Below are 461,373 nucleotides of genomic sequence, written 5' to 3' on the forward strand. Positions count from 1 at the left end.
TCCGCCTTTTGAAAAGGGTGGAAAATATAGATACGAATGCTCGGATATAGAGTGTGATATCTGGGCGAACCTATTCAGCCACGACGAAAACAACAAATGGCGTCTCAAATTTTTAAGTGATCCGGCAGTGGTTGACTTGAATGCGATTACGCTTTCCAATGGACATTTGAAGGGTGACGCTGCCTGGGAGGCGTTTTTGGATCGTCTGACCATTTCGTCGGGAAAAGAAAGCGCTCCAAAAAAGAGAGTGACAACAAGGAGGCCAAAATGGACACTTGCTTTGGTCGGTGTCCTGGTTGTGTTTATTGCCACCTTCGCAAGCTGGTATGCTTTCCTTCGGCAAATACCCCAGAAAGGGGGACTTGAACTTCCAGACAGGCCTTCGATTGCGGTATTGCCTTTTACCAATCTAAGCGACGATCAACAGCAAGATTATTTCACCGACGGTATGGTGGACGGCATCATTACGGCATTGAGCCGCGTGCCCAAACTTTTCGTGATCGCCAGCAACTCGACATTCAGTTACAAGGGCAAAGCGGTTAAGATCCAGGAAGTGAGCGAGGAACTGGGCGTTCGATATGTCTTAGAAGGCAGCGTCGCCAAGGCAGGTAATACAGTTCGCATTAACGCCCAATTGATCGATGCGCTCACCGGCCACCACCTGTGGGCCCAATACTATGACAGGAATTTGAGCGATATATTTGCTGTTCAAAACGAAATCATTAAAAAAATCATTACGGCCATGCAGGTGGAGCTAACAGATGGAGAACAAATACAGGCGTCTGCCAAAGGCACGGATAGTCTTGAAGCCTACCTAAAGCACCTACAGGCCTTATATAAAATCGGTAAATTCGATATCGAAAATAATGCTTCAGCAAAGAAGCTGGCTGAAGAGGCGATCGCCCTGGATACCAATTATGCGATGGCATACAGGGATTTAGCTCTCACTCACCGAATGGATGTCTGGCTGGGCACAAGCAAATCACCCAAGCAGTCCATGGTAAAATGTCTGGAGTTGCTGGAAAAAGCTACACAATTAGATCCAACTTATGCCGATGCTTACAGTTCGATTGCGTTCTCGCTCAGCATGGATGGTAAGCATGAAAAAGCAGTTGCTACAGCGGAGTATGCGGTTGAATTGAATCCTAATTCAGCCAATGCACATGCCATCCTCGGAAATACAATCAGATTTTCTGGAAGGTCAGCGGACGCTATTCCAGAATACAAAAAGGCAATACGCCTCAATCCCATCCCACCAGCCTATTATCTGTTTGGGTTAGGCCATGCCTATTGTCTGACAGGCCAATATGAAAAAGCGATCAAGTGGTGCAAAAAAGCAATACTGGTCGCCCCCGATTCTTACCTACCACATTTAACGATGACCGTAGTGTATAGTATGGCAGGCAAAGATAAAGAGGCCCGTGCTGCGGCCGCAGAAGTCTTACGGACAAATCCCAAATATTCGGTTTTCCAACATGAAAAAAGAGCCACGATCGTTGGTAAGGAAGAATATTTTAAAGCTTTGCGTAAAGCAGGGTTAACATGACTGAATTCGAATTGCATGTACTTTATAGCTAAATAAATCTAAAAACATTCAAACAGCCGCGACTGTCGATTGTTCCGTCTAACTCATTCGCACTGAATTCATAACGTTGAGTTTCCATCTATTTTTGAAGCACCAACATGACCGACCAAATCACCACAGCCCTCACCGCCCTGAAAAAACCAAATTCCGATCTCGGTTCAAATTTACGGACAAGGATCACCAATACATCCACTCCAAAGGCATCGACACCATCCGCTCCCACGCTGTCGATTTCATCACGACCAGATTAGCACCGGCGTTCCCCAAAAATGATGGAAAGCAGACGCCGGTTCTCCCTTGCAATGAGTCTCCATCGAAATACTTCATCAAATTCACGGCGGACATTAAAACCGATCCTTAGTGGCGAACGGACATAATCGACCATCAAATTTGTCATTTTCCGTTATCCTTTGTCAGTACGGGTAATATATGGTGGGAGGCAATAAGATTGAATTGACACGTATCATGAATAGACATTACGGATAATTTATTGCAGGAGTCCATTGGTTGCTAAAATATTTCAACATCGGCATGAAAGGATAGGATCAAGCACTGGATCGAGTATCGACTATAGTAAGAGAAATACAAACGGGTGCGCTTCCTCAAACATAGAGTTGGTTGTCCAGTGTGTAGATAAGGGGACAGTTTTTTAGCTGTCCCCTCTATTTTTCGGTAGATATCCTTGGGGATTGTAATCAGGCCATTGACCTATGATTTATAAGATCAGATTAGATTTCAAGGTGATGAACGATGCCGGTTGATCCTCAAATCCGCAACAATCCCGTTAAGTCCATCCTAATCGTCGAAGACAATGACATGCTATTGGAGTTGCTGGTCAAAGGTTTTGAAATGTTCGGCATGGAGATATTCAAAGCTGATAACGGTCTCGACGGATGGAATCTTTTCAAAAGCGATCACAAAGATGTTGTCCTCACCGATATTAGTATGCCAGGGTTGGATGGCATTGAGCTTTCTCGACGGATACGCAATGCGTCACCAAACACCACGATTGCTTTGATGACCGGTGCAAACGCTGATGCCGCCAGAGAGCTCTTAGATGATGGTACCGCAGATCATCTATATCTCAAACCTTTCCCGTTAAGTTCTGTCTGCAAATCATTAGCCGCCTAAAAAACCTGAGGATTATATTCCTGTATGCGGTATTCATTGCCCAGCATGCGACCGCGACTTGCTGCCGGGGATGTCTGCGGAAATGGCATCGGATTGAAAAGGGGAGGACGCTGACAGATGATGAAACTGGGTTTGTGGTGGAGTTGGTGATGGAGTGGATCAGGGACCAGATTCAATAGATTGAAATTTTTCTGGCAACATAGATAAGCACAATTGTCCCGACTGCATATTCCAAGTTTTCAGGCTGCCAAAGAAGTGGCCGCGATGATCTTTCGAAACTCGGCCAATATGTCTGGATAGTGGGAAGATAAAAAGTGGACCACCTTACCGTTGTCCAGCAGGCGCGACAAGTAGCCGCAAGCCAAAACCAGATTCAACGTGTCCTTGCCATATGATTCTTTGATCAACTTGATATCGTTCACCAGTCCTTCGGTCTCCTTTTCCATGCGGGCCATCTCTTCGGGTGACAGCCCCTTCAGCTTTTTTTTGAGAGGCTCCTTTAGCTGACTGGGTGGGGTTGCGGCTAACAGTGCCTTGGCAAATGGGACCGTGTAGTTGTGGGCTGCCGTCATCAGCTCACACATCTCAACCTGCCGGTCAGGCACCACTCGGCTCAATGTACGCAGGGCGGTCGGGGTGATGCGCTTGTCTTTGAGCATGTCCACTGCTTCCGGATCAATCCCGTTGAGTAAATTGCGCTTGCGGCGTATCTTGGCTACGTCCACATCCAGTGCTTTTGCAATTCTTTCCTCCGATACACCCTTTTCCACGGCTTTCAAAATCATGAAATGTTCCTGGATAGGTGCCAAGCGGCTAATCTTATGGTTGTAAGTGTATCCCTCGTCATCGGTAGCCAAAAGGCAGCGAACCGAGCGTTTGCCTAAAGATTTGAGTACGTCCAGGCGCAGATGGCCGTCCAACAACAGGAACTTTCCCGGCACCTGCTTGAGACTGTAGACGACAAGGTGCTCGATAATCCCCACCTCCCTGACCGAAGTAGTCACCTGCCGGTACTTGGCCGTTTTCTTGATAGAGGCTTTGATCGTTTTCATTGGTTGAATGTCGTCGATGGCTACCTCGATCACTTCCGGTTCGAAGGCCATTTTAACCGCCTTTTTCATGGGCACCTCTCTGCTGCCTGTCTTTGATTTGGTCCGCCACATATTTAGGCATGGAATCGATGGCCTCGGCCCGCAGCAAGGTGGCAAAATGGTCATCCTGGAACAGATCGCCGAGAGCCGAAACAATGAACAGCAGGCGAGCCTCGCATACCTTGGCCTTGCGAACAAGCATGGTCTGCCGTTCGACCTCCTTGCGGTAGGTTTTCACCAGGATGTTGGCCGTAAGCGCTTTCTTCCTGCCCGAGGTGACGCCCGTGAAAAGCTGTTTTCCATAGGTGCGGCGTTGCTCAATCAAGCGCCTGACATGGGTCAGCGCATTGCCGCGCAGTTTCTTTTTCTTGTATGCCTCCAGCAGCGCCAATTGCGCATCTTCGTCAGTTGCGCTGGAGATTTCGACCGCTGTACTGATCGGCACCTGGCCCTTTTCGACCGCACTGATCAGGCGTTCTTCACCGCATTCCAATAGCCGTACGATGCCACGTACGTATTCCTTGGTGACATCGATCTTGGCGGCGATTTCGGCTGAGGCGTACCCGCGCTCCTTGAGCAGGCCAATCTGTTGCACCAACTCGACGCTCAGTTGCTGTCTGCGGGCAAGGTTTTCCACCAGGCTCATCAGAAAGCAGTCTTCCTTGGACACTTTGATGATAACGGCCGGAATTTCTTCCTGCCCCAGGGCAACGTATGCCTCCAGCCGTCCCTGCCCGCAGACAAGGTCGTATCCCTTACCGTCCTTGGAGCTGGAATGGCTGACGGTGATAGGGCGTTTCAATCCGATGTTGCGAATGTTGGTTACGATCTGTTTAAACTTGGCCTTGTTACGGCAGCGGGGGTTGAGCACCCGAATTTGCTCGATGGGAATCATGGCAACCCGCTGTTCAGTATTCGTTTTCATGCGGCCATCCACATTTTTGCCCTTTCAGCCATGCCGAAAAAATAGTCCAGGTTGTCAAAACGATAGGTGTCCAGTTGTACACCGTTGTGCTCTGCCAGCCGCAGACGCTCGATCTCCATGTCGATTAACGGCAGCAGATAGTAATCAATGGGGACCGTGTTTCCCGTATCCATCCTCAAAGCGACAGTAATGTCCGGTGACAGCCCGAAATCGAACCGAACCAACCATCGCAAACTGCCAGCTTGAGTCTGCCAGCATCGCGCCACGACAATCGAAACCGAAAACTCATCGTTGATGGTGAGTAAGTCGGTGTGCTCATCTTTTTCGATGTAACCACCAAGCGCTTCGATCTGCTGAATGACATCCGTAACGATGTCCTTATGCGTTCGTCGTAGGAACCGGTTTATCCGGATATACTGGTAATCACGATCTGGTGTATACCCCACCAGCCGATAAGCCCGTACCAGTCCCCGAAAGCGGGATCGATAGACGGCGGAAGATGGCATACCTTCAGTTTCGTCGATTAAAAGGCCGGACAACTTACCGTGCTTGCGATACAGATGCCTCAGGCGATCGAGCATCTCCTCATCGCTGAAGCGTCGCTGCCTCTCCAGCATGATGCCTTGTGCCTGGTAGAACAGTTGGGGGTCCACAATGGCCTCGAATGCCCCGTTGAACCTGATCCACATTTCGGGGGGATTCTTCACCCGCTTTTGTTTCAGCTTGAATGAGGAGCGGTTGTACACGTTGTTGCCGATGTACTTTTCGTTCGTGAGGACCTGCTGGATCGAACTGCGTGTCCAGGGGCGCTGCAAGTCGGTTAGAATCCCCTGAGTGTTCAGCTGCTTGGCAATTTCGAATTCCGATAGCCCGTCATAAACGAATTTTTTATATATTGCGTTGACAATTTCGACCTCGTTGGCAGGACCGGGGACCAGTATTACCCGGTCGGTTTGTAGACTTTTGTACTCGCCATGTCTAAGGAGGCTCTTTTCGTTACCGTTTTCATCAATGAGCATGCGCCGCAATCCGAATCCGGCCATGCCACCTTGCCTGAACCCCTTTTCGATCAAGCGGCACTGACCGGCGAACACCTTGACTGATAGTTCCCGGGAGTATTCTCCGGCCATGGCTCGTTTCACACCCTTTACAATGGTGGATATCGGGCTGCCGTCGTTTTCAAACTGTTCTGCGCAGTAGATCACACGGATACCAGCGCGTTTGCAGATGTATTCGTAATAGGCACTTTCATCGGCATCCTGGAATCGTCCCCATCGGCTGATATCGTAGACCAGAATGACTTCGAAGTCGGCTTGACCACTTTCAACATCGGTGATTAGGAGCTTAAGCGCGTCCCTACCATCAATCCGGAGCCCGCTCTTACCGTCATCAGCATAGGTTCGGATGATTTTCATACCGTGTTGCTGAGCATAATTGAGAATGGTATCACTTTGGTTCTCCGTAGAGTATTTCTGGTGTTCCGTTGACATGCGAACATATTGGACAGCCGGGACCAGGTCTTCATCAGACATAGCTCCGCCTGGTGTGTGATCAGAGTCGTAAACGATCATGGTCGTTTCGTCCTTAACTAATCGACAAAAACAGATGTATTTATTCAGGTAGAAACAGAAGTTTCTACCGGCATCTCAAAAATTTTTTCCTGTGCAGCGTAAAAGGTTGACCGGTCTACGATGGCAGGAAATACGTTGTGTTTAATGCAAGGACCGAATTGATTTGATCCGATGTAAAAAGCGGATGTGATAATGTTCCTCACCTTTTTGGGATTCCAAACCTTGCTTTTATTTGCAGCTGACACGCCTTGAGCATTCAGCAGGTTCGTAATGCCCGCCATTGTGTAACCGTGGTTGACATAAAGATCGAACATCAGGCGTACGATCTCAATTTCATGGACAGCGCCTGGAACAAGCGTATGGTAGTTGGACAGGCCATAGTCGTCGCTGTATATGCTGACGCCAGGTACGCGTTTCATTCCAAAGGGGGCCACATAGCTGACGAAACCGCCCATTAGGAATTGTTTGCACTTCGACTGCCAAGACTTATGCCGCCAATAACGCCCATTCTTCAAATTTGGAACCAGCAAAACTCGTCCGGATCTTCCATGAGTCTCGTAAAGGTCGATAGCGATGAAAATCCGAATTGCGCTGGAGGTTTTGATGGCATATTCCAAGCCAGACCAGTCGGGTTTCTCAGCAAGTCCCCATCCAATGATCAGATTTGAAGGGTTTCGGTAAATCTGTGGCAAATCTATGTCGAGTAAAGGATAGTTGTTGATTCGAATATCTGGCTGGTAAAAACTCATTCTTTCCAAAAACCTTTTGAGCTTTTTGACCATTACCCTCAACTGGGAATTTTCGGCACCAGGGGCATGGACGATTGCCGTAGTCTTAAACATTGAGGTCGTCGCCCGATTGGAGATTATTTCATTTTACGAAGGTTTTACTTAAGATATCAGCAAATCAGCGAGCCTTGCCATCAAGTCCTCTCTTTGCAATTCTAAAAAAATCGACCCTCTTTTTTTTAAGCCACTGCAATTATTTCGATTTTGACTAACAACGGGTCCATCTTTGCAATGTTGTCTGGATCAGCCGGATAAAGAATGTAATATCCTGGTTTGATGAGGGATTTTTGAATCAAGTAATCCATCTTTGCAATTTTATGATTATTGGCTTCGTCATGAATGCGTGCCTTTGCGGCTTTTACATACCGTTTTTTCTGTAGCCTTTTGTTCCTTTCGACATATTCTGGATGTTCATCGCGATATTTACCCCAATAATCAGAATTCTTGCTACTCCAGTTTTTTTGAGCTTCGTCCTGATTCTTCTTATAGTCGTCGTCATTGTGACGCTTTTGCCGTTGCCAATCGTTGCGTCTTGCCTTTTGGCAGGTGTCGCTGGAACAATATTTCTGGTTGGGGACCTTATAATGAGGGCGAAAGGGGGATTGGCAGTTTTTACAAATCCGAAGCATAGTCATCACCTATTCTAAATAAGTTATTGATGTTTCTTCGGATTAATCGAGAATGAGCTCAGCCTCCATTGTTAATGTTTGGCTGTACGCGGTTGCTTTCAGTGATTTCTGGATTGCCTATTAGAGTCGGCATGGAAAGGCGGCTGATAACCAGATGATATTGTCAGCTCAGCAAGGTATCCACAGGGAAGGCTGGACTATGTATTCTAATCCAGGATACCTATTGTCTGGCGTACCAAATTGGCTTGTGATAAGAATCAGTGAGAAAAAAAATCGTTACAAAAATCGTTACAATGAAATCATAAAACAGGCATCTTTCTGAAAGTTGCTGAAAGTTGCTGAAAAATAAACCCTTTGTAATTATAGGAATATTTCGAAATGACAATGATTCGCGAAAAATGCTATCTCGCCTGCTAAGCGAGTGTGGGGGGAAACTTCCACCGAGGGTTCGAATCCCTCTCTCTCCGCCAGTTCATTAAAAAACCCGGCCTCCCGCAAATCAATGGGAGGCCGGGTTTTTTGTTAAAAATCAGGGGAACCTGCAGTCAAGGGACCGTTGCCCAGTGAACTTATCCCCTCCAGGTGCGAAAGGCACCGGTGTCCACATGGACGAAGTCGGATTTGGGATAGTACCCGACACCGCCGATCTTCAGGTCCAGGCAGGCTTTTCGCAGTTTGCCGGTGTTACATCCGGGCAGGCGGATGTCGATGGCCCGTCCGAGCATATGAAAGCTGCGTTTGGCCACGCCGCTGCTGCGCTTGCGCAGTTGGGCGTTGGTCTTGGGAGAGCGGTAGCCGGAGATGATGTGAAACGGCGTGCCGGATGCCAGGCGCTGGTTGACGGTATAAATCAGATCGAGCAGACGACGATCGATGGCCTGGACTTCGCCGGTGCGGTGATCGCGCAGAATGTGGTTGATCTTTTTCAAGGCGTCGGGGCAATAGGCACCTTTGCTGTAGTAGCAGACGCTGAGCCGTTCGCCGGTGTGGGTGTTGTAAAATGACAGGGTGCGGCGGCTGCCATCCGGCGGCAGCGCGGACCAGGCAGTAGCCGGAACCAGGCATCCCGCCAGCAAACCGGTTCCGAATTTCAAAAAATCGCGTCGACTGCAGTTACCCATGGTATTCTCCAAGGATTCGTCTGTTGGCCATATTCGGCCATCCGTTTGAATTGCTGGAGATAAAAGCAAATAATATGCCCAATTCAGAGGACAACATCTTTTTTTAGCACGCTCACCCGAAAAAATTACTTAAACAACTATAATAATTATATTTTATTTAATAGCAAACTGCGAAAACCACCCTTCTCAAAAGCCATTCTTTCGAGAGCCACATGTGCACTTTTTTGTCAATCCAATGACGGCAAATTACAATCGCAAGGCAAAGCCCAAGCCACCAAGACCGGACTCATCCCATAGATCCAACAGAGAATGCCGGCAAACGACAGTTTCCAACTGGATAACCCCTCACCGTCATCAATTGACGATGCGCTGAAACCGTTTGTCCAACTCCTTGACGGTCCACTGGATCCAGATGGGCCTTCCATGGGGGCAGTGGGAAGGGTTTTCGCAGGCATCCAGCTGTTCGAGCATGGTCTTGATCTGCTCCCCGCTGAGTTGCTGGTGGGCGCGGATGGCATTGTGGCAGGCCATGACCATAAGGCAGCCGTCCAGAATGGATTTCATGTCCACCGATACGCCGATTTCGGCCGTTTTTTCGACCAGCCGGGTAATCAGGGCGGGAATCTCGCTGCTGTCCAGCAACGTGGGGAGAGCCTTGACCACGAAGGTATTGCCGCCAAACGGTTCGATTTCCAGCCCGTAGCGGTCCAACTCCGGGACTATTTTATTCAGGATTTGGGCTTCACGGAATCCCAGATCGACGGTTTCGGGCAGCAGTAGCCGCTGGGATGCGGGCCTTCGCTCGGCAGCCTGGCGTTTGAGCTGTTCGAAAACGATGCGTTCGTGGGCCGCATGCTGGTCGATCAACAGCAGGCCCTGGTCGGATTCGCAAATAATATAGGTACTTTTGACCTGGCCGATAACCGTCAGACCGGAAAAAAACGGTCGGGTCCACAAAGATTCCTGCCGGGCCGGCTGACTCGGAGGTGGTGCCGGATGGGCGGGTCTTTCACCGGCGGATGGCTGCGTTTCCGGCCTCTCATCAGCAGGTTCCCACCCGCCGTCGCCGGGCGGCGTCGTTTGGGCCGGCTCTCGAAAGACAGGCGGCTTCTCTTTGGCCCCCGACTGCGGCGCGGTGCGGTATTCGCTCCGGGGCTCCGCCACGGCATTTTGCCTTTCGACGGCAAAAGAATCGGCCGCCGCGGGAGCCCGTCGCCGGGTGGGATCGGATTGGCGCAAAGTTTCGGCGACGGCGCCCCGGACGGTGTCATGGACGCTTTTCTGCCGGATGAATCGAACTTCGTGCTTGGTGGGGTGAACGTTGACGTCCACCTGATCGAAAGGCACCGTTAAAAACAGCACGGCCACCGGATACTGCCCCTTCATCAGCCGGCCGCTGTATCCGGCGAAAAGCGCGTGCTGGACAACCCGATCCTTGATCCAGCGACCGTTGACGAACAGGTAGATCCCCCGGGCCGTGGAGCGGTTCATCCGGGCCGCGGCAATCCACCCGCCGATCCGGACGTCTTCGGTTTCACATTCTACTGGATAAAGGTCTTTCCTGACCCCGCTGCCCAACACATCGGCCACGCGATCGACGGGCGTAGCGGCGGCTGCCCAGCTTTTCACCGTGCGGTTGTTGTGGTCCAGCCGGAATTGGACGGACGGACGGCACAGGGCCATGCTGGCGATGGTGTCGGCGATGTGACCCATCTCTGTGTTGACGCTTTTCAGGAACTTGCGCCGGGCAGGCGTGTTGTAGAAAAGACTGGCGACACTGACCATGGTACCGGCCGGCGCGCCGGCATCGGATACGCTGTTGATGCGCCCCCCGGCCACCTCGATTTGGGTGCCCGCATCGGCCTCTTTCTCCCGGGTGATCAGGGTAAAACGGGAAACCGAGGCGATGCTGGGAAGGGCCTCTCCCCGAAAGCCCAAGGTCCGGATGGAAAACAGATCCGGTTCGCGTAAGATCTTGCTAGTGGCGTACCGCTCCAGGCAGAGCAGGGCATCGTCGCGGCCCATCCCATCTCCGTTGTCCGACACACGGATGCGTTTGCGCCCGCCCTGTTCGATCTCCACCAGGATGCGGCTGCTGCCGGCGTCGATGGCGTTTTCCACCAACTCCTTGACCACCGAAGCCGGCCGCTCCACCACTTCCCCGGCCGCGATCTTGTTGGACAGATTTTCCGGAAGGACCCGTATTTTAGACATGTGATTATCCAAAAATCAGAAAAGGAGATTAAAATCAACCTCCAGACGGCTTCGTAAGAAGGCCGAGATCAAGGCTTGCGAGTCCCGAGGAATGCGGCGTACATAAAGGTACGCCGCAGTGACGAGGGGCGAAGCGTAACGCGGATATCGGCCTTCTTACGGAGACGTCTCTTTAAAACTGCGCGCCAGATACTCCGCCTCCATAGGATTCAGGTTGAATTTAAGGCAGGCCGCCTCCAGAAGCTGCTGATGCGTCCGGGTCGAACCGGCCTTTTTCTCTTCGGAAATCCATTGAACGGCTTTTCTCAGGCTTTCGCCCTCGGGCTGTATGGTGGTCATGGGAGACTTACTCCAGATTGGGTTTGCGGGTATTGATGGAAAGCGCTGACTCCAGCTGCCGGGCAATCTTGAACAGGGCGGCTTCATTGAAATGCCTGCCCATGATCTGCAAACCGATGGGCATGCCGTCGTCGGAGAAGCCGCAGGGCACCGAAATCCCAGGAATGCCGGCCAGGTTGGCGGAAAGGGTGAAAACGTCCGACAGATACATGGCCAGCGGATCGTCGAGGGTTTCGCCGATGCCGTAAGCCGGGGTCGGGGCCACCGGGGAAACGACGGCGTCGCAGGACGCGAAAGCGGTTTCGAAATCGTTTTTGATTAGGGTTCGCACCTGGGAGGCCTTGCCGTAATAGGCATCGTAATAGCCGGCGGAAAGGGCATAGGTGCCCAGGATGATCCGCCGCTGCACTTCCGGACCGAATCCCTGAGAACGCGTGCTGCGGTACATTTGCAACAGATCGGTCTGCGCTTTGTCCCGGAAGCCGTATTTGACGCCGTCGTAGCGGGCCAGGTTGGAGCTGGCTTCACTGGGAGCGATTACGTAGTAAGCGGCCACGGCATGGTCGGTATGGGGCAGGGAGACTTCAATGCAGCGGGCGCCCAGCGATTCGATGGTTTTCACCGCCTGCTCCACGGCCGCTCCCACCTGGGGATCCAGTCCCTGAGCCGAGGTGTATTCTTTGGGGATGCCGATGGTCACTTCGCCGAGGCCGTCGCCATCGATGTCGGCAAACGCCGGTACCGGTTCGGGGACCGAGGTGGAATCTTTGGGGTCGTGACCGGCGATGGCGTCCAGCATGATGGCGCAGTCCGTCACGGTCTTGCCCAGCGGGCCAATCTGATCCAACGAAGAGGCAAACGCCACCAGACCGAAACGGGAGACCCGGCCGTAGGTAGGCTTGATCCCCGCCACCCCGCAGTGCGAGGCCGGCTGGCGTATGGAGCCGCCGGTATCGGATCCCAGCGCCCCCAGACACATATCCGCCGCAACGGCTGCCGCAGAGCCGCCGCTGGAGCCGCCGGGGATGCGGTCCAGATTCCAGGGATTGCGGGTGACCTGGAAACCGGAGTGTTCGGTAGTGGAGCCCATGGCAAACTCGTCCATGTTCAACTTGCCCACGATCACCGCCCCGGCCGCTTTCAACCTGGTAACCACGGTGGCATCGTATGGCGGAATGAAATTCTCCAGAATTTTCGAGGCGCAGGTGGTACGCAGCCCCTTAGTGCACATCAGATCCTTGATGCCTAAAGGAATTCCGGTTAGCGGCCCACCGTCGCCCCCGGCCAGGCGCCGGTCCGCGGCGGCAGCCTGTTCCATGGCACCTTCCCGGTCCAGGGTCAAAAACGCACCGACTTTTCCGTCCACCGCCTCGATACGCTCGAAAACGGCGCGGGTCAGTTCAACGGAAGAGATCTCTTTTTTCTGCAACAGGTCGCTGGCCTGTTCGATGGTCAATTCATGCAGTTTCATGGCGTGGGTTCCTTGCAGGGCCGCGGCCCAGCGCAGCCTCGAACGGGCAAAATGGGTGCCGCTCAAATAATTTTGGGCACGATAAAGGCACTGTCGTCTTTTTCCGGGGCGTTGGCCAGGGCATCTTCGGGGGCCAGTTGCTCTTTTTCCTCATCTTCCCGGAATGCGTTGGTCAGCGTAATCGCGTGGGAGGTACCGGTCACACCACCGGTATCCACTTTTTTCAGGGTGTCCACATATTCGAGAATAGTGCCGATCTGTCCGGCAAACCGTTCGATATCGGCCTCGTCGACATCCAGGCGGGCCAGTTGGGCCACATGCAGGACTTCCTCTTTGGTGATTTTCATAGAAGCGATCCTTTATTGATTTTTAACGGACTCGTAAAAACGCCGATATCGGCGTTACGCTTCATCCTTCGTCACTGCGACGTACCATAAGTACGACTCATTCCTCAGGATTCGCAAGCCTTGATCTCGGCCTTTTTACGAGCCCGTCGGAAATGCGACTTTTTGCGAGTCCATCATTTTTTGACCAGCATGGGTTTTTTCCCGTCCCGGGTCAGCCGCTCGATGTCGGCGGCCGCCTGCTCACGGGTTGCGTAGCTGCCCACGCGCACCCGGAACCAGAGGCCTTTGCCGGGAATGACGCTTCTGGCCAGAAAGGCAGGATACCCGTCCTTTTTAAGATTTGCAACGATCTGCTCGGCGGCCGCGCCGTCTTTCAGGGATGCCACCTGAAGCGTCAACGTACCCGTGGCCGTTGAGGGTTCCTTCGTTTCCCGGGGTTGAACCGGCGTCGGCAATTTGACGGCACGCTCCCCCTTGGGCATCAACGTGGCCCGTTTTTTATGGGGCGGCGTTCCCGCTTTGTCAATTTCCTTAGAAACGGGAGATGGTTCCGCCGGGGTCGTTTGGGGAACCGGCATGGCCACGGCCGTGTCCGATTCTTCGGTTTTCAGGGCTTCGTAAAACTCCAGGGGTTCCTGTTCGTCTTCCCCGCGGATGGCCTTTTCGACCGCCTCCTGCTCTTTTTGCATCATGGCGTTGCGAAGATCCGCCAGCTCTTTTTGCAGCGCCTGGGTGTCGAAGGTCACCGGCGCGGTTCCACGGCCGACCAGAACGCCGAGAACGAACATCCAGGCGGCAACAAAGAAAACCAGCAGATATCGCCCCCAGGCGATGGGCTGCTTGGATTCAGCGGCCTTGGTCACAGCGGAAACCTTCCTTGACGGTTGTTCTTTATCGGTGCCTGCGGTCTTGCCATACGACCGATCATCTTAAACGAAAATACTCAAAAATAGGACTTGTGTTCAAGATCAAGGCGGGGGCGGGTTCCAATCCGCAGGCAACCTGGAGGTTGTCGAGGAATTGGAAACCGGCACCAACGCAGATATTGGGCACAAAGACATTTTTGAAATGGCTACATGGAGTCCGGAGCCGACACCCCTAACAGCCCCAACCCATTGCGAATCACCTTCTGGACAGCCGTAATCAGATAAAGCCGGGCGCGGGTCAGCTTCAGGTCGTCGGGACACAAGACCCGATGCCGATTGTAGTAGGTGTGAAAAGCGGCGGCCAGGGTCATCAGATAATAGGTGATACGATGGGGCTCCATGAACCGGCCGGCTGTTTCCACCGCCTCAGGATAACGGGCCAGGGCCTTGATCAAAGAGACATCCTCAGGCGTTTCCAGCGCAGCCAGATCGGATGGACCGAAGCCGGCCACATCCAGCCCGTCGGCCGCGGCTTTGCGGTGGATGCTGGCGATGCGCGCATGAACGTACTGAACGTAGTACACCGGGTTGTCGTTGGTCTTCTTTTTGGCCAGGTCCAGGTCGAAATCCAGAGGGCTGTCGTAATGACGGGTCAGAAAAATAAAGCGGGCCGCATCCCGACCAACCTCCTTGACCACATCGGCCAGGGTAACGAATTCACCGGCCCGGGTGGACATGGCCACCGGCTGCCCGCCCCGCAGCAGGTTGACCAACTGCACCAGCAGGACGCCGAACCGGTCGCGTTCGTACCCGCATGCTTCCACAGCGGCCTTCATGCGGGGGATGTAGCCGTGGTGGTCGGCGCCCCACACGTCAATGACCGTGTCGAAGCCGCGCTCGAACTTGTCCCGATGGTAAGTAATGTCCGAAGCGAAATAGGTCGTCTGGCCGTTGTTGCGCACCACCACCCGGTCTTTTTCGTCGCCGTAATCGCTGGTCTTGAACCACAGGGCGCCTTCTTTTTCGTAGATCAGCCCTTTTTCCTTGAAAAAATCGATGTCCGCGTCCACCTTGCCGTCATCGTAAAGGCTCTGCTCGGAAAACCAGCGGTCGAAAACGATTCCGAAGTCCACCAGGTCGGCCCGCATGCCGTCGATAATTTTTTCCGCGGCAAAACGGGCACAGGGCATGATGGCCTCGGCTTCCTCCTTTTCGAAAACGGCCTGGCCGTCCCGATCCATCAATTCCTGGGCCAGGTCCCGGATATAATCGCCCTGGTAGCAGGTTTCCGGGAAATCCACCGTCTTGCCCAGGATCTCCCGGCCCCGCAGATAGACCGAAATGCCCAGGGTCTGGATCTGGCGGCCGGAGTCGTTGATATAGTACTCCCGCTGCACGTCATAGCCGCACAGGGAAAGGATACTGGCCGTACTGTCGCCAACGGCGCCGCCGCGGCCGTGGCCCACGTGCAGCGGACCGGTGGGGTTGGAGCTGACGAATTCGATCTGGATCCGCTTGCCCTGGCCCAGGTTGCAGCGGCCGTATTGATCGTCCTGATCGTGAATGACGGTCAGAGCGGGGTGCCAGGCGGCCGGCCGGATGAAAAAGTTGATGAATCCCGGTCCGGCGATTTCTGTATGGTCGAGGATGTCCTGGCTGTCGTCCAGGTATTCGATCAGCGCCTCGGCGATCTTGCGCGGGGCCATCCGCTGGATTTTGGCCATCTGCATGGCCATGTTGGTGGACAGGTCGCCATGGCTGTCGGCCTTGGGTTCTTCCAGCACCACCTCGCAAAACTCGGATGAAGGCAGCACGCCATTGGCGTGGGCGGCGGATGCGGCCGCCAGGATCATTTGCCGTAATTTTTCTTTCATGGGGTCTTCCTGAGCGTCGATGGCCGGCGGCAACAAGCACTTCTGCCTGCCGACGGGCACGCGTTTTTGGATAAATTTTGATTCATAGAGAGTTTTCCGACCCAAGTCAAGAAGGTTCCAATTGGGGTTTTTCCTTGCATCCGGGCATATTCCAACGTAAAAAAACCGGACTGCTGGAAGTGCCTGGATTCTGGAAAAGTTAAGAAAGTTTTGTGCCGCAATGAATGTGAGTATCTGTAAACAGCAGCGTAAGCTGGCCGTCGATATCGATGCCGTGTGCCGTTTGATTACCGCCACCCAATTGCCGTCCGGGGAAATTCCCTGGTCCAGGGGGGACAAAACCGATCCCTGGGATCATGTCGAAGCGGCCATGGGCCTGGTGATCGGCGGTTGTCTGGAAGCGGCCCGCCAGGCCTTTTTCTGGCTGCGTGCCAACCAGTTGGCCGACGGAAGCTGGTATGCCGCCTACCGCAGCGGCGCTGCGGAAGATCGCACCCGGGAAACCAACATGAGCGCCTACATCGCCGTAGGCGTCTTTCATTACTGGCTGATCACCAGGGACCGTGTTTTTCTGGAATCCATGTGGGAGACCGTCCGGCGGGCCGTCGATTTTGCCGTCAGCCACCAGAGCGCCCATGGTGAAATTTATTGGGCCGTCAGCCCCCAAGGCCAGGTGGATCGCATGGCCCTGCTCACCGGCTCCAGCTCCATCTTCATGAGCCTGAAATGCGCCATTGCCATTGCCGCCGAACTGGGCATGGCGACCCTGCCCTGGGCCGAGGCCCTGGACCGTCTCGGCGATGCAATCCGCAACCGACCCGCCCTGTTCAACATGACCAAATCCCGTTTTTCCATGGACTGGTTTTATCCGGTCCTCTGCGGAGCGGTTACCGGAGAGGCCGCCGGCCGGCGCATCGAGCGGCAGTGGAAGAAATTCGTCGTCGAGGGACTGGGCGTCCGCTGCGTTTCCGACCGCCCCTGGGTGACGATTGCGGAAAGCTCCGAACTGGTGCTGGCCTTGGCCGCAATGGGCGATATGGAAAAGGCCCACATCGTTTTCAGCTGGCTGTCGGAGCACGTGTTCGACGACGGCTCCTTCTGGTGCGGGTTTACCTTTCCGGACATGACCCGCTGGCCCGAAGAGAAGATCGCCTGGACCAATGCGGTTGTGCTCATGGCCGCCGACGCCTTGTTCAACTTGACGCCCGCCAGCCAGTTGTTCAGCCACGCCTGGTGGGCACAGGCCGGTTTGCCCGGGTAATTGCCGTCAGCCGCTTTTTGGGGATGCTAAAGATGATGAACTTATAAAAAGTCCAAATTCTCATCTTTTCGTCATTCCGGCGCAGGCCGGAATCCAGTAATTTCAAATGATTCTGGATGCCGGATCGAGCCCGGCATGACGACCCTCCCACTTTTCACGGAATCGTCATGATTAAAGACCATCGCCCCTACGTCATCAAAAAAGCATATCTGAAGTTCCAAAAATTCTACGCCAACCACTTCCTGCGCCCCCAGTTGGAGACTTTGGGCAGTGGATTTACCTTCATGCGGCCCTGGCATGTGGAGCTGTTCGGCGCACCCATTGCCATCGGTAACTTCGCCACGGTCATCGCCACGCCGGACAAAAAGATCCGCCTGTCGGTGTGGCCGGACAGGCCCGGTGAAGGTCACATTACCATCGGCAACTACTGTCTGGTCTGTCCGGGGGTGCGCATTTCCAGTGCCGCGGGCATCACCGTGGGCGACAACTGCATGATCGCCAACGGGGCCTACATCACCGACTCGGACTGGCACGGCATTTACAACCGCCTCTCCTTCGGAAACGCCCAACCGGTAACCATCGAAAAAAATGCCTGGATCGGAGACAGCGCCATCATTTGCAAAGGGGTGACCATTGGCGAGAACAGCATCGTGGGCGCCGGGGCCATCGTGGTGGATTCGGTCCCGGCCAATTGCGTGGCCGCCGGCAACCCGGCCCGGGTGGTCAAGCAACTGGATCCTGCGGAGACCTTCACCACCCGCGCCGAGTTTTTCTCCGATCCGGCCCGCCTCGCCAGGGAGTTCATGGCCTGGGAACAGGCCATGCTGCAAGGCAACACCATCTTCGGCTGGCTGCGCCACCTGCTCTTTCCCGCCAAGGGGGAATGATGCCCCGCAAGACCGACGCGCCCAACCTGATCGCCGTCATCATGCCGGAAGGGGTGTTGCAGTTGGAATGGGAGCCGGCCGAAGAAGCCTTCGGCAAAAGCCGCCAGATTCTCCAGGAAGAACTGTTTCGACACTTTGAGACGGCCGGTGACAGCTGGCTGCTCAAGCTCGGTTTTACCGATAAAAAGATCCCTCTTTCCCCTTCCGTTTCTTATTGGCGGGAGCTGGCAACGCAGTTCACCCGTCAACTGATCGGCACCCCGGACCTCGAGGACCTGCGCGACAAAATCGATCTGGAATTCGCGGCGGCCGATATCGAAGGCTGGTTGGACCGTGCACCCATGATGACCGGGCTGGACTATTTAAGTGCGGACCTGCTGGTGCGGTTCTGGGACCGGCTGCATGGCGCCTGGCGATCCGCCATCCAAGGCCACGACGGAACGGTGGCCGATTTCGTCAGAAAATACAGCCCCAAGTCCCATCTGGTGGGCCGCATCTTCTTCCATATGGTGGAAAACAAGGACGCCGCCATTCCATTCGCCTTTCTGGCCACCTATTCCACCCGCCTGAACAAGCAAGGCGTCTCCAAACATGTACCGCTGAAATATGCGCTGCAGGAGTTTGCCGGCAACCGGGCCAAGCTGCTGGACCTGCTGGCCACTGTCCATGAAGCGGCCAAAACATCGACTGTTCTGGGACAGATGCTTTCCTCCGGCGGCATCTTTCAGCCCCTGGCCTGGTCGTCCGAACAGGCCTATCGCTTTTTAAAGGATATCCCCATCTTCGAAGCGGCCGGCATTCTCTGCCGGATCCCCAACTGGTGGAAAACCGGCGCCCCGCGGATCTCCCTTGATCTGCAGTTCGGCGCCCGAAAACCCTCTTTCGTGGGCATGGAGGCGCTGTTGTCGTTCAAGGCCGGATTGCTGCTGGACGGCGAACCGCTTTCCGAAGAAGAGATTCAACGGCTTTTAGACCAGTCCGAAGGGTTGGCTTTCATCAAAAACAGATGGGTGGCGGTAGACCCGGAAAAGCTTAAGACGGTTCTGGCGGCCCATGAAAAGGCCGAAAAAATGGCCATAGACGGGCTTTCATGGCTGGATGCCATGCGGCTGCAGATGAATCCGGAAAAAATGCTGGGGACAGAGGCGGCCGGGCCCGAAATCCTCTCCGTGTCCCATGGTCAATGGCTGTCCAAGGTCATGGGCCAACTGCGAGAGCCGCAGGCCATAAAAGCCCTTCGGCCGGGCAAAGCCTTCAAGGCCACCTTGCGTGACTACCAGCAGGTCGGATTGAACTGGCTCGGTTTGCTGCACTCCCTGCGTCTGGGCGCCTGCCTGGCCGACGATATGGGGCTGGGCAAAACCATCCAGGTGTTGGCTCTTTTGAATTGGATCTATGGGGCCAAAAATCGATCCGAGACGGCAAGACCGGCCAGTTTGCTGGTGATCCCCGCATCCCTTCTGTCCAACTGGATCGCGGAGATCAACCGTTTCTACCCGACCCTGAATTTTCTGGTTGCCCATCCCGGCATGCATCCCAAAGGAGAATTGGACCGGGCGGACACAAGCCTGATCGAAAAGCACGACTTCGTCATCACGACCTATGCCCTGGCGGGCCGCTACGAATTTTTAAAAAACCACGCATGGTATTACCTGATCCTGGACGAGGCCCAGGCCATCAAGAATCCGGGGACCAAACAGACCCGCACCCTCAAACAATACAACGCTCAAAACCGGTTGATTCTGACGGGAACGCCCATCGAAAACCGTCTGTCCGACCTTTGGTCCCTGTTCGATTTCATCAATCCGGGACTGCTGGGTTCGGCAGCGGAGTTCAAACGCTTTGCCAAAACCCTGGACCGGGACCGCTCCCGCTACGGCATCCTGCGCCAATTGATCCGCCCCTATATTCTCAGACGGCTGAAGACCGACAAACAGGTGATCCGGGACCTTCCGGCCAAGGTGGAGATGAAAACCTACACCGACCTGTCCGCCAAGCAGGTCGTGCTGTATAAACAACTGGTGGGCAATCTGGCGAAAAACCTTGAGGAAAAGGACGGCATGCAGCGAAAGGGGTTGATTCTGTCCGCATTGTTGAAATTCAAGCAGCTTTGCAACCATCCGGATCAGTACCTGGGCGGCAATGGCTATGGAGAAGCGGAATCCGGCAAGTTCGGCCGGCTGCGTGAAGTCTGCCGCACCATTCGCGAAAAAAGAGAGCGCGTCCTCATTTTTACCCAATTCAAGGAAATCATTGACCCGCTTTGCCTTTTTCTGGCAGAGGTTTTTCATCGTCAGGGCGTGTTTCTGCACGGGGGCGTTCCGGTAAAGAAAAGAAAAGCGGTGATCGACGAATTTCAGGGAGAAAACTATGTGCCTTTCATGGTGCTCTCCCTCAAAGCCGGAGGCGTGGGGTTGAATCTGACCCGCGCCAATCATGTGATTCATTTCGATCGCTGGTGGAATCCGGCGGTCGAAAACCAGGCCACCGACCGGGCCTTTCGCATCGGCCAGAAAAAGAAAGTGCTCGTCCACAAGTTTATCGCCAACGGCACGATCGAGGAAAAAATCGATTCGATGATCGAAGACAAACAACAGTTGTCGGCGGATGTCATTGCCGCCGGCAGAGAGGACTGGATCACGGAGATGGACAACGAGAAGGTCATGGAAATGTTCCGCTTGTCGCTGCCCGAACGATAGGACAATACCCGTTATGAGCTATTTCAGATTTCCCCGCTATGTCTCCGTCGCCGAGAAAAGGGCGCGGGCCGAGAAGAAAATCCGCCAGTTGAAAAAGAAAAACCCGAACCTTGCACCGGTCATCCTCGAAGGTCGCAGCCTGGCAAAAACCTGGTGGGGCAAGTCCTGGAACGAGAATCTCGAACGCTATGCCGATTACAGCAATCGCATCGGGCGCGGACGCAGCTACGTGCGCCACATGGCGGTCCTCGACCTTGGCATCCGGCCCGGATCGGTCAAAGCCCTGGTACAGGGATCGGCAAACAAACCCTATTCAGTCGAAATAGGGATCCAGGCCCTAAAAAAATCCAACTGGGAAAAAATCGCCGCCGCCTGTGCCGACCAGTTGGATTCGCTGCAGGATCTTCTCGACGGAAAATTCCCCCGGGATCTTTCTCACCTTTTCATGCAAAAGGGCCACGGCCTCTTCCCCACTCCCAAGGAGATCCAATTTTCGTGCAGTTGTCCGGATTGGGCTTACATGTGCAAGCATGTGGCCGCCGTGCTCTACGGTATCGGTGCCCGGTTGGACGAGGATCCGTCGCTGTTTTTCGTTCTGCGCAAGGCCAACCTGGAGGACCTGATTGCCAAAACCGTCGATGATGCCGCGGTGAAATACATCCGGCAAGCCGAAAAGAGCACCCCGCCGATGGTTGCCGAAGAGGATTTAGGTGCGGTTTTCGGCATCGATATGGATACGATGCCCGATTTCGAAAAAGCGGCGTCCGGGGCATCACCTGAACCGACGGCCAAAAAGGTGCGGCCAGCCAAGAAAGCCAAGCCCGCCAAACGGCGGATTGCGAAAAAGCCGGCTGCGGTCGACGACAAGGCCTTGATTCTGGATCTGATTAAGCGTGAGAAGAACGGCATCGGCGCACCGGGTTTGCACGCCAAAAGCGGTATCGATATCGTTAAAATCCGCAACATCCTGTTTCAGGCCTACTATAAAGGGAGCATCCGAAAGATTTCACGGGGGATTTATGCGGCCAAACAGGAACCGGTGGTCCCAGGAGACCACGGGAAGGTCGTTTTAAGCGTTATCAAGGCCGCCTCCGAAGGCATCCGGCCCCCTCAAGTTGCCGAAACGACCGGCCTTTCACCGGCTGCCGTTCGCCCGGTTATCGCCCGTCTGATGAAAACCGGAAAAATCCGGCGGATTTCCCGCGGGCTGTATGGACCGCCTGCCAAACGCCGCGGGAAGAATGCGGCCAATGCAACCGCGGCCGTTCTCGAAATCATCGAGTCCCATCCCGGCGGCATTACCGTACCTGCCCTCAAAGTCCAATCGGGTTTCGAAGAGAAAAAACTGCGCAATATTGTTTTCCGCCTGTTCAGTTCAGGAAAGGTTCGTAGGATCGGACGGGGGGTCTATAGTACCGTTCGGTAAAAGCACAAGTCTATAAAATGACTGGTACTACCGAGCCTGCTCAAATCATCATCGCATCCAGGACCTGATAACGTATCGGGAAATAGGTGTTTAGCTCTATGAGGTTCGTACCTACGCTGCTGGCAAATAACTTTTGGCAATCGCATGTTTTCGAACTTGGCCGGAACGCCATGTATCCATTTACGTATCTTGATTTTCGCGAAAAAACCGGAAGGCTTCCTGAAGGCCGTCTATCACAACATTTGACAGGGCTGTCCGACGCAAGGTAATCTCAATTTATCTATATTCCGATGAGATCTCCCATATTTCTGTTTAACATCACAAATGTAATGATATCCGGCTCTGCATAATAACCCGGTAGCTTAGGAAAAGATTGCTTAGTCGAGCCTGCCACCTCGAAAACAAGGAAAAGAGAATGAAATCTAAAGTAATACTTTTAATTGTCGCAGTTATGCTGACCGGTATCCAGAATCCCTCAGTAAACGCATGCACCGGAATCCGTCTTGTTGCAGAGGACGGCGGTGTGGTTGTCGGCCGAACGATGGAGTTCGGTTTCGACGTTCAGTCTAACGTTGTCGTGGTACCAGCTGGCACAAAGCTGACGAGTTCCCTTGCCGATAAGTCCCAAGGCATGAGCTACACGTCCAAATATGGAATGGTCGGTGCCAACATTCTCGGCATGAAGGTGATCGTAGACGGCGTCAACGAGAAAGGACTTTACATTGGCGGATTTTATTTTCCCGGCTACGCAAGCTATGCCGATCCAGATCCGAAAAATGCTTCTCGGGCTCTCGCGCCGGAGGATTACGGCGCTTGGATTCTCGCAAACTTCGCCAGTGTCGAGGAAGTTAAGGCCAACTTCGACAAAGCCGTCTTGGTTCCGAATCCAATAAAGGAGATCGGTGGTGAAAGCTTCCCCGGCCACTTTATCCTGCATGACAGCACCGGAGCCTCAGTAGTGATCGAACCAGTGGACAAAACCATGAAGATCTATGACAATCCCATTGGTGCGATGTCCAATTCTCCAACCTTTGACTGGCACATCACCAATCTTCGAAACTACATCAATTTGACCGCTACCAACGTGCCGCCTGTCGAAATAGGCAAAATTAAGCTGACTCAGTTTGGCCAAGGCACTGGTCTGCGCGGAATCCCAGGTGACTTCTCGCCGCCGTCACGGTTTGTGCGTGCAGTTGCGTACTCTCAGTTCGCAAAAAAGCTGCCGACGGCACAGGAAACCTTACAGCAGGTGTTTCACATCATGAACGCCTTCGACATTCCGGTAGGCGCAGTGCGCGACGTGCACGGGGACGAAGTTCACTATGACTACACCGTTTGGACGAGCGCATCCGACTTGAAGAACATTCGCTGGGCATTCAGGACATATAACGACCAGTCAATTCGGAGTGTTGACGTGCGCGAGGCGTTGGCTGGGGCTGGCGGAAAGGTAAAAATCATAGAGATGGATTCTAAGCAGCCGATCGAATATATTTCCACGAAATTCAAGTGAAAGTAGCTTCCTGAAAATCTAAAGCTGAGTTGGTGTAGGAATAGATCTGTGACGAGAAACAGGCCTCTTAAGTTTTGAATCCAGATACCTCCCCAAAAGCCAGTTTGGAGCAACGACAGATATCCACATTCCGTTTTCCTGAAATCGTTTCACCCCCCGGTGCAGGTTACAATACCGTATTCCCAAACCGCTAATTTGCTGGTTCGTTCTGGCTATGCTCAAAAAGTAACAAATTTGTCAGATAGATGGAGATACACGTTTTCGGGGTTGGCCGGATCTCCATGTATCCATTTACTGATCACAAGTTAATAATGCATAAATATCGTTACTTTTTGTGGTAAAAATTTCCCAAAATTTCAGAATATAATTACATAATTTCATATGTAAAAATAATTAAGACAAACAACCTTTTGAAATGATAATGTATTTCTATTTAAACGAATCCGCACAATTTTTGCATGTCATAAGCACAGCTTATTATTGCTCTCAATGCTATCACATCACCAGTGTGTAGCATGTGCTTAGTTGATGAAGATCCTCCCGCTTCCAACAGACTGTTATTTCATCTTAGTACAGCATAAAGAATTTAGAATATAATAGTCGCTGTTAAACCCCAAAAAGGAGGATGGAAAAATGAAACTATTATACGCCCTAATTGCTATTTTTTTGTTGATTGTAGCCAGTAATGCTGGTGCAGCGGATCTCAATGGTACATGGGAAGGAACAATGTATTGCAGCGATGATTATGGTAATGAAGGTGAATATTTTAAGGTTATTATCACTCAAGATGGAGATTTTTTTCAAACAGAAAACGAAGAACCTACTCCTGATGAAATCTGCGGTGGAGTTATAGATGGAAATAATATCTCCATGAGTTGCCCCGGAGTTGAAAGTAACAATTGGACTCCTTCATTTGCATATGGTGTGCTTAAAGGCAATACATTAAATGTTATAAGTCATGTACCATTTGAGGGAAAAACATGTAAAGGCGTTGCCACGCGAGTTTCTAATTAAAGAAAAAGATATTGACTTTTTAAAAATGGAACAAGAGATATTTTAGGGGCGGAGTTCCGCCCCTTATTTATAGGTAGTGCCGGTTGCAGGTGTTGGTACTTCCAACTTAGCTCAAATCGGCCCCGATTGCAGATATCCAAATGCCGTGAACCTGAAATCGATCAAAGCACCGATACAAATAGCAATACCTACCCACAACTTGGACTTGTCGCCATATTCCAACTGGCTATTCAAAGGTCGGTAATCATCAGAACTGTCTAACCTGTTTGAATCTGTCCATCCGGATTGAAAACAATCACTGGCGAAACGCTTTAGATCGTCAATTGATCACGATGACGGCAGACCGCCGTCCAGATTCACCCAGCTCAGGAAGGCCCCTTGGGAGCCTCGGCGATGCGCGAACCCAATCCCGGACCGGCCATGAAGCCCTCCTGATCCGCCTTGGATTCGACGTCCCGGCTTTTACACTTGGGGCATACCGCAGGCGTGTCATCGCCTTTAAATGTGAGATGCACAAAGGTATGGCCGCAGGCCTGGCAGCGGCATTGGGCGGTGGGCATGGGAAGGCCTCCTAAAAGCTTGTCAATCCGGTTCACCTGGCGGGTGCCAGGCGGTGAAACCCATAAAACAGCGCTCCGCCGGCGGCGGCAATCAGGGCGCTAGCCAAAAACAGGTCGGCGCTGCTGCCGGATTCATACAGGGCGCCGCTGACGAAGAAGCCCACCGTGAGCCCCAGGCCGTAGGTAACGGCATTGTTCAAGGCCTGGCCCAGGGTTTTCTCTTCGGCAGGGGCCAATTCGTCCATGTACAAGATGCCGGCCATGTGAAAGGCGCCGTAAGTGATCGCGTGCAGCAGTTGACTGGCCAGAATGAGAATTGCCGACTCGGCGACAAATAAAATTCCCCAGCGAACGACGGCAGCCGCAAAAGAGATGACCAGCACCCTTTTGAACGACAAGCGGGCGAACAGGCGGGCGGAGTTGATCATCACCACCACTTCCGCCGTGGATGCCAGTGCCCAGCACAGGCCGATGAAGCTGCCGCCATGTCCCAACTGGGCCAGGTGAATGGAGAAGAAACCGTAGTAGGCGCCATGGCTCACCAGCATGAGAAAGGCGCACACGAGAAAAACCACCGAATGGGAAGAAAAAAGCGTCTTGGCATCGTGGGACTGCGCCTGCCGCCGGCCCTCGATCCGGGGCATGACGGTTGAGGCCAGGGCCTGGGACGCCGACAGGACCAGCATCAGGGCAATGACGATGCTCACGCTGTAATTTTCGATCAGTTTCCCCAGTGCCATGACTACGGCAATAAAGGCCACGGACCCCCAGGCCCGGGTCTGGCCATAGCGGCGTTTGGTTTTGCCCAGCACATCCATGGCAAAGGCTTCGAGAAAACTGATAATAGGCGCGTAAAAAGCCCCGTAGATCACGGTAATGACCAGCATCCAGACAAAATCGGTCGTAAAGAGAAATAGGGTCCATAAAATTGTGCTGGCAAAACTGCACAGGACATAAATGGGCCGCCTGAGTCCCTTTCGATCTGCCAGAAGCCCCCAAAGCAGCGAAAAAATGATCAGTACGGCGGCGCGCACGGCGGAAAGGCTTCCGATCTGGAATCCTGAAAAACCGATGTCGAGGCAGTAGAGGTTGAAATAGGGTAAAAATACCCCCATGGCCCCGAAATAGAGGAAATACTGGATTCGGATGACAATTTTTTCGTTGAGCGTCCCCAATGGTAAACCCCGGAAGAAGTCAAAGGATAAATATCATAACCCTTGTGGCATAAAAGGCAATGCCTTTTCAATGCAGCTGCAGGGTGACTGCAACGGAGTCCGAAACCGCTTTTCCGTGTGTTGCAAAAATGCAGAGGCGTGGTTTGTCCTCGCCTTTCCTAACCGGGCGCGGATGAGCCACTCCTCTAAGCTACACCAGACCAACAATACGTATTCCCAAGGCGGTTGCCCTGCGCCCGACACGCTGAATTGTTGACATCATTGAATAAAACGCGCATTATTTCCACTGAAGATGGCCGATAGATGCCATCCGTTCCTACAGACTCAATCCAATAAAACCATTGTTGCCTTCAAGGAGGAAAAGATGAACACGAAACTGAATCGTCTGGCCCTGATCGGCCTGCTGCTGATTGCGTTGGGGGTAGTCGGCTGCGTTCAGTCCCAGGTTGCCGGGACCGGAGTAACCGCCGGGAAAACCGCTGCCGTCATGGACAATCCGGTGGAACTGGTCAATCGGCTCAGCAGCGAAATTTCCCAAGCCCGCATGGATCAGCTCAACATCCTGGCTCCAGATACGTTTAAAAAGGCGGAAGGCGCTTTTTTCAGTGCCCGGAAGGATCTGGAGGCCGGCAACGAGATCGCCGACATTCGCGAATCCGTGGCCGAATCCCGCGCCCAACTTGAAAAAGCGCGGGAGATCGCCGCCATCTCGCGTACCACCCTGACCGAGACCATCAAGGCCCGGGAAATGGCCCGCAACGCAGGCGCGATCAAGTTCGAAAAAGAGTACCAGCGGGTGGAAAACGATTTTTTGGGCCTGACCCGCGCCATTGAACGGGACAACGTCAGCTATGCCCAGAAAAATCGCGACAAGGTGATCGACCGGTTCCGGGAACTGGAAGTCCGGGCCATCAAGGAAGAGACCATCGGCGAGGTCCGCGCGCTGATCAGCCGGGCGGAATCCGAAGGCGCCCGCAAGATGGCCCCCCTTTCTCACAGCCAGGCCGTGGAACAGCTCAACGCCACCGACGCCTTCATTTCGGCCAATCCCTATGCCAAGGAAGAGATGCACGCCATGGCCAAAGAGGCTCTGTTCAAGGCCAACCGACTGGTGGTGGTAAACGAACTGTGCAACCGCGTGGCCGAAATGAAGCCCGAGGAAATCGCTATGATTGTGGAAAACCACCTGCACACCATCTCGGAGTCCCTTGGCGCCCAGGATATGCGCGACCAGCCCTATTCGACCCAGCTGGCCAACATCGTCGGTTCGGTGGATTCCCTGAAAAGCGACCGCGCCTTCATGGCGGAAAAAAATCAAACCCTGCAGGCGGATATGGAAGCGCTCAAGGCTGACTATCAGGCCAAAATCGATGCCCTCAACGTGCGTCTGGCCACCCTGGAAGGCCAAACCCGTGAAGACCGGATGGCCAAAGAACGGTTGGCCAGAGAACGCATGGCCGTCGAGCAGCGCCTGGCCGCCGAGCGCAAGTTCAATCAGCTCTACGCCACCGTGCGCAACTACTTCGAACCGGAAGAAGCCGAGGTCTACAAGCAGGAAAACCAGCTGGTGATCCGGCTCAAGGCCATGCGCTTTCCGGTGGGGAAAAGCGTGATCATGCCCGAGAACTACGCCCTGCTCAGCAAGGTACAGAAAGCGATCCGCACCTTCGACGAACCGCGGGTCATTGTTGAAGGGCATACCGACACCACCGGCTCCAACGAGATCAACATGATGCTTTCCCAGCAGCGCGCCGAAGCGGTTCGCGAATACATGATCGCCAACCAGACGCTGCCTCCGGACGGCATATCGGCCGTGGGCTACGGCTCCGAACGCCCCCTGGCCTCCAACGCCACGGCAGAAGGCAGGGCCATCAACCGCCGTATCGACATCCTGATCATTCCCCAGGTCAGCCCCATATGAGGGAACGATGGGGATCGATGCCCCGCATCGGTGTATTCGTTTGCGAATGCGGGCCCAATATCAAGGATGCCATCGACATCCCGGAATTGGTGCGTTTTGCCGGACAGATCGAACATGTTGTACACGTTGAACGGGTGCCGCTGGTGTGCGCTCCGGAAGGTCGGGACCGAATCCCAACCCTGATTCGGGATCACGACATTTCCCATGCAGTATTTGCCGCCTGCTCCCCCGGAGAACATGAAAAAACCTTTCGGAGGATTCTGGAAGCGGCCGGCCGCAACCCGTTCATGATGCAGACGGTCAATATCCGGGAACAGTGTGCTTGGGTCATTCATGACCGCGATCAGGCCACCGCCAAAGCCAAACGGTTGCTGCGCGGCGCTCTATATCGACTGCGGCACCATCGCCCCATCCCCATCCGGGAAATCGACTGCTGCCCCGATGTTCTGGTCGTCGGTGCCGGCGTGGCCGGCATTGCTGCGGCGCGAACCCTGTCCCAGAATGACCGGCAGGTCTTTCTTGTGGAACGATCCCCCTGCATTGGCGGTATGGCGGCCCTGTACGAAGACCTGTTCCCGGACGCCAATTGCGCGGCCTGCCTGTTGGAACCGGATCTGGACGAGGTCCTGCATGACGACCGCATCACGGTGCTTACGTCCAGCGAAGTCCTGGCCGTTCGCGGCAGGCCGGGAAATTTCAAGGCTACAATAAAGCAGGCGGCCCTGCGGGTCCACCCCGAACGCTGTATCGGCTGTGCCGCCTGTCTCGAGGTCTGCCCGGTCCAGGTGCCCAACGAATTTAATGTCGGGATAGACACCCGCAAGGCGATCTACATCCCCTATCCCGGGGCACTGCCCCACATCGCAACCATCGATCCGGTCAACTGCTTGCGCTACCGGGACGAGTCGTGCAGCGCCTGCCAGGCGGCCTGCCCCTTCGAAGCCATCGATTACGAGGCCGCCGATACGGTCCGGGAGGTAACGGCCGGCATGGTGGTGCTGGCCACAGGATTTCAGGGATTCGATGCCGCCCGCAGCCAGGGCTACGGCTACGGGAAAAGGGACAATGTCATTACCGCTTTCGCCTTCGAACGTCTGGTGAACACCGCCGGCCCCACCGAGGGAAAAATCCTTATGGCGGACGGCCGGGAACCCGATTCGGTGGCCTTTATTCACTGCGTGGGATCGCGAACCGGGGAATTCAATCCATACTGCTCGGGCATCTGTTGCATGACGGCCTTCAAGCAGGCCCTGCAGGTTCGCAATCAGCTTCCCACCGCGGCCATTCACCATTTTTATGCCGACCTCTGCCTTCCCGGAAAAAATGCACAACGCTTGTTTGACAAGACCGCCGCCGTGGACGGCATCGAATTCCATCGGCTGGATCGACCCGACGGCATCCAGATTCGTGCCGAGGGAGACCGCATAAGCATTGCACCCACCCGTGCCAAAGGGAGCGACCGCCATGTAGAAGTCCAGATGGTTGTCCTGGCTACGGCCATGGAGCCGCGGGCAGATGCCGCGCAGACGGCACAAATTTTTGACGTGGCCCTCGATGAAGACGGTTTTTTCGGTTCGGCCCATTCGGTGACCGACCCGGTGGCCGCCACCCGGGAGGGGATCTACCTGGCCGGATGCTGCCAAGGTCCTGCGGACATCCCCTCTTCCGTGGCCCAAGGCCAGGCGGCCGCGGGCAGAATTCTACAAAAACTGGTGCCGGGCGGCAAAATCACCCTCGAACCGATCATTGCCGTTGTAGATCCGGAACGCTGCTCCGGCTGCCGGACTTGCGCCGCCCTTTGCCCCTTCGGAGCCCTCGATATGGACACGGAAGGGGCCTGTATGGCCGTAGACGAGGCCTGCTGTCGGGGATGCGGCATTTGCGTTGCAGCCTGCCCGAGCGGTGCGATCGAATTGCGCCATTATTCCCGGGAGGCGCTTAACGGAGAACTTGTCGGATTGCTGAAATCCAATGGAATTTGATTTCCATGGGGATGTATAAACCCAAAATCGTCGCTTTTTTGTGCAACTGGTGCGCCTATGACGGCGCCGACGCCGCCGGCCGGGCCCGGCTGGAAATTCCTTCCGCAGTAGTCGAAGTCCGGGTCATGTGCAGCGGCCAGGTGGATTCCGGGATGGTTCTCAACGCCTTTGAAGCCGGTGCCCAGGGCGTGATGGTGCTGGGCTGCCAGCCGGGGGACTGCCATTACAAAAAGGGCAATCTTAACGCCATGAAACGCATGGCGTTGCTGCGTGCGGTGTTGAAGCCGACCCGAATCGACCCGCGGCGCCTTCGGTTGGATTGGGTTTCCGCCGGCGACGGGAAGCGATATGCCCGGGTGGCCCGGGAAATGGTGGATACGATCGAACAGCTGGGACCGGCAACCCAGACGCCGGGAAACGAACACCAATGATGCATCGCAAACCCAAAATCGCTTTTTACTGGTGCGCCGGCTGCGGCGGCTGCGAGGAGTCGGTCATCGACATGGCCGAGGAGCTGTTGTCGGTGGCCGATAAGGCGGACATCGTATTCTGGCCCATCGCCCTGGACGCCCGCTTCGAGGATGTCGAGGCGTTGAACGACGGCGATATCGACACCACCTTCATCAACGGCGCCATTCGGCTTGACGAGCATGTCCGTTTTGTAAGGCTTCTGCGCAGAAAATCCAAACGGATCGTCGCCCATGGGACCTGCGCCCATCTGGGCGGCATCATCGGCCTGGCCAATCTATTCGACTCCCACCAACTGCTGGAATGCGCCTGCCGCCAGGTACCTAGCATGGACGATCCCTCAGCGCCGCTGCCGGAAACGGACCCGGGAGACGGGCAAGAAGAGCCGGCGCTGGCCGCATTGCTGCCGGCGGTCAAACCGCTCGATCGGGTCGTGACCGTGGATGCTTATATCCCCGGCTGCCCGCCGCCGCCGGAAACCATGGCCCAGGCGATCACGGATGTCATCCATGGTCGACTTCCGGAGCCGGGAACGGTCTTCGCCCACCGCACGGCCCTTTGCCGCCAGTGCCCGCGCCTGGATTCCAAACCGGACAAGATTGAAATCACACGTTTCCGGCGGCTTTACGACACGCACTGGGACCCGGAAATCTGTTTTCTGCCCCAGGGGCTGCTCTGTATGGGGCCGGTGACACGGGGCGGCTGCGATGCCCGCTGCATCCAGGCCAACATGCCCTGCCGTGGATGCTTCGGCCCCACGGAGCGGATGAACGATTTCGGTGCCGGCGCCATGGCCCTGATTGCCTCGATGATGGCCGGAGAAGATGAAGCGACGCTGGCCCGGCTGGTGGACAGCATCGCCGATCCAACGGGGTTGATCTATCGCTATTCACTGGCCGCATCCATCCTCGGCCAAGGACCAGACCGATGACCCGCCGCATCCGCATCGACCCGGTCACCCGGTTGGAAGGCCACGGCCGCATCGATATCCGCCTGGATGAGGCCGGCAACGTCGCCCGATCCTTTTTTCAGGTGCCCGAGTTCAAAGGGTTCGAAAAATTCTGCGAAGGGCGCGCTGCCGAGGAAATGCCCACGTTGACCCAGAAAATCTGCGGAGTATGCCCCACGGCCCATCACATCGCCGGTGTAAAAGCGCTGGATGCCCTCTTTGCAGTAGATCCGCCGCCGGCCGCCCGGATCATACGCGAACTCATGCACACGGCCTTCGTCTTCGAAGACCATCTGCTGCACTTTTTTTATCTGGGCGGCCCCGACATTCTGGTAAACGGCGATGCCCGCAAGTTCGAAAGGAATATATTCGGTGTTCTTAAGACCGTAGGCGATGCCGTGGGCAAAAGGGCCATCCAAATCCGCAAAAAAGTCAGGGCGCTCAACGCCCTGCTCGGCGGCAGCGCACTTTATCCGGTCTGCGGTCTGCCCGGGGGGGTGGCAAAACCGGTCAGCCGGGAGGCCCGCACCGCCATCGCCGAAACCGCGGCAGAGGCGTTGGCATTTGCCCGGGATCTGCTGCCCCTCTTCCATGAAAAGGTGTTGAAGAACGACCGCTTCAGAAAAATGGCCCGCAGTTCGGTCTTTTCGCTGCGGACCTATTATATGGGCATGGTGGACGAACAAGACCGGATCAATTTTTACGACGGCGATCTGAAAATCGTCGCGCCCGATGGCAAAGCCTTCGCCCGCTTTCCCGCCGAAGCCTATCTGGAGCACCTGCGGGAACGGGTTGTCAGCGGCAGCTACATGAAAATCCTATACCTGAAAGCGTTGGGCTGGAAAGGATACAAGGACGGCCCGGAAAACGGAATGTACCGCGTGGGGCCTCTGGCGCGGCTGAACGCCGCCGCCGGCATGGCCACGCCCCTGGCGCAACGGGAATACGAGCGTTTATACAAGGCCGTCGGCCAAAAGCCGGCCCACAACACCCTGCTCTATCACTGGGCACGCCTGATCGAAGTATTGTACGCCGCGGAACGGATGGTGGAACTGGCCGCACGTCCCGAACTCACCGACCCACATGTCCGCAATCTTCCGATGCGGGCTCCCTCTTCGGGCGTGGGGATATGCGAAGCCCCTCGGGGGACTTTGATTCACCACTATCGAACCGATGCCCGGGCCATTGTAAAGCAACTCAACCTGGTGGTGGCCACGCAAAACAATGCAGGTGCCATTGGCCTTTCCGTTGAAAAAGCCGCCCGTGCACTTATTGTTAAAGGCAAGGTAACCGATACCATTTTAAACATGGTGGAGATGGCCTATCGCGCCTATGATCCCTGCCTGGCCTGCGCCACCCATTGAAACCGAGAACCTGCAGGATAGCGGCCCGGCGAAAAGCAGCGGTTGGCCGAATCGAGCAGATCTCCAGAACACAACCATTTAACCATCCATTTACGCACAAGGGGAATCGTCGATGGCTTTAGAGATTATGGACATGGTCGGCATGAAATGTCCGCAACCGGTTTTAAAAATTGCCGTCAAAGCGACCGAGATGAATCCTGAAGATATTCTTGAAGTGGTTGGCGATTGCCCGACCTTCGAACGGGACGTACGGGTATGGTGCCAACGCTTGAACAAAACCTTTCTGTCCATCCAGGATGAGGGGTGCGGAAAAAAACGCATTCAAATCCTGTTTTGACATCCGGCAAGCGAGTTAGCGTCGATAATTCCTGTGAACTGATTTCTGGATGTCAACAACGAATAGCAGTCTAATGAGCCTCCAAACCAAATGCAAAACGCTTCTCGCATGCCAGGATACCGAGTGTCCGGCATATAACGCCGATAAATTCTGCTGGCTGATTGAAGGCACCCATTGCCACAATACGGTCCAAAAGGAGTTTTTATCCAAGGCGGAGATCTGTCTTCAATGTCCGGTTTTTAGAAAAAACATGACCCCGGAGGCCATGGAGGAAACTTGCGCCGCGATGACCCGGCAGTTTCGCGAAAACCGGGAAATGCTTTACGAACGGGATCAGGAACTCGAATCGATCAGCATGGAAATGGCCATCGGTCTTTCCGAGGTGTTCGAGGCCTTGAAAAAGATGGCTGTCGGTGATCCCCTGGTCCGCCTCGATGAACATTCCAGCCTCGAACTGATCTCCAAACTCAAGCAGATGGTCAACCGGACGGCCGAAAACATGGGCGAGATGATCGATATGACCCACGAATTCGCCATGGGTCTGGCCGAGCATTTCGATGTCCTTCACCGGGTCGGCAAAGGAGATCTGAGCGCCCGGGTTCAGGGAGAATCGACCGTCGAGTTGCTCGAGTCGCTCAAGGATGTCACCAATCGCATGATCATCGGCGTAAAAAAGGAGATCGACAGCCGGCACAAAGTGACCCGCGATCTGAGGGTCAGCGAAGAGCGCTTTCGAACGCTGGCGGAAAATGCGCCTACCGGCATCACCATTATGAACCCGGATTTGACTTTCGCGTTCGTCAACCGCACGTTTTCGAAAATATTCGGATACACGATCGAAGACATTCCCGACAAGACCGTCTGGTTCGAAAAAGCCTACCCGGATCGGGCCTATCGGGAAAAAATAATCGCCAAGTGGAAGACCGATAGCAGAAAAACCACCAGGACCGGCAAAGTTCACCCCCTGACGCTGGAGGTTCGCTGTAAGGACGGAAGCCGGAAAATCATCAGTTTTCAAACTGCCGTAATGGCGGACGGCAAGCATTTCGTGACCTATTCAGACATCACCCGGCAGGCACAGGCACAGGAAATCCTGGAGGAATCCGAAGAGAAGTACCGAACCCTCATCGACAACATCCAGGACGGGGTCATTCTTATCGAAAACGAACGTTTTCTTTTTGTCAACGAGGCCATGGCCCGCATGACCGGGTATACGGTGCCGGAAATGATCGGCATGGAGTACCTCAAAACGGTTGCCCCCGAAGACAGGGACCTGGTGGCGGATCGCCATCGCCGGAGACAGGCGGGTGAGGATGTGGTCCGCAATTACGAATTCCGCTGGCTGCACAAGGATGGCGTTACCCGAATTTACGCCATCGTCAATGTCGGCGTCATCAACTACAAGGATCGGGTCGTGATCATCGGCACTGTTAAGGATATGACCGACCGCAAACATGCCGAAGCGGAACGGCGCAAAATGGCCGAAAAATTGGAGCGTTCCAGGAAGATGGAAGCCATTGGCACGCTGGCCGGCGGTGTGGCCCATGACCTGAACAACATCCTTTCCGGCATCGTCAGCTATCCTGAACTGCTGCTGCTGGATCTGCCCGACGACAGTCCGCTCAAAGGCCCCATCGAAACGATCCAAAAATCCGGCCAAAGGGCTACGGCCGTAGTTCAGGATCTGCTTACCCTGGCCCGGCGGGGTGTGGCCACCATGACGGCGGTCGATCTCAATCGAGTAGTGACGGAATATCTCAACAGTCCGGAATTTGCCAAGCTCTGTTCGTTCCATCCAAGGGTAACCGTTGAAAGCCGACTCACCGGCAATCTGCTGACCATCGCCGGTTCCCCCGTGCATCTTTCAAAAACAGTCATGAATCTGGTATCCAATGCCGCCGAAGCCATGCCCGAGGGCGGGAAAGTCACCATAACGACAGAAAACCGTTATGTAGACCGACCGCTTGGTACTTACGACGATGTGACCGAAGGAGAGTACGCCGTCCTTACGGTTTCAGACACGGGTATCGGCATTTCCCCTCAAGACAGGCAACAGATCTTTGAGCCGTTTTACACAAAAAAAGTCATGGGCAGAAGCGGTACCGGCTTGGGAATGGCCGTTGTATGGGGGACGGTGAAGGACCACAAAGGATATATCGACATCGCCAGCGTCGAGAATGAAGGAACCACCTTCACCATCTACCTCCCGATCAATCGGGATTTCGAGGCCGCAGGGCATGAGAAGGCCTCTCTGGATTCCATCATGGGTAACGGAGAACGAATTCTGGTGGTGGACGATGTTGACGAACAACGCCATATCGCCTCTGCCATCCTGAAGCGGCTGGGCTACCATGTCGCCGCGGTTGCCAGTGGAGAAAAGGCCGTCGATTATATCCACGACCATCCGGTGGATGTCGTCTTGCTGGATATGATCATGGCACCGGGTATCGACGGGTTGGAAACCTATCGCCGCATGGCAGCCGTCTTCCCCGGCCAGAAAGCGGTGATTGCCAGCGGTTATTCGGAAACTGAACGGGTAAAATCTCTGAACCGGTTGGGCGTTCGTGAATATCTCAAAAAACCCTACACCATTGAAAAGATCGGGCGGGCGATTAAGCGGACGATTGCCGGTTGAAAGACCGCCGCTCTGAAGCAGGCCAAAGCCAATCTGGAGACAATCGTGCATGGAATGGGACAGCCCCCATGCCCCAGAAATCGAGAGAATGCCGTCGATTATTGTCGATTGCGACGGCACCAACGCCTTTTCATTGACTTGGCCTCCATTACTGGACTATGCTTATAAGTAAAAGAAAGCTGTTTCGTTTAGACGCTGACCGACTTTTTCGTTTTACCGCCCATTTTTGCACCCAAAACTTGACCGTTGTCGTTCAACCGATAGCCGTCGCCCATTCGCACCCCCGGCATATACAAGGCAGCACCCATACCACCTATTCCAGCCGCATTGTGGACGCTGAACGCACCCATCGTTGATTCGTCGTTGTTGCACATAAATTGCCGTCCATTTTTCCACCGGACGGCCCGAACGGGTCGCTTTGGTTTTCTGAATCCGGACCAAAGCCCCATTTCGCCATGCCATCGCAGGAGAAAGGAGGCCCAACCATGTATCTTAAACAAGGAGATCTTTTCTGGGGAATGGACAAAAATTTTGTCAAAGAAGTCATGGACATCAGCACGAAGGTAAGCCTTGAAGAAAAGCAGACGGTGTTCAAGGAAGGAGATTCTGCCGATTCTTTTTACGTCCTGGTCAAAGGACGCCTGCAACTCACGCTGGGAGAGAAATCTCGGGAGGTTTACGTGGCCTATCAACCGGGAGAAATCGTCGGCTGGTCCAGCCTCACCGGAAGGGAGACGATGACCGCCACGGCACAATGCCTGGAAAACACGACCCTCCAGCAAATCGAACGGAAAAAATTCCATGAAATTCTGGACAGGTACCCAACTGAAGGATCGGCCCTTTTTCAGCGCGTTGCCCAGATGCTTGGGAATCGGCTGGTCTCCCTTTATCCGAGCATCGCTTGAAAACGATTATGAATAGGATTAGTTAGTGTCGATCCATAAATGGTAATTTTCAGAGCCGAGTCGCAAAAAAAATAGAGTGGTAAAATCCTCGGCAGGATTTTTCTCACCATCGCTACATCGGTTTGTGGCTAATTTACCGAAATCGGCTTAATGCAAGCGCACTTGTTCAACCAGTTTTCACGATGCGGAATCGATTAAGGTCTCAAGTGGCTGTTTTTCCCCTGGCGATGGTCAGCAGGTTGGCGGCCACAATCGAAGACCAAACATAGGATTTAAACGAGTCCCATCCTTTCCAGGTACAGCGGGTCAGGCCAAGGCAACGCTTCAGCCAGGAGATACCGGATTCAATACCCGCTCGAAAGCGGCGCAATCGACGATACACATATTGGCTGCGGCACATGTCGGTTTCAGATAGACCTCGTTTCTTGGCAAAGCAGACGTCTTTGATCTTACGCGATTGGGCTCGCTTCAAGTTTTCCTTGGATGCAAAACCGCCGTCGAAGCTGGCCTTGAGGGGATAGCGGCCATAAATTTGTTTTTGCCGCTCAAGCATCGGTATCGTCAGGTCGGCGTCGGCCGGATTGCCTTCGGTGATGACACAGTCCAAAATAAGGTTCGACGCGCCTCCGGTCAGACAGATTTTGTGACCAAACAGCGTATCGCGCCTATCCTTGACGATGATATCGGTATGTGGCTCGAACAACGATACTACTTTGTCTTTGGCATCGACCGTTTCTCCATGAAGAACCCGGCGTTCGGTCTGGTGGATCACCCTGCGGGTCAGATCGACAAAATGTTCGATCTGGAAGCCAATCGTCATGACCAGCGGGTCGCAGGTCGCACCGGCATTGATCGCAGCGACTGCCTTATGAGCGTACCCAACCACTTTGCGACTGGTTTTGAGCAGGTCCACATAGGCAACCTTACGCTTGTTTTTCCGTTTGGCATTCATCACCGCCAGCATCCGTCGTTTGGCAACACGGGTATGGTTATGGAAGTCAGGAACTGTGATCCCCGATTCATCCCGGAAGCGCTTCAGCAGCCTCGTCAACACGCGAACACCATCCCACAGCAGGTTGGAGTCGGTGGGATGATGGATGTGAGTTTCAACGCACGTGCAATCGACCCGGACCTGTCGGCCCTTTTCAATGCCCTTTTGCTTCGCATATCCCAAAAGATCCGCATTGATCAGTTCCCAGGTGGCGTCCGATATGCCTTTGATATTTTTGTTCAGGGCGGATTTTTTGTATCCCTTGTCGGCGATACCGATCCGGCAGAACCAACTCAATGCCTGCGAATCGACAATATGAAATGCCAGTTCATCATACGTAAAACCGAAAAGGATTTTGACGATAGCACAACGCAGTACCTGGTCGGCGCTCATGCCGTCAGCCCCAGTTCGATAGGCCACCAGCTTGCCCTTGTTCAAATCTTGAAGAACGCGATCACAGATGATAGGGTGAGCATCGATGATACCACTGATAGCTGTAAGTTCTTTTGCTTGGGCGTGGTCTTTGATCTGAGGCATCAGGGGCATCTGTTTTTGCCATTTTTCGCGCATTTTGTGATCGGCTCCTTTCTTTCTTTTGTAGTGATATTGGTTGTTTGGCGACTTTCAATATACTACAAAGAGAAGAGAAAAACCACTACAAAATGCGCGTTTCTTATTTATTACAGGTAGTTATTCCTGTGGATGAGCACTAGTTAGCTCCGTATCAGATGCTGGGTCGCCTTGTAGAGTTTGGGACTGGTACAGACTTCGTAGTATTTGCGATGGGTAAACCGAATCTGGCTGAGGTCCTCGGGATTGACCGCCGGCACGTCGGCCTCACGCAGCACCAGGCGTTGATAGCGGCCTGATTTGGTCGGAAATTTTCCCGTGAACAGACTCACCTTTTCCAGCTTGAGGTCCGGGATATCCCCTTTAAACTGCTTCAGGTCGATCTCCTGTGCCAGTTTACGGAAACCGGCCTCGTTCAATTCAATGCCGTTCACATTGTATCGCAACAACAAATCGTCGGCGGTCTTTTTGATCTCCTGGTCTGAAACGCCCTGGAAGACAAACAGGTTAAATGGGCTGATGTTCTTCCGGATGATGCGTCGTACGGATTTGCTGCAACCGGAAAGGCGATCCGCCAGGTTGATGGCCGGAGAAATCATGATGCGGTTGTCCCCGTCGAAAAGAAATGTGGGGGCGTCCGCCCGATGACATATGCCGATTCCCAGTTCCAGAACCGGCAGTTGATACTCCTGGCTCTTCTTGTTGTACCGGTTGATAATCATCAGCATGTTGATGGCCATGCCGCAGGCCCGTGCCACACTGTACCAGCCGCTGGGTGTTTCCACACGTTCGAAAATCGACAGGATGATGGCATCTCCTTCGATAAATACCTTGTGAGCATCGTACTCGGACAGGATTTCGGTGATGGGATCGAAAAAGTTAAGGCTGAAATAGGAAGCCGGATTCAGCCCGCGATCATTCATCTGATGGGTGATGTCCGTCGATCCACGCAGGTCGGCCTTGATAATGGTGTGGTTCATGATGGGTTTTTCGCCCATCTCCTGTTCGTGGGGCAGTAAAAACTCGTAAAGGGTATGGTTGGCCTTGGAAAGCGCCAGGATTTTTTTATCGGTCACCAGATTGATGCGCTCAGCCGCATCCCGGTAAATCTTGAAACAGTAAAAATCGCGGTGATAGCGGCAAAATGCCCGCAGAAAACGCACCAGATAGGCTTTTTTCTGGCGCTTGCCCATGCGCTCCATCTGAACGACCTTACGATTGAGCGGCCATAGGCGAAAACTCTTGTCGTACAGTTTTTTGAGGCGCTTGAGCCGATTTCTCACCATCTTTCGGCTCTTGGGGGCAATCAGATATTGCAGGATTTGCTGAGGAACCAACGGTGGGCAATAGTCGCGATACAGGGACTGCATTTCATATGAGGCTGTAATTCTTTCCAACAGACCGGTTCGAGAGAACTGGCGGAAAAAATAGCCCATCAGAAGGCGCTGGTGCTTCATGCGTATCCGAAAATCCCGCAGAGTTTTACGTTCCGCTTTTTCTCGTTTCAACTCCCGGTATTGCTCTTTGGCCAGCTTTCTGTTCAAAAGCAGATCGATGTTCTCCGGGCATCTGACCCATCCGTCGATACGTTCCATCTGAAACTGCTTGTCGCTGTCCTTGGTCTCCACCTCGGCGGCCATGATCTCCCGCCGTCTGCGATCCAAGGACCAACTAATGGCAGCGGTATCCTCCATTTCGAGGAAGGCGAAGATGCTGCGCATGAGGCTGACCATCATTTCGTAGCGATCAGGATCTTCTACCCGCCTCCCCAGGCAGAGGTCATACTCTTCGATCATGAAATAATCGTTGAAAGGATTATCCCTATGGATGATGGGATTGGCGAGCAGGTCGAAAAGAAACGGCAGATCCTGGCCGAACACCGCTTCTCTCATCTCACGGATTTCGGTTTCACGAATCTCCCTGAAGTATTCGCAAAGTTCAAGTCCCACTTTTTGCTGCACCGTCTCCCGGCTCTGGAGAACATGGGCCAAATTATCCTTGAGCTTAAGAGACTCTTTGGGATCGTTATTATTGGCCATATCGGAGCGTCGAATCGTGGATTTGCAGTGTCCGATCAGAACGTCGTATTGTTCGCGAATCTCTTCATGAACCATTCTGAGAACAGCAATCTGTGCAAGAAAATCGACCTGCATCTCTTTGGCAGCCCGGGCTTTGTTGATGGCATCGGTCATGACCTGCCCGTATTGCTGACGGTAGTTCTCCTGCTCTCTGGCCAAAGCGCTTTGTCGTTTCTTCTCGGGGATGGTCCATATACCGGTTTCGCGCTCGATGAGCAGGGCAGCCAGCTTGGCCGTGGCATTGCGAAAGGAGGGGCTTAAACGGACATCGCAGCGGATGTTGTCGACTCCCAGAACCAGACGATCCATCGACAAATCGGTGGCGTAAGACGCCATGGGGAAAAACCTGAGCCCGGGCATCCTGGGTTGGTATTTAAAGAAATCGAGCATTCCTGTGCGTTCCGTCCGCTGTTAACAAAGGAAGAGTATCGTATCAACCCTTTGTTACCTTTACCATTTGGCACGTGTGGTGTCCATAGCTTAAACCGGCTGCCCGGGGCCACAAACGGTCAGGGCTGGACAAGCCGCCAGGCTGCCTGTACACTGATAATTATAAAGCTATACCGCAGGACTGCTCAATTCACCCGCCCTGAATAAAGATCCGTATACTTGAGGATGCAACCATGGCAACGATTTTGATCGCCAATGCATTAACGGTAAACGAAGGCCGCTCGAGCCATCGGGATGTGCTTGTCCGAAACGGTCGCATTGATGCCATTGGCGGAGACCTTGCGGGAAAGCAGGCCGACCGGGTTATCGATGCAGCCGGCAACGCCTTGCTTCCGGGGATGATCGACGACCAGGTTCACTTTCGCCAGCCAGGCCTCACGCACAAAGGAGACATCGGCACCGAATCCCTTGCGGCCGTGGCCGGCGGCATCACCAGTTACATGGAGATGCCCAACACCTCACCGGCCACCACCACCATCGAACGGCTGGAGGAAAAACATCGCATCGCAGAAAAAACCTCTTTCGCCAACTATGGCTTTTACCTGGGAGCCACCAACGACAACATCGAAACCATCAAGAAGCTGAATCCGTTGCAGGCCTGCGGCGTGAAAGTCTTTATGGGGGCGTCCACCGGAAACATGCTGGTAGACGATCCCATTGCGCTGGAGCAGATTTTCACCTGCAGTCCGGTCATCGTCGCCACCCACTGCGAGCATAGCCCGACAATCGATGAAAACACCCGCCGTTTTCAATCCATCCACGGTGAAGATATCCCCATGGCGCTCCATCCGGCCATCCGCAGCGAAGCCGCATGCTACCGGTCCACCGCCTTAGCTGTCGATCTGGCCAGACGATGCCAAACCCGGTTGCATGTCCTGCATCTGAGCACCGCCAAAGAGTTGGTACTGTTCTCATCCAAACCGCTGGATGAGAAACGGATTACTGCGGAAGCATGTGTTCACCACCTGTATTTTTCAGGGACCGATTATGGCGACAAAGGCACCCTGATCAAATGCAATCCGGCCATCAAGACGGAGGTCGATCGATGCGGGCTCCTGACTGCGCTGCAAGACGGAAGGATCGATGTGGTGGGGACCGACCATGCGCCCCATACCCTTGAGGAAAAACAGCGGCCCTATGTTTCGGCACCGTCGGGTCTGTCGCTGGTGCAGCATGCCCTGGTCTGTCTGCTGGAGCATTTTCACGATGGTGTGCTCACCCTGGAACAGATCGTCGAAAAAACCGCCCACGGGCCGGCGCGTCTGTTCAATGTCAGGAAGCGGGGGTATCTGCGGGAAGGCTACTGGGCGGATCTTGTGCTGGTGGACCTTGACCGGCCCACGTCCGTCGATGATCAGCCGATTCATTATCGCTGCGGCTGGACCCCATTTGCCGGCCGCACCTTTCGATCAAGTATCGTGGCGACCATCGTTTCCGGACATCTGGCATATATGGAAGGAAAGATCGATCCGATACCGTCAGGCATGCGATTGGAATTCGCTCGTTAGACAGAAGGGTAGGCAGTGCTCATCCAGAAATCGGCAAATTTGGTCGAGATCGAGGCGCACGAAAAATTTTACCGGAGACGCCCCGAAGGAAGTGCCCTTGGGGTACATATGGTTGATATTTCGAGGATAAAATTTTTCGCGCAACAAAGATATCGGGCAAATTGGCCATTTCTGGATGAGCACTCAAAAGAAGGGAAGCGCCCCATGCTCTCTTAAGATATTAACGCCAATCCCCAACAGAACGATTCCCCCCGTCATCTCCGCCCAACGGCTCAACTGAGATACATTGCCGATCCATTTTCCCAAGTGCAGGCCGACGGTGGTAAATATGCCGGCCACCAGCCCGATGATCAACGCCGGCGTCCAGATGGAGACGTTGATCATGGAAAGGCTGAGCCCCACGGCCAGGGCATCGATGCTGGTGGCCACGGAGAGCATCACCATGGTGACGCCTTTTGTGGGATCCTTGGCCTCGTTCTCGTTTTTTTCACCCTTGAACGCTGATCGCAACATCCCCTGGGCCACATAGGCCAGAAGAACAAAGGCAACCCAATGGTCGTAGGCCTCGATATGGCTTCGGACGGTTAATCCGGCACTCCAGCCGATGACGGGCATCATGGCCTGAAACAGGCCGAAGTGCCAGGCCAGCCGGAAAGTCTGGCGCGGATTGACAGTTTTCAGGGCCACACCCGAAGCGATGGAAACGGCAAAGGCATCCATGGCCAGGGCCACGGCAAGGGCGAGCGTATGAATCATCTCCAATGATCGATTTCCCGTTTAAAGCTGATGGGTTTCGGATGATCGCGATGGACAGGAAAAATGTCGATAGCCCTGTTGGATACCTGCGGGCCAAAAAAATGAGTAAGCGTTCAGGCAGCTGCAACACATCGGGCGTTTCAACCCCTGAATAGGTACAAAAAATGAACCCGGTCCGAAAGGCGCCACAGCGCCCCGAACCGGGTTCCAGTTGGCAAACGGTCTACCGCATGGCGGCGCGCGGTGCCTTGCCCGCCAGCGGGTTATAAAGCTTCATGATCGCAAGTTTCATGACATCCAGCGTTTGCATCTCGGCAATAACCCCCAGCAGTGTATCTTCCGCCTCGGGGGGAAGCTGACAGGCGTTGGAATCGTCGAAGGAAAGGTCGGAAAAACCTTTGACGAGTTTTTTCTGTTCCTTTCGGCTCATTTCCACTTGAATGGCTTCTTTGCCGTCGATGGTAACAATCTTGTCCGCCAAACCGGCTGCATTGATCGTGGCCTTTTTGCCCTCATCGAGAATCACGTTGATGTAATAATCCGCCATCTTGTCCCTCCTCCTTGCTGAAATGATTACGGCCTGTTGTGGCAAGCTCTTTCCGGTGGGCAATCCTTACAAAATGAAACAAATTCAGTCAATAACAGATTTTGGCCGAATCGCTTGCATTACCAGCATTTTTCCGCTTTGGGGTAGCTGCCCAGCAGCTTGACGAAAACGGCGTGCAGCGTCAGTTCACCGATGGCCGCCTTGACTTCGTCGTCGTCAATTCCCGCCTCGAAGGCGGCATAGAAAACGTACTCCCAGGGATTTTCCGGGATGGGCCGCGATTCCAGTTTGGTGAGGTTAAGCTTATATTTCTGAAAAATTTTCAGGCAGTCAACCAACGCGCCAGGGTAGTGGCGGGTTTTAAACGCCACCGTGGTTTTGCCGGTGGTATGGTTCTCGGGAACGTTCTCCTTTTTCGCAATGACGAAAAAGCGGGTGGTGTTGGAGCTGTTGCTCTGGATGTTGCGTTCAAGGGCTTCCATATCGTAGATTTCGGCACACAATTCCGAAGCGATGGCGGCACGATCCATGCGGTCGCCGGAGGCCACGGCTTTGGCGGCACCGGCGGTGTCGTAAGTGGCCATCATGCGGATATCTTTCGATTTTAAAAATGCCTTGCACTGCTTTAAGGCGTGGGGGTGCGAAAAGGCCTCCTTGATATCCTCGAGGCGGGCGCCTTTTTTGGCCAGCAGGGTATGGCGGACAGGCAAATATGCTTCGGCAATAACGAACACTTCGTTGGCGAAAAGAAGATCATAGTTCTCCACCACAGTGCCGGCAATGGTATTCTCGACGGGAATGAAGCCATAGGTCACCTCCCCGTTGTTCACCAGTTCGAAAACGTCGTCAAAAGCGTCGCAGCCGACCGCCTCCACATCGTTGCCGAAATGTTCGTAAAGAGCGACTTCGCTGTAAGCACCGTGTTCTCCCTGGAATGCGACTTTCATCTGTTAAGCCTTTCATGTATGTCTGTCATGGCGGCGATAAACGCCTCGCGTTTTTGTCTGGCATAGGGGTTATACGTATGCATGTCCTCGAAGAGCTGCCAGGTGTCATGGCTGACGACTCCCAGGATATGCATGAGCCGCTTGTATCCTTCCGTGTCGATGTCCAAGTCCCGGGCGCCGAAGGCTGACAGAGAGCGCCCGATGAAATGAGTCAACGAAAGCGTCACGGCGATCTTCTCGTCATGGTCTCCGGCCGTGGACTGGATCACGACCAGGCCCTTTTCCTCCAGCCAGCATTTGATCTTTTCATAGCGGTCCTCACGGATGCGTTCGGGGCATAGAACGATTTTGCACCCTTCCAGCGAATCGGCGGCGCTGTCCGGACCGAACATGGGGTGAGTGGGAAGGATGGATACGCTCTTGGGCAAAAGTTCTTTCATCCACTGCACCGGGTAGACTTTTACCGAACACACGTCGACCACCAGTGCATCTTTTCTCAAGAGCGGGGCTACCTGTTTCAAGGTCTCCTGCATGGCCGAAATGGGCGTGCACAGGATAACGACCGGCTGGCCGCAGGCAGTCGCAAAATCCACCGGACGGGCCCCGCAGGCCAGGATGGCGTCGTTTTTGTCGCTGCGGGTGGAAACAACAACGGAACAATCCGCGGACAGATATCGGGCGGTCAGCGCTCCGAACCGTCCGAAACCGATAATGCCGACGCGGCTCATAGGACCTCTCGAATTCGTTTGAATGCTTCTGTCAATTGCTCTTCGGGTGCTGCAAAACAGATGCGCACATGGCCATCCAACCCGAAGTCCTCACCGGGGACAACGGCCACGCCGGCGCGCTCCAGAATCCGGGCGGCAAAGTCGCCGGAATGCTCGTCTTTTTCCAGATGGCCCGAAATATCCGGGAAGAGGTAAAAGGCACCCTGGGGCCGTATGCAGGGAAACAGTTCCCGCACCTGATCGTACGCCAGATCGCGTTTCCTTTGCAGATCCATTCTGCCGCGGGCAAGCAGCTTTTCGTCCATATCCAGGGCAGCCAGCGCACCGTACTGGGCGAAGGTGCACACATTACCGGTCAAATGGCTGTGGAGCCGGACCATGGCCGCGGCCGTCTCCTTTGGGGCGACGGTGTATCCCACGCGAAAGCCGGTCATGGCATAGTGCTTCGAAAAGCTGCGGGTGACGATCAACCGGTCCCGGATCGAATCAAGATCGTAAACAGAATCATACGACAGATTGTCGTAAACGAAATAGCTGTAAGCTTCGTCGGCAACGATGTACAGGTCTTTTTCCTCGGCCAGCCGGGCGATTTGCTCCAGGTCCCGGCGGGGGTAAACGGCCCCGGTTGGATTGTTGGGCGAGTTGATCAAAATAGCCCGGGTTTTTTCATTGGCGGCCGACCGGATGGCCGCCATGTCAAGTTGGTGGTCGACGGTAGGCACGAACACCGGCTCGCCGCCGGCCAGCCGGACCTGTTCGGGAAAGCTCACCCAGCAGGGCAACGGGACAATCACCTCGTCGCCCGGATTGCAAAGCGTTTGAAAAGCGGCGTACAGGGCCTGTTTGGACCCGTTGAAGATGGCGATATTCTCCGGACTGCAGTTTTCGAAGCGGGTTGCCAGAGCGGCCCGCAACTCCTTGAGTCCAGCCATTTCACTGTAGCGGGTTTTCTGTTGCTGCAGGGCCTTGACCGTGGCCTCGATTACTGCCGGCGGCGTATCGGCCGCCGGCTCGCCGATGGCCAGGCTGATCACGGACCGCCCCACCTGCCGCATCTGTTCCAGCAGAGGGATGAAGCGGGCGGTTTTAGAGCCTTCAATACTTTGTACACGGGCAGACAGTTTCAATTTTTCAATTCCCCAATCCCTGGGCACGATTCCGATTAATAATTTTATATTGATCGTTTTGAATGAAGGAGTTCTCTTTTTGATAAGAAATTAACAACATGCAATCATTCAAAATTAAAAATCAATCATTCAACATTTTGTAAGCGGGTGTGTTGTCTCAGGGCGAAATCCCCTAGCACCAGCGCCACCATAGCCTCCACAATAGGCACAGCCCGGGGCACGACGCAGGGGTCGTGGCGGCCCTTGGCCTCCAGCGTAACCGGTTGGCCGTCGAAATCGACGGTTTCCTGGGCCAGTCCGATAGTGGCCGGTGGCTTGAAAGCGACCCGAAAAGCGATCGATGCTCCATTGGAAATGCCGCCCTGGATGCCGCCGCTGTTGTTGGTTCGTGTCCCCAGCCCCCCTTCGGCCGCAACAAATGGGTCGTTGTGAACCGATCCACGCATCCGGCTGCCGGCAAATCCCGATCCGATTTCAAATCCCTTGGTGGCCGGGATGGAGAGCATGGCCTGGGCGAGTTTGGCCTCCAGCTTGTCGAAAACCGGCTCGCCCCATCCAGCCGGCACACGGCGGCAGACACAGGAGACAATCCCGCCGACGCTGTCTTTCTCTTCCTTGACACGGGCCACCAGGGCCTGCATTTTGTCAGCCGCCGCAGTGGAGGGACAGCGCATCGGGTTGCCGTCCACCAGTTGCCGGGTTACCAGGTTATCATCCACATCGTCGGCGGAGATATCGCTGACGGCACTGACCCAGGCGACAATCTCAACCCCGAACCGCTCCCTGAGCATTTTCTCGGCCACCGCGCCGGCGGCGACCCGCCCGATGGTTTCCCTGGCGCTGGAGCGCCCGCCGCCCGACGAGGCCCGGATGCCGTATTTCATCTGGTAGGTGAAATCGGCATGGGACGGACGTGGAATCTTGCTCATTTCCCGGTAGTCGCCGGGTCGCTGGTCCTTGTTGGGTACGAAAAGACCGATGGGAGTACCCAGGGTAAGACCGTTTTCCACCCCCGAAAAAATGGTGACCGGGTCCGCCTCCTGGCGGTCGGTGGTCAACTTGCTCTGACCGGGCCGACGGCGGTCCAACTGAGGTTGAATATCCGCCTCGCTGAGCCGCATACCGGGAGGGCATCCGTCCAACACCGCTCCCACGCCTTTGCAGTGAGATTCTCCGAAAGTGGAGACTTTCAATAGGGTTCCGAAGGTACTGGACATGGGTTGGCTCCTTGGGTGTCAGGGTTGTTGGGTTCGTTGCGTTTATTGGGCTTATTGGGTTTGTTGAGTTACTGGTTATTCCGAGGTCGTAGGTCTGAAGTCCGACGAAGCAATTCAAACCTGATGAAACCGTAAAAAGTCGAAATTCTCATTTTTTCGTCATTCCGGCGAAAGCCGGGCATGAAGTGAAGCTTCAGCGCTATCCAGTCATTTCAATAAGTTCTGGATGCCGGATCAAGTCCGGCATGACGAGAGCGGCACTTTTTGCAAATTCATCAAACTTCCGAAATGAGTCCTCTTCCCTCGTCCCGCATCCATCATCCATCGATCCTATTCCGTCCTCAGTCATCTGTTCACAATCCCCAAATCCTCCACAATCCGATCACAGATCTCCTCAATCCTCACTCGATCTGTAGCGATCGCCAGATCGGCGGTGCTTTCGTAAAGCGGGGTCCTTTCCGCCAGCACCGTTTCGATCTCCTCCAGCAATCCACGGCCGGTCAACGGGGGGCGGTTATCATCGGTGGCGGCGTCGGCCAGCATGCGTGTCCGGATACACGTCTCACTGGCCGTGAGCCAGACCACCTTGCCGGTGGTTTTCATGGTCAAACGGTTGCGCTCATCGAGCACAATGCCGCCGCCGGTGGCCACCACCTGGTGGTCTCCAGCAGACACCCGGGACAGCACCTCGTATTCCCGCCGCCTGAAAAACGGCCAGCCGTATGAAACGACCATGCGATCAATACTCATACCCGCGGTATCGGCGATCACACGATCCGTATCCACCAGCGGCCAGCCGAGACGTTCAGTCAGCGACCGACCCACGGTAGTCTTGCCTGTACAGCGATATCCGATGAGATAAAGGTTCATGGTGCTTGTCAGGCAGCATACAGCGATTGCCAGACCTCCCAGAAGTTGGGGAACGATTTCTCCACGCAGTCGGGCTCCAGGATTTTTACTCCGGGAGTCACCAGCCCGGCCATGGCGAAACTCATGGCAATACGGTGATCGTCGTAGGTCTGGATATCGGCCCCGCGGGGCTTGCCACCGGTTACCACAAGACGGTCTTTTTCGGCCCTGGCCTCGATGCCCATTTTCTCAAGCCCGGCACAGGTGGATGCCAGCCGGTCGCTCTCTTTGGCCTTAAGATGCGAAACATTTTCGATCACGGTGGTCCCTTCGGCAAAGGCCGCCACCACGGCCAGGGTGGGCACCATGTCGGGCATATCGGCCATGTCCACGGTCACCCCTCGTAAGGTTCCGCCGGTAACCGTGATGCTGTCGGCCGCTCGGGTCACTTTGCATCCCATTTTCTCGAACACCCCGACCAGTCCCACATCCCCCTGGCTGGAAGCGTCGGTCACTCCGTTGACCGTTACGCTGCCGCCGGTGATGGCGGCCGCCCCCCAGAAGTATCCGGCCTGGGAGGCATCCGGCTCCACCGTGTACACACCGGCCCGATAAGTCTGGTTCCCCTTGACATCGAAACGGATATAGCCGTCTCGCTGCACCTGGATGCCGAAGCGCTCAAGGATATCCACCGTCATGTCGATGTAAGGAGAAGAAACCAACCCGTGGGAAATGGTAATCGACATTCCTTTTGGCGTGCACGGGGCCATGAGCAGCAAAGATGAGAGGAACTGGCTGCTGACGCTGCAGTTGACGGTTACCGGGCCGCCCGAGACCTGTTCTCCGGGAATCTCCACCGGTGGACAGCCGTTTTCCTCCACCGCCCGGGCGGCGACACCCAACTGGTTCAGGGCTTCCAGCAGGTGGCCGATGGGGCGATGGTACATGCGCGGCGAACCGGTAAACCGATAGGTTCCCCGGCCCAGGGCCGCCACTCCGGCCAACAGGCGCATGGAGGTGCCGGAATTGGCCAAGTAAATGGATTCGTCGCAGGGCTTGAAACAGCCGTTCAAGCCAACGATGTCAACCGTTTCCCTGTTATCGACAACCGCGGCCCCCATCTTCTCGAGGGCCGCCAGGGTCAGCAGGGTATCCTGGCTGCGCAGCGGATTTCGCACCGTGCAGGAGCCGTCCGATAATGCGGCCGCAATCATGGTGCGATGGGTGTAGCTTTTGGATCCCGGGACGCTGATCCGGCAATGTCCGAACCGGTGGGGTTTGATTTCAATCATGAAAACCGCGTTCCTTTTCTCCGGTTTGTTTCAACGCATCGATAACCGTTCGCTTCATTAACTGCACCGGGGCCTTCAATCCGGTCCATCGCTCGAACTGGCAGGCGCCCTGGTGAACGAACATGGCCACGCCGTCCACCACCGCGCAGCCGGCCTCCCTCGCCGCCTTGAGCAATTTGGTTTCCAGGGGATTGTAGACGATGTCCATCACCGTCATGCCGGGCCGCAGGCAGGCGTGTCTAACAGGCATCCGGTCGGTCTTTGGAACCATACCCACCGAGGTGGTATTGACCAGAATGTCATAACCAACCCCGGAAAAATCGGCCAGCCGACAGAAATCGCTTTCCAGTTCCCCGGCCAGCCGCTGCCCCTTGTCCACACTGCGGTTGACGACGGTCAACCGGCCGCCGTTCTCCCTGATGCCGTGGGCCAGGGCCCGGGCCGCCCCTCCGGCCCCGATCACCGCCACGTGCCGGTGGGCCACCGGAGTTTTCTCCAGCAATGCGGCCATGGCGCCGGGACTGTCCGAATTGAACCCGGAAAGTCGATCGCCGTCGTTGACGATGGTGTTGACGGCGCCAATTCGCCGGGCCAGGGGCTCGATCTCGTCCAGTAGGTCCATTACCGCCACCTTGTGGGGGATGGTCACACTGCAGCCGCGGATATTCAGCGCCCGGATGCCGGCGATGGCGGCGGGCAGATCCGTAACCCGAAAGGCGGTGTAGACACCGTTGTATCCTGTGTGCCCGAAGGCGGCATTGTGCATCGCCGGGCTGAGGCTGTGGGCCACCGGATCGCCGATGACCGCATACAGGCATGTATTGGCGTCGATGGTCATTCAGACTCCCACACCAACCAGGGGATAGGACCCCAGGTTCTTCAGGTAAAGGGCATGCGGCCGAATCAGTTCGATGGCCTTCTTGATGACGCCGTCTTCCATATGCCCCTCCAGATCGATAAAGAAAAAGTGGCTCCAGCTTTCGTGGCGCGTGGGCCGTGACTCTATCTTGACGAGGTTGATGCCGGCGTCGGTAATGGGCGCCAGGGCGGCGGCCAGGGCGCCGGGCACATGGGCCAGGGCGAACATCAGCGACGTTTTATCCTTCCCCGAGGGGCGTACCGGCTCCTTGCCGATCACCAGAAAGCGCGTCGGCGGACGGGAAAAATCCTCGATTTTGGACGCCGCCGCCTCCAGGCCGAAAATCGCGGCCGCCCCTCCGCCGGCAATGGCGGCCACCCCTTTCTGGCCGGCCGCCTGTTCGACGGCAAAAGCGCTGGAACTGCATTCCTTCAACCGGGCCCCGGGAAGATATTGGTTCAACCAGTTGCGGCACTGGTTGAGGGCCTGGGAGTGGGCGTACACGGTTTTGATGGCGCTGAGGCTGATCTCCTGGGCCAGCAGATCGTAGGATACCGGCTGGTAGCGCTCGGCGCAGATGCCCAGATCCGATTCGAAAAAAAGATCCAGGGTATGTCGAACGGAGCCCTCCACGGAATTCTCCACCGGCACGACCCCGTAGTCGCAGGCACCTTTTTCCACTTCGCTGAATATCTCGCGAATGCTGGGTTGGGGCACGTAGGTGACCGAGTAGCCGAAGTGGCTAGTCGCAGCCAGATGGGTGAAGGTGGCCTCGGGGCCCAGGTAAGCCACCCGCTGGGAGGCCTGGATGGCCCGCGCGGCGGCGATGATGTCAATGAAAATGTGGTGCAGGACGTTGGGGTTGAGCGGTCCCTTGTTCAGTCCGGTCAGGCGCCGTAGGATTTCGCTTTCGCGGGTACTGTCCACCACCCGGTTGCCGCTGTCCTTTTTCAGTTCCCCGATCCGTTTGGCCAGGTTGAGCCGCCGGTTGATCAGATCCAGGATCGTGTTGTCGATATGATCGATCTGATCGCGAATCTCGCAGATGTCGGTGGCCATGGTGCATGCCGCTGCATTCTCTTTGTCTTTCATGGTCGTTGCGGTCACCTTCTGTTACGTTCGTTTGGAAGCTGTCTGCTCAGAAAACAAAGGGCCGGGGAGATTTTCTCCACGGCCCTTGAAGCAAAAAAGCCGTGGGTTTTTTTGGTCTGCCCACGGCTTGGTTTGTCTGTTTGTGTTTCGGAACAGTCAGCGCGCGCCGGGCAGACCCTCGCTAAAAAAGTAATAAAAGTAAAAAAATCGCCCGGTGGTAAAACGCTGCATTGTGTTAATCCTTTTCAATCAAAAAAGTAGAAAAGAAATACAGGGCCAATAACGGTCTGTCAAGCTTTTTCAAAATGGGCCGTTTTGCGACGATTCTCCATTTCATCGAAACGATAGGTGAAAAATTTGTTGCTGCTGTTGATCATCGAGTGTCCTGTTCCGGCCTCCTGCCCGGTAAAAACAACCCGAACAACAGGCATATCCCCGAAGCGGCCAACGCCATCCAGAAAACGTCGATTACGCAACGACCGATGGCCTGATGCAGGGCGGCCTGAACGCCGGGGAGCAGTTGCTGCTGAACATCCGGGCGGAAGAAATTCTCGAAATTCTGCCGGATCTGGTCCATGACCGCCAGCGGTATGCTTCCCTTGAGAGAAGCGGCGTTCAGGGCGTCGGCCACCTGTGAAAATCGGGCGGTAACCAGGCTGCCGCAGATACCGATGGATATGGTTCCTCCGAGGGTGCGGGTAAATTGGTGAGAGGAGGTGGCTACGCCCAGGTCTTTTTTGGCCACGGCGTTTTGGACGATCAGCAAGGTGGCGATGGAGGTGAAGCCCATCCCCATCCCGGCCAGTCCCATTGCCAAAGCGCAGGTCCACAGGCTCGTGGCGGCCGAGAACCGGACGGCCATGATACAGCCGATCAGCAGAATGACGCCGCCGACCAGAGCAAAAGGCTTTTCTCCCCAGCGGTTGGCCCGGCGGCCGCAGAACAGGGCGCCGGCGGACCATCCGAAACTGAGAAACATCATGACGATGCCAAGTTGCGCCGGGGTCTGTCCCAGAGCACCCTGAATAAACAGCGGACTGAAGGCGGACAGGGAAAAGATCGCCACACTGCTGAAAAAGACCAGGCTGTTGCCGGTGGAAAAGCCTCGCAGCCGGAAAAAATCGAAGCACAGGATGGGTTCGCGGCTGCGTTTCTCGGCCAGGTAAAATCCTGCGGTTGAAAGGGCAAAAAAGGTAAATAGCCCCACAATCGGCAGAGATGTCCAGGCGTACTGCCGGCCCCCCAGCAAAAAAGCCGTCAAAAGGGATAAAATGGCTATCGTCAGGGTGAAAATGCCGGCATAATCGATCTCCACCGTCTGACTTTTTTGGCGGGTTTCCGTCAGAAAAAACCAGATGCCAGCCAGGGAAAGCATCCCGATGGGAAGGTTGATGTAAAAAATCCATCGCCAGGAAACCCAACTGACGATGAATCCGCCCAAAGAGGGTCCCAGCACACTGGCCAGCCCCCAAACGAAGCTGGCATAGGACATCATGCGCCCCCGGTGCTCCGACTCGGAAATATCCGCCAGAACGATGTATACCAGGGCGAAGTTGCCGCCGGCACCGATGCCCTGCACCGCACGAAAAACGGTAAGGGTCGTCATGCTCCGGGACATGCCTGCCAGAACCGAGCCCGCCAGGAAAATGAGGATGGAAATCAGGTAAAGGGTGCGATTGGGAAACAGGTCGGCCAGCTTGCCGAAGACCGGTAGGGCCACGGTGCGGCTGAGCAAATAGGTGGAAAAAACCCAACTGTACAGGTGCAGTCCACCCAGATCGGCCACGATGGAGGGCATCGCCGCACTCATGATCAGGGTGTCCAGGGCCGCCAGAAACAGGGCCAGCAGTGTGGCCGCGATCAGCAGCAGGCGTCGTCTGGGGGAAAGCAGCGGCGGTGGCATGAAGTCCTTTCGTCGATCATGGGCCGGAGGAAAGACAAATCCGGCCAACACGATACAGCGGTCGCCGACGCAATTCAAGGGTCGCATACCCGGTTAAGGCGTGCTGTAGCCAAATCCGATGATATTTGGTAGAACTTCAACAATGAAAATGAATCGAGGCCTTACGGGTAGGAATATTCACCCCTTTGAGCCTCAGGGATCACCGAATACCGAATAGCGATGCCAGCATGCATGCGCCATCATTAGAGACAGTTGTCAACGACCTCGGCAAACAGCCGAAAACCGTTCCCGGCTATCTCTTGGCCGGTGCTCTGTTACACATTGTCACAACCGTCGAATTGATCCTCTTCCTCGCCATGGCCGGCATCGACCCCCACCCCGTAAAGGGTCCGGCGCTGATCCTGCTCGGCGTTGCAATCCTGTTCACCCAGTTGGATGCACGCTCCCGTTTTCAGGAATACAAGCGCGTCAGGGACCAACTGATTCGCTATGGTCCGGATCGACGGATATTTCTATCGATTGCCGCATCCCGCTGCCAGCGCAATGCAGGATTGGCCGCCGCCAGACAGCTGGGCCATGAAACCGCCTGCCGACGGATTTTCTTCGCCATGGGGTATCGCTGGTACCACCTGCTTCCCGATTTCGTCTTGCGTCATCCGGGATATCTGCTCTCCCCCGTCTTTTTGCGAAAAACGTTCTTCCTGCCCGCCTACACCAGCAGCTTTCCCCCAATCGCAGGAATGGGGATGATGCAATTGAAACATTTACTCAGGCTGGTGCTGCTCATCGCCGCGGGACTGATGGCCGAGAACGCCCTGGCCTACGAAGAAGTCGAGGACCTCGTGGACATCTTAGCCACCGATGACGCATTCATCGCCATAGTGGACGGTCGGCGCAATTTCGAAGAAGATCGGCGCTCCGGTGAAACCATCGCCTGGCAGGGGGCCAAAGGCGAGGTGGGCGCGTTTCTGACCAATGATCGGATTCTGGGCATCTCGATAACATCCGGACAGTGGAATACGCGCTATCTCAAGATCAACGAAAAAAATGTCGCCCCGCAGGTGCTCCTGGCCAAGCATCTGGTGGTCATGTTCAGCAACCAACGCATCCTGGGCTTCGGCACCCACACCGGCGGATTTTTCCAGGAACGGCTGCCGCTCGGAGAACCGGTCATCGCCAGCGCTGCCGAAGGACAAGTCGCCGCCGTGGTTACCGCTGACCGGGCCTTCGGTTTGTCCACTTTTCGTCGCGGGGCGGCTGAAATCCGATTCCAGATTAGGGAGCAATTTAAATCTGTCCGTGCCACCTACAGCAAAATTTCTCTGCGCACTTCCCTGCGGCTGATCACCTTTACGGCGGGGGATGCGGTCTGGCGGGACATCGATCTGGACTAGCCGCAGCATGGATAGCGACCTTGCTCGGGTCCAATCCATTGGTTTACAATCGCTGGGGGAATGACAAAGCCTTTACTTTAACTAAAGTCTCGAGTTGATCCGTGTCCCCTGACCGCCAGGTAGAACAAAATGGACGCACCAACTGGAATGGAAAAATGAGCACACCGTTTACCGATCCCTTTACGGCCCCCCAGTACCATCAGGCCGCCCTGATTACCGTCGATGTACAAAACGACACCCTCGACGGCGCACCCTTCGAGGTCCCCGGTACGACGGCTATCCTGCCGGCAATCGAACGCCTGTGCCGATCCTTTCGCGATGCCGGGCGGCCCATCGTGCATGTAATGCGCATCTACACACCGGACGGCGAGGATGCCGACCGCTGCCGCAGAAGCATCCTGCGGGACGGCCAATCACTTTTTCTGAAAGGCTCGGAGGGTCGCCGCCCCGCCGATGCCCTGCTGCCCGATAGGGATATCCTCATCGACGACGACCTGTTGATGGCGGGCAAGATTCAGAAGGTCGGTCCGGAAGAGGTTCTAATCTTTAAGCCCCGCTGGGGTTCCTTCCACCGGACGCCCCTCGAGGACCATCTGAAAGAAAAGAGCGTATCGACCCTGGTGTTCTGTGGCTGCAACTATCCCAATTGCCCCCGGACCTCCATCTACCAGGCCAGCGAGCACGATTATCGCATCACCGTCGTGGTGGATGCCATGTCCGGAATCCAGGCCAGGGATATCGACGAACTGAAAAATATCGGCGTCAACTGCGCCGCTGTTGAGGATATCTGTGAATTATTGATGGAATCGTAAAAAGTCTCAGGCTCGTCATGCCGGACTTGATCCGGTATCCAGAACATGTTGAAAGGACTGGATTCCGGCTTACGCCGGAATGACGCCAACTTGGTATTTTCCGACTTTTTGCGGGTCCATTGATTATGGGACCGTGAAAATAAGGGAGCCGCATCGTGAACATTCTGTTTGCCGCACCGGAGAACGCCTGGGGCGGATTCCTGGGAATCGTGAAAGAACAGTTGCCGAACCATCAATTTACCGCCACTGGCGGTTTTCATGTGGACAGCCTGGCCAGCGTGGATGTTCTGATTCCCACCATGTGCCCGATTACCCGGGATGTGTTAGCAGACGCCAACCGGCTAAAACTGATTCAGCAGTGCGGGTCCGGTCTGGAGGGGGTCGACATCGCTGCCGCTGCGGAAAAGGATATTTTCGTGGCCAATGTCCCCACGGGCAGTTCCGGCAACGCCGACTCCGTGGCCGAGTTGGGGGTTTACCTGATGATCGGTCTTCACCGGGACGTCCGCAAAATGGAACAGAGCATGCGGTCGCGAAAAATGGGGCAGCCCCAGGGCAGGGCTCTGGGTGGAAAAACCGTCGGCATCGTCGGACTCGGCGGTATCGGCCAGGCATTGATTCAGCGCCTGCAAGGATTTGGCGTGCGCATCATCGGCATCAAGCGCCATGAACCGCAGGCCGCTAAAACCGCCCTGGGACTGGACTGGGTCGGGGATGCCGGACAGCTTCCGGAAATGCTGGCTCAATCGGACATTGTCTTTCTCTGCCTGCCCGTCACATCCGAAAGCAGCGGCCTGATGAACCGGCAGACCCTGGCCTGCATGAAGCCCGGCGCCTATCTCATTAATCTGTCCCGCGGCGGCCTGGTGGAACGCGACGCCCTCGAATGGGCACTGACCTCAGGCACGATTGCCGGAGCCGGTCTGGATGTCTTCTGGGAAGAACCGCCGGACCCGGACGACCCGATCTTTGACTTGAATGTGCTGGCCACTCCGCATATCGGCGGTTCCACGGATCTTTCCATGCAGGGCATTGTAGCCGGTGTGGTCGAAAATATCCGGCGTTTGGAAGCCGGACAGGCGCCGTTGAACTGCGCAAAGCCTTAGGCATTGTATATCTATACCCTCTAACCAACTTTGATTCCGCATAGTTTCCGCAGAAAAACTGTGTTGCCTGTACAAAAGGATTCTGATTTGAGTATATTTCAAAAACAAAAAAGTGGGAAGTTTTCCATTTTATAAACGTGATACGTAGAAAATTTTGCACTTATCAGCACTGTTATCTTTCAAAGGAAACTCCATGGAAGAAAGAGAAATTATTACGCAGGGTGGCATTGAAATGTGCTGATTTCGCCCGGCAGCTTTCCTATCACAGGGCCTTAAAAAAACAAGTTCAAGGATGCAAACAAAACTTTTGGATATGTATGTTCAACAATACCATAGAGTTATCTGTGCTCGATTGGTTCCACCTTTTCGGGTACCACAACGATGATCTTCACTGGAAGCGAGTGGTTTTGGATATCGAGGGTTTCCGCCAAGCACTTTTTACACATATGAAGATGACCGAAGACGAATGGATAGGCTATAGAGAGACGGTTAAGAATTACAGGGATAAGGATGTTGCACATATTGAAGTCAGACCCGTTAGCAATGTGCCTGAAATGCAAAACGCTTTACGTGCCACATCGTTTTACTACTCGGTTGTCCTTAAAGAGCTTTCGGGGTACCAAGACTATAGTATGTGGCCAAAGGCTCTAAGGGAATACTATCAAAGCAGCTTGATTCAGAGCCGCGAGTTTTCCGAACTGGCATTCAATGCAACAAGAAACATATCTGAGAAGGTGTACTGAAGATAACTACGGCCTGCTAAGGACTCGGTTCCCACGCCGCACAGGCCGGTCGTCGTTCAGGTTCTATTATTGTGGCAACATAAAAAACCAATATTTGTCATTCCGGCGGAAGCCGGAAACCAGGAAAAGTCTGGATGCCGGATCAAGTTTGGCATGACGGAGTTGGTGTCTTTACTTGCCGGAGTGATAATAAAAACCCGTTTCCAAGGGGACATCTGGTCATGGCAATCGATGAAACTGACAAGAATTCGCAAGTTGTAGACAAAGGGTTGGTGACAATGTTTCTCAAGATGTCTCCCGAAGAACGTTTACTGGCCAATGATAACGCTGCACGAACCATTCAGGAGTTAAGGGATGCCTACAAGCAGGGAAGGAATGCCGACCGGTATGGATTTAAGCGCCGTACTCGAGGGACTGATAAAAGCCGATGTTAATTTTATCCTGGTTGGCGGTCTTGCCGCCGTTGTGCAGGGCGCACCTGTAACCACATTGGATGTTGACATCGTTCACCAAAGGTCATCAGAAAATATCGGAAAATTGCTTTCATTTCTCAAGTCAGTTGACTCTTTTCATCGTCGCCCGGATGATAAAAAGATTGAGCCGACGAAAGAAGACCTTTCAGGAAAAAGTCATGCTCTTTTTTCCACGCGCTTCGGCCCGCTTGACGTTCTTGCCGTTATCGAAGAAGGGAAAACCTATGATCATTTGATAGAACACACGGTGGATGTCACATTTAGAGGAAACACTATAAAAGTCCTCGATCTTGAAACAATAATCGAACTAAAAAAGACCTCAAAAGACCCAAAAGACAAACAGCGGTTGCCTGTTCTTGAAGAAACGCTGCGACAACTTCAAAAAACAACTGGAAACGAACATGATCAATCTAACCAATAAAGCTGCAAAGCGTTTTCATATCAACTGGAAAGATCTTGAGGAACGTTCGGGAGATTTCTGGAAGGTTGATGTAGTGATGATCGGGCGCACCCCGATGCTATTCATTGTGCATGAATACACATTATTCACATTCGTGCGGTGCAAGTCACAATATCGTGATCTGCAATCAATAGCAGACGAGATCATCAATGCAAGCCCGTGGTACAAAGGTCAGCAATCCCTATCTCTTGGGAAAAACGGGAATCGAAAACTAACGGGCAGTATCAATGAGATGAAACGAATGACATTGGGTTTGTACGCTCCGGGGCAGATCAATGCGATGGAAATGTCGATAAATCAGGGCCTGTTCTCGTATCTGACCACAAAACCGGATAGATATCTAAACCCGTTCGAGGCTGTTGAAAGCTACGCCAAAGGCCATACGCCTTGGCTATAACCAGTCGCAAATTCAGGACTTGGGGAAACAGTGTATCTCTGAGGAGCAATTACCCTCCGAACTTCCCATACCAAATCACATCACGATAATTGACAGGATCTGTCGCCCCTTCGGTATTGAACACCAACATGGTGGATTGCGAATCGATATCCAGATCCTGTCTCAGTGCCGTACAATCCGGATGGTTGGCCAGTCGGTCCAAAAGGCCGATTCCCACGGCTCCGGATTCGCCGGCCTCTACCGCCGCGTCTTCTCCAATCGGATTGGCCAGGATGCGCATGCCGTTGGCAGCCACGAAGTCCTCGCAGCCGATGAAGCAGCAGGACCATTCCCGCAGAATGTCCCAGGCCAGGGTGCTGGGCTCGCCGCAGGCCAAACCGGCCATGATGGTATCCAGATCGCCGGCAACCCCTCGGGGCAGGCCGTCGCCGGCCCGGGCCGAAGCCAGCATGCAGGCGGCCTGTGTCGGTTCGACGACAATAAAGTTCGGCGGACTGTCGAAAAAGACATTGGCCATGTGGCCGACCATGGCTGCGGCAAAGGCACCCACCCCGGCCTGAACGAACACGTGGGTGGGACGCACCCCTGCTGCGGCCATCTGCTCGACGGCTTCGGCGCTCATGGTGGTATAGCCCTGCATGATCCAGCGCGGAATTTCGGTGTAGCCTTCCCAGGCGGTATCCTGGATGACCTGCCAGCCGTTTTTTCCCGCCAGATCCCAGACTAGTCGGACGGTTTCGTCGTAGTTGAGGTCGGTCACCTCAACGCGGGCGCCATGGCGGCGGATGCTTTCCACGCGCGAGCGCACCGTCCCTTTGGGCATGTAAATGACCGCATCCAGCCCCAGTTGCTCGGCCATCCAGGCCACACTGCGGCCGTGATTGCCGTCGGTGGCCGTGGCCAAGGTGAGAGGACCGATCTTCCGGCGCACGAGTTCTTTTTTCAAGGTGCCGAAATCGACCTGTTCCCATTCGATTCCCATCCGCCGGCAAAGCATCCGCGCCACGGCATAGCTCCCCCCGAGCACTTTGAAGGCGCTCAGACCGAAACGGGTGGATTCGTCCTTCACCAGAATGTTGCCGATGTTCCAGCATTCGGATAGCTGTGACAGGTTCACGAGACTTGTCGTCTGATAACCGGGCAGTGTACGGTGAAAACGCAGCGCCTGGCGGGCATGGCTATCGGTAAAATAGGCCGGCGGTGATTTTGCGGTTGGTGCGGCCAGTACGTAGCGCAGACCGCAACTTTCGATAGTTGTCATCATCGGTGGTTTGTCCCTTTGGAAAAGACTGCTTATAATTTATTACGTCGCTCTTTTCCGTCCCATAACGTTCGCGTATATCAATTGCGACAGACTCGTAAAAATACACCGGGCTTGTCATTCCCGTGAAGAATCGTTTCTATTGCAGTCGTAGGGGCGAAAAATTTTTCGCCCCTACAATGTACAATGGCCTGGTTGATGACAGCAATGTGCCAAGGATGACTTTCATACAAAATCCTAACGCTACGAAAGGTTGAACACATGACCTATTACCCCATCGTCAGCAGAAATCAACGGCAAATGGACCACCGGCCGCTGCCCGACTTTTACATGGAAGACTTCTCGATCCTCGGTTTTCAGGTAAGCGACTGCCACCGGGCGGAGCAAATCCTCGGTGCCAATTCCTTTTCCCTCAAGGATTCAGACGGGAGCATGGCAGTATATATCGAGACGGCAGCTGGAATTGAGGATGTAGTGCAGTTGCTCAAGGAAGGCGGCGTGGCGTGCGAGATCGCCGATGTCGCCGAGGGTATGTACCAGGGATGATAGTATTTCACCCAATCCGCCGTGAGCGGAGATTACTTAAATTGATACAACCGGAAAGAAAACGAAATTCTCATTGCGGTCAATGGATCTTCGCCATTCTAAAACATCTGCGTCAGACAACTGCTTATCCGTTTGCTCGGTTTGATCCTCACCCTTCCCGAACGGCAGGAGGCTACGAACCATACGAGCCTGCCGGCCCATGAGATCACCCTCCTTGTCCAAATTCCCTACCTTTTCCTGCCGGCCTCCGATAATTTGAAAAGCGGATTGGGGCTGATTTCGTCAGGACATCGCAAGCCTATCCTTTACGGTGTCGCGCATTGCAATTTATTCAATAAATATCATTCAAAAATTATTGTTTCAATATTCATTTAAATATACTATGGATTAAGAAAGACGAAGGTATCGGCAATCGTTTCCTGGAACCATCATCATCGGGAAAACCGCTTCAGACAGGAGGGGGGATATGAAAGCACTTCTGGCACCGGACACTACATGGGTCGAACAAAAAATGGTTCGTCTTTTCACGCCAGGCGGCCTGATGACCGCCGTTGCCCTGATCTTGTTGAGTGCTTTCGTCCTTGGAAGCGGCGGTATTGAACACCGGTTCACGGACGGGTCGGAAGCAGCGACGGCCCGGGCATCAGTCTCCCCACTTCTTGACAGCCCCTGAAACGACGTTTGGAAGTCGCAGCATAAAAGCAATATCCCCTGAAGACAAAGAAGCCTCCTTGTGTTGAACCACAAGGAGGCTTCGTTTTTTTTGAAGGTGGGAGGATTGTCTACTGGCGAGCAGTCCCGTAGCCGATGCCTTTCAGCGCTGTTTCCATTTCCCCGAGAATGGTCGGATCGTCAATGGTGGCCGGAACCTTGTATTCCTTGTTGTCGGCAATTTTCTGGATGGTGCCCCTCAGGATCTTGCCTGACCGGGTTTTTGGCAGCCGATTGACCACCGTGGCGGTCTTGAATGCGGCCACCGGGCCAATGCGCTCGCGCACCATCTGGACCACTTCCTTCTGGATCTCTTCCGCTGGGCGATCCACACCGGCATTGAGCACCAGGAAGCCGATTGGAATCTGCCCCTTGAGTTTGTCTTCCACACCCAACACGGCGCACTCGGCCACGTCTGGGTGGTCGGCCAGCACCTCCTCCATGGCACCGGTGGAAAGGCGGTGCCCGGCCACGTTGATGATGTCGTCGGTGCGAGCCATGATATATGCGTAGCCTTCATCGTCGATATAGCCGGCATCGGCGGTTTTGTAATATCCTGGGAACTCCTCCAGGTAGGCTTCAACGAATCGGTCATCGTTTTTGTACAAGGTGGGCAGGGTCCCCGGAGGCAGGGGCAGTTTCACTACCAGGGCGCCGATTTCGCCCGGCGCCACCTGCTGATTGTTGGCATCCACCACTTGCAGGTCCCAGCCGGGGACCGCCTTGGTGGGCGAACCGTACTTGACCGGAAACTGATGCAGCCCCATGCAGTTGGCGGCAATTGCCCATCCGGTTTCGGTCTGCCACCAGTGATCGATGACGGGAACCTTGAGGTTGTTCTCCGACCACTGGATCGTGTCTGGATCGGAACGTTCGCCGGCCAGAAACAGGATCTTGAAATTGGACAGGTCGTACTTCTTCATCAGTTCGGCTTTGGGATCTTCGCGCTTGATGGCCCTGAAGGCGGTGGGCGCCGTAAACTGGGATTTGACCTTGTGCTGGGAGATCACCCGCCAGAACACACCGGCGTCGGGCGTGCCCACCGGTTTGCCTTCGAAGAGGATCGTGGTGGCGCCCTTGAACAGCGGCGCATAGACGATGTAGGAGTGGCCCACCACCCAGCCCACGTCCGAGGCCGCCCAGAAGACGTCGCCGGCATCGATGTCGTAGATCGCCTTCATGGTCCACTTCAGGGCAACCAGATGGCCGCCGTTGTCCCGTACCACGCCCTTGGGTTGTCCGGTGGTACCCGAAGTGTAGAGGATGTACAAAGGATCGGTGGCGGCAACAGGTACGCAGTCGGCCGGTTTTGCGGAAACCATGGCCTCGGTCCAGTCGATATCCCGCCCTGCGATCATTTCCGCTTTTTCCATGGGCCTCTGGAGGATCACGCAGAATTCGGGTTTGTGCTCGGCCATGTCAATGGCCGCGTCCAGCAGCGGCTTATACTGGATCACCTTCTTGACTTCGATGCCGCAGGAAGCCGAAACGATGGCCTTGGGCTTGGCGTCGTTGATTCGCGTGGCCAGCTCCTTGGCCGCGAAACCGCCGAATACCACGGAATGAATGGCGCCGATACGCGCACAGGCCAGCATGGCGATGGCCGCTTCGGCGATCATGGGCATGTAGATGAGCACCCGGTCGCCTTTACCCACGCCCTGGGCGGCCAAAACCCCGGCGAATTTGGCGGTTTCGTCCCGAAGTTCGCGGTACGTATAGGTCTTGATGGTATCGGTTACCGGGCTGTCGTAGATCAGGGCCACCTGATCGGCGCGACCGTTTTCGACATGAAGGTCCAGCGCATTGTAGCAGGTGTTCAGTTCCCCGCCGGCAAACCAGCGGTAAAACGGCTTATTGCTGTCGTCCAGCACTTTGTCCCAGCGTTTGTACCAGTGGCAGTCCTCGGCCGCTTTTCCCCAGAAGCCCTCGGGATCGCGAATCGATTCTTCGTAGGCCGCCTCGTATGCATTGGTCATGGGTATATCCTTTCCTGTGATGATGGGTAGAACGGTTGTGGTCGGAGATGTGATCCACAGCCTTGTCCGGAGCGGGGTCATGCTCCGGACAAGGACGGGTGGGCCTGCTGCGGATCGGGGTATTATCGATTATTGGTTGCCGACAGAAAGCCAAAAAGCGTTGCCGAATCAGGCCGATTCCTTGGCCAGGCTGCCAACCGGTTCGGGATCGGCGGCGATCCACGGTTTTCCCAGGGGTAGAATCTCCTTGCCGAACACCTGGGCATAAATGGCTGCGGCCATCATGTACCAGGCCATCAGGGCACAGAAAATCAGGATGATCGCAGTGGGTTTGGTCAGTCCGGGGAATCCGAAATGGGCCAGATCCAGACCGATGAAGCCAAGCAGCAGCAACGTGAAAGTGGTGGCCATGGCGCCGTGAACCCGCATGGCTCCGACCCACATAATGGCGGTGTAAAGGGTCCAGACGACCAGAAAAAAGCCGACGTCCGTATGGCTGAGGGTATAAATTTTAAAGTGATTCAGCATCCAGATAATGCCCAGGGCGATCCAGAAAGAACCGTAAGAGACAAAGGCGCTGTATCCGAAATTGTTACCACATTTGAACTCCTGAAATCCTGCGATCAGTTGAGCGACGCCACCAAAGGCAATCGCCAGCGCCAGCACAGGGCCGATACCGCAAAGACCGAGATTGTGAACCTGAAGAATGAGCGTGGTTAAACCGAAGCCTGCCAAACCGACGACTGCTGGATTTCCTTGACCGGGTGCTGACATTGAGACCTCCTGGGGGATTAGAGTGAATGAATTTGCAGTTCAACAATGGGTCCCTGTTGAGCAAACGCTGTGCCAGCGGTCGCAGCCAACGGTAAGCCGTGCAATATCAAACGGTTTGAATATCTGATCGTCTTTTTTTAAATGAATGATCTTCGGCAATTGTTCGGGTCATTATTGTCCCAAAACCAATGGTTTCTATTAATAAAAATTTGTTTTGATTGAAAATAAATAGTATGGGAAATATTTGTCCCGGTTAGGGCCAATTATAGCCCGTGGGACTTCATCTTGCGGAACAGCGTCCTCCGGTCAACGCCCAACAATCGGGCCACCCGGGAACGGTGCCAGTGGTTTTCGTTGAGCAAGTGCTGGATATAGCCTTTTTCAAAGGCACGCACGGCTTCGCTCAGGGATCGGTTGGCATCGTCCGGTTGAACGGCGACGAGGTCGTCGGAAACCGTCTGCGTTTTGGGGTCGTCTGGCGGAAGATCCAAAAAATCGATTTTCCCCAAAGTAATATATCGTTGAACGGTATTTTGCAGCTCACGGACATTGCCGGGCCAATCGTACTCCTGCATGGCCGCGATGATGCGCTGGGGGACCACGGGAAGCTTTTCGCCGTGGGGAAAATCGTTGACGAAATGATTCACCAGCAAAGGGATATCCTCTTTTCTGGATTTCAGGGGCGGCAGATAAATGGGCAGGATATGGATCCGATAATAAAAGTCCTTGCGGAAACGCCCGGCATCCAGACTGGCGCGCAGGTTGCGGTTGGTGGCCGCCACGATGCGAAGATCCGCCTGCCTGACCGCCCTGCCGCCGATGGGCGTATAGCCCCCGCCTTCGATGGCCCGCAGCAGCTTGACCTGCATGGTCAGGTTCAGCTCGCCGACTTCATCCATGAACAGGGTGCCGCCATCGGCGGCATCCAGATATCCGGGCTTGTCCTGATCCGCACCGGTAAATGCGCCCTTTCGGTATCCAAAAAATTCGCTTTCGATCAGAGTGTCCGGAATGGCGCCGCAATGAACCGTTACGAACTTTTTGCTGCCACGATCACTGAGATCGTGAATGGTCCTGGCCACCAGTTCCTTGCCCGTTCCGGATTCGCCGTAGATAATCACATGGGCATTGGATTCGGCCGCCTTGAGGATGTTTTCGTAGACCTCCTGCATGGGGCGGCTTTTTCCGATGATGCGACCGAACCGGCTGGCCGTGCGCAGGTTGGACTTCAGCCGCCGGATTTTTTTCGAAAGCTGCGCTTCGCGCTGCCGCAGCCAATCTTCGGTGGTCTTGCGTTCGGTGATGTCCAGGACAACCGCCTGAAGGTTGCGCACCTGTCCCTGGCCGTCGAAAACCGGTGCCTGAACGGCATCGTACCATCGTCCGTCCCGCTCGTTGAAAAATTCGGTATGGACCGACTCGCCTTTTAAAACGTCTGTATAGCGGCACCACGCACAGGGCTGCTCCAGGCGATAAAGCGCCATATGGCAAAGCTTGCCGATCACATCGTCCCCCACATGGCGGGCAAGGGTCCGGTTGACGAATTCCAGACGAAAGTTCGCATCGCAGGTGTAGATGAAGCCCTGGAAAATGGAGACCATCTCTGCCAGGCGCGATTCACTCTGCTTCAATGCCGCGGCTGTCTTTTCACGGATCTCCATTTCATTCTGCAAGTCCGCATTGGCAACCTCCAGCTCTTCGGTGCGACGGTGAAGGTCCCGGGTACGAATTCGGATTTCATCTTCCAGGTGCGCCTGGTAGCGCCGATTCTCTTCTTTCAGACGGTTGTTCTCCAAGGCCCGCAGCACCGCATGTTCGAGAACCGCCATGTCCACAATGGGCTTGGTAACGAAATCGAAGGCCCCCAGACGCAGGGCGGCCACGGCATCCTGAAGGACGCCGGCGCCGGTCACCACGATCACGGGAACCTGGTCCAGCTCCTCGGAAATGGCCTCCAGCACTTCCAGACCGTCCATGCGCGGCATGCGCAGGTCAAGAAGGACCACGTCCGGTCTGATCTCTTGAAATCGTCGCAACCCTTCCCGACCGTCTGTTGCCTGGTGGACGTCAAAGCCGCTGTCTCCAAGATAGGTGGCAACGCTGTCCCGGATGATGTCTTCATCATCGATAATCAGGACCCGTCGCGTTTCAGGCGGTTGTGTTGTTACCATATTGTTCCTTAATTCGGCATCTTCTATATCGGAATCGAGACATGTTCATTCCCATCGATTTCGATGGATTTCCCGTAAGTCTCATCCTTACGGCTATTTCTCCGGAGGTTTATTCGTCCGTCATTCCGGCGAAAGCCGGAATCCAGCAATTTTCTGGATGCCCCCGGATCAGGTCCGAGGCAGGCTTTTCAAGTCCGGAATGGCGAGACATTTCATATTTAATTGCCAGGCTACTAACCCGCCGACGGATCGACCAGCGGCAGTCGAATAATGAAACTGGCGCCTTCGCCCGGCGTCGATTCGGCAGTCATGGCGCCGCCATGGTTGCTGGTAACGATGAAATAGGACACCGAAAGCCCCAGCCCGGTGCCCACCCCAACCTCTTTGGTGGTGAAAAACGGCTCGAAAATTCGCTTGATCCGGGTTTCGTCCATTCCAGGACCGTTGTCCGCAATTTCGATGACGGCGAAGTCCGATTCCTTTCTCAGATGCAGGGTAATGCAGGGCGAAGGCACGGGCGCTTCGCCTTCACGCATGGCTTGGGCGGCATTGCGCAGCAGGTTGAGCACCACCTGTTCGATTTCGGTAGCCGCACAGGGGACAAAGGGCATGCCCGCATCGTAACGACGCTCGATGCGGATATGGCGAAAATCGAATTTCTTTTTCAGGTCATAATCGTGGGCAGCCAGTTCAACGGCCTTGTCCAGCAAGCCGGAAAGATCCACCGGTGCTTTTCGCGATTCGCTGCGCCGGCTGAAGCTGAGCATGTTTTCGACGATATGGGAGGCCCGCTCACCGGAGACGCGGATATTGTCCAAGAACCGAAGGATTTCCCTTTTCTCCAGATAATTACGGATGGTTTCCAGGCGGGTGCCACAGGCTTCGGCCTCGGCTTCGTTTGCAGGCAAGCCCGGAGAGAGCCGCCGGATCACGTTCTGGAGGCTTTGCAGCATGCCGCCCAAAGGATTGTTGATCTCATGGGCCATGCCGGCGGCCAACCCGCCGACGCTCATCATTTTCTCCGTTTGAACCATCATGGCTTCCATCTTGCGCGACTCGGTGACGTCGGTTCCGATGCACAGGTACTCCTTGGGCGCCCCGCTTTGATCGTAAGTGGCCCGGCTGGTCCAGGCAATCCAAACCCGTTTGCCGTCGCACAACATGTTGGCCGATTCGCGATCCCCGCGCTGGTTGGAAGGTGCCACCATCATACGAATGCCACCGGGGGTATCCTCGGGAACGATGGTTCCGACGGCGGATCTTCCCAGAATCTCCTTTTCGGCGAATCCGAAAAAACGCTGGGCGAATTCATTGAAAAAAGTGATCTTTCCTTCAGGAGTCATGCGCAAAATGATGCTGTTGGCGTTTTCCACCAGTTCGCGGTATTTGGCCTCGCTTTTGCGGATGGCGGCCTCGGCTTTTTTGCGGTCGGCGATTTCCGTTTTCAGGCTTTCGCTGTAAGCCTCCAAACGCTCCATGAAGGTATTGAAATAGCGGGCCAGGGTGCCCACCTCGTCCTTGCTGTTGCGCTGCATGCGCACCGATATGTCTCCCCCGGCGCCCGAAGCGAAGCGGTCCATCAGTTCCCGCAGGGGATTGGTAATAGACGAACTGATGCGGGAGGTAAGGGGCAAAACCAGGATGAATGAAATCAACACCGTGGCCAGGATCAGGTGCCCGATGGTCTTTAAGGGCGCATAGAACTCCTCCAGAAAACTCGAAGAGGCCACGATCCATTGATATTCAGGAATATAGTTGAAGATCACTAGTTTTTCCCGCGCCTCCGGCTCTCCGGGTGCCGCCCAGGAGTAGATGATCTTGCCGTTTTTACGACGACACATCTCCTGAATGAACTGTTTTCCCTTGACGTCGACGGCTTCGTAATAATTGCCCACCAGCGAGGGGTGGACGATCAGGTTGCCATCCAGGTCCAGCACGTAGGAATAACCGGTCTGCCCGAAAACGATGGAAAGAATACTGTCGCGAAAATCGTCCACGTTGACCAGTTCGCGGAATTCATTGCGGTAGGAAGTGACAGAAATAATCCAGTCCCAGGGCTCGAAATAGGTCATGTAAAGGGCCTTGGGCCGGGGGTGGGTTTCGCCCGGATTTTTCCAGTTGTATTCCAGATAGCCGACCTTGCGGATCTTCTGTTCGGCGATGAAGGCATGTTCGGAAAGATCGACGCGGATCAGTGCCTGTTCCGGGTGGATCAGGATGATGCCCTGGCTGTCGATGCAGTAGATGTAGCCGGTCTTTCCGATGGTCTGGCTCAGCATTACCTCCCGGGTCTGTTGCTGGGCCGCCTCCATGCTGATCTCGCCGGCCAGGGCCTTGTTGTAGAAATGCAGGGCGATCTCACGATTTTTTTCGGCAACGGCACGCAGGTGGTTTTTAATGGAGACGCTGGCCGAAGTGCGGACCATGTTCAAAATGGTCTGGGTGATGTTCGTCAGTTCGCTCTCGATATTGGTCTGGATGGCCTGCTTGACGAAAAAAAAGATGATCCCGCTGCCAATGGTCAAACTGAGCAGCAGCACCAGTGAATAGCTGATCAACAGCTTGTAGCGGATGCGCAGATCTGCAAATCGGCTGGGCAGGTTCACCATCTGACTCCCTTTGGAATCGGCAAGGGTCGATCCGGGCAGCACGGTCAACGACTGGCATCCGGAAAGGGGTCGGCGCCCTGTCCCGGCAATTCAGGCGCGATGGCCAAAAAAAGTAAGGCCGCATGGATCGAAATTGACGCCTGTTCGGCGGCAGTCCGACAGCCTAAAGAAAGGCGAGGCGCTATGTCAACAAGGAAAAAAGCGTCGCCATCGGACTGGGAAAAGAGGGAAAGCGGGAATATCTGGAAGGTAAATCATTAAAAAATCTTAACGATTATAAATAAATACACGCAGGCAAGCGGTTGACCCAAACGTTGTAAATCCTAGTGTGAGGTGGACCACAGGGCAACCGTTATTGCACGTCGCTGCAGAATGCATAGGAGCGGCTTCCATCCGCGATCATCTTATTTTATCAAGGCTGGAAGCCGCTCCTACAAAAAACTCACCTCGACACAAAACCGTTACTACGGAATCGGTTTGCGCCCGGGAAAAATCAAGCCGACTCGACTGCTTTGACTTCCGGAATCTGTTGCTTCAGCACCCGTTCGATGCCGTTTTTCAGCGTCATCTGGGACATGGGACATCCGGCGCAGGCGCCCTGCAGGCGCACCTTGACGATGCCGTTCTCCACGCTGATCAGTTCCACGTCGCCGCCGTCGGCCTGGAGCATGGGCCGAATTTTATTGATGGCCTCTTCTACTTTTTCTTTCATGTTCAGCCTCCTGATGCTGATATCGAGAGTTATGCGAATTTTTCACTGTCGTTTACTATAAAACGCCTTTTTGAACCGGTCAAACCTTCCGGCCAAAATGGCTTCCCGCATCTCCTTGACCAGATTCACATAATAATGGACGTTGTGGATCGTGTTGAGCCGGTAGGCGAGAATCTCCCGGGCCGTGTACAGGTGGCGCAGGTAGGCCCGACTGTAGTGGCGGCAAGTATAGCAGCTGCAGGACGTATCCACCGGTCCCTCGTCTTCCCGGAAACGTGCATTGCAGATGTTAATGGTTCCCCGCTCGGTGAAAAGCTGCCCGTTTCGGGCGTTGCGGGTGGGCATGACGCAGTCGAACATATCTGCACCCAGGTCGACCAGTTCGACCAGGTCTTCGGGGGTGCCGACCCCCATGATGTAACGCGGCCGGTCGGCCGGCAGCAGGGGCAGGGTGTGGGCGGCCATCTCCATCATCAGTTCCTTGGGTTCGCCCACGCTCAATCCACCGATGGCGTATCCTGGAAAGTCGATACCCATGATTTCCTCGGCCGACCGCTGGCGCAGGTCGGTGAACATGCCCCCCTGGACAATGCCGAAGAGATGATTCAGCCCTCCGGTCTCCGCCTCCCAGTATTCCTTGCAGCGCTGTGCCCAGCGGGTGGTCAGTTCCAGGGCCTCGACGGCCTGCTCATGGGTGGCCGGATACTCCAGGCACTGGTCCAGGCACATGATGATGTCAGAGTTGAGGCAAATCTGCACCTCGATGGATTTTTCCGGCGTAAACAGGTGCCGCGACCCGTCGATGTGGGACTGAAACTGGTAGCCCTTCTCTGTCAGCTTGCGCAGCTTGGCCAGGGAAAAGACCTGAAATCCGCCGCTGTCGGTAAGAATGGGCCGTTCCCAATGCATGAAACGGTGCAACCCTTCAAACCGGCCGACGATTTCGGTGCCGGGTCTCAAATAAAGATGATAGGTGTTGCCCAGAATGATTTGTGCGCCGACTTCCTTCAGTTCCTCCGGGGTCAGCGCCTTGACCGTAGCCTGGGTGCCCACGGGCATGAAGACGGGTGTGGTGATTTTGCCGTGGGCGGTGTGGAATTCGCCGGCCCGGGCATTTTCCGATTGCACTATTAATTTGAAATCAATCATGATTGAGTTTGTAGCGTTTGTTGGGTTAAAATTGTTCACTTACTCTATCAACATCGCATCCCCATAACTGAAAAAACGATATTTTTCCCGTACCGCTTCGGCATAGGCATCTAACATGGTTTCTCTACCGGCAAAAGCCGAGACGAGCATGAGCAGGGTCGATTTGGGCAGGTGAAAGTTGGTAATCATGGCATCGACGATCTTGAAGGCAAAGCCGGGATAGATGAACAGATCGCAGCGTCCGGTTCCCGGCGTCAGGCAGCCGCTTTTGCGGGCGGCATACTCGAGGGTGCGAACGCTGGTGGTTCCGACGGCCACCACCCGGCGCCCCGCTTTTTTAGCCCGATTTACCCGGTCCGCCGTCTCGGCGCTGATGGAGAACCACTCTTCGTGCATGCGATGGTCGCGGATGTCGTCCACGCGCACCGGCACGAAAGTGCCGTAGCCCACATGCAACGTCACCGGTGCGATACCCACCCCCTTCTCGCGAATCTTTGAGAGGGTGGCTTCGGTAAAATGCAGTCCTGCGGTGGGGGCGGCAATGGCCCCCTGCTCACGGGCGTAGACGGTCTGATACCGCAGCCGATCCGCATCGTCGGCTTCATCTTCGCTTCTCTTGATATACGGGGGCAGCGGCATATGACCGATGCGATCAATTACTATTTCAAATGGTTGGGAAGAGGTAAAACGAACCGTGTAGACACCGTCCGAGAACCCCCGCACTTCGCCGACCAAGTCCGCGTCGAAGATCAAGCGCGTTCCGGCTCTGGCCTGCTTGGAGGCTTTGATCAGGCATTGGTAGCTCCGTTGATTCCCATCATCGCCAGAATCGTTTTGACCATAATTTAAAATCAGCGCTTCGACCTTGCCGCCGGTCTGCTTGCGTCCGTACAAGCGCCCCGGCACCACCCGGGTATTGTTTACGACCAGCAGGTCCGACGGGTGCAGCAGATCGACGATGTCCTGAAACTGCAAGTGTTCGACATGGTTCCGAAATCGTTGCATGTGCAACAGCCGGGATTCGTCCCGGTTCGGAGCCGGTGTCTGGGCGATGAGGTCCTCCGGCAGATGGTAGTCGTAGTCTTCGAGTCGGTACATGGTGAAAAGGCGGCTCGGGCCGCCCAAGGCCTCCTGTCGGTCATCATTCGATCCGTTTGCGGCCCATCCGGAGCCGTGCGGTTGTGTCGCGGCAATATACGCACCTTGGCCAACGAGTTCAAGCCCGGGATCTTCCCTCTGACGCCGATGAATTCCTGGCCGGCATCCGTCTACGATCAGTTTTCACGTTGTAAAAGGAACCGACAGGCCTGCCGGAACATGGCCGGATTTTACCGGCCGCAGCGGGGATGCGCATTGGCATTGGTTTTGCTGAATTCAATGAAGGATGACCTAAGAGAGACATCGCCTCGAACCCCTTACATTCTATAGAAGAAGGGAACCGGAGCCTTGGGCCACACGACCCTGATATTGGCAACGCTGCTGGGGGCCGGCTTCATTCTGGCGAAGATCTGCCAACGACTGCACCTGCCGTCGGTGACGGGATACATCGCGGCCGGTCTGCTGCTCGGCCCCATGGGACTCGACTGGGTCAACGTCGGTATCCTGGAAGGCCGGCTGGAGCACTTCACGGAGATCGCTCTGATGCTGGTCGCTTTCGGCATCGGCGAACATCTGGAAATTTCGCGGCTGCGTCCCATCCTGCCCATGGCGAGCCGCATCGGCCTTGGAGAAACCCTGGGAACCTGCCTGATGACCTGTTCGGCCTGCCTGATCGTCTCCCTGGCCACCCTGGGCGCTGCCCTGGGTCCTCTGTCCAACCACCTGAACCTGGCTGTTCTGCTGGGGGCCATCGCCGTTGCCACGGCTCCGGCTTCCACCCTCCACGTCATGAAAGAACTTAAAGCCGCCGGCCCTCTGAGTTCCACTCTGCTGGCCATTGTGGCCTTCAACAACGGTCTGGCTATCGTCTTTTTCGGCGTAACCGTGGCTGTCAGCGGTCAATTGGGGGGTGGGGAAAGTCATTGGTGCTCGGCTCTGGCGGCCGCAGGCGCCCAGATCGGTGCCTCCTTGGCTTTGGGAGCGACGACCGGCTGGATCATGGACTGGGCCATCCATCGGCTGAAAAACGAATCGGAGATGCTGACCCTGGGCCTGGCTTTGCTGCTTTTGTGCGGCGAGTCGGCCAGCATGCTGAACCTTTCGCCGCTCCTGGCGGGGATGGCCGCCGGGTTCGTCATCGTCAACCGTGACCGCCGGGACGTGCGGGTATTTCGCACGATCAATGCCTTTGAACCGCCGATCCTGGTCCTCTTTTTTACGCTGGCGGGCTGCCATATCGAGCCCGATGCCCTGTTATCCTGCGGATGGTTGGGGCTGGCCTATTTTTTAGCACGGGGGCTGGGCAAACAAATCGGTGCCGGCACCGGAGCCCGAATCGCCGGTGCGCCGCATACCGTCGGCGCCAACATCGGCCTGGCGCTGATTCCCCAGGCCGGCATCGCCATCGGGCTGGTTTTTCTCGTCCAGGGCGATCCCAACCTGGCCATGTTTTCATCCGTGATAACGCCGGTGGTCCTTACCGGCGTGGTGCTGTCCGAACTCATTGGCCCGGCCTGCACCCGCATGGCGGTTGTCCGTGCAGGAGAAAGCCGGCTGTCGGACACCTCGCCTTCCGATCCAGGCCCCGGGATCATGCCGGACAGGGATAAGGCCGGAATCTGGGAGGGACATCGCTTCCCGACAACCACCACCCCCAAAGGTGTGGTGATTTTCGGGGCAGGTCATCCGGAGACGCTGATCGGCCTTGCCCGCCTGGCACTCCTTTTGGCTTATGTCCACCAAGCCAGGCCTTTGGCCGTCAGGGTGCTGGCAGGTGCCGACCCGCCAAGGGATGCCGATCCGCATACCCATGCCAAAAACCTTTTTGCCGTTGCCGCCGGAACGCTAAACCGAATGGGGGGAACCCTTCAGACCCTGACCATCGAGAGCGATACCGTTTCCGACGGCCTGCTTTCGGTGGCGTCCAGAATGGCCACCCGTGCATTGATCCTGGGCTTTCCCCGGGAAACCTCCCAGCGTAAATTCCAGGCCATCCTCGAAAAGGTCGTCGGCCAGGCCGACTGCCCTGTGATCATCGCCAACATCAACCGTCTTCAGCGTGTCGGCCGGATTCTGATCCCCTTTGTCACGGAAAGGGAACTGCATGTCCTGACCACGCTGATCGACGCCCTCACGCTCCTCGGACCGCAAACGGTGACGCTCCTGTGGATGCTGCCCTGCGGTGTTTCACCTCAGGAGGTGGAACTGCATCGGGAAATTCTCCGGGCCTGGACGGAGCGGGTCAACCTGGCCTCGCCGGTGGAGCCGCAGGTGATCGAAACCCGGGCGCGCCTGGAAACCATCCTGGAGGTTTCCGCCGATCAGGATCTGATCGTCATGGCTACCCGAACCGGATATGGTCTTTCGAGAATCTTCTGGGGATCGTTGGCCGAGACCGTATATCGCCACGCCAACAAACCGATGATGATCGTCCACCACCGCAGTTCCGTCACCCGTGTGGAAGGCCCCGGCGGCGAGAAAACACGGCTGGACCGGCGGCACCTGATGTCATGAAATCCGGCGCACTGACATCGCCCGAATCATCCCCCATCAATTAAACACAATTCAGAAATTTTTTCCTTGACAGAGGAATGGTGAGCATTCTATCTTGCATGAACAATAACATTGTTACTCTTAAAACCGAACAAAAAACCTGAAAAACAACTTTTTATATTTAATTCAAATAATTATAAAAATAATTAAAAAGAAACATCATTATACAGGCCTACTAATAGAACAGATGAAGCCCATCCAATGAATTGGTTTATAACATACATAACAAATAGTTATGTTTTGGCGACGTTATAGCCTGAAAAAAGAATTCGGACCAACAATAACAATGTTAGCCCCCCTCAAACCGGAAGTGTACCAGCGGCTGGAGCAGGCCGTCCTGGATATCTTTTCCCATTCCGACTTCCATAAGGCCAATATCCGCGATGTGGCCAACCGGGCGGGCGTCAGCTTCTCCACCATTTACAAACATTACGGATCCAAAGAGCGTCTGGTCTTTGCCTTTGTGGACGTCTGGCTGGGAAAACTGACCGAGCGGATCTACGACCATCTCCAGGGCATCGAAGACCTCAAGGAAAAAATGCGCAAGGTACTCTGGCTTCAGCTGGATTATTACGAGCGCAACCCCGGCCTGGCCCGCATCATCTTCATGACGCTGCCCATGAAGACCTGGATGGCCGATGAAACCTTCAAGCAGAAAAAAATGATTAACATGTACCTGGAGGTCATGCGCAAGGGCCAGAAAGAGGGCCAGTTGAATCCCAACGTACGCGCCGGCGTTCTGCTGGATTTCATGCTGGGCAACGTCCAGCGGGCCTTCACCATGTGGATTTCCAGGGGCCAGCAGGGCAGGTTGACCGACCAGGCCGGCACGCTTTTCGAGATGATCTGGCGCGCCATTTCCAACCCCGAGGCGGATGGCAATTGAGCCGTTGGCGGATTGGAGAGAGCAGGCTTTCAGTCTGAATCGAATGCCGTTCGCCGGGAGGCCGGCAGGACCTTACGGTGAAAAAACCTTTACGATAACTGGTGTTCATCCAGAAATAGGAAAGCATTTCTGGATGAGCACCAACTAATCCGGTTAGCAAAAGGAGCATCAAATGTCTGAACATCCCGATTTGAACAAATGGAAAGAGTTGGCCACCAAGCAGCTCCGGGCCAGGGCCCTGGAAGACCTGGAATGGGACACCCCGGAAGGGATCCGCGTCAAACCGCTGTACACATCCGAAGACGTGGCGGGTATGCCCCACGTCAACACCCTTCCCGGCTTCGCCCCCTATGTTCGCGGTCCCATGGCCACCATGTACGCCGGTCGCCCCTGGACCATTCGGCAATACGCCGGTTTTTCCACGGCCAAGGAATCCAACGCCTTCTACCGTCGCAATCTGGCCGCCGGCCAGAAAGGATTGTCGGTGGCCTTCGACCTGGCTACCCACCGCGGCTACGATTCCGACCATCCCCGGGTCATGGGCGATGTGGGCAAGGCCGGCGTGGCCATCGATTCCATCGAAGACATGAAGGTGCTCTTCGATCAGATCCCCCTGGACAAAATGAGCGTCTCCATGACCATGAACGGGGCCGTGTTGCCCATCATGGCCGGCTACATCGTGGCCGCCGAAGAACAGGGCGTTAAACAGGAACAGCTGGCCGGCACCATTCAAAACGACATTCTCAAAGAGTACCTGACCCGCAACACCTACATCTACCCCCCCGAGCCATCCATGCGCATCGTATCGGACATCATCGCCTATTGTTCCGAAAATATGCCCAAATTCAACACGGTCAGCATCAGCGGCTATCACATGATGGAGGCTGGCGCCAACAGCGTGCTGCAGACAGCCTTTACCCTGGCCGACGGGCTGGAATACGTTCGGGCGGCCATAAAGGCCGGTCTGGAGATCGACGCCTTTGCCCCGCGTCTGAGCTTTTTCTTCGGCGTGGGCATGAACTTCTTCATGGAAATCGCCATGCTTCGGGCGGCCCGCTTCCTGTGGCACGACCTGATCAAGCCGTTCAACCCGAAAAACCCCAAATCCACCATGCTGCGCACCCACGTGCAGACTTCGGGTTGGAGCCTGACCGAACAGGATCCGTACAACAACATCATCCGTACTACTTTGGAGGCCCTGGCCGCGGTACTGGGCGGAACCCAGAGCCTGCACACCAATTCCTTTGACGAAGCGGTGGGCCTGCCCACAGACTTTTCGGCCCGCATTGCCCGCAACACCCAGATCATCATCCAGGAGGAGTCCCAGGTCTGCCACACCGTCGATCCTTTGGGCGGTTCCTATTATATCGAGGCCCTCACCGACGGCATCATCAAGGAGGCTCGCAAAATCATCGACGAGGTGGAGGAGCTTGGCGGCATGGCCAAGGCCATCGAAACCGGTATGCCCAAGCTGCGCGTCGAAGAATCGGCGGCCCGCAAGCAGGCCCGCATCGACCAGGGGCTTGATGTCATCGTGGGCGTTAACAAGTACAAGATCGATGAAAAGACGCCCATGGACGTGCTGGAAGTCTCCGAGCAGGTGCGCGAGGAACAGGTCGCCCGGATCAACCAGCTCAAAGCCGACCGGGACGATGCGGCCGTGCGCAGCGCCCTCAACGGCGTTACCCAGGCGGCCGAATCCGGCGGCAACCTGCTGGCGGCCAGTATCGAGGCCGTACGCGCCCGGGCCACCGTGGGCGAAGTTTCCGACGCTATGGAAAAGGTCTTCGGCCGTTTCGTGGCCACCACCCAGTGCATATCCGGCGTATATGCCTCGGAGTATGCCGAAAGCGAAATTATCGAATCGATCCGCAAAAGGACCGACGATTTCAAGAACAAGGAGGGTCGCCGGCCCCGCATCCTGCTCACCAAGATGGGCCAGGACGGCCATGACCGCGGTATCAAGGTGGTGGCCACCGCCTTTGCCGATCTGGGATTCGACGTGGACATCAGCCCCATGTTCCAGACCCCGGAGGAAGCGGCCAAGATGGCCGTGGAGAACGACGTCCACCTGGTGGGCGCCTCCAGCCTGGCCGCCGGCCACAAGGCCCTGGTGCCTCAGTTGATCGAAGCCCTCAAAAAAGCTGGCGGCGAAGATATCAAGGTCATTGTCGGCGGCGTCATCCCGCCGGGCGACTACGATTTTCTTTACAAAGCCGGCGCCGTGGGCGTATTCGGTCCCGGAACGGCCATCACCGAATCGGCTAACAAGGTGCTCAATGCCCTGGTTGGAGAGGCTGGATAGCTTAATTGTTGGGCCGGTAAAAAGCATACCGGCCATGTCGTTCCCGCGGCAGGAATCGATAATGATCGTACGGGCGAAAAATTTTTCGTCCCTCCCCGTGGGGAATAGCAAAGAGGTCGTAAGCCCTCGCGTCTCCGTTGCCCCCAACCATTTGGCTACGGGGATTCGGGTTTAATCATATTATTTAGAAGCCGGTTACACGAATGGGTGAAACAGACCCCCAATTCTATATCGATGGTGTCCGGTCCGGCAACCGCCGCATCCTGGCCAAAACCATCACCCTGATCGAAAGCGCACATCCCACGCATCGGCAACTGGGGCGCAGCGTCGTGGACGGCCTGCTTCCTTATGCGAGCAAAGCCGCACGCATCGGCATCACCGGCGTCCCCGGTGTCGGCAAAAGCACCTTCATCGAAAGCTTCGGCATGATGCTGGTGGAATCGGGTCATCGGGTGGCGGTGCTGGCGGTGGACCCCTCCAGCACCCGCAGCGGCGGCAGCGTCATGGCCGACAAAACCCGCATGGAGCGGCTGGCGGTGGCACCGGAGGCCTTTATCCGCCCCTCGCCTTCCGGCGGCACCCTGGGCGGCGTGGCCCGCATGACCCGCGAGACGCTATTGGTCTGCGAGGCGGCCGGCTTCGACGTGGTTATCGTGGAAACGGTCGGTGTGGGGCAGTCGGAAACCACCGTGGCCTCCATGGTGGATTTTTTCCTGGTGCTCATGCTGGCCGGCGCCGGGGACGAGCTTCAAGGCATCAAGAAGGGGGTGCTGGAACTGGCCGACGCCGTGGCCATCAACAAGGCCGACGGGGACAACCGTGAAAAAGCCGAAAAGGCCCGACGCTCCTATGAAATGGCCCTGCATCTGCTCAACCCGGCGACCCCGACCTGGTCGCCGCCGGTGCTGACCTGCAGCGCCCTCACATTGGCCGGGGTGGATACCATCTGGGAAACCATCAAGGACTACCGCAGTAAAATGTCTGCCACCGGCGAACTGGAGGAAAAACGCCGCCGACAGGCCCTGGCCTGGATGTGGTCGCGCATCGAGGACGGTCTCAAGGACCGCTTTTTCGACCACCCGGCTGTCGGTGAACGTTTGAGAGAGATCGAGGCCTCCGTTGAGCGGGGCGATCTGTCGCCCACGATGGGGGCCGAGACGCTCCTTTTTTTGCTTGACAAGGACCATTGAGTCTAGAAGATTTAATGTTTATTTTAATATAAGTATTTGTCAGGAAAATTATCTACAACCTTTTGGATATTTTAGAAATATTTAATTTGATGACGGCTGGCGCTGATTTTTCCCAACCCCCCTGCCGGCTAGTCAAAAGTTCTGCACTTTTAGGTGAAAGGAATCTGACATGGGTATTGTGAAGGAAAAAATCGATGATCTCAAGGCGCGCGAGGCGCGTATTCTTGAGATGGGCGGAAAAAAGCTGGTCGCCAAGCACAAAGAAAAAGGCAAGCTGACCGCCCGGGAACGGCTGAACAAGCTGTTCGACAAGGGAACCTTTCGCGAGGTGGACATGTTCGTCAAACACCGCTGCGTGAATTTCGGCATGGAGGATGTCGATATCCCCTCCGACGGCGTCATCACCGGCCACGGCCTGGTGGACGGCCGCCCGGTCTTCGCCTTTGCCCAGGATTTCACCTCCCGGGCGGGCAGCCTGGGCGAAATGCAGGCCAAGAAAATCTGCAAAGTCATGGACATGGCCCTGAAAGCCGGCGTCCCCTTCGTAGGCCTCAACGATTCGGGCGGCGCCCGCATCCAGGAGGGCGTGGACGCGCTGTCCGGCTACGGCCAGATCTTCTACCGCAACTCCCTCGCCTCGGGCGTGATTCCCCAGATTTCGGCCATCATGGGGCCCACGGCCGGCGGTGCGGTCTACTCGCCGGCTATGACCGATTATATCTTCATGGTCAAGAATACCAGCTACATGTTCATCACCGGCCCCGAGGTGATCAAATCGGTCACCGGTGAGGAGATCAACTTCGAGGACCTTGGCGGCGCCATGGCTCATAACGAGAAGAGCGGCGTGGCCCAGTTCGCCTGCGAGAGCGACGAAGACGCCATCAATCAGATCAAGCGCCTGCTGGATTACCTGCCGGCCAACAACATGGAGGAACCGCCCATCGTGGATACGGGCGACGACCCCACCCGCACGGACGAGGCTCTCAACGAAATCATTCCGGACAGCCCCAACCAGTCCTACGACATGCGCGATGTGATCGCTTCCATCGTGGACAACGGCGAATTCTTTGAACCTTTCCAGTACTTCGCCACCAACATCCTGACGGCTTTTGCCCGGCTCAACGGCCGCACCATCGGCATCATCGCCAACCAGCCCAAGGTCATGGCCGGCTGCCTGGACATCAACGCTTCGGACAAGGCCACCCGCTTCATCCGCTTTTGCGATGCCTTCAACATTCCGATGCTCACCATCGCCGACGTGCCCGGCTACCTGCCCGGCAGTCAGCAGGAATGGGGCGGCATCATCCGCCACGGTGCCAAGCTGCTGTGGTGTTACAGCGAAGCCACCGTACCCAAACTGCTGCTGGTAACCCGCAAGGACTACGGCGGCTCCTACCTGGCCATGTGCTCCAAGGATCTGGGTGCCGACTATGCCCTGGCCTGGCCCACGGCCGAGATTGCCGTCATGGGCGCCGCCGGCGCGGCCAACATTATTCACCGCAAGGAGATCAAGGGCGCCGACGATCCCAAGGCCAAGCGTGCCGAGAAGATCGCCGAATACGAGGACCTGTTTTCCAATCCGTACTGTGCGGCCGAGCGGGGCTATATCGATGCGGTTATCGAGCCGGCCGAAACCCGGCCCCGACTCATCGACGCCTTGGAAATCATGTGCAGCAAGCGCGAACTGCGACCGGGGAAAAAGCACGGCAACATCCCCATGTAGCGGCCTTTGCAACCGACAACCGAATCCGAAAAGGGATGATCTATGGAAGCTAATGAAAAAAAACTGGCCGCCGCCCTGGCCGCGGTTTCTGCCTATATTCAGACCGAGGAGGAGGCGCTGGTCATGCCGCCGCCAGAAAAACCTCAGCCCCGCCGTTTTGACCAGGGCAACCTGTGGGCCATGGCCGGCAGGCAGGGCATGATGCAGATGCGCACCCTCATGCAGATGAAAACCTTTAACCGACTCCGCTAAGCCGGTGAAGTCGAAAAAATGGACGAGTTACTAACTTCCAATTTTTAAGAGGAGACCCATACAATGAGTGATCACGATCAAGTCAAAATGACCAGCATGAATTACGATGTTGACCGGCCGAAAGCGGAAAATCCGGTAAAGATCATGGATCTGAGCCTCCGCGACGGCCACCAGAGCCTGTTCGCCACCCGTGGCCGCACCGAGGACATGATCCCCGTGGCCGAACTGATGGACCAGGTGGGCTTCTGGGCTGTGGAAACCTGGGGCGGCGCCACCTTCGACACCATGCACCGTTTTCTCAACGAAGATCCCTGGGAGCGGATCCGAACCCTGAAGCGCTATTTCAAGAAGACCCCCTTCTCCATGCTGCTGCGCGCCCAGAACCTGGTGGGCTACCGCAACTACGCCGACGACGTGGCCAACGCCTTTATGGACCGCGCCTGCGAAAACGGCATGGACATCTTCCGCACCTTCGACGCACTCAACGACTACCGCAACTTCCAAACGGTAGTGCCCAAGATCAAGGAATACGGCAAACACTTCCAGGGTTGCATCTGCTACACCATGACCGAGCCGCGCCTGGGCGGTGAAGTCTACAACCTGGACTACTACGTCAACAAGGCCAAGGATCTGGAGGCCATGGGTGCCGACTCCATCTGCATCAAGGACATGGCCGGCCTGATCGCCCCCTACGACGCCTATGCAATCGTCAAGGCCCTCAAGGCCGCCGTCAAACCGCCCATTCACCTGCACAGCCACTTCACCTCCGGCATGAGCCCCATGAGCCACCTCAAGGCCATCGAGGCCGGCGTGGACATCATCGACACCTGCATGAGCCCCTATGCCTACCGCACCTCCCACGCCGCGGTCGAACCGCTGGTGATGACCCTTCTGGGCACGAACCGGGATACCGGCTTCGACATCAAACTGCTGGCCCGGATCAACGAGATCTTCGAAAAAGAGGTTATGCCCAAGTACAAACATCTGCTCGACGATTCCAAGATGTCCGTCATCGACATCAACGTGCTGCTGCACCAGACTCCGGGCGGGATGCTTTCCAACTTGGTCAACCAGCTGCGCGACATGGACGCTTTGGACAAGATCGACGAAGTTTACAAAGAGCTTCCCAAGGTCCGCAAGGATCTCGGCCAGATCCCACTGGTCACGCCCACCAGCCAGATCGTGGGCATCCAGACCGTCAACAACGTGCTCTTCGACACCCCGGAGGAGCGCTACAAGATGATCACCGGTCAGGTCAAGGACCTGTGCTACGGCCTGTACGGCAAGACCGCCGTGCCCATCAACGATGAAGTGCAGAAAAAAGCCCTCAAAGGCTACGACCGCGGCGAGGAGCCCATCACCTGCCGTCCGGCCGAGGTGTTGGAGCCGGAGCTGGAAAAGGCCAAGGAGGAGATCGGGGACCTGGCCGTGGATATGGACGACTTGGTCACCTATGCGATGTTTCCCGTTACCGGCAAGAAATTCCTGCAGTGGAAGTACGGTAAGGAAGAACCGCCCGAGTCCGTGAAACCCATTACCCTGGAGCAGGTCAAGAAGAAGGACGAACTGATCAAGAAGGCCAAGGCCGGCGAACTGGTGGAGAAGAAGAAGGACGCTCCGGCCAAGAGCGAAAACGCCCGCACCTTCAACGTTTTTGTGGACAACGAGTACTTCGAGGTGGGCGTCGATGAAGTCGGCGGCAGCCCGATCCTGAAGTATGCCCAGCAGATTCAGCTTTCCGGCGGTGCCCCTGCAGCGGCCCCGGCCGCACCCGCGCCCGCTGCTGCACCGGCCGCACCCGCGGCCCCGGCAGCTCCGGCAGCCGCACCGGCAGAGAAGAAGGCCGCCGCACCGGCACCGGCGCCCGCTGCAGACGCCGAAGGCACCCCGCTGTCCGCGCCCATGCCCGGCATGATCGTCAAGTACGAGAAGAATGTGGGCGACTCGGTCAACGAAGGCGAGACCGTCGTCATCCTGGAAGCCATGAAGATGGAAAACGCCCTGGCCGCACCGGCTTCGGGTACCGTCAAGGCCATCAACTTTTCGTCGGGCGATTCCGTGGGCAAGGGCGACGTGCTCTGCGTGATCGGATAAAAATTTTCCGGGTAGCATTTAGCATTGGAAAGCCCCTCTATCCCATGGGAAGAGCTGGCCATGGGGTAGAGGGGCAATTGGAAATTTCATATCAATTTTAACGAAGCGAACAAATCAGCATCTGAAATAAATAACAGTTATGGACGAACGCTAAAAAATAAGCATGGTCGTCGGCCCCGGCAGACAACCATGCTTATTTTTTTGCGACCTTTCGAGTCCGACGAATGAGTGTTTATCCATAAATAGGCAAATTTGGTCGAGATCAAGGCTTTCGAAAAATTTTACCGGAGGTATATGGTTGATATTCCGAGGATAAAATTTTTCGTTTAACGCAAATATCGGGCAAACTGGCCATTTATGGATGGGCACGAACCAACAATCAAAGGAGAGAAGAGGTCCTCCCATGAAAATCCATGAGTACCAAGCCAAAGAACTGTTCCGCAAAAACGGCGTCGCCGTTCCCGACGGCAGCGTTGCCTTTACCGTCGACGAAGCCAAGTCGGTAGCCGAAAAACTGGGTGCCTATCCGGTGGTGGTCAAGGCCCAGATCCACGCCGGCGGTCGCGGGCTGGGCGGCGGCGTTAAGGTGGCGAAAAACGAACAGGAATTCGACGAATACACCAACAGCATCCTGGGCATGAACCTGGTGACCAAGCAGACCGGCCCCGGCGGCAAACGGGTCAAGAAACTGCTCATCGAGCAGGGACTCAACATTGCCAAGGAACTCTACCTCTCCATCCTGCCGGACCGCGCCACGGCCAAGATGATCATCATGGCCTCCGAGGCCGGCGGCATGGATATCGAGGATGTCGCCGAAAAGACTCCGGAGAAGATTATCAAGGTATACGTCGATCCCAACGTAGGAATCCAGGGCTACCACCTGCGGGCAGCGTCCTTCGGGCTCAACATGCCGGCGGCATGCATGAAGCCGTTCACCGTGCTGTTGAAGAACCTGTTCAACCTGGCCGTCAACTACGACTGCTCGCTGGTGGAGATCAATCCGCTGATCATCACCGCCGAAAACGACGTCATCGCCCTGGACGCCAAGATGGACTTCGACGACAACGCCTTGTATCGCCACCCGGATGTAAAGGAATACCGCGATCTGGATGAAGAGGACCCCACCGAGGTGGAGGCCGGAGGCTTTGGCCTGAACTACATTCACCTGGGCGAAGGCGGGAACGTGGGAAACATGGTCAACGGCGCCGGTCTGGCCATGGCCACCATGGACTGCATCAAGTACGCCGGCGGCAAGCCGGTCAACTTTCTCGACGTAGGCGGCGGCGCCAGCGCCGAGCAGATCGAAAACGGCTTTCGTATTCTGCAGAGCGACGAGAACGTCAAGGCGATCCTGATCAACATCTTCGGCGGCATTTTGCGCTGTGACCGGCTGGCCAACGGCGTTGTCCAGGCTGCCGAAAAGGTGGGCATGCGCGTGCCGGTGATCATCCGCATGGAAGGCACCAACCTGGAAGAGGGGCGCAAAATCCTGGCGGAATCAGGCCTGGATCTGATCAATGCCAAGGACCTCAAGGACGCCGCCGAGAAATTGCAGGAAGCCATCCAGTAGTAAACTCGGAATCTCGGACGGCTTTGCAAAAAGCGCCGAGATCAAGGCTTGCGATTCCTGAGGAATGAGGCGTATTCAACATACGTCCCAATGACGAAGGATGAGCGTAACGCAGATATCGGGCTTTTTACAAAGCCGTCAAACCAGCGAGGATTGAATCGTGAGCATTTTAGTCAATAAAGAGACCAAATTGTTGGTGCAGGGGATTACCGGAAAAGAAGGCCAGTTCCATGCCCGCGCATGCGTAGAATACGGCACCCAGGTGGTGGCCGGCGTTACCCCCGGCAAAGGGGGGCAGAAGATGGACGAGGTCCCTGTATTCAATACGGTGGCCGATGCCGTCAAAACCACCGGCGCCGATGCCAGCATGATTTTCGTGCCCCCGCCCTTTGCCGCTGACGCCATCATGGAGGCGGCCGATGCCGAGGTTCCCCTGATCGTCTGCATCACCGAGGGAATTCCGGTGATGGACATGATGCGGGTGAAAAACTATCTCAAGGACAAACCGGTGCGCCTGATCGGGCCCAACTGTCCCGGGATCATCACCCCCGGCGAGTGCAAGATCGGCATCATGCCCGGCCCGATCCATGTACCCGGCAAAATCGGCGTCGTCTCCCGCTCGGGCACCCTGACCTACGAAGCCGTGCATGCCCTGACCCTCGCCGGTCTGGGTCAGACCACCTGCATCGGCATCGGCGGCGACCCGGTCAACGGGACCAACTTCATCGATTGCCTGGAGCGCTTCCAGGCTGACGCGGCCACCGAAGGGGTCGTCATGATCGGCGAGATCGGCGGCGATGCCGAGGAAAAAGCCGCCGAGTTCATCAAGGCTAACGTCACCAAACCGGTGGTAGGTTTCATCGCCGGTCTCACGGCGCCTCCGGGGCGGCGCATGGGCCATGCCGGCGCTATCATCAGTGGCAGCAGCGGCACCGGCCAGAGCAAGGTTGCGGCCATGAAGGCCAACGGGATCAACGTCTGCGAGAACCTGGCGTATTTAAAGGATGTGTGTTCCGAAACGTTTAAATGATAAACAGCCATAAACGGCATGTTCCACTCTTTCTGGTTACAATTGGATTGACACTTTTCTATGCGGACGGTCTTTATGGACCGTCCGTTTTTTTAGAAGGTTGAACTAATTTTGACCAGATGGTAATTGATCGATTCTGAAATCTGAAATCCGACATCGGTCCTCCGACCTCAGTCATCTGGAAAGGACAATCCATGCACGAAATGGGCATTGCCATGGAGATCGTGGATATTGCCAAGGCCTCCATACCGCAGGATATGCAAGGCGCTAAGGTCCAGCGGGTCAACCTCCAGGTGGGCAAGTTGTCGGCCATCGTAAGCGAAAGCCTGCGCTTCTGCTTCGACCTGGTGACCAAGGATACCCCCCTGGAAGGCGCCGAACTATCCATTGAGGAGCTGCCAGTGGTGGCCCGCTGCAAGGACTGCAACACCCAGTGGACCGTGACCGAAGCGGTGTTTACCTGTAAAAAATGCCAGAGCGGCAATATCGATATACTATCCGGCAGGGAGTTGGACATTACCTCCATCGAAATCGAAGACGAGGATTAATCATGTGGTTTTTTGCCAATCGCATCCCCAAACGGTATCATCGCGACCATAGTCATCACCACCACGGTCCCCACGACCATCATCACCACCACGATCACAATGTGGAAACCCGCAAATCGGGAACCCGAGAGATCAAGGTGGTCCGGCGGGTGCTGGACGCCAACGACATCATGGCCGACCGCATGCGCTCCCATTTCGCCGCGCACAAGGTCTTCGTGCTCAATATGATGAGTTCGCCGGGCTCCGGTAAAACCACCACCTTGCAGAAAACCCTGGCCCGCATCATGCCGGACCTGCGCTGCGCAGTCATCGTTGGGGACATCTGCACCACCAATGATGCCGACCGCCTGGCCGAATCCGGTGCCCCGGTGATCCAGATCAATACCGACGAGTTCGGCGGCGACTGCCACCTGGCCGCCCATGTGGTGGAAAAGGCCGTGGCCGACCTGGATCTGGATGCCATTGACCTGCTCATCGTGGAGAACATCGGCAACCTGGTCTGCCCGGCCGAGTTCGACATCGGCGAGGACAAACGCGTGGTGGTTCTTTCCGTCACCGAAGGAGAAGACAAACCCGCCAAGTATCCCCTGATGTTCCGCGAATGCGACGCCACCCTGCTCAACAAAATCGACTTGCTCCCTTATCTGGATTTCGACATGGAACTGGCCAGAAAAACCATCGGCCAGATTCACCCCGGCATGCCCATCTTCGACATTTCCTCCAAGACCGAAGAGGGGCTTGAGGCCTGGATCAAATGGCTGGTAGAGCAAGTGAAAGCGAAAATCAATTCTGCAACGGAACAATAAATCCTACAGGACAATAAATTATCATAACGACCCCATGGCGTAACAATGATGGGAGAACATTTTGATTTGGAAAAGGGTCCTGCCGCTCAACCCGGCAGGCTCCTTTATTTTGAGAGTATAGCCTGTTCAAACGTTGTCCGGCAGGTTGTTCGACCATAAGAAACAACCGCTCCCGTGTCTCTCCCGGAATGAAGGAACCTGCCACCGAATTCTGGAATCATCTTCCAGCTCAATGGGGGAGTCAGGCTCGGCATGATCCAGGAACATCGCCCCTTGCCCTTTTCGATTTTTATCTTAACTTCCACGATGTGGTACTTGAAACCCCGATCTTTTCATCATGACCGATAGTATTGGAGTAGACCATGTCAAAAGATAAACTTTTCCAACCCTTTCAGATCAAAAATCATACCCTGAAAAACCGAATTGGCGTGGCGCCGATGACCCGAATGTCCGGCGACGAGACCAGCATCCCAAGAAAAGATGTACTGGATTTTCTGGTTCGCCGGGCCGAAAACGGGGCCGGGCTCGTGTATACCGAAGCGCTGGTCACCGATTACGAAAGTGCCCAAGGGTATCCCGGACAGGCAAGGATAGCCACCCAGCCCCAGATCGATGCCTGGAAGTCGGTGGTCCGGAAAATCCAGGACGCCGGTTCCAAAGCCATTATCCAACTTTTCCACTGCGGCCGGATGGCCTGGCCTGAAATCAATCCGGCGAAGCGATCCATTGCCCCCAGCGCCATTGCTCCCAAACAGGACAATCCCCTCACGCAAAGCCCGTACCCGCTTCCCGAAGCAATGAGTCAATTCGATATTAACCACGTCATCAACGGGTTTGTCCAGAGTGTAAAGGGAGCGGTTGAGGCCGGCTTTGACGGCATTGAAATCCATGGCGCCCACGGCTACCTGATCAGCCAGTTTCTCTCCTCTTACAGCAACCAGCGGACAGACGGGTATGGCGGATCGGTTGCCAACCGATTCCGGTTTGCCAGGGAAGTGATCAGGGCCGTCAAGGAGAATATCCCCGACGACCGAATGCTGCTATTCCGCATTTCCAACTGGGCGATTGCCGACATGGAAGTGTCCCTGTTTGCGGATCGGGAAGAATGGCAGGAATGCATCCACCTGCTGGACGAAGAACCCATCGATGCGATTTCGGTATCGACCTATAATTTCAAGACCCCCGCCTTTGGTACGGACAAGAATATGGCCCAGCTCACCAGGGAAGTGACAAAACTGCCGCTTCTGATCTGCGGCAAAATTTTTGACCGCCAAACGGCAGATGCCGCCCTCGAAGACGCCGACATCGCCCTATCGGGAAAATCCATGCTGCTCAATCCCGATTTTGTGGAGGACCTTCGTCTGGGCAAAGAACTGAAGGTGTACTCCTCCGAAGCAGCGAATATTGCCTACACCCAGGAGCCGCTGCCGTAGCAATCAAAGACCGCTCAAGAGCTGGCCGGCGGGACACTCGACAATAAAGCTGAGCGGCAGCTCATGTTTCTCTCCCGCGGATAATGCAGCCTGCCACTTGATTTTGGATTCATCGTCCAGCGTGGCACCAGTCTTTTCGTCCTTGAACGACGGCGTGATCGCCTTTACCGAAATCTCCTTGTCCTGGGCAATGGGGAGCTGGTCGAAGACATCGATTTCGATATCTTTTTTACGGTTGTTGGTAATGCGAATCTGGTAGTCGAACTGCTCGCTGACGCGCTTGGGCATAAGGCCCTGGTTTTTATTGAAGCGCTTTAAAAATCGATGTTCAATGGCGACGCCTTCGTCGGCGCCGAGGGACACCTCCATATCCTGGCCCGGCATGACCAGAGAAAGCGCCGATACCGAAACAAACGCATCGTCGAAGAAAATATTGGCCTTGCCCGGCAGGAGGGGAAAATCCGAATCGTTTTCGATCTTCGCCGTCAGATAGGCAAACTCTGACAATTTGGGTACTGTCGCATAGTGAGACGAAGCCGGGAACTCACGGCGCAGAATGGACACCCGGGTATCTAAACCCAAATCAGGCGAACTGCCCCTCCCGCCAGAAAGGCGACATCTGGCGCAGCCGCTCGATGATGGGGGGCATCTTGTCGATGATGAAGTCGATTTCTTCTTCGGTGTTGTAAATGCTCAGGGAAAAGCGGATGGAGCCGTGGGCCGCAGTGAAGGGCACCCCCATGGCCCGCAGCACGTGGGAAGGCTCCAGGGAACCGGAAGTACAGGCCGATCCGGATGAGGCACAGATGCCGTGCTGGTCCATGAGCAGCAAAATGGCCTCGCCCTCGATATATTCGAAGGCGATGCTGGTGGTGTTGGGCAGGCGGTTTTCCGGATCGCCGTTGACCATGCTGGCCGGCACCCGCTTGAGCAGTTCGCTTTCCAGCTTGTCGCGAAAGGCCCGCACGCGGCTGTTTTCCTCATCCATCCATTCGGTGGCCAGTTGGGCGGCACGACCCAGCCCGATGATGGAGGCGGAATTCTCGGTTCCGGCCCGGCGGCCTCCCTCCTGATGCCCGCCCATGAGAAACGGAGCGAACTTGGTGCCCTTGCGCACGTAGAGCGCACCGATACCCTTGGGGGCATGCAGTTTGTGCCCGGAAAGGGACAGCATATCAATGGCCGAATCGCCCATGTCGATGGGGACCTTTCCCACCGCCTGGACCGCATCGGTGTGAAAGACGATGCCCCGCTGGCGCACCTTGCGGGCGATCTCCTCGACGGGAAAAATCGTTCCGGTCTCGTTGTTGGCCCACATGACGCTGACGATGGCCGTGTCGTCGGAAAGACGGTCATAGAGAAAATCCAGGTCCAGGCGACCCTGGCGATCCACCGGCACAAAGGTCGTTCGGTAGCCGATTTTTCCAAGATGCTCGACCAGGTTCTTCACCGCCGGATGCTCCACCCGGGTGGTGATGATGTGGCGCTTGTCCGGGTTGGACTGCAGGGCCGCATGAATGGCGGTGCTGTCACTCTCCGTACCGCAGCTCGTGAAAACGATCTCTTCGGGCAAAGCCCCCAGCAGGCTGGCCACCTGCTCGCGGGCCGTCTTGAGTTTGGCGCCCACGCTGCCGCCGAAGGCATGCATGCTGGAGGGATTGCCATAAAAATCGGAAAAATAAGGCGTCATCGCCTCGACCACCTCGGGTGCGACCCGGGTGGTGGCATTGTTGTCAACATAGACGGTTTCCATCGGCTACACCTCCTCGACGACCAGTTCCTGGGAGACCAGTTCCTTGAGCTTGGATTCCACGTAATGCTTCAGGGTGATCTCGGATTTGCTGCACGAGGCACAGGTACCCCGCAGTTTGACCAGCACACGGTTGCCGTCCACGTCCACCAGCTCGATATCGCCGCCGTCCTGGTTCAGGGCCGGTTTGATCTCCCGATCCAGGGTGGCATCGATCATCTTGATCTTCTGGATGTTGGTCAGCGCTTCCGGTTTTTTTGCCGCTTTGGGCGTGTTTCCCAGCACATCGTCGATGATGAACTGGATTTTATCGTGGCAGTGGCCGCATCCGCCGCCGGCCTTGACGTAATCGGTCACTTCGTCGATGGTTACCAGCCCGTTCTCCTTCACGGCCCGCTCGATCTGTTTGTCGGTCACCCCGAAACACTCGCAGACGATTTCGCCATCGATCTTCTTCTCCGCTTCCCCGCGGTAGTAAGCGATGGCCTTTTCCATGGCGTCCCGGCCCATGACCGAGCAGTGCATCTTTTCCTTGGGCAGGCCGCCCAGATAGTCGGCGATGTCCTCATTGGTCACCTTGGCGGCCTCATCCAGGGTGAGCCCCTTGATCATCTCGGTCAGGGCCGACGAGGAGGCGATGGCGCTGGCGCATCCGAAGGTCTGAAATTTGGCGTCGGCGATGCGCTCGTTTTCATCCAGCTTGAAGGTCAGTTTAAGGGCGTCGCCGCAGGCCAGGGAGCCAACCTCGCCGATCCCATCGAAATCGTCGATGAATCCCACGTTCCTCGGGTTGAGAAAATGATCCTTGGTTTTATCCGTATAATCCCACATGGTGTCCTCCTGAAAAGAGGGTGTTGTCAATTCGGTTTTAGCGAAAAGCCGCACCTGTTCGTTATGCTTGGTTTATCATAAGCATGATCCGGCAAAAAAAAAGTCGTGACCCTTCGCTTTTTCTATGCCAAAATTAAAGTTAATGGTTTCGCGGAAAGTACCAAACTCGTCATGCCGGACTTGATCCGACATCCAGAACGTATTGAAATAAATGGATTCCCACCTTCGCGAGAATGACACGTCTGGTCGGTTTTTGCGAGACTGTCAAGTTTTCCCGAAAAACTGACTTTTCTATTTTTTTCGTACCCGTTCATGGGGTTGAAATGCCCAATGTGCTGCAACTGCCTGACCCGTAAGCGTTCACAGGGTGCCGCAGATGTGAGGCGCCGGGCACGCCGACGGTTTGGTCAACCTTCAAGTTCCCGGGAACAAAATAGATGCGGTACCCTGTGAACGCTTACTTTTTTTCTTTTCAGCCCTGCTTTTGTGATCGCAATCAGAGGAGGCCCCCATGAACCTTAGAAAATCCGTCTTTTCCGGAAGCTGGTATCCGGCCGACGCCCGGGCCTGCGAAGACCAGATCAAGGATTTCCTCGAAGAGGGGAAAGACCGATCGACGAGCCTGCCCGGTCCGGTCGGCGGCATCGTTCCCCATGCCGGCTGGTACTTTTCCGGAAGCATTGCCTGCAATGTGATCCACCAGGTGGCCAAAGCCACAACCCCCGATGTGGTAGTCGTGTTCGGCATGCATATGCATTCCAGTTCCCCGCGCGTCATCATGCCTGAAGGGGAATGGGAGACCCCATTCGGCCCCCTGGCCGTGGAAACTGCGCTGGCCGATGAAATCACCCGTCAATACGACTTTCAGTTGGAAAGCCCCACCCGCTTCAACCAGGACAACACCATCGAACTGCAGATGCCCTTCATCCGCTACTTTTTCAAAGATGTGAAGGTGGTGGCCATGGGCGTGCCGCCCACCCAGGAAACCCTGGCGCTGGCCGAATCGGTCGTGGAAATCTCCAGAAACCTGAACTTGAGCATTGCCGTCATCGGCTCAACAGACCTGACCCATTACGGGCCCAACTACGGATTCACATCCAAGGGACATGGCGCCAAAGCGGTGGATTGGGTCCGCAATGAAAACGACAGGAGCGTCATCGACGCCATGATTCGCATGGATGCCCAGGCGGTTCTGCGGGAAGGGCAGAAAAAGAGCAATGCCTGCTGCTGCGGAGCTGCGGCGGCAGCCATCACCGCGGGCAGAGCCCTGGGTGCCGAAAAGGCCGAGGAACTGATCTACGCCACCAGCTATGACAAGAGTCCGGGGGATAGTTTTGTGGGGTATGTGGGGATATTGTTTTAATTCAACACTGATTTTGTAACTCAACCAACCGTTCGCTCGAAGCAACCGGATATTTCTCCGGATTTCTCAATTTCTTGGTTTTATCGTCCAATCGGTTGAAATTATCCGCGAATCGCTGGCGAATCTGTTCCAATGTGGGCCTCGGACCAACCGACCGTCCATTTTCCATCGCCGGTAAAAGCAATGGAACCGCGTCCTCCATCGATTCTTCGCGCAGGCCGATGATATCCACCTGAAAACAGCGATCTTCTGCCATTTTACGAAAGACCTGTTTTTCCCCGGCCAGGGTCACCTTGCCCGCGCTGGTCTTGCGCACATTCCGGTCCCCCATTCTCACCATTTTGTAAACCATGTCCAGGTAGGGGGCATCGGACGAGACGCCCATGCGCGTTCCCACACCGAAAGCATCGATGCGGGCACCTTCGGCAATCAGGCGCTCCAGTTCGTATTCGTCGAATCCGCTGCTGGCGAAAATCTTCACCTCCGGCAGGCCGGCTTCGTCCAGAATGCTTCTGACCTGTCGGCTGAGGGCCACCATGTCCCCGCTGTCCAGGCGAACCCCCGTCAACGCCTGTCCTTTTTGCTTCATGCGCTTACCCACCGCGGCGGCCTTTTCGGCTCCGGCGATGGTATCATAGGTATCGATGAGAAAAACGGCCGCTTTTGGAAACAGCTCGGCGTAGGCTTCGAAGGCCTCGGTTTCAGATTCGAAAGCGGTGACGAAGCTGTGGGCCATGGTACCCGAGGTCGGGATACCCCAGATCTTGCCGGCCAGCACATTGCTGGTACTCGCAAACCCGGCGATGTAACTGGACCGGGCCACGGTCATGCCGGCATGGATGCCCTGGGTCCGGCGCAGGGAGAAATCGATGAGGGGCCGGCCGGCGGCGGCATGAACACACCGCGATGCCTTGGTGGCCAGCATACTGGCCACGCCCACGGTATTGATCAAAAAAGTTTCCAGGAGTTGGGCTTCGATCAGGGGCGCCGACACCTCCAGCACCGGCTCATCGGCGAAAAAAATCTCCCCTTCGGCCATGGCCCGAACATCGCCTGTGAAACGCAGCGTCGCCAGGTGGGCCAGAAATTCGCGCTTGAAAAGTCCGGTTTGCGTCAACCATTCGATCTCACGATCACTGAATTGAAAGCGGGTCAGGGCATCCACGACAGCCTGGAGGCCACAGGCCACGAAGTAGCTCCGCTTGGGGTGGTCGCGGACAAACAAGGAAAAGGTGGCCGTCTCGTCCAGCCCCCGGTCGAAATAGCCGGCGGCCATGGTCAATTCATAGAGATCGGTAAACAGGGGGCCGGGAAATTCGGAGAAACTCATTGGATACGGGCTCCATACAAACGCTCCATCCGCTGCAGCGCAAATCGGTGCGCCTCGTCGTCAAAATCGGCTACCCCGGCGGAAGGCACCGTGGTATGGTAGTCCCGGTTGGCCAGCCCGCCGACGGTATCCATCACGCAGATCGAGGTGCAGACCCCCACCACTTCCACCTCTTCGGGTCCGAATGCGGCCAGGATTTTCTCCAGGTCGGTTCCATAAAAGCCGCTGTAGCGGGTTTTGGGCAGCACATGCTCCCCATCGTTGGGCGTCAGTTCGTCGATGATGCAGCTGCCCCAGGTGCCGGCCACGCAGTGTTTGGGGAACTTCTCGAACTCGAGGTCATCCTCCGAATGGGCGTCCTGAAGGAAAATCACCAGACTGCCCGCCTGCCGATGGGCTTCCAATCGCCGGCGCACAAAAGGAACGATATCCCGAGCGGCCTGCCCGCTGTACAATGCCCCTTTTTCGTCGATAAAGTCGTTAAGCATATCGACGACGATCAATGCCGATTTGACCATGTAGATCCGCCTTTCCGGGCCCGTTGCGGCCCGACGTGATAAACCCACCATAATCCTGAAACATTCGTTTGTAAACATCAGGATTATTTATGAATCATCAAAAAGACCGGACCGGCCGACAGAAGGAGCGTTCTGACGATTGATTAACTCACGCTCGGCTGGTAATAGACGTCGAATGATGGAACCCCCGGCTTGCGGATTCTGTAACGGGTCGAGAATACGCCAACAATCCAAGATAACGCGGATACCGAAAAAATTGAGTTGTCGGAAATTTTGCTCAATCTTGCTGACAGGGTCCGTTAACAGCCCTAAGGCTTCAAGGATATACGTGAACCCATGTCCATAACCCTTTTCCTGATCACCTATGTCGGCATCGCATTAGGCAAGGTCCCGGGGCTGGCTATCGACCGGGTGGGCATTGCCCTGCTGGGTGCCATCGCCATGGTCGGATTCGGTGTGCTGTCCACCCAGGACGCACTCCAGGCCATCGACCTGCCCACGATCCTGCTGCTTTACTCGCTGATGATCATCTCCGCCCAGCTGCGTCTCGGCGGATTCTACACCTGGTCGGCTTCGCGGATTTTGCCGCTGTTGACGCGACCCAAGCGGTTTTTATCGGCTCTGATGGCAGTCAGCGCCGTTTTGTCCGCCCTTCTGGCAAACGATATCGTCTGCTTCGCGTTCACCCCCGTGCTGACGGTCGCCCTGATCAGATCGGGCATGAACCCCCTGCCTTTTCTGTTGGGCTTGGCGATCTCCAGCAACATCGGCTCGGCGGCCACCATTATCGGCAACCCGCAGAACATGCTCATCGGGCAGGTCGGCCAGCTGGAATTCGGCCGATTCATCGCCTGGTGCACACCACCTGCACTGATCTCGCTGACGGGCGGATACCTGATGCTGCTCTGGCTTTGTCGGGATAAAATGACCATTGGGAAAACGCAACCCGTCAAGGCCGATCAAAACGCCTGGCCTGACTTCAATGCCTGGCAAAGCGCCAAAGGCATCGGCGCCGTGGTGCTTCTCGTGTTCCTTTTCTTCACGCCGGTCCCCCGCGAAGTGTCTGCCATTGCCATCGCCGGCATCCTGCTTTGCAGTCGCAAGATGAAAACCCGGGACATCCTGGGACTGGTGGACTGGCACCTGATCACCCTGTTCTGTGCGCTCTTCATCGTCATTCACGGCCTCGTGCATGCATACGATCTGCGCATCGTGGTGGATCGGCTCACCGGATGGGGAGTGAATCTTGGCAACAGTGCCACGTTGACCGGCCTGACGGCCGTGCTGAGCAATCTCTTCAGCAATGTGCCCGCCGTCATGCTGCTGGTTCCTTTCATGGATCCGATCGATCCACGACAGTGGTATACGCTGGCACTTGCCAGTACCTTTGCCGGCAACCTCTTCGTGCTGGGCAGTATTGCCAATCTCATCGTCATCGAACAGGCATCCCGCCTGGGCGTCCGCATCTCTTTCAAGGACCATGCGCGGGTGGGCGTGCCGGTGACCCTGGTATCATTGATCGTTCTGGTTGGTTGGGGTATAATTTGACAGGTTTGTCCAACGCAGGGCGGCGCCGGGTTCCGGGATTAACCGCATCCAAAACCGCAAACGGAAAGCTCTTTGGAGAAAGGAGATCGAAGCCATGAAATACATCGTCTATCTGCTGGGATTGTTGTGGATCGCCGCCGGCACCGCTGCCATCCTCTACACCGAGGACTACAAGGCCTTCCTTAAAGGCGCTATGGAGAAGCTGGACCGTTGGGTACTGGCTCTGATTCCGGCCGTTTTCGGCCTGCTTTTGCTGGTTGCCGCCTCTTCGACCACCCACGCCTGGTTTATCGGAGTGATCGGCGTACTCGGCATTGCCAAGGGGGTGCTGATCTACTTCAATCCCGCCGGACTGTTCGAAATTAGCAGAGACTGGCTTTATGGGCTGTCCGACCTGGGATATCGGTTGATGGGCATTATCGCCCTAGTGTTGGGGACCGTGGTGATCTCCTGGATTCAATAAGAGCGACTTCGTAAAAATCCCAATATCGGCGTTACGCTTCGTCCCTCGTCACTGCGGAGTATCGCCCAATACACCTCATTCCTCGGGACTCGCAAGCCTTGATCTCGAAATTTTTACGAAGCCGCTGGGGATCTGAAGCCTTCCGCCTACTGTAAAATTATGAGCACGATAAAAATATCGGGCAGGATTGCCATTTGTGGGTGGGCTTTTGCCGGTATAATGATCGTTGCCCTGCCCCTGTTGGGCATTGTGATTACAGGCAGGGACGCCGCCCTCTACCTGGAATTTCCGCCCACCACCCGCTATGTGCAGCATGCCGGGTTTTCCTGGGGTTGGTTCGCCTTTTTCACCCTGGCCGATTTGCTGCTGATGGGCGGGCTGCTGTGGGCGGTTTGCTCCGGTCGGAAGAGAAAAAAGGTTCTTGCCCCGCCGACTCCTGCCAGAAAACCTTTTCCCTGGTGGGGCTGGACCGGACTGGCGCTGTGCCTGCTGTCGTGGCTATTGGCCTGGCAGCGCTTCACCTGGTTCTGGCTGTTTCAGCCGCACACCTTTATGCCCATCTGGGCCGGCTTCATCCTGGCGGTCAACGCCCTCGCCGTCAAACGCAGCGGAAGCTGCCTGCTGTTGCGCCGGCCGCTGGGTTTTGTGCTTCTCTTTCCTACCAGCGCCGCCTTCTGGTGGGTTTTCGAATTTTTCAACCGGTTGGTGCAGAACTGGTACTACACCGGCATCGAAGGCATGGGGTCTGTCCAGTACAGCTATTTTTCCAGCCTGGCTTTCGCCACGGTGCTGCCCGGCGTGCTCAGCATGGTTGACCTATTGCTCACGTTCCCCGCGCTCGGCCACGGTCTGGCCCGCTGCCGGCCAATCCGGCTCCCTGCGGTCCCCTGGATTGCGCCGGTTCTCCTCGCATTCGCCGGCGCGGGTCTGGCTCTCATCGGCATCTTCCCGGATCAGCTTTTCGCCCTGCTTTGGGTTTCCCCCCTGCTGATCGTGCTCTGCCTGCAGCGATTGACCGGCCGCCCCACCCTGCTCCATCCGCTGGGCCATGGCGACTGGCGGCCGCTGGTCGTTCCGGCCCTGGCTGCCCTGACCTGCGGTTTCTTCTGGGAGATGTGGAACTACTCCAGCCTGGCCCGCTGGACCTACTCCATCCCCTACGTCGAACGGTTTTACCTGTTCGAGATGCCGATCCTGGGTTACGGCGGGTATCTTCCCTTCGGCCTGGAATGCCTGCTGGCGGGATCGCTGGTGATCGGCAATCCGTTCGATTCCGTTGGCCGGCATGGATTCTCACATCGGCGGCCATAGGAAATACAAATTTTCATTTCAATACAAATAGGTTAGAAATTTTTTCGACATCAATTGAAATCGCCTGTTGACACCAATTTGATTTTCTGATTGTTTGAATATCAAACTTCTTGATCGCCGAGGTTTATGAACTTCGAACAGGGAGAAAATCTGCATGATTGGACGCTACGGCGACTTGTCGGTGTACAAAACAGTTTTCAAATCAACGGACTTCTATCGCATTATTGCCGCCGGAAGCCTGATCCCGACCGGCTTTCTTTTATCCCGGGTCGATTTTAACATTGATTTTTCAATCGGCCCCGGGCTCGACCTTTCCCTGACCGGTCCTTTGGTGTTCAACCTGCTTCTGATCCTCTCCATCACCATAAACGGCTTTCCTATTATTCTGGACGCCCTTAAAGGACTCATTCGGCACAAGGTCAACGTTGACGAACTGGTCACCATCGCCATCGTGGCCTGCCTCCTCAACGGCAACTTCCTTGAAGCTGCCGTGATCAGTTTCATCATGGTCCTGGGTTCTTTTATCGAGGAGGCGGTCAGCGACAGGGCCAGAGGGGCGATCGAAACCCTCGTCAACACCAATCCCCGGACCGCCATGATCGAAGAAAACGGCCGCATGCAGGTCAAGCCCGTCGATACCATCCAGCCCGGTGAAATTGCCGTCGTCAAAGCCGGCGAGGTCATTCCCGTCGACGGCAGAATTGTAGACGGCTCGGGCTCCATCGACGAGTCGCTGCTCACCGGCGAGTCGCTGCCAGTGTACAAAGGCCCGGGTGACGACCTTTCGGCGGGGACCCTGAACATCGACGGCTATGTCAAACTCGCGGTCAGTCGCACCGGGGAAGACTCGACCATCGGCCGCATCATAGAACTGGTCCAGAACGCGGAAAACAGCCGGATCCAAAGCACCCGAATCGTCGACCGCTTCGCAGGCTACTTTACACCGACGATCCTGCTCATTGCCGCCTTGACCTGGCTGGCCACGCGGGACGTCACCCGCGCCATTGCCGTCTTGGTGGTCGGATGCCCCTGTTCTTTTCTGCTGGCCGGACCGGTGGCCACCGTGGCCGCGGTGGGCCGGGCGGCCAAATCTGGGATTTTGGTCAAAGGCGGCGAATACCTCGAAAAACTTGCCCGGTCCCGTGTCTTTTTTTTCGATAAAACCGGAACCCTGACTGCAGGCAAACCGGTGATCACGGCCATCCGCCCGGCCAATGGATTCACCGAAACCGCCTTGATGGAAACCGCCGCGGCCGTCGAGAGAGGCAGCACCCACCCGATTGCCGTTGCCATTTTGGAAAAAGCTGCAAAAATGGGGCTCAAAGAGAAAACGGCCGACCAAATGACCGTTATTCCCGGAGTTGGCGTCGAGGGCATCGTCGATGGCGAAAGCGTTTCGGTAATTGCCGGTTCGGCCGACCCGAACGATGCCGGAACGATTGTCCAGGTCGTCGTGAACGGTCTGCCGGCGGGTGAAATCGCCCTTCTGGACAGAGCGCGACCGGATGTTTCCAGCGCGTTGGACCAACTCAAGGCACTGGGTGCAACCCACATGGCCGTCCTTTCCGGGGACACGCCCGGCGCCGTGAAACAGGTGGCCGATGATGTTGGCATTACCGAAACCCACTTCCGCCTGAAACCCGAGGATAAAATGGCATTTATCCAACGCACCGATTTCGCCGACACGGTGTTCGTGGGTGATGGCATGAACGACGCGCCTTCCCTCAAGGCTTCGGCGGTAGGCATTGCAATGGGGCAAGGCGGATCGGAAATGGCCCTTTCCACGGCGGATATCGTCCTGATGAAAGACAGGATTTCGCAATTGCCGTTCCTGGTTCGTCTGAGCCGTAAAATGACGCGAACGATCAACGCCAATATCGCCATCAGTCTGGCCATCAACCTGGTTGCCATCTGCCTGGGGGCCATGGGCCTGCTCTCGCCGATCATGGGTGCCGTGGCGCACAACCTCGGGTCGATTCTCGTGGTCATGCTATCTTCGGCCATAGCCTTCACGCGGGAGGATGCCGTCGATCCGGCGCAGCCCTGCCGAATGAATACCTGCCAACATGGAGCCTGACGGATGAAAACGTTATCGGACCTGATTATCGAATTCTACGAAAAGCTCTCGTCCTGGGAGCACTCCGTTGTCGAGGGCAGCGGCATCACCCTGCCCCAGATGCACACCATCGAAATTTTGGGCGTCAACGACGGAATCAGAATGAAAGACCTGGCCGCCAAGATGGGGGTGACTACCGGAACCCTGACCGTAATGATCGACAATCTGGAAAAAAAGAACCTGGTCGAAAGAATCCCAAACCCTGACGACCGGCGCTCCTACGTCATCAAATTAAGTCCCGAGGGCGTCGATCACTATCGACGCCACTCAAACTTCCATCTGGAACTGACCCGCGAGTGCGTATCGAAGTTTTCCGATGAAGAGATCCAGACTTTCAGGTCGCTACTGCAAGAATTTATCAGCCACATTTGACGAGCTCGTAAAAAGCTTTTTGTGCATCCATTTTGCATTTTGTTTGGCATGGGCGCGTTCTTTGATCGGCTGACCGGCCGTCGGACAGACTCGGCGCATAGCAATTTCACCCGTCCAACCACAGCCCACGGTCGATTCCGCCATGTGAAAAGGCAAAAGCCATTTTACCGGCGGCCTGTCAGCGTTTTTTACACCCTGGAAAACCATCGAATCCCTTGCCGTAGCAGTCTTCAGCCTCCAATTTGGCCGGCGGGATCGCAGGGTACGAAATGATACCGGATTCAGACCATAAAACCGCCGGGACAACCCTTACGGGAAGAATCGTTGCTGTACGCGGCAATGTGGTGGACCTCGAATTCCCGGAGGCCCTGCCCTCCATTCATACCCTCATCCATTCGGGGGCCGACGGCGATGTGGGCATCGAAATTACCAGCCACCTCAACGAACGTCAGGTGCGCGGCATCGCCCTCAACGTCCCGGCAGGGCTCTACCGCGACCAGCCGGCCTGGACCGACGGCCTGCCGCTCATGGCTCCCGTGGGCGAAAATCTGTTGGGGAGAATGTTCAATGTTTTCGGGGAACCCATCGACGGCCAACCGACGCCTGTCGGGCTGCATCGCCGTTCGGTGCACCAATCGCCCATCGACCTGGCCCGGCGGGTGACCTCACAGGAGGTCTTTTTCACGGGCATCAAAGCCATCGACCTGCTGGTCCCCCTTGAACGGGGCGGCAAGGCGGGGCTGTTCGGCGGGGCCGGCGTGGGCAAAACCGTGGTAATCACCGAGTTGATTCACAACATGGTCGGCAGGCACAAAGGAATGAGTATTTTCTGCGGAATCGGCGAACGCTGCCGAGAGGGAGAAGAACTCCACCGGGAGATGGCCGCCGCTGGTGTGCTGCCCAACACCGTCATGGTCTTCGGACAGATGAACGAACCACCGGGCGCCCGTTTCCGGGTGGGACACACGGCCCTGACCATGGCGGAATATTTCCGCGACGACCTGGGCCGGGACGTACTGCTGCTAATCGACAACATCTTCCGCTTCATCCAGGCCGGATCGGAACTGTCCGGGCTGTTGGGTCGCCTGCCCTCGCGCATGGGTTATCAGCCCACCATGGCTACCGAACTGGCCGAACTGGAAGAGCGCATCGCCAGCACCCGCCAGGCGGCCATCACTTCCATCCAGGCCGTCTACGTTCCGGCCGACGACCTCACCGACCCGTCGGCAGTTCACACCTTCAGCCATCTTTCCGCCTCCATCGTGCTTTCCCGCAAGCGGGCCAGCGAAGGCTTCTATCCGGCCATCGATCTGCTGCAGTCCCGGTCGATCATGCTGCAGCCACGCATTATCGGCGAACGTCATCACCGGGTGGCCCGCGAGGTGCGCCGCACCCTGGCTACCTATGAGGAACTCAAGGACATCATCGCCATGCTGGGCATCGAGGAGCTTTCCCGCGAGGACCGGCAAACCGTCTATCGGGCGCGACGTTTAGAGCGTTTCCTCACTCAGCCGTTTTTCACCACCACCCAGTTCACCGGCCTGACGGGCAAGCTGGTGGAGGTCGAGGAAACCATCGACGGATGCGAGCGGATCCTCAACGACGAATTTTCCGAGCAGCCCGAAAGCGCCCTGTACATGATCGGCGGCATCGGGGAGGCGGCGCGGTGAAACTCAAGATCCTGCAGCCGCAGTCGGTGTTCATGGACGAAACCGTGGATAAGGTTGTAGCCCAGGGTCCCGAGGGCGCCTTTGGAATCCGGCCCCGGCATCTGGACATGGTCGCGGCCCTTTCCCCCGGCATCCTGGCCTACTGGCCTCCCGGCGGAGAAGAACACTTTCTGGCGGTCAACGGCGGCATCCTGGTCAAGCAGGGGGAAACCGTGCAGGTGGCCACGCGGATGGCGGTACTCGGTAATCTTGGCGACCTGCAAACAGCCGTGCGCCGTTTCGTCACCGATCTGGATGAACGCGAACGGCAAAACCGGGCGGTAGTAGCCCGACTGGAGGCCGACTTCATCCGCCGGTTTGTGGAATTCGGGAAAAATGTCTGACGATCTGTCCAAAAACGAAAAACGCTTCCCGGATGCCGTGGACGCGGTAGAGAAGCGCAAACTTCGGGCCAGGGAGAGAAAAAAGGACCCTGTCTGGTTCGGGTTGGGCATGTTCGGCATGGTGGGATGGGCCATTGCCATTCCCACGGTGCTGGGCATTTTTCTGGGTGTTTGGATCGACCTGCGCTGGCCCGGCCCATGGTCCTGGACCCTCATGCTTCTGGCCGTCGGCCTGTTACTGGGATGCCTGAACGCGGGGTTCTGGGTGAATCGGGAGCGGCGCATGATCGACCGGGAGAGGGAAGAGCCGTGACAACTTCGTCCGTAATTCTTTTTTCAGGAACTTAAAAGAATGGACGTCAATTTAACTTTGTTTGGGCTGGCTTTCTTGTGGGGCGCCTTTCTGGGACTGATCTATTTCGGCGGGTTGTGGCTGACATTGAAGACGGCGCCCGACAAACGGCGGCCGGTCCGCTGGCTGGCGATCAGTTTCGTCGCCCGTCTGACCATGGCCATGTCCGGCTTCTGGATTATACTGCGAATGAATCCAGCAGTCTTTTTCTGCACCCTGGCCGGATTTTTCCTGGTCCGTATCGTTCTGACCCGTATGCTGGGTCGCAAAATCAAAGGTGTTGGCCATGCAGCTCACGCCTGACGATCACATCTGGTGGCAATTCGGCCTGCTGCGGCTCAACAGTACCATTTTGTTCACCTGGGCTGTCATGGGGCTCCTCACAGTCGGCTCCCGGCTGGTCACCCGCCGACTGCAGACCGGCACCCGTGTGCCGCCGGTGCAGCATTTGCTGGAAGTCGTGGTTTTCCTCATCGAACAACAGCTGGACGAAATCTCGCCGCACCGGCCCAAGGGACTGCTTCCCTTTGTGGGGTCCCTGTTTCTTTTTATCGCCATCTGCAACCTGCTGGCCGCGGTGCCCGGATTCGAGCCGCCCACAGGCTCCCTTTCCACTACGGCGGCACTGGCCCTCTGCGTTTTTCTGGCGGTCCCCATCTACGGCATCAACGCCATTGGGATAAAGCGTTATGTAGGCAATTATCTTCGACCGACCCCGTTCATGCTGCCGTTCAACATCATGGGAGAATTCAGCCGGACCCTGGCCCTTTCCGTGCGTCTGTTCGGCAACGTCATGAGCGGCACCATGATCGGTGCCATCCTGCTGATCATCGCCCCGCTGATCGTTCCCATCCTCATGCAGTTGTTGGGACTGTTGACGGGGATGGTGCAGGCCTACATCTTCGCCATCTTGTCAGCAGTCTATATCAGCGCCGGCATGGAGGTAACCGCGCCAACGGAATCAACCTTTACGGAGGGCGGCCATACCCATGGTTAAAACCGGGGCGAAAACGTTTTGTATGATTAAAAACAATTCCACTATCAGGAGGAAAACCATATGGACACACTTGGTTGGGTTGCGGTGGCGTCAATTCTGTCGGCAGGCGTATGCATGGGCATCGGTGCCATCGGACCGGCCCTGGGTGAAGGGCGCGCCCTGGCCCAGGCCCTCGGATCCATCGCCCAGCAGCCGGACGAAACCAGTACCATCACCCGGACCCTGTTCGTGGGCATGGCCATGGTGGAATCAACGGCCATCTACTGCTTCGTGGTGACCATGATACTGATCTTCGCCAATCCGTTCTGGAAGTACTTTCTGTCAACGACCGGAGGATAAACCGTGCTGATCGACTGGTTTACGGTTTTCGCCCAGATCGTTAATTTCCTCATCCTCGTCTGGCTGCTGAACCGTTTTCTCTTCAAGCCGATTCGCGGCGCCATGGCGAAGCGGGAGAAAAAAATGACCGATGCCCTGAACCGCGCACGGCAGGCCGAACAGGAAGCTCAGGCCCGGGCGCTGGCGCTGGAACAGGAGAGGAATGCCTTGGCCGACGCCCGGGAAAGTCTCATGGCCGAGGCCCGGCAGGAAGTGGAAGGATGGCGGGAGACCGCACTGGAACGGGTCAAGGAAGAGGTGGAATCGCTTCGCAAGGCCTGGATGAGCAGCATGTCCCGGGACCGTCAGGCCTTTCTCGACCGGCTCAAGCGGCGTCTGGTGCATCAGGTGGTGCAAATCGGCGAGAAGACCCTGCGAGACCTTTCGGACCAGGATTTAAACCGGCAGGTACTGCGGGTCTTTCTGAAAAAAGTGGCCGACCGCAAAGATGCCCTGAACCACCGGGCCTCCGGCCAGGAATTGGTCGTCCAGTCGGGAATTCCCCTGGACGATGCGGATGACCACCTGCTGCGAAACCGTCTTGCGGCATGGTTCCCGACGGCCACACCCGTCCGCCTGGAGGTGCATCCGGAACTGGGCATGGGGATTGAGCTGGTGATCGGCGACCGCACGGCAGCCTGGCACCTGGCCGACTATCTTAAGGACCTGGAAGCCGAAATCATGGACAATCTTTTTGACGATGCACGGACGAAAACATGAACCAGGAGCACCACAACATGGGCAAAAACGACCTGGACGGTGTGCTGGCCGATGTTGATCGGGCCGTCGAGCGGGGGGTTTCGGGGTTCCTGGCCGACCTGAAAACCGGAGAGGTGGGCCGCGTCCGCTCGGTCGGGCAAGGCATCGCCTGGGTCGAAGGATTAGGGCAGGTGAAATTCGAGGAACTGGTAACCGCAGGATCCGGCGTTGCCGGGATGGTCCTGGATATCCTGTCCGACCGGGTGGGTGTTGTTCTCTTCGGCCCCAGCGAATCGGTGCACGCAGGGGACGAAGTACGCCGCAGCACCCGCGTCCTGGATGTACCCGTGGGAGAAGACCTGATCGGCCGGGTGGTGGATCCCCTGGGGCGCCCCCTGGACGGCCGGGCCACCCCCGAGGGCGCGGTGCGTCGAACCGTACTCCACGACGCCCCTCCGATCATGGACCGTGCGCCGGTGGTCCTACCATTGCAAACCGGCCTTAAAGTGGTGGACGCCCTGATCCCCATCGGTCGGGGGCAGCGGGAACTGATCCTGGGGGATCGCCAGACCGGTAAAACTGCAGTGGCCCTGGATACCATGGTCAACCAGACGGGCAAAGATGTCCTGTGCATTTACTGCTCCATCGGCCAGCGCAGTTCCGGTACGGCCAGGATAATCGAAACCCTGCAGCGCCAGGGGGCCATGGCGTACACCCTTGCCGTCGTGGTGGACGCCGACGCCCCCCCTGGGCTTCAGTATATCGCCCCCTACGCCGCCACGGCCATGGGGGAACATTTTATGGACGCAGGAAAAGACGTTCTCATCGTCTACGACGATCTCACCCGCCATGCCGTGGCCTACCGGCAGCTCAGCCTGCTCCTGCGCCGACCGCCGGGCCGCGAGGCCTTTCCCGGTGACATCTTCTACGTCCACTCCCGGCTGCTGGAGCGCGCCACCCACCTTCGCGAAGAATTGGGCGGCGGTTCGCTTACAGCCCTGCCGATTGCCGAAACCGAAGCCCAGAACATCGCGGCCTACATCCCGACCAACCTGATTTCGATCACCGACGGCCAGATCTACCTCTCCCCGGAACTCTTTCGGAAAGGGATATTGCCGGCGGTGGATGTGGGCAAGTCGGTTTCCCGGGTGGGCGGCAAGGCTCAACTGCCGGCCTATCGCAAGGTGGCCGGAGCGCTGCGCCTCTCCTATACGCAGTTCCAGGAACTGGAGTCCTTTGCCCGCTTCGGCACCCGGCTGGACGACCGCACCCGCCGAACACTGGAGCACGGCCGCCGGGTCCGTGCGGTGCTCCGGCAGAACGAACTGGGCACCATGCCCGCCGGCGAACAGGTCGCCATCCTGTTTGCCGTCTCCCAGGGACTTTTTGACGAAGTGCCCGAGTCGCGCATCGAAGAGGCCGAAGGGGTCGTACTCGATGCGGTGAGGACCGGCATCGCCGACCTGGATGAAATCATGGCCCGGGCCGGGGACGAAGATCCGGTCTGGGAACGGCTGACGCATCTCATCACAAATGCAATCAGCCCGTTCAAGGAGTCACATGCCGACACTGGAGACACTGAACCGCAGGATCCGAACCGCCCATGACCTGCTGGGCGTGGTCAAGACCATGAAAAGTCTGGCCGCCGTCAACATCCGCCAGTTCGAACGGGCGGTGGCCTCCCTGGAACAGTACCGCCATGTGGTGGACATGGGCTGGACCGTGTTTCTTCGTATGGAGCGTCCCACGCTTTTACAACCCAGAAACGAGTCGGATGTCTGTCTGGTAGTGGGTTCGGACCAGGGCATGTGCGGTCCGTTCAACGAATCCCTCTGGCCCTTCGCTCTGGAGCGAGTGGCAGCGGCAGAATCAGACGGCAAACGGCAATGGATCTACTGGAGTGTGGGGGAGAAGGTGGGCGCCATTCTGTCCGATACAGATGTGGTCCATGAAGTCCATTTCGCGGCCCCCGGCAGCCTGAACGCCGTCAACCAGCGAATTCGCGAGCTGATTCTGACCATCGAGCGGTGGCGCTCGGAAAAACGGATGGAAACCTTGTCCATCTGCCACCATGTGCTGGGGGATCGCGGCGGATACAGACCGGTGTTTCAGCGCATCCTGCCGCTGGATCCGGCCTGGGCCGAAGAGCGTCGACGCGCCCCCTGGCCGGGACGCTGCCTGCCCATGCTGGGCGCCTCCCGGGCAACGACATTCGCCCATCTCTTCCGGCAGTACCTGTTCATCTCCCTTTATCGGGCCCTGGCCCAGTCCCTGGCCAGCGAAAATGCGGCCCGGCTTATGGCGATGCAGGCCGCCGAAAAAAACATTTTGGAAACCCTCGACAACCTCCAGGCTCTCTTCCGCGAAGAACGCCAGGCCGCCATCACCAGCGAGCTGCTGGATATCGTTTCCGGGTTTGAAGCCCTGGGCGGCGAGAACATCGCCGGGTAGTCCCTTCAGCGACTGGTTTTTTCTTTTCAACGTCTTGATTCTCTGAGGAATATACTCTAACGTAAAATGTTCGATGTTCGACGATCAAATGGAAAAAAAGGGCTGGACGGAGCCGAGCCATCCTTTCGGGAGTGTATAACGACATCTGTTAATTCGGCATCGCGCTTGCCGCAATCCTCTTTACAACCTGCCGGATATTTTTACAGGGAACAGACGCCCGTTTTTCTGTCGATTACGGCAATGCTCTTAATTCGCATAAAATTCTGTCTTCAACAGGCATGGCATGAGGATTGCTGGAAATCGGAAGAGATTACAGGGCGGAGACAACCGCATTACCACCCAGCCGAATTTGCATGAGGGGGCATCTTCGATGCCTATGACCGGAGCCGGCAACCCGAACATGAGGAGATGCCCATGAGCGTACGCAATCTCGATTCGCTTTTCAATCCCTCCTCGGTGGCCCTGATAGGTGCCAGCGCCACACCGCAGACCGTGGGCGCGGTCGCCACGCGCAATATCTTCGCCGCCGGCTTCCATGGCGACATATACCTGGTCAATCCTCGGCGTTCGGAAATCGACGGGCATCCCTGCTTCAAAGATGTCGCCAGCCTGCCGGCGGCTCCAGACCTGGCCGTGATTGCCACCCCGCCGGATTCGGTGCCCGGCGTGATCTCCCAACTGGGCGACCGGGGAACCAGAGCGGCTGTGGTGATTACCGCCGGTTTCGGTGAAGGGGGCAGCGCACGGGGCAAGGCCCTCTGTGACGCCATGCTTGAAGCGGCGCATCCTCACCTGATGCGCATCGTCGGCCCGAACTGCTTCGGTCTGATGCTGCCCAGGCTGGACCTCAACGCCAGCTTCATTCACCTCCAGCCCCTGCCAGGGCGGCTTGCCTTCGTGGCCCAATCCGGGGCTCTGCTAGCCACGGTAGCAGACTGGGCAACCCATCGACGCATCGGTTTTTCCCACCTGGTATCGCTGGGGGACATGGCCGACGTCGATTTCGGGGACACCCTCGACTACCTCAGTGCGGACAGCCACACGCGCGCCATCCTGCTTTATATCGAGTCCATCACCCATGCCCGCAAGTTCATGTCGGCGGCACGGGCGGCGGCACGCGTCAAACCGGTCATCGTGGTCAAGGCCGGGCGCTACCGGGAGAGTGCAACGGCAGCCGCCTCTCACACCGGGGCCATGGCCGGCAGCGACGCCGTATACGAGGCCGCGTTCAAACGGGCGGGCATCCTGCGCGTCAACGATCTGGAAGCCCTGTTCGACGCGGTCTCCACCCTGGGGCTGATGCAGCCCGTAGCCGGCGACCGTCTGGCCATCGTGACCAACGGCGGCGGCATCGGCGTCATGGCCACCGACACCCTGATGTACAAACAGGGAACCCTGGCCCGATTTTCCGAGAACACCGTGGAGCGTCTGAATCAGATCCTTCCGCCCACCTGGTCCCACGGCAATCCGGTGGATGTCATCGGCGACGCCACACCCCAGCGATATGTCGATGCCTTGCTGGCCATCATGGATGACCGAGGTGTGGACGCCGTGCTGGCGATGAACTGCCCCACCGCCATTGGCTCCGGCACGGAGACGGCCCGGGCGGTTCTGGATGCGATCAAAGCGCGATCCTCCAATGCCCGCCGCTGCGGCCTGCTCACCTGCTGGATCGGGGAGGGGCCGGGCGAGGCGGCCCGCAAAATGTTCATCGAGCAAGGCATCCCCAGCTACGAAACCCCGACCAAGGCCGTGCGGGGGTTCATGCAGATGGTGCGTTACCGCCACAGCCAGGACATGCTCATGGAGGTGCCGGCCAACATTCCTGAAGCCTTTTCTCCGGACCGCAAAGCCGTCCGGGATCTCATCGATGTGGTCCTGGCCCAGGGGCGCGACTGGCTGCTGGAAACCGAAGCCAAAGCGGTGCTCGGGTCCTATGGCATTGACGTGGTGCCGACGACGACAGCCGAAACCCCCGAAGAGGCCGCCGACATCGCTTCGAAAATGACCGGTCCCTATGTATTGAAAGTCCTTTCCAAAGAAATCCTGCACAAATCCGATGCCGGCGGCGTGGCCCTCGATCTGGAGACGCCCGGTGCCGTGGCCGAGCGCGCGGCCTGGATGAAAGAGCATTTCGGTTTGACGGCGGCCGATGGCAGCGCCCTTCAATTCAGCGTCCAGCCCATGATCGAAAAAGCCCATGCCCAAGAACTGATCGTGGGCATGCATGTGGACCTTCAGTTCGGGCCGGTGCTGCTCTTCGGCCACGGCGGCACGGCCACGGAAATTATCGGGGACCGCTGCCTGGCCCTTCCGCCGCTGAACATGAAGCTGGCCCGCGAAATGATTGACGGCACGCGCATTTCACGCCTGCTGGCCGGCTACCGGGGAGTGCCGGGGGCCGACCTGGAGGAGATTGCCGCGGCCCTGCTCAAGGTCTCGCAACTGGTCTGCGACTTTGCCGAAATCGTGGAACTGGATATCAATCCGCTCCTGGCCGATCCCCGGGGGGTGCTGGCCCTCGACGCACGCATCAGGATTCAGCCGGCGGAGGGCCCGGCCAACCGGCGCCTGGCCATCTGCCCCTATCCGGTGGAATTGGAGCAGACAATCCGCCTGGCCGACGGTCAGCAACTGCTCCTGCGGCCAATCCGCCCGGAAGACGAGCCGGCCTTTCAACGGCTTTTCGCCAGCCTGCCGCTCGAAACCATTCGCCTGCGCTTTTTGCACGTGATGAAAATGCTGCCCAAGGCCCTGGTCTGCCGCCTGACCCAGATCGACTACGATCGCGAAATGGCCCTGGTGCTGACCGAGGGTGACGGACGGACGGACGGAAATCTTTACGGCATTGTACGGTTCAGTGCCGACCCGGACATCGAAAAGGCGGAATTCGCCATCCTTCTGGGGGATGAGAAGACCGGCCTCGGTTTGGGACCCATGCTGATGCGGCGCATCATCGACTATGCGCGCAGCCGGGGCATTCGCAGAATTTTCGGCGAGGTTCTCAGCGACAACCGCTCCATGCTGGCCCTGTGCAAGGCCTTGGGCTTCAGCCGCCGCAGTGTGCCGGGTGATCCTGGAGTCATGGAAGTCACGCTGGACCTGTGACTGTCCCGTTGTTATTGGAAAGGAACGACCATGCAGAATGAAGAAATTGACCGGATCGTACTGGAGATGCTGGGCCAGGTGGCACCCGAAGCGCCGTTGGACAACCTGGACGCCCAGCGGCCGTTTCGGGATCAGTTTGCGTTCGACTCCGTCGATTTTCTCAATTTCATACTCAAGCTGGAAGAGAAAACCGGCGTCAGCATTCCGGAGCTGGATTATCCCGCCCTTTCCAGTCTGGAGGGCTGCCGCAGCTATCTCGGGGCCGGCTCGCAATAATTCATCGCCCTGTGGCAATGCTTATCGGACGCTGCTGTCTCATCCCTGCCGCAGTCGCCCCCGAAACATCGAAAAAAAAATCCCCACCGAGCATAGAAAAACCGAAACCGAGAAAATCACCCTGGAACTGACTAGAAAACGGCTATAATTTTCCGGTGCAATCGCCTGCTGACCGATCATCAGAGACAGAACCATAGTGGCAACGGCCATGCTGACCATCTGCCCCAGTAGTCGCATGGTGGCCACGGCACCGGAAGCGATGCCGTAATCCTTTTTGGCAACGGCCCCCATGATAGCACTCATGTTGGGCGAGGAGAATATGGCAAACCCGAAACCAAGCAGCACGAGGTTGCCGACGATGCCATTAATCGAGGTCCGGGTGTGCAGTTGCGTGAAAACAGCCATCCCCAGGGCGGTGATGGCCATGCCCCCCGTGGCCAGCAGGCGGGGCTGTATACGGTCGGAAAGGCGTCCGGCCAGCGGTGAGAAAACCGCCATGATCACCGGCTGGGCCATGAGCACCATGCCGGCGCTCTGCGGTGTCATGCCCTTGATGTACTGTAGGTAGAGGCTCATCATAAAAGTGACGGCAAACGTGGCCGAGTAGTTGAGCAGCGCCGCCAAGCTGGAGAAGGCAAACGTCCGGTTTTCCACGAACAGGGATACGTCGAACACCGGGTGGGATGATCGCAACTGGTGCCGGAAAAAGAGAATCAGCCCCGACAGTCCGGTGGGAATCAGGACCCATCCTGCCGTCGAAGGCAGAATCGTCGCGCCGTAAACCAGACAGAAAATGGCCCCGGCGTAAATCAGGCAGCCGGAAAAATCGAACCGCCGACTGTGGGCGTCGGCCCATTCCCCCTTGAGAAAAACAAAGGTGACGGCGACGGAGCCGAGTCCCAGGGGAAACATCGCCAGGAAAATGCTGCGCCAGCCAAAATGCTGAGTGAGGAAGCCGCCGGCAAACGGTCCTACCGAAAGCCCCACGTACACTGCTGCCACATAGATCCCGATGGCCCGCCCACGCTTTTGGGGCGGGAAAATGGAGGTCAGAATGGCCATTCCCGTAGTCACGAACAGGGCCGCGCCCAGGCCCTGGATCACCCGCAGGAAAAGAAACCAGGCGCTGGTGTGCACGAAAGCCGCCGCCGTCGCGCCAAGGGTATAGACGATCAGGCCGGTGCTGAACACCTTCTTGCGGCCATGGATATCGGCAAGTTTGCCGGCCGGAATCAGGGCCACGGACATGGCCAGCAGATAGGATGTGGCCACCCAGCTCAGTTGCACGGCATTCATCTGCAAGTGGTCTTGAATGGTCGGCAGGGCGACATTGACCGATGAAATCATGAACGGTCCCATGAAGGAAGTCAGGGTGGCCACGAAAAGGGCGGACCGTTCCAGGGCGGCCTGATTTTCGGGCTCGGGTTCTGTCGGTGATTTAGGATCGAATGTCAAAGCAAACCTTCCTCAAAATAGACGCTAAAATACAAATATTGGGCTTTTTGCCGATCCGTCAACACCGGTTCCCCTTGCGGCCACAACAGCAACCTTCATTGCGATCCTGCCATCTTTTCGTTGACAACAAGAGGTCCTCATTACTATAACTACGTTATATTTTTGAATCACATTCAAAAATATAACAGGAATAGAAAACGATGAGCAGCCTTTATTGCATGAAAACCATCATCAACAAGTCCTTCTCCCAACGGCTCTTTTTATCCAGGCTTGCGCACTATCCCGTCCTCGCCCGGTTGGAAAATCTGGTGGATGTCACCTGAAGCCGGATCTCACAAGCAACCAAACAGCATCGCTTGTACGAATCGGTCTTGGAGCGAATATGCACAACATTTTCATCACGGGAAGTTCGGGCTATTTGGGTACCCGGCTCATCGAGGAACTCGGAGCGAAAGAAAACGCGGGTTCCATCGTGGGAACGGATATCGTCGCCCCCCGAAACGAGACGGACAAGTGCACCTTTTTGAACATGGACATCCGTGATCCCGGCATGGATCGGGTGCTGTCCCGACACGATATCGATACGGTGATCCATCTCGCCTTTGTCGTCAAACCAATTCACGATCTTGCCCGGATGCACGACATCGACACCAACGGCACCCGCAACGTGCTGCAAAAATCGGTTGATGCCGGCGTCCGGCACATCGTTGCCGTCAGCAGCACCCTGGCCTACGGCGCCCATCCGGACAATCCTCCCGAACTGAAGGAAGAGAATCCCCTGCGCGGCAACCGCAGCTATCCCTATGGTTACAACAAGGCCCGGGTGGATGAAATGATCCAGGATTTTGCCGCCGACCACCCGGAAATCACGGTCACCATCCTGCGGCCCTGTACCGTCTTCGGCCCAACGGTGGACAACTACGTTTCGCGAATGCTTTTCCAGCCCCTTACCGTCGGAATTCAGGGAAGCAACCCCCGGGTCCAGTTCGTCCATGAAGAAGATTTTGTCCGGGCCTGCCTGATTGCTGTCGAAAAAAGGATTCCAGGTGTCTTCAACATCGTCGGGAAAGGAGCGCTGACGACAAAAGAAGTCGCTTCAATCACCGGGACACGAATCATCCCGCTGCCTGCATTTTTGCTGTACCCACTGGTGGAGATCCTGTGGCGCCTGCGTGTGCCGGTCATCGAAGTCAACCGGGGATACCTGGATTACGCCCGCCATGGTTTCGTTGCCGGCGGCAGAAAAGCCGAGATCGAACTTGGATTTGTCCCGGACTTCTCCTCCAGGCAGGTTCTGGAGGATACGGCAAGGAGGCGTCGCTATGCTGACCGCCAAACGTAAAAACCGTCTCTCCGAATTTTCCTTAAAAACAAAATTGCCAACCGCCTGAATCCTGGCCCTCCTGTTTTTCCTGGAATTCTGGATCAGTCGCGGTATGCGGTGGATCGGGGCGGCACTCTACCTGCTGTTGTGGCTGGGGTCCTATGGGGTGATCTATGCCGGTGCCTGTCGGGACTGGGTTTATTACGACAAAAGTTGTCCGATTCCCCTGGAAGGAGGCTGCGTCCATCGCTTTTTCAGATCGGGGAGTGGCCGGTTCGGCGTTGCGAGCCTGCTGTGGGCGACCTTTGCCTATGTCATGCGGGTATTCCTGCCCCTGTTCATCGTTGTCAGGGAGCGACTGGTCGCCATCGGTCTGGCACATATCGGCGTGCTGGCTTTGTTCTGGATCGTTCATCTCTATCTCGCCGCCTGTCCCAATTGCGTCAATTTTCGCTGCCCGCTGAACCGCGAAACCAAATAAAATCCAAAATGAACGGCATGTCTTAACTTCAAACCGCGATACAATTCACGCCCATGGTGCCCCCTCCCCTTGTGTTGACGTCCCTTTGCGTTGTATAATTAACATTGGTGTTTTTACCACTGAAGTGCCGGAAGGCCAGATCTCCCCGGGATAAAAATGTTGAACAGGACAATATGGAATTGCAGCTGAACGCGCTGGGTTAACCGACGACACAAAGTCGCTCCGGGAATTGCCTTATTTTGCCCTGGAAATGGCGAACGCTATGAAAAAGAATGTTTTCATTGTCGGTTTAGGGGTATTGCTCATCGCGGCGTTTCCGGGAACGACTGCCGCCGATGAACCCATGCCTGACTTTCACATCATGACCGAGCACTGGATTCCCTACCAGTTCGTGAAAGACGACACTCTTCAGGGCATCTCAGTCGATCTTCTCGTAGATCTGCTCAAGCGCGTTGGATCGCGCCAGGGGCGGGCCGATATAGAAATCGTTCCGTGGGCCAGGGGCTACCGTTTTGCCCAGAAAGAAGAAAATGCGATTCTCTTCCTGACTTCCCGAACGCCGCAGCGGGAGACACTGTTCAAATGGGTCGGCCCCGTGATCCAGAACCGCTGGGAACTGATCGCTAAAAAGAATCGACACTTCAAATTCGATTCCCAGGCCGAACTGTTGAACTATACTTACGGTACCGTCATCGACGATGTCGGCGAGCAATTTCTGCTCAACCTTGGCATCCAGAAAGAACGGCTTGAAAGAACTTCGGCTTATGCCAACTGCATCAAGATGCTGCGGGCCGACAGGGTCGATATGGTCGTGATGAGCTGGGAGACGTTCAGCCTGTTCGCCAGCCGGGAAGATATCGATGCGTCCGACTTCGAAAGTGTTACCACACTGGCTTCAAGCGATCTGTATTACGCTTTTCATAAAAACGCCCCCCAGTGGATTGTGGCCAAATTCCAGGATGCCATCGATGCGTTAAAGGCCGAAGGGAGACTGGACGCACTGAGAAAAAAATATGCCCACCTGAAAAACGGATATTGATCGATCCGTATCAGTTCAGCCCCATCCCGATCACCAGGCCGACGGCGATCCCCAGTCCGATGAAGATGGCACCCACCACAATGCCCACGGCCACATTTTTCGAGGCCAGCTCACGGGATGTGTCAAAAGGCGTCAGCCTGTCGAACAGCTTGTAACCGGCGGCCATGAATGCCAGGGTCAGCAGGGCGCCTATGATGGCGTAGCTCAGGTTCAATAAGGCAATGGACAGTTCCATCAGTGCAATACCTCCGTAATCGTTTCTATCTTGTCGACGTACCCGATCGTCTCTCGGCTGTGTTTGCCGGTAACGCCCGGCAGCGTTTTGCGGATCGAAGCCCACCGGTTGGGGTCCAGCCCCGATTTTTTGGCAGCCTTCTGCGCCCGGATGATGTTCATTTTCCCGGCATTGTATGCGCCAAAGGTGAAATTGAGGCGATCCCGAAAGGGCCGTTCAGCCTTCCAGGTTCGCCACAACTGCCGGTCGTAGTATATGCCTGCGGCGATGTTCCAACGCGGCTGCTCGCGCGTCCCTTTGACGGCCGGGTTTTTCTTGCGAATCTCCTTGAAGGTTTGAGGCATGATCTGCATGAGTCCCAGTGCTCCGACATGGGATCGGGCCCCGGCCTTCAACCGCGATTCGGCCACCGCCTGGGCCTTGAAGTAACGCCAGTCGAATGCCGGCCCGAAAAACCGCTTGGTGTATTTCGAAAAATAGGTGTCAAAGGTTGTTACCCGGTTATAGCGCTCAAAGGCCGCGGCGCTGCCGGGACTGCCGAGAACTGCGGCGGCGATAATCGCAGCCCAGGCCAGACACTTTCTTTTCGCATGAAAAAAAGACATTCTGTCTCCATAACTTTAAAAAAAATACAATCCATACGCGAACGGAGGAGGTCAAATTTGAGCAAATAATACCAGACCTGTCAACCGGTCGAGACAGCCGATTTCACTCGCAGGCGAGAAGCAACTTTGACCTGGATGGTATTGCCTGCTAAAGTATGGAAGTTTAATAGGTGACTGCCCGAAAGCAAATGCTTTCGGGGCCAAACCCGATACTCGGATTCGTACTTTGCTCATGCACCGGATACGTTCTTTCGAGGAGGCGAACATGCAGGCCATCGACAAATCGAAACCGGTTATGGTGACAGGCGGCAGCGGTTATATTGCCGGATGGATCGTCAAGTACCTGTTGGAAGAAGGGGTGACCGTTCGAGCGACCGTGCGCGACACCGGCCTGCCGGAAAAGGTAGCCCACCTCAACCGCCTCGCCGAATCCCTGCCGGGCAAATTGCGCCTGTTCGCAGCGGACCTGCTCAACCCCGGAGCCTTCGAGCAGGCCATGCAGGGCTGCGAACTGGTGATGCACACGGCCTCGCCGTTTCTGCTTAAAGGCGGTAAGGACCCCCGGTCTACATTTATTCGCCCCGCCCTGGAAGGAACGCGCAATGTTCTGGCCGCCGTCAATGCCGTCAGTACGGTAAAGCGCGTAGTTCTGACCAGCAGCGCTGCGGCCATTTATGGCGACCTTGCCGATGGGGATGCCTTTACCGAGGAACACTGGAACACGACCAGTTCGGAAACCCATCAACCCTACAACTACTCAAAAGCCATCGCAGAAAAGGAAGCCTGGAAAATCAACCGCAGCCAGGACCGCTGGGATCTGATCACGATCAATCCCACCATGGTCTTCGGTCCGGCCCTGACAAAAACCACCGCGTCGGGGAGCGTCGCCCTGATGAAGCAGTTCGGTGACGGCACGGCCCGGTTTGGTGTTCCCGACTTCGCCATGGGAATGGTGGACGTCCGCGATGTGGCCCGGGCCCATATCCAGGCCGGTTTCACCCCGGAGGCGTCCGGCCGGCATATCTTATCGGCCGGAGAATTCCAACTTCTGGAGATCGGCCGGATTCTCAAGGAGCATTTCGGGGACCGCTATCCTTTCCCCAAAAAAACCGCTCCCAAATTCCTCGTCTACCTGTTGGCCCCGCTGCTCGGCACAACCCGGGCCTTCGTCAAAAAAAACGTCGGCTACCGCGCCCGATTCGACAACACTTACAGCATTAAAGATCTCAACCTCACTTACCGGCCCTTAAAGGAAACCGTTATCGACCATTTTCAGCAACTGATCGATGACGGACTGGTTCCGAAAAAATAGGGAATGAAAGCGAAGAATCCGATGTCCGATTTGACTTTCCAGAAAATTGAACAAAGCATCGAAGATCGCAAGAAGCTGCACCTGCAGTTCCTCGACAACGTAAAGACCTATAAGCCTTTTCTTGAAGTGGAGGCAAAAGCCTTTGGTGACGGAGCGCTGGCCAGGAAGACAAAAGAGTTGATGGCCCTGTCCATCTCTATCGTAACGAAGTGCGAACCCTGTATGGAATGGCACCTCGATCAGGCGCTGCAGGCCGGGGCCACGGATGAGGAAATCTATGAAACCATCGATGTGGCCATTGAGATGGGCGGTGGACAGGCCGGCGCCTATGCGCGCTTCGTTCTCAAAGCCCTGGCCTATTTCAAGGATAAAAGGAAGTAATCCGACCCGACTGCGACGACGGTGACATGCACACCTATATCGACAATGGATGTACTATCTGGAACATCGCCGACAGGTTTCTGGTCAGATGCCCCAACTGCAGGAATATGGCCGTCGTAAAGCCCGAAAAAGGAGGCCGTGCCCGCTTCAGTTGCACCTGCTGCGGCAAATCCGGCGGCTGGCAGGATCGACACGAGGGCTCCGTATTGTACTCAACCAGCCTGGACCACTTTGATAACGGACGGGTTTGTATTGGCGCACCGGTGGACTGGTACTTTCATTTCCCTCTCTGGCTGCAAACCGAATGCTGCGGTCAAGTGCTGTGGGCTTATAACAGGGACCACCTCGATTGGCTTCGCGATTTCGTTAAGGCCGGGCTGCGGAAACGATCCTATGATTCCACACACGGCTGGTCCAATCAGAGTCTCGCCAGTCGTCTGCCCAAATGGCTGAAATCCGCCAAGAACAAAAACGCCGTGCAAAAAGCCCTCGACAAACTTTACGCAACAATTGCCTGAAATGGCTCCATGGGTCGATCATGGTGCAAGCCCCTAAATAGCAGAGTAAGGAGTACCATCCCATGTCATTTTCGGAATTCGAACTTAAACGCATTGACAAGCTGGTCGGAACCTTTTGCCGCAACCGGGTCCCGGAACGGGCGCGAGACCAACTGCGCTACAGCTTCCGGGTCGAGGGACAGAATGTCATTGTCTCGGAGGAGCGCAACCGCAGGGGAAAGCAAGAAGGATGGGTGGTCCTGGATATTGCCAGGTTCAGATATGTCAAAAGCACCAGGCGATGGAAACTTTATTGGATGCGCATCAGCGGCAAATGGCAGCTTTATGAGCCCTGCAACGAAGATAAAAATCTTGAAACCTTGATCGAAGCCATCGGAAAAGATACATATGGATGCTTCTTCGGCTGAATTAAAAGAAAGAGAAAACATGCCTAATAAGTTGCGCGAAAGTGCCCGTCGTGTTCAGGAGTTCCTCTCCGCCAAGGGATTTGTTTTCGAAGTGCAGGAACTGCCCGGTTCCACGCGAACGGCCAAGGAGGCTGCCGACAGTGTGGGCTGCCAGGTTGGGCAGATCGCCAAGTCGCTGGTCTTCAAGGACAAATCGACCGGCGAACCCGTTTTGGTGGTCGCTTCGGGAGCCAATCGGGTGGACCTCAAGAAAATCAAGGCCGCAACGGGGTTGAGACTCGGCCGGGCCGACGGCAATTATGTCAAGGAAAAGGTCGGATTTGCCATCGGCGGTGTGCCGCCGGCCGGCCATATCCGCCCGCTGCCGACGCTTCTGGACCCGGATCTGAAGCGGCACGACACCATCTGGGCTGCCGCCGGAACCCCTTTCGCCCTGTTTCAATTGAAACCCGACGACCTGGAACCGCTGACGGACGGTCGCTGGGTTGAACTTTCCGAGTAAACCGTTGCATGGGATAAGGGATCTGAAATGAAACAGGGTCTGCGACGCATTCTGACTGTTGTGGCCGGGATAGCGGTTGTCCTCGCGGTAGCCGCCGGATGGTATATGGTCAAAGCCATGCCCATCGGGACCGGCTACGTGGCCAAGTATCTTTGCACCAGCACCTTTATGTCCGGGCGTGATCCGCAAACCGTTTTCGTCGAAGACGTCAAGCCGGTCAATCCGCTGGCCCGCGTGGTGCGATGGAAAATCGACAGGGCCGGCCGGACCGTCACCGCCACGGCATTCACGGCCTTTACCGCCAAGGCCCTTTACCGAGAGGGCTGCGGCTGCACCCTGATGACCGATACGGCCGAGGCGGCTCTCCGCCGGCAGCACTTCTATCGCCCCGAAGACGGCTATACCGAACCGGCATTGCCGCCGGAGCATCCGTGGCCCCTGGGCAGCGGCGGGCCGGTGGATCCGGATTCGATGGGGGCCGACGCCCGGCAATTGAAAAAAGCCCTGGATGACGCCTTTGCCGAACCCGGGGCGGAAAAGATGCGCAACACCCGGGCCGTAGCCGTCGTCTACGGTGGAAAGCTGATCGCCGAACGCTACGCACCCGGATTCGGTCCGGACATGCCCATGCTGGGCTGGTCCATGAGCAAGAGCGTTACCAATGCCCTGGTGGGCCTGCTGGTGGGGCAGGGACGCCTGGTATTAAAAGATCCGGCCCCGGTTCCCGAATGGCGCTCTCCCGACGATCCCAGGCACGAAATTACCCTGGATCAGCTCATGCGCATGAGCAGCGGGCTGGCATTCGAAGAAATATACCGGCCGCTGACCCACGCCACCGATATGCTTTACGGGGCTCACGATTTCGGCGCATTTGCCGCCCAGAGCCACCTTGAAGCGCCGCCGGATCAAAAGTGGTCCTACTCTTCGGGCACGGCCAACATCATTGCCCGCATTGTCCGCTACGAAGCCGAGAAAACCACACCCGATTACTACCGTTTTATGCGCGAAGCCCTGTTCGACCGCATCGGCATGACCAGCATGGTGATCGAGCCGGACCCGTCGGGAACCTTCGTGGGATCCTCTTACGCGGTTGCCACCGTCAGGGACTGGGCCCGGTTCGGCCTGCTCTACCTTCAGGACGGGGTGTGGAACGGAAAGCGCGTGCTTCCCGAAGGCTGGGTGACCTACTCCACCACTCCCACGCCCAAGGCCCCCAGGGGAGAATATGGCGCGCTTTTCTGGCTCAATGCCGGCGCTCCCGGAAATTCCGACAACCGGCTGTGGCCCCACGCCCCCGTGGATGCCTATGCGGCCCAGGGATTCCAGGAGCAGAAAGTGATCGTGATCCCGTCCAGAGACGTGGTGCTGGTGCGGTTCGGAGCCACATCCCAGCGCTCGGCCTGGGACACGGACGCCTTTATCACCGGTGTACTCCAGGCGCTGCCTGAAAAAGCCCCGATGTTGAGCCGCCATGACGCCAATGGAGGGCAACCCAAAGCGCCTTGATCCAAGCCTCGAATCGCACCGCTTCTAAAAACGACAGAAGTATAGTAGCCAATTTGCCGCTCTCCGTTTAGCTTGACTTTGCGGCAACGCTCTTTATTATGAAAATTGAACCGCCGTTTGCCATCGTTGAGAACCCACTTAGCCCTTTGAGGTAACGCCATGTTCTCCAACCTAGATCCCGTCTTCTTGGCCCGCGCACAATTCGCCTTTACCGTGGCCTACCACATCACCTTCCCGGCATTCACCATCGGTCTGGCCAGTTGGTTGGCCGTGGTGGAGTGGCGCTGGCTGAAAACCGGCAACCCGATCTATGAGCAAGTCTACCGCATGTGGGTCAAGATCTTCGCGGTGACCTTCGGCATGGGGGTGGTCTCCGGGGTGGTGCTATCCTATCAGTTCGGCACCAACTGGTCGGTATTTTCAGACAAGGTGGGCAATGTACTGGGCCCCCTTTTGGGCTATGAAGTGCTCACCGCCTTCTTCCTGGAGGCCTCGTTTCTGGGAATCATGCTTTTCGGCTGGAACCGGGTGAGCAAAAGAATGCATTTTGCCGCCACCCTGATCGTGGCCGCGGGAACCCTGATTTCGGCCTTCTGGATCCTCTCGGCCAACAGCTGGATGCAGACGCCGGCCGGTTTCCGCGAAGGAGCCGACGGCCTTCTCTACCCCACGGACTGGATCGCGGTGATCTTCAACCCCTCTTTTCCGTATCGTTTCGTCCACATGGTTACGGCGGCCTACCTGACCACGGCCTTCGTGGTGGGCGGCATCGGCGGGTACTACCTCTGGCGGGGGCTGCACGTCCGACATGCCCGCATCATGCTGGGCATGGCCATGATCATGGCCATCTTCGTGGCCCCCATGCAACTTCTCTTCGGCGACATGCATGGGTTGAACACTTTCGAACACCAACCGGCCAAGGTGGCCGCCATGGAAGGCATCTGGGAGACCGAACAGGGCGCAGGTCTGCGGCTGTTCGCCTGGCCGGACCAGATCCAGGAGCGCAACCGGTTCGAGGTGACGATCCCCAAGCTCTCCAGCCTGATTCTCACCCACGATATCAATGGCGAAGTCAAAGGCCTGACCACCTGGGCAAGGGCGGAACGTCCTCCCGTGGCCATGGTCTTCTGGACATTCCGCATCATGGTGGGCCTCGGCATGCTGATGATCGCCACCGGCCTGGTGGCCCTGGTGCTCTACTTTAAAAAAACGCTGTTTACCGCCCGATGGTTTCACCTCTGGTGCATGGCCATGACCCCGTCGGGCTTTATCGCCGTGGTGGCCGGCTGGTTCGTCACCGAGGTCGGCCGGCAGCCCTTTATCGTTTACAACGTGCTGCGCACCTCGGAAACCATTTCGCCGGTGGCGGGAGAGACCGTGGCCATCTCCCTGGCCGCGTTTGTAGCCGTCTACGGATTGGTATTCACCGCCGGGGCCTATTACATTCTCAAACTCATCGGCAAGGGACCGGAATACGAGGAAGAAGAGGCCTACGGTGACCATGGCGTCAAAACGCCGCCGCTGGTCACGGACATGGCCGCCGAAACAGGAGGGAAAGATGTTTAGCTTCGAAAGTTTTCTGGATTTACCGCTCATCTGGTACGCTCTGATCGGTACGGCCATCTTTCTCTACATCCTGCTGGATGGGTTCGATCTGGGCGTGGGCATCCTGTTTCCCTTCGCACCCACCGACCGGTGCCGGGACCGCATGATGAACTCCGTCGCCCCTTTTTGGGACGGCAACGAAACCTGGCTGGTGCTGGGCGGCGGCGGGCTGTTTGCCGCCTTCCCCCTGGCTTACGCCATTCTCATGCCAGCGTTCTACATCCCCATTATTCTCATGCTGCTGGGCCTTATCTTCCGCGGCGTGGCATTCGAATTCCGGTTCAAGGCCGAAGGAAAATCCCGGCGCATCTGGGATTACTCCTTTCATTTCGGCAGCCTGACGGCGACATTCATGCAGGGAATGGTGCTGGGGACTTTCGTGCACGGCGTTGCCGTGGAGGGCCGCAACTTTGCCGGCGGTGCCTTCGATTGGTTCGACGCTTTCAGCGTGATGACCGGCCTGGCCCTGGTGGCCGGGTACGCCCTTTTGGGCGCCACCTGGACCGTCATGAAAACCGAGGGAGAAACCCGGGACTGGGCGCGCCAATGCGCCAGATACGTGATGGTATTCGTGGCCATTTTCATGGGACTGGTGAGCGTCAGCATGCCCCTGATGAACAGTGCCATCAAGGAGCTGTGGTTCAGCCTGCCCAACTTCTACTTTCTGCAGCCCATGCCGATCCTCTCGATTGTCTTCTTCGTCCTGCTCTGGCGGGACCTGCGCAACGACCAGCACGAATTTCGACCCTTTTTCCTCACACTGGGCATCTTTTTGATGAACTATATCGGCATAGGCGTGAGCACATGGCCATGGCTGGTGCCCTTCAAGGTAAGCCTTTGGGATGCGGCCGCCGCACCCGAGTCCCAATCCTTATTGCTGATCGGAACGGCCGTTTTGCTGCCCTGCGTGCTGGCCTACACCGGTTATTGCTTCTGGGTGTTCAGGGGCAAGGCCTCCCACGAACACGAAGGTGCGTATTGAAGCCTGGAGCCGGATTCAGTGAAAAGCAGCGTCAATGGGTGTGGTTTGCCGGGCTGCTGGTCGCCGGCATGGCAGGCATGCTCCTGTTGGCGGGCGTGGTGCGCCTTGTGCTGAAAATGGCGGCGTAGGCATTCTGGTAGCGTTCACGGCCAGAATCGCCAGAATCTGGTAACGCCGAAGCGTTCTCGTTCAACTCCCGGTCATCTTCTCATAAGATTCCTGTTCCGTTTTGCAGTCAATGCAATAGCTGGTGACCGGCCTGGCTCTCAGACGGGCAAGGGAAATGGGCTCTTCACACGCCTGACAGATGCCGTATTCGCCTTCCTCGATGGCTTCCAGGCAGCTTTGGATCTTGGCGATCAGCTTTCGGTCCCTGTTCTGAAAATGAAGCCGGCGATCCCTGGCCTGCTCTTCCATGGCCCGGTCAAGCGGATCGGCTTCATGGATGGTATCCGCATCGATTAGTTCTCCGGCGGCAATATCGGCTTTTAGCGTCAGGTTCTTCAGTTCGCGCAGCAATTCGTTTCTGAAAAACTGAACATCTTCATCTCTCATGGCGTGGTCTCCAAATGAAGCGGTTTAAAAAATCCCGTTGGCCGGATTGTCGGGGCCGGGAACGTCCGCAGATCAAATTGCAAAATAACCTCGAACGCCGATGAATCAAGGGGGTAACCGAAATCTAACCGAGTCACATGTGTATAGCGAGGCTTTCCCGACGGCAATCCTTTATCCAGGAACCGAGCCACGGGTTGCGTCCAGGGAAAACAAGCGGTAAACTAGAATCGTAAAATTCGAGTGCGTGCCGACCAGCAAAGGTTGATAAACTCGTAAAAAGTCGAAATTCTCATATTTTCGTCATTCCGGCGCAGTCCGGAATTCAGTGATTGCAATACGTTCTGGATGCCGGATCAAGTCCAGCATGACGAGTTTGGTACTTTTTGCGGGACTGTCAAGGTTGCCCGCCATGGAAAATGCGTTTCATGGAGATTTTTTTCCGCGTTTCTGGCCAGAAACCGCCGGTTCAGCCCGCAACCGGCAATGGCAGCAGTCGAATTGCGCTTTGAAGAGGTTGTTGAACCATCATCGACCATTACTGGAAAAAGCCGTTGCCACAGCTGAAACAATCCGTCGTGGGATCGACGAATTGATCCACGCAATGGAAGCCCTGCGCCGCCGGACCTGCCGTTTTTGCCCCGAGCCATGCTGCATCACCAACACGGTGTGGTTCGACTTTCGCGATCTTCTGGCGATGCACCTTCTCGACGAATTGATCCCTTTCCGCCAAGCGGCCGCCGAATCCGGAGAGCCCTGCCCTTTTTTAGGCCACCACGGCTGCCGCCTGCCCTGGCGCATGCGCCCCTGGATGTGCCTCAAATACATTTGCCCGGCCCAACGGGCCCTCATGAAAAAAGACGGGCGGCCCGATCCGGCCGGCTTAGGCGATCAGATCATAAAGATCGAGGACCAGCGTTTCCAGATGGAAACGGAGGTCATTGCCCGCATCAGAAGGGGGCGAACATCCCCATCATCATTTTCTCCTGCCTGGCGGCAGTGACTTTGGCGCTATCAACAAACCTGGTCGGATATTTTCCCGTGCAAACGGCGGATCCGCATGCTTAGCACCCTGCAGACATGCAATGCGATTTGGGGGAATTCCCGAACGATTTCCTGAAGTTCCTGTTTGTGAAGCACCAGGAAACGGGCCGGATTTTTTGCTTGAATGGTAGCGGAACGACGGTGGTCGCCGAACAGAGCCATTTCACCGAAGTATTCGCCGGCTCCGATGCTGTCCAGTTCGATCGCTCTCTCGGGACGGCATTCTTTGACAACCGCCACCTCCCCTTCCAGGACCAGATACAGGGTGTCCCCACGCGTCCCTTCCTCGAAGACGGTCTCTCCCGCATTAAAATGGGCCACCTCGGTAACCGAGGCTACGGCGGCCAATTCGTTGATGGAAAGATCGGAAAAAATTTCGATATTTTTCAGATGTAAAATTTTATCGGTAAGGGAAATCGTGGTTGTTTCCATGGCGGCCTCCTGCGATAGCGGTAAATCGGCTCTGGGCTCGAGAATTTCCTTGGCCGTGCGGGACACGTAAGGATTGGCATGGACCGCAAGGTTTTGGAGGGTTGCAGTTATCCGGAACGAAACCTCATTTTGCCTCACCAAGGTAAGTGTCAATAGCAGGGTGACCCAGTTTCGGCTGACCAGAAGAGCGTTAATAAGGCTGTCTGTCGTCATTTCGATCGGTTCGTCGGGGAATAGCTTCTTTAGCCTGTCAATCCGCCCGTCTCGATCCGTATCTTCGAGAAACGGCACCAGCAGCCGCGATAGACTCTTGTCCAGGATATCGTCCATCGCTTCCAAACTGTTGGCGCGCTGGCGCTGTTCGTCTGAAAACAGCCCGCGACTGATTTTTTGCATTCGACCCGCTGGATCCTGCACCGTCAGGACACGCAGCGTTGTCTGCAGGGTGAAATAAATCCGCTCGTCCAGATGAACGGCAAGCAACTGCTGCAACGGGTGAAATGGGAGTTGACGGACACCCCGGGCTTGAACGGCCAGCTGATAACAGGTTCGCGCCTGAATCTGCACGAAACGGAAAACGTCAAAATCTTTGACGGACATTTCGGATAAAAGATCGAAGAGCGCTTCTCTGACTTTTTTACCGGGCAGCGAAAGGGACTTAATCAGGCGCAGGCTGTTCTGATAATCGGCGTTTCTGATTTTGTCGCGCGCAAGGTCGGCAACGCCGGCCTCTTCATCCCCCAACAGCGGGATGATCGTTTTCAAAGCGGCCTCATCCACGATGCGGAAAAGCTCCAGCGCGGCCTTACGCATGCGTGAATCCGGAGCTTTCATATGAATCTCGACCAGCGGGTTGATGTCCGAAACGGAGATCCAGCGCAAACTGTCGAGAATCAGCAATCGTATGGCGTCATCATCCGATCGTACCAGAAGATCCTTCAAACGCTCGGCAAACCGGGCGTCCCGGCTGGCTCCGGCGGCGATGATGCCCGCGAAAAGGCTTTCATTTTCAATCGATTGCAGCCACTTTTCGATCTCAGGCGCGAATTGTCCAGGATCGCTTCGATGAAGCGCCCCAAGGGCCCGGGCCTTCATATCCAGCGGCAGCTCCGACGCGGTTACCGCCTGATAAAAAGGGACCATTGCGTCCACAGACATGCGCTGTCCGGCTTCGATCATAGCGACGATCAGGTCGGGCTCGGCCCCATCGATCATGTTTGTGAAAGGTTCGACCGCCTCCGGACCGGCCTTGCCTGAAAGCAGATCGATCAGTCCCAAACGGGTCTTCAGCGAGGGCTCTTGGGGCAACAGCGCCAACAAATGGGAATCCAGATTCGGGACGGAAATGGATCTGAGCAGTTGTCCAATCCAAAGAAGGTTCTCTCCCGACTCACGCCGGAAGCGCTCCACAAGCCGCTGCTGCACCTCGCTGTCCCGAAAAACCTGCTGCAGTTCATCGGCATTCAAGCTGCGCAAATCCATTTGATCATCTGCGATCAGGTCCAATAAAATGCCCGCATAACGACGCTTTAGCACAAACGGAGCAATCAGCCAGACCAGAACAAAAGGCATGGCTACCAGGGATAGGTAGCGCGGGTGAAACAGGGTATCGGAAAGCAGAATCAGTCCCGACCCCAAAAAAAGGCCGATCCGCACGACCGTACCCCGCAAGAACGGTCGGATCATGGCGCGGTAGGATTCCGGAAACAGTCCGGTGACCACGGCGGTGGCTGGGATGTTGATGGTGGTGCGGATGATGTTGGAGGACATGCGGGCGTACATGGCCCCCACAGCATCGAAACGGAACAAAAAGATGATGAACACCAACAGATAGTTAAAGGGATGGAACATGAGGGCCACCGAAAGTCCGAAACGGTCGTACAGTTTGCCTACGAAAAGCAGGATAATCAGGCTGACGATGTTGAGCACCCCCCGGAAATAGCCGAAGAATTCAATCAAACCCGATTCTGTGGCGAATTGCTCATTGACCGCAAAGTTGAACTGGTAGTTCATGATGGGAATAACCACATTGGGCATGAAAGTGAGCACAATGAGTATCTTGACCAGCACCGAAGATTTCATCAGCGGCAGCACCGTTTTAAACTCCTCGATCATGGAGGAGCCCTTCTTGCTTTCTCCTTTCTTATTTTGCTGGAAAAGCAATGTGGGATATCGCCTTCCCATGGCCTGTACGGCCCAGGCACCGGCCAGCGCAGTGATCATATACAGCAGCAGTAGATTGTCTAAATGAAGCCAGCGAGCCACCAAAGGCGTGGCAAAACTTCCCAAAATCTGACCGACAACTCCACCGGCGGTGATCAAGGGAAATAGCCGTTTGGACTGCCTGGTATTGAACAGGTCGTTGGCCAGATTCCAGAAAAGCAGGGCCAATAGCACTTCGTACTGGGACTTGAGCATGAATAATGCCGGATAAATCAAGTCGATCCCAAACGGGATCACCGCACGGATAGCCCCAATGGAAAGCCCGCAGAAAACGAACAGCCGGGATAAGAGGCGGGCGCCCGGCAGCCGGGTCATGAACCCTGTCATGACGCCCATGACGAAGAAGGTCACCACCGCGTTGATCATATTGACGATGGGCATGTACTCAACGCCGTATCGTTTTAAAAAAGCGGTTTCGGCATAATTGTTCAGGAAAATCCCCGAACTGCGCAACAGAAACAGCAGCGCCATGGTCCACAGGAAGAGTCCGGTCTCTTCACCGTGGACATTGAACCAGCGGCCGATTTTTTGTTGAATGGTCAAGGGTGCGCTTTCTTCTCGAACGCTCGAAGGTTGATAAAGCCCTAAAAAGTCGAAATTTTCATCTTTTCGTCATTCCGGCGCAGGCCGGAATCCATTCATTTCAATAAGTTCTGGATGCCCCCGGATCAGGTCCGGGGCAGGCTTATCAAGTCCGGCATGACGAGCCTGGGGCTTTTTACCGTTTCATCAAGGCTGTTGGGCGCGTAAATGTCTGTCTTTTCGGGCAGCGCCGCGTTATTGGGAGTCAGAGGATGCCCGATTGCGATTCGACGGGACCATGACCAGTCGGAATCCGGTGTTCTGAAACCGGCTCATGGGGTGTGCGTATGCACGGTTGGCACTTCTGCAGGCAGATCCGGCGCTGAACCAGCTACCGCCGCGACGCACCCGGTCCCTGCCGGATTCGGTTTCGCACGGATCTACCGTCGAAACGGCCTCATAGCTGTCGAACAGGTCCTCACACCACTCCCAGACGTTTCCATGCATGTCGTAAAGACCCCAGGCATTGGGCGCAAAGCTTCCCACCGGGGCCGGCTGCCCGGATTTCGTCCCCGCACGGGAAAAGGCGCCGACGCAATCGTCGTGCTTCATGGGATTATTGGCATACATGGCCCGAGAACAGTCGATTTTGTTGCCCCAGAAATAGGCCGTTGAAGACCGGGCACGGGCAGCATATTCCCACTGGGCCTCGGTGGGCAGGAGGTATTGTTCTCCAGTCAGTCGGTTGAGCTTGCGAATAAATTTCTGGCAGTCATTCCAGGAGACCCTGACCACCGGCATATCCCCGGTCCCCCGCTTACGGGCCAACCAGCGGCGGCCCATGACCGATCGCCATTGATCCACGGTCACTTCCGTGCGCTGAAGGTAAAACGGCTCACTGATGGTTACCTGATGCTGAACTTCCGAAACATTGCGATGGGCCTCCTCGATCGGGCTGCCCATAACAAAGGTGCCGGCCGGAATCAAAACGAAAATCATCCCCAATTGGTTTTCGACGACGGATTTTTGGTCAGCGGCCGACAAAGGCCCGTCGAAAATCATCAATAAGGCCACCAAAACCCCAAGCAGCCAGGTTTTTCCACGGCATAGAAAAATCATCGGCAATTCCCTTATCGTGGTGGTGTATCCAGGTTGACGGTGGTGCGCAGTGCCCGGAGTCCATGAACCCCTGGCAGGTCTTCGATTTCCAGCTTTTCCGTTTCGCCGGTTAAAACCTCCTGACGGCTGAGGTAGTCGATGTACCGCTCGATCTCATCCCTTTCTTCGGGTTGGGAATAAACCACGGCGATCTTGCCCGGTTGGGTCAGACGTTCGCCGGTACCCTTGATCATTGCTTTGTCGAGCCTGGATTTAATAATTTCATAACGGACATCGTATGCCCCGTCCACATCGAAACGCTTTTCGTCGTAACGGAATCGGATGGACGTGGGCGTGTTCTGAATTAGAATCAGATGGGCCGTTTCAAGGGGGACCGGCAAGGTGGACTTGAGCTGATGGGTATGCCAGGCCATGCCGGCGGCCAGGCGGATCTGCCAGAGGCGAAGATCTTTGAGGTACAAATCGCTGAAGCCTCCATTTTCCAGGAGGCTCTGCCCCACATAGATCAGGTAGTCCACACCGTCGGTGCGATGCTTTTCGAAATAGTGCGCGAAAACGGCCTGCATTCTGGCGTTCTCCTCATCGAGGAAGCCGCTCAGCCGGTTGTTGAGCCGGGTCATACTGTCGTCGAGATCCCTGCGACGCCGGTGCACCTCGCCGGTTTGCGGGTCCAGTGCGCTCCGATAGCGGTCGATGGCGGCGCCCACATCGCCGCCCAATCGTTTCAAATGGGGCAGCTGGGGTTCGACTTCTCCCCGGATCAGATTTCTTGTCCGGGTTTCGTCATTGGAAGATATGCCCTGACGGACCTTGTCGATTTGCAGCGCGATGCGCGTCGCCAGTTCATCCAGAATCATCAAATTACCGGTTCGGGCCGCGGCACGGATCACGCCCTGCGCCAGGGTGAGATTTTCCGCCAGATCCTCCTGGGTCGCCCGGTTGCGCTGATCGGCCGAACCGCGGATGTCGCTCACACCAAAAAGCGCGTATACATCCTTGAACACGATGGGCTCGATCTCCGTGTCACGCCCTTCGTGCAAGCTGTCCAGATGGCGGTAGGCCGCCTTGCGAAAACGCCATTCCACGGAAGGGTGAATGGCAGTACACTTCTCTTTGATGATGCCCTGCACCTGCAGCTCGAAATCGTTCAGCGCCTTTTTAATGGCCACGGCAAACAACGGCTGAAGCTGCGCCATCTGAAAGGTATCCAGGGCACTGAAAGCATCGATCGCCGGATCGCTGACGGCAAGATCGCCGATGACCTCGTCCTGGTAAATCAAAGGAGCGATCATCATCGAGCGGGCTTCGGGAGGAAAAAGCTTGCGACCGTCGGGCCGGTCTTGAAAATGATCGGCCACATTCCGCACCAGCACGATACGCCGCTCTTTTACCGATTCTTCCCAGGGCGTTCCCGTAAACGTCGATATGGGAATATGGCGGCTGCTTTCAAAAATACAGTGATCGACCATGGTCGATCCGGTATTGATCAACAGCACCTGATCGTCCCGTTGGGCCGAAATTCCGGCGATCAGATCCTTCTTGCGAAAAAGGGAGCGCAGCAGGTCCTGGATCCGGGCGAATCCTTTTTCGGAGATCAGCGCCAACCGGTCGATGAGGTCGCGCTCCAGTTCCGAGACGATGCTGGTTGCGGTCACATCCACGGCGCTGTGAACGATAAATCCGTGCAGTTCGAAATTGTCCGGATGGATCAGTTCCATGAGCCGGTCCGCATCGTTCAGATTCTGGCGAATGGATGACAGCATTTCAGGCGACAGCGGTTCGGGCTTTTTGTGTGCCTTGACGTCCAGAAATCGAAAATCGAGCTGAATGTCGTAGTATCGTCCCAGTCCGGTTTCGGGGTCTTCGATCCGCCGGATAATCGGGGAACGCAATTCCTCATGGATCCCGTAAAACCTTTCGAGGATGGAAAGGTAGGAGGTAATCCGTTTGCCCTGTTTCAGCTGCTCAGGATCCATTGTCAATTGACCTTTGAGCCGTCCATCGCCGTCCAGGAAAAGGGCTTTGAAACGCGGGGTGGCAAAAAACGGCCGATCCGAAAACGGGATCATGGCGCACTTGATTTCACGTTCGCGATACAGGGGTGGGAAAACCAGATCCATAAGGGCTTCCATTAACCGGGGATGTCTGTCCAGCAGGGCTTGATCCACAATGGGACCCATGAACTCCGGAACCTTTTCAAGCATTGCGGTCAGCTCCGGAGAGAGTCCCCTGCATGCCGAGCTTATCGATTCGGAAAGCTTTTCGACATGGCGGATCAACGGTGCGAAACTCAGGATACTGGCGATGGGGGCGTCTTCGTTGTCAAAACGGGCAGCATTCACGATGGACGGGACTCCTTTGCGGTACGCGTTCACGGGATAGAAATGCCCAATGTGCTGAAACTGCCTGATCGGTAAGCGTTCACAGGATGCCGCAGATGTGAAGCGCCGGGCACGCAGACGGTTTGGTCAACCTTCAGTGCCCGGGAACAAAGCAGATGCGGTATCCTGTGAACGCTTACCCTTTGCGGATATGCCGGCGGCTTCGATCCACCGGCTTAAAAGAGCCTTGTCAGCTTGCTCCATATACGTGATACCCAGGTGGTAAGATGGCTGTCCCCGGCCCTCGTCGACGGCGCTGACCTTGGCGTAAATATCCGAAAAACAATGAGCTTCCTGGCAGAAAGTTAACAAGAGCTTTACGTTTGTCAACACGGTCAGCCGCTGGGTGACACTAGCGATCAGCACCGACGTATTCAGCCGAAGGGTTTCGCCGTCAAAAGGGCCGGCGACCACTTTTTTATCCTCAAGCAACCACAATTGAAATGGCAGTCGAATTTCGACGAGCGGATCTTCCTTTTTCTTTTCCAGACGGATATCGAAAGGAGGCCCGATGGCCATGACCGGATAACAGACCAGCGGTCTTTTCAGCCCTTTCATCATCACCGTCATGGGCGACATAGCAATTGCCCGGTCCCGGATGAGCTCATACGTGGCTTCGCCGACAAGAACCTGCCCGCCCAGGGTATTGGATTCGATTCGTGAAGCGATATTTACCGCAGCGCCGACAATGCCGTACTTGGTCCTGGCTTCCGAGCCCAAGTTTCCAACGACCACCGGGCCGGTATTGATCCCGATGCCCATCTCCAAAGGTGGCAGGCCGTCGACCACCAGATTACGGTTGAGATCGGCCAGGGTTCGCTGCATGGCCAGGGCGCAAGCCACGGCACGCACCGGATCGTCATCTTTTTCTTCGGGGATGCCGAAAACGGTAAGAATCGCATCGCCGATAAACTCGTCGATGACCCCGTCGTAGCGTTCGATCACCCGGGTCATGGCCTCCAGATATCGATTGAGGATCCGCACCATCTCTTCCGGATCCCTTCCGTCGGACAAATCGGAAAAACCGCGAAGATCGGACATGAGCACCGTTACGGTCTGCCGACGGCCGCCAATACGCCGGCCGTCGGGTGAATTCAGGATTTCGTCCACAACCGTGTGGCCCAGATACCGGCCGAAGGTGTCCTTGATGAAATTGACCAACTGGAGGCGCTGGGCCGATACTTTCAGGATGGCGTCGAGCATGGCTGCCCGCGAAGAGACGATTTCCCGGATCTCAATAGCGGCATCGCCCTCTATGGGGACATTGTCCTCCTCGGGGCGGTTTACATCCAGTTGACGATTGGCCTCGGCCACCGCTTCTAAGGGGCGGATGATCTTCTTTTCCAGGAAGCGTTGCAGGGTAACCATCATAAACCCGAGAATCACAGCCACGAGGAAAACGATACGCAGGGCATACCACAACAAATCCAACCCGCCGGCATCTTGCGAAATCATTCTGTACAGTACAGACCATACCAGCAGGATCATTTCAATGATGAGAATTCGCCAGAAAACACCGGCCAACAATATCTCGCGGATGCCGCGCTCATGGGTGTTTTTTTTCATCGCGCCAATTTCCCTTTCATGCTCCATCGGCCGGCCGTCGGATACTGCACCCATGGCGGATAAGATGCCGCTTTTAAAAAAGAAAACAGGCGACCTGGTGGCCGTCATCCAGCGGTTTCAGCATCGGGGCCTGCAGATCGCAGGTGGTGTCGACTGCCGGCCGGCAGCGGGTATAGAACGGGCAGTGATCGGTCTTTGGGCGGGGGCGTTCGTTCTCCAAAAGCGTCCCGTAGCCTTGTTTACCGCTGCAGCCAAAGCGGGGGTGGGCGTCCAGCAGGGCTTTGGTATAGGGGTGCCGGGGATGCAGGATCGTTTCGCGGGCGGTTCCCTGTTCCACCAGGCAGCCGCGATAGATCACCCCCACACGATCGCATAGGTTGCGGGCCGCCGCCAGACTGTGGGTAATAAAAAGCATGGTAACGCCGAATTGCGTTTTCAACCGGTTCAGCAGTTGGAAAATCTGAAAGGAAATGGAGGCATCCAGCATCGATGTGGGTTCGTCGGCAATCAGCAGCCGCGGCCGGAGCACCATGGCCCGGGCAATGGCCACCCGCTGGCGCTGCCCGCCGGACAACTGGTGGGGGTACCGATCCAAATAGTCTTCCGGCGGCGTAAGCCCGGCCGTCTCAAGAGCCTCGCAGGCCTGGGTGCGACGGGATCGCCGATCTCCAATGCCATGAATGACCAACGGTTCGCATATCGTCTCAAAAATGGACAGATGCGAGTTAAGGCTCTGGTATGGATCCTGAAAAATCACCTGAACCTGCCTGGCGAACGCCCTTCTGTCCTTCCCCTTGAGCCCCGTGCAATTCCGCCCGTCAAACCGAATCCGCCCTTCATCGGGAGTTTCCAGGCCGACGATCAATCGGCTGGCCGTGGTTTTTCCACTGCCGCTCTCGCCGACCAGCCCGAAGATCTCCCCGGTCCGGATGTCCAGGGACAAGCGATCCAGGGCCACCACGCGGCCGGTGGACTTGCCCAGCAGAGAACCGCCGGCGGAGTAGGTCTTGGTGACATCGCGCATGGAAAGGATGGGTGCGGCGCCCGAAGTGCTCATGTCAGCTTCCTTTCCCGGCATTCCGGCAGCGGACCCGGTGGGTGGCCGACAGTTCCGTCCATTCGGCGACCTCCCGCCTGCACGCATCCGTAGCATCCGGACAGATAACGCGTTGGGGACAGCCATCCGGCGATACGGGTCCGTTCACACTGAAAGCGCGGGCGGAATCGGATAGATCCGCCGGCGCATCGGACAGGGTAAGCAAAGCGCCCACCAGCATCTTGGTATAGGGATGCCCCGGACAGCCCAGCACTTCTTCCCGGAGGCCCATCTCCACCATGCGGCCGGCGTGCATGACCCCGATGTGGGTGCACACATCGGCCACGACGGCCAGATCGTGGGAAATAAAGATCATGCCAAGGTTCATCTCCCGTTGAAACGTGCCAATGGCTTTTAAAATCTGATCCTGAACGATCACATCCAGGGCGGTGGTGGGTTCGTCGGCAATAATCAGCGACGGGTTGCAGGCCAGGGCCATGGCAATGATCACCCGCTGCCGCATGCCCCCGGAAAACTGGTGGGGGTAGTCCTGCAAACGGGCTTGGGGAATCCGGACCAGTTCGAAAAGCGAATGGATGCGATGCTCCACGGCATGTCTGGAAAGGTTCGGTTCGTGGACAACGATGGCCTCGGCAATCTGATCCCGAACGCGGTGCACGGGATTGAGCGCATTCATGGCGGCCTGGAAAATCATGGAAATCCGGCGCCAGCGGATCTGGCGCATTTGTACATCACTCAGAGCGGCCAGATCCTGCCCTTCGAAACGGATCTGTCCGGAAACGATTTCGGCATTGGATGCCAACAGGCGCATCAGCGCCATACCGATGGTCGTTTTGCCGCACCCGGACTCGCCCACCAACCCCAGCGAGCCGCCCCGATCCACGCGAAAGGACACCCCGTCCACCGCCAGTTGCATGCCGCCGGCACTGCGGTAGCCGACGCTCAGGTCGCTGACTTCCAGCAGGGCGGCGCTCACGGCTTGACCTCCTCTTTGCGCAGCCGGGGGTCCAGCACATCGTCCATGGCCCGTCCGGTCATGTAAAACGCCAGGGTAATAAGCGAAATGCAGATGCCCGGAGGCATCAGCCAGTAGGGTGCCTGAAACATGTGGCCCGTTTTCCAGACCCACTGCAGCATCATTCCCCAACTGACGGTGCCCGGATCGCCGAACCCGAGAAATGCCAGGGCCGCCTCGATAATAATGGCCGATGTGACCCGGAAGGTCATGTAGAGCAGGGCCAGCGGCATCACATTGGGCAGGATGTGTCGGAAAAGGATGCGCAGATGCGATGCACCGGCCACCCAGGCGGCTTCGATAAACGGGCGATGACGCAAAGAAAGGGTCTGGGATCGAATCACCCGGGCCACCGCCGGCCAGCGAAACAAAGCGATCATCAGCACGATCACCCAGATGTTCAATTGGCCGAACAGGGCCGACAGGATCAGCACCACCAGCAGGGTGGGCATGACCATGACGATATCTGCCAGGCGCATGAGCGCCGCGTCGGTGCGCCCTCCCGCATACCCGGCCACCATGCCGATGGTGGTGCCGAAAAGGATGCTGATCAAGGCCGAGGAGATGCCCACCATGAACGCGATGCGGGCACCGGCCAGAAGCTGGCTGAAAATGTCCCGCCCGATGTAGTCCGTACCCAGCCAGTGCCGCAGGCTGGGCCCCGTGCTGTAAGAGATCTCCGGATCGACGCCGGTCATGGGATGGTACATGGGGTTGACCCATTGTGGAATGTAGCTGGACAGCGCCATCAGGGCAAAGATACCCAACAGTGCCAGACCGATGCGGCCGATGATATTCGTGCGGTAGACGGCCCAACCGTTTAAAAAACGCTCGACCCAGTGCCAGCGGCGCATTCCGTGAAGCGTGCCGGTTTTTTTAGCAGCCTTTGCATCTGGCGGAGAGGCGTCGATCATATCAATACCGTATCCTCGGATCCAGAGTTGCATAAAGAATGTCAACCACCAGGTTCCCCAGCAGAACAACAACGGCGATGAGCAGAAAGGCGGCCTGGGCCAGCGGGTAGTCGGCATGGCTGACGGAAAAAACGAGTTCCCGGCCGATCCCCGGCCAGGTAAACACCGTTTCGGTCAGGGCGCCACCGTTGATGGAAAAGGCCAGACTCAGCCCTACGCTGGTCACCACGGGCAGGGCGGCATTGGGCGCCGCATGGTGGTCCCGAATGGTTTTTTCATCCAGTCCCTTGGCGCGGGCGGTGACGATGTAGTCGTCCTTGAGCGTGTCCAGCATGCTCGAACGCATCACCAGGAGATAGCTTCCGAAATGGATCAGGATGAGGGTCATCAGGGGCAGGGCCATGTGGTGCAGCACATCCAGGGCCTTGTCCACAAATCCGGCCTGCGGATCGATCCATACTTCGGGCGACACCATGCCCGTGATGGGAAACCACCCCACCCGGTAGGCAAAAAACCAGATCATGATCAGGGCCAGCCAGGGCAGAAACAGGGTGTGACAGAAAAGGGCGCCGATGGTCATCAGCGTATCAGTCCGCTCTCCGCGTTTCCAGGCGGCAATCTTTCCCAGAAAAACGCCCAAAAAAGCCGACAGGATGATGGAGGTGGTAAACAGCAGCACGGTGTTGGGCAGCCGGTTCATGACGATCCGCATCACCGGTACGCCATAATGGAAGGAAACCCCCATATTGCCGGTGGCCACATTTTTCAGGTAATAGAGGTATTGGGTCCACACGGGCTGATCCAGCCCCATGCTCTCCTTGAGCAGTTGGGCATCCTCGGGCGTCATGGACGGATCGACCATCCGTTCGACCGGGTCGCCGGGAGCCAGCCGAAACAGGACAAAAAGCACCGTCATGATCACGAAGAAAACCACCGCGATCTCCATCAGGCGTCTGATTATAAAGCGTTTCAATCCCATTTGTTACGATCCGCCTTTAACCGGCTTCACCAGGCATAACGACCAGATATTGCCGATACCTTCCAGCATATCCACCCAGCCGTTGAAACGGTCCCGGCGCACCGCCTCCACCACAGAAGGTTTGTACAAGGGAATATAGGGAAGGTCTCGGGCGATCTCCCTTTGCATCTCCATCACCAGGGCCTGCCGTTTGACGGGATCCATTTCGGAAACGGACCGGTCGGCCAGACGATCGAAGGCCGGATTGCGATAACCGCTCATGTTCCATCCCCGGGGTTTGTCGTTGTTCGAGTGAAACAGGTTGCCCAAATAGGCCGGATCCAGGCGCAGCCGCCCGTACCCCAGGATGAACGCATCGAAGTCGTGCTTGCCCTTGACCTGATCGAGCAGAGAAGAAAAGGACATGGGACGGGCGTATGCCGGCATGCCCACGTCGCGCAACCATTCCTGGATCATCAGTCCGGTCGTGGCCCGGTGCGGGTCGTAATCGGCCGGCGGAGTCAAAATCGTGAAGCGCTCCATGGGCCGCCCATCGGGCAGCCGTATTTCGACGGCGGCCTGGATCTTGCCGGATTCGTCTACGGGCGGAACCTTCCAGGAGTACCCTGCCTCACTGAGTAGCCGGTAGACCCTTTTGATTCGGCTTTCCCGGCTCATGCCGTCCCCATAGCGCGGCAGGTCGTGGTTGCACCAGAAGCGGTTTTCCGCCGGTATGATCGAAAACATTTTGGTGCCCTGTCCCTGAAGAATCCGTGAGACGATGAAATTTTTGTCGATCAGGTAGGCCACGGCCCGACGCAGCGCCGGATCGTTAAATGGCGGCCTGCGAAGATTGAAGCCCATGAAGTACAGGGCCGATTTTTCGTTGGTAAACAGACGAATCTTTTCTTCTTTTTCCAGGTCGTCCATATAGCCGGGCTGGATGGGCCACCAGAACATATCGATGCTGCCCTTTTTCAACCCCAGGATTGCCACATCGGACGTGCCGAACACGGTATAGACAAGATCGTCGAAAAACGGTCCCAGAATCCGTCCGTCGATGGTCTGGCCGGTGCCGAAGAAGTGGGCATTGCGTGAAAGATGCAAAAACGCTCCCCGACGCCACTGCTCCAGGATGAAAGGACCGGTGCCCACGGGACGTTGCACCCGGTGATTGAGCAGGGTCGTCAGCGGCTTGCTGGTGGTTTGGGCTTTTGCGGCAACGGCAGCCCACTGTTTTTCCTGAACGATGGGGGTCGCCAGCGTTTCGCTGAGAAAAGCCGCCATCGGCTTTTCCAGGTAAAACACGACCGTTCGGTCATCGGGGGTTTCCACACGGCGGATGAACTGCCATTTGGCTCGATACCGGGGAACCATGAAGGACTGAATCAACTGCCCCGTAAAGGCCACGTCACGGGAAGTGAACGGGGTGCCGTCCGACCAGCGCGCATCGCGCAGGGCGATGGTGTAGGAAAGCCGCTCCGGATCGTACACCGGCAGGGATGCCGCCAGCCAGGGGACCAGATCCAGGGTGTCCGGATCGTTCTGGTAAAGGGGTTGATAGATCAGGGAAAGTACTTTGCGGGAGTTGGCGTCACTGGCCAGCCACACATTGAGGGTGCGCGGTTCCTCGGCCAGGCCGATCCTGAGGGTGCCCGGAGGCTCCCGGTCGGTGCAGGCTGCAACGGCAAAAACCAGCAGCACGACAAACAGCCGATGCCATCGCTTCCCACCGGGCATCGTCACGCTCGCTTTCGGTGGGCGGAAGAATTCATTCTGTGGACGTTGTGCTCGATGAAATCGATCACCTTCTGTTCGAGACGGTCGTTGTTGAGCTGGTTGATCCGGGGGATGCCGCCGGGGCTGACGCAGTTGATCTCCACCAGTTTGCCGGCAATCAGGTCGATGCCCACGAAATAGAGTCCGTCGGCGATCAGCTTCTCCTTGATAATCTCGCAGATCCGCCTCTCCCGCGCTGTCACCTGATGGGGGAAAACCGTTCCGCCGGCATGCACATTGGTGCGGAAATCGCCTTTCTTCGGCTTGCGGCGCATGGCGCCGATGATCTCGCCGTTGAGCAGCAAAATGCGGATGTCGCCATCCTGCTTCACGCTTTTCATGTATTCCTGCACCATGATGGGTTCCCGCCGGGCATAGGTTTCGTAGGCGCGGACATAATAGTTGATCAACGAGTTCAAATTCTCCCGGTCGCGGGTACTCACCTTGATCACGCCCTCGCCGCCGAACCGCTGCAATGGCTTGACCACCATGGCGCCGCCGAAATCGTCGATGATTTTTCGCAGACGGGAAGGATCCCTGGAAACATGGGTTTCGGGTATGATTTCCGGAAAATTGAGGATGTAGAGTTTGCTGTTGCCCAAGATCTGTCCGGTGGTGCTGTTGAGGATGAAGACATGATTGTTGACCGTTTGCAGAAACTCCATGGTCTGGTAGTTCAGTGGCGGATTGCTGCGCAGAAACAGGGCATCCATTTCCGTAATGGTCTCGAAGACCAGATGTTCCTGCTTGGTGCAGCGGATGATCGCCTGCCAGTAAGCCGCCATGTTCAGGCCCTGCTGCACGGTGATGTTGCGCATCCGGGCCACGACCTGACCGCCGCGGATATAGACATCGTGGGGTTCCAGAAAATAGACCGTGTGGCCACGCTCGTTGCACTCGTACATCAGGTGGCTGGTGGTTTCGGTTTCCGGTTGGATGTTTTCCAGCGGATCCATTAAAAAGGCGATTTTCATGACCCAAGCATTCCTTTTTGCAAGTCTGTAATGCAACGCGTACGAATTCTATATCGATTCGGCTCGGTCGGCAACCTTTGAAAAATCTTTTACACAATTTACGTCCTGGATTCATTTCCAACAATTTGAATTTGAAGGCCATTGACAAGTCCAACTGGAATCGGTTCTATGCCGGTTCTTGTCAGCCGACCGTTGAATAAGGTACATAGAGCCGCAAACGTCATTGTACAAAACCGTGTAGCAAATTGGAGCCCCATGACCGAATGCCCCTCACCGTCAATGCTGCTGCTGCATCCACCGTCTCCGGCAGATTTCCCGCATCCGCCGGACACCCTGTCCGGGTTGACGGCATTCCTGTCCGCAGTCGTTTCAAGCCCTTACGACGAATCGGCGATCTTCGGAAACGGTGCCGTGCAGGCCGGAGCAATGCTAACCCTCATGGAGCGGGCTGCCGCCGATCATGGCACCGCCCATTGCTTCTGGCGGCGGGGATTGCCTCCACCGACCCTCAGGGGCCTCATGGACGCACTATCCGACCGGCCGACCCGACTGAAACTGTCGCTGGCCTGCAATATCGGCGACACACCGGACGGGGCGCTTCCATGCCCGGCCGGGAAGGGGTCCATCGTTCAGATTCTATGGTCCGCAACGGACTGGATTCCGGGCCTCGGATTTTTCAAAACGGTTTCCAAGGCCGGCATCTGGAACCATCTGCTTCTGGATGGTCCGGCGGCAGTCGCGGCCAACCGAGACGCCGTCGCCCGGCAGCCCAACATCGTTCACAGCTGGGAGGCGACCGACGGTGATGGCCGAAAATCCAATACCGACGACGGGTACGGGAAACTGCCGGCCCTGCCCGGCCGGCCCCTGCGGCAAATTGTAGATGACCCGGTCCATCGATTCGTGCTGATCGACCGGTTCGGTAAAAACTGGCTGCTGCGATCGCGGGCAGACAAGCAGAATGATCATATCGTGACACTGGGCGAGACCATGACCTACCGTTTTTGCCCGCCGGATCAACTGCCGGACGGCCGCCTGGACGATATCTGTGCCATGGTGGCAGCGGGCGGCACCGTGGCCGCTACCCATGTGCGGGCCAACCTGGAGCGGGCCTTTCTGATCGCCTATGTCCTGGAAAACGGGATCGTCGTGGCCAACTCCAGCCTGAAGAACCCACGACCGCAGTACATCGATTCCGTCCGCCAGCGGTCGGGATTGGATTTGACCGGCTTTTTCGAACGGGGCTACACCTCGGTGCGCCCCGAATACCGGGGCCTGGGCATCGGTACCCGCCTGCTGGAAGGGCTCACTGCCCGGGCCGGCGATCGCAAGATTTTCTCGGTGATCGCCGAGGACAACGAGGCCACCAAAATCATTGCCCGCCGCAACCGTACCCGTCAGGTGGCCACCTATACCAGCGAAAAAGCCGGCAAGCCGGTAGGCATCTGGATGCCGGAATGGATGATCGACGACCATGAAAAAAAACGATCCTGACATGAACCTTCGCATCGGTATCATTACGGTCCGGGATGACAGCTACCATCCCAACCGCCGTCTGCTGGAAGCAGCGCGACAGGCCGGTTGCCAGGGGGTGCTGATCCATCCGTATCGGCTTTGGCCGGCGACCGTGGGCGGTAAATTGGGATTGACCGGCGAACACGCGGAAAACCCGCCCCGTGTAGTACTACCCAGGCAGGGTGCCGAAATCGGGGATACCTGTCTGGCATTGATCCACCACTTTGAGCAGATGGGCATTGCCCTGGTCAACGACCTTGCCTCCGTTACGATAGCGCGCAACAAATTTCTCACCCAGCAGGTGCTCACCGCCGCGGGATTGCCCTGCCCTGACACCGTTTTTGTCAACGAGGCATCCGGATTCTCGCCGGCCGTGGATCGCCTGGGCGGCTATCCGGTGGTGGCCAAGCCGGTCAATGCCCGCCAGGGAGAAGGCGTGATGCGCATCGAGGACGCCGACGATGCCCGACGCCGCGTGCTGGCCGCATTGGATCGCCTGCGCGGCGTGATGGTTCAGCGCTACATCGCTTTGGACGGACGCCGCGACATCCGCGTTCTGGTGATCGGCGGGGAAGCGATCAGTGCGGCCAGCCTGATCCCGCGGCAGGGAGACTTCCGGGCCAATTTTCATCTGGGCGGCGATATCCGATCCATCGATCTTCCGGCAGACCTGGCCGAACTGGCAACGGCCGCGGCAGCAGCCGTGGGCTGCGATGTGGCCGGCGTGGACCTGATGGTGGAAAAAAACGGCCGCCCGCTGATTGGTGAAGTCAACTACTCGCCGGGATTCAGGGGCATGGAGGCGGCCAGCGGTCTGGACGTCGCCGGCCGCATCGTCCGCCTGGCCATCGACCGTTACCGGGAGAAGAGAATACAATGAAACTGTCCGACCTTCACGTGCGAAAAAACGGCGATCTGGCCCGTGTCGTGGCCACGGTCCATTTCGAAGAGAAAAACGAGCCGGCAAGAGAGATCTTCATCGAAACCGAGGCCACCTTTGCCGACGACCTGGCGGCCCATCCCCATGCCTTTACCGTGGGTTGTCTCATACCGGCCCTATACTTCGGCGAACGGCGCCTTATTCTTGAAGAGGCCATCTGCCCCCGCCTGAAGGAAGGCCTGGAAACGGTCATGGCCATCATGCACCATTGGACCGCCGGTGCCTTTCGACCCCTGACCCTCGAAGCACCGCTGTTGAAAAACGTCCTTTATGCCGACAGAACCCGCCGCGCGGCGATTTTCCTCTCCGGCGGCATGGATTCGCTGGCCGCTCTCAAACTTCTCAAGGACAATTACGCGCCCTCACACCCCGCGTATCCCAACGATGCATTGCTGGTCCATGGCTTCGACATCGGCGGGGTCTTCGAACGGGGGGCCAAATACCATGTATTCGAACGCGCCAAGGCCGCCATGGCGCCCGTAGCCGCGGACGCGGGCCTGACCTTGGTTCCCGTCTACACCAACATTCGCCATCTTTGCGACGATCGCGATCTGTGGCTCAACCAGTTCTTCGGCGCCGTGCTGGCCGCCGTGGCCCACGCCCTGGCGCCCCGCATCGACCTGGCCTGGCTGGCCTCCTCCTACGACATCCCCCACCTGCACCCCTGCGGGTCCCACCCCCTGCTGGACCCGGAATACGGCAGCCACGATCTCACCATCCGTCACCGGGATGCAGGCCTGTCGCGGATGGAAAAGCTCAGGATCGTCGCCGGATGGGAAACCGCCTTCCAGAATTTCCGGGTCTGCCTGGCCAATGTGCCAGACAAACTCAACTGCGGCCGCTGCGAGAAGTGCGTGCGCACCATGTTGGAATTGGAGGCCCTGGGACTGCTGGACAAGACCCGCGCTTTCGCCGACGATGCCGTGGATCCGGCCTGGCTGGATGCCTTCCGCATCACTATCCGCGTCCGCGAACCGTTTTACGAGGAACTCATCGCCCCCCTGCGCCGCCGCGGCAGAAACGATCTGGCCGAAAAAATCGAAAAGAAGCTGACCGAGCGAGACTGATTTGACCCCAACGTTGCATAACAACATGCGGAAATTATTGTTACCGTTTGAAAATCTGAATCGCTCCAGCTTTTGCAACGTTGGGGTTGACTCAGCCGATGTCCTCCGGTCCCGGTTTTTCTCCACCGCTTAAATCGGCCAGAATGGTGGCCAGCAGGAGCGTGCGCTGCGACAGGCTCTCCTTGAGCATGTATTCCTCCGGGCTGTGATCCCCGGCGCCGATGGGCCCCAGGCCGTCGAGCACCGGTGTGCCCGTTTGGGCGATGAAATTGGCGTCCGACACGCCGGATCGAAATTCCGGACGGATGGCAATCCCAAGTCGGTCGGCAATGCGATCGACGCGGTCGTAAAGCGCCTGATTGGCCTCGCTGCCGGGCATGGGAGGCCTACCGGAAACAATCTCCAGTTCGGCGGCGGCGCCCGGCACCATGATCTGTGCACAAATCTGTGACAGCTTGGTTTTCAGCCGATCTTCGTCTTCAGGCTGGACAAAACGGAAATCCAGAAGGGCTTCGGCCCGTTCGGCAACGGTGTTGGGGCCGATGCCGCCGGTTACCGTGCCCGCATTGGCCAGAATCCCGGCGGAAAAATCGTTGAGGGCCTCGATGGCCAGGATTTTATGGGCCATCTCCACGATGGCACTGGTTTTGTCCGGGCCTGCAAAAGCGGCGTGGCCCGCCCTTCCGGCAACGGTGAGCCTGGCCGAAAGGTTGCCTTTCCGGCCGGTGACGACTTCTCCGTTGAGCCCGCCGCCTTCCAGGACAAAGGCACAGACACTTTTTTCGGCTTCCCGGCGGATCAACGCCTTGGACTGTTTGGAGCCGATTTCCTCATCGCTGTTCAATACGAAAGATAAAGGCAGGCGTTGCAACAGGTTGGCCTCGGACAGTGCTTTGAGGGCGAATATCCCGGCAACCAGCCCCCCTTTCATGTCGATGACGCCGGGCCCATACGCCCGGTCGGCATCTTCGCGATAGTTCCGAAAATCCGTATCTGCAGGGAATACGGTATCCATGTGGCCGACCAGAAGCACCTGGCCGGTTTCCGTGGGCGGGCAGGGGGTGCGAAAAACCAGCGGGTTGCCCACCGGCTTGATTTCGATGACGTCCAGCGTGAGATCGCAGTCCGCCAGGGCGTTGGCGATGACGCGGCCGACCGCGTCCACGCCGGGCTTGTTATGGCTGCCGCTGTTGATGCAGACCAATTGCCGCAGCAGGTCGAACATCTGGGAGCGGTGTGTGCCCAGGTAGGTCCGCAACCATTCGTCCATGGCCATTTCAGCGTCCCGATAGCAGTGTGGTGATTCGATCCTCAATCGTCAGGATGCATAAATCGAGCACTTGCGCACATTCATGGCCGCCTCCATCAGGGCCTCGGCAAAGGTCGGATGGCCGTGGATGGTGCGCGAGATGTCTTCGCTGCTGGCGCCGAACTCCAGGGCCAGCACGCACTCGGCGATCATGTCGGCTGCCCGGGGACCGATGATGTGGACTCCTAAAATGCGGTCGGTCTTGCCGTGGGAGATCAGCTTGACGAAGCCGTCGGTTTCGCCCATGCAGCGCGCCCGGCCGGCCCCGGAAAAGGGGAAGCTGCCCACGCAGTAGGGGATTTCGCGTTCGCGCACCTGCTCTTCGGTCAGGCCTACGCTGGCCACCTCGGGCCAGGTGTAGACCACCGCCGGAATGGTGTCGTAGTTGACCTCGCCGGCGCGGCCGGCCATGCACTCCACGGCGGCGGTCCCTTCGGCCGAAGCCTTGTGGGCCAGCATGGGGCCGGGCACCAGGTCGCCGATGGCGTAGATGCCGTCCACGCTGGTGCGGTAGGTTTCGTCCACCAGAATCTGGCCGGTTTTGGGATCGGTCTCCACACCCAGTTCTTCGAGGCCCAGACCGCGAGTCAGGGGGCGCCGGCCAATGGAGACCAGCAGCCGGTCGAAGCTCATCTCCTCAGTGTTGTCGCCACTTTCCAGCACGGTCCGTACCTTGCCGCGGGCCACCGTGGCCTTGGCCACCTTGGTGTTGAGCTTGAACGCAAGGCCCTGGCGTTTGAGGATGCGGTCCAGGGTGCGGCCCACCTGTCCGTCCAGGGTTGTGGCAATCTTGGGCAGCATTTCGATGACGGTCACCTTGCTGCCCAGGCGGTTCCACACCGACCCCAGTTCCAGGCCGATGTAACCGCCGCCGACGATGCCCAGGTGCTTGGGCACGGTATCGAAGGAGAGCGCTTCGGTGGAGCTGACGATGTGCTTGCCATCGAATTCCAGCCCCTTGACCTCGATGGGCGCTGAACCGGTGGCCAGCAGAATGTTTTTGGCCGCCAGGGTGGTCTTTTTCTTCTTGCCCGTGTCGACCTCGATCGTTCCCGGGGCGTTGATTGTAGCCGTGCCCTGCACGATCTCGATGTTGTTGCCCTCCAGCAGCTTGCGCACATTTTCGGTCAGCTCTTCGACGACCTTGTCCTTACGGGCCAGCATGGCCGCCAGGTCCAGGGAAACCTTGCCGGTCTTGATGCCGTATTCGGCAAAGCGCTCCCTGGCCAGGTGGTAGTACTCGGAGGAGTCCAGCAGGGCCTTGCTGGGGATGCAGCCCACGTTGAGGCAGACGCCGCCCAGGCGCGCATTTTTCTCCACCACGGCGGTCTTCAGGCCGAGCTGGGAGGCGCGGACAGCCGCCACGTATCCGCCGGGTCCGGAACCGATGATCACCAGGTCGAACTGTGCTTGCTGTGCCATCCTTACACCTCCAATGTCATGCGTTCCGGGTTTTCGACGAACTCCTTGACCCGCTTGAGAAAAGTTACCGCCCCCTTGCCGTCCACGATGCGGTGGTCGTAGCTCAAGGCCACGTACATCATGGGCCGGATAACGATCTCGTCGTCGACCACCACCGGTCGCTTTTCGATCTTGTGCATGCCCAGGATGCCGCTTTGAGGCATGTTGAGAATGGGCGTGGAGAGCAGACTGCCATAAACGCCGCCGTTGCTCACCGTAAAGGTGCCGCCCTCCAGGTCGGCCAGTTCCAGGCGGTTCTCCTTGATTTTGGTCACGTAATCCACGATGGCCTTCTCCACCCCGGCGAAGCTCAGGCGCTCGGCGTGGCGGATCACCGGCACCACCAGGCCGCGCTCGGTGCCCACGGCCACACCGATGTGCTGGTAGTTGTGGTAGATGATGTCATTGCCGTCGATAAAGGCGTTGATCTCGGGCACTTCCTTGAGGGCTTCCACGCAGGCCTTGACGAAGAAGGACATGAAGCCCAGGTTGATTCCGTGGCGCTTGCTGAAGGCCTCCTTGTACTGCGAACGGATCTCCATGGACCGGGCCATGTCGATCTCGTTGAAGGTGGTCAGCATGGCCGTATTCTGCTTGGACTCCAGCAGCCGTTCGGCGATGCGTTTGCGGATGGGCGTCATGGGCTTGCGCTCTTCCATGGCAGCAGGCGGCATGTCACCGACCGCAGTCGGCATTGCCGGATCCTCTTCGGGGATGCCCGCCGGGGCGTTTTCCAGGTAGAGCAGTACATCCCCTTTGCTGATGCGCCCACCGGGACCGGTTCCTTTGATTTTGGAGACATCCAGATGTTTCTCGGCAATCAGTCGGCGCACGGAAGGCGCCAGGGGAATCCCGTCGGCAGGCGTCGATGGAGCGGATGGCTTTGGGGGCGCCGCCGGGGCAGGCGTTTTCTCCGGTTGAGCGGGCTTTTCGGCGGGCGGCTCGGCTTCGGCTTCCGGTTTTTTCTCCGGCACCGCGGATGCATCCACCGGCTCCAGGGAGCCCACCACCGTTCCGATGGCCACGGTCTCGCCGGCCTGTACACCAATTTTCAGGACGCCGTCCGCCTCGGCCACCACCTCCAAGGTGACCTTGTCCGTTTCGATGACAAACAGGGGCTCGTCCTTGCGGACGGTATCGCCGTCCTGCTTGAACCATTCGGCCAGGACCGCCTCCTGAACCGACTCGCCGACGCTGGGAATCTTGATTTCGATGGCCATGCGGGCTCCTTGATATTAGGTGTTTAGGTTGAAGGCTGAAGGGGTTTAGGTTATTGCATCGATACCGCTGGCTGACTTTATCGGGTTCGTAGAAACCGCATCGCGGCTGAAAGCCGCTCCATCAATCCCCCAATTCCTCAATACCAGAATTTCTCAATTACAACGCACATCTTCCGACCTCCGACATCAGTCTTCCGTCTTCTGACCTCCGACTTCTGTCCTCCATCATCCCGTGGCACTTCCCGCCTGGTCGTGGGAACCGACGGCCCGGTCCACAATACCGTCCTGCTGTACTTTGTAGATCTTGGGAAAGCCCGTGGCCGGACTGGCCGAAGCTTCGCGCCCCACATAGACGAGATGCTTTTTCACCAGGGCGCCCAAACGCGACCGGATGAACTGCCACGCACCCATGTTTTCCGGCTCTTCCTGCACCCACAGCCAGGAAGCAGCCTTTTTATAGCGGCCGACGATCTTCTTGAGCATCTGCTCCGGAAACGGATAGAGCTGTTCCACACGAACGATAGCCGTATCGGCGGCGGAGATCTGCTGCTGCCGGGCGATAAGCTGGTAGTAAATCTTGCCGCTGCAGAAGATTACTTTCCTGGCCGAGGCTGCAGCCTTGGGATCGTCGAGCACCGGCGTAAAGCCGCCCCGGGTCAGATCGGCCAGGGAGGATACCGCCATGGGATGGCGCAGCAGGCTTTTGGGTGTCATCAGGACCAGCGGTTTGCGGAAAGGTGCCTTGATCTGCCGGTGCAGCAGGTGGAAATACTGGGCCGGGGTTGTCAGGTTGGCCACCTGCAGGTTGTCGTCGGCGCAAAGCTGGAGAAAGCGCTCCATCCGTGCGCTGGAATGCTCCGGTCCCAGTCCTTCCCATCCGTGGGGCAAAAGCAGGGTCAGGCCGCAGAGCTGCTGCCATTTGGTCTGTCCGCTGGCGATGAACAGATCGATCACGCACTGGGCGTTGTTGGCAAAATCGCCGAACTGGGCCTCCCACAATGTCAGCACTTGAGGTCGGGTGACCGCATAGCCATACTCGAAGCCCAGCACGCCGGCCTCGGCCAGCAGGCTGTTGTAAGCCTCATAAGCCGCCTGTCCCGGTTCCAGATGGTTCAAGGGGGTGTAGTCCTGCCCGGTTTCGTAATCCCACAGCACGCTGTGGCGCTGGCTGAACGTGCCCCTGCCGACATCCTGGCCGCTGAGGCGCACGGTGTGCCCTTCGACCAGCAGAGATGCGAAGGCCAGGGCCTCGGCACCAGCCCAGTCGAGGCCCTCGCCGCTGGTGATGGCCTCGAGGCGTTTGTTCAACACCCCCTTGAGCCGTGGGTGAACGGTAAATCCTTCGGGCAGGTCCGCCAGTCGCGACGCCAAACGCATGAGCGTTTTTTTGTCCACGCCGGTATCCACCGGATCATGGCTGAAGGTGCCGCTGACAGCTTCCCATTCCGGAAAAAATCGCGGCTCGGGAAAAAGGCAGGTCGATCCGTGGATCTCCTCGTAGGCCGCATCCAGATGATCGCTGACAGCCTGTTCCATCTTCTCTACATCGGCTTTGGAGACGACCCCCTCGGCCACCAGCTCGTCGGCATAGACCCGGTTAAGGGGCGGCCGCTGGCGGATGCGCTGGTACATGGTCGGCTGGGTGAAATAGGGCTCGTCGCCCTCGTTGTGCCCGTAGCGGCGGTAGCAGACCAGGTCGACGACGACATCCTTGCCGAAACGATAGCGGTAGTCGGCGGCCAGGCGGGCCACATGGGCCACAGCCTCGGGATCTTCCCCGTGAACGTGAAAAATGGGAACCATGAGCATTTTGGCCACGTCCGTGGAGTAGCGCGTGGAGCGGGCGTCTTCGGGCAGGGTGGTGTAGCCGATCTGGTTGTTGATGACCACGTGCACCGTACCGCCGGTGCGGTATCCCTTGAGCTGGGACATATTGAGGGTTTCGGCGACCACGCCCTGGCCGGCAAAGGCCGCATCGCCGTGCAGCAGTACCGGCAGGACCGCCTTTTGCCCGTCTGCGGTCCGCAGATCCTGGCGGGCCCTGGCCATGCCTTCAACCACGGGGTTCACGGCTTCCAGATGGCTGGGGTTGCTCACCAGGCAGAGGGAAACCGCGGTCCCGTCTTCCATGTTTTGCTCGGTGAGATAGCCGATATGATACTTGACATCCCCGGAACCCACCAGATCCTGAGGATCGTAGCAGCTTTCGAATTCGGAGAAGATCTCCTCGGCCGGTTTTTCGAGAAAGTTTCTCAGCACGTTGAGACGCCCCCGATGGGCCATGCCGAGAATAATCTCCCGGCATCCAGAGGCAACCGACTCTTGGCGCAGAACGTCCAGAAAGGGAATGAGGGCTTCGCCCCCTTCCAGTGAGAACCGGGTCACCCCCACGTACTTCTTATTGAGAAAGTCTTCGAACCGTGAGGCCGCAGTAAGTGTTTTCAGCAGGTGAACCCGCTCTTTAACGGACAGTTCTGTCCGGTTGCCTGTTGGCTCCATGCGCTCCTGCAGCCAGCGCCGTTCGTCGGGATCCTGCAGATGCATGTATTCCACGCCGATGCTGTGGCAATAGGTCTGCTTCAACCGAACGACAATATCTTTCAATGGCGCCGAACCGGCTTCGATCACCCCCGGGGCCGCGAAAACTTGCTCCAGGTTTGCAGCGTCCAGACCGAAGGCCTCCATTTCCAGCAGCGGATGGCTGGTGGGGCAGGCGGATAGCGGATCCATGCAAGCCAGCAAATGCCCGATGTCCCGGTAGCGGTGAATCAGGGCGTCCACACCGGCCTGGCGCAAAGCCTCCCGGGAATCGGAGGCCGCCGGTCCGGCGGCTCCGGCCATTTCGAATCCCCTGAAGAAAAACTGCCAGTCCTCCGGCAAAGACGCGGGATCGGATTTCCATTTGCGGTATTGGGTATCGATAAAATCGGCGCTCAGGGTCTCGGACAGGTTCATTTCCGCATCCTCCTGGTAGCTCCAAATTAAAGCAAAAAAGCGGCTTTATAAATGATTATGTTTAATGCATCCTTACAAACCGCCAGAACTGTCATACCGGCAAAAGCGGTTTTCGTAGGGGCACGGCGCGCCGTGTCCCTACACGGCCTCTAAGACCAATAGGGCAACAGAATATTATTTCAATTTTTTACAAAACGATCACGATTGTTTGGGTTCACCCTTTGAAAACCCCGCCTGGCGGAAGAACCATTCGGTCACCGTTCGGGAAACCTGTTTTTGGTGCTCCGGCAAGGCGAGCATGTGATCGCCGCCGGAAACGATCACCAGTTCGACGTGGTCGGGATTGGCTTCTTTGGCCAGATGGGCTTCGGAAACCGAGATGATCTCGTCCCGGTCCCCATGCACCACCAACATGGGCACCTTGAGCGCACGGGTGGTCGCTTCCAAATCGTGACGGCCGGCATCGTCAAAAAAATCACTGTTGAGACTCAGATTTCTCCCGCGACTGGTGAATTCCACGCGACCCGCCTCGGACAGCGTCGTCTGCTGATCCGGCGTTAAAAAATGCATGGCACGTGTCGGACTGGTCCGCCCGGCCACTCGGCAGACAGCCGACACCGCAGCCTGCCGGTGTGCGGTAAGCAGGGCGATGGCCGCCCCTAGGGAATGTCCGGCAAGTCCGATCCATTGGACCCCATGCTGCTGCACCAGATCAATGGCGGCTTCCATTTCCAGAACCTGCTTGGACCAGGTGGATTGTTCGAAACTTCCCTGGCTTTGTCCGTTTCCGGAAAAATCGAAACGCAGGGCCATGAAACCGGCATCGCAAAGACTAGTGCAGATCCTTCTTAGAATACCCGTATGCCGGGAGCAGGTAAAGCAGTGTCCGGCGACGACCGCAGCCAGCGGCGGCCCGTCGGGCTCGTGAAGAGTTCCGGCAAGGGTTTCTCCCAGATGGTTGTCGAAATGAATCTGGCGTTCCATGTTTTCTCCGCAGGCAGGCCGTTGGCGGTCAGTTATCAGTTAACAAAATACGTGCCATGACCGTCAAGACAAAAAAACCGACCACATCCTTCACCAAATCGGGTTTTTTCGAAGCTGCAAATGTCCACCTGAGACACGGTGTCTCAAAATATAAAACAAAACGAACCCATGGACGTCAGGCCGCATGGCCCTTGAACCGTTTAATCAACACCGGGATGAAAAATGAAAAGATGAAAAGTGCGAGGGAGAAAAAAATCTTGAAGGACACCAGTTGCCCCCAGTCTCCCGATGCCCAAACCTCTTTCAGGGTACCAATAGCAAAGGTAAAGATAAAGGTCCCCACAATGATGCCCAATCCGGTACCGACCAGATAGTCCCTGAACCGAATCCGGGTGAGTCCCATGCCGAAGTTCATTGGGGTAAAGGGAAAGTAGACCAGCCGCAGGTAGAGAACGGTCGCGAATCCATTGCGTTCGATGGCCTCGTCGTATTTTTTCAGCCGATCGCCGATCAGCGAAGCGGCCAATTCCCGCCCCAGGGTCCGGCCGATGACAAAAGCCCCGGCCGAGCCGATCATGGCGCCGGTCCACGCCCACAAAAAGCCCCAATAGGGCCCGAAAATAGCGGCGCCCAAACCGGTCAGCAGGGTGCCGGGAATGAAAAGGCAGATGCCCACCGCGTAAACCAGCACATAAACCAGTGGCGCCCAGAATCCGACAGATTGCAGAAACGTGTCCAGCGCTTCGGCCGTAAGCGCATCCTTCACCGGGCTGAACCGGATCAGCACGATGGCTCCGACGATGAAAAGGCCCAAAAAAAGTGCTTTGAGCCCGCCGCTGGATTTGGAGGGTTCCGTTTGCATTCGGAATTCTGTCCTCAGTGCTCTGGCTTTCGTTCTCCGCCCTCCGTGCTCAGTGTCCCGCCTTCACACACCTCCGGAGTACAGGCCCGACCCTTCAAGTTGAAGAAAAATTTGAGGCCTTTCTGGATTTTCTCGGAGAAAATTTTGGGAGCAAACACGCTGCCGGCCACTCGCTTGCTGATCTCGCCCAGGGTGGGATACGGGTGAATGGCCGAGGCCAGGGAAGACATCTTGACGCCGCCGTTGAGCGCCGCCACCCATTCGGCAATCAGGTCGCCGGCCCGGGGGCCCAGGATCTGCACCCCCAGGGGTTTTTCCTTTCTGTCCAGGATCAGCTTGATGCGGCCTTCGACCTCTCCTTCGGCCCGGCCCCGGTCGTTGTCCGCAAAGGCCTCGGTCCAGATGCGGGTTTCGATTCCCGCCTTTTTAGCCGAACGTTCGTTCAGCCCGATACTGGCCAGCTCCGGGTCCGTGTAAGTGCACCAGGGCATCCAGGTGGTATGGACCTTGCGCGGCAGGCGAAAAACCGCATTGCTCACCACGATGCCCCCTTCGTAGCCGGCGGCATGGGTGAATTGATATCCGCCGCTGACGTCGCCGGCTGCGTAAATATGTTTTTGGGTGGTGCGCAGGCGCGCATCCACCGTGATACCTGTTCTCCCGAATTCAACCCCGGCGGCAGCCAGCCCCAGGCCGTCGACATTGGCCGAGCGTCCCGCCGCAACCAACACCGTGTCGGCTGTCAGGTCCACCGATGTTCCGTTCCCCAGAGCCAAAGCAATACGCTTCTTCTCGCCGGCCTGGTTTGCATGCTTCACCGTTGCGCCCAGATAAAAACGGACCCCCTCGGATTCCATGACTGCCTGAACGGCCGCGGCCATGTCCGTATCTTCTTTGCCCAGAATCTGATCGGCCTGATCAACAATGCTGACCGACGTTCCCAGGCGGTTGAAAGCCTGCGCCATTTCGATGCCGATGGGACCGCCCCCCAGCACGATCATGCTGCCGGGCAGCTGCCGGAGTGAAAAGATTTCACGGTTGGTGATCGTTTCGATGACATCCAGTCCGGGTATGGGAGGCATGGCTGGAGAAGACCCCGTGGCGATCACCCAGGTCCGGGCGCTCACCTTCTTGCCGTCGAGATCGACTGCGTGGTCGTCCTTGAAACGGACCGGACCGAAGACCACTTTGGCGCCCAGCCGGCAGAATCGTTCCTCCGAGTCGTGCTCCTGGATTGCCGCAATCACCCCGGCGATGCGGCCGGCAATGCGCGAGAAGTCCACGGGTGGCACCGCAACTTTGGGCAGACCGAAGCGCTCGGCGTTTTTCATCTGATGATACACATGCGCCGAATGAATCAACGTCTTGCTGGGCACACAGCCGTAATGCAGGCAATCGCCGCCCAACACCGGTTCTTTTTCGACAAGCAGGGTTTTGGCCCCCAGTTGGGCCGCACCCGAAGCCACGGTGAGGCCGGCGGCACCGCCGCCGACTATCCCGATATCGTAATCGTATTCCGCCATGGCAGGGCTCCTCAGACTGATCGGCGATCGCGCCGGGTTACTCTTTTCCGGGCCATTGAACGCCGGTCTGTTCTTCGACGACGTAGCAGAAGCGGTTCCAGGCAAACTCCCGCTTGCTGAAGGGGCAGCGCAGCGTCACCTTGCGGTCGGTAACGGCCACCACCTCCCAGTCCCCTTTTCGGGGTCCATCCGCAATGTTGATTTTCTGCCCCACCCGGAACGCATACGGCTTAAAAACAGTTACATCGTGGGTTTGCATGGCAACCTCCGGATAGAATGGATACTACTTCAATGCATTGAATTTGTCATGCCAGGCGCATCGGCTGCAAAACGTCTCGGTACCGTCGCCGATATCCGGGCATTCATCATCTTCCAGTTCTTCTTCAAAACAGATCTCGCCATCCCTGCATTCGAAGCCATAGATATCGTATTCGTCATCAGGATTCTTGACGTAAAACTTCTCGCAGCCACAGACCGGGCATTTGGACTGATTCATGATGTGTTCCTTAGTAATGCACTATCATTGCAGGCAGTATTTCTTGCCTATAAAAAGCTTTCCTTGGCATAGCTGCTATCGTTATCGGGATTGAAACTATGTAATTGCCGGCTTTCTTTTCCGATACGGCACTCCGGTATTGAAAGCCCTACCTTTCGGACGATTCGCAAAGCATCTGACGCAGACGCTCGCTCAAAAAGACGATCGATTCGATGTCCAGGTGCTCGGTGACGGTTTCGTCGAAAAGAAGTTTGGCGGTGGCCCCGAACCCGTCCACCGGGTCCTCGTCCCAGAAGAGCAGAGTCACCGGCACCCGCGGCAGGGGCTGGAAAATAAAAGCCGCATCGGCGCTGTTGCCCTTGCCGGTGACATCCTTGCCGCCAATTCGGGCGGCAGCACTGCGAAGTGCGTCCAACTGGCCGCAAAACCTGTCCGCCAATGGAGACTCCACTTGCTTGGCCATGGTTTTGACCTTGGAGACGGTATTGGGGAACTCCTCGAACCCCTTCCATGTTCCCGCGGGAAGGCGGCGGCCGCCCTGGGCCAGGTGGTTGTAAAGAAAAACCTTCTCCCAGCGGCTGAGTTCCGCCTCATCCATGCGCTCGATATCGTCAGGCCGGATTAAAATATGGGTATCGAAATAGGGCAGCTTCAGGTCCGGTTTTTCTCCGTTTCCGATCAGTTCTCCGCCGATTCGCTCGGGAAGATCTTCCAGGGCCATGGATGCGGACCGCTCCCGGGCCCATGTCAGCGCATCTTCGGCCAAATCCCGTTTGGTCCATTTGCCGGCGGCATACTGCTCTGCCAGATCGCGGTTGCATCGCTGTACCACCTCCGGTGAGAGATGGGGACAGCGTTCCAGGGGATATTGATCGGACACCACCATCCCGGCAAACGCAAGGCAGGAGGGAAACCCGCAGTCACCGCAGTTGGTTTTCGGCAGCACGTCACGGTATAGATCGACGACGGAAAGGGCCATCTTCTACCAGACCTCCGGGTACCCGACATTGGTGAAGGCGTCTTCCATTTTAAGCTTGTGGTCCCGTTCCATGGCCGCCAGGTCCAGAAATACCTGCCGCTTATCTTCGTCGTCGCACATCGCGGCCATTTCGTTATACTGCTTCATGGCCGCTTCCTCTTTTTTCATGGCCAGGGCAAAGGCATCGGCCGGCTTCATGTCCATGGACAGTTCCGGTTCATCCATGGTTTCGGCCACCTTGTAATCGCGCGTTTCGGAAAAATAGCGGTCAATGGTATTGCTGGTGTAGATCTTGGTGAGAATATCCCGATGCTTTTTCTCCTCTTCCGCCAAAGTGGTGAAAAGTTTTTTCAGGTATGGGTCGGCGAGGGTGCTGGCGGCATCCTCGTAAAATTTGCGGGCCTCGACCTCGTTGGCAATGGCCTGTTTGATAATATCCTTGTACTCACTCAGATTCATGGCGGCCTCCTTTTGGGGCAATAAAGGTTGGGGGAAACAGGCCAATGCCTGTCATAAGGATAGTCTGTCATACTGTTATATTTAAAGCAATCCGTATGCCACCCAAAAAGCAATAGCATTGAATGTCGTTTTGTGTATAATTATTGCGACCTTCCGAAAAATCATGTCCCTTTATCTACAAATGGAGGCAATTATGAACTGGAAACAATTCCTGACGCCTGTGAAATCCATCGATACCGAGCAGGCCAAGACCTATCTTGACGGCAAACAGGTGGACGAGGTGACCATCCTGGACGTACGCCAACCCAAGGAGTACGAAGCCGGACACATCCCCGGCTCCATCCTGGCCCCGCTGCCGGAACTCACAGACCATATGGATCGCATCGACCGCAGCAAGCCCCTGTTGGTATACTGCGCATCCGGGGGGCGCAGCCGGGTCGCGGCCCAGTTGCTTTCCGGCCAGGGGTTTAAAAACATTATCAACATGGCCGGCGGCTTCAATGCCTGGACCAGCGAAGCGGCCTTTCTGGGCGAAGAAAAAGGCCTGGCGCTGTTCGACGGAGTAGAATCCGTTGAAAGCGCCCTGACCGTGGCCTATTCCCTGGAAGCGGGACTGAAGGATTTTTACGATACCATGGCCGCCAAGGTGGACAGCGAACCGGCCGGGAAGCTGTTCCGCCAACTGTCTCAAATTGAAGTGAAACACCAGGACCGTATTCTGGAACAATACACCGAGGTCACAGGCAAGGCCGCCTCCCGGGAAGATTTTGAAAAGGGTCCGGTTCCGGAAGTCCTGGAAGGAGGGCTGACCACCGAGGAATACGCCAATCTGCTCATGCCTTCGACGGACACGCTGGCCGACATCATCGAACTGGCCATGTCCATCGAAGCCCAGGCCCTGGATCTTTACCTGCGGGCTTCGGAGAAGGCGCACAGCGACGCCGGCAAACAGGCCCTGCTCCAGATCGCCAATGAGGAGAAGACGCATTTGGCCAGGCTTGGTCAATTGATGGAAGAAACGATAGAATAGCCACCGCCATGAGGTTTCTATGAAAAAAAAGTTGGTTCTCATCGGCGGCGGCCATGCCCACATGGTCGCCCTGGCCAATCTGCAGGACGTTATCGCCAAAGGACACGACGTCACCGTTATCGGCCCGTCGGACCACCATTACTACTCGGGCATGGGGCCGGGCATGCTCTCGGGCACCTACCGACCGGAAGAAATCCGTTTTGCCACCCGGCACGTGGTGGAAAAGTCGGGGGCTGCATTCATCCGGGACAAGGCTACCGGAATCGATCCCGAGAAAAAGTTCGTGCTCCTGGAAAGGGGCGAACCCGTGTCCTACGACGTGCTCTCCTGCAACGCGGGCAGCCATGTTCCCAGGCCGGATATCGAGGGCGACCCTGCGGATATCTATACCGTCAAACCCATCGAACGGCTCATGGAGGCCAAAGCTCGCCTGGTCGATCATTTCGGCCGGCACACCGCCAATGTGGTTATTGTCGGCGGCGGTCCTTCGGCGGCCGAGGTGTCCGGCAATGTCTGGCAGCTGGCAGCAGCCACCGGTGGGCAGATGCCCCGCATCACCGTATGTGCCGGCAGCGCCTTCATGGGCCGTTTTCCCCCTTCCGTGCGAAACAGGATCGTCAAGGTACTGGACAGCCGCGGTATCGTGATCCGCGAAAACGTCTACGTCAAATCCGTTGCCGGAGAAAAGCTCACCCTGGACAGCGGAGAAAACCTGCCGGCGGATTTCATCTTTCTGGCCCTGGGCGTCAAGCCTTCTTCCATCTTCGCCGATTCGGGAATCGCTACCGGTCCGGACGGCGGGATGTTGGTCAACCGCTTTCTACAAAGCACTCAGTACCCGGACATTTTCGGCGGCGGGGACTGCATCCATTTCCAGGACCATCCCCTAGACAAGGTCGGCGTCTACGCCGTACGAGAAAATCCGTTGCTGTTCCACAACATGGTGGCACAGATGGAGGGCGGGGAGCTGATGCCTTTCGATCCGGGCGGCGACTACCTGCTGATCTTCAACCTGGGCGGCGGGGTCGGTGTCCTGAAAAAGCGCTGGCTGGAGTTCGGCGGCCGTCCGGCATTTCTCATCAAAGACTACATCGACCGCAAGTTCATGCGTAAGTTTCAGGCCATCGAGTAGTTTGAGAATGCGTTAGCGTTCTTATCAATCGCTGCGATCAAACCGACGATGATCGTTTCGAGCGGGCAAGTTTTCCCCTTAGGCGTCCGTATTCCACCAGGGCCCCCAGGGCCCGGGCCGCCCGCTCCGGGCTGGCCAGCACCGGCACACCCTTGTCCTGAAGACCGGATATAAACGGATTCTGCCGGGTCAGGAAGGAAAAGCCCAGCGTCGGTTTGCCATGGGATGCCATCAATTCGGCCACGGACGCACACTGGTCGTCCACGATCTTTTTCACCTGGGCTTCGATTTCCGCCTCCGGCACGCCCAGGCTTACCAGGGCCCGGTGGACCATGGCTTCCGTGGCCAAAAAATAAATAAGCAGGCTGTCCGCCCCCTCATCTTGTAGAAGTATCTCGGGGATGGCTTTGAAATAATCCAGCGGGTTCTTGGTAAAGGTCAGGTCCACGGGATTTTTTACGCTGGCGGTGTGAGGGACATACGCCCCCAGTTTTTCCATCGTAGCCTGAGACAGGGCGGGCAGTTCGATACCGGACCTCCCGCAAGCATCGGCGGCGGCGGCGCCGGGTCCGCCTGAATGGGTTTGAATCAAGGCGCTGTTCCCTTTTGGCAGGTGGCAGGAACCCAACGCATAGCAAAAGTCGAACATCTCTTCCACGGACCGCGCCCGGATGATGCCGCTCTGTTTAAACACCCCGTCGTAAAGCCTGTCGGGGCCGGCAAGCGCCCCGGTGTGGGAAAGACAGGCCCGTTTCCCGGTTTCCGATCCCCCCACATAAAAGGCCACAATGGGCTTGGTTAGCGCAACCTCCCGGGCTGCTTCGATGAATTCCCGTCCCCGGCGGATGGACTCGATATACAGGGCAATGGCGCGGGTATCCGGGCAAGCGCCCAGGTATCGGATGCAGTCCGCCATGTCGATATCGGCCTCGTTGCCCAGGCTGAACCCCGTGCTGAATCCCTGTCCGAACCGGGTATCCAGGTAATCGAACATCTGGGTGATAAAGCTGCCGCTCTGGGAGGCCATGCCGATGAAGCCGGGCCGGCAGGCGGAGGAAAGAAAGGTGGCGTTGAATTTCATGTGGGAATTGACCACGCCGATGCAGTTGGGCCCGGTGAATCGGATGTTGTATTGCCGGGCAATGGCCTTGATTTCTTCCTGCCTGGCTGGACCCTCTCCCCCCACCTCGCCAAATCCGGCCGTAACGATAATAGCCCGGCGGATTCCCTTTTCTCCGCAGGCCCGCAGGGTTTCCGCAACGATTTTTGTCGGCAGGACAATAATGGCCAGGTCCGGCACTTCGGGCAGATCGCCCACCCGGGAGTAGGCGCCAAGATTCAAAACCCTTTTTTCCTTGGGATGGACCGGGAAAATCCGGCCTTCATATCCATCGGCAAGGATGGCGTTGAGAATAATGGTCCCCATGGATGAAAAATTATTGGAAGCGCCAAAAATGGCGATGCTCTCGGGGCGTGCGATTTGATACAGGGGGCTTTTTGAAATTGCGGACATCGTCACCGTTGTACTCCTTCCAGAACAATCAGGGCATCCACCGCCTTGACGGTGCCGTCCGGGGAAACAATCAGGGGGTTGATATCGATTTCACCGATTTCAGGCCGGTCGAGGCCCAAAAGGCCCAGAGAAACGAAAATACGGCAGAGGGTTTCCACGTCTGCCGGGGCCTGCCCGCGGAACGCATCCAGCATGGATCGGTATTTTAAATCCCGGACCATGTCCATGGCTTCGATCTTGTCGAAAGGAGCGGCCCTGAACACGGGTTCTGCAATCACCTCGGCCATAACCCCGCCGAATCCCAGCATGACGCAAGCACCGAACTGGGGGTCCCGGCTCAGCCCGGCCGCAAGTTCCCGGTCGCCGGCCACCATTTCCTGGACCAGAATGCCTTCCAGGGGGGTAGTTATCTTTTCACGGATCCGGCCAACGGCCTGTATGACCGCCTCCGGTCCGGAAAGTCCCAGTTCAATGCAGTTCAGTTCGCTTTTGTGCATCAGGTCCCGGGAACAGGGTTTGAGGACCACGGGATATCCGATCTTTCCGGCAGCAGCTACGGCCTCTTCGGTATTTTGAACCAGGAATTCCCGGGTAACAGGAATGCCACACGTTCTCAGCACCTGTTTGGATGAATATTCGGACAACGAGGTCCAGCCGTTGTCAACTGCTGTCTTGATGAGGTCCATTTGAATACCCGTCTTTTTCTTTGAGAAAGTACCCATCCAGAAATAGGCAAATTTGGTCGAGATCGAGGCGCACGAAAAATTTACCCGCAGACGCCCCGAAGGAAGTGCCCTTGGGGTACATATAGTTGATATTTCGAGGAGTAAATTTTTCGCGCAACAAAGATATCGGGCAAATTGGCCATTTCTGGATGGGTACGAGCTAAAATTCCATGTTCCGGATGACTTTCAACCCCCGGATCATGCCGGCCATATCTTCCTTTCCCACGGCTTGCTCGATGTTTTTTTCGAGCGCAGCTGCCGCGGACAAAATCTCCGGAGCCAATTCCCTGGCTTTTCGGGTCAGATTCAACACATTGAGGCGGCCGTCCTTGGGATCGGCAGCTTTGGCGACCAGGCCCATGTTCTCCAGACGCTGGATCATCGTCACGGCGGCGGCCTTGCCCATGCCCGCCTGCCGGGAGAATTCTCCCAGGCTGATTCCATCCTCCTGCCAGAGTACTCCCAGGGCCATGACCTGCTGAGCCGTCAACCCCAAAGGCTCAAGGGTTTGGTTATAATAGGCAATCATCCGGCGGACAGCCCGGGTGGCCAGCGAGCAGATGAAATATTGTGGCTGGGGGCTTTTCGTTTGCATACGAACGTTCGCTAACAAACGAAAAGCCGCTTGTCAAGATGAACCTTAATTAAGCAGTTCCCGTCAGGACGACAAAACCAGCCGCCACAACACGCCTGACATCGCCCCGATGGGCACCAGGTACTGGATCGGAAAATGAAATTTTTGCAGCACGATGAGAGAAATCATCGAACTGGCCAGGGCAAACCCGTCAATGCCTGCATCGGGCAGGATCACCTTGGCACCGAACCAGACACCGAGGTTGAGGATTACGCCCACCACGGCGGCGGTCACACCGGACTGGGCCGCCTGGATGCGCCGGTTGCCGGCCAGGGCTTCGACAAAGGGCGCTCCGGCGAAGATGAAGAAAAAACAGGGCAGGAAAGTGACATAGGTGGTGATCAGGGCCCCAAGCACACCGGCAGTCAACGGCGAAAGACCTCCGGTGAGATTCCAGGCGCCCAGAAAGCCCACGTATTGGGTCACCATGATCAGCGGACCTGGCGTCGATTCGGCCAATCCCAGTCCGATCATCATCTGCTGGGTAGACAGCCAGCCGTGGCCCACGGCAAAGTCGGTGATGTAGGCCAGCACGGCATAGGCACCGCCAAAGGTGACAAAGGCCGCCTTGGTGAAAAAGAGGGCAATCTGGCTCAGGACGTCCTCCATCCCCCGCCAGGCCCACACCCCTCCTACCACGATCCCCCACAGCGCCATACAGAACAGCAGTACCCGAATAACATGGGAAACGGAAGGCGCGACGCTGTTTGGCAGACCATCGTCCTCTTCTTCTGTGCGACACTCGCGGTTTCCTTCGTCGAAGGTGCCCTTGCAGAACACCTGGGGCAGCCACCTCTCCAGGATCATTCCGCCAAGGGCGGCCGCCGCAACGATATAGGGAAAGGGCACCTTGAAAAAATAAATGGCGATGAAAGCCGCCACGGCAAATCCGTAAAGAACACCGTGGTTGAGGGCCTTTTTTCCGATGCGCAGCACCGCTTCCACCACCACGGCCGCAACCACCGGCTGGATGCCGTAAAAAGCCGCGGCCACCGCCGGGACGTCGATATGGGCCACAGCCAGGTAGCTGAGCACCATCATGACGAAGACAGATGGGATCACGAACAATGCCCCGGCGGCGATGCCGCCCCAGGTGCCGTTCATGCGCCAACCGATATAGGTGGCCAGCTGCTGGGCTTCGGGACCGGGCAGCAGCATACAGAAGTTCAGCGCCCGCAAAAACTGATGTTCACCCACCCAGCGTCGGCGTTCGACCACTTCACGGTGCATGATGGCGATCTGGCCGGCTGGCCCGCCAAAACTGATAAACCCGAGCTTGGTCCAGAATTTGAGGGCCTCACGCAAAGAGGCCTTTTGTAGAGGTTCTCGATCGTTTCGATTGTCCATGTCGTCAATCCGCAGAAATCCTATGGGTGATGCATCCAGCGCCTATTTAATACGATGATATGGATAAATTGGTGATAGCGGTTAACGTTGTCAATTGGACAAATACCGACCGATTCTAACCGCTATTGACAGTGTTGTTCGATCTTGATATTAATTGATAATCATTTTCCTTAAAAACACACGGGGAAATCGTACCCATGGCAGATCCTGAAAGTCGACTGCGTGAAATGGTCAATACCCTGCGGGAGAATCAATATCGGATTACCCCCCAGCGTCTGGCCATCCTGAAAATACTGGCCGAAAGCAAAGGCCATCCCAGCGTGGAATCGATTTACGCCCGGGTCAAACCGAATTTTCCCACCACCAGTCTGGCAACCATCTACAAAAACGTGGCGGTGCTCAAGGATCTCAACCAGGTTCTCGAACTCGGTTTCAGTGACGACAGCAATCGCTACGACGGCAACAAACCTTACGACCATCCCCATGTGGTCTGTACCGTCTGCAAGAAAATCCTCGACCCCGATATTGCGGCGCTCAAGGACATGACCCAGGAACTCGTCAGGCTGACCGGATTTTCCATCACCCGCCACCGACTCGATTTTTTCGGCATCTGTCCGGAGTGCCGTGAAAAGGCGAAAGGGTAGTCATAGGCTCGGTGGTTTCTACAAACCGATCACCGATCTTCACCCACATTCAGTCCGATCAGAGGGACAGGAAAAAATTCTCCAGATAGACCTGATAGTACTGCTATTTCTTCGGCGGGTAGGATTCACGGGCCTTGCCGAAGCCGATGATCGTGCCTTCGGCATCCACGGCCATCACCCGGAATTCGTATTTTTGCCGCTGGCCCAAAGGCGGACAGGGGCCGTTGTACCCGATGTCCAGCGCGTTGGCGGGAATCACGCCGGAACCGTCATTTTCGATATCGCCGCCCCCCTGATTCCAATCCGGATCGCTGATATTCTTCAGTTTGACGAGCAGTCGTTTGGCACCGGCCGGGATGCCGGACACCCGGATCTCCGGGCTTACATGGCTGCAGGGTTCCACGCCCTCCCAGGAAAACGCCACTTCCATTTTGGCTGCATCCTTGGGGATGACGATGGGCTCCTCGCGGTTGTGATTTTTGGTGCAGCCGAAAGAAAGCAAAAGAGCCAGGGTGAGCGTGATCAGGGGGAAACATTTTTTCATATCGAAATTATCCGTTGGTTCGTGTCCGTCCAGAAAATGAATACGCGCTTTTATGAACGTGTTGCGACAAACTTTATACCACCAGTCCGGTTAGGGTTCAATGCTCGTTTCGTAGGGGCACGGCGCGCCGTGCCCCTACAAGCGGTCCCCGAAGGGATGTCCCGTAGAATTAATTTCGACTTACAAACCCATCGACAGGCCGGGAAAATGAAAGGCCGGGAAAATCCCCGGCCTTTGATCAACAGTTTTATATTTCATCCCGCGGCCATCAGGCCACTTCCTGGAAATCGGCATCCACCACATCGTCGTCCGAAGCCTTGGCCCGGGCGTTCCCTCCGCCGGTCTGGCCGGGTTGCGCCCCGGGGTTCTGCGGATCTGCCTGGCGCTGGTACATGGACTCGGCCAGCTTGTGGGAAGAGCGCGTAAGCACCTCGGTCAACTGCCGGATTTCTGCCGCATCGTCTCCTTTCAAGGCCCGTTTCAGGTTGGCCACCGCATCGTCGATTTCCATGCGCAAGCCGCCGTCCACGTTGGCGCCCATCTCGTTCAGGCTCTTTTCCGTGCTGTAGATCAGGGCGTCGGCGCTGTTCTTGGCCTCTACGAGCTCCTTCTTCCGGCCGTCTTCATCGGCATGCATTTCGGCATCCTTCACCAGCCGGTCGATCTCCTCTTTGGAGAGACCCGAGGATGAAGTGATGCGAATGCTCTGGGCCTTGCCGGTGGCCATGTCCTTGGCCGACACTTCCACGATGCCGTTGGCGTCGATGTCGAAGGAGACTTCGATCTGAGGCGTGCCCCGCGGCGCCGGCGGGATGCCGGTGAGTTCGAAGCGGCCCAGGGTCTTGTTGTCCGCGGCCATCTCCCGCTCCCCTTGCAGGACGTGCACCGTCACGGCCGGCTGGTTGTCCTCGGCTGTGGAGAACACCTGGCTCTGGTGGGTGGGAATGGTGGTGTTCTTTTCGATCAGCTTGGTCATGACGCCGCCCAGGGTTTCGATGCCCAGGGAAAGCGGGGTAACGTCCAGCAGAAGCACGTCGTTGACATCCCCTTCCAGAACGGCCCCCTGAATGGCGGCCCCCATGGCCACGACTTCGTCGGGATTGACCCCCTTGCTGGGCGTCTTGCCGAAAATCTTTTCCACCCGCTGCTGCACCGCCGGCATACGGGTCATACCGCCAACCAGGATCACCTCGTCGATGTCGCCGCTGGAATATCCCGCGTCCTTCATGGCCGTCCGGCAGGGACCCTCCAGCCGGTCCAGCAGGTCCGCCACCAGGGATTCGAGCTTGGCCCGGGTCATCTTGATGTTCAGATGTTTGGGACCGCTGGCATCGGCCGTGATAAAGGGCAAATTGATGTCGGTTTCCATGGCGGTGGACAGCTCCATCTTGGCTTTTTCCGCCGCCTCTTTGAGCCGCTGCAGGGCCATTTTATCGCTGCGCAGGTCGATGCCCTGCTCGCGCTTGAACTCACCAGCCAGGTAATCGATAACGCGCAAATCGAAATCCTCGCCACCCAGATGGGTGTCGCCGTTGGTAGCCTTGACTTCGAATACGCCGTCGCCGATCTCCAAAACGGAGATGTCGAAAGTGCCGCCGCCCAGATCGAAAACGACGATCTTTTCTTCTTTCTTGCGATCCAGTCCATAGGCCAGCGATGCCGCCGTGGGCTCGTTAATGATGCGCTTGACGTTGAGTCCGGCGATCTTGCCGGCATCTTTGGTGGCCTGGCGCTGGCTGTCATTGAAATAGGCCGGTACGGTGATGACCGCGTCGGTCACCGGCTGACCCAGGAAGGCCTCCGCCGACTTTTTCAGATCCGCGAGAATAAAGGACGAAATTTCCGCCGGGCTGTACTGACGGTCTCGCAGGGAAATGCGAACGTCGCCGTTTTCCGCCTGGGTAACCGCATAGGGCAGATTCTGCCTGTCCTTGACGACTTCGCCGTCGTCGGCCTTCCGGCCGATCAGCCGCTTAACACCGAAGACCGTATTTTCAGGGTTTGTTACGGCCTGGCGTTTGGCGATCTGGCCCACGAGGCGCTCTCCGCTGTTGGAGATGGCCACCATGGACGGGGTGGTCCGACCGCCGTCGGCATTGGCGATCACCTTGGCGTCGCCATCTTCCATGATGGCTACGCAGGAATTGGTTGTTCCAAGATCGATTCCGATGGTTTTGCTCATTTTTCACTCCTCCAGGTTCCGGGCATTTCAAGCGCCCGTGGTTTTATTTGATGAGCAAACCATAAATCGGATTTTTACTGTGTCAAATTTTTTACATTACTTTTTTAATTGTATTTCAAAAATAATTCAAAGATCGTCCAGATCAGCAAACCGGTTCACCGCCGCACGGGCCTGGATCTCCCGCTGGAACCGTCCCCGCCATCCCAACCGCTTCTGCTCCCGGGCGATGATGACCTTGAGCAGCGGTTTGAAAGCATACAGCCAGATGGAGGTCCACAAGCGGCCCTGGCTGCGGATGCGTTCGGAAGGATTCCACCAGCCCATGACCGCCTGGTTGTGGTACCAGAACAGGAACTGCAGCTCGTCGGAGGAGAGTCTACGGGTCTTTACGTTGGCCCACATGCCGTTGTAGCGGGTATAGTCATCGGGATTGGTCACCAGTCCCTGGTCCAGCAGCTGCTGGCGGATGCCGGTTTTGGGATAGGGCGTGAGAATCTGGCAATAGGCGGTATCCGCGCCGGTGGATTTGAGGAATTTGTAATTCTCGACGATCTCCTCTTCGCCGTCATCGGGAAAACCGAAGATCATCCCCCCCACGATCATGATGCCGTAACGGTGGCAGATCTCCACGGCCTTTTTCGAGGCGTCCAGGATGTCGCCTTTATTGGCCGCCGCCAGGTTTTTTTTGGAAGCGTTCTCCATTCCCAAAAAAATGGATTTGAAGCCGGCACGGGCCATTCGGGCCACCATTTTCTCGTTGCGGGACATGGTCACGCAGTCAGCTTGTACAACGAAGAACAGGTTGCGGTAGTTGCGGGCGATGATGGCATCGCACAGCCGGATCACCCGCTCGGGGTCCAGCACTAGGTTGTCGTCGGAAACGAAAATCCAGCGCACCTTGCGTTTGTAGTAGATGTCGTCGATGTCCGCCAGGATGCGTTCTAAGGGGAAGGGGCGAAAGGAGCGCCCGTACATGTGCCGGATGCTGCAGAAGTTGCAGTTGCGGGTGCACCCCCGGGAGGTCTCCATCACTTCCACGTTGCGGTTCATGATGTGGTAACCCCAGGTCAGGCGTCGTTGGTCGCGGATGGGAAGCTTCAGCCGGGAAAGATCCAGCAGTTCCCCTTTGGGGTTGTGGACGAACCCGTTTTCTTTTTTAAAGGATAAGGAAGGGATGTCTGCCAGGCGGTCCTTGCCGTCCAGGGCGTTCACCAGTCGCCGGAAGACCTCTTCCCCTTCGCCGCGCACCATGTAGTCGATGTGCGGGGCATCTTCCGATTCGGCGATTTCTTCGGACATCAGTGTGGCGTGATAGCCGCCGATGGCGATCCTGGTCTCGGGCAGCAGTTGTTTGACCAGACGCATGATCTTGGCGCAGGTGGCATATTGCCAGGTCATTGCAGAAAGGCCCACCAGGTCCGGCCGGATGGCGGTGAGTATGCGCTCGAGATGCTTTCGCAGTCCCCAGCGCTTGCGGATCAGATCGACCACATAAACCTCGTGTCCGTCGTCGATGTTGGCACCGATGCTGGCGATGCCCAGGTTGGGCATGTGAAATGCCGACTCGTGCATGATCACCGGCGCCACGTCAGGCATGGACATGAGCAGGATTTTCATTATCGCTCCAGGAATATTTGAGTTGATGCATTGGAATCATCGCGGCTGGAAGCCGCTCCAATGCCATCCGTTTGTCTCGAGCCCGATATCGCGAAGGGCATGCGTCAATCCTCCCGCGACCGGCGGGACGTGAGCAGGCCCCGAACATGGTCCATCAAGCCGGTCAGGGAAAACCCGGGATCATCGTATCGGGGCTGAATGCAATCCAAGTGCGCCACCCGGATGGTATTGGCCGTTCGGGTATCGAAGAGGAACCGGCCCGGTCGGAACAGCCGCGCCGTGTTTTCCAGATATAGCACATGAATGGGTGCCCTGCACAGCCTGGCGATTTTAAAGGCTCCCGTGTTCAGTGCACCGATCCGGCCATCGCGGCTGCGGGTGCCCTCGGGAAAAACGATCAGGTTGCCGCCGGCAGATAAAAAGGCCGGCATCTTTTCCATTGCTTCCAGCATGAGATCGGCCATCGCACCGCCGGCAGCGGAAGGGATATAGCCGGACAGCCGGAGCATACGGCCGTATAAAGGAATGTGAAACAGCCGATCTTTGGCGATAGTGGTGTGTCGCGGGAAAAAGGAGATGAGAAAGATCGGATCCAGGTAGGAGGCATGGTTGGCGACGATCACCGCTCCCCGGATGGTATTTACCTCGGAAGCCACCTGCCATTGGCAGGCCGGCGCCAGCAACCGCAGCAGAATAAAGAACCAGCGATAAAAACGGGCGTTGAGACGTTGGAAAGACTGGCTGACATCCCTGGAAAACAACCGTGCGAACAGGTAAAAAGGTGCGAAAAGAAAAACGAAGCCGACGGTGTAGTAGCCCCACAGAATCAGAGTGACGATCAGATCCTTGAGAAAATGAAGCCAATTTTGTCGGGATGGATTCGTCATTGTTGTAAAATGATGGTGAGCACTTCTATTGAGCGGCTTCCAGCCGCGATCATGTCGAAATCGCGGCTGGAAGCCGCTCCTGCATTATCCGGAAAATTTTTTGACGAACAGACAGGTGTTGACGCCGCCGAAGGCGAAATTCTGAATGGATGCAATATGAATCGGCGCTTCCATCAGCCGGGTGACGTGATTGAGCATGGCGCACCGCTCGTCCACCGTCTCCAGGTTCAAAGTGGGGGCGATAAAGCCATCCGCCATCTGATACAGGGCGATCAGGGTTTCGATGGCCCCGCAGGAGCCCATGGTGTGGCCCATGTAGCTTTTGAGGCCGCTGACGAAAGGACGGTTGCCGTACACGGCGGCAATGGACTGGGCCTCGGTGACATCCCCCATTTTGGTGGCCGTGGCGTGGGCGCTGATCCAGTCCACATCGGTGGCAGCAATGCGGGCATTGGCCAGGCCCTGCTCGATGGCCAGGGCAATGCCTTCCCGATTGGGCAGAATCAGATCCCCTCCGTTGTTGTAGCACGAAAAACCGATCACCTCTCCCAGAATCTTGGCGCCCCGCTTCTTGGCCGCATCCAGGTCTTCGAGCAGCACACAGCCGGCGCCCTCGCCGACCACCAGGCCGTCCCTTTTCTTGTCGAAGGGACGCGGGGTGAGCTGGGGGGTGTCGTTGAAATCCGTGGAACAGGCCAACAGGTTGTCGAACACCGCCACGGTAGTGGTGTCGTACTCGTCCGCTCCGCCGCAGAGCATGGCGTCCTGCAGTCCGTATTTGACCGCTTCGTAGCCGAAGCCGATGGACTGGCTGGAGGTGGTGCAGGCCGTGGAGGAGCTGATCACCCGCCCCCGGATGCCGAACATCTTGGTGATGTTCACCGCCGTGGTGTGAACCATGGACTTGAGGTAGTCCACGGCCCCGACATTGTGCAGCTTGGTATTGTCGTCGCTGAAAAAGGTGCGGTAAATGTCCCGCTGAACCGTCGGGCTGCCGTGGGTGGAGCCGAAAGCCACCCCCAGGCGGCCGCTTTGGATGAAATCGTCGGACAGGCCTGACTGGGCCAGGGTCTCCTTGGCTACCTGACAGGCATAGTAGGCCACCGGCCCCATGGTCTTGCGGTCCCGGCGGACAAAATCGAATACCGGCGGATCGGACACGGTTCCGAAAACCTTGCAGTGGATATGCGGTACCAGCAGGTCGTCATCCTTCATCCGGCGAACGCCGGAAAGCCCTTCGGTCAGGCTCCTGACAATGGCCTCCCGCGTACTTCCGATGGGGGTGATGGCGGCTCCGCCGGTAATGACGACTCTTCGTTCCATAGGGGGTGTCGGGTAAATTGGTTTATTGGGTTGATTGCGTTGGTTGCGTTGGCCGAAGCCTGGCGGCAATGGACTGAAGGAAAAATCCGTCTTCAGTTTTCAGTCCTCAGTCTTCCGACCTCCGTCTTGCGTCCAACCCCACCACATAATCCACGATCTGGTTGATGGTACGGATCTCCATTGCCGCCTTTTTCTCGTCTCGGGACAACTGAGCGCCCAGCAGGATCTCGATCTCCCGCAGCAGTTCGATGGCGTCGATGCTGTCGAATTCGTGTACTTCCCGCAGGTCGTCTTCCAACCCTGGATTGTCGATCTCGAACTGATCGGCAAAAATGGCGATGATCGCCTTCTGGATCTCGTCGCGTGTCATTGCGTTTCCATCCTGTCGCATATTCAACCCCAACGTTGCAAAAGCCGGAGCGATTCAGAGCCAAGGCGCCAAGGGTGCCGCCGTAGTAATCTACTGCAATCCCTTGGCAACGACGGATCTGGATTGCTCCGGCTTTCCCGCAAGGGTACCAACATGAGAAAATCATTGTTTTTCCAGCGACTCACATCTGGTGCATTCCTATAATGCCTGGCTGTTGTTTTTATTTGTCTATGTTTTTAAACAGGTACAATGATTTTCCCATGTTGGTATGCAACTATGGGGTCAACAAGCCCTGCTCTCTACTACAAAACCGCCAGGAATTCAAAACAAAGGGGCAATGGTTGGCTCATTTGCCGATAAAGGGCTCGAAATGGTGCCATTGAAAAGGATGGCACCGGACGGTCTTTTCAAGCAGGTCGACATACTGCTGGGCGGCCCGGGCGACGGCCGTGTCACGCTCGGCACGATCGGCGGCATCGATGAAAATCGGCGTCGAGGCGCAGAAGTGATAGTGGCGTCCTCGGGTGCGCAGGGCGAAAAAAACGAAAATGGGGGCGCCGGAAGCCATGGCCAGCAGATAGGGCGCCGCAGGCAGATGTACGGGTTGCCCCAGAAATCGGACAGTGACCGTGCGCTGCTCGGCGTGCCAGATCCGATCACCGGTCAGTGACACCAGGCCGCCTTCCCGCAAAAAGCGGACGCTTTCCACAATATCCAGCGGCGACCCGCCGGATTCGTCCACGGCCACAATGCGGATGTCGCTTTTGCGGACGACCCGTTTTTGCATGGCTTCGATCTGCTCTTGCTGTTTTGCGCCCATATACAGCATCATTTTTAAATCCGGGAGGGTCTTTTTCAGCAGTCGTGCGGCCACTTCCCAGTTGCCCAAATGGGACATGAGCAGCACCCCGCCGGAGCCCTTCATGGCATCGCGCAGCCGTTCCCAACCGTCGAAAGTGGTGGTCATCCCCCCACCCCGATCGGCCAGAAGCAGCCGGTCCCGAAAAACGTTGGTAAAATCCAGAAACTGCCTGAAGGTACACCAGAGATGAAACAGTTGTCCTCGCCGGGGAAAAAGGGCGCGGTAAAAATCGATTCCCACGGCGACCCGACCGGGGAAAAAAAGAAAATACCCGGCTGCAATGCCGCCGGAAACCAGGGTAAAGAACCACGACCCGAAAAACCGGGTCAGCAGGGTAAGGATGCGGTAGAACAACAGCTTCATAAGATTCTGTACGACGCTCCCTGGCCGCGACTCGACGTTTCGCGCCGGCTGCCGGTTCGCCAGAGCGCGGGGGTGAACACCCGTCGGGTGATGAGACGGCTGAAGGCCCCGAAATTGCGAAGGAAATCGACAAAGGGATGAAAATGGGAAATCCGGGGCAGGTCCGCGCCATATCGGGCGGAAATGGGCACCTCCACTACCCCGATTCCCTGCCAGGCCGCCCTTGCCAACACTTCCACTTCGAACTGGAAGCGACGGGAAACCACTCCCAGATCGAGGGTTTCGGGAAGCGGATAAATCCGAAAGCCGCTCTGGGAGTCGGCCAGTTTCGGTCCACCGGAAATCCGCACCCAGAAGTTGGAAAAGGCCCGTCCCTTGCGGCTGGTCCAGGGGGCATCGGCCATCTCTCGCCGGCCCACGACAATGACGCGCTGGTTGATCGCCGCAGCCTCCGCCAGTCTGAGGGCGTCGGCAGGATCGTGCTGGCCGTCGGCGTCCATGGTGATGGCGTAATCGGCAATCTCCGAGGCACGCCCCATGCCGCTGATCAAAGCAGCGCCCTTGCCCCGGTTGACAGCATGCCGGATCACGTGCAGGCCGGCAACCGACTGCAACCGCTTGGCCGTGTCGTCCGTGGAGCCGTCGTCCACCACGAAGACCGGCCAGCCCAGCGCCAGGGTCTCCCTCGCCACCGCCGCCACCCGCCCACCGTGATTGTAGGTGGGAATAACCACTGCAAAACGGTAGTCACCCCACTTACCGGCGGATCGCGCTTCTCCGGTCATGGTGCCGCAGTCGTCTCGCACGGCTCTGAATCAATTTCCCCATGAAGAATGACTCGATGGGTTTTATAGATACCGAGAATGCTGAACACTTCCTGATCGGCAAAATAAAGCCGGGTCATACCGTTCTGCCGGGCGATGTCCCCCAGGGCATTGCTGTTTACCCGGGCGTACATGCCGAAACCGGTGAAAGGCTCCTTGATCTCGATGGTGTGCTTGGAACCAGGCGGTTGCGCCGGCATGGGGGCGGCTTTCAGATCCCGGGTCAGGGGCAGCTTGACGCGGGTATAGACGATCCCCACCAGGGGGCCTGTGCCGCATCCGGCCAAACAGCCCATCAGAATCGTCGCCAGCAGCAGGAAACGAACCTTTGCCACGGTCAGTCGGATGGCATCAATCTCCATAGACCACCACCCGCCAGCGGGTATAGAGGCCGAAGAGGACGTTGAAAACTTCCTGATCGGCGTGCCGCAGGGTCGTTATGCCGCCGTCGGCGGCTGCGGCCGCGTAGCTGGCGTCGCCCCAGGCAAACAGCCACAGTACGCTGCGGGCCTCGGCCACGCCTTTTTTCTCACCCAGCGTAGTCCTGTCCAGATCCACATCCAGCGGCGATTTGACATCCACATAGGCGCAGCCGGATAGCAGCATGAGGCCGACAACGATGAGGATGGCCATGAACGGTCGAATATTTCGCATGTTTTTCCCTTCATCCCTTAGGTTGTTTGTCCGGTTCCCACTCTTTTGTTTGAGAAACCATGCCATGCAGTTGGCGCTCCCACGCGGAGCATGGGAGCGAGACGTAACAAATGACGCACAAGGTCCAGGCTTCGTGGGAGCGGCTTCCAGCCGTGATAAAAAATGATCGCGGCTGGAAGCCGCTCCTACCTTTCCCTGCACCCTCGAGCGAAAAGTCTCATCCCCTGACGCCGTAAGGTTGTGTAAGAAGTGCGAGATCAAGGCTTGCGAGTCCCGAGGAGCGAGGTGTACCTGAACGTACTCCGCAGTGACGAGGGACGAAGCGTAACGCCGATATCGCGCTTCTTACACGACCGTCATCTGTGGACAAAACGCCACGGCCCACGTCCCCGGCCCCATATGCGCCCCCGACGTGAGCGAAAGCCGGGTGACTTCAATCCGCGCTTCCGGAAACTGACGCTCGATCTCCGGCCGGATGCGCTCGCACACCCGCTGTTCGTTGTCGGAAAACTGCAGCAAAATGGTCAGACGTGCATTCGACGAATAGCGCTGCTTCAGATACTCGACGGCAAAGGGCATCTGCTCGGATGCCTTTCTGACTGTGCCGGCCTTGGCCGCGCCCTCGGCCGTCGGGCGGATCACCGGCTTGATGCCGATCAAATCGCCAAAAAAGCCTTTGGACTTGGAAATGCGCCCTCCGGCGGCCAGAAATTTGAGCTGGTCCAGAAAAACCAGCTCGTCACAGTTCTCGCCGACACGGTGCGCCAGGGTTACGAGGTCCTCGTATGCCTGGCCCAATTGTGCCGCCCGGGCCACTTGACGCACGATCAACCCCAACCGTCCCGAAGCGGCCCCGGTGTCGATCACTGCAAAACGATCACCATGGCCGTTTTCTTCCCGCCACTGGCAGGCGGTAAGGTAATTTCCCGTGTAGACCGAACCCACGCTCAGGTAAATCGCCCGGCCATACTGTCCCAGGACGCTCTCGTAACTTTGGCGCTTCTGGAAAACGGAAGCCTGGGCCGTGGATACCGGGAGGCCGTCAGCCATGGCAGCGTAGAGTTCCCGGGGGTCGAGCAGGGTTTCCGGAACACTGCGGCTGCCCACGACCAGATGGCTGTCCAGCAGGGTCACTCCCAATTGCCGGGCCTCTTCCCGGGTCAGGGACCCGGCGGCGTCGGTCATAATGTGAACCGTCTGCGAACCGGCAGCCGCCCTCGGCATCGCTGGCTCGTCGATCATGGCATCCACCTGCCAGTCGACAATCTCGCCCAGGCGTTCGAGCTTCTCCCGGGCCTCCCGATGGTCCCGCGTGTGCAGGTGCACCCGGAGACGATCGCCATCGGCAACGGCCACCACGCTTTCTCCCAAACCTTCGTCCGCCGATGGCCATCGAAAAACTTGCCGGGACCGCAGGGTCGTGTTCACGCAATATCCGGAGAATTGCCCCCCGGCAACCGCTTCGGATACGGTCAGCAGACCGCCGAAACGCTCGGTAACCGGCGGCATGGGCATCCTTTCACCAGCCAGTCGATGAAAAAATCCTTCGAAAAAGATGAACATCCCCAATGCGCCGGCATCCACCACGCCGGCCCGATTCAATTCCGGCAGCAGTTCCGTCGTGGCCCGGACCGCCGCGTCGAGCTTTTCGATAGCGGAATCGGCATGCCCCCCGGCAATGTCGGCGGGCCATCGCTCCGAGATTTGTGCAAGAGTGTCAAAGATGGTCAGCATGGTACCGGGTTTGGGGTCGGCCAGAGACTGCCAGGCGGCCTTTCTACCGGCAGAAAAGCAGGCGCCCAATCCGCCGGGTTCCGCATGCTCCAGAAAACGGGAAAAAAAAGCCGCGGCGATGTTGCCGGAATTGCCCGTGGCCGATTCGATCAACATTTGCGGAAGCCGGTCGGGCGCGCCGTTGCTGCCGATCAAGGGCGCGAGACTGATCTTCAGGTTTCGCCCAGTGTCGCCGTCGGCCACCGGAAAAACGTTGATCGCGTCCAGAAGATCGGCCCAGGCGGCCACCCGCTCGCAGCCGGCCACCAGGGACCGGGAGATGATCCGATCCATGGTCAAAACCCCAGGGCGTGGGAGATTTCCGACGGAATTTCAAACTCAAGAGCCATGTCCGGCAGTTTCACCGCCACCTGTTCCGCCTTTCCCCGGGTGCAGATTTCACCCGTCTCCGGCCGGCGAATCTCGAAATCCATGGCGATCTTGTAGCGGGCTTCGGTGACGGTGGCCCGGCAGATGAAGCTCTCGTCGAAACGCAGCGGCAGGATGTGCTTGATGGAGGTTCGTGTTATCGGAAAAACCATCTGGTGCTCGGTGAGATAGGCATACAAATCGACACCCACCGATGCGAACAGCCCGAACCGGGCCACATCGAAGTACTTGAAGTAGTTGCCGTGCCACACCACCTGCATGGGGTCCAGGTCATGAAAAGGCACTTTCATTCGGATATCGTGGGTCGCCGCCATAAAGCGCTCCATGAAATGATCGGATCGATAAAGCGATCCGTTGAAATCCCTTTTTAGTAAAGGAATTCAGCGTTCAGGGCAACCCCAAAGCGCGGCTTTTCCTTTGGAAATGGTAGTTTTGCGGGGGTGTCGGGGGGAGGTCAAAAAGCGGAGCCGCTATTCATATTCGTAAATCTCGTATCGGGTCTCGGATTCGAGCAGGTCATCGATGCGCTTTTGAATGTCCAGGCGTTCCTGGCTGGCATACCACTGCTCCCAGTAAAAACGGGACTGCCATTTGGAAACCACCAGGATCTCGCCCGGCGGTTCGACCCGTTTGAGTGTTTCGCTGGACAGATAACCGGGCCGGCCGGCAATGGTCGATCGGAGCTGGTTGATCAGTTTCACCAGCGCCTCCTCGTTTTCGCCGGAGGTAGCCCTACCGATATGGACTTTGATCATCGCCTGTCCTCCTTGTTCATTCGACGGTTGCCGCACCCTGGCGCGGTACTTGAAAAAAACGCCCGGCCGGCGTTTTAACTGCTGGACCGGGCGCATTTTGTTTCACATAAAACCAGATTAAACCCGCGACCGACGGGCGTCAAGCCTCGAATACGAATTTGCGGATCACCTATTTCTCTTTCCAGTCCGGCTGCCGTTTTTCCAAAAAGGCCGACACGCCTTCCTTGGCATCCTCGGTGGAGCACAGGCGCGCGAACGCCTCGTTCATGTATTCGAAGGCCTTGTCGTATTCCAGGTCGGCCGCCGAATAAAAGGCGGATTTGGCGATCTGTACCGCAATGGGGCTCTTGGCGGCCAGCACGGCGGCCCATCGTCGGGCTTCCGTCTCCAGATCGTCGGCCGGCACCACCTTGTTGATCAGTCCCATATCCAGAGCGGCCGGCGCCTTGATCAGTTCGCCGTAAAGCAGCAGTTCCATGGCCCGCTTGCGGCCCACGGATCGGGAAACCGGAATCACGGGCCCCACACAGTTGAGGCCCACGTTTATGGCCGTCAGCCCCATGCGGGCGGTGTCGGCGGCAATGGCCAGGTCGCAGGCTGCCACCAGGCCGGCCCCGTTGGCGGCGGCAACGCCATGAACCTGGGCAATCACCGGCTTGTTCAGGCGGCTGATCGTTATCAGAGGGGTTTCCATGCTGGCGATCCACTTCTTGTATTCCATGGCACTCTTGCCGAAAAAATCGCCCACGTCGATGCCTGCGCAAAAGGCTTTGCCCGCACCCTTGATAAGGATCACCCGTACCGCAGAATCGCCGTCCAGCTGGAGCAGCGCGTCGTTGAGTTCCGCGGCCAGGGCGAGGGTAAAAGTGTTGAGGCTGTCGGCACGATTCAGGGTGATTTCGCCGATGTTGTTCTCCAGATTCGCGATGACGACGGTTTCGGCCATTTGGATCCTCCTTTGGTAATGACGTTAAAAACGACGGATTTGCATAAAGTCAAAAGTGACCCATTGGTGTCATTCCCGCGCAGGTGAAAATCCATAACTATTTGTAAACAATAGATTCCCGCCTGCGCGAGAATGACATGTCCGGGGGCTTATTACGAGTTCATGCAAAACAAATTTGCATGCAAAAAAATCGATCTGGCTGTAAAAGTCAAAAGCTCGCCGCCCCCCACGGTCCCAAACATTCGGACTTCTGGTGTTCCCGGAACAACGCTTCGAAACGGGCCAGTTCCGCATCGGAACCCATGGGGCTGTCCAGTATGCCGGGATTTTCATGAACGGCAGCCACCAGGGCTGTTGCAGCCTCGGGATCGAAACGGGTTCCGGCGCCGACTTTCAACTGCACGGCGGCTTCTTCAAGACCGATGGCCTTCATTCCGGCCCGGCCGGAAATCATGGTTTCGAAGGCGTCGCAAACCTTAAGGATGCGAGCGCCCAACGGAATGGCGTCGCCTTTCAAACCTTCCGGGTACCCGCTGCCATCCATATTTTCATGATGATAACGCACCATGGGGATCAGATGGGACAGGAACGTAAGAGGCTGCAGGATACTGGCGCCCACCACCGGGTGGAGGCGGATCAGGTCCATCTCCCGGCTGTTCAGACATCCAAGCCGTCCCAGAATCTCCCGGCCGGTACCAATTTTTCCGATGTCGTGCAAAAGCCCCGCCTGGTATAATGCCTGGGCCTGGGCATCGGTCAGTCCCATTTTACGGGCCGTCGCCCGGGCAAGCCGGGCCACGTTCAGGGAATGGCCGTGGGTTTCCGGATGCTTGGCTTCCAGGGCCATGGCCAGCCCCTCCACGGTCTGGCGAAACGTATCCAAAAGGCGCTCGTCATAGCGCAGGGCCTTGTGCAGGGCGATGGCTCCCTGCTCGCCAAGGGCGGTGAGAAAATCCACCTCACCGGGGGTCAGGTTTCGTTTGGCGCCGAAATAAACGGCCAATATCCCGGTATAAGGTGCGACGATTTCCACCGGCATGCCGATCACCGACACCACCCGCCGCTTACCCAGCCGTTCGAGATCCGGCAGCCGCTCTTCATAGCGGGCATCCTCGATGAACACCATGCTTTCCGCATCCGGTGGAAACAGAACTTGCAGGGTTTCCAAGTCTACGGCCGACAGGCTGCGAAAGTCAAATCCACTGGTGACTTTATGGGCGATGCATCCGGCCACGCGGTCGACGATCCAGTAGATGCAGCCTTTGGCCATCATGGCTTCGGTAATGGAAACGACGATCCGCCCAAGGATCTCCTCGGTCTCCATGCCGGAATGAATGGCTTTGGAAACGTCGGCAAACGCCTTGAAATATTGCTGGTAATCGGCAGTCATGGAGATTCTACAGCCACAGGTACAAAAAACACCCGATATAAACCATCGTCGCTAACGCCGCCAGGGTCATTTTGACCGGAGAAAGCTGCGAGGCGGCCTTGACGGCCACGAAAATAACCGCCGCCCCGTAAAGGACCGCTGCAGCGGCGTAACCGTTCAGCGCGCCGCCTGTCAGACCAGCCTGGAACGCGGACACGGCCGGTGCCAGCGGCCAAAGGGCGAGGGCAGACATGCCGATGTACAGATAAGTCGGCATGAATTGGGGATTGCCGCCGATGCCCCGGCAGAACACCCACACGAAGAGGCTCAGTCCGCCGTGCATGAAAAAGGCGATGGAGATGCCGACCATCAGAATCATCAATGGATTGAAGGCAACGGCGGCATCCGGCTTTGCGGCCAGCAGCTGTTTGGCGAATTGCGTCGAGGCCAGGCCGTAGATCAACCCCAGCACAGTCACGTTGATCATGCAGTAACGCATGGGAAGTCCACCGGCGGCCAGCTCATCATAGACGGTGGCGTCCAGTTTCAGAATCCGCATCATGTGGCGCAAATAGTCCATGGCCATTCCTTTGAGCGACAGGTACCCGAAGGCCTTGAGGTGTTGGGATTTATATATCATCGAATGGGTGCCTTTCAAATTCAAAAAGTGCAAAGGGAGGCCAAGCCTCCCTTAACAGATGAATCTTCACCGTTCGATTTTTCGGCGGGTTCCCCGAACCTTCCGGTCCGGGGAACCACAGGGGTGGAACCGCCTGTCGATGGCTACCAGGGTTGCAGCCCCCAGATAAACACGGCCAGGCAGATGATGGAAATGATAATCGGAACGGTTACGCCGTTGTAGCGGGTCTCTTCGTAATGCTCACCCCATCCGTGGATGCGGTCGATGACCTTTTTGTCTTCGAGGGTGGGCGCGTAGGCCGACAGCGCCGACATCCGGTTGAAGACGATGGACAGGACGATAAACATGGCGAAACTCAGCGGAATGGTGACCATACCGCCGGACATGCCCAGCGCTGCGACCAGTCCCTTACCTACACAGATGCCGGGCAGCACGTGGGGGGAGATGACGATGAAAATCACTCCGCAAACAAAAGAGGAAATCATCAGGGCCAGTTTGTTGGCTTCTTTCCACCAGACGCCCAACAGGATGGCCGGCGTCGCCGTGGTGGCAAGCAGGCCGAAGGCCCACAGGATGCTGGTGACCAGGAACTTGGGCGGTTTGAAGGCCAGCAGGATGGCAGCCACGCCGCCCATGGCCAGCGCCACGTAGCCCCAGCGCACTTTCTTTTTGCTTTCCAGGTTCGGAGCGATGATCCCCAGCAGGTCGTTGCCCACCAGCCCGGCAATGGCCATAAGGTTGCCGCCGATGGTGGAAAGTCCGGCTGCCAAAGCGCCACCCATAACAAAGGCGGCCACCAGGGTCGGGTTGTAGAACACATTGAGAATCAGCACCGTCTGATCCGGTTTGGCGATTTCACGGCCGGTTACAGCGGTGAAGTAGTTGCCGGCAAAACCGGCCACGTAGGTTCCCGTGAACAGCAGTCCCAGGAAAATGGTGAACCAGACCACGGCCCAGCGGGCGCTTTTCACACTGGAGGAGGTGAACACACGCATGGCCAGGTGCGGCAACGCCACCGGCCCCAGGGTAAACGCCGGAATCAGGGCGAAGTACCAGCGAAAATCGTACTTCATGTCGAAAAAGGTTGGAATCTTCTCCAGCATGCTGGGCACCATGTCACCGTAGGCCAGAGGCGGAAACCACCATCCCGACGATCCCATGGCCTTCATGATGGCTCCCATGGGCACGATCATAGCGATGGTCATGACCACCATCTGAAAGGCGGCGTTATACGAGGCCCCGTACATGCCCCCCAGGGTGATGAAGCCCACGGTTGCCACACCGGCCACGATCAGGGCCGTGTTGTAAGGCACGCCGAAGAGCAATTCGAAGGCCCGGCCCAGACCGATCATCTGGCCCAGGGCGTACATGACCATGATCAACACCATCCAGCAGACGATCATGATCGTCGATCCCTTGCCGTATCGGGCCTTGATAAAGGTGGCCGGTGTAAAGGCCTTCATGCGCCGCAGGCTGGTCCCATACAGCAAGGTCAGCAGCGGGATTGAAATGGCCCACTGGATCCACAGGTAAACGAAGGGCACCTGCAGTTTCTGGATCAGGGCGATGACGCCCAGAAAGGTGGCCAGGCTGGCCCAGGTAGCCGCCATTCCCAAGCCGTTGGTCACGGGCCCGATGGAGAAACCGGCAGCGTAAAAGTCCTCGTCGCTGGCCGTCTTGCGGCTGGCCATATAGCCCACGCCGTAAAATATAACAAAAAGAGCGATAACGACGCCGATACCTACCCATACATTGCTTAAGGCATATTCTGCTGGCATATCCCCCCCTTATTCCTTCTCTTTGACAGTGATTTTTTCTCTATCGGTCTGCTCGGCCAATGCTTCCATTTCATCGTCGAACTTGTTGCAGACCAGGGTCATTACCAGGCAGACAACGGCCATGCCGAACCATCCCAGCAGGATAGGGATGATGTACTGGGTGGGGAAACCCCACATGGTGCCGGTTTGAAGACCGGGGAAAAGCACAAAAATCGATGCGCTGTGCCCCATAAGCAACAACAGGACAGAAAAGATCACGGTAATCCAGATCTCTTTTCGATACAGTTTCTCCTTCATGTCAGATCTCCTTTTCGGGTTGATGCATTGGGGCAGATGCACCGGCACCGGCCCTTGAAAATATGGCCACTTCCTTCACTTGATCCTGAAGCCTGTTAAAAAAGAACGCGTTCTATAGGGGATGGATAAAAGCTGATTTACTGAATATTGTTTACTAAAGGAACCGTCTTAATTCCATCGGCCGCATGCCGATTTTACTGTGGTTGGGAGAACCCACCGGGAGATGCTGGTTTGTCTGACAGGCAATAGGTTTTACACCTACAGCGCCCCCTAAGGGAAAACCCCAAGCACCAATATTCAAATTCCAAATCAATCCCAATTCTCAAACCTCAAACGAACAACCACATCCAAGTAGCGGCTTCCTGCCGCGATGGGCTATAACAACACTGGATCGCGGATGGAAAGCTGTTACCACGACACCACTCGCTTCTGCATCCCTTTGTTCTCGTTTGAGATTTCGATATTGGAATTTGGAATTTATTTGAGATTTGGCGATTGGGATTTGTGATTTCCAGCTTCGGTGGGCGATTTTTTTAAAAATGATCAACCGGATGCTTCTGTCCAGTGGCCGTCATGCCTCCTGAAACCCCGCCACCCCATGCTTTACAATCCTTTTGGTAGGTGATACCTAATCGGAGCATTAAACGTACCGACAGGTAAAAAAGCCTCATTATGTCATTCCCGCCTCCGCGGGCATGACATAATGAGAGGCATCCAATGAAAAATTAAACAAAACCTAAAGAAACCAATGGAATTCACCCCCGTCATCGGACTCGAAGTCCACGCTCAGCTCAAAACCAAGACCAAAATTTTCTGCGGCTGTTCCACCGCTTTCGGTGCGCCGCCCAACACCCACACCTGTCCCGTGTGCCTGGGCATGCCCGGCGTGCTGCCGGTACTGAACAAAAAAGTGGTGGACTACACGATCAAAATGGCGCTGGCCACCCATTGCACCGTACAAAAAACGAGCCGGTTCGCCCGCAAGAACTATTTTTACCCGGACCTGCCCAAGGGCTATCAGATCTCCCAGTACGAGCTGCCCATCGCGACACAGGGCCATCTGGAAATCGAAATCGACGGCCAGCCCCAGCGCATCGGCATTACCCGCATTCACATGGAAGAAGATGCCGGCAAGCTCATCCACGACCCGGACCGTCCCATAAGCCGCGTGGATCTCAACCGCACCGGCGTACCGCTTATGGAAATCGTCAGTGAGCCGGATATCCGCAGTCCTGAGGCCGCCGGCGAATACCTGCGCCAGTTGCGTTCCATCCTGCGATATCTGGACATCAGCGACGGCAACATGGAGGAAGGCAGTTTCCGCTGCGACGCCAATGTTTCCATCATGCCTGCCGGTTCCACCGAATTCGGAACCCGCACCGAAATTAAAAACCTGAACTCTTTCCGGCATGTGGAAAAAGGGATCCTTTACGAAATCGCCCGACAGAAGGAAATCCTGCTGGACGGCGGTGAGGTGGTCCAGGAGACCCGATTATGGCAGCCCGACACGGGCCGTACCGTCTCCATGCGGGGCAAGGAGGACGCCCACGATTACCGCTACTTCCCCGATCCGGATTTGCTGCCCCTGGTGATCGACGATGACTGGATCGAGCGCATGAAAAAGGAGATGCCGGAACTGCCCGGCGCGCGCAAGGCCCGCTATGAAACTGCCTTCGATCTGCCGCCGGCCGATGCCCGGGTGCTGACCGCCAGCCGTGAACTGGCCGATTACTTCGAAGCCTGCCTGGCCCATTTTGACCGGCCCAAACCGGTGGCCAACTGGATCATGGCCGAGTTGCTGGGCCTGCTCAACGCCAAAGGGCTGGACATCACCGAATCGCCGGTTTCCCCTGAAAGCCTGGCCGGTCTGTTAGTGTTGGTAGAAAAAGATGTGATCAGCGGGAAAATCGCTAAAACGGTTTTCGAAGCCATGGCCGAGACCGGGAAACCAGCCAAGGTCATTGTGGAAGAGAAAGGGCTTGTTCAGGTTTCCGACTCGTCTGCCATCGACCCCATCGTGGACAAAATCCTTTCGGACAATCCAGACGAAGTCGAACGTTATCGAGGCGGGCAGAAAAAGCTAATGGGATTTTTTGTCGGTCAGGTGATGAAGGCAACCAGAGGAAAGGCCAATCCGAAGGTGGTGAATGAGATTTTGGGGAAAAAGTTAGGTTGAGATGGTTTTGCAATTGATCGACATCTACTTGACGGGCATTGAACAATGCCTTACTTATAAGTAAGATTTACTCTTAAGTAAGGAATTTATCATGGCGCTGGCAACAATTACGACTAAGGGGCAAGTGACGATACCGAAGACGGTAAGAGATTCTCTTCAATTGCATTCCGGGGATAAAATTGAAATTATTCTTACCAAAGATCGCGAAGCTGTCATCCGGCCGGTATCCAAAAAAGTAGACGACATTTTCGGAAAACTTCATAAACCCGGCAGAAAAACAATGTCTCTTGAAGAAATGGACCGGGCTATTCAGAATCGAATGAGAGAACGGAATCAATGAAAGGTGTGGATACAAATATTTTGGTCCGTTTTCTTGTTCGGGATGATGAACACCAAGCAACGGTAGTTTATAAAATCTTTAAAAAAGCAGAAACCGAGAAAGAAGTTCTCTTTGTGCCGTTGCTTGCTGTCCTTGAACTGATTTGGGTGCTGGAGTCAGCCTATGCCATCACCAGAAATGAAATTCTGGATTCAATCAGCGATTTGATGTCCATGCCAATTTTCAAATTCGAGCAGCTACCGGCACTACAGCATTTTATATTATCTGCAAAAAAAGATAAGTATGACCTACCCGATCTATTAATCGCTCAATGCGCTAAAGCAAATGGCTGCGAAAAAACGTTGACCTTCGACAGGAAAGCGTCGCGATTCATTTTGTTTGAGTTTGCAAAGTGAAGAACGATCATCCCCTTTTTTATGAAGCGTTTAATGAGATGGATTCCCGCCTGCGCGGGAATGACATGTCTGGTGGCTTTTATTGAGACTGCCAATAAACAAGGATTTAAAAAACATCCGCCAGAAGGATCAAGGTCTCAACCAGATGGAACTTATAGATTTGTTTGGCAAAATCGATTTTGACCCCAAATACGATTACAAGGTCCAGAGAAATTTTCATAGTCTCGAGACTTGTCATTCCCGCGCAGGCGGGAATCCAGAAAAATGAATGGCAAACACTATTATGTCTACATCCTTTGTAACAAGAGAAACGGAACACTTTATACTGGAATTACATCAAATTTAATCAAGTGCATCTGGCAGCATAAAAATGAGGCAGTCGAAGGATTCACCAAGCAATATGGCCTTAAATGCTTGGTTCATTTTGAACAATACCAGGATGTAAAAGAAGCGCTTCTGAGGGAAAAACGGATTAAAAAATGGAATCGCCAGTGGAAAATCAATTTAATCGAACAGAACAACCCCAACTGGGATGACCTTTATCAGAAACTGGTTTAAATAAGAGACGGTAACATCGCAAAAAGTCGAAATTGGCCCATTAATGTCATTCCCGCGCAGGCGGGAATCAATTAGTTTCAGATATTTATAGATTCCCGCCTACGCGGGAATGACATGTCTGGTTGCTTTCTGCGATTCCTGAAAATCTTAAGACACAACCAAAAAAAGAACCCAATAAAAGAATCCCAGTTTATCCAACAGTTACAATATTGTCATTCCCGCGAAGGCGGGAATCCAAAAATAAAAGACTTTTGATCTAATAGAACACAGGAGATCCCCCTTGAAAACGCAACCTCATAATCTGAACCGAATTATTCTGTTGGCTTTAATCCCTCTGCTGTTTCTCTTCGTCGCCGCACCCACCCTCGCCGCCCCCTCCCGCGTCGCCATCCTGCCCTTCGACATGCACGCCGAAAAGGACCTGACCTTCCTCCAGGAGGGAATCCTGGACATGCTCGGGTCGCGACTGGCATGGAAAGACAAGGTTGAAGTGATTAACGAAAACGAAACCAAGGCCGCCCTTGAATCCATCGAAGGCTTCGAAGGCGAAAGCCGGGCCCTTCTGGCCGGTGGCAAACTCAAGGCCGATTATGTCCTGTTCGGCAGCCTGACCGTGTTCGGCGAAAGCGTCAGCATCGATGCCAAAATGGTGGACGTCAGCGGGCAGCAGGAACCGCTGCCCTTCTTCGCCCAGACCCGCGGCATGGGCGAAGTCATCCCCAAGATCAATGAATTCGCCACCAACATCAACGCCACGGTTTTTGGCCGCCAGGTCGCCCGGCGCCCGGTGGCTGCACCGGCCGCCCAAGCGGGCGCCGTACCCACCCAACCGGTCCAGCAACAGCCGGCACAGCAAACCTACGATCCCCGCATGCATCCGGAAAAGCTGCTTCAGTCCGGAGTCCAGAGCGAAACTCAGGTACCCATTGCCGGTCAGCCCTACCAGGCACCCAACCCAGCTTTTGTAACTGCACCGGGTGCGGCCAATACCGCCAACCAACCCACGTTTTGGAGAAGTCGCAACGTCAAAGCCCTGATTACCGGCATTGATGTGGGTGATGTGGACAACGACGGACTCCAGGAAATCGTCATTGCCGAAGATAAAGTGGTTACCATCAACCGCATCGTCAACGGCCGGCTGCTACGGATCGGAGAAGCTGGAAAAATCCGCATCGGCACCCATATCGGGGTGGACGTGGGCGATGTGAACGGCAACGGGACGCCGGAGATTTACGTTTCCAGCGTCGGAGGCCCCAAATCGGATGTGATTGAATCGTTCGTACTCGAGTACAACGGAAAGGAGTACGCCACCATCTATGGCCCGGACAATTGGTATTATCGTGTGGCCAGAACCATCGACCGCGGAACGGTGCTGCTGGGCCAGCGTCAGAAGACGGCCGTAGACAGCATTTTCCGGGAAGCGATCCATGAAATGCTGTGGGAGGGGAATCGCATTACACCCGGCCCGCAGCTACTGAAAGGGGGGCTCGCCAACCTCATGGGCGTTACCTATGACGACATCACCCAGAGCGGACAAAGCCAGATCGTTGCCTACTCTGACTGGGACCGGGTGCGCATATACAGCGGCGCCAGCCAGATGATTTACGAAGATGCGGATCGCACCGGAGGCAACCTGCTGTCGTTCAACCTTCGTCAAGAGGAGCCCGGCGAACAAAACAAGCAGTTTTTCCCGTTGCGCATACGGACGCCCGATATCGATAGGGACGGAAAAGCGGATGTAATGGTCGCCAGCCACGACGAACTGGCCAAGAACTTGCTCAAGAATTTTCGATCTTTCAAACGAGGGAAAATCCAATTGATGGAATGGGACGGCATGGGACTGGTCCCCAAATGGAGCACCCAGGAATTCGCTGGCCGGGTCAGCGACTTCGTGGTGGCCGATTTTGACAATGACGGCCAGGACGAACTGGTCGTGGCCATCGTCGCCAAAGAGGGCAGCGTCGCCTTTACCGACAGCCTCAGCAAGGTCATCGCGTTCGATCTGGAAAGACAATAAAAGAAGACAATTGCTTCAGGTTCTGGCTGACATTGTTTTCAACGCCTCTGGCCTGACGGTCAGGGGCGTTTTTGTACGCATCGGCCAAATAATTGCCAAACAATAAATGGATTATTGGCGTCATGAATGAAAGTCACAACCTTACCCTGCCACTTACACGGGCATGTGTAAAAGCTGTCACACGACCTTCCTCTCACACATTGAGGTTTGGAGGGACGGGGTATTTATCACTCAATCCCCGTTCCAACCACTTGCTGCGCTGGGCGTCCGTCTTCCGATGAGAGTATTTTCGACAAACAGAGTTGCCAGGATTAAAAGTGGAATCACCCTTACCGCTCGACGCAATTCACGACTTCTTGTTACCCGAGCTTTGGGTAAAGGGCATCCCAGGAACTTATTTGGTAAGTGGCGGGATTGATCTCGGTTGGATGAAAAAAGGCAGACTATAAATCAAATTAGATGGTTTCGCGAAAAGTCAATATTTCCAGCTCGGCGTCATGCCGGTGTAGACCGGCGCACGTAGCGAAGCTTTAGCGCTATCCAGCCATTTCACTGCCTTCTGGATGCCGGGTCGAGTCCGGGATTTTTGCTGGACCATTAAATTTTTAAAAACAAAAAACCCGGAGCCGAAGCCCCGGGTTTTTTATTTTGGCTATGTTCTTCTAAAGAATCCGCAAGGTGGTGATTAGAAGTTGATCTGCCATTTGGCACCAAAGTACGTGGTCTGCGGATCATTCGAGGTCACATCGTCTTCGTAGTTGATCTGACCAACTTCAGGAACGATAAAGAAACCCGGAGCAATGTTCACAGTGCAGTTTACATACCACTGCCACGCAGACTCGGTGTTGTTGCTATCATCTACCTCAGCTTCTTCGTAACCGTAGCCAGCCTCAATGGTCAGCATTTCGGAAGGACTGAAGCCGAGGACGGCCAAGTAACCCAGGCCGTCAGCATCCTTTTCAGTACCACCGGCAATAGACATTTCGTCATTCAGGCCGACCGGGTTGTAGGCACCGTAGTTGCCCAGGTTCTGACCCATGTGGGCACCCACTTTGGCAAAGAAGGCACCGAAGTTGGCGCCGACGCCAGCACCGATCACGTAAGAATCAACATCGTAATCCGTACCGGCATTGTTAGCATCCAATTCATAGGTCTGGTAACCGGCGAATACGTCGGCAAAGAACATGTCCATCTTGAAGCCGTAGCCCACTTCGATTTTCGGCAGGGTCACGTCGGTGTCGTAGTTTTCAGCTGCTTCAACTTCGGCATCAATAGTGGTAACACCATCGGTGGAAAGAAATTCAGCTTCAACCGCGGGGGTCAATTCATAGTCCACGGTGCTCGGAGAAATCAAGGCCACTTTAAGACCGCCCATTTTAAACTGGATCATGGGCAGACGGCCTTCGTAAAATTCACCAACGCCCAGCAGGTCGCCGTCACCGTCGTACACGCTGTTGGAGTAGAACAGGGCGCTGGGGGTATAGGTCTGGCCGATGAGCAGCTCGCCGCCGTTACCGAAGGTGTAGGTTCCATAGAGCTTACGTTTGCCGAAGCTGTCGCTCATCTCGAAGCCACCGCCGATCTGGTCGTTAAACTTGACGGTCGCGCCGATACGGCTGTTGCCTTGCTGGGCCCACTGGGTGTCCGTGTCACTGTCGACACCAGGGAGATCGGGATCCACGTCTACGCTGAAGGTAGCGAAACGGGCGCTGCCGTAAAAGTTCCAGTCGGCGGCCATGGCCGGTGCGGCCAGGCACAAAATAGCGAAAATAATAAACAGTTTTTTCATCTTAGTCTTTCCTCCTTAACGGAAATTCATCTGATTTACTGCAACCTAATAATTGTCACTGTATTGCTTGCTACGGGTACTGCGAATCGCTCCTCGACCACCTCCTTTCATGTCCTAGTTTATTTTGAAATTTCAGGCCTTCAGCGAAGGGAACGAACGCCTGAAATTTCAAAACAGCCGAATCCGCTGGCGATGGATCTAAATTCCTGCCCATCGTCAACAGGAAAAGCAGGTTTTGCAAGAGCTGTAGCCGGCCCTAATCTTCTTTATTCATTGAAAAAAAGGTATTTCCGGCAAAAATGAACCTAATAATTTAAAGATTTTCTACCAGCGCCCAATATCCATGTCAAGGCTTTTTACCGGCCAATGGCGGTCGATGCCGCAGCACCAATGCCGCGCCAACAGCGCGTTTGGAGGGATCAACCACCATATCATGGGGCATTATCGCCAACGGCCGTCAGATTTAGTAGTTTTCTCTTAATCATTTATATGTAGGTATCAAATAAATATTTCTATCTTTAATTACATATAATTAAGCAAAATGGTCGATTCCGGGGAATAAGGGCCGCTGGTTCGTGAAGGCTGGAAAGCGGAAGGAACGGAAACAGGCCGCGTGGGAGCAAAAGAGAAAATCGCCGGAACAATAGAATTTAATTCGAGGATCGCTTATTATCACTAAATGGTAAAAATTAAAATTGAATACAATGATCCATAGGAGGATTTTCCATGCAGGCCGAAAGTATCAAAGCGCAGGTTCACCAGCTGGCGGACAACCTGCCAGACAGTGCCACCTGGGAAGATGTGATGTACCGCATTTACCTCCGGCAGGCGATTGATGCCGGAATGAAAGACAGTGACGGGAAACGCACCCTGGAAGTCAAAGAAGTGCGTAAAAAATTTGGATGTTCTTGCCGTTATCCATGGTGCCCGGTTAATGCCTGATGGGCCGCCTTAAAAAAGTCAGCGTTCACAGGGTACCGCATCTGCTTTGTTCCCCGGCACTTGAAGGTTGACCAATACGTCTGCGCGCCCTGCGCCTCACATCTGCGGCACCCTGTAAACGCTGACCGATCAGGTAGTTGCGGCACATTGGTCATTTCACCCCCGTGAATGGGTACTTAAAAAAAGTTGGAATTCCCGCCACAATACATAACGATGGCGCATGCATCGCGGCTGGAAGCCGCTCCTACGAAAAACGGCACCTTGGCAGATATCACTTCCTTGGAAGGCGAATTAGGCCCATTGATGTCATCCCCGCGAAGGCGGAGATCCATAACTATATGAAAATAAAGGATCCCCGCCTTCGCGGGGATGACATGTCTGGTGACTTTTTGCGAAACCATCAAAATTTCATCGATCTCGAAACAGGAAAACAAAAAAGGTGTAATTTTAAAATAGAAGTTGCAATCTACACCTTTATTTTTATCGAGACAGCAAGGGCAATGAGGTCGATCTGGTGATCGTCAACGGCCCGGACCTTTTCCCCATCGAAATTAAAAGCGCCATGACCATCACCCGAGATTATTTCAAAGGGCTGCGGCACTTCAGCAAAATTTTTAGCAACTCGATTCCTCGGGGAAGCGGTCTCGTTTACGGGGGGCAGGAGGTTCAGCAAAGAACCGATGTGGCGATCGTCCCGGTTTATGCGCTTCAGGAGCTGTGGGATAAAATCGATTAAATCGGTAATCGCGGCTGGAAGCCGTTCCCACGAATAAACCGACATGATTCCACCCCGTTTGGGATTTCGATATTACCTTTTTTCAATTTGAAATTTTACAGTCTCGGAAAAAGCCACCAGACATGTCATTCCCGCGGAGGCGGGAATCCAGTACTTTCAAATAGTTATAAATATCGTTAAAGATTCATTACATGCGCCCGCCTGTTTGTGATTTGGATATTGGGAGTTATTTGAAATTTGGTGCTTGGATTTTGGAATTTCTCAGCCGATCCGGCTGGTGAAAAAAATGCCTGAATTTCGAATAGGGGTAGGAATAGCCGATGGCCGCTGTAACAAACGCCTGGTGGTCATTGGCAACCAGCGGGTATTGATGGCTGGCCCCCATGCGGGTGTCTCCATAGTGCAGGGATACATCCAGGGCAATGAGTTCGGCATCTTCGAAAAAATAATCCTGCCAATTGTAGTGGCAGGTAACTTCCTTGCCGGAAACTGGGTCATATTGCGGTGAAAGCATGATCTCCTTTTGATAGTGGATGAGATCCACAGTGGTATCGCCTATCGATACCTTTCTGAACGCAAGAAACCGATTGACCGCCGCATAAAAGGATTCCTTGTTATCACCAATCATTAACCACAGCCAGGTCCACAGCGGCCACCCCCTGCGGGTCGGGTGGTAGCGTCGCAAAAACCGCAGCATGTCCGGTTGGGTGAGAATCCGATTGACCTGGGGAATCTCCGGGTCATCGTGGTAATCGTCGATCAGTTTTTTCAGCCGGAGAAACGCATTCCCGATCCCCTCAGAATCCGCAAGCAAGTAATCGAGCAGTCCCTCATAAAATTGACGATAGGAGAGTTTCCCTTTTTGATGCAGGTAGATGGCAAGAAAACGGGTGTAGGCCCCGTTGTGCAGCGCCTGAATCATCTCGGCGAAAAGCAGGCAGTATGCCCAGTCTTCATAGGGCATGCTGGCCGTGCCGAAAACCAGTTCCACCAATTCTTTTTCGAAACCGGGTGGCGTCAGCCGAATGGGCTTGAATCGGGTGTCAAGCTTGTAGCGCTCCCGCATATGGGACTGACTCAACGGGGCGTTGGGAAGCAATGCCAGCTCGAAAATCCGGATATCGTCGTGCATGCCGAGTTCCAGCAATTGGCAGATGCCGTCGACAAACGACTCCCGGGTTTCCTTGGGCAATCCCAGGATCAATTCCGTATAGGTGGGGATCTGATGCCGCTGGTAACGGTTTTTCAGGTCGGCAACCTCGGCCATATCCGTGTGAGGCCGGGAGATCGCTTCCAGAACCTCAACGTCCACACTTTGCATGGAAAGGGTAGTTCCCCAAAGCATGTCGTTGTCAAACAGCAGACGGCTGATGGCAAACACGGTTTCATTGGATGTCTTGGCGAATTGGATGCGCACCCGTTTGGGAAACCCGGTTCGGCGGCGTGCGTCGACCAGCAGTTTGGCAATCTCCAGATCCCGCTTGAACAACCCGAAATTGGAATCCGTGATGTAGATGTCTTCAACACCAAGATCAGCAAGGTATTTGATTTCATCTGCGATCCGGTCCAATCCGTGCAGCCGGACCTTGTTTTTGGTTCGCACGCCCCAATCGCAAAAACAACAGGCAAACGGACACCCCCGATTGGTCTCCCACAGGGCGATCCGGTTGCCATTGGCTTCACCCAGAAACCCATCGAGGCTGCCGTTGAGATAGGGGCTGGGCACCGGCAAATCTTTTCCCAGGCGAGGGCCCGCCGCTGTGGTCACGCAGCGTCCCGCTCGATTGAAAGAAATCCCTTTCAGGCTCTCGAAATCAGGTCTCTCCTGAAGCAGTTCCGCCAAAAGGGCGGCGAAAGGAATCTCCCCTTCTCCGTGAACCAGCACATCGGCCTGAGGATGACGGGAAAAAAAACCATCGGGTTGGTCAGGAATGTGTGGCCCGCCGCAAACCACCAGGCACTGCGGATAGCGCGCTTTGACACGCCGGGCGATCTCCATCTGCTGATTGTGATTCCAGACATAGCAGGAGAGACACAACAGGTCGGGATCCTGGATAGCCGCGACCGCATCTTCCACCGGCTGCAGGGTGGTGAGGGGTGGATGCCAGCGATAGCCGGCGGCGACCGCCGAGTCCTTCTGGGCGTAACTTTTCAGGAACCCGAAGGCATAGGGCACGAAGGAAATCATGTTAAAGCTGAGAAAATAAATCGATTTCATCGGTGGCGAAGTTGCTTTTTGGGTTCATTCAGGCGGAGGAACAAAATGAGGCCACCGCTATAGATCGTATGCGGCGATACCGGGCCGATCATCATTTTCAGGGTTGGGAAACAGCACCTCGACGGTCATGTTTTGCTGGTCCACGCTTACACTCTTGAAACGCACGTTGGAATACCAGATGCCAATGATCTTGCCTTCGGTGTCGCGAATATGGGCTCCGTAAGGATCGTAACGATCTTTGCCGTAGATGTTGCCACTCATTTTTTTCAACTGTTCCGGCTGCGGATCGAAGGGAATCCAGTACCGGGAGGGGACTTGATACCGGCGGTCGATCCCCATGATGGCGTAGGGCATGGTATCCCGGCCGGCGTAATAGTAATCCAGATCCGGTTGGACCGTGCCGGTTTCGAAGGCATGCGTTACCTCGCCACTCAAAGAAAAATTCCCGTAATGGCTCCCGCATGCGGTAAGCATCAGCAGCAATGCGGCCAGGACAATCGTCCCGGACAACCACCGCCTGTTGTGCAACCCGATAACTGTTATGGTTGACATGAGGCCCCCTTTCCGCCGCTGGCTTAAACACGATGGCCGCGAATAGTACAGCAAAATTTTGTCCGCGGGCCATCCTGAAAAAGAAAAAAAACCAATATAATCTAATGAATATCATAGGTACAACCGGCCTGGCGCACCCGGAACCTTTTTTCTATAGATTAAGTTAGGCACAAAAATGATAAACACAACACGTACCATTCATACATTGACGAACTTACTATTTTTTAGTAATAACTAACCGCATGGCATGGATAGTTATGTTCACCGGCAAGGCCAAGAGCCAGAAGGACAGATTGCCGAAAAAATACCAAGATGCTTTGAACGCCCTGCGCCGGGAGATTGAAATTAACGGCCCGGTGGCTCCGAGCTGGCCTCATTACGGGAAATTGAAAGGAAAGCCGGGGTTTCATCATTGTCATTTGAACAAAGGCAAACCGCGCTATGTTGCGGTCTGGAAAGTAACGGATAAAGAGATCCATTTGGTGGAGGTTCGCTATGTTGGCACCCACGAAAAAGTCGACTACAGGAAAATATGCTGAAATGTGTATCCGCGTTCCGGTCCAGGACGTGGATAAAATTCGCAAGCTTTTAAACGATGCCGGCCATCGTGTTGAAATCTACGAAAAAGAGCTGTTTGCCTCTGATGAGGTTTTTCCGGATAGTCATCCTGGACAAATGTTGAAAGGGTTGCGGGTCCGCGAGGGTCTCACGCAAGCGCAACTTTCCCAAAAAACCGGTCTGCACACCCGACATATTTCGGAAATGGAGAACGATAAGCGGCCGATTGGCAAGGTAATGGCCAAACGGCTGGCAAACGCCTTGAAGGCGGACTATCGGATTTTTTTATAACAGAAAAGGGGCTGCAGACTTCTGAATCTGCAACCCCTTGATATTCGGTGGCTGAGGGACAAGGATTCGAACCTTGATTGACGGAGTCAGAGTCCGCTGTCCTACCATTAGACGATCCCCCAGCATCGGGATGGTGCCCGTTTACACAAAAGAAAGAGGTGAGTCAAGGGCAAATTGGCGCCCCATCCACGGTTGGTCGATGGTTGGTGAACCCGAAAACCAGATCAAAAATACCAAATTCCAAGCACCACATTCCAAATAAATCCCAATAATCAAATCAGAAACAGGAGCGGTCCAGCTTGGGTTTGGAATTTCGATATTGAGATTTGGAATTTGTTTGTGATTTGATCATTGGGATTTGTGATTTATTTCACTGAATCCGCCTTCGCTTCAATAAACGCCACCGCCCTTTTCAGCCTCGCCACCACCCGATCAATCCCCAGCACCTCGATCACTTCGAAAATGCCTGGGCTGACCGTGGTGCCAGTCAGGGCCAGACGCACCGGTTGGGCGATCTTGCCAAAGCCCATGCCGTTTTCCTCCATAACGGTTTTAAAGGCGGCTTCCTGGGTCTTTTCGTCCAGGTCCGGCAGCGCTGCAAGCAATTCGGCAAGCCGTGCCAATACGCCCGCTGTCTCCGATTTGAGAAACTTCTTGGCAGCCTTCTCGTCATAAGGCCGCACATCTTCGCAGTAATAAAAATGGGCGCCGTCGGCCATCTCTACCAGGGTCTTGCTGCGGGTGTGCAAAGTTCCTATGACCCGCGCAAGGTAGTCGTCACCGGCGGCATCGTATCCTTTAGCCTGGAGAAAAGGAAGCAACCGGGGGGCCAACTGTTCGACCGACGCGGCCCGGATATGGTCGGCATTGAGGGCCGTAAGCTTGTCCGGATCGAAAACGCCGGCGGACTTGCCGATATTTTCCAGGTTGAATTTTTCCACCAGTTCTTCGCGGGTAAAAAACTCCTGGTCGCCATGGGACCAACCCAGCCGGACAAGGTAGTTGATGAAGGCATCGGGCAGGTAACCCATGTCGCGGTATGCGGTCACCGACATGGCGCCGTGACGCTTGGAAAGCCGCGTCTTGTCCTTTCCCAACACCATGGGCACATGGCCGAATACGGGCAGCGGCGCCTTGAGAGCCTTGTATAAAAGGATCTGCTTAGGCGTGTTCATCACATGATCGTCGCCGCGGATGACCGTGTTGATGCCCATGGTAATGTCGTCCACCACGACCACGAAGTTATAAGTAGGCGTCCCATCGCTGCGGCAGATAACGAAGTCGTCCTGCTCGCTGTTCTGAAAAACGATGTTGCCCTTGATGACATCCTCAACAGTCGTGGTACCGGTCAGCGGCGACTTGAAACGAATCACGGCGTTGTCCGATTTGGGCAGACCCCGCTCCCGGCAGCGGCCGTCGTATTTGGGCTTGCCTCCCTCTGCCATGGCTTTTTTTCGCATGGCCTCGACCTCTTCCGGCGTGCAGGTGCAGTAATACGCATCCCCCGAGGCCAGCAGTTTGTCGAGGTGCTCCCGGTAGATGTCGAACCGCCGGCTCTGGAAATAAGGCCCCTCGTCCCAGTCCAGTTCCAGCCAATCCATGGCTTCGAAAATGGCGTCTACGGATTCTTTTGTGGAACGCACCGTGTCGGTATCTTCAATCCGCAAGACAAACTTGCCATTTTTTTTCCGGGCGTAAAGCCAGTTGAAAAGCGCTGTCCGCGCACCGCCCACATGCAGGTATCCCGTAGGGCTCGGGGGAAATCGGGTAACAATAGATTCCATCTTTTTCTTCCTCGTTGGGTCGTTTTACAGGCCAATTGAAATAACATCACTAGTAAAGATGCAAGTTATTTAAGCTCCGGGCCAGATCCACCATTTTACTGCCTTATCCGGACGGATTGGCATGTCCATCAACAGCGCACCGCCATTTAATTCACCACCGCCGGAAGACCAATGATAATTTTAAAACCTTTGTAATAACATGCAATAAAAATCAATATGATGTGTTCCGCCCATTCGCCGGCCCCCTCATTATCACATCCCAAAAGGCGGAACAAGGGCGCAGCACAAAAGATTTTGTTGAAAACCCTTGACATTCTGCAGCATTTTAATTACTAGAGTCGCTATCCAATGACAAGCGGACAGATTCTGGATTAAATATAATTATTTCAATAGATTAGGAGATCACTAATGGCTGTACCGAAGCACAAGACATCTAAGTCAAAGCGGGACAAACGACGGACCCACAAGAAGACCGATGCCCCTGCAGTGGGAACCTGCCCCGAATGCGGAGAAGCAAAGCTTCCCCATCACGCCTGCCCCGAATGCGGTGATTACAAAGGCAAAAACGTCATCGCCGGCGAAGAAGATTAGAACATTCAAAAAGTTTTGCAAAAAGGCGGCTTCGAGCCGCGACTATTTTTTTAATATCGCGCCTGGAAGCCGCTCTTACGCTACTTTGTCTTTTCTAATCGATTGGCCCTTTTTTGCAGTGAACCGGCTTTTTAAGCGTTCATTCCAATAACCATCGAAAAGGAAACGCCGACCATGACCGACACCGGAGCCCACCGCCCGCAGGGCGGGCTGGACGAAGAGACCCGGCAGATGGTGGTCGATACCGTCCGCCAGCTTTCCAAGCGCCTGCTCACCAAACAGGCAATTCTGGAATGGGATCGGGACGAAGTCTTTCCCGAGGCCGTTATCCGGGAAATGCTCGGGCCCGAAATTGGACTCCAATTGCTGTTTATTCCCGAAGAATACGGCGGCATGGGCGGCGGTGCCGTAGACTGTTGTGCCGTCACCCGCGAAATGAGTAAGATCTGCCTGGGGGTGGGTACCGCTTTTTTCGCCATACAGTTGGGCTCGGACCCCATCATCGTCGGTGGCACCGAGGCACAGAAGGAAAAATGGCTGGGTGCTGTTGCCGAAGGCCAGAGCCTGGTGGCCTATGCGGTCACCGAGCCGGAAGCCGGAAGCAATCTGGCCGCCCTCAAGACCAAGGCCGAACCGGTCCTGGACGATTCCGGCGCACTCACCGGCTACCGAATCAACGGCAGCAAACAGTTCATCTCCACCGGCGGCTACGCCGATTTCGTAACCGTGCTGGCCCAGACCCCCGAAGGCCCCACTTTCTTCGTGGTCGAAAAAGGCACCGAAGGATTCAAGCAGCACAAAGGCGAGGAAAAGCACGGTATCCGGGCCTCCAACACCTCTCCGTTGACCTTTTCCGATGTGTTCGTCCCCGTGGCCAACAGGATCGGCGACACCCCCGGCAAGGGACTCAAACAGGCCAACCAGGTGTTCGGCTACACCCGCCTCATGGTGGCCGCCATGGCTTTGGGGGCCGGCGAGGCAGCCATCGACATCGCCATTCCCTATGCCAAAGAGCGCATTCAGTTCGGCAGCCCCCTTTCCGAGAAAAAAGGCTATACCAACAAATTGATTGTCCCTCACTGGGTCAACATGAAGGCGGCTGCGGCTTATATTGACGCCATTGCCCGCCGGTTGGACAGCGAAAGCGAAGATCTTCAGGTAGAAGGTTCCATCGCCAAACTGTTCACCACCGAGGCGGCCAACCGGGCGGCCGATGATGCCATGCAGGCGTTGGGCGGCTATGGATACATCAACGAATTCGGCGTCGAAAAAATCAAACGCGACGTAAAAATTACCTGCATCTACGAAGGCACCAGCGAGGTCCAGCAGAGCATTATTTCCACATTCCGCTGGAAAAAAACCCGTAAAACCAAAGGGGCCTATTACGACGGAATCGCCGAAGGCCTGGAAAGGTTGGACGATTCCAACGATGAGGCCGGCTGCCGCGTCGTTGCCGCCTGTGCCCGCCTGCTCAACCGTACCATCGACTTTGCGCACGAAAACCGCCTGACCCGTCACCAGCAGGTCATGTTCGCACTGGCAGACATGATGACCCGGGTGGAAGTGGGCGACGCCATTTTACGCCTGGCTGCAACCGGAAACGACCCGATCCAGAAAGCCACGGCACGGGTATTCGCCCACGCCTGCGCCCGCCTGGTGACCGAAAACATCCGACTTATCGTACTGGGTGCCGGCGGCATCGACACCGCCGCGGCCGAAACCTTCCTCTCTTCCCTGGATCTGACCGTACTGGAGGCCAGCTGCCGGAGGGGGATCGACGACATGGACCAGATAGCCGACCATATTTTTCAGAGGGCGTCATGACTGAAGCCACGCAGCGCGTCGTTGTGGTAACCGGCGGATCCCGGGGCATCGGACGAGCCATCTGCGTCGCTTTAAGCGCGCCGGGCACCCGGGTCTACTTCAATTACAGCAACAACAGCGAAGCCGCCGAAGAGACGGCCAGGTGCATCGAAGCCGCCGGTGGAAAGGCCGCATCTCACCAGGTCGACGTCGCCTCGGAAAGTGCGGTAACCGACCATCTGAGCACCGTACTGAAAGAAGCCGGACGCATCGACGTGCTGGTCAACAACGCCGGCATCACCCGCGACGGACTGCTGGTGCGCATGAAGGCTGCGGACTGGGACGCGGTGATGGACGTCAATTTAAAAGGCGCCTTCAACTGTATGAAGGCAGCAGCCAAGGCAATGATGAAGCAGCGCTACGGCCGTATCGTCAACATCTCTTCCGTGGTGGGCGCAAGCGGCAACCCGGGCCAGGCCAACTACGTGGCCGCCAAAGCGGGTATCATCGGCTTGTCCAAAGCTGTGGCCCGAGAGCTGGCCAGCCGCAACATCACGGTCAACGTGGTGGCTCCCGGGTATGTCGATACCGACATGACCGGAGATCTGAGCGACAAGGCCAAGGATGCCATGATCGCCCAGATCCCCATGGGACGCATCGGTACGCCCGAAGAGATCGCCGGTGCGGTCGCCTTTCTGGTTTCTCCGGCTGCGGATTATATTACAGGTCAGGTGATTCATGTAAACGGCGGTATGTACATGTAAGATCAAATAATTAAAACCATAGTTAGATGTTTAAACAGAATATTGCAAAGGAGGATATCATGTCAGTTGAAGATAAAGTCAAAAAGATCATCGCGGAAAAACTCAGTGTGGATATTGCCGAGGTGGTTCCGGAAGCCTCGTTTGTCGATGACCTCGGTGCCGACAGCCTGGATCTCGTAGAATTGATCATGTCCATGGAAGAGGAGTTCGACGTGGACATTTCCGACGAAGACGCCGAAAAACTGGTCACCGTAAAGGACGCTTTCGACTATATCAAGGAACACTAAAAGCCATTTTGAATGATGGAATTCTGTCTAATTTTTTAAACGGCAGAACACCGCAATTAAAAAGTAACAATTTAAAATTATTAATTATTCCAAAGGGGATAGATTGTTGGAAAGACGGGTTGTCATTACCGGTTTGGGGCTGGTGACGCCGCTGGGAATCGGCGTGGAGGAAACCTGGTCGGCTTTGCTTGAGGGTCGGTCCGGCATCGGCGAAATCACACGTTTCGACACCACCGAATTCACCACCAAGATCGCCGGCCAGGTAAACGGTTTCGATGCAGAGGATTTCCTTCCCAAAAAGGATGCCAAACGCACGGAACGGTTCATTGCCTTTGCCGTGGCGGGTGCCCGGATGGCTCTGGAAAGTGCCCGTCTGACCATCAACGAAAAAAACGGCCCCCGTGTGGGGGTGATCACCGGCTGCGGACTGGGCGGCCTCGAGATGCTGGAAACCACGGCCCACACCGTTCGCGAAAAAGGCCCCAAACGGTGCAGCCCGTTTTTCATTCCCCGGCTGATCGGCAACATGGCCCCGGGAATGATCTCCATCCATCTGGGGGCCAAGGGACCCAACATTTCAGTGGCCACGGCCTGCGCCGCCGGCGCCCACGCCGTCGGCGACGCCTGCAACACGATCAAACGGGGGCAAGCCGATGCCATGATTACCGGCGGTGTCGAATCGGTCATTACCCCCACCTGCATCGCCGGCTTCAATGCCATGAAAGCCCTGTCCACCCGCAACGACGATCCTGAGAAGGCCTCGCGACCTTTTGACCGGGACAGGGACGGGTTCGTTGTAGGTGAAGGCGCCGGCATTCTGGTTCTCGAAGAATTGCAGCATGCCCGGGAACGGGGGGCGACGATTCTGGCGGAAATGGCCGGTTACGGACAGAGCGGCGACGGCTATCACATGACCTCTCCCTCTCCGGATGGCGACGGCATGATTCGCTGCATGCAGGCAGCCATCGACGATGCAGGCATTGCCAACGATGCCATCGACTACATCAACGCCCACGGCACGTCTACGCCCCTGAACGACCTCTACGAAACCCGGGCCATCAAAAAGGTGCTCGGAGATTCGGCCGGCAAAGTGCCGGTCTCTTCCACCAAGTCCATGACCGGCCACCTGCTGGGCGGCGCCGGTGGCATCGAAACCGTATTTACCGTGCTGGCCCTTAAAAACGGCATCATCCCGCCGACCGTCAATCTGGAAAACCCCGACGAGGAGTGCGACCTGGACTACGTTCCCAACAAAGCCCGAAAAGCGAACCTCGCTTACGCCATGTCCAACTCCTTCGGTTTCGGCGGCACCAATGCCAGTTTGATTATAAAGCGTTACGAACCTTGACGGCGACGTAAAAAGCCCGATATCTGCGTTACGCTTCATTCCTCGTCTCTGCGGATTACCCCGAAGTACGCCTCGTTCCTCGGAATTCGCAAGCCTTGATCTCGTACTTTTTACGCCACCGTCCGGCAACCGGCTTTTTCTGGCGTCGACCCCATCTTATAAAGCCAGTACCACCGCTTCCGGTTTTTTTTCTTGCGGTGATCCATGGTTCTTTATATGTAGAACCGTTAAACCGCAACGAAAGGAAACCAGCACCATGACCGACCCATCCGACTCCCAGAGCATCATCATCGGCTGTGACCACGCCGCACTCCGCCTCAAAGAGATACTGAAAAGCGCCTTGCAGGAAAAGGGCTTCCAGGTGACCGACGTCGGCACCCACAGCGAAGCGTCCATGGATTACCCGGATACGGGCAGAGCCTTGGCCCAGAAGGTTTCGTCGGGCGAGTTCGAACGGGGCATCCTCCTTTGCGGCACCGGCCTGGGCATGTCCATGGTCGCCAACAAATACCCTCACGTGCGTGCAGCCCTGTGCAACGACCTGTTCTCCGCGGCCATGAGCCGGCGCCATAACGACGCCAACATCCTGGTCATGGGCGGAAGGGTGATCGGCGATATCCTGGCGCTGGAAATTCTTTCCACCTGGCTGGAGACGCCTTTCGAAGGAGGGCGGCATCAGAAGCGGCTGGACCTGTTCGATCAAATATAAAAGTTGGAGCTCATCTTGGACATCCAAACCATTCGAGAAGTCGATCCTGAAATCGCTCGGGTCATCGAGGAAGAAGAGGAGCGTCAGCAGTCCCACCTTGAGCTGATCGCCTCCGAAAACATCGCCAGCCTGGCCGTCATGGCGGCCCAGGGCAGCATCCTGACCAACAAATATGCCGAAGGGTACCCGAAAAAACGATACTACGGCGGCTGCGAATACGTTGACCGGGCGGAACAGTTGGCCATCGACCGGGCCCTGGCCCTGTTCGGCGCCGAGAGCGCCAACGTTCAGCCCCATTCGGGCTCCCAGGCCAATATGGCCGCCTATTTCGCCCTGCTGGAACCCGGCGACACGGTGCTGGGCATGAATCTGGCCCATGGCGGCCATCTGACCCATGGAGCCAAGGTCAGTTTCTCCGGCCGTCTTTTCAATTTTGTACACTATGGCGTGGATCGGGAAACGGAAACCATCGACTACGATCAGGTGGAGCACTTGGCCCGAGAACACCGGCCCAAGATGATCGTGGCCGGTGCCAGCGCCTATCCCCGATTTATCGACTTTGCAGCCCTGGCGACCATCGCCCGTTCGGTCGATGCCCTGCTGCTGATGGATATGGCCCACATCGCCGGCCTGGTGGCGGCCGGGGTGCATCCGTCGCCCATTCCCCACTGCGACGTGGTCACCTCCACCACCCATAAAACCTTGCGGGGACCGCGAGGGGGTTTGATTTTGGCCCGGGAAGCGTGTGGGAAAAAAATCGACAGCCAGGTGTTCCCCGGCATTCAGGGCGGTCCGCTGATGCACGTCATCGCAGCCAAGGCCGTAGCCCTCAAAGAGGCCCAGGGGGCCCCGTTCAAGCAATATCAGAAAAACATCGTGGCCAACGCCGCGGCCCTGGCCGAAACACTGAAAGAACGGGGGCTCGACCTGGTATCCGGCGGGACCGATAACCATATGATGCTGATCAACCTCACCCGACTGGACATTACCGGCAAGGATGCCGAGGCGGCGCTGGGTCGGGCCGGCATCACGGTCAACAAAAATGCCATTCCTTACGAAACCCGCGGCCCCAAAATCACCAGCGGCGTTCGCTTGGGGACGCCGTTTGTCACCAGCCGCGGGATGATGGCCGGGGAAATGAAGGTTATCGGCGGCATGATCGACGACGTGCTGCGTGATTGCGGAAACGAAACCCTGATCGCCAAAACCAGGGACCGGGTGCGGCAATTGTGTGAAGAATTTCCCCTCTACCCGGAAAAGGGGCTTGAGTCATGACCGCCCAGGACAGCGGCAAACGATCCGATTATCTTTCCTGGGACGACTATTTCATGTCCGTGGCCCTGCTTTCCGCCCAGCGCAGCAAAGACCCCAACACCCAGGTGGGGGCCTGCATCGTCAATCGTCAGAAGCGCATTGTGGGGGTGGGCTACAACGGCTTTCCCACCGGCTGCAGCGATGAAGCACTGCCCTGGCATCGGGAAGGCGACTTTCTGGACACCAAATACCCCTACGTCTGCCATGCGGAACTCAACGCCGTGCTGAACAGTGTGCCCGGCAACCTTGCCGGCTGCAGCATCTATACGGCGCTGTTTCCCTGTAACGAGTGTGCCAAGGTGATCATTCAGGCGGGTATCCGGGAAGTTGTGTACCTGTCCGACAAGTATGCCGCAACCGATTCCTTTCGGGCCTCCAGGCGGTTGTTCGACCAGGCCGGAGTCGTCTGCCGGCAGTTGAAACCGGCCAGCCGGATCGTGACCATCACCCTCGATGAAAACGGATAGCGTCCCCGTTTGGGCAAGGATGACGGCAACATGCGAGAACGCGCAAAACCGATTACGAAATGATTGTCTCTGGCAAGAAAAAGCGGTTTATGGATTCTTCAACGTTGAGCAGTCAATGGGAGGGGAATTTTTATGAAATGTCCATTTTGCGGAGAGCTTGACAACAAGGTCATCGATTCCCGGGTCAGTAAAGACGGCAGCGTGATCCGGCGGCGACGGGAATGCATCGACTGCAACCGACGGTTCACCACCTACGAGCACATCGAAGAAATTCCCATCATGATTATCAAGAAGGACGGCCGTCGGGAAGTATTCAGCCGGGAAAAGGTGGGATCGGGCATTCGCAAAGCCTGCCAGAAGCTGGACATCAGCGTCAACGTCATCGAAGAATTCATCGACGAGCTGGAACGGGACCTGCGCGAAACCGGTGAAAAAGAGATTCCCTCCCACGACATCGGCGAACGGGTCATGATCAAACTCCACGAACTCAACGACATCGCCTACGTTCGCTTTGCCTCGGTCTACCGCGAATTCAAGGATGTGAACGACTTTGTATCCGAACTCAAGCGTCTGCTGAGTCAGCCGGGAAAATAAAAAGATCAGGATTCAAGGGGCCGAGGGGTCCAGGATTCAAGGGACCGCCATTCCTGGCGGAATGAAGATTAAAGTGTCACTTTTGTTCTTGGACAGAACGATTCAAAAAAACATTGCCAACCCACACTCGACCCCTTGAACCCTTGACCCCTCGAATCCTTTTTTAGGATAGCGCTGGAACCTCCGGGAAACACATATCTACCTTTATGACGGATCACGAATCATACATGCAACAGGCCCTGGCCCTGGCAGAGAAAGGCCGCGGCTGGACCTCGCCCAATCCCATGGTCGGAGCCGTGGTGGTCAAGAACGGCCAGGTTGTCGGCCGGGGATACCACCAACGTGCCGGCGGCCCCCATGCCGAGGTCCATGCCATTGACGATGCCGGGGAGCAGGCCCGTGGGGCAACCATTTACGTTACCCTGGAGCCGTGCAACCATTTTGGCCGCACACCGCCCTGCACCCGGAAAATCGTCGATGCCGGCATTCGACGGGTGGTGGTGGCCATGACCGACCCCAACCCCGGCGTCGAGGGGGGCGGCAACCGCTACCTTCGGAATCAGGGCGTCGATGTAATCACCGGCGTTTGCGAAAAAGAGGCCCGAACCCTCAACGAGGCCTTCACCACCTGGATTACCACCGGCCGGCCCTTTGTCATTCTCAAATGCGCCGCCACACTGGACGGCCGCATCGCCACACGCACCGGCGATTCGCGCTGGGTCACCGGCCCGGCGTCACGCCGGTACGTTCACCGCATCCGCCACGCGGTGGACGGCATCCTGGTGGGCGTGGAAACCGTCAAGAAAGACGATCCCAGTCTCACCACCCGGATGGAGGACGAAACCGGGTCGGACCCGACGCGCATCATCCTGGACACCCATCTCTCCATGCCCGCTACGGCCAAGATGCTGCACCAGCCATCAGAAGCGCCCACATGGGTGATCTGCAGCCCGGATGCGGCCGACAGCCGCCGGTCGGCCCTGGAAACGGTCGGCGCAAAGGTGATCGTCGCTGCGGTGAAAAACGGCCGGATCGATCTTGCGGCCCTGATGGAGCAGATAGGCCGCATGGAAATCAGCAGCCTGCTGATCGAAGGCGGGGGCAGGGTCATCGGCTCTGCCCTGGCCGCAAGGATTGTGGACAAGCTCTGCCTGTTTTACGCGCCCAAGCTGCTGGGCGGCGACGACGGCATCCCCATGTGCCGGGGAACGGGCCCGGAACGCATGCAGGACAGCATCGCCGTTCACGATCTGAAAGTCTTTCGATTCGATGAAGACGTTATGCTCCAGGGGTATCTGAAACCATGCTGATCCATTGACAATACTCGTTTTACCATTACTTTAACCATCATGTCTGATGAACCCCTGAAGCGCCCCATAGCAGACGGTTTCGTAAAAAGCCCGAGATCAAGGCTTGCGAATCCCGAGGAATGAGGCGTACATATGGGTACTCCGCAGTGACGAGGGATACGCGTAACGAAGATATCGGGCTTTTTACGGAACCGTCATGTTTACAGGAATTATTGAAGGGCTGGGTACCATCACAGCCATCCACTCCTCCGGCCAGGGAAGCCGGCTGTCCATCACCTCGGATTTCGACCTGGATGGCACCCGCATCGGGGACAGCATTGCCGTCAACGGCGCCTGCCTGACCGCCGTAATCCTCGAAGGGAGGCGGTTCGTCGTGGATGTCTCTCCCGAAACCTTGCAGCGCAGCGTGCTGGGGCGGGCCAAGGTCGCCGAACGGGTCAACCTGGAGCGGGCCCTTCGGCTGTCGGACCGACTGGACGGCCATCTGGTTTCCGGCCATGTGGACGGTATCGGCATTTTGAAGGAAAGAAAACCTCTGGCCAACGCTATCATTATCACCTACAGCGTACCGTGTGCCCTCTCCCATTACATGATCGAAAAAGGAAGCGTGGCCGTGGACGGCACCAGCCTGACCATCAACCGCTGCGGTGAAACCTTTTTCGAAGTGAGCATCATCCCCCATACGGCAGGCCTGACTACCGTCGGATTGAAAAAGGTGGGTGACGCCGTCAACATCGAAACCGACATGATCGGCAAGTATGTGGAACGCTTTGTACGAAGTCCCGATGCGTCGCGCCACGAGCCGGAGCCCTTAAAGGGGGGAATCGACAAGGCGTTTCTGGCCAAATCCGGTTTTATCTGATAAAGAGCCAGTTTCGACAAACCGGGGCGGCCGTGCGGCCCGCCTTATTTTCGATCAACCCAATATCCGTTGGAGAAAAGATCCACCATGCCAAAAATTACCATCGAGCAAGCCATTGAAGATATTCGCGATGGCAAAATGGTTATCCTCGTTGACGATGAAGACCGGGAAAACGAGGGAGACCTGACCATGGCAGCGGAGAAGGTAACGCCCGAAGCCATCAATTTCATGGCCAAGTATGGTCGCGGCCTCATCTGCCTGTCGCTGACCGCCGAAAAATGCAAACAACTGAACCTCCCTTTAATGGTTCAAAACAACACCAGTCCGTTCGAAACCGGATTCACCGTCTCCATCGAGGCCAAATGCGGCGTCACCACGGGTATTTCCGCTGCTGATCGGGCCACCACAGTTCTGGCGGCCGTTGCCGACGACGCCACACCCAACGATCTGACGCGGCCCGGCCACATCTTCCCGTTGCGGGCCCGCGACGGCGGCGTCATGGTGCGGGTGGGCCAGACCGAAGGCAGCGTGGACCTGGCCCGTCTGGCCGGCCTCAGGCCGTCCGGCGTCATCTGCGAAATCATGGATGACGACGGCACCATGGCCCGCATGCCAACCTTGGAGGAATTCAGCGAACGGCACGGCATCGGCATCTGTACCATCGCCGATTTGGTGGAATACCGGACGCGCACCGAAAGCTTCGTTCACCGGGCCGCGGAAACCGTTATCCCCACACTCCATGGCGGCGACTTCAAGATGATCGCCTTCGAAAACGACATCGACAACCTCACCCACATCGCCCTGGTCAAAGGCGAGATCGATCCGGAAAAACCCACCATGGTGCGGGTGCACTCGGAATGCATGACCGGCGACATTTTCGGCTCCCAGCGCTGCGATTGCGGCGATCAACTCCACAAGGCCATGGAGATGGTGGCCGCCGAAGGAACGGGGGTCATTCTTTATCTGCGCCAGGAAGGGCGCGGAATCGGTTTGATCAACAAGCTCAAGGCCTATGAACTGCAGCGATGCAAGGGCATGGATACCGTGGAGGCCAACCTGAAGCTGGGATTCAAGGACGACCTGCGCGATTACGGCATCGGCGCCCAGATGCTGATCAACATCGGCGTGCGCAAAATGCGGCTTTTGACCAACAACCCAAAAAAAATGATCGGGCTGGAAGGCTACGGGCTGAGCGTGGTTGAGCAACTGCCCATCGAAGTCGCGCCCAACGAACACAACCGCTGCTACCTGGAATGCAAGAAACTGAAAATGGGACACACCCTCAGTTTCGAAGAAACCCCCCAACACCAATAAACAGAGGAGCCAATATTCCATGCCGAATATCATCGAAGCCGGATTGGTCGCAGAGGGCAAACGGTTCGGAATCATTGCCAGCCGTTTCAACGATTTCATTACCGACAGGCTTGTGGGCGGCGCCGTGGATGCCCTGACCCGCAGCGGAGCCCAGGATGCAGACATCGACGTCGTCAAAGTTCCCGGTGCCTTCGAGATTCCCATGCTGGCCCAGCGCATGGCCAAAAGCAAAAAATACCATGCCATCGTATGCCTGGGAGCGGTCATCCGGGGCGCGACGCCCCATTTCGACTACGTCTGCGCCGAAGCGTCCAAAGGCATTGCCCAGGTTGCCATGGAAACCCAGGTTCCCGTGATCTTCGGCATCGTCACCACGGACACCATCGAACAGGCCATCGAAAGGGCCGGCACCAAAGCGGGCAACAAGGGCTGGAGTGCAGCCGTGGCCGCCATCGAGATGGCCAACCTCATGGACACGGTGGACAAAGGCTGAGAAACATGGGGACGCGCCGATTATCCAGAGAAAAGGCCTTGCAGGCCCTTTTCTACATGGACATGCACCGGGATCCGGTGGAAGATCCCGTCGGGCATTTCTGCAGTTGTTTTTCCGAGAACCAGCCGACCGAGCCGTTTTTCCATCGCCTGGTCGACGGTGTACGGGAAAACCGGGCGACTATCGACGCGGTGATCGAGCGATTTTCCAGCAACTGGAAAATCTCGCGTATGTCCTGCGTGGACCGCAATGTGTTGCGCATCGCCGTTTTCGAGCTGCTCTTTTGCACCGACATTCCGCCCAAGGTTTCCATCAACGAAGCCATCGACGTGGGCAAACGCTATGGCACCGAGGAGTCCGGGGCCTTCATTAACGGCATCCTGGACAGTATCCGCATGGCAATCACGGAAAACAAGGTGGACGCCCTGCCGAAGACCGTTGAAGAATGAGCATGCAATAAAATTTGCATGCCGACAAAAAAACCGAATCAATAATAAGAGGACAAATTGATTATTCGTCAAATGGCCCTGGGCCCCATTCAGGCAAATTGTTTTATTCTGGGATGCGAGCAGACCCGTCAGGCCGTGGTCATCGATCCCGGCGACGATGCCGACCGCATTCTCTCCACCCTCGCTGCAGACCGGCTTACCGTGGTCCACATCATTAATACCCACGGGCATTTCGACCATGTTGGGGCCAACAAACGGCTCAAAGAGGTTACCGGCGCGGATATTCTCATCCACAATGCCGACGCACCCATGCTCTCCCAGTTGTCGAATGCCGCAGCGGCCTGGGGGCTGGCTGCCGAAGACTCACCTCCGGCGGAGCGTCAGTTGGAAGACGGCGACACCATCACCTTCGGCTCCCACACCCTTACGGTTTTGCACACACCGGGCCACACCCCCGGCGGCATCTGTCTGTACACCGAATTCAGCGACAACGGCACCCGGAAAAAAGCGGTGTTCGTGGGCGACACCCTGTTTGCCGGCTCCATCGGCAGGACCGATTTTCCAGGCGGCAATTTCGACACCCTGATCAACAGCATACGGACCAAGCTGTTCAGCCTGGACGACGAGGTCAGCGTTTTTCCTGGACATATGGGCAACACCACCATTGGGGTCGAGAAGCGATCCAACCCTTTCTGCGGCATGGGATAATCGAATGTCGTTGTCCATAACGCGCAAAAAAACCCGCCGGATCATGGTGGGCGATGTTGCCGTGGGAGGCGGTGCCCCCATCAGCGTCCAGTCCATGACCAACACCAAAACCGACGATGTCGATGCCACCGTTCAACAAATTCGGCGCCTGACCGAGGCGGGCTGCGAAATTGTACGGGTGGCCGTTCCTGACGAATCGGCGGCACAAGCAATCTCCCAAATCAAACCAGCGATCGACATTCCACTGGTGGCGGATATCCACTTCGACTACCGGCTGGCGATCGCCTCGGCAAGAAACGGCGCCGACGGCCTGCGATTCAATCCCGGCAACATCGGCAGCCACAAAAACATCCGGGCCCTGGTGGATTGCGCCAGGGACTGCCGAATTCCCATCCGCATCGGGGTCAACGCCGGATCTCTGGAAAAGGACATTCTGGAAAAACATCAGGGCGTCACGGCAAAAGCGATGGTCGAAAGCGCCCTGCGGCATGCGGCCCTGCTTCAGGATCTCGACTTCCACGACATCAAAATATCCATCAAGGCATCTGACGTGCCCCGGACCCTGGAGGCCTATCGCATGTTGTCCCGACGCACGGACCTGCCCCTTCACGTGGGGGTCACCGAAGCCGGAGCGCTCTATTCGGGCATCGTCAAATCGGCCCTGGGCATCGGGACCTTGCTGGCCGAAGGCATCGGCGACACCCTGCGTGTATCCCTGACCCGCGATCCCGTGGAAGAGGTCCGCGTGGGTTTTGAAATCCTGCGGGCTCTGGACATCCGACACCGGGGCCCCGAAATCGTATCCTGCCCCACCTGCGGCCGCTGCGACATTCCGCTGTTCGAAATTGTCGATGCGGTGGAAAAGGCCCTGATGACCCGCACCACGCCGGTCAAGCTGGCTATCATGGGGTGCGTGGTCAACGGCCCCGGAGAGGCCCGCGAAGCGGACATCGGCGTTGCCGGCGGCAACGGGGTGGGCATTTTGTTCAAAAAGGGAAAAGTAGTAAAAAAATTTCCCCAGGACCGGTTGGTGGATGTGGTGCTGGATGCAGTGGATGAATTCGAACGTCAGAACAAATCACGTTGAAACCGTATCAAACAAAGGATTAGGAAGGGCAGCCATGGGTAAACCGCAGAAAAATGCCATCTCACCCACACGCGTTGAAGATTATCCGGAATGGTATCAGCAGGTCATCAAGGCATCGGACATGGCCGAACGCGCCCCGGTGCGCGGCTGCATGGTCATCAAGCCCTGGGGCTACGCGCTGTGGGAAAATATCGTGGCCCAGATGGACCGCATGTTCAAAGCGACCGGCGTGAAAAACGCCTACTTTCCCTTGTTCATTCCCATCAATTTTCTCGAGCAGGAAGCCGAGCACGTGGAGGGGTTTGCCAAGGAGTGCGCCGTGGTGACCCATCACCGGCTGGAAAAGGGTCCCGAAGGCGGCCTGGTTCCCGGCGGCCCTTTGACCGATCCGCTGGTGGTGAGGCCCACTTCGGAAACCATCATCGGCGACTCCTTTTCCAAATGGGTCAGCAGTTACCGCGACCTTCCCCTGCTGATCAACCAGTGGGCCAATGTGGTGCGCTGGGAAATGCGCACGCGCATCTTTTTGCGGACCAGCGAATTTCTGTGGCAGGAGGGACACACCGCCCATGCTACGGACACCGAAGCCATCGAGCGCACCCATATGATGCTCAAGGTCTACACCCGCATGGTCCAGGATTATCTGGCCATCCCGGTGATCGAGGGGCGCAAGACGGCGGCCGAACGGTTTCCCGGCGCCGTGGACACCCTGTGCATCGAAGCCATGATGCAGGATCGCAAAGCGCTGCAAGCCGGGACCTCCCACTTTCTGGGCCAGAACTTCGCCAAAGCCTCCGGCATTCGGTTCCAGACCGAAAAGGAAGCCGAGGACTTCGCCTGGACCACCTCGTGGGGCACCTCTACACGCATGATCGGCGGACTGATCATGACCCACGGGGACGATGACGGCGTCATCATGCCGCCCCGGGTGGCACCGGCTCACGTCGTACTGTTGCCCATCTACAGAAAACCGGAAGAACGGGAACAGGTGATGGCCTATGTCAGCGAATTGGCCGATACACTGCGTAAAATCCGCTACGCCGACCGGGACCTGGTCGTTGAGATCGATGACCGGGATATCGGCGGCGCCCGGGGTTGGGACTGGATCAAAAAAGGCATCCCCCTGCGGGTGGAGATCGGCCCGCGGGACATGGCCAAAGATTCCGTTTTCGTCGGACGGCGGGACCACGGCCACCGGGAAAAAACTGCCATGCCCCGCGAAGCGTTCATCTCCGGGCTGACCGACATCCTGGACGAAATTCAAGACCACCTGTTTCAGCGAGCCTGCCGCTTCAGGGACGACAATACCCGCAAAGTCGACGACCGCGAGGAATTTTATGCGTGGTTCACCCCCAAAAGCGTCGAAAAGCCGGAAATCCACGGCGGCTTTGCGCTCTCCCCCTGGTGCGGGGATGCTGCCTGCGAAGCCACGATTAAAGAGGACCTCAATGTCACCATCCGCTGCATCCCCCTGGATAGAGAAGAGGAAAAGGGGAAATGCATTTGCTGCGGGAAACCCAGCAACGGAAGAGTGGTCTTCGCCAAAGCCTATTAACGGTCGCATGGACGACGGATTCAAAGCCCCTTTGCGATCCGGACTTGCGAGCCGGGCAAAGGAGGCGTAAATTAAGATGGTATTGCGGTGAAATGAGTTTTTCACGAGGAAGCTTTCGGATGTTTTACGGTACGATCCCAACCTATGATTCGAATTACCGACATCCTCGACAAGGTCACTGAAAACCAGCCGGAAGCGGATCTGGATATCATCGACCGTGCCTACATCTTCTCGGCCCGGGTCCATGACGGTCAGATGCGCCTGTCGGGCGAGCCCTACCTGTCACATCCCCTGGAGGTGGCCGGCATCCTGGCGGACATGAAATTGGATGCGGTCAGCATTGCAGCGGGTCTGCTTCACGATGTCATCGAAGACACCCACGCCACGGAAGAGGAAATCGGTGAAATATTCGGTCGCGATGTCCTTCATATCGTTTCGGGCGTCACCAAACTGAGCAAACTGCCCTTCAACAGCGCCCAGGCCAGGGAGGCGGAAAGCATCCGCAAGATGCTGCTGGCCATGGCCGACGACATTCGCGTGATCCTCATCAAGCTGGCCGACCGGCTGCACAACATGCGGACCCTCCAATATCACAAAAGCGCTGCCAAAAAGAAAAAGATCGCCAGGGAAACCCTTGACATCTACGCGCCTATCGCCGCCCGTCTGGGCATCTACTGGATCAAGAACGAACTGGAAAACCGGTCCTTTCAGTTCCTCAATCCCGAGGCCTACGAGGAAATCCACCGCCGGGTAGACAAGGACAAGGAGGACCGCGAAAACTATGTAGACACCGTCAAACAGTACATCCAGATGAAGCTGGATGAAAACAGCCTCAAAGGGGACGTCAGCGGCCGGTACAAGCATTTTTACAGTATCCACCAGAAGATGCTGAAACAGAACCTGCCCTTCGAAGAAGTTTACGACATCATCGCTTTTAGAATCATTTTGGACACCATTCCACAATGTTATGAGGCCCTGGGCCTGATGCACAGCCTGTGGCGGCCCATCGCTAAAAAGTTCAAAGACTACATCGGCATGCCCAAGCCGAACATGTACCAGAGCCTTCACACCACGGTGATCGGCCCCTTTGGCGAACGCATCGAAATCCAGATTCGGACCCACGACATGGACAAGGTCGCCAAGTCGGGCATTGCCGCCCACTGGAGTTACAAGGAAGGCAAGGTCATCGACGATAACGTCTCCAAGACCTTCGCCTGGGTGCAGAATCTGGTAGAAAACCAGGAGGCGTTCCGGGACCCCAACGAGTTTATGGAAAACGTACGCATCGATCTTTTCCCCGACGAGGTTTACGTTTTCACCCCCCAGGGGGACATCAAATCCCTTCCCAAAGGGGCCACGCCGGTGGATTTTGCCTATCTGATCCACTCCGAAGTGGGGGCCCAGTGCGTGGGCGCCAAGGTGAACGGCCGCATGGTGCCGCTGAAGTATGAACTCCAGACAGGGGAGATCGTGGAGGTCGTCACCAGCAAAGGTCACCATCCGTCCAAGGATTGGCTCAATTTCGTCAAAACGGTAAAAGCCCGCTCCCGGATCCGGCAGTGGATCAAAACCCAGGAAAAAGAACGCAGCATCTCCCTTGGTCGGGAGATGTGCGAAAAGGCCTTCCGTAAATACCGCCTGAACTTCAACACCCTGATCAAATCCGAAGAAATGAACAATGTCGTGGAAGCCTTCGGCTTCAAGCAGACCGACGACCTGATTGCCAGTGTGGGCTACGGAAAAATCACGCCGCTGCAGATCATCCGCAAGATCACACCCAAGGAAGAGGTGGAAGACGCCGACTCCCTGCTGAACAAAGTTGTCACCAAAATCGATAAAAAGAAGGAAAAAGGCGGGGTGATGGTCAAGGGTGTGGACGACGTTCTGGTCCGCTTCGGCAAATGCTGTCAGCCGGTGCCCGGCGATCCCATCATCGGCTACATCACCCGGGGGTATGGCGTGACCATTCACCGGGCCACATGCGTAAATGCCTTGAAAATGAATCCGGAACGCCAGATCGAGGTGGAGTGGAATCAGGATACCAAAGAAACCTACCCGGTCAAGATCCTGGTGCGATCCCTCGACCGGGTCGGTTTGCTAGCGGATGTGGCGGCCAATATCACGAAAAACGGCGCCAATATTTTGAGTGCCAACACGGAAACCAAAGAGAACCATACGGTGGACAGCTATTTCTCCTTGTCTGTCCATGGAACGGAACATCTGACCCGTGTGGTTGAATCGTTAAAGCAGGTCAAGCAGGTACTGGAAGTCAAACGGTTGGGCTAGGCCGCTTTCACCACCTTGCCCGACTTGATGCACTGGGTGCAGACCATCATCTTCTTTACCTGCCCCTCGTGAAGTGCACGAACGCTCTGCAGATTGGGATTGAAACGGCGTTTGTTGATGTTATGGGCGTGGCTGATATTGCTGCCTACCATGGGCTTTTTCCCGCATATTTCGCACATTTTCGACATGTCTGGGTTTCTCCGTTATCTGGCCTTGTTTTATATACGGGCTCAGTGGCCGCGTATGTTTTTCCAAACCAAGGTCTGTTACCCTAATTATTTTTGGATGTAAAGCCTTTTCTCAGAACGCAGCCATTTTCAGGGAATCTCTTCAACGGGGAAGCCATTGGCGAGCAGCAACGCCGCCGTCACCCCCAATACCGGCCGATACCCTTCGGGAAGCGCACCTCCTTGCAACGCCAACCGCTTCGAGCCGCACGACGGGCTCTTGGCTTTGAGACAGCAGCGTTGAACCCCGTGAGACCGGGCCAACTCCAGTGTCCGGTGGGCACCCTTGAGGAAAGCCTCCGTACGGTCGACTCCGTTTTCGTCCACCAACCGTGCGCGACCGGCCAGAACATCGTCACCGCCCCCGCCGACAAGTCGGCATGCCGGACGGGGTGTGGGCAGGCCGCCCAGTTCTTCCGGGCAGACGGGAAGGATGGCCTCTCGGTCCAAACGCCCCATGAGGGTCTTGTTTTCTTTGGTCTTGCCGTCGTATCGGCACCGTTGGCCGCAAAGGCAGGCGCTGACGAGAATCATTGGATTAAAGGGGCGGACGGCGTTTCAGGCGGCTTTTCGTTGGCTTGGATCCAGGCATCGCAATTGGCCAGATAGGTCAGAGCCCGGTGATGATAGCCCACGTCCGGATATTTTTCCACGACTGCAACAAACCGTGCCTTGGCCGCCTTGTATCTTTTTTGTTTGTAGTAGAACACTCCGACATAAAACTCGTGGCCGGAAAGGCTCTGGTAGCAGGCCACCATATCACTCCTGGCCATATTGGCGTATGCGTCTTCGGGATACTGGGCGATCAGGCGCCGATAGGTCTCCAGTGCCTTGCGGGCATTGGACTGGTCCCGATCGATGGTGTCGATCTGATTGAAGTAGGAGCGGCCGATACGGTATATCACATAAGGGATGGCTTCGTTGCGGGGGTGAAGCTGCTCGAACTCTTCGTAGGCAAAGATCGCGTCGGCATAGGATTCCAGGTTGAAATAGGCATCGGCGATCTTTAGTTCCGCCAGGATGGCATAGCGCGAGAAGGGATACCAGTCGCGTAATTTTTCGAAAGATTCAATGGCCTTTTTATAACGGCCGGCCTCAAAATAATCCACACCGTCCTGGATCAATTCCTGGGCGCTCTTCTCATCCTCCTTGGCTTCGAACCAGGCGCAGCTACAAAAAAACAGAGAAATGCACAAACAGAGAATCAACGACCGTTTCATGACCAGCAACCCCCAGCAGTGGGAAACGCGACGGAACCCGTTGGTAAAACCGCGACCGGCGGTGCCCCCTTGCGGGCCCGCCGGTCGATGGTCGCAGAAAAAGCGATCATATCATGATAAAACGCTGTTGAGAGCGTCTTCCAGTTTTGATTTGGCCACCATACCGGTAATCTGCTCGGCGACTTCGCCATCTTTGAAAAAGATCAGGGTGGGAATGGCCTTGATGCCGAATTTACCGGGTGTTATCGGGTTGTCGTCCACATTGCACTTGGTGAATTTCACCTTGTCGCCGTAAGCTTCGGCCAATTCGTTCAAAATAGGTCCGATGGCTTTGCACGGGCCGCACCACGGTGCCCAGAAATCGACCACAGCGGGCTTGTCGCTCTTGACGATCTCGGCATCGAAGTTGCTGTCTCCTATCTCCATGATACCTTCTGCCATGATGGAATGTCCTTTCAATAATGGTTGAGAATGCCCGAAATACAGATCAACATAATAACAAGGCCTATAATTGTCAACCGGCCGTAAGCAAGGGTTTATCCATTTTTCAAGGGGAATGAGGCTGTTACCCGAAAACGGCAACAACTGTCGCCTACAACGAAGCCCTGGCAGCGGTTTCGCTCCACTGGCAGGCTTGAAGGTAAAGGACAGGCAGGGTTTCATCGTCGATCTGCAGCGCCCGGGAAAGACGGGAAACCTTTTCCCACTGCCCGGACTCATAGCGCCGCACCAGTTCGATGACGCCGATCAGCGGACCTCTGGCATCCACCAGCGCATTCTTGATGGCCCCGGAGAGCGGCAATTCCGCCATAATCCGATCCATCGGGCGGTCAATGACGGCATCGATGAGGGAAAACATACCCAGGGTGAACATTTCCGAAGGCGAGGCGTTGACCTTGAGTTCGGCACCGAGCAATTCACAGAACTTTCCCCGGATACAGGCGGCCCGGATCAGTTCGTTGGGCTTGCCTTCGGCCAGGCGGGACATGGCAATCAGGGCAACAAATCGGCGAAATTCTTTTTCTCCAAGATAGACCAGCGCCTCTTTTACGGAAGAAACCTTGCAGGCCCGGCCGAAAAACGCGGAGTTCAGATACTTGAACAATTTATAGGAAATGCTGATGTCCCTGGAAATCAGCTTTTCCATCTCGTCCAGTTGGAAAGTCTCGTTGGCGAGTTGGGCCATGATGATCATCAGGTTGATCTGCGACCCTTGAATTTCAGCCCTCTGAATGACCTCCGGTTTGCAGAAAAAATAGCCCTGAAAAAGCTCGAAACCCATTTCCAGAGCGGCCTCGAATTCGTCGTAGCTTTCCACTTTTTCGGCCAACAGGGTCCGGTTGCTTTCGGGAAGCTGCTTCAGGCAGGCATCGATGGTCTCTTTTGGTGTTAGACGAAAATCGAATTTGATAATGTCCGCCAGGGCGACAAGTGGATCCAGATCGGCCGAATAGACAAAGTCGTCGAGTGCAATGGTATAGCCATCGGCTGACATTTCGGCACAAGCGGCGAGCACGGCGGGGGTAGGCGTCACGTCTTCGAGGATCTCGACCACCACCCGCTCCCTGGGTAAAAGAAGGGGAACTTTTTTTTCCAAAAGGTTCTGGGTGAAATTGATGAAAAACCGTCTGCCCCCGACCAGGGTGTCCATACCGAATGAAAAGAAGGAATTGGTCAACAGGGCTTTGGTGGCCACATCCCCGTCGATCTCCGGAATGCAGTTGGCCGCACCGTCGCGGAACAGAAGCTCGTAGGCGTATATACTTTTGCTCTCGTCGAAAATGGGCTGCCGGGCGACGTACACATTTTTCATAACGGCATTACCGAATGGTCTTTCAATCCAAAAAGCAACAGCCTGCAAAGCGGTGCGGGTCTATAAACCCCATTATCGAACCGAAAGACCGAACCTTTACCTCTTTATCGACACCGGAAATTGACATGCCTTGTCGTTCTCTGCTACCTCTTCTGCCAACATTGAAAAAGAAAGGGGGACGGACATGGGCGACAAGATACGTATCGGCGCGCTGATTTCAGGAGGCGGCACCAACCTTCAGGCCATTATCGACGCATGTGAAGACGGCCGAATCGACGGCGAGATGGCGTTCGTGGGATCGGACCAGGCCGGCGTCAAGGGCCTGGAACGGGCCCGCAGGCACGAGATCCCCGGTTTCGTCGTGGAATACGGCCCCTTCATTCGGGCTTACAAACAGGCCCCCGGCCAATTCGAACTGCCCCGGGATTTCGACATCGCGGACGCCCTTGCAAAACAACACCTGTTTGGTGACGACGCGCCCGAAGAGCGGACAAGAGAATTTCTATGTACCCGGGCGGCCGCCGAAAGCCGTCTTTTGGCTGAAATCGATGCCCGCGGCCCGGTGGACCTGCTGGTCCTGGCCGGCTTCATGCGCAACCTGACGCCCTACTTTGTCGACCGATTCAATACCGATACGAACAACCCGCGAATCATGAACATCCATCCGGCCATTTTGCCTTCCTTTCCCGGAGTGGACGGCTATGGAGACACCTTTCGCTACGGATGTAAAGTGGGCGGATGCACGGTCCACTTTATCGATTACGGCGAAGATTCGGGGCCCATCATCGGCCAGCGGGCCTTTCCCATTCTTGAAACCGACACCCTGGACGACGTCAAACACAAGGGGTTGGAACAGGAGTGGCAGCTTTACCCGGAATGCATCCAGCATTTTGCCCAAAAGCGGTTGAAAACCGTCAAAATGACCCACACCCTCGACAACGGCCAGGTCTACCAGCGCACCGTTGTAAAAATCGCCCAAGAATGACGGCATCGTAAAAAACCCGATATCGGCGTTACGCTTCATCCCTCGTCACTGCGGAGTATTAACGATACGCCTCATTCCTCGGGATGGAACATAAATGTTCGCCGTAAGGATGAAAATCGATTGGCTGTTCGCTCGCTTACGCTCGCTATCGCGGCCCGCAAGCCTTGATCCCGGGCTTTTTACGATGCCGTCCGAAAAGCGACTTTTTACAAGTTCATCAATTCCTGAATTCCGAAATCATCAGAGATATTTCATCATCATGGGGATCGCCACAAAGGTCCCCACGGCGCTGCCCAGGTTGGTAAAAACCACCACTAGCAGAATGCGAGTCACCTTGTTGCGCCAGAAGCCTTTAACGGAGAGGATATCGTTGGGCAGTCGTTCGAAATCCTTGACCTTGGGCTTACGGGTAAAAGCCTCCACCAGGCCGGACACCCATCCGGCGGCAATCATCGGATTCAGGGACGTCAGGGGTGCCGCCAGAACGGACGAAATCACGGTGAGGGGGTGGCCCAGGGCGACCAGCGCCCCGCACCCGGCCAGAATGCCATTGGCCAGGACCCACCAGGTAATCATGCCGGCACCGACACCGGCGCCTCCCCGGAAAAACCCATAAACGAACAGAACGCAGATACAAAACGGGATGAACCATTTCAGAAATTTGGAAACCTGCGATTTGGGGGGCATCGTTTCCAAAGCGGCGATGTCGATGGGCTGATCCCAGCAGCGTTTCATCCCCGGCACATGCCCGGCGCCGACCACCGCCACAATGGTCTTTCCGGGAGCCGTACGGATTTTTTCGGCCAGGTATCGGTCGCGCTCGTCGATAAGGCTGCTGCGCACCTGGGGCATGGACTTACCCACCTCATCCAGAATCGAGGCCAGCATATCCTGCTGCTTCATCTTTTCCACATCGGCCTCGCTGATCTCATCCACCTCACCCATGGAAAGCAGCAGCTGAAAAATCAGTTTGATCTTTCCCCACAGGCCCATGCCTCTCCAGGTTCGCGACAGCGTGGTTCGGATGTCCCGGTCGGCCAGATGCACCGTGGCGCCGACCTCTTCAGCCGATGCCATGGCCTGGATCATCTCCTCGCCCGGAGCGACTTCCAACTTTTCGGCGATGCGTTTTTGAAAAGATGCCAGCATCAAGTTAGAGAGCAAAAGAAAGGCTTTTTTCTCTTTGATGACCTTGATGATGTCAGTTTCCTGCCATCGCTCCTTCTGGCGAATGGCACTGGCCCTGCTTTCGCAAAGCTCTACACATACCGTATCGGGTCTGACTTCGGCGATAACCGACTTGACCAGTTCGACACTGTCTTTGGATACATGGGCGGTGCCGACCAGGGTGATCTGCTTGCCTTCGTACTCCAGTTGATGGAGCATCTCGTTGTTGAGTTTATCGTTCATCGAATATATGGTATTCTCCTTCGGTCCAACCGGATACCCCGGTCGTCGATTGTCTTGCTGACAAAGGCGGCAAAGTTGAGCAACTATATACGCTTTACCTTCAATGTCAAACAGTATGGAATTCTTACGATGCGGACAGAACCAAGCTGCAAGCGCCCAGTCACCGGGGCTCTTTGAAGAAGATGTCGCGGTTGCCCTTTAGCCGGCCGTTTCGAAAACCAACCGTTCTAACCATTTGGATAACCGTATGCTCCCCAACAATCCTTATATGATCGACAGCGAACCGTTTTACTTGAATACCGGCGATGAAATTCCCATGTTCGAAGCGGCAGCCGCCGCCCGACTGCCGGTCATGCTCAAAGGTCCCACCGGCTGCGGAAAGACCCGTTTCGTGGAATACATGGCATATCGGCTCAAGCGCCCCCTCATTACCGTGGCCTGCCACGAGGATCTTTTCGCCTCGGACCTGATCGGACGCTATCTGCTGAAAAACGACGAAACCGTCTGGGTGGACGGCCCCCTGACCCGGGCCGTGCGCATGGGAGCCATCTGCTATCTGGACGAAGTGGTCGAAGCCCGCAAGGACACCACCGTGGTTATTCATCCGCTGACCGACAACCGTCGGGTTCTCTCCATCGATAAAAAAGGGGAGGTGCTTTGCGCCCATCCCGATTTTCTCATGGTGATCTCCTACAACCCAGGATACCAGTCCGTTCTAAAGGATCTCAAGCAGAGCACCCGCCAGCGTTTCGTCGCCCTGACCTTCAACTATCCGGAACCGAAGGAAGAATCCCGCATCGTGGCCACTGAAGGCGGCATAGACGCGGACACGGCCTCGCGCCTGGTGACCCTGGCCGGAAAGATCCGCAACATCCGGGAGCACGGCCTTACCGAAGGGGCCTCCACACGGCTTTTGATTTACGCAGCCAATCTGGTTGGCCAAGGGGTCACCTTCAAGGCGGCCTGCACGGCGGCCTTGCTGCAGCCGCTTACCGACGACGACCGAATCCAGGAAACCCTAAGCGACCTCATCGACGATCTGCTCTGACATGAGTCCTTCAATCACAGCCGATTCCGACATAACCGACTCGGCCAATTCGGATAGAATGGTTAGGCAGCACATCGACCATCTGTCCATCGCCGATCCGGAGGCGGCCCGCCGGATACAACACCATCTGGCGGGAACGGACCCGTCCGTGGTTGTTCGTCATCTTGGCCAGGTAGTGGAGGAAGTGATCGCCGCGTTGGCAGCGGAAGTCACCTATGGCCGCCGGCTGGCCGAAGGAATGGGCCGCATGCTGCACTGCGGTCCGTCGGCCGATCTTCAACGGTACCGCCGCATGGTCCGGGAAGCTTTCCAAAGTGGGCCGGCGCGGGCTGCCCTTTTTGCACGCCACCTGGTTCCAGTTCTCGCCAGCGGCGACCACAGGCTGGCCGACCGCTTCGAAGCCACCACCCGCATCATGCTGAAAAAAGGCACCTACACCCTGAAAGCCCCGCTGGAGACCCTTTCCAGGCTGCTCGAAGCGCGGCAGACCGAATGTGCCCACGCGTTTCTCGACCTGCTGCACGCCACCTATTCCCTGGATATCTCCTACAACCGCACGCTTTACCTCACCCACACCCTGCCCCGGGCCGTGGACGGGTTCGATCCCAACCGTCGGCTGTGGCAGATTCAGGGCCTGGAAACGGTCATTCGAGAAGACGAACGGCTGGCGGACGACTACCTCAAGGGTCTAAAATCGGGACTGAACCTTTTGTCCTCAACGGCGCTGAAGGCCTTTATCGACCAGGCCATCCAGCGCTACCGCCGGCAACCGGAATCGGGAGCCCGCTTTCTTTCCCTCGACTCCCGGCTGGCCGTGGAAGCATGCCGGGACCTTCAGGTGGCCGTGCCGCTGGAATCGGTTCGCCCCGCCCTCGAGCGCTACCTCCAAGCCCGTATCGGCCGGACCGTGGCCATCCGTCCCCTTTCGGCTTTGAGCGGGAACGCGGGCGCAGCCAAGGCGCTGGTTCACTGCAATGAAAAGGCCATCTACCTGCCCGATGAGATGGAAGCGCGCGATAGCAGGGACGCCAATAAGGCGCTTTACAAAATACTGACCCGGCTGGAAGCCGGCCTGATCGAATTCGGCACGTTTGAATTGGATACCCAAAAAGCGCTGGACGCCAGTTTCCGGGGATCCTTTCCATTGATCGCCGCCCAACGGGCCGATGCATCCGAATTGGATCTTTTTCTCGACCATTTCCAGAATCCGGCCCTGGCCCTGGATCTTTTCACCCTGTTCGAGCACGGACGCATCGCCGTCAGGACGGCCGGGCGCTATCCGGGACTGTTCCGCCAGATGGCAACCGCACTGGCCGACGCCGGGTTGCAGGCGCAAATGGGATACCGGACTGGCGGCACCCTATGGCCCCTTTACCGGCATCTGACATTCGGTGCCCCTCTGACCGGCGCCCCAACCTGGCTTACCGTGGGAAAGGATATGGCCAAACGGTTGAAGCAGGCCACATCGAGCGGTGAAAACACAGTGGAGACCAGTGCCCGCCTGGCCATGGCGTTCTATCCGACAGTTACCGGTATCCTTGAAACGACGGACTGCGGTTCTTATTCCCCGCTGGCCCTGCCTTTCGGCCTAAGGCTTGCGTCTTCGGACTTCATCCCCCCTGACAATCCCCATCGCCGCATGGCAATGGAAATCCAGACCTGCCTGGCCGGCCATGACATCCGGATCTACCGATCGGATCTTCAACGCCTCGTTGAAAAGCAAAACGGGCAGGTCTCCCTTGAATCGATCCGTTCCCTGATCGCCGATCAACCGGGTGCGGCCGCACCGGCGGAGCTGAGCTGGCTGGATCTGGAATCAATGGCCTGCAGCCACGGATTGGACGGGGCGGCGAAACCGGAAGCGAACGCCGAGGCCTTCCGCTACCGGGAATGGGACTGGTGCCTGACTGACTACTTACCGGACCGGACCCGCGTGCTGGAACGCCGGATCGAGAGTCATGACAACGAATTCTACCTGCAGACCCTCAAAACGTTCGACGGACTGGTCAAACGCATCCGCTATGCCTTTGAACTGCTGCGCCCCGAAGAACTCGCCATCCTTCGCCAGTGGCGCGAAGGCGACGCTTTCGATTACCGTGCGCTGTTGGACTACGCTCTGGATCGAAAAGCCGGACTGATGCCCTCCGACCGGCTGTTCATCAAACGCATGAAGCGCATCCGGGACGTTGCCGTCATCCTGCTGGTAGATCTTTCCCGCTCGACGGCCAACGCTGTGAACGGCAGCGAATTGAGGGTTCTGGATGTTGAAAAACAGGCCATCGTGCTGTTTTGCGAGGCCCTGAATGTCATCGGAGACCATTTCGCCATAGCCGGTTTTTCCGGCACCGGCCCTCTGGGTGTAGATTATTATCGCATCAAGGATCTGGAGGAGTCGTTCGACGACAGTGTGAGGGGCCGCATCGGCGCAATGGCCCCCCAGCGCAGCACGCGCATGGGAGCGGCCATCCGGCACGCCACTGCACTGCTCGCCCCGGTGCAGGCCCGGGTGCGGCTGATCGTCGTTCTGGGCGACGGATTTCCCAACGACCTGGAATACAAGGGCCCCTATGCCGTGGAGGACACCCGCCGTGCCGTCATGGAGGCCCGGGCCGAAGCCATCCATGTCAAGGGCATCACCGTCAATGTAAGCGACAACAAACAACTGGATCGGCTCTACGGCCCCACCCACCATACCGTTATCGGCGACGTTCGGGACCTGCCGGACAGGCTCGTAAGGGTTTACAGCGCCCTGACCCGGCATTAGAATAGGGTCGTCCAATAACAAAAGGAGTTGTTTTGAAACTATTTGACGACATCCTGGTTTGGGAAGGGTATGGAGGAAAGTTCAATCTGGCCTCCGGGCGTTGCCGCCTGCGCCTGTTTGATCTTTCAAAAGACAAAAATGTAACGGTGCGGTTGCTCAAACCCATCGTCGCCGTGGTTTCCAACCTGCCCGGTGACGATTTATCGGCCATGAAAAAGGTTTCGGTGAGAGCCTGCATCGGTCACATTGCCACCACCATCGTGCATCGATTCAAACTGGAGCACAACCGCATGTTGGTGGTCGAGTATTACCCCAAGACAACCTACGGTCAGCAATCGGAAAAAGTCATCCCTGAAAAATTCGACATGGTGGACCTCAAATGGCACGGCGACAAGGCCTTGTTTCCCGACTGGCGCCCCCTGCCCTCGCCCATGCTGGAAACGGTGCGCCAATTGATTGCGGAAAATCCATAGCCGCTTGGTGACCTAATTGAGATTACTTCATCCACTCATAAGCTGTCATTACAAACAGCATGAAAAGGGAGACCGCCATCAATTGATTTTTTAACTTCGGAGGATTGTATGAATCTGTATTCCGAATTGAAAGATTTTTATTAAATAGTTTTTTCATTAAAAATCAATTGGTTATCAGATATAATTTGTTCGATGTGTAATATGTGGTTTTCATGCACAGTTATTGTTATGCTCCTTTTTAGGAAATGCGTCCCGCAAATTCTTTACCACAGCAGATCGCCAATACGCTTCCACTGACATCATTATCAACATGATCCCTCATTTTCTTTGACCGCTTACCCCTTGACCTTCTCCACAATCGCCTTGGCCGGCACCAGTCCGGTGGCCGCCGCCGAAACGATATTACCCGCCACGCCGGGTCCGTCCCCGGCCACATACATGCCCGTGATTTCCGTTTCCAGGCTCGCCGACGTCTCCACCTGGGTGGCAAAAAATTTGATCTCCGGTGCGTACAGCAGGGTTTCATCGTTAGACACCCCCGGCACCACGGCATTGAGCTGCTCCAGGCCATCGATGATATTGGTGAGGATTCGCTCGGGCAGGGCCATGGCGATGTCCCCGCAGACCACGTTGGTCAAGGTCGGCTCGATGTATCCCTTGCTGATCCGGTTCCAGGTGCTTCGGCGACCCCGCTTCAGGTCGCCGAAGCGCTGCAGGATGGGCTTGCCGCCGCCGATAAGCGTGGCCAACCGTCCGATGGCCTCGCCATAGGCCTGATTGTCGGTAACCGGTTCGGTCAGCACCACTTTTGAAAGGAAGGCGAAATTGGTGTTGGTGGATTTGCGGTCGTGATAGGCGTGACCGTTGACGCAAACGAAATCGCTGTAGCTTTCCAGGGAGACGAACCCGCCCTGGTTGGTGCAAAAGGTGCGGGTCTGGTCGTCGTATTTACCGGTCTGAACGAAAAACGTGGGGTCGTAAATGACATCGCACAGGTCCTGCATAATGTCGTTGTGCACTTCAACCCGTACGCCAACCTCGATCCCCCGCTGGGTGAGGCCGATACCATGATTCTGGGCCACCTGCCCCATCCAATCGGCGCCGATACGCCCTGGAGCCAGGATGACGTTGTCGCACCGGTATTCTCCCCGGTTGGTTTGCACGCCGCGTACCCGACCTTTTTCGACGAGAATATCCTTTACCCTTTCGGAAGTATGGATGGTCACGCCTTTGGATCGGATGTGGTCGCTCATGGTCGCAATGTATCCGGGCAGACGGTCGCTGCCCAAATGCTTTTGCTTGATCAGCAGCAGGTCGATACCGAACCGTTTGGCCTGTTTTCGAATCGTTTTGGCCTGGTCCATATCCGTGGGATAGACCGGTCCGTCCATGCCGAAAAGGTTGAAAATGGCCTCGGTTTCATTGATGAGGGCCTCAGCAGTGGAGATGGGCATAAACTGGGTGAGATCGGTTTTGCCCAGCTTGTGGATGAAATTGAGCTTGCCGTCGGAAAACAGCCCCGCGCCGCCGACACCGCACAAAATGTTGCAGGGCCGGCACTGGGTGCAAAACTGCCGGTCGGCAACCGGACAAACGCGTTTGAGCGGCCCTTTGCCCCATTCCAGAAGCAGCACGCTGAGGTTCGCATGTTCAATGAGATAATAGGCGGAAAAAAGGCCGGCAGGTCCCCCGCCGACGATGATGACGTCAAAATGATCGACTTTTCCGGATTGGGATGACAAAGCAGGGCTCTCCTTGGGTTTGTCTGTTATCGGACGGGCTATCAGGGCTGGTGTTGGGCTCGATCCAGACTGCGGTATTGAATCGCCTCGGTCACGTGGTGAACCTGGATGTCGGCTGCGCCTTCCAGATCGGCAATGGTTCGGGAAATCTTCAAAATACGATTATAGGCCCGGGCCGAAAGACCAAGGCTGTCAATGGCCGACTCCAGGACGCTGCCGGCATCGTCATCGATGCGGCAATGGGAGCGGATGTGGCGGCTGGCCATCTGGGCGTTGCTGTATATTCGGGTGCGTTTGAACCGCCGGTTCTGGATCTGACGGGCGGCCATCACCCGCTGTCGGATTTCGGCCGACGTTTCCGCATTGGGGTCCGCCATTAAATCCTTTTGGGGTACGGCCGGCACCTCTACATGCAAGTCGATGCGATCCAGAAGGGGGCCGGAAATCTTGGACCGGTAGCGGTGAATCTGGTGGGCCGTGCACCGGCAGGCATGCCGCGGGTCTGTGAAATAACCGCATGGGCAGGGATTCATCGCGGCAATAAGCATAAAACTGGACGGATAGGTCAAGCTGGTAGCGGCTCGGGATATGGTCACCTGGAGGTCTTCCAACGGCTGCCGCAGTACCTCGAGAACATTTTTTTTATATTCGGGTAGTTCGTCCAGAAACAGTACACCGTTGTGCGCCAGGCTCACCTCCCCGGGTCTAGGAATATGCCCGCCTCCGATCAGGCCCGCATCCGAAACCGTATGATGGGGGCCGCGGAAAGGGCGCCGGGTCACCAGGGGCTGCTTCCGGTTCAGCAATCCGACGACACTGAAGATTTTTGTGGTTTCGATTGCCTCCTCAAAGGACATGGGCGGCAGAATCGTTGAAATCCGCCTGGCCAGCATGGTCTTGCCGGAACCGGGCGGCCCCACCATAAGCACATTGTGGCCGCCGGCGGCGGCAATTTCCAGCGCACGCTTGGCATGCTCCTGACCCAATACTTCGGAAAAATCGGTTCCGGAACGATCCTCGGTTTCAAAGAGGGTCTTTACGTCGGTCTTTTGGGGAAGGATGGAGCAAAAGCCCCTGAGAAAATCCACCACTTGGCTCAGGGTTCGGACCGGGTAAACGCAAAGACCCGATACCACCGAGGCCTCATTCCCATTGTCCGCGGGAACCACGATGCCCCGATAACCGGCTTTTTGTGCGGCGATGGCCATGGGCAGCGAACCGTTCACCGGCTTGACGCGACCATCCAGCGACAGTTCTCCCAAAAAAAGGTAGCCGGAAATGGCTTTTTCGGGAAGAATACCGGTGGCGCCGAGAATCCCCAAGGCAATGGGCAGATCGAAGCCGGTCCCCTCTTTTTTGATGTTGGCCGGGGCCAGGTTCACGGTGATGCGATCCGCCGGGAAGGTATATCCGGAATTGCTGATAGCCGATTTCACCCGTTCCCGACTTTCCTTGACCGCCGCTTCCGGCAAGCCGACCGTCGTAAAGGTCGGCAATCCTTGGGCAATATCCACTTCGACCTCGACCAGATAGGCATCAATCCCGATGACAGCACTGCTCAATACCCTGGCCAGCAAATCAAGACCTCCCGTTTGAAGAATGCATGGATTCGCTTCCATGCGGCAAAAAAATTGTATCAAGCCCGCCATTCAAGAACAACGATTTTATCGACCATTCAAATCCGGGCGAATGGCAATTAAATGTTGTCAAAATAAAAACAGATGATTAAGATTGCCGGACAATAGAAAATGCGGATTCGAAAAATCCGCATGCGAATGCAACGACCGCTCCTGCGAATAAAAACTTCCGCCCCGACGGATCGCCGAGCGTCAGGATATATAAAAAAATGAATCGCAACCAGCAAACCATCCAATCGCCGGTTAGCTGCACCGGCGTTGGCGTCCATTCCGGCAAAATCGTCAACCTCACCATCAAGCCCGCACCGGTCAACCAGGGAATCCGATTTGTCCGCACCGATCTTCCCGGTCATCCAGCGGTTGCCGCCCATTTCAATAACGTAGTGGATACCAGCCTTGCCACCGTCATCGGGACCGAGGGTTGCATTGTTTCCACGATCGAACATCTGATGGCCGGATTTTTCGGCATGTCCATCGACAACGCTACCGTGGAGGTGGATGGCTACGAGCTGCCTATAATGGACGGCAGCGCCGGGCCGTTTACCAGTCTGATCAAATCTGCCGGAACCCAAGCCCAGGACGGCCCCAAATGCTATTTCAAAGTCAAGGCGCCTATATCGCTTTCCGAAAATGGAAAATCGGTGACGGTCTACCCGTCTGATGAATTCAGACTCACCTGTTCCATCGATTTCAACCACCCGCTGATCGGCAAGCAGACATGCGATTTTATTATCGACCGGGAAACCTTCCAAAAAGAGATCTGTTCGGCCCGCACTTTCGGATTTCTCCATGAAGTGGAGATGATGAAGCGCTATGGTCTGGGACGGGGGGGGTCTTTGGAAAATGCCGTGGTAATCGACGGAGACCGGGTGCTCAACGAGGGCGGGCTGCGCTATTCGGATGAATTCGTCCGCCATAAGGCACTGGACTGCCTCGGCGATTTTTCTCTCATTGGCATGCCCATCATGGGGCATGTGGTGACCCAAAAATCCGGTCACGCCTTCAACCACGCCTTCCTTGAAAAATTTTTTACCGAAAAAGAATCCTGGGACACCGTTACCCTGTCCGCCGATTCCAAATAAGTCCGCCCTTTCTTTCAGCGTAAAACGCCTTGCCATTTTTACACGGTTCCGGTATGGTTTTTCGTATTGTTTTCCTCTATTTAGTCAACAACAGAAACGCTGCGACAAGATTATGAATCGATGCAGGCAAAGGGTTACCGTTTTTTTCCTCTTGGCGATCCTGTTTCTGTCTGTTTATGGTCTGGCACTGGCCAACGAGGCCAAACTCACCAATATCATCGTCACAAATACCCGGGACGATCTTCTCGTGTACCTCTCGGTGGAGGGGGCGTTTACCGAAAAAATCGAGGACGCTGTCAAAAGAGGCGTTCCGGCTACATTCTCTTTTTTTGTCAACTTGTACCGCAGTCGCGGGATGTGGTTCGACAAAGAGATTGCCGATCTGACCATCACCCACACGATTAAATATAACAGCCTTAAAAAAGAGTATGCGGTGACCCGCAGTTGGGACAGCAACAGCCCGGTGATCGTCCAGTCTTTTGACGTGGCGAAACAGTTGATGACCGAAATCGACAGCCTCAATGTGATTCCGCTCGATCGTCTGGAAAAGGGCAAACAATATCAGATCCAGGCCAAAGCGAAACTCAGCCGTGTTACGCTGCCCTACTACCTGCACTATGTCCTTTTTTTTCTCTCTTTCTGGGATTTCGAAACGGACTGGTACACCATCGATTTTGTCTACTAACCGCTTTTATCCAATGCCCTCATGATCTTCGGCAAACGCAATCCTGCACCCCAAATCATGCTCTCGCCGGATGAACGCAAGCGCCGGAAACGGGAGGCGGTGATCAGCATTGCCATCATTGTGGCAGTGGCTGTCCTGACCTTCATTGAAAACCGGGTGATTACCTTCGGAACCGACATTCCGGTTTCCAACACCATTTTGATGTTCATTCTGATCAACATCAACCTGCTGCTGTTGATTCTGTTGATCTTTCTGGTCTTCCGCAATCTGGTAAAACTGCTTTACACCCGCCGCCGCAAGGTCATGGGTGCCCAACTGCGCACACGGCTGGTCATGGCCTTTGTGGCCCTTTCCCTTTTGCCCACCATCATCCTGTTCTTCTTTGCCATCAATTTCATCACCAACAGCATTGAATTCTGGTTTACCGTTCCCGTGGAGCAGGCTCTGGAAAAATCCCTGCTCGTCGGCCAGAAATTCTATCGCGAGAACGAAATCCGCCACAGCTTTTTCATCGAACGCATCTCCTACCAACTGTCACGCAAGAAAATGACCGAACCGGATAAGCGCAACGAACTCAACCATTACATCCAGGTGGTTCAACGCGAATTCGACCTGGATTCCGTCGAGGTCTATTCGGCGAACTACAACCGAATCACCTATGCCTTGGGCAAGGACCTGGAAAACATGGCCGTGGCGGCCGCCCCCCCCAGGGCCTTTATCAAGGACAGCGGCGACAAGAAGGTGCGTACCGTCACCGAGACCCTGGAAAACGGTGAACTGCTGCGTACCGTCGGGACCGTCCCCTTCGGTGTTGCGCCGGAATCAGCGGTCGCCCATATTGCGCTGGGCCTCTTTGTTCCGCCGGATCTGGCGGAAAACATGGAATCCATCGCCAGAGGATTTGACGAGTATCAGCAAATCAAGCTTTTGAAAAAACCCATTCAGATTACCTACTACATCACCTTGTCCATCGTGGCGCTGCTGGTTATTTTCTGCGCCGTCTGGTTTGGTTTTTACCTGGCGAAAACCATTACCATCCCCATCATGAACCTGGCCGACGGTACCCGTCGGGTGGCCGAAGGGGATCTTTCCGTTTCCATCGACCCGCCTGCCGCGGACGATGAAATCGGCAGCCTCATCCACGCGTTCAACAAAATGACAAAAGATCTGCGCTCCAGCCGCCAGCAGCTTGAATTGTCCGCCCGGCAACTGACCCAACAGAACCAGGAGATCGAAGCAAGGCGGCAATACATGGAGATCGTGTTGAAAAATGTGTCCGCCGGTGTCATTACCCTGGACGCCGATGGTATTGTGACAACCTTCAACACTTCGGCAGAACGGATGCTGAACCTCGATGCCGGCAAAATTCTCGATAAACATTACAAGGAGTTGTTGGTTTCCGAGCATCTTGATTTCGCCGAAGACATCATGGACCGGATCGCGTCCGAACGGGACCAGACGCTTGAGATTCCGCTTAGAATTACGGTCAACGGACAACCGCGTACATTTCTCGTTTATGTGAATGCGTTGAAGGACGAACAGGGCGGCCCGTTGGGCACTGTTATGGTGTTCGACGATCTTACGGAGCTTGAAAAGGCCCAGCGCATGGCTGCCTGGCGGGAGGTAGCCCGGCGCATTGCCCATGAGGTGAAAAATCCGCTCACTCCCATCGGCCTTTCCGCCCAACGGCTCAAACGGCGCTATTCGGAGCGCATCAATGAAGAAGTCTTCGACGAATGCACCCGTATGATCATCGATCATGTCGATCTGATTCGCAATCTGGTCAATGAGTTCTCTACATTCGCACGGTTTCCGACGGCCAATCCCAAGCCGTGCAGTCTGGCCCCCATCATAGAGGAGACGGTTTCCCTTTATCGGGAGGGCCATCCGGACATTCAGTTCGACCTCCACACGGGAGAAGACATCCCCGAGATGAACCTGGACCGGCAGCAGTTCAAACAGGCCATGATCAACCTGGTGGACAACGCGGTCGCCGCCGTTCGGAACCGTGGAACCATCGCCATCACCGCCGCCTACGATCCGATCCTGAAACTGGTCCGGCTGGAAGTCGCCGACGACGGCACCGGCATCGCCGATGCGGACAAAATCCGGCTCTTCGAACCCAACTTCTCCACAAAGAAAGCAGGGATGGGATTGGGTCTGACCATCGTCAACTCGATTGTCACCGACCACAATGGAAGGATACGGGTACAGGATAATCTGCCTAAAGGCGCTAAATTTGTCATCGAACTGCCGGTTTAATGTCTTGATACCGGCACAGTCACCAAACTGTTGAAAAAAGGAGAATGGTATGTTCCCCTCCATTTTGATCGTCGACGACGAGCCTTCGATCCTGCAATCCCTGAGTGGATTGCTCATAGACGAGGGCTTCGAAATCATCACTGCCAGCAATGGCTATGAAGCCCTGAAAATCATCGATTCCGAAGCCCCGGACCTGGTGCTGCTCGATATCTGGATGCCGGGAATCGACGGCATTGAAACCCTGAAGGAAATCAAAAAAAACAGTTCCTCTTTACCGGTGATCATCATCACTGGACACGGCAATGTGGAAACCGCGGTCAAGGCAACCAAGCTGGGGGCCTTCGACCTCATTGAAAAGCCCCTGAACATTGACAAAGTCATCGTTTCCATCAACAACGCCCTCGATTTTCGCCGACTGGAAGAAGAAAACCGTTATCTGCGCAAAAAAATCATCGAGAAGCACTCCATCAGCGGCGGCAGTGCACCTGTTCAGGCATTGAACCTTCAAATCGCCACAGTGGCCCCCACCGAATCCTGGGTCCTCATCAAAGGGGAAAACGGAACCGGCAAGGAGCTTGTTGCCAGAACCATTCACCAGTTGAGCCCCCGGGCGGAAGCCCCCATGATCGACGTCAACTGCGCGGCCATTCCCGAAACACGCATCGAAAACGAGCTGTTTGGCCACGAAAAAGGCGCCGTCACCGGGTCCAATGTTAAAATGCGCGGTAAATTCGAACTGGCCAACTCCGGCACCATCTTTCTGGACGAAATCGGGGACATGAGCCTGGCCACCCAGGCGAAGATTTTGCGGGTACTGGACGAGAAGAAATTTCAACGGGTTGGCGGGGGTCGTGTGCTGACCACCGACGTGCGGGTCATCGCCGCCACAAATAAAGATCTTGAGGCGGAGATCGAAAAAGGGCGTTTCAGAGAAGATCTTTACTACCGACTCAACGTGGTCCCCATCGAGGTCCCGCCCTTGAGAGAACGAGCCGAGGATATTCCTACCCTGGTGGACATCTTTCTCGGAGAGGCCGCCGCAAATAACCGTGAGAAACGCAAAACCGTCAACCCCGATGCCATGGAAATTCTCAAAGTCTACCCTTGGCCCGGGAACGTTCGGGAGCTGAAAAATCTTATCGAACGTCTGGCCATCATGGTAAGTGACGAAATCATAGGCGTTGCCGACTTGCCGGCCAATCTTCTGGATCCGAAAGTCGGCGGCAATCTTTTTTCCATCGCTGATTTGCAGCAGGCCCGAACGGCTTTCGAATCCGAGTACATCCGCAAACAACTCGCCGCCCACGGAAACGATATCGACAAGACCGCACATGCCATTGGCGTCGAACCGGATTATATCACCACGGCTCTGGAAGGAACCCGGGATTGAGGGTCATCAGCGGGACACTGAAAGGTCGCCGACTGGTCTGCCCACCGGGGCTTGCCACCCGTCCGACTGCCGACCGGATCAAAGAGTCCATTTTCAACATCCTTTCCGGCAGGTTTCAAGAAAGTCGGGTGCTCGATCTGTTCGCCGGCACCGGTGCCCTGGGAATCGAAGCGTTGAGCCGGGGGGCGGCATTTGCCGTTTTCATCGACCAGGCCAAGGCAGCAATGGATGCCATCCAACGAAACATACGTGCATTTGGGATAGAAGGGCGCTCCCGTACCATCCGATGGAACATCCGCAAAAACCTCAATTGTCTGCGTTCGACCCCGTCCTTCGACCTGGTCTTCATGGATCCGCCCTATAGCACCAATGCGGTGAACCCCGTATTGACCTCCCTGGCAGCGTGCGGTGCATTGTGCCCCGGCGCCCGAATCGTGATCGAGCACAGCGATCAAGAACGCATCGTCCTTCCGACGGACACGCTGGTCCTCGCCGACCAGCGAGGATTCGGGAAAACCCTTGTTTCGTTCGTGGATGCCATGATATAGACCCTTTCCGAAAAGCGCCAGTTCTCGTTTTTTAGCTGTAGCCAACCACCGGGAGCCTTTATGTCTCGTATCGCCATCTATCCCGGATCATTCGATCCGGTGACCAACGGACACATCGATATCGCCAAACGCGGATTGAAACTGTTCGATCACATCATCGTCGCCATTCTTCACAACCCGGGTAAGAAATCGCTGTTCACCATTGAGGAACGCCTGGAAATGCTCAACGAAAGCATGTCCGGTATTGATCATATCGAGTTCGACACCTTCGACGGCCTGCTTGTGGATTATGCCCACCAGCGGAAAGCGTGTGCGATCTTAAGGGGGATGCGGGCGGTGTCCGACTTCGAATACGAGTTCCAGCTGGCATTGATGAACCGCAAACTCAAACGGCAAGTCGAGACCGTTTTTCTGATGACCGGACTGCGGTGGATCTTCACCAGCTCGTCGATCATCAAAGAGGCTGCCCGCTTCGGCGGAGATGTGTCGGACATGGTGCCGCCGAAAGTCAATTCCCGGCTCAAAACCAAATTCGGATTCTGAGCCATGGATCTATGGCAGCTTCAAATTTTCTGTAAGGTCGTCGACCTCAAAAGTTTTTCCCTGGCGGGGCGGGCGGTTCACCTCTCGCAGCCTACGGTTTCCAGCCATATCAAAGATCTGGAGGATCACTTCGGCTGTCGCCTCATCGACCGACTGGCCAAAGAAGCCCTGCCCACCAAGGCCGGGCAATTGCTCTACCGCTACGCCAATCGAATGATTTCTCTGCGGGACGAAACCGAAAGCGCCCTGGCGGCCTTCAAGGGTGAAATCAAAGGCTGCCTGGATATCGGCGGTAGCAACATTCCCGGCGCTTTTGTACTGCCGGCTATTATCGGCGCGTTTACCGCCCGTTACCCGGATGTCAACATCAGCCTCTCAATTGCCGATACCCGCCAGACTATCGACGCGATCCTTTCCGGGGAACTGGAACTGGGTGTCGTGGGCGCGGCGTCCTCCGATCCCGGTATTCTTCAGCGCCGTCTGATGGAGGATACCATGTGTCTGGTCGTCCCGGCCGGACACCGGTGGTTTTCTAAAAAACGCGTGACCGCCAAACAGTTGTTCAACGAGCCGTTCATTATCCGCGAATCCGGATCGGGAACCTTGAAATCGATTCAAAACAGCTTCTCCGACGCGGGACTGCGTTTCAGCGATCTGAAAGTGGTCGCCCGCATTGGCAGCACCGAAGCCCTGCGCCAGGGCATCAAGAACGGCATGGGGGTTTCCATTCTCTCCGCCGTTGCCGTATCCGACGACGTCGCGGCTGGTCATCTGCATACCCTGACCATCGACGGCCTGAACCTCAAGCGGGCCTTTTACCTCACCCACCACCGCCACCGCAGCCTCTCCCCCCTGTGCCAGGCCTTCATCGAATTCATCGGCAGCCGGATGCCTGAATAAAGGAAGGGGGGCAACCCGTAGAAGGAATCATTCCTTTTCCAATGTCAGCACACGGCAACCGGTCGCCTGACAAGCCACATGAAGCTTTGTTGAAGAGCCTTGGAGAACCGTTTCAATGGCTTCTCTGGCAATATCGGGGGTGTTGTTCTCTTCGCTGAGGTGCGCCAGGATCACATGGGCCAGGCGGTCGTGTCGCAGCCCATCAAGAAGCGAGGCTGCGTCTTCGTTGGAAAGATGGCCGCTGCGGCCACGGATGCGCTGTTTCAAGGGCCAGGGATAGGGACCGTCGATGAGCATCCGATCATCGTGGTTGGCTTCCAGAATAAGGATATCGCAAGACTGCAAATGCGTTTTCACGACACTGGTGGCGATTCCCAGATCGGTGGCTACGCCCACTTTGGACCCGTTGCAGCGGATCGTGAAGCCGGCAGGATCGACCGCATCATGAGAGATGGAGAAGGGATGAACGACCAGATCACCGATGGGAAAATTCCGTCCGCAGGTAAACGGATGAATAGCGGCCAGTTTGCCTAAAGCGCTTTGCGATGCTTCGCGGGTTGCGTCGCTGATATGCACCGTCAGGCCGAAACGCCGGGAGAGAACCCCCACCCCCTGGATGTGATCGGCATGCTCGTGGGAAACCAGGATGGCATCCAGGCCGCCGGGATCCAGCCCCTTGGCGGCCATGCGGCGCTGGATCTCTATCCCCGAAAGGCCGGCGTCGATCAATATGGCGGTGCGTCCGTCGGAAACGTAAATGGCGTTGCCCCGGCTGCCGCTGGCCAGCACGCATACCGAAACGGAAAGTGGATTGGCCTTGGCTGACGCATCGCCTGGGGGGCTCGCATCCATCGTCACCGCCCAGTATGTCCGAACCCACCGGAACTGCGGTCGGTTTCCTCGAGTGTTTCAACCTCGTTGATACGAGCCTGGACCACCCGCTGAACCACCATCTGGGCGATGCGATCGCCTCTCCTCAAGGTCACTGGCTGCGGTCCCAGATTGATCAGGCCGATTTTTACCTCACCGCGGTAATCGGCGTCGATGGTTCCCGGAGCGTTAACGATGCTGATGCCGTATTTAACCGCCAACCCGCTGCGGGGACGGATCTGCGCCTCGAAACCATCGGGAAGGGCCATGGCGAATCCCGTGGGAATCAGGCAAATCCGGCCGGGATCCAGCACAAGATCCTCTTCCAAGGCGGCGTGAATGTCCATCCCGGCGCTCTGGGTGGTCATGTAACGGGGCAAGGGAATGTCTTTGTTTTTCTCGGGATCCAGTCTGAGGAAATCGATGGATAGCGAAGCATTCATGGGCAATGTTCTCTGGTGCCCTGCGCTCTCACAGGGCCATCGCTTCTGAGAAGTCGTCTTTTTCGACACCGGGACCCAATATGGTCAGGGCGACATGGCCGTCGTTCCACAAACCATCGGTCAAATCGAGAAAATCTGCCGCGGCCACCGTATCGATGCGATCAATGACACGCTGCATAGGGATATGGCGGCCGAAATAAAACTCGTTCTGGGCCAGGCGAACCATCTGGTTTTCCGGGCTCTCCTCCGCCATGAGCAAATTCCCCTTGATGAAGGCTTTGGCATCGTCGAGAACCGCTTTTTCAACCGGTTCCTGTCGAAGTTGGCGGACCTGATCCATGATCAGCCGGATGCAGGCACCCGCATCCTTGGGTGTTACCGCCGAATAGATGCCCAGCATCCCCGCATCGGCATAGGAAGTCAGAAACGAGTAGATGGAATAGGCCAGTCCCCGCTCTTCCCGGATGGTCTGGAAAAGGCGGGAACTCATGTTGCCCCCCAGGACCGTGTTGAACAGGGACGCGGCGAAGCGACGTTCGTCGGTAACCGACACCCCGCGCATGGCCAGGCAGAAATGGGTCTGCTCCAGATCCCGGTGCCTGCACGTCACGCCCCCGGCGTCGGTGGGTGAACAGCGGTCCATCAACCCGTTTCCGGCCGCAATGGAGGAAAAAACGGGGGTCAGCAGACCCACCAGCCGGTCATGGCGAAGATTACCAGCCGCGGAAATCACGATGCGGTCCGGCCGGTAGCGGCTTTTAAAAAAGTTCCGGATGGCGCGGCTGTCAAACCCCTGAATGTTTTCAGGTGTACCCAGGATGGACCGTCCCAGGGCATGGCTTCCCCAGAAGGCAGGGCTGATCTTGGCATGCACCCACTCTTCGGGGCTGTCCTCCACCATGCCGATTTCCTGAAAAATGACCGGGCGCTCCCGGGCCACCTCCCGCTCGTCGAAAACCGAATTGAGAAAAATGTCGGATAGGATATCCACCATGGTTTCCAAATGGATATCCAGTACCCGGGCATGGTAGCAGGTGTGCTCCATGGAGGTAAACGCGTTGGTCTGGCCCCCGATGGCATCGAACTCCTTGGCGATCTGAAACGCACTGCGCCGGGCCGTACCCTTGAAGATCATATGTTCGATGAAATGGGACAGCCCGCTCTCCGCATCGGTTTCGTCCCGGGCCCCCACATGAACCCAGACGCCCATGGAGACGGAGCGCACATGGGGCATGGTCATGGTGACAATGCGGATTCCATTGTCCAGGATGGTTTTGCTAACCTTCGGATTTGTGTTCATCTGCCAGGACAGCTTTGTGACTGAGCCGGATCTTGCCGTCCTTGGAAATTTCCAGGACTTTGACCTTCAGCATGTCGCCTTCCTTGACCACATCGGTCACCTTACCCACCCGGCGGTTGGCCAGCTGGCTGATGTGCACCAGGCCGTCGGTACCGGGGACAATCTGAACAAATGCACCGAAATCGGTGGTCTTGACCACCTTGCCTTCGTAAATGGCCCCCACTTCGGGTTCCATGGTCAACGATTCGATCTGCTCACGGGCGGCATCGCCGTCCTCGGCCGAGGTGGCGGCAATTTTCACCAGGCCGCTGTCGTCGATTTCGATCTTGGTGTTGGTTTCGCTCTGAATGGCCCGGATCACCTTGCCTCCGGGGCCGATGACGTCACGAATCTTGTCCGGGTTGATTTTGATGGCCACAATTTTCGGAGCAAACGGGGAAATCGCTTCGCGGGGCGTAGCCAGCGCCTGGAGCATCTTGCCCAGGATATGCAGGCGACCTTCCTTGGCCTGTTCCAAAGCCTTTTCCAGAATTTCCCGGGAAAGCTCGTGAATTTTGATGTCCATCTGCAGGGCGGTGATGCCTTCAGTGGTACCGGTCACCTTGAAGTCCATGTCGCCGGTGTGATCTTCATCGCCCAGGATGTCCGACAGGATCACCACTTGGTCGCCTTCTTTGACGAGCCCCATGGCGATGCCGGAAACGGGCGCCTTGATGGGCACGCCGCCGTCCATCAGGGCCAGGATTCCCGAGCACACTGTTCCCATGGATGAGGAACCGTTAGACTCCAGGACTTCGGAAACGATGCGGATGGTGTAGTCGAAATCTTCCTTGTCCGGCAGCACCCGTTCTATGGCGCGGGTGGAAAGGCCACCATGGCCGATGTCCCGCCGGCTGGGAGATCCCACGCGTTTGACCTCGCCCACCGAATAGGGAGGAAAGTTGTAATGCAGCATAAACGGACGATTCTCTTCGCCGCTGAGGGTTTCGACGCGCTGTTCGTCTCCACCCGATCCCAGGGTCAGAACCCCCAGTACCTGGGTTTCGCCGCGTGTAAACAGCGCGCTGCCATGAGGACGCGGCAGAACGCCCACCTCACAGGTGATGGGACGGATTTCGTCAAAACGGCGGTTGTCGATACGGCGGCCTTCCTTCAGAATCATGTCCCGGCAAATCTGCTTCTGCAGGTCGCCGAGAATGGCGCCGACTTCGGCACCGCGGTCGGCCGCTTCCTCTCCCAGCGATTCAACCACCTGGGCCTTGGCGGCGCGCACGGCCTCGTAGCGTTTCATTTTTTCGGGGATGGTCAAAGCTTCACGCAAAGGGGTGCGGGCCATCTCGACCACCCGCTCGACCAGCACCGGATCCTTTTCCGGCGGAGTGAAAGGCCGCTTTGGGCGGCCGATGGCGGCCTTGAGTTCTTCCTGGATGTCGATCAGGGGCTGGATGGCCTGGTGGCCGAAGAAAATGGCTTCCAGCATGTCCGTTTCGCTGACCACATCACCGCCGCCTTCCACCATGACCACGCCGGTTCGGGAACCGGCCACAATGATGTTGATGTCGCTTTCCGCCCACTGCGCCAGGGTGGGGTTGGCCACAAACTGACCGTCGATGCGCCCCACGCGGACATTGGCGATCGGTCCGGCAAAGGGGATGTCCGAAATTTCAAGGGCCGCCGAAGCACCGACCATGGCCAGCATGTCCGGATCGTTTTCCTGATCCATGGACAATACCGTAGCGATGACCTGGGTCTCGTAGCGATAGTCTTTGGGAAACAAAGGACGGATCGGCCGATCGATCAGACGGGCGGTGAGCGTCTCTTTTTCGCTGGGCCGACCGATCTCCCGGCGGAAGTAATTGCCCGGGATCCGTCCGGCGGCATATACTTTTTCCTGGTACTCTACGGAAAGCGGCAGGAAATTGGTGTCTCTTACGTCATTGGCGGAAACCACCGTTACCAGAACCACCGTTTCGCCGTATTGAACCACGACCGATCCGGAAGCCTGTTTGGCGACTTTGCCCGCCTGGATGCTCAGGGGTTTGCCCCCGACATCCGCTTTGAATGTATATTCCATTAGAAGTCTTTCTCCTGATTGAGATTGCGGCAGGGACACCATGGATAGGTGCCGCTGCCTGGCGTCTGCCGATCATGGGCTTGCCAAACGCAGGATGCAGCCCACCGGCACGACCCATGTGTCGTCGGCAGCCGCATCCGCAAAAAAACCGGCAGGTAAGATCCGGCAGCGCAACGGCTGCCGGTTGCAATGGCCCTATCGTCGCAGGCCAAGGGTTTCGATGATTGAACGATACCGCTGGACATCGTTGCGTTTGACGTAGTTGAGCAGTCGACGACGCTTGCCTACCAGCATCAACAGCCCTCGTCGGGAGTGGTGATCTTTTTTATGCACCTTCAGATGTTCGGTCAGATAGGTAATTCTATGGGTGAGTAAACCGATCTGAACTTCCGGGGAACCGGTATCGGAATCGTGCTTTTTGTATTTTTCAATCAATCCTTTTTTGGTTTCTGCTGTATAGGCCAATGTTCCGTCCTCCTTGATTCGTTTGCTGACTATACAAAAACAAATTATCGATTAACTGCTTTAAATTGATTTACAATTTTTGTTTATTACCTTTACGCGGCAAAAACACAACAATAATTATAACTGTCCGGATACCCGGAGTCTCCCAGAACCGCAATCAAACGGCCGCTTCGGTCGACGATCTTGAAAAACCCTTCCCGAGATCGTGCGGGGCTCGACGGAAAATCTTCTTTTGAGAGCTTCATGCCATTTGCCACCTTGCCGGCAAGTCCGTCATCGGCAACCACAGCGGGAATGAAGGGCAAGGCATCGTTCATGCCGATAACCGCCTTTTCCAGCATCCCCCGATCCTTTAGAGCCGCCAGCGCTTCCGGATTCAAGGCGTCCTCGATGGAGAACCCGCAACTAACTGTCCGCCGCAAGCGTTTCAGATGCCCGCCGCACCCCAATGCATCTCCCATGTCTGCACAAAGGGTGCGAATGTAGGTCCCCGATGAACAGCTTACCCTGAACCGAACCTCCGGCAGATTCACCTCCAGGATATCCAGGCGGTCGATGCGAACCATCCGGGCCGGCTTCTCGATGGCTTCTCCCCGGCGAGCCAGTTTGTAAAGCGGGGTGCCTTCATGTTTCAGCGCCGAATAGACCGGAGGGACCTGAGCGATCTCGCCGATGAAACGCCCGGCGATTCGGGTGATCGTCGTATCGGTGATTCCCTCCACCGGCTGCTCGGCAACCACTGCTCCGGTCGGATCCTGGGTATCTGTCTGTATGCCCAGCCGGAGTACCGCCTCGTAGGTTTTATCCCCTTTTAGAAAGAACCGCGAAAGCCGAGTTGCCCGGTTAAGGCAGCAAACGAGAACCCCGGTAGCGAAGGGATCCAACGTTCCCGTATGGCCGGTTTTCCTGGCACCGAACAGCGCCTTGATCCGTGAAACGACCCGGGCCGAGGAGAGGCCATCCGGCTTGTCCACCACGACGATGCCGTTCAGTTCAGATGGCATTTCTCGCTGATACCGTCAGACAGGCCGTAAATAATACGCTTCAACTCAGGCAGACTGGACTCCATGGAAAACCCGGCCGCCCCGGCGTGCCCCCCGCCTCCGAAACCCGATGCAATTCGGGCGACATCTACACTGCCGTCCGAACGCAGGCTCACATGGAATCGTTTTCGGGAATCTTGAGAATTAACGCCATTTTCCAGTTCGTGAATCAGGGCGGCAACTTTCACATCCTGAATTCGACGGGCATAGTTGATCAGACCGTCGGCATCTTCGGACTGTGTGCCTGTCTCGGCAAACATCTCACGGGTCACCGTCATGATCGACAAATAACCGTTGTTGGATATCTCGATGGAATCCAAGGCCAGGTTGAGAAGTTTAATCCGTCCCAGCGAATAGGTACCGTAAACGTGCCGGGCCACCGATGAGGGGTCCACGCCCCTGGCCACCATGGCCTCGCAAATGGCAAAGGCCGTCCGGTTGGTATTCGAGAACCGGAAGGATCCCGTGTCACTTAAAATACCGGTATAGATGGCCGTGGCCATGGCGGTGTCCACGTCAAGACCCATGGCCTGAACCAGCCGGTAAATGATTTCACAGGTGGCACAGGCATTGACGTCCACCAGTTGATGCTGCCCGAATCGGGTATTGGTAATGTGATGGTCGATGTTGATCACCACTGGTATCGCACCGACCCGCTTCGCCTCGACCCCGACCCGGCTCAGGTCGCCGCAGTCCAGCACGACGGCCGTATCGAAACGTTCAGGGTCGCAAAGCTGCTTTTGAATACGATCCACCGAGGGCAGAAAGCGATAGACAGCAGGGATGGAACTTTCGTTGTAAAGATTGACTTCGCAGCCTAAGCTTTCCAACACGATCCCCATGGCCAGCAGGGAACCGATGGCATCGCCGTCCGGATTGACGTGGGATGCCAAAAGTGCGCGTCTACTGTTTTTCAGGTGTTGGATAATGTTTTTCATCATCGCTTCTTAAGGTTTTCAGTACCCGTTCGATGTGGGCGCCATAGTCAAAAGAGGCGTCGTAGAAAAACTTCAACTCCGGCATGTACCGAAGGCCCAGTTCTCTTGCCAGCTCCCGCTTGATAAATCCCTTGGCACTTTCGAATCCTGCCGTCAAATCCCGCTGGTCATGTTTGCCGTCATGGGCGGCAAAATAAACCTTGGCGATCCTAAGATCCTTGCTCATGGTCACCCCGGTAATGGTGGCCTGGGCCAGCCGCGGGTCGCTAACCCCTTTCAGGATCAGATCGGAAAGAACCTTTTTGACCTGGCCGCCGACTCGTTCGGCTCGATTGAATGATCTTGCTACCACGGTTGTACCACCATCGACCCGCGAACCGGATCGTCACTTTCGTTGGGTTGCCGAAACTTTCGGTTCACAGCGAAATGATCTCCATCTGGGTGTCGATCATTTCCGCCAATCCGAGATCCTCGGCGAAATTAAACAATTTGTCCAGTTTGGCATTGATCGTCCGGCGGTCGCTGCCCACGAGGCCGACACCGATTACGGCCCGCTGGTAAATGTCGTTGTCATCCACTTCGGCAACCGATGCGTTGAAATGGTTGCGAATGCGGGCGACGATTGCTTTGACCACCTTGCGTTTGCCTTTCAGGGACCTGCAATCGTGAATCCTGAAGATCATGCACCCGACGCCGACAACCATCGGAGCGCCTACTCCACTTCGGGTCGGATTTCTTCGACATAGTAACTTTCGATTACGTCTCCGACCTTGATGTCATTGTAATTTTCGATGCCGATGCCGCATTCGTAACCGGATTGAACCTCCTTTACGTCGTCCTTGAAGCGCCGGAGGCTGCCGTTCTTGCCTTCATAGGTAACGATGCCGTCCCTGAGAAGCCGCATCTGGTGGCCGCGTTGAATCTTTCCATCGGTTACATAACAGCCGGCGATGGTGCCCACCTTGGGCACATGGAAGGTCTGGCGCACCTCTGCGCGGCCAGTCACCCGCTCTTCGTAGATCGATTCCATCATGCCGACGATGGCATCCTTGACCTCTTTGATGACATTGTAGATCACGTTGTGGAACCGCATGTCCACGTTTTCCTCGGCGGCCAGTTCCTGCACCTTGGCATTGGGCCGCACATTGAATCCAATGATAATGGCATTGGATACTGCGGCCAGAGAAATGTCCGACTCGGTAATGGTACCGGTGGCGGCGTGAACCACATTGATGCTGACCTCGTCATTGGAAAGCTTGACCAGCGAATCCCGCAGGGCCTCGATGGAGCCGTCCACATCGGCGCGGATAATAAGGTTGAGGTCTTTGACCTCTCCTTTTTGCATCTTTTCGAACAGCCCCTCCAGGCTGAGCCGGTTGGTTTTGGCCAGTTCCTTGGAACGCTGCTTCTGGATGCGGTGCTGGCTCACCTGGCGGGCGTCCTTCTCGTCGGCCAGGGCCACCAGTTCGTCACCGGCCATGGGCACACCGGACAGTCCCACGATCTCCACCGGCATGGAGGGACCGGCGGATTCCACCGTACGACCCAAGTCATCCTGAAGTACGCGGATCTTGCCGTAGTGCATACCGCAGACAACCGAATCGCCGGCTCGCAGGGTGCCTTCCTGAACCAGTACCGTGGCCACGGGGCCACGCCCCGAATCCAGCTTGGCTTCGACGACATGCCCGCTGGCCAGTTTGTCCGGGTTGGCCTTGAGTTCCAGAATTTCCGCCTGCAGCAGAATCATCTCGAGCAGTTCGTCGATGCCTGTATTTTGTTTGGCCGACACCATGACGAAAATGGCATCGCCGCCCCAGGCTTCTGGAACCAGGCCGTGTTCACTGAGTTCGCGCTGAACCCGGTCCGGATCGGCATCGGGCTTGTCCATTTTGTTGACGGCCACGATGATCGGCACGCCGGACGCTTTGGAGTGATTGATCGCCTCCACGGTCTGGGGCATCACCCCGTCGTCGGCGGCAACCACGAGAACGACGATGTCGGTCACTTTGGCGCCGCGGGAACGCATAGCCGAAAAGGCCTCGTGGCCGGGGGTGTCCAGAAAGGCGATTACGCCCTTATCGGTTTGGACATGATAGGCCCCGATATGCTGGGTGATGCCGCCGGCTTCGCCCTCGGTCACGCGGGTCTTGCGAATCACGTCCAAAAGGGATGTCTTGCCGTGATCGACATGGCCCATGATGGTCACCACGGGGGGACGGGCAGCCAGCTTTTCAGGGTCGTCTTCCGTCGTTTTCTTGAGGATCACCTCTTCTTCGAAGGAGGCCTTTTCCACTTCGTATCCAAACTCGCCGGCCACCAGCACCGCGGTATCGTAGTCAATGGTCTGGTTGACCGTCGCCATGACACCCATGCCCATCAGCTTGACGATCATTTCGTTGGCCTTGATACCCATACGTTTGGCCAGCTCCGACAATACGATGGTTTCATCGACCTTCACCCGCCGTTTGATGGCTTTGGCGGTGGTGATCTGGGTCTTCTGGCCCGGAGGCATGGACTTCAGCTTGCTTCCCTTGCGGCCCTTGCGCCCGCGTTTACCGCTGTAAAGCGCGGCTCCCTCAACAATCTCCCGCTTGCGGAAACCACCTTTTTTACCATAGCGCGGGGCTTCGCCGTCTTTTTTCCGCCAACCTTTCTTTTTCTTCTCTTTTGCGGAAGCCGGGGGTTGATCAGGCTCAGGCTTCGTGGGGTGTAGCTGCGAAGGGAGCCCGGTCGGTACAACGCGCGGCGACGGTTTCGTGGGCGGCGGCACCGGATGGGTCGGCAGTTTGATAATCTTGGCCGCCGCTTCCTTCTTGGCCTTCTTGGTTTTGACCGACGGGGCTTTCGGCTCCTTGACCTCGGGCGGCGGCTCGGCAACCGGCTGTTCCTCCGTCGGCTCGGCCGGGAAGGCTTTTGTTTCCTCGACCGGCGGTTCTTCGGCAGCAGGAGCCTCCGGTTTCGGCGGTCCGGCAACTTCCGGCTCGGCGGCAGTCTCGGAAGACTCTTCCGGCGCGACCTCCTGCACCTCGGGTTCGACAGCCTCAGGTGGCGCCTCGGGAGTCTCCACTTTGGGTTTGGATATAATTTTGGCGGATTCCGCAGGCTTCCGCTTCTTGATCACCGGTTTTTTCTCGGTCGGAGCCTTGGCTGTTTCCGGTTCCGGAGCCATCTCTTTCTGTTCCACCGGGGGGGATTCCGGCACTTCGGCAGAAACGGTCTCGGGTTCGGGGGTCTCCGGTTCTTGGGGCACAACAACCTTGCGCCGGCGAATCACAGTGGGTCGTACACGCTTTTCCTCAAGCTGATCGTCCTTGGCGCCGAAAAGAACCGACTTGATTTTGGCCACCACATCTTCGTCCAGAGAACTCATATGACTGTTCACTTCGATATCAAGGTCCCTGATCTTGTCCAGGAGTTCCCTGTTCGTCATGTTCAGTTCTCTGGCAAATTCATATACTCTGATTTTTGCCATCCATTCCCCCCAAACTCTTAATTACGCCGTTTTCGCTCTGTTGCAATCTCCGCACACCCTGATCCGTTACGGGGTATCTTCCGAAGCAGTCTTGTCGGAATCGGAGGCTTCATTGGATTCATCCGCAGGCGTTTCCGCCTGAACCTCGTCGCCCCCTTCCTCTTCGGGTTGTTCCGATTCTTCCGCTACGCGGGCTTCGTCTTCCAGGCGCTGTTTTTCGGCCGCTTCAGCCGCTTCGATAACGTACTGCCTCGCACTTTCCAGCAGCACCGGCGCTTTCTCCTGTCCGATGCCGCGGATTTCAACCAACTCCTCAACGCTGGATTCGGCCAGCTCTTCCGCCGAATAGATCCCCTTGTCAAAAAATGCATCGGCCAGACCGGCACCGACTCCGGGGATGTTGACCAGAGATTCGTAGCCGAGCTTCATCATTTCGTCATATTTGGATTCGGAATTGACATCCAGATGCCATCCGGTGAGTTTCGAAGCCAATCGCACATTCTGGCCCCGCTTGCCGATGGCAACCGAAAGAAACTCGTCCGGGACGATCACTTCCATGGCATTATTTTGTTCGTCGATGATCACCCTGGATATTTCCGCAGGAGCCAAGGCATTGCAAACATACTTGGCCGCATCCACATGCCAGGTGATGATATCGATCTTCTCTCCACGAAGTTCCTGAACGACATTTTGCACACGGCTGCCTTTCATGCCGACGCAGGCGCCGACCGGGTCGATATCGGAATCGTGGGAAGATACGGCAAACTTGGCCCTGCTTCCCGGCTCCCTGGCGGCCCCCTTGACTTCCACGATCCCCTCGCTGATTTCGGGAACTTCCGTCTTGAACAGGTTGATCAACAACTCGGGATGCGTCCGCGAAAGAACGATCTGAGGACCGCGGGTATCGTAAAGCACATCCAGAATCAGGGCCCGAATCCGGTCTCCCCGCCGGTAATTTTCGCGGGGGATCTGCTCCCGCGTGGGTAAAATGGCCTCGGTCGTACCCAGATTGACGATAATGTTGCCACGGTCCACCCGCTGAACAATACCGTTGATGACTTCGCCCTTGCGGTCGATGTAGCTGGAGTAAACCGCATCCCGCTCCGCATCTTTCATCTTCTGGATAATCACCTGTTTGGCCGACTGTGCGGCAATGCGTCCAAAGGTGGAGGTGTCCATCTTGGTGCCGAGGCTGTCGCCGACCTCGCAGTCGGGATCGAGCTTGCGCCCTTCCTCGAGGCCGATCTGCAGATCCGGCTCGGTCACTTCCTGTACCACCTCTTTAAACTGGAAAACCTCGATCTCACCCGTGTCGGGGCTGTACTGGGCCTCGATATCGACCTTGCTGCCGAATTTTTTCCTGGCAGCTGAACGTAGCGCCTCTTCCAGGGCACGGATCAAAATCTCCACATCGATGCCCTTGTCCCGGCTTACCTGCTCCACCACGCGTTTGATATCTGCTATAAACATCAGTGTTCTCCGTTAAAATTAATCAGCCGCGCCCTTAGAATATCGTTGAAATCAAGATGGACAATCCCGTCATCCATCTTTAATTGAATCTTGCCTTCGACAACACCTTCCAGCACGCCGGTAAAATTTTTGCGGCCGTCAACGGGCGTCGACACACGAATCCTGGCCCGCTGGCCCGAGAACCTTCGATAATCCTCGAGTTTGCCCATCGGGCGGTCAACTCCCGGCGAAGAAACCTCCAGGCGATAGGGAGGAAGATCGTCGGCATGCACGTCCAACAAGTCGTCCAACTGGCGGCTGATATCGACGCAGTCGTCCAGGGTGACCCCTGTCGGCTTGTCCAGGTAGATGCGCAGGGTAACCCCTCCCGGCTCCCGCTGATATTCCACGTGGACCAGCTCCAGTCCTTCGCTTTGGCACAATGGCTCCGCCAGGCGGGTGACCGTGTCTACAACCCCCTGCCGGCGCTTGCGCGCTTCGGTGTCCAAAGGAAAATGGGCCGCCTTCTTCTCCCGGAACTTCGATTTTCGCTTGTGGCCACGCTTGGCCATTTCGCCACCAACAAAAAAACAAAAACGGGCGAACAGCCCGTTTCCAAGTTACCACCGAATTATGGATACCGTTACTTACCAGTCCATAAAACCACGCCAGGCGGAAAATCCGCTTTTCTTCCAGCAACAGCCCTGGAAAAGACGAAACCGGACTTGAAATGGAGCGGGCAACGAGATTCGAACTCGCGACACCAAGCTTGGGAAGCTTGTACTCTACCAACTGAGCTATGCCCGCTCACCAAAATATTGTCATTAAGGCAAATAAATGCCTCTGTCAATCTTTTTCTACAAGCAAGGGAACCGTTTTTAACGACTCGACGCGTCGATCATCTTCCGAATACGAATTAATTCTTCCCTGATTTCGGAAATTGCCGGAGGCGCTTTTGCCGTCGGCTTTCCTTTCGGACTACCGGTCTTGCGCTTTAAATGCTGCCGGGCCCCTTCGATGGTGAATTTTCTCTCGTAGAGCAGGTGTTTGATCCGTAATACCAGCGCCACATCCTGCTTGCGGTACATCCGCTGACCCGCCCGGGTCCGCTTGGGTTTGATCTGCTTGAACTCCGTTTCCCAAAACCGCAGCACATAGGGAGGGACATCGACGATGTCGCTTACTTCGCCGATCCTGAAGTAAAATTTGTCAGGTATTTGGGGTACACCGTGAGCATCTTCTTGCATCGGTATTGTCCACAATGGTCGAAGCGCTGCCGGTGGTACACGCCGGGTCAGGCCGGTAGCGTCGCGCGGAATTCGGTAATCAATTGTTGGGTGAGCCGATGATGAATCTCGTTTACGGTTTCGTCCTCCAGGGTCCTTTCGGCAGACCGGTAAACGATCCGGAAGGAAACGCTCTTTTTCCCAACCGGAATGGGGTCGCCGGCAAACACGTCGAAAAGATACAGATCTTCGACCAGGGCTTCGCCAAAGCCGACCACCGTATCCATCAGACTGCTGGATTCAACCGCCTGATCCACAATAACGGTGATATCCCTGGATGTCGAGGGAAAACGGGGAATCGGCACCATCTGCTTGGAATCGGGGACCCGTTGACTCAACAGCTCCAGATCCAATTCGAAAACGAAACAACGTTGTTTGAGGTTGTAATGCTCCACAACCGCCGTATCCAATTCGCCGACAATGCCGAGCATCTCTCCATCGAGAAGCACTTTGGCTGTATGGCCGGCGCGGGTGTAGCGGCACACTTCGTCCGGCTGCGCCGTAAACGCCGGTTGACCGACGCCCAGGCAGAGCGCCAACCCTTGCACGGCCCCTTTGATGTCGTAAAAGTCGCAGGCGGTTTCACGGGTATGCCAGGCAGTATTGGATCGGGCACCGGTCCAAAGCCCCACCAGCATCTCCTTTTCCAAGGGAAGGGTCATGTCCGGTTGGGGGAGAAAAACCTTGCCGACTTCGAACAGACGTAAATCGTTCTGCTGTCGAGCGATATTACGCTGGGCCGTTTCCAGCATACCGGGAACCAGGGTGGTCCGCATCACCGACTGCTCCTCGGAGATCGGGTTGAGCAAATCCACATGACTGCGGCGCGGATCTTCGGCATCCAGTTGAATGCGGTCGGCGGATTCAGCGCTGATGAAACTGTAATTGATGGTCTCGGAAAAACCGAAAGCACAAAGAATTTCCCGGACCCGGTTGCGGTGGTCCCTCAGGGCAGTGACGCTGGCTCCCCGGGCCGGGATCTGGGGGAAAGTGACCGGAATCCGGTTGTAACCGGAAAGCCGGGCCACTTCTTCCATTAAATCCTGCGGCCGAAAGACGTCCACGCGAAACGACGGCACCTGGACGCGCAGTATCTGGTCTCCATCCGGGCGAACCTGGAAAGCAACGCTCTCCAGCAGTTTGGCCATGACATCACGGTCCAGATCGGTGCCTAGAAGATCGTTGGTTGCCGGTACACTTAAGGAGAGTTCCAACGGTTCGGCACTTCTGAAGTCTTCATCAATAAAGCCGGCAACCATCCGCCCGAGGCCCAATTCGGCCATCAGGCCGGCCGCCCGGTCGAGCGCGAAAAGAGTGCCGTCCGGATCCACCCCCCTTTCGAAGCGGTGGGAGGCATCGGTGTTCAATCCTAAGGATTTGGATGTCTTTCGAATGCTGATCGGATCGAAACAGGCGCTTTCGATGAGCACACGGGTGGTGGTGTCCTCGATTTCCGAGTTCAACCCGCCCATGACACCACCGACGGCAACCGGCTTTTCGCCATCGCAAATCATAAGCATCTGATCGGATAGCAGACGATCCTTATTGTCCAGGGTAGTAAATGGTTCGCCCTCGGCGGCCGTTCGCACCACGATACGGTGTCCGGCCAGATTGTCGAAGTCGAAGGCGTGCAGCGGTTGCCCGGTTTCCAGCATGACGAAATTGGTCACATCGACCAGGTTGTTAATAGGCCGCACCCCCACGCTGCGCAGGCGCTCCTGAAGCCAGTAAGGCGACGGGGCCACGCTGACACCTTCCAGCAGCCTCGCCGCGTATCGGGGGCAGTGGTCCGTAGCCTCGATGGTTACAGAGGTTAAGTCGTTGATGTTTCCATGGGAATCGGGAAGCGAAAATTCAGGGACATTCAAGGCCACGCCCAGAATGGCGGCAATCTCGCGGGCCACACCGATCAAGCTCAGACAGTCGGGGCGGTTGGGTGTCAAACCGATCTCCAGGGTAAAGTCGGAAAGGTTGAGCGCATCTTTCAGACAAAGGCCCGGCTGCAAATCCGGATCCAGCACCATCAGGCCTGAGCCGTCGGAGCCCAGTTCCAATTCCCTTTCGCTGCACAGCATTCCTGCGGACGTTTCGCCGCGAATCACCGTCTCTTGCAGTACCGCCCCGTTGGGCAGCCGGGTACCGACATGCGCCAGCGGGGCTTTGATTCCCACCGCCACATTGGGAGCGCCGCAAACCACCGTTGCGGCTTTGCCTCCACTGTCCACCCGACAAAGCTTCAAGCGGTCGGCATTGGGATGGGGCAGCACCTCTGTGACCTTGCCCACCACCACCGTTTCCAGGAAGGCATAGCGATCTTCCACGGCTTCCACCTCAAGCCCTGCCATGGTCAACGCATCGGCAAGTTCGGAGACCTCCATCGTGATGGGCACATATTCGTTCAGCCAGCTCAAACTTACTTTCATCGGTTCAGGAACACTCCCTTAGAATTGACTCAGAAATCGGTAGTCGTTGTCGAAATAGCGCCGGATATCGTCGATACCGTACTTCAGCATAGCGATGCGCTCCACGCCCATACCGAAAGCGAATCCCGTGTATCGGCTGGTGTCATACCCCACGTTTTCGAACACCGCCGGATGGACCATGCCGGAACCCAGCACCTCGAGCCAGCCGGTGTGCGAGCAGACCCGGCAGCCTTTTCCACGGCAGATCACGCAGCGGATATCCACTTCGGCACTGGGTTCGGTAAAGGGAAAAAAACTGGGCCGAAACCGCAAGGTGGTCTGATCGTCGAACATTCGATGGATGAAAGCGGTCAGGGTCCCCTTGAGGTCGGAAAAAGAAACCTTGCGGTCCACCAGCAACCCCTCCACCTGATGAAACATGGGGGTGTGGGTCAAATCGGAATCGCAGCGGTACACCTTGCCGGGAGCGATGATGCGCACCGGTGGCTGCTGCTTTTCCATCACCCGCGGCTGGGTGGGAGAGGTGTGGGTACGCAAAACCACATTGTCGGACACGTAAAAGGTGTCCTGCATGTCCCGGGCAGGATGGTTCTTGGGGATGTTAAGGGCCTCGAAATTGTAGTAATCGGATTCCACTTCCGGACCTTCAACCACGTCGAATCCCATTTGGGAGAAAATATCGCAGATGCGGTTGGTGATCTGGGTAATGGGGTGCAAAGAACCCCTTGCCGGCATTCGGCCCGGCAGGGAGACGTCGATGCGGTCCGTCACTGCTTTGGACGCCTCTTTGGAACACGCCTGCGCCTTTTGGAAGGCTTCTTCCAGCGAACGCTTGATTTCGTTGGCCCTTTTACCGGCTTGGGGACGCTCCGCGGCGGGAAGCTTCGAAATATTTCTCAAAAATTGCGTGATGCTGCCCTTCCTGCCGAGGTATTGGGTGGCAAGCCGGTCGATCGCTTCGGAATCGGTCGCCGAAGCCAGGTCCTTCATGGCATCCGCATATATCCGTTCTATGATGTTTTCCACAATCGTCGCTCTGTATGGTAATGGATTTTCGCTTTTTCCCCATCCCACCGAAGGGGCGGGACGGGGAATGCGGTCGTCTTCACGGTTGCAAAGGGGGAAAACAGCGGGAGGTATCGAAGGGCGGCATGGCCGCGACAGGAAAACCCGGCCTACCCCTGCTGAGATGCCAGCGCGGCAATCTGGGCAAACCCGGAGGGGTCGGATACTGCCAGATCGGCAAGCACCTTGCGATCCAGATTCACATCGGCTTTTTTCAGACCGCTGATAAAGCGGCTGTAGGACAGATCGTTCATACGCGCTGCGGCGTTGATGCGGGCGATCCACAGCCGACGGAACTGGCGTTTGCGCTGCTTGCGGTCCCGGTAAGCATACTGCAGCGCCTTATCCACGGAATCCGCCGCCGTCCGAAACAGCTTGCTGCGGCCACCGCGAAATCCCTTGGCCAGTTTCAATACTTTTTTGCGACGTCTTCTCGCTTTGAATCCTCTTTTAATTCGCATAATTTCATCTCCTTGAACGCCGGCTTCGCTGCCGTGCGGCCCCGATATCGTCAATCCGATGCCAAAACCATGAAGCCTGCTGATGTTATTCTTTTTCCGTATTTATTCACGAAAAGGCACTGCCAAAACAGGCTCACCCGTTGGGCAGCAACAGCCGGATCTCTCGCATATCGCTTTTCTTGACCAGTTGCATCTTCTTCAACGACCGTTTCCGTTTTCGGGTCTTGCTGGTCAGGATATGGCTGTGGTGAGACTTTGAAAACGTGTATCGGCCGGAGCCGGTTTTTTTGAAGCGCTTGGCAGCCGCCCGGTTGGTTTTGATTTTCGGCATGATCTCTCTCCTAAAACAAAAAGTGTTTCCTAAACGGTATCGAAACGGCCAACCCCTTGAACCGTTCGAGTCAATTAACGATCCTCATCCGTATCTTAAAAATGGATGGCGTGAACGAAAAACCTGCGTTCACGCCAGCTCGTACGACAGCATGTTTCTTATTGCGCGGGCTACCGACCCCGGGATGCCGGGGGGCCACAATTCCCTTGCGGGTTGCCGGCTTTATCTGGGCGCCAGCACCATCATCATCGTCCGCCCCTCGAATTTGGGGTATTGTTCAACAACGGCAATTTCTTCCAGTTCTTCGGCGATGTATTGCAGCAGTTCTCTGCCGCGGTCTGAAAGCGTGATTTCCCGCCCCCGAAACATCACAGTGACCTTGACCTTGTCTTTACGGTCAATGAATTTGCGGATATGTCCCATCTTTGTCTCGAGATCATGCTCGCCGGTTTTAGGCCGGACCTTGATCTCTTTGATCTGAAAGGTCGTCTGCTTTTTCTTGGCCTCTTGCTGTTTTTTGGTCTGCTCGTATTTGAACCGCCCGTAATCCATGATTTTGCATACCGGCGGTTTCGCGTTGGGCGAAATCTCAACAAGATCCAAACCGTAGTCGTTTGCTTGGGCCAATGCCTGATGAATCGGAAGAATACCAACCTGGTTGCCTTCGGGATCGATCAGGCGGACTTCCCTCACCCGGATGCCCTGGTTGATACGCGTGGTATCGGGACGCCTCCTATCCATGTTTCTATATCTGGGACCAGCTATGCTTTCACCTCCTGAAGACCTGTACGTTAACCCCCCTTCGGCCCGAAATTCCGGTGGGTGCCGGCGTGTACTCGACAATGTTTCACCGGGCCGATTCGCAAACAGCAATCCAATACTAAACTTTTTTCAAATATAGGACGCGGCCGTCAAATGCAAGAAAAAAATGGGGAAACCGCATGAAAACCATAGATTGAAACCGGTATTGCGTTTACCCGGGCAGTTGATCCAACGTGTAGCGGCACAACAGGCTGTCCGCCCAGTAAGGGTTCCCGGAATCGGCAAAAAAAAGGCGAAAAAGCGCCAGGCTTTGTTCTCTGAGCACACCAGCGGTTATTGTCAGCCGGGCATCGCGGTACAGGGGCGCAAGACCGGATCGGTCACAACCGGTTCCCCCGCCCATAACATCCTCATAGGCATAAACGATTCTGTCGATACCGCTGAGCAATATGGCCGAAAAACACATCAGGCAGGGTTCCATGGTACTGTAGAGCGCCAGGGTGGAACGGTCAAGGTCCGGATGGCATCGATTCAGCTGCCGGATGGCGTTGATTTCGGCATGGTCGATTTCGTTGCCCTGCCCCGTCGAAGTTCCCAAGCGGTGCCCCTCGGCCACGACCGTGTCGCCGACGGCGATCACGCATCCGACGGGAAACTCGCCGTTCGAAAGGGCCTGACGGGCAAGCGCAAGTGCCCGAGTCATCATTCGCGTATCCGTATCCGATGGGGGTTGCCTGGTCATGCGATCCTGCAGGTACTGTCGTCACAGGGACAACTGCCCTCGATTTCAAATGCGTAAACGATTCTTGCCTCCATCTCACGCCGGTGGTCAGACACAGGCTCGAACTCTATCCCGTCCAGTTGTTGCGCCAGGATCTTACGGGATGGAATCCCATCGAACCCCGTTGCGGTCAGTGCGCCGCTGACACCGTCGAGGATGTCCGCCGATTCGCCATTGGTCACCACGACCACGGGCACCTGATGCGGTGCAACCAATCGGGATATGGCCAACGTCGGCCGGTGGCGGGTCACCAGGGAACCGGGTGCATATTTAATCACCATGGTCGTGCGACCGTCAACTGCAATCGTAAAATCCACCGTCAGCTTCCCTTTCCGGTCGCCGGCGGTCACCACCAGTGACTTGCGTGGCGCGATATCCGCCTTGGCATAGCCTTTTTCCTCCACAAGAAAACGGGCGATTTTCTGGCGGTAGCGCTCATCGTGCGTATCCGCCAGCACCTTACCGGTGACATAGTCCTCAAGCTCGCCCAGTATCAAATGATGTCCTGCCATGGGATCGGTCCTTTCATGCAAAGGCTCTGCTTGCAGGCCAACCTTCCTTGTCGCCTTGTAAAAAGATACCGCTTTACAAAGCGTTATGTCTATGAATAGATACGCTGAAGCCCCAACAGCATTGCCCGAAATGGAGCTTTTATGACCGATTAACATAATACCGCGATGCTGAAATCACAAGCCAGGCGCCATGAACATCCGGGAACAGTTCGAAAAACGAGAGGCCAACTTCTTGTCCCCCTTTGGCTGCCAGAGTGCCCATAGCCGCGGCCGAATGAACCCTGAGGAACCGTGCCCCATCCGCACCGCCTTCCAGGTGGACCGCGACCGCATCGTTTACTGCAACGCCTTCAGGAGATTGAAGCACAAGACCCAGGTATTTCTCAATCCGCTGGGAGACGAATACCGTACGCGGCTGACTCACACGCTGGAGGTCTCCCAGATCGCCCGCACCATTACCCGGGCCATGTTTTTAAACGAAGATCTGGCCGAGGCCATCGCCTTGGGGCACGATCTGGGGCATACGCCTTTTGGGCACGGCGGCGAAGCCGTGCTTCAGGAAATTCACTCCCCGGAATTCAGGCACCACAAACAAAGCCTTCGGGTGGTGGACGCCATCGAGAACAACGGCCGGGGATTGAACCTGACCCACGAGGTTCGCGACGGCATTCTCAAACACTCCAAGGGATACGGCAAGATCCTTCCCGACAATCCCGATGAACTGGCCTGCACCATGGAAGGACGCATCGTACGGATATCAGACATCATGGCCTACCTGAATCACGATCTGGACGACGCCGTGCGCAGCGGCGTTGTCCGGGAAAGCCAGGTGCCTGAAGTCTGCGTGCGGGTCATCGGTCGGACCCACCAGGAGCGGGCCACGACCATGATCCGGGACCTGATCTTTTCCAGTCGGCCGGCCGGAGGCGAATTGAAGCTGGCCATGAGCAACGAGGTGTTCGGGGCCATGACCACCCTGCGGACCTTTCTATACGAAAATGTGTATCGATCGGCTCGCGTCCACCGCGAATTCATCAAGGCCAAAAAAATACTGTCCGAACTTTACGCCTATCTGCTGGAAAACGAAGCGGTCTTCGAAAAGGAACTCACCCGCATGGGCATTGCTGGCTGCATGGACAACGGCCAACCCCGGGAACAGGTGGTTTGTGACTTTATCGCCAGCATCACCGACCGTTATGCCCTCAACCTCTACGAAAAGATCTTCTTCCCTTCTCCCACGGTCTGACAGCCTGGCAAGGAAAACCAATGGCCACAAACCTGAATCCCGACCGTTTTGCAGCCGCCAGAGACCGCTATCTCCCCTTGCTCGACCGATTGGCCTCGCTTTTTGAACAGATGGACGCCGCCTATGCCGCCGTTGCCGGGCAGTATGGATTTCAATGCAATGGATGCGCTGACAACTGCTGCCGGACCCGATTCTATCACCACACACTGATCGAGTATCTTTACCTGATGGAAGGCATAAACGCTTTGGACGCAGACACGGCAGGGGAAACTCATCTGCGGGCCCGGCAGGTTTGCGAAAAGATGGCCGACGCAGATCGTCAGGGAAAAAGCTTTTTCATGATGTGTCCGCTGAACCGGGATGAACAGTGCATCCTTTATTCCTGCCGCCCCATGATCTGCCGGCTCCACGGCATTCCCCATGAATTACGGCGCGCCGATGGCAGCGTGGTGAAAATGCCGGGTTGCGATGCCTTTTTCTCGCAATGCCGGGATCGCGGCAAAACCGACTATATTCGATTCGACCGCACCCCCCTTTACCGGCAGATGGCCATGCTGGAAAGAGAACTTCGCCTGGCAACGGGAGTGGACGACCCGATCAAGCTTACCGTTGCCCAGATGCTGGCGACCCCAACCGGAGGACCCTGTGAAATCGATTGATCCGAAAGACATGAATCGGCTGCCCGGAAAACCGCTGGCTTCATCCGACCGCTTTCGTTTCCGATGCCACGAGGGCCTGGAATGCTTCAACCGGTGCTGCCGGAACCTCAACCTCTTTCTCTATCCCTATGACGTCATCCGCCTGAGAAAACATCTCGATCTGGATTCCGACCGGTTTCTCGACCGGCATGTGGATGTGGTGCTGCGTGAAGGCAATTTTTTTCCGGACGTGCTGCTGCGCATGGCCGACAACGCGTCCAAAACCTGCCCCTTTCTCAGCGAGAAGGGGTGTACGGTATACCCGGATCGTCCCGATACCTGTCGCACATTTCCGGTGGAGCAGGGCCTTTTGTTCCAAGAGCAGCCCGGTAGTGAGGAAATTGTCAGCTTTTTTCGGCCGCCGGATTTCTGTCTGGGGCAGCACGAAGACCAGGAACTGACGCTGGACCAATGGGCCGAAGATCAGCAGGCCGTGACATACAACCGCATGACCGCCAGGTGGGCGGCCGTCAAGGCCTTGTTCCACAACGATCCCTGGGGCCCGGAAGGGATCGACGGCCCCAAAGGGAAAATGGCCTTTATGGCCGCCTACAATATCGACCGGTTCCGCGATTTTGTGTTCCAGAGCAGCTTTTTAAAACGCTATCGCATCAAAAAGGCACTGGCCCAAAAGCTCCGGGTCAGCGATCGGGAACTGATGCTTTTCGGCTTCGACTGGATTCGATACTTCGTCTGGGGGATTGCTTCCAAAAACATCCGGGCGTGAAAACGACTCTTTCGCTACCAAATATCAGCTTTGAGCTTTCAGCTATTTTTTGCCCGCTACCGCTTCGGCAATATTAAAGCAATAATCGCCGATTTTCTCCAGGTTGGTCAGCAGATTGACGTAAATGAGCCCCTGGTCGAGACCGCATTCGCAGGAACGCAAGCGCTGAATATGGTCGTCGCGGAATTTCTCGCGCATGGCGTCGATGGTATTTTCAATGATGTCGGCCTGGGTCATGAAGTTGGACGGGAGCTGGCGCATGGCCGAGGTGACCAGATCCACGAACGCACCCACTTTTTCCACAAGCTGATTCAAATCGTTTTGGGCGCTTTCCGTGAAAGTCAGATCGCTTTCAAGCATGTCCTCGAGGGCCTGGGCGATGTTTTCCACGGAGTCGCCGACGCGTTCGATGTTGTTGGTCATGCGCATCAGGCTGGAAATCTCCTTGGCTTCGGATTCGCTCACATCGCTCTGGTAAATCCGGGTAAGATAGGCCATGATCTCCCGCTGCATGTCGTCCAGATGATTCTCTATCTGCCGCCATTTGGCCAGCTTCTTGTAATCCCTGTCCGTCAGTCGCTTTACCGTTTTTCGGAACATGTATCGGGCTGTTTCAGACATGCGCAGGATCTCGCTGCGGGTTTCCACGATGGCGGCAATGGGGGTGTCGATAAGTCGGTCGCCGAAGTTGGGTAGTCGGTAGTAATCGATCTCTTCCGACTCTTTGGGCGACAGCAAAATGGCCACCTTGATCAGCCAGGGCAGCACCAGCAGAAAAAACGAGGCGTTGATCACATTGAACATGGTGTGCCCGTTGGCAATATAGCGGGCGATGTTGACCACGTCGTCTCCAACCACCTGGTCCACGGGCCCGGCTCCCATCCCAAGAGTCACGGTCTCCACAAGTTTGACGAACAGAGGGAAGATACAAAGCATGAGCGTCACACCGAGCACATTGAACATGGTGTGAGCCCGGGCTGCCCGGTGGGCATTGATATTGTTGGAACCGATGGTGGCCAGCTCGGCTGTGATGGTGGTGCCGATGTTTTCCCCCAGCACCAGGGCCATGGCGCCGGGGAAGGTCAGCAGCCCCTGGCCGGCCAGGGTCATGGTCAGCCCGATGGTGGCCGAGGAAGACTGTACCATGATGGTCAGTGCGGCCCCGACGACCACGCACAGCAGCAGCCCGCCAACGGAACTGGGGTCGAACTTGGTAAAAAAGTCCAGAAAGGCCGGGTCGCTTTTGATGGGGGAAAGGCCGTGTTTCATGACCGTCATGCCGTAGAAGAGCATGCCGAAACCCAGGATGACTTCACCGATATAGCGAGTCTTTTTCTGCTGTGTGAAATACTTGAGCACCACCCCCAGGGCGATGGCGGGAAGAGCCAGGCTGGTGAGTTTGAAGGCAATCAGTTGGGCGGTGACGGTGGTGCCGATGTTGGCGCCCAGAATCATGCCCACGGCCTGCTGCAGGGTCATCAGGCCGGCGGTTACGAAACCGATCAGCATGACCGTGGTGGCGGAAGAGGACTGCACCATGGCCGTGACCACTGTGCCGGTCAAACAGCCGATCACCCGGTTCGAGGACACCGCACTCAAAATAGCCTTGATCCGTTTTCCGGCGGTCATCTGAAGGCCTTCGGTCATCATCTTCATGCCGAGGATAAACATGCCCAACCCGCCGAAAGTGGTGAGTAACACCTTGACCATCGCATGCTCCAATCGCGGCCGCCCCGGAAAAAGCCGCCGGCTGTTTCTTTCCCGCTCACGCGGGAAGCGGTAACCCGCTGTTAATGCGTATTAATTTATTTTTCAAATAGTTAATCTACGCGAAATGTTGGCCTGTTCTTACCATATACTCACTTGATGTCAAGCCTTGCGCGCCATGGAATTATGTATAAAAACTGATACTGCCTGGTAACGATTCAAATCCGGTATCCGATGGCATAATAACCCACATCCTCCGGATGGACATTCTCCTCGGAGATTGCCTTGTCCCGAACCGATATGCCGGCCCGATGAACCGATTCCGGGTCACCGGACACCAGCGGATGCCAGGGGGCCAGATCCTTGCCTTCGGCCAATCGCCGGTAGGTACAAGTTTTTGGAAGCCATCGCAATTTTGGAATCTGCTGCGGGGTCAGAACGAGACATTCGGGCACCAGGATGGTTCGATGGTCGTAGTCGGTGCATTGGCACGTCCGGGTATCCAACAGGTAACAGGAGACCCAGGTATACGTGACTTTACCGGTTTTGCCATCTTGGAACTTTTGGAGACAGCATCGACCGCAGCCGTCGCACAACGCTTCCCACTGCCGGCGGGTCATCTGTGCCAAGGATAGCGTTTTCCAGAAGGGTTGGGCAACGGGCGTTTCTTTTGGGTTATTTTCCATTCGCATTCGATTCTTTTTTGAACTTCCTGCCGGCGATATAACGGTCCCGCTGGGATCTTCCGATTAGGGCCGCAAAGGAAAGCGGGGTCAGCGTTTTGCGTTTCCAGGCTGTTCGCAGCAAAGCGACGGCCATGTTGGCAGGCACCGGGGACTGTTTTTCGCGGGGTTTGCGCTCCAACTTCAGGGCTCCGGCAGGACAGGTGGAGACACACAACCCGCAGCCAATGCAGCGCCGACCATCCAGCCGAACCCGGTTTCCCACCAAGCTGAGGGCGGCCATCTGACAGCGCTGGACACAGATCCCGCAGCCGGTGCATGCAGCGGCATCCAGTTGTACCGAGAAGGCGGCGGCCATCAGTTCGGCAGGCCTGGGATAGGTTTTCACGGTACGCAGCACCCCGCAGCAGCAGCCGCAACAGCAACAGATCCAGGCGGGATCACGGCTGTTGCTGGGTTGCAGGACCAGTCCGGCCCGGTCGGCCGTTTCAAGAAGGTCCAGGACGGTCTGTCGGTCCACCGGACGACCGATACCGGCTTGGATGAAATAGCTGCCAGCATCGCCAAAGGAAATACAGGTCTCCAGAGGACGGTCGCACCCTTGGCCGGCCAAGCGCCGCTCCTGGCGGCAGATGCAGGGGGCGACGACAAAATGCTCTTTCTTTTCAATTAATCGGGCGGCGGCCTCATGGGGCAGGATTGGCAATTGCGGGTCGATGCTGCGATTCACCGGGATGGTGCGCATCTGCGGCGCCCGCTGCCACGCTTTTGCATTAAAGAGGACCGGGATATAGGCCTCCATTTCGGCCACGAGTTCCGGATCCAGTCGATTGACCTGAAATTCCCAGATCCCCACCACAAACTGGGACGCCATGTAGCAGTCGGGTTTTCCCAGGCCGCTGTTTTTGAGAAGCAATCCCTTGCGCCACATGGCCTCAAGTATCGCTACTGCGGTATCGCTGTCCAGCCCGCACCGATAGGCGATCACATGAGCCGCTTCGGGGATCAGGGTCAATCGACAGGCCACCCTGGCCTCGGATTCGGTAAAGAGCCGTTTGAGGATGCGAAGCTCCACGCCGTCCGGGGTGGCCGGAAAGCCTCCGGGAAGCCTGTCCAGATGGCTGGCCAGCTCATGATATACCGTGTGCGCCATGCTTCGTTTTTTTTTACCCTACATCAAGTGCGCGTTGATGAACAGATGACAGACGATACTGGCCGCATACCCTAAAATAATGATCGGCGTCCATTTCAAATGGGTACCGAAGGTGTAGGTTCCCCGGGCCGTTCCCATCAGGGCCACGCCTGCCGCAGAACCGATCGAGAGCATGCTGCCACCCACCCCGGCCGTCAGGGTCACCAGCAGCCATTGGCCGTGGGACATGGCCGGGTCCATGGTGAGAACGGCAAACATCACCGGGATGTTGTCCACGATGGCCGAGAGGAATCCCACGATGACATTGGCCCAGGTGGCTCCCAAATCGTGGTACATATACTGGGAGATGGCGCCCAAGTAGCCGAACTGCGCCAGGCCGCCCACGCACAGAATGACCCCGTAAAAGAAGAGCAAGGTGTCCCATTCGGCCCGGGCGATCTTTTTCATCAAGTCGAAATGCTTGGCGGCCGCTTTTTTTTCGGTGAAATCCTCAAGCACCTCTACGGCACCCAGCACATTGCCGCTCTCATCTTTTACAGGTGCGCCGGTAAACGAGACCCATCGCCCCGAGTCTCCCAGGGTGGACACAAACCGCGAGGCTTCGTAGGCGCCGCTGATGTATTCGTTGCGAGTGAAGTTGCCCTCGTACTGCCGGTCGATCATTTTTTCAGGCATGTAGTTGAGCACCAGATCGGCCATTACCGGTTGCTGATCCTCATAAAACGGCTTCCACTGGTCACGGGTGCCCACCATCTCCCGGGCATTGCGGCCGGTAAAGCGCTCGCAGGCCTTGTTCCAGTGGGTAATGGTATGATCGATATCAATGGCAAAGGCCGGCAGATCGATCTTTTCGATAATCTGGGACAAATCCAACTTGCTTTTGGTAATTGTGGTAATCGGGTAGAGCGATTCGGCGCCCCGGGCACCCAGAATGTAATCGTAGCGTTCGGCGCGGCCTTCGTGCATTTTGATGTGGTAGGAAAGCGGTCCCAGAAAGCCCAGGCCCAGCATCATGCCGGCCACTGGCGGCAGATGCAGAAAATTGTGAAAACAGACCGCTGTAGCAATGGTCATCAGAAAAAAGGCCATGATGGCCTTGGCGCCGTATTTCATCTGTATGGATTCATCCAGGGTTTTGGGTGTCGCCTTTTCGATTGCCAGGCTCATAACCACCGCCGGAACCATCCAGTTCACCAAAGAGGGGATAAAAATTCGGAAAAATTCGGAAAACTGCACCTTGGCTTTCTGCCAGACCATGAGGGTGGTGATGTCGCCGAAAGGAGAAAAGGCACCCCCGGCGTTGGCGGCGACCACCACGTTGATGCAGGCCAGCGCCACGAATTTCTTATTGTCTCCGCCCACGGCCATGACCACGGCACCCATCAGCAACGCGGTGGTCAGGTTGTCGGCAATCGGGGAAATAAAGAAGGCCAGCAGGCCGGTCACCCAGAAAATCATCCGCAGCGAAAACCCCCTAGATACCAGGTAGGCCCGCAGCGCCTGAAACACGTTCCGTTCTTCCATGGCGTTGATATAGGTCATGGCGGCCAGTAAAAAAAGGAACAGTTCGGCATATTCCAGCAGACTGTGCTTGATGGCCTCGTGGGCCGTATGGGTATCGCCGATGCGAATATAGGCAACTGACAATAGCACCCAGATAATCCCGGCAGCCAGCAGCACCGGTTTGCTCTTGCGCAGGTGGATGTTATTTTCCAGAGGCACCAGCGAATAGGCCAGTACAAAAACAATGATGCCCAGGTAACCGTAAATCGTTCCAGTTAAATGGCTTTCTGCCGCCGCCGCGGGTCCTCCGCCGGCCCAGGCCAGCACGGGCGTCAACAACAGTAGTAAAAACCAACCGATTCGCTTCATGTCAACCTCGTAACTATTTTTAATTAAATACAATCGAAACAAAAGTCGCCAGGCTTTCAAATCGGCAGAACTGCGACCCGCTTGAAAACCGTCTCACAATCGTTATCCGTTAACCGGCTGAAAACTTGAGCCTGTTCATAGGCCAGGAAATCAACAAAAAAGGGCTACATATAAGTTATTGTTCTGGATATGACAACACTTTTCCGCAGGCATAACAAAAACCCGGGCCTGCCTGTCGTTGGCGGGTCCGGGTCTTGATGATCGATGGGATCGGGGGTGTCGAACGTCAGGCCAAACGACGAAATCCAGACTTGGCCTGCATCTTGAATTTTTCCTGGAACTTGAGCACCTTCTTGATGTAGTGCCGGGTCGCCTTGAAAGGAGGCACGCCCTCATAGTTGCGGACGTGCCGGGAGCCGGCATTATATGCGGCCAGGGCCAACTGCACATCGCCGTCGAAGCGGTCCAGCAACAATCTGAAATATCGCACGCCGCCATCGATATTTTCCTTGGGATCGTAAATATTGCGCACACCGAGGGCTTTGGCCGTCGACGGCATCAACTGCATCAATCCCCGGGCGCCTTTTTTCGACTTCGCCCTGGGATTGAACCCGGATTCCGCAAAAATAATGGCCCGTACCAGGTTGGGGTCCACTTCGTACCGCCCGGATACCTGCATGATAATCCCTTGAAAAGGAACGGTTTTCTCCGGCACTGCGCTATCCGCAGCCGATGATATCATGGCAACTGTTGCAGCTTTCCCGGGTGCCGAACCGATATCGGGCATCGCCAGTGCCGGATCACACCCGAAAGCGCCCGCACGGGAGGCAACCGCTGCCGGTTCAGGCAGAGGCACTAGAGATGACGGCGGCTGCGGCAGGATCAACTCGGGCAAGGGCGAGGTTGCCACCAAGGCTGCCGGTTTGCCTGCTGTGCAGGCAACCGCCAGCAAAACGGTGCAGGCGGCCACGGTTACCGAAAAAACGACTGCATCCTTTATCAAGGATACTTTTTTGAAAAAATATACATTTAAAGACATAAGGCGGCACATCATTAAAAGTTAAACACAAGAGGCGGCAATTCGCACCCACATTTACGGCAGCCTTAAAGCAAAAAGAATACCGCATTTGAAACGATACGTTTAATTAACCCTAAATAACAAAAGGTTATACCATTTTTAAAACGATTAATTTTTTTAAATGGGAAAAGCGGTCACCAAAAACAATGGCATTAAGACCACATTGAGAAGTATATTTCCTAAATTCCCAAATAGGCCTTTTTCACGTCCTCGTTGACCAGCAGACTTTCGGCGGCATCGGAAAGGGAAATCCGGCCGTTTTCCATTACGTAACCTCGATGGGCGACTTTCAGGGCCAAATTGGCATTCTGTTCCACAAGAAAAATGGTGGTGTTGTTTTCGCTGTTAATCTTACGAATGATCTCGAATATCTGCTTTACGACCAGCGGCGCCAGGCCCAGGGAGGGCTCGTCCATCAGAAGCAGCCGCGGGCGGGCCATCAGCGCCCTGGAAATGGCCAGCATCTGCTGCTCGCCGCCGCTCAGGGTGCCGCCGGCCTGGTTGCGCCGTTCGGCCAGAATGGGGAAAAGCTCGAAGACATAGTCGAGGTCCGACTTGACACCGTCCTTGTCTTCCCTCAAAAAGGCGCCCATATCCAGATTTTCCAATACGGACAGATAAGGAAAAATTCGACGGCCTTCCGGAACCTGGCTGATGCCCAAAGAGACGATCTTGTCCGGGTTCATACGGGCAATGGACTTTCCCATGAACCGCACCTCTCCCGAACGCGGCGGGACAATGCCGGAGATAGACATCAAGGTAGTGGTCTTGCCGGCGCCATTGGCACCGATCAGGGTGATGATTTCCCCTTCTTTGACCTCCAGACTGACCCCCTTTAGTGCCTGAATATTTCCGTAATAGGTATGGATATCAACGAGGCTAAGCATCGATTTCTTCTCCCAGGTAGGCTTTGATAACGGCTGGATTTTTTCGGATCTCAACAGGTGTGCCCTGGGCGATCTTTTTTCCGTAGTCCATGACAAAAATCCGGTCCGACAGGCTCATGACCAGCTTCATGTCGTGTTCGATGAGCAGGATCGAAATCCCCTCCGTTTCGCGGATTTTCAAAATCAGTTCATCCAGTTGGTGCGTCTCTTGAGGGTTCATTCCCGCGGCCGGCTCGTCCAGCAGCAGCATGAAGGGATCGGTGGCCATGGCGCGGGCGATTTCCAGACGCCGCTGGGCGCCGTAAGGCAAATTCTTGGCAAACTCGTTGACGTACTTTTCCAGTCCGATTTTCTTGAGGATCGCATAGCTTTTCTGAACCACCGCCTCCTCTTCCCGGCGCGTGGAGATCCCCCGCAGCACCGCCCCAAGGATGCCGGATTTCATGCGGCAATGGCAGCCGATCATCACATTTTCCAGCACGGTCATATTCTGAAAAAGACGGATGTTCTGAAAGGTCCTGGCCAGCCCACGTTCCGTTACCAGGTTGGGTTTGAGGCCATTGATGCGTTCGGTTTTTCCATCTTTTGCGGCAGTGATCAGGATATCTCCGGCACTGGGCTTGTAAATCCCGGTAATGCAATTGAAAAATGTCGTCTTGCCCGCACCGTTGGGGCCGATCAAAGCCACGATTTCACCCTGGCGGACATCCAGATCGATCTTGTCCAGTGCCCGCAGGCCGCCGAAATCCATTGTCAGTTGTTTTACGTCGAGTATCGGTTCCATATGCCTGTCTATTCTGTCGGGCTCAACAATGCCCCTTCAGGTTCAATCTCTCTGTATTGATATGTCCGCCTTGTCGTTTCCACGATGCCTCCGGGCCGGAACACCATCATCACCACCAGAACGGCACCGTATACCAGAATGCGGTATTCCGAAAGAAAACGCAGGTATTCGGGCAAAAGGACAAGAATGAAGGCGCCGACGATGACCCCGACGATGGACCCCATTCCACCCAGCACCACCACACAGAGGATGTTGATGGATTCCCACAGGGTGAAACTGGCCGGGTTGATGAAGGTGGTTTTGGCGGCGAACACTACCCCGGCGAATCCGGCCCATGTGGCTCCCAGGGCGAAGGCCATGAGTTTGGTCTTGCGCTTGTCGATGCCCATGGCCTGGCAGGCCACCTCGTCCTCGCGCAGGGCGATCCAGGCCCTTCCGATCCGAGAATTCTGCAACCGGTTGACGACGAAGATGGTAAACAGGCTCAAGCCGATCATGAGGAAATAGATGTAAATCGTGGCCTGTTCGATATTCATCTCCATGCCGAAGAATCCCGGTCGCGGAATATTGGCGATACCGCTGGGACCGAAAGAGAACTCATTCCAGTTTTCCATGATCAGGCGGATGATTTCGCCGAATCCCAGGGTAACGATGGCCAGGTAATCTCCCCGCAGCCGCAGCACGGGAAAGCCCAGAATGATGCCGAACATGGCCGCCAGCCCGGCACCGATGGCCAATACGGTCCAGAAGCCGAGCCCGAAATGGTAGTTGAGCAGGGCGTAAGAGTAGGCACCGACGCAGTAAAAAGCGGCATATCCCAAGTCCAGCAGCCCGGCGACGCCGACCACGATGTTGAGTCCCAGCCCCAGCAGGATATATATCATGGCCGTGATCATGATGTTGGTCTGGTAGATGGAAAAAACAAAGGGAAACGCCAGGGCTACACTGCAGATGACGATCAGGGCAGGCATGGTGAACCGACGGTCTTTGAGCAGCCGCTGGCTCAGGGTAACCCGGTCTATGCCGCTCTCAGATTTTTGGACGCCCTCTTCCTTGCGGCGGATCATGTACCGCCAGAGGGCACTGAGCAAAAAACTGCCCAGGCCGACGAGCAACAGATTGGCCCAGCGCCACTCGACAATGTTTTCGACCGTATTGACCCGAATAACCATGATGGGAAAGGTCAAAAACATGAACCACAGCGAGGCCAGGAAAGATTTTTTCAATTCGTTTGAAAGCATGGCGGTTACTGTTTCATTCTAAAATTCATATTTGAGAAGTTCGCCATAAGGCCGATCAGACCTTCTCCGTGGTCGAACGGCCCAGAATGCCGGCCGGCCGGAAGATCAGAATCAATACCAAAAAAACGAAGGCGAAGACATCCTCGTAATCGCTGGAAATGTATCCGGTGAAAAAAGACTCGGTCCAGCCAAGCACCAGCGAGCCCAGCACCGCTCCGGGAATGGAGCCGATGCCACCCAGCACCGCCGCCACAAAGGCTTTGATGCCCGCGATGAAACCGATGTAGAAATTGATTTGGCCGATGTGCGAGGCGATCAGCACCCCGCCGATGGCCGCGGTGGCCGAACCGATGATAAAGGTCATCGATATCACCCGGTTGACATCCACCCCCACCAGCATGGCCATCTCGCGATCCTGGGCCGTGGCCCGCATGGCCTTGCCGATCTTAGAGAACTTGATCAGAAAAGTCAGCAGGATCATGACGATGGTGGTGGTAATCAAAATCACAAGCTCCGGCGATCCGATGATGTGGGCCACGGGCTCCATAAAGGCAAAGTCGGGGATCAGCGCCGGGAAAGGCATAAAATCCGAGGTCTGGGCCAGAAGCACGTAGTTCTGCAGAAACAGCGACATGCCGATGGCGCTGATCAGCGCCGACAGGCGCGGGGCCTTGCGAAGCGGCTTGTAGGCAATTTTCTCCATGGTGTAGCCGTAGGCCGAGGAGTAGATTACCGCCGCCAGCGCAGCGATAAGCAAAATGGCGATCTGGTTCCATCCCAGCAAGGTAAGTACGCCGACCACGATCAGTGCGGTAAAGGCGCCGATCATGTAGATCTCGCCGTGCGCAAAGTTGATCAGCTCCACGATGCCATAAACCATGGTGTAACCCAGAGCGATCAGGGCGTAAATGCTTCCCCGGGTGAGCCCGCCCAGAAAAAGTTCGAAAAAGTATTCCATAATAGTTAACCGTCGTCAGGTAACCCATAAAAATTCAGGGGGTCAGACACCATCCGTCTGCCCCCTGAATCGTTGGTTCAAAACAACCCTTACTTCAATTCTACGTATACACCCTTTTGGACCTGATACATGGAAAATCCCACGCCGATGGCATCGCCTCGATCATCGAATCGAATTTTACCCAAGGGCGTTTCAACGTCCTTGGTCCGCAGCGCGTTGGTGACTGCCGCGTAATCCGTGCTGCCGGCTTGTTCGATGGCGTTCAGCAGGGCAATGGCGGCCGAGTAGGCGTTCAGGTAGAACGCACCCGGATCGGCGCCGTAGGTTTTCTTATGGGCTTCATTGGCGGCGATGGCCATGGGGTTTTGGGAGACATCCTTGGGACCGGTGGCATAGACGCCTTCCGCGTATTTCTGAGCGACTTTGATAAAGGTGTCGTCCTTCACGCCATCGTCGGAAATAAAAATGGTGTCCATTCTCTTTTTACGCATCTGGGTTACGATTTTCGAGGCTTCCGGATGGTAGCCGCCGAAAATCACGGCCTCGGCCTTGCTTCTTTTAATCTTCTGAACGACGGCACTGTAGTCCACGGCACCGGGGGTAATGCCTTCGTACAGAACCACTTCTGCCCGCGGATCCTTTTCGAGAAAGGCCTTGGCGAACTCGGCCAGGCCCTTGCCGTAATCGCCTTTGTCATGCAGAACGGCAATTTTTTTCAATTTCAAAACGTCCAGGGCAAAGTCTACTTCCAGACGCGCCTGGGCATCGTCGGATGCGATGGTACGGAAAAAGTTGGGATAGTCGCCGCTCTGGGTCAGCGCGGGGTTGGTTGCCGAGGGGGACATGACCGGAATATTGGAGTCTTTATAGATTCCCAAGGCCGCTTTGGTCGCACCTGAGCAGATGTGCCCCAATACGACATGCACCCCTTCGGATACCAGTTTGGTGGCTGTATTGGTGGCCACTTCCGGCTTGCAAACGTCGTCCTCCACCAACAGTTCCACCTGTTTGCCGAGCACGCCGCCCTTGGCATTGATATCTTTGACCACCAGTTCGGCGGCCTTGATGGTCGGGATGCCGTAAGAGGCCAGGTCACCGCTGTGAGGGCCGGCAACACCGAGTTTGATGGTGTCGGCCGCAATGGCGGTACCAGTGGCGAGCATGAAAACACCGACAACTGCGACAACAAGGAATTTACCTAAACGATTTTTCATCATGCCTCTCCTTCAATTGTGTTTTGGTGAATGATCCCCTCCAAAGAAAACGTTCTTTTTATAGCCTTCTCATGGGTCAGTCAAGCATTGACCCCCATACAATATGCGAAAACACCCCCCATTGCGTCCAAGCATCGGCAAGGATCCATTGGTATCAAATGGTTATGCCATCGCTTGATAATTCTATGAAAAATGCCTGTCTGGTGTCATCCCCGGGGGGGCGGGGATCCGGCCGCTCCATGCATTGTAGGCGGCGCTGAAGTGTTTTTGTTGAATCCAATTCATTTTTTTACACAACAAAAACAAATATATGTTCTCCGATGGGACGATGTCAACAGCATTCCATCCCGACCTGCGTATGCCCACCCCTGACCGTTGAAACTTGCTCTGGCAATCAAACCCATGTATGAGAGAATCATGAAAAAGCAAATCGGCCTGGTCATTAAAGATGAGGACAACGCCCGGCAGCAGGCGGATCGGTTCGAGCAGTGGCTGACCGACAGAGGCGTGGGTGTCATCCGAAAAGAGAGCCGCCTTCCCAAAGAAGGATCGGGGAACGATTCACCGCCCTCACCTGAAGTGGCGCTGTTGTGTGTATTCGTTCTGGGCGGGGATGGCACTTTTTTGAGCGCCGTCCGCTGGATCGGCGATCGGCAGGTTCCCATCATCGGTGTAAAATTCGGTGAGGTCGGCTTTCTGGCGGAAACGACCGAGGACCGCCTTTACGCTGTGGCCGAAACAATCCTGGACAAGCCCTTTGCCACCCGACCGCAAATGCGGCTTCAGGTGGCGGTGCTGCGCGAAGGCGTTGAGATTGCCAGGGAATCGGCCTTCAACGATGTTGTCATCAACAAGGGGGCCCTGGCTCGCCTGGCTCGCATCCGTACCCACATCGACGACCAATTTCTCACCGACTACCGTGCCGACGGCCTCATCGTGGCCACCCCCACCGGTTCGACGGCCTACTCCCTGGCCGCCGGCGGACCCATCATCCATCCAAGCGTTCCGGGGATTCTCATCACGCCGATCTGCCCCTTTACCTTGACCAATCGGCCGCTGATCGTTCCCGATGCCGCCACGATCAAGATCCAGTTGGCCGAAGACACCTCGGACATCATGCTTACCTGTGACGGTCAGGTAGGGTTGAAAATCGACGAAAGGGACACGATCATCATTGCCCAAAGCCCTACACCAGTGCAGATGATCACCCTTCCCGGGCAGAACTATTTCGATGTTCTCAAAGCCAAACTCAAGTGGAGCGGCAGCCGCGTATAGTCGAGGATCGTGTATGGAAGTGCGAGTCGGCTGTTAAAAACGCAGAAACTGCCGGTCTTGTAAAAAGGTACATGGTTTTCAGCACCACTGGGTAGGGGCGAAAAATTTTTCGCCCCCACGATCTATATGAATAGCGGCAACGCTTGCACCAGCCAGGTAATAACAGGTATCGTGACTTTTTAGCAAAACAATCAAAGTCTACATCAGCCCCCTCTCCTGGGCGATATTCATATAAGTTTCAAAGACACTTTTCGGCGGAGTATAACGATCCTCCTCGGCTTTCTGTTTCAGCATCATGGCTTCGGTAGGGCAGTCGGTGACGCACAGCCCGCATCCGATGCAGCGGTCCAGCTCGACACGGGCGACCTCGTTCACCGTAATGGCATCCATCTGGCAGCGATCCACGCAAGCCTCGCAGCCGATGCAGGCTTCTTCGTCCACTTCGGCGTAGTAGTTCGTATGGACTACCCGAGCCGGCTTGTCTATTTTTTTCAGGTTCTTAAGCACCCCACAACAGCAACCACAACACATGCAGATATTCAATGATTTCTGCTGGTTGCCCGGCTGAAGCACCAGTCCGGCCTCGACGCCCTTTTTGAGAATCGCCAACGCCTCGGCCTTGTCGATCTCGCGCCCCAGTCCGTTTTGCTCGTAATAATATGCGCCGGCACCAAAAGATAGGCAGACCTCTTTGGGTTTGTCGCAACCCTTGCCGATCATTTTCTGCTCCTTGCGACAGATGCAGTCCGACACCACGATCTTAGACTGCTTGTTGATGATCTCCTCGGCGGCCTCAAAAGGCATGATCGCCATCTCGGCCGATACGCTCTTGGCCACCGGAACAACGCGCAACTGCTGGGTTTTGGTGGCCAGCAATCCTTTCTTCAGCAGGGTAGGCATGTATTCGTTGACATCCCGGATCAGGTCTTCATCCAGATCGTTGAGGTGGTATTCCCAGATACCAATAACAAACTGGGCCGCGCTGTATAAAAGAATCTCGCCCCTGGAGACCCGGAAAACCAGGCCCTTTTTGGCCATGTCGGCCAGCCTGTCGGCCAGGATGGTCTCATCCATCCCGGTGCGCTGGGCAATACCCGCCACCGGTTCAGGCATCATGGTCAGCAGGGTGGCCACTTCGGCCTCTTCCGGCGAAAAGAGCCGTTTTAGGATGCGCATTTCGACGCCCGATTCCGTCCGCGGGAAACCTGCGGGCAAATTGTCCAGATGCCGGGCCAGTTTTTCGTAGAGATCGGTCATGGAGTTCTCCTTGTGGTGTTTATATACCGTCCGGTATATTTTCGTGATGGGAGCATATTTCCTGAATCATCGCCTCCGCCGTGTCGATGGCATTAAGCATATAGGATGTTTCGCCGGTGACCTTGGCCAGCACGCTGCCGCCCTCGATCAGGGAAATGAGGATTTCGGCGGTATCGCGGACCTTAACGTCCGAGCGGAACATGCCTTCGGACTGACCCTTTTCGATCAAAGATACGATGCTCTGCTTCCATCTGGCCAGCACGCCCGTGGCCATTTTGCGCAGCACGGCATGGGTGTCGTCGGCTTCCACGCCGGTATTGAGGATGGGGCAGCCGCCGTAGGAAATGATCATGGGATAGATCTTAAGGAATCCCCGGGGGTAGGCCAGCAGTTTGTCCAGGGTTGAATCGGCGGCTTTCAGTTCCTTGGAAAAGAAATCGAAGATCAAATCGATGTTGTGCTGGAAGGCGTGCACGGCCACATCGTTCTTGTCCTTGAAGTTGCCGTAGATGCTTCCCTTGGTCAGGCCCGTAGCGGCGGTCAGGTCGGACATGGAAGTGCCGGCATACCCTTTTTTGTTGAAAATGGGGGCTGCGGTTTCGATGATGAACTGCCGGGTTTTCTCGGATCGTGGAGTAACGATTGATTTCATGAAGAGACAAATATACCACTCGGTATATTTTGTCAAACTTTAGCTGTGCGATTACGAATAGAAAGTAATCTTCTTGCGCTATAAACCCTGCTTTAAGGGTGTAGATTTCGACCCAGGACAAGGCCGCAGCGAGGTTGAAACCGCAGGCATAGTGGAACTACGTTGAGGATTTCGGCCGAGCACGCTCAGTGAAAAAAGGAAATCCATCTCAGTGTCCATCCAGAAATCGGCAAATTTGTTCGAGATCAAGGCTTGCGAGAAATTTACCCGCAGGCATATGGTTGATATTCTGAGGAGTATATTTTGAGCGTATCGCAGATATCGGGCAAATTTGCCATTTCTGGATGACACTAGGGATAGCTGCTGCCATCCCAACAGTGCGTGCACAACTTCCCCTTGGGCAACCCGATGGCCGCAATCAGATCATCCAGGTCCTGGTATTTCAACGATGTCAGATGAAGCTGCTCGCGAATGCGATCGATCATGGCCAAATTTTTTTCCGAACCGTGGCGGGCGTATTCATCAAGGTCGCGATCCTCGACCCCCTCCAGATCCGCAATCGCCTTGCGGCCCGCCAGATCCAATGTAGATCGGGAAGTGGAGAAATTGAGAAATTCGCAAGGATGGATCAGGCAGGGGCAGGCCGGCCGCATGTGCACCTCTTTCGCTCCGTATTGGAACAGGATCTGGACGTTGTCGCGCAGTTGGGTACCGCGTACGATGGAGTCTTCACAAAAAAGGATACGCTGTCCGTCGATGATCTGGCGGACGGGAATGAGCTTCATCCGTGCCACCAGATCACGCATGGACTGGTTCTGGGGCATAAAGCTGCGCGGCCAGGTGGGGGTGTATTTGACGAAAGGCCGACGATAGGGAAGTCGGCGCCGATTGGCGTAGCCGATGCCGTGGCCGATGCCCGAGTCGGGAATCCCCCCCACGAAATCCACTGGAATATCGTCGTTTTCGGCCAGGGCCGCACCGCAGCGGTTGCGCACCTCTTCAACGTTGATGCCCTCGTACTCCGACGCCGGATAACCATAGTAAACCCACAAAAAGGCGCAAACCTGCATGTCCTCTCCAGGGACCGCCTTCTGCTCCCATCCATCAGGGGAGATTTGAACCACCTCGCCGGGTCCCAGGCAATGGTCTACCTCGTAACCCAGATTGGGGAAAGCGCTGGTCTCCGAACTGACGGCATAGGCGCCCTCGCGACATCCGATGGTCAGCGGGGTGCGTCCCAGCCGGTCGCGGGCGGCAAACAGCCCCCGATCGGTAAGCAGCAGCATGGTGCAGGAGCCCTGGATGGCGGCTTGGGCGTTCTTGATTCCGTCCACGAGATTATCGGCTTCGCAAATCAGCATAGCCACCACTTCGGTGGGGTGGACCTGCCCGGCGGCGGTGTCTGAAAAAAAACTTTTACGGGCAAAGGCGCGCCGGACGAGATCCTCCTGGTTGTTGATTTTCCCAACGGTGACGATGCCGAAAGTGCCCAGGTGAGCGCCTACGATGAGGGGCTGCGGGTCGGTGTCGCTGATGACGCCGATCCCCAATCCGCCGTCGAAGCGGTTCAAATCCGGTTCGAATTTTGTGCGGAAATAGCTGTTTTCGATATTGTGAATGGCCCGCTGAATCTTCGTGCCGTTGCGCACGGCCATACCACCGCGGCGGGTGCCCAAATGGGAATGGTAATCCGTGCCGTAAAAAAGATCCGAAACGCAATCCGATGCCGAGGCAACGCCAAACACTCCTCCCATGCGATTCCCTTTCCGTTGGCAGCGGCTTTTTGCCTTGCCGCGAATTGGTTGCTTTTTTGAAACGAACCCGTCTGTTTTCCAAACAGGCATGGAACAAGATGGATTAATATGACTTACTATTTTGAGGTAATTGAAGTCGGACTGAAAAACAATAGGCAATCTATCAGACGAATCTAACCTTGCCATTGGCTTTGTTACCGAAGGCGCCCCATTTCTGCATGACAAACACAGCGATGAAAGCGGCCAACCCCAATCCGTCGGCCCAATATTCGGGCCAGAAAAATCCGGCGGCGGCGACCCAGAACAGGATGGTCTCCAACCAGGTGGTCCGGCGGATGAAGAAACGTTCGAGGGCCGAGGCAAATGCGATCAGCCCCAGCAGGGTGGTGATCATGGTCAGGCCCACCTGCCAGTGAAGCAGTTCGTAGCCGTCCCCCATGCCCAGCATGGGGCGATAGGCCATGATGATGGGAATGATATACAGCCCCTTGGCCAGCTTCCAGGAGGTAAACGCCGTGCGCATGGGATTGGCGCCGGCCACGCCGGCACCGGCAAAGCTGGCCAGACTGACCGGCGGCGTTACGTTGGCGTCCTGCGAATACCAGAAAACGATCATGTGGCTGACCATCATGGGTACGCCCATGTCCAGCAGAGCCGGACCGGCCAGGGTGGCCAGAACGATATAGCTGGCTGTCACCGGCAGCCCCATGCCCAGCACCAGGGAGGCCGCACCGATAAGCAGGATGGCCAGGGCTTTGATGCCGTAGCTCAGCTCCAGCACCAGACTGGAGAATTTCAGCCCCATGCCGGTAAGGGTCACCATGCCCACGATGATTCCGGCGGCGGCACAGGCCACCGATACCATGATGGCATTTTTGGCCCCTTTCTCAAGGGCGGACAGGATGCTTTTGGCTTCCCCGCCGGCAAACACTGCTGCCGACTGTCGCGGCCGACTGCCCGGCGCCGCTGGAAGACGCCATCTGATCGTATTGGCCGCCAAACTGGCAGCCACCGTGCTGACCACGGCTACGAAACCGGCCATCATGGGCGAATAGTTGTTGACGAGCACATAAATCAGAATCGCCACGGGAATGATGAAATGCAGTCCTTCGCGCACCACCTGGGCCACTTTGGGCAGGCTTTCCTTGGGCTGGCCTTCCAGACCGAACTTCTTGGCCTCGTAATGGACGAAAAAAAGAACGGTCACATAATACAAAAGGGCCGGTACCAGGGCGACCTTGATGATGGTCAGATAGCTGGTGTTGGTGAATTCGGCCATTAAAAAAGCACCGGCCCCCATGATGGGCGGCATAAGCTGCCCGCCGGTGGAGGCGGCTGCCTCGATGGCCCCGGCCACGTGAGGCCGGTAACCGACCTTTTTCATCATGGGAATGGTAAAGGACCCCGTGGCCACCACATTGCCCACCGCCGATCCGGATACCGAGCCCATGAATCCAGAGGCCACCACCGAGGTTTTGGCCGGGCCGCCGGAAAAACGGCCGGTAAGCGCGTAAGCCAGTTCGATGAAAAAGTTGCCCCCGCCCGTCGATTCCAGAAAGGCACCGAAAAGAACAAATACGAAAACAAAAGTGGCCGCCACACCGATGGGCAGGCCGAAGATCCCCTCGGTGGTCAGCCACAGGGTCGTTGCGATGCGTTCGACGGAGTAGCCTTTGTGGATGATCAATTCAGGCATCCAGGGGCCGAAATGGGCGTAAAGCATGGCCACCACGCAGATGCCGGTCATGATCACGCCGATGACGCGCCGGCAGGCCTCCAGGACCAGCAAGGTACCGATAATGCTCACCACCCGGTCGGCAGGCAGCCAATCCCCCTGGCGTTCGAAAATGGCGGTCAGGTTAAAGCAGATGTAGGCCGTGCAATAAATCGCAATCGCCACCAGCAGCCAGTCAAAGATCACCCATCCGTTCAAACGATCCTTGCGCGCCCATGCAAAGGGGGGCTTGAGCAGAAAAGTCAGCACCAAAATGGCCCCCAGATGGATGGATCGCTGGACTAGGGCTGTGAGTGGGGCGATTCCGGCGGTATAGAGCTGGTAGAGGCTAAGTCCGACGGCCACCACCATGACGATTCGGGCGGTGGCGGAAACGAGCATTGGGTGACTCCCGGGGGCGGGGGATAAATCGTTGTTGGACATAAGTACCTTTGTCGGTGATCATTGAATAATAAACGGTGAACAGTCGAGTCGGTTTTTTGCTCACGGTTCACCGGTCAAGGCCAACCATTTTCATTTTATGCATCAGCGTTAAACACGTTTCGATCCCTGATAACGTTGCAAATCCGATAAACTCAAAGAAATCGTTTGGCATGTCCTTTTCAGGACATAAACCCGTCTGCGCCGCAGGGGCGAAAAATTTTTCGCCCTTACCCTGCCTTGACCGTTCACCGTTCACTGACCCCCCGGCGTCGCTTCGTGGGGAACCCACCTCCGCCATTTTCGATACAGCCGGGACACCGGTTCGGCCGAAAACTGCACGGCCATATGCGGCGCCATGGCGCTCAAATTGGTGCGGGTGCCCCGCCAGATGACGGTGTGGTCCACACCGGGACTGCCGATGCGCAGGACGAAATCGCCGGTGGCCATGTGCATGCCTTCGATGACTTCATAGGGGCCCCGTCGCACCATGTGCCCCACGCCGGGCATCTTGCCCATGCCGGCGCCGAATTTCAGGTAGCGTTCCTCTTCAATGAAAATACGCCCCGACGCATCCAGGCTGTGGACCTCCCAGATCGGGGCGTTTTCCACGGAGTGATAATAATGAATGGTAAAGGTTTCGCCGACTTCCATAGGCAGCACCAGCAGCGGCGCGCCTCCCTGGACCGGCACAACGCGAAGCTCGAGCCCGCCGGGGAAAAACCAGGCGCCGGCAAGGATCGCAAGCGTTGCAATTCCGGCCGTGATGGAGACGACGGTCCTGATAATGCTACGGCCTCAGCTTGTCCGGCACAGCGATACCCTTTTCCTCCAGGTATTTGATAGTTCCCGGATGCAGGGGAATCGGTGAGTACTTGACTGCGTTTTCCGGCGTGGTGTAAGCCGCCGATGGATGAATCTTTTTCAGGTAGTCGTTATTCTCGAAAAGGGCCTTGGCCAGTTTGTAGACCATATCGGTGTCCAGCGATGCCTGGCAGATCATCACGTTCCAGACGCCGATGGTGGACACCGGCTGATCGATGCCGCGGTAAACGCCGCCAGCCAGCTCCACTCCCGAATAGGTCTTGTTGGCTGCCAGGATTTTCTCGGTCTGCTCGGGGGTAAATGCGATCATCTCAATTTCGTGGGTCGTGGCCAAGTCCAGAATGGAGCTGGTGCCGGGGCCCACCGACCAGATCCCAACATCGATGGTGCCGTCGCGCAAGGCGTTGGCGCTTTCGGTAAAGGAAAGCCGGCTGTCCTTGTAGCTGTCTTTGGCGATCCCCAGGGCAGAAAGAACCGCTTCGGCCATGAAGTTGGTGCCGCTTCCCGGGCTTCCGGTGCTGATGCTGCGGCCCTTTACCTGCTCGATGTCGGTGATTCCGGTTTTTTTCAGGGCAACGATCTGAAGCAGGTTCGGATACATGATGGCCATGGACAAAATGTTGTGTTTCTTGCCCTTGAACTTGCTCAGGCCCTGGTAGCCGGCCACGGCCACATCACCCATGACCTCGCCGATGACCGTTTCACCCTTGTGGGCCAGCTTGACGTTTTCGACACTGGCGCCGGTAACCTCGGCCACCGCCTTGACCCCTTTGACGTGCTTGGACCAAATTTCGGCCACACCGCCGCCATAGGGATAGTAAATGCCGCCGGTGCCGCCGGTGCCGATGCCGATGAAAGTGGTTCTGGCCAGGGCCGGCGAAGCCATCAGGCCGGCAACGAAAACCAACAGTACGATAATGCTGACGCGTTTCATGTCAGAGACCTCCTGATTAATTTCGAATCCTATTGGCTCATGGTTTTAACCAGCACTGTGACCGATCCCGGGCCGCAGTCCATGCCTTTAACCGGGTAAACGAAAGAAGCCGTTTCTCCGGGTTTCACCAGGCCTTCTTTGGTTTTGCGGGGAATCAGACCACCGACGGCTTTGCCGTTGTCCAGGAAAATGTTCACCCGGTACCGCTGAGGCTGGTCGCTGATATTCTTGACGGTTACGTTGAAATGCAGGGTGTCGCTGCCCTCCCACTTTTTGAGAACGCATGAGAAATCCGTCAATTCGGCTTCTGGTGCGATGGATTTTTCGATCTTGCTGTCGGCCGCGCAGGGAAACACCTCTCCAGGTTTGGGTTTTGGGCCGGCACAACCCAAGCATACCAGGCATGCCAAAACCGTCACGATCCCCACCCCCCTTGCCACATGCTGAAATCGCCTCATGGTTCGCTCCTCCTTGAAGGTATCGGGTAATAATAAAACTGTATTTTCAATGCCCCTGCGGGCATATTGCATGATGCCGGCAACTGAGAATTCCGGGAAAGAAAGGTTAATGCCCGTCGTGCAGTGGAAGCGGCAGCTTACGTGCATGAACAGTGTTCAGAAAAAAACACAGACAATATTTTTTGTCAACATTAACAATAACCGTAAAGGTATTAATCGAGACAGATTGGAACCTGATCCGCGGCATTGAAAAAGACTTGACAAGCATGAATCGAATCGTTTATTAGCAAATTCAATAAGAGTTATAATCTTCTAACAATGAAAGAAGAAAAATGACACCAGCACTCCGCAAAAACATGGCCGAAAAGCCCCTTACAGCTGTCATGGAGGACTATCTGGAGGCCATTTTCGATCTCAGCCAGGACAAAAAGGTCGTTCGCGTTAAGGATATCGCCAAGCGCATGGACGTCAAGATGCCTACGGTATCCAGCATGCTGAAAACACTGAACGACAGGGGCCTCGTCCATTACGAGAAGTACGAATATATCGAACTGACCAAAACCGGGGGTAACGTCGGCAAGGAAATGCGGCGTCGCCACGGGGTGTTAAACAAGTTCCTGACGGAAATTCTGAAAATCGAGGCAACAGTCGCCGACGACGAGGCCTGCAAGATGGAACACACCCTCAGTTCGGATACCCTGGACAGCCTGGTCGACTTCATGGAGTTCATTCAGACCTGTCCCCGGACGGGGGAGAGTTGGCTCAACAATTTCGAAGAGTACCGGAAAAACGGGTCCAACCCGGAAAAATGCCGACTGCGGGGGGACGAATTCTCCTGTTCTTTTCAGGAGAAAATCGGAACCATGCAGTGCAAAAAGTCGTGATGGTTGACGGAATGTTTGACGCAAAAAAGAAGTAGAATCGTAATAGCGGAGCAGCCGCCTGTTGTCCTTTAAATAAGGCGGTTTTTTTGTGAGCTTACTGTTAGAGAGATCAAACATCAAGAGGAATTATGAACAAGATGGAAAGGGGTAAGAACGAACTGCTCAATGCAATCAACACCAGTATGAAAGAGTTGCAGGAGGGGCTCAGCATGCACTGCTGCCTGATGAACTCCCTGCTGGAAGGGGAGATTGACGAACGCCGCCTTCAGCCGTTGGTCGACCGCTGCCCCAAACGGTCGCGGGAACGCAAGCTGGAAAAGGCGCTCACCGAGGCCATCGGTGTGTTGGATGAAAGCAGGAAAGCATTTAAATCCAAAAGATTGGAAGTGCTGCGAAAAAAATTGACCCAGGTATTGATCGAGGCCGAATAACGAAAGTCAGGAATGTCTTACGGGTTCCATGCCGGTTGAACGGCATGGAAAAAGTGAAGGCGTAACTCGAAGGAAAATCGTTCGAGATACGCCTTTTCTATTTTCGGGACAAAGCCACGCCATCGGAATGGAGGAAATATGTCAATCCAAACGCACGACGCCGCCGTTGAGGATAATTCCAGACAACTGGCCGAATTGATTGCAGCCGGTCCGTCCCGGTTGCCCATTTGGGAAGTCAACCACTGTTTCAAGTGCCCGGTCGTCGGCATGTGTATCACCCATGCCGAGCAAAAGCGCCTGCTGAAAAAAATGGGCTTGCTCGGAAAATCGGACGGCCCATTTGAAATGCACGAAACCCTTGTGGCATCGCTGGACAAAGAAAACCGTTTGTCGCGCAGGATCGACAACCTGCTGGAGCGCAAATTCGGCAAGCAGGCGGTAGCGCTGTTCCAACTGGAAGACCAACCCTTTCTGGCCACCTTCAGAGAAGCGCTGGAATCTGGAGAGGTCGAGGCCAACCTGTGGGCCACGGCGGTCAGCCCGGACCTGTCGCTAACCTGCCGCCGGGCCGTCTTCGGGGACATCCACATGACCATGCACTGGAACGGCGAACAGTTGATGCAATTCAAGCGCAAATTGTCCCGGCAGCGACAGGACATGGAAAAGATGCAGCAGCGAATCGCGGAATTTTCCAGGCAGCGGCGGGATCTGAAAAGAGAAGCCAATGGCCATAAGCGCGAGACAAACGAGCTGAGAGTGGTCCTTGCCGCCGAGCGGAGAGAAAAGTTGCTACTGCAACAGGCCATGTCCCACGCGCAATGCCCCGGGTGTGCAAAGGATCGGGAGCAAAGCGATCACGCGATGCAATGCGAGACCGATTCGCTACGCCGACAGTTGGGCCGTGCAAGGGGCCAAATCGTCTCCCTTGAAGAGAAAAACCTTCGATTGTCATCGCGTCTCAAACAGCAGCATAAGCTCAACCGGCACGTCCGGGAGGAGACGCGCAACATCATCACCGAAATAACCGCTATGAACCGCTGCGACAAAAACTGTCCCTCGTTCGATCTTTGCAAAAAACGAATCCTGATCGTCGGCGGCGTCACTCGTATGGAAACCCTTTACCGCGACCTGATCGAAAGCAGTAATGGCGTTTTCGAGTACCATGACGGCTACGTCAACAAAGGGGCCAAGGGATTGGAAACCCGCCTGAAGCGAGCGGATATGGTTCTGTGCCCGGTGAACTGCAACAGCCATGCGGCCTGCTCCATCGTCAAGAATCTGGGCAAGAAGCATAACAAAACCGTTCATATCCTGACCAACGCAAGTTTGAGCGCCGTATCCCAGGTAATCTGGGGAGAAAACTGCAACGCCTGCACCCTCAACTGAAAATCTTCTAAGGAAATGGAGGCATTTTCATGAGCAGCAATTTTCATGTCGAATTCGAGAAAAGCAACGGCAACCTGCATGTCCGTCCCAGCGGCGATTTTGACGGCAGCTCCGCATGGGAGCTGGTCAATCTGCTCCATGAGCAATACGACGGCCACGGACAGGTCTATATCGACACCGCCAACCTGACGGCGTTGCGCCCTTTCGGATGCAGCACCTTCCAGTGCCGTCTGAACCGACGGCATCTGCCCTTCGAACGCCTCCATTTCAAAGGAGACAAGGGCGCCGAAATCGCCCCCAAGGGCAGCACCGTTATCGCTCATTCTCCAAAATGCCGCTGCGGGGGCGATTGCGCCAACTGCAAGTGCAATCGGTCCAAGGAGAAGCAATAGGCCGCGGGGCTTGATTCAAGGCAAATGCGAAACAACAGCTCAACCAAGGTTTGCATGCAAACGTCAAGGGACAACCATATCCGTGTCGAAATCGCCGAAGAGACGCTGCTGCGCCTTCTGGCCCGCGGTCAGGTCTGTGCGGCGGATTTTCGATGCCTGGACTGCAAATCCAAACAGTGCTTGTGGCGCTTGTGTTTGCGAAGCTGCTCCGGCTGCGGAAGGAACACAGCAATGGTTAGCTGAAATCCAAAACGGGTGCCGAGAAGTCTATTTCAACTGGTTTTCTCAAGAGAAATAAATTTTCCTTGACATCCCCCATGCGATGTGAAATTAAAGTTTCCTCGTTAAGTTAGAATCTTCTATCTTAACGAGGTGTGTCTTACGGCCTTCGGCCATTCAATGGTGCGGAGGAAGTGAAGGCGTGACGCGAAGCATGTTTCTGCATGCCCGGTTGCGCCTTTTTTGTTTTTTGGCTGGAAAGGAGATCGAGCCATGACCCTGGATCAATTGAAGCCGGGAAGCGAGGGAAGGATTAAGAAGTTGTCGGTGCGGGACAAGTTGGGACAACGGCTGATGGACATGGGGGTCTATCCCGGATTGAAGCTGAAGGTGCTTCGCAACGCCCCCCTGGAAGATCCCATGGAGGTCGAACTGGACGGCTACTTCGTCAGCCTGCGGCATGACGAAGCCCGTTTTGTAGAGGTGGAATAAGGTGAAGAACGAGAAAATCCTGGTGGCCCTTGCCGGCCAGCCCAATTGCGGGAAATCCACGGTATTCAATGCCCTTTCCGGGGCCAGCCAGCATGTGGCCAACTACCCCGGCGTAACCGTGGACAAGATGACCGGCTGGTACCGCCACAACGGTTATCGGGTGGAGCTGGTGGACCTGCCGGGAACCTACAGCCTGAGTTCCTATTCTCCCGAGGAACGGGTTTCCCGGGACTTCATTCTGCACGAAAAACCGTCAGTGACGGTCAACATCATGGATGCGTCCAATCTCAAGCGCTGCCTCTATCTGACCTTTCAGCTGCTGGAAATGGAAATTCCGGTTGTCCTGAACCTCAACATGATGGATGTGGTCGAAAAACGCGGCATGACCATCGACATGGAAACGCTGTCCGGCCGACTGGGCGTTTCCGTGGTGCCCACCACCATGAAAAACGGTCGGGGGAAAAAGGAGCTGCAGGATGTGATCGACGTCGTGGCCGCCGCAGAAAAAACGGCAGAACCACTGCACATCGACTACCAGGAGATGGAGCCGGTTCTTCGGGAAATCATCGACCGGCTGGCCACGGAAACCACCTTTTCGGTGCAATACCCGCTGCGCTGGCTGGCCATCAAGCTGATGGAAGGCGATGAGGCCGTTCAGGGTATGATCCGCGATCAGCACCCGCAAGCCGATATATTCATGGCCATGGTGGACCAGGTCCGAACGGACTTTGAAAAAGAAGTTGGCGACGCTCCCGAAGTCCACATCGCCACGTGTCGCTACAAAGCGGCAGACACCATTTCCAAAGCGTGCCTTCAGTTGCCCAAAGGCACGCGGCGCCCGCTTTCGGATAGAGTTGACGACCTCGTTTGCCATCGATTTCTCGGGCCGGCCATTCTGGTGGGTATCATCTGGCTGCTTTACTACCTGGCCATCGTCCAGGGCTACAACATCACCAATTACACCTGGCCGCTTCTGGCCAAACTGCGCAGCCTGACCGAGGCCGTGACCCCTCAGCCCGGTTTCATCGACATTCCGCTGATCCGCGAATTTTCCTTGTGGATCGTGGACAGCGTCAATGCTCTGCTCAACTATATCCCCATTTTCTTCATTTTGTTCGCGTTCATCGCCATCCTTGAAGACAGCGGTTATATGCCCCGCATGGCGTTTATCATGGATCGGCTTTTCAGCCGCTTCGGTCTTCACGGCCAGTCCACCCTGCCCATGGTGCTGGGCGGCATCTATGTGGGCGGCTGCGCCGTTCCTGGGGTGATGTCCTGCAAGGGCATTCCGGACGAACGGTCTCGCCTGGCCACCATCTTGATCATCCCGTTGCTCAACTGCCTGGCCAAGGTCCCCCTGTATGTGCTGCTGATTAATATCTACTTCGCGGCCCACAAGGCCTGGGCCATGTTTTTCATCTCCACCATCAGTTTGCTGATGGTGCTGCCTGTGGCCAAAATTCTCACCCTCACCGTTCTCAAGGACAAAGATACGGCGCCCTTTGTGATGGAAATGCCGCCCTATCATTTGCCCACCTGGCGGGGCGTGCTTAGCCGGGCCGTGGAACGGGTGTGGCTGTTCATGCGCAAAATTTCCACCATTGTGGTCGCCGTAGCCGTGGTCGTTTTCGTGCTGCTGCAATTCCCCGGGATTGGCAAAGAACGCATGGATTACTACCAGACCCGAAAAGACAAGGCGATCGCCGCCTTCAATAAAAAAATCAAGGGGACTCCTTTTCATGAGGGCCTCCAGGTCGATCGAATCATGGCGATGATGCTCTACTGGGAAGCCTACAAGGATGCCAAGATGGGCGCCGGAGGGCAAGACGGCGTCGCGGCGGTGAACGCCGATTTCGAGGCCCGGGACGCGCTTTTCTTCAAAATCGTCCAGCCGGGAAAGGACATGATCGCCAAAAAAGTCGGCCGGGAATTCAAAAAGCTGGTCAAAAAGCGCAAGGGCCTCTTGCGGGAGATGCGCAAGGAGCGCATCGACAATAGCTTTCTGGGCACAGCGGGGCGTTGGCTGGAGCCGGTGACCCGATGGGCCGGTTTCAACTGGCGGGTCAACGTGGCCCTGCTCAGCGCCCTTGCGGCCAAGGAGAGCAGCGTGGCCACCTTGGGGGCGCTTTACGAACAGGAGGAAGAGGGCGAAGCCCTGGAAGACCGCATGGCCCGTGGAGAGGCGGATTTGACGCCCCTGCATGCCCTGGCCCTGATGCTCTTCATGGTGCTTTATCCGCCGTGCATGGCAACTACTATGGCGGTCAAGGTGCAGTCGGGTTCGGTCAAGTGGATGCTGTTTTCCATCGGCTACCCCATGTTCCTGGGCCTGTCCGTAGCCAGCCTGGTGTTCACGTTGGGAAGCATTTTCGGGCTTTCCGGCCTGCAGGCCATGTTCGCCTTTTACCTGCTGGCCCTGGGATTCACCGTTTTTATGGGTTTGATTAAAAACCAACCCGAATACATCAAACTTACTTAAGGAGGAATGGTTCATGTTCAAACGCAGCGTTTTACCCATTTGTCTGCTGGTTTCGGGAACGATCATTTTCGCCGGGCAGGCCCTGGCCCATACGCCCTTGTGTTCCTGCTACGACAACGGAGACGGCACGATAACCTGCGAAGGCGGGTTTTCCGACGGTTCTTCGGCTTCCGGCGTGCAAATGCGCGTGGAGAAAAAGGGCGGCAGAGTACTGCTGAATGGCAAGATGGACGAAGACAGCGAATTCACTTTCGATAAACCGGGCGACGCTTACAAAGTCGTGTTCGACGCCGGCGAGGGTCATGAGATCGAAATCGACGGCAAGGAGATTGTGGAGTGAATCATTGTTTTCGCTCGAAAGACAATACGTGAAATAAGAAGCGAGAATTTGGTCGAATCGTGACCGTTAGGTATTACAACCGCAATTGATAACGGAAAGGACGCTTTCAATGAAAAAAGCAGTTGTTGTTTTGACAGGTTTACTGGTATTGGCCCTGACCGTGCCGGCCATGGCGCATTTCCAGATGATCTACACCCCGGAATCGGCCCTGGAAAAGGCGAAAACCATCGAGTTGAAGCTGGTCTTCACCCATCCCTTCGAAGCCGGCCATACCATGGACATGGGCCAGCCCGAGCAGTTTTTCGTGGTCCGCAAGGAGAAGAAAAACGACCTGCTTTCCACCCTGAGCCCCATCACCTGGACCAGCCTGACCAACAGTGGGGCCGCCTATGAAACCACCTACAAGCTGCGGGGCATGGGGGACAATGTCTTCTGCCTGGTGCCCGCCCCCTACCACGAAGAAGAGGAAGGCTGCTATATCCAGCAGATCACCAAAATGATCGTCAACACCGGCGGTTTTCCCACGGACTGGGATGCCGAGATCGGCCTGAAGGCCGAGATCGTTCCCCTGGACAAACCCTACGCCCTGTGGACGGGAAACGTGTTCCGCGGTGTCGTCAAGAGCGCCGGCAAGCCGGTCTCCTATGCCGAAATCGAGGTGGAATACCTGAACCATCAGCCCGAGACGGACAAAAATGCGTTTGCAAAAAAAGCCGAGGTTGAAGCGCCCCAGGATGCTTTCGTAACCATGACGATCAAGGCCAATGTCAACGGCGAGTTCTCCTTCGGCATACCCAAGGCCGGCTGGTGGGGGTTCTGCGCCCTGGGCGCCGGGCCCGATACGGAGTACAAGGGCAAGGAGCTGTCCCAGGACGCCGTGATATGGGTCCAGGCCCGCGACATGAAATAGTGTGATTCAACCAACAGCTCCTGTTTCTGGACGGACAAAAATGCATCCATGCTTCACCATGTCGCCTCCTTCTCCTGCGACGTCGGTCACCGGGCGGGTCCGCACCTCCTCCAAATCTTGCTCCTGCCCCGTCCGGTGATCTTTTCTCCCCTCATAGCCCTGCGTCCGCTAAGAGACGGGACATTGGGGCAGTGGATGCCGGGCGCGATGTTTCTTGAAGACTCGCGTCCGGCATCCGCTGCCACTCACAAGGATTGGCAACAGATACGATTTTCATAGCTGTTGCGCAACGCGCCGGAATCAGGGCCATACAAAAAACAAAGAAAATACGATGTCTGCAAAAATATTTGCCATACGAATGGTGGTCGCGCTGATCGCCGTTCTGGGGTTCGCCCTTCATCGCTGGACCGGTGCCGCACCGCTATTGTGGCTGGGTTCGGTATCTTATTTTATTTGCCTGGCGATGTACGCGCGGTCCCTGTTCACGGCCCTGGTGCAGACCCGCAGGGTGACGGCGGATCTTCTGGTGGTGACCGTCATGGTGGTCTCCTTTCTCGCCAAAACGCCCTTGAGCGGTGCGCTGGTGGCCTGGTTTATCAGTCTGGGACTGGCCATCTCCTTTTTCATTATCGAAAGGACGCAACGCAGGATCGAAGCCCTGACCCGGCAGAAGGATAAGGATGTCCGCGTCATGCGGGACGGAACCTTTCTGGAAGTGCCCGTCGAAGCGGTTCGTCCGGGCGATGTGGCCATTGTCCCCCAGGGAGAAATGATACCGGTGGATGGCCAGATTGTGGAAGGCGCCTCTTCCGTCGACGAATCGGTCATTACCGGCGAGCCGTTCTCCGTTTACCGGCAGGCAGGCGACCGGGTGACATCGGGATCCATCTGCCTCGCATCACAGTTGAAGGTCCGGGCCGACAAGGCCGGCGACAAGGGGTTTCTTTATGTGATGTCCCGGGATATTGCGGCCTCGCTGAAAGCAAAACCGGGCATCCACCAGCGGGCCGACAAAATCGTCCAGTTCTTTATTTGCGGAGTGGTCCTGTATGCCATCGGCGCCTTTCTTTTCACCGGCGGCCTGGGCGCACGCGGTATTTTGGTGCGGGGCGGCATTCCGTTGGAGATGGTGGGCCGTGCGGTCCATTTCATCCTGGACAAGACCGGCACGATTACCCGGGGTAAGCCCCGCGTGACGGATGTACTGTCTTTCGGTCCCCCGAAAATGGAACTGCTGCGTCTGGCCGCTTCGGTCGAGTCCGCGTTCAACCACCCGGTGGCCGGCGCCGTCCTGGCTTATGCTGCTGCCAATGGCGTTTTTCCGCTGACGGCCCGGGAAACCGAATATCTTCCCGGCATCGGCGTCAAGGCCGTTGCGGAAAGCCGCGAGGTGATTCTGGGCAGCGCCGAATCCATAGCGGCGCAGGGCATGACGCTTCCGGCGGATGTGTCCATGGACGGCCGGGCCGTCTGGATCGCCGTCGACGGAAAAACCGTTGGGGCCGTTGTGATCCAGGACGTGTTGACAGATTCGGCTCAAGGACTGGCCGATGCGCTACGCGACCTCGGCGCTAAAAGCGTCGTGTTGGCCACCGGAGACAACGACGAGGTCGAGGCCCGCCGGGTGGCCCGGCGCATTGGTGCGAATCGGTGCCAATGGGGCCTGAAGCCCGAAGACAAGGTCTGCCTGGTAAGGGAATTGACCCGCCGGGGCACCACGGTCATGGTGGGCGACGGCGTCAATGACGCCCTTTCGTTGTCCCAAGCCGATGTGGGCATTTCCATCGGGAGCAACAAGGCCGACCTGGCAATCAAATCCTCGGACATCGTCATCATGCGGGAGGACGCATCGAGCCTGTTGGCCGTCGTCCGGTCCGGCAGGCGGTTGATTCGCGTCATCCGGCAGAATTATGCCTGGGCCATCGGCTTCAATCTGGCGGGAATCGCGCTGGCCACGGCAGGGGTGTTGAGTCCGTGGCTGGCCGCATTGTTTCACCATGCGAGTTCGGTGCTCGTGGTGGCCAATTCGGCCCGTCTTGTGAAAATACCCGCGAACGGTGATTTGTGAACTGTGCAATGTGATCGGTGAACCACAAATCAGAGACCGGGAACAACAACCAGGGACTATGGAACAACCAAACGTCATCGAGGTCGAACATCTTGCCCACCGCTACGGGCGGCGGACCATCTACACGGATCTGAACTTCGCCATCCCGCCGGGGAAGGTGTACGGCCTGCTGGGCAAAAACGGGGTGGGCAAGACCACGCTGATCAAGATCCTCATGGGATTCCTGCGCCCGGAATCGGGCCGCTGCCGGATTTTCGGAGAAGACTCCCACACCCTGTCGCCGTCCACCCGCGCACGCATCGGCCTGCTTTTCGAAGGCCATGTGGCCTACGAGTTCATGTCCATTGCCCAGGTTGAACGGTTCTATGCAGCTTTTTATCCCCGTTGGGATCGGGATCTTTACTATAATATGGTTTCCAAACTGAAGCTTCCCGACGATCACCCGATCCGCAACCTGTCCTGCGGACAGCGATCCCAGGTGGTTCTTGGGCTGATCATGGCCCAGCAGCCCGACCTGCTGATCCTGGACGACTACTCCATCGGCCTGGACGCCGGCTATCGCCGCCTGTTTATGGACCATTTGCGCGAATACCTGGCCGGCGGCCAGCGGACGGTTCTTTTAACTTCCCACGTGATCCAGGATATGACCCGGTTTGTCGATGAGGTGATTTTCCTCGAGCGGGGTGGCCGCCTGCTGACCACGTCGCTGAACGATTTCATGGATACCTTTCGCTGCTACCGCACCCCGCGGCCCCGGGAGAAACAGCCCCGGCTGGGGAAATCGACGTTCATCGGCAACAGTATCATCAAGAATGTGGAAGAGTTTTCCGGCCATCTGGACCTGTTCAGCTTTGCAGAAAAAGAAAAGGTGTTGAAAGCAATTCGTGAACAGGGCTCCAATGTGAATGACCTGGAAGAGGTTTTCATGAGCCTTGAGGATGCCTTCATCGGCTATACGGGCAGGTATTGATATGATTCTCAAACCGATCTCTTTAAAAGAATACCTCAAAATTCGATGGCTGTGGCTCTCCCTGCTGGCCCTCAACGGTCTGCTCATGGCCTATGTCTATGTGGAAACCCGCCGCCTCTTCATATTCGATCATGCCGAGATCGTATGGTACCGGGTCATGCAACTCGGCCAGGTTCACTACCATCATCTTAAATGCGCCCCTTTGATCACCGGACTGCTCCTGGCCGCCATCCAGTACCTGCCGGAGATGATCGGCGAACGGCTGCGGCTCTCCCTGCATCTGCCCGTTTCTCCCCACCGGCTGGTCATGGCCCACGTGCTTGTCGGCCTGACGGCACTGGGGCTGGTCATCGCCCTGGATTTATCCGCTCTTTCCCTGATCACGGCCCGGTTCTTTCCGGCCGAGGCTGTTGCCACGGCTTTGCTGACCGCTCTTCCCTGGTGCCTGGCCGGTATGGCGGCTTATTTGGGGGCTACCCTGGCGCTGCTGGAGCCCGGCTACCGCCTGAAGTTGTTCAACCTGGCCGTCGCCGCCGGTGTGGCCGGCCTGTTTTTCCGACCGGCTGAACCGGGCGGTTATCTCTTGCAATGGTGCAACCTGGCCGCTTTTCTGTTGCTGCTGATTCCGGCGGTACTGCTCCCGGCCTATCGATTTCGCTACCGGAGGGTTTCCTGATGAGAAAACTGGCCACCCTCTCCCTGGTTGCGCTGACACTTCTGGTTTCCGCCGTTTATCTGCCCCGACTGTACGAGAAAATCTTTTTCGAGCGGGTCGAGAAAACCCATCTGTTGTATAGTCCGGTGACCCGGCGCTTCATCTACAAAGAGAAAATCATCGGTCCCGTTCCGGCTGCCGCGGTCATAAAAGCCGAAGACCACCATTCCGAAATCGCTTACCGTGATACCGACGGCACCTACTACACCAGGGTGGAATTCGAAAAGAACCTGCCCTTCATCTACTACAAGAACATGGAGCTGTGGGGATTGATGCCCCTGGCCTTGAGCGGCCGAACCTTCGACAAGGCGGCCATCAAGAAAAACCGCCAGGTGCTGGAACTCAAGCCCGGCGAGATCGATGACCGTCATCCCCAGACCCGAATGTGGCCGCTGCTGGAATCCAACCCCGGCCAGGCCCGGCTGGTGTTTCCCGAGGATCGCTTCCGCATGACAGCCGACGCCATGCAGTTCGTTAATGCCGACACCAACACGGTCGACACGGATCTGACCGCGGTGTTCACCCGGGCACTGAAGGAAAAGGGATTTGCCTTTCCGGCCCGGTCGGTCAACGGCAAGTTCACGATTCTCAAGCCCTTCGACGAAGGAGTGTTCATGGTGGATGCCGACTACCGGGTATTTCACCTCAAACGACGCGACGGCCGGCCCATTGTTGTACGCACGCCCATCGACCCTGCCCTGAAAACCCGGCACATCAAGATCGTCGAAAACCGCCGGCGGGAGTACTACGGCCTGCTGCTGGCCGACGACGATTCGCTGTACCTGCTGCCCTGCGACAACTACCGACCGATTCGCCTTCCCCTGGAAGACTACGATCCGGACCGAATGGATTTCAAACTGCTGGTCAACCCGTTGTATCGCACGGCGGTCTGGTCGGACGATGCCGTCATCCGGGCCGTGGCCATGGACAGCAATTATCACCCCCTGGACCGCTACAGCCATCGCATGTCAAGGGCGATTATCACTCCAGCGAAACGATTACACGAAGTGTTGTTTCCCTTCAGCCTGCGCCTGGAGGCAGAAAACGGCGGCTATCTGCGTCTTTCCCTGCATATGGGCGGCCGGCTCTCTTTGATCGGCCTGTTGGCCAGCCTGGTTTTTTTCACGCTGGGCTTCAGAATGCACAAGGGACGATTTCCCGATATCGCCGGAATCTGCCTGGTCGCCGTCACCGGCGTTTACGGCTGGCTCGCGATGAGCTTTCTGGGACCGGAGAGTTGAGAATTGAGCACGGATAGCAACTCAACCCATTTAGCCGGAAACCCGGAACCATAAACCAATAAAACCAGGATGCCTCATGGAAACCATTGCTGTCATTTTCTTTTTCGCCCTGGCTGTCTGGTACCTCTACCGGAGGCTATTGAAAAATCTCAAAGGTGGACCATTATCTTGCGGTTGCAGTGGATGCGATACCTGTCCGTCAGGATCGAAAACCGGGATGAAGATTGAACAGTCCGATGAAAAAAAGCTTGACAAGTGATGTCAGTATAATCAGTACGGACTAACTTACAAAGAAATATAAAACACAGGCTCTTAGGACTGTCGGGCAACATTGCTCGCGACCAGTAGTGAAGGCGCTTAGGAACCGAGAGTTTCGGTTATCCAATGCGCCTTTTTTATTGGCCCTGCGACGGCTTTTACCAAACAACAGACAGTGATCGCTGATACCTGTGATATCGGTTGGATAATCATCAACTCATTAAAGTAAGAACAGAAAAGGAGAATAATTTTGCATCCTGAATTTAAAATCGAATGCCGCAACAGTAGAGGAAATCTTCACATCCGGCTGCGCGGGGCGTTCAATGGCATGTGCGCTTGGGAACTGCTTAAAATACTCAGGCAGCACGATGGAACGGGAAGGGTGTTCGTCAACACGGCTGGAATCGGCCCGGTGGCCGGTGAAGGGGTGGAACTGTTCCGAATGCACATGAAACGCCGACGAATCCCCCGGGACTGGCTCTATTTCAAGGGAACCAAGGGATTTAAAATCGCCCCCGACGGCAGCCGGGTGCTGATCTGCAAAAAGGGTAAGCAACCGATGCACGTTCAAGATCGCTTCAGACGGATGAAGCCGACCATAAAAATGGTGAAAAACGGAAACAAAGTATGGCCATCCATTGAAAACGAAAGGAAACCGCAATGAAAAAGGCATTGATCATCTTTGGATCAGCCACGGGCAACACGGAAGAAATGGCCGGCATGGTCAAAACAATATTGGAGCAAGCGGATTTCGAGGTCGAGGTCAAAGAGGTCACCGACGCTTCCACGGCGGATCTTACCGCCGATCACGATCTGCTGCTGCTCGACTGCCCAGCTTACGGGGATGACGAGATCGAACTTCAGGAGGATTTTGCCGATTTTACCGAACAACTAGACGGTGTTCGGTTGGACGGCAAGCCTTTCGCCGTCTTCGCCCCGGGTGACAGTTCCTACGAACATTTCTGCGGATCGGTGGACATGCTCGAAGACAAGATGAACGATCTCGGCGGCAAGATGGTCAACGACGGACTCAAGATCGACGGCGACCCAGGCGACGCCGAAGGAGAAATCGAAGCCTGGGTTGAATCGACCGCCGCTTCCGTAGTTTGACATTGCCATGATTGAATCGATCCATTCCGTGGCACAAGACCGGCCGGACATTAATCCTTTTCGCCTGAATCCGTCGGCGTTCCGGCGTTAGTCGAGGCAATTCGGAGCCTGTGTTTCGGATCCGGGTTGCCCCGGCACCATGTTTTCACGGTATCGAATGACAACAAAAACAAGAAGGCACAAGGTCCTGATCGGAGGTTGGCAGCTCACCAGCAATTGAATTTCCTTCCCGGTATCCACCCGCGTTTCTGAACGGTAATCTTCCCACCTTGCATCTATATGCCACGTTCGCACCTGGACCGAAAACGCCTTTTCAATCATCGCGGCAGGTTTTCTCAACGAAGCCTGCCGCGATGCATTTTGAGGCTAAAAAATCCGATGCCGCATCAGGGACCCGGCGTTTCACGATAAATGATAAAGCTTGACATATTCGTTTAGGTACTATACATTCATGTTATGAAAAAAAGAGTCATCAAACTGTCGAGAATGCTCCTGCGGGTCTTTAACAAATTCGCCCAAAACGAAAAAAAGCCGCGTCGCTTTGGTGTTGACGAACTGTTGCATCCGTCCGAGATTCACATGGTCATGTTGATTGGAGACAATCCCGGGGGCCATGGGGCCGAGTTGGCCCGGATTGCCGGCGTCACCCGGGGCGCAGTCTCCCAAATCATTGCCAAGTTAGAAAAAAAGGGGATCGTTGAAAAAATCGATGATCCCGAAAACAGTTTAAAAAAGGTGCCAATCCTGACCAACAAGGGCAAGGTGGCCTACTACGCTCACGAGCAATTCCATGAGGAGATGGACAAGGACCTCTATGATTATGTGGCCCGGTTGACGGAGGAGCAGGTGGCGGTCATCGAAAATTTTTTAAGGGGGCTGGAAAAAATGGCGGATCGACACCGTTGATTTTTTTGCTCATAATGTATAGTAACTAAACATCAAAAAGGGATGAAAAAATGAAGAGACTGTTTAACCCCCAATCGAAAACCGGCTATCGCCTCATGGTCTGGACCTTTAGAATCATGGATCTTTTCGGAAAACCCGACCGGCGGTTGGAGGATTTCCGCCTTCAAACGGGAAACGTGGTGGTAGACTTTGGCTGTGGACCGGGCCGCTATATCCGCAAGGCAGCAGACCAGGTTGGGCCGAATGGCCACGTCTATGCGGCGGATATCCACCCCATGGCCATCGATCTGGTCAGGCAAAAAATCGACAAGTATCGCCTGGCCAATGTGACGCCGGTGCTGTTGGGCGACAAGCCGGGAACCATTCCGGATCGCAGCGCGGATGTCGTCTATGCCCTGGACATGTTCCACCAGGTCGATGATCCGGTAACCTTTTTGGAGGGAATTCATCGCATCGTTAAACCAAAAGGCGTGCTTTACCTGGAAGACGGACATCAGCCACGCAGCCAGAGTCTGGATAAAGTCCAACGCTCAAAACATTGGCGGGTCGCGCGGGAAAATGAACAGTGGATGGAATTAAGACCCGCTGCTTAAAAAACGTGACTATTGATGATGCGGAATTTAAAATTTCAAATATATACGTCGATAGAATACTAACGGATAAGTTATACACAATAGCGGCGTCTTTTCCCGCCGTTGTGATCAGCAGCGCACGTCAAGTCGGCAAGAGTAAACTGCTCCAGAACACGCTGGGAAAAAACGCTGAAATCGTTGTTTTCGATCCTGCTATCGATATTGAGAATGCCCGCCAGGATCCAGAGCTTTTCCTGAACAACCATCCACCGCCACTCATTCTGGATGAAATTCAATATGCGCCGGAGTTGGTTGCCTCCATAAAGCGCCGTATTGATCGCGACCGTTCTCCCGGCCAGTATATCCTGACCGGTTCCCAGCAATGCGGCGTCATGAAATCCATGTCGGAAAGCCTGGCCGGACGGGCTGTTTTTTTGGATTTACACAGCTTCAGCCTTCCTGAAATCAACCGCCAAGGCCCCATAACGCCCTGGATGGCAAGATGGCTTCATTCACCTGAGGCTTTCCTTGCCGAACGTCAAACGCGCCACACCATGGCCACCACACTATACGAGCAACTGTGGCGGGGATTTTTGCCCGAAGCCCAATTCCTGCCCGCCGACGTCATCCCCGATTTCTTGAATGCATACCAGCGAACCTATATTGAACGGGATGTCCGGCTTATCGCCGACGTGGCGGACTTCCAGCTTTTCGGCCGTTTCCTTCGACTAGCATGCGCATTGACCGCCCAAGAGGTCAATTACAGCCAATTGAGCCGGGAATTGGGGCTGACCCCACAGACCGCACAACGTTGGATTGCCATCCTGAAATCCACGTTTCAGTGGTTCGAATTTCCAGCGTATTCCGGGAATATGATAAAAAGGGTAAGCAACAAACCCAAAGGCTATATCGCGGATGCCGGGCTTGCCTGCCAGGCCCAGGCGATTTACGCGCCGGCGGTGATTGGCGGGCATCCTCTTTGGGGGGCCTTGTTTGAAACCGCCGTGGCCTCCGAGTTGAAAAAACAGACCGCACTGCTAACCCCCAGACCCAATTTCTACCATTGGAGGGCGTACAGTGGCGCGGAAGTGGACATCCTATTGGAGTATAACGGCATCCTTCATCCGATTGAAATAAATGCCAAGACCAACCCTTCCCGCCGCGACACCATGGGAGTATCCGCATTTCGTAAAAAGTACTCCAAATTAAAGATCGCCCCGGGTCTCGTTATTGCGCCCTGTGAGAATATGACCCGGTTGTCTGAATCCAACTATGCCGTGCCATGGAATCTGTTATAAACGGCAACCTTGTTGCGGTTTATGATATGGACGATCAGTCCGATGCATGATTAAGACGTATGTAATTTGTGTGGCGGGCGGAGCCTGGAACATTTACGAACCGCGAAAATGAAGAACGAGCGTACTTGCCTACCTCCGATGACAAATCTTGTCGAAACGCCCTAATTATCGAGATCGAATCCGTTTAAATATTCATCCAGGGCCGCCTTGGATTCCCCGTCAAGATGCGGACAATCATCCGAGCCTTTGGCGCCCTCGGCCAGCCTGAGGGCAAATACCATGCAGGTCGGTTGGCGGCATTCGCGGCAGTTGGTCCGGGGCAGATGTTTTAAAATTTCCACCACCTGGGGTCGATCAACCCCTTTATAGCGAGGCGTGATCGTTTCGCGGTTTTGCCAGGCGTCGTTGATTTCACGGCGAATCCATTTGATAATTTTTTCGGCCTGCTCGCGGTCCTGCACCGCGTTGACCGTGATCTGATCGGACCGTACGGAGATCAGACGCCCCTGGGTGCGAAATGTAGCAGTGGGTGGATCTTTTATGTATTCGATGGCACCCAGCACCGCATTTACGTAAGGCAGGGCACAGCCCACATCCTGATTCAGCCGGGCAATGCCGTTGACGCTCATGGCGCCGGGCATGCAGTGATTGTTGACGATTTCCAGGCTAAAGGTCTTGAGCAGCATTTTTTACTTTCCCGGACGAATTGGATAGCATTTGCTATCACCTGCGGTGATATCCAAGCATTCTAATATGGATGCTTCTTTTTAAAAAGTTAGCATCGCGTATCCCAATATAATAATCTCAACCAGAGGCATTTTCCACCCCAGGTCACACGATTTATACCCGAATAAAAAAATTGATGCGCAGCACGGGCGAAAGCACTTCGCACATCGCAAAAAATAATTGACAGTCGGTCCAATGAAAGTTACGACCGATCAAGTTAGAATTTCCTAACATAAATATTTGGCCCTTACGACTTGCGACCAATTATCGATGCGCACGGCAGTGAAGGCGCAAGCGGATTCCCGTTGGGAAGGTCCATTGCAACTTTTAGTGATTTGGCCGTCTACGCCAACAGCGCCTTCGAAACCCATTGATGGCTGGAAATGACGCCGGAAACCAACCGGCGCAGAGCTTCGGCGGTGGTCCCCCGGCGCTTTCTGGCGGCGGTCGGCCAGGTATCCTGAGAATTGAACGTCCCCCCTTTCATCCAAGCCCTATGCCTATTTCCGGATGGGTAGAAACCGAAAGGAAACGCGCATGAAAAAACTGCCCTCTACCGAAAACAGTTATGCCCCGTTGCATGAGATGGCTATGGCGCCCATTCGTTCCCGGATGCTGATGGCCGGCATCGAGATGGGCATCTTCGACGAACTGACCGGCTTCCGCCCTGCCGGAGAGATTGCCGAGGCCATCGACGCCCATAAAGACAATACCGAGCGCTTTCTCAATGCCCTGGTGACCATCGGGCTGGTGGATAAAAAAAATGGCCTGTATCGCAATCGGCCGGCGTTTTCCGAATTTCTCGTGAGACGTTCTCCAACCTACCTCGGCGAACTGCTGCAAATGATCGAGCACATGTGCCTGGAACCTTTGGACGGCCTTGTCGGTCTGGTTAAAGACGGCCCCTCTTCGACAACCGGCCAAAACGACTTTGCCTCGGCGGAACTCTGGGCCAGGGCGACCCGGTACTCCGCCGCCTGGGTAACCGGAGGAGCCGGGTCTCTAATGGCAGGGATCGTCGGCGAATTGCCTGAGTTTAAAGGTTTTCGCCGGTTGCTGGACCTGGGCGGCGGACACGGCATGTTCGCGCTCTATTTTGTCGACGCCCATCCGAGTATGACCGGCGTTATTTTCGACCGGTCTGCGGTGGTTGCCGTAGCCGAGGAATTCATCCGGGAATATGGCATGCAAGAAAGGTTGTCGGTGCTGGCCGGAGATTATCTCACCGACGATATCGGAGAAAATTACGATTTTATTTGGGCCTGTTCCACCCTGAATTTTGCCCGCCATGATCTCGACGCCCTGTTCGCCAAAGTTAAACGGGCGTTGAATCCCGGCGGCGTCTTTGCTGCTTTACAGGATGGGATGACCCATGATCAGACCCGGCCCGCTGTCATGCTGGGACATCTGGGGGACTCCATGCGAGAGGATCGGGATCTTTCCTTCGAACAGGGACAAATCGGCGATGCCATGCTGCGCTGCGGATTCCGTTCGGTCCGGTCCCGGACGGTGCGCACCCCCATGGGAGAACTGGATCTGGATATCGCCCGTAAGGATCGGTAGCGATGCGTTGCAGGATCGCAACCCGCCAAGCCATTTATTCTCACGGCCGGGTCTTTTATGCAAAAACAGGTTGACAAATAAAGAAAATCTAGTGTACGAAACTCCTAAATGAAATAGATAACTCTATCTTAATTTAAGTGGTCTTACGACTGGCGGCCGGCAACCGGCGCGTCGAGAAGTGAAGGCGTATCAGAATTTTCCAAATGGCGAATTCGATGCGCCTTTTTTTGTGGGTTTCAGTTGTGAACCAAAAAAGGAAACAAGAAACTGTGAATGCTTTTCTTTTTAAACGCTTTTCGCCTTGTTGCCGAAAATTGGTTTTTCTTGACATCAAAACCGGTATATTTTATCTGACGTTCATTATTGGCAGGACGAAACTGCCAGCATCAAAAAAATGGTCAGTATCCAAATTCAGCCAGGAAGGCCAATTGAATCGTAATTCATTGCCGACCTGGCTTTTTTTGTTTGCCAAAATACAACCGCAAAAATTGTTATCGTTAGAAGCTTAATCGGCCACGAAGGTTCTTTGTCCCAGGCAGGGAGCGGATCTCGTGGCCTTTTTTGTTTAGAAAGGAGGTATCTGAACCGTACGAGTTATCAAACAGGAACCGCTGTATGCAACAAGCCGACAGCAAAAAACACAGCTAAAATTACCCCAAAATACGTGTTACAAAGGAGAAAAATGATGAAAAGAGCAATGACCGTTCTCGCCTGCCTGGCCCTGTGCTGGACATTTTTTATTACCCCAGTACATGCCGAAGAAACGCTGTCCAACCATGAGTTGTCCATGCGGATCGAACAGCTGGAAAAGAAACTGGGCAAAGAAGGCGGCATTCTCCCAGACAAATGGAGTGAACGCATCGCCCTGAGCGGCCTCATCGAGGTGGAAGCCGGCTATACCAGCGCGGACTATGCTGACGGAAGCAGCGACGACGGAAGCGACATTGCCGTATCCGCCGTGGAACTGGGCGTCAATGCCGACATCGTCAAACATGTTTTCGGACACGTCCTGTTTAAGTACGAAGACGACGAAGATGTATTTGTTGACGAAGCTACCATTACAATCAGCGGTGAAGACGTGGTGCCCGCTTATCTGACGGCCGGAAAGATGTATGTCCCCTTCGGCAACTTCGAGACCCACATGATCTCTGATCCCCTGACGCTGGAAATCGCAGAGACCCGTGAATCCGCCATCCAGGTGGGCGTGGAGACCGGCGGATTATACGGCTCGGCCTTCATCTTCAATGGCGATGTGGACGAAGCGGGCGAAGACGACGATCATATCGACAACTTCGGAGCCAATGCGGGCTATGCCATGGAGAGCGACACCTTCACCCTTGACGCCGGGATCAGCTACGTCAACAACCTGATCGACGCCGACGGATGGGGGGACATCATCGATGAGAGCGGCTTGGCGCTCAACGATTATGTGGGCGGGATGGGTGTCTATGCCATCGTCGGCTTTGGTCCGTTCACCTTAATTGGCGAATATATTACCGCCCTGGACGAAATCGAGTGGCTTGACGAGAATGGTGACTTGGACCACCGCCAGGATGAAATTTCCGCCTGGAACCTGGAAGTCGGCTATGCCTTTGCCATTGCTGAAAAGGAGGCCACCGTAGCCGTAGCCCTGCAGGGAACTGACGAAGCCGAAAATATGCTGCCCGAAACTCGCTACCTGGGTTCCTTCGGCATCGGCATCTTCGAAAGCACCTCCCTGGCCTTCGAATACGCTCACGACGAATATGAAAACGATGACGAGGCAGACGCCTTCACCGCGCAATTGGCCATAGAATTCTAGCCGGTTTGCGTGCGTGGACGTTCGCCCAACGTTTTACAGCAATCGGTGGTTTCCGGAGCCGGGGGAATTTTCTCCCGGCTCCGTCATTTCAACTTTTGACCATGGCCAGGCCCTTTGTTATAGTGTGCGCCTGTCTTCAGCGAAGGCTAGGATTGTCTTGGATCCAATGCAGGGGCGGCAAAAGGGTGGGGTGGTTTTTCAACAAAGCAGCATGGCTCGGCTGGATATGCATCGCCTTCAGCATGGCGGTGGGTGTCTCGTTGCCGCTGTTGTCGAAAGCGTATGCCCATCCGCATGTCTTCATCGTCCAGCGACTGAACCTGGTTTTCGACGAAAAAGGTCTGGCCGGAATCAAAGTCCGCTGGAAAATGGACGACATGTTCGCCAGCATGATTGCAGAAGACCACGACCAAAACCGCAACGGCACTCTGGAGCCCGAGGAGGTTGAGTCGGTCAAGGAGAACGCCTTTATCTTTATCAAGGAATTCAATTTTTTCACCTTTATCAAAATCGACAACCGACCGTTCCAGATCAAATTCATTCGCGATTTCAATGCCACCCTGGAAAACGGAAGACTGGTCTACGAATTTCTCATCCCCTGCCATGTGACAGCTGCGGATTCCTATAAAAAGGTGAGTGTGGCCAGCTACGACCCGTCTTATTACACCGCTATTTTCTTCGCCAAGAAAAATCCAATTTCCCTGACAACGGCAGATGCCTTTGAACTCAAAACGGCCATTCGGGAAGACCCGGACACGAAAATTTATTTCGACCTGATCCATCCCTGGACGCTTTTCATGGAGTTTCGGAAAAAAGCATGAAACGGCTTTTACCCGTGGCAATCATTTTCATACTGCTACTGCCCTGGATCGGACCGGCCGGGGCCGGCAACCCGTTTACGTCCAAACCGGGATCCCGGTACGTCTCACCCGAACCGCCCATACAAAGCCCCTTTGTCATGAAAATCGTTGTTTGGCAGCATCGGCTGCAACAGACCCTGTCGGACCTTATCCGCGAATTTAAAAGCGATGAGCGCTTCGTGCCACTGATCGCGTTAATAGGACTGGCCTTTGCTTACGGCGTCATCCATGCCTCCGGTCCCGGCCACGGCAAGGTGGTGGCCATGTCCTACGTGCTGTCCCATCGCCCCTCGATCTTGGGAGGCGTGATCTTTGCCCTGTGCATCGCCATGATCCATGGCGTCTCGGGCATCGTGGGCGTTATCGGACTGCGGTATGTCATCCAACGCAGTGTCGGCCAGACGCTGGGCTCGGTTACCGAAATTACCCAGATGGTCAGCTTTGGATTGATCGCCATCCTGGGGTTGAGAATTCTGGTGAAACATACCGCCGCCCTGTTTTTTAGAAAAAATTCCCCGCCGGAAAAAAAACCGCAAGCGATAGCGGGGAAAAGCGTCTGGCCCTGGGCGATTGCCGTCGGAGTGGTGCCCTGCCCGGCAGTGGTGATGGTCATGCTGTTCTGCATGTCCATGGATGGACTGCTTCTGGGCCTGCTGCTGGCGCTATGCATCGCCCTGGGAATGGGCACAACCATTTCCCTGGTGGTAACCACCGCCGTTCTTGGAAAAACCGGGGTGTTGCGTGCGGTATCCGAAAAACGGTTCGAAACGGTAGAAACCGTAATCGGCATGCTCTCGGGAGCGGCCATTGTTGTCTTCGGAGCCCTGTTCTGCATCCCCGCGATTCATCGCGTTTTTTATTGATCGATGGAGATGGCTTTGGGTGAATCTGTCAAACAGTCGGGGGGGTAAGGTGGGTTTTGGCGACAGGCAGAATGGGAAACGACGGGGTTAGGCCTCCTGATCGACCTCGATCAATTTTGCCTCCGAACTGCTCAAGGTGACGCAGCAGTTGGCCACCCGGCATTGAATCGGGTCGCCGAACGGCGCCCTTCGGATGACGTCGACTTCGGCATGGGGAACGAAACCTAGGTCGAGCAGACGCCTACGCATGGCTCCAGTTGCATGATGGCAATGGATTCTTGCCCGCTGGCCGCATTTTACGTCATTGAGCATGCAGCATCTGCAGTGTTTTCGTTTTTTGCATCCGCGTCCTCGCATGCGCTCTCCATTCAACTCTTGTATAGGGATCTCTGTCTATAGCAAGCTACAAGCGATGTCAACAAATATTTTAGACATCTAACATTTATAAAGCATGCTTATTCCTTTTGACACTCCTAAAACAGATTCGCTTCCCGAGAAAGATGCATTATCTCTATTTTTTCGGCAAATCAAGTAGATATTGTCATTTATTTTTCCCTTCTCAATAACCCGCCCACCACCGCCCTGCCGCCACAATCCCCATCCCCATAATCGCCCCGAAAAAAACGTTTCGGGTTTTCCAGACGCACAGCGCCGTGGACAGGGCGGCGAGGCCTCCGAGAGGGCCGGCGGAAACGATGCCCGGAGCAACCAGGGACAACAGAATCGTCCCCGGCAAGGCTGCCAGAAAGCGCCCGAAACCGCCGCTTTTCGGCAGGTGCTCGGCCAGCAGCAGGCCTCCTAAACGCAGGCCGTAGGTGACCAAGGCCGCACCGGCAATGGCCAAAGCAACAAAAGGATCGATGGTAGACAGGGGGCTCATTCAATCTCCTTGGCAACAAGATCGGCCCGGGAGGGATCCGACAGGGCAAACGGCGCTTTTCCGGGCAAAAGCCATTGTTGAAAAACGGGGACCAGTGCCCCGCCGATACCACCGATGACGATGTACCATTTTCCGGGCAGCCAGCGTTCTGCGGTTACGGCAAAAATGGCAGCAGTGATCCAAGGCGCCACATCTCGCCTGCCCCGCCACATGCCGACGGTCAGGGCGGTGAATACGGCCACAAAGGCAAAATCCAGGGCAAAGCGCTCCGGGTGGGCGATCAGCGCTCCCAGCCGATGGCCGAGCAGGGTACCGGCAGACCAGATGACGCACAGGCAGATTCCGCCGCCCAGCAGGAAACCGGTGGTGACGTGGCCGTGCCGGTGGGCTGCCATGGTCACCGCCCAGTTCTCGTCGGCCACCAGATGCATGACCCCGGCTTTGTGAAAGAATGATTTGCCCCTGAAAAGCGGTTCCAGCGAGGCACCGATGAGCAGGTAGCGCATGTTGATGATCAGCACGGCCAGGATCATCTCCGCAATGGGCAGGGGCGGCACCCACATGTCGACCATCACGAACTGGGCCGAACCGGCGAAAATCGAAAGGTTCATGGCCAGAAGCTCCAGCCAGGAAAGTCCCTTCTGGGCGGCCAGCATCCCCAGGACACTGCCGTAAGCGGCCACGCTGGCGCCTACCGGAAGGTTGGCGACCGCACCTTTGCGCATCTCTTCAATCATCGTCTTTCGTCCTGAATTGGGGATTTGTCAAAGTTGATGACCTCGTAAAAGTCGCATTTCCGACGGACTCGTAAAAAGGCCGAGATCAAGGCTTGCGGGCCGCGACAGCGAGCCTGAGCGAGCGAACAGCAAATCGATCGATATCCTTACGGCGAACATTTATGTTTCATCCTGAGGAATGAGGTGTATTGCTTATACTCCGCAGTGACGAAGGATGAAGCGTAACGCCGATATCGACCTTTTTACGAGTCCGTCAAAGTTGTCCGATCGCCACCCCTGCGAATACGCCCGCCGCGATCCACAAAACCGCCTTGGCCGACCGCCATGCAACCGGTTCAATGATCGGCAAACCTTTCGAATGCCCTGCCGAAGTATCCTCCGGAGACATAAAAAATCGAAGAATCGCTATGGTTGCAGTGAGGCTCATCGTCCACCATCCGTATCTGAAATCGACCTTGATTTACCCTAACAGATCGGCTAATTAATAACAGATACAGTTTTTTAATTTTTTTATAATAACAGTTGAAGGTATATAGATGGCCCAACAAACAGTTTCGGGATTCAGATATGCCAACTTGGCCGATGATCTGGAACTCAAGATCAAAGAGGGCGTCTACCGTTCCGGTGAGAAGTTGCCCTCGTTGAGAAGACTGCATGACCAGACCGGGCTGAGCATCACCACCGTGTATCAGGCCTACATCGAGCTGGAAAAGCGGGGCGTCGTGGAGCCGCGTCAGAAATCGGGATATTACGTCAGACCGCTTCTGGACCGAATTCTACCGGTACCGGAAGCGCCGAAACTGAAGCCGGTTGCCAAAAAAGTAACCATGGGCACCCTGGCCTATTCCATCGTCGAAGACATGAGCAATCCGGATTTTCTTCAATTGGGGGGTTCGGTAGTGATGCCGGAATTGCTGCCCTTCAAGCAACTGGCCCGTTGCATTCGCTCGGCGCCCATCGAATCCATGAAACACAGCCTGATGCGCTACGAAAATCCATACGGCAATCCCGAACTCAAACGCCAGATCGCCAAACGCATGGTCGGCCAGGCCCGGCGGGACGCCATGGAAGAAATAACCATCACCACCGGATGCCTTGAGGCGGTAAACCTGTGCCTCCAGGCCGCCGGCAGCGCCGGCGACACGGTAATCGTGGAATCGCCCACCTATCCCTGGTTTCTGCAGTTGATCGAAGACCACAAGATGTTCGCCCTGGAAATACCTACGGATCCCCGCACGGGTATCGACCTGGAACAATTGGAGCAGGCCATCGGCGCCAATGCCGTGGCCGCCTGCCTGCTGGTTCCCAATTTCCACAATCCCCTGGGTTTCGAGATGTCCATGGAGAAGAAAAAGACCCTGGTGAAGATGATGGCCGCCGCAAAAGCCCCCATCATCGAGGACAATATCCACGGAGAACTCTATTTCGGCAATGCAAGACCGGCGACTTTGAAATCACTGGACCGCAACGGATGGGTAATGCACTGTGCCTCTTTCTCCAAAACCCTTTCGCCGGGGCTGCGGGTGGGGTGGTGCCTGCCGGGCCGCTACACCGAACCGGTAAGGCGGCTGAAACTGAACGGCACGGTCGCCTCCCCCACATTGAACCAGCGGGCCGTGGCCGATTTTTTAAAAAGCGGCGCCTACGACCGCCACCTGCGCCGCCTGCGAACGGCGTTGAAAAATCAGATCAGCAACATGGCCCTGGCCATTGCGCGCCACTTTCCGAAAGGGACGCGCATCACCGCGCCCAAGGGCGGGTTGACCTTGTGGGTGGAGCTGAGTCCGAACATCAATGGCCTCGAGGTTTACCGGGAGGCCCGAAAAAGGAAGATTTCCATTTTTCCCGGCATCATCTGCTCCACAACCGGCCGCTACCGGAATTTCATCCGCATCAGCTGCGGCTACCCCTGGAGCGAAGAGGTCGAAAAGGGAATTCGGACGCTGGCAGAAATTATCGGCCAAATGGTTTAGCGCCCAAACTCCCATTCGCCACTGTCTCCTCTCGCTTTACAGGCTGAAAAGAAAAGTGACAACCCCAGCCTTCCAGTCGCCTGCGATCCGCGTTCTTTTTTTTCGAATAACCCCACAGATTCATAGAAAATTGCAATCCCCAATTTGAATCTTCTCGCCCATGGCACTCCCTTTGCTCTGGCTTCAAACAGATCGAACGGGTCAGATGTTTAATTGTCCACCGTTCATCCATAGAGCGTTTTCAGGCAGCCACCCATCAACACAGAAAGGCTTCTCATGCTCAATGCATCCGTAAAAACCGATTCATGGAAACAGCGAAAAATCCATTTGGACGAGATTGAACGGTATATGCAAAGCGACCGGGATTTCATTGACGATGCGGCGCTGACCCGGGCGATCGCCGCCAACCGAAACCCGGATTCGTTGCGGATAAGAGAAATTATCGCCAAGTCCCTGGCCATCGAAACCCTCAACATTGACGAGGCGGCCGCACTTCTCAATGTCTCCGATCCCGAATTGCTGGACGAGATGGAGGCGGCGGCCGGACAGATCAAGAGAAAAGTGTATGACAACCGGATCGTCACCTTTGCACCGCTGTACCTGAGCAATTACTGCGTCAACAACTGCCGTTATTGCGGATTTCGTCTTGAAAACAAAAAGATAAGGCGGATGACCCTTTCCATGGACGAGATCAGGCGGGAGACGGAAGTGCTGTGCGGCGATATCGGGCACAAGCGGCTGATCGTCGTATACGGCGAGCACCCGGTATCGGATATCGATTACATGGTCGAATCCATCCGGACCATTTACGATGTCGCCGTCCCCGCTCGCCAGGGAATCGGCAGAATCCGGCGGGTCAACGTCAATGCGGCCCCGTTGTGCGTCGAGGACTTAAAACGACTGCATGCGGTGGGCATCGGCACCTTTCAGGTGTTTCAGGAAACCTACCACCATGCCACCTACGCCCGCTTGCACCCTGCCGACACGATCAAGGGCAATTACCGCTGGCGCTTGTACTGCATGCATCGAGCCTTCGACGCCGGGGTGGACGACTTTGGCATCGGTGCCCTGTTCGGCCTTGCCGACTGGCGTTTCGAAGTCCTTGGTCTGCTGGCCCACACCCACGAACTGGAACGGGCCGTGGGCATCGGGCCCCATACCATCTCCTTTCCCCGCCTCGAACCGGCTAAAAACACTCCCTTTCTCCAGGATAGCCGTCTGCGGGTGGCCGAAGCCGATTTCAGAAAAGCCGTCACCGTTCTTCGCCTGGCCGTGCCTTACACCGGCATGATTCTCACGGCGCGGGAATCCGCCGAAACCCGACGGGCACTGCTGCCGCTGGGGATTACCCAGGTGGACGCCTCCAGCCGCATCGGTGTGGGGGCCTATGCCAATCCGGCGGTCGACAATTCCCAGGACAACCGGCAGCAGTTCGTCCTGGGCGATCTGCGCAGCCTGGAGGAAGTCATCCGGGAACTGGCCGAAGAGGGCACCATCACCTCTTTCTGTACGGCCGGTTATCGATGCGGAAGAACGGGCAAGCGCATCATGGATCTTTTGCGCAGCGGCAAGGAAGGAAAGTTCTGCAAGCTCAACGCGGTACTCACCTTCCGGGAATGGCTCGACGACTTCGCCGCTCCCGAGACGGCCTCAGCAGCAGAACCGGTCATTCAGAAAGAAATCAAGGAAATCGAACAAGAGCAGCCAGGGATGGTCAAAACGTTCAAGGAATACTACCGGCGCATCGCTGATGGCGAGCGGGATCTCTACCTGTAACTCATGCGATCTCCTATTCAGACAAGCGGCAAGTCGAAAACGAATTTTACTACCGCTCAAATTCGCTCCCTGCTGGAATCGAGCGGCCGCAAAGAGATCGAGGCGCTTCGTCGGGAAGCGCACTGGGCGACCCTGCTGCATTGCGGCAACAGGGTCTACTTCCGGGGCATCATCGAATTTTCCAACATCTGCACTTGTGACTGCTACTATTGCGGCATCCGCCGCAGCAACAAGGACGTGGTGCGCTACCAGCTCGCCAAAGCGCAAATTCTGCGCCAGGCTAAATGGTGCGCCGAGAGAGGGTTCGGGTCCGTGGTCCTGCAATCGGGCGAGCGGCGGGACGCCCGGTTTGTCGATTTCGTGACCGACGTGGTGCGGACCGTCAAAAAAGAAACCCGATGTTCTCTTCTACCTGATGGATTGGGGATCACCCTGTGCGTCGGAGAACAATCCCGCGAGGTGTACGCACGCTTTTTCGAAGCCGGCGCCCATCGTTACCTGCTGCGCATCGAAACCGCGTCGCCGCGCCTGTTTCGGCGCTGGCACCCGCCCGGGCAAACTTACGAAAACCGGCGGCGCTGCCTTTCGCACCTGCGATCCATCGGCTACCAGGTGGGCACCGGCGTCATGATCGGGGCGCCCTGGCAGACCACCGCCGATCTCGCGGAAGATGTGGCCTTTTTCAAGGAGATGGATGTGGACATGATCGGCATGGGACCCTACATCCCCCATCGCGCCGCACCCTTGGCCAGGATTGACGTGGACCTGCCGGCCATGCGTCTGCAGCGGGCACTGTCGACCATTGCCGTCGCCCGTCTGGTGCTGCGGGATGTCAATATCGCCGCCACCACGGCCCTGCAGGCCCTGTCGCCTCTGGGCCGCGAAAGGGGGCTGGACTTCGGCGCCAATGTGATCATGCCCCAGGTGACTTCGCCCGACTGTCGGAAACAATACACGCTTTACGATGCCAAACCCTGTGACAATGAAACCGACCCCGGTTTTCAGAACGCTTTGGAGAGACGGATTCGGAACCTGGGGCGCGAAGTGGGCCGCAACCGGTGGGGAGATTCACCCCATGCATGGATTCGGCAGGCCTTTATCCAAGGAGCGGCCTGAACCCCGACGAACATTGAATTGAAAATAAGGAGCAAACCATGGCTAAAGTGATTTTTGGCGTCTGGGACGGCACCGTCATCGACAACAGGAGACGGAAAATCTTCGAAATCGAGGAAGATCCGTCCTTCCGGGAATTCGACGAATTCAATACCGGAAATCCCATCAAGGCCTTTATGGGCGGGCACGGATTTTTCATCTTTGAAAAAGGGGTGCATCTGCTGGATGCCGCTCGCCAGTACATGCAGCGCGTGGCCCGCGAGTCCTGCGGCAAATGCACCCCCTGCCGGGTCGGCACGCAGATCATCGCCGCCAAGCTTCGCGAACTGTCCAACGGCAACCGGGATGCGGCCGTGCTGGATGAGATCGCCGCGATCGCCGAGCATATCCGCAGCACCTCCCTGTGCGGTCTCGGCCAGACGGCCCCGGTCGCCCTGCTCGAAATGATCCGCTACATGCGCGAGGAACTGATCGCGGAAATCGCCGCCGGCAACGGCATGCCGCCACAGCCCTGCACCACCTACGTGTCGGCGCCGTGCATCGAAGCCTGCCCCTCCAAGGTCGATGTTCCCCGCTATATCGACTTCATCAAGGACGGCAAATTCACCCACTCCCTGGGCGTCATTCTCCAGAAATATCCCATGGCCGCAACGTGCGGCAGGGTATGCGTGCGGTTCTGCGAAATGGCCTGCCGCCGCACCCAGGTGGACGAGGCGGTCGGCATCAAGGTTCTCAAACGTTTCGTGGCCGATCGCGAGAAGTACATCACCAACGAATGGTTCAGCAGCTACCCGGCGGAAGAAAAAAAATCCGACGATTTAAAGGTGGCGGTCATCGGCACCGGACCGGCGAGTATTTCGGCCGCCTATCATCTTCTCCTCAAGGGGTATCCGGTGGACGTGTACGAGGACAAAACGGTTCCCGGGGGCATGGCCGCGACCGGAATTCCCAACTACCGCCTGCCCAAGGACGTGCTCGGCAGGGAGATCAGCATCATCGAAACCCTTGGCGGACGAATTTTGTACGACCGCCGCTTGGGAAAGAAAATTACCATTAAAAGCCTGCTCAACGACGGTTACCAGGCCATCTTTCTGGGCGTGGGAGCCCACAAGGGTAAAATGCTGGGGGTCGCCGGCGAAGACACCGCCCTTCAGGGCTACCAGTTCGGGGTGAACATGCTGCTGCACATCAATCACGATTATGTCAATCGGGGCATTCCCATGGACCTGGGCGAGAAGATGATCGTGGTGGGCGGCGGCAATGTCGCCATGGACTGTGCTCGTTCAGCCCTGCGCATGGGCGTGAAAGAGGTGCACCTGATCTACCGGCGGTCACGCAACGAAATGCCCGCCGACAAGGAAGAAGTGGAAGCCGCCGAGAAAGAGGGCGTCATTTTCCATTACCTGACCCACCCCGTCCGCATCCTCCATGCCGACGGCCGGGTCACCGGGGTCAAAGCCACCCGCATGGAACTCGGCGAAGTGGACGCCGGGGGCCGGCGCAGCGTTTTGCCCGTTGCCGGATCGGAGTTCGTGCTGGAGGCCGACAGCATCATCCCGGCCATCGGCCAGCAGGTGGACCACAGCTTCACCAGCCCCGAGGAAGGACTCCGCTTTACCAAGGGGGGCTTGATTGAAGTGAATCCCAACAGCCTGATGACCAGCCGCAAGGGGATTTTCGCCGGCGGGGACTGCGTCACCGGACCGGCCACCCTGGTTCAGGCCATGGCTCAGGGACACCAGGCCGCCCGCTGCATGGACGATTATCTGACTTTGGGCCGGGTGCGGTTCTTCCCCGATAGACGCATGAGCGATCTGGTGCAGGCAATTCAGCCCATGATTTCCAAGGGGGTTTCCATTCCCATTCGCCATGAATACCGGGTCAAGGTCAAGGAATTGGATCCGGAAGTGAGAAAACGCATGTTCGAAGAGGTGGAAAAGCCCATATCCGTGGAAGAGGCTTATCACGAGGCGGACCGCTGTATGCGGTGTTACCGCGTTTATTCGGTGATAACGGAACAGTAAAGGGTTCATCAGAAAAGGAGAATGACGATGATCGGCAGCATAAACGGCAAGCCTGTGGAATTTTCCGAAAACGAGACAATCCTTCAGGTGGCCAAACGCAATGGCCACTTTATCCCCACCCTTTGCGAAATGGCCGACCTGGACCACACGCCGGGCACCTGCCGGGTCTGCCTGGTGGAAATTCAGCGCCGCAACGGCTCCGGGCCGCAGGTGGTGACCTCGTGCAACACACCCATGGAAGAGGGCATGGCGGTGCTCACGCGGACCCCGGCCCTGCGCGAACAGCAGCGGCTTCAGGTGGAACTGCTTTTGGCCGACCACAACCAGGACTGTGCCGTGTGCATTCGCCACGGCAACTGCGAACTTCAGGATGTGGCCCAGTTCGTCGGCCTTCAGCAGTCCCGCTACCACTATCCTCATTTTTACGAACAGCGCACCCGGGACGACTCTTCGGCGGCCATCGTCCGCGATATGAGCAAATGCATCCGCTGCCTGCGGTGCGTCAAGGTGTGCCGGGAAATCCAGGGCACGGACGCCCTGGTGATCACCGAAAAGGGGCTGGCCACCGAAATCAGCATCCGCGACAGCCTGCCCCTGGGCAGTTCGGACTGTGTGGCCTGCGGTCAGTGCATTCTGGTTTGCCCGGTGGGGGCGCTGGCCGAGCGGGACGACACCGAAACGGTGATCGACTATCTCTACGACCCGCGGATTGTCACCGTCTTCCAGTTCGCCCCGGCCATTCGGGTGGCTTTGGGAGAGGCCTTTCGCATGCCCCCCGGCGAGAATGTCGAAGGCCAGATCGTCACGGCTCTGAAGCATCTGGGGGCCGATGTGGTGTTGGACACCAATTTTACAGCCGATCTGGTTATCATGGAGGAGGGCACCGAACTGCTGCACCGCATCGAAAAAGGCGGGACGCTGCCCATGTTCACCTCCTGCTGTCCTGGCTGGATCAACTTCGCCGAGAAGAATTTCCCGGAGATCCTGCCCCACATCTCCACCACCCGCTCCCCCCAGCAATGCTTCGGCTCCATGGCCAAAACTTACCTGGCCGAGGGGATGGGCATCGATCCCAAAACCATGCGGGTGATTTCCATCATGCCCTGCACGGCCAAAAAAGAGGAGGCCAAGCGCCCAGAATTTCTCAATAAGGGTACTCCGGATGTGGATGTGGTGCTGACCACCAGGGAATTTGCCCGACTGCTGGAGCGGGAGGGGGTGGATCTTTCGACCTTGGAGCCGTCGGCCTACGACAATCCATGGATGGGGGATTACACCGGCGCCGCGGCCATCTTCGGAACGACGGGCGGCGTGATGGAAGCGGCCCTGCGCACGGTTCATAAGGTGGTCACCGGCGACGAACTGGAGGGAATCGAATTTCAGCCGGTGCGCGGCAACGAAAAAGTTCGCGAAGCAAAAGTCGATTTGCAAAACGGCTCGCATCCCGTCAAGGTAGCCGTGGCCCACAGCCTCAAGGCGGCCCGGCATATGGCGGAAATGGTCCTGGCGGGCGAGGCGCCCTATCACTTTATCGAGATCATGGCCTGCCCGGGCGGGTGCATGGGCGGCGGCGGTCAGCCACGCAGCAAGAAGGCCTACCAGGCCAGTTGGCAGGAGCGGCAAAACGCCCTGTACGCCATCGACCGGCAGCGGTCAGTGCGCCAGTCCCACAACAACCCGCTCATCGAAAAGATTTACGACGACTTTTTGGAAGAACCCAATTCCCACAAGGCCCATGATCTGCTCCACACGACGTATCGGAAGCGCAAGCGAACCATTAAGCATACCATGAAAGAGATCTGGCAGGAGATCGAGGCCCGGTAAGGAATTTCAAGGCGGCAAAACGATGAACCAACTCAACACCCGCATAGAAACAGACGTGCTGGGCAGCGTGGAGATTGCCGCCGAAGCCCTGTTCGGCATCCACGCCTGGCGCGCCAGGGAGAACTTCCCCAATACGGACCGGTTTTCCCAGCACTGGTATCAAGCCGTCGGGACGGTGAAGCTGGCCTGCTACAACACGATCGAACGGTTCCAGAATGCCGTTGAGAAGAAGTTTGGAAAAGCGACGACTATTAAAATGATGGCGCAGGAAAAAATCGAGGCCCTGCAGGAAGCGGCCAGGGAGGTAATTCAGGGAAAACATTTCGAGGGGTTCATCGTGCCGGCGGTCCAGGGCGGTGCGGGAACCAGCATCAACATGAACGTCAACGAAATCCTGGCCAATGTGGCCCTTGGGAAGCTGGGCAAGGATCCAGGCACATATACCGAAATCGACCCCATCGAAGATGCGAACCGCTACCAGAGCACCAACGACGTCATCCCCACAGCCTTGCACGTGGCCTGTATGCAGCGATTGCCGGCATTGGAAAACCGGATCAATCTCCTGCGGCACGAGATCGAAAAGCTGGAAGCGGCCCATCGAAACCACCTGCGGATCGCCTACACCCAAATGCAGGCAGCGGTTCCTTCTTCCCTGGGGCGTCTTTTCAGCACCTACAACGAGGCACTGTCCCGGGACTGGTGGCGTATTTCACGGGGTCAGGAGCGGCTGAAGGTGGTGAATCTGGGCGGGAGCGCCATCGGCAGCGGATTGGCGTCCCCCCGTTTTTTCGTCATGGAAGCGATCCGCGAACTGCAGAAATTGACCGGGCTTCCGGTTACCCGCAGCGATAACATGCACGACGCCACCTGCAACCTCGACCCGTTCGTGGAAGTCCACGGCTTTTTAACCGCCCATGCCGTTTCGCTGGAGAAAATGGTGGGCGACCTGCGGCTGCTGGCTTCCGACCTGATCGACACCAACGATATCCGGCTGCCCCGAAAGCAGGTGGGCTCCAGCATCATGCCTGGCAAAGTCAACCCCGTCATCCCCGAGTTCGTGATCGGCTGCGCCCACAAAGTATATGCCAACGGGACCATGGTGAACGGTTTGGCGGCCCGGGGTCTTTTGGACCTCAATGCCTATCTGCCCATCATCGGGCATGCCTTCTTGGACAGCCTGGAACTGTTGATTGCCGCCAACCGGACCTTGCAGGAAAATCTGTTCTGCGGGTTGGAAATCAACGCGCAGGCTGCCGAAGAGAAGCTCTACCGCAGCCCTTCGGTGTGCACCGCCCTGCTTCCCTATCTTGGCTATGGGAAGGCCGCGTTGCTGGCCAGTGAAATGCAACGGTCGAGCGGCTCCATTCACGAGGCCAACCAGACCCTGCAATTGATCGATCCGGAAAAACTGGAAGAACTCCTGGCCCCTTCCAATCTCTTGAAGGAAGGATTTTCCGTTCACGATCTGCTCGATGAAATGGGGGAGCGTTCATGAGAGGCAGAGAAACCCGCCCCCATATTGGAATTTTCGGAAGAACCAATGTCGGCAAAAGTTCGTTCATCAATGCCATCACCGGCCAGGATGTCTCCATTGTCAGCGATCTGGCGGGAACCACCACCGACCCGGTGAACAAAAGCGTCGAATTGACCGGCATTGGCCCGGTCGTATTGGTGGACACGGCCGGTCTGGACGATACCTCTCAATTGGGCGAGCTTCGCGCCAACCGAACCCGGAAAGTTCTCGAGATCATCGACGCGGCCATTTTGCTCATCGCCGGAAACCGGGTATCCGACACGGAACAGGCGTTGATGGCCCGGTTTCAATCCGAAGCGATCCCCTTTTTACTCGTTCATAACAAAAGCGACCTCGAGCGATGGCGGAACCATGGTGCCGTATTTCCTGAAAAGACGCCGGTCCTGGATTATTCGAGTGTCTCCCATGAGGACCCCTGGCCGCTGCTTAGTAAGCTAAAACGCATCATCCCCCCTTCGGCATTTAAACGGCAAGCACTGGTCGGCGACCTGGTTGCCTATGGAGATGTCGTGATGATGATCGTGCCCATCGATCTCGAAGCCCCGGAGGGGCGCTTGATCCTGCCCCAGGTGCAGGCCATCCGCGATATTCTCGACAACGATGCCATCGCCATTGTTCTCAAGGAACGGGAAGTCGAAGTTTTTTTAAAGAAGACAAAGATCGAACCGCATCTGGTCATCACGGACAGCAGTATTTTCAACAAGGCCGACGCCATGATCCCTAAGGCGATCCCGCTGACCGGCTTCAGCGTGATGCTGGCCCGGTTTAAAGGAGATTTCGACGCCTATCTGGAAGGTACGCCGAAGATATCGGAACTGAAGGACGGCGACAAGATTCTGCTTTTGGAGTCGTGCTCGCACCACACCTCCTGCGACGACATCGGCAGGGTGAAAATTCCCCGCTGGATTTCAAACTTTACGGGCAGAAATCTCCATTTCGAAATCGTCGCTGGCCTGGACGACATTCCAGGCACGATCCAGGATTATTCCCTGGTGGTGCAATGCGGCGGTTGCATGGTTACCCGCAGGCAACTGGTCAACCGTTTACAGCCCGCACGCAGAGCCGGCATTCCAGTTACCAATTACGGCATGGCCATCGCCTACGTGCAGGGCGTTTACGAGCGCGCCGTAGCCCCTTTTGTCAAACGGGATGACTTGGAGACAGCCTATTTATAAAGCAGCAATTATAATGGAGTACACAGTGAACTTTTATTCAGGAGGAAAAGTCATGACCGACACCATCGAACCGCTTTTCAGCCCGGCATCCATTGCCATCGTCGGCGCCACCAACCGGCCCAACAGCGTGGGCCAGGCCGTGATGCGCAACCTGATTCAAGGCGAATTCCAGGGGGTGCTCTACCCGGTGCACCCCAAACTGAAATCCATATACGGCGTCAAGGCCTACCCGACCCTCACCGCCATACCGGATTCGATCGACCTGGCCGTGATTATCGTCAAGCCGGAGGTCGTGCCGGATCTGTTGGATGAGGCGAAGGGCAAAGGCGTTAAGGGCGCGGTGATCATCACCGCGGGGTTCAAGGAGATCGGCGGCAAGGGGGCCGAACTGGAGGATCAGATCAAGGCGATCGCCGCCCGCAACAACATCCGCCTGGTGGGCCCGAACTGCCTGGGAATCATCAATACCAACAAAGACGTTCGCATGAACGCCAGTTTCGCCCGCCTGATGCCAAGACCGGGCAACATCGGCTTCATCTCCCAGTCCGGGGCCCTGTGCACCTCGGTATTGGACTACGCCGCGGGCCGCAAGATCGGGTTCTCGAAATTCATCAGCTTTGGCAACAAGGCCGATGTCAGCGAAATCGATCTGCTGCGCTACCTGGGCGATGATCCCGAAACCAAGGTGATCTGCATGTACCTGGAGGATCTGTCCGCCGGCCAGGAGTTCATCCGCGTGGCCAGCGAGATTTCCTGGAACAAGGGCAAGCCCATCCTGGCCGTGAAATCCGGAACGTCGTCGGAAGGGGCCAAGGCCGCCGCCTCGCACACCGGTTCCCTGGTGGGCTCGGATTCGGCCTATGACGCCATTTTCCTGCAAAGCGGCATCCAGCGGGTGGAGGGCATCAACGAATTGTTCCACTATGCCATGGCCTTCTCGCGCCAGCCCCTGCCCAAGGGACGGCGCATCGCCATCGTGACCAACGCCGGCGGACCGGGCATCATGGCCACCGACGCCGCCATCCGCCACGGCCTCAAGCTGGCCGCCTTTACCGACGAAACCACCGCGGCGTTGAAGGCCAGCCTGCCGCCCACGGCCAATATCCACAACCCGGTGGACGTGATCGGCGACGCCACCCACGAGCGTTACGAAAGCGCCCTGAAAACCGTCATGCAGGACCCCAACGTGGACGGGGCCATCGTTTTGCTCACCCCCCAGGCCATGACCGACATCCTGGAAACGGCCCAGATCGTGCCCAATGTGGCCAAGCAGACGGACAAACCCATCCTCTGTTCGTTCATGGGCATCGTGGACGTGTCCGAAGGCGTGGCCCATCTGGAGTCCAACGGCATTCCCAACTACGTTTTCCCCGAGGCCGCCTCGCGCACCATGGCCGCCATGGTCCGTTTCGGGGAGCGTCTCAACATCGGCAACCGCGTTCCGGCTGGCTATGCCGTCCGGCGCGATGAAGTATCCCGGCTGATCAACGCAAAGCTGAACGGCAACCTGTCCTGCTATCTGCCCGAACGGGAGGCGACGGAGTTGTTGAACTGCTATGGACTGCCCCTGCTGACCAGCCGGCTGGTATCCGATTCCACGCAGATCGCCGCTGCCATGGAAGCCATGCGTGCGCCCGTGGCCATGAAAATCGTGTCCAAGGATATTGTTCACAAGGTGGATGCCGGCGGAGTGAAACTGAACATCACCGATGCCGACCAGGCCAAGCAGGCATTTGAGGAAATCGTGGCCAACGGGCTGCGGTTCAAAGCCGATGCCAGGATCGACGGGGTGCTGATGCAGGAGATGGCCGGCAAGGGCGTGGAGGTGATCATCGGCTGCGCCCGGGATTCCAAATTCGGGCCCATTGTCATGTTCGGCCTGGGCGGTACGCTCGTGGAAGCATTGAAGGACGTTACCTTCCGCCTGGCGCCCATGTTTATCGCCAGCGCGGAAAACATGATCCGCTCCATTAAAACCTTTAACATTCTCCAGGGGGTGCGGGGCAATCCGCCCTCGGATCTGGGCGCCATCCGGGAGTGCATCCTGCGGGTGTCGACCCTGGTGGCCGATCATCCCGAGATCAGCGAACTGGACATCAACCCGCTGATCGTCTATCCCGAAGGCAAGGGAGCCGTGGTGGCCGACTGCCGGATCATGCTCGCGTCAAAGCAGGCCTGATCCGTTTCACCCCATCGGAAAGTGCCCAAATCGAGCGGGTCCTAAAATTTCAGGGCCCACTCCACCATGGCCACAAAGTGTTCAAAAAGTACCTTGGGGCGAATGCCGAACGCCTCGTGGAAATGTTGCCGGCGCATCCTGAAAATTTTCATGACCCCGAAAATCTGACCCCACAGAAGCAGCATGAGCTGTTGTGGGGTCAGATCCTTTCCGATGTTACCGATTTCCATTCCCTTTTCAATGGCGGCCGTGACCATGCGGGCCATATCGGCGGAAACCTGCTGGCACTGCGCCCGGTAGCTGTCCGGCGCAAAGGAGCCGTCGCCGTTAAGGTAGTCGAAATAGCGGCTTTCGTAGATCATGATCAGATCGAGAAACTCCGGGCTTTGAACGGAGAAATCGAAAAACGCCCGGGCCATGTCTCGCAGGCCGCTGTCGTTTGAACCGGCCTGGTCGATGGCCTTGGCCAGCGTCTCCCTCAATTGGAACAGACCCCGCAGGACTACGGCCAGAAAAAGCTCCTCTTTGTCTCTGAAGTACAGGTAAAGGGTGCGCTTGTTGTAGCCGGCGGCATCGGCGATGGCCGGCAGGGTGGTGTTTTCGTATCCGTTCTCGAAGAAAACGGCCTGGGCCTTGTCGACGATGCGATCGCTGCGCTGCTGCTGTTCCCAAGCCTTGCGTTCCGTATTCGTCATGGTTCTTCCTGTTGACAATACAACTCCGTGAATGATATTTCACTATAGTGAAATTTGTTGCATCTTAATGCAATAACAAATCCCTTTGCATGTCGTCAAGGATGCGATGGACGCTCCGCTTGCACTTTTTATCGCCTTTACCATCCTGGTGGCCGGTTGTGTTCGCGGCTACGGCGGATTCGGCTTCTCCATGATCACGGTGGCGGCGCTTTCCCTGGTGTTGCCGCCCGAACGCATCGTGCCGATGATATTGATACTGGAAGTGGGCGCCAGTCTGTTGCTTCTGCCCGGTGCCTGGTCCTCCGTAAATTGGTTGGCGCTTGCCTGGATGCTGCTTGGTGTTGGCATCGGGACGCCGCTGGGCGTCTGGCTGCTCGGCAATGTTTCTCCGGCTTGTATGAAAACGTCGGTGGCGGCGATCATCTTCGCCCTGGCCTTCATCCTTCGTAAAGATGTCGTCGTCAGGCGCAGACCGGGGCGTGTACAAACCGTACTTACCGGAACGGCTTCCGGGATTCTCAATGGTGCGGCGGCCATTGGCGGACCGCCGGCCGTTCTCTTTTTTTTCTCTTCTCCGGCTGGAGCCACCGTATCCAGGGCGTCGCTGATCGCTTATTTCCTGTTGACGGACATTCTGGCCGCCGGCACCTGCCTGGCCGCCGGATTGATGACCGTCGATCATGCCCGCCAGGCCCTGTTGATGCTCGTTCCCATGGCGGTTGGGTTGCTTGCCGGCCAGCGAATGTTTCACCGCACTTCCGAAACGGTTTTCCGTAAGCGGGTCTTGCTTTGCCTGATGGGACTGTCCGTGCTGACACTGATAAAGGCACTATGGGAAATGGCTTCGTAGTGTTTATCCAGAAATGGCCAATTTGCCCGATATCTTTGTTGCGCGAAAAATTTACTCCTCGGAATATCAACCATATACCTGCGGGTAAATTTTCCTTGCGCCTCGATCTCGACCAAATTTGCCTATTTCTGGACAGACACAAAGATGAGAAACTGATTTATCTGAAAAAATGGAGTGAACCATGGAACTGACCAAAAAAGGAATGACGCGTGAGGCTATCTTCGAGCGCCTGGCCGAGTTTCGCCGCAACGATATCAAATGGCAGGAAGGCCGGACCTACGGATATGTTTTCGATCCGGGGTCCGAGGTGATGGCGGTCGGCAAAGCCGCCTACAACGAATTTCTATCCGAAAACGGACTGGATTTCACCGTTTTTCAGAGCCTCCTGCGACTCGAACGGGAACTGGCCGCTTTCGGTGCCCGCCATTTGAGAGGCGATGAGCAGGTGGTGGGCAATTTCACCTCCGGCGGGACGGAAAGCATCATCCTGGCGGTGAAAGCCGCCCGGGATTGTTACCGCAGCACCCATCCCCAAATCCATGTTCCGGAAATAATCCTGCCGGCCACCGCCCACGCAGCCTTTCACAAGGCGGCCCATTATCTGGGCGTGAAAGCGGTGACCGTTTCCGTCGATCCGCAGACGTTCCGGGCCGATGTGGAGAAAGTAAAGGCGGCCATCACCAAAAACACCATCATGATCGTGGGGTCGGCCCCCTCCTATGCCCACGGTGTGGTGGATCCCATTGCCGATCTGGCCGCCCTGGCCCATGAAAAGGGCCTGTGGATGCATACCGATGCCTGCATGGGCGGATTTCTGCTGCCCTATTTTCGCCGCCTGGGCGAACCGGTGCCGGATTTCGATTTCACCGTGCCGGGGGTCACCTCCATTTCGGTGGATCTTCACAAATATGCCTATACCCCCAAAGGCGCGTCGCTGGTTCTCTACCGCAACAAAGGGTATCGCAAGCACCAGATCTTCGCCTGCTCCGGGTGGATCGGGTACACCATCGTCAACAATGCCGTCCAGAGCAGCAAGTCCGGCGGGCCCATGGCCGCGGCCTGGGCGGTCCTCAATTATATCGGCGACGACGGTTACCTGGACATCGCCCGCAAGAAGCTGGCGTCCGTGAAAAAGATCGCCGAAGGCATCAACCGTATCGACGGCCTGCGGCTGGTCACCCATCCGGACATGTCGCTGATCTCTTTTACCGCCGACGAGGTGAACGTTTTTCATATCGTCGATGAAATGAACAGCCGGGGGTGGTATATTCAGCCGTCCCTCTCCTTTGACAATTCGCCCGCCCACATCCACCTGTCGGTCAACGCATCCAACGTGGGCTGGGAGGACGAACTGCTGAATAACCTGGCCGAGTGTGTGGACATCGCCCGCAAGCTGCCAGAAGGGGAACTGGTCAGTCTGGTCAAAGAAAGCCTGAAAGGCATGGATATGGCGGCTATCTCCGACAGCGACATCATGAACCTGATGGCGGCGGCCGGGGTTTCCGACGGCATGCTGCCCAGCCGCATGGCGGACATCAACGGTGTGCTGGATCTTCTGCCGACCCGGGTTCGGGAAACGGTGCTGACGGTGTTTGTGAATGATATGTTCACCCAGCCATGATGATCTCCTAAAAAGTCAAAAATTCCAGTCTGGCGTCATTCCGGCGAAGGCCGGCGCACGTAGTGAAGCTTCAGCGTTATCCAGTCATTTCTATAATTTCTGGATGCCGGATCAAGTCCGGCATGACGAGCCTGCTATTTTTTACGAGTCTGTCAACTTTATCGAGAAAGGGTATTAAATGAACACCCCATTTCCCTTTGACGGCATGCTGGTTTTCGCGTTCCTCTCCCTGCTCCTGCTGATCGGTGTCGGTCTGCGAGCCACGGTAGGCTTCTTCCAGCGTTTTCTGGTTCCCAGTTGCCTGATCGGCGGGGTTTTGGGGCTGGGTGTGCTGCACACGGGCATTGTCGATCTCGACACGGCAACCATCGAGGCCCTGGCGTATCACTTTTTCAATATTTCATTTATTTCCGTTGGGTTGACCCGGGAAGAAAACAACAACCAGAAGATAGCGCAACCCAGTCCCCTCAAAGGTCCGACCTGGATGGCGCTCCTGCAGGGTCTCACCTTTCCCATGCAGGCCATTGTCGGCGGGTTGCTGGTGATCCTGCTGGGAGCGTTCGGGCTTCACCTGTTTCCCACCTTCGGGTTCCTGGCGCCGCTGGGATTCAACGAAGGACCGGGGCAGGCCCTGTCCATCGGCAAGGTGTGGGAAGGCGTCGGTTTCAGCGACGCGGCCACCATCGGTTTGACCTTTGCCGCCATCGGGTATTTCTGCGCCTTTTTTATCGGGGTTCCCCTGGTCAATCGCGGCATTCGCAAAGGGCAGGCCACCTTCGGCCCCCGCCGGTTGCCGCGGGATTTTGTCGTCGGGGTGCTTGATCCCGATGGAAAATCCGAATCGGCAGGGCGGCTGACCCTGCATTCGGGCAACGTGGAAACCCTGGCGTTTCAGACGGCCCTGGTGGGCATGGTATATGGGGCGACCTACGGAATCATCGCGTGTATCGGCCACTGGCTGCCGGCCGATGCGGCCAAAATTCTGTGGGGGTTTTTCTTCTTTTTCGGCTTGGGGGTGGCGCTGCTCGTCAAAGGGGCCATGCAGCGGCTGAAAATCGGGCATCTGGCCGATGGCGGCATCCAACGGCGGATCACCGGTTGGTCGGTCGATTTCCTCATCGTGGCAACGGTGGCGGCCATCGAGTTGAAGATCGTCTGGGACTACATTCTGCCCATCGGCTTGATCGCGCTGGTCAATGCCGTTTTGACCACTACCCTGGTCGTCTGGTTCGGCCGGCGCCTTTCCGCCTATAACCTGGAGCGGACGGCGGCCATCTACGGCGTCGTCACCGGCACCGTTTCCTGTGGCCTGCTGCTGCTGCGCATTGTGGATCCGGATTTTAAAACGCCAGCGGCCTATGAACTGGCCGTCATGAATGTGATGGCCCTTCCGGTGGTCGGCGGCTGCACCGTGCTGGTCAACGGCCCCTTGTGGTGGGACTGGTCAATGTGGATGACCCTGCTGGTATTTGCGGCGGTCATTGCCGTGGCGCTGATTCTGTTGAAGCTGTTGGGCTTTTTAGGGGGTGGTCCACCGGCACCGTCCCATGGTGCCCAATCTTAAGGTGGCTGGCTAACCCAGCGGCGATTCCTGAAGATCCCCAACAAAACGATCCAGAAGTTCGTAAAGCCGATCAATGCTCTCGATCTCCAAATGCTCGTCCTTGGAATGCTGGCTGCTGTTTCCTTCGGCACCCCAGACAATACCGGGGATGTCGAATTGGGTCAGGAAACGGGCATCGCTGGCTCCGTGCGCAATGCCGGTAAAGGTTTGGGGAGCGAGTTCCAGCAAGCGGTCCAGATAGGGCGAACCGGGGCTGACGAACAGGGGTTCGCATTCCTCGATGGTCGCCGTTCCGGAAATCGCCGCCTGAATCCGGCCAACCAGTTCATCGACATCGTCATTTTCCGTGTACCGGATGTCAAAGACGGCTTCGGCCCGTTCCGGCACCTGGTTAACGGATTCACCCGCGTTGATGATCGACAGGTTGATGGTGCGATTCCAGTGCTCCGGATCTGACAGGCCGTCGAAAAAACCTTTGACGATACGACAGTCCTCCATCAATTTTTCAATGGCATTGATCCCCAGCCAGGGTCTGGCCCCGTGGGCGGTTTTGCCCTCGGCAACAAGTTTCAGCCGAAGAACGCCCTTTTCCTTGATCACGATTGTTTCAACACTCCCTCCATCCAGGGCGATGCAGAAATCGCAGGCGATTTGACCCAGGGCGTAGCGGGCGCCATCGTATCCACCGGTCTCTTCGTCGCCGGTAATCAATGCGCCGAGAACCAGGCGGCTGTCGTCAATTCCCAGGCTGCGGCTTTTTTCGATCCGATTTTTCAGCAACACCATTGACAAAGCCGCGGCATACTTGTCGTCGATGGCCCCGCGCCCATATAGCTTGCCACCTTTTTCAAGCGGTTCGAAAAGCTGATGGGAAGCGCTGACCACATCCATGTGCGACATGAGCAAAAGCGGCGTCCGCTCCCGCCGGGGCATCGCAAGAACCGATGGAACGCCATTGTGTTCGATCACACGGCAGGGGATATCGTGGCGGTTGAACCAGTTTTCGATGAATCGGGCGCAGTTGAGAATTTCTTCGGGTCGGGTGCTGGTGGAGGGAAAACGGATCAGATCCTTGGTCAGTTCGACAATCTCCCGGGTGTTTGTCGTTTCGTTTTCGGTAGCCATAAAGGCGTTTTTCTCCTTTTACCAAGCGGTTCGCGCACCGCGATGGCCGTTGGGCCGAACAGACGATGCGTACGGTCTGGATGAATGGTTTCGGCGAATACGGCCTGAAAATTAATCATGACAGGTTCGGTTGTAAACACGCCCCGTCTCTCATTCGTCTACGAGGATGCGTCTTTTCCGGTGGTCCCCATGTAGATGGCGCCAATGGCCAGGGCCACACCAACCCAGGCGATGGAAGAGGTTTCTCTTCCAAAAAAAAGAACATCCCAAACGAAGGCCAAGGAAGGCTGCAGCAACAAAAGCAGGCCGGCGATAGCTGCCGGGATCCGGGGCAGGGAATGGGTGATGAGCAGCCATCCGGCGGTTTGGCTGAAAAGTCCTAAAGCCACCAGCGCCAAACCGCTTTGGAAGGTCGGGATGGCAAAAGATTCACCGCTGGCGAGAATATCCGCAGCCAGATAGATGGCGCTGAACGTCGAGACAATCATCAGGCTGAGGACTGCCGAAGGCGAGGTCGGTCTGGCTTGCAGCCGGCGCAAGGAAACCAGAAACCCGGTGTAGAAAACGGCGGTTGCCAGCCCCCAGCCGATGCCGATGCGATAATCCTGGCTGAGTTGATCCCAGCGTACGCCAACAATCATGAACAGTCCGAAAACCGCCAGCGGCACTGCAGAAACGAAACGAAGGCTCAACCGTTCTTTGTAGAGCAGCAGGCCAATCACCGGCACCAGAAAGACCTCGAAGTTGCCCAGGATGGTGGCCAGCCCCGGTCCCACGTAGCCGATACAGCGGTGCCAGGCGTAAAGATCGAGCGCGAAAAAGAGGGCCGCGATCAAAGATAGCCCCAAAACGGACCTACCCTGCCATAGCGGCTGCCTTCGAACGACCAGAATGGTCAGCAAAAAAACGGCTCCGAAACCGACCCGGTAAAACGCTGAAACGGTCGGCGCCACTTCGGCCAGGCGAACCCAGACAGCAGAAAAGCTGATCATCATGGCGCCGATGGTGGTTTTTACCAGGGCACTTTGCTGCAAATGGGCGGTTTTTGTCGGGTTCATACCTTCACTCGTCAATCCGATGGAAAGGGAATTCAGGCTCATTACAGGACTCGCCCGGTCTTTGCAACCGTCAGGGCGACCCGGTTTTCAGGCAGTCCCGAACGATAGCGCACCCAACGGCGGGCTCTTTTGTAAGAAAAAGTATTACACCAGAATCAGAAATCCACCAATTGAAGCTGGTCCCATGCCCTGGTAACCTGTCAATCATTGGAAAAGCGCTTCCGGAACTTCGTGGCGCATGTTTTTAGGACCCGCCGCGGAAAACCCCACTTAACCAGCAGGAGGAGAAACGAATGAGGAACAAATTTTTTACCATTGCGATCTGTATTTGTGCGGCAGCGATAATGACCATGACATTTTCGGCCGATGCCAGTGCCAAGGCCATTTACAAGTTCGGCGGCGGTCCTGCCGGCGGAACCTTCCAGTTCATGGCGGGCGGCATCTCCACCTATCCCCCGGTGAAAGCCATCAAGGAATTCCGCGTCCTGGCCGGCGCTTCCGGCGGCAGCGTGGAAAATATGCGCAAGGTTGATTCCGGCGCCTACTCCTTTGGCGTGGTCTACTCCGGCCACGTTTACCTGGGGCGCAACGGCCGCATGAAAAACGACACCAAAAAATACGAAAACGTCTTAGGCGTCGCATACTTCTATGGCGCCCCGGCCCAGCTCGTAGTGAAAAAAGGCGGCGGCATCAACAGCGTTAAAGATCTGGAAGGTAAAAAAGTCGGCGTGGGCAACGCCGGTTCGGGCGCCTTTGCCAACTGCGAACTGTTCTTTACCCATATGGGCGTCTGGGACAAGATCGAGCGCAACGCCATGGGCTACAACGATGCCGCTGCTGCATTCGGAAACAACCAGTTGGATGCATTCTGGCTGTTCACCGCATTTCCCAGCGGGGCCGTGGTCATGGCCGCCCAGCAAAACGACATCGACATGATCGATCTGGATGCCGACGCCAAAGCCTCCGGCTTCTATGACAAATATCCCTACTTTGCCAAACTGAAGGTCCCGGCCGGCACCTACAAAGGCGTCGATCGGGACATTCCTTCCTTTCAGGACTCCGCCCTGTGGGTCGCCAATTCCAAAGTTCCCGCGGATGTTGTCTACACCCTGCTCTCCAAGATCTACACCCCCGAGGGACTGGCCCACATGGTCAACGTGAAAAAGACCGCCAAGGCCATGAGCATTGAAAGTGGTATCAACGGAATCGTCACTCCGCTGCACCCGGGTGCCGAGAAGTTCTGGAAAGAAAAAGGCGTTCTGAAATAAAATAAGCGAAAATGAGGGGCTGATGGTGAATTGCCGTTGCCCCTCTTTCGTTAATGTTCTCATAGGAATTCAGGAGGCAGATGCCAGGAGGCAGAACGGATTTTTCCCGATTCTGAATTCTGGCTCCTGACTTCTGACCACTCAAAAAGGCAGGGGCCGCCGTGTACGACCAATTAAGACGATTTGAACAAATCATTTTCGATGTGCTTTCGGTGCTGTTGGTGCTTTTTTATTCCTATGCCGCCGTGGTTCAGCCGGCAGCCACCCAGTATCACCGGGGCATTTACGTGATCATCACCTATGTGCTGGTATTTTTGCTCTATAAATCAAAAACCCCCGTCATGCGGACGGTGGATTACATATTGATCCTGCTGTCGATCATCAGCATCGGCTACTGGATCGTCAATTTCGAAGCCATCAACTACCGCACCGGCGCTGAAAATGCCGTCGACAAAACCATGGCAATGATCGGTGTCATGATCGGTATCGAGTTGGCCCGTCGGGTGGTGGGCAACGCCTTCGTGATCATCGGCGCCGTGATGCTGCTTTACGGCATATATGGTCCCTATGCACCGGAACTGTTCGCCCATCCGGGCGATACCTTTCCCAACCTGTGCACCACCATTTACTACATGAGCGACGGGGTCTTCGGCATCATGGCCAACGTGCTGGCCACCTATGTAATTCTGTTTGTGCTCTTCGGCGCCTTTTTGGAAAAGAGCGGGGCCCAGCGTTTTTTCATCGACTGGCCCCTGGCTGCGGTAGGCCATAAGATCGGCGGCCCGGCCAAGGTCTCGGTCATCGCTTCCGGTCTGTTCGGCTCCATCTCCGGCAGCGCCATTGCCAACACGGTTTCCACAGGAGCTTTCACCATTCCCATGATGAAAAAGGCCGGCTTCCGGCCCCACATCGCCGGCGGCATCGAACCGGCGGCCTCCATCGGCGGCATGTTCATGCCTCCCATCATGGGCGCCGGCGGATTCATCATGGCGGAGCTGACCGGCGTGCCCTACTCGCGCATCATGCTGGTGGGCCTGTTTCCGGCATTCATGTACTTTTTCAGTGTTTTCGTAATGGTGCATTACGAGGCCAAGATGTATAACATCGTGGGCGAACGCAGCGAACACAGCGCCATGGAAATCCTCAAAAAAGAATGGTTTTTCACCCTGCCGCTGATCATCATCACGATTTTCATGCTGACCGGCTACTCCCCCGGCTACTCGGCCATCCTGGGGTTGGCCACATGTATCGTCGTCAGCTATAAGTATCCGGAAAACCGTATCGATTACACCCTGGCCGTGGTCATGGCCCTGGTGCTGGCAACGCAGTTGTCATCGCTGCTGCTCAGCAAAACGGTCGGGCCCGAAGCGGCCAGGAGCCTGAACCACATTCTTTCCGAAAGAACCATGGTTTTTATCGGCCTGGTTCTCTGCGTAATCTGGTATGCCATTAAAAAAGACCATCGCCCGGCCATCAACACCGGTCTGAAACGATTTGTAGAAGCCTCCCGCAGCGGGGCGGAGAACAGCCTGAAGATCGGCGCAACCATCGGCGTCATCGGCATCATCATCGGCGTGCTCACCTATACCGGCCTGGTGCTGACCTTTGCCGACATTGTGATCGAATTGGCCGGCGGTTCTCTGCCGTTGACAATCCTGTTCATCGCTCTGGCCTCCCTGGTGCTGGGCATGGGTGTGCCGGTTACCGCAGCCTATCTGATCACGGCGGTGGTCGCCGTTCCGGCCCTGACCCACCTGGGGGTCAACCCCATTGCGGCACACATGATCGTCTACTGGCTCTCCCAGGATTCCAACATCACCCCGCCGGTGTGCATCGCGGCCTTTGCCGGGGCGACCATCGCCAAAGCCAATATGTGGCGAACGGCTTTCGCCTCCTTCAAGTTCGCGAAATTTCTCTACCTGGGCCCCTTTCTGTTCGGCTACGTGCCGGGCTTTTCCCTAAACGGCAGTGCCATGGATATCGTCAAGGCTTTTGTAGCCATTATTTTTGGTACCTGGCTCTACTCGTATATCTTGAGCGGCATCTGGATAAAGAGTATCAAGGGGTGGTTCAAGAAATCCCCGGCAGCCTGATCGACGCGCAGAAAAAACATTCACGCAACATAAATTCCAAACCTCCATAAAAAATCCCGCTCTCCAGGAGCGGGATTTTTTATTTGCAATGGGCGTTATGGCAAGACAGTAAGTTGATCAGCAACCCTGACATGGTCCTTCGCCAGCGTCGCGTCTTGAACCAATAAAACCTTTTCCAGAAGAAACTTCTGTTTCAGGTAAAAAATGTTTTTTTTCTTCAGCCCTTGAACACGCGAGATCATTCGGGGATGGGCTTGGATGATCAGGGGATCGGGGATGGGGGCCGCCATTTTGGCGATGGCCGCTGAAATCGCGTCGAGAACGATTTCGGCATACACTTGATGGCCGAAGGCGGGATGGTAGGGACCGGCCACCAGACCGGTTTCTGCGTTCAGGCCGTCCGAAGCCTGAAGTCCCATGCGGATCACGGGAATATGGCGAGCCTTGAAGAATAGACAGATCCGTTTCACCAATGTGACGCATGCGTCCAGGGGCATGGGACGATACCGCCCGGAACGGAACCAGTCGGCCAGGGGGCTGCCTTCGAGAACCAGGGTGGGATAGATTCTCACAAAATCAGGTGCCAACGCCGCCATCCGGCGGGCCGTCTCCATGGCACCATCCTCGCTGTCTCCGGGAAGTCCGACCATCATCTGCAGGCCCAATCGATAGCCCCGTTGCTTTACCCGTTCTGCGGCTGCAATCGTATCCGCTGCCCGGTGACCGCGCTCGGCAAGCTCCAGCACCCGGTCATGCATGGACTGAACCCCCAATTCGATGGTAGAAACGGGAAATCCGGTCAGCAGTTCCAGTCTTTTTTCACAAACCGTGTCCGGTCTTGTGGAAAAGCGGATGCTGTCGACGGTTTCGTTCTGCACGAATTCCGCCGCTGCTTCCAATAGTTTCAGGATTGATGAGGACTTCAGACCCAGAAAATTGCCTCCGAAAAAGGAGATCTGGACCGTCGAGGAGGGACGCTTTCCGTATTCCAGGAACCGGCTGACTTCCTGACGGATCTGGTCTGGTGTGGGACAGCGGCGCGGTGTATCGGTGATCGCCGGCTGGCTGCAGAAAACACATTGATGGGGGCATCCCAACTGCGGGATGAAAATCGGGACAATCAGAGGGTGGGCGTGGGCCGCGGCAGCGCTGTCATCCGGTCTGCTCAAGGGTGTTTATCCAACAGCTCCAGGCCAACCCGGGCCGCTTCCTGTTCGGCCATTTTTTTGCTTTTTCCATCCCCTTCGGCAGTGACGTCCGCCACGCTCACCTGCACCCGGAAGGTCTTGCTGTGATCCGGTCCTCTGGTTTCGATGACCCGATACTGCGGAATTTCGCGATAGACGGACTGGGCGTGCTCTTGAAGCTGGCTTTTGTAATCGGTTTCGTAGCGGCCGCGGTTGACCTTGGCCAATTGCCGGGAAAAGCGGCTTTCGACGAAGGCGAAAGCCGCATCGAAGCCGCCATCCAGATAGATGGCGGCGATAACCGCCTCGGCGGCATCCGCCAGGATGGAGTTTTTTTCTCTGCCGCCGGTCAACGCTTCGCCTTTGCCCAGCAACAGGTGCGGGCCGAGTGAGAGTTTCCTGGCGATGGCGGCCAATTGGGTTTCATTGACCAACTGGGCCCGGTTTCTGGACAATTCACCCTCGGCCAGTTCCGGGTAGCGCTGCATCAGCAGGTGGCTGATGGACAGATTGAGAACGGCATCGCCTAAAAATTCGAGCCGTTCGTTGCTTTCCAGATTGTCACGGGACTGCTCGTTGACATAGGAACTGTGGCACAGGGCGCCGGTCAATAGCGCGGGATCGTTGAAATGGTAGCCCAAGGCCGTTTCCAAACGTTGGTTATCGGCGGTTTCTTCGTTTTGGGATGTCGTCATTTTCGGGTTCTCAGCGTTTCTACCAGGGTCTCATAGACCGAATAAGGCACGAGAAAGCTTCCGTCTCCGATACCCGGTTGAATCCCCGGTGTGACCTCGCCGTGAAAATCCGTTCCGCCGGTAATGACAAGGTCATATTTACGTGCCAGGCGGCAGTATTCGCTGGTGGCCGTTTCCGGGTGATCGGGATAGATGGCCTCGATGCCCCCCAGTCCCAAGGATATCAGGGTCTTCAGGAAGGATTCGAACCTGTCCTGGCCATTCAAATCATTCAGGTACGGGTGGGCCAGAACGGCGATGCCGCCGGCCGTATTAATGGCGCCGATGGCATCGGCCATGGGAACGCGGTATTTTCCAACATATCCCGGCCTGTTTTTCCCTAAAAATCGGTCAAAAGCATCGTCGATGGAATCGGCCAGACCCTTTTTCACCATCAGTTGCGCAATGTGGGGGCGGCCGGCAACGCCACTGCCCACAATGGGCGCCAATTCGTCAGCATGCAGGTCCATGCCCAAGGCGTTGAGTCGGGCAATGATTTTCGGATTGCGATTTTCCCTTGCCGTTTTCAGTACCTCGAGAAGAGAGGCAAGCCCCGGATTGCCAAGATCGAATCCGTAACCGAGAATATGAATGCTGCCGCCGGAATGAAAGCCCGGCGGCGCAGCAGCGCTGATTTCAATGCCCGTAATAAATTGTAAAGTTGACGGGATGCCCCGGGAGATTGCGGCCGCAGACCCGGCCAGGGTGTCGTGATCGGTAATGGCGATGGCTTTCAGGCCGAGTCGGACCGCCATCGCCAGGATTTCGGATGGGGTCAGAGTGCCGTCGGAGGCCGTTGAATGAATATGCAGATCGATACCGGCATTGGGTTCAGATGCCAAGGGCTTTTTCAAAAGCCTCCTCTTTGGTCTTGCATTCGATGCATTGGGTGGTGACCGGCCTTGCTTTCAGCCGTTCGATGGAAATATCGTCACCACACTTTTCGCAGATACCAAAGGTGCCGTTTTCGATTCGCTCGAGTGCTTTTTTCACTTTTTTGATCAGCTTGTGCTCGCGATCCCGAATGCGCAGCATAAAATTGCGATCCGACTCCAGCGTCGCCCGATCCGTGGGATCCGGAAAGTTTTCCTTCTGCTCCGTCATCCCAGAAACGGTTTCACCCGCATGGCTCAACAGTTCCTGCAGCCGCTTGTGAAGAAGATCTTCGAAAAACTTCAAATCATCTTTGTTCATGGTTCAACCCTGCACAAGTAAAATATTTTATCGCCATAATAAAAAATAAAAACTAACACAATGATATCGGCATGTAAAGTGCTATTGTTCCGGAGCTGTATTCCAGCGGCGTTGCTGTTTCATCGTTCGCCGATAACGCCAGTCGGGGTGTATTGAAATCAAAACCAACGGGTTGCCTGAAAAACGGTTCAGGACAATTCGGACACCAGTGCTTCCAGGGTTTTCATGTTGCCGATGTTGAGAACCCGATGATCGTATTCCGGGGGAAGGATTTTTTTCAGCAGACCCGCCAGCACCCTGCCCGGCCCCACCTCGATAAAAAGGTCCACCTTTTCCGCCATCAAACGGCAGACGGTATCGTACCACCGTACCGGACTGCACAACTGCCTGGCCATGAGTTGCCGGATTTCCGGAGCCTCCTGACAGCCGTCCGCGGTTACATTGTGAATGATCCGGTTTTTCGGCGAAGTAAAATCGATGGTTTCCAGATAAGCGGTAAATTCTTCTTCGGCGCCTTTGATCAGTTCACTGTGCCAGGCACCGCTCACCTTCAGGGGGATCGCCCGTGCACCGTTGGATTTGGCGGCTTGAGAAACGGCGGCAACCGCCTCCGGGCTTCCGGTGATAACGATCTGCTCTTTGGAATTGTGATTGGCCACCGAGACCGTACCGGACGATTGACCGGCTTGCACCAGTTCGTTGACCGTGCCGATATCCAGCCCCACAATGGCGCTCATGGCCCCCTTGTGCTGCTGGGATTCCCGGTGCATCAACTGCCCGCGTTTGAGCACCAGCCGCAGGGTGTCCGCCATGGAGACAACGCCGGCCGATTTCAGCGCACTGTATTCTCCCAGGCTGTGGCCGGCGGAAAAATGGCATTGGATGCCGGCCCGCTCGATGGCCGCCAGGCAGGCCAAATTCACGGCCGTGACGGCCGGTTGGAGATTGACGGTTTCCGTCAGGGTTTCCATGGGGCCCTTGAAGCAGACTTTGGAAATATGGGCACCGGCAATCTCGTCGGCGGCGTCGAAAATTTCCCTGACAAAGTCGTATTCCTGAAACAGGTCCTGTCCCATACCCACGGCCTGGGACCCCTGGCCGGGGAATAAAAATGCAATGGTTTTCAATCGGGTTCCTCCATTGTCGATCGGTTTTGGGTTGCGGTTCGAAACGCAGTCGAAAAACGTCGATTTTGCCTGTATCGGATCGATTCAGTCGAGCTTGAACAGTTTTCGCGTCAGATCCAGGGAAACGGACTTGTCGCCATGGCAACCGTCCTTTTTCAAAAATTGGGTGGGATCGTGTAAAATCTTGTTCACCAGCGCATGGGTCATGCGTTTTATGGCTCGTTTGTCGTCCTCCGAAAGGTGGCTCAGCGTACCCATGGTTTTTTCAAGCTCGTTTTGGGCGAGGGTTTCCACCTTGTCGCGCAAAGAGACGATGGTGGGCACCACCGCCAGTGTGTCGTACCAGCGGCGAAATCCGATAACGGCTTCATCGATGATGCGCCGGGCTTTCATGGCCTCCCGGTTGCGGTCTTCGATATTTTCGTCCACGATGCCCTTCAGGTCGTCGATATCGTAGACATAGGCATTGTTGATGCGGTTGATCTCCGGGTCGATGTCCCTGGGAACGGCGATGTCGATGAAAAAAAGCCGGCGATTGCGGCGATTCTTCATGGCCTGTTTGATCTGCTGTTTGCGCAGCACGTAATCAGTAGCACCGGTGGAACTGATGACGATATCGACATCCTGGATGCCGTCGATAATCTCTTCGAAACGAATGGCCTGGCCGGAAAAACGCTTGGCCAGTTCCACGCCTCTTTCGAAGGTTCGGTTGGCAACGGTTATCGCCCCGGCGCGGTTGCGGATCAGATGCTCCACGGCCAGTTCCGCCATCTCGCCGGCACCGATCAACATGACCCGTTTGCCCTGGAGTTCTCCAAAGATTTTCCGGCCCAATTCGATGGCGGCATAGCTGATGCTGACGGCATGGTCGCCGATGCCGGTTTCCGTGCGCACTTTTTTGGCAACGAAAAAAGTTCGATGCAGCAGTTTGTTGAGAATCACGCCGGAGGTCCGCGCCACGGTGGCCTGTCTGTATGAGGCTTTCATCTGCCCGAGAATCTGGGGCTCGCCAACCACCATGGAATCCAGGGAGGACGCCACCTGGAAGGTGTGCCGGACGGCATCTTCGCCCCTGTGGGTGTACAGGGCATCGTCAAAGCGGTCCAGCGGCACGCGTTTAAATTCGGCCAGAAACCGTTTGGCTGCAGCGATTCCCTCCTCATGGTCATCAACGGCCATCAGCAGTTCAACGCGGTTGCAGGTGGAAAAAAGAACCGCTTCTCCGATCGCCGCATTGTCCCGCAACATGGACAGCGCCCGTTCGGTTTCGTCCTCCGTAAAGGCGATGCATTCCCGCACATGGACGGATGCGGTTTTATGGTTGAGTCCTAACAGTACGATATCGCGCATGGTTGTTTGTCGCCGTCGGCCGGGCCCGCTGCGGGCCGCTGATGACCGACTTTGCTATGTCAATCCCAGGGGTTTACATGGCCGTAAATGTGCCGTGATGCCCCTGCAGCAGAAAATTCACACCAAAAAAAGTAAACAATAAAACGCCGAATCCGATGACAGCCATGATCGCCGCCCGTTTTCCCCGCCATCCCACCGTCAGGCGTTCGTGGAGCAGGGCCGCGTAAAAAAGCCAGGTAATGACTGACCAGACTTCCTTGGGGTCCCAGCTCCAGAAACGACCCCAGACAGCCTTGGCATATACCACGCCGGTAATCAGGCCGATGGTCACCATGGAAAAGCCCACGACAATACAGGCGTAGCCGGCAGTATCCAACAAGGCCAGCGACGGCAGCCGGCTGAAAAAGAAACCGCGGGTTTTCCTTTTGATGGCCCTTTCCTGAAGCAGATACAAGATGCCCAGGCCGCAGGCCAGGGCAAAGGCCGCATTTCCCAGGAACACCGTGACGATATGGGCCGCCAGCCACCAGCTTTTAAATAGTTGAGGGTTTTGGGCAGTCGCTTTGGGCATCTGGTAGGCCACGATCATGGTCAGCGAAATCAATGGCGCCGCATAGATGCCCAGTATTTTGAGTTTGAACTTGAACGCAAAGGCCAAAAAAACGACGGCGATGGTCCAGGCGGTAAACGACAGGGTTTCATGAAGATTGTTGACCGGAAAATGTCCCGCCCGGATGCCGCAGGCCACCAGGGAAACGGTATGCAGGCCGACGCCGATCGTCATCAGTACGGCGGCCAATTTTTGAAGGCGGTCTTTCTGAAAAAAAAGATAGCCAAAATAACAGGCGCAGCTAAACATGTAGACGATGGTGGCGATGATGAATACGGGCTCCATGTCACTCTCCGGGTTGTCGATCGGCCGTCATCAATTGGTCATAGCGGTAGCCCGGCCCCAGAACTTCCTCCAGCAAACGGTCGATGCGATCCTTTTCGCCGGTTTTTACCAGTTCCAGCAGGTCTCCGGCGATCAGGCGCTCGAACAGTGGTTTGTGGGCTTCCGGTTCGTGGGCTTCGGCCAGCAGTTTCCGGCGGATGGCGCCCATCAGATCCAACAGCTTGCCGTATTCCGGGCCGAACTGGGATTCAAGGCGCCGACGCATGTGCTTGGCAAAGGCCGGGCTTTTCCCTGCGGTTGAAATCGCCATCATGAAATCGCCGCGCCGTACGATGGCCGGCAGGATAAAATTACAGATTTCCGGCCGGTCGGCAATGTTGCAGAGCAAGTTGAGCCGCTCCGCATCGGCGTGGATTTGCCGGTTGAGGTGTTCATCGTCGGTGGCACCGATGACCAGAAATTGGCCCTTTACGTCCGATGAACGATATTCCCGCCGTTCCAGAAAAATGCGGCCCTCTTCTGCCAGTTGGGCCAAATTGGATGCCGCCTCGGGGCTGACAACGGTAACGATGGCCCCGCACTTCAGCAGGGTGTCCACCTTGCGGGCGCCCACGCGGCCGCCGCCGACCACCAGGCAGGGCCGCCCCTGAATATCGAGATTCACCGGATAATAACGCATGTTCACCGTCTACAAGCTAAAGGTCATCAGATCCTGCGCCAGAACAAGCGAACCATTATATGTGCTTCGGCACTGATTTTCAATATCGGCGTCCTCGCAATCCGGATAAAAATGGGTCAAAACCAAACGTTTTACGCCGGCCGATTGGGCGATTCGGCCAGCCAGTGACGGCGTGAGATGGCCGTCGATTTTGCGGTCGTCCGGAAAGGCCGATTCACAGATCATCAGGTCGGCCTTGTCGGCGATGGTCACCAGGCTGTCGCAAACATCGGTATCTCCAGAGTAGACCAGCACTTTTCCGTCGGCATCGGTAACGCGGAAGGCCAGGCTTTCCGGACGATGGGCAACGGGCATGGAGGAAAGCGAAAAGGAGGAAAATACCCGCCGGTCGGGCGCGCGGGTATCCATTTCAACGATGGTCAAGCAATCGGGCGGCAGTTCGATCCAATGTCCGTAGACGGATTTCAAACCTTCGAAAAAGGCGGTAAAGCCCTTGCCCGCGACAATCGTCAGGTGCCGCTGTTGCGGCGAGGGCGACGGATACTTCAGGCCGAACAGAAACGACACCAGTTCCCCGGAGTGGTCCGGATGGAAGTGGCTGAGAAAAAGGTGGCTGATATCGAAAATCGGGATGCCGATTTCCAGCAGTCGGCGCATCACCCCGGAACCGCAGTCAAAAAGCAGGTTCTCCTTTCCGGTCTGCATCAGAAAGGAGCATGGATTGCGTTTAAGCGATGGAACGCAGGTTCCCGAGCCCAGGATCGTGATTCGGCTTGAAGAGGTCACGTGAATTCCTTTTTTTGTGCGGGTTATGGACACGTTTTGCTATGGTAAGTCGATCAGAAAAAGAATTCAACCACAGGTTCCGTGCGGACCGCCCGGAAAGCAAACTTTCCCGATCGAATCTCTCCAGCGGTTTGCTTCGGAGAGAACTTGGCGACGGGTTTAACAGCGGTTTTTTGTGAGTGTTTCATAACCGAACAGTCGTATATCGGTGCTTGACAATGCTGAATGGGATTTGTTATTTGTGCCGCTACTCGAAAATTTGTTTCAATCCATAAAATGTAACCGGTGCAGCAATTTATAGTCAATCCAGAACTCGCACCGGTGTGCTCTTTTCGCTAGCTGGATCAACGCGGTTTCTCACGTTCATGCAGGACCCCGTCCGGCCGGATCGGCCGTGGCGGAACCCATACGATCGACGAATCGACACGGAAACGCTGTTTGTTCGATTACAAAAGAAACAGGGACTGGGCCGAAAACCTGACCATTGTGATGCAGTTGGGCCTGACCATGGCCGGCTGTATCGTTTTCTGCTTTTTTGTGGGCCGCGGCCTGGACAGATGGTTGGGATTCAACGGCGTGTTCACTACGATTTTTATTCTTCTCGGCGTTGCCGGCGGTGCCAACGTCTGCTACCGACAGATCCTTGAAATTACGGAACCGAAAAACAAGGTGGACCCCGATGAAAACGGCCACAACGGTTCTTGAGGTTCAAAAAAAATATGGCTCCCGGGCATTGATGCTTTCCATTGGCGTCGGGCTTTTGTCCCTGGCCATGGGGTACAAAGAAATCTGCCGGGGGGTGGTGCTGGGAGGGGTGTTCAGTGCAATCAACTTCGCGCTGATGGGCCAGTTGCTGCGCTACCGGCTCCAGGAAAATCGCAAGGCGGCCGCGCGGCGATCTTTTGCCGCCCTGCTGCTCCGATACGCGCTTTTGGCCATACCGCTGGTTCTGGCGGTACAATCCGAACGATTCAACCTTCCTTTTACAGTGGTAGGCATCTTCATGGTTCAACTGGTGATCCTGTTCGAACAGGGGTCCCGGTTGATTTTCGCTTCCGTCAAGAACTGAACCGCGAGGGCGATGGAACATGGGAGAACTTGGGAGAATTCACCAACTGATCATACCGGTTTTCGGTCACTCTATGGCGTTCAATCTCGAGGTCATTCTCATGACCTGGATCGCCTTTGCGGTGATTTTCGTTTTGGGCTATCTGACGGCCCGTAAACGGGGGATGGTGCCCGAATCCATGCAGGTGTTCGGTGAATTGTTCGTAGCCAACCTCTACAAACTGACCGAAGATGCCCTGGACGAGGAGATGGCCGAAAAATATGGTCCGCTGATCTGTGCCCTGTTTCTGTTTCTGCTGGTGTCCAACTGGCTGGGTATCGTTCCCCATCTGGAAGAACCCACCAAGGACCTCAACACGCCGCTCAGCCTCGGAGTGATGGGATTTGTGATCGCCCATGTGGCGGGGATCCGCAAAAAAGGATTTAAAAGCTACGCCGCCGAGTATTTTCAACCGATTTTCTTCATGGCGCCACTGAACATCATCGGCGAAATGGCCAAAATCGTCTCCATTTCCTTCCGTCTGTTCGGCAACATCATGGGGGGCTCGATCATTATCCTCGTGGTGTCCTACCTGACCTGGAGTATTGTGCTGCCACCGTTTCTCTATGCCTTTTTCGGCATGTTCGTGGGAACCATTCAGGCTTTTGTTTTTACGATGCTAACCGTTGTTTATATCTCGGTTCAGGTGAAATAGATGATGGAACTCGATGTTCAGGCATGGGTGAAGGTTGCCGCATTTGCCGGCGGGGGAATTGCCATGGGGCTTGGCGCGGTCGGTGCTGCCATCGGCGAAGGCTACACCGCGGCCCAGGCCAATCTGGCCGTTTCCAGAAGTCCGAGGCTTTCCGGGGATATTTTTAAAAACATGCTGGTCGGCCAGGCGGTGGCCGAATCCGCCTCGATTTTTGCGCTGGTCGTGGCGATTTTGCTGCTGTTCATGGATACGGGCGCTCCTACCATGCTCAAAGCGGCGGCCCTGTTCGGCGCTGGGCTGAGCATGGGGTTCGGCGCCATCGGGTCGGGCGTCGGATCGGGCTTTCCCGGAGGCCAGGCCTGCCTGGGTATATCGCGGCAGCCTGCGGTGGCCAGCCGGTTGACCACCAACATGCTGATCGGCTCGGCCGTATGCCAGACACCGGCCATCTTTTCCATGGTCGTGGCATTGATGCTGCTCTTCATGGATTTTTCCCAAGCCCCCCTGCATCCGACCTGGGCGGCGTTGGTGGGGGCGGGCCTGAGCACGGGACTGGCAGCCATCGGGTCGGGGTACGGCGGCGGTATGGCTGCCGGCACGAGCTGTGAGGGAGTTGCCCGGCAGCCGGAAACGGTGGGCAATGTAACCACCATCATGCTGGTCGGCCAGGCCGTGGCCCAGACCCCGTCCATTTTCGGACTACTGGTCAGCTTCATTCTGATGTTCAAAACCTTTCCCGAGTCCCATCAACTGCAGGCCGCCATGGCTTTGCTGGGAGCCGGTTTATGCACCGGATTAGGTGGCATCGGACCCGGAGTGGGCAACGGTATGGCCGCGGAAAGCGCAGTGCGCTGGGTGGCAAGGAACGTACAAAACGCCGCCGATCTCATGCGGACCATGCTGGTGGGGCAAGCGGTGTCCCAGTCTACCGCCATCTATGCCATGGTGGTCAGTCTGGTTCTGATTTTTGTAGTATAGCATTGCACGAATAAAACCGGAACAAAGATAAAACGTCCAAAAAGACCGTTAATCGAGGAGGAAAACCATGGCCATTGAAGGGGCAGACATTGTTAAGGCAGCGGCTTTTCTTGGAGCCGGCATTTCCATGGGATTGGGCGCCATCGGCCCCGGAGTGGGCGAGGGCATGGTGGCCGCCAAAGCATGCGAAGCCATCGGCAAGAATCCCAAAGAGGCGGGATTGTTGACCCGGACCATGCTGGTGGGGCAGGCGGTGTCCGAATCGACCGGTATTTACTCCCTGGTGATTGCCCTGCTGCTGCTGTTCGTGGTCTGACGAATCCGGCCCGGCGCTTCCCTTTTCCTGACTAAGCGGCGTTTTCCCGTTTCCAGTCGCAACCGTTTTGCACCGGTTCAAGCCGATGGGGCCGAGTAATCGTTGCCAATGGCCATCCGGCGACCCAAAACGGAGAACCGCCAGCGGAGAATAACCGCCATGGAAATTATTGCTACCAATGCCCTGATCAGCATTAATGCGACCTTTGCGGTCCAGCTGATCTCTTTTTTAATTTTTCTGTATATCATGAACCGGATTATGTTTCGTCCGCTTCGCAGCACCATGGAGCAGCGGGACATTTATATCGACCGCGTCAAGGAAGAAATCCGCTCCGGGAAAGAAAAACTGGAAAACCTGGCCGAGGAATTGGACGCCCAGCGTGCCCGAGTGGTGAGGGAAGCGGATAGGGCGGCCAAATCCCTGGAATCAGAGGGAGACCGGCAGGCTGCCGAACTGATCGAACAGGCCCGGCAGCAAATCACCTCTTTGAGAAGTGAAACCGAAGCCCGGGTCGTCGATCAGGTGAAACAGGCCCGCAAGGCCATTGCCGAAGAGGTGGAAGCTGTCACCGTGGCTGTGATGGAAAAGGTACTGCATCGGAGGCTGTCCTCATGAAGGAGACCGGATCTTCAGGCGCAGCAGGCGTCACGATCCTTTTTATCTGGCTTGGGCTGCTTTTTTTTCCTGAATCCGCCGCGGCCGGCGATCCTGGATGGCGGCCAACCTATGACATTGTGCTGCGGTGGGTAAACTTTATTATTCTGGTGGCGGTGATCGTCAAATACTCCCACGAACCGATCAAAAATTTTCTGAAGCTGCAAAAAGGCGACGTGGTTTCGCGTATCGCCGAGCTGGACAGCGAGAAGTCCCGAATCATAGAAGAGATCAAGGAAGTCAGAAAAAAAGGTGAGGCCAACCGGATTCGTTTTAAAGAGATGAAAGAGCGTCTGATCGCCCAGGGAGAAACCCGCAAGCAGGAACTCATCAGCCAGGCCAAACAGCAAAGTGCAATCATGCTGGAAGATACCCGGCGCAAGTTGGAAAATCGGGTTGTCCAGGCCAAGACCGCCCTTAAATTGGAATTGCTGGACATGGCTATCGAGCAGGCCATGAACCAGCTCCCGGGCATCCTCACCGATGGAGACAATCAACGACTGCTGGACGACTATATGAAAAGCCTCGACACTTGACGGCAGTAAAAGGTCCCGTTGCCCGTTGCGATGGGGATCCGGTTATAGGAACAGGACTATTTTGCTGCTTGACGACCGACCCTGATTTGCATTAGGGAGGCGTTGGTGCCATTTTTCTAAATAAAAGGGATTCAATTTCCGCAATGCGGCAGCGCGGAGAGAACGGGACGATTACTATGGAAAACAATACCTCCATCGAAACCTTTATCAAAGAGCAGATCGAAAGATGGAAAAACCAGACCCAAACCCATATACCGGTGATAACGGTTTCCTCCCAGCCGGGCAGCGGCGGACGGGTGATCGCCAAGGGGCTGGCCAAGCGGCTTTGCATTGACCTGTTCGACCGGGACATCGTCAAGGAAATTGCCGAAAGCGCCCATATCAGTGGTGCCGTCATCGAAACCATGGAGAAGGAACGTCTTTCCGGAATCAAGGATTTCATCTCTTCTTTGGTGGATGACCGCTACTTGTGGCCCGGCGTCTATTTGGACCATCTGATGAAAGTGGTCGCCGCCATTGCCAGCCACGGCAATGCGGTCATCGTGGGACGCGGGGCCAACTTTCTGATTCCACAAAAAGAGCGAATGAGCATTCGAGTGATTGCACCTTTCAGAGTCCGGGTGCAAAACGTGGCCAAAACATTTGGCGTCACCCGGGAAGAAGCCAAACGACGCGTCATCCATCGCGAGAATCGAAGATCAGCATTTATCCGGCAGTCCTTCAATGCGGACGTTGCCGATCCCAACAACTACGATCTGGTCATCAACACCGGCCGGGGCGACATCGATGCGGCCATTGGAGCGGTGATCGGCATGGTGGTGGGCTGTAAAGAGGTCGTTGTCAAAAAACCGCCGGCCAAATCACCCGGAAAAAAATAATCGCTCCTCGGAAAAGCGCCCGACGATCCGAAAACAATCGACCGCACCGGCAATGCCTATTGCCGGTGCGGTTTTTTTTGGTCGGTCTTTGGGCGATCCCCCTCTTTTCAGTGCACCGGTTCCCATCCTGCCCCTTCATGCTGAATTATATTTATTTTAAATGTTCCAACCAACAATTCATCAACACATAATTCTCTGTATTTATTTTAAATTTCATTTACTTGTTTGACATTGACCGCCGATTGAATTAAGGAAAACCCTTCCTTGAATTAGATACCCCCGATGAACACAGGATTCGCTTTTTAGGCCCGAAACGCCGAGAAAGACGGAAATGAAAACGCGCCGACGCCTTTGTCGATGGCATGCGCACGGGCTGGTTGTAACCAGTCTGTAAGTGAAAAGGATAGTTTATGGATGGGGCCCTGATACCGATTGTTGTTTTCCTGCTCGTTTATGTGGCGCTGACCTTCGAACTGGTCAACAAGGCCGTGGCTGCACTGCTGGGCGTGATGGTGCTGATCACCCTGCACGTGGTCAGCGAACACCAGGCCGTGGAGTTCATCGACTTCGAAACCATCATGCTGCTGCTGGGCATGATGTCCATTGTGGCGATTCTCCGGAAAACCCGATTTTTCACCATCGTTTCGGTCCGGATCGCCGAGATGACCCAGGGCAGCCCGCTCAAGATCCTGATCCTCTTTTCCATCGTCACCGCCGTATTGTCCGCCTTTCTGGACAACGTGACCACGGTGCTGATCATCGTTCCCATCGTCATCGAGCTGACTGCCGGCATGGGCCTGGACCCGAAGTTGTATGTGATCAGCCAGGCCATCATTTCCAATATCGGCGGTACGGCCACCCTGATCGGCGATCCGCCCAACATCATCATCGGCTCCAAGGTGGGCCTGACCTTCAACCAGTTCATGCTCAACCTCACCCTGCCGGTAACGGTCTGCTTTGCGGTGGCCATCGTCTACCTCTGGGCCACCAACCGGGACAAATTCAAGCCCATCGACACCAGTCTGGCCAAACTTTTTTCGGTGCAACTGCTGCTGGAAAAAATTCGCTACAATTTTCTGGACACAAAAATCGACGCCGTTTTCCTGACCAAGGGGCTGGCCTGCCTGGGTCTGGCTATTTTGCTGTTCGTCACCCAGACCGTCACCAAGCTTTCTCCCGGGGTGGTGGCCATGCTGGTGGCCATGATTCTGTTCGTGATCACGCGCATCGATGTGGAAGAGATGCTCGAAGAGATCGAGTGGAGCACCCTTTTGTTTTTCACCGGCCTGTTCATCCTGGTGGGCGTGCTGGAGCATAAAGGCGTCATCGAATGGATCGCCCGCAACATTTTCATGCGGGTGGGGGACAACCCCTATGTGATCGTGCTGACGGTGCTGTGGGTGTCGGGCATCGTCTCGGGCTTTCTGGACAACATCCCGTTCACCATCACCATGATCCCCATCGTCCGGCTGATGCTGGAGAGCAACCCCATCCCCAACAACATCCTGTGGTGGGCATTGTCTTTAGGAGCCTGTCTGGGCGGCAACCTGACCATGATCGGGGCCTCGGCCAATATCGTTTCCGTGGGGATGGCCAAGAAATTCGGACAGGAAATCAGTTTTATCGAATTTGCCCGCAAGAGCGTGGTCATCACCCTGATCACCCTGACGATCGCCTCGGGCTATCTGATGCTCTATTTATGGATATCGTTATGAAACCGGAAGACAAAAAAATTCTGTGCAGCCTGATTCGGGACCATGAGGACACCGTGGGCTCCTCCAGGGTCACCATGATGGCCATCAATGCTTTTATCGAATCCATCCGGCAGGTGCGTTGCAGCGTGGAGGAAGTCCGGGAACTCTACTCGGAGCTTTCCCTGGCCATCAAGAACACCGAGCCGAAAGTAATTCCGCTGATCCATCTGATCGAGGAGTTCGAAAATGAGGTAGACGGCCCGATCAGTGAAAATCTCGAAGAGATCAAGGAACGGGCGATCAGCATTTTGAAGGCCAAGCATGACAAGATCAAGGCCAAGGTCGGCAAGGTGATCGAACAGGGACTGACCTGCATCAGCGAGGGCGACACGATCATCGTGCACACCATCAGTTTTGATGTGACCAACATGCTCAAACTCGCACGGGAAGTTTTGCATAAAAATTTCAAGGTGATCGTTCTGAAACAGGACCTGGCCAAAACCCGTCGACTGGTCAAATCCCTTTCTCAGGCGGACATCGACATGGAAGTTATTCCCGAATACAGCCTGAGTCACTATATCGAGCAGGGCAACAAGGTGTTCATGGGGGCTTTGTCCATCACCGAGGACCTCAAGGTGGTATCGGCCGTGGGTTCGGCCAATGTTGTCAGTCTTTGCCATCTCAATCGTCTGCCCATCTATCTGTTCGCCAATACGCTGAAGTTTTCGCACCGCCCCTCGTCCCAGCAGAAAATTCACCGCAAGGTGGAGGCCCACACCCATGACGACATCAGCTATCACCTGGTTACCCACTCCCACGATACCGTGGACCTGAAGCACGTCGATTTTTTGGTAACCGAGCAAGGGATTAAAGACAAAACCGCCATCCTGGAATGTATCAAGGCCGCGCGCGGCTGATTCGATCCGAGCCCACCCAATCTCGCTACCATTAGCGTTCCATGCCGGGTTTTGCCCGCCGATATGCTTGCAGGCCCGGCAAAATTGACTTTTTACCGGCGAGTCGATATTTTTCGAATACGACAGGCAATCGTGGCAGCCGTTTTATTTTAAGCGGTGTCAGCCTCAATTCTGATGGCCTTATCAAAAATCAATTTTCAGTTTCGTTAAGAGGTTGGCCTATGAATATCGGCCTTGAATCGGATCTGCGCCGTCAAATAGCGGATTTGGAAACCAAAATCAGTGAGTATGAGGGACTGCTCTACCATCATGAGCCCGGCTGGAATTCCTTGAAGCAAAGCGATGCCAGCTACCAGGTTATATTCGAGAACACCGGAACCGGTGCTTTTGTCAAAGAGGCGGACATGACCATTTCAAAGGTCAACTCCGAATTCGAACGCCTCACCGGATATTCCAAAGCGGATATCGAAGGAGAAATGAAATGGACCGATTTCTTCCTCGAGGAGGACCATGACCGGCTGGCCGGCTACCACGCCGACCGGCGTACGGCGACCCGCGATGCGCCCCGCAACCTGGAATGCCGAATCAAAGACAGCAGCGGCGCCATCAGGCACGTCTATTTGACACTGGACCTGATACCGGGCACCCGCAAGAGCATTGGCACACTCATGGACATCACGAAGCTCAAGCAGGCCGAAGCCCAGATTTTGGAAAGCAAGGCCTTTCTTGCGGCTATCGTCGAGAGTTTCGACGGCCTTATTTATGTGGTTTCCCGGGATTTGAAAATTCAATATCTCAATGAGGCGTTGCTGGAAAAAGTGGGCCGCAACGCCGTAGGCAAACCCTGCTATGAAGTTCTCCACCACCGGGCGGCAGTCTGCCCTTTTTGCGTACATGAACAGGTTTTCAACGGTGAAGCCGTCCGCTTCGAGATCAAGAATCCCGAAAATGACCGCTGGTACTACAGCGTGAACTCCCCCATTCACCATGTTGACCGATCCATCTCCCTGTTGGCCATGGTGACGGACATTCAGGCCCGAAAAACGGCCGAGCTTTCCCTGAAAAAAAACGAAAGCCAGCTTCGCCGCCAGAACCGCCTGTTGCGCTCCACCATGACCGAGCGAAGCAAGTTCGGCGGTCTCGTCGGCAAAAGCCAGCCCATGCAGGAAGTGTACGAGCAGATTCTCAACGCCGCTGCCACGGACGCTACGGTGGTCATCTACGGCGAACCGGGAACCGGCAAGGAACTGGTGGCTCGCGCGATCCACGATATGAGTTTGCGCAATCGGGAGCAATTCGTGCCGGTCCACTGCGGCGCCATCCCCGAGAACCTGATCGAATCCGAATTTTTCGGGTATAAAAAAGGTGCCTTCTCCGGTGCCGGCGCAGATAAACAAGGATACGTGGATTTCGCCCACAAGGGAACCCTGTTCATGGACGAAATCGGTGAAATCAGCCCCCATATGCAGGTCAAACTGCTGCGGGTGATCGAAGGAGGAGGATATACGCCGGTGGGCGGCAACCGGGTCAAACATTCCGACATCCGCATCATTGCAGCCACCAACCGGGATATGCTGGAACGCATGGAAAAGCAGATGATGCGCAAGGATTTTTTCTATCGGATCCACATCCTTCCCATCTATATGCCGCCGCTGCGCAGTCGTAAAGAAGATCTTCCGCTGCTCATCGATCATTTTCTGATGCTCTACGGAGGAAAAAAGAATTTGCCGCCCATTACTGATCGTTCAATGGACCGATTGCTGGAATACGATTGGCCGGGAAATGTGAGGGAACTGCAAAACGTAATGATCCGTTATTGCCACTCGCAAAAAATTGAACTGATGGAGACCCTGAAATCGCCCTTTGAAACACCAGTGGCCGACGATATCCCTTCGGCAGGCGATTCGGGCACATTGCGATCCATGATGGACGCTTACGAGAAAAAGTTGATCGAAGCGGTGCTGCGCCGCAATCAATGGCACCGCAGCCACGCGGCCCGGCTGCTGGGCATTGACCGCAAAACCCTGTTCACCAAAATGAAACGCCACGGATTGGCGCGCCCCCAGTCCCGTTCATCCCATTCTTCCTGACCGCGTCAATTGTCATTGATAATGGTGGTGACCAGAGACCGGTTTTCCTCCAGCGCTGCTTTTTCGGGCATCTCTCCATTTGGCGAGGGAAGCGATTTCCATTGTGATTTGTACATCGCCCGGAAGGTAATTTGAAACATGGCTTCGAGAATCGAATAGGCCGACACCCCGTGGGGCGGCACCTCAATATTGGCGATTGCTTCACGTTTTTCCACTGCACCGGATTTCAAGCGGTTCAGGTTTCTTAAAAAAGAGACCATCTGTGGGGCGACCTTGCGATGGTGGTCCGGCAGGCTCTGAGCATTGTCCCACTTGGCAATCTGCTTCGCGATGGTATCGCTGGAAGCCTCCAAAAGAAATTTTTTGTTTTTTTCGCTCTTAAACAGTGGGGAATAAGAGACGTGTTTGCGGATGGCCGCATCGAGGCAGGCGGCTTCACGCTTCAGCTCTGCGCTCATGGCGGGGACCATGGCTTCGGGAACCGCAAGGCTCAGTTGATTCAGCAGGTCTGAAAATTCCGTCAGGCTCGTTTTGATATCCTTGGCGGCCGCCGACCAGAATTTCCGGCTCATGGCCTTGACGGTGGCTTCATCGGGGTCGGATTTGGATGGACCGGATTTGAGTATTTTCAGGACAGCCGGAAACGATCTGGCGGATCTGCGAAACAGATTTCTACCGCTAACGGCCTTGAAAATGATTGCGATGGTGGCGAACCAGTCCTGAAGGTGGAGCAACTCGGCCACATCACCGAAATGGCTGGCAATGGTTCCATTTTTCAATACATGCAAGGGGGTGGCGTATAGCGGCGTTCCCCCCAACAGCGGTTGGGCAACATAACCGTTTTGATCGGGAACCAGTGAGATCGCTGTCTCCACGTCAATGACGCCGATGGCAAAAGACTCTGCGTTGTTAAGAAATACGGGATAATCGTCCGGATTGGCATCCAGAAACAGGTTGTCCGGCTTCAGGTCCCGGAGCGCAATATGCTTTTCCTTGAGTTGATCGAGCAGGTGCAGCAGGTTGGAGGCGATGTTCTCGATTTGCAGCCGGCTCTGTGAAAAACCTTTCCTGGCCAACTGGGTTTTGAGAAGCTGGTTCAGATCTTCCACCTCTTGCGGGTGCTTTTTCAAAACCCCGGTAAATCCAGTTTCGACTCGCTGCAACAGGTCCGCATCGACCTCTTTTTCATCATGGCCGATCGCCTCACCGGCAAGGCAGTTGAGAAACCAGTGTTTAATCTGGAAGGTATGGACCGGCTCACTTGTGCCCGAGGCCTGGAAAATGCGTTTGGCCTCGTTTTCACACTGCCGGTAAAGGGTTTGCAGCCCTTCGAAAACCGGCATGGCGTCCAGTCCGTATCGGGTGGTAAAGGCGTCCTGGTCCCATGGGACTTCCGGGGCTTCACGGAACTCATCGGCGACCTTGTTTTTCGATTCATGCAATTCGGCAATCACGCGCCCCAGAAAGAAACTGTTGGTCAACTCCATGAAAAAGGCGAAGCGGTCCCCGATTTTCAGGTACTGTCGATATTCGGGTTCCCCTTCCACCAGGCGGATATACTGCTTTTCGATCTGCTCCTGGGTGCAGTCCGAAATGCAGGGCAGCGTTTTGACCTTGTTCAGAACCACGGATACCATGGGAATGATGCAGGCGATGGGCGCCAGTTGAACGGCGATCTGCACCTCCCTTCTGATGGCGCTTACGTACTTTTCCATGTCCGTGATCGGCGTCGGAGGAATTTTGACGACCATGTGGGTATCGTAAATGACATAGTAGCACTTGCTTTTACTCCCGGTATCTTCTCCCAGCGGGCCAATGGACATCCGGCGGGTCAGCCAGTCGTTGCTGCCCTTGACGCCCAGTTCAAAGCGCTTCATTTTCTTTGCGGCCGAATCGGATGCCATGGAAAAACGGGCCGGAGCGTCCTTGCCTACGCCTTTCTGAAGTTTGTATAACTCAAGGAAAAACATGGCAATATCCCGCAAATCGGAGGACTCGTGGCTGTCTTGGGCAAACAGGTTGGCAGTCTGGGCTTCTGGCTGCAGGTCGCTCCGGGGCTCGGATTTGGGGAAAGATTGTTTCACGAGGACGGCCGTCTTGCGAAAAAGCACCATTCCTGCGCAGGCCAGCGCCAAAGCAGCCAGAAAAACCAGCAGCCGGATGTCCAGAGAACGGGCCGTTTTTGGATCGACGCCCATGGCCTTCAAAACCTGCAGCTTTTTCCGGTCGAGGACCTTTAGCAACGCGATCTTTTTTTGTACCTGTACCGATCCGATGGAGGTGACGTCGTCCTCCATGAACATGCCGGATTTTCCATCGACCGTATAAAGGACAAGATCACCCGTCCGGTTGATGCTGTCGACAAGGACCGGTTCGCCTCCCTTGATATAGATGACTTGTCTTTCCGCAGTCACTCCGACTTCCAAAAAGGAGGCGATGGCGGTGCATACAATCGAACAGGCAACCAGAATAATCCATTTTTTCATAGCGTCCACGCTTTTTCCATCAATGATTCCGAAACGTCGCTAATGAGTTGACTGGCTGCTTGAGGCGTATTGAAGGACCACCGAACCGATTTTTATGATGTCCATGTGTTTCAGTCGAATCGGCCCTCGAACGGTTTGGCCGTTTACTTTCGGTTTGATCCAACCGCTGACGCTGCTGATGTAATGGTGTTGCGGCGTCTTGCTGATGGCGGCGGCCGGGTCACCGGCCAAAAAGGAAAAAAAACCGCCGATAACGATATCGCATCGATGGGTTCGGCCGATGGTCACCAGGCTTTTGATCAGGTCGTACCTGCCGTTGCCGCCGGACAGGAAAGCGACATAGGCCTCGGCGGTCTTGATTTCCGGGATGTCGCCGCTCTCGGCCAGCATGCGACGGTATACCTCGGTATCCATAAACATGGTGTGGTCGGGCCCCGGGTCACCGGGCAAAGCGGAAGTTTTCAGTCCGCCCTGTTCGGGCCTTGGGCGCGGCCGGCCACGATCCAGAAAGACCAGGGTGTGTTTGCCGATCGTAATGACGTCTCCGTTTTTCAAAGGGGCCTGCTCTACGGTCAGTCCATTTAAAAACGTACCGTTCTTGCTGTTCGTATCTTTTAACGTGTATCGATTGCCCTGTTTCAGAATAACCGCGTGGTCCCCTGAAACCGCATAGTTGTCGATCACCAGATGATGGTTGGGGTTCCTGCCGATGGAAAGGGCATCAATTCTGTCAAGGGCGAACTCTTTGATGGTCCTGTCCTTGAATTTGACCAGCAATCTGATCATTCGACCGCCTTTTTTGTGCCAGCCGGACACTGGCAGCTTTTCTCAGGAACGCTGTTTCGATCGGAAAAGAGAGGCAATCCATGCCGGGATGCCGATAACCCTGCCCAGGAGGGTTTTGGACGAATCGCCGTTGGTCGATTGTATCCGTACCACGATGACGGTGATATTGTCCTCTCCGCCCCTTTGGTTGGCCAGATCCGTCAGCTTTTTGCAGGCAGAGTCCGAATCGTTCTGGCAGACCAGGTCCCGGATTTCTTCCGGGGCGATCTTACCGCTGAGGCCGTCGCTGCACAGAACGACGATGTCGTCTGTAAAACATTGGGTTTCCACAAAATCGACACCGACCTCGGACCGAATACCCACGGCACGGGTAAGAATATGGGCAAGTTTCCCCTCGGAGAACTTGCCTTCCATGGATTTGGGAATTTTTTTGCGCTCGTGAAGCAGGGTGTGGGGCGTGTAGAGATTTTCGATCTCACCGTTTCTCAACAAGTAGATGGGACTGTCCCCCACATTGGCGGTGATCAGGGTGTTTTCGGCGAGATAGAGGGCGGAAACCGTAGTACCCATGCCCCGGCAGGCCTCATCCTGGAGGGACTGCTTATAGATTCTGCGATTGGCCAGGGTTATACTTTGGCGCAGCCGCTGGGTGGCTTCATCCACCCCCTGGGCAACCGCCATCTCTTCCGATTCGGAGCTTTTCTCCGCAGCGGCCGTCATGTAAGTACCGATGGCCTCCACGGCCATACGGCTGGCCACCTGTCCGGCGCGGTGCCCTCCCATACCATCCGCCACAACATACAGCCCGATGGACTCGTTGATCAGGAAGCTATCTTCGTTTGCCTTACGAACTTTGCCGATATCGCTAGATCCAGCGGCTTGTGCCATAATCATCATTTGCCCCTTTTTCTCTTAAAAACAATAAATTGGACACATTGTCAAGAAAAACGGTAGTTTTTTCAGCTCAATGGGGCGATCGCCTCCCGGGCAAATAAAAGCGACGGGGTGTATTGGATGCAATTGCCCGGCGCGGGAATCGAATCGCTTTCCTGTCGATAACCCGCCCACTCGATGGGGCGAATTCTCCCCATTATGAACATTTTATTCCCCAAATGTGCATCTGCTCGAATTTAATGGGTAATTTTGGAAACCCATACCAATTGGGGCGAAAAGACCCCAATTGGGCAATTTGTGCGAACATTCGAATGATGTTCATAATTATTTGTAATTTATTTAAATAAAATTTTATTGAAAAGCGGCACACAAATTGGAAAACCTCTGAGCTTGATACCTTTTGCACAAATCGCACAACATGAACCAAGGTAAATTTCATGATAGAACTGATTCACACCAAGCCCTGTCTTGTTTTCGGTTGCGGCAACCCTTTGTTCGGCGATGACGGTTTCGGACCCGAGGTCATTGCGGATCTGGAAAAGAACCATGCCTTGCCGGACCATGCCGCCTGTCTGGATGCGGGCACCTCCATCCGCGACTTTCTCTTCGACATCCTCCTGGCGTCAGAGAAACCGAAGCAGGTGATTGTCGTCGATGCGGGCGACTGCGACGGCAAACGGCCGGGGGAGGTGTTCGAAATCGACATCGACGAGATGGACCCCAAAAAAACCAGCGATTTTTCCCTGCACCAGTTTCCGACAACCAACATGCTCAAGGAACTGAAAACAGATACGGATATGGACGTTCGCATTCTCGTCGGACAAATCGAAAACATCCCAGACAAGGTTTCGCCGGGACTGTCGCCGGCCATGGCGGCGGCTGTTGCAAAGGCGAGCCGCCGAGTCCTGAAGATGATCGCAAAGGAGGCCGTATGATCGCCATTCGCGCAGGAGAACTGGCCCGCACCCTGGGGGTTCACCGCAATACCATTCGCAACTGGATCAAAAACGGTGTGCTCGAAGCGCAACCGACGGTGGGGAAAAAATACCTGATTGCAAAGGACCGGTTGCTGCAATTCGTTCAATCCAAGGGCATTGCTACAACAGCAGTGGAATCGTTGATCGAAAGCGGCCTGACGGTACCTGCGGCACAGCCGGTCCCATCGCTGAATCAACCAGCATTACAGAAAGAGGCGCCAATGAAACAAAAAGCCATCGGTTCGGTACTGGTGGTCGGCGGAGGCATTGCCGGCATCCAGGCCACCCTGGATCTGGCCGATTCCGGCTATTACGTTTACCTGTTGGAAAAAAGCCCCGGTATCGGCGGCGTCATGGCCCAGCTGGACAAGACCTTTCCGACCAACGACTGTGCCATGTGAATCGTTTCACCCAAGTTGGTTGAGTGCGGTCGGCACTTAAACGTTGAGATTCTCACCCTATCGGAAATTGTCGATGTCAGCGGACAGAAAGGCGACTTCACGGTCACCGTTCGCAAAAAACCCCGCTATATCGACATGGACAAGTGTATTGCCTGCGGGCTGTGCGCCCAGAAATGCCCCAAAAAGGTCGACGACGAATTCAATATGGGCATTTCCAAACGCAAAGCCGCCTATATTCAGTACGGCCAGACCGTACCGCTGAAATATGTGATCGATCCGGAGCAATGCCTCTATCTGACCAAGGGAAAATGTCGGGCCTGCGAAAAATTCTGCCCCACCGGCGCCATCAATTTTGACGATAAGGAAGAGCGGGTCACCCTGAACGTGGGGGCAATGATCCTCTCCCCCGGATATCGCCCCTTCGATCCGTCGGGCATGGATTACTATGGCTATGGCCAAATTCCGGACGTGGTCACCAGCCTGGAGTACGAACGCATGCTATCGGCCAGCGGCCCCTTTCAAGGGCACCTGGTCAAGCCCTCGGACCACCGCGAACCGAAAAAAATCGCCTGGATCCAGTGTGTGGGTTCGCGCAACACCAACCGCTGCGACAATGGATACTGCTCCAGCGTCTGCTGCATGTACGCGGTCAAGCAGGCCCTGGTGACCGCCGAGCACCTCACCGGCGAAGGATTGGAGCAGACCATTTTTTACATGGATATCCGCAGCCACGGCAAGGAGTTCGAGCGCTATTACGAAGATGCCATTGACAAAAAGGTGAACTTCGTACGCGCCCGTCCCCACACCATCGATCCGGGGATCGAAGGCTCCGGTGTATCCATGACCTACACCCTGGAAGACGGGACTCAAGTAACCGACCATTTCGACCTGGCCGTGCTTTCGGTGGGGCTGGAGGCTTCGCCGGAAGCCATAGAACTGTCCGAAAGGTTGGGCATTGCCCTGGACGAACATCGGTTCGCCCAAACCAGAAGCTTCTGGCCGGTCACCAGCTCCCGTGACGGGATCTACGTCAGCGGCGCCTTCCAGGCACCCATGGCCATTCCCCGCTCCGTGACCCAGGCCTCGACGGCCGCCGCCGAAGCCGGACGCGCGCTTATCGAGGCCAAGGGCACCCTGACGCGCTCCAAAACCTACCCGGAAGAACGCAGCATCGAAAACGAAGCGCCCCGCATCGGCGTGTTCGTCTGTTCGTGCGGCATCAACATCGCCAACGTCGTGGACGTAGAGGCCGTGGCGCAGTATGCCGCGGGCCTGCCCAACGTGGTGCTGGTGGAAAACAATCTGTTTACCTGCTCCACGGACACCCAGAGCCTGATCGCCGAAAAAATCAAGGAACACAACCTGAACCGCATCGTTGTTGCGGCCTGTACACCGCGGACCCATGAGCCGCTGTTTCAGGATACGTTGAAAGAGGCCGGGCTCAACGGCCATCTGGTGGAAATGGCCAATATCCGCAATCAGAATTCCTGGGTTCACCAGAAGCAGCCCGAAATGGCCACCGAAAAGGCCAAGGATCAGGTTCGCATGGCCGTGGCCCGGTCTTCGGTAGCCTACAGCCTGGAAGCCGTAGCCGTGGATGTCGAGCAAAAGGCCCTGGTGATCGGCGGCGGCGTGTCCGGCATGAAAGCCGCTTTGATGATGGCCGGCCAGGGATTTCCCGTGCTGCTGATCGAAAAAAGCGACCGCCTGGGAGGCGTGGCCGCGCAACTGCGGACCACCGCCCAGGGCGAAGCCGTCCGGCCCTTGCTGGAACAGCTCATTCAAGATGTTAAAAATAATGATCGCATTGAAATTTCAACCCGAACCACCCTGGTCTCGGCGGCAGGGTCGGTGGGCAACTTCAGCGGTGAAATCGATGTGGACGGCAGCCGCCGGTCCGTTTCCTTCGGCGCCGCCGTGGTGGCCACCGGAGGGAAAGAATCCACACCGGAAGAATACGGCTACGGCAGCCATGACCGCATTCTCACCCACCTGCAACTCGACGCCCTGCTGGACAGCCGACCGGAAGCGCTGCAAAACGCGGACAGCGCGGTATTCATTCAGTGCGTGGGGTCCCGCGATGCCCGCCGGCCCTACTGCAGCCGGGTATGCTGCGCCCATTCGGTGGAAAGCGCCATCGAATTGAAAACGCTCAACCCGCAGATAGATGTGTATGTGCTCTACCGGGATATGCGCACTTACGGAACCCGGGAAGCCTTGTACGCCCGCGCCCGGCAGATGGGCGTCGTCTTCATCCGCTTCGACCTGGACAGCAAACCGCAGGTCAGCACCGACAACGGAAACATTGCGGTGCGGGTCAACGACCCCGTGCTGCAGATGCCGCTGGAAATTCGAGCCGATTACCTGATTCTGGCGGCGGCCATCGAACCGACCGACAACGCCGATCTGGTGGATATCTTCAAGTTCAGCGTCAATCCGGAAGGCTTTGTCAACGAAGCCCATCCCAAGCTGCGTCCGGTAGACATGAGTGTAGACGGCCTTTTCGTGGCCGGGTTGTGCAATTACCCCAAACCCATCGACGAGGCCGTGGCCCAGGCCAAGGCGGCCGCTTCCCGGGCCAACGTGATCCTCTCCCAGGCAACGATGCAGCTCGACCCCATTAAATCGACCGTTACCGAAGCCTGCGACGGCTGCGCGCTGTGTCTGGATGTCTGTCCATACAAGGCCATTGGTCTGGTGGAAAAGATCGTCGACGGCACGCCCGTTCGGCGGGTGGTCACGGACAGCGCGCTCTGCAAGGGCTGCGGCATCTGCGAGGCAACCTGTCCCAAAGGTGGCATCGTTGTCCACGGGTTTACCCCGGATCAGCTCAAGGTTCAGGTGGAAGCAGCACTGGAACCGGTCCGGCAGCGGGCTTTAGAAACGGTATCGGTCGAAAAATAGCGGATGGACCATTATCCGCGCGCTTCCCGTTGAACCGCCGACGGGGGCAAACCGCAAACCAAGGAGAATGAAAGATGTCTCAAGCGTTCGAACCGGTGATTATCGGTTTTCTGTGTAACTGGTGCGCCTACGCCGGCGGTGATCTGGCCGGCGTGTCCCGGCTGCAGTACCCCCCCAACATGCGCCCCATCCGGGTGATGTGTTCCGGCATGGTGCCGCCCGATCTGGTGGTGGAAAGTCTCTCCCAGGGGGCCGACGGCGTCATCGTCATGGGCTGACACCTGGGTGAATGCCATTACCTGGACGGTAATCACAAAGCCAAGGCAAGAGCAGAAGTTATCAAAATCGTTCTGGCGGACAACGGCATCGATCCCCGCCGCTTCGCCCTGGAATGGGTTTCGTCGGCCGAAGCACCCCGGTTTGCCGAAGTGGTCACGACCTTTACCGAAACGATTCGATCATTGGGGCCCAACCCGGTGCGGACCCCCATGGCAGCGGCCGGATGATAGGAGGAACGATGGAAACCTTTTTCAATTTGATCCAGGAAGTCCAGAAACCGGGCCTTTGCCACCGCTGCGGGGCCTGTGTCACCTTCTGCAATGCCGTTAACTACGGCGCCCTGGAGCTGGACGAAGATGGCAAGCCCCGCTATGGGGAGATCGAAAAGTGCATTGAGTGCGGCCTGTGTTATTCCATCTGCCCGGAGATCGACGAACTGGAAGAAATCACCCGGCAGCGTGCCGCCTGGAGCGCCCCCATGGGGCGGGTGATCGAAACAACCATCGCCCGGGCGCTGGATCCTGAGATTCGTGCGGCCGCCACCGACGGTGGCGTCGTTACCGCGCTGCTGGTTCACCTTTTCGAAACCGGCCGCATCGACGGTGCCATCGTGACCGAGCCGGCCGGCCCTTTTCAGCGCCGTCCCTGCCTGGCCACCAGCGTCGAACAAATCCGCCAGGCGGCGGGATTTTTCTTTGACACCTCCCACGGCATGAAACAGTTCAGCGATGCCTATCTGACCTATTCTTCCATCGAGGAATTCGCCCCCATGGTCAGAAAGGGCCTCAACCGGGTGGCTCTGGTGGGCACGCCCTGCCAGATCAAAGCCTTTCGCCGCATGGAGGCCCTGGGCATTGTGCCTTCGGATTCCATCAAATTCTGTTTCGGCCTGCTCTGCTCGGGAAATTTCGTTTTCGGCGAAACCCAACGGCAAAAGCTGGCCCAGCAATTCGACTTCGATTGGGACGACGTGGCCCGCATCAATGTCAAAGAGGCCTTCCAGGTGCACCTGAAAGGCGGCGATACGGTTCGCATTCCGCTGGAAGAGCTGGATTTCATGAAACGGGTGGCCTGCCGCTACTGTGGCGATTATTCGGCCGAGTTTGCCGACATCTCCTTCGGCGGCATCGGTGCCCGGGAAGGCTGGACCACGACCATCATCCGCACACCTTTGGGGCGGGCGGCCTTTGCCGATGCCCGCGGAAAAACCGTCGAAGAACAGACCCACGCGGATGAAGAAAATTTCGCCAGCCATGCCCTGAGCAAAGTGCGGGCCTGGTCGGCGCGTAAAAAGAAATCGGCTCGCCAGTTTCGCCGCAATGGCAGCAAGAGCGGCGTTACCATCGCCGGTTGAACCGTTGCCCCGAGCCCGGCGATCCGCCGGTTGCAGCGGGAGAAAGAAGGAAAACCAATGACAGTCAAAGTGGCAAGCGAGTGGCTCAATTCCTGTTCAGGATGCGAAATTTCCATCGTGGACATGGGCGAGCGCCTGCTGGATGTGCTCAACCTGGTGGATTTTGTACACATGCCGGTCATCATGGATCACAAATATTTCGGCCAGACCGGCCAGGGCGGGCATGTGGAGATCCCCGAAGCCGATGTGGGCATCATCAGCGGCGGGATTCGCAATGAAGAGCACCTGGAAGTGGCCCGGGAGATGCGCAAAAAATGCGGAACAATCATCGCCTTGGGCACCTGTGCCACCCATGGCGGCATTCCGGCCCTGTCCAATTCCTACACCAACCAGGATCTGCTGGACCGGTATTACAGCACCGAGTCAACCACACCGGCACAGGCCTTCCCCACGGACGGCATTCCCCCGCTTCTGGATTCCGCTTATGCCCTGGACGAAAAGATCAAGGTCGATATCTACCTGCCCGGCTGTCCGCCGCATCCGGATCAGATATTCGGTGCCCTGGTCGCCCTGGTTGAAGGCAAGGCGCCGGTACTGCGGGGGAAAAGCGTTTGCGATACCTGCCCCACCATTCGAGAGGGCAAGGGCCAGTTGAAGCAGTTGCGCCGTTTTTTGCAGAAGCCCAAGTTTACCCCCGGAGAATCCATCGACAAAATGCGCTGCCTGCTGGAGCAGGGTATCCTTTGCATGGGCCCGGTGACCCGGGCCGGCTGCGGCGGCGAAGGTGTCCACCCGCGCTGCATCTCCGCACGGGTGCCCTGCCGGGGCTGCTACGGTCCGGTGCGCCATGAAGGCAATCAGCGTCTGGACATGCTCAATGCCCTGGCTTCCAACGGCATCGACATCCAATCCCTGCCGGAAAGTACTTCCCTGCTGCGCTTTTCAGGCGCGCATCAACTGCTGCGGCCCCAATCGGGGCGCTAAGGAGGCTCGTTAAATGGCAAAAACGATCAACATTGCACCGCTGACCCGGATCGAAGGCCACGCATCCATCGCCATCCAGCTGGATGACGCCGGCAACGTCGCCGATTCCAAGGTGCACTTTCAATCCCTGCGCGGCTTTGAAAAATTCGTGGAAGGCAAACCAGCCGAGGAGCTGCCGCGCATCGTCAACCGCATCTGCGGCATCTGCCCCTGGCACCATCACCTGGCCGCCAACAAGGCCGTGGACCGCTGCTTCGGCGTCACGCCGCCGCCGGCAGGCCAGAAGCTGCGGGAACTGATGCAGACCATCGCCCATGCCGAGGACAAGCTGCTGCACTTTTTCTTTCTGGCCGCCGCCGATTTCGTGATCGGGCCGGATGCCGACTATGCCGTGCGCAATGTCATCGGTGTGGCCAAGGCCAATCCGGAATTGGCCCAGAAAGTGGTTCGGATGCGCTTCAAGGCCAAGATGATCCTGGAAAAATTCGCCGGCAAGGCGATCCACCCGGTGGCCGGGGTCACGGGCGGCTTTGCCAAGCCCATGCTGGAAGAGGATCGCAAGCAGATGCTGGCAGACATGCAGGAGATCCTGGATTTCGCCCTGTACACCATCGACTTTGCCAAAACGCAGGTCTTTCCTCCCTATCTGGATACAGTCCAGACCCTGGGCGTTATCAAGACCGGTTTTCTGGGCACCGTGGACGATGACGGCGCCCTGAACCTGTACGACGGCAAACTGCGCCTGATGAAAGCCGACGGCAGCTACACCGACTTCGATGTCCAGGACTACACCGATTACCTGGCCGAACAGGTGGTTCCCTGGTCCTATGGCAAGTTTCCCTATGCCCAAAGCTGGAACGAAGGCTTTTCCCTGGATCTGGACGAACCCAAAGGGATTTACCGGGCCAACTGCCTGGCGCGCATCAATGCGGCCGACAAAATGCCGACCCCAAAGGCCCAGGCGGAACTGGACGAATTCCGCTCAACATTCGGCCGACCGGCCCAGGCCACCCTGCTCTACCACTGGGCCCGGCTGATCGAGGAGGTCTACGCCTGCGAGCACGCCATCGAACTGCTCAATGATCCGGAAATTACCGATCCCGACGTCAGGTCCGAGGTTGTTCCGGGAGCCGGCCGGGGAGTCGGGTGTGTTGAAGCCCCGCGCGGAACCCTGATTCACGACTACTCCACAGACGCAAACGGCCTGATCACCCGGGCCAATATGATCGTGGGAACCACCCACAACCTGGGGCCCATCAACATGAGTGTGAACCAGGCGGCGCGCAGCCTGATTCACGAGGGAAATGTGGACGAGGGCATCCTCAACAAAATCGAAATGTCGGTACGCGCCTACGACCCATGAGTGAGCTGTGCAACCCATCGCCTGGACGGCGATCACGGCATCTCCATCACAATCAGCGACAGTAACGATCGGGTGGTCCGGTCCTGGCCGAACCCTTAGAATCAAGGGGGTTCTCAAGGAACGGTCTTACCGGCCACGGACGGATGCTGCTTTAATGTCCGTGGAGGATCTGGATTCCTCCCGATTTATTTGTTCGTGTCCGTTTTAAAAAGGCCTGTTGGCCCTTTCCTGGATGGACACGAAAATTGGTCTCGCCGCCGCGGGTTTACTTTTCAGCAAACCAATCCTCCGCATGAACCTGCGGCGGCCGGGCCGGTAGAGGGGAGATTGGGGCCGTAGCGACGCAGACGCTTCGGCCCCAATCATCACCCGATCCCCTTAAGGCAACAGGGGGATCCATTCATTTTGCCTGCAAACCCATGGCAGGGGTTCCTCACTGACCCCGTTTTCCGGACGGCACGGAAAACGGGGTCAACGTTTTTGGACGGCTTCGACCGGCACCTTCCTCTGAAGTAACGTTTTCCAGCAGGCTCTGGCCTTTCTATGCTGATAATTATCATGTATAGGCATTGATGACAGTTCAATCTTGATGGTCTCGCAAAAAGTCGAAATTTTCATCTTTTCGTCATTCTGGCGTAGGCCGTAATCCATTAATATCAATGGGTTATGGATGCCGGATCAAGTCCGGCATGACGAATCTGGTACTTTTTACGAAGCCATCAACGTTTGTTCATCCATTTTTCGGATAAGCGGGGAAGGCCATGAAAACCATCGGTTTGCTGGGTGGAATGAGTTGGGAAAGCACGCTGACCTATTACCAGGAAATCAATGCCGGCGTTAAGCAACAGCTTGGCGGGCTGCACTCCGCTCAGATCGTTCTTTACAGCGTCGATTTCGATCCCATCGAAAAGCTTCAGCATCGCGGCGACTGGGAGGCAACCGCCCAAATCCTGTCAAACGCAGCCCGCAGCATCGAAGCCGCCGGCGCCGATTTCTTCCTGATCTGTACCAATACCATGCACAAAGTGGCCGAACCAGTCCAGGCAGCCGTCAAAATCCCATTGCTGCACATCGCCGATGCCACGGCGACGGTGCTGCTGGAAAGCAAGATTCAGCGGGTAGGGTTGCTGGGCACGGCCTTTACCATGGAACAGGATTTCTACAAGGGGCGCCTGATGGACAAGTATGGCCTGGAAGTACTGATTCCCGGCGAGGAGGACCGCCGCCTTGTCCACGAGGTGATCTACAAGGAGCTCTGCCTGGGCAAGATCAAACCGGAATCCAGACAGGCATATGTCGATATCGTCGACGGCCTGGCCCAAAACGGAGCCGAGGCAGTGATTCTGGGCTGTACCGAGATCGGGCTGTTGATCAATCAGGCAGACACAACAGTAGCCCTATATGACACGAGCCTCATCCATGCAGAAAAGGCAGTTGCGTTGGCGCTTGCCGAATAGCCACGATTTTTCCCCGCAAGGGCAGGCGGCGCCTGCCCTTTTCTATTATTCAGCAGCAGACGATCCATAAACGCCTCCGCTTTTTCACCTGCTTTTCACACAACCTTCATCGGCATTTCACCCACCCCGGGCAGGATGCATCCGAAAACGGATTCGTTTCGGCGGCAACCGATCAAACGGGAGGTGGATGATGCGCAAGGCATTGATTTTTCTGTTCATGGTTCTGACAGCGGTATGGGGCAGCTTTCAAACGGCGGAAGCACAAACGGACGGCAAACACCTGTCGCCCTATTTTTTCGTTGAGAGCGGCGGGGAGGGGGAGGAGCAATTTCCCCTGAAATCCACGGCAGTGAAAGCGGTGATCAGCGGGGTGGTGGCCGATGTGACCGTGACCCAGACCTATGCCAATACGGGCACCGGGCCCATCAACGCCCGTTATGTGTTTCCGGCCGGCACGCGGGCGGCGGTCCACGGCATGCGCATGAACGTGGGCGATGAGATCATCGAGGCCCGCATCAAGGCGTGTGAGGAGGCCCGCAAAACCTTTGCTGACGCCAAGGCCAAAGGCAAGCGCGCCTCGCTGCTGGAGCAGCAGCGGCCCAATGTCTTCTCCATGGACGTGGCCAATATCATGCCCGGCGAAGCCATCGCCGTCGAGCTGCACTACAGCGAATTGCTGGTGCCCGAGGAGGGCAAGTACCAATTCGTCTACCCCACGGTGGTCGGGCCGCGCTATTCGACCATCCCCGAAGCCGGCGCCGACGATCATCATCAATGGCTGAGCAATCCCTACCTGACCGAAAGTCAAGCGCCCACCAGCACCTTCGACATCCAGGTCTCCATCGCCGGAGGCCTGCCCATCCAGCAGGTGGCCTGTCCGTCGCACGCCACCGATGTGGCCTGGGCCGGCCCGTCCCGGGCGCAAATCACCCTGGCGTCCGGTGAAGCCCACGGCGGCAACCGGGACTTCATTCTGGACTACCGTCTCAGCGGCGACCGCATCCATTCCGGATTGCTGCTCCACGAAGGGGAGACGGAGAACTTCTTCATGCTCATGGTCCAGCCCCCCGCCCGCATGATGCCGGAGGCCATGCCGCCCAGGGAATATATTTTCGTGCTGGACGTCTCCGGTTCCATGCACGGTTTCCCGCTGGACACGGCTAAATTGCTGATGAAGGACCTGCTGGATAGCCTGCGTCCCGAGGATCGCTTCAATGTGATCCTCTTCGCCGGTGCGGCGCAGCTTTTTGCCCCCCGCTCCATTGCGGCCGATCCGGGCCAGGTACAGGCTGCCGTCCAATTCATCGACAGCCGGCAAGGCGGCGGGGGCACCGAACTGGCCCGGGCGCTTGAGACCGGCCTGGCCCTGCCCCACGATGAGGGCATTGCCCGCACCATGGTCGTGGTCACCGACGGATATATCGCCGCGGAAAAACCGCTGTTCGGCCTGATCGCCGATCAGGTGGGCAACTGCAACCTCTTTGCCTTCGGCATCGGCAGCAGTGTCAACCGTCATCTGATCGAGGGGCTGGCCCGTGCCGGCCAGGGTGAACCCTTCGTGGTCACCGAATCCCGTGACGCCGCAGCAGCTGCCGTCCGGTTCCGGCGTTATATCGATGCGCCGCTGCTCACGGATATCAAAATTGATATCGACGGGTTCGACGCCTACGACGTGGAACCGCTGCGACAGGCCGACCTTTTCGCCCAGCGGCCCCTGATCGTCAGCGGCAAGTGGCGCGGGGCGCCCGCAGGCACCATCGCCATCAGGGGCACCACCGGCGGCGGGCCGCATACGGAGGCGTTCGAGGTCTCGGCTGCCGCGCCGTCGGACGACAACCGCGCACTGCCCTTTCTGTGGGCTCGCCAGCGACTGGAGCGCCTCAGCGACGTTGCGGCGGAGGAAAACGACAAAGAGATTCAAGAACTGGTGACCCGCATCGGGCTGACTTACAAGATGCTCACGGCCTACACCAGTTTCGTCGCGGTCCACGAAAGAGTGGACAACACCGACGCGGCGGCCAGGGACGTGACGCAACCGCTGCCCCTGCCCCTGCATGTGTCCAATTTAGCCGTGGGTGCCCGCAACGTCCCCGAGCCGGGACTGGGACTTCTGATGGTGGCGGTGTTGCTGCCCGGACTATGGATCTTCTGGCGGCGGCACAGATCTGCCGACCATTGCTGACTCACCGATGACGATCAAGGCGCATACCATGGACATCACGACCCACACAAGTCAAATGGAAATCACCGCCGTTCACGAACGCATCAACCGTTTGCTGGCCGCAGCAGCGGCCGCCCTGCTCATGCTGGTACTCAAGCGCCATTACAGTCTGGCCGTGGCCGAAGATCTGCTCTGGATTCTGGCCCCCACCGCTCGGCTGACCGCGTGGGTCGGCGGTGTGCAACCGGTGTGGGAAGCCGGTGTCGGGTACGCCGATTTCGGCCGGGGGATCGTCATTGCGCCGGCCTGCGCCGGAGTCAATTTCATGATCATGGCCTTCGGACTGGCGACTTTCTTCGGGCTCGGACGGCTGCGACGCTTCGCCGGCCTGCTCGCCTGGCTGGTGTTTTCATTTGCCGCCGCCTATCTGGCCGCCCTGGGGGTCAACACCCTGCGCATCGTTCTCTCCACGGCGCTTTACCGGGCGGATATCTATTCGGCCTGGCTCACCCCGGACGCCCTGCACCGCGTCGCCGGCGTCTGGATCTATCTGGGCGGTCTGGGGTTGTTTTTTAGGGGACTGCAGCCCATAATGAACCGATTCGCAAACCGCTTCGACCCGGCACGCCGATCTTTCGACGCCATTCGGTCCCCCTGGCTGCCCTTGGGGTGGTACCTTCTCGGTGCCGTGGGGGTGCCGGCGGTTAATCGGCTCTTCAAAGCGCCGCCGTCTGACTTCGGCATCCATTGTCTGATGGTGTTGGCGGCCGCCATGGTTCTGTGGGGCGGCGGTCTGCTGGCAAAGGTTCTCATTGCCCGGTACATTGCGACAGGAATGCGTTAAATGGCCAAGATACTGATCGTGGAGGATGAACCGGCTATCGCCGATACCATCCAGTATGCCCTGGAGACCGAAGGCTTTACGCCGCTGATGGCTCCTACGGGGCAGGAAGCACTGGAACAGATGGCGGTGCATGCCGTCGATCTGGTAATTTTGGACATCGGCCTGCCGGACATCAACGGCTTCGAGCTGTGCAAACGGATCCGCCACCACAGCGCCCTGCCGATCATTTTTCTCACAGCCCGCAGCGAGGAGGTGGACAGGGTGGTGGGGCTGGAGATCGGCGGGGACGACTACGTGGTCAAACCGTTCAGCCCGCGGGAACTCACCGCCCGGGTCAAGGCGGTCCTGCGCCGTACCCGCTCGGACGCCCCTGCCCTGTCGTCGGCACAGACGGTCTGGGCCGTTGACGAGGCCAGGCGCCGTATCCAATACTTCGGCTGCCGGCTGAAACTCTCGCGGACCGAATTCGACCTGTTGCGGATCCTGATCCGTCGGCCGGGCCTGGTGTTTACCCGCGAGCAACTCATGGCCGCCGTGTGGGACGAACCCGAAGCCAGTATGGACCGTACGGTGGATGCGCACATCAAGAACCTGCGCGCCAAGCTCAAAGGTGTCAAGGCGGATCTCGACCCCATCGTCACCCATCGCGGCACCGGCTACGCCCTGAAGGAAAATATCACCCCGTCATGAAACTCGGACTGCGCATTTTCGGCTGCTACCTGGTCATTTTCTGCATCTGTTTCGCCGTCCCGGTGGGTTGGATGCTGGATACGCTGCGCACCCGCTATCTGGAAGGGGTGGAGGACCCCCTGGTGGACCAGGCCCATATCCTGGCCGGCGTGGTGGGTCGCATGATGGCCGACGGCCGTTTCGATGCGGCCCGCTTTTATGAGACCTTCGATGCCGTCTACAACCGGCCCCTGGACGTGCGCATCTATCATCTCGCCAAGACCGTCGTGGACCCGGTGGTCTACATCACCGATGCCAAGGGAAGGGTGCTCTTTCATTCACGTGATCCCGGACAGGTCGGTGCCGACTACCGCCGCTGGCGGGACGTCAGCCTGACCCTCGACGGGGCTTACGGTGCGCGCACCACTTTGGCCGACCCGAACGATCCGACCTCCTCGATGCTCATCGTGGCCGCGCCGATCATGGTCGACGGCACGCTTGCAGGCGTGCTGAGCGTCGGTAAGCCGACCACCAACATCAACAGCTTCCTGGAGCATGCCAAACCGCGGATGATCCAGGTGGCTGTTTTTGCCGTTGTCATGGCCGTGGCACTGGGCTACCTGGTCGCCCTGTGGATCACGCGGCCCATCAAACGCATGACCGACTACGCCCACGCCGTGTCCGACGGCCGTCCCGCCGTTTTCCCGCGGCTGGACCGCACCGAAATCGGCATCATGGGCCGGGCCTTGCAGAAGATGCAGGCAACCCTGGAGGGCAAGGCCTACGTGGAGCGCTACGTGCAGCAGTTGACCCACGAACTGAAGAGCCCGCTGTCCGCCATCCGCGCCTCGGCTGAACTCCTGGAGGAGGAGGTTCCCCCCGAACGGCGACGACGTTTTCTGACTCACATCCACACCGAGGCCGGCCGGATCAGCGACATTGTCGAGCGCATGCTCACCCTGTCGGCACTGGAGAACCAGCCGCAGCTCGACCGGCGCGAAAAGGTCGATCTCTCCAGTCTGGTGCGCGACGTGATCGAAAGCAAACAGCCCATGATCATGGCCCGGAACATCTCCGTATCTGTCGATATCGACGAAACGACACGGGTCGTCGGCGACGCCTTCTGGCTGCGCCAGGCCGTGGCCAACCTGGTCCAGAACGCCATCGACTTCAGCCGGTCCGGAGGAGAAATCGCCATTCGTTCGGCATCCGACGACCATGCCGTGCAGCTTTGCATCGAAGACAGCGGCGCAACCATCCCCGCCTACGCCCTGAAGAAGATTTTCGACAAGTTCTATTCTTTGAAGCGCCCCGACAGCGGCCGCAAAAGTACCGGCCTGGGACTCAATCTGGTCCGGCAGGTGGCGGCCCTGCACGGCGGAGAGATCACCTTGCAAAACTGCTCGTCCGTTGGCGTTCGTGCCGTGCTGACGCTGCCGACAAAGCGCCGCTGATGGATATCCTGACCCATTCCCTGTCCGGTGCGATGGCCGCTACCGCAATTGCACCGTTTTGCGGTAAACCGACGTATCGAAAGCTGTTGGTGATCGAGAGCGGCACGGTGGGTGCGGTGATGCCGGACATCGACGCAATCACGCGCTGGCCCGGGTTCGACGCCACCATCGGGCGCTGGTTCGATCTGTCGCGATCGGGTCGAGCGATCTACCATGCCAATCTCTGGTATTCTCACCACAATTTTTGCCACTCGCTGGCCTCCGGGGTGCTGTTTACTCTGATGCTGGCGGTGGTCTTTTTGCTTGTCAAAAAAGGTTTTGCTTCTCGCTGCGGCGCTATAAGTGGGCTCAACTCATGGTGGGGCTACCTAATAGCCTTCTTTATCGGCTTCTGTATACATCTTGCGGGGGACCTGCCCACGCCGGGCAGCACCTGGCATGGCATCAAACTCTTCTGGCCTTATACCGTGCCCGTGGGTGGCCTCGGCTATATCTGGTGGTGGAACAACTACGATATCTTTCTGCTGCTTCTATTCGGTTGCAGCATCAACCTCATTGTCATTTTTCTTAACAGCGGTTTAAAAAGCCGCTATCTGAAGGTTGCACCGATGCTGTTTTGCGCAGTGGTCATCGGCACCGCCGTTTTTCAGATCACCCACCGCCCGGTACGCTTTTCGGATACCGGCGGCGCCTGGTCCGAAAAGGAGAGTCGCTCTTTGGCCGTTCAAAGGAAAATTATAGGCGATCCGCTTTATCGGACTATGGTTAAAATGGACCGCAGCCTGCCGTTTCCATTTTAAAAATTTATATGGGATATACTCTTTTTCCACAGATTATGATTTCAGTGAACAGCTTGTTTTTTACCAGTGCAACGGTTAAATGATTACAGACTTCCTAAACCGCTCTTAAATAGGGGAAACGCGTGCCCCTTCAAAAAAAATCCATCTGGCGAAAAATAGGATTCGGAATCGGGGTATTCCTGTTGATTCTGCTGGGACTCGGCCAGTTCTACAAAAAAGACCTGCTGCGCCTGAGGTTCGTGCTGACCCTGTTCGAACCGCCCACCATTGCGGAAAATTTCAGGAGCATGACCCGGTTTTTCGATACCCGCAAGGTGCAGCGCAGCGGCCCGCTTTACCGGATTCCATACGAAAGCAAGAAGCTGCCCGCATCCTATCCCTACAACGGAAGCCAACATGATCTGGCCGAATGGATCGAGCGGACCGGTACCACCGGCATCATCATCATCCATGACGGCAAGATTGCCTTCGAACGCTACTACCGGGGCAACAATGCCCAGACCCGTTGGATATCCTGGTCGGTCTGCAAATCCATGGTATCGGCCCTGGTGGGGTTTGCCATCCAGGAAGGTCTGATCGACAGCCTCGACGACCCGGTGACGGCCTATGTGTCCCTGTTGAAGGCCTCCGGCTACAACGGGGTGCGAATCAAGGATGTCCTCCAGATGTCTTCCGGGATCGCGTTCAACGAAGATTATGGCGATTTTCATTCGGACATCAACCGCATGGGGCGCACTTTCGCCCTGGGCACGGCTATGGACGACTTCGTTGTTTCGCTGGAAAACCAGCGGCAGCCAGGCACCTTCCATCACTATGTGAGCATGGACACCCAGGTGCTGGGAATGGTGCTGCGGGAGGCCACCGGCCAGAGCCTGTCTAAATACATGGAAAAATGCCTCTGGTCACGTCTGGGAACCGAAGCCGATGCCTTCTGGATTATTGACGGCAATGGAATGGAGTTGGCCTTTGGCGGTTTCAACGCCGTCTTGCGGGACTATGCCCGGTTCGGGCTTCTGTTTCTCAACGAGGGCAAAAACTTCAGGGATCAACAGCTCCTCCCGGCTCAATGGATCAGGGATTCCGTGACGCCCGACCAACCTCGCCTCATGCCCGGGGCCGGCAACCCGGCCTCGTCCACTCCCCTCGGGTATGGATATCAATGGTGGCTTCCCCGGACGCCTGACGGGGATTACTGCGCCATCGGCATCTATGGCCAGTTTATCTACGTTCACCCAAAATACCGGGTGGTGATCGCCAAAACCTCGGCCTACACAGATTACAACCGGTCCGGGGATGAAATGGAATTCGAATCCCTGGCGGTCTTCCGGTCCATCGCCGAACAGATGGATCGAATCCCCTAACCTCCGCCCCGACCTGACAGATTCCGGATTGTAAAAGAACTAACCAACGGGCTTTTGCCAACTTACTCCCCCTGTCACCTGCAGGTTTCAGCATCGTCTCCAGCGATGTTACACGTCGATCCAATCCGCGGCGGACGGCACCCCCTTACTTAATTCTAATTATTTGTTATTATGTGAAAATTCAAAATAACTGGATTTTTTCAAATCCAGGCACGCCTGTTGCGTTAATCCCTGGCAAACCGCGAATCTGAAACGCTAAACGGAGGGAGGATAAAATGAATCTTGGGTTTTTAGGAGAAATTCATTTCAATATGCAGTTTCTTTCGGCCTTGATCAGCATCGTCATCATTGACCTGGTACTGGCCGGCGATAATGCCGTAGTCATTGCCATGGCGGTGAAAAAGCTCACCGGCCGCCAGCGAACCCTGGGAATCGCAGCGGGTGCCGGTGGCGCGGTTCTCGTCCGGGTGGTGTGCACATTTTTCGTCGCCAAACTGCTCATGATTTCGTTCATCAAACTGCTGGGCGGTGCCGTCATTTTGTGGATCGCCGTCAAGCTGCTGGTAGAAGGGGCGGAAGACGAAAACGTCCGGGAGGCGGGAAACCTCTGGCAGGCCGTATGGATCATCGTTGTGGCAGACATGAGCATGGGAATCGACAACATGCTGGCTGTTGGCGGCGCCTCCCATGGCAACTTTTTCCTGCTCATCTTCGGTCTGGCGCTGAGCATCCCCTTCGTCGTCTTCATGAGTTCGCTGCTGGCCCGCCTGATGGACCGGTACCCAATCATCCTGTATATCGGCTCCGGTATTCTGGGAAAGGTCGGCGGCGAAATGATGATTACCGACCCGGTTGTCCACAATTGGCTGCACCCGCCCAAGGCCCTCGAATACGCAGTGATGGCTTTCTTCACCATTGGCGTCATCGCTTTGGGCCGCTGGATTCTGCTGAGGCGCAAGCAGCCCGCCGAAGCGATGTTACCGGCAATGGATATGGCCAAGGCCCCAGCCGTTTCCATCTCCGGAGAGCAGCAAGGGTAGTTCTCCATCTGTTTTCCCTGGATGCGGAGTGCCGTCAGTCGACTCCGCGATCCTCCCCGCTGAACCCGCCCATCCGGCCGCCCCCCGGGTGGACGGGTTCAATCTTCTCTTATTTCTCCCGCATTCCGCCATATTTGAAAGTATTCGGCACCCCACTAAGCTCCAACAATTCTCATGTCTTCCTGAAAAAGACAGGACCCCCTGAACACTGTCCACTGGCAGTATTCAGGGAAGAAAAATCTTCGAAGAATTCTTCCTGATATACAGATATTATATAATAAATTCTTTATGTTATAATATTTTTTCTCTTTGGCATGCTTGGCATGACGATTGTAACGGTCCGAGATAAGAAAACACAAAATTTGAGAATCCTTTAAACACTTCAACAAAGGAGAAGAAAAAATCAGGTCTCGGAAATTGTATCGCCAAATCGATGTATCAATCTTCATGCGCATAAAGGAGGTATAGATGAGCAATTCAACCAATGAGAAAGTAGCCGGATGGGAGGTCGCCAGAAATCTCGAAGGCCAGAAGACAACGATTTTGGAACGTCTGATCCCCGAGTGGCGTCAAATGAAAGCGGCCTTGGGCGGTGTTTTCGTATTTTTCCTCGTTTTTCTGTTGGGGTGCTGGCTGGCAGGCAACCCCTTCGAACCCACGGTAAGAATTCAGTCGCCCTACTCGGTGGCCCACGGCCTCCAAGGCAACACGTGGCACATCGTATGGAGCGTGGTGCTGTTGGCCGCCTTTTTCGAATTCATGGACGCTTCAGCAGGGATGGGCTTCGGCACCGCGCTGACGCCAATACTGCTGGTGCTTGGCTTCGATCCCAAACAGATCGTGCCGGTGGTCATGATCCAGCAGGGTGTCGCCGGCCTGGTGGGCGCCTTTCTGCATCGGGAATTCGAAAACGTGGAATGGAAATTCAAACCCATGTCCGAAACGGTCAAGCTGTGGTTCATTATCGGAGTGGTGGGATGTATCGCCGTATCGGTCTCCATTGTAGGCGTATACAAGATCCTCCACGTGGACAAGATTTGGATCAAGCTCTATGTGGCCGCGTTGCTGCTGGTCATGGGTGGCGCCTCCCTCTTCCAGGGAACCAAAGAAAGGGAGTACAGGCCCAAACGCATGATCGGATTCGCCGCTTTAGCCGGTTTCAATAAAGGTGTGGGCGGCGGCGGCTATGGCCCCGTGGTGACCATCGGCGGTCTGCTTTCCGGCGTTCCGGTGAAAAGCATGCTGGCCGTGACGGCCATCAGCGAGGGAACGGTAAGCGGCTTCTCCATCATCGTCTGGCTGGCCCTGCTTACCAGCGGTGTGCAGATCGACTATTTGCTGCTGCCCTCCTTTATGATTGCCACCATGTTCTCTGCCATTGCGGCACCCTATATGACCCGGGTGTTTCCGGAAAAATTGTGGAAAATTGTGGTCCCCGCCTACTGTCTGGTGGTGGCCGGCATCTGCTTCTGGAAAATCGCCCCGGGAGTGATCGCCAAACTGAGCGGCGGATGATGTCCGATCCGGTTGCCCCGGACCCTGCTCCTACGGGGGTAGGGGCAACCGGTACCCATCCCCGACCGAAAACCAAATGGAAGCCGGTCGTGCAAAAAGCGATTTTCCAGCCGTGACAAACGATTGACCGGGAGAAGAGGACCGATGAATAATGCTACTCAAAAACCCACCGAGGATATGACCGACTGGCGGCTGCAAGCCGGACCGGCACGCAATCGGATGCACTCTTTCGGCCTGACCATGATCGTTATGGGTGCCAGTTTCATGCTTTATTATCTGGGCCTGTTCGGAACCGTTGACGGACCGCTGACCCCGGAAAAAATGGGAGCTGCGCTCTCCGGGTTGGGGGTGACCCGCCGCCACGTGATTGTCGTACTCCTGTCGATTCTTATCGCCGCAATCTCCTGGAACTGGATCTTCAACCTGACCAGCCTGATCGCTGGCAGCCGCTTGACCTGCACGGCCAAGAAAAAGGGCGCGAACCGATGCTGCGGTGAGTCGGTCAAGCGCGTGCGTCGCCGATCCGATCGCTCAAACCGAACGGTCGTCGAATATGTCTGTCCATGCGGCCATCGACGAACCGAAGCCCATTTTCACCCGGTTAAAAAAGGGGTGGTGAGCCATACCGTTTGGGTGGGTTGTCTGGCGTTTGTACTCATCGCCCTTTTTTGTGCTTAAGCGACGACGATTCACTACGTGCATCGGGGTTGACAGTCGGTAAAAAATTCTGACAGCCAACCGAACGGCAGGCCATGACGCGCTACCCTTGAAGAGCCTGTCTTTAGGGCTCTTTTTTCGGCGCTACAGTCAACTGCTTCATGGCACATGATTTGCTCCGCTGATCGCCATGGAAAACGCTTCGTTGGTTAAACGGCAGCAGAAACGCGCCTGGATCATTGCCGTCGTTGCCGTCCTGATTCTGATAGCGGCCACGGGCGTTCATTTTCTTTTCGGCCGCCGGATGATTGCTCTGGTCAGCGACCAGTTCAATCAGGAGCAGCTTACCGTGGCCCGGAGCATCCGGAAGTTGGTGGAAACGTCCCTCAACACCCTGGAAAAGGAGCTGTTGAATCTTGCCGGCAGCGTTTCCGCAGCGCAATCTGATCCGGTCGACCTGCTGGCGGGTCTGCGGCCCGAACTGGAAATAATCTCAAGGCCCGGTGTCGAAGAAATTAGGCTGTGGGATCGCAAGAACCAAACCATGGGTGTCTTTTCCCATGGAAACCTGTTCGCCGAATCTGCGGCAGCGTTTCCGGACATCGATTCTCTGCCGCTTCCGGAATCGGGAGAAGTCCGGCTTACGCGTCCATGCACCGCCGGCTCACGGGTTTACCTGTATCTGATTGCCCCTTTGGGTTCCGTCGGCGATCAATATCTTATTTTCCGACTGAACCTGACCTGGTTTCTTTCTCCTCTGCTTACGGGAGTTCGATCCGGTGCCAGCGGATATGCCTGGGTCATCGATGGAAGCGGATATTTTCTCTATCATCCCTATATGGATTTTATCGGCCACAGCGCTTTCGACATTCGCCGGGAGACCTACCCGGATCTGAGTTTTTTTAAAATCGATCGGATTCAGAAGGAGGAGATGCTGCAGGGACGGGAGGGAACCGGGACCTATGAATCGGCCTGGCACCGGGGGCTGGCCGGAAAGATGTCCAAGCTGATCGCCTACTGCCCCATTCATGTCTCCCAGGAGCCGAAGCAATTCTGGAGTGTCGCCGTCGTCGCGCCGATCCACGAAATCGCCAGTGCAATCGGTCAGGTCCAGCGCTGGCAGTTGGTTCTCCAGGGGGTAACAATCCTGGTAGTCGGTGCCGCGGCCGCGGCCCTTTTGCTGTTCGAGGTCCGTTTCTCGCGGCGGCTGGAAAAGCTGGTGGATGCACGCACCCGGGCGTTGAAGCGCTCCGAGGAGCGCTACCGTCTGCTGATCGAAAGTGCAGAGGACTTTATTTTTACACTCAACGCGGCCATCTGTTTGAAATCGGTGAACAGTTTCACCGCCAATTTTTTCGGCAGTGACGCCGAACAACTGATCGACCGCCCCCTGGCCGACCTGCTGGATGAGGATGTGGCCCGCAAGAACACAAAAGCGATCAGACAGGTGTTTGACTCCGGGCGAAGCGTCCGTGAAGAGATTGAAATCCGATCCGTGGATCCGCCGGTCTGGCTCAACGCCAACTACATGCCCCTGAAGAACGAAACCGGCGAAATTCATCTTGTTCTTTGCATCGCCCGGGACATCACCGAAAACAAAATGCTCCAGCGCCGTCTGGTGACGACGGAAAAGCTTGCGGCTTTAGGAACCCTGGCCGCCGGGGTGGCCCACGAAATCAACAACCCGCTGGGGGTCATCCTCGGATTTTGCGACCTTCTGGTGCGCAAGCAGGAGCCTGGCAGCCAGGTGTACGAAGACCTGAGAATCATCGAGCGTCAGGGGCTGCACTGCAAACAGATCGTAGACAACCTGCTCAGTTTTGCCAGGGATCGCAAGGTGTCGGAGAAGAGCGCCGATCTGAATCTGTGCCTGGTGGAAATTCTCACGGTGGCCCGGCACAGCATCGAGCGCCGGGCCGTCACCGTAAAAACCGATATCGCCAGAAGACTGCCCATGGTCAACGGAGACTGCCGGCAGTTGCAGCAGGTTTTTCTCAACCTGATGAACAATGCCGTGGATGCCATGCCGGAAGGCGGCGTTCTGACCATTTCGGCTGCTTACGATAAGGGATCACGGCAGGTGATCGTGAAGGTGGCGGACAACGGATGCGGTATCCGCGAGGACCGCATGGACCGGATCTACGAGCCTTTTTATACGACCAAGCCAGAGGGTGAAGGCACGGGCCTGGGGCTGTTCGTCATCTACGGCATCGTCCATGGGTTCGGCGGATCGATTCACTGCGAAAGCCGGGTGGCCGAAAAACCCGGCGAGAAGAGCGGCACCACTTTCATTGTGAAGCTGCCCCAACATCCAAAGGAGAAATCGTGAAAGGCTGCATATTGGTGGTGGATGACGAGCGGGACATGCTGTTGCTGCTCGAACGCATCATAACCGAAGATACCGGGCACCGGGTGGAAACCACGACGGATCCGTACGATGCGCTCAGCCGGATCGGCACCGGCGGCGTGGATCTGGTGATTACGGATCTGAAAATGCCGAAAATGGACGGCATCCATTTGCTGGAAAAAATTAAAACCCGAGATCGGACGGTTGCGGTTGTGGTGATGACCGCTTTCGGAACTATCGAAACGGCGGTGGAAGCGACCCGCAAGGGCGCCTGCGATTACATTACCAAACCTTTCCGTCGCGAACGCATTCTGGTTACGATCGAAAACGTCATGAGTTTTCAGTCCGTCACACGGGAGAACCGGGTGCTTCGGGCCGCGCTCGAAAAAAAAGACGGATTCGCTTCGCTGCTGGGCGGCACACCGATCATGCGTAAAATCTTCGACCGGATCAGGCAGGTCGCCCCGACCCAGGGCACCGTCCTGATTACCGGCCCCAGTGGTACGGGCAAGGAATTGGTGGCCAAAGCCCTGCATTCTTCCAGTAAGCGCAGGGACAAGGCCCTTGTCACCCTGAACTGCACGGTGATTCCTGAAAATGTGCTGGAAAGCGAACTGTTCGGCCATGTCAAAGGTGCGTTTACCGGTGCCTGGAAAGACAAGCGGGGCATGATCGAAGATGCCCATGGCGGCACCCTTTTTCTGGATGAAATCGGGGATCTGAGCCCCGTTTTGCAGACCAAGCTGCTGCGCCTGATTCAGGAAGGCGAGTACCGGCCGGTGGGAGGCAATGGGATCCGGCGGGCGGACATCCGGTTCATCGCGGCCACCAACCGCATACTCAATGAAGAGATCGCCCAGGGGCGGTTCCGGGAAGATCTTTACTACCGGCTCAACGTCATCCACTTCGACATGCCCCCGCTGGTGGACAGACGGGGCGACATCCCCTTATTGAGCCAGCATTTTTTGAAAAAGTACGCGGCCCTGAACGGCAAGACGATCACCCGGATCTGTCCCCTGGCCATGCGGCGCCTCATGGACCGGGACTATCCGGGCAATGTCCGGGAACTGGAAAACATCATCGAGCGGGGAGTCATTTTCTGCCGCACCGAAACCCTGGCAACCGACGACCTCTTTCTGGACGAACAGCATTCGGAACCCTCTGGCGCCTTCCCATCGTCTTTGGGCGATCTGCCATTCAGGGAGGCCAAGGATCGGATGATCGACCTTTTCCACCGGCACTACATCGACCAACTGCTGCGCAACAACTCGGGCAATGTCAGCCGGGCGGCCCAGCGGGCGGGCATCCAGCGTCAATATCTGCATCGCCTTATGAAGGAATCGGGCATAACGACCGAGGACTATCGCCATCCGGCGGCCGGGGAGTGAGACCATGACGAACGGCCAAGGGTTCAGGAGACACGAATCCCGATCACGGCAAATGCGTCCCGGAGACGGACCTGGCCCACCGGGCGCTTGTTACAGAGTACCGCGATGGTGTCGCGATTGTGCCTGATCATGACCTCGATGGCCGTTGTTACCGGATCGTTGAGATGCACCGAAGGTTCGAGGGCCAGTTCCCGGGTGGCCGGAAGCATAATTTTTCCGACACAGTTGAGGGTTTGGGTATGCATGATCAACAAACACTGCAAACCAAATGCCACAGCGGTTCCGTTTTTCCCTTCGGTCTTCGGTTGATCGGTTCCGCAATGGATTTTCCGGCCGAACGGGTGTGGGTTGCATCTGGCCTGCGGACAGGGTGTCCAAACACGGGAGACAAGCGTCGGCGAAGATGTATCCTCCCGGTTTTCGGCCATGTCCCTGGCGAGAAGGGACCGCCCATTTCCAGGAGATGCCATCATGGCTGAAGGATGCGATGGGAAAGAGGGTCGGCGGGTGCTTCTGGTTGACGATGAAGCGCGTTTTGTCCTTCAGTTGGGCAAACTACTGAAAGCGCGAAATTTTGAAGTGGCCACCGCCCCGGACGGCCGTCAGGCTCTGGCACTGATGGAAACCCGGCGCTTCGATGCGGTGCTGCTGGATCTTCGCATGCCGGAGTTGGACGGCATGGCCACCCTGGCCCGGATTCAACAGCAAAAACACCCCCCGGCTGTGATCATTCTCACCGGGCACGCCACGCTGGAATCGGGCGTCGAGGCCATCCGTCAGGGCGCTTTCGACTACCTGATCAAACCTTGCAGCATCGAAGATCTGGAAGCCAAATTGAATCAGGCTTGTGAAGCAGGACAGATCCGGCGCCACCCGGTGCTCTGGCCCCGCAGCGTCGCCGGAGAACTGGTCCTGGAAGCGTTTCGGCGCATCGCGGATACGGACCCGCTGCTGGAAGCCGTTTCGATCTTCAACCACCGCCTGCCCCGGATGGGGGGCGAAACCCTGTATATCGTCGATGGCGATGGACGCCTGGCCGGTCATTTGAGCAAGAAGGACATTTTGGACAGAACAAACGGAGCGCAAGGCAACAGGATTTCATGGGCGGATTTGTCGGCCAATCCCCAATGGCTGCCGGAACTGACGGTCGGCGATGCGATGATTCCGGATACCGTCGCCGTCCAACCCGAAACGGCGCTCGACCAGGTGGCAACCATAATGATTGCACACGGATTTCACACCCTGCCGGTTGCCGACGAAAACCGCCGGGTACTCGGCGTAATCCAGCTCAAGGACGTTTTGGTCTATCTGGACGGCCCCCGAAGCCGGATGGATGAAGATACGTGTTCACGGGGTTGAAATACAGAATGTGCTGAAACTGGCGGATCCGTAGGCGTTTACAGGGTGCCGCAGATGTGAGGCACCGAGCATGAAGACGTATTGTTCATACTTCAAGTGTCCGGGAACAAAGCAGATGCGGTACCCTGTGAACGCTTATGGATGAAGATCGGAAAGACGAGGTCATATGAAACAGGATTATCCCCATTTCCGTCGGCTGTGGAACCGGGTGGTGGCAGCGCTCATGGGCGCGGCATTTATCCCCCTGATTGTGATCGGCGGCATTTTTTCCTTTTACGCGGTATCGATTTTCAAAGACAGAACCGTGGAGATGCTGGTCCACGACACGGATACCCGTCGAAAACAGTTGGACAGCCTGTTCAACGACCGGGTGGCGACCCTCAAACTGGTGGCTCAGATGCCTGCGGACATCCTCACGGTGCAGGAGAAGTTCGACGCATACGCCCGGACCGTGATTGAAAAATACCCCTGGATTCACGATCTGGAAGTATTCGATATTCAAGGCAACCAGCTCGTCCACCAGGGACACTTGGCCCGGGAAACCCGCAATTACGCCGACCGCACCTGGTTTCAACAAGCCGGCGCTACGGGTGTCTGGATCAGCGACCTGGAACTGGGCTATCGACAGGTGCCGCACGTCAGTCTTGCCGTACGTCGGGAAAAGGGTCCACCGTTTCTGATCGTCCGCGCCAGCCTGGATGGCGGAGACCTTCAGCGGCAATTGCAGCCAAACTGGAAAGCGTTCACGGCAACGGACGTCTTTCTGATAGACCGCCGGGGCGATTATCAGGCCCGCCTGCAGCCGGACCGCCCCCTGATGGTCGCCTCGGGTCTGGAGCAGCAGCAACGCTTCGACGGCGTCCGTATTCAGGAAAAGCAGGAGAATATCCAACTGACCACCTGGCTCTCCTCGGTTCCCTGGGTGCTGGGGGCATGCTATAAACCGAAAGAGGTGTTCGCCCCGGCGCTGGAGATGCGTTATTTCGCCCTCTGGAGTCTGGTTCTCGGGGGGATCGTGATTTTCTTCCTGGTCCTGCTCACCGCCGACAGCCTGGTCAACCGCCTGGAGGCCAAACGGCAGCGCATCCATCATTTAAACGCCCAGATGCAGCGAAGCAGCTACATGGCATCGACCATGGAGTTGGGAATCGGCTTTCTGGAAGAGATCACCGACCGTCTGGCCAGCATTACGGTGGCCGCCGAATGGTTGGAAAACCACCTGTCCGGCGAAGCCACCGCCCCGGTTGCCGAAGATCTCAAGCAAATCCGCGAGTCGGCCGTTACCGGGCGTAAGCGCCTCAAGCAGTTTCTCGAGAATCTGCGCCCCCGGCCGCCCGTAATTACGGATGTGCAAACGGTAGATCTGATCGAAACCGTGGTCACCTGGCTGAAAAAGGAACTGGCCCTGCGCTGTATCCGGGTGGTATGGGACAGTGACGAGGATGTTCCCGCAATACGGACCGAACCCGGCAAACTGCGGCATGCCTTTCAGAACATTCTGCTCAATGCCCTGACCGCCGTTGATCGTCACGGGGAAATTCATATCGCCATCAAAGACGAGGGCCCCCAGGTGGCGGTCACCATCACCGACAGCGGATGCGGAATCCCCTCCGAGAATCGGGAGCGGATTTTCGAACCCCTTTACACAACCAAACCTGACGGAACCGGCCTGGGACTTCCGGTGGCCCGGGATATTTTCCAGGCCCTGGGAGGATCACTGATTCTGTCGCAGTCATCATCTAAGGGAACGACGTTCAGAATGGTGCTGCCCAAACAGTTCCATGGATTTGCGGATGTCGGACGGAAAGTCCAGACCGCCAACGCATCATGATCCGGCGCGAACAATTGAAAATGGCCATCGATGCCATTTATGCCGTCGACCGCGAAACCGGCTATGGGTTGGGGACGTTGTTCGACGACGCCCGCATCGCCATCCCCGCGATTGAGGGTGCGACGGTCCGCTCGGAAAGCGGGTGGGATGTTCACTATTACTTCGACGGACAGCGGGTGGACCTTCCCGCAACCGCTATGGTGGCCGATGGCATTGCCACCCTCGAGCAATCGCTGGTATTCAAATGGGGAGAACTTCGGGAGAAACAGGCATGGGGAGAACGTTGGTCGGCAGGAGATCTCCGGAAACTTGCAGGAACCATCCGGCAGGCTGGGGCGGCGGCAGTAGTGGAATACGAACTACGCCGCCTGGATCACCGCCCTGACGAGCTGGATGTGCCGCTGCGGATTCCCGCCTGCGAAGACCGCGGCCCTCACTTCTGTGGAACCCTGGCCGCCGGCCAGCCGGCCCATTTCATGCCGCTGCCGCTCAACCGGATAATGCTGCTGCAGATCGCCGGCCAACGCTTCGAATTTTTCAACGTTCGATATATTCTGCGATGCTGGTCGGATAAAACCCTGCCGTGGATCTATGCGTGCATTTCCCGGCAACGGGTCCTGGGGCTGGTCAAACTTCGCCTGCACGGGCATTCGACCGCTGCCCGTCTCGAAATCAAATATATTGCCCGCTGCCGCCCGCAATACGGCGACACCGAAACGCCCACCCGGGGAATCGGAACCTTTTTGCTGGCCGGCTGTTGGATGCTGTGGCACACATTTTATCCGCAGGCCTGCCATATCTTTTTGGACGGAGAGGTGGGCGCGCGGCGGTTTTATCTGAGCTGCGGTTTCCGGGAACAACGGCTGTGCCGCTATGTGCTCAAATCGCCCCGGGGGTATCTGCCGATCGCCATTGCGGATCTGGCGGATGACCGCCGGCCGCCGACCCGCCATCAGCAAAAACGGGTCCAGGCCCTCATCGAAACGACGGTTAAACGGTTTTACGGCCTGGGCAAAAACCGGCAGCGCCATTTAAAGCTGGCGTTTATCCAACGCTGCCTGATGTCCCGCCGGCAACCCTATCCGGCAACCACGGCCCTGGCCCTGTTGCTGAAACATCAGACCCGCATTCCTGAAGCGGCGGCCCTCATCGACCAGGCCACGCGCACGGGCAAAGTGCGCATCGCCGGGGAATCCGCCGATGCCAAAACCACGATCCTTGTCGTTGACGATGCCCGTTTTGCCCTGCACCTGGAGAACATCTTTCATCTGGAAAGCCCCAAGCGGTTCGAGGCCTTTCGGCGGGCCCTGGCCCATCCCAGCGTTGTTGGCCGATGGTATTCAATGGCGATCGCGCCGGCGACCCATGAGCAACTGCTTTGGGTGCATACCCCCGCCTATCTGGACCAGTTGGAAAAAACCGCCGGAAAACAGCTCGTTACCCTGGATCTGGACACCCAGACCACCGCACACTCCTGGGAAGTGGCCTGTCTGGCCGTGGGCGGTGTGTTCCGTCTGCTCGACGGCATATGCAACGGGCGGGCCAGGCGGGGGGTGGCTGCCGTCCGGCCTCCCGGCCACCATGCCGAACCGGATCGGGCCATGGGGTTCTGCCTGCTCAACAATGTGGCCCTGGCCGCACGCTACCTTCAAAACAGCCACAGCATGGCCCGCATTATGATCGTCGACCTGGATGCCCACCATGGTAACGGAACCCAGACCGCTTTTTACGGGGACGATTCGGTGTTGTTTGTCTCCACCCACCGCTTTCCGGCCTATCCGGGAACGGGGAGTATCGGAGAGATCGGCAGCGGACCGGGCAGGGGCTTCACCGTAAACATCCCCTTGGGAAAAGGTTCCGGGGACCGCGATTTTACCCTGGTTCTCCGCCGCATCATCGCCCCTCTGGCCCAGGGCTTCGGGCCGGATTTCATTTTGGTTTCGCTGGGATTCGATCTTTATTTCAATGACCGCCTGGGAGGCATGCAGGTTACGCCGAAAGGCTACGGAGATCTCACCGCCATGCTCATTCAAATGGCCGAAAGGGTGTGCCTGGGACGCATCGCTTTCATTCTGGAGGGCGGCTACAGCGTCAAGGGCATCGAGGAATGCGGCCTTTGTTTTCTCCAGCAGCTTTGCCGCCTGGACCACGCGGACGCCCCGTGCCTGGATTCGAAAAGCCGCAACAATAGAACGACTTCCCCGGTTGTTTCCAAGGTGATCGAGGTTCAACGCCCCTTCTGGCCCTCTTTGGCATGATGGCTTGGCATGATGCGGTTTTTTTAGATTCGAATTCCATCCTCCAAAACCGCTGTCGCCTTCACCGGGCCAACGACTACCGGAGAGACACCCCTGTCATCCATTTGTGGACATCCTGGCAGACCTTCGGCCCGACCCATCGCTACGTATGCGCAAATCCCCCCGATAAATCAACGCGTAAATGAAACCTGAGGTCTATGGTCTTGTTGGCATGTTCCTTGATGTATCGATCAAGCATCGGGCGGCTTGGCATGTTGAACCGATCCGCCCATGAGCCAAGGAGGAAATATGCCCAAGCAACCATTGCCCGTCGCGGAACAGGCCCCTTCCACCGAGGAAGGCCGGAATCGGCAGGACCGCTATAAACGGCTTTTCAGAAGGTTTATCGTTTTGACCCTGGTCTGCTCGGTGGTGCCGCTGCTGCTGGTTGGTTGGGGCATGCGAACCCAATATCATCGTTTCGCCGAGGATCGGGTCATGGCGGCCTTTCGCAACGAGGTGCAGCACCACCGTATGGTCATCCAACTGTTTTTCAAGGAAAACCGCTCCAAACTCGAACTGATGGCGGCCAGCCACAGCCGGCAGGATCTGGTTCAGCCCGGACAGTTGAGGCTTCTTTTCGACCACTTCAACCGGGAGCAGTGGACCCTGACGGATCTGGGCGTCATTGATGCCCGGGGAACCCATCTGGCCTATGTGGGGCCTTACGACCTGCTGGACAAGAATTACCGGGAGGCCCACTGGTTCAAGATGGTCATGGAAAAGGGAATCTACATCAGCGACATGTTCATGGGCTTCCGCCGCGAACCCCATTTCATCATTGCCGTCCGGGGCCAGGATGCCGAAGGCCCGTGGATCCTGCGGGCCACGGTGGACACCGAGGCGTTCCGTGCCCTGGTGGAACACGTCATGATCGGTCGCACCGGGGAGGTGTTTCTCGTCAACAAGGATAGCGTCTACCAAACCACGCCACGCTACAGCGGCCGGATCATGGAAACCGCTTCCATGGCCGCCGGTGCGGTGCACCCCGGCATCCGCGTTCGCCAGGAGGCCGCCGATGCCGGTTTCAACGGCGAACGTCCGGTGCGTCAGATCGTGAGCACCGCATGGCTGGAGACACCTCAGTGGATGCTTGTGGTCCGACAGGACCTGGACGAGGCTTTCGGCGCTCAAAAACAGGTCGATTTTGCCGTTCTGGTCTTTCTTCACGTGAGCGCCGCCGCGATTCTGGTGGTTACCATGCTGGTGACCCGTTACATGCTCAAGCTGGTCAAACGCCGGGACGAGGAGGCCGAAACCCTCAATCGCCAACTGATCCAGGCAAGCAAAATGGCCTCCATCGGCGAGCTTTCCGTGGGGGTGGCCCATGAAATCAATAACCCCCTGGCGATCATTTCCACGGAGCGGCAATTGGTGATGGACGCGCTGCGACGGGCCGGAGAGATGGATTCGGACTTCAAGGCCCAGCTGGAGGATTCCATGAATCAGGTCGATGTCCAGATCCAGCGGTGCAAACACATCACCCACAATCTGCTGCGGTTTTCCCGCCGGACCCAGTCGGTCATCGAACCGATCGATATCAATGCTTTCATCAGCGAGGTGATCGAACTGATGGCCCGTGAAGCCAAATCCTCGGGCATCACGTTTTTCGAGCGTCTGTCTGCGGATGTGCCGCCGATTCAATCGGATCTTTCCCAGTTGCAGCAGGTTCTCCTCAATCTGATCACCAACGCCATCGATGCCCATGAGAACAAGCAGTACGGCTCCATTGCCGTCAGCACGTCCTATCTGGAATCCAAAGCAAGCGTTGAAATCGTGGTGTCGGACACCGGCTGCGGCATCCCAGACGACAAACTGGCCCGGGTGTTCGATCCCTTTTTTACGACCAAGCCCATGGGAAGGGGAACGGGACTGGGGCTCTCCATCTGCTACAGCATTGTCAAGCGGCTCGGCGGACGGATCGAGGTTTCCAGCGTAGCCAACCAGGGATCGGATTTTACCATCCGGCTGCCGCTTCGGTCGCCGGAGGCAACCAACGGATACGGCCCCGGAGAGGAGGCATTGGAAAAAGCGGCCTGAACCGAAACAACGGCCAACCAAAATTTTTCATAGAAGACAAAGGACCCCTATCGAAAGGAGGCTGTGATGATCGGATCGAAAATAATGCTGGTGGACGACGAGGCCATTTTTACCAAAAACATGCAACGCCTGCTGGACGCCAGGGGATACAGGGCGACAGCGGTCAACAGCGGTGCGGAGGCCATCCGGTTTCTGGAGAAGGAAGATTTCGACGTGGTCGTGCTGGACCTGAAAATGCCGGGCATGGACGGGTTGACCACCTTGAAGGAGATCAAGAAGCTGGGACTGTTCACCCAGACCTTGATTCTTACCGGCCACGGCTCCATCGACACGGCCCTGGAGGCGGTCAAGCTGGGCGCCTACGACTACCTGACCAAACCCTGCGAAATCGACGAACTGACGGCCAAGATCGAGGGCGCCTGGGACAAAAAGGACGATCTGCACAAAAAGGACATCCAGGAAAAAGTGCAGCGGGTAATCGAGTCGCCCAAGGATGCCTTGCACGTGTTCGCCAGATAAATGAAACCGGTACCGGGCCGCATTGAACGATGGAAAGTTTGTGCCCGACGGCTCAAGAGCGAAATTCACGCCCTCTGGCTGGCCTGCCGGGACCCCCGGGTTCCCCGGCGGGCCAGACTGCTGGCGGCCCTGGTGGCTGCCTATGCCCTCAGCCCCATCGACCTGATTCCCGATTTCATCCCCGTGCTGGGCTATCTGGACGACCTGATCCTGCTGCCGTTGGGCATCCTGCTGGTGGTGAAGATGATTCCCAGCGAGGTGTTGGCCGACTGCCGCGCCAGGACCAAAGAGGCTTCGCTGCAAAAGAAAACCTCCGGCGCCGTTTTGGGCGCGGTGATGGTGGTGGTTTTGTGGCTGGCTATTGTTGCCACGGTCTATTTTCTTGCCATTGAGGCGAAGGGTTAATTGCCGATAATGATGTTATGGACGGCATGGACCCAGTGGACGAAATGGACGGGATGGATGGTGGGTATGGTTAGCCGTGAACCCCTGATTCCCAAGCATGGCGGCTATCGCAAGCTGAAGAGTTTTCAGCTCGCTCAATTGGTTTACGATCTGACGGTGCGCTTTTGCGAGCGCTACGTGGACCGCTTCAGCCGCACCCGCGACCAGATGGTACAGGCCGCGCGCAGCGGGGTGCAGAACATCGCCGAGGGCAGCCAGGCTTCGGGAACGTCCCGGAGAACCGAACTGAAGCTGACCAATGTGGCCCGGGCCAGTTTGGAAGAACTGCGGCTGGATTACGAGGATTTTTTGCGCCAGCGGCGCCTGACGGCTTGGGTGCGGGAGGACCCGCGACGAGTGTCGCTGATTGCCCGGCGGTGTGAAACGGTTGATCAAGTTGCCGGATGGGTGAAGGCGGTGCACGATGGACAATGTGGACCCAGTGGACGGAATGGACAGGGTGGACCGTCCACTTCGTCCACCAAGTCCATTCCGTCCACCACCTACCCCGAAATTGCCGCCAACGCCGCCCTGGTTCTGATCGCCGTAGCCTGCAGCCTGCTCGACCGCCAGATTGCCGCCCAATCCAAAGCCTTCGAGAAAGAAGGCGGTTTCACCGAACGCATGTACCGCGTGCGGTCCTCCCGCAGAAAATCGAGGCCAACTGGCGGAAGACATTAAAGCCCCTGCCCCAAACCGCCAATAATCCCCCCATGCAATCCAATTGTTCGCAGTTCTAAACGGCCTGGAAAAAATTGCTCCAGGCCTATCTGATTTCTTTGATCATCAGCCTGGTCATCGGTGCATTGCTAATGAAGGCCGGCCTCGTTGCTCCGGAGACCGTATTTGAAGCCTCCACCCGACGGATCTCACACGCACTTCCCGTTTTTAATCTGGGTCTCCGGGCAGGCGTCGATTTAGGGGTGCTGTTGTTTGTCTGGAATGTCCTGGGCGCCCTCGCCAACTTGTCTTTCCTCTATACGGCCTCTCTTTTCAATCCGGAGCAATTGGGCTTGTCGCCCCGCGGCCTCAGAAGAATTTTTTGCGGATCGCGAAGAATGAAGCTGCTTTGCTACCTGCCCGGGTGTTCGAAAATCGAAGTGGAATCGCTGAGGCGGCTGTATGTCTGGCTAATGGTGCCACTGTTGGGCATCTTTTTACTGGGGCTTGAAAGCGGCCTGCAGGTAGCGACAGCCGACGAAATCAACGGATCGTATTTATCGGCCGCCGTTTCGCTATTACCCCACGGCCTAGTTGAGATCCCTATCTTTACCCTCGCCGGCGCCGTTACCTATTCGGCTCATCTTCGCATCCGGGAAACGGCGCAGCAGAATCTGACCCGGACGGTTTTTCAAACGTTGGAGGTCCATCGAAAGGCCATGCCGATCAAAAGAATGATCTGGATCGTGGTCTGCGGTCTCCTGCTTTCCGGGTTGGTCGAGGCGCATGTCACGCCTTATCTGATGCGTTCGATTTAAAAGACGGGCTTCCCCACCGAAGCGGGGAAACCCGGAACCTGAAAACGTTTTACACTTGGCGAAAAACGATCCGCTCTCCTTCCGCCTCGGCGCTGATCCGGGTGCCTTCCATGATCTTGCCTTCCAGGATCTCCATGGCCAGGGGGTTTTCGATCAACCGCTGGATCACCCGCTTGAGCGGCCGGGCGCCGTATACCGGATCGAAGCCCTCGCGGGCGATGAGGTCGCGGGCCGAATCGGCCAGCACGAGCTCGATGTTCTGTTCGGCCAGCCGCTTGCCCAGATGCGCCATCTGGATATCGACGATGCGACCGATCTGCTCCGGCTCCAGGTTCAGGAAGATGATGGTTTCGTCGATGCGGTTGAGAAACTCCGGCTTGAAACCGGCCCGCAGGGCCTCGAAGACCCGGCGCTCCATCTCCTCGCGGTTGCGGCCGCCCAGTTCCTGGATGCACTGGCTGCCGATGTTGGAGGTCATAATGATGATGGTGTTCTTGAAGTCCACGGTTTTGCCGTGGCCATCGGTCATGCGCCCGTCGTCGAGGATCTGCAGCAGCACGTTGAACACCTCGGGGTGGGCCTTTTCGATCTCGTCGAAAAGAACCACCGAATAGGGCCTCCGCCGCACCGCTTCGGTAAGGTAGCCGCCTTCGTCGTAGCCCACATAGCCCGGAGGGGCGCCGATGAGCCGGGAAACCGAATGTTTTTCCATGAACTCGGACATGTCGATGCGCACCATGGCCTGTTCGCTGTCGAAGATGAACTCGGCCAGGGCCTTGGCCAGCTCGGTTTTTCCTACGCCGGTGGGCCCCATGAAGATAAAGGAACCAATGGGCCGATTGGGATCCTGCAATCCGGACCGTGCCCGGCGGACCGCATTCGAAACCGCCTCGATGGCCTGCCGCTGTCCGATGACGCGTTGTCCCAGCCGCTCTTCCATCTTGAGCAGTTTCTGACGTTCGCCCTCCAGCATGCGGCTTACGGGAATCCCGGTCCAGCGGGAAACGACCTCGGCGATATCCTCGTCGTCCACCTCTTCCTTGAGCATCTTCTTGTCCGCCTGCAGCGCTTCGAGATCCTCCTTGGCCTGCTCCAGCCGGCGTTTCAATTCGTTGCTGCGGCCGTAGCGCAGCTCGGCTACCCTGGCCAGATCGCCCTCCCGCTCGGCGCGCTGCTCCTCGATGCCCAGTTGCTCCTGCTCTTCCTTGATCCTGCGAATGTTCTGAATCAACCCCTTTTCCTGCTCCCAGTGGGCTTTCATGCCGGCAATCTGGGCCCGCATGGCTTCCAGGCTGTCTTCCAGTTTGGCCAACCGCTCTCGGGACGCCGGGTCGGACTCTTTTTTCAGGGCTTCGCGTTCGATTTCCGCCTGGAGGATCTTGCGCTGGACCTCGTCGATCTCCACCGGCATGGAATCGATCTCGATGCGCAGCTTGGAAGCGCACTCGTCGATCAGATCAATGGCCTTATCCGGTAAAAAGCGGTCGGCAATGTACCGGTCGGAGAGCGAGGCCGCCGCCACGATGGCAGAATCCTTGATGCGCACCCCGTGGTGCACCTCGTATTTTTCCTTCAGCCCGCGCAGGATCGAGACGGTGTCTTCCACGGTGGGCTCGCGCACCAGAACCGGCTGGAAGCGCCGCTCCAGGGCTGCGTCTTTTTCGATGTACTTGCGGTACTCGTTTAATGTAGTGGCCCCCACGCAGCGCAAGGTGCCGCGGGCCAGGGCCGGCTTGAGCATATTGGAAGCGTCCATGGAGCCTTCGCTGGCGCCGGCACCCACCAGGGTGTGCAATTCGTCGATGAAAAGGATCACCTCGCCTTCGGCCTTTTCCACCTCCTTGAGGACGGCCTTGAGCCGGTCTTCGAATTCCCCGCGATACTTGGCCCCGGCGATCAAAGCGCCCATGTCCAGGGCCACCAGTTGACGGTTTTTCAGACTTTCGGAAACGTCGCCCGCCACGATGCGCTGGGCCAGGCCTTCCACGATGGCGGTTTTGCCCACTCCGGGTTCGCCGATGAGCACGGGGTTGTTCTTGGTTCGGCGGGAGAGCACCTGAACGATGCGCCGAATCTCCTCATCACGGCCGATGACCGGGTCCAGCTTGCCGCTTCGGGCCATGTCGGTCAGATCGCGGCTGAATTTCTTCAAAGCCTCGTATTTTTCCTCCGGGTTGGGGTCGGTGATGCGTTGATTGCCGCGGATCTCCTGCAGTACTTTCAGGATGGCATCCCGGTTGACCCCGGCTTCGGCCAGAATCCGAGATGCTGCACCGGATTTTTTGTCGCACAGGGCCAGCAGGATATGCTCGATGCTGGTATATTCATCCTTCATTTTGCCGGCTTCGGCAAAGGCGGCCTCCAGTACACTTTTGGCCGCCGATGACAAATAGACATCGCCCACGCCGCTGACCTTGGGCAGCCGCTCGACGGCCTTGCCCGCAGCCGCGGCGATGCCGTCCCCCGAAGCGCCCAATCGTTTGAATACCGACCGGGCCACTCCCTCTTTTTCTTCCAGCATGGCCGCCAGCAGATGCTCCGGCTCGATCTGCTGATTACCGTGGTTGGATGCCTGTGTCTGGGCATTCTGGATCAGCTCCTGGGATTTTACAGTAAACCGGTCAAACCGCATACTCTCCTCCTGATATCGAACAAAATTATGAGTTGGTCTGTATTTTGCAGTCGAAAGATAACCACCTCACGAATGATGTCAATTCGCTGGAACACATGGATTTCAAAAACAATTCACCAGATACCGTCTTTTTCGGAAAAAATATTTGCCGGAACCATTCATCCAACGACTTGACGACCCAATGCGGTTATGCCAAAAGATTTATTCGTCAGCGGACCAATCTACGAAGATGAAAATGACTGGCTGACCTTCCGGAAAAAGACGCTCGGTGACGGACCGTCAGGCCCGGTCCGATGAGCAACCGGTAAATGGATATAAGGAGTTTTAATGTCCGGTTTTACCCCCGTCCGAGTGGATCAATTCGTTGCCCAATACCTGCGCAACCATAAAGATACCGACGGAGACACCCTTCGGGCCGCCGTTGAAGATGCCCTCGCCGCCTTTCGCCAGGGAGTCCGCTGCGCCTGCGGCCGGCCGCTTTGGGTGGCGGGATCGGCGGTTGCAGGATACGGCTGTTTCACCTGCATTACCGGATCGGCCGAACCCGACGGCGATCCGGAAATCCGGGAAGCCTGCGATGCCTTTCTGGTGGACAGCGACGATCCGGAAGATCGTGTTGCCCAAGTTGCCGATATTTTAAAAAATTATCCCCAGGATTATCGGCAACGGCTGGAAGAGGTCGGGTTTGTCTGGCAGGATGACGAATACGACCTGTTGTACGAAGAAGAGGCCAATGAGGAACGCCAGGCGGTGCCGGAAACGGAAAACCAGCGCCACCTGATCCACTTTTTAGAGTGCGGTGGTCCGGTCACCCGGCAGGTGATCGAGGCCTACATGCAAGAACGCTATACGCAAACCCCCAATTTGCCGCTGATCAGAAAGTACTTCAAACAGGCCAATGTCAACCTGAAGGCGATTCTGTTGGCGGGCCTGTCCGCCAATCCCACAGATCTGGATCTTCTGGATGACCTCTCGTACTTCAGCGAGTTTGACAGCATGCTGGGCGAGTTGATTCATTTTTACAAAGACGCCTGCATTCGGGAAACCGATATGGAGCGCTTTTCCCTGCTTGCCCAGGATTTTCATATGAATACCTACGATCAGGGTTTCGACGCCCTGTATGAACTGCATACGATCTTTCAGTCCGGGGCCAAGGGCGCCGTGATTCAGCATCTCGCCGAAACCATCGACGAAGATCTGAATGCGGAGGACATCCCTTTCTGAAAACCAGTCAGCGCCTCATCAAACACCTCCCCCAGGATTTCGATCGCCCGGGTGAGGGTGGCTTCGTCAGCCATGGTGTAGTTAAGCCGCAGCGTCTCTTTTCCCTCCCCCGGATGGGCGAAAAAGAAGGTTCCGGGAACAAAAGCGGTTCCCCTGTCCACGGCTGTGCGATTGACCGCTTCCATGTCCAACCCCATGGGGCCCTGCACCCACACGAACATGCCGCCGTCCGGGCGGGTCCAGGAGAACGAATGCGGAAAGAAGCGTTCCATGGCAACCAGCATGGCCTGCTGCCGGGGACGGTACAATTCGATGATTTTGGGCAGGTGACGGGCCAGGTGACCGCCGGAAAGATACTCGGCGGCCAGGGCCTGATCGAAGGTGCTGGTGTGCAGGTCCACCCCTTGTTTGGCCAGTACCAGCCAGTGGCGCACCAGGTCCGGGGCCAGGCAAAACCCCATGCGCAGGCCCGGGGCAAAAACTTTGGACAGTGTCGAGACGTAAACGACATGCTCCGGGGCCAATGTCTTGATGGGTGCTATCAACGCGCCCCCATAGCGTAAATCGCCGTAGGGATCGTCTTCCACCAGAAGGGTGCCGTGGCGCTGAATGATTTCGGCTACGGCCAGGCGCCGCTTCATTGGCAGGGTGCGCCCGGTAGGGTTTTGGAAATTGGGTACCATGTAGATGAACTTGACGGAGTGCCGGGCAAGGGCCGCGTCCAAGGCATCGGGTAGCATGCCCTGGTCATCGGTATCGATTTGGACGTAGCGGGGTTCGTAGGGGGTAAATGCCTGCAGGGCTCCGAGATAGGTGGGGGCTTCCAGGGCCACACGGTCGCCGGGACTGATGAGGATTTTCCCCAGGCCGTCCAATACGCCCTGCGAACCGGTGGAGATCAGGATCTGCTCAGGCGTGGCGACGATGCCCTTGGTTTCCAGATAGGCCGCCAAGGCCTCGCGCAGGGGTGGAAACCCCTCCGTAAGACCATACTGAAAGGCTTCGGAACCGAATTTTTGCAAAACAGCTTCCGTGATTTTCTCGATGATAGCCATGGGAAAGCTCCGGGGGGCGGGGATGCCGCCGGCCAAAGAGATCGTTCCCGGCCGGGACACGACCTTGAGGATTTCGCGGATAGCACTGGCCCCCATGTTGCGGGTGCGTCCGGCCAGCAGATTTTCGGCAAGCATGTCTGTTTTCTCCCTGATTAATAAAAACCGGTCGTTATTTTTTATGCCCACAGATCACTGTTCATTGTTCACCGGATCATTTTCTCAGTTGCTGAATATAAAACCGCAGCTGGTCGTTGGTCTGCTCGAGGACGGCCTTGTCTCGGCTGGACATGTACAAGGTTGCGGCACCGTTCAAGGTGATGACGATGAAATTGGAAATCTCCCGATGGTCCAAACCCGGTTTGAGAATGTCGCTGCGCTCCGCTTCCGCCAACCAGGACTGAAACAGCTTCGAGAAACCGACAAAGCCTTTGAGGATGTGACGGCCCATGCGGTCCGACTGCCCGGTCATCTCTACCAGCATGTTGACGAAAAAGCATCCCCCGTCAAACACGTCTTTGCCTAGATAGTCCAACAGCACATTCTCGATGGTTCGCTGGATGCGTTCGAGCGGGTCGACAGCGGAATTCAGGTTGTTGAAGACCGCCGCTTTCCAGATCTGAACCGCATCGTCGTATACCGCCCGCCAGACATCCTCTTTGCTTTTGAAATGGCAGTACAGCCCCCCCTTGGTCAGGCCGGTCGCCTGGAGGATGTCGCTGATGGAGGTGTTGAAATATCCCTTGACGGAAAAAAGTTGGAGAGATTTTTCAATGATGTTTTTACGCGTCAATTCGCCCTTGACCGACATGGTTGCATCTCCCTTGTAAAAAACCAACCGGTCCTTTTTATTTTTTCGAACCTAAAAAGTCAACATGGAATTGAGCCTCTATAAAGGCGCGGTAAAGGGTGACTGGCTTGTAAAAAGTAGGAATTCGTAGGTTGGTGTCATCCCTGCGCATGCCGGAATTCGGTCATTCCACTACATTCTGGATGCCGGATCAAGTCCGGCATGACGAGCCTGGGACTTCTTACGAGATCATCAATGGTGGCCCTGATGTTGAACGGAGGCGGTTCAATCACGCGGTCTGTTGGCGGCCAAAATGCGGTCGGAAAAGGCTGCCCCGCACCAGGCCAGCCAGATGAACGGCACCGGCAATCAGGCTGAGGGTGATAAAAGAGAGGATAAAGCAGGTTAGAAATGCCAACAGTGCGGCGCTCATAGCGGCAAGAATAAAATCGATCATGCAACTTCTCCTTTTCCTGGGTTAATTGGTGGTCGATTGTCAATCATTCACAATTACAGCAATTTTGTTGCCAAAATCTTTTCCGAGATTGAACCAATTGTTTTTAAAGGTTAAAATTTCATCTGCCGGTATGCCTTCGCCGAAGCCAATCCCATTCAGTTGAGAAATATAGGGGAGTGTTTACGGAAAAAAGGGAAAAGAATGTAATACCTTCTGTATTCGATTTGAGATTCCGAGAAGGGGCTATCCCTTTGGCCAAACAGCGTTTGACTGACAGTTATGTGAGTGGTATTTCGTTGGCCTTCGGCGTTCTGGAAATCGCCGAATTCCTTGGATCAACCATTGACATCCTTTGCAACAGCGCTACGTCCGGATCAATACTGTCATGAATGACGGATACAAAATATTTCGGGATGCCGTTCGCGAAACAGCCGATGGCTGGCTGGCAGACGGGCTCCCGTCTCGCCAGGTTCTGGAAGAATCCGCCGCCCGACTGCGCAATTTCCGGAAACAAATGCAAATTCAAGGACTTTGGGAGAAACCGCCCTGCATGGTTACCGCGACCCTGGACGACGGTTTGGGACAGGGACTGGAAATCATCGAAAAATTTGCCGACGCCATCGGCATGCGATTGGTCTGCCTGGGGTTGCTGCAACCGGCAGCGGCCGTTGTCGATGCCTGTCTGGACGAAGAACCCGATTTTCTGGGAATGACCATCCTCCATTTCGATACCGAGGAGGAGCTGACGACAATTGCTGCGCAATTGCCGCAAAAAACCCGCATCGTTGCCGGCGGACCGGCCTTTACGGGAGATCCCGACTTTGCCGACCGTACCGGCACCCATTATGCGGCCAAAAATGTGGCGGCGTTTCTGCGACTCATGCTGAGCGACGCGGTAGACGCTCATTGACGGTCCGTTTGGATGAACGCCTATTTTTGATGAACGCGTAAAAAGTCGCATTTCCGAAAAACCGATCCACCCGAGACGATGCCGATGGCTTCGAACCAATCACAGATGAGTCTGCTGCCCGGGCTCTTTATCGCCTTTCTCACCATTCTCTTCGGGGCCAATGCCGTTGCCATCAAACTGACATTGACCGGCATGGGGCCCTTGACCACCGCCGGATGCCGATTCGCCCTGGCGGCCGTGGCGATCGCCGGCTGGGCCCGTATCACCGGCCGCCGCTTTCGCATTCAGCCGGGACAGGCATTCCAACTGCTGGTCATAGCGGTAGCGTTCACGCTGCAGCTTAGCCTGTTCTATCTGGGACTGGAACGAACCGAAGCCTCCCGGGGAGTGCTGATCGCCAACCTGCTTCCTTTTTTCGTGCTGTTTCTCTCCCACTATTTCATCCCCGGGGAGCGAATCACCTGGAAAAAATTTGTGGGCATCCTGCTTGGTTTCGCTGGGGTGACGGTGCTGTTCTCCGGTGCTGAGCGTTTTTCCGATTCGATTCGGGTCGGAGATCCTATTGTCCTGGCAGCCGTGGTAATCTGGTCATGTAACGTGGTCTATACCAAGAGCGTCATCAATGCTTACGAACCGTTTCATCTGGTGCTTTATCCCATGATCGTTTCGGTGCCGGTCTTTTTTTCGGCCGGTTGCCTGTGGGACCAGCGGATGTTTTTCGACCTGAATCCGGTCGTCCTGGGTGCCTATGCCTATCAGGGCCTGGTTACTGCGGCCTTCGGTTTTGTGGCCTGGAGCACCATGCTGAAACGATACGGGGCGTCCACCTTGCACGCCTTTGTTTTTATCATGCCCATTGCCGGGGTGGTGCTCAGCGGCATCGTGCTCGACGAGCCCATCACTCCCAATCTCCTGGTCGCCATGATTTTCATTGCCGCCGGCATTTTAATCGTTCATATCAACCCGAAAAAGCCAAGTTTTACCTTTCCCCTGGGCCGCGGGTTGTGAGATATTCGTAAAGACGGTACGCAACCAGACTTGAAGTCATCTTTCACCACCCGATTCCGGACGAGGCTACGATGCAACCCCCTCCGGCAGGCAAACGCTCCGAACTGGCGCTCTCCTTTAAAGTTCTGATCCCCGCGGCGCTGATGTTCCTCCTTTTTATCTATTTTTCCTATTTTGTCGTTCTTCCTCTGGTGGAAAACAAAATGATGGAGCAGAGACGGCAAATGTTGCGCAGCATGGGCAACGCAGTCTGGCACCTGCTGGACAGTTATCGCCAGAAGGCCGACAGCGGAGAGATGACGGCCGATTCAGCCCGATCCATGGCCCTGTCGACGGTGAAAACCTTTCGCTTCGGAGCCGAAGGAAATGATTATTGTTGGATCAGCGATCTTGAAACCGTCGTGCTCATGCATCCTTACCAGCCGGATTGGGTCGGTCGGCGGTTGGCGGAACATCCCGATGCATCGACAAGCCGTGCGTTTACCAAGTCAATCGATCTCGTCAAGGCGTCCGGCGAGGGCTTTATCGACTACCAATGGCAATGGCCGGACGATCCATCACGGATCGGGCCCAAGCTGTCGTATGTAAAGGGCTACGAACCATGGGGATGGATGCTGGGAACCGGGCTCTATGTGGATGATGTGCACGCCGAGGTTTCTTTTTTAACCCGGCAGCTCTTTGCGCTTCTGCTGGCTGTGCTGATCGTCTCCACGGTATTCTGCTTATACGTCTATCAACAGGCATCGGCCATTGATCGTCAGCGTCAGCGGGCGGAAGGCATCAATCGGGTGCTTATCCAAATTTCAAACGCGACCAATACCACCTTCGATCTCGACGCCCTGTACCGCTCCATTCATCTTTCCTTGGGGGAAATCATCGATGTCTCCAACTTTTTTATCGCCCTGTACGATCGAAAAACGGATGCGATCTCCTTCCCCTATTATCGCGATGAAGTGGATAAAATCTATCCGATGATCGGAAACATCCACCGCTCAGGTTCCCTGACGGCCAAGGTCATCCGGACGGCAGAAACCGTTTTATCTAGCCGGGAAGGGATTCTCGAATGGGCCGCCAGCCAGGGAGAACCGCCGGTGGGAACCCCGGCGGCCCTGTGGCTCGGCGTACCGCTGAAAATAAAAAACGAAGTGATCGGCGTCATGGTCACCCAAAGCTACACCGACCCCCATCATTTCGATGAAACCGATGTCGGTGTGTTCGTCTCCGTTTCCGACCAGGTGGCCATGGCCATTGAACGCAAAACCTATGAAATGCAGTTGAAAGAAGCGCGCGATGCTTTGGAGGCTCGCGTTCGCAGGCGGACCAATGCCCTGGTGAAAATCAACCTTCGCTTGGAAAACGAAATTCGCAAACAGGAACAGACCGAAAACATCCTTCGGGAGAGTGAAGCGCGCTTGCTTCAGTCCGAACGTCTGGCGGCCACCGGACAACTGGCCGCTTCCATTGCCCACGAAATCAATTCACCCCTCCAGGGGGTGACATCCCTGCTGAACGTCATGCGGCGGGAATTTGGTGGGGACAATCAACTGGCAGAGAATCTGGAGTTGATCCAGGGAGCGTTTACGAGCATCAGCAAAACCGTCCGGAACCTTCTGGACTTGAACCGGCCGGGCAAGGAGAAAAACCAGCCGATGCATATCCATGAGGTGATCGCCCAGACTGCGGCGCTGGTAAAGGGATACCTCAAGGATAACGACGTCCGGCTCGAGCTGGATCTGCCATCCGATCTGCCGGTGATTATGGGTTCGCCGCAGGAGTTGAGCCAGGTTTTCATGAACCTGATCACCAACAGCGTGGAGTCGTTGAACGCGGATCCGACCTATGCGGATCGCCGAATTACCATCAGGGCACTGACGAGCGGCAGCCAGGTGGTGGTCCAATTCACGGATACCGGCATCGGCATCAGCGCCGAAGATATGTCCCGCGTCTTCGATGCCTTTTTTACCAGCAAAAAGACCATGGGCATGGGCGTCGGTCTGTCCATCTGCCACCGCATCATCGAAGGACACAACGGAACGATCGAGGTGCGCAACCGCCCGGATCGGGGGGCGGCGTTTACCATTCGATTGCCGGCGAACAGCCTCTCAACTTAACTCAAGGGGATCCTATATGCATTTCGGTGCCATGAATTTTCCGGTTACGCCCGTATTGCAGGAGATCGAAGTCTTCGCCCGTTTGGGTTTCGATTATCTTGAACTGGCCATGGATCCGCCCATGGCCCACCACAGCACCATTTCAGCCAACCGGGCGGCCATCGTGAAATCCCTGCAGGACAACAAAATGGGCCTGGTCTGCCACCTGCCTACCTTCGTTTCGACGGCCGATCTCACGGAAAGCATCCGGCAGGCGTCCATTACGGAAATGCGCCGCTCCATGGAGGTGGCCGCCGACCTGGAAGCCCGAAAGATCGTTCTGCACCCCTCCATGGCCCGCGGCATGGGCGCCTTTGTTCTGGATACGGTGCACGGCTACGCCATGGATTTTTTATCGGAAATGGTCAGCCTGGCCGAAACGCTGGATCTGACCTTGTGTTTGGAAAACATGTTTCCTTTCAACGGGATCGGGGTGGAGCTGGACGATTTCGAAAAATGGCTGCAGCGGTTTCCCGGCCTGATGCTGACCCTGGATACCGGCCACGCCAACATTGACGACCGGCGCGGGAAACGGCTGAAAGGATTTTTGGATCGTTTCGGCCGCCGCATCGGTCATTTTCATCTCAGCGACAACCGGGGCAAACGGGACGACCACCTGGCCGTGGGGCAGGGCACCGTCAAATTCGCGGTACTGGTGGACCGGATAAAAGCGCTGGGCTACGACGACACGATCACCCTGGAAGTGTTCGATGCCGACCGGAGGATGCTGGTTAAAAGCCGCGAGCGAATCGAAGCATTGCTGACGACTCCGTAAGAAGCCCGATATCGGCGTTACGCGTATCCCTCGTCAGTGCGGAGTACGTTCAGGTACGCCTCCTTCCTCAGGATTCGCAAGCCTTGATCTCGGGCTTCTTACGGAGTCGTCTGAAAAGCAGGGGGATCGGTAAAATTCGGTTGGAAGGTTTATCCGCTGCCTTGCTCCGGTTTGAGAATGCCGCTCAGCAGCAGCTCGCACACCATTTTCCCCAGGGTCTCCACCTGCCGTTCAGTGGCGGCCAGACGGGTCAGGTAGCCGCCGGAGATCAACTGGGCCAGGCCATGGATGCCGGACCAGGTAGCCACCGCCAGCTCCATGGTGTCGCGATCCCTGAAAACGCCGGATTCCTTGCCGCTGTCGATGATGGTTTCCACCAGTTGAAAGGCGGCCCAGGAAGCCGCCTTGAGAGACCGCGGTGCGGTTTTCATATTGATGACTCCACCGAACAGCAGGTGGGCCATGCGGGGCTGCCTGACTCCGAAAAGAATGTATTGCACGGAGGCGGCTACAAACTGCTCATGCGGATTTTTTGCATGGCAGCCGGCGGCAGCGGTGGCATCGGCGGTAAGCTGCTCGAATCCTTTCTGGGCGATCGCCGCAATCAAATCGGCTTTATCCCGGAAATGCCTGTAGGGCGCCGTATGGCTGACTCCGGCGGCCCGGGCCACCTCGCGCAGGCTCAATCCGTCCAGCCCTTTTTCTTCAATCATTTTCGTCCCTGCCCGGATCAACGATCGGCGAAGGTCTCCGTGATGGTAGGGGCGTTGTTTGTTGGCAGGCACTTGTCCTCCGGATAGGCACAGCAGCTTTTATACGGGATCGTTGCGCAACAGGATCTTCAGGATGCGCTGCAGGTAGTCCGACGCCTTTTCCCGTGGAAACCGGCAGGCACCGGCGCCGGGGTGTCCTCCGCCTTCGAAGGCGGAAAGCATTTTGCCCACGTTTACCTTGCACCCGCGATTCAAAATGGAATGCCCCACCTTGATGCTGGCCAGGCGATCTTTGTCATGGAGAATCTTAACGTTCACCGTGCAATCGGGGAACAGCGAGTAGACCAGAAAGCGGTTGCCGTTGGGTGCCGGTTCGAGATCCCGAAAATCGGTTACGGAAACATGTTCGACCATCGTGGTATGGGCCAACAGGGCTTTTTCATAGACGCTGTTTTCCGCCACCACCTGCCGGCAGCGCGATTTGACCATCCCGTCTTCCATGATCCGGTCCATGGGTTGGGTTCGCAGCAGGCTCACCAGGCGATCCCAATAAAGCGCTTCCGAAGGTTCGCGGTTGGAAATGGTCATCGAAAGAAGAACGTAGGGATATTTCTCCGGACGCAGGATTTCGTCCACGGTAAGATCGGCCGAGTCGATGCGGTCGGTCTGGCGAATCAATTCTGCATAGTCCCGATTCAGGCGGTCCCGGTAGTAGTCATAGACAACTCCGGCCGCCGAAGGTGCGATTTTAAAAGCCCCTTTTACCGGCCCCTCCGGCTGGTTGGAATAATGGTGATCGAACCACAGGGAGCAAATTTGGTGATAGGGCAGGTTGGCGATCACGTCGCCCTCTTGGATCTCAACCCGCCGGTGCTGCATATCGCTGGGCTGGACCCATAAAATCGAAGCATCGATCTGAAGTGCATCCATCAGAAGGGCGGCACAGACCACGCCGTCAAAATCGGGTCGGGTTACCACTCTCATCCTGTTGGTTCCTCTTGCAGTCGCTCGATTTCCATGCGCATCTCCCTTTCCTGAAAAACGGGCGCATGCTTTAGCAGAATCGAAAGCCGTTTGCGTGCGCTGCGTTCACATGTATCAGCAATTCCACGGGATCGCAATAGTCCGCCTCGACGCACCCGACTCCCGAGGGATCTTTTCCCAATGGAATTTACGCTTGAAGTTTGCCTGAATTCGTGAAATCAAAAACAGTTTATTCGATGCATCGGATAGCGTTTCCCACCGCCGCTTCCGGCTGCAGTCCGGTTGCCGGACGGAGGATCGGTGTCGAAAGGAGGTGTGGCCCGGACATGGCTGAAGTCCAATTGGCGAACCTGGTTAAAATGGAATCCCCACAAGCGGTTTGGGCCGAGGCATCCTATATCCTCGACCGCTTCTTTGGCCAAATCGACCCTTCGGGCATTCGCTCCGCATTCGGCGAGACCGTCTCGCTTTACTGTGGAAAATGGTGTGAGATGCGGGCCTGCAGCACCGATTACCACGACCTGAAGCATGTCACGGACTGCTTTCTGGCCATGATCCGGCTGCTCCATGGTGCGACGGAAACAGGAATCGGGTTTTCTCCACGCCAGGTTTACCAGGGGCTGATCGCCGCCCTGCTGCACGATACGGGATACCTTCAGTCCAGGGAAGACAGGGAGGGCAGCGGCGCCAAGTACACCGCCTGCCACGTCAAACGGAGCATGGACTTCATCCGCCGGCATCGCACGGTGTTCGGCTTGCAGGCTGGCGAAGTCGAAGCCTGCACGGCCATGGTTCGCTGTACGGATATCACCTGCGACCCTGACTCGCTGACCTTTGCCGACAAAAACACCGAGTGGATCGCCAAAATGCTGGCAACCGCTGATATCATGGCACAGATGGCCGACCGCACCTATCTGGAAAAACTGCTTTTTCTCTTCCACGAACTGGACGAGGCCCGCATCCACCTGTTTGACGGCGAAGTCGAGCTGCTGGTCCAGTCCCGGGATTTTTACGCCCGGATGGCGGACCGTTTCGAAAACCAGCTCTCATCCGTCAACCGCTTCATGATTCACCATTTCAAAACCCGATGGGAAATCGATGCCGATCTTTACCAAAAGGCCATGGACAACCAGCAGGCCTATTTGGCCGACATTCTCAAAAGGGCCGAGGATGACCCCAGAAAATGGCTGCGGCGTCAACGGATCGTGGAAAGGGTGCGGTCGAAATACGATTGAAGGGTGGTTGCCTGAACCCGACGGGCTCTCATTTCTGCACTGGCGAGCAATGACCGGCCCGGCGGCCTTTACTGGAACCGCGTTTGCGGGCAGGCAGATTGGTCAGAAAAACCGCGGCCAGGACCAGCGCGCCACCACCGGCCTGGATGGGGGTGAGTCTTTCGTCCAGCAGCACCCATGCACCAATGGCGGTTACCACCGGAATGCCATTGACAAACACGGCTGCTTTCGAAGCCGGCACCTGGGAGAGGGCGAAATTGTAGCATAAAAAGGCCCCCACCGTGGCAAACACGGTCAGGTAACCGACGGCCAGTGCGGATTTCAGGGTGATGGCCGTCCATTCGATGGAAGGCAGTTCCCATAGAAAAAACAGGCTGTAAAAAGCTGCGCCGTAAACGATTTGAACAAACGTGATTTCAAGAGACGAATAGCTGCGCCCCAGATCGCGGGCAAAAACCATGTACAGGGCTGCCGAAACCACGGCGCCGCCAATCAGCAAATCCCCCAGCAGCGAACCTTCGAGGGTCAACCCGAACTCCGGATCTCCGACCACCAGCAGCGCGATCCCGCAAAAAGAGAGTCCGATGCCGATGGCAACGATGCGATTGGTGCGTTCGCCGAGCATCACCGCACTCAACAGAAGCACGACCAGGGGAACGGTGGCGATGATCAGCGCTGTCTTGGGAGCGGTCGTGTACTGGAGACCGATGGTTTCGAAAATGAAATACAGCCCTGGCTCGAACAGGGCCAGCAGTGCCATTTTCAGGCGATCTCTGCCATGAAAGGCCGGCCATTTGCGGCCCTGCCGGATAACCAGAAAAAACAGGGCCGCCAGCGAAAAACGGATGAAGACCAGCGTGAACGTAGGCACGCTTTCAAGCGCTACCTTTGTGGCCACAAAGGAGAGGCCCCAGAAAACCATGGTGGCCACCAGGGCGGCGTAGGTTTTCATCGGATCAGACCACTCCCTCGGGCATGGGGGCGATAGCCTCGCCGCCCAGGCAATAACCGCCGTCCAAGCGCACGACGCTGCCCGTCATGAAGGGGGCTTCGTCCAGAAGAAATCGCACCGCCCGGACAACGTCGTCCACCCGTCCGATTCGGCCGACAAGGGTGTGATCTACAATGGCCTGGCGCTGTTTTTCGGTCAGCAGCCCCCACCCCCGTGTATGCATGCCGTGGCGGGTTTCGACCACCCCGATCATCAGTTCGTTGACCCGCACCTTCGGAGCGCCCAATCGGGCCCAGGTTTCCGTGAGCAGAGAGATGCCGCGGTTCGCGGTCGCATAGCCTTCGTTGAACAGGTAGCTGGCCGGGCCGCTGCGGCCGACGATGCCGGCAATGGACGAAAGGTTGACCACGGCGCCGTCTCCGGATGCCTTGAGATGGGGTAGGGCGGCTTCGAACACCCATTGCTTGGCCCGCAGTGTGGTGGCCATCTCCAGGTCCCATTGCTCTCGTGTATAAGCGCCATGGACCACCGGCCATCCTCCCCGTTCGATGTTGTTGATCAGGATGTCCAGCCGTCCGAATCGGTCTATGACCTTTTCCACCAGCCGTAAAATGGCATCGGTATCCAGCAGGTCAATGCGTTCGATCCAATGTTCCGTACCGGTAGCGGCGAAATCGCCCTGCATGGCCGCAAGGCTTTCCGGCCAGTCATGCCAGGTGGCCGCAACCCGGATGCCGCGGGAGAGCAGGTCCAGGCCGATGGCCTTGCCGATGCCTTTGATGCCCCCGAGCACCAGGGCGGTTTTGTCGCGGGTTGTCATCGGCGCTCCTTTTTTCCGGGATGCTCCCCTCTCGACGGGCTGACTTCGAACACCTTTTGCCGGACCCAGTCCATGGCGAAGCGGAGCAATTCGACATCGTCGGAAAAATCCCGTTCCGGAAAACTGGCTACAGGCATATCGGCAGCCGCCTCGTCGATTTGGCCGCGGAAGGAATCCAGGTCATAAAGGGCTGTGTAAACGAGCTTTTCTTCGGATGGGGGCAGAACTCCCGGGCGAAAACGGTTTTTCTGTCCGATCAGTTCCAGCATGCGGTCGTTCATGCGGTTGTGAGCGGCAATCTGCTGGTCGTCCACCCACTGGTCGACGGTGGTGGACCGCCCCGTCTCGAAGCCCTTGCAGTGCGGCTCTCGAATCAAGGCCCAGTGTTCGGTCAGCGCTCCCGTTTTCCGGTCGCGGGAGACGCCCCGGGCCAGTGGATAGGTCCGGCAGGAGGCCGGCCGGGCCGGGTAAACACGACATCCTTCCGGCGTGACAAAGGGGCAGGCCAGATCCTGTGCGTCGCCGAAACGCAGGCTGACCAACGGCAGACCGGTTCCGGGGCCGGCGCTGGCCCGGGTATGGGTTTTCAGAAAATCGGTGGACGTCATCTTCAGATACTGCTTGAGGCACAGAACGTCATAGGGCGTCAGGACCTGGTTAAGATCCCGGCAGCAGGCGTTGAAACAAGGAACCTGCGGCGAACAGGAAAAACGAAAAGTCTGATGCTTTTCCAGCTTTGAAATGACGTTTTGCATGATCTGGCTCCTGCAAATTCGGGTTCCGATACGGATGGGGCAGTGGTAGCACGTTGGGCGGGCATGTCAACCGTAACCTGGACCCGGCTTTTGAATCCGCGAAAAAAGTAAAATTTTCCCGGTTCGCGTCCCGGAGAAGGCTGGAAAAATCCCACCATATATTGTGCCGAAAAAACAGGGGTCAACCATATATGGACCCATGTCCCGATCAAGATAAAGTACTGCATCTTATGGTATTTTATGCTGCTGAAATTTCTTGACAATGGATATGCTGGATGATATTGATCTTACCTTGTGTTAGACAATAACTATCTTCCCGAATTTATACAATATTCCAATAGAACGAGCCAATGCCACAGTGCATTGAAGGCATCTCTGCAATACGTGTTTGAAATTACAGGGTATGGGTGTTTTTAGGATTAACGCAGTGTAACCGTCCGGGGCGAAACCCCCCGGACACTGAATCCATGGAAGGGAGGTGCAAGAAACAGGAGGTTGACCCTAGTTTCGGAAGTCAGTTGAGTGAATCTTTTTAACCAACCGTAGGAGGTATATTAAATGCCAAGTTTTGTAATTCAGGAAAAATGTGACGGCTGCAAGGGTGGCGACAAAACCGCTTGCATGTACATTTGTCCCAATGACCTGATGGTGCTGGATCCCAACGCCATGAAAGCCTACAACCAGGAACCGGATCAGTGCTGGGAGTGCTTTTCCTGCGTAAAAATCTGCCCCACCCAGGCCATCGAAGTACGCGGCTACGCCGACTTTGTACCGCTGGGAAGCTCCATCATGCCCATGATGGGTACCGAAGACGTCATGTGGACCTGTAAATTCAGAAATGGACTCATCAAGCGCTTCAAGTTCCCCATCCGGACCACCCCCGAAGGCCAGGCCAATGCCTACGCCGACCTCAAGGGCAAGGATCTCGAAAGCGGTCTGCTCTCCACCGAAGAAGCGGACGGCTACACCATTCCGACCCCGAAGATGTAATTCGGCACCACCTTTTCAGTTGATTTAACTTTAAGCAATCGAATTTCTACAGGAGGATAAAATATGGCATTACCGAATAAACCTGTGGGTGAACTCAAGGCCGTGCGGGATCCTGAAGTTGACGAGCGCGAAGTTGATGTCCTCATCGTTGGCGGTGGTATGGCTGCCTGCGGTACCGCATTCGAAGTTAAAAAATGGCTCAAAGACGACCAGACCGTACTGCTGTGCGACAAGGCCGCCATGGAGCGTTCCGGCGCCGTTGCCCAGGGTCTGTCCGCCATCAACACCTTTGTGGGCGACAACCCCAAAGAAGATTACGTGCGCATGGTCCGCAACGACCTGATGGGCCTGGTCCGCGAAGACTTGATCTTCGACCTGGGCTGCCATGTCGACGACTCCGTCTACCTGTTTGAAGAATGGGGACTTCCCGTCTGGAAAAAGAGCGAGGACGGAAAGAACATGGACGGTAAAAAAGGTCAGGCCATGGGTACCCTGAAATCCGGTGCTCAGCCGGTTCGTACCGGTAAATGGCAGATCATGATCAACGGCGAGTCCTACAAACGTATCGTCGCCGAAGCCGCCAAACTGGCTCTGGGCGAAGACAACATTATCGAGCGCTGCTTTATCGTCGAACTGCTCCTGGACGCCACTGTGCCGAATCAGATTGCCGGCGCCGTTGGTTTCTCCGTCCGCGAGAACAAAGTCTATATCATCAAATGCAAAACCATGATGGTTGCCTGCGGCGGCGCGGTGAACATCTACCAGCCCCGTTCGGTCGGTGAAGGTAAAGGCCGCGCCTGGTATCCGGTATGGAACGCCGGCTCCACCTACACCATGGCCATGAAGGTCGGTGCCGAGCTCACCATGATGGAAAACCGTTTCACCCCGGCCCGTTTTAAAGACGGTTACGGCCCGGTCGGCGCATGGTTCCTGCTGTTCAAGGCCAAAACCCTCAACGGTCTGGGCGAAGCATTTGCCGGCAGCGACGCCGCCAAGGCTGAACTGGAAAAATACGCTCCCTACGGCACCGCCGCCATTACGCCGACCTGTCTGCGTAACCACCTGATGCTGTTCGAGATGAAAGAAGGCCGCGGTCCGATCCTGATGGACACTGTTACCGCATTGGCCGAACTCGGCGCCACCATGGACAAGAAAGAACTCAAGCACCTCGAGTCCGAAGCTTGGGAAGACTTCCTGGATATGACCTGTGGCCAGGCCAACCTGTGGTGTGCTCAGGACTGCGAACCCGAGAAGAAAAACTCCGAAGTTATGCCCACCGAGCCTTACCTGCTGGGCTCCCACTCCGGATGCTGCGGTCTGTGGACCTCCGGCCCCGATTACGACTGGGTCCCGGATGCCTACAAGATCAAAGCCCGCAACGGCAAGGTCTACAAACAGATGACCACGGTCGAGGGTCTGTTCACCGCCGGCGACGGCGTGGGCGGCTCCGGTCACAAGTTCTCCTCCGGTTCCCATGCCGAGGGTCGTATCGCTGCCAAGCAGATGGTGCGTTACGCAACGGACTTCGCCGATTTCACCCCGACCCTGAAACAGTCCAAGGAAGAGCTGGTCGACCTGGTTTACAAGCCGGTCCGTACCTTCCTGGATCATTGCGACTACACCACCGCCATCGACGTCAACCCCAACTACATGAAACCCAACGGGATGATGTACCGCCTGATGAAGGCCACCCATGAGTACGGTGCTGGAACCGCCACCTTCTATCAGACCACCAGCAAGTGCCTGGAAATCGTCATGGATCTGCTTGCCACCATGCGCGAAGACTGCGAAAAGCTGGCTGCCGGCGATCTGCACGAACTGATGAGATGCTGGGAAATCGAACACCGCATCTGGACGGTGGAATCTCACCTGCGTCACATCCAGTTCCGTAAAGAAACCCGCTACCCGGGCTTCTACTATCAGTCCGACTATCCGGGACAGGATGACGAAAACTGGTTCTGCTTCGTCAACTCCAAGTACGATCCGGAAAAGAAGGAGTGGGATATCTTCAAGAAAGATTACATCAAGATTATCCCGGACTAATGGAATGTCGACGGTTGTTCTAGTCGAATAGCACTACACCTCCAGGTGCCTTTATGGCACCTGGAGGTTTTTATTAATGAATCCGTACAGTTTGTGTTCGGGTAGTACCCATCTGGGACAGTACCGAGCCTTGGGGCGTACTGAAACTAGAAGGTCTATTTTATTGGAGCGTGAAACCGGCACCTGGAGGCTGGCATGTTCCGGCACCGCGGTTTCCAGCTCCCCGTTTCCAGTTTCAATAAAAGGGTATTACCCGGAACCGAAACGAAAACGAACCGTTTGTTTAATCACTTTTTAGAAACGTTGATGCACGGAGGGATAGCATGACAAACGACAAAGCAGCCCCTGCGAGTGGAAGCATTATGGTGGTTGGTGGCGGCATTGCCGGCCTGACCACGGCCCTTGAGGCCGCTGAAGTGGGGTATGAGGTCTTTCTGGTCGAAAAGAATCCTTATCTGGGCGGAAGAGTGGCGCAGCTGAATCAGTATTTCCCCAAGCTTTGCCCCCCGACCTGCGGCCTGGAAATCAACTTCCGGCGGATCAAGGACAATCCCAGAATCAAAGTCTTCACCCTGGCCGAGGTGGAGAAGGTGAACGGCACGCCCGGCAATTACAATGTCAGCGTGAAGATCAACCCCCGCTATGTGAATTCGAATTGTACCTGCTGCGGCGATTGTGCTCAGGCCTGCCAATCCGAGGTTTCCGACGAGTACAACTTCGGCATGAGCAAGACCAAGGGCGCTTATCTGCCCTTCGAAATGGCGTTTCCGGCAAAATATGTCATTTCGCCGCAAGTCATCGGCACCGATGATGCCGAAAAGATCAAGGAAGCCTGTAAATACGACGCCGTCGATCTGGACATGCAGGCCAAAACCATGGACCTCGCCGTGGGCGCCATCGTCTGGGCCACAGGCTGGGAGCCCTACGACGCCCACCGCATCGACAACCTGGGCTTCGGCCAGTACGATAACATCATCACCAACATGATGCTCGAACGGCTGGCGTCCAAATCCGGCCCCACCGGTGGAAAGATCCAGCGTCCGTCCGACGACAAGGCGCCCGAAAGCGTGGCCTTTGTCCAGTGCGCCGGTTCGCGGGACGAAAACCACCTGCCCTACTGTTCCTACATTTGCTGTATGGCCTCGCTGAAGCACGCCACCTATATCCGCGAGCAATATCCGGACACCAAAGTGTACATCTTTTACATCGACATCCGCTCGCCGGGTGACCGCTACGAGAAGTTCTACAAGAAGATCAAAGAGGACGAAAATGTCTTTTTCATCAAGGGGAAGGTGGCCGAGGTCAGCGAAGACCCGAACACCAAGAACATCACCGTGGTTGCCGAAAATGCGGTTACCGGGGAAAAGACGCACCAGACGGTGGATATGGCCGTTTTGGCCACCGGCATGCAGCCCACGGTCGCCAATGCCAAACTGCCGGCCGACCTGAAGGTCAGTGAGGATGGATTTCTCATCAACGACTATGCCAAAGGCGGACAGTTTGCCGCCGGCTGTGCCGTCAAGCCGCTCGACGTGATTTCATCCAACCAGAATGCGACCGGCATGGCCTTAAAGGCCATTCAAACCCTGGTGAAAAGGTAGGAGGTAACCCATGGATAAAAAATATGGTGTATATATCTGCGAAGGTTGTGGCATCGGGGAATCCCTCGATGTAAAGGCCCTGTGCGGGGTTCCCGAAGAAGGGGGCATGCCTGTCAAAACCCATCCCTTCCTGTGCGGCAAGGAGGGACTGGAACTGCTCAAGAAAGATATTGACGACGGCACCAACTCCCTGGTCATTGCGGCCTGCTCCCGCCGGGTGAATTTCGACGTCTTCCGCTTCGACGGTTGCATCGTCGACCGGGTCAACCTGAGAGAGGGCGTTGTCTGGTCTCACCCCCGCTCCGAATTCCCCGCATTGACCGACGAGGAAAAAGAAGACGAGGACAAATACGACCGCGTCCAGATGATGGCCGAGGATTACATCCGCATGGCGATGACCCGTGTGGGCAAGATCAAGCTGCCCGAACCCTATAAACTGGAAAATCTCTCCAGGAAGATTCTGGTGATCGGCGGCGGTATCACCGGTATGTCCGCAGCCATCGACGCGGCCACGGCCGGTTTCGATGTGACCATCGTCGAAAAAAGCACTGCCTTGGGTGGATATGCGGCCAAGGTGAGAAAACAACTTCCTGTATCGGAGCCTTACGATGCCCTGATTACGCCGGTGGTAGCGGCCAAGATCGCCGAAGTGGAGGCCATGCCCAACATTACGGTGCGAACCGAGACCGCGGTGGCCCGCATCGCCGGCCAGCCCGGCGAGTTCACGGTGACGATGAAAAAACCGGGCGAGAAGATCCCCTTCGACGTCCCCTACCCGCTGCCCGAAGAGATGAAGCTCGACGAGAAGGGCAACGAGCTGGACGCCGAGAAACAGCACGAGGCTTACCTGAAATACAACGAGGGCAGAAAAGACATCCTCTCGCTGGACCCGGAAGGTGAATTGTTCGGGGCCGTGATTCTGGCCGCTGGCTGGCGTCCGGACGACCTCAGCGAGGGAGACTTCTCGCATCTGGGATACGGCGAAATTCCCGACGTGATCACCAACCATCAGTTCGAAGAGATCGCCAAAAACGGCAAGATTATCCGTCCCTCCGACGGCAAAGCCGCCAAATCGGTGGTTTTCGTTCAGAGCCCGGGCAAAGGCGATTCCGACAGCGATTTCGCCTACGCCGGTGCGGTCACCAGTATGGTAGCCTTAAAGCAGGCCAAGTATGTACGCGAGGATTACGATGACGGCAAGGCCTTCATCTTCTATCAGCATATGCGCACACCCGGCCTCTCCGAGCTGTTCTACAAAGGCTTGCAGCAGGATCCCGGCATCTTTTTGACCAAAGGCAGCGTGATGGAGGTCGCCAAGAACGGAAACGGCCTTGTGGTTGAAGCCGAGAACACCCTGCTGGGAGAAAAAATCAAGGTCAAAGCCGACCTGGTGGTGCTGGGCGCCGGCATGGTGCCGGTGACCAAGGATGATCCGGTGGTCAATCTGGCCTATCGCCAGGGGCCGGGTTTCCGCGATATCGGCCTGTTCAACGGCTACGTGGATTCCAACTTCATCTGCTTCCCCTACGAAACCCAGCGCACCGGCATTTACGCGGCCGGCGCTATCCGTCGATCAATGACCATGGAAGAGTCCATCGAAGACGCCTCCGGTGCGGCCCTCAAGGCGATCCAGTGCCTGGAATCGGTCAACCGTGGCGTCAGCGTGCATCCCCGCTCCGGCGACATGACCTTCCCGGACTTCTTCTTCCAGCGCTGTACCCAGTGCAAGCGCTGTACGGAAGAGTGTCCCTTCGGCGCCCTGGACGATGACGAAAAAGGGACGCCCAAACCCAATCCCACGCGCTGCCGCCGTTGCGGTACCTGCATGGGCGCCTGCCCCGAGCGCATCATCGGCTTTGCCGACTACAATATTGACAGCATCGGATCCATGGTCAAATCGGTGAGCGTACCGTCCGAGGACGATTACACGGAACCGCCGTTTCGTATCCTGGGCCTGGTCTGCGAAAACGACGCCTACCCGGCGCTGGACATGGCCGGCCTCAACCGCTACGGCTACTCGGCAGATGTGCGGATCATTCCCATCCGCTGCCTGGGTTCCATGAACGTAATCTGGATCAAGGACGCCCTTTCCCAGGGAATGGACGGCGTTTTTCTCCTGGGATGCAAGCATGGCGACGACTACCAGTGTCACTTTGTAAAAGGCTCCGAGCTGGCCGACATCCGCATGAAAAAAATCGGCGACGCCCTGGCCAGCCTGGCGCTGGAAAACGAGCGTGTGGCCCAGTTCGAAGTGGCCATCGACGATTACGACAAGGTTCCCAAGATCATCAACGATTTTGTGGAATCCATCGAAGCGCTCGGACCGAACCCCTTCAAGGGTTTCTAATGACGATGAACCAATGGAGAGGCGCGGAAGAGCGCCTCTCCTACCTATTTTAGCCTAATGAGGAGGTACCCAATGGCGGATTCATATCTGGTTGATCCCGATGTGGGATTTATCGAAGAAGTGAGCAGATTGGGCGGCGCCGATGTCAAGAAATGCTATCAGTGTGCTACCTGTTCGGTGGCCTGCCCCATCTCACCGGATACCAAACCGTTTCCCCGCAAGGAGATGATTGCAACATCCTGGGGTTTGAAAGACAAACTGATCGGCAATGGCGACGTCTGGCTGTGCCATAACTGTGGAGACTGTTCGACCCTTTGCCCCCGCGGCGCCAAACCCGGCGATGTGCTGGCTGCGGTCCGTGCAGCCACGGTTATCGAATATGCCACGCCCAAAGCCCTCGCGAAAATGGTCAGCGATCCCAAAAAGCTGCCCATCCTGCTGGCCATTCCAGCAGTTATCTTTATCGTTCTGGGACTGCTGCTCAAGATGGTGGGTGTGGATTGGCTAAACTTTGCGCCCAGCGGCGATCACCTGTGGCAGGCGGATTACATCGCCAACTATCTGGTGGACATCATTATGATTCCCACCTTTACCTTCGCGATCGTGGTATTTGCCTTGGGGTTGAAACGCTTCATCACCGAAATGCATGCCAACGCCCTTGCAGAGGGGAAGACAGAAAAGGAAACCATCGATCCAGCCGGCTTCGTTCAGGCTCTGATCAAAACCATACCGACCATTTTGCAGCACCGCAAGTTTACCGAGTGCAGCGAAAATCGGGAGCGCTCGACGGCCCACATGATGGTGCTCTTCGGCTTCATCGGTCTGTTCATCGTTACCGGCTGTTTTTTCGCAGCCGAGTGGGTATTTCACATCGAAGGCCCCTACCAGCAGATCAACCCGATCAAATGGCTGGGTAACCTTGGCGGCATCGCCCTGGTGATCGGCGGGATCCTGCTGCTGAAAAACCGCCTGGCCAAAAAAGACCAGATCTCCAGCTACTGGGATTGGTACCTGGTGGGAATGGTGCTCGGCCTTGGCGCTACCGGCCTGCTGACCGAGATGTTTCGCCTAGGCGGACTGTACGGCCTGTCGGCGATCATATACTTTCTGCACCTGATTCTGGTGTGGAGCCTGTTTGCCTATACACCCTTTTCCAAACTGGCCCATATTGCATACCGTACGGCGGCCATGGCTTACCAGGAGTATAGCGGAAGAAAATAAACGGGTAGAAAAACCATACGGGGTGTTAAAAGGGGGCTTCGGCCCCCTTTTTTATTGATGGACACAATCTATGCGACCAGAGACCTTGCCAAGCCCTTTGCCTGCTCCCGGACCGTTTCCGGCAGATCGGCCGGGATACTGCATCCGCCCACGTACAGATTCCCTTTTTTTTCGGCCAGCAAAAAAGCTGCAATCCGGTCGAACGCGGTGAACAGTCCTTCGGCATTGTTCTCATACGCCCCCCCGCCGGTGGCCAGCAGCCCAATACGCTTATTTGCCATCAACGAAGTATGACCGGGTTGGTGGTAGTTGGTTACCAGGGCATAGCTGCGATCGATCAGCCGCTTGATCTGAGAGGTAAATTCCCAGAAATAGACTGGTGAAGCGTAGAGGACCGCATCGGACGCGATCATGCGCTCCAGGATATCCGGGGCGTCGTCCTTTTGAACGCAGGCGATGGCGTCGGGGGTTTGCCTGCATTTGGCGCATCCCATGCACCCCCCGATGGTTTTGTTTTGCAGGTAGATCCGTTCCACCGAATGACCCAGGGTTTCGAGTTCCACTTCCACCCAGCCCAGTACCGTAGCCGTGTTGCCTTTCTTTTTGGCGCTGCCCAAAAGTGTGGTAATTTGCATGAAAGCCTTTCTCCTGTTACATCAAAACAGTTCTGGTTTGTGCGTTGATTGAAATTTTGAATCGATTTACTTTATCCGACCGACGACGGTTTGCCAACCCGTCATTTTGGCAAATGAATGACAACCTGCGAAAAGGAGCACCGCCATATGAAGCTGAATGCCTTTCTTTTGGAACGTTATTTCGCCAAGCATGAGTTCTCGGCACCGTATATTCTCTGCGCTTCGGACTGCGAAAGCATGGCCCTGGAAGAACTGCTGGCTATGGAGGCCGGCGCCCGCGATCAATTTTACTCGCTTTGGCTCGGCTACACGGAGTCTTTGGGTCATCCGGAACTGAGGCAGGCCGTTACCGCCCTATATGAAAAAGTTGCGGCCGAGCAGGTGCTGGTACATGCAGGGGCCGAGGAGGCCATCTTCAACTTCATGAATGTCACTCTGGAGCCCGGAGACCATCTCATCGTTCACGCGCCCTGCTACCAGTCCCTCGGCGACGTAGCCCGCGGCATCGGAGCCGAGGTGACCGAGTGGCGGGCGAACCCGCACAACGGGTGGCAGCTCGATCTTGACAATTTGAAAAGAAGCCTGACCGACCGCGCGAAAGTGGTGGTGGTCAATCTACCCCACAATCCCACCGGTTTTCTGGCGAATACCGATTTTTTGCAGGAATTGTCGGAGCTTTCCGACCGGCACGGCTTTATTGTCTTTTCGGACGAAGTCTACCGGGGCCTGGAACTGAATCCGGCCGACAGACTGCCGGCCATGGCCGACGTGAACGCAAGGGCGGTGTCTTTGGGAGTGATGTCCAAAACCTACGGCCTCGCCGGTCTGCGCGTCGGCTGGATCGCCACCCGAAACGAGGCGCTTTTCCAACAGATGGCCACGTTCAAGGATTACACCACCATCTGTACCAGCGCCCCCAGCGAGTTTCTGGCCACCCTGGCGCTGCGGCACGCCGATGCCATTGCTCAACGCAACCTGGAAATTATCCGCGAAAACCTGGATGGATTGGACCGGTTTTTCGATGCACATACGGATTGGTTTGAATGGCAGCGACCCAAGTCGGGGTCCATTGCCTTTCCCCTGTTGCGACGCGGATCGGTGGATGCCTTTTGCGAAGATTTGGTCAACAAAGCCGGGGTGCTGCTGCTTCCAGGCAGCCTGTATGGCCCGGATTACAATGCCTTCCGGGTGGGTTTCGGCCGCAAGAATTTACCCGAGGCTTTGGAGAAGTTCGAAGATTATCTCAAACATAATTGACGGTCTCGTAAAAAGTCGCAGCATCGTCATGCCGGACTTGATCCGGCATCCAGAAAAAATTGAAATGACTGGATTCCGGCCTGCGCCGGAATGACGAAAAAATGAGAATTTCGACTTTTTACGGTTTCATCAAAACTGAATCCAACCTATCCAAAGAAAAAGGATAATCATGAAAATTTTGATTGTTGGAGGAAACGGAACCATCGGCACACCGGTCAGCAGGCAGTTAGCCAAAAAGCATGAGGTCATCGTTGCCGGCAGAAACTCCGGGGATATCACGGTGGACATGACCGACAGCCAATCCATCCAAGCCATGTTCGAATCCGTCGGCAAGGTCGACGCCATTGTCTGCATCGCCGGCGAGGCCAAATGGGCCGCCTTCGAAGAGATGACTGAGGAAGATTTCTATCTCGGTTTGAAAAACAAGTTGATGGGCCAGGTGAACCTGGTGCGCCTCGGATACAAGTATCTCAATGATAATGGTTCCTTTACCCTGTCCACCGGAATACTGGCCGACCATCCCGTCGAATTGACCACCAGCGCGGCCATGGTAAACGGCGGAATTCATAGCTTCGTTAAAGCCGCCTGCCTGGAACTGAAGCGGGGAATCCGGATCAATGTGGTTGCATCGGGTGTGGTGGAAGATGCTGCGGAAAAATATGAGGCTTATTTTCCGGGGCACAATCCCATCCCGATGTGGAAAGTGGTCAACGGGTACGTTAAAAGCGTTCTGGGCAAGGGGACGGGCGAGATCATTCGGATGTATGACAATTGCTGATTCGTGCCATGCAGAACTGGCCAGATCACCCGAACCTGGAGAAGCTGCCGTTTAGTCGATTTTTTCCTTCACCGTATCCTTTATCCTTTGGCCGCAATCAGAGCCGCGCCGATGGCGCCGTTTTCCTGGGCATGGGCGGAAACGCGCACCGGACAACCGGCCTTTTTCTCCAGCGCCTTCACCACGCCGATATTTCTGGCCACCCCGCCGGTCATCATCAGCGGTTCGACGATCCCCACCCGCTTGGCCATGGCCACGACCCGGGCAGCGATGGAGTCGTGGATACCGGCAATGATGTTCTCGCGGGGTTCGCCCCGGGCGATGAGGGAGATCACTTCGGATTCGGCAAAGACGGTGCACAGGCTGCTGATGGCGGATGGCTGGTCGGCCTTCAGGGAAATCTCGCCGAAGGCGTCCAGGTCCACTTCCAGGGCCCGGGCCATCACTTCGAGGAAGCGGCCGGTACCGGCGGCACATTTGTCGTTCATGGCGAAATCCACCACCCGGCCGTTTTCGTCCAGAGCAATGGCCTTGCTGTCCTGCCCTCCGATGTCGATGACGCAGCGCACAGCCGGGTCCTGAAAATGGGCTCCGGCGGCATGGCAGGTGATTTCGGTCACGGCCCTGTCGGCCAGGTCGACACTGTTGCGACCGTAACCGGTGGCCACGATTCGGTCAACCGCATCGTCGCGGATGTCCAACACTTTCAGCAGTTCCTTGAAGATATTCTCTCCCGCATTGCGAGCATTGTAGCCGGTGAGGATCACCCGGCTGCCCACGAGCTGATTGTCTCTTACCAGAGCGGCTTTGGCGCTGATGGAGCCCACATCGATGCCGACGGTGATCATTGAATTATCTCCATAAACGCATCGATGCGAGTCCCAATCTGGCTTTCCGAAAAATTGCGGGCATCGGTCATATCCGATTCGATCACCAGCGAGGGAATGCCGCACTTTTCCCTGACGATGCGCTGGATGTCGTACTGACCCAGGCTGTAAGGCTTGCAGCTGCGGTTGGAATGCATCACCAGTCCGTCGACCCCGTATTTGTTTACCATGTCCACCACCATGTCCGCCATTTGATCGGTGCCGATGTTGATGTAGATTCGCGCGTAGCCGGCGGCCATGGAACCCAGGAAATCCTTTTCGTCCAGATACTGGAGGGTGCCGCACCAGGAGGAGGTATAGGTGTCTGCCACCAGGCAGGCGCCGTGGGCTGCGAACTTCTCGGACAGCCAGCGGGTGCGGTACCACACCGGCAGGTTGTCCCACAGCAGGCGGTAGCGCTCGCCGGCTACGGCGGCGATGCCCTCGGCAACCCGTGTTTTCATCTCATCGAGCAACTCGGTGTAGTAATCGACCACCGTTTGGGTGCCGCGCAGGGTGACGATCAGGGCCAGGTGGAAAAAGGCATCGAAAGCGCTCATGGGCGCCGGCCGGTTCACGGTGGTATCCAGCACCTGCTGCCAGAGCTCCTGCCCCTTTATGGAAAGACGGCCGACCTCCATCATTCGGTCGTAGTCAAAGGGTTTGCCGCAGTGGGTTTCCAGAAAGGCGATGTACTCGTCCAACTGCGTCCGCACGTAATCGTGAACCGTTTGGGTGTAATCGGTGTGAATGAAGGGGGTGTCCAGGATGAACAGGGGAACCTTGAAATAGCGGGCCTGAACCTCGTACCACTTGAGCACCGTTCCGCAGATGTTGTTGCAGCAGATCAGCATGTCCGGTCGGGGCAGTCCGCCGATGGGCCCGCCATCGACGGTGGCGCAGGCGATGTCGGCCCGGGCGTAGGAGCACAGGTCGCTGGCATAGCCCATGGCCTCGGCCTTTTCACAAAGATCCACGCCCATCTTGGATGCGCCGATCATGGCGCCGTGGTTTTCCGGATAAACCGGAATCACGTCCATGGCGATGAGTGGCTCCACCGGCCCGCCGCTGGTGATCCAGGCCACTTTCTTGTTGTTCTGCTGTGCGGTTTTGGCGTCAATGTAGTAGTCGGTCATGATGGCTTTCATGCGCTTGACCGACTTGATCTTGCGTTTCTCTTTTTCAGGGTCGATGGGCTTTTCGGGATCGCTCATTGCGTTCTCCTGTATACTTAAAGCATCTCAACAAACGCCTCACACCTTGTTTGAAGCTGCCCCCGGGAAACATTCTGCTCCTCCAGTTCCACCAGCAGGCTGGGAATGCCGGCGTCATCGAGCATGGCTTTGAGGTAGGGGTAGTCGAAGGCATGCGGGTCGCAGAACTTGAGGAAAATAAAAATGACCCCGTCGGCCTGCTCTTTTTTAGCCAGGCGAACCAGTTCGTCACCCCGACTGGTGATGCCGGTATGCTTGGCCGGGCAGATGGCCCGTTGGGCGTACCGTTCTGAAATGGCGGCGATGGGGTCACCGGCGGCATCGATCTGGCCGGTCAACCCCCGTGATCCGGTACACAGGTCGTCGGCAACGACCCATCCGCCGGCAGCTTCGACGATGCTATACACGTCAGGCAGATTGCAAACCCCGCCGGACAAAAAAATGCGCTTGCCGGTAGATGGGCCTGGATCCTGCCCTTCCAGATGCTCCACCACCCGTGTCAGGCATTCCAGAAATTCCTGGCGCGCCATGACCATGGATGCCCGCACGATGGCATGCACGTCGCTGCCCGAAACGATACCCGGCCGTTCGGACCGCAGCTCGTACAACCGCTGCATGGGCCTGCGAATGTCATTGTACACATCGATGGCCCGATGCAGATCGGCATCGGTGATGGATCGGTCCAGCAGCGACGCCAGTTGGGTGCGCGCATTGCCAAGGACCTGGGTCATGTATTGCCGGGCGCTGTCGGTATTGAGTTTCACAGGCAGCACCACGTCCAGGTGAAAACCGGTTGGCGCGTTCATGCGCCATATGTCCGAGAGGCGCTGAATGGAATCGCAGGTGTGAGGAAAGATAGCGCCGTCGAGAAAATCGAGCCGCCCTTCCAGAGCGTCCGCCAATGCACCGCGCACCAGGCTGCAGCTGTAGGACTGGAGGTGGGCGTCGGCGCTCGAGGTCCCGCCGCTCCCGCCGACAACACGAAAAGCCAGCGCCCCTCCGGCCAGGATCAGTTCCTCGGGAGCGTATGAGCAAAAGGTGCCGACGACCTTGCCGCCGGTTTCTGCCTTCCATTGGCGTGCGGTTTTTCCGGGATCGGCGGCAACGGCTTTCAGGACGGCCAAATCTTTCATTCCAATTCTCCCGAATGTGTCATTTTGGTTCTGTTGTACCGAAAAAGATCGGACTCAGGTCGTCAATGTGTTTATTGTTTTTTTTATCGAACGGCGGTCGGCATGTCAACCGATAGTTGCAAAACGACCGGGATAATGATACCCGAATAGATGTCATGGCGAAACGAGACACATTGAACAAACTCAAGCAGCAGGAACGGCAAATCCGAGAGGATTTGATCATCGATGCCGCCCGGACCGTATTCGGTACCAAAACCTACGACCAGGTCAGCATGAACGAGATCGCCAAAGCGGCCGGGATTGCCAAGTCTTCCATCTACACCTATTTTCCCAATCAGGAAGCCCTGTTCGTGGAAACCGCCTTCCGGGACACCGAAAAGTTTATCGCGTCCCTCCAGCGGCGGGTACAGCAGGCGGATGGACTTTCCCTGAAGGCTTTCATCGACGACTACCTGGACTACAACGTGGAACACGATGCCCACTGGCGCATGATCACCCATTTCGCCCTGCACGGAAACATCGGCAAAGCCTCGGCCCAAAAACTCAATCGCCTGTCCGTCGAGGTCATGGACCTGCTTGAAACCGTTCTGGAAAAAATCGGCTGCCGGGAGGACAACCGGCTTCTGGCCCATACTCTGTTCGCCGCCCTGAGCGGCATCATGATCAGTTTTCGCAAGTATCCGGGACGCACCGAAACCGAACGAATCGCCCACATGAAACGCATCGCCGGCATGGTGGAGCGGATGCTGACGACGTTTATCGAACCCAAGGCAACAACGGAATAAATCAGTTTTTTAAGGAGGCGCTTATGCTGGAATCGGTTTCCTGGCTGTTCATTGGATTGGGTCTTAAACTGGCCTTGGCAAGGCGTAATTGAAATGTTTGGTATTCACGATTTTCCGCTTTTTGTGTTCTCCTGCATCCTGCTCAACATCACTCCCGGGCAGGACACCATGTACATTGTCGGCCGCAGCATGGCCCAGGGCCGGCAGGCCGGGATCATGTCGGTTCTGGGAATCATGACTGGTGTGCTGGTTCACACCCTGCTGGCGGCCCTGGGCCTGTCGGTGATCCTGGCCACCTCGTCCCTGGCCTTTACCGTCGTCAAGATTGCCGGGGCTGCCTATCTGATCTGGATCGGCATCAGCTTCATGACGGCTCGTACGGACCCTCAGCAAGCCTCCGATGCGCCTGCCACGCCGCTGGATACCTGGAAAATATACAAGCAGGGTGTACTCACCAATGTACTCAACCCCAAGGTGGCCCTGTTCTTTCTTTCTTTCCTGCCGCAATTCGTTTCTCCCGGAATTCAGCCGATCTTCCTGCCGTTTCTGGTACTGGGCTTGGTTCTTTTCACCACAGGCAGCATCTGGTGCCTGGTCCTGGCCATCGGCGCCGCCTGGTTGTCGGAACGCTTTCGCCAATATCGTTCCGCCGGCGGTTTATTGAAAAAATGCACCGGCCTTTTGTTTGTGGCCCTGGGCATCCGCCTGGCATTTTCACAGGCCCATTAACCGGGCCGCAAAAAGATCCGTTTTCATCGAATACGTTTATGGAGAAAGACAATTTGACGACACCAGACACATTGTTTGCAACACTTTTAGAAACCATTGCCGAAGAAAAAGATTCTCATTCTCTGCTGCTGTCCCCGGACTGGATGCAGGGCCGGGCCGGATTCGGCGGGCTGGTAGGTGCCCTGGCGCTCAAAGCCATGCGCGGCCACGTGGCCCCGACGCGTAAGGTGCGCAGCCTGCTGATCGCTTTCGTGGGTCCGGTGGGACCGGAAGAATTTACCATTCACGTTAAAGTGCTGCGGGCAGGAAAATCCGTCACCCAGGTGGAGGCCAAACTGATTCAGAAGGACCAGGTCTGCTGCACGGCATTAGGAAGCTTCGGGGAGGATCGGGACTCCGTCATCCGCATCCATCCGGCGGCCTGCCCTGCCATGCCCCCGCCAAACGAGGCCATGGAACTGCCCTACATCGAAGGCCTCACACCGGTCTTCACCCGCCATTTTACTTACCGGTGGGCGCTGGGAGAACTTCCGTTTTCCGGCCAGGGCGGCAGGGAAATCGGAGGGTGGATCCAGTTTCGCGAGCCCATCGACTGCCTCACCGAAGAGTGGCTGGTGGCCCTGGCCGATGCCTGGCCCACACCGGTTATGGGAATGTTGTCAGCCCCGGCGACGGCCAGCACCGTGACCTGGGAACTGGGGTTCGTTCATTTGGACCGGGACACCTGCACCCAAAACGATTGGTGGGGGTACCACTGTGCGGCCGATTGCGCGGAGCGGGGCTACGTGCACGAACGGGCGGCCATCTGGGATCCGGAGGGGCGCCTGGCGGCATATAGCCGGCAAACGACTACTGTTTTCGCTTAGTTTTCGACAAATCCATGCCGCAGGGCCAACTTCTGAAACATCAGGGCCATGCCTGCGCCCAGTGAGAAGACGGAGCCGATATCCAGGTTGCGGTCGGCCGTTTGATCGAAAAAAACGTTGAGGCTGGATCCGATCCCTTCGTCGGGACGCCAGTAGCAGATCATGACGGGTACTTTAGGCAGGGGATGCAGCACCACGGAGATATCCGACTGAAACTGGCGTTCCACCTGCCGGCCGGAAAAGAGGTGCACGATGTCATCGAAGAGATCGGTGTAGATGTCTGCCACGCGCTGCATGGCCTCTTCGCAGCGTTTCTGGAACAAGGGATAGCGATCCTTGCCGTTTTTCAATTCCCGGAAGGAAACCCATTGGCCGATAGGCGTGACGCCTTCGCCGTTGAGAACGTAATCGAAAAAAGGCGCCGCCAACCAGGGGTTGACGTGAATGTCAGACATCAGGTTGCCCTGCGCGTCCACACTGAAATCCTTGCCGAGGATTTTGAGAATCAGGCGACCGTTTTCGAACCGCCCGCCGGCTCTCTCTGTCGCGGCTGCCAGATCTATTTTTCGGATCTTTTGCTTCATGGCTTCCAGATGTGCTTCGCGGTTCTCTTCGATGGAAGGGCCGCCAGACGGAGATCCTGAAAACTGTTCGATTTCGGAAGGCGTCAATTTGGGGCACTCATCGACTGTACGGTGCCCTTGAAAAACTGCGCCGGCAAACGCCAGGCAGGTCTTCTCTCCACACTCCCGGCAGTTTGATTTGTCCAGTAGTCGAAAGATTTCCATGGCATTTTTGGGTGCGGGCATGGGGTGCTCCTCTTTTTCCTTTCCAGATGTTTGCCGGTTGACGAAATCATACTATAATGGCATTTTTCAGGTTGTCATCCATACAAGCGATTGAATTACCATCCTAATTCAGGGGAATTGGACATGAATGTTTGCGTAGAAGGCAATGTTCTTGAAGAATTGCTCAAACTGCTCAAACTGGAAAAAATTGAGGAGAACATCTTCCGGGGTCAGAGTCAGGACCTGGGTTTTGGCAATGTGTTCGGTGGCCAGGTGCTGGGTCAAGCTCTGTCGGCCGCGTCCCAGACCGTGCCTGAGGGCCGGCTGGCCCACAGCCTGCATGGGTATTTCATGCGCGCGGGTGATGCCACCAAACCCATCGTCTACACCGTGGACTGCATCCGGGACGGCAAAAGTTTCACCACCCGCCGGGTGGTGGCCGTGCAGAAAGGCCGGGCCATCTTCTCCATGTCGGCTTCGTTTCAGATCGACGAACCGGGCTTCGATCACCAGGATGGAATGCCCGAGGTAAAGGGACCGGAGGGACTGGAGCCGGAGATTGTCATGGCCCGCAAACTGGCCGACAGCATACCCGCGGGCATTCGAGAAAAAATTCTCTGTACCAAACCCATCGAAATTCGCCACGTCGATCCAGTGAACCCTTTACAGCCGGAAAAAAAGCCGCCGGTGAGATATGTCTGGTTCCGGGCCATCGACACGCTGCCCGATGACAAGGCGGTCAACCAGTACCTGCTGGCCTATGCCTCGGATTTCAACCTGGTGGGTACGGCCCTGTATCCTCACGCCCGCACCTTCTGGGACCCGCAGATGCAGACAGCCAGTCTGGACCATGCCATGTGGTTTTACCGTGATTTTCGCATGGACGACTGGATGCTTTACGCCATGCAAAGTCCCAGTGCCTCCCGGGCTCGGGGCCTGGCCATCGGTCGCATTTTCACCCATGACGGCCAGTTGGTGGCCACCGTTGCTCAAGAGGGCCTGGTGCGGTACCATCCAAAAAAATGAAGCCGGTTAGCCGCCGGTTCCTTCCGATTCCCTGCGTGAAAGAAGAATCTCAATGGAACTTCACGTTTGCGGACTAAAAATCCAGTTGACACCGACAGCTTCAATTTGAAATAAACGAACCAGCAAGGTGCCCTATGTGGGGCGCAATAGGGAATCCCGTGAAACTCGGGAACGGTCCCGCCGCTGTAACCCTGTTTCGATTCTTTTCGAAACTTTTTTCGGCCTTGAGCGAGCCACTGCCTGATAATTTTTGGGTGGGAAGGCCGCCGGAAAAGTCGGGGGAGTCAGAAGACCTGCCTTGCCGCGATCATCCCCGTGTTGCGGAGATTCAACCCATGGGATGAGAACAATTATTGCTCTGATCCTGTCGACCAGGGCAATGGGTGCCGAAAACGGGTGCAGCCTTTTGAATCCATGGATTCCAAAGGCTGTTTTGTTTGGGCGCCATGCGGGACCGACCCCGGAGCGGGTAAAAAGCGATGCCCACCATTTTTAGAAAGGAGATTACGATGTCGAAAGTGTATCGCACCCAAGATTCAGGTAGTTCCGATGCCCCGGATTATGTCATTCGCGACGGGCGGTTTTACCGCACGATCCATCATCCGTCCGGATGGTCGGATACCGCCGATTATGAAATCCGCGGCGACGGCAAAGTCTACGCGCTGGAAACGGGTGTGGATCCCGGTGGCCAGCCAGCCGTTTATGAGTTCAGGGAGATCATGCTTTACCGCACTAATGCGCATCCGAAGGGCGCCGGTGAACGGCCGGAGTATTATATCTACGACTGATTTTGATGGTTTCGCAAAAAGTCGAATTGGGTCGATTGATGTCATCCCCGCGAAGGCGGGGTATGGGCGAAAAATTTTTAGCCCATACGATCATTTAGGATTCCCGCCGCGGGAATGACATGTCCGGTGACTTTTTGCGAGACTGTCAATTTTTAGCTGCCGCCGGTTCCGGCATGGGTGGCACCAACAGGGACGGGTCCAGCCGCGTCTCGAACCAGTTCATGCCCCAATGCAGGTGAGGACCGGTAACACGGCCGGTGGCGCCCACCTGGGCGATCACGTCACCTTGTTTGACCGCTTGCCCTTTTTCTACCAGGATTTTGTGCAGGTGCATGTAAACCGTGGAAACGCCGTGGCCGTGGTCCACGATCAGGGTGCCGCCGGAGTAAAACATGTCGTCGTGGACCATGGTGACGATGCCATCGGCCGGTGCTTTTACCGAGGTGCCGGTCGGCGCGGCAATGTCCACGCCAAAATGGGGCCGCTTGGGCTTGCCGTTTAAAATGCGCTGGCTGCCGTAGACGCCGCTGATCCTGCCGATGACCGGCCAGATGAAGGGCTGGGTAAAGTCCAGCCGTGGATCGTCGATTTTGCGAGCCTTTTTTACCAAGGCGATGTCTTTGTAAATGCGATCCAGGTCTTCTTTGGATGGCGACACCTTGCGCGGCGGCAATCCATCGATGCGCTGGATGTCGTAAGTCCGTTTTTTAATGTGGATCGGGTGTTTTTCCAATTGGCCGGAGGGCTGTTGAATCTCGATCTCCAGGTTCGGTTCGGCATCCCGGGAAAAGCCGACAACGAACAGGCCGTCCGGCGACACCTGTACGGATTTTCCCTGGAAGTGAACGGCAGCACCGGGATCGACCTTTCCGATGGCCATGCCGCCCTGGGTGAGTTGACCTTCCAGGGTAAACGCCTGTGCTGAAGGTTGCAGGCACAAAAATACCAGGATAATAAAAATAACGATTCGCTGCATAAAATGACCTGAATTGGTTTTGCGTTGATTTACATGGTTGACGGCCGCAATTAATTAAATTTGGTTATACACGGATCGACCCTTTGATGAAAGGGGGGCAGCGAAAACCGTCACCTGAAAAAATACAAGGAGTCCTTAATGCAAAGACGCTGGCTGGGAAACCATTCTCTCGAGGTGTCCTCTATTGGTCTGGGTTGCTGGGGTATGTCCCACGCCTATGGTCCGGCCGACGAAAAAGAATCGCTGGCCACGCTTTCGTCTGCTTTGGATATGGGCATCAATTTTTTCGACACTGCCGATGTATACGGCGACGGACATAACGAATGCTTGATTGCCAAGGCGTTGAGACACCACAGGAAAGACGTGGTGATCGCAACCAAGTTCGGCTTTGTCGGTGACGAACATGGAAAGGTGAGTGTCTGCGGGCGGCCTGATTATGTGATCACGGCCTGTGAAAAAAGTCTGCAGCGTCTGGGAATAGAAACAATTGATCTGTACTATCTGCACCGAAGGGATCCAGACGTCCCTATCGAAGAAACGGTAGGGGCGATGGCCGACCTGGTGGTTTCCGGCAAGGTTCGGTATATCGGCCTGTCTGAAGTATCGGCCGAAACGCTGCTCAGGGCCCACAAGATTCACCCGGTTACTGCACTGCAATCTGAGCACAGCCTGTGGCATCGGGATGTGGAAAAGACGCTCCTGCCCCGCTGCCGGGAACTGAACGTGTCCCTGATCCCCTACTGCCCGTTGGGTCGGGGATATTTGACCGGTACCGTGAAATCGTTAGCCGATTTGGCCGAAGGGGATTATCGCCGGGGCATTCCTCGCTTTAAAAACGATGCCATGGCCCGCAATCAACAATTGGTCGAACGTTTGAAACGGCTGTCGCGCCAAAGCGGCCACACGCCGGCACAGCTGTCCCTCGCATGGCTGTTGGCCAAGTCCCCATCCATCGTTCCCATTCCGGGAATGAAACGCCGGCGATATCTAAAGGAAAATGCAGCGGCCGCTGGCATTCAACTTTCACAGGCCTTGATGGACGAATTGGATGCCCTGGGGCGACAGGTCTCCGGTGAACGCCACAATGCCCAGAATCTACTCTTTGTGGACCAGTAGCAGAAGGCGCTGACGAAGGTCCGAAATGCCTCCTAAAATGTCATCCCCGTGAAAGCGGCGATTCAGCTGGTTCCGTTGCACGCCGTTTTTCCCGCTTCGCGTGATTGGCCTTGAACCGGTTCAGGGCCACGGCGCTGCCGAAAATCAATAGCCCCCCGATCCAGAAGTTCCAGGATGCCGGATCGCCCAAGAAAGCGATCCCCACAAAGGCGGTGAAGACCACTTCGCTGGACATGAAGACGCCCCCCTCCCAACCCCTGCAGTAGAAAAATCCCTGATTCATCAGCAATTGGGCCGTGATCGACGAAAAAACGATGCCCAGTACCATGGCCCATTCCACGCTGGAAGCGGGCAGGAGCGGAACCAGGGCAAACCGGGGCAGGGTGATGAGCGTTCCCATGGTGCAAAAGTAGAGGTAGATGATCACCGGCCCGTTCTTCTCCCGCAGGGTTTTGATCAGGGTTACGGTCAGGCCGGCAAAGGCGGCACCGACAAGGGCCATGAGCTGACCGAAAAAAACGCCCTCCAGCCGGAAGTCGAACAAAATTCCGATGCCGACGATGACTATGGTGATGCATCCGATTTCTGCTTTGGAGATGCGCTCACCGTAAATCAGATAGGAAAATACGGCCGAAAAGGCCGGAAAGGCATAGAAGATCACCATGGCGGTGGAGATCGGCAGCAGACGAATGGCGGTAATCAGGGATAAAAAGGCCGCAGAGCCGGTGCAGCCGCGGATGATCAGCAAACGCGTGTTGTGGCCGCGGTAGGGGTTGCCGTATCTGGCGAACACCAGCACCAGCACCAACACGCCCCCGAAGAAGCGGAAAAAACCGATGTGCCAGATGGTATATTCAGGCCCGAGCATCTTGATCAGCAGGTTGAGCACGGTGAACAGCAGGGCTGCAGCCAGCATGAAAAGGGGGCCGGCCACGGCGGCATCCAGCTTGACCTGGCGGGGGTTGTTGTTTGAGGACATGGGAAGCCTATTAAATTTTTATAAACATGGGAACTAAAAGAAAACGTTAGAATTCACAATAAAAATCACAAAAACCAAATCTCAAATTCCAAATTAATCCCAACAACCCAAATTTCAAACGCCCTACCGGTTAGGTCCATGCCATGTTTGAACGTTGGGAATTGGTGCTTGGGAATTATTTGAGATTTGACAGGTTCGATAAAAGTAACCAATTTCATTTTTTCGTCATTCCGGCGAAGGCCGGAATCCAGTCTTTTCAATATGTTCTGGATTCCGGACCAAGTCCGGCATGACGCTTCTGCGACTTTTTACGAGACCATCAGATTTGGTGCTTGAAATTTGTGATTTTCACCCGGTTCAGGTAACTGACTGAATCATCGTTGCGAAGCTGGTGTCAGAATCAATCCTTTTGTTTGGTGCCAATATCCTTCACCAGCGGCCTCAAACTTCTGGGCAGCAGCATGGGCACCGTTTTCCGATAGTTTCGGTAGGCCTCGCCAAAGCAGTTCACCAGGTCGCGTTCCTCCATGGTGGCGCCGATGACGATCCAGAGGGTCCAGAGAGCATTGTGCAGTAGTCGGTCCAGGGTAAATACCGGCCCAGCCCAGATGATAACCAGGCTGACCAGATAAAGCGGGTGACGCACCCATCGGTAGGGGCCGCGGACGGTAAAGGGGACATTGCCGGCCGGCGCCCCATTATTCATAGCCCTCAGGGCCGGCTTGACTCCCAGGGCGTCGAATTCGCCCAGGGAGCGGCTTCCCCACCAGCCGATGCCGCCGGCAACCAGAAACACGACTCCCACGAACCACCGAACCAGCGACGGCGGAATCCACAGCGGCGCGCCCACCGGCTGCCAGAAGGCGATCAAAAACAAAAGGCAGAACCCGGAGACAGAGGCATATAGCGCGCCGTGAAAATCGGCCCGTACGGTGAGGGTCAGCCAGACCCGAAACCGGCGTCGGACCATGAAGCTGTGCTGGATGAAAAACAGCAGGCACAAGAAAGTGTCCACCAGCAGGCGTCCGGGTATGGACAGGCCCATGGGCAAGGTGAACAGCGGGCCCAGCACGAGAAAGACCAGCCACGCCATCATGCCCCCGCCGCCGAGGACATAAGCCCCCGCCACCAGAATCATGGCCCCCGGTTTACGGGAAATCAGTTGTGCACCGGTGCCGTGTCTGGCCTGGGCGTCGTCCACGGCCGCGAGTTTGCAGATATTGGTTTCGTCTTTCGGCATGATACGCCTTTCCAGAAAAACCGGAAGTACCAGTTGGCGTCATTCCGGCGTAGGCCGGAATCCAGTCTTTTCGACACCTTCTGGATGCCGGATCAAGTCCGGCATGACGAGCCTGGGGATTATTACAAACCTGTCGTGAATAATAAGTCTGAAAATCCCTGGATTCAAACGAAATGATTGCCGGGCCTTTTCATGATCCGGATCTTATGGCATGATCATTACGATTTCTTAACGTTTCGATTCCTACCCTTTGTTGACTGTCTCGCAAAAAGTCACCAGGCATGTCATTCCGGCGAAGGCCGGAATCCAGTCGTTCTGGATGCCGGATCAGGTCCAGCATGACGCCTCTGCGACTTTTAAGGAAGTGATATCTGTTCAGGCACAGTTTTTCGTGGGAGCGGCGTCCCCGCCGCGATGATTACCGACTAAATCGCGGCTGGAAGCCGCTCCCACGACTCCACCACTTCCTTTCGGGCGTGTGGCCACAAGTGGTCTGAAAAGCTTTTTACGGGATCATCATCAATGTTGTTTCGGGAAACTGTTCTCGCAAGCTAAACTTGAAAAGGAAAGCAACCATGGACGACACCTCTCCCCATCCCCTGCTACGGTTTCGCTGGCTGATCTTCTCCATCCTGGCTCTGGCCTATCTGTTCGTCTATTTCCACCGGCTTTCGCTGTCCGTCGTGGCCGATCATCTGGTCGAGGATTTTAATACCACCGCCGGAGTTATGGGCCTTTTGGGGTCGATTTACTTTTACTGCTACGCGGCCATGCAGCTGCCTGCGGGACTGCTGTCCGATTCGGTGGGACCACGGCGGACAGTGACCACGTTTCTGGTGGCGGCCTCGGCGGGCAGTATCCTGTTCGGGATGGCGCCCAACATCGAGACGGCCTTTGTGGGTCGCATTCTGGTGGGCTTCGGGGTTTCCATGGTTTTCATTCCCACCATGAAAATTCTCAGCCAGTGGTATCATCCCCACGAATTCGCTTCCATGGCCGGCATTCTCAATGCCGTGGGCGGTGCCGGGGTCATGGCCGCCACCTGGCTGCTGGCCCTGATGACCGAGGCCTTTGGCTGGCGCCTCTCGTTCGAATTGATCGGCGGGTGCACCTTTGTCCTCGTCGTTCTGGTTTGGCTGATCGTCCGGGACCGGCCCCAGGACAAGGGCTGGCCGGCCATTGCCGACCTGGCCGCAACGCCGGGTGCTCCGACCGCACCGGTGCAGTCCATTCCTCTCCTGGCCGGCATGCGGCAGGTAATTTCCAACCGCCACTTCTGGCCCCTGGCCCTGTGGTTCTTTTTCGACTGCGGCATCTTTTTCGGATTCGGTGGTCTCTGGGGCGGGCCCTTTCTTATGCACGTTTACGGACTTTCCCGTGAAACCGCAGGTGCCATTTTGAGCATGATCGCCTGGGGCATGATCCTCGGCAGCCCCTTTCTGGGCTACCTCTCCGACCGAGTGCTCAAAAGCCGCAAGAAGCCGTTTATCGGCTGCACAACGATTCTGGTGGTCGGAATGGGGACCCTGTATCTGTTTCCGACCAGTCTACCGATTCCCGCACTTTATGTCTTTTTCTTCGTCTTCGCCGTTTGCTCCTCGTCCATCGTGGTCATCGGCTTTACCGCCACCAAGGAACTGTTTCCGGTGGAGATTGCCGGAACCTCGGTGGGTACCGTCAACCTCTTTCCCTTCCTTGGAGGAGCGGTGTACATGCCCATGCTGGGCAAAATCCTGGATGCCTATCCCCATCATCATTCCGGCGCCTTTGCCCTGGAAGGGTACACCACCCTGTTGCTGGTGTTGCTGGTCTCGTCGGTGGTTGCGTTGGGGTGTACGTTGATGATGAAGGAAACGTTTAATAGATAATATGAAAATACAAACTTCAACTTGCGATTTTCATATTTTTGTGTTTATCCTCCAACATGATCCGACGTCTTATCACAACAGAATTATTGGAATCGGCCGCAGAATATCCGGTGGTGACCGTCTTTGGGCCGCGCCAGTCCGGAAAAACGACGCTGGCCCGCATGACCTTCCCGGACAAGCGCTATTATTCCCTGGAAAACCCCGATATCCGCATGGCAGCGGAATCGGATCCCAAAGGATTTTTAACCCAACTCCCTGAAGGCGGCATCCTGGATGAAATTCAACGGCTTCCGCTATTGCTGTCCTACATTCAAGGCATCGTTGACGATGCCCGCAAACCGGGCATGTTTATCCTTACCGGAAGCCATCAACCGGAACTCCACCAGTCCGCAAGCCAATCCCTGGCGGGGCGGACAGCCGTGCTTAACCTGCTTCCGTTCTCCCATGAGGAACTGCTGAACTATCGGGAAAAAGCGAACGCCTTTGATATGATACTCAGCGGTTTGTTTCCAGGCGTTCATGAAAACCGGTTGTCGCCGTCCAGATTTTTCAACGGCTACCTGCAAACCTATATCGAACGAGATATCCGTGCTCTGATCAATTTAAAGGATTTGTCAGCCTTTCAGCAGTTTTTGATGTTGCTGGCCGGCAGAATCGGGCAGGTCGTGAACTACAATGCATTGAGCAACGATGTCGGTGTCAGTGCTACGACAATTAAAAGTTGGATCAGTGTGTTGAAGGCGTCCTTTGTCGTTTTTGAATTACCGCCCTTTTTTGAAAACATTCGTAAACGTGTCGTCAAATCTCCCAAATTATATTTTTGCGATCCGGGACTGGCCGCTTTCTTGTTGAACATCGAAAGCACCGATCAGTTGCTGCGTGATCCGTTAAGGGGAGGGCTTTATGAGAACCTCTGGATTCTCGAAGTGTTGAAGGCCCGATTCAACCAGGGAAAAAAACCGGAACTTTTTTTCTACAGAGACACGAACGGCAACGAGGTTGATCTTTTGGTTCGCCAAGGCCGTCAGTTGGTTCCCGTCGAAATCAAATCCGCAGCGACATTTACGCCCGATTTTTTAAAAGGAATCGAGCGGTTTCAAAAAGTTGTCGGAGACCGCTGTTTGCCCGGCTTTGTTGTTTACAATGGCGACGAACGGTTTTCGGTAAAAGGAGTTTCGGTCATCAATCCGGCTTTGCATCGAGGGTTGGATAAGATTTAATTCTTTCTGCATGCGGCAAGAGACGCTTAAAGGATAGATAGCAATCGAATTCATCGCGGCGGAGACGCCGCTCCCACGTTTAGATGGATAATCGCAACAACCCGAACCATGCAAGGGAAAGTTCCATCCATCAGCAGGACAATCGTTTCGAACGGCAGGTACATCAAACGTTGGAGCGCTTCCAGCCGCGATTCAATGAAGAAGCCGCGTCAAGGGCTATTGTGTTGGGGATGGGCTTGACCAGTTCCGGTATTACACAAGTATCCAGAAAGAAGTTCATAATGCAACCTCTCTGGACGGGTCTTTGACACGAGAAGGATCGAGATCCACTTCCCGCAACGGCGATTGCCTGAAAAAAGCGAATAGGTCGGTTTTCGGTTGTTTCAGCCTGCGATATTCCTTGACGGACAACACCACTACACTTTCCACGTTACGTATGGTTACGATTTGAGGTTCGTCAGCCGGCATTTTTTTCAACAGTTCATTGAAAGTGTGAGCGGATTCCTGCCGCGATGAATGAATCCTCCTAATAGCAACCACACAAAGAGAAACGCCCCGGTAGCGTAAAGCCGCCGGGGCGTTTGCGTTCGTTTGTCATTTAGCCGGAAATCTAAAATCCGGCTGTAGACAGGTCGGTTTAGAATTCCACGATCAACTGTCCGTAAAACGTGGTGTTGTCTTCGATCTCGGCATCCGGATCGCCCGCTTTCCAGAAATCACCGGCCGCCAGGTGGGCAACAACCCCATTGAAGGTCAGGTTGTCCATGATGTTCCACTCGACGGTCAGGTCGTACTCCTGGCCGTGATCATCATCCCATTGCTCTTTGTCGGTCGAAGTCAGGTCGAGGTACGGGGCGTCGTCGGCTTTTGACGAGACAAAAAGCGCTCCGATTTTAAGGTTGTCCAGCACCTGGTATTCGGCGCCCAACCAGTACATCTGGTACCCGGCACATCCGGCCAGCGTCTGCCTGCCACCTGCGAGGTTGCCCAGGGCAATGCCGTTGGCGTCCGTTCCTCCGAAGGTCCCTTCCATATCGGCAGTGTCAGAGGTGAGCAGAAAGCCGTGCTCCAGATCGATGCTTTGTTCCAGGTAGCCAATGGATCCAAATTCGTCGTCGGCCCAGTCGCTGTCGCCCTGCACGTAGGTGTATCCGCCATTGAAGGTGAAGCCGGCGATCGTATATTTCAGGTCAATGGTGGCGGCCATGGCCTCGCCGTCCAGTTCGTCAAACTGACTTCCGTTGCGCACATCGGTGCGGGTCTCATCCAGCTCGAGGGTACCGAAGGCATAAAGGAATTCCGCCTCAATGCCCAACGGGCCGAAAGTGCCCTTGAAGTAAGGATCAAGGACCCAGAAGGCGGCAGTGCTATTAGTAAGACCGCCGGAAATCAGCGAACCGGCAGCGGCGGCCTGACCAGCTGCCAGGGATGCATCCCTCTGCAAATTGGCTAGATCGACAGCCTGTCCCAGAGCAAAATCGTTTGTGGCGGCCAATTCACCCTGAATAGCCGCATATGCAGCATCTTCACCAAGTAAGGGGGCCAAGCCCGCATAGATTTGGGCATAGGCACCGTCATAAGTCGCCTGCGCCAGTGTAGCCGCGTCATTCAGCGCTTCATAATTGTTGTATCCGGCCTGAAGGGCTCGCAGGTCGGCCATGTCCACGAAACCTTTCAGGTTGTAGCGGGAGACCAGCAACCCGGTGGACCAGTTCTCTTGTTTGTAGGCAGTGAATCCGTAGGCTCTGATGTTGTCTTTGTCCGAGTCCGAGACTCCTTTATCCCCCTCACCGACACGCTGGTAGACCAGGCCGGAGATGAAATCGCCCACGGGCACCACCCACATGATGCGATCTTTGGCAAGGTCGTTGCTGCCGTGGCTGGCGGTGCTGTCACCCAGGTCGGTGCCCCAGGGGGTGTCGATGTAGCGCCCGACGATAAACCCGCCGATAGGGGTCTTGATGGTCATGTAGGCGGCTTTCCATTCGATGTTGTTGTAATCATCATCGAACTCGGAGCCGGCATCAGAGGGGTTGTCACCCCAGACATGACCTTCCAGCCCGGTAAACTGGGTGGTGAGAGTGATGTTGTCGGTGATTTTGAAAACCGGTTTGGCCATGAACTCCATTTTGCTGTAATCGTCTGTGGCATCATTTGGACTCAGGTTCGAATTGGAGTTGTTGTACGTCTCCACAAAATAGTGACCCGAGACTTCCACCTCCAGGGCCATTACCGGGGCGGCGATCATCAACGCCGAACATAGGGCAATCAGTAGACTAACCTTTTTCATCTGGCTCCTCCTTGTTAAACGTGGTGATGGTACAATGGTTCAACTGCCTGAAATAGTTTGCATCACCTCCTTTGGATTCGCTGTGGATGCAGTTGTCCAGGCTGCATCAACAATCCAGCATGTGGCTGACAAGGGTCAGGGCTCAATAATAATTTTTTTTATAAGAATAGCGGATCTTGATGGGCGATCCGATGATATCGAACAGAAATCACAAATCACAAGCACCAAATCTTAAATAAATCTTAAATTCAAAATTTCAAACTGCATCAATAACCCATAACGGCGTCTTAGGGTCCTGCCAGATGGTTTGGAATTTGGTCATTGGGATTTATTTGGTTTTTGGATATTGGATTTTTCTCTCTTGTCGGTCCCCACTATTTCCCCGACAGCTCACCAATTTGCTCAACGACGATATTGCTGGACTTGGTCTGCATGATACCGGTGCTGGTCACCATGGCGTAAACCGCCTCCAAACGGCCGTCGCCGTTAAGATCGGCCAGAGAGAAATCGCTGATGTAGCCGCTGATCTCCTCGCCGCTCCAGACTTCCTTCATGTTCACCTTGTTCCAGCACAGGGCAATCACCCGACCGCGAGTGTACTGGCGAAAACGCTCAACGAACCCGCGGGAAAAATCGCGGTTGTGCACCGTGACCACCTCCACCGTTCCGTCACCGTCGAGATCGGCGGGGACCAAGCGTTGGGTCAGGTAAGTGCGGTCCGTGGTGCGGGTGTCCGTGGACGATTCGGCTGTCAGAAACATGGGATTACCACCCAGTGTCTCCTGTCCGGCCCACTGGGGGCTGCCCGTCGGGGTGGTAATACGCAGTTTGTCGCCTAAAGAATAGGCAATGGCCCGGGTCTTGCCGTCGTTGAAAATGTCTCCCCGGGCAAACCGGTAAAGGGTCATCTCTCCAGGCAGGGGCAGGCGACGGCCGGCCTGGTATTCCTTGCCGGTCCAGGTCAGCTCGAAGACGCCGGGCAGAAAATGCTTTGTTTCATACAGCCCGCCAGTGTCGGTGGCCGACGGGGTTCCACGGCGCTGGCCCATGAGGATGGGGCCTTTTTCCGGATCGTCGCCGACCCGAAAATACCAGGGCTGGCCCCCGGCAATGGGCTGCAGGGAAGACCCATTATACTCCAGAACCAATGAATCCAGCTTGTCGTGGGCATCCAGTCGGGTGACGAAGATCTCCGCCTTGCCGTTGCCGTTGATGTCTCCGGCATCCAAGGCAATGATGGTGTGGCGTTTGCCGGCATCGAAGGCTGCCAGGCGATCCAGCCGGTCGCCGTTCCTGGTTTCAACCACCACCTTGCTTTCATGTACGAATGCGATGTCCGGACGGCCATTGCCGTCTGCATCCCCGGTGGCCAGGGCGTCGATGGTGCCCTTGAAAGGATTGCTGGTCCACAGGGGTTCGATTTCTTTCTCGACGGCTGCAGCTTGAGCGGCTGTCGGGGCCGCCGGCGGCGGTGTCGGGGCAACCACGGGTTGCGCAACGGGTTGGGGAATCGCCTGGACCGGCGGTTCCACTTGGGGAACCATTACTGCGGGTGCGGCTTCGGTCGGAGCGGCCACCTGAGGTTGGGCGGATTGCGAAGCGAGATATTGGCCCGCCTGGGTGGCAAATTGGTTAATGTGCATGAGCACATCGCCGCTGCTCTGACCGAACTGGTTGAACTGCAAGGCGGCATCGCCGGTTTTCACATCGGTGAGGGCGGCATCGGTGCTGGCGCTGTTGCCGAAAATGGTCAGGCTTCCGGTGACGACATAATCGGCGTATAGGTCGCGTCCCATCTGGATCGGGTTTTTTCCCGGCGCCAGGGCGTCCTTGCGGATCACGGTGGCCGCAGCTCCGATGCGCGAAGCCATCATGTCCATGATGCCTTTGTTGAGAAAAGTCAGGTCTTTTTCCGAATGAATCGTGAGAGGCAGGATCAAAACGCGTTTGGCGGTTTCTTCTGCCAAGGCGGGGGAATGAACGAGAATAAAAAAGGCTATAAAAAGGCGTAGAACACCGATCAGCCGTCGTAGATCGCGCTTCAAGTTCGAGAGTCTCCTTTTCCTATTTCAGGCGTGTGAACCTTGTTAACATGAACCATGAAAAATTAAAAGTGCAATTTGTTTCTGAATGATACTTCAGGAACGACAGATAAGGCTTGAGCGGTGGGAAAGCAGGCGTGTAATAGGAGTGTTGGTCGAAACAGGGATCGGTTTCGGGGGAGCGGTTTTTGTTAAAGTCGGGATTCCCTCTTTTACCTTCATCCCGGCAAGGAATTTATGTAAACAATGGTTCAACCATATCAGGGGCACGGCGGCACCGTGCCCCTACAAAAACACCCACCAACTGATTGATTTTTTAGAATAATTAGGGGAATTCCTCAGTCCGCTACGCCTTTCACCCGGCAGGGGATTACGCCTTTAGCAGAAAAGAAAAGGGACTTCAGACCAGCATCCCCTTCAACCGCTGCCGGATGATGGTCTCAGCTTCGTTCATGATGCTGTCGACAAGCTGCCGGCAAGTGGGGATATCGTGAATCAGGCCGGCCACCATGCCGCAGGACCACACCCCGGAATCGACCCGGCCCTCGGTCATGACTTTGGGGTAAACCCCCACAACTTCCTCGACGATATCCTCAAACTGCAGCGTTTTGCCCAGAGAGGCCTCTTTTTCCAGTAGCCGCTCCACGGCCGGGTTGTTGAGCACCCGTTCCGTGTTGCGCAAAGGGCGCATCACCAGCCGGGTGTCCAGCTCTGTGGCCGCCACGAGGGCCTGCTTGACGTTTTCATGTACCGGCGCCTCCACGGTGGCGATAAAGCGCGTACCCATGTTGATGCCCTCGGCGCCCAAGGCCAGGGCAGCCACTAGGCTGCGGGCGTCGGCCATGCCGCCGGAAGCAACGAAAGGAATCTTCAGTTCTTCGGCAGCCCGGGGCAAGAGAACCATATTGGGAATGTCGTCCTCGCCCGGATGGCCGCCACACTCGAACCCGTCCACCGACACTGCGTCGCAGCCGATAGCCTCGGCTTTCAAGGCGTGGCGAACCGACGTGCACTTATGGATCACTTTAATGCCGGCAGCCTTCAATGCCGGCAGCACCGCCTCGGGATTGCGACCGGCGGTTTCCACGACCTTGACTCCGCCCTCGATAATGGCGGCTACATAGCCCGGATAGTCTACCGCGTGAACGGTGGGCAGGAATGTCAAATTCACGCCGAATGGCCTGTCAGTCATCTCCCGACAGCGGTCGATCTCTTTGGCCAGATCGGACGGCGTCTTCTGGGTCAGAGCCGTGATGATGCCCAGCCCGCCGGCATTTGAAACTGCGGCGGCCAGTTCGGCGAAGGCCACGTAATGCATGCCGCCCTGGATGATGGGATGCTGAATATCGAACAACTCGGTAATACGGGTTTTCATGATCGATTCCTCCAATGGAAGTAACAGGTTTGATAATCTCGTAAAAAGCTTTTTCAGGCCACCGATGGCCACACGCCCGAAAGGAAGTCGCTCCCACGAAAAACTGTGCCCGAGCAGATATCACTTCCTTGGGAGTACTAGATTCGTCGTGCCGGACTTGATCCGGCATCCAGAACCCATTGAGATTACTGGATAGCGCTAAACGCCGGCCTACACCGGAATGACGAAAAGATGAGACTTTCGACTTTTTACAAAACTGTCAATTCTTCCCACCTTCGTAATTTATGAAGGAACGCTGACCGGTTCCACTCGGCAGGGCACAAACCGATGCAACGGCGTTCCGATGGGGTCCCGATGACTGCTCTGGGTCAGCCGGTTGACATTGATCCCATATACAGCGCCTTCGTAAATCAACCCGAATCCATGGGGCACCAGCACCATTCCCGGCCGCACCTGCTCGCTGATCTCCAGCTGGCCAATGGTGCTTCCGGCTGCAGTGGTCACCTTCACATCCTGGCCGTCGGTCAGGTTCAGATCGGCAGCATCGGCCGGGCTCACCGCCACCGTACAGGCCCGTTTGCCTTCGTTCCACTGGGGATTGCGCATCATGGTGTTGATGTTGGTCTTCATATGGCGGCCGGCATTGAGGATCAGGGGAAAACCTGCGGGCATTGCAAGGTCGCGGGCTTCCTTCTCCGGCGTCAGGTCGAAAACGCCCTTCTCCAGTTCGGGAATGAAGACTTCGACTTTGCCCGACGGGGTTTTGATGCCCTCCATGGGATTCTTATCGTCGGCCCTGCCCACCCAGATCCCTTCGGGCGTGTCCAGCAGGGCCTGGAAGATGCGGTCACCCTGGTCGATGCCCGGCTCAAACCCGGCCCGAGCCGCGTTTTTACGAAAAGCTTTGGGCGCCGTCATGAGCAGGCCCCACAGGCCGGCCTTGGCAGCGCTGTCCCACTCTTTCCCCAGGGTCCGGGCCAGCACGAAAGGCATTCGCGGCAGGGTCTCGGGAACCTGGGTGCCGTATTCCATCAATTTGGCGCCAAAGGTGAGGCGTTCCTGCCGGGCGGCGGCATTCAGGCTTTCGGGAATCTCGGGAATCAAACCCAGGCGGTCGGCCAGGCGGACAAGGATCTGAGAGGCTTCCAGGCACTCGCCGGGCGGGTCTACCAATGGGCGTCGCAATTGGAGAAACACTTCCGGATAGGTCCACGGAAAGAAGGTCACGTCCCAGGATTCGTAAAAGGTGCGGCAGGGCAGCACGTAATGAGCCGGACGCGCGGTTTCGCTCATCACGATGTCGTTGACCACCAGCAGATCCAGCTTGGCGAAGGCCGCCTCGAAGGCCCGGGTGTCCGGCCAGGATCGCAAGGGATTGCAGGCGCTGACGATCACCGCCCGCAGCCGGTCGGGACGGCCGCTTTCGATCTCCTCGGGAAGGACCGCCGGGGGAAAGGCGCCCGCGGCCGCCGGCGGCAGGCCGGTCGCCGCCGTCCGCCAGACCTTTTCGTTTCTCTCGTCGGCATGGAATCCCATGGGCATGACCATGCCGGGAACGATATTGCCGCCGCGCATGCCGAACACCCCGCAGACCGCCGCGAGAATGTTGGTCAGGTAAGAGTTTAACGTGCTGTGACGGCCCATGTAAATGCCCAGGTCCGTGTGCAGGCACCAGCGCCGGGTGGTCATCAGTCGGCACAAGTCCCGAACCTGACCCGCATCGACCTGACACACCTGCAGGGCGCTCTGGATGTCGAAATTCTCGAACCAGGGCCGGATGCGGTCCCAACCGTCCACGTGCCTGTCCAGATAGGCCTGGTTCTGCCACCCTTCCTGGAGAATCAGCGCGATCATGGCCCGAGTCAGCAGCGCGTCGGTGCCCGGCCGCACGGCCAGATGAAGATCGGCGATGGCAGCGGTTTCGCTGCGCCTTGGGTCTATGGCCACCAGCGTCCGCCGGGGATCCTTGCTGAACGCCTTCAGCACCAGAGGCGCCCGGGGCATCTGGTGGCTCTGCATGCCGTTCCATCCCCAGGCGACCAGCATCTCGGCGGCGTGTTCGTCGGGAATGGCAACGTTGTATTGCTTGCCCAGCATGCGGCCGTTGACCCACCAGGCGCCGCTGAACTCCTGGCCTGCCGAGGAATAATAATATTGGGAACCCAGGGCGCGTAAAAGCCCCAGACCGAAACCTGCTTCCATGTGTCCACCCTGGGAACTGCCGCCCAGGTATGCCAGGCAGCGGGGACCGTGCTGGCCTAAAAGACCCTGCAACCGTTCGGCGATTTCCTCGATGGCCCGGTCCCAGGAGATCGGTTCAAAACCGTCGCCAACCCGTTTGAGAGGCCGGGTAATCCGATCGGCGGGATACTGGTGGTATAGAACATTGAGGCCCTTGCGGCAGGCATAGCCTCGGCTGCGCGGGTTGGCCTTGTCCGGCCTGACTTTGACAATGCGGCCATTTTCCAGGAGCACCTCCAGGCCGCAGTTTTGGGCGCAGAGCACACATCCGGTCTTAACCCATTCTCCCATGATTTCCCCCTTAGGGCGGCGCTGTATCAAACCCGATATCGGCGTTATGCTTCACCCCTCGTCACTGCGGAGTATCGCCAATACACCTCATTCCTCGTGGCTCGCAAGCCTTGATCTCGGCCTTGATACAACGCCGCTGATTAGATTGATTTCTGTTGTTGAGCGCACAACCTCGGGTTTCGTAGGAGCGGCTTCCAGCCTCGATCATATCAGAATCGCGGCTGGAAGCCACTCCTACGCCAGTTTGTTCCTCCCCCGTTTGAATGGCCATTTGTGTATTATTGTTATAGCGCTTGCCAGCGGAATAAAAAAGTGGCATAAGTGACAATTAATGTGCAAAAAATGCCATTCAGGAATTTACCCATGCCTAAAATTAGCTTTTGGATAACCGAAGGCGCCCTGTTCTCCAGTGTTACTACGCTAACCGACGCCTTTGCCATCGCCAATCTCTGGCAGCGCGCCCTTGAGGAAGAGGAAGCCGGACCGCTGTTTCAAACCGAAATTCTGACCACCGATGGCGCCCCGGTGACCGCGCTGGGAAATATCCCCGTATTACCCCACGGAGCGGTTGACGACAAGGCCTCCACCGATTGCCTGATCGTCGCCCCCACGCTTCCCAACGTCACACCCATTCCTTCGAATCTTGATTGCCTGGACCGCTGGATCGATGCATTGCGCCGCAGGGGGACGCCCATCGCCACGGTTTGCACCGGAACCTTTATCCTCGCCGAACTGGGACTGCTGGACGGCAAAACCGCCACCACCAACTGGCAGTACGCCCGTATGTTTCAAAAACAATACCCGATGGTCAACCTGAACGTCCAGCATATGTTGACCGAAGACGACGGCATCCTGTGTACCGGAGCCGCCACGGCCGTTTACCAGCTTGCTCTGCACCTCATCCGCCGGTTCGGTTCCAATCGGCTCGCATCCGCCTGCTGCAAAGCGCTTCTCGTGGACCCCAACCGCAGCAGCCAGACACCTTACGTCCTCACGCGTCCCTTGAGAAATCACAGCGACGCCCAGGTCCTCAAAGCCCAGCAGCTCATTGCGGAAAATTACGCCGCCATCGACAGCGTTGATGCCATCGCCCGGGAAGTAGGCATCAGCCCCCGCCATTTCAAAAGGCGCTTCAAGTCCGCCACAGGAGACCTGCCCCTCAAATACCTGCAGCGAATCCGCATCGATGCGGCCAAGGAGAAGCTGGAAACCACCAATCAGACTATCGAGGAGATTACCTGGGACGTCGGATACCATGATGTCAGTTCATTCTGCCGGCTCTTCAAGCAGCACACGGCCATTTCGCCCAGTGCCTACCGGGAAAAATTCTTCGTCCCCACAGGGAGAATGACCGCTTGAAAAAAGATATCCACACAAGGAGGAAAAAATGAAATTCTTCAAACGGCTGTTGGGAATCTGCGAAACCGCGCCGCCAAACGATCCGCATGCATGGACGGTTTCAAACGGCATCGTCAGTATAAACCTTGCCCGCATGCCGGAACTGAACACCCCCGGCAGCGCCGTGCGTTTGGAGGGCAAGGACCCGGCACACCGGTTGCTGGTCTTTCACGGCGACGATGGCCAGCATCACGCCGTGTCTAACCGCTGCACCCACATGGGCCGACGCATCGACCCCATCGCCGGCAGCAAAATCATTCAGTGTTGTTCGGTCTCCAAATCGACCTTTACCTACGACGGCAAGCCAGTGGGCGGGGCGGCGAAAAAGCCGCTGCAAACCTATCCGGTAGACCGTGAAGGAGATACTCTGACGATCACTTTATCCAATGACGGTTAAAATGGTTTTGCAAAAAATCGAATTTGGTCCATTGATGTCGTTCCCGCGAAGGCGGGAACCCAGTACTTTCCGTTAGTTATAGATTCCCGCCTTGCGCGGGAATGACATGTCTGGTGACTTTTTGCGAAACTGTCAGGATTCGAGGATTCGAGCGAAAATCCCTTGACCCCTTGACTCCTTGAATCCTGGAACCCTTCAGAAACGTTGGTTTAAATTCAAACGCATCAAAAAACATCATCAGGAGCATTCAATGACAACCTCTCCCCTTTACCGGTCCACCACCATCAATGGCCTTTCCCTGCCCAACCGTTTTGTCCGCTCGGCCACCTGGGAAGGCATGGCCACCGTGGACGGCAAGGTCACACCCAAGCTCACGGAAACCATGCTAGCCCTGGCCCGAGGCGGTGTAGGCCTGATCGTCTCCGGTCACGCTTATGTAGAGAAAAAGGGTCAGGCCAGCCCCTTCCAGATGGGGATTTACGATGACAGCCGGGTCGACGGTCTGACCTCCATGACCGCCGCCGTCCACGAAGCCGGCGGCCGCATCGTGGCCCAACTGGCTCACGCCGGCACCTTCGCCCTGGAAAAGGCCATTGGCACGGCGCCGGTAGTGGCCTCGGTTTTCGACGGTTTAGCCAAGACCCCACGCGCCGAACTCTCTATCGACGATATCTCCGCCTTGAAGGAAGCCTATGTCGCCGCGGCCAAACGAGCCAAAACGGCCGGCTTCGACGGTATCCAGTTGCACAGCGCCCACGGCTACTTGCTGAGCCAGTTTCTCTCCCCCTGGTTCAACCGTCGAACCGACGCCTATGGCGGACCGGTGGACAATCGGGTGCGCATCCACACGGAAATCATCCGGGCCATCCGGGAGGAGGTTGGAAAAGACTATCCCCTGCTGGTTAAAATGAACTGTGAGGATTTCGCCGAAGGTGGGCTAACTGTTGAAGAAAGCATCGCGGCGGCCCGGCAAATGGTCGCCGCCGGGCTGGATGCCATCGAACTGAGCGGTGGACTGCTCACCGGCGGCAAGTTTTCCCCCAGCCGGCCCAATATCGACAAGCCGGAGAAGGAGGCCTATTTCCAGGAAGCGGCCCGGGCCTTCAAGAAAGAACTCAGCGTGCCGTTGATCCTGGTGGGCGGCATCCGTTCACCGGAGGTGGCCGAACGCCTGCTGGCCGACGGCACGGCCGATTACTTCTCCATGTCCCGGCCCCTGATTCGCGAACCCGACCTGGTCAACCGCTGGCAATCCGGGGACCGCAGCCCGGCCCGCTGCATTTCGGACAACCTCTGTTTCCGTCCGGGGATGACAGGCAAGGGAATTTATTGCGTGACCGAGGAGCGCATGGAAGCCCGACAGTAAAACGGGCGATGCGTTTCGCCCCGCGTTTCAAAGGGCCCGGGCCTTTTTGCGCCAATGACTGAGCAGGACCGCCCCGAAAAAGATAAAAAACCCGGCAAAAAAATAGGGCACATAATTGAATTTGGGGTTCCCCGGAACCAGCACGGCCTGTTCGGGCTTATCGGGATTGTAGTAAACGGGTATGGTTTTGCCTTGGGGATATCGGGAAACGACCTGCCTGGCGCTGCCGATGGACGACAAATAAGAAATTTTTGCAGATTTATACTGATGTCCATCGATGTGGTATTGATAGGCGATTTTCGGGTATTCCTTCACCGTGGTTTTTTTGTCGGCCCCTTCCCCGCTGGTGCTGGTCTGCTTTTCGATTTCCGATTGGACGATACTGCCGGTTACGTTCGGCCAGGATTTGCTTGCCAAGCTGGTTCGATAGCCATTGTAGCTGAACCCGGCGATAACGATGCCAACGGCGAGAAAAAGAACGGCGAACGCCAATTTTTCCATGGCTGGAGACAGAAAGCTGCCCGCGAGCAAAAACAGACCGACGCCCATGGTGATCAATCCGCCCATACCGACGCCCGACAGCAGAAACGGCAAGGCAATCAATACCAGAAAAATGCCAACGACCCGCTTCCCCCAGCGTTTGGCCGTCTTGATCTTGGGCGCCATGGAGGTGTCGGCCTTATTGACGAAATCCTTGAAAAGCGCCTTGGTTTCATCCTCCGAATAGCGTTTCCGGCCTTTCATCTCCTGGTACGTCGGCGGAGGAGGTGGTGTACCGGATGGTCCGGCGTCCAGGACGGTATTGGCCGCGGCCACGGAGGTTGCCTCCGCCGGTCCTTTCTGCGTCCATATGCGCGTATTGAGATTCAAATCGTCCACGATATCGACGACCAGTTTCAAATCGTCGTAATACTCCTGGATGTGGGAGATATTGAGCAGGCTTTCCCTGATTTTGGGCTCGAACAGTTCTCTTTGAAAGGGAATGGCCACAAAAAGTTTGGAGGCCGAAAAAGAAAGCCGCATCTCCTGATTCGCCCGGTTCCGAAAATCGACGATCCGACGTATTAAACTGGTGGAAAGGATATAGCGTGCTTCCACCTGATCCTGGCCATAAACCACGAACAGCTTTTCGAATTCCGGGTCTTCCATCTTGACCAGTTGGCCGTTTTGCACGTTGAGGCGCTGGAGGGCCTGGCCGATATCACCAAACAGCCGCTGGGCCGTGTCCGGCAGGACAATGGTCGTTCCCTTGAAGGATTTGTTGAAATCGGCAATGAAGAGAAGTCCGTTGAAAATGGGGGTGATTCGTTTTTTCGTTCGATTCGTGCTGCTGGAACTCGAACTTCGCCGGACGATGTCGACCCGCTTGGCATGCACCTCCGAGAATTGAATGGCCGTCTCCCCCAGGGTGCCGCTCACCAGATCGTCCCCGCTGTATTCACCGGGCTTGTCGACAAACAAATGGCTGGCCATAAAAGCTTCCCTGGGCACCATTCCGGCTTTGTCGTACCGCAGACGCTGATCGACAAAGGCCACGATCCTGGGGATGATCTTGTCCTTGAAACCCGTGTGGTAGTCCCGGTAGTACTTGATGTGCCAGAAGAAAAACGTAAAAAGGGCCGATAAAATGATAAACGTCAACCAGACCATGAGATAAAGGTTGAGGCCGAACAGACCATGAACGAATAAAAACGCCAGATTGAGCGCCACGAAAATAACGATGGCCTGCACCAATTTCTTTTTTACGGTGAGCCGTTGCGCCTCCAGCTTCTCCAGGTCCGGCAGCAAATCGGATTGGTAAAAGGATTCCAGTGATTGCATGGTTGCTCCTTTTCGCGGTTAAAGATCGAGGAGTTGACCCACATCCACGTTCTTGCGCTCCTGGGCCTCGATTTCAAAAAACACCTTCTGCTGATAGCCCATCAAACGGGCGACAATGTTGCTGGGAAACATTTCCAGGGCGTTGTTGTAATCCTTGACCGAAGCGTTGTAGGCCCTGCGTGCCGCGGAAATCTGCTCCTCCACTTCGTTTAAAGAAGCCTGCAGGTTGGTGAAGTTCTCGCTGGCCTTCAGATCCGGATAGTTTTCCGCAGCCACCATGATTTTACCGATGGCACTGGACACTTCCCGGTCCAGGGCCACGGCATCCGCATCGCTCATCTGGCCGGATATGGACTTTGCGCGCATCTCGGTCACCCGGGTGAGCACATCGACTTCATGCTGCATGTAGCGATTGACCATCTTGGTCAGGTTCGGAATCAGGTCGAAACGCTTTTTCAGCAGCACATCGATGCTGGAAAAGGCGGTGGCCACCTGGTTTTTCTTACCCACCAGGTTGTTGTAAAGCAGGATAAAAAGAAGAACGATAGCGCCAATGACAATCAGAGTAACGACCATGGTGACTCCCTATCCGATTTTTAGTTACAGACATCCAACCTGCACATCTTTTTGATGTCGGCTGCATGAATACGATCGCACAGGCTGCAGTCCTTGTTTTTCATGGCCAGTTGGTAGTAGCACCAGCCGTGTACCCCGTCGGCCTTGGGCCAGTATTTGAGGATATTCTCGCACAGCTCGGGCTGGTTATGCTGTTCCACGGCTTCCTGGTAACACCAGGGGCCGCGGGGGTGGTCCTTGCATTCCAAATAGATGTGGTCGTCTTCCGCAAAGGTAACCATCGCCATCAAACAAAACGCACTTAATGCGCATAAGAACAAAATTTTTTGCATTTCCATAGCTTTTGCCTTTGTTTTTATTGAAAGCCTTCTCCTGGTACCAGTCATTGATCTGCTGGTTCATCACTCAAATTAAGCGACCACTCAAAACTCTCCGTAAGCATTCCCTTGCGAAATCCTTTTTTGTTTGGTTCCGAATATTCATGATCAATTGGATTCTCGATACAAGCTTTTCCAGAAGCGGACATACCTGAGCTTTGTCTGGCCCGCCAGACCGGATCCATGGGCAGGCCTTCGCGAGCCTTACCGCCGCTGCTGAAGGTCAGCTGCATCACGGCGTCCTTAGTCTCATTACTGTTTTTGGGAATGGTTTCATAGCCGTTTTGGGTACGGCGGCGGCTGTAGCCGCTGCCGTGCTGATCGACCATCATGTCGACATCCAGTTGGGGGACGCGAACCCATTGTATCTTGCCGCTGTCGGGATCGTAGTAGATGTCCGCCCGGATGCGGCCCTGTTCGATACGCTGACGGCTTTCCTCGGACAGCCCCCTGGCCGACCAGTGTTCGCCATAATTGATATCCCACTGGTTGCTGATGCCGCCGCTGTCCGTGCGTTCGCCCCGGCTGCGGGAACGTTTCGACCCGCCCGCGTTGGCGATGCGGCAGTGTTTGACCCGGTAGCGCACTTTCATCAGGCCGGTTTTTTTGTCGATCCGGGCCTGGGGCGTCTTGATGATATTTTCCATAAATCCGCGCACCATCTTGACCTGGTCGGGATCCGTGTCTTTAACCCTGCTTTCCATCAGGTCCAGGGATTCACTTTGTTCGGGCGCGATGCGTTCGCTGAGGTCCAGTTCCAGACGTAGCGTTATTGAACGATTGCTTTCAGTATGACGGGACTGGGTTTCGGTGACATAGGCGCTGATGCGGGATGTGGATTCAAGTTGCTCGCGCTCTTCGAATGACCGGGTGAGGGCCAGGGTGCCGCTGCAGCAGCGGGCGGTGGGCTGGGGGGCAATGGCCAGAGGTTCAATAATCTCCAGGTCGTCGTCAGAACATCCGGCCACAACATGGAGCCGGGAAAAATTCTGGTCGTCCCGGTTCAGGCAAAAAAGGCGTTCGTCTCTGTCGCTCCAATCTTCATATGCTTTGCGTCCGTCGCGGTAGTGAATGATGGCCTGAACGCTGACCTTGTCCGCATGCTTTTGAAACGGTGCCAGATCGAAGCTCACCGCCGGCGCGTCCACGCCTTGCAGTGAATTGGCGATTTCAAAATAGGCGCTCTGGTAGCCATCCAGGTCCACCAAACCGGTGGCAATGCCATTTTGGTCAAGGGTCAGTTTTTGAAACCCGTGGTCGGCGATAAGAAAAAGAGGGTCAAAACCGCCATGCTCGCCAAGGGTATCGGGCATTTTCCCGTCTTCGGGTTCCACATCCAGGGTCGCCAGGCTGAAGGCCTTCCAGACGTCATCCAGATCGGCCACCGCATTTTCGATGGACGCTATGGCAGAATCGCCATCCGCCCGGTTTTCCCAGATCAGCCGAATCACCGAATCGGTGTGCGGATTGATTTTGGTCAGATAGTAGGGGAACAGATAGAGGCCATATACGGCCTTTTCCTCATCGGTGTCCAGCGGCCAGATGCGGCCGGCCTCCTCTTCGAAAGCGTCTTCGATATAGTCCTGTTCGGTGTTCCATGTCTTGTCGATAAAATCTTCGGCCCAGACAGCGGTGCTTTCCATCAGCCAGGCCGGGGAAAACCAGTTGAAGGCGGCCTGAAAGGCATGAAACATCTCATGGGCCAGGGTGGCGCCCATAAGCCGGGGGGTCTCACACTCGCTGGTGGAAATGAAGATGGTCGGCACGGCCCCCGATGCGGTACACATTCCAAGACTAGACTGTACCGAACCGTCTTCATCCTCATCAATTAATTCTTTAACAAGAAAGATTTTGAGTTTGTTGTCGCCCTTATCAATCGTCTTGCGGCCCAGGAGGCGTTCAAAGCGCTCGTACATTTTGGTTTTGGCGACCATGCGTTTGGCCAAAGCCACCTCGTCCTCCATGCCCGGTTCACCCCAGATCACCAGGGTATACCCGGTATCCGTGTGGTAAATGTCTCTTAGGGGCCTCGCGTCGGCCCATGCGGTTGAGATCAGGCGAAACCCTTTGTGGGTTTTTTGGCCGCCGTTTCCGGGGAAAAATCTGGAATGCCAGATGCTGTCGGGATTCTCCGGGGACAACAGGTAGGGCATGATTTCCCTGCGGGTGGCCTCGTCCAGGCGATCCAGGTTTTTTTGAACTTCTATCAGGGTTGGCGTGGCGCTGGCCGGTGCGCGTTCGGGCCGATAGGATTCGGGCACGCCGCCGGGCCTGAACAGCCGTAAAATACGATAACGCGCGGCCTGGTTGATGTCGATGCGGCCGCACTTCAGGTCGTAGGCCAGTTGGCGGGCCGAGGGAAGCTTGCGGAACTGGATGCTACGCTGGATCACTGGGCCACCCAGCACACTGGCTGTCAAATTCAGGGGCCGGCCCGGTGCCGGGGTGTCTGCGGGCACCAGGGTCACTCGCCTGAAATCCGTGGACCATTGGGGGGCCCAGGCGGTTTCCTCCGGTGTGATTGTGAAATTGAAAAAGGCCGGGTCCACCGGCTGGGAGAAGTGAATCACAAGGGGCCGGTCTGCTTCCAGCAATCCATTTTTTTTGATATTCGGCGCGAACATGGCCAGGCGGTGGTCGGCCACCGGTGTATGGATTGGCAGCCCTACGGCTTTTTCCGGGGCGGTTCTTGCCTGGGAGCCGTTACCCATTGCACCTTTTAAAGCCTGCTGTTCCTGGAGGGGCTGGGTTTCGGTCGCTTTTTCCCCGTCGTTGGCCTGGGGCATTTGAACCAGGGCGATGGTAACAAGGGTGCGCCCGTCTTTGGCCTCTGCTTTCAGGGTAAACTGTCCGCTCTGCCTTTTCAGGATAAAGGCGCTACGTTTGCCAATGGATAAAATCCGACCTTTCGGCCACCCCCTGGCCTGCATGGCGTTGTTGTAAAATTCAGCTGTTTCCGCTGGCGGAAGATCCACTTCCAGTTCGACCTGATGGAGGCTCTCGAAGTGCTTTTCCTTTATAATTCTTGCACCTTCTATCAGGGGAAGGTCACTGCCGATGACGGATGCACCTAAAGACACCTCCGTCTGTGCCATCCAAACAATAACCATGCCTATGGATACCGCTAAAAATAGCGCGATCGATCTTTTTTGGAAAAAGGTCATCAGGCCCTATCCCTTTCGCTGGTTGATTATGGTCACATTGATCATAGATGGATCTCCCTGCCCCTTACCCTTGAACACCAACTGCCGTTTGGCCTTTTTGAAAATGAGCGCGCCTTTGTTGCCCTGAACCATTGCCATACCCGGCTCCCAAACTTTGACCGACATGGCGTTTTTATAAAAATCAACGATATCCTGGGGTGTGGCCTCCGCCAGCAATCGGGCCTGGACGCAAGCCCCGGCCGAGCTTCCTTTTCAATACCCAGGCGTCTTTGTATAACAGTACCTCGCCGTTTAAAATGGCGTCGGTTGGAATGGCGGGCTTGACTGCTTGGGCGACTGAGGCGGAACTTTATTTTGGTTTCACCGTCGTTTTTGGTTTTTTTTTGCTGACGTAGCCTTTGGATTCGGCTTCATGGTGGCTGTGGGTACATATTTCTGTTTCGGCTTCTTTTTAACCGATGCCTCTTTAGCTGGCGATATCCCTGAAACCTGCTCAAAGTAAAATTGCACGACCCCTTTTTTGACGTAGACCTCGGATGTTGTTGACGTTCTCTTTACCAAACGGCTTGGAACCATGATCCGGCACCATCTTTTTGTAGGCTTCAAATGGATTCGACATCAGGCTCCTGAAGATGGTGCTGGAAAACTCCTGAAAAATTTTCCCGGAAGGATCGATCACGCGGGTTTTATTCTCAATGCGGTCCACTAGGATAAACAGCAGCTTCCTGTCTTCTTTCACATTCATCCGGTAACATTGATTCGACAGAAAAAACTTGCCGGTTTCGGTTTTACCGTCCCTCGTTATGATCAGGTCCGCGAAAAAGGAAGCCGCCAGGGTCGGCAAAGACGAAAAAAGGAAAACCAATAGAAAGACAACTGTCCGCATTTTCAATTTCTCCTGGATTTGGCTCTCACACATAGAACGCCTACGATGAAAAAGACGGCCCCGGCCAATAGAAAAATAATCGAACGCCACGTAATGCCGGACTCGAGAACGCCATATTGCGGATCCTGGGGTTTGTAGTGGACCGTCACCGTTTTGCCGACCGGATATTTGTTCACAACTTTCCGGGCCCATTTCTCGCTTCCGCCGGTATCGCCCGTACCGAATGCGATTCGTGAGCTGGTATATTGGCGTCCATCGACTTGATACTGAAAGTTTACCTTTGGAGTGTAGGTCGTTCGATTGCGGTGATTCGAATCTCGGGTGGTCCGTTTGCTCACACCGGAGGAGGTGATGGTTCCCTGGGTGCTGGGCCAATTGCCGCTCTCCCGGGAGCCTTTAATTTCATACACGCCCCAGGCCATCAGAACAATGCCTGCCGCGAACATGCCCAGTATCAAAAAAATCAGGCCCCTGTCGGCCTTGCCATTGGCATCAAGCGATACTGTCGGTTTGAGCCTTGATCCGATGGAAAATCCCTTTTCCTGTTTCGGCGGGGACGGTGGCGGTATCTTCATTGGCTGCAACGCCTTTTTTTGTGTTGACGGCTGTTGGCGATGAACAGCTGCTCATCGCATCGTTCGTGTCACTGAACCGCATCGGTTGACACCTGCGTATGGTCAACCGAAATGTCGATATCCCCGGGGCACAGCGTCCGTCACCACATGGCATCATTGACGGTATCCCGATCACTCGGTCAAAGGAAACGCCGCCGTGATGGTTTCACGCGAACCGCCGACCACCGTAACGTTCTCGAACCTGCGTTTTTGATCGCCGCCGTAAGTAACGAGCACCGAATACGTTCCTTCCGGCAAGTTGACGACGCGGGTACCGTTTTTGGGCCAATTGCTCCAGTTCTTGAACACCGCCTTGCCGCCCGCGTCCTTGATTTCGATGGGTTTCGCAATCGGCTTGCCTTCGAAAGTTACCGTGATGGTCAATTCGCCGGCCAGAAATTCAGCGGTTTTTTCGACGGAACCACCTGCCGGGATTTCCACGTCCTCCATGACAACTTTGGGCTTACCGGCAATTTGGCCGGCCCACACCTCGACACGATAGACGCCGGGCAGCATCCGCCTGTTCAGTTTCCCCGTGGAAGGAGCGGTCATCTCGTTGTGAAAGTGTTTTTTCTCCCCTTGGCGATAGTAGAAAATGTTCCCTCTGAACGGTTTGCCGTTGAGCAGGGTAGTGATCACCAGGTTGCCGTCGGAAAAATCGGCCGTGCGTTCCAGCGTCTCACCAGCCACAATGACAATGTCTTTCAGGTGCACTACCGGCGCCTGGCCGCCGCTGACACCCGTGTCCTTGAGCTCGGCTTGATACGTGCCGGGAGTCAGCCGAATCTCAACCGTTCCGGTTTCCCCGGAGGTACTGGCCGGCGACCATTTTTTGCCGCTTTCCTGGTGGGTGAGGGTGACAAAGGTATGAAACGGTTTGCCGTTCTTGGTAGCGGACACCTTGAAAATCCCGTAGGGCGGGGTGGACTTTTCCACCACCTCCCGGGCCGCGGCCAGAAATTCTCCCGCATTGCCGGCGGTATAGTAACGTCCGTCCCCGGCATTGGCCATGCATTCCAACTGTTCCCGCTCCTCCTCGGTGACATCGAAGCCGATGACGTGCATGACAAACTTGATTCCGGCCGCCTTCAAGTCTTTCACCAGGCCGCAGGGCTCCGGGTCGCAGGTTTCCTTGCCGTCGGACACCAGGATGATGGTGGTCTCGTCCTCCTGGTTTTTCAGTCGTTCGGCCGTCAGGCGCACCGACCGAATGATGGGGGTTTTTCCCTTGGGGCTCAGGGCCTGGATTTTGGCGATCATCTTCTCTTTATCCATCCGTCCCAGGGGAATCAGTTCCTCAACATCGTCGCAGTCGCCCTTGCGCCGGTGACCATAGGCCACAAGTCCGACCGTGGAATCATCCGGCAGTTCCTTCACCAGGCCGGTGAGGACTTCCTTGGCAATGGCAATCTTGGCCGTGCCCTCCACCTGCCCCCACATGGACCCCGAAGCGTCCAGAATGAACACGATGTTGCCGGAGGCGGCCGGTGACGATTTCTCCTTCTGCGTTTGGTCGGCGGGGCTGTCCGCACCCTTGGCTCCCGGGCCGGATTTGGCGTATCCCGCCGGAATGGTGAAAAGCGCGTCATCCTGGGGCCCTTCCTCGATGTTCCTCAGGGCCATGGTCGCGTTGCCGTTGGCCGCGTAGGACACCGTCTTGACGGCGAAGGCCAGGGCCTGGGATGTCCATACCCGGTAGGCGACGGCATCCTTGCCGGCTTCGCGGTACTCGACGACATCGCAGGGATAGCTTTCCACCGTCTCCGTACCCGCCTTTGTGCCGGTCATATCCTTGCGCATGAATTCCCATCCCACGACGGGATTCATCACCATGGTCTTCACCGGATCGGACGCTTCCACATACTGGCGCATCTGGTCCATGATCCCCCAGGTAACGCCGGTTTTCCGATTGTAGATGGTGGGAAAGGGTGGCACCGTCATGGGGCCGACTGTCTTTTGGAGCCGTATGAAGTCGTCTTTGACCTTCAGGTCGTAAACAAAATTTGCCTGGGGGGAGGTGATGGTCAGTTCGGCGGTAAATTGGGCGGCCTGGCAGGGGAGAACGAATGCCAGAAGGAGGGTAACGACTTTCCAAACAGGGGTAGCGGATCGGATGCGCATCATTTTCTCCTTTTCACGAAATCGATGGTATCGCATGAGCAGACACGGATCGCTCAGATCGCAGCGTTTTCGAATGTGGAAAAATCAATCGAACTGTTTGCGGGTTGGGTGAATGCAACCACCTCCTTTACCCGGCGGTCAGCAGGGAAGTTCGGCATGAATCGGGGCAGGATGCCGGCCGCAGACGATATTACATGGGAGTAAGTACTTAAAATATAGAAAAGCTTATGAGATATGTCCAGAAAAATATGGTTGGCTGGAAGAGCGCTTCTCTGAATGCACTAATTCAAAAAATCCACCGCGGCGACCTCATTTCCCAGCTCAAGTCGACTGACTACCGGCGGTGTGCTGGCGATCACCTGGCCTGCCCGGATGACGTAAAGCCGCGCCGGACGCAGGCGGATGGCCTCATGGACATCTTTGACCTGGAGCACTACCATATCGGCCCGGCAGCCCGGCGCCAGACCGTAGCCGTCCAGCCCCATGGCTTTGGCGCCGTTGACGGTCACTGCGTCGAAGATCTGCCGGATCTGTTTTGTGCCTGTCATCTGGGCCACGTGCAGGCCCATGTGGGCCACTTCCAGCATGTCATGGGAGCCGAAGCTGTACCAGGGGTCCATGACGCAGTCGTGGCCGAAGGCGACATTGACACCCGCCTCCAGAAGCTCTTTCACCCGGGTCATGCCGCGCCGTTTGGGGTAAGTGTCGTGGCGGCCCTGCAGGGTGATGTTGATCAGCGGGTTGGCCACCGCATGCATCCGGGCTTCGGCCATGAGCGGCAGCAGTTTGGAAACGTAGTAGTTGTCCATGGAGTGCATGCTGGTCAGGTGAGAGCCGGTCACCCGGCCGTGCAGCCCCAGCCGCTGGGTCTGAAACGTGAGTGTTTCGATGTGCCGGGACCAGGGATCGTCGCTCTCGTCGCAGTGCATATCCACCATCAACCCGCGCTGGGCGGCCAGTTCGCACAGCAGCCGGATCGATTCGGCGCCCTGGTCCATGGTGCGCTCGAAATGAGGAATGCCGCCCACCACGTCCACGCCCATATCCAGGGCTCGTTTGAGATTTTCCATGGCTCCCGGACTGCGTAGCACCCCGTCCTGGGGAAAGGCCACCAGTTGCAGGTCGATATAGGGTTTGAACGTCTCGCGCACCTCCAGCAGGGCTTGGACGGCCAGCAGGCGCTCGTCGCAGACGTCCACGTGGCTGCGGATCGCCAAGGTGCCCCGGGCGATGGCCCATTGGCACAGCTTTTCGGCGCGCTTGCGGATGGCGTCAACGGTAAGCTTCGGTTTGAGTTCTCCCCACAGGGCGATTCCTTCCAGGAGGGTTCCGCTTTCGTTGACCCGTGGCAAACCGTAGCTCAACGTGGCGTCCATGTGAAAATGGCTGTCCACGAAGGGCGGGCAGACCAGATGGCCGGCGGCGTCGATGATATCGGTTGCCTCGGCATCGATGTTTTTCTCTTCCACGGCCGCGATGCGCCCGTTCTTCACGGCCAGGGTCATTTCCTTGCGCCCGTCGGGCAGGTTGACGCTTTTCACGATCAGGTCGAACATCAGCGTTCCTCCTTTCTGAAAGGGGTCAGCAGGGCGGCCGGCGCCTTGGCATTGCGCGAGACCAGGGCCATGCCCACGATGGTCAAAACGAAGGGCATCATCAGAAAAACCTGGTAGGGCAGGTTGAAGGCGCTGGCCTGCAAGCGCAGCTGAAGGGCGTCGATAAAGGCGAACAGCAGGGCGCCGGCGGCGCTTTTCCACGGGTTCCACTGGCCGAAGACAACCAGGGCGATGCACACCCAGCCGCGCCCCGAAATCACCCCGAAAGTGTAAGCGTTGTACTGGGCCATGGAGAGAAAGGCCCCGGCGATGCCCATTAGAGCTCCGGAGAGCATCAGGGCCTGGTAGCGGACACGGATCACGCTCACCCCGGCGGTGAAGGCGGCGTGGGGATTTTCGCCCACCGTACGCAGGTTCAACCCCCAGGGGGTGGCGCGCAGGACCCAGGCGACCACCGGCACCAGGATAAAGGCCAGGTAGACCAGGGAAAAATGGTCGAACAGCACCGGCCCGATCACGGGAATGGCGGACAGCCCCGGAATGGGCAGCGGCTTAAAGGCCGTAATCTTGGGAATCGAAGACGGCTGACCGAAGATCAGGCGGTAGAAGTAAAAAGAGAGTCCCGAGCAGAGCAGGGTCACGCCGATGCCCGACACATGCTGGCTGAGCCCCAGGCTGACGGTGAGAAAACCCATGAGCAGGCCGGCCAGCACGCCCGTGGCCATGGCCGCGGCAACGCCCAACCAGAGGCTGCCCGAGAAATAGGCCGTGGAGAAGCCGGTCATGGCGGCCAGCATCATGATGCCCTCGATGCCCAGATTGAGAATGCCGGCACGTTCGGCGAAAAGCTCGCCCAGGGTGGCGAAGATCAGCGGTGTGGCGATACGGATCAGGGCCGCGAAAAAACCCACCTGGAAAAGCTGGCCAAGAAGTTCATGCATGGGAAAAACGCCTTATGCGGATACGGTAACGAGTAAAGAGAAGGGCCACCAGCATGGCAATCAGGGCCGTACCCTGGATGACGTCGGCCAGGAATACCGGCACGCCGGTGGCCCGCGACATGGCTTCGGCGCCGGTGATGATCACGGCGAAGAAAAAGGCCGCCGGAACGACCCCCAGAGGATTGAGCCGGGCCAGCATGGCGATGACGATGCCTGTGTAGCCGTAGCCTGGAGAGAGGCCGGCCATGACCTGGAAATGCAGCCCGGCGACTTCTCCCACACCGGCCAGTCCGGCCAGCGCCCCGGACACGGCCGCTGTAATCAGGATCACCCCGTTCACGCTGAAACCGGCATAGCGGGCCGCCACGGGGTTCTCGCCCACCGCCTGGATGGCGAATCCCACGGTGGTTCGGCGCATGAGCAGCCAGGTGCCGACGGAAGCGATGGCGGCCAGAAGCACCCCCAGGTGCATGCGGGTGGCGTGCAGCAGGATCGGAAACTCGGCATCCATACGGATGTCCGGTGAATCGGGGTAGCCGCTCAAGGGGTCCTTCCACGGGCCGTCCAAAAGGGCCATCATGCCGTAGAAAATGATGAAGTTGAGCAGCAGTGAGGTAACGACGTCGTCCACCTTGAAGCGCGTTTTGAGCACGGCCGGAATCATGGCCCACAAGGCGCCGGCAACAATGCCGGCCAGGATCATTCCCGGGCACAGGCTCCAGGCCGGCAGGCTTTCCCGGGCGCCCACGAAGGCGCCGGCCATGGCGCCGGCCAGAAGCTGCCCCTCGGCGCCGATGTTCCAGAAGCGCGCCTTAAAGGCCACGGCCACGGCCAGCCCGGTGAAAATCAGGGGCGTGGCCTTGACCGCCGTTTCCACCAGATTGAAACGGGTGGAAAGAGCGCTGAGAAAAAGCTTCTCGTAGGCCGTAAACACATTGGCGCCGGCCAGCAGGATCAACCCGCTGCACAGAATCAGGGTGGCCGCCACGGCCAGCATCGGCAGGGTGACATTGAGCCAAAGGGGAGTCTGCTCGCGGCTTTCGATGCGCAGGCCGATCATGCTGCCTCCCGCACGCCGGCCATCAGCAGCCCCACCCGCTCGACACTGGCCTTGTCAATGGGCAGGATGTCCATGATCCTTCCCTCGAACATCACGGCGATGCGGTCGCTGAGCAAAAAGAGTTCTTCCAGATCCTCGCTGATCACCAGCACCCCGCTGCCTTGCTGCCTCAGGGCCAGAAACTGTTCGTGGACGAATCCGGCTGCCGAGACATCCAGGCCGCGGGTGGGCTGGGCCGCCAGCAAAACGCGCGGGTTCCAGGCCAGTTCTCGGACCAGGAGCACCTTTTGCAGGTTGCCGCCCGACAGGGTTCCGGTGCGCACACCGCTGCCCGCCGCCTTGATCCCGAACTGGGCGATGCGGTTTCTCGCAAATTGGCGGATGGCCCCCCGTTTGAGAAAACCGAAGCGGCTGAAACGCTGTTCGCGAATTCTCGGCAAAACAATATTGGCGGCCAGCGGCAGGCTCGTGATCAGTCCGGTGCCCATACGGTCTTCGGGAATGCGCCCTATGCCCATGCCCTGCATGGTCCGGGCGGACGTCGGAGCCACAACGCTTCCGGCCACCATCACCCGGCCGCCGTTAGGGTCCAGGACGCCGGCCACCACATCGGCCAGTTCCCGCTGGCCGTTGCCCGAAACGCCGGCCACGCCGACGATTTCTCCGGCATGGACCGTCAGCGACACCTTTTTGAGCCCCTGGCGGGTGCCGTTGGTCGTGCTGATGGAATCCAGCGTCAGCAGCGCATCGCCGCGCTCCACCGGCGTTTTCTGCGGCGGGCGTACCGTTCGGCCGCACATCAGCTCGGCCAGTTGGCGCTTGCTGGTGTGCGCGTCGTTGTTCACCGTGGCCACCACCTTTCCCTGGCGCAGGATCACCACCCGGGTGGTGATGGCACGCACCTCATGCAGCTTGTGGCTGATAAAAATAACGCCCATGCCGGTTTGAGCCATGGCGGAAAGGGCCTTAAACAGGCCCTCGGCCTCCTGGGGCGTGAGGGCTGCCGTCGGTTCGTCCAGAATCAGAATGCGCGCCCCGCGCACCAGGGCCTTGATGATTTCCAGGCGCTGCTGCTGTCCCACGGTCAAATCCCCGGCCAGAACCCGGGGATCGAGATCGAGGCCGTAGCGCGAACGGATCTCTTCCATTCGCTTGAGAATCCGGCCGTGATCGAGCCTCCATCCGCCGCCGGTCTGACCCACCATGAGGTTTTCCAGCACGGTGTGCGAGGGGACCAGGTGGTAATGCTGGTGCACCATGCCCACCCCCAGGGCCAGGGCATCGGCCGAACTGCGGATGTCCGCCGGCTTGCCGTCGATACAAATGCTGCCGGCATCGGCGTCGTAGGCCCCGAACAGGATGTTCATCAACGTGGTCTTGCCGGCGCCGTTTTCCCCCAGCAGCCCGACGATCTCGCCGGCGGCCAGGGTCAGATCGATGCCGTCATTGGCCGTGACGGAGCCGAACCGTTTGGTGATGCCGCGCATTTCCAATAGCGGCGGTTGGTCGTGCATGGGGCTTCCCATTTCGTTTCTATTACTGGTACTCACCGGTAGAGGCGCGGAGAACGCAGAGGCCATACAAAAAGGATGATCTAATGGGAAAAAGTCGCAACTTTTATCCTTCCGTCATTCCGGCGCAGGCCGGAATCCAGTCATTTCAATCATTTCTGGATACCGGGTCAAGCCCGGTATGACGAGCCAGACCCTTATTACGAATCCATCAAGGATGGTTTTCTCTGCGACCTCTGCGTCTCTGCGGTTAAAAAAAAGATACCGTTTCTGAATGGTAACTAGTCGGACTTGGGTATGGATTCATCTATATCCACCCGGAACGTACCGTCCAGAATCTCCTTTTTCCGCTTTTCCACCAGTTCCTTGACCTCGGCCGGCAGCTTGGCCTCGAACTTGTGGTAGGGCGCCAGGTAGGAACCGCCCTTGGACATGTAGGAAAACCCGCCGAAATCCTGGGCCGTGTAGACGCCGGCCTTGACCAGGCTGATGGCCTGTTTGATCGTGGGCCACATGTCCCACACCGGCCCGGTGATGACCGTGTCCGGCCCCAGGCTGGACTGGTCGGACATGTTGGAGATGGCCAGGACACCCTTTTCGGCCGCGGCCTCGATCACGCCGAAGCGCTCGGCGTAGATCACGTCCACACCGGCCTCGATCTGGGCCAGGGCGGCTTCCTTGGCCTTGGGCGGGTCGAAGAAGGAGCCGATGAAGGAGAATTTGCACTTCACGTCCTTGTTGACTTCCTTGGCTCCGGCGTAGAAGGCGTTTGAGAGGCGGTTGACCTCGGGAATGGGCATGGCGGCCACCACGCCGATGATGTTGGATTGGGTCATCTTGCCGGCGATCATGCCGGACAGGTAGGCCGGTTCGTGAATCCAGTTGTCGAACACGCCGAAGTTGGGTTCGGCCGGCCCGATGCCCGAGCCGAAAACGAAGGCCACGTCCGGATAGTCGCGGGCCACCCGGCGGGCGATGCGCTCTGCGCCGAAGGCGTCGCCGGTAATCAGTTGATAGTCCTTTTCGGCGTATTCCCGCATCACGCGGGCGAAATCGGCCGATTTCACGCTTTCCGAATAGTCGTAAACGATGCCCAGCTCTTTCTTGGCTTTGACCAGGGCCACGTGGATCTGGTTAACCCAGGGTTCCTCGATGGGGGTTTCGAACACGGCCGCCACTTTCAGCGGCTCGGCCGCCGCGGCCGCCGGCATGAACCCAACCACCATCGCCACAACCAGAAACAGCGCAGACATTCCGAAACCGTTTACCACCCCTTTGAATCGCTTCATTCCTCTTCCTTTCTTGTTCGTTTTGGGATTGAACCGTGTTGACACGCATCATGATGCGTCTCTTCAGACCGTAGGTAGTGCCCATCCACAAATAGCCAATTTGTCCGATATCTTTGTTGCGCGAAAAATTTTTTCCTCGAAATATCAACATATGTCTGCGGTAAAATTTTTCGTGCGCCTCGATCTCGAACAAATTTTCCTATTTCTGGCCGGGCACTAGGTAACCTTTGCAATCGTGTTGCCAGGGTATCGAAGAAGCCCTGAATTGTCGTTAAGCGCCTGGGATTAAATCAGTTTTGAATGATTCGGATCGGTCGCGGCGGTAAAAACGCAAAAACGTCGGAACAGATCTTTCGGTTTTGTCGGTCTATACAACAATTTTGTTTGAAATTGGAGTGAAAAAATCGGGTAGGCCGTGTCCATCCAGAACCAGATAATCGCGCTTGTCCATTGTCTGGTTCCCATGCGAACTGGCGCTCCCACACGGAGCATGGGAGCGAGGTGTGGGTTGCTGAAGTTTCATAGGAAACCGTACAGGTATATTTGGAAATGGGTAGATGACGCTGAAGTTTCTTGCTATCCTCGATTTCCAAATGGATGAAGCATGACAGTCTCGTAAAAAGTCCCAGGCTCGTCATGCCGGGCTTGATCCGGCATCCAGAAGGCATTGAAATGACTCGATTCCGGCATACGCCGGAATGACGCCGACTTGGAACTTCCGACTTTTTACGAAACCATCGAGCATGCAGGGTAACACAAACACCTCCCTTTTACGAAACCACCATCGTATGAATCCATCTTCAAAAAGCCGCCTAACCGAAAAGCAGTTGGAAAACTACCCCGGCAACAGTCTGTTCGACCGCATCGCCAGGGCAGTTTGCCGGGCCGGCACACTGCCGGCCAAGGAGTTGTATGAGGCGTGGGAGGTCGCCCGGCGGGTGAGAAGGAAATTCCGCGGCGGACGGATAGTGGATCTGGCCTGCGGCCACGGCCTGCTGGCGCATATCCTGCTCCTGCTTGACAACACCTCCCCCGAGGCCTTTGCCGTGGATGCCGACATTCCTAAAAATGTCCCGCACCTATCGGCAGAATTGTGCAAAACCTGGCCGCGCTTGAACCATCGCATCCATTACCAGGAACAGGATATCACATCCGTCCCGCTGCTTTCTACCGACCTGGTGGTTTCGGTGCACGCCTGCGGAGCGTTGACCGATCTTGTTTTGGAGCGGGCGGTTTCGGCTCGTGCCCGCGTGGCTGTTCTGCCCTGCTGCCACGATCTGGAGCGATGCGATACCGGCGGCCTCGAAGGATGGATGGAGGGTCCCTTGGCCATCGACGCCACTCGTGCGGCGCGATTGCGAAACGCCAACTACAAGGTGTTTACCCGGATGATCCCCGAATCCATCACGCCGAAAAATCGGCTGCTCATGGGGCAGCCAAATATCAGATAGCAACTTTTGAGCGGTTTCCCGTTGACATCACGCCAGGAGCCCTGTTTTCTAATAAATGTTCGACTGATCAAAAGGTTATAGAGGTTTAACAATGGATCAATGAAAGCCAGCTATAGATGATGAGAAGCAACCCTTCAGAGTTTCCAATGCAAGACCTTCGTCAGGAGACCTTCAAAGGAATTGTGATCGGCATCCGCGGCATCAATAGTCAATTCCCGCAAGACACAAATACTTCATTTCCACATACTCGTCCATTCCGTAACGCGATCCCTCACGTCCGATGCCCGACTGCTTGACACCGCCGAAAGGCGCCACTTCAGTGGAAATCAGGCCGGTGTTGATGCCCACCATGCCGTACTCCAGGGATTCGGCCACCCGGAAGATGCGCCCCACGTCCCGGGCGTAAAAGTAGGCCGCCAGGCCGTATTGGGTGTCGTTGGCCATTCGGACCACGTCCTTTTCGTCTTCGAAACGGATCAGTGGCGCCACCGGCCCGAAGGTCTCGTCCACGGCCACGCTCATGTCGGCGGTCACGTTGGCCAGGACGGTGGGCTGGAAAAAGGTGCCGCCCAAGGCGTGGGGCTTGCCGCCGCTGAGCAGGCTCGCCCCGCGGGACAGGGCGTCGTCGATGTGGTGGGCGACTTTTTCCAGGGCCACCCGGTCGATGAGGGGACCCTGCTGCACACCGGCCTCCAGGCCGCTGCCCACCTTCAGCTTTTCGACTTCAGCCACCAGCCGATTCGAGAATTCATCGTAGACGCCCGACTGGACGAAAAGCCGGTTGGCGCAGACGCAGGTCTGGCCGGAATTGCGGTATTTGGAGATCATGGCTCCCTGCACGGCCTTATCCAGGTCGGCATCATCGAAAACGATGAACGGCGCGTTGCCGCCCAGTTCCAGGGAGACCTTCTTGACCGTACCGGCACATTCGGCCATGAGCTGGCGCCCCACCTCGGTGGAGCCGGTGAAGCTGAGTTTTCTCACCGTGGAGCTGGATGTGAGTTCCTTGCCGATGACGGCGGCCGATCCGGTGACCACATTGAGGACGCCGGCGGGAATCTCCGCCCGGCGGGCCAGTTCAGCCAGGGCCAGGGCGGTCAACGGCGTCTGACTGGCCGGTTTGACGACCATGGTGCAGCCGGCGGCCAGGGCCGGCGCCGCCTTGCGGGTGATCATGGCCGCCGGGAAATTCCACGGGGTCACGGCCGCGCACACACCCACCGGCTGGCGGATCACCAGGATGCGCTGGTCGCTGGAGGCAGACGGAATGGTGTCTCCGTAAATCCTTTTGGCCTCCTCGGCAAACCACTGAACGAAGGCGGCCCCATAGGCGATTTCTCCTTTGGCTTCGGCCAGGGGTTTGCCTTGTTCAGAGGTGAGAATTACCGCCAGGTCCTCCTGGTGGGCCATCATCAGGTCGTACCACTTCATCAGGCTTGTCGAACGCTCCTTGGCGGTCCGGCTGCGCCACTGGGCAAAGGCCTTGTCGGCCGCGGCGATGGCCTCACGAGACTCCTCGGCCGACAGGGAGGGTACGCTGCCCACGGTGCTGCCGTCGGCCGGATTGGTTACGGTGATGGTGTCGCCGGATCGGGAATCCACCCATTGTCCATCGATCCAGGCCTGACTTCTCAGCAGTTCGGTATCTTTGATTGAGATCATTTTGGCCTCCGGGTATGTTTTTTATTTCAGAAAGAATCCCTTCTTTTCCAGAAATTCCTTCATATGCGGCCGAATCACCTTGCCCATGAAATCAGCCATCTGGGCTGTCCAGGTTTCGTCCCGCAGATTGCTGTTGCGGTTCAGGTAGTAATAGTTGGTGACGCGGTCGTATTCGTCGAGCATGGCCAAATCGTGCTCTTGCGGATAGCGGTCGTCGAACAGCACCGCCTCGACGGGCAGCCGGGGCTTCGGAGGCGGATCATGGGCCGGGTAACCCAGGCACATGCCGAAGACCGGATAAACTTGGTCCGGAATCTTCAGCAAGTCACACACCGTCTGTGGATCGTTGCGGATGCCGCCGATGAAGACCCCGCCCAAGCCTTCGGATTCGGCGGCCAGCAGGACGTTCTGGGCCAACAGGGCCGTGTCCACCGTGGCGGTGACGAACTGTTCGGCCCAACCCTTTTCCATCGTCGTGTCGTGCAGTCGGCAGGCGCTTTCCAGGCGGTTGAGGTCGGCGCAGAACACCAGGAAGACCGGAGCCTGCTCGACCCACACCTGGGGACCGGCCAGATCGGCAATGGCTTTCCGTTTTTCCCGGTCCCCCACACGGATGACCGTGTAGGCTTGAACGAAATGCGAGGTGGCGGCGCACTGGGCCGCGGCGACGATGGCCTTGAGGGTTTTCTCGTCCACCTCCCGGTCGCTGAACTTGCGGATCGAGCGGTGGGCCTTCATCAGATCAATGGTTGCGTTCATAAGCGGTTGTCTTTCATTTTCGGTTTGCAGCCTTTTAACTGTTCCGGTCAGCCTCCTTTCAACTCCCCGGCTGCGCTACTATCAACGCTGCGCAGATGCAGATCCCGCTGGGGAAAGGGGATCTCGATGCCTTCTTCACGAAACCGCCGGTCGATGTCTCGAATCAGGGCGCTCTGGATAATGCGACGATCATTGAAATCGGCGATCCAGACTCGCAGTTGAAAATCCAGGGAGCTGTCGCCGAAGTTGAGGAACAGCACCATGGGCTTGGGATCTTTAAGCACCCGGTCATTTTCTTCAGCCACCGCCATCAGTACGCGCATGACCGCCTCCACGTCGGAGCCGTAGGCCACACCCACGGGGATGATCAGGCGCATGTTCCGGTCTCCCAACGTCCAGTTGGTTACCTGGCTGGCGATGAGATCACCGTTGGGCACCACAACCTCGGCTTTGTCGAAGGTCTGCACGGTGGTCGCCCGCAGCCCCAGGTTGGTGACCCGCCCCTGCTGGCCGTCACCCAACTGGATCACGTCGCCCACCTTGATGGGCCGTTCGAACAGCAGGATCAGGCCGGAAACGAAATTGTTGACGATGGCCTGCATGCCGAAGCCGATGCCGACACCCAGGGCGCCGCCGATAATGGTGATATTCTTCAGCTCGAAGCCCATGGTCGAAAGGGCGATGAGAAAGCCCACCAGCACCATGGCATAGTGCACCAGGCGGGTGACGGAGATCCGCGCGCCGCTGTCCATCTGTCTGCGGTTGAGCACGTTTTCCATGAGAATGCTCTGAAGGATCCAGGAAGAGACAAAAGCACCGTAAAGGATAATTCCGGCTACCAGGACCAGGCCGATGGTGATCCGCTTGCCGCCCACGGTGAAACCGAAAGCCAGGATATCGTGAATGGCGTCCACCGGAAGAGCATAGAGATTCCAGGCCACCAGCAGATTGGCGGCCACGAAAAAGAGGATCAGCCCGTTGGCGATCCGGATGATCCGGGCAAGGATCGCGTTGGAATTACTGCGCAGAAAAGAGAATCCGCCCATGGGCATCCATTCGGCGCCCAGTTCCAGCAGTGTCCGGGTCAGCCGGATCATGGCCCACCCCATGATCAGCAGCATGGCCGTGCGCAGGGCGCTGTCCATAAGCTGTGCTGAAAATCCACCCAATCCGATCATATCGGCAACCGTGATCGCCGCGAAGGCCAGGGTCACCAACCGCAGCACCCAAACATGCCAGGCTGGTGAAGCGGTGGCCCTGGCTTTACGGGCGCGCCAGCCATAATAGATCGTGCCGGCCACGGTAGTCACCAGAATAAAAAGCCGTACCAGGGCCAGGGGTACGTCCAGAATCGTCAACAACTGGAAAACGACCATCACCGCAACCAGAATATAGACGGCCCGCTTGATCCAGGCCTCTCCCGTGAAATGCGTTAACAGCCGGGCCGTGGCCACACCGGCCACTGCCCGGATCAGCATGCTCCAGAGGGCCGGCGGCGAACCGTAAAGAAAGCTCAGCGTAAAAATGGGAACCAGCAGGGCCACGGAAACGAGCCGTTTGGCCAAAAAACGCCGGCCGACGCGGCCCAGCAGCATCGACCGATGGCGCCGCAGCAGACTCAGGATGACGACGAAAACCAACGCCTGCATCCCGATCACCCACCCCTTTTCGGTGTAAAAATCCACTACCGGCAGCGGCGGGGATCGAATCAATTTTTTCGGTTCGTGGACCAGATCGATCAACTGCCGGAGGTAATCAATGGATACGATGGTCGGCGTGTCGCTGCGAAGATTGTTGCCGCGCCGCTGCGCCACCATGGCATCGATCCGCTCCAACAGGCTGTCGATGCGCGCCTGGATGTCGCCGGCCTGCTGCTGAACGGCCAGCATGGGGCCCAGCTTTTTGGCGATAAGCGACTCCGCCTGGTCGATGTTCATCCTGGCCCGGCGGAAGGCCTCGGCCACACTGTCCAACGCCAGGTCCTGCTGCAGGGCTTCCCGCCACGTTTGCCATTGCGTCTTTTCTTCCATCCATTGCCGACGCCACGCCTCTATCTGCCGGATGGCCGCTGTCTGCTCATCCACGGCTTGCTCCACCGATTCGGCTTCGGCGCGAACATCCCCTTTAAGGATTGCAAGCTGCTGGTAACTTTGCAGCCCCTCGGCATCGACGGCAGCCAGGCGGGTTTCGAAGTCATCGACCCGGGTTCTGGCTTTCTCCAGACGCTGTTTCAGCACGGTCAGCCCGTCTACCGTGTCGATTTTGGTTTTCAGGGAGGTCAGCCGCTGTTCCAGGGAGCCGGCCCGGCGGACCACATCGGCCAGACTGGGCGGGGGGGCCGTTTGTTCTTCTTCGGCCGGCGGAGCCTGGGCTTCGGCGCAAACCGCCGGAAGCGAAAGGCTTAAAAGCAAAAAACCGATGGAAAACCATAAAAACAGCGAACGCAATGGTGCGAAACGGGGGAAAAGCATGGGTTCAATCCTGGTCGTTTAAAACGAAACAGCAACAATGGCTCGAGGGCGTGCCTTCGCAAACCGCAAGGCGTATGTTATACTATTAGGGGTAAACGAATCAATGTCCGCCTCAAAAACGGGAATCGCAGCAGAAGCGATCAGGGCTCCAAAATCGCTTTTACCGCCCGGAGGCTTCCCGCGGCCGTCAATTCGCGGGCCTGTTCGCGGCAGGCGTCGATGGTCAATACGGAGATGCGCCGATGGACGGCGGGCATGAACTGCGGATCGATGCTCAGCCGCCGGATACCGATGCCTAAAAGAAAGGGAATCATGGCCGGGTCGTGGCCCATCTCGCCGCAGATGCTGATCGGCTTGTCATGCTCACCGGCAATTTTCACCACCCGCCGCAAGGCCCGCAGCACCGAGGGGTGTTCGGGGCGGTAGTAGTCGGCCACCCGTTTGTTGCTGCGATCGACCCCCAGCATGTACTGGACAAAGTCGTTGCTGCCAATGGCAAAAAAATCGGCTTCGGCGGCAAACTCGGCCATGGTTTCCACCACTGCCGGCAGTTCCACCATCATCCCGATATCCGGATGGTCATGGTGCTCCAGGCCATCGGCGGCAAGTCGTTCCAGACAATCGGTAACCACCTGCCGTGCCTGCAAAAAATCGTCCAGGGAAGCGATCAAGGGAAACATGATGCCCAAATGCCGGCTACCGGCTGCGGCCCGCAGAATCGCACGGACCTGTTGTTCGAAAATATCGCGGTAGGCCAGGGTAAAACGGATAGACCGCAGTCCCAGCTCCGGGTTGGGCTCCATGGCGGTATCGGTGTAGGCCAGGGTTTTTTCGCCGCCGATATCCAGGGTGCGAAAGACCACCGGCCGGCCTTCCATGGCCTCCACCACCTGACGATACACCAGAAACTGTTCGGTTTCCGACGGAAAGGAGGGCCGTACGAGAAAGGGAAATTCCGTGCGGTAAAGGCCGATGCCCGCCGCCCCCATCTTTTTGGCCAATGGCAGCTCGGCCAGCAGGTTGATGTTGGCCAGCAGCTCGATCCGGGTGCCGTCTTCGGTGGTCGCGGTGCCCGTAGTGACGGGTCCGGGCTGGGCGGCCACTTCCTCTTTGGCCCGGTCGCGCTCCTCGAAACGGGCGACGATTTCCGCCGACGGCTCCACGTATACGTTGCCCACATCGCCGTCCACCAGCACCGGGGTCGTTTCCGGAAGGTGCAGCAGTTCGGGGCACTGGACCACCACCATGGGAATTTTCAGGGACCGGGCGATGATGGACGCATGGGAGGTCACCCCGCCGTTGGCCAGCACGATTCCCGCCACCGATTCGGCCGCCAGCTTCAGCAATTCGGACGGATAAATCTCGCTGGCCACCACCACCTTGCCGCCAATTTCTCCCTGGCCATCCGATGCAGGCATCTCCAGGTTGTTAAGCAGGCGGCCGGACAGATCTTCGATATCATTGACCTTTTCCCGGATGTAAGGATGGGGGCTGTCGGCGAAAAAATCCAGGTAATGGCGGGCCACGTCCCGCACCGCCCGGGTGGCCGATTCGCCCGTTTCGATCCGCTCCTTCATGCGGCCGATAAATTTGGGGTCCTTGAGCATCATGAAATGGGCGGCGAAAATCAGGGCCGCGCTCTCCGGCAGTTTCCTGGCGCAGCGCTGCTGAAGCGCATTGAGCTGCGCACCGGTCGTTTCGACCGCCCGTAGAAAGTCCTTCAGGGTTCCCTTTTCGGCGGCTTCGGTTTCGGCCACCAGACGCCCATGGCTCCGTCCCCAGATGGCCACCTGTGCAAAAGCGAAACCGGCCGAAGCGCTCTGTCCCTTGATAAAGCCCAGGTTGCACATCGGTTTTTCGGGTATGCCGCATACGCGCTGCAGATCCATAAGCAGGCGGGCGTTTTCCAACACCGCCGCCAGTTGGCCGCCGGTGGCTTTCAGGGCCATGATGTCGCTGGTTTGAAAGTAATCCGGCTGGGTGTGCTGGACCACCAGCACGCCTACCTTCACCACTCCTTTTTGAATGGGAACCGCTAGGAAGGATTCGTAGGGCAGTTCGTCTGTTTCGGGAAAATAGCGAAAATTCGGATTTTGGCTGGCGTGTCCTTCGCACACTGGCTGGCGGGTGGCCATTACCGTGCCCACCAGACCCTGGCCGGAGCTCATGCGCACCCGGTCCACCGACTGAGGGTTCAGCCCCACGGTCGCCTTGAGAACCAGCTCGTCGGCCGTCTCGTCGTAGAGGTAAATCGAGCACACCGGCGTTCGCAGATGACCGGAAACCAGGGCAACCGTTCGTTGCAGGAAATTTTCGATATTTTCGCTGCCGGTGACCAATGCGGAAAGATCGCTCAGGTCGCAAAGCATGTTCAACAGATCTTGTCGGTTGCCGGTCATGTCGCTTGTAGGCCTTTCATGGTCGGGGGATCCTGGTCGGGTGCGCAAATAACTCGACCGCATCTAAGCAAACACGGATTATAATGCATCTATTGTACCGGTGCCAGTCCGGGCCTGTCGATTGGGTTTAGCCACCGGCCGGATTACAGGCGACACTACAAAAACGTAGATACAAAATCTGTTTTATAACATTTTTGTCTTTAATTGGCTCTCCTCGCGTGAAGCAATGACGCCGTTGGATCCATAGCGCGTCGCGGCGGCAGACCGGAACTTGTCAAATACACCGGTATGAATAATAACCGGTATGTACCTTGCAAATTAACTCCCCACACGATTTACATTCGGACAAGAAAAAATAAGGCAGCGACCATGACCTCAAGCGGCAACCCCACCGTTGGCGGCCCGTCCCCCGGAGGCCTCTACCACCCGATGTTCGAACACGACGCCTGCGGCGTAGGTATGATTTGCGACCTGCGAAACCGTCGCACCCACGATCTGGTTCGTGACGCCCTGCAGATCCTGGTGAACCTGACCCACCGGGGCGCATGCGGCTGCGACGAAACCACCGGCGATGGGGCCGGCATCCTCTTGCAGATGCCCCATATCTTTCTTGAATCGGCCGCCAGGGAGGCAGGCATTCACCTGCCGGCCGAAGGAAAGTATGCCGCCGGGCTGGTGTTTCTGCCCACCGACAAGGCCAGCCGCGAGGCGGTTGAGTCCATGGTGGCCCAGTCCGTCCAGGACCACGGGCTCACCTTTTTGGGGTGGCGGTCGGTACCCGTCAACCCGGAGGCATGCGGCGATCTGGCCCGGCGGGTGATGCCGGTCATCCGGATGGTCCTGGTGGGCAGAGGCGACGCCGACGGCTTCGAACGCCGGCTTTACCTGGCCCGACGGTCCGCGGAAAACCGGGTCCGCCGCCAGGCATTATCGGCCGATGCTGAACTGTTTCACATCGCCAGCCTGTCTTCGCGCACCCTGGTGTATAAAGGCATGCTGCTGGCGGATCAGATGACCGCTTTCTACCCGGACCTGGCCGATCCGACCATGGCCAGTGCCCTGGCTCTGGTGCATCAGCGATACAGCACCAATACCTTTCCCTCTTGGGACCTTGCCCAGCCTTTCCGCTACCTGTGCCACAACGGCGAAATCAATACCGTGCGGGGCAACGTGAACTGGATGCGGGCCAGGGAGCCTTTGTTTCGTTCCGATGGATTCGGCGGCCACATGGCCGAACTCTTCCCGGTCGCCACCCCGGGGGCCAGCGATTCGGCCATCCTGGACAACGCCCTGGAACTGCTCCTGCACACCGGCCGCCCCCTGGCCCAGTGCATGATGATGCTGATTCCCGAAGCCTGGCAGCACCACGAGACCATGAGTCCGGCCAAAAAAGATTTTTACGCCTATCATGCCTGCCTGATGGAGCCCTGGGACGGCCCGGCGGCCATCGCCTTCACCGACGGACGCCAGGTGGGCGCCGTGCTGGACCGCAACGGCCTGCGCCCCAGCCGCTACACGGTCACCCGCGACGACCGGGTCATCATGGCCTCGGAAACCGGTGTGCTGCCGGTGGACCCGGCCAACGTGGCCTTCAAGGGGCGCCTGGAGCCCGGACGCATGTTCCTGGTGGATCTGGACCAGGGCCGCATCGTCCACGACGACGAAATCAAAGCTGCCATGGCCGCCAGAAAACCCTATGGCCGCTGGTTGAAAGACAACCAGGTGCACCTGTCCGACCTGGCGCCGGCGGACCCGCCTGCGGCTGTCCAAGGGGAAGCGCTGCAGCGCGAACAGCACCGCTTCGGCTACACGGATGAAGACCTCAAAATCGTCCTGGGCCCCATGGCCGCTAAGGGCGTCGAACCCACCGGGTCCATGGGCGACGACATCCCCCTGGCAATTCTTTCCAGCCGACCCCGTTTGCTGTACGACTATTTCCGCCAGTTGTTTGCCCAGGTGACCAACCCGCCTCTGGACGCCATTCGGGAAAAACTGGTCACGGCCCTGTCGGCCACCATCGGACGAGAACACAACCTGTTCGAAGAAACGCCCCTGCACTGCCGCCAGTTGATTCTGGACCACCCCATGCTCACGCCGGCCCAGCTCAGCGCCATCCGTGCCAGCGGCCATGGCGAGCTGCGCGCCGCCGATTTGAACATCTGCTGGCCATTGGACGAAAGCGGCCTCGGGCTGATCCAGGCCCTGGAGTCCCTGTGTCGCTACGCCGTCCGCCAGGTGGAAGCCGGTGCCCGCCTGCTGGTACTGTCCGACCGGGAGATTCCCGAAGGACAGGCCCCCATGCCGGCCCTGCTGGCCACCGCCGCCGTCCACCATCACCTCATCGCCGTCGGCATGCGCGCCCGCTGCGGCCTGATCGTG

General features: G+C 56.4%; 415 protein-coding genes, 3 tRNA genes, 1 pseudogene and 1 riboswitch (2 of these 420 only partly in view). Of the genes and pseudogenes, 218 read left to right on the forward strand and 201 right to left on the reverse strand.

Annotated elements, in window-relative coordinates; genetic code table 11:
• The 4 genes from GN111_RS18030 to GN111_RS34460 all read left to right on the forward strand — a co-directional run.
• A protein-coding gene (locus tag GN111_RS18030; RefSeq protein ID WP_155305085.1) for a tetratricopeptide repeat protein crosses the window boundary here: on the forward strand, window positions 1-1,546 show its 3' portion. 347 nt of this gene lie to the left of the window's left edge; 1,546 of the gene's 1,893 nt are visible here — the last part of the coding sequence; its start codon lies off the left edge, out of view; its stop codon occupies window positions 1,544-1,546.
• A gap of 124 nt (window positions 1,547-1,670) precedes the next feature.
• The gene (locus tag GN111_RS34455; protein ID WP_155305086.1) at window positions 1,671-1,946 is read left to right on the forward strand and encodes a DUF4186 family protein; all 276 of its coding nucleotides are present in this window, start codon (window positions 1,671-1,673) and stop codon (window positions 1,944-1,946) included.
• 389 nt (window positions 1,947-2,335) lie between these two features.
• Window positions 2,336-2,716 (forward strand): response regulator, encoded by a 381-nt coding sequence (locus tag GN111_RS18040; RefSeq protein WP_155305087.1) that lies wholly within the window; start codon window positions 2,336-2,338, stop codon window positions 2,714-2,716.
• A 35-nt stretch (window positions 2,717-2,751) separates the two neighbouring features.
• Window positions 2,752-2,895, forward strand: a complete 144-nt coding sequence (locus tag GN111_RS34460) for a DUF4186 family protein (RefSeq protein ID WP_353740205.1) — start codon at window positions 2,752-2,754, stop codon at window positions 2,893-2,895.
• 60 nt (window positions 2,896-2,955) lie between these two features.
• On the opposite strand, the gene GN111_RS18050 is transcribed toward GN111_RS34460, so the two are convergent.
• The 5 genes from GN111_RS18050 to GN111_RS18070 form a co-directional block, all read right to left on the reverse strand.
• Window positions 2,956-3,837 (reverse strand): plasmid partitioning protein RepB C-terminal domain-containing protein, encoded by an 882-nt coding sequence (locus tag GN111_RS18050; RefSeq protein WP_155305088.1) that lies wholly within the window; start codon window positions 3,835-3,837, stop codon window positions 2,956-2,958.
• Window positions 3,821-4,732, reverse strand: a complete 912-nt coding sequence (locus tag GN111_RS18055) for a plasmid partitioning protein RepB C-terminal domain-containing protein (RefSeq protein WP_155305089.1) — start codon at window positions 4,730-4,732, stop codon at window positions 3,821-3,823. Before GN111_RS18055 ends, GN111_RS18050 begins: the two co-directional genes overlap by 17 nt.
• The gene (locus tag GN111_RS18060; protein WP_155305090.1) at window positions 4,729-6,264 is read right to left on the reverse strand and encodes a recombinase family protein; all 1,536 of its coding nucleotides are present in this window, start codon (window positions 6,262-6,264) and stop codon (window positions 4,729-4,731) included. The genes GN111_RS18055 and GN111_RS18060 overlap by 4 nt, the downstream gene beginning before the upstream one ends.
• An 83-nt stretch (window positions 6,265-6,347) precedes the next feature.
• Window positions 6,348-7,145, reverse strand: a complete 798-nt coding sequence (locus tag GN111_RS18065) for a recombinase family protein (protein ID WP_155305091.1) — start codon at window positions 7,143-7,145, stop codon at window positions 6,348-6,350.
• 125 nt (window positions 7,146-7,270) lie between these two features.
• Entirely contained in the window at window positions 7,271-7,720 is a 450-nt protein-coding gene (locus GN111_RS18070; protein WP_155305092.1) for a hypothetical protein, read from the reverse strand.
• A gap of 365 nt (window positions 7,721-8,085) precedes the next feature.
• Between GN111_RS18070 and GN111_RS18075 the strand changes: the two genes are divergently transcribed.
• Window positions 8,086-8,190, forward strand: a tRNA-OTHER gene (locus GN111_RS18075).
• Between the two features lie 99 nt (window positions 8,191-8,289).
• Here the strand turns inward: GN111_RS18075 and mepK are convergent.
• The 7 genes from mepK to argS all read right to left on the reverse strand — a co-directional run bounded on the left by mepK (window position 8,290) and on the right by argS (window position 15,952).
• Entirely contained in the window at window positions 8,290-8,841 is a 552-nt protein-coding gene (gene mepK / locus GN111_RS18080; RefSeq protein WP_155305093.1) for a peptidoglycan L,D-endopeptidase MepK, read from the reverse strand.
• Window positions 8,842-9,195: 354 nt separating this feature from the next.
• Entirely contained in the window at window positions 9,196-11,055 is a 1,860-nt protein-coding gene (mutL, locus tag GN111_RS18085; protein WP_155305094.1) for a DNA mismatch repair endonuclease MutL, read from the reverse strand.
• A 156-nt stretch (window positions 11,056-11,211) separates the two neighbouring features.
• The gene (locus GN111_RS18090; RefSeq protein WP_155305095.1) at window positions 11,212-11,394 is read right to left on the reverse strand and encodes a hypothetical protein; all 183 of its coding nucleotides are present in this window, start codon (window positions 11,392-11,394) and stop codon (window positions 11,212-11,214) included.
• A 7-nt stretch (window positions 11,395-11,401) separates the two neighbouring features.
• Window positions 11,402-12,865: an Asp-tRNA(Asn)/Glu-tRNA(Gln) amidotransferase subunit GatA gene (gatA, locus tag GN111_RS18095; RefSeq protein WP_155305096.1), complete on the reverse strand. Its 1,464-nt coding sequence runs from the start codon at window positions 12,863-12,865 to the stop codon at window positions 11,402-11,404.
• Between the two features lie 62 nt (window positions 12,866-12,927).
• On the reverse strand, window positions 12,928-13,212 hold the full coding sequence (gene gatC, locus GN111_RS18100) for an Asp-tRNA(Asn)/Glu-tRNA(Gln) amidotransferase subunit GatC (RefSeq protein ID WP_155305097.1): 285 nt from the start codon (window positions 13,210-13,212) through the stop codon (window positions 12,928-12,930).
• Between the two features lie 173 nt (window positions 13,213-13,385).
• Window positions 13,386-14,075 (reverse strand): SPOR domain-containing protein, encoded by a 690-nt coding sequence (locus GN111_RS18105; RefSeq protein WP_155305098.1) that lies wholly within the window; start codon window positions 14,073-14,075, stop codon window positions 13,386-13,388.
• 209 nt (window positions 14,076-14,284) lie between these two features.
• The gene (gene argS / locus GN111_RS18110; RefSeq protein WP_155305099.1) at window positions 14,285-15,952 is read right to left on the reverse strand and encodes an arginine--tRNA ligase; all 1,668 of its coding nucleotides are present in this window, start codon (window positions 15,950-15,952) and stop codon (window positions 14,285-14,287) included.
• A gap of 220 nt (window positions 15,953-16,172) precedes the next feature.
• Here argS and GN111_RS18115 point away from each other — a divergent pair, with 220 nt between their 5' ends.
• The 6 genes from GN111_RS18115 to GN111_RS18140 all read left to right on the forward strand — a co-directional run bounded on the left by GN111_RS18115 (window position 16,173) and on the right by GN111_RS18140 (window position 24,749).
• Window positions 16,173-17,213, forward strand: a complete 1,041-nt coding sequence (locus tag GN111_RS18115; RefSeq protein WP_155305100.1) for a phenyltransferase domain-containing protein — start codon at window positions 16,173-16,175, stop codon at window positions 17,211-17,213.
• Between the two features lie 167 nt (window positions 17,214-17,380).
• Window positions 17,381-18,100: an acyltransferase gene (locus GN111_RS18120; protein WP_155305101.1), complete on the forward strand. Its 720-nt coding sequence runs from the start codon at window positions 17,381-17,383 to the stop codon at window positions 18,098-18,100.
• A complete protein-coding gene (locus GN111_RS18125; RefSeq protein ID WP_231715486.1) occupies window positions 18,097-20,799 on the forward strand; it encodes a DEAD/DEAH box helicase in 2,703 nt (900 codons plus the stop codon). The genes GN111_RS18120 and GN111_RS18125 overlap by 4 nt, the downstream gene beginning before the upstream one ends.
• A gap of 13 nt (window positions 20,800-20,812) precedes the next feature.
• Entirely contained in the window at window positions 20,813-22,225 is a 1,413-nt protein-coding gene (locus GN111_RS18130) for an SWIM zinc finger family protein (protein WP_155305102.1), read from the forward strand.
• Between the two features lie 415 nt (window positions 22,226-22,640).
• Entirely contained in the window at window positions 22,641-23,735 is a 1,095-nt protein-coding gene (locus tag GN111_RS18135) for a choloylglycine hydrolase family protein (RefSeq protein WP_155304456.1), read from the forward strand.
• Between the two features lie 633 nt (window positions 23,736-24,368).
• Complete coding sequence (locus GN111_RS18140) at window positions 24,369-24,749, forward strand: hypothetical protein (protein WP_155305103.1); 381 nt, start codon at window positions 24,369-24,371, stop codon at window positions 24,747-24,749.
• Window positions 24,750-25,114: 365 nt separating this feature from the next.
• Here the strand turns inward: GN111_RS18140 and GN111_RS18145 are convergent, their stop codons facing one another.
• Both GN111_RS18145 and GN111_RS18150 read right to left on the reverse strand, forming a co-directional pair.
• Complete coding sequence (locus GN111_RS18145) at window positions 25,115-25,309, reverse strand: FmdB family zinc ribbon protein (RefSeq protein ID WP_155305104.1); 195 nt, start codon at window positions 25,307-25,309, stop codon at window positions 25,115-25,117.
• A 32-nt stretch (window positions 25,310-25,341) separates the two neighbouring features.
• Complete coding sequence (locus tag GN111_RS18150) at window positions 25,342-26,484, reverse strand: MFS transporter (protein ID WP_231715487.1); 1,143 nt, start codon at window positions 26,482-26,484, stop codon at window positions 25,342-25,344.
• 364 nt (window positions 26,485-26,848) lie between these two features.
• Between GN111_RS18150 and GN111_RS18155 the strand changes: the two genes are divergently transcribed.
• The 7 genes from GN111_RS18155 to GN111_RS18185 all read left to right on the forward strand — a co-directional run bounded on the left by GN111_RS18155 (window position 26,849) and on the right by GN111_RS18185 (window position 36,140).
• A complete protein-coding gene (locus GN111_RS18155) occupies window positions 26,849-28,405 on the forward strand; it encodes an OmpA family protein (RefSeq protein ID WP_170302358.1) in 1,557 nt (518 codons plus the stop codon).
• Window positions 28,402-30,387, forward strand: coding sequence for a CoB--CoM heterodisulfide reductase iron-sulfur subunit A family protein (locus GN111_RS18160; RefSeq protein WP_155305106.1), 1,986 nt, complete (start codon window positions 28,402-28,404; stop codon window positions 30,385-30,387). The genes GN111_RS18155 and GN111_RS18160 overlap by 4 nt, the downstream gene beginning before the upstream one ends.
• Before the next feature lie 5 nt (window positions 30,388-30,392).
• Window positions 30,393-30,818: a hydrogenase iron-sulfur subunit gene (locus GN111_RS18165; protein WP_155305107.1), complete on the forward strand. Its 426-nt coding sequence runs from the start codon at window positions 30,393-30,395 to the stop codon at window positions 30,816-30,818.
• Complete coding sequence (locus GN111_RS18170) at window positions 30,815-31,786, forward strand: NADH-quinone oxidoreductase subunit B family protein (RefSeq protein ID WP_155305108.1); 972 nt, start codon at window positions 30,815-30,817, stop codon at window positions 31,784-31,786. Before GN111_RS18165 ends, GN111_RS18170 begins: the two co-directional genes overlap by 4 nt.
• On the forward strand, window positions 31,783-33,168 hold the full coding sequence (locus GN111_RS18175) for a Ni/Fe hydrogenase subunit alpha (protein WP_155305109.1): 1,386 nt from the start codon (window positions 31,783-31,785) through the stop codon (window positions 33,166-33,168). Before GN111_RS18170 ends, GN111_RS18175 begins: the two co-directional genes overlap by 4 nt.
• A 112-nt stretch (window positions 33,169-33,280) precedes the next feature.
• Complete coding sequence (locus GN111_RS18180; RefSeq protein WP_155305110.1) at window positions 33,281-33,505, forward strand: sulfurtransferase TusA family protein; 225 nt, start codon at window positions 33,281-33,283, stop codon at window positions 33,503-33,505.
• Window positions 33,506-33,578: 73 nt separating this feature from the next.
• Window positions 33,579-36,140 carry a PAS domain-containing hybrid sensor histidine kinase/response regulator gene (locus tag GN111_RS18185; RefSeq protein WP_170302359.1) on the forward strand — a complete coding sequence of 854 codons (2,562 nt, stop codon included), beginning with the start codon at window positions 33,579-33,581 and terminating at the stop codon, window positions 36,138-36,140.
• 188 nt (window positions 36,141-36,328) lie between these two features.
• On the opposite strand, the gene GN111_RS18190 is transcribed toward GN111_RS18185, so the two are convergent.
• Window positions 36,329-36,514 (reverse strand): hypothetical protein, encoded by a 186-nt coding sequence (locus GN111_RS18190; RefSeq protein ID WP_155305112.1) that lies wholly within the window; start codon window positions 36,512-36,514, stop codon window positions 36,329-36,331.
• 111 nt (window positions 36,515-36,625) lie between these two features.
• On the opposite strand from GN111_RS18190, the gene GN111_RS18195 reads away from it, so the two are divergent.
• Window positions 36,626-37,045 (forward strand): cyclic nucleotide-binding domain-containing protein, encoded by a 420-nt coding sequence (locus GN111_RS18195; protein WP_170302360.1) that lies wholly within the window; start codon window positions 36,626-36,628, stop codon window positions 37,043-37,045.
• A gap of 202 nt (window positions 37,046-37,247) precedes the next feature.
• Here the strand turns inward: GN111_RS18195 and GN111_RS18200 are convergent, their stop codons facing one another.
• Window positions 37,248-38,606, reverse strand: a complete 1,359-nt coding sequence (locus GN111_RS18200; protein WP_155302183.1) for an ISNCY family transposase — start codon at window positions 38,604-38,606, stop codon at window positions 37,248-37,250.
• Window positions 38,607-38,749: 143 nt separating this feature from the next.
• Window positions 38,750-41,020 (reverse strand): nucleotidyl cyclase domain-containing protein, encoded by a 2,271-nt coding sequence (locus GN111_RS18205; protein ID WP_155305114.1) that lies wholly within the window; start codon window positions 41,018-41,020, stop codon window positions 38,750-38,752.
• A gap of 287 nt (window positions 41,021-41,307) precedes the next feature.
• On the opposite strand from GN111_RS18205, the gene GN111_RS18210 reads away from it, so the two are divergent.
• Complete coding sequence (locus tag GN111_RS18210; RefSeq protein ID WP_155305115.1) at window positions 41,308-42,642, forward strand: dihydroorotase; 1,335 nt, start codon at window positions 41,308-41,310, stop codon at window positions 42,640-42,642.
• 183 nt (window positions 42,643-42,825) lie between these two features.
• Here GN111_RS18210 and GN111_RS18215 read toward each other — a convergent pair whose 3' ends face one another.
• The 11 genes from GN111_RS18215 to GN111_RS18265 all read right to left on the reverse strand — a co-directional run bounded on the left by GN111_RS18215 (window position 42,826) and on the right by GN111_RS18265 (window position 54,046).
• Window positions 42,826-43,398 carry a manganese efflux pump MntP gene (locus tag GN111_RS18215; RefSeq protein ID WP_155305116.1) on the reverse strand — a complete coding sequence of 191 codons (573 nt, stop codon included), beginning with the start codon at window positions 43,396-43,398 and terminating at the stop codon, window positions 42,826-42,828.
• A 223-nt stretch (window positions 43,399-43,621) separates the two neighbouring features.
• Window positions 43,622-43,945 carry a DUF6955 family protein gene (locus GN111_RS18220; RefSeq protein WP_155305117.1) on the reverse strand — a complete coding sequence of 108 codons (324 nt, stop codon included), beginning with the start codon at window positions 43,943-43,945 and terminating at the stop codon, window positions 43,622-43,624.
• Window positions 43,946-44,064: 119 nt separating this feature from the next.
• Window positions 44,065-44,892 carry a prephenate dehydratase gene (gene pheA, locus GN111_RS18225; protein WP_155305118.1) on the reverse strand — a complete coding sequence of 276 codons (828 nt, stop codon included), beginning with the start codon at window positions 44,890-44,892 and terminating at the stop codon, window positions 44,065-44,067.
• Window positions 44,889-45,620, reverse strand: a complete 732-nt coding sequence (locus tag GN111_RS18230; protein WP_155305119.1) for a prephenate dehydrogenase/arogenate dehydrogenase family protein — start codon at window positions 45,618-45,620, stop codon at window positions 44,889-44,891. The genes pheA (GN111_RS18225) and GN111_RS18230 overlap by 4 nt, the downstream gene beginning before the upstream one ends.
• A complete protein-coding gene (locus tag GN111_RS18235) occupies window positions 45,617-46,747 on the reverse strand; it encodes a pyridoxal phosphate-dependent aminotransferase (RefSeq protein ID WP_155305120.1) in 1,131 nt (376 codons plus the stop codon). The genes GN111_RS18230 and GN111_RS18235 overlap by 4 nt, the downstream gene beginning before the upstream one ends.
• Before the next feature lie 125 nt (window positions 46,748-46,872).
• Window positions 46,873-47,964, reverse strand: coding sequence for a chorismate synthase (aroC, locus tag GN111_RS18240; RefSeq protein ID WP_155305121.1), 1,092 nt, complete (start codon window positions 47,962-47,964; stop codon window positions 46,873-46,875).
• Window positions 47,965-48,309: 345 nt separating this feature from the next.
• Complete coding sequence (locus GN111_RS18245; RefSeq protein ID WP_155305122.1) at window positions 48,310-48,834, reverse strand: shikimate kinase; 525 nt, start codon at window positions 48,832-48,834, stop codon at window positions 48,310-48,312.
• Between the two features lie 8 nt (window positions 48,835-48,842).
• Entirely contained in the window at window positions 48,843-50,105 is a 1,263-nt protein-coding gene (gene aroA, locus GN111_RS18250; protein WP_155305123.1) for a 3-phosphoshikimate 1-carboxyvinyltransferase, read from the reverse strand.
• Window positions 50,098-50,943 (reverse strand): shikimate dehydrogenase, encoded by an 846-nt coding sequence (locus GN111_RS18255; protein WP_155305124.1) that lies wholly within the window; start codon window positions 50,941-50,943, stop codon window positions 50,098-50,100. Before GN111_RS18255 ends, aroA begins: the two co-directional genes overlap by 8 nt.
• A complete protein-coding gene (pheA, locus tag GN111_RS18260; protein ID WP_231715488.1) occupies window positions 50,944-52,056 on the reverse strand; it encodes a prephenate dehydratase in 1,113 nt (370 codons plus the stop codon).
• Between the two features lie 373 nt (window positions 52,057-52,429).
• Entirely contained in the window at window positions 52,430-54,046 is a 1,617-nt protein-coding gene (locus GN111_RS18265; RefSeq protein ID WP_231715489.1) for an MDR family MFS transporter, read from the reverse strand.
• 140 nt (window positions 54,047-54,186) lie between these two features.
• Between GN111_RS18265 and GN111_RS18270 the strand changes: the two genes are divergently transcribed.
• The 6 genes from GN111_RS18270 to GN111_RS18295 all read left to right on the forward strand — a co-directional run bounded on the left by GN111_RS18270 (window position 54,187) and on the right by GN111_RS18295 (window position 59,344).
• The gene (locus GN111_RS18270) at window positions 54,187-55,353 is read left to right on the forward strand and encodes a hypothetical protein (protein WP_155305126.1); all 1,167 of its coding nucleotides are present in this window, start codon (window positions 54,187-54,189) and stop codon (window positions 55,351-55,353) included.
• A gap of 155 nt (window positions 55,354-55,508) precedes the next feature.
• On the forward strand, window positions 55,509-56,165 hold the full coding sequence (locus GN111_RS18275) for a cysteine hydrolase family protein (protein ID WP_155305127.1): 657 nt from the start codon (window positions 55,509-55,511) through the stop codon (window positions 56,163-56,165).
• Window positions 56,166-56,320: 155 nt separating this feature from the next.
• Window positions 56,321-57,271 (forward strand): 2-hydroxyacid dehydrogenase, encoded by a 951-nt coding sequence (locus GN111_RS18280; RefSeq protein ID WP_155305128.1) that lies wholly within the window; start codon window positions 56,321-56,323, stop codon window positions 57,269-57,271.
• Between the two features lie 317 nt (window positions 57,272-57,588).
• A complete protein-coding gene (locus GN111_RS18285; RefSeq protein ID WP_155305129.1) occupies window positions 57,589-58,014 on the forward strand; it encodes a hypothetical protein in 426 nt (141 codons plus the stop codon).
• Window positions 58,015-58,368: 354 nt separating this feature from the next.
• A complete protein-coding gene (locus GN111_RS18290) occupies window positions 58,369-58,908 on the forward strand; it encodes a hypothetical protein (protein ID WP_155305130.1) in 540 nt (179 codons plus the stop codon).
• The gene (locus tag GN111_RS18295) at window positions 58,889-59,344 is read left to right on the forward strand and encodes a hypothetical protein (RefSeq protein WP_155305131.1); all 456 of its coding nucleotides are present in this window, start codon (window positions 58,889-58,891) and stop codon (window positions 59,342-59,344) included. Before GN111_RS18290 ends, GN111_RS18295 begins: the two co-directional genes overlap by 20 nt.
• Window positions 59,345-59,393: 49 nt before the next feature.
• Here the strand turns inward: GN111_RS18295 and GN111_RS18300 are convergent, their stop codons facing one another.
• A complete protein-coding gene (locus GN111_RS18300; RefSeq protein ID WP_197740378.1) occupies window positions 59,394-60,608 on the reverse strand; it encodes a diaminopropionate ammonia-lyase in 1,215 nt (404 codons plus the stop codon).
• 258 nt (window positions 60,609-60,866) lie between these two features.
• Here GN111_RS18300 and GN111_RS18305 point away from each other — a divergent pair, with 258 nt between their 5' ends.
• Both GN111_RS18305 and GN111_RS18310 read left to right on the forward strand, forming a co-directional pair.
• Complete coding sequence (locus GN111_RS18305; protein WP_155305132.1) at window positions 60,867-61,151, forward strand: hypothetical protein; 285 nt, start codon at window positions 60,867-60,869, stop codon at window positions 61,149-61,151.
• 466 nt (window positions 61,152-61,617) lie between these two features.
• Entirely contained in the window at window positions 61,618-61,824 is a 207-nt protein-coding gene (locus GN111_RS18310) for a hypothetical protein (protein WP_155305133.1), read from the forward strand.
• Window positions 61,825-61,933: 109 nt separating this feature from the next.
• Here GN111_RS18310 and GN111_RS18315 read toward each other — a convergent pair whose 3' ends face one another.
• From GN111_RS18315 to queA, 7 genes are all read right to left on the reverse strand, one after another.
• A complete protein-coding gene (locus GN111_RS18315) occupies window positions 61,934-63,838 on the reverse strand; it encodes a propionyl-CoA synthetase (protein ID WP_155305134.1) in 1,905 nt (634 codons plus the stop codon).
• 168 nt (window positions 63,839-64,006) lie between these two features.
• Entirely contained in the window at window positions 64,007-64,630 is a 624-nt protein-coding gene (locus GN111_RS18320) for an acetate uptake transporter (RefSeq protein ID WP_269433856.1), read from the reverse strand.
• Between the two features lie 245 nt (window positions 64,631-64,875).
• Window positions 64,876-66,783, reverse strand: coding sequence for a sigma-54 dependent transcriptional regulator (locus GN111_RS18325; protein ID WP_155305136.1), 1,908 nt, complete (start codon window positions 66,781-66,783; stop codon window positions 64,876-64,878).
• Window positions 66,784-67,016: 233 nt separating this feature from the next.
• A complete protein-coding gene (locus GN111_RS18330) occupies window positions 67,017-69,434 on the reverse strand; it encodes a cache domain-containing protein (RefSeq protein WP_231715801.1) in 2,418 nt (805 codons plus the stop codon).
• A gap of 451 nt (window positions 69,435-69,885) precedes the next feature.
• Window positions 69,886-70,104, reverse strand: a complete 219-nt coding sequence (locus GN111_RS18335; protein ID WP_155305138.1) for a NifU family protein — start codon at window positions 70,102-70,104, stop codon at window positions 69,886-69,888.
• Between the two features lie 42 nt (window positions 70,105-70,146).
• Window positions 70,147-71,253, reverse strand: coding sequence for a tRNA guanosine(34) transglycosylase Tgt (gene tgt / locus GN111_RS18340; protein WP_155305139.1), 1,107 nt, complete (start codon window positions 71,251-71,253; stop codon window positions 70,147-70,149).
• Window positions 71,254-71,292: 39 nt separating this feature from the next.
• Window positions 71,293-72,378 (reverse strand): tRNA preQ1(34) S-adenosylmethionine ribosyltransferase-isomerase QueA, encoded by a 1,086-nt coding sequence (queA, locus tag GN111_RS18345; RefSeq protein ID WP_331457665.1) that lies wholly within the window; start codon window positions 72,376-72,378, stop codon window positions 71,293-71,295.
• A 321-nt stretch (window positions 72,379-72,699) separates the two neighbouring features.
• Between queA and GN111_RS18350 the strand changes: the two genes are divergently transcribed.
• The 12 genes from GN111_RS18350 to GN111_RS18405 all read left to right on the forward strand — a co-directional run bounded on the left by GN111_RS18350 (window position 72,700) and on the right by GN111_RS18405 (window position 88,741).
• The gene (locus GN111_RS18350) at window positions 72,700-74,865 is read left to right on the forward strand and encodes a cation:proton antiporter domain-containing protein (RefSeq protein WP_155305140.1); all 2,166 of its coding nucleotides are present in this window, start codon (window positions 72,700-72,702) and stop codon (window positions 74,863-74,865) included.
• A gap of 325 nt (window positions 74,866-75,190) precedes the next feature.
• A complete protein-coding gene (locus tag GN111_RS18355; RefSeq protein WP_155305141.1) occupies window positions 75,191-75,790 on the forward strand; it encodes a TetR/AcrR family transcriptional regulator in 600 nt (199 codons plus the stop codon).
• Window positions 75,791-75,962: 172 nt separating this feature from the next.
• A complete protein-coding gene (gene scpA / locus GN111_RS18360) occupies window positions 75,963-78,095 on the forward strand; it encodes a methylmalonyl-CoA mutase (RefSeq protein WP_155305142.1) in 2,133 nt (710 codons plus the stop codon).
• A gap of 203 nt (window positions 78,096-78,298) precedes the next feature.
• On the forward strand, window positions 78,299-79,285 hold the full coding sequence (gene meaB, locus GN111_RS18365; protein WP_155305143.1) for a methylmalonyl Co-A mutase-associated GTPase MeaB: 987 nt from the start codon (window positions 78,299-78,301) through the stop codon (window positions 79,283-79,285).
• Between the two features lie 169 nt (window positions 79,286-79,454).
• Window positions 79,455-81,008, forward strand: coding sequence for an acyl-CoA carboxylase subunit beta (locus tag GN111_RS18370; RefSeq protein WP_155305144.1), 1,554 nt, complete (start codon window positions 79,455-79,457; stop codon window positions 81,006-81,008).
• A gap of 42 nt (window positions 81,009-81,050) precedes the next feature.
• Complete coding sequence (locus GN111_RS18375; protein ID WP_155305145.1) at window positions 81,051-81,260, forward strand: hypothetical protein; 210 nt, start codon at window positions 81,051-81,053, stop codon at window positions 81,258-81,260.
• 63 nt (window positions 81,261-81,323) lie between these two features.
• Complete coding sequence (locus GN111_RS18380) at window positions 81,324-83,354, forward strand: pyruvate carboxylase subunit B (protein WP_155305146.1); 2,031 nt, start codon at window positions 81,324-81,326, stop codon at window positions 83,352-83,354.
• A gap of 403 nt (window positions 83,355-83,757) precedes the next feature.
• A complete protein-coding gene (gene sucC, locus GN111_RS18385; protein ID WP_155305147.1) occupies window positions 83,758-84,924 on the forward strand; it encodes an ADP-forming succinate--CoA ligase subunit beta in 1,167 nt (388 codons plus the stop codon).
• Between the two features lie 160 nt (window positions 84,925-85,084).
• Window positions 85,085-85,954 (forward strand): succinate--CoA ligase subunit alpha, encoded by an 870-nt coding sequence (gene sucD / locus GN111_RS18390; RefSeq protein ID WP_155305148.1) that lies wholly within the window; start codon window positions 85,085-85,087, stop codon window positions 85,952-85,954.
• 194 nt (window positions 85,955-86,148) lie between these two features.
• Window positions 86,149-86,502: a hydrogenase maturation nickel metallochaperone HypA gene (hypA, locus tag GN111_RS18395; RefSeq protein WP_155305149.1), complete on the forward strand. Its 354-nt coding sequence runs from the start codon at window positions 86,149-86,151 to the stop codon at window positions 86,500-86,502.
• A 2-nt stretch (window positions 86,503-86,504) separates the two neighbouring features.
• The gene (gene hypB / locus GN111_RS18400; protein ID WP_155305150.1) at window positions 86,505-87,308 is read left to right on the forward strand and encodes a hydrogenase nickel incorporation protein HypB; all 804 of its coding nucleotides are present in this window, start codon (window positions 86,505-86,507) and stop codon (window positions 87,306-87,308) included.
• Between the two features lie 362 nt (window positions 87,309-87,670).
• Window positions 87,671-88,741: an oxidoreductase gene (locus GN111_RS18405; protein WP_155305151.1), complete on the forward strand. Its 1,071-nt coding sequence runs from the start codon at window positions 87,671-87,673 to the stop codon at window positions 88,739-88,741.
• 3 nt (window positions 88,742-88,744) lie between these two features.
• On the opposite strand, the gene GN111_RS18410 is transcribed toward GN111_RS18405, so the two are convergent.
• From GN111_RS18410 to nifU, 3 genes are read right to left on the reverse strand one after another with little or no spacing between them, the layout of a single operon-like run.
• On the reverse strand, window positions 88,745-89,323 hold the full coding sequence (locus GN111_RS18410) for a DUF4139 domain-containing protein (protein ID WP_155305152.1): 579 nt from the start codon (window positions 89,321-89,323) through the stop codon (window positions 88,745-88,747).
• Between the two features lies 1 nt (window position 89,324).
• Window positions 89,325-90,494 (reverse strand): cysteine desulfurase NifS, encoded by a 1,170-nt coding sequence (gene nifS / locus GN111_RS33550; protein ID WP_176603296.1) that lies wholly within the window; start codon window positions 90,492-90,494, stop codon window positions 89,325-89,327.
• A gap of 3 nt (window positions 90,495-90,497) precedes the next feature.
• A complete protein-coding gene (gene nifU, locus GN111_RS33555) occupies window positions 90,498-91,322 on the reverse strand; it encodes a Fe-S cluster assembly protein NifU (protein WP_176603297.1) in 825 nt (274 codons plus the stop codon).
• Between the two features lie 511 nt (window positions 91,323-91,833).
• Here nifU and amrB point away from each other — a divergent pair.
• Window positions 91,834-92,685 (forward strand): AmmeMemoRadiSam system protein B, encoded by an 852-nt coding sequence (amrB, locus tag GN111_RS18420; RefSeq protein ID WP_155305153.1) that lies wholly within the window; start codon window positions 91,834-91,836, stop codon window positions 92,683-92,685.
• A 1-nt stretch (window position 92,686) separates the two neighbouring features.
• On the opposite strand, the gene GN111_RS18425 is transcribed toward amrB, so the two are convergent.
• A complete protein-coding gene (locus GN111_RS18425; RefSeq protein ID WP_155305154.1) occupies window positions 92,687-94,015 on the reverse strand; it encodes a nicotinate phosphoribosyltransferase in 1,329 nt (442 codons plus the stop codon).
• Window positions 94,012-94,533 carry a cysteine hydrolase family protein gene (locus tag GN111_RS18430; RefSeq protein ID WP_155305155.1) on the reverse strand — a complete coding sequence of 174 codons (522 nt, stop codon included), beginning with the start codon at window positions 94,531-94,533 and terminating at the stop codon, window positions 94,012-94,014. Before GN111_RS18430 ends, GN111_RS18425 begins: the two co-directional genes overlap by 4 nt.
• A gap of 336 nt (window positions 94,534-94,869) precedes the next feature.
• On the opposite strand from GN111_RS18430, the gene GN111_RS18435 reads away from it, so the two are divergent.
• From GN111_RS18435 to GN111_RS18510, 16 genes are all read left to right on the forward strand, one after another.
• Window positions 94,870-96,081 carry an anion transporter gene (locus tag GN111_RS18435; RefSeq protein WP_155305156.1) on the forward strand — a complete coding sequence of 404 codons (1,212 nt, stop codon included), beginning with the start codon at window positions 94,870-94,872 and terminating at the stop codon, window positions 96,079-96,081.
• 94 nt (window positions 96,082-96,175) lie between these two features.
• On the forward strand, window positions 96,176-96,544 hold the full coding sequence (locus GN111_RS18440; protein ID WP_155305157.1) for a hypothetical protein: 369 nt from the start codon (window positions 96,176-96,178) through the stop codon (window positions 96,542-96,544).
• Window positions 96,545-96,703: 159 nt separating this feature from the next.
• Window positions 96,704-97,855, forward strand: coding sequence for a hypothetical protein (locus tag GN111_RS18445; RefSeq protein WP_155305158.1), 1,152 nt, complete (start codon window positions 96,704-96,706; stop codon window positions 97,853-97,855).
• Window positions 97,856-98,009: 154 nt separating this feature from the next.
• Window positions 98,010-99,932, forward strand: a complete 1,923-nt coding sequence (locus GN111_RS18450; RefSeq protein ID WP_155305159.1) for a heavy metal translocating P-type ATPase — start codon at window positions 98,010-98,012, stop codon at window positions 99,930-99,932.
• Window positions 99,933-99,935: 3 nt separating this feature from the next.
• Window positions 99,936-100,343, forward strand: coding sequence for a MarR family winged helix-turn-helix transcriptional regulator (locus tag GN111_RS18455; protein WP_155305160.1), 408 nt, complete (start codon window positions 99,936-99,938; stop codon window positions 100,341-100,343).
• 269 nt (window positions 100,344-100,612) lie between these two features.
• Entirely contained in the window at window positions 100,613-102,013 is a 1,401-nt protein-coding gene (gene atpD, locus GN111_RS18460) for a F0F1 ATP synthase subunit beta (protein ID WP_155305161.1), read from the forward strand.
• Complete coding sequence (locus tag GN111_RS18465) at window positions 102,010-102,396, forward strand: F0F1 ATP synthase subunit epsilon (protein WP_155305162.1); 387 nt, start codon at window positions 102,010-102,012, stop codon at window positions 102,394-102,396. Before atpD ends, GN111_RS18465 begins: the two co-directional genes overlap by 4 nt.
• Entirely contained in the window at window positions 102,389-102,709 is a 321-nt protein-coding gene (locus GN111_RS18470; RefSeq protein WP_155305163.1) for an AtpZ/AtpI family protein, read from the forward strand. Before GN111_RS18465 ends, GN111_RS18470 begins: the two co-directional genes overlap by 8 nt.
• A gap of 39 nt (window positions 102,710-102,748) precedes the next feature.
• Window positions 102,749-103,051, forward strand: coding sequence for an ATP synthase subunit I (locus GN111_RS18475; protein ID WP_155305164.1), 303 nt, complete (start codon window positions 102,749-102,751; stop codon window positions 103,049-103,051).
• A complete protein-coding gene (locus tag GN111_RS18480) occupies window positions 103,035-103,745 on the forward strand; it encodes a F0F1 ATP synthase subunit A (protein ID WP_155305165.1) in 711 nt (236 codons plus the stop codon). Before GN111_RS18475 ends, GN111_RS18480 begins: the two co-directional genes overlap by 17 nt.
• 60 nt (window positions 103,746-103,805) lie before the next feature.
• A complete protein-coding gene (locus GN111_RS18485; RefSeq protein WP_155305166.1) occupies window positions 103,806-104,084 on the forward strand; it encodes a F0F1 ATP synthase subunit C in 279 nt (92 codons plus the stop codon).
• A gap of 3 nt (window positions 104,085-104,087) precedes the next feature.
• Window positions 104,088-104,843 (forward strand): F0F1 ATP synthase subunit B family protein, encoded by a 756-nt coding sequence (locus GN111_RS18490; protein WP_155305167.1) that lies wholly within the window; start codon window positions 104,088-104,090, stop codon window positions 104,841-104,843.
• Complete coding sequence (locus GN111_RS18495) at window positions 104,840-106,429, forward strand: alternate F1F0 ATPase, F1 subunit alpha (protein ID WP_197740380.1); 1,590 nt, start codon at window positions 104,840-104,842, stop codon at window positions 106,427-106,429. The genes GN111_RS18490 and GN111_RS18495 overlap by 4 nt, the downstream gene beginning before the upstream one ends.
• Window positions 106,383-107,273 (forward strand): F0F1 ATP synthase subunit gamma, encoded by an 891-nt coding sequence (locus GN111_RS18500; protein ID WP_155305168.1) that lies wholly within the window; start codon window positions 106,383-106,385, stop codon window positions 107,271-107,273. The genes GN111_RS18495 and GN111_RS18500 overlap by 47 nt, the downstream gene beginning before the upstream one ends.
• 414 nt (window positions 107,274-107,687) lie before the next feature.
• Complete coding sequence (locus tag GN111_RS18505; RefSeq protein ID WP_155305169.1) at window positions 107,688-110,381, forward strand: bifunctional acetate--CoA ligase family protein/GNAT family N-acetyltransferase; 2,694 nt, start codon at window positions 107,688-107,690, stop codon at window positions 110,379-110,381.
• Between the two features lie 30 nt (window positions 110,382-110,411).
• A complete protein-coding gene (locus tag GN111_RS18510) occupies window positions 110,412-110,657 on the forward strand; it encodes an acyl carrier protein (RefSeq protein ID WP_155305170.1) in 246 nt (81 codons plus the stop codon).
• A 39-nt stretch (window positions 110,658-110,696) separates the two neighbouring features.
• On the opposite strand, the gene GN111_RS18515 is transcribed toward GN111_RS18510, so the two are convergent.
• Entirely contained in the window at window positions 110,697-112,112 is a 1,416-nt protein-coding gene (locus GN111_RS18515; protein ID WP_231715490.1) for an MFS transporter, read from the reverse strand.
• A 200-nt stretch (window positions 112,113-112,312) separates the two neighbouring features.
• Here GN111_RS18515 and GN111_RS34230 point away from each other — a divergent pair, with 200 nt between their 5' ends.
• The 4 genes from GN111_RS34230 to GN111_RS18530 all read left to right on the forward strand — a co-directional run bounded on the left by GN111_RS34230 (window position 112,313) and on the right by GN111_RS18530 (window position 114,956).
• Window positions 112,313-112,435, forward strand: a complete 123-nt coding sequence (locus GN111_RS34230; protein WP_269433786.1) for a hypothetical protein — start codon at window positions 112,313-112,315, stop codon at window positions 112,433-112,435.
• 59 nt (window positions 112,436-112,494) lie between these two features.
• On the forward strand, window positions 112,495-113,454 hold the full coding sequence (locus tag GN111_RS18520; protein ID WP_155305171.1) for an NAD-dependent epimerase/dehydratase family protein: 960 nt from the start codon (window positions 112,495-112,497) through the stop codon (window positions 113,452-113,454).
• A gap of 94 nt (window positions 113,455-113,548) precedes the next feature.
• On the forward strand, window positions 113,549-113,917 hold the full coding sequence (locus tag GN111_RS18525; RefSeq protein WP_155305172.1) for a hypothetical protein: 369 nt from the start codon (window positions 113,549-113,551) through the stop codon (window positions 113,915-113,917).
• A gap of 262 nt (window positions 113,918-114,179) precedes the next feature.
• On the forward strand, window positions 114,180-114,956 hold the full coding sequence (locus tag GN111_RS18530; RefSeq protein ID WP_170302361.1) for a substrate-binding periplasmic protein: 777 nt from the start codon (window positions 114,180-114,182) through the stop codon (window positions 114,954-114,956).
• Window positions 114,957-114,966: 10 nt separating this feature from the next.
• Here GN111_RS18530 and GN111_RS18535 read toward each other — a convergent pair whose 3' ends face one another.
• Both GN111_RS18535 and GN111_RS18540 read right to left on the reverse strand, forming a co-directional pair.
• Window positions 114,967-115,191 (reverse strand): DUF350 domain-containing protein, encoded by a 225-nt coding sequence (locus tag GN111_RS18535; protein ID WP_155305174.1) that lies wholly within the window; start codon window positions 115,189-115,191, stop codon window positions 114,967-114,969.
• Window positions 115,191-115,796: a transglycosylase SLT domain-containing protein gene (locus tag GN111_RS18540; protein ID WP_155305175.1), complete on the reverse strand. Its 606-nt coding sequence runs from the start codon at window positions 115,794-115,796 to the stop codon at window positions 115,191-115,193. Before GN111_RS18540 ends, GN111_RS18535 begins: the two co-directional genes overlap by 1 nt.
• 265 nt (window positions 115,797-116,061) lie before the next feature.
• Here GN111_RS18540 and GN111_RS18545 point away from each other — a divergent pair, with 265 nt between their 5' ends.
• The 9 genes from GN111_RS18545 (at window position 116,062) to GN111_RS34235 (ending at window position 123,137) form a co-directional block, all read left to right on the forward strand.
• Window positions 116,062-117,108, forward strand: a complete 1,047-nt coding sequence (locus GN111_RS18545) for an NAD-dependent epimerase/dehydratase family protein (protein WP_197740381.1) — start codon at window positions 116,062-116,064, stop codon at window positions 117,106-117,108.
• 21 nt (window positions 117,109-117,129) lie between these two features.
• On the forward strand, window positions 117,130-117,489 hold the full coding sequence (locus GN111_RS18550) for a carboxymuconolactone decarboxylase family protein (protein WP_155305176.1): 360 nt from the start codon (window positions 117,130-117,132) through the stop codon (window positions 117,487-117,489).
• A 26-nt stretch (window positions 117,490-117,515) separates the two neighbouring features.
• A complete protein-coding gene (locus GN111_RS18555; protein WP_155305177.1) occupies window positions 117,516-118,007 on the forward strand; it encodes a hypothetical protein in 492 nt (163 codons plus the stop codon).
• Between the two features lie 62 nt (window positions 118,008-118,069).
• Window positions 118,070-118,414, forward strand: coding sequence for a DUF3024 domain-containing protein (locus tag GN111_RS18560; protein WP_155305178.1), 345 nt, complete (start codon window positions 118,070-118,072; stop codon window positions 118,412-118,414).
• A gap of 19 nt (window positions 118,415-118,433) precedes the next feature.
• Window positions 118,434-118,916, forward strand: a complete 483-nt coding sequence (locus GN111_RS18565) for a YbaK/EbsC family protein (protein WP_155305179.1) — start codon at window positions 118,434-118,436, stop codon at window positions 118,914-118,916.
• A 27-nt stretch (window positions 118,917-118,943) separates the two neighbouring features.
• Window positions 118,944-120,422, forward strand: a complete 1,479-nt coding sequence (locus tag GN111_RS18570; protein WP_155305180.1) for a serine hydrolase domain-containing protein — start codon at window positions 118,944-118,946, stop codon at window positions 120,420-120,422.
• A gap of 159 nt (window positions 120,423-120,581) precedes the next feature.
• Window positions 120,582-121,988, forward strand: a complete 1,407-nt coding sequence (locus GN111_RS18575) for a cytochrome ubiquinol oxidase subunit I (protein ID WP_155305181.1) — start codon at window positions 120,582-120,584, stop codon at window positions 121,986-121,988.
• Window positions 121,981-123,009, forward strand: a complete 1,029-nt coding sequence (cydB, locus tag GN111_RS18580) for a cytochrome d ubiquinol oxidase subunit II (protein WP_155305182.1) — start codon at window positions 121,981-121,983, stop codon at window positions 123,007-123,009. Before GN111_RS18575 ends, cydB begins: the two co-directional genes overlap by 8 nt.
• A complete protein-coding gene (locus GN111_RS34235; protein WP_269433787.1) occupies window positions 123,006-123,137 on the forward strand; it encodes a hypothetical protein in 132 nt (43 codons plus the stop codon). The genes cydB and GN111_RS34235 overlap by 4 nt, the downstream gene beginning before the upstream one ends.
• A gap of 61 nt (window positions 123,138-123,198) precedes the next feature.
• Here GN111_RS34235 and GN111_RS18585 read toward each other — a convergent pair whose 3' ends face one another.
• Window positions 123,199-123,564 carry a TraR/DksA family transcriptional regulator gene (locus GN111_RS18585; protein WP_155305183.1) on the reverse strand — a complete coding sequence of 122 codons (366 nt, stop codon included), beginning with the start codon at window positions 123,562-123,564 and terminating at the stop codon, window positions 123,199-123,201.
• A gap of 409 nt (window positions 123,565-123,973) precedes the next feature.
• On the opposite strand from GN111_RS18585, the gene GN111_RS18590 reads away from it, so the two are divergent.
• Entirely contained in the window at window positions 123,974-124,564 is a 591-nt protein-coding gene (locus tag GN111_RS18590; protein ID WP_155305184.1) for a hypothetical protein, read from the forward strand.
• Window positions 124,565-124,575: 11 nt separating this feature from the next.
• Here the strand turns inward: GN111_RS18590 and GN111_RS18595 are convergent, their stop codons facing one another.
• The 10 genes from GN111_RS18595 to gshB all read right to left on the reverse strand — a co-directional run bounded on the left by GN111_RS18595 (window position 124,576) and on the right by gshB (window position 139,545).
• Window positions 124,576-127,803 (reverse strand): Npt1/Npt2 family nucleotide transporter, encoded by a 3,228-nt coding sequence (locus tag GN111_RS18595; RefSeq protein WP_155305185.1) that lies wholly within the window; start codon window positions 127,801-127,803, stop codon window positions 124,576-124,578.
• A 234-nt stretch (window positions 127,804-128,037) separates the two neighbouring features.
• The gene (locus GN111_RS18600) at window positions 128,038-128,901 is read right to left on the reverse strand and encodes a formylglycine-generating enzyme family protein (protein WP_155305186.1); all 864 of its coding nucleotides are present in this window, start codon (window positions 128,899-128,901) and stop codon (window positions 128,038-128,040) included.
• An 11-nt stretch (window positions 128,902-128,912) separates the two neighbouring features.
• Window positions 128,913-131,243: a GAF domain-containing protein gene (locus tag GN111_RS18605; protein ID WP_155305187.1), complete on the reverse strand. Its 2,331-nt coding sequence runs from the start codon at window positions 131,241-131,243 to the stop codon at window positions 128,913-128,915.
• 126 nt (window positions 131,244-131,369) lie between these two features.
• The gene (locus GN111_RS18610; RefSeq protein WP_170302362.1) at window positions 131,370-132,848 is read right to left on the reverse strand and encodes an adenylate/guanylate cyclase domain-containing protein; all 1,479 of its coding nucleotides are present in this window, start codon (window positions 132,846-132,848) and stop codon (window positions 131,370-131,372) included.
• A gap of 73 nt (window positions 132,849-132,921) precedes the next feature.
• Entirely contained in the window at window positions 132,922-133,905 is a 984-nt protein-coding gene (locus GN111_RS18615) for an oligopeptide/dipeptide ABC transporter ATP-binding protein (RefSeq protein WP_155305189.1), read from the reverse strand.
• A 1-nt stretch (window position 133,906) separates the two neighbouring features.
• Complete coding sequence (locus tag GN111_RS18620) at window positions 133,907-134,881, reverse strand: ABC transporter ATP-binding protein (protein WP_197740382.1); 975 nt, start codon at window positions 134,879-134,881, stop codon at window positions 133,907-133,909.
• Window positions 134,878-135,834: an ABC transporter permease gene (locus GN111_RS18625; protein ID WP_231715491.1), complete on the reverse strand. Its 957-nt coding sequence runs from the start codon at window positions 135,832-135,834 to the stop codon at window positions 134,878-134,880. Before GN111_RS18625 ends, GN111_RS18620 begins: the two co-directional genes overlap by 4 nt.
• Before the next feature lies 1 nt (window position 135,835).
• Entirely contained in the window at window positions 135,836-136,813 is a 978-nt protein-coding gene (locus tag GN111_RS18630) for an ABC transporter permease (protein WP_155305190.1), read from the reverse strand.
• Between the two features lie 3 nt (window positions 136,814-136,816).
• Window positions 136,817-138,532, reverse strand: coding sequence for an ABC transporter substrate-binding protein (locus GN111_RS18635; RefSeq protein ID WP_155305191.1), 1,716 nt, complete (start codon window positions 138,530-138,532; stop codon window positions 136,817-136,819).
• A 2-nt stretch (window positions 138,533-138,534) separates the two neighbouring features.
• On the reverse strand, window positions 138,535-139,545 hold the full coding sequence (gene gshB / locus GN111_RS18640) for a glutathione synthase (protein ID WP_155305192.1): 1,011 nt from the start codon (window positions 139,543-139,545) through the stop codon (window positions 138,535-138,537).
• Window positions 139,546-139,800: 255 nt separating this feature from the next.
• Here gshB and GN111_RS18645 point away from each other — a divergent pair, with 255 nt between their 5' ends.
• Genes GN111_RS18645 through GN111_RS18655 form a run of 3 tightly spaced genes read left to right on the forward strand, consistent with a single transcriptional unit; the run spans window position 139,801 to window position 143,067 of the window.
• Window positions 139,801-141,039 carry a GNAT family N-acetyltransferase gene (locus tag GN111_RS18645; RefSeq protein ID WP_155305193.1) on the forward strand — a complete coding sequence of 413 codons (1,239 nt, stop codon included), beginning with the start codon at window positions 139,801-139,803 and terminating at the stop codon, window positions 141,037-141,039.
• Window positions 141,020-141,940: an ATP-grasp domain-containing protein gene (locus GN111_RS18650; RefSeq protein WP_155305194.1), complete on the forward strand. Its 921-nt coding sequence runs from the start codon at window positions 141,020-141,022 to the stop codon at window positions 141,938-141,940. Before GN111_RS18645 ends, GN111_RS18650 begins: the two co-directional genes overlap by 20 nt.
• A complete protein-coding gene (locus GN111_RS18655; protein WP_155305195.1) occupies window positions 141,937-143,067 on the forward strand; it encodes a hypothetical protein in 1,131 nt (376 codons plus the stop codon). Before GN111_RS18650 ends, GN111_RS18655 begins: the two co-directional genes overlap by 4 nt.
• Before the next feature lie 91 nt (window positions 143,068-143,158).
• Here the strand turns inward: GN111_RS18655 and GN111_RS18660 are convergent, their stop codons facing one another.
• From GN111_RS18660 to GN111_RS18710, 11 genes are all read right to left on the reverse strand, one after another.
• Window positions 143,159-144,343 carry a M20 family metallopeptidase gene (locus tag GN111_RS18660; RefSeq protein ID WP_155305196.1) on the reverse strand — a complete coding sequence of 395 codons (1,185 nt, stop codon included), beginning with the start codon at window positions 144,341-144,343 and terminating at the stop codon, window positions 143,159-143,161.
• 42 nt (window positions 144,344-144,385) lie between these two features.
• Complete coding sequence (lpdA, locus tag GN111_RS18665) at window positions 144,386-145,798, reverse strand: dihydrolipoyl dehydrogenase (RefSeq protein ID WP_155305197.1); 1,413 nt, start codon at window positions 145,796-145,798, stop codon at window positions 144,386-144,388.
• A gap of 2 nt (window positions 145,799-145,800) precedes the next feature.
• On the reverse strand, window positions 145,801-147,057 hold the full coding sequence (odhB, locus tag GN111_RS18670) for a 2-oxoglutarate dehydrogenase complex dihydrolipoyllysine-residue succinyltransferase (RefSeq protein ID WP_155305198.1): 1,257 nt from the start codon (window positions 147,055-147,057) through the stop codon (window positions 145,801-145,803).
• A 225-nt stretch (window positions 147,058-147,282) separates the two neighbouring features.
• A complete protein-coding gene (locus GN111_RS18675; protein ID WP_155305199.1) occupies window positions 147,283-150,012 on the reverse strand; it encodes a 2-oxoglutarate dehydrogenase E1 component in 2,730 nt (909 codons plus the stop codon).
• Window positions 150,013-150,210: 198 nt separating this feature from the next.
• Window positions 150,211-150,996 carry an alpha/beta hydrolase gene (locus GN111_RS18680; RefSeq protein WP_155305200.1) on the reverse strand — a complete coding sequence of 262 codons (786 nt, stop codon included), beginning with the start codon at window positions 150,994-150,996 and terminating at the stop codon, window positions 150,211-150,213.
• A gap of 175 nt (window positions 150,997-151,171) precedes the next feature.
• On the reverse strand, window positions 151,172-151,858 hold the full coding sequence (locus tag GN111_RS18685; protein WP_155305201.1) for a TVP38/TMEM64 family protein: 687 nt from the start codon (window positions 151,856-151,858) through the stop codon (window positions 151,172-151,174).
• Window positions 151,859-151,872: 14 nt separating this feature from the next.
• Complete coding sequence (locus GN111_RS18690) at window positions 151,873-153,381, reverse strand: dihydrolipoyl dehydrogenase family protein (RefSeq protein WP_155305202.1); 1,509 nt, start codon at window positions 153,379-153,381, stop codon at window positions 151,873-151,875.
• Between the two features lie 37 nt (window positions 153,382-153,418).
• Window positions 153,419-153,640 (reverse strand): hypothetical protein, encoded by a 222-nt coding sequence (locus GN111_RS18695; RefSeq protein ID WP_155305203.1) that lies wholly within the window; start codon window positions 153,638-153,640, stop codon window positions 153,419-153,421.
• 24 nt (window positions 153,641-153,664) lie between these two features.
• On the reverse strand, window positions 153,665-153,877 hold the full coding sequence (locus GN111_RS18700; RefSeq protein ID WP_155305204.1) for a ubiquitin family protein: 213 nt from the start codon (window positions 153,875-153,877) through the stop codon (window positions 153,665-153,667).
• Window positions 153,878-154,025: 148 nt separating this feature from the next.
• Complete coding sequence (locus tag GN111_RS18705; protein WP_155305205.1) at window positions 154,026-154,856, reverse strand: DUF3786 domain-containing protein; 831 nt, start codon at window positions 154,854-154,856, stop codon at window positions 154,026-154,028.
• A gap of 3 nt (window positions 154,857-154,859) precedes the next feature.
• Window positions 154,860-155,315: a ferritin-like domain-containing protein gene (locus GN111_RS18710; RefSeq protein ID WP_155305206.1), complete on the reverse strand. Its 456-nt coding sequence runs from the start codon at window positions 155,313-155,315 to the stop codon at window positions 154,860-154,862.
• A 193-nt stretch (window positions 155,316-155,508) separates the two neighbouring features.
• Between GN111_RS18710 and GN111_RS18715 the strand changes: the two genes are divergently transcribed.
• A complete protein-coding gene (locus tag GN111_RS18715) occupies window positions 155,509-156,345 on the forward strand; it encodes a rhodanese-like domain-containing protein (protein ID WP_155305207.1) in 837 nt (278 codons plus the stop codon).
• A 19-nt stretch (window positions 156,346-156,364) separates the two neighbouring features.
• Entirely contained in the window at window positions 156,365-157,477 is a 1,113-nt protein-coding gene (locus tag GN111_RS18720; protein WP_155305208.1) for an NAD(P)/FAD-dependent oxidoreductase, read from the forward strand.
• A 37-nt stretch (window positions 157,478-157,514) separates the two neighbouring features.
• Here GN111_RS18720 and GN111_RS18725 read toward each other — a convergent pair whose 3' ends face one another.
• The 4 genes from GN111_RS18725 to chrA all read right to left on the reverse strand — a co-directional run bounded on the left by GN111_RS18725 (window position 157,515) and on the right by chrA (window position 161,696).
• Window positions 157,515-158,990 carry an acetate--CoA ligase family protein gene (locus GN111_RS18725; protein WP_155308065.1) on the reverse strand — a complete coding sequence of 492 codons (1,476 nt, stop codon included), beginning with the start codon at window positions 158,988-158,990 and terminating at the stop codon, window positions 157,515-157,517.
• A 2-nt stretch (window positions 158,991-158,992) separates the two neighbouring features.
• On the reverse strand, window positions 158,993-159,676 hold the full coding sequence (locus GN111_RS18730; protein ID WP_155305209.1) for an acetate--CoA ligase family protein: 684 nt from the start codon (window positions 159,674-159,676) through the stop codon (window positions 158,993-158,995).
• A 199-nt stretch (window positions 159,677-159,875) separates the two neighbouring features.
• Entirely contained in the window at window positions 159,876-160,310 is a 435-nt protein-coding gene (locus GN111_RS18735; protein ID WP_155305210.1) for a MarR family winged helix-turn-helix transcriptional regulator, read from the reverse strand.
• Window positions 160,311-160,373: 63 nt separating this feature from the next.
• Window positions 160,374-161,696 (reverse strand): chromate efflux transporter, encoded by a 1,323-nt coding sequence (gene chrA, locus GN111_RS18740; protein ID WP_155305211.1) that lies wholly within the window; start codon window positions 161,694-161,696, stop codon window positions 160,374-160,376.
• 197 nt (window positions 161,697-161,893) lie between these two features.
• Between chrA and GN111_RS18745 the strand changes: the two genes are divergently transcribed.
• Window positions 161,894-162,340, forward strand: coding sequence for a Fur family transcriptional regulator (locus GN111_RS18745; protein WP_155305212.1), 447 nt, complete (start codon window positions 161,894-161,896; stop codon window positions 162,338-162,340).
• 103 nt (window positions 162,341-162,443) lie between these two features.
• On the opposite strand, the gene GN111_RS18750 is transcribed toward GN111_RS18745, so the two are convergent.
• From GN111_RS18750 to GN111_RS18835, 18 genes are all read right to left on the reverse strand, one after another.
• Entirely contained in the window at window positions 162,444-162,884 is a 441-nt protein-coding gene (locus tag GN111_RS18750) for a YbhB/YbcL family Raf kinase inhibitor-like protein (protein ID WP_155305213.1), read from the reverse strand.
• A 268-nt stretch (window positions 162,885-163,152) separates the two neighbouring features.
• Entirely contained in the window at window positions 163,153-165,066 is a 1,914-nt protein-coding gene (gene dnaK, locus GN111_RS18755; RefSeq protein ID WP_155305214.1) for a molecular chaperone DnaK, read from the reverse strand.
• A gap of 126 nt (window positions 165,067-165,192) precedes the next feature.
• Window positions 165,193-166,683 carry a B12-binding domain-containing radical SAM protein gene (locus tag GN111_RS18760; RefSeq protein ID WP_155305215.1) on the reverse strand — a complete coding sequence of 497 codons (1,491 nt, stop codon included), beginning with the start codon at window positions 166,681-166,683 and terminating at the stop codon, window positions 165,193-165,195.
• A gap of 104 nt (window positions 166,684-166,787) precedes the next feature.
• The gene (locus GN111_RS18765) at window positions 166,788-167,570 is read right to left on the reverse strand and encodes a lysophospholipid acyltransferase family protein (RefSeq protein WP_155305216.1); all 783 of its coding nucleotides are present in this window, start codon (window positions 167,568-167,570) and stop codon (window positions 166,788-166,790) included.
• Window positions 167,571-167,654: 84 nt separating this feature from the next.
• Window positions 167,655-168,893 (reverse strand): beta-ketoacyl synthase N-terminal-like domain-containing protein, encoded by a 1,239-nt coding sequence (locus GN111_RS18770; protein ID WP_155305217.1) that lies wholly within the window; start codon window positions 168,891-168,893, stop codon window positions 167,655-167,657.
• Between the two features lie 106 nt (window positions 168,894-168,999).
• Window positions 169,000-169,263, reverse strand: coding sequence for an acyl carrier protein (locus GN111_RS18775; RefSeq protein WP_155305218.1), 264 nt, complete (start codon window positions 169,261-169,263; stop codon window positions 169,000-169,002).
• A 346-nt stretch (window positions 169,264-169,609) separates the two neighbouring features.
• Entirely contained in the window at window positions 169,610-170,488 is an 879-nt protein-coding gene (locus tag GN111_RS18780; RefSeq protein ID WP_155305219.1) for a lysophospholipid acyltransferase family protein, read from the reverse strand.
• Complete coding sequence (locus GN111_RS18785) at window positions 170,485-171,294, reverse strand: glycosyltransferase family 2 protein (protein ID WP_231715492.1); 810 nt, start codon at window positions 171,292-171,294, stop codon at window positions 170,485-170,487. The genes GN111_RS18780 and GN111_RS18785 overlap by 4 nt, the downstream gene beginning before the upstream one ends.
• Entirely contained in the window at window positions 171,270-171,674 is a 405-nt protein-coding gene (locus GN111_RS18790) for a hypothetical protein (RefSeq protein WP_155305220.1), read from the reverse strand. Before GN111_RS18790 ends, GN111_RS18785 begins: the two co-directional genes overlap by 25 nt.
• The gene (locus tag GN111_RS18795; RefSeq protein WP_170302363.1) at window positions 171,664-171,966 is read right to left on the reverse strand and encodes a TRL domain-containing protein; all 303 of its coding nucleotides are present in this window, start codon (window positions 171,964-171,966) and stop codon (window positions 171,664-171,666) included. Before GN111_RS18795 ends, GN111_RS18790 begins: the two co-directional genes overlap by 11 nt.
• 345 nt (window positions 171,967-172,311) lie before the next feature.
• A complete protein-coding gene (locus GN111_RS18800; RefSeq protein WP_155305222.1) occupies window positions 172,312-174,033 on the reverse strand; it encodes a DegV family protein in 1,722 nt (573 codons plus the stop codon).
• Between the two features lie 2 nt (window positions 174,034-174,035).
• A complete protein-coding gene (locus GN111_RS18805) occupies window positions 174,036-174,443 on the reverse strand; it encodes an acyl-CoA thioesterase (protein WP_231715493.1) in 408 nt (135 codons plus the stop codon).
• A gap of 156 nt (window positions 174,444-174,599) precedes the next feature.
• Window positions 174,600-174,884, reverse strand: coding sequence for an antibiotic biosynthesis monooxygenase family protein (locus GN111_RS18810; RefSeq protein WP_170302364.1), 285 nt, complete (start codon window positions 174,882-174,884; stop codon window positions 174,600-174,602).
• Window positions 174,885-175,053: 169 nt separating this feature from the next.
• Complete coding sequence (locus GN111_RS18815; protein WP_155305225.1) at window positions 175,054-175,830, reverse strand: enoyl-CoA hydratase/isomerase family protein; 777 nt, start codon at window positions 175,828-175,830, stop codon at window positions 175,054-175,056.
• A 208-nt stretch (window positions 175,831-176,038) separates the two neighbouring features.
• Window positions 176,039-177,220 (reverse strand): HD-GYP domain-containing protein, encoded by a 1,182-nt coding sequence (locus tag GN111_RS18820; RefSeq protein ID WP_155305226.1) that lies wholly within the window; start codon window positions 177,218-177,220, stop codon window positions 176,039-176,041.
• A 7-nt stretch (window positions 177,221-177,227) separates the two neighbouring features.
• Window positions 177,228-177,839 (reverse strand): hypothetical protein, encoded by a 612-nt coding sequence (locus GN111_RS18825; RefSeq protein WP_155305227.1) that lies wholly within the window; start codon window positions 177,837-177,839, stop codon window positions 177,228-177,230.
• Between the two features lie 143 nt (window positions 177,840-177,982).
• The gene (locus GN111_RS18830) at window positions 177,983-179,617 is read right to left on the reverse strand and encodes a solute symporter family protein (RefSeq protein ID WP_155305228.1); all 1,635 of its coding nucleotides are present in this window, start codon (window positions 179,615-179,617) and stop codon (window positions 177,983-177,985) included.
• 9 nt (window positions 179,618-179,626) lie between these two features.
• Window positions 179,627-179,914 (reverse strand): hypothetical protein, encoded by a 288-nt coding sequence (locus GN111_RS18835; protein WP_155305229.1) that lies wholly within the window; start codon window positions 179,912-179,914, stop codon window positions 179,627-179,629.
• 748 nt (window positions 179,915-180,662) lie between these two features.
• On the opposite strand from GN111_RS18835, the gene gatB reads away from it, so the two are divergent.
• The 5 genes from gatB (at window position 180,663) to GN111_RS18860 (ending at window position 185,400) form a co-directional block, all read left to right on the forward strand.
• Window positions 180,663-182,090, forward strand: a complete 1,428-nt coding sequence (gatB, locus tag GN111_RS18840; protein WP_155305230.1) for an Asp-tRNA(Asn)/Glu-tRNA(Gln) amidotransferase subunit GatB — start codon at window positions 180,663-180,665, stop codon at window positions 182,088-182,090.
• Between the two features lie 91 nt (window positions 182,091-182,181).
• Window positions 182,182-182,430: an AbrB/MazE/SpoVT family DNA-binding domain-containing protein gene (locus GN111_RS18845; protein WP_155305231.1), complete on the forward strand. Its 249-nt coding sequence runs from the start codon at window positions 182,182-182,184 to the stop codon at window positions 182,428-182,430.
• Complete coding sequence (locus GN111_RS18850) at window positions 182,427-182,825, forward strand: type II toxin-antitoxin system VapC family toxin (protein ID WP_155305232.1); 399 nt, start codon at window positions 182,427-182,429, stop codon at window positions 182,823-182,825. The genes GN111_RS18845 and GN111_RS18850 overlap by 4 nt, the downstream gene beginning before the upstream one ends.
• A 264-nt stretch (window positions 182,826-183,089) precedes the next feature.
• Window positions 183,090-183,383, forward strand: coding sequence for a GIY-YIG nuclease family protein (locus GN111_RS18855; protein WP_155305233.1), 294 nt, complete (start codon window positions 183,090-183,092; stop codon window positions 183,381-183,383).
• A gap of 280 nt (window positions 183,384-183,663) precedes the next feature.
• On the forward strand, window positions 183,664-185,400 hold the full coding sequence (locus tag GN111_RS18860) for an FG-GAP repeat domain-containing protein (RefSeq protein ID WP_155305234.1): 1,737 nt from the start codon (window positions 183,664-183,666) through the stop codon (window positions 185,398-185,400).
• A 685-nt stretch (window positions 185,401-186,085) separates the two neighbouring features.
• On the opposite strand, the gene GN111_RS18865 is transcribed toward GN111_RS18860, so the two are convergent.
• Window positions 186,086-187,189, reverse strand: coding sequence for a porin family protein (locus GN111_RS18865; protein ID WP_155305235.1), 1,104 nt, complete (start codon window positions 187,187-187,189; stop codon window positions 186,086-186,088).
• A 726-nt stretch (window positions 187,190-187,915) separates the two neighbouring features.
• Here GN111_RS18865 and GN111_RS18870 point away from each other — a divergent pair.
• Together GN111_RS18870 and GN111_RS18875 are read left to right on the forward strand one after the other, a co-directional pair.
• Window positions 187,916-188,131, forward strand: a complete 216-nt coding sequence (locus tag GN111_RS18870; RefSeq protein ID WP_155305236.1) for a hypothetical protein — start codon at window positions 187,916-187,918, stop codon at window positions 188,129-188,131.
• 514 nt (window positions 188,132-188,645) lie between these two features.
• Complete coding sequence (locus GN111_RS18875; RefSeq protein WP_492207408.1) at window positions 188,646-188,867, forward strand: DUF4143 domain-containing protein; 222 nt, start codon at window positions 188,646-188,648, stop codon at window positions 188,865-188,867.
• A 226-nt stretch (window positions 188,868-189,093) separates the two neighbouring features.
• Here GN111_RS18875 and GN111_RS18880 read toward each other — a convergent pair whose 3' ends face one another.
• On the reverse strand, window positions 189,094-191,085 hold the full coding sequence (locus GN111_RS18880; protein ID WP_155305237.1) for a B12-binding domain-containing radical SAM protein: 1,992 nt from the start codon (window positions 191,083-191,085) through the stop codon (window positions 189,094-189,096).
• Between the two features lie 57 nt (window positions 191,086-191,142).
• Window positions 191,143-191,637 carry a hypothetical protein gene (locus tag GN111_RS18885; RefSeq protein ID WP_155305238.1) on the reverse strand — a complete coding sequence of 165 codons (495 nt, stop codon included), beginning with the start codon at window positions 191,635-191,637 and terminating at the stop codon, window positions 191,143-191,145.
• 257 nt (window positions 191,638-191,894) lie between these two features.
• Between GN111_RS18885 and GN111_RS18890 the strand changes: the two genes are divergently transcribed.
• Both GN111_RS18890 and GN111_RS18895 read left to right on the forward strand, forming a co-directional pair.
• Complete coding sequence (locus GN111_RS18890; protein WP_197740383.1) at window positions 191,895-192,176, forward strand: hypothetical protein; 282 nt, start codon at window positions 191,895-191,897, stop codon at window positions 192,174-192,176.
• 1 nt (window position 192,177) lies between these two features.
• A complete protein-coding gene (locus GN111_RS18895) occupies window positions 192,178-192,486 on the forward strand; it encodes a helix-turn-helix domain-containing protein (protein ID WP_155305240.1) in 309 nt (102 codons plus the stop codon).
• 48 nt (window positions 192,487-192,534) lie between these two features.
• On the opposite strand, the gene GN111_RS18900 is transcribed toward GN111_RS18895, so the two are convergent.
• Both GN111_RS18900 and gltX read right to left on the reverse strand, forming a co-directional pair.
• A tRNA-Gln gene (locus tag GN111_RS18900) sits at window positions 192,535-192,608 on the reverse strand.
• Between the two features lie 243 nt (window positions 192,609-192,851).
• Window positions 192,852-194,270: a glutamate--tRNA ligase gene (gltX, locus tag GN111_RS18905; RefSeq protein WP_155305241.1), complete on the reverse strand. Its 1,419-nt coding sequence runs from the start codon at window positions 194,268-194,270 to the stop codon at window positions 192,852-192,854.
• A 408-nt stretch (window positions 194,271-194,678) separates the two neighbouring features.
• Here gltX and rpmF point away from each other — a divergent pair, with 408 nt between their 5' ends.
• The 18 genes from rpmF to GN111_RS18995 all read left to right on the forward strand — a co-directional run bounded on the left by rpmF (window position 194,679) and on the right by GN111_RS18995 (window position 212,211).
• Window positions 194,679-194,861 carry a 50S ribosomal protein L32 gene (gene rpmF, locus GN111_RS18910; RefSeq protein WP_155305242.1) on the forward strand — a complete coding sequence of 61 codons (183 nt, stop codon included), beginning with the start codon at window positions 194,679-194,681 and terminating at the stop codon, window positions 194,859-194,861.
• Window positions 194,862-195,035: 174 nt separating this feature from the next.
• A complete protein-coding gene (locus GN111_RS18915) occupies window positions 195,036-196,685 on the forward strand; it encodes an acyl-CoA dehydrogenase family protein (protein WP_155305243.1) in 1,650 nt (549 codons plus the stop codon).
• The gene (gene fabG / locus GN111_RS18920; protein WP_155305244.1) at window positions 196,682-197,428 is read left to right on the forward strand and encodes a 3-oxoacyl-[acyl-carrier-protein] reductase; all 747 of its coding nucleotides are present in this window, start codon (window positions 196,682-196,684) and stop codon (window positions 197,426-197,428) included. Before GN111_RS18915 ends, fabG begins: the two co-directional genes overlap by 4 nt.
• 59 nt (window positions 197,429-197,487) lie before the next feature.
• Window positions 197,488-197,715 (forward strand): acyl carrier protein, encoded by a 228-nt coding sequence (gene acpP / locus GN111_RS18925; RefSeq protein WP_269433788.1) that lies wholly within the window; start codon window positions 197,488-197,490, stop codon window positions 197,713-197,715.
• Between the two features lie 106 nt (window positions 197,716-197,821).
• Window positions 197,822-199,063, forward strand: coding sequence for a beta-ketoacyl-ACP synthase II (gene fabF / locus GN111_RS18930; RefSeq protein ID WP_155305245.1), 1,242 nt, complete (start codon window positions 197,822-197,824; stop codon window positions 199,061-199,063).
• A 256-nt stretch (window positions 199,064-199,319) separates the two neighbouring features.
• Entirely contained in the window at window positions 199,320-199,772 is a 453-nt protein-coding gene (gene rpiB, locus GN111_RS18935) for a ribose 5-phosphate isomerase B (protein ID WP_155305246.1), read from the forward strand.
• A 15-nt stretch (window positions 199,773-199,787) separates the two neighbouring features.
• Window positions 199,788-201,047, forward strand: a complete 1,260-nt coding sequence (gene glyA, locus GN111_RS18940) for a serine hydroxymethyltransferase (RefSeq protein WP_155305247.1) — start codon at window positions 199,788-199,790, stop codon at window positions 201,045-201,047.
• Window positions 201,044-201,553 (forward strand): deoxycytidylate deaminase, encoded by a 510-nt coding sequence (locus GN111_RS18945; RefSeq protein WP_155305248.1) that lies wholly within the window; start codon window positions 201,044-201,046, stop codon window positions 201,551-201,553. The genes glyA and GN111_RS18945 overlap by 4 nt, the downstream gene beginning before the upstream one ends.
• 132 nt (window positions 201,554-201,685) lie before the next feature.
• Window positions 201,686-202,147 (forward strand): transcriptional regulator NrdR, encoded by a 462-nt coding sequence (gene nrdR / locus GN111_RS18950; protein WP_155305249.1) that lies wholly within the window; start codon window positions 201,686-201,688, stop codon window positions 202,145-202,147.
• 206 nt (window positions 202,148-202,353) lie between these two features.
• Window positions 202,354-203,457 (forward strand): bifunctional diaminohydroxyphosphoribosylaminopyrimidine deaminase/5-amino-6-(5-phosphoribosylamino)uracil reductase RibD, encoded by a 1,104-nt coding sequence (ribD, locus tag GN111_RS18955; RefSeq protein WP_155305250.1) that lies wholly within the window; start codon window positions 202,354-202,356, stop codon window positions 203,455-203,457.
• 196 nt (window positions 203,458-203,653) lie between these two features.
• Complete coding sequence (locus tag GN111_RS18960) at window positions 203,654-204,319, forward strand: riboflavin synthase (protein WP_155305251.1); 666 nt, start codon at window positions 203,654-203,656, stop codon at window positions 204,317-204,319.
• Window positions 204,320-204,406: 87 nt separating this feature from the next.
• Window positions 204,407-205,633 carry a bifunctional 3,4-dihydroxy-2-butanone-4-phosphate synthase/GTP cyclohydrolase II gene (locus GN111_RS18965; RefSeq protein ID WP_155305252.1) on the forward strand — a complete coding sequence of 409 codons (1,227 nt, stop codon included), beginning with the start codon at window positions 204,407-204,409 and terminating at the stop codon, window positions 205,631-205,633.
• A gap of 19 nt (window positions 205,634-205,652) precedes the next feature.
• Window positions 205,653-206,126, forward strand: a complete 474-nt coding sequence (gene ribH / locus GN111_RS18970; protein WP_155305253.1) for a 6,7-dimethyl-8-ribityllumazine synthase — start codon at window positions 205,653-205,655, stop codon at window positions 206,124-206,126.
• 5 nt (window positions 206,127-206,131) lie between these two features.
• Window positions 206,132-206,575, forward strand: a complete 444-nt coding sequence (gene nusB, locus GN111_RS18975) for a transcription antitermination factor NusB (protein ID WP_155305254.1) — start codon at window positions 206,132-206,134, stop codon at window positions 206,573-206,575.
• 57 nt (window positions 206,576-206,632) lie between these two features.
• Complete coding sequence (locus GN111_RS18980; RefSeq protein WP_155305255.1) at window positions 206,633-207,283, forward strand: MBL fold metallo-hydrolase; 651 nt, start codon at window positions 206,633-206,635, stop codon at window positions 207,281-207,283.
• 4 nt (window positions 207,284-207,287) lie between these two features.
• Window positions 207,288-208,370 carry a flavodoxin-dependent (E)-4-hydroxy-3-methylbut-2-enyl-diphosphate synthase gene (gene ispG / locus GN111_RS18985; RefSeq protein WP_155305256.1) on the forward strand — a complete coding sequence of 361 codons (1,083 nt, stop codon included), beginning with the start codon at window positions 207,288-207,290 and terminating at the stop codon, window positions 208,368-208,370.
• A gap of 34 nt (window positions 208,371-208,404) precedes the next feature.
• Complete coding sequence (gene proS / locus GN111_RS18990) at window positions 208,405-209,925, forward strand: proline--tRNA ligase (protein ID WP_155305257.1); 1,521 nt, start codon at window positions 208,405-208,407, stop codon at window positions 209,923-209,925.
• Window positions 209,926-210,069: 144 nt separating this feature from the next.
• Entirely contained in the window at window positions 210,070-212,211 is a 2,142-nt protein-coding gene (locus GN111_RS18995; RefSeq protein WP_155305258.1) for a RelA/SpoT family protein, read from the forward strand.
• Here GN111_RS18995 and rpmB read toward each other — a convergent pair.
• The 5 genes from rpmB to GN111_RS19020 form a co-directional block, all read right to left on the reverse strand.
• On the reverse strand, window positions 212,208-212,399 hold the full coding sequence (gene rpmB / locus GN111_RS19000; protein WP_155305259.1) for a 50S ribosomal protein L28: 192 nt from the start codon (window positions 212,397-212,399) through the stop codon (window positions 212,208-212,210). The two genes, GN111_RS18995 and rpmB, sit on opposite strands and share 4 nt — an antisense overlap.
• A 129-nt stretch (window positions 212,400-212,528) precedes the next feature.
• The gene (locus GN111_RS19005; RefSeq protein ID WP_155305260.1) at window positions 212,529-212,972 is read right to left on the reverse strand and encodes a 2-thiouracil desulfurase family protein; all 444 of its coding nucleotides are present in this window, start codon (window positions 212,970-212,972) and stop codon (window positions 212,529-212,531) included.
• Window positions 212,969-213,658: an outer membrane protein assembly factor BamD gene (locus tag GN111_RS19010; protein WP_155305261.1), complete on the reverse strand. Its 690-nt coding sequence runs from the start codon at window positions 213,656-213,658 to the stop codon at window positions 212,969-212,971. Before GN111_RS19010 ends, GN111_RS19005 begins: the two co-directional genes overlap by 4 nt.
• A 111-nt stretch (window positions 213,659-213,769) precedes the next feature.
• Complete coding sequence (trxA, locus tag GN111_RS19015; RefSeq protein ID WP_155305262.1) at window positions 213,770-214,099, reverse strand: thioredoxin; 330 nt, start codon at window positions 214,097-214,099, stop codon at window positions 213,770-213,772.
• A 151-nt stretch (window positions 214,100-214,250) separates the two neighbouring features.
• On the reverse strand, window positions 214,251-215,471 hold the full coding sequence (locus GN111_RS19020; protein WP_155305263.1) for an EAL and HDOD domain-containing protein: 1,221 nt from the start codon (window positions 215,469-215,471) through the stop codon (window positions 214,251-214,253).
• 184 nt (window positions 215,472-215,655) lie between these two features.
• Between GN111_RS19020 and purN the strand changes: the two genes are divergently transcribed.
• Entirely contained in the window at window positions 215,656-216,456 is an 801-nt protein-coding gene (gene purN / locus GN111_RS19025; protein WP_155305264.1) for a phosphoribosylglycinamide formyltransferase, read from the forward strand.
• A gap of 240 nt (window positions 216,457-216,696) precedes the next feature.
• Here purN and GN111_RS19030 read toward each other — a convergent pair whose 3' ends face one another.
• Window positions 216,697-217,866 (reverse strand): TraB/GumN family protein, encoded by a 1,170-nt coding sequence (locus GN111_RS19030; protein ID WP_155305265.1) that lies wholly within the window; start codon window positions 217,864-217,866, stop codon window positions 216,697-216,699.
• Window positions 217,867-218,113: 247 nt separating this feature from the next.
• Here GN111_RS19030 and GN111_RS19035 point away from each other — a divergent pair, with 247 nt between their 5' ends.
• The 3 genes from GN111_RS19035 to GN111_RS19045 are packed head-to-tail and all read left to right on the forward strand — an operon-like array spanning window position 218,114 to window position 222,151.
• Window positions 218,114-218,914, forward strand: coding sequence for a CbbQ/NirQ/NorQ/GpvN family protein (locus tag GN111_RS19035; protein WP_155305266.1), 801 nt, complete (start codon window positions 218,114-218,116; stop codon window positions 218,912-218,914).
• Between the two features lie 58 nt (window positions 218,915-218,972).
• Entirely contained in the window at window positions 218,973-221,678 is a 2,706-nt protein-coding gene (locus GN111_RS19040; protein ID WP_155305267.1) for a nitric oxide reductase activation protein NorD, read from the forward strand.
• Window positions 221,679-221,710: 32 nt separating this feature from the next.
• Window positions 221,711-222,151: a hypothetical protein gene (locus tag GN111_RS19045; protein ID WP_155305268.1), complete on the forward strand. Its 441-nt coding sequence runs from the start codon at window positions 221,711-221,713 to the stop codon at window positions 222,149-222,151.
• Window positions 222,152-222,486: 335 nt separating this feature from the next.
• On the opposite strand, the gene GN111_RS19050 is transcribed toward GN111_RS19045, so the two are convergent.
• A complete protein-coding gene (locus tag GN111_RS19050) occupies window positions 222,487-223,893 on the reverse strand; it encodes an NAD(P)/FAD-dependent oxidoreductase (protein ID WP_155305269.1) in 1,407 nt (468 codons plus the stop codon).
• A 41-nt stretch (window positions 223,894-223,934) separates the two neighbouring features.
• Complete coding sequence (locus GN111_RS19055; RefSeq protein WP_155305270.1) at window positions 223,935-225,470, reverse strand: YifB family Mg chelatase-like AAA ATPase; 1,536 nt, start codon at window positions 225,468-225,470, stop codon at window positions 223,935-223,937.
• Window positions 225,471-225,739: 269 nt separating this feature from the next.
• Between GN111_RS19055 and lpxC the strand changes: the two genes are divergently transcribed.
• The 7 genes from lpxC to GN111_RS19090 all read left to right on the forward strand — a co-directional run bounded on the left by lpxC (window position 225,740) and on the right by GN111_RS19090 (window position 232,940).
• Window positions 225,740-226,612: a UDP-3-O-acyl-N-acetylglucosamine deacetylase gene (gene lpxC, locus GN111_RS19060; protein ID WP_155305271.1), complete on the forward strand. Its 873-nt coding sequence runs from the start codon at window positions 225,740-225,742 to the stop codon at window positions 226,610-226,612.
• Between the two features lie 112 nt (window positions 226,613-226,724).
• Window positions 226,725-227,297, forward strand: coding sequence for a DUF4390 domain-containing protein (locus GN111_RS19065; RefSeq protein ID WP_155305272.1), 573 nt, complete (start codon window positions 226,725-226,727; stop codon window positions 227,295-227,297).
• Between the two features lie 21 nt (window positions 227,298-227,318).
• Window positions 227,319-229,559 (forward strand): sensor histidine kinase, encoded by a 2,241-nt coding sequence (locus tag GN111_RS19070; protein ID WP_231715495.1) that lies wholly within the window; start codon window positions 227,319-227,321, stop codon window positions 229,557-229,559.
• A 49-nt stretch (window positions 229,560-229,608) separates the two neighbouring features.
• A complete protein-coding gene (locus GN111_RS19075; protein ID WP_155305273.1) occupies window positions 229,609-230,949 on the forward strand; it encodes a sigma-54-dependent transcriptional regulator in 1,341 nt (446 codons plus the stop codon).
• On the forward strand, window positions 230,946-231,497 hold the full coding sequence (gene rsmD / locus GN111_RS19080) for a 16S rRNA (guanine(966)-N(2))-methyltransferase RsmD (RefSeq protein ID WP_155305274.1): 552 nt from the start codon (window positions 230,946-230,948) through the stop codon (window positions 231,495-231,497). Before GN111_RS19075 ends, rsmD begins: the two co-directional genes overlap by 4 nt.
• Window positions 231,498-231,557: 60 nt before the next feature.
• The gene (gene coaD / locus GN111_RS19085) at window positions 231,558-232,040 is read left to right on the forward strand and encodes a pantetheine-phosphate adenylyltransferase (protein ID WP_155305275.1); all 483 of its coding nucleotides are present in this window, start codon (window positions 231,558-231,560) and stop codon (window positions 232,038-232,040) included.
• A 3-nt stretch (window positions 232,041-232,043) separates the two neighbouring features.
• Window positions 232,044-232,940 (forward strand): selenium metabolism-associated LysR family transcriptional regulator, encoded by an 897-nt coding sequence (locus GN111_RS19090; RefSeq protein WP_155305276.1) that lies wholly within the window; start codon window positions 232,044-232,046, stop codon window positions 232,938-232,940.
• Between the two features lie 27 nt (window positions 232,941-232,967).
• Here GN111_RS19090 and GN111_RS19095 read toward each other — a convergent pair whose 3' ends face one another.
• The 21 genes from GN111_RS19095 to GN111_RS19195 all read right to left on the reverse strand — a co-directional run bounded on the left by GN111_RS19095 (window position 232,968) and on the right by GN111_RS19195 (window position 252,615).
• Window positions 232,968-233,792 carry an MBL fold metallo-hydrolase gene (locus GN111_RS19095; protein WP_155305277.1) on the reverse strand — a complete coding sequence of 275 codons (825 nt, stop codon included), beginning with the start codon at window positions 233,790-233,792 and terminating at the stop codon, window positions 232,968-232,970.
• A 2-nt stretch (window positions 233,793-233,794) separates the two neighbouring features.
• Window positions 233,795-234,253 (reverse strand): dUTP diphosphatase, encoded by a 459-nt coding sequence (gene dut / locus GN111_RS19100; protein ID WP_155305278.1) that lies wholly within the window; start codon window positions 234,251-234,253, stop codon window positions 233,795-233,797.
• A 28-nt stretch (window positions 234,254-234,281) separates the two neighbouring features.
• Window positions 234,282-235,553 carry a M16 family metallopeptidase gene (locus tag GN111_RS19105; RefSeq protein WP_155305279.1) on the reverse strand — a complete coding sequence of 424 codons (1,272 nt, stop codon included), beginning with the start codon at window positions 235,551-235,553 and terminating at the stop codon, window positions 234,282-234,284.
• Window positions 235,531-237,627 (reverse strand): polyribonucleotide nucleotidyltransferase, encoded by a 2,097-nt coding sequence (gene pnp / locus GN111_RS19110; RefSeq protein ID WP_155305280.1) that lies wholly within the window; start codon window positions 237,625-237,627, stop codon window positions 235,531-235,533. Before pnp ends, GN111_RS19105 begins: the two co-directional genes overlap by 23 nt.
• 195 nt (window positions 237,628-237,822) lie before the next feature.
• Entirely contained in the window at window positions 237,823-238,092 is a 270-nt protein-coding gene (gene rpsO, locus GN111_RS19115; RefSeq protein ID WP_155305281.1) for a 30S ribosomal protein S15, read from the reverse strand.
• Between the two features lie 92 nt (window positions 238,093-238,184).
• Window positions 238,185-239,096, reverse strand: coding sequence for a tRNA pseudouridine(55) synthase TruB (truB, locus tag GN111_RS19120; protein WP_155305282.1), 912 nt, complete (start codon window positions 239,094-239,096; stop codon window positions 238,185-238,187).
• Window positions 239,081-240,076, reverse strand: coding sequence for a DHH family phosphoesterase (locus GN111_RS19125; RefSeq protein ID WP_155305283.1), 996 nt, complete (start codon window positions 240,074-240,076; stop codon window positions 239,081-239,083). The genes truB and GN111_RS19125 overlap by 16 nt, the downstream gene beginning before the upstream one ends.
• Window positions 240,039-240,425, reverse strand: coding sequence for a 30S ribosome-binding factor RbfA (gene rbfA, locus GN111_RS19130; RefSeq protein ID WP_155305284.1), 387 nt, complete (start codon window positions 240,423-240,425; stop codon window positions 240,039-240,041). The genes GN111_RS19125 and rbfA overlap by 38 nt, the downstream gene beginning before the upstream one ends.
• Window positions 240,426-240,489: 64 nt before the next feature.
• Window positions 240,490-240,777, reverse strand: coding sequence for a DUF503 domain-containing protein (locus GN111_RS19135; protein ID WP_155305285.1), 288 nt, complete (start codon window positions 240,775-240,777; stop codon window positions 240,490-240,492).
• Between the two features lie 8 nt (window positions 240,778-240,785).
• The gene (gene infB / locus GN111_RS19140) at window positions 240,786-243,545 is read right to left on the reverse strand and encodes a translation initiation factor IF-2 (RefSeq protein WP_155305286.1); all 2,760 of its coding nucleotides are present in this window, start codon (window positions 243,543-243,545) and stop codon (window positions 240,786-240,788) included.
• Window positions 243,546-243,611: 66 nt separating this feature from the next.
• On the reverse strand, window positions 243,612-245,015 hold the full coding sequence (gene nusA / locus GN111_RS19145; RefSeq protein ID WP_155305287.1) for a transcription termination factor NusA: 1,404 nt from the start codon (window positions 245,013-245,015) through the stop codon (window positions 243,612-243,614).
• Window positions 245,015-245,566: a ribosome maturation factor RimP gene (rimP, locus tag GN111_RS19150; protein ID WP_155305288.1), complete on the reverse strand. Its 552-nt coding sequence runs from the start codon at window positions 245,564-245,566 to the stop codon at window positions 245,015-245,017. Before rimP ends, nusA begins: the two co-directional genes overlap by 1 nt.
• Before the next feature lie 159 nt (window positions 245,567-245,725).
• Window positions 245,726-245,801: transfer RNA gene (locus GN111_RS19155), tRNA-Gly, on the reverse strand.
• Window positions 245,802-245,872: 71 nt separating this feature from the next.
• The gene (locus tag GN111_RS19160; RefSeq protein WP_155305289.1) at window positions 245,873-246,241 is read right to left on the reverse strand and encodes a MerR family transcriptional regulator; all 369 of its coding nucleotides are present in this window, start codon (window positions 246,239-246,241) and stop codon (window positions 245,873-245,875) included.
• A gap of 47 nt (window positions 246,242-246,288) precedes the next feature.
• Complete coding sequence (pheT, locus tag GN111_RS19165) at window positions 246,289-248,703, reverse strand: phenylalanine--tRNA ligase subunit beta (RefSeq protein WP_155305290.1); 2,415 nt, start codon at window positions 248,701-248,703, stop codon at window positions 246,289-246,291.
• 18 nt (window positions 248,704-248,721) lie between these two features.
• Window positions 248,722-249,693, reverse strand: a complete 972-nt coding sequence (gene pheS / locus GN111_RS19170; RefSeq protein ID WP_231715806.1) for a phenylalanine--tRNA ligase subunit alpha — start codon at window positions 249,691-249,693, stop codon at window positions 248,722-248,724.
• A gap of 185 nt (window positions 249,694-249,878) precedes the next feature.
• Complete coding sequence (gene rplT, locus GN111_RS19175) at window positions 249,879-250,229, reverse strand: 50S ribosomal protein L20 (RefSeq protein WP_155305292.1); 351 nt, start codon at window positions 250,227-250,229, stop codon at window positions 249,879-249,881.
• A gap of 133 nt (window positions 250,230-250,362) precedes the next feature.
• Window positions 250,363-250,560, reverse strand: a complete 198-nt coding sequence (gene rpmI, locus GN111_RS19180) for a 50S ribosomal protein L35 (RefSeq protein ID WP_155305293.1) — start codon at window positions 250,558-250,560, stop codon at window positions 250,363-250,365.
• A gap of 222 nt (window positions 250,561-250,782) precedes the next feature.
• A complete protein-coding gene (gene infC, locus GN111_RS19185; protein WP_155305294.1) occupies window positions 250,783-251,301 on the reverse strand; it encodes a translation initiation factor IF-3 in 519 nt (172 codons plus the stop codon).
• A 232-nt stretch (window positions 251,302-251,533) separates the two neighbouring features.
• A complete protein-coding gene (locus GN111_RS19190; RefSeq protein WP_231715496.1) occupies window positions 251,534-252,064 on the reverse strand; it encodes a nucleoside deaminase in 531 nt (176 codons plus the stop codon).
• Window positions 252,061-252,615, reverse strand: coding sequence for a type I restriction enzyme HsdR N-terminal domain-containing protein (locus GN111_RS19195; protein ID WP_155305295.1), 555 nt, complete (start codon window positions 252,613-252,615; stop codon window positions 252,061-252,063). The genes GN111_RS19190 and GN111_RS19195 overlap by 4 nt, the downstream gene beginning before the upstream one ends.
• Before the next feature lie 190 nt (window positions 252,616-252,805).
• Between GN111_RS19195 and GN111_RS19200 the strand changes: the two genes are divergently transcribed.
• Genes GN111_RS19200 through GN111_RS19210 form a run of 3 tightly spaced genes read left to right on the forward strand, consistent with a single transcriptional unit; the run spans window position 252,806 to window position 255,286 of the window.
• Window positions 252,806-253,861 carry a deoxyguanosinetriphosphate triphosphohydrolase gene (locus GN111_RS19200; protein WP_155305296.1) on the forward strand — a complete coding sequence of 352 codons (1,056 nt, stop codon included), beginning with the start codon at window positions 252,806-252,808 and terminating at the stop codon, window positions 253,859-253,861.
• Window positions 253,862-253,881: 20 nt separating this feature from the next.
• The gene (locus GN111_RS19205; RefSeq protein ID WP_155305297.1) at window positions 253,882-254,520 is read left to right on the forward strand and encodes a hypothetical protein; all 639 of its coding nucleotides are present in this window, start codon (window positions 253,882-253,884) and stop codon (window positions 254,518-254,520) included.
• Entirely contained in the window at window positions 254,507-255,286 is a 780-nt protein-coding gene (locus GN111_RS19210; protein WP_155305298.1) for a YkgJ family cysteine cluster protein, read from the forward strand. Before GN111_RS19205 ends, GN111_RS19210 begins: the two co-directional genes overlap by 14 nt.
• Before the next feature lie 42 nt (window positions 255,287-255,328).
• Here the strand turns inward: GN111_RS19210 and GN111_RS19215 are convergent, their stop codons facing one another.
• The 10 genes from GN111_RS19215 to GN111_RS19260 all read right to left on the reverse strand — a co-directional run bounded on the left by GN111_RS19215 (window position 255,329) and on the right by GN111_RS19260 (window position 266,866).
• Window positions 255,329-256,996, reverse strand: a complete 1,668-nt coding sequence (locus GN111_RS19215; protein ID WP_155305299.1) for a Na/Pi cotransporter family protein — start codon at window positions 256,994-256,996, stop codon at window positions 255,329-255,331.
• Window positions 256,997-257,211: 215 nt separating this feature from the next.
• Window positions 257,212-257,679: a YcgN family cysteine cluster protein gene (locus GN111_RS19220; protein WP_155305300.1), complete on the reverse strand. Its 468-nt coding sequence runs from the start codon at window positions 257,677-257,679 to the stop codon at window positions 257,212-257,214.
• Complete coding sequence (locus GN111_RS19225; RefSeq protein ID WP_155305301.1) at window positions 257,669-258,829, reverse strand: 4Fe-4S dicluster domain-containing protein; 1,161 nt, start codon at window positions 258,827-258,829, stop codon at window positions 257,669-257,671. Before GN111_RS19225 ends, GN111_RS19220 begins: the two co-directional genes overlap by 11 nt.
• Before the next feature lie 18 nt (window positions 258,830-258,847).
• Complete coding sequence (gene nhaD / locus GN111_RS19230; protein ID WP_155305302.1) at window positions 258,848-260,701, reverse strand: sodium:proton antiporter NhaD; 1,854 nt, start codon at window positions 260,699-260,701, stop codon at window positions 258,848-258,850.
• Between the two features lie 286 nt (window positions 260,702-260,987).
• Window positions 260,988-261,704 carry a lytic transglycosylase domain-containing protein gene (locus GN111_RS19235; RefSeq protein ID WP_197740385.1) on the reverse strand — a complete coding sequence of 239 codons (717 nt, stop codon included), beginning with the start codon at window positions 261,702-261,704 and terminating at the stop codon, window positions 260,988-260,990.
• Window positions 261,705-261,958: 254 nt separating this feature from the next.
• Window positions 261,959-262,666, reverse strand: coding sequence for an ABC transporter ATP-binding protein (locus GN111_RS19240; protein WP_155305303.1), 708 nt, complete (start codon window positions 262,664-262,666; stop codon window positions 261,959-261,961).
• A complete protein-coding gene (locus GN111_RS19245) occupies window positions 262,659-263,450 on the reverse strand; it encodes an ABC transporter ATP-binding protein (RefSeq protein WP_155305304.1) in 792 nt (263 codons plus the stop codon). Before GN111_RS19245 ends, GN111_RS19240 begins: the two co-directional genes overlap by 8 nt.
• Window positions 263,451-263,458: 8 nt before the next feature.
• Window positions 263,459-264,691: a high-affinity branched-chain amino acid ABC transporter permease LivM gene (gene livM, locus GN111_RS19250; RefSeq protein ID WP_155305305.1), complete on the reverse strand. Its 1,233-nt coding sequence runs from the start codon at window positions 264,689-264,691 to the stop codon at window positions 263,459-263,461.
• Between the two features lie 55 nt (window positions 264,692-264,746).
• Window positions 264,747-265,649, reverse strand: a complete 903-nt coding sequence (locus GN111_RS19255; RefSeq protein WP_155305306.1) for a branched-chain amino acid ABC transporter permease — start codon at window positions 265,647-265,649, stop codon at window positions 264,747-264,749.
• Window positions 265,650-265,738: 89 nt separating this feature from the next.
• Window positions 265,739-266,866, reverse strand: a complete 1,128-nt coding sequence (locus GN111_RS19260) for a branched-chain amino acid ABC transporter substrate-binding protein (RefSeq protein ID WP_155305307.1) — start codon at window positions 266,864-266,866, stop codon at window positions 265,739-265,741.
• A 414-nt stretch (window positions 266,867-267,280) separates the two neighbouring features.
• On the opposite strand from GN111_RS19260, the gene GN111_RS19265 reads away from it, so the two are divergent.
• Window positions 267,281-268,138: an NAD(+)/NADH kinase gene (locus GN111_RS19265; protein WP_155305308.1), complete on the forward strand. Its 858-nt coding sequence runs from the start codon at window positions 267,281-267,283 to the stop codon at window positions 268,136-268,138.
• Between the two features lie 198 nt (window positions 268,139-268,336).
• On the opposite strand, the gene GN111_RS19270 is transcribed toward GN111_RS19265, so the two are convergent.
• The 8 genes from GN111_RS19270 to GN111_RS19305 form a co-directional block, all read right to left on the reverse strand.
• The gene (locus GN111_RS19270; RefSeq protein WP_155305309.1) at window positions 268,337-269,395 is read right to left on the reverse strand and encodes a 4Fe-4S dicluster domain-containing protein; all 1,059 of its coding nucleotides are present in this window, start codon (window positions 269,393-269,395) and stop codon (window positions 268,337-268,339) included.
• A 19-nt stretch (window positions 269,396-269,414) separates the two neighbouring features.
• The gene (locus tag GN111_RS19275; RefSeq protein ID WP_155305310.1) at window positions 269,415-270,047 is read right to left on the reverse strand and encodes a TetR/AcrR family transcriptional regulator; all 633 of its coding nucleotides are present in this window, start codon (window positions 270,045-270,047) and stop codon (window positions 269,415-269,417) included.
• 350 nt (window positions 270,048-270,397) lie between these two features.
• Window positions 270,398-271,801, reverse strand: a complete 1,404-nt coding sequence (locus GN111_RS19280) for an amidophosphoribosyltransferase (protein WP_155305311.1) — start codon at window positions 271,799-271,801, stop codon at window positions 270,398-270,400.
• 163 nt (window positions 271,802-271,964) lie between these two features.
• Window positions 271,965-273,917 carry a TRAP transporter permease gene (locus GN111_RS19285; protein WP_231715497.1) on the reverse strand — a complete coding sequence of 651 codons (1,953 nt, stop codon included), beginning with the start codon at window positions 273,915-273,917 and terminating at the stop codon, window positions 271,965-271,967.
• Between the two features lie 109 nt (window positions 273,918-274,026).
• Complete coding sequence (locus tag GN111_RS19290) at window positions 274,027-274,215, reverse strand: hypothetical protein (protein WP_155305313.1); 189 nt, start codon at window positions 274,213-274,215, stop codon at window positions 274,027-274,029.
• On the reverse strand, window positions 274,212-274,649 hold the full coding sequence (locus GN111_RS19295; RefSeq protein ID WP_155305314.1) for a DUF1850 domain-containing protein: 438 nt from the start codon (window positions 274,647-274,649) through the stop codon (window positions 274,212-274,214). Before GN111_RS19295 ends, GN111_RS19290 begins: the two co-directional genes overlap by 4 nt.
• 97 nt (window positions 274,650-274,746) lie before the next feature.
• Complete coding sequence (locus tag GN111_RS19300; protein WP_155305315.1) at window positions 274,747-275,715, reverse strand: TAXI family TRAP transporter solute-binding subunit; 969 nt, start codon at window positions 275,713-275,715, stop codon at window positions 274,747-274,749.
• 29 nt (window positions 275,716-275,744) lie between these two features.
• Entirely contained in the window at window positions 275,745-276,173 is a 429-nt protein-coding gene (locus GN111_RS19305; protein WP_155305316.1) for a hypothetical protein, read from the reverse strand.
• Window positions 276,174-276,505: 332 nt separating this feature from the next.
• Between GN111_RS19305 and GN111_RS19310 the strand changes: the two genes are divergently transcribed.
• The 18 genes from GN111_RS19310 (at window position 276,506) to GN111_RS19395 (ending at window position 292,844) form a co-directional block, all read left to right on the forward strand.
• Window positions 276,506-277,057 carry a metal-dependent transcriptional regulator gene (locus tag GN111_RS19310; RefSeq protein WP_155305317.1) on the forward strand — a complete coding sequence of 184 codons (552 nt, stop codon included), beginning with the start codon at window positions 276,506-276,508 and terminating at the stop codon, window positions 277,055-277,057.
• A gap of 128 nt (window positions 277,058-277,185) precedes the next feature.
• Complete coding sequence (locus GN111_RS19315) at window positions 277,186-277,488, forward strand: hypothetical protein (protein ID WP_155305318.1); 303 nt, start codon at window positions 277,186-277,188, stop codon at window positions 277,486-277,488.
• A gap of 138 nt (window positions 277,489-277,626) precedes the next feature.
• On the forward strand, window positions 277,627-278,874 hold the full coding sequence (locus tag GN111_RS19320; RefSeq protein ID WP_155305319.1) for a DUF2325 domain-containing protein: 1,248 nt from the start codon (window positions 277,627-277,629) through the stop codon (window positions 278,872-278,874).
• A 29-nt stretch (window positions 278,875-278,903) separates the two neighbouring features.
• Entirely contained in the window at window positions 278,904-279,266 is a 363-nt protein-coding gene (locus tag GN111_RS19325; RefSeq protein ID WP_155305320.1) for a peptidylprolyl isomerase, read from the forward strand.
• 492 nt (window positions 279,267-279,758) lie between these two features.
• Window positions 279,759-279,977 (forward strand): FeoA family protein, encoded by a 219-nt coding sequence (locus GN111_RS19330; protein WP_155305321.1) that lies wholly within the window; start codon window positions 279,759-279,761, stop codon window positions 279,975-279,977.
• Window position 279,978: 1 nt separating this feature from the next.
• Window positions 279,979-282,456, forward strand: a complete 2,478-nt coding sequence (gene feoB, locus GN111_RS19335) for a ferrous iron transport protein B (RefSeq protein WP_155305322.1) — start codon at window positions 279,979-279,981, stop codon at window positions 282,454-282,456.
• Window positions 282,457-282,469: 13 nt separating this feature from the next.
• Window positions 282,470-282,796: a hypothetical protein gene (locus tag GN111_RS19340; protein ID WP_155305323.1), complete on the forward strand. Its 327-nt coding sequence runs from the start codon at window positions 282,470-282,472 to the stop codon at window positions 282,794-282,796.
• A gap of 109 nt (window positions 282,797-282,905) precedes the next feature.
• Window positions 282,906-283,706 (forward strand): DUF4198 domain-containing protein, encoded by an 801-nt coding sequence (locus GN111_RS19345; RefSeq protein ID WP_155305324.1) that lies wholly within the window; start codon window positions 282,906-282,908, stop codon window positions 283,704-283,706.
• A 331-nt stretch (window positions 283,707-284,037) separates the two neighbouring features.
• Complete coding sequence (locus GN111_RS19350; protein ID WP_155305325.1) at window positions 284,038-285,774, forward strand: heavy metal translocating P-type ATPase; 1,737 nt, start codon at window positions 284,038-284,040, stop codon at window positions 285,772-285,774.
• 58 nt (window positions 285,775-285,832) lie between these two features.
• Window positions 285,833-286,744 carry an ABC transporter ATP-binding protein gene (locus GN111_RS19355; protein ID WP_155305326.1) on the forward strand — a complete coding sequence of 304 codons (912 nt, stop codon included), beginning with the start codon at window positions 285,833-285,835 and terminating at the stop codon, window positions 286,742-286,744.
• 1 nt (window position 286,745) lies between these two features.
• On the forward strand, window positions 286,746-287,420 hold the full coding sequence (locus tag GN111_RS19360) for a hypothetical protein (protein WP_155305327.1): 675 nt from the start codon (window positions 286,746-286,748) through the stop codon (window positions 287,418-287,420).
• Complete coding sequence (locus GN111_RS19365) at window positions 287,420-288,700, forward strand: DUF4857 domain-containing protein (RefSeq protein WP_170302365.1); 1,281 nt, start codon at window positions 287,420-287,422, stop codon at window positions 288,698-288,700. The genes GN111_RS19360 and GN111_RS19365 overlap by 1 nt, the downstream gene beginning before the upstream one ends.
• 76 nt (window positions 288,701-288,776) lie before the next feature.
• Window positions 288,777-288,959, forward strand: coding sequence for a FeoB-associated Cys-rich membrane protein (locus GN111_RS19370; RefSeq protein ID WP_155305329.1), 183 nt, complete (start codon window positions 288,777-288,779; stop codon window positions 288,957-288,959).
• Window positions 288,960-289,208: 249 nt separating this feature from the next.
• A complete protein-coding gene (locus GN111_RS19375) occupies window positions 289,209-289,622 on the forward strand; it encodes a hypothetical protein (protein WP_155305330.1) in 414 nt (137 codons plus the stop codon).
• Complete coding sequence (locus tag GN111_RS19380) at window positions 289,619-290,068, forward strand: flavodoxin (protein WP_155305331.1); 450 nt, start codon at window positions 289,619-289,621, stop codon at window positions 290,066-290,068. The genes GN111_RS19375 and GN111_RS19380 overlap by 4 nt, the downstream gene beginning before the upstream one ends.
• A gap of 456 nt (window positions 290,069-290,524) precedes the next feature.
• On the forward strand, window positions 290,525-290,974 hold the full coding sequence (locus GN111_RS19385) for a MarR family winged helix-turn-helix transcriptional regulator (protein ID WP_155305332.1): 450 nt from the start codon (window positions 290,525-290,527) through the stop codon (window positions 290,972-290,974).
• 50 nt (window positions 290,975-291,024) lie between these two features.
• Complete coding sequence (locus GN111_RS19390) at window positions 291,025-291,567, forward strand: class I SAM-dependent methyltransferase (protein WP_155305333.1); 543 nt, start codon at window positions 291,025-291,027, stop codon at window positions 291,565-291,567.
• A gap of 104 nt (window positions 291,568-291,671) precedes the next feature.
• The gene (locus tag GN111_RS19395; protein WP_197740386.1) at window positions 291,672-292,844 is read left to right on the forward strand and encodes an ATP-binding protein; all 1,173 of its coding nucleotides are present in this window, start codon (window positions 291,672-291,674) and stop codon (window positions 292,842-292,844) included.
• Between the two features lie 161 nt (window positions 292,845-293,005).
• On the opposite strand, the gene GN111_RS19400 is transcribed toward GN111_RS19395, so the two are convergent.
• Window positions 293,006-293,530: a (Fe-S)-binding protein gene (locus GN111_RS19400; RefSeq protein ID WP_155305334.1), complete on the reverse strand. Its 525-nt coding sequence runs from the start codon at window positions 293,528-293,530 to the stop codon at window positions 293,006-293,008.
• 383 nt (window positions 293,531-293,913) lie between these two features.
• A complete protein-coding gene (locus tag GN111_RS19405) occupies window positions 293,914-294,057 on the reverse strand; it encodes a hypothetical protein (RefSeq protein WP_155305335.1) in 144 nt (47 codons plus the stop codon).
• Between the two features lie 50 nt (window positions 294,058-294,107).
• Between GN111_RS19405 and GN111_RS19410 the strand changes: the two genes are divergently transcribed.
• The 4 genes from GN111_RS19410 to GN111_RS19425 all read left to right on the forward strand — a co-directional run bounded on the left by GN111_RS19410 (window position 294,108) and on the right by GN111_RS19425 (window position 298,657).
• On the forward strand, window positions 294,108-295,133 hold the full coding sequence (locus tag GN111_RS19410; RefSeq protein WP_155305336.1) for a class I SAM-dependent methyltransferase: 1,026 nt from the start codon (window positions 294,108-294,110) through the stop codon (window positions 295,131-295,133).
• 682 nt (window positions 295,134-295,815) lie between these two features.
• Window positions 295,816-296,934 (forward strand): LbtU family siderophore porin, encoded by a 1,119-nt coding sequence (locus GN111_RS19415; protein ID WP_155305337.1) that lies wholly within the window; start codon window positions 295,816-295,818, stop codon window positions 296,932-296,934.
• A gap of 185 nt (window positions 296,935-297,119) precedes the next feature.
• Window positions 297,120-297,755 (forward strand): DUF1007 family protein, encoded by a 636-nt coding sequence (locus tag GN111_RS19420; RefSeq protein WP_170302366.1) that lies wholly within the window; start codon window positions 297,120-297,122, stop codon window positions 297,753-297,755.
• Entirely contained in the window at window positions 297,752-298,657 is a 906-nt protein-coding gene (locus tag GN111_RS19425; RefSeq protein ID WP_155305339.1) for a nickel/cobalt transporter, read from the forward strand. Before GN111_RS19420 ends, GN111_RS19425 begins: the two co-directional genes overlap by 4 nt.
• A gap of 87 nt (window positions 298,658-298,744) precedes the next feature.
• On the opposite strand, the gene GN111_RS19430 is transcribed toward GN111_RS19425, so the two are convergent.
• The 4 genes from GN111_RS19430 to GN111_RS19445 all read right to left on the reverse strand — a co-directional run bounded on the left by GN111_RS19430 (window position 298,745) and on the right by GN111_RS19445 (window position 300,701).
• Window positions 298,745-298,969, reverse strand: a complete 225-nt coding sequence (locus GN111_RS19430) for a FeoA family protein (RefSeq protein ID WP_155305340.1) — start codon at window positions 298,967-298,969, stop codon at window positions 298,745-298,747.
• 247 nt (window positions 298,970-299,216) lie between these two features.
• Window positions 299,217-299,537 carry an AzlD family protein gene (locus GN111_RS19435; protein WP_155305341.1) on the reverse strand — a complete coding sequence of 107 codons (321 nt, stop codon included), beginning with the start codon at window positions 299,535-299,537 and terminating at the stop codon, window positions 299,217-299,219.
• On the reverse strand, window positions 299,534-300,274 hold the full coding sequence (locus tag GN111_RS19440) for an AzlC family ABC transporter permease (RefSeq protein ID WP_155305342.1): 741 nt from the start codon (window positions 300,272-300,274) through the stop codon (window positions 299,534-299,536). Before GN111_RS19440 ends, GN111_RS19435 begins: the two co-directional genes overlap by 4 nt.
• Before the next feature lie 253 nt (window positions 300,275-300,527).
• On the reverse strand, window positions 300,528-300,701 hold the full coding sequence (locus tag GN111_RS19445) for a hypothetical protein (RefSeq protein WP_155305343.1): 174 nt from the start codon (window positions 300,699-300,701) through the stop codon (window positions 300,528-300,530).
• A 109-nt stretch (window positions 300,702-300,810) separates the two neighbouring features.
• Between GN111_RS19445 and GN111_RS19450 the strand changes: the two genes are divergently transcribed.
• From GN111_RS19450 to acs, 8 genes are all read left to right on the forward strand, one after another.
• Window positions 300,811-302,247 (forward strand): aminotransferase-like domain-containing protein, encoded by a 1,437-nt coding sequence (locus tag GN111_RS19450; RefSeq protein WP_155305344.1) that lies wholly within the window; start codon window positions 300,811-300,813, stop codon window positions 302,245-302,247.
• A 276-nt stretch (window positions 302,248-302,523) separates the two neighbouring features.
• The gene (gene hydG, locus GN111_RS19455; RefSeq protein ID WP_155305345.1) at window positions 302,524-304,023 is read left to right on the forward strand and encodes a [FeFe] hydrogenase H-cluster radical SAM maturase HydG; all 1,500 of its coding nucleotides are present in this window, start codon (window positions 302,524-302,526) and stop codon (window positions 304,021-304,023) included.
• A 3-nt stretch (window positions 304,024-304,026) separates the two neighbouring features.
• Window positions 304,027-305,139 carry a [FeFe] hydrogenase H-cluster radical SAM maturase HydE gene (gene hydE, locus GN111_RS19460; protein WP_155305346.1) on the forward strand — a complete coding sequence of 371 codons (1,113 nt, stop codon included), beginning with the start codon at window positions 304,027-304,029 and terminating at the stop codon, window positions 305,137-305,139.
• A gap of 38 nt (window positions 305,140-305,177) precedes the next feature.
• Window positions 305,178-307,160: an FAD-dependent oxidoreductase gene (locus tag GN111_RS19465; protein ID WP_155305347.1), complete on the forward strand. Its 1,983-nt coding sequence runs from the start codon at window positions 305,178-305,180 to the stop codon at window positions 307,158-307,160.
• 27 nt (window positions 307,161-307,187) lie between these two features.
• Window positions 307,188-308,984 carry a 2Fe-2S iron-sulfur cluster binding domain-containing protein gene (locus GN111_RS19470; protein WP_155305348.1) on the forward strand — a complete coding sequence of 599 codons (1,797 nt, stop codon included), beginning with the start codon at window positions 307,188-307,190 and terminating at the stop codon, window positions 308,982-308,984.
• A gap of 22 nt (window positions 308,985-309,006) precedes the next feature.
• Window positions 309,007-310,479, forward strand: a complete 1,473-nt coding sequence (locus GN111_RS19475; RefSeq protein WP_155305349.1) for a lyase family protein — start codon at window positions 309,007-309,009, stop codon at window positions 310,477-310,479.
• The gene (gene hydF / locus GN111_RS19480; RefSeq protein ID WP_155305350.1) at window positions 310,476-311,693 is read left to right on the forward strand and encodes a [FeFe] hydrogenase H-cluster maturation GTPase HydF; all 1,218 of its coding nucleotides are present in this window, start codon (window positions 310,476-310,478) and stop codon (window positions 311,691-311,693) included. Before GN111_RS19475 ends, hydF begins: the two co-directional genes overlap by 4 nt.
• 52 nt (window positions 311,694-311,745) lie before the next feature.
• Complete coding sequence (acs, locus tag GN111_RS19485) at window positions 311,746-313,872, forward strand: acetate--CoA ligase alpha subunit (RefSeq protein ID WP_155305351.1); 2,127 nt, start codon at window positions 311,746-311,748, stop codon at window positions 313,870-313,872.
• A 41-nt stretch (window positions 313,873-313,913) separates the two neighbouring features.
• On the opposite strand, the gene GN111_RS19490 is transcribed toward acs, so the two are convergent.
• Complete coding sequence (locus GN111_RS19490) at window positions 313,914-314,567, reverse strand: TetR/AcrR family transcriptional regulator (RefSeq protein ID WP_155305352.1); 654 nt, start codon at window positions 314,565-314,567, stop codon at window positions 313,914-313,916.
• 106 nt (window positions 314,568-314,673) lie between these two features.
• Here GN111_RS19490 and GN111_RS19495 point away from each other — a divergent pair, with 106 nt between their 5' ends.
• The 3 genes from GN111_RS19495 to GN111_RS19505 all read left to right on the forward strand — a co-directional run bounded on the left by GN111_RS19495 (window position 314,674) and on the right by GN111_RS19505 (window position 318,602).
• Window positions 314,674-315,417 carry a sulfite exporter TauE/SafE family protein gene (locus tag GN111_RS19495; RefSeq protein ID WP_155305353.1) on the forward strand — a complete coding sequence of 248 codons (744 nt, stop codon included), beginning with the start codon at window positions 314,674-314,676 and terminating at the stop codon, window positions 315,415-315,417.
• Window positions 315,418-315,598: 181 nt separating this feature from the next.
• Window positions 315,599-317,038: a pyridoxal phosphate-dependent decarboxylase family protein gene (locus GN111_RS19500; protein ID WP_155305354.1), complete on the forward strand. Its 1,440-nt coding sequence runs from the start codon at window positions 315,599-315,601 to the stop codon at window positions 317,036-317,038.
• 178 nt (window positions 317,039-317,216) lie between these two features.
• The gene (locus GN111_RS19505; protein WP_155305355.1) at window positions 317,217-318,602 is read left to right on the forward strand and encodes a sodium/glutamate symporter family protein; all 1,386 of its coding nucleotides are present in this window, start codon (window positions 317,217-317,219) and stop codon (window positions 318,600-318,602) included.
• Between the two features lie 9 nt (window positions 318,603-318,611).
• Here GN111_RS19505 and GN111_RS19510 read toward each other — a convergent pair whose 3' ends face one another.
• Window positions 318,612-319,727: a M20 family metallopeptidase gene (locus tag GN111_RS19510; protein WP_155305356.1), complete on the reverse strand. Its 1,116-nt coding sequence runs from the start codon at window positions 319,725-319,727 to the stop codon at window positions 318,612-318,614.
• A gap of 158 nt (window positions 319,728-319,885) precedes the next feature.
• Entirely contained in the window at window positions 319,886-320,785 is a 900-nt protein-coding gene (locus tag GN111_RS19515) for a DMT family transporter (protein WP_155305357.1), read from the reverse strand.
• A gap of 293 nt (window positions 320,786-321,078) precedes the next feature.
• Between GN111_RS19515 and GN111_RS19520 the strand changes: the two genes are divergently transcribed.
• Window positions 321,079-322,053: a TAXI family TRAP transporter solute-binding subunit gene (locus tag GN111_RS19520; RefSeq protein WP_155305358.1), complete on the forward strand. Its 975-nt coding sequence runs from the start codon at window positions 321,079-321,081 to the stop codon at window positions 322,051-322,053.
• A 161-nt stretch (window positions 322,054-322,214) separates the two neighbouring features.
• Window positions 322,215-324,146: a TRAP transporter permease gene (locus GN111_RS19525; RefSeq protein WP_155305359.1), complete on the forward strand. Its 1,932-nt coding sequence runs from the start codon at window positions 322,215-322,217 to the stop codon at window positions 324,144-324,146.
• 95 nt (window positions 324,147-324,241) lie between these two features.
• On the opposite strand, the gene GN111_RS19530 is transcribed toward GN111_RS19525, so the two are convergent.
• From GN111_RS19530 to GN111_RS19570, 9 genes are all read right to left on the reverse strand, one after another.
• Window positions 324,242-325,315: an elongator complex protein 3 gene (locus tag GN111_RS19530; protein ID WP_155305360.1), complete on the reverse strand. Its 1,074-nt coding sequence runs from the start codon at window positions 325,313-325,315 to the stop codon at window positions 324,242-324,244.
• Window positions 325,312-326,028 carry a ribonuclease III gene (rnc, locus tag GN111_RS19535; protein ID WP_155305361.1) on the reverse strand — a complete coding sequence of 239 codons (717 nt, stop codon included), beginning with the start codon at window positions 326,026-326,028 and terminating at the stop codon, window positions 325,312-325,314. Before rnc ends, GN111_RS19530 begins: the two co-directional genes overlap by 4 nt.
• Window positions 326,025-326,921: a PHP domain-containing protein gene (locus tag GN111_RS19540; protein WP_231715498.1), complete on the reverse strand. Its 897-nt coding sequence runs from the start codon at window positions 326,919-326,921 to the stop codon at window positions 326,025-326,027. The genes rnc and GN111_RS19540 overlap by 4 nt, the downstream gene beginning before the upstream one ends.
• Window positions 326,899-327,261 carry an RNA polymerase-binding protein DksA gene (gene dksA / locus GN111_RS19545; protein WP_155305362.1) on the reverse strand — a complete coding sequence of 121 codons (363 nt, stop codon included), beginning with the start codon at window positions 327,259-327,261 and terminating at the stop codon, window positions 326,899-326,901. Before dksA ends, GN111_RS19540 begins: the two co-directional genes overlap by 23 nt.
• 188 nt (window positions 327,262-327,449) lie before the next feature.
• Window positions 327,450-328,388 (reverse strand): ACP S-malonyltransferase, encoded by a 939-nt coding sequence (gene fabD, locus GN111_RS19550; RefSeq protein WP_155305363.1) that lies wholly within the window; start codon window positions 328,386-328,388, stop codon window positions 327,450-327,452.
• 84 nt (window positions 328,389-328,472) lie between these two features.
• Window positions 328,473-329,738: a glutamyl-tRNA reductase gene (gene hemA / locus GN111_RS19555; protein ID WP_155305364.1), complete on the reverse strand. Its 1,266-nt coding sequence runs from the start codon at window positions 329,736-329,738 to the stop codon at window positions 328,473-328,475.
• A 73-nt stretch (window positions 329,739-329,811) separates the two neighbouring features.
• Window positions 329,812-330,633: a c-type cytochrome biogenesis protein CcsB gene (ccsB, locus tag GN111_RS19560; RefSeq protein ID WP_155305365.1), complete on the reverse strand. Its 822-nt coding sequence runs from the start codon at window positions 330,631-330,633 to the stop codon at window positions 329,812-329,814.
• 1 nt (window position 330,634) lies between these two features.
• Window positions 330,635-331,312, reverse strand: coding sequence for a precorrin-2 dehydrogenase/sirohydrochlorin ferrochelatase family protein (locus GN111_RS19565; protein WP_155305366.1), 678 nt, complete (start codon window positions 331,310-331,312; stop codon window positions 330,635-330,637).
• A 9-nt stretch (window positions 331,313-331,321) separates the two neighbouring features.
• Entirely contained in the window at window positions 331,322-332,098 is a 777-nt protein-coding gene (locus GN111_RS19570) for an MBL fold metallo-hydrolase (RefSeq protein ID WP_231715499.1), read from the reverse strand.
• Between the two features lie 438 nt (window positions 332,099-332,536).
• Here GN111_RS19570 and GN111_RS19575 point away from each other — a divergent pair, with 438 nt between their 5' ends.
• The 11 genes from GN111_RS19575 to GN111_RS19625 all read left to right on the forward strand — a co-directional run bounded on the left by GN111_RS19575 (window position 332,537) and on the right by GN111_RS19625 (window position 341,924).
• Window positions 332,537-332,803, forward strand: coding sequence for an AtpZ/AtpI family protein (locus tag GN111_RS19575; protein WP_231715500.1), 267 nt, complete (start codon window positions 332,537-332,539; stop codon window positions 332,801-332,803).
• The gene (locus tag GN111_RS19580) at window positions 332,778-333,167 is read left to right on the forward strand and encodes an ATP synthase subunit I (protein WP_155305367.1); all 390 of its coding nucleotides are present in this window, start codon (window positions 332,778-332,780) and stop codon (window positions 333,165-333,167) included. The genes GN111_RS19575 and GN111_RS19580 overlap by 26 nt, the downstream gene beginning before the upstream one ends.
• A 19-nt stretch (window positions 333,168-333,186) precedes the next feature.
• Entirely contained in the window at window positions 333,187-333,861 is a 675-nt protein-coding gene (atpB, locus tag GN111_RS19585; protein ID WP_155305368.1) for a F0F1 ATP synthase subunit A, read from the forward strand.
• The gene (gene atpE, locus GN111_RS19590) at window positions 333,862-334,839 is read left to right on the forward strand and encodes an ATP synthase F0 subunit C (RefSeq protein ID WP_231715501.1); all 978 of its coding nucleotides are present in this window, start codon (window positions 333,862-333,864) and stop codon (window positions 334,837-334,839) included. It abuts the gene before it with no gap.
• A gap of 67 nt (window positions 334,840-334,906) precedes the next feature.
• Complete coding sequence (gene atpE, locus GN111_RS19595; RefSeq protein ID WP_155305369.1) at window positions 334,907-335,155, forward strand: ATP synthase F0 subunit C; 249 nt, start codon at window positions 334,907-334,909, stop codon at window positions 335,153-335,155.
• 159 nt (window positions 335,156-335,314) lie between these two features.
• Complete coding sequence (locus GN111_RS19600) at window positions 335,315-335,770, forward strand: F0F1 ATP synthase subunit B (protein WP_170302367.1); 456 nt, start codon at window positions 335,315-335,317, stop codon at window positions 335,768-335,770.
• Window positions 335,767-336,345, forward strand: coding sequence for a F0F1 ATP synthase subunit B (locus tag GN111_RS19605; protein WP_155305371.1), 579 nt, complete (start codon window positions 335,767-335,769; stop codon window positions 336,343-336,345). The genes GN111_RS19600 and GN111_RS19605 overlap by 4 nt, the downstream gene beginning before the upstream one ends.
• A gap of 176 nt (window positions 336,346-336,521) precedes the next feature.
• Window positions 336,522-337,223, forward strand: coding sequence for a cytidylate kinase-like family protein (locus GN111_RS19610; protein ID WP_170302368.1), 702 nt, complete (start codon window positions 336,522-336,524; stop codon window positions 337,221-337,223).
• A gap of 410 nt (window positions 337,224-337,633) precedes the next feature.
• The gene (locus GN111_RS19615; protein WP_155305373.1) at window positions 337,634-338,938 is read left to right on the forward strand and encodes an ArsB/NhaD family transporter; all 1,305 of its coding nucleotides are present in this window, start codon (window positions 337,634-337,636) and stop codon (window positions 338,936-338,938) included.
• Window positions 338,935-339,834 carry an IF-2B domain-containing protein gene (locus GN111_RS19620; RefSeq protein WP_170302369.1) on the forward strand — a complete coding sequence of 300 codons (900 nt, stop codon included), beginning with the start codon at window positions 338,935-338,937 and terminating at the stop codon, window positions 339,832-339,834. Before GN111_RS19615 ends, GN111_RS19620 begins: the two co-directional genes overlap by 4 nt.
• Before the next feature lie 221 nt (window positions 339,835-340,055).
• Entirely contained in the window at window positions 340,056-341,924 is a 1,869-nt protein-coding gene (locus GN111_RS19625) for a sigma 54-interacting transcriptional regulator (protein ID WP_170302370.1), read from the forward strand.
• 5 nt (window positions 341,925-341,929) lie between these two features.
• On the opposite strand, the gene GN111_RS19630 is transcribed toward GN111_RS19625, so the two are convergent.
• From GN111_RS19630 to GN111_RS19640, 3 genes are read right to left on the reverse strand one after another with little or no spacing between them, the layout of a single operon-like run.
• Window positions 341,930-344,410 (reverse strand): protein kinase family protein, encoded by a 2,481-nt coding sequence (locus tag GN111_RS19630; protein WP_155305376.1) that lies wholly within the window; start codon window positions 344,408-344,410, stop codon window positions 341,930-341,932.
• A gap of 39 nt (window positions 344,411-344,449) precedes the next feature.
• On the reverse strand, window positions 344,450-345,196 hold the full coding sequence (locus tag GN111_RS19635) for an FHA domain-containing protein (RefSeq protein ID WP_155305377.1): 747 nt from the start codon (window positions 345,194-345,196) through the stop codon (window positions 344,450-344,452).
• A gap of 42 nt (window positions 345,197-345,238) precedes the next feature.
• A complete protein-coding gene (locus tag GN111_RS19640; protein WP_170302371.1) occupies window positions 345,239-346,084 on the reverse strand; it encodes a protein phosphatase 2C domain-containing protein in 846 nt (281 codons plus the stop codon).
• A 443-nt stretch (window positions 346,085-346,527) separates the two neighbouring features.
• Between GN111_RS19640 and GN111_RS19645 the strand changes: the two genes are divergently transcribed.
• The 19 genes and pseudogenes from GN111_RS19645 (at window position 346,528) to GN111_RS19740 (ending at window position 370,045) form a co-directional block, all read left to right on the forward strand.
• Window positions 346,528-347,025 carry a hydrogenase maturation protease gene (locus tag GN111_RS19645; RefSeq protein WP_155305379.1) on the forward strand — a complete coding sequence of 166 codons (498 nt, stop codon included), beginning with the start codon at window positions 346,528-346,530 and terminating at the stop codon, window positions 347,023-347,025.
• Window positions 347,022-347,168: pseudogene (locus tag GN111_RS33955) on the forward strand (helix-turn-helix domain-containing protein); the annotation flags it as partial. The gene GN111_RS19645 and the pseudogene GN111_RS33955, both read left to right, overlap by 4 nt.
• 120 nt (window positions 347,169-347,288) lie before the next feature.
• The gene (locus GN111_RS19655; RefSeq protein WP_155308076.1) at window positions 347,289-350,372 is read left to right on the forward strand and encodes an FAD-dependent oxidoreductase; all 3,084 of its coding nucleotides are present in this window, start codon (window positions 347,289-347,291) and stop codon (window positions 350,370-350,372) included.
• 74 nt (window positions 350,373-350,446) lie between these two features.
• Window positions 350,447-350,878: a hydrogenase iron-sulfur subunit gene (locus tag GN111_RS33670; protein WP_197740387.1), complete on the forward strand. Its 432-nt coding sequence runs from the start codon at window positions 350,447-350,449 to the stop codon at window positions 350,876-350,878.
• A gap of 11 nt (window positions 350,879-350,889) precedes the next feature.
• On the forward strand, window positions 350,890-352,005 hold the full coding sequence (locus GN111_RS19670) for a Coenzyme F420 hydrogenase/dehydrogenase, beta subunit C-terminal domain (RefSeq protein WP_155305381.1): 1,116 nt from the start codon (window positions 350,890-350,892) through the stop codon (window positions 352,003-352,005).
• Window positions 352,006-352,062: 57 nt separating this feature from the next.
• Window positions 352,063-352,989 (forward strand): NADH-quinone oxidoreductase subunit B family protein, encoded by a 927-nt coding sequence (locus tag GN111_RS19675; RefSeq protein ID WP_155305382.1) that lies wholly within the window; start codon window positions 352,063-352,065, stop codon window positions 352,987-352,989.
• Window positions 352,990-353,002: 13 nt separating this feature from the next.
• Window positions 353,003-354,352: a Ni/Fe hydrogenase subunit alpha gene (locus GN111_RS19680; protein ID WP_170302372.1), complete on the forward strand. Its 1,350-nt coding sequence runs from the start codon at window positions 353,003-353,005 to the stop codon at window positions 354,350-354,352.
• 761 nt (window positions 354,353-355,113) lie between these two features.
• Entirely contained in the window at window positions 355,114-355,809 is a 696-nt protein-coding gene (locus GN111_RS19685; protein ID WP_155305384.1) for an aspartate/glutamate racemase family protein, read from the forward strand.
• 187 nt (window positions 355,810-355,996) lie between these two features.
• Window positions 355,997-357,991: a VIT domain-containing protein gene (locus tag GN111_RS19690; protein WP_155305385.1), complete on the forward strand. Its 1,995-nt coding sequence runs from the start codon at window positions 355,997-355,999 to the stop codon at window positions 357,989-357,991.
• A gap of 28 nt (window positions 357,992-358,019) precedes the next feature.
• A complete protein-coding gene (gene xrtK, locus GN111_RS19695; protein WP_170302373.1) occupies window positions 358,020-358,814 on the forward strand; it encodes an exosortase K in 795 nt (264 codons plus the stop codon).
• Window positions 358,815-359,504: a two-component system response regulator CreB gene (gene creB / locus GN111_RS19700; protein WP_155305387.1), complete on the forward strand. Its 690-nt coding sequence runs from the start codon at window positions 358,815-358,817 to the stop codon at window positions 359,502-359,504.
• Entirely contained in the window at window positions 359,501-360,937 is a 1,437-nt protein-coding gene (gene creC / locus GN111_RS19705; protein WP_155305388.1) for a two-component system sensor histidine kinase CreC, read from the forward strand. The genes creB and creC overlap by 4 nt, the downstream gene beginning before the upstream one ends.
• A complete protein-coding gene (locus GN111_RS19710; RefSeq protein ID WP_155305389.1) occupies window positions 360,937-361,737 on the forward strand; it encodes a metal-dependent hydrolase in 801 nt (266 codons plus the stop codon). The genes creC and GN111_RS19710 overlap by 1 nt, the downstream gene beginning before the upstream one ends.
• A gap of 122 nt (window positions 361,738-361,859) precedes the next feature.
• Window positions 361,860-363,098 (forward strand): serine hydrolase domain-containing protein, encoded by a 1,239-nt coding sequence (locus GN111_RS19715; protein ID WP_155305390.1) that lies wholly within the window; start codon window positions 361,860-361,862, stop codon window positions 363,096-363,098.
• Window positions 363,099-363,373: 275 nt separating this feature from the next.
• Window positions 363,374-364,138: a TerC family protein gene (locus GN111_RS19720; protein WP_155305391.1), complete on the forward strand. Its 765-nt coding sequence runs from the start codon at window positions 363,374-363,376 to the stop codon at window positions 364,136-364,138.
• A gap of 468 nt (window positions 364,139-364,606) precedes the next feature.
• Window positions 364,607-365,653 (forward strand): sulfite exporter TauE/SafE family protein, encoded by a 1,047-nt coding sequence (locus GN111_RS19725; protein ID WP_155305392.1) that lies wholly within the window; start codon window positions 364,607-364,609, stop codon window positions 365,651-365,653.
• 144 nt (window positions 365,654-365,797) lie between these two features.
• Window positions 365,798-366,331 carry a hypothetical protein gene (locus tag GN111_RS19730; RefSeq protein ID WP_155305393.1) on the forward strand — a complete coding sequence of 178 codons (534 nt, stop codon included), beginning with the start codon at window positions 365,798-365,800 and terminating at the stop codon, window positions 366,329-366,331.
• Window positions 366,332-366,500: 169 nt separating this feature from the next.
• Window positions 366,501-368,639, forward strand: a complete 2,139-nt coding sequence (locus GN111_RS19735; protein ID WP_155305394.1) for a sensor histidine kinase — start codon at window positions 366,501-366,503, stop codon at window positions 368,637-368,639.
• Window positions 368,636-370,045 (forward strand): sigma-54-dependent transcriptional regulator, encoded by a 1,410-nt coding sequence (locus GN111_RS19740; RefSeq protein WP_155305395.1) that lies wholly within the window; start codon window positions 368,636-368,638, stop codon window positions 370,043-370,045. Before GN111_RS19735 ends, GN111_RS19740 begins: the two co-directional genes overlap by 4 nt.
• A 23-nt stretch (window positions 370,046-370,068) precedes the next feature.
• Here GN111_RS19740 and GN111_RS19745 read toward each other — a convergent pair whose 3' ends face one another.
• Window positions 370,069-370,290, reverse strand: a complete 222-nt coding sequence (locus GN111_RS19745; RefSeq protein ID WP_155305396.1) for a hypothetical protein — start codon at window positions 370,288-370,290, stop codon at window positions 370,069-370,071.
• Between the two features lie 226 nt (window positions 370,291-370,516).
• On the opposite strand from GN111_RS19745, the gene GN111_RS19750 reads away from it, so the two are divergent.
• From GN111_RS19750 to GN111_RS19785, 8 genes are all read left to right on the forward strand, one after another.
• Entirely contained in the window at window positions 370,517-371,404 is an 888-nt protein-coding gene (locus GN111_RS19750; protein ID WP_170302374.1) for a CBS domain-containing protein, read from the forward strand.
• 166 nt (window positions 371,405-371,570) lie between these two features.
• The gene (locus tag GN111_RS19755; protein WP_155305398.1) at window positions 371,571-373,235 is read left to right on the forward strand and encodes a sensor histidine kinase; all 1,665 of its coding nucleotides are present in this window, start codon (window positions 371,571-371,573) and stop codon (window positions 373,233-373,235) included.
• Window positions 373,232-375,493 carry a histone deacetylase family protein gene (locus GN111_RS19760; RefSeq protein WP_155305399.1) on the forward strand — a complete coding sequence of 754 codons (2,262 nt, stop codon included), beginning with the start codon at window positions 373,232-373,234 and terminating at the stop codon, window positions 375,491-375,493. Before GN111_RS19755 ends, GN111_RS19760 begins: the two co-directional genes overlap by 4 nt.
• 288 nt (window positions 375,494-375,781) lie before the next feature.
• The gene (locus GN111_RS19765; protein ID WP_170302375.1) at window positions 375,782-377,572 is read left to right on the forward strand and encodes a sensor histidine kinase; all 1,791 of its coding nucleotides are present in this window, start codon (window positions 375,782-375,784) and stop codon (window positions 377,570-377,572) included.
• A gap of 66 nt (window positions 377,573-377,638) precedes the next feature.
• Window positions 377,639-378,091: a response regulator gene (locus GN111_RS19770; protein WP_155305401.1), complete on the forward strand. Its 453-nt coding sequence runs from the start codon at window positions 377,639-377,641 to the stop codon at window positions 378,089-378,091.
• The gene (locus GN111_RS19775; protein ID WP_155305402.1) at window positions 378,092-378,496 is read left to right on the forward strand and encodes a YkvA family protein; all 405 of its coding nucleotides are present in this window, start codon (window positions 378,092-378,094) and stop codon (window positions 378,494-378,496) included.
• A gap of 66 nt (window positions 378,497-378,562) precedes the next feature.
• Window positions 378,563-379,216: a four helix bundle suffix domain-containing protein gene (locus GN111_RS19780; protein ID WP_155305403.1), complete on the forward strand. Its 654-nt coding sequence runs from the start codon at window positions 378,563-378,565 to the stop codon at window positions 379,214-379,216.
• Between the two features lie 74 nt (window positions 379,217-379,290).
• A complete protein-coding gene (locus GN111_RS19785) occupies window positions 379,291-380,013 on the forward strand; it encodes a stage II sporulation protein M (protein ID WP_155305404.1) in 723 nt (240 codons plus the stop codon).
• 49 nt (window positions 380,014-380,062) lie between these two features.
• Here the strand turns inward: GN111_RS19785 and clpB are convergent, their stop codons facing one another.
• Window positions 380,063-382,645 (reverse strand): ATP-dependent chaperone ClpB, encoded by a 2,583-nt coding sequence (gene clpB / locus GN111_RS19790; RefSeq protein WP_155305405.1) that lies wholly within the window; start codon window positions 382,643-382,645, stop codon window positions 380,063-380,065.
• 327 nt (window positions 382,646-382,972) lie between these two features.
• Between clpB and GN111_RS19795 the strand changes: the two genes are divergently transcribed.
• On the forward strand, window positions 382,973-383,869 hold the full coding sequence (locus GN111_RS19795) for a hypothetical protein (RefSeq protein WP_155305406.1): 897 nt from the start codon (window positions 382,973-382,975) through the stop codon (window positions 383,867-383,869).
• On the opposite strand, the gene GN111_RS19800 is transcribed toward GN111_RS19795, so the two are convergent.
• From GN111_RS19800 to GN111_RS19810, 3 genes are all read right to left on the reverse strand, one after another.
• A complete protein-coding gene (locus tag GN111_RS19800; RefSeq protein ID WP_155305407.1) occupies window positions 383,812-385,059 on the reverse strand; it encodes an aminotransferase-like domain-containing protein in 1,248 nt (415 codons plus the stop codon). The two genes, GN111_RS19795 and GN111_RS19800, sit on opposite strands and share 58 nt — an antisense overlap.
• A 76-nt stretch (window positions 385,060-385,135) precedes the next feature.
• A complete protein-coding gene (locus tag GN111_RS19805) occupies window positions 385,136-385,732 on the reverse strand; it encodes a TetR/AcrR family transcriptional regulator (protein ID WP_155305408.1) in 597 nt (198 codons plus the stop codon).
• A gap of 268 nt (window positions 385,733-386,000) precedes the next feature.
• The gene (locus GN111_RS19810) at window positions 386,001-386,168 is read right to left on the reverse strand and encodes a hypothetical protein (protein ID WP_155305409.1); all 168 of its coding nucleotides are present in this window, start codon (window positions 386,166-386,168) and stop codon (window positions 386,001-386,003) included.
• A 385-nt stretch (window positions 386,169-386,553) separates the two neighbouring features.
• Between GN111_RS19810 and GN111_RS19815 the strand changes: the two genes are divergently transcribed.
• The 4 genes from GN111_RS19815 to GN111_RS19830 all read left to right on the forward strand — a co-directional run bounded on the left by GN111_RS19815 (window position 386,554) and on the right by GN111_RS19830 (window position 391,011).
• The gene (locus tag GN111_RS19815; RefSeq protein ID WP_155305410.1) at window positions 386,554-387,078 is read left to right on the forward strand and encodes a cobalamin-dependent protein; all 525 of its coding nucleotides are present in this window, start codon (window positions 386,554-386,556) and stop codon (window positions 387,076-387,078) included.
• Between the two features lie 84 nt (window positions 387,079-387,162).
• Window positions 387,163-388,086, forward strand: a complete 924-nt coding sequence (locus GN111_RS19820; protein ID WP_197740388.1) for a DMT family transporter — start codon at window positions 387,163-387,165, stop codon at window positions 388,084-388,086.
• 71 nt (window positions 388,087-388,157) lie between these two features.
• Window positions 388,158-390,197 (forward strand): cache domain-containing protein, encoded by a 2,040-nt coding sequence (locus tag GN111_RS19825; protein ID WP_155305412.1) that lies wholly within the window; start codon window positions 388,158-388,160, stop codon window positions 390,195-390,197.
• Between the two features lie 16 nt (window positions 390,198-390,213).
• On the forward strand, window positions 390,214-391,011 hold the full coding sequence (locus GN111_RS19830; RefSeq protein ID WP_155305413.1) for a sugar phosphate isomerase/epimerase family protein: 798 nt from the start codon (window positions 390,214-390,216) through the stop codon (window positions 391,009-391,011).
• Window positions 391,012-391,160: 149 nt separating this feature from the next.
• On the opposite strand, the gene GN111_RS19835 is transcribed toward GN111_RS19830, so the two are convergent.
• On the reverse strand, window positions 391,161-391,796 hold the full coding sequence (locus tag GN111_RS19835; protein WP_269433790.1) for a TetR/AcrR family transcriptional regulator: 636 nt from the start codon (window positions 391,794-391,796) through the stop codon (window positions 391,161-391,163).
• A 27-nt stretch (window positions 391,797-391,823) separates the two neighbouring features.
• Window positions 391,824-392,708, reverse strand: a complete 885-nt coding sequence (locus tag GN111_RS19840) for an exopolyphosphatase (protein WP_155305415.1) — start codon at window positions 392,706-392,708, stop codon at window positions 391,824-391,826.
• A gap of 326 nt (window positions 392,709-393,034) precedes the next feature.
• On the opposite strand from GN111_RS19840, the gene GN111_RS19845 reads away from it, so the two are divergent.
• On the forward strand, window positions 393,035-393,943 hold the full coding sequence (locus GN111_RS19845) for a hypothetical protein (RefSeq protein WP_155305416.1): 909 nt from the start codon (window positions 393,035-393,037) through the stop codon (window positions 393,941-393,943).
• A 28-nt stretch (window positions 393,944-393,971) separates the two neighbouring features.
• Here GN111_RS19845 and GN111_RS19850 read toward each other — a convergent pair whose 3' ends face one another.
• Genes GN111_RS19850 through GN111_RS19860 form a run of 3 tightly spaced genes read right to left on the reverse strand, consistent with a single transcriptional unit; the run spans window position 393,972 to window position 396,470 of the window.
• Complete coding sequence (locus GN111_RS19850) at window positions 393,972-394,895, reverse strand: DMT family transporter (protein ID WP_155305417.1); 924 nt, start codon at window positions 394,893-394,895, stop codon at window positions 393,972-393,974.
• 4 nt (window positions 394,896-394,899) lie between these two features.
• Complete coding sequence (locus GN111_RS19855) at window positions 394,900-395,715, reverse strand: SDR family NAD(P)-dependent oxidoreductase (RefSeq protein ID WP_155305418.1); 816 nt, start codon at window positions 395,713-395,715, stop codon at window positions 394,900-394,902.
• Entirely contained in the window at window positions 395,712-396,470 is a 759-nt protein-coding gene (locus GN111_RS19860; protein ID WP_155305419.1) for a YkgJ family cysteine cluster protein, read from the reverse strand. Before GN111_RS19860 ends, GN111_RS19855 begins: the two co-directional genes overlap by 4 nt.
• 558 nt (window positions 396,471-397,028) lie before the next feature.
• On the opposite strand from GN111_RS19860, the gene aprB reads away from it, so the two are divergent.
• From aprB to qmoC, 5 genes are all read left to right on the forward strand, one after another.
• Window positions 397,029-397,460 carry an adenylyl-sulfate reductase subunit beta gene (gene aprB, locus GN111_RS19865; protein ID WP_155305420.1) on the forward strand — a complete coding sequence of 144 codons (432 nt, stop codon included), beginning with the start codon at window positions 397,029-397,031 and terminating at the stop codon, window positions 397,458-397,460.
• A gap of 63 nt (window positions 397,461-397,523) precedes the next feature.
• On the forward strand, window positions 397,524-399,503 hold the full coding sequence (gene aprA / locus GN111_RS19870; RefSeq protein WP_155305421.1) for an adenylyl-sulfate reductase subunit alpha: 1,980 nt from the start codon (window positions 397,524-397,526) through the stop codon (window positions 399,501-399,503).
• Between the two features lie 323 nt (window positions 399,504-399,826).
• On the forward strand, window positions 399,827-401,104 hold the full coding sequence (locus GN111_RS19875; protein WP_155305422.1) for a CoB--CoM heterodisulfide reductase iron-sulfur subunit A family protein: 1,278 nt from the start codon (window positions 399,827-399,829) through the stop codon (window positions 401,102-401,104).
• Between the two features lie 10 nt (window positions 401,105-401,114).
• The gene (locus tag GN111_RS19880) at window positions 401,115-403,451 is read left to right on the forward strand and encodes an FAD-dependent oxidoreductase (RefSeq protein ID WP_155305423.1); all 2,337 of its coding nucleotides are present in this window, start codon (window positions 401,115-401,117) and stop codon (window positions 403,449-403,451) included.
• A gap of 72 nt (window positions 403,452-403,523) precedes the next feature.
• Window positions 403,524-404,672 carry a quinone-interacting membrane-bound oxidoreductase complex subunit QmoC gene (gene qmoC, locus GN111_RS19885; protein WP_155305424.1) on the forward strand — a complete coding sequence of 383 codons (1,149 nt, stop codon included), beginning with the start codon at window positions 403,524-403,526 and terminating at the stop codon, window positions 404,670-404,672.
• Between the two features lie 68 nt (window positions 404,673-404,740).
• Here the strand turns inward: qmoC and GN111_RS19890 are convergent, their stop codons facing one another.
• On the reverse strand, window positions 404,741-405,307 hold the full coding sequence (locus tag GN111_RS19890) for a flavodoxin family protein (protein ID WP_155305425.1): 567 nt from the start codon (window positions 405,305-405,307) through the stop codon (window positions 404,741-404,743).
• A 147-nt stretch (window positions 405,308-405,454) separates the two neighbouring features.
• Here GN111_RS19890 and GN111_RS19895 point away from each other — a divergent pair, with 147 nt between their 5' ends.
• Together GN111_RS19895 and GN111_RS19900 are read left to right on the forward strand one after the other, a co-directional pair.
• Window positions 405,455-406,564, forward strand: a complete 1,110-nt coding sequence (locus GN111_RS19895) for an aminotransferase class I/II-fold pyridoxal phosphate-dependent enzyme (protein WP_155305426.1) — start codon at window positions 405,455-405,457, stop codon at window positions 406,562-406,564.
• A 169-nt stretch (window positions 406,565-406,733) separates the two neighbouring features.
• Window positions 406,734-407,342, forward strand: a complete 609-nt coding sequence (locus GN111_RS19900) for a short chain dehydrogenase (RefSeq protein ID WP_155305427.1) — start codon at window positions 406,734-406,736, stop codon at window positions 407,340-407,342.
• An 80-nt stretch (window positions 407,343-407,422) separates the two neighbouring features.
• Here GN111_RS19900 and GN111_RS19905 read toward each other — a convergent pair whose 3' ends face one another.
• Genes GN111_RS19905 through GN111_RS19915 form a run of 3 tightly spaced genes read right to left on the reverse strand, consistent with a single transcriptional unit; the run spans window position 407,423 to window position 410,555 of the window.
• Window positions 407,423-408,190 (reverse strand): acyl-CoA dehydratase activase, encoded by a 768-nt coding sequence (locus GN111_RS19905; protein WP_155305428.1) that lies wholly within the window; start codon window positions 408,188-408,190, stop codon window positions 407,423-407,425.
• A complete protein-coding gene (locus GN111_RS19910) occupies window positions 408,187-409,422 on the reverse strand; it encodes a 2-hydroxyacyl-CoA dehydratase subunit D (RefSeq protein WP_155305429.1) in 1,236 nt (411 codons plus the stop codon). Before GN111_RS19910 ends, GN111_RS19905 begins: the two co-directional genes overlap by 4 nt.
• Window positions 409,423-409,439: 17 nt before the next feature.
• On the reverse strand, window positions 409,440-410,555 hold the full coding sequence (locus tag GN111_RS19915; RefSeq protein ID WP_155305430.1) for a 2-hydroxyacyl-CoA dehydratase subunit D: 1,116 nt from the start codon (window positions 410,553-410,555) through the stop codon (window positions 409,440-409,442).
• A gap of 155 nt (window positions 410,556-410,710) precedes the next feature.
• On the opposite strand from GN111_RS19915, the gene GN111_RS19920 reads away from it, so the two are divergent.
• From GN111_RS19920 to GN111_RS19930, 3 genes are all read left to right on the forward strand, one after another.
• Window positions 410,711-411,340, forward strand: coding sequence for a TetR/AcrR family transcriptional regulator (locus GN111_RS19920; protein ID WP_155305431.1), 630 nt, complete (start codon window positions 410,711-410,713; stop codon window positions 411,338-411,340).
• Between the two features lie 93 nt (window positions 411,341-411,433).
• Window positions 411,434-412,069, forward strand: a complete 636-nt coding sequence (locus GN111_RS19925; protein WP_155305432.1) for a LysE family translocator — start codon at window positions 411,434-411,436, stop codon at window positions 412,067-412,069.
• Window positions 412,070-412,122: 53 nt separating this feature from the next.
• Window positions 412,123-412,935, forward strand: coding sequence for an acyl-CoA thioesterase (locus GN111_RS19930; RefSeq protein ID WP_170302376.1), 813 nt, complete (start codon window positions 412,123-412,125; stop codon window positions 412,933-412,935).
• Here GN111_RS19930 and GN111_RS19935 read toward each other — a convergent pair.
• The gene (locus GN111_RS19935) at window positions 412,932-413,744 is read right to left on the reverse strand and encodes a DUF3786 domain-containing protein (RefSeq protein ID WP_155305434.1); all 813 of its coding nucleotides are present in this window, start codon (window positions 413,742-413,744) and stop codon (window positions 412,932-412,934) included. The two genes, GN111_RS19930 and GN111_RS19935, sit on opposite strands and share 4 nt — an antisense overlap.
• A gap of 123 nt (window positions 413,745-413,867) precedes the next feature.
• Here GN111_RS19935 and tesB point away from each other — a divergent pair, with 123 nt between their 5' ends.
• Window positions 413,868-414,749: an acyl-CoA thioesterase II gene (tesB, locus tag GN111_RS19940; protein WP_155305435.1), complete on the forward strand. Its 882-nt coding sequence runs from the start codon at window positions 413,868-413,870 to the stop codon at window positions 414,747-414,749.
• Between the two features lie 108 nt (window positions 414,750-414,857).
• Window positions 414,858-415,064: riboswitch (cobalamin riboswitch) on the forward strand.
• A 194-nt stretch (window positions 415,065-415,258) separates the two neighbouring features.
• Complete coding sequence (locus tag GN111_RS19945; protein ID WP_155305436.1) at window positions 415,259-415,537, forward strand: hypothetical protein; 279 nt, start codon at window positions 415,259-415,261, stop codon at window positions 415,535-415,537.
• A gap of 145 nt (window positions 415,538-415,682) precedes the next feature.
• Here the strand turns inward: GN111_RS19945 and GN111_RS19950 are convergent, their stop codons facing one another.
• A complete protein-coding gene (locus GN111_RS19950) occupies window positions 415,683-416,513 on the reverse strand; it encodes a M23 family metallopeptidase (RefSeq protein ID WP_155305437.1) in 831 nt (276 codons plus the stop codon).
• Window positions 416,514-416,651: 138 nt separating this feature from the next.
• Between GN111_RS19950 and GN111_RS19955 the strand changes: the two genes are divergently transcribed.
• On the forward strand, window positions 416,652-417,629 hold the full coding sequence (locus GN111_RS19955) for an aldo/keto reductase (protein ID WP_155305438.1): 978 nt from the start codon (window positions 416,652-416,654) through the stop codon (window positions 417,627-417,629).
• Between the two features lie 40 nt (window positions 417,630-417,669).
• Here the strand turns inward: GN111_RS19955 and GN111_RS19960 are convergent, their stop codons facing one another.
• Together GN111_RS19960 and GN111_RS19965 are read right to left on the reverse strand one after the other, a co-directional pair.
• Window positions 417,670-418,608 (reverse strand): DMT family transporter, encoded by a 939-nt coding sequence (locus GN111_RS19960; protein WP_155305439.1) that lies wholly within the window; start codon window positions 418,606-418,608, stop codon window positions 417,670-417,672.
• A 400-nt stretch (window positions 418,609-419,008) separates the two neighbouring features.
• A complete protein-coding gene (locus GN111_RS19965) occupies window positions 419,009-419,848 on the reverse strand; it encodes a methyltransferase family protein (protein ID WP_155305440.1) in 840 nt (279 codons plus the stop codon).
• 575 nt (window positions 419,849-420,423) lie between these two features.
• Between GN111_RS19965 and GN111_RS19970 the strand changes: the two genes are divergently transcribed.
• The gene (locus GN111_RS19970; RefSeq protein WP_155305441.1) at window positions 420,424-421,716 is read left to right on the forward strand and encodes an MFS transporter; all 1,293 of its coding nucleotides are present in this window, start codon (window positions 420,424-420,426) and stop codon (window positions 421,714-421,716) included.
• A gap of 86 nt (window positions 421,717-421,802) precedes the next feature.
• Window positions 421,803-422,936 carry an ATP-binding protein gene (locus GN111_RS19975; protein ID WP_197740389.1) on the forward strand — a complete coding sequence of 378 codons (1,134 nt, stop codon included), beginning with the start codon at window positions 421,803-421,805 and terminating at the stop codon, window positions 422,934-422,936.
• 276 nt (window positions 422,937-423,212) lie between these two features.
• On the opposite strand, the gene GN111_RS34465 is transcribed toward GN111_RS19975, so the two are convergent.
• The 5 genes from GN111_RS34465 to GN111_RS20000 all read right to left on the reverse strand — a co-directional run bounded on the left by GN111_RS34465 (window position 423,213) and on the right by GN111_RS20000 (window position 431,175).
• On the reverse strand, window positions 423,213-423,476 hold the full coding sequence (locus GN111_RS34465) for a type II toxin-antitoxin system prevent-host-death family antitoxin (RefSeq protein WP_353740189.1): 264 nt from the start codon (window positions 423,474-423,476) through the stop codon (window positions 423,213-423,215).
• Between the two features lie 97 nt (window positions 423,477-423,573).
• On the reverse strand, window positions 423,574-425,226 hold the full coding sequence (locus tag GN111_RS19985; RefSeq protein ID WP_155305444.1) for a hypothetical protein: 1,653 nt from the start codon (window positions 425,224-425,226) through the stop codon (window positions 423,574-423,576).
• A gap of 374 nt (window positions 425,227-425,600) precedes the next feature.
• Window positions 425,601-427,271, reverse strand: a complete 1,671-nt coding sequence (locus GN111_RS19990) for an FG-GAP repeat domain-containing protein (RefSeq protein ID WP_155305445.1) — start codon at window positions 427,269-427,271, stop codon at window positions 425,601-425,603.
• A 397-nt stretch (window positions 427,272-427,668) separates the two neighbouring features.
• Window positions 427,669-428,643: an NAD(P)H-dependent flavin oxidoreductase gene (locus tag GN111_RS19995; RefSeq protein WP_155305446.1), complete on the reverse strand. Its 975-nt coding sequence runs from the start codon at window positions 428,641-428,643 to the stop codon at window positions 427,669-427,671.
• Between the two features lie 282 nt (window positions 428,644-428,925).
• Window positions 428,926-431,175, reverse strand: coding sequence for a molybdopterin-containing oxidoreductase family protein (locus GN111_RS20000; RefSeq protein ID WP_155305447.1), 2,250 nt, complete (start codon window positions 431,173-431,175; stop codon window positions 428,926-428,928).
• Between the two features lie 363 nt (window positions 431,176-431,538).
• On the opposite strand from GN111_RS20000, the gene GN111_RS20005 reads away from it, so the two are divergent.
• The 3 genes from GN111_RS20005 to GN111_RS20015 all read left to right on the forward strand — a co-directional run bounded on the left by GN111_RS20005 (window position 431,539) and on the right by GN111_RS20015 (window position 434,336).
• The gene (locus GN111_RS20005) at window positions 431,539-432,534 is read left to right on the forward strand and encodes a GlxA family transcriptional regulator (protein ID WP_170302377.1); all 996 of its coding nucleotides are present in this window, start codon (window positions 431,539-431,541) and stop codon (window positions 432,532-432,534) included.
• 28 nt (window positions 432,535-432,562) lie between these two features.
• The gene (locus tag GN111_RS20010) at window positions 432,563-432,970 is read left to right on the forward strand and encodes a Rieske (2Fe-2S) protein (RefSeq protein ID WP_155305449.1); all 408 of its coding nucleotides are present in this window, start codon (window positions 432,563-432,565) and stop codon (window positions 432,968-432,970) included.
• 250 nt (window positions 432,971-433,220) lie between these two features.
• Window positions 433,221-434,336 (forward strand): NADH:flavin oxidoreductase, encoded by a 1,116-nt coding sequence (locus GN111_RS20015; RefSeq protein ID WP_155305450.1) that lies wholly within the window; start codon window positions 433,221-433,223, stop codon window positions 434,334-434,336.
• 27 nt (window positions 434,337-434,363) lie between these two features.
• Here GN111_RS20015 and GN111_RS20020 read toward each other — a convergent pair whose 3' ends face one another.
• The 13 genes from GN111_RS20020 to GN111_RS20075 form a co-directional block, all read right to left on the reverse strand.
• On the reverse strand, window positions 434,364-436,157 hold the full coding sequence (locus tag GN111_RS20020; RefSeq protein ID WP_155305451.1) for a DUF3137 domain-containing protein: 1,794 nt from the start codon (window positions 436,155-436,157) through the stop codon (window positions 434,364-434,366).
• A gap of 18 nt (window positions 436,158-436,175) precedes the next feature.
• On the reverse strand, window positions 436,176-436,733 hold the full coding sequence (locus GN111_RS20025; protein ID WP_155305452.1) for a LemA family protein: 558 nt from the start codon (window positions 436,731-436,733) through the stop codon (window positions 436,176-436,178).
• 20 nt (window positions 436,734-436,753) lie between these two features.
• Window positions 436,754-437,020, reverse strand: coding sequence for a hypothetical protein (locus tag GN111_RS20030; protein ID WP_155305453.1), 267 nt, complete (start codon window positions 437,018-437,020; stop codon window positions 436,754-436,756).
• 95 nt (window positions 437,021-437,115) lie between these two features.
• Window positions 437,116-440,205 (reverse strand): hypothetical protein, encoded by a 3,090-nt coding sequence (locus tag GN111_RS20035; protein WP_155305454.1) that lies wholly within the window; start codon window positions 440,203-440,205, stop codon window positions 437,116-437,118.
• Window positions 440,206-440,280: 75 nt separating this feature from the next.
• Entirely contained in the window at window positions 440,281-440,412 is a 132-nt protein-coding gene (locus tag GN111_RS34240) for a hypothetical protein (protein WP_269433791.1), read from the reverse strand.
• Window positions 440,413-440,767: 355 nt separating this feature from the next.
• The gene (locus tag GN111_RS20040) at window positions 440,768-441,013 is read right to left on the reverse strand and encodes a hypothetical protein (protein WP_155305455.1); all 246 of its coding nucleotides are present in this window, start codon (window positions 441,011-441,013) and stop codon (window positions 440,768-440,770) included.
• 149 nt (window positions 441,014-441,162) lie between these two features.
• The gene (locus GN111_RS20045) at window positions 441,163-441,735 is read right to left on the reverse strand and encodes a DUF3592 domain-containing protein (RefSeq protein WP_155305456.1); all 573 of its coding nucleotides are present in this window, start codon (window positions 441,733-441,735) and stop codon (window positions 441,163-441,165) included.
• A gap of 171 nt (window positions 441,736-441,906) precedes the next feature.
• Window positions 441,907-443,898 carry a VWA domain-containing protein gene (locus GN111_RS20050; protein WP_170302378.1) on the reverse strand — a complete coding sequence of 664 codons (1,992 nt, stop codon included), beginning with the start codon at window positions 443,896-443,898 and terminating at the stop codon, window positions 441,907-441,909.
• A 278-nt stretch (window positions 443,899-444,176) separates the two neighbouring features.
• On the reverse strand, window positions 444,177-445,451 hold the full coding sequence (locus tag GN111_RS20055; protein ID WP_155305458.1) for an amidohydrolase family protein: 1,275 nt from the start codon (window positions 445,449-445,451) through the stop codon (window positions 444,177-444,179).
• Window positions 445,451-446,392 carry an ABC transporter permease gene (locus tag GN111_RS20060; protein ID WP_155305459.1) on the reverse strand — a complete coding sequence of 314 codons (942 nt, stop codon included), beginning with the start codon at window positions 446,390-446,392 and terminating at the stop codon, window positions 445,451-445,453. Before GN111_RS20060 ends, GN111_RS20055 begins: the two co-directional genes overlap by 1 nt.
• A complete protein-coding gene (locus GN111_RS20065; protein WP_155305460.1) occupies window positions 446,385-447,452 on the reverse strand; it encodes an ABC transporter permease in 1,068 nt (355 codons plus the stop codon). The genes GN111_RS20060 and GN111_RS20065 overlap by 8 nt, the downstream gene beginning before the upstream one ends.
• Window positions 447,449-448,966: an ABC transporter ATP-binding protein gene (locus GN111_RS20070; RefSeq protein ID WP_197740390.1), complete on the reverse strand. Its 1,518-nt coding sequence runs from the start codon at window positions 448,964-448,966 to the stop codon at window positions 447,449-447,451. The genes GN111_RS20065 and GN111_RS20070 overlap by 4 nt, the downstream gene beginning before the upstream one ends.
• Before the next feature lie 278 nt (window positions 448,967-449,244).
• Complete coding sequence (locus GN111_RS20075) at window positions 449,245-450,252, reverse strand: BMP family protein (RefSeq protein ID WP_155305461.1); 1,008 nt, start codon at window positions 450,250-450,252, stop codon at window positions 449,245-449,247.
• A gap of 788 nt (window positions 450,253-451,040) precedes the next feature.
• Here GN111_RS20075 and GN111_RS20080 point away from each other — a divergent pair.
• Window positions 451,041-451,703, forward strand: coding sequence for a methyltransferase (locus GN111_RS20080; protein WP_155305462.1), 663 nt, complete (start codon window positions 451,041-451,043; stop codon window positions 451,701-451,703).
• A gap of 201 nt (window positions 451,704-451,904) precedes the next feature.
• Here GN111_RS20080 and gabD read toward each other — a convergent pair whose 3' ends face one another.
• The 4 genes from gabD to ptsP form a co-directional block, all read right to left on the reverse strand.
• Window positions 451,905-453,365, reverse strand: a complete 1,461-nt coding sequence (gene gabD / locus GN111_RS20085; protein WP_170302379.1) for an NADP-dependent succinate-semialdehyde dehydrogenase — start codon at window positions 453,363-453,365, stop codon at window positions 451,905-451,907.
• Window positions 453,366-453,386: 21 nt separating this feature from the next.
• Window positions 453,387-454,124: an oxygen-insensitive NADPH nitroreductase gene (gene nfsA, locus GN111_RS20090; protein ID WP_155305463.1), complete on the reverse strand. Its 738-nt coding sequence runs from the start codon at window positions 454,122-454,124 to the stop codon at window positions 453,387-453,389.
• Between the two features lie 47 nt (window positions 454,125-454,171).
• Window positions 454,172-456,595 (reverse strand): mechanosensitive ion channel domain-containing protein, encoded by a 2,424-nt coding sequence (locus GN111_RS33675; RefSeq protein WP_197740391.1) that lies wholly within the window; start codon window positions 456,593-456,595, stop codon window positions 454,172-454,174.
• Between the two features lie 140 nt (window positions 456,596-456,735).
• Window positions 456,736-458,994, reverse strand: coding sequence for a phosphoenolpyruvate--protein phosphotransferase (ptsP, locus tag GN111_RS20100; RefSeq protein ID WP_170302380.1), 2,259 nt, complete (start codon window positions 458,992-458,994; stop codon window positions 456,736-456,738).
• A 369-nt stretch (window positions 458,995-459,363) separates the two neighbouring features.
• Between ptsP and gltB the strand changes: the two genes are divergently transcribed.
• Window positions 459,364-461,373, forward strand: the 5' end (the start) of a protein-coding gene (gene gltB / locus GN111_RS20105) for a glutamate synthase large subunit (RefSeq protein WP_155305465.1). 2,520 nt of this gene lie beyond the right edge of the window; 2,010 of the gene's 4,530 nt are visible here — the first part of the coding sequence; the start codon lies at window positions 459,364-459,366; its stop codon lies beyond the right edge, outside the window.

This window comes from Desulfosarcina widdelii (genome assembly GCF_009688965.1).
GTDB lineage: Bacteria > Desulfobacterota > Desulfobacteria > Desulfobacterales > Desulfosarcinaceae > Desulfosarcina > Desulfosarcina widdelii.

Bases quoted from the DNA above. Each gene is read 5' to 3' on its own strand.
- GN111_RS19415 (WP_155305337.1), top strand. From the start codon at position 295,816: ATGATGAAAAGAGCAATGACCGTTCTCGCCTGCCTGGCCCTGTGCTGG.
- GN111_RS20015 (WP_155305450.1), top strand. From the start codon at position 433,221: ATGACAACCTCTCCCCTTTACCGGTCCACCACCATCAATGGCCTTTCC.
- GN111_RS19030 (WP_155305265.1), bottom strand. From the start codon at position 217,866: ATGAACGATAAACTCAACAACGAGATGCTCCATCAACTGGAGTACGAA.
- GN111_RS19755 (WP_155305398.1), top strand. From the start codon at position 371,571: ATGAAACAGGATTATCCCCATTTCCGTCGGCTGTGGAACCGGGTGGTG.
- gshB (WP_155305192.1), bottom strand. From the start codon at position 139,545: ATGAAAATCGCCTTTTTAATGGATCCGCTGGAAAACATCCAACCGGAA.
- GN111_RS18510 (WP_155305170.1), top strand. From the start codon at position 110,412: ATGCAGAATGAAGAAATTGACCGGATCGTACTGGAGATGCTGGGCCAG.
- purN (WP_155305264.1), top strand. From the start codon at position 215,656: ATGGGCGACAAGATACGTATCGGCGCGCTGATTTCAGGAGGCGGCACC.
- GN111_RS18790 (WP_155305220.1), bottom strand. From the start codon at position 171,674: ATGGAGATTGATGCCATCCGACTGACCGTGGCAAAGGTTCGTTTCCTG.
- GN111_RS19125 (WP_155305283.1), bottom strand. From the start codon at position 240,076: ATGATGAAAAACATTATCCAACACCTGAAAAACAGTAGACGCGCACTT.
- GN111_RS19675 (WP_155305382.1), top strand. From the start codon at position 352,063: ATGACAGTCAAAGTGGCAAGCGAGTGGCTCAATTCCTGTTCAGGATGC.
- GN111_RS18850 (WP_155305232.1), top strand. From the start codon at position 182,427: ATGAAAGGTGTGGATACAAATATTTTGGTCCGTTTTCTTGTTCGGGAT.
- GN111_RS19275 (WP_155305310.1), bottom strand. From the start codon at position 270,047: ATGAAATCAATCGTTACTCCACGATCCGAGAAAACCCGGCAGTTCATC.
- ispG (WP_155305256.1), top strand. From the start codon at position 207,288: ATGTCGTTGTCCATAACGCGCAAAAAAACCCGCCGGATCATGGTGGGC.
- GN111_RS19720 (WP_155305391.1), top strand. From the start codon at position 363,374: ATGAATCTTGGGTTTTTAGGAGAAATTCATTTCAATATGCAGTTTCTT.
- GN111_RS18215 (WP_155305116.1), bottom strand. From the start codon at position 43,398: ATGATTCATACGCTCGCCCTTGCCGTGGCCCTGGCCATGGATGCCTTT.
- GN111_RS19985 (WP_155305444.1), bottom strand. From the start codon at position 425,226: ATGAAAAAGGTTAGTCTACTGATTGCCCTATGTTCGGCGTTGATGATC.
- GN111_RS20065 (WP_155305460.1), bottom strand. From the start codon at position 447,452: ATGATCGGCCTGCGCATCGAAAGCCGCGAGCAGACTCCCCTTTGGCTC.
- GN111_RS19840 (WP_155305415.1), bottom strand. From the start codon at position 392,708: ATGAGAGTGGTAACCCGACCCGATTTTGACGGCGTGGTCTGTGCCGCC.
- GN111_RS19390 (WP_155305333.1), top strand. From the start codon at position 291,025: ATGAAGAGACTGTTTAACCCCCAATCGAAAACCGGCTATCGCCTCATG.
- GN111_RS19450 (WP_155305344.1), top strand. From the start codon at position 300,811: ATGGCCCAACAAACAGTTTCGGGATTCAGATATGCCAACTTGGCCGAT.
- GN111_RS18760 (WP_155305215.1), bottom strand. From the start codon at position 166,683: ATGAAAATCCTGCTCATGTCCATGCCTGACGTGGCGCCGGTGATCATG.
- GN111_RS18690 (WP_155305202.1), bottom strand. From the start codon at position 153,381: ATGGCGGAATACGATTACGATATCGGGATAGTCGGCGGCGGTGCCGCC.
- GN111_RS18725 (WP_155308065.1), bottom strand. From the start codon at position 158,990: ATGTCCGCAATTTCAAAAAGCCCCCTGTATCAAATCGCACGCCCCGAG.
- GN111_RS18190 (WP_155305112.1), bottom strand. From the start codon at position 36,514: ATGTGCAACAACGACGAATCAACGATGGGTGCGTTCAGCGTCCACAAT.
- GN111_RS19860 (WP_155305419.1), bottom strand. From the start codon at position 396,470: ATGCAAAACGTCATTTCAAAGCTGGAAAAGCATCAGACTTTTCGTTTT.
- GN111_RS18675 (WP_155305199.1), bottom strand. From the start codon at position 150,012: ATGAACCTGTCCGAGACCCTGAGCGCCGATTTTATCGATACCCAATAC.
- aprA (WP_155305421.1), top strand. From the start codon at position 397,524: ATGGCATTACCGAATAAACCTGTGGGTGAACTCAAGGCCGTGCGGGAT.
- GN111_RS19995 (WP_155305446.1), bottom strand. From the start codon at position 428,643: ATGAAAACCCGTATTACCGAGTTGTTCGATATTCAGCATCCCATCATC.
- GN111_RS18455 (WP_155305160.1), top strand. From the start codon at position 99,936: ATGAAAACGTTATCGGACCTGATTATCGAATTCTACGAAAAGCTCTCG.
- GN111_RS18590 (WP_155305184.1), top strand. From the start codon at position 123,974: ATGGAAAATGCGTTTCATGGAGATTTTTTTCCGCGTTTCTGGCCAGAA.
- livM (WP_155305305.1), bottom strand. From the start codon at position 264,691: ATGCTTTCAAACGAATTGAAAAAATCTTTCCTGGCCTCGCTGTGGTTC.
- GN111_RS19730 (WP_155305393.1), top strand. From the start codon at position 365,798: ATGAATAATGCTACTCAAAAACCCACCGAGGATATGACCGACTGGCGG.
- GN111_RS18065 (WP_155305091.1), bottom strand. From the start codon at position 7,145: ATGTTTAAGACTACGGCAATCGTCCATGCCCCTGGTGCCGAAAATTCC.
- GN111_RS18625 (WP_231715491.1), bottom strand. From the start codon at position 135,834: ATGATCGACGCCTCTCCGCCAGATGCAAAGGCTGCTAAAAAAACCGGC.
- GN111_RS19855 (WP_155305418.1), bottom strand. From the start codon at position 395,715: ATGACAACCCGCGACAAAACCGCCCTGGTGCTCGGGGGCATCAAAGGC.
- GN111_RS18230 (WP_155305119.1), bottom strand. From the start codon at position 45,620: ATGAGCCGCGTCGGCATTATCGGTTTCGGACGGTTCGGAGCGCTGACC.
- gatA (WP_155305096.1), bottom strand. From the start codon at position 12,865: ATGAAACTGCATGAATTGACCATCGAACAGGCCAGCGACCTGTTGCAG.
- GN111_RS20070 (WP_197740390.1), bottom strand. From the start codon at position 448,966: ATGCACGACCAACCGCCGCTATTGGAAATGCGCGGCATCACCAAACGG.
- GN111_RS18915 (WP_155305243.1), top strand. From the start codon at position 195,036: ATGACCGACACCGGAGCCCACCGCCCGCAGGGCGGGCTGGACGAAGAG.
- coaD (WP_155305275.1), top strand. From the start codon at position 231,558: ATGTCTCGTATCGCCATCTATCCCGGATCATTCGATCCGGTGACCAAC.
- rpmB (WP_155305259.1), bottom strand. From the start codon at position 212,399: ATGTCGAAAATGTGCGAAATATGCGGGAAAAAGCCCATGGTAGGCAGC.
- GN111_RS19320 (WP_155305319.1), top strand. From the start codon at position 277,627: ATGTCAATCCAAACGCACGACGCCGCCGTTGAGGATAATTCCAGACAA.
- dksA (WP_155305362.1), bottom strand. From the start codon at position 327,261: ATGAACAAAGATGATTTGAAGTTTTTCGAAGATCTTCTTCACAAGCGG.
- GN111_RS18820 (WP_155305226.1), bottom strand. From the start codon at position 177,220: ATGACTGCCGATTACCAGCAATATTTCAAGGCGTTTGCCGACGTTTCC.
- GN111_RS19330 (WP_155305321.1), top strand. From the start codon at position 279,759: ATGACCCTGGATCAATTGAAGCCGGGAAGCGAGGGAAGGATTAAGAAG.
- GN111_RS20055 (WP_155305458.1), bottom strand. From the start codon at position 445,451: ATGTTCGACCTGATCGTGAAAAGCGTCAACCTGCCCGACGGGCGCAAG.
- lpxC (WP_155305271.1), top strand. From the start codon at position 225,740: ATGAATCGCAACCAGCAAACCATCCAATCGCCGGTTAGCTGCACCGGC.
- GN111_RS18945 (WP_155305248.1), top strand. From the start codon at position 201,044: ATGACCGCCCAGGACAGCGGCAAACGATCCGATTATCTTTCCTGGGAC.
- GN111_RS19670 (WP_155305381.1), top strand. From the start codon at position 350,890: ATGGAAACCTTTTTCAATTTGATCCAGGAAGTCCAGAAACCGGGCCTT.
- GN111_RS18680 (WP_155305200.1), bottom strand. From the start codon at position 150,996: ATGGAACGCCAGATTCATTTCGACAACCATCTGGGAGAAACCCTTGCC.
- GN111_RS18655 (WP_155305195.1), top strand. From the start codon at position 141,937: ATGAAACTGTCCGACCTTCACGTGCGAAAAAACGGCGATCTGGCCCGT.
- GN111_RS18895 (WP_155305240.1), top strand. From the start codon at position 192,178: ATGTGTATCCGCGTTCCGGTCCAGGACGTGGATAAAATTCGCAAGCTT.
- aroC (WP_155305121.1), bottom strand. From the start codon at position 47,964: ATGTCCAGTACCTTCGGAACCCTATTGAAAGTCTCCACTTTCGGAGAA.
- GN111_RS19105 (WP_155305279.1), bottom strand. From the start codon at position 235,553: ATGAACACAAATCCGAAGGTTAGCAAAACCATCCTGGACAATGGAATC.
- GN111_RS19965 (WP_155305440.1), bottom strand. From the start codon at position 419,848: ATGCCGAAAGACGAAACCAATATCTGCAAACTCGCGGCCGTGGACGAC.
- dut (WP_155305278.1), bottom strand. From the start codon at position 234,253: ATGAATGCTTCGCTATCCATCGATTTCCTCAGACTGGATCCCGAGAAA.
- GN111_RS20005 (WP_170302377.1), top strand. From the start codon at position 431,539: ATGCCTAAAATTAGCTTTTGGATAACCGAAGGCGCCCTGTTCTCCAGT.
- hydE (WP_155305346.1), top strand. From the start codon at position 304,027: ATGCGATCTCCTATTCAGACAAGCGGCAAGTCGAAAACGAATTTTACT.
- GN111_RS18050 (WP_155305088.1), bottom strand. From the start codon at position 3,837: ATGAAAAAGGCGGTTAAAATGGCCTTCGAACCGGAAGTGATCGAGGTA.
- infC (WP_155305294.1), bottom strand. From the start codon at position 251,301: ATGGATAGGAGGCGTCCCGATACCACGCGTATCAACCAGGGCATCCGG.
- ptsP (WP_170302380.1), bottom strand. From the start codon at position 458,994: ATGACCGGCAACCGACAAGATCTGTTGAACATGCTTTGCGACCTGAGC.
- GN111_RS18155 (WP_170302358.1), top strand. From the start codon at position 26,849: ATGAACACGAAACTGAATCGTCTGGCCCTGATCGGCCTGCTGCTGATT.
- GN111_RS20025 (WP_155305452.1), bottom strand. From the start codon at position 436,733: ATGGTCGTTACTCTGATTGTCATTGGCGCTATCGTTCTTCTTTTTATC.
- acs (WP_155305351.1), top strand. From the start codon at position 311,746: ATGACCGACACCATCGAACCGCTTTTCAGCCCGGCATCCATTGCCATC.
- GN111_RS18645 (WP_155305193.1), top strand. From the start codon at position 139,801: ATGACCGAATGCCCCTCACCGTCAATGCTGCTGCTGCATCCACCGTCT.
- GN111_RS19920 (WP_155305431.1), top strand. From the start codon at position 410,711: ATGGCGAAACGAGACACATTGAACAAACTCAAGCAGCAGGAACGGCAA.
- GN111_RS18795 (WP_170302363.1), bottom strand. From the start codon at position 171,966: ATGCGAAATATTCGACCGTTCATGGCCATCCTCATCGTTGTCGGCCTC.
- rimP (WP_155305288.1), bottom strand. From the start codon at position 245,566: ATGGCCAAGCGTGGCCACAAGCGAAAATCGAAGTTCCGGGAGAAGAAG.
- GN111_RS18845 (WP_155305231.1), top strand. From the start codon at position 182,182: ATGGCGCTGGCAACAATTACGACTAAGGGGCAAGTGACGATACCGAAG.
- GN111_RS19255 (WP_155305306.1), bottom strand. From the start codon at position 265,649: ATGGAATACTTTTTCGAACTTTTTCTGGGCGGGCTCACCCGGGGAAGC.
- GN111_RS19760 (WP_155305399.1), top strand. From the start codon at position 373,232: ATGATCCGGCGCGAACAATTGAAAATGGCCATCGATGCCATTTATGCC.
- proS (WP_155305257.1), top strand. From the start codon at position 208,405: ATGGGTAAACCGCAGAAAAATGCCATCTCACCCACACGCGTTGAAGAT.
- GN111_RS19820 (WP_197740388.1), top strand. From the start codon at position 387,163: ATGGCTTCGAACCAATCACAGATGAGTCTGCTGCCCGGGCTCTTTATC.
- nusB (WP_155305254.1), top strand. From the start codon at position 206,132: ATGGGGACGCGCCGATTATCCAGAGAAAAGGCCTTGCAGGCCCTTTTC.
- pheS (WP_231715806.1), bottom strand. From the start codon at position 249,693: ATGAAGGACCTGGCTTCGGCGACCGATTCCGAAGCGATCGACCGGCTT.
- GN111_RS18200 (WP_155302183.1), bottom strand. From the start codon at position 38,606: ATGCGCGAAAAATGGCAAAAACAGATGCCCCTGATGCCTCAGATCAAA.
- pnp (WP_155305280.1), bottom strand. From the start codon at position 237,627: ATGGAATATACATTCAAAGCGGATGTCGGGGGCAAACCCCTGAGCATC.
- GN111_RS19945 (WP_155305436.1), top strand. From the start codon at position 415,259: ATGTCGAAAGTGTATCGCACCCAAGATTCAGGTAGTTCCGATGCCCCG.
- GN111_RS18890 (WP_197740383.1), top strand. From the start codon at position 191,895: ATGTTCACCGGCAAGGCCAAGAGCCAGAAGGACAGATTGCCGAAAAAA.
- GN111_RS19850 (WP_155305417.1), bottom strand. From the start codon at position 394,895: ATGAAAACCTACGCCGCCCTGGTGGCCACCATGGTTTTCTGGGGCCTC.
- GN111_RS18295 (WP_155305131.1), top strand. From the start codon at position 58,889: ATGATCAATCTAACCAATAAAGCTGCAAAGCGTTTTCATATCAACTGG.
- GN111_RS18730 (WP_155305209.1), bottom strand. From the start codon at position 159,676: ATGGACCTCATCAAGACAGCAGTTGACAACGGCTGGACCTCGTTGTCC.
- GN111_RS18135 (WP_155304456.1), top strand. From the start codon at position 22,641: ATGAAATCTAAAGTAATACTTTTAATTGTCGCAGTTATGCTGACCGGT.
- nrdR (WP_155305249.1), top strand. From the start codon at position 201,686: ATGAAATGTCCATTTTGCGGAGAGCTTGACAACAAGGTCATCGATTCC.
- ccsB (WP_155305365.1), bottom strand. From the start codon at position 330,633: ATGGAGCCCGTATTCATCATCGCCACCATCGTCTACATGTTTAGCTGC.
- GN111_RS18735 (WP_155305210.1), bottom strand. From the start codon at position 160,310: ATGCAAACGAAAAGCCCCCAGCCACAATATTTCATCTGCTCGCTGGCC.
- GN111_RS18555 (WP_155305177.1), top strand. From the start codon at position 117,516: ATGCACACCTATATCGACAATGGATGTACTATCTGGAACATCGCCGAC.
- GN111_RS19310 (WP_155305317.1), top strand. From the start codon at position 276,506: ATGACACCAGCACTCCGCAAAAACATGGCCGAAAAGCCCCTTACAGCT.
- GN111_RS18995 (WP_155305258.1), top strand. From the start codon at position 210,070: ATGATTCGAATTACCGACATCCTCGACAAGGTCACTGAAAACCAGCCG.
- GN111_RS19645 (WP_155305379.1), top strand. From the start codon at position 346,528: ATGATAGAACTGATTCACACCAAGCCCTGTCTTGTTTTCGGTTGCGGC.
- GN111_RS18055 (WP_155305089.1), bottom strand. From the start codon at position 4,732: ATGAAAACGAATACTGAACAGCGGGTTGCCATGATTCCCATCGAGCAA.
- GN111_RS19960 (WP_155305439.1), bottom strand. From the start codon at position 418,608: ATGTCCTCAAACAACAACCCCCGCCAGGTCAAGCTGGATGCCGCCGTG.
- GN111_RS18835 (WP_155305229.1), bottom strand. From the start codon at position 179,914: ATGAAGGAGAAACTGTATCGAAAAGAGATCTGGATTACCGTGATCTTT.
- GN111_RS18745 (WP_155305212.1), top strand. From the start codon at position 161,894: ATGGCAGATCCTGAAAGTCGACTGCGTGAAATGGTCAATACCCTGCGG.
- GN111_RS19580 (WP_155305367.1), top strand. From the start codon at position 332,778: ATGAAAACGGCCACAACGGTTCTTGAGGTTCAAAAAAAATATGGCTCC.
- GN111_RS18815 (WP_155305225.1), bottom strand. From the start codon at position 175,830: ATGGCCGAAACCGTCGTCATCGCGAATCTGGAGAACAACATCGGCGAA.
- GN111_RS18810 (WP_170302364.1), bottom strand. From the start codon at position 174,884: ATGATCAAAGTCCATATCGGTAGGGCTACCTCCGGCGAAAACGAGGAG.
- GN111_RS19805 (WP_155305408.1), bottom strand. From the start codon at position 385,732: ATGTCGGTCAAGGGCGAATTGACGCGTAAAAACATCATTGAAAAATCT.
- GN111_RS19465 (WP_155305347.1), top strand. From the start codon at position 305,178: ATGGCTAAAGTGATTTTTGGCGTCTGGGACGGCACCGTCATCGACAAC.
- GN111_RS18315 (WP_155305134.1), bottom strand. From the start codon at position 63,838: ATGACCAATGCATACGAGGCGGCCTACGAAGAATCGATTCGCGATCCC.
- GN111_RS19400 (WP_155305334.1), bottom strand. From the start codon at position 293,530: ATGCTGCTCAAGACCTTTAGCCTGGAAATCGTCAACAATCACTGCATG.
- GN111_RS19890 (WP_155305425.1), bottom strand. From the start codon at position 405,307: ATGCAAATTACCACACTTTTGGGCAGCGCCAAAAAGAAAGGCAACACG.
- GN111_RS18140 (WP_155305103.1), top strand. From the start codon at position 24,369: ATGAAACTATTATACGCCCTAATTGCTATTTTTTTGTTGATTGTAGCC.
- GN111_RS19065 (WP_155305272.1), top strand. From the start codon at position 226,725: ATGAATCGATGCAGGCAAAGGGTTACCGTTTTTTTCCTCTTGGCGATC.
- GN111_RS19435 (WP_155305341.1), bottom strand. From the start codon at position 299,537: ATGAGCCCCCTGTCTACCATCGATCCTTTTGTTGCTTTGGCCATTGCC.
- GN111_RS19565 (WP_155305366.1), bottom strand. From the start codon at position 331,312: ATGCGTTATTATCCGGTGAATCTCGATATTCAGGGGCGGCCCTGCCTG.
- GN111_RS19240 (WP_155305303.1), bottom strand. From the start codon at position 262,666: ATGCTTAGCCTCGTTGATATCCATACCTATTACGGAAATATTCAGGCA.
- GN111_RS20050 (WP_170302378.1), bottom strand. From the start codon at position 443,898: ATGATGCGCATCCGATCCGCTACCCCTGTTTGGAAAGTCGTTACCCTC.
- GN111_RS19365 (WP_170302365.1), top strand. From the start codon at position 287,420: ATGAGAAAACTGGCCACCCTCTCCCTGGTTGCGCTGACACTTCTGGTT.
- GN111_RS20080 (WP_155305462.1), top strand. From the start codon at position 451,041: ATGAATCCATCTTCAAAAAGCCGCCTAACCGAAAAGCAGTTGGAAAAC.
- GN111_RS19630 (WP_155305376.1), bottom strand. From the start codon at position 344,410: ATGAAAAAATGGATTATTCTGGTTGCCTGTTCGATTGTATGCACCGCC.
- GN111_RS18565 (WP_155305179.1), top strand. From the start codon at position 118,434: ATGCCTAATAAGTTGCGCGAAAGTGCCCGTCGTGTTCAGGAGTTCCTC.
- nusA (WP_155305287.1), bottom strand. From the start codon at position 245,015: ATGTTTATAGCAGATATCAAACGCGTGGTGGAGCAGGTAAGCCGGGAC.
- GN111_RS18520 (WP_155305171.1), top strand. From the start codon at position 112,495: ATGCACAACATTTTCATCACGGGAAGTTCGGGCTATTTGGGTACCCGG.
- GN111_RS18160 (WP_155305106.1), top strand. From the start codon at position 28,402: ATGAGGGAACGATGGGGATCGATGCCCCGCATCGGTGTATTCGTTTGC.
- GN111_RS19490 (WP_155305352.1), bottom strand. From the start codon at position 314,567: ATGACGAATACGGAACGCAAGGCTTGGGAACAGCAGCAGCGCAGCGAT.
- GN111_RS19445 (WP_155305343.1), bottom strand. From the start codon at position 300,701: ATGAGCCTCACTGCAACCATAGCGATTCTTCGATTTTTTATGTCTCCG.
- GN111_RS19475 (WP_155305349.1), top strand. From the start codon at position 309,007: ATGAACCAACTCAACACCCGCATAGAAACAGACGTGCTGGGCAGCGTG.
- GN111_RS18500 (WP_155305168.1), top strand. From the start codon at position 106,383: ATGCCGACACTGGAGACACTGAACCGCAGGATCCGAACCGCCCATGAC.
- acpP (WP_269433788.1), top strand. From the start codon at position 197,488: ATGTCAGTTGAAGATAAAGTCAAAAAGATCATCGCGGAAAAACTCAGT.
- GN111_RS18440 (WP_155305157.1), top strand. From the start codon at position 96,176: ATGAAATACATCGTCTATCTGCTGGGATTGTTGTGGATCGCCGCCGGC.
- GN111_RS18125 (WP_231715486.1), top strand. From the start codon at position 18,097: ATGATGCCCCGCAAGACCGACGCGCCCAACCTGATCGCCGTCATCATG.
- GN111_RS20045 (WP_155305456.1), bottom strand. From the start codon at position 441,735: ATGAAGATACCGCCACCGTCCCCGCCGAAACAGGAAAAGGGATTTTCC.
- GN111_RS18660 (WP_155305196.1), bottom strand. From the start codon at position 144,343: ATGGCCATGGACGAATGGTTGCGGACCTACCTGGGCACACACCGCTCC.
- lpdA (WP_155305197.1), bottom strand. From the start codon at position 145,798: ATGGCACAGCAAGCACAGTTCGACCTGGTGATCATCGGTTCCGGACCC.
- GN111_RS18120 (WP_155305101.1), top strand. From the start codon at position 17,381: ATGATTAAAGACCATCGCCCCTACGTCATCAAAAAAGCATATCTGAAG.
- GN111_RS18775 (WP_155305218.1), bottom strand. From the start codon at position 169,263: ATGACACGCGACGAGATCCAGAAGGCGATCATCGCCATTTTTGCCGAT.
- GN111_RS19735 (WP_155305394.1), top strand. From the start codon at position 366,501: ATGGAAAACGCTTCGTTGGTTAAACGGCAGCAGAAACGCGCCTGGATC.
- GN111_RS18685 (WP_155305201.1), bottom strand. From the start codon at position 151,858: ATGCAAACGGAACCCTCCAAATCCAGCGGCGGGCTCAAAGCACTTTTT.
- GN111_RS18430 (WP_155305155.1), bottom strand. From the start codon at position 94,533: ATGGTCAAATCGGCATTGATCGTCGTCGATATGCTTAACGACTTTATC.
- GN111_RS20010 (WP_155305449.1), top strand. From the start codon at position 432,563: ATGAAATTCTTCAAACGGCTGTTGGGAATCTGCGAAACCGCGCCGCCA.
- gltX (WP_155305241.1), bottom strand. From the start codon at position 194,270: ATGGAATCTATTGTTACCCGATTTCCCCCGAGCCCTACGGGATACCTG.
- GN111_RS19345 (WP_155305324.1), top strand. From the start codon at position 282,906: ATGAAAAAAGCAGTTGTTGTTTTGACAGGTTTACTGGTATTGGCCCTG.
- mepK (WP_155305093.1), bottom strand. From the start codon at position 8,841: ATGGGTAACTGCAGTCGACGCGATTTTTTGAAATTCGGAACCGGTTTG.
- GN111_RS19970 (WP_155305441.1), top strand. From the start codon at position 420,424: ATGGACGACACCTCTCCCCATCCCCTGCTACGGTTTCGCTGGCTGATC.
- atpE (WP_155305369.1), top strand. From the start codon at position 334,907: ATGGCCATTGAAGGGGCAGACATTGTTAAGGCAGCGGCTTTTCTTGGA.
- creB (WP_155305387.1), top strand. From the start codon at position 358,815: ATGGCCAAGATACTGATCGTGGAGGATGAACCGGCTATCGCCGATACC.
- GN111_RS18290 (WP_155305130.1), top strand. From the start codon at position 58,369: ATGCCTACAAGCAGGGAAGGAATGCCGACCGGTATGGATTTAAGCGCC.
- GN111_RS19910 (WP_155305429.1), bottom strand. From the start codon at position 409,422: ATGAGCGATCCCGAAAAGCCCATCGACCCTGAAAAAGAGAAACGCAAG.
- GN111_RS19370 (WP_155305329.1), top strand. From the start codon at position 288,777: ATGGAAACCATTGCTGTCATTTTCTTTTTCGCCCTGGCTGTCTGGTAC.
- GN111_RS19625 (WP_170302370.1), top strand. From the start codon at position 340,056: ATGAATATCGGCCTTGAATCGGATCTGCGCCGTCAAATAGCGGATTTG.
- creC (WP_155305388.1), top strand. From the start codon at position 359,501: ATGAAACTCGGACTGCGCATTTTCGGCTGCTACCTGGTCATTTTCTGC.
- GN111_RS18325 (WP_155305136.1), bottom strand. From the start codon at position 66,783: ATGGTAACAACACAACCGCCTGAAACGCGACGGGTCCTGATTATCGAT.
- GN111_RS18255 (WP_155305124.1), bottom strand. From the start codon at position 50,943: ATGACCATCGACGCCAATACATGCCTGTATGCGGTCATCGGCGATCCG.
- nfsA (WP_155305463.1), bottom strand. From the start codon at position 454,124: ATGAACGCAACCATTGATCTGATGAAGGCCCACCGCTCGATCCGCAAG.
- GN111_RS18245 (WP_155305122.1), bottom strand. From the start codon at position 48,834: ATGAACCTTTATCTCATCGGATATCGCTGTACAGGCAAGACTACCGTG.
- GN111_RS34240 (WP_269433791.1), bottom strand. From the start codon at position 440,412: ATGGCAATGGTTCAGGGCAACAAAGGCGCGCTCATTTTCAAAAAGGCC.
- GN111_RS18205 (WP_155305114.1), bottom strand. From the start codon at position 41,020: ATGGCGTCTTACGCCACCGATTTGTCGATGGATCGTCTGGTTCTGGGA.
- GN111_RS19020 (WP_155305263.1), bottom strand. From the start codon at position 215,471: ATGAAAAATGTGTACGTCGCCCGGCAGCCCATTTTCGACGAGAGCAAA.
- GN111_RS19410 (WP_155305336.1), top strand. From the start codon at position 294,108: ATGAAAAAACTGCCCTCTACCGAAAACAGTTATGCCCCGTTGCATGAG.
- pheT (WP_155305290.1), bottom strand. From the start codon at position 248,703: ATGAAAGTAAGTTTGAGCTGGCTGAACGAATATGTGCCCATCACGATG.
- GN111_RS18310 (WP_155305133.1), top strand. From the start codon at position 61,618: ATGAAAGCACTTCTGGCACCGGACACTACATGGGTCGAACAAAAAATG.
- tesB (WP_155305435.1), top strand. From the start codon at position 413,868: ATGAATGTTTGCGTAGAAGGCAATGTTCTTGAAGAATTGCTCAAACTG.
- GN111_RS19925 (WP_155305432.1), top strand. From the start codon at position 411,434: ATGTTTGGTATTCACGATTTTCCGCTTTTTGTGTTCTCCTGCATCCTG.
- GN111_RS18060 (WP_155305090.1), bottom strand. From the start codon at position 6,264: ATGTCTGATGAAGACCTGGTCCCGGCTGTCCAATATGTTCGCATGTCA.
- rpmI (WP_155305293.1), bottom strand. From the start codon at position 250,560: ATGCCGAAAATCAAAACCAACCGGGCGGCTGCCAAGCGCTTCAAAAAA.
- GN111_RS18070 (WP_155305092.1), bottom strand. From the start codon at position 7,720: ATGCTTCGGATTTGTAAAAACTGCCAATCCCCCTTTCGCCCTCATTAT.
- GN111_RS19315 (WP_155305318.1), top strand. From the start codon at position 277,186: ATGAACAAGATGGAAAGGGGTAAGAACGAACTGCTCAATGCAATCAAC.
- GN111_RS19220 (WP_155305300.1), bottom strand. From the start codon at position 257,679: ATGGAAAATAACCCAAAAGAAACGCCCGTTGCCCAACCCTTCTGGAAA.
- GN111_RS18220 (WP_155305117.1), bottom strand. From the start codon at position 43,945: ATGGCGGATTATTACATCAACGTGATTCTCGATGAGGGCAAAAAGGCC.
- GN111_RS19895 (WP_155305426.1), top strand. From the start codon at position 405,455: ATGAAGCTGAATGCCTTTCTTTTGGAACGTTATTTCGCCAAGCATGAG.
- GN111_RS19515 (WP_155305357.1), bottom strand. From the start codon at position 320,785: ATGAACCCGACAAAAACCGCCCATTTGCAGCAAAGTGCCCTGGTAAAA.
- nhaD (WP_155305302.1), bottom strand. From the start codon at position 260,701: ATGAAGCGAATCGGTTGGTTTTTACTACTGTTGTTGACGCCCGTGCTG.
- GN111_RS19190 (WP_231715496.1), bottom strand. From the start codon at position 252,064: ATGACCAGGCAACCCCCATCGGATACGGATACGCGAATGATGACTCGG.
- amrB (WP_155305153.1), top strand. From the start codon at position 91,834: ATGAACCTTAGAAAATCCGTCTTTTCCGGAAGCTGGTATCCGGCCGAC.
- GN111_RS19430 (WP_155305340.1), bottom strand. From the start codon at position 298,969: ATGCTCAATGACGTAAAATGCGGCCAGCGGGCAAGAATCCATTGCCAT.
- GN111_RS19905 (WP_155305428.1), bottom strand. From the start codon at position 408,190: ATGATCACCGTCGGCATCGATGTGGGCTCCATCAGCGCCAAAGCCGCT.
- argS (WP_155305099.1), bottom strand. From the start codon at position 15,952: ATGAAAGAAAAATTACGGCAAATGATCCTGGCGGCCGCATCCGCCGCC.
- GN111_RS18855 (WP_155305233.1), top strand. From the start codon at position 183,090: ATGAATGGCAAACACTATTATGTCTACATCCTTTGTAACAAGAGAAAC.
- GN111_RS18425 (WP_155305154.1), bottom strand. From the start codon at position 94,015: ATGAGTTTCTCCGAATTTCCCGGCCCCCTGTTTACCGATCTCTATGAA.
- gatC (WP_155305097.1), bottom strand. From the start codon at position 13,212: ATGAAAATCACCAAAGAGGAAGTCCTGCATGTGGCCCAACTGGCCCGC.
- GN111_RS19775 (WP_155305402.1), top strand. From the start codon at position 378,092: ATGAAACCGGTACCGGGCCGCATTGAACGATGGAAAGTTTGTGCCCGA.
- GN111_RS18450 (WP_155305159.1), top strand. From the start codon at position 98,010: ATGATTGGACGCTACGGCGACTTGTCGGTGTACAAAACAGTTTTCAAA.
- GN111_RS19300 (WP_155305315.1), bottom strand. From the start codon at position 275,715: ATGAAACGCGTCAGCATTATCGTACTGTTGGTTTTCGTTGCCGGCCTG.
- GN111_RS19470 (WP_155305348.1), top strand. From the start codon at position 307,188: ATGATCGGCAGCATAAACGGCAAGCCTGTGGAATTTTCCGAAAACGAG.
- GN111_RS19935 (WP_155305434.1), bottom strand. From the start codon at position 413,744: ATGCCCGCACCCAAAAATGCCATGGAAATCTTTCGACTACTGGACAAA.
- GN111_RS18505 (WP_155305169.1), top strand. From the start codon at position 107,688: ATGAGCGTACGCAATCTCGATTCGCTTTTCAATCCCTCCTCGGTGGCC.
- GN111_RS19360 (WP_155305327.1), top strand. From the start codon at position 286,746: ATGATTCTCAAACCGATCTCTTTAAAAGAATACCTCAAAATTCGATGG.
- GN111_RS18210 (WP_155305115.1), top strand. From the start codon at position 41,308: ATGGCAACGATTTTGATCGCCAATGCATTAACGGTAAACGAAGGCCGC.
- GN111_RS19745 (WP_155305396.1), bottom strand. From the start codon at position 370,290: ATGCATACCCAAACCCTCAACTGTGTCGGAAAAATTATGCTTCCGGCC.
- aroA (WP_155305123.1), bottom strand. From the start codon at position 50,105: ATGATTGAAATCAAACCCCACCGGTTCGGACATTGCCGGATCAGCGTC.
- GN111_RS18880 (WP_155305237.1), bottom strand. From the start codon at position 191,085: ATGAAATCGATTTATTTTCTCAGCTTTAACATGATTTCCTTCGTGCCC.
- GN111_RS18040 (WP_155305087.1), top strand. From the start codon at position 2,336: ATGCCGGTTGATCCTCAAATCCGCAACAATCCCGTTAAGTCCATCCTA.
- GN111_RS19825 (WP_155305412.1), top strand. From the start codon at position 388,158: ATGCAACCCCCTCCGGCAGGCAAACGCTCCGAACTGGCGCTCTCCTTT.
- GN111_RS18780 (WP_155305219.1), bottom strand. From the start codon at position 170,488: ATGAAGCTGTTGTTCTACCGCATCCTTACCCTGCTGACCCGGTTTTTC.
- GN111_RS19830 (WP_155305413.1), top strand. From the start codon at position 390,214: ATGCATTTCGGTGCCATGAATTTTCCGGTTACGCCCGTATTGCAGGAG.
- GN111_RS18575 (WP_155305181.1), top strand. From the start codon at position 120,582: ATGTTCTCCAACCTAGATCCCGTCTTCTTGGCCCGCGCACAATTCGCC.
- GN111_RS18405 (WP_155305151.1), top strand. From the start codon at position 87,671: ATGTCAAAAGATAAACTTTTCCAACCCTTTCAGATCAAAAATCATACC.
- GN111_RS18885 (WP_155305238.1), bottom strand. From the start codon at position 191,637: ATGTCAACCATAACAGTTATCGGGTTGCACAACAGGCGGTGGTTGTCC.
- GN111_RS19880 (WP_155305423.1), top strand. From the start codon at position 401,115: ATGGATAAAAAATATGGTGTATATATCTGCGAAGGTTGTGGCATCGGG.
- GN111_RS18960 (WP_155305251.1), top strand. From the start codon at position 203,654: ATGTTTACAGGAATTATTGAAGGGCTGGGTACCATCACAGCCATCCAC.
- GN111_RS18570 (WP_155305180.1), top strand. From the start codon at position 118,944: ATGAAACAGGGTCTGCGACGCATTCTGACTGTTGTGGCCGGGATAGCG.
- GN111_RS18870 (WP_155305236.1), top strand. From the start codon at position 187,916: ATGCAGGCCGAAAGTATCAAAGCGCAGGTTCACCAGCTGGCGGACAAC.
- ribD (WP_155305250.1), top strand. From the start codon at position 202,354: ATGACGGATCACGAATCATACATGCAACAGGCCCTGGCCCTGGCAGAG.
- GN111_RS19795 (WP_155305406.1), top strand. From the start codon at position 382,973: ATGTCCGGTTTTACCCCCGTCCGAGTGGATCAATTCGTTGCCCAATAC.
- GN111_RS18380 (WP_155305146.1), top strand. From the start codon at position 81,324: ATGAGTGATCACGATCAAGTCAAAATGACCAGCATGAATTACGATGTT.
- GN111_RS18695 (WP_155305203.1), bottom strand. From the start codon at position 153,640: ATGCAAACCCACGATGTAACTGTTTTTAAGCCGTATGCGTTCCGGGTG.
- GN111_RS18650 (WP_155305194.1), top strand. From the start codon at position 141,020: ATGAAAAAAAACGATCCTGACATGAACCTTCGCATCGGTATCATTACG.
- GN111_RS18630 (WP_155305190.1), bottom strand. From the start codon at position 136,813: ATGGGATTGAAACGCTTTATAATCAGACGCCTGATGGAGATCGCGGTG.
- GN111_RS19915 (WP_155305430.1), bottom strand. From the start codon at position 410,555: ATGAAAGATTTGGCCGTCCTGAAAGCCGTTGCCGCCGATCCCGGAAAA.
- GN111_RS19610 (WP_170302368.1), top strand. From the start codon at position 336,522: ATGGAAAACAATACCTCCATCGAAACCTTTATCAAAGAGCAGATCGAA.
- rpmF (WP_155305242.1), top strand. From the start codon at position 194,679: ATGGCTGTACCGAAGCACAAGACATCTAAGTCAAAGCGGGACAAACGA.
- GN111_RS19810 (WP_155305409.1), bottom strand. From the start codon at position 386,168: ATGATCGATTTTATTCTTGCCGCTATGAGCGCCGCACTGTTGGCATTT.
- GN111_RS19750 (WP_170302374.1), top strand. From the start codon at position 370,517: ATGGCTGAAGGATGCGATGGGAAAGAGGGTCGGCGGGTGCTTCTGGTT.
- GN111_RS18550 (WP_155305176.1), top strand. From the start codon at position 117,130: ATGTCCGATTTGACTTTCCAGAAAATTGAACAAAGCATCGAAGATCGC.
- rnc (WP_155305361.1), bottom strand. From the start codon at position 326,028: ATGACGACATCCCAAAACGAAGAAACCGCCGATAACCAACGTTTGGAA.
- GN111_RS18445 (WP_155305158.1), top strand. From the start codon at position 96,704: ATGAGCACGATAAAAATATCGGGCAGGATTGCCATTTGTGGGTGGGCT.
- GN111_RS18185 (WP_170302359.1), top strand. From the start codon at position 33,579: ATGAGCCTCCAAACCAAATGCAAAACGCTTCTCGCATGCCAGGATACC.
- GN111_RS19520 (WP_155305358.1), top strand. From the start codon at position 321,079: ATGAGGAACAAATTTTTTACCATTGCGATCTGTATTTGTGCGGCAGCG.
- ribH (WP_155305253.1), top strand. From the start codon at position 205,653: ATGCCGAATATCATCGAAGCCGGATTGGTCGCAGAGGGCAAACGGTTC.
- GN111_RS19500 (WP_155305354.1), top strand. From the start codon at position 315,599: ATGGAACTGACCAAAAAAGGAATGACGCGTGAGGCTATCTTCGAGCGC.
- GN111_RS19305 (WP_155305316.1), bottom strand. From the start codon at position 276,173: ATGAGGCGATTTCAGCATGTGGCAAGGGGGGTGGGGATCGTGACGGTT.
- xrtK (WP_170302373.1), top strand. From the start codon at position 358,020: ATGGACATCACGACCCACACAAGTCAAATGGAAATCACCGCCGTTCAC.
- GN111_RS19035 (WP_155305266.1), top strand. From the start codon at position 218,114: ATGCTCCCCAACAATCCTTATATGATCGACAGCGAACCGTTTTACTTG.
- GN111_RS18300 (WP_197740378.1), bottom strand. From the start codon at position 60,608: ATGATGACAACTATCGAAAGTTGCGGTCTGCGCTACGTACTGGCCGCA.
- GN111_RS18180 (WP_155305110.1), top strand. From the start codon at position 33,281: ATGGCTTTAGAGATTATGGACATGGTCGGCATGAAATGTCCGCAACCG.
- GN111_RS18610 (WP_170302362.1), bottom strand. From the start codon at position 132,848: ATGAAAAAAAACACCCATGAGCGCGGCATCCGCGAGATATTGTTGGCC.
- GN111_RS18435 (WP_155305156.1), top strand. From the start codon at position 94,870: ATGTCCATAACCCTTTTCCTGATCACCTATGTCGGCATCGCATTAGGC.
- GN111_RS18495 (WP_197740380.1), top strand. From the start codon at position 104,840: ATGAACCAGGAGCACCACAACATGGGCAAAAACGACCTGGACGGTGTG.
- GN111_RS19075 (WP_155305273.1), top strand. From the start codon at position 229,609: ATGTTCCCCTCCATTTTGATCGTCGACGACGAGCCTTCGATCCTGCAA.
- atpB (WP_155305368.1), top strand. From the start codon at position 333,187: ATGGGAGAACTTGGGAGAATTCACCAACTGATCATACCGGTTTTCGGT.
- GN111_RS18825 (WP_155305227.1), bottom strand. From the start codon at position 177,839: ATGATATATAAATCCCAACACCTCAAGGCCTTCGGGTACCTGTCGCTC.
- GN111_RS18770 (WP_155305217.1), bottom strand. From the start codon at position 168,893: ATGGAACGAAGAGTCGTCATTACCGGCGGAGCCGCCATCACCCCCATC.
- GN111_RS19280 (WP_155305311.1), bottom strand. From the start codon at position 271,801: ATGGGAGGAGTGTTTGGCGTTGCCTCGGCATCGGATTGCGTTTCGGAT.
- GN111_RS19845 (WP_155305416.1), top strand. From the start codon at position 393,035: ATGGCTGAAGTCCAATTGGCGAACCTGGTTAAAATGGAATCCCCACAA.
- GN111_RS18475 (WP_155305164.1), top strand. From the start codon at position 102,749: ATGGACGTCAATTTAACTTTGTTTGGGCTGGCTTTCTTGTGGGGCGCC.
- GN111_RS20030 (WP_155305453.1), bottom strand. From the start codon at position 437,020: ATGGCGATGGTTACCTTTGCGGAAGACGACCACATCTATTTGGAATGC.
- fabG (WP_155305244.1), top strand. From the start codon at position 196,682: ATGACTGAAGCCACGCAGCGCGTCGTTGTGGTAACCGGCGGATCCCGG.
- GN111_RS19620 (WP_170302369.1), top strand. From the start codon at position 338,935: ATGAAACCGGAAGACAAAAAAATTCTGTGCAGCCTGATTCGGGACCAT.
- GN111_RS19340 (WP_155305323.1), top strand. From the start codon at position 282,470: ATGTTCAAACGCAGCGTTTTACCCATTTGTCTGCTGGTTTCGGGAACG.
- GN111_RS19195 (WP_155305295.1), bottom strand. From the start codon at position 252,615: ATGGCAGGACATCATTTGATACTGGGCGAGCTTGAGGACTATGTCACC.
- GN111_RS18265 (WP_231715489.1), bottom strand. From the start codon at position 54,046: ATGCGACCCTTGAATTGCGTCGGCGACCGCTGTATCGTGTTGGCCGGA.
- GN111_RS18805 (WP_231715493.1), bottom strand. From the start codon at position 174,443: ATGGCGGCGACCCACGATATCCGAATGAAAGTGCCTTTTCATGACCTG.
- GN111_RS20020 (WP_155305451.1), bottom strand. From the start codon at position 436,157: ATGCAATCACTGGAATCCTTTTACCAATCCGATTTGCTGCCGGACCTG.
- hydG (WP_155305345.1), top strand. From the start codon at position 302,524: ATGCTCAATGCATCCGTAAAAACCGATTCATGGAAACAGCGAAAAATC.
- truB (WP_155305282.1), bottom strand. From the start codon at position 239,096: ATGCCATCTGAACTGAACGGCATCGTCGTGGTGGACAAGCCGGATGGC.
- GN111_RS19710 (WP_155305389.1), top strand. From the start codon at position 360,937: ATGGATATCCTGACCCATTCCCTGTCCGGTGCGATGGCCGCTACCGCA.
- GN111_RS19200 (WP_155305296.1), top strand. From the start codon at position 252,806: ATGAACATCCGGGAACAGTTCGAAAAACGAGAGGCCAACTTCTTGTCC.
- GN111_RS19005 (WP_155305260.1), bottom strand. From the start codon at position 212,972: ATGATTCTCGTCAGCGCCTGCCTTTGCGGCCAACGGTGCCGATACGAC.
- GN111_RS18335 (WP_155305138.1), bottom strand. From the start codon at position 70,104: ATGAAAGAAAAAGTAGAAGAGGCCATCAATAAAATTCGGCCCATGCTC.
- clpB (WP_155305405.1), bottom strand. From the start codon at position 382,645: ATGCGGTTTGACCGGTTTACTGTAAAATCCCAGGAGCTGATCCAGAAT.
- GN111_RS19160 (WP_155305289.1), bottom strand. From the start codon at position 246,241: ATGCAAGAAGATGCTCACGGTGTACCCCAAATACCTGACAAATTTTAC.
- GN111_RS19405 (WP_155305335.1), bottom strand. From the start codon at position 294,057: ATGAAAGGGGGGACGTTCAATTCTCAGGATACCTGGCCGACCGCCGCC.
- rplT (WP_155305292.1), bottom strand. From the start codon at position 250,229: ATGCGAATTAAAAGAGGATTCAAAGCGAGAAGACGTCGCAAAAAAGTA.
- GN111_RS18535 (WP_155305174.1), bottom strand. From the start codon at position 115,191: ATGGAACTGTCCATTGCCTTATTGAACCTGAGCTACGCCATCATAGGC.
- scpA (WP_155305142.1), top strand. From the start codon at position 75,963: ATGTCTGAACATCCCGATTTGAACAAATGGAAAGAGTTGGCCACCAAG.
- GN111_RS20075 (WP_155305461.1), bottom strand. From the start codon at position 450,252: ATGAAGCGATTCAAAGGGGTGGTAAACGGTTTCGGAATGTCTGCGCTG.
- GN111_RS19875 (WP_155305422.1), top strand. From the start codon at position 399,827: ATGACAAACGACAAAGCAGCCCCTGCGAGTGGAAGCATTATGGTGGTT.
- GN111_RS19495 (WP_155305353.1), top strand. From the start codon at position 314,674: ATGGACGCTCCGCTTGCACTTTTTATCGCCTTTACCATCCTGGTGGCC.
- GN111_RS18470 (WP_155305163.1), top strand. From the start codon at position 102,389: ATGTCTGACGATCTGTCCAAAAACGAAAAACGCTTCCCGGATGCCGTG.
- GN111_RS19690 (WP_155305385.1), top strand. From the start codon at position 355,997: ATGATGCGCAAGGCATTGATTTTTCTGTTCATGGTTCTGACAGCGGTA.
- GN111_RS19355 (WP_155305326.1), top strand. From the start codon at position 285,833: ATGGAACAACCAAACGTCATCGAGGTCGAACATCTTGCCCACCGCTAC.
- GN111_RS18090 (WP_155305095.1), bottom strand. From the start codon at position 11,394: ATGACCACCATACAGCCCGAGGGCGAAAGCCTGAGAAAAGCCGTTCAA.
- atpE (WP_231715501.1), top strand. From the start codon at position 333,862: ATGATGGAACTCGATGTTCAGGCATGGGTGAAGGTTGCCGCATTTGCC.
- GN111_RS19350 (WP_155305325.1), top strand. From the start codon at position 284,038: ATGTCTGCAAAAATATTTGCCATACGAATGGTGGTCGCGCTGATCGCC.
- GN111_RS19950 (WP_155305437.1), bottom strand. From the start codon at position 416,513: ATGCAGCGAATCGTTATTTTTATTATCCTGGTATTTTTGTGCCTGCAA.
- GN111_RS18600 (WP_155305186.1), bottom strand. From the start codon at position 128,901: ATGATTTTTCTATGCCGTGGAAAAACCTGGCTGCTTGGGGTTTTGGTG.
- GN111_RS19955 (WP_155305438.1), top strand. From the start codon at position 416,652: ATGCAAAGACGCTGGCTGGGAAACCATTCTCTCGAGGTGTCCTCTATT.
- GN111_RS19615 (WP_155305373.1), top strand. From the start codon at position 337,634: ATGGATGGGGCCCTGATACCGATTGTTGTTTTCCTGCTCGTTTATGTG.
- GN111_RS18800 (WP_155305222.1), bottom strand. From the start codon at position 174,033: ATGGATCGGATCATCTCCCGGTCCCTGGTGGCCGGCTGCGAGCGGGTG.
- pheA (WP_231715488.1), bottom strand. From the start codon at position 52,056: ATGAAAGACAAAGAGAATGCAGCGGCATGCACCATGGCCACCGACATC.
- GN111_RS19815 (WP_155305410.1), top strand. From the start codon at position 386,554: ATGAATGACGGATACAAAATATTTCGGGATGCCGTTCGCGAAACAGCC.
- GN111_RS18765 (WP_155305216.1), bottom strand. From the start codon at position 167,570: ATGACGAATCCATCCCGACAAAATTGGCTTCATTTTCTCAAGGATCTG.
- GN111_RS18145 (WP_155305104.1), bottom strand. From the start codon at position 25,309: ATGCCCACCGCCCAATGCCGCTGCCAGGCCTGCGGCCATACCTTTGTG.
- hydF (WP_155305350.1), top strand. From the start codon at position 310,476: ATGAGAGGCAGAGAAACCCGCCCCCATATTGGAATTTTCGGAAGAACC.
- GN111_RS19245 (WP_155305304.1), bottom strand. From the start codon at position 263,450: ATGGAACCGATACTCGACGTAAAACAACTGACAATGGATTTCGGCGGC.
- GN111_RS19640 (WP_170302371.1), bottom strand. From the start codon at position 346,084: ATGGCACAAGCCGCTGGATCTAGCGATATCGGCAAAGTTCGTAAGGCA.
- GN111_RS18865 (WP_155305235.1), bottom strand. From the start codon at position 187,189: ATGAAAAAACTGTTTATTATTTTCGCTATTTTGTGCCTGGCCGCACCG.
- GN111_RS19780 (WP_155305403.1), top strand. From the start codon at position 378,563: ATGGTTAGCCGTGAACCCCTGATTCCCAAGCATGGCGGCTATCGCAAG.
- GN111_RS18130 (WP_155305102.1), top strand. From the start codon at position 20,813: ATGAGCTATTTCAGATTTCCCCGCTATGTCTCCGTCGCCGAGAAAAGG.
- GN111_RS19510 (WP_155305356.1), bottom strand. From the start codon at position 319,727: ATGGCTACCGAAAACGAAACGACAAACACCCGGGAGATTGTCGAACTG.
- GN111_RS20000 (WP_155305447.1), bottom strand. From the start codon at position 431,175: ATGGGAGAATGGGTTAAGACCGGATGTGTGCTCTGCGCCCAAAACTGC.
- GN111_RS19440 (WP_155305342.1), bottom strand. From the start codon at position 300,274: ATGATTGAAGAGATGCGCAAAGGTGCGGTCGCCAACCTTCCGGTAGGC.
- GN111_RS19380 (WP_155305331.1), top strand. From the start codon at position 289,619: ATGAAAAAGGCATTGATCATCTTTGGATCAGCCACGGGCAACACGGAA.
- GN111_RS19325 (WP_155305320.1), top strand. From the start codon at position 278,904: ATGAGCAGCAATTTTCATGTCGAATTCGAGAAAAGCAACGGCAACCTG.
- tgt (WP_155305139.1), bottom strand. From the start codon at position 71,253: ATGATTGATTTCAAATTAATAGTGCAATCGGAAAATGCCCGGGCCGGC.
- GN111_RS18615 (WP_155305189.1), bottom strand. From the start codon at position 133,905: ATGAGCACTTCGGGCGCCGCACCCATCCTTTCCATGCGCGATGTCACC.
- GN111_RS19605 (WP_155305371.1), top strand. From the start codon at position 335,767: ATGAAGGAGACCGGATCTTCAGGCGCAGCAGGCGTCACGATCCTTTTT.
- trxA (WP_155305262.1), bottom strand. From the start codon at position 214,099: ATGGCAGAAGGTATCATGGAGATAGGAGACAGCAACTTCGATGCCGAG.
- GN111_RS20060 (WP_155305459.1), bottom strand. From the start codon at position 446,392: ATGCATGAACTTCTTGGCCAGCTTTTCCAGGTGGGTTTTTTCGCGGCC.
- meaB (WP_155305143.1), top strand. From the start codon at position 78,299: ATGGGTGAAACAGACCCCCAATTCTATATCGATGGTGTCCGGTCCGGC.
- aprB (WP_155305420.1), top strand. From the start codon at position 397,029: ATGCCAAGTTTTGTAATTCAGGAAAAATGTGACGGCTGCAAGGGTGGC.
- chrA (WP_155305211.1), bottom strand. From the start codon at position 161,696: ATGGACAATCGAAACGATCGAGAACCTCTACAAAAGGCCTCTTTGCGT.
- GN111_RS34230 (WP_269433786.1), top strand. From the start codon at position 112,313: ATGAGCAGCCTTTATTGCATGAAAACCATCATCAACAAGTCCTTCTCC.
- GN111_RS19270 (WP_155305309.1), bottom strand. From the start codon at position 269,395: ATGACCGATCTCTACGAAAAACTGGCCCGGCATCTGGACAATTTGCCC.
- GN111_RS18705 (WP_155305205.1), bottom strand. From the start codon at position 154,856: ATGGCCCTTTCCGTCGTCGATCTATACCGTGACGTGCTGCCGAAAACC.
- GN111_RS18965 (WP_155305252.1), top strand. From the start codon at position 204,407: ATGCCAAAAATTACCATCGAGCAAGCCATTGAAGATATTCGCGATGGC.
- GN111_RS19800 (WP_155305407.1), bottom strand. From the start codon at position 385,059: ATGCTTGCCGAAAATCTGCTGGCCGGACGCACCCGCAACATGGGGGCC.
- GN111_RS19215 (WP_155305299.1), bottom strand. From the start codon at position 256,996: ATGGTCAAGGTGTTACTCACCACTTTCGGCGGGTTGGGCATGTTTATC.
- GN111_RS18480 (WP_155305165.1), top strand. From the start codon at position 103,035: ATGCAGCTCACGCCTGACGATCACATCTGGTGGCAATTCGGCCTGCTG.
- GN111_RS18115 (WP_155305100.1), top strand. From the start codon at position 16,173: ATGAATGTGAGTATCTGTAAACAGCAGCGTAAGCTGGCCGTCGATATC.
- GN111_RS33675 (WP_197740391.1), bottom strand. From the start codon at position 456,595: ATGCTTTTCCCCCGTTTCGCACCATTGCGTTCGCTGTTTTTATGGTTT.
- GN111_RS18485 (WP_155305166.1), top strand. From the start codon at position 103,806: ATGGACACACTTGGTTGGGTTGCGGTGGCGTCAATTCTGTCGGCAGGC.
- GN111_RS19260 (WP_155305307.1), bottom strand. From the start codon at position 266,866: ATGATGAAAAATCGTTTAGGTAAATTCCTTGTTGTCGCAGTTGTCGGT.
- GN111_RS19040 (WP_155305267.1), top strand. From the start codon at position 218,973: ATGGTTAGGCAGCACATCGACCATCTGTCCATCGCCGATCCGGAGGCG.
- atpD (WP_155305161.1), top strand. From the start codon at position 100,613: ATGATACCGGATTCAGACCATAAAACCGCCGGGACAACCCTTACGGGA.
- GN111_RS18750 (WP_155305213.1), bottom strand. From the start codon at position 162,884: ATGAAAAAATGTTTCCCCCTGATCACGCTCACCCTGGCTCTTTTGCTT.
- mutL (WP_155305094.1), bottom strand. From the start codon at position 11,055: ATGTCTAAAATACGGGTCCTTCCGGAAAATCTGTCCAACAAGATCGCG.
- odhB (WP_155305198.1), bottom strand. From the start codon at position 147,057: ATGGCCATCGAAATCAAGATTCCCAGCGTCGGCGAGTCGGTTCAGGAG.
- GN111_RS19770 (WP_155305401.1), top strand. From the start codon at position 377,639: ATGATCGGATCGAAAATAATGCTGGTGGACGACGAGGCCATTTTTACC.
- GN111_RS18275 (WP_155305127.1), top strand. From the start codon at position 55,509: ATGAGCACACCGTTTACCGATCCCTTTACGGCCCCCCAGTACCATCAG.
- gatB (WP_155305230.1), top strand. From the start codon at position 180,663: ATGGAATTCACCCCCGTCATCGGACTCGAAGTCCACGCTCAGCTCAAA.
- GN111_RS18165 (WP_155305107.1), top strand. From the start codon at position 30,393: ATGGGGATGTATAAACCCAAAATCGTCGCTTTTTTGTGCAACTGGTGC.
- GN111_RS18545 (WP_197740381.1), top strand. From the start codon at position 116,062: ATGCAGGCCATCGACAAATCGAAACCGGTTATGGTGACAGGCGGCAGC.
- infB (WP_155305286.1), bottom strand. From the start codon at position 243,545: ATGGCAAAAATCAGAGTATATGAATTTGCCAGAGAACTGAACATGACG.
- GN111_RS19070 (WP_231715495.1), top strand. From the start codon at position 227,319: ATGATCTTCGGCAAACGCAATCCTGCACCCCAAATCATGCTCTCGCCG.
- GN111_RS18370 (WP_155305144.1), top strand. From the start codon at position 79,455: ATGGGTATTGTGAAGGAAAAAATCGATGATCTCAAGGCGCGCGAGGCG.
- hemA (WP_155305364.1), bottom strand. From the start codon at position 329,738: ATGCGCGATATCGTACTGTTAGGACTCAACCATAAAACCGCATCCGTC.
- GN111_RS19765 (WP_170302375.1), top strand. From the start codon at position 375,782: ATGCCCAAGCAACCATTGCCCGTCGCGGAACAGGCCCCTTCCACCGAG.
- GN111_RS19505 (WP_155305355.1), top strand. From the start codon at position 317,217: ATGAACACCCCATTTCCCTTTGACGGCATGCTGGTTTTCGCGTTCCTC.
- GN111_RS18285 (WP_155305129.1), top strand. From the start codon at position 57,589: ATGTTCAACAATACCATAGAGTTATCTGTGCTCGATTGGTTCCACCTT.
- GN111_RS18830 (WP_155305228.1), bottom strand. From the start codon at position 179,617: ATGCCAGCAGAATATGCCTTAAGCAATGTATGGGTAGGTATCGGCGTC.
- GN111_RS18375 (WP_155305145.1), top strand. From the start codon at position 81,051: ATGGAAGCTAATGAAAAAAAACTGGCCGCCGCCCTGGCCGCGGTTTCT.
- GN111_RS18530 (WP_170302361.1), top strand. From the start codon at position 114,180: ATGAAAAAGAATGTTTTCATTGTCGGTTTAGGGGTATTGCTCATCGCG.
- GN111_RS19600 (WP_170302367.1), top strand. From the start codon at position 335,315: ATGGAAATTATTGCTACCAATGCCCTGATCAGCATTAATGCGACCTTT.
- nifS (WP_176603296.1), bottom strand. From the start codon at position 90,494: ATGGAAACCGTCTATGTTGACAACAATGCCACCACCCGGGTCGCACCC.
- GN111_RS19010 (WP_155305261.1), bottom strand. From the start codon at position 213,658: ATGAAACGGTCGTTGATTCTCTGTTTGTGCATTTCTCTGTTTTTTTGT.
- GN111_RS18305 (WP_155305132.1), top strand. From the start codon at position 60,867: ATGACCTATTACCCCATCGTCAGCAGAAATCAACGGCAAATGGACCAC.
- GN111_RS19225 (WP_155305301.1), bottom strand. From the start codon at position 258,829: ATGGCGCACACGGTATATCATGAGCTGGCCAGCCATCTGGACAGGCTT.
- GN111_RS19425 (WP_155305339.1), top strand. From the start codon at position 297,752: ATGAAACGGCTTTTACCCGTGGCAATCATTTTCATACTGCTACTGCCC.
- GN111_RS18270 (WP_155305126.1), top strand. From the start codon at position 54,187: ATGCATGCGCCATCATTAGAGACAGTTGTCAACGACCTCGGCAAACAG.
- pheA (WP_155305118.1), bottom strand. From the start codon at position 44,892: ATGAAAGTCGCATTCCAGGGAGAACACGGTGCTTACAGCGAAGTCGCT.
- GN111_RS18560 (WP_155305178.1), top strand. From the start codon at position 118,070: ATGTCATTTTCGGAATTCGAACTTAAACGCATTGACAAGCTGGTCGGA.
- GN111_RS18700 (WP_155305204.1), bottom strand. From the start codon at position 153,877: ATGAATCAGTCCAAATGCCCGGTCTGTGGCTGCGAGAAGTTTTACGTC.
- sucC (WP_155305147.1), top strand. From the start codon at position 83,758: ATGAAAATCCATGAGTACCAAGCCAAAGAACTGTTCCGCAAAAACGGC.
- GN111_RS19680 (WP_170302372.1), top strand. From the start codon at position 353,003: ATGGCAAAAACGATCAACATTGCACCGCTGACCCGGATCGAAGGCCAC.
- GN111_RS19385 (WP_155305332.1), top strand. From the start codon at position 290,525: ATGAAAAAAAGAGTCATCAAACTGTCGAGAATGCTCCTGCGGGTCTTT.
- GN111_RS19285 (WP_231715497.1), bottom strand. From the start codon at position 273,917: ATGCTCGTTTCCGCCACCGCCCGAATCGTCATGGTGGTGGCCGTCGGA.
- GN111_RS19090 (WP_155305276.1), top strand. From the start codon at position 232,044: ATGGATCTATGGCAGCTTCAAATTTTCTGTAAGGTCGTCGACCTCAAA.
- GN111_RS18195 (WP_170302360.1), top strand. From the start codon at position 36,626: ATGTATCTTAAACAAGGAGATCTTTTCTGGGGAATGGACAAAAATTTT.
- hypB (WP_155305150.1), top strand. From the start codon at position 86,505: ATGTGGTTTTTTGCCAATCGCATCCCCAAACGGTATCATCGCGACCAT.
- gabD (WP_170302379.1), bottom strand. From the start codon at position 453,365: ATGATCTCAATCAAAGATACCGAACTGCTGAGAAGTCAGGCCTGGATC.
- GN111_RS18525 (WP_155305172.1), top strand. From the start codon at position 113,549: ATGCGGTGGATCGGGGCGGCACTCTACCTGCTGTTGTGGCTGGGGTCC.
- GN111_RS18540 (WP_155305175.1), bottom strand. From the start codon at position 115,796: ATGTCTTTTTTTCATGCGAAAAGAAAGTGTCTGGCCTGGGCTGCGATT.
- GN111_RS20035 (WP_155305454.1), bottom strand. From the start codon at position 440,205: ATGGCACAGACGGAGGTGTCTTTAGGTGCATCCGTCATCGGCAGTGAC.
- qmoC (WP_155305424.1), top strand. From the start codon at position 403,524: ATGGCGGATTCATATCTGGTTGATCCCGATGTGGGATTTATCGAAGAA.
- dnaK (WP_155305214.1), bottom strand. From the start codon at position 165,066: ATGAGCAAAACCATCGGAATCGATCTTGGAACAACCAATTCCTGCGTA.
- hypA (WP_155305149.1), top strand. From the start codon at position 86,149: ATGCACGAAATGGGCATTGCCATGGAGATCGTGGATATTGCCAAGGCC.
- GN111_RS18715 (WP_155305207.1), top strand. From the start codon at position 155,509: ATGAACTGGAAACAATTCCTGACGCCTGTGAAATCCATCGATACCGAG.
- GN111_RS19900 (WP_155305427.1), top strand. From the start codon at position 406,734: ATGAAAATTTTGATTGTTGGAGGAAACGGAACCATCGGCACACCGGTC.
- GN111_RS18635 (WP_155305191.1), bottom strand. From the start codon at position 138,532: ATGCCCGGTGGGAAGCGATGGCATCGGCTGTTTGTCGTGCTGCTGGTT.
- GN111_RS19135 (WP_155305285.1), bottom strand. From the start codon at position 240,777: ATGGTTGTCGGCGTCGGGTGCATGATCTTCAGGATTCACGATTGCAGG.
- GN111_RS18720 (WP_155305208.1), top strand. From the start codon at position 156,365: ATGAAAAAAAAGTTGGTTCTCATCGGCGGCGGCCATGCCCACATGGTC.
- rpiB (WP_155305246.1), top strand. From the start codon at position 199,320: ATGACCGACCCATCCGACTCCCAGAGCATCATCATCGGCTGTGACCAC.
- cydB (WP_155305182.1), top strand. From the start codon at position 121,981: ATGTTTAGCTTCGAAAGTTTTCTGGATTTACCGCTCATCTGGTACGCT.
- GN111_RS18355 (WP_155305141.1), top strand. From the start codon at position 75,191: ATGTTAGCCCCCCTCAAACCGGAAGTGTACCAGCGGCTGGAGCAGGCC.
- GN111_RS18175 (WP_155305109.1), top strand. From the start codon at position 31,783: ATGACCCGCCGCATCCGCATCGACCCGGTCACCCGGTTGGAAGGCCAC.
- GN111_RS19095 (WP_155305277.1), bottom strand. From the start codon at position 233,792: ATGGATGCGAGCCCCCCAGGCGATGCGTCAGCCAAGGCCAATCCACTT.
- GN111_RS18170 (WP_155305108.1), top strand. From the start codon at position 30,815: ATGATGCATCGCAAACCCAAAATCGCTTTTTACTGGTGCGCCGGCTGC.
- GN111_RS18585 (WP_155305183.1), bottom strand. From the start codon at position 123,564: ATGAGAGATGAAGATGTTCAGTTTTTCAGAAACGAATTGCTGCGCGAA.
- GN111_RS19635 (WP_155305377.1), bottom strand. From the start codon at position 345,196: ATGATCAGATTGCTGGTCAAATTCAAGGACAGGACCATCAAAGAGTTC.
- GN111_RS19205 (WP_155305297.1), top strand. From the start codon at position 253,882: ATGGCCACAAACCTGAATCCCGACCGTTTTGCAGCCGCCAGAGACCGC.
- GN111_RS19685 (WP_155305384.1), top strand. From the start codon at position 355,114: ATGAAAACCATCGGTTTGCTGGGTGGAATGAGTTGGGAAAGCACGCTG.
- GN111_RS19725 (WP_155305392.1), top strand. From the start codon at position 364,607: ATGAGCAATTCAACCAATGAGAAAGTAGCCGGATGGGAGGTCGCCAGA.
- GN111_RS18710 (WP_155305206.1), bottom strand. From the start codon at position 155,315: ATGAATCTGAGTGAGTACAAGGATATTATCAAACAGGCCATTGCCAAC.
- GN111_RS19265 (WP_155305308.1), top strand. From the start codon at position 267,281: ATGAAAAAGCAAATCGGCCTGGTCATTAAAGATGAGGACAACGCCCGG.
- nifU (WP_176603297.1), bottom strand. From the start codon at position 91,322: ATGTGGGATTATACGGATAAAACCAAGGATCATTTTCTCAACCCGAGG.